At 67.3% G+C, this 461373-nt stretch carries 355 protein-coding genes, 12 tRNA genes, 9 pseudogenes, 2 CRISPR repeat arrays and 1 riboswitch (2 of these 379 running past the window's edge); of the genes and pseudogenes, 242 read left to right on the top strand and 134 right to left on the bottom strand.

The window, feature by feature from the left end; genetic code table 11:
- Window positions 1-2162, bottom strand: partial view of a S9 family peptidase gene (locus tag I6B53_RS10855; protein WP_216764225.1) — the 5' portion only. Its footprint begins 427 nt before the window's first position; the window shows 2162 of its 2589 coding nt (coding positions 1-2162); the start codon lies at window positions 2160-2162; its stop codon lies off the left edge, out of view.
- A gap of 169 nt (window positions 2163-2331) precedes the next feature.
- On the opposite strand from I6B53_RS10855, the gene I6B53_RS10850 reads away from it, so the two are divergent.
- From I6B53_RS10850 to I6B53_RS10830, 5 genes are all read left to right on the top strand, one after another.
- Window positions 2332-3339: a patatin family protein gene (locus I6B53_RS10850; RefSeq protein ID WP_253953886.1), complete on the top strand. Its 1008-nt coding sequence runs from the start codon at window positions 2332-2334 to the stop codon at window positions 3337-3339.
- Between the two features lie 226 nt (window positions 3340-3565).
- Window positions 3566-4252: a hypothetical protein gene (locus I6B53_RS10845; RefSeq protein ID WP_216764224.1), complete on the top strand. Its 687-nt coding sequence runs from the start codon at window positions 3566-3568 to the stop codon at window positions 4250-4252.
- A 5-nt stretch (window positions 4253-4257) separates the two neighbouring features.
- On the top strand, window positions 4258-4902 hold the full coding sequence (locus tag I6B53_RS10840; protein ID WP_253953885.1) for an OmpA family protein: 645 nt from the start codon (window positions 4258-4260) through the stop codon (window positions 4900-4902).
- Between the two features lie 82 nt (window positions 4903-4984).
- Window positions 4985-5737, top strand: a complete 753-nt coding sequence (locus I6B53_RS10835; protein ID WP_216764223.1) for a response regulator transcription factor — start codon at window positions 4985-4987, stop codon at window positions 5735-5737.
- The gene (locus I6B53_RS10830) at window positions 5734-6639 is read left to right on the top strand and encodes a sensor histidine kinase KdpD (RefSeq protein ID WP_253953884.1); all 906 of its coding nucleotides are present in this window, start codon (window positions 5734-5736) and stop codon (window positions 6637-6639) included. The genes I6B53_RS10835 and I6B53_RS10830 overlap by 4 nt, the downstream gene beginning before the upstream one ends.
- 8 nt (window positions 6640-6647) lie before the next feature.
- Here I6B53_RS10830 and I6B53_RS10825 read toward each other — a convergent pair whose 3' ends face one another.
- From I6B53_RS10825 to nrdH, 7 genes are all read right to left on the bottom strand, one after another.
- Window positions 6648-9227 (bottom strand): FtsX-like permease family protein, encoded by a 2580-nt coding sequence (locus I6B53_RS10825; RefSeq protein ID WP_216764222.1) that lies wholly within the window; start codon window positions 9225-9227, stop codon window positions 6648-6650.
- Complete coding sequence (locus I6B53_RS10820) at window positions 9224-9949, bottom strand: ABC transporter ATP-binding protein (RefSeq protein ID WP_216764221.1); 726 nt, start codon at window positions 9947-9949, stop codon at window positions 9224-9226. Before I6B53_RS10820 ends, I6B53_RS10825 begins: the two co-directional genes overlap by 4 nt.
- 110 nt (window positions 9950-10059) lie before the next feature.
- Window positions 10060-11898, bottom strand: coding sequence for an ABC-ATPase domain-containing protein (locus I6B53_RS10815; RefSeq protein ID WP_216764220.1), 1839 nt, complete (start codon window positions 11896-11898; stop codon window positions 10060-10062).
- A gap of 95 nt (window positions 11899-11993) precedes the next feature.
- On the bottom strand, window positions 11994-12482 hold the full coding sequence (locus tag I6B53_RS10810; protein ID WP_216764219.1) for a DUF4190 domain-containing protein: 489 nt from the start codon (window positions 12480-12482) through the stop codon (window positions 11994-11996).
- Between the two features lie 179 nt (window positions 12483-12661).
- On the bottom strand, window positions 12662-14818 hold the full coding sequence (gene nrdE, locus I6B53_RS10805; RefSeq protein ID WP_216764218.1) for a class 1b ribonucleoside-diphosphate reductase subunit alpha: 2157 nt from the start codon (window positions 14816-14818) through the stop codon (window positions 12662-12664).
- On the bottom strand, window positions 14788-15204 hold the full coding sequence (nrdI, locus tag I6B53_RS10800) for a class Ib ribonucleoside-diphosphate reductase assembly flavoprotein NrdI (RefSeq protein WP_216764217.1): 417 nt from the start codon (window positions 15202-15204) through the stop codon (window positions 14788-14790). Before nrdI ends, nrdE begins: the two co-directional genes overlap by 31 nt.
- 108 nt (window positions 15205-15312) lie before the next feature.
- Entirely contained in the window at window positions 15313-15576 is a 264-nt protein-coding gene (gene nrdH, locus I6B53_RS10795; RefSeq protein ID WP_216764216.1) for a glutaredoxin-like protein NrdH, read from the bottom strand.
- Between the two features lie 485 nt (window positions 15577-16061).
- Between nrdH and I6B53_RS10790 the strand changes: the two genes are divergently transcribed.
- The 4 genes and pseudogenes from I6B53_RS10790 to I6B53_RS10780 all read left to right on the top strand — a co-directional run bounded on the left by I6B53_RS10790 (window position 16062) and on the right by I6B53_RS10780 (window position 19801).
- The gene (locus I6B53_RS10790) at window positions 16062-17048 is read left to right on the top strand and encodes a ketopantoate reductase family protein (RefSeq protein WP_216764215.1); all 987 of its coding nucleotides are present in this window, start codon (window positions 16062-16064) and stop codon (window positions 17046-17048) included.
- 199 nt (window positions 17049-17247) lie between these two features.
- Window positions 17248-17670 carry a hypothetical protein gene (locus tag I6B53_RS11200; protein WP_253953883.1) on the top strand — a complete coding sequence of 141 codons (423 nt, stop codon included), beginning with the start codon at window positions 17248-17250 and terminating at the stop codon, window positions 17668-17670.
- A complete protein-coding gene (locus I6B53_RS10785) occupies window positions 17553-18086 on the top strand; it encodes an SDR family oxidoreductase (protein ID WP_253954039.1) in 534 nt (177 codons plus the stop codon). Before I6B53_RS11200 ends, I6B53_RS10785 begins: the two co-directional genes overlap by 118 nt.
- 640 nt (window positions 18087-18726) lie before the next feature.
- Window positions 18727-19801, top strand: a pseudogene (locus I6B53_RS10780) (transposase).
- A gap of 49 nt (window positions 19802-19850) precedes the next feature.
- Here I6B53_RS10780 and I6B53_RS10775 read toward each other — a convergent pair.
- From I6B53_RS10775 to I6B53_RS11325, 11 genes and pseudogenes are all read right to left on the bottom strand, one after another.
- Window positions 19851-20549, bottom strand: a complete 699-nt coding sequence (locus I6B53_RS10775) for a hypothetical protein (protein ID WP_216764213.1) — start codon at window positions 20547-20549, stop codon at window positions 19851-19853.
- Between the two features lie 82 nt (window positions 20550-20631).
- Window positions 20632-21270, bottom strand: a complete 639-nt coding sequence (locus tag I6B53_RS10770) for a transposase (protein ID WP_216764212.1) — start codon at window positions 21268-21270, stop codon at window positions 20632-20634.
- 672 nt (window positions 21271-21942) lie between these two features.
- Entirely contained in the window at window positions 21943-22278 is a 336-nt protein-coding gene (locus tag I6B53_RS10765) for a hypothetical protein (protein WP_216764211.1), read from the bottom strand.
- Window positions 22279-22325: 47 nt separating this feature from the next.
- Window positions 22326-22484: pseudogene (locus tag I6B53_RS11330) on the bottom strand (hypothetical protein); the annotation flags it as partial.
- 850 nt (window positions 22485-23334) lie between these two features.
- Window positions 23335-23838 carry an SUKH-4 family immunity protein gene (locus tag I6B53_RS10760; protein WP_216764210.1) on the bottom strand — a complete coding sequence of 168 codons (504 nt, stop codon included), beginning with the start codon at window positions 23836-23838 and terminating at the stop codon, window positions 23335-23337.
- Window positions 23839-24341: 503 nt separating this feature from the next.
- Window positions 24342-24539, bottom strand: a complete 198-nt coding sequence (locus tag I6B53_RS10755; RefSeq protein WP_216764209.1) for a hypothetical protein — start codon at window positions 24537-24539, stop codon at window positions 24342-24344.
- 65 nt (window positions 24540-24604) lie between these two features.
- Complete coding sequence (locus tag I6B53_RS10750; protein ID WP_216764208.1) at window positions 24605-24901, bottom strand: hypothetical protein; 297 nt, start codon at window positions 24899-24901, stop codon at window positions 24605-24607.
- Between the two features lie 249 nt (window positions 24902-25150).
- Window positions 25151-25885: a pentapeptide repeat-containing protein gene (locus I6B53_RS10745; RefSeq protein WP_216764207.1), complete on the bottom strand. Its 735-nt coding sequence runs from the start codon at window positions 25883-25885 to the stop codon at window positions 25151-25153.
- A 55-nt stretch (window positions 25886-25940) separates the two neighbouring features.
- Window positions 25941-28640, bottom strand: a complete 2700-nt coding sequence (locus I6B53_RS10740; RefSeq protein ID WP_216764206.1) for an RHS repeat-associated core domain-containing protein — start codon at window positions 28638-28640, stop codon at window positions 25941-25943.
- Entirely contained in the window at window positions 28544-30592 is a 2049-nt protein-coding gene (locus I6B53_RS10735; protein WP_216764205.1) for a hypothetical protein, read from the bottom strand. The genes I6B53_RS10740 and I6B53_RS10735 overlap by 97 nt, the downstream gene beginning before the upstream one ends.
- Before the next feature lie 308 nt (window positions 30593-30900).
- A pseudogene (locus I6B53_RS11325) lies at window positions 30901-31011 on the bottom strand (DUF6531 domain-containing protein); the annotation flags it as partial.
- A gap of 367 nt (window positions 31012-31378) precedes the next feature.
- Here I6B53_RS11325 and I6B53_RS10725 point away from each other — a divergent pair.
- Entirely contained in the window at window positions 31379-31597 is a 219-nt protein-coding gene (locus I6B53_RS10725; protein ID WP_216764203.1) for a hypothetical protein, read from the top strand.
- A gap of 476 nt (window positions 31598-32073) precedes the next feature.
- On the opposite strand, the gene I6B53_RS10720 is transcribed toward I6B53_RS10725, so the two are convergent.
- Both I6B53_RS10720 and I6B53_RS10715 read right to left on the bottom strand, forming a co-directional pair.
- Window positions 32074-32358 carry a hypothetical protein gene (locus I6B53_RS10720; protein WP_216764202.1) on the bottom strand — a complete coding sequence of 95 codons (285 nt, stop codon included), beginning with the start codon at window positions 32356-32358 and terminating at the stop codon, window positions 32074-32076.
- Window positions 32359-32456: 98 nt separating this feature from the next.
- Complete coding sequence (locus I6B53_RS10715) at window positions 32457-34529, bottom strand: serine/threonine-protein kinase (RefSeq protein ID WP_216764201.1); 2073 nt, start codon at window positions 34527-34529, stop codon at window positions 32457-32459.
- 159 nt (window positions 34530-34688) lie between these two features.
- On the opposite strand from I6B53_RS10715, the gene I6B53_RS10710 reads away from it, so the two are divergent.
- From I6B53_RS10710 to I6B53_RS10665, 10 genes are all read left to right on the top strand, one after another.
- Entirely contained in the window at window positions 34689-37454 is a 2766-nt protein-coding gene (locus tag I6B53_RS10710) for a hypothetical protein (protein ID WP_216764200.1), read from the top strand.
- A complete protein-coding gene (locus tag I6B53_RS10705) occupies window positions 37454-38785 on the top strand; it encodes an ABC transporter substrate-binding protein (RefSeq protein WP_216764199.1) in 1332 nt (443 codons plus the stop codon). The genes I6B53_RS10710 and I6B53_RS10705 overlap by 1 nt, the downstream gene beginning before the upstream one ends.
- A 54-nt stretch (window positions 38786-38839) precedes the next feature.
- Complete coding sequence (locus tag I6B53_RS10700; protein WP_216764198.1) at window positions 38840-43162, top strand: FtsK/SpoIIIE domain-containing protein; 4323 nt, start codon at window positions 38840-38842, stop codon at window positions 43160-43162.
- Between the two features lie 742 nt (window positions 43163-43904).
- A complete protein-coding gene (locus I6B53_RS11250; protein ID WP_216764197.1) occupies window positions 43905-48602 on the top strand; it encodes a DUF6531 domain-containing protein in 4698 nt (1565 codons plus the stop codon).
- A gap of 44 nt (window positions 48603-48646) precedes the next feature.
- Complete coding sequence (locus I6B53_RS10690; RefSeq protein WP_216764196.1) at window positions 48647-49339, top strand: hypothetical protein; 693 nt, start codon at window positions 48647-48649, stop codon at window positions 49337-49339.
- A gap of 192 nt (window positions 49340-49531) precedes the next feature.
- Window positions 49532-49720 carry a hypothetical protein gene (locus I6B53_RS10685; protein ID WP_216764195.1) on the top strand — a complete coding sequence of 63 codons (189 nt, stop codon included), beginning with the start codon at window positions 49532-49534 and terminating at the stop codon, window positions 49718-49720.
- A 19-nt stretch (window positions 49721-49739) separates the two neighbouring features.
- The gene (locus I6B53_RS10680; RefSeq protein WP_216764194.1) at window positions 49740-49946 is read left to right on the top strand and encodes a hypothetical protein; all 207 of its coding nucleotides are present in this window, start codon (window positions 49740-49742) and stop codon (window positions 49944-49946) included.
- Window positions 49947-49978: 32 nt separating this feature from the next.
- A complete protein-coding gene (locus I6B53_RS10675; protein ID WP_216764193.1) occupies window positions 49979-50614 on the top strand; it encodes a DUF4956 domain-containing protein in 636 nt (211 codons plus the stop codon).
- Between the two features lie 4 nt (window positions 50615-50618).
- Window positions 50619-51506: a polyphosphate polymerase domain-containing protein gene (locus I6B53_RS10670; RefSeq protein WP_253953882.1), complete on the top strand. Its 888-nt coding sequence runs from the start codon at window positions 50619-50621 to the stop codon at window positions 51504-51506.
- Window positions 51507-51534: 28 nt separating this feature from the next.
- Complete coding sequence (locus I6B53_RS10665; protein ID WP_216764192.1) at window positions 51535-53421, top strand: carbohydrate-binding domain-containing protein; 1887 nt, start codon at window positions 51535-51537, stop codon at window positions 53419-53421.
- A 37-nt stretch (window positions 53422-53458) separates the two neighbouring features.
- Here the strand turns inward: I6B53_RS10665 and I6B53_RS10660 are convergent, their stop codons facing one another.
- Window positions 53459-54658 carry an exo-alpha-sialidase gene (locus I6B53_RS10660; protein WP_216764191.1) on the bottom strand — a complete coding sequence of 400 codons (1200 nt, stop codon included), beginning with the start codon at window positions 54656-54658 and terminating at the stop codon, window positions 53459-53461.
- Between the two features lie 75 nt (window positions 54659-54733).
- Between I6B53_RS10660 and I6B53_RS10655 the strand changes: the two genes are divergently transcribed.
- From I6B53_RS10655 to I6B53_RS10640, 4 genes are all read left to right on the top strand, one after another.
- A complete protein-coding gene (locus tag I6B53_RS10655) occupies window positions 54734-55195 on the top strand; it encodes a RidA family protein (RefSeq protein ID WP_216764190.1) in 462 nt (153 codons plus the stop codon).
- 327 nt (window positions 55196-55522) lie between these two features.
- A complete protein-coding gene (locus I6B53_RS10650) occupies window positions 55523-56047 on the top strand; it encodes a DUF2249 domain-containing protein (RefSeq protein WP_216764189.1) in 525 nt (174 codons plus the stop codon).
- Window positions 56048-56167: 120 nt separating this feature from the next.
- Window positions 56168-56416, top strand: coding sequence for a hypothetical protein (locus tag I6B53_RS10645; protein WP_216764188.1), 249 nt, complete (start codon window positions 56168-56170; stop codon window positions 56414-56416).
- 75 nt (window positions 56417-56491) lie between these two features.
- A complete protein-coding gene (locus I6B53_RS10640) occupies window positions 56492-57433 on the top strand; it encodes an Abi family protein (RefSeq protein ID WP_216764187.1) in 942 nt (313 codons plus the stop codon).
- 237 nt (window positions 57434-57670) lie between these two features.
- Here the strand turns inward: I6B53_RS10640 and pntB are convergent, their stop codons facing one another.
- Both pntB and I6B53_RS10630 read right to left on the bottom strand, forming a co-directional pair.
- Complete coding sequence (gene pntB, locus I6B53_RS10635; RefSeq protein WP_253954037.1) at window positions 57671-59095, bottom strand: Re/Si-specific NAD(P)(+) transhydrogenase subunit beta; 1425 nt, start codon at window positions 59093-59095, stop codon at window positions 57671-57673.
- An 84-nt stretch (window positions 59096-59179) separates the two neighbouring features.
- Complete coding sequence (locus tag I6B53_RS10630) at window positions 59180-60736, bottom strand: Re/Si-specific NAD(P)(+) transhydrogenase subunit alpha (RefSeq protein ID WP_216764186.1); 1557 nt, start codon at window positions 60734-60736, stop codon at window positions 59180-59182.
- A 158-nt stretch (window positions 60737-60894) separates the two neighbouring features.
- Between I6B53_RS10630 and I6B53_RS10625 the strand changes: the two genes are divergently transcribed.
- From I6B53_RS10625 to I6B53_RS10580, 10 genes are all read left to right on the top strand, one after another.
- Window positions 60895-61374: a toxin gene (locus tag I6B53_RS10625; RefSeq protein ID WP_216764185.1), complete on the top strand. Its 480-nt coding sequence runs from the start codon at window positions 60895-60897 to the stop codon at window positions 61372-61374.
- 135 nt (window positions 61375-61509) lie between these two features.
- Window positions 61510-61947, top strand: a complete 438-nt coding sequence (locus I6B53_RS10620) for a helix-turn-helix domain-containing protein (RefSeq protein WP_216764184.1) — start codon at window positions 61510-61512, stop codon at window positions 61945-61947.
- A gap of 6 nt (window positions 61948-61953) precedes the next feature.
- Complete coding sequence (locus I6B53_RS10615; RefSeq protein WP_216764183.1) at window positions 61954-62589, top strand: PIN domain-containing protein; 636 nt, start codon at window positions 61954-61956, stop codon at window positions 62587-62589.
- 264 nt (window positions 62590-62853) lie between these two features.
- Window positions 62854-62956: riboswitch (TPP riboswitch) on the top strand.
- Window positions 62957-62999: 43 nt separating this feature from the next.
- Window positions 63000-64112: a thiamine ABC transporter substrate binding subunit gene (locus I6B53_RS10610; protein WP_253953881.1), complete on the top strand. Its 1113-nt coding sequence runs from the start codon at window positions 63000-63002 to the stop codon at window positions 64110-64112.
- A gap of 40 nt (window positions 64113-64152) precedes the next feature.
- Window positions 64153-65877, top strand: coding sequence for an iron ABC transporter permease (locus I6B53_RS10605; protein WP_216764182.1), 1725 nt, complete (start codon window positions 64153-64155; stop codon window positions 65875-65877).
- Entirely contained in the window at window positions 65874-66956 is a 1083-nt protein-coding gene (locus tag I6B53_RS10600) for an ABC transporter ATP-binding protein (RefSeq protein WP_216764181.1), read from the top strand. The genes I6B53_RS10605 and I6B53_RS10600 overlap by 4 nt, the downstream gene beginning before the upstream one ends.
- A complete protein-coding gene (locus I6B53_RS10595) occupies window positions 66953-67780 on the top strand; it encodes a hypothetical protein (RefSeq protein ID WP_216764180.1) in 828 nt (275 codons plus the stop codon). The genes I6B53_RS10600 and I6B53_RS10595 overlap by 4 nt, the downstream gene beginning before the upstream one ends.
- A gap of 124 nt (window positions 67781-67904) precedes the next feature.
- Complete coding sequence (locus I6B53_RS10590; protein ID WP_253953880.1) at window positions 67905-69587, top strand: L-lactate permease; 1683 nt, start codon at window positions 67905-67907, stop codon at window positions 69585-69587.
- A 219-nt stretch (window positions 69588-69806) separates the two neighbouring features.
- Window positions 69807-70652 (top strand): class I SAM-dependent methyltransferase, encoded by an 846-nt coding sequence (locus I6B53_RS10585; RefSeq protein WP_216764179.1) that lies wholly within the window; start codon window positions 69807-69809, stop codon window positions 70650-70652.
- 206 nt (window positions 70653-70858) lie between these two features.
- Window positions 70859-71914, top strand: a complete 1056-nt coding sequence (locus I6B53_RS10580) for a hypothetical protein (protein ID WP_216764178.1) — start codon at window positions 70859-70861, stop codon at window positions 71912-71914.
- Between the two features lie 209 nt (window positions 71915-72123).
- Here I6B53_RS10580 and I6B53_RS10575 read toward each other — a convergent pair whose 3' ends face one another.
- Window positions 72124-73242 (bottom strand): Gfo/Idh/MocA family protein, encoded by a 1119-nt coding sequence (locus I6B53_RS10575; RefSeq protein ID WP_216764177.1) that lies wholly within the window; start codon window positions 73240-73242, stop codon window positions 72124-72126.
- Between the two features lie 108 nt (window positions 73243-73350).
- A complete protein-coding gene (locus tag I6B53_RS10570; RefSeq protein WP_216764176.1) occupies window positions 73351-74001 on the bottom strand; it encodes a DUF5067 domain-containing protein in 651 nt (216 codons plus the stop codon).
- 443 nt (window positions 74002-74444) lie between these two features.
- On the opposite strand from I6B53_RS10570, the gene I6B53_RS10565 reads away from it, so the two are divergent.
- The 3 genes from I6B53_RS10565 to pheA all read left to right on the top strand — a co-directional run bounded on the left by I6B53_RS10565 (window position 74445) and on the right by pheA (window position 78677).
- Complete coding sequence (locus I6B53_RS10565; RefSeq protein WP_253954036.1) at window positions 74445-75140, top strand: DedA family protein; 696 nt, start codon at window positions 74445-74447, stop codon at window positions 75138-75140.
- A gap of 6 nt (window positions 75141-75146) precedes the next feature.
- Window positions 75147-77432 carry a DUF6541 family protein gene (locus I6B53_RS10560; protein ID WP_216764175.1) on the top strand — a complete coding sequence of 762 codons (2286 nt, stop codon included), beginning with the start codon at window positions 75147-75149 and terminating at the stop codon, window positions 77430-77432.
- A gap of 279 nt (window positions 77433-77711) precedes the next feature.
- On the top strand, window positions 77712-78677 hold the full coding sequence (pheA, locus tag I6B53_RS10555; protein WP_253954035.1) for a prephenate dehydratase: 966 nt from the start codon (window positions 77712-77714) through the stop codon (window positions 78675-78677).
- 93 nt (window positions 78678-78770) lie between these two features.
- On the opposite strand, the gene I6B53_RS10550 is transcribed toward pheA, so the two are convergent.
- Window positions 78771-80132, bottom strand: a complete 1362-nt coding sequence (locus I6B53_RS10550; protein WP_216764173.1) for a diacylglycerol kinase family protein — start codon at window positions 80130-80132, stop codon at window positions 78771-78773.
- 122 nt (window positions 80133-80254) lie between these two features.
- On the opposite strand from I6B53_RS10550, the gene serS reads away from it, so the two are divergent.
- The 5 genes from serS to I6B53_RS10525 all read left to right on the top strand — a co-directional run bounded on the left by serS (window position 80255) and on the right by I6B53_RS10525 (window position 87790).
- The gene (gene serS / locus I6B53_RS10545; RefSeq protein WP_216764172.1) at window positions 80255-81529 is read left to right on the top strand and encodes a serine--tRNA ligase; all 1275 of its coding nucleotides are present in this window, start codon (window positions 80255-80257) and stop codon (window positions 81527-81529) included.
- Window positions 81530-81640: 111 nt separating this feature from the next.
- Window positions 81641-82582: an HAD family hydrolase gene (locus I6B53_RS10540; protein ID WP_216764171.1), complete on the top strand. Its 942-nt coding sequence runs from the start codon at window positions 81641-81643 to the stop codon at window positions 82580-82582.
- Between the two features lie 205 nt (window positions 82583-82787).
- Window positions 82788-85142: a SpaA isopeptide-forming pilin-related protein gene (locus tag I6B53_RS10535; protein WP_253953879.1), complete on the top strand. Its 2355-nt coding sequence runs from the start codon at window positions 82788-82790 to the stop codon at window positions 85140-85142.
- 113 nt (window positions 85143-85255) lie between these two features.
- On the top strand, window positions 85256-86674 hold the full coding sequence (locus I6B53_RS10530) for an isopeptide-forming domain-containing fimbrial protein (protein ID WP_216764169.1): 1419 nt from the start codon (window positions 85256-85258) through the stop codon (window positions 86672-86674).
- Between the two features lie 99 nt (window positions 86675-86773).
- Complete coding sequence (locus tag I6B53_RS10525) at window positions 86774-87790, top strand: class C sortase (RefSeq protein ID WP_253953878.1); 1017 nt, start codon at window positions 86774-86776, stop codon at window positions 87788-87790.
- Window positions 87791-87807: 17 nt separating this feature from the next.
- Here I6B53_RS10525 and I6B53_RS10520 read toward each other — a convergent pair whose 3' ends face one another.
- Window positions 87808-88713, bottom strand: coding sequence for a fructosamine kinase family protein (locus tag I6B53_RS10520; protein ID WP_216764167.1), 906 nt, complete (start codon window positions 88711-88713; stop codon window positions 87808-87810).
- A 35-nt stretch (window positions 88714-88748) separates the two neighbouring features.
- On the opposite strand from I6B53_RS10520, the gene I6B53_RS10515 reads away from it, so the two are divergent.
- The 3 genes from I6B53_RS10515 (at window position 88749) to I6B53_RS10505 (ending at window position 91711) form a co-directional block, all read left to right on the top strand.
- Entirely contained in the window at window positions 88749-90662 is a 1914-nt protein-coding gene (locus tag I6B53_RS10515; RefSeq protein ID WP_216764166.1) for an alpha-amylase family glycosyl hydrolase, read from the top strand.
- 77 nt (window positions 90663-90739) lie between these two features.
- Entirely contained in the window at window positions 90740-90970 is a 231-nt protein-coding gene (locus I6B53_RS10510) for a hypothetical protein (protein ID WP_216764165.1), read from the top strand.
- Window positions 90971-91051: 81 nt separating this feature from the next.
- Window positions 91052-91711 (top strand): hypothetical protein, encoded by a 660-nt coding sequence (locus I6B53_RS10505; protein ID WP_216764164.1) that lies wholly within the window; start codon window positions 91052-91054, stop codon window positions 91709-91711.
- Between the two features lie 234 nt (window positions 91712-91945).
- On the opposite strand, the gene I6B53_RS10500 is transcribed toward I6B53_RS10505, so the two are convergent.
- The 4 genes from I6B53_RS10500 to I6B53_RS11185 form a co-directional block, all read right to left on the bottom strand.
- Window positions 91946-92107 carry a hypothetical protein gene (locus tag I6B53_RS10500; RefSeq protein ID WP_216764163.1) on the bottom strand — a complete coding sequence of 54 codons (162 nt, stop codon included), beginning with the start codon at window positions 92105-92107 and terminating at the stop codon, window positions 91946-91948.
- A gap of 28 nt (window positions 92108-92135) precedes the next feature.
- On the bottom strand, window positions 92136-94937 hold the full coding sequence (locus I6B53_RS10495; RefSeq protein WP_216764162.1) for an HAD-IC family P-type ATPase: 2802 nt from the start codon (window positions 94935-94937) through the stop codon (window positions 92136-92138).
- A 33-nt stretch (window positions 94938-94970) separates the two neighbouring features.
- Window positions 94971-95210, bottom strand: coding sequence for a heavy-metal-associated domain-containing protein (locus I6B53_RS10490; protein WP_216764161.1), 240 nt, complete (start codon window positions 95208-95210; stop codon window positions 94971-94973).
- A gap of 181 nt (window positions 95211-95391) precedes the next feature.
- Window positions 95392-95673, bottom strand: coding sequence for a metal-sensitive transcriptional regulator (locus tag I6B53_RS11185; RefSeq protein WP_253953877.1), 282 nt, complete (start codon window positions 95671-95673; stop codon window positions 95392-95394).
- Window positions 95674-95794: 121 nt separating this feature from the next.
- Between I6B53_RS11185 and I6B53_RS10480 the strand changes: the two genes are divergently transcribed.
- The 3 genes from I6B53_RS10480 to I6B53_RS10470 all read left to right on the top strand — a co-directional run bounded on the left by I6B53_RS10480 (window position 95795) and on the right by I6B53_RS10470 (window position 99608).
- Window positions 95795-96667 (top strand): DMT family transporter, encoded by an 873-nt coding sequence (locus I6B53_RS10480; RefSeq protein ID WP_253953876.1) that lies wholly within the window; start codon window positions 95795-95797, stop codon window positions 96665-96667.
- A 323-nt stretch (window positions 96668-96990) separates the two neighbouring features.
- Window positions 96991-98694 carry an alpha/beta hydrolase gene (locus I6B53_RS10475; protein ID WP_216764159.1) on the top strand — a complete coding sequence of 568 codons (1704 nt, stop codon included), beginning with the start codon at window positions 96991-96993 and terminating at the stop codon, window positions 98692-98694.
- Window positions 98691-99608, top strand: coding sequence for a hypothetical protein (locus I6B53_RS10470; protein WP_253953875.1), 918 nt, complete (start codon window positions 98691-98693; stop codon window positions 99606-99608). The genes I6B53_RS10475 and I6B53_RS10470 overlap by 4 nt, the downstream gene beginning before the upstream one ends.
- A gap of 1 nt (window position 99609) precedes the next feature.
- On the opposite strand, the gene I6B53_RS10465 is transcribed toward I6B53_RS10470, so the two are convergent.
- The gene (locus I6B53_RS10465; RefSeq protein WP_253953874.1) at window positions 99610-100971 is read right to left on the bottom strand and encodes a Fic family protein; all 1362 of its coding nucleotides are present in this window, start codon (window positions 100969-100971) and stop codon (window positions 99610-99612) included.
- Between the two features lie 132 nt (window positions 100972-101103).
- A complete protein-coding gene (locus I6B53_RS10460) occupies window positions 101104-101643 on the bottom strand; it encodes a hypothetical protein (RefSeq protein WP_216764157.1) in 540 nt (179 codons plus the stop codon).
- 311 nt (window positions 101644-101954) lie between these two features.
- On the opposite strand from I6B53_RS10460, the gene I6B53_RS10455 reads away from it, so the two are divergent.
- Complete coding sequence (locus tag I6B53_RS10455; protein ID WP_216764156.1) at window positions 101955-103814, top strand: HAD family acid phosphatase; 1860 nt, start codon at window positions 101955-101957, stop codon at window positions 103812-103814.
- 37 nt (window positions 103815-103851) lie between these two features.
- Here I6B53_RS10455 and purB read toward each other — a convergent pair whose 3' ends face one another.
- Window positions 103852-105318, bottom strand: a complete 1467-nt coding sequence (gene purB / locus I6B53_RS10450) for an adenylosuccinate lyase (RefSeq protein ID WP_216764155.1) — start codon at window positions 105316-105318, stop codon at window positions 103852-103854.
- A gap of 392 nt (window positions 105319-105710) precedes the next feature.
- On the opposite strand from purB, the gene I6B53_RS10445 reads away from it, so the two are divergent.
- Together I6B53_RS10445 and I6B53_RS10440 are read left to right on the top strand one after the other, a co-directional pair.
- The gene (locus tag I6B53_RS10445) at window positions 105711-106013 is read left to right on the top strand and encodes a hypothetical protein (RefSeq protein ID WP_216764154.1); all 303 of its coding nucleotides are present in this window, start codon (window positions 105711-105713) and stop codon (window positions 106011-106013) included.
- The gene (locus tag I6B53_RS10440) at window positions 106010-107848 is read left to right on the top strand and encodes a hypothetical protein (protein ID WP_216764153.1); all 1839 of its coding nucleotides are present in this window, start codon (window positions 106010-106012) and stop codon (window positions 107846-107848) included. The genes I6B53_RS10445 and I6B53_RS10440 overlap by 4 nt, the downstream gene beginning before the upstream one ends.
- A 110-nt stretch (window positions 107849-107958) precedes the next feature.
- Here the strand turns inward: I6B53_RS10440 and I6B53_RS10435 are convergent, their stop codons facing one another.
- From I6B53_RS10435 to I6B53_RS10415, 5 genes are all read right to left on the bottom strand, one after another.
- Window positions 107959-109974 (bottom strand): dipeptide ABC transporter ATP-binding protein, encoded by a 2016-nt coding sequence (locus I6B53_RS10435; protein WP_253954033.1) that lies wholly within the window; start codon window positions 109972-109974, stop codon window positions 107959-107961.
- An 8-nt stretch (window positions 109975-109982) separates the two neighbouring features.
- The gene (locus tag I6B53_RS10430; RefSeq protein ID WP_216764152.1) at window positions 109983-110954 is read right to left on the bottom strand and encodes an ABC transporter permease; all 972 of its coding nucleotides are present in this window, start codon (window positions 110952-110954) and stop codon (window positions 109983-109985) included.
- Complete coding sequence (locus I6B53_RS10425; protein ID WP_216764151.1) at window positions 110947-111873, bottom strand: ABC transporter permease; 927 nt, start codon at window positions 111871-111873, stop codon at window positions 110947-110949. The genes I6B53_RS10430 and I6B53_RS10425 overlap by 8 nt, the downstream gene beginning before the upstream one ends.
- A 419-nt stretch (window positions 111874-112292) precedes the next feature.
- Entirely contained in the window at window positions 112293-113918 is a 1626-nt protein-coding gene (locus I6B53_RS10420) for an ABC transporter substrate-binding protein (RefSeq protein ID WP_216764150.1), read from the bottom strand.
- A 270-nt stretch (window positions 113919-114188) separates the two neighbouring features.
- Window positions 114189-117371, bottom strand: coding sequence for a DUF3427 domain-containing protein (locus I6B53_RS10415; RefSeq protein ID WP_216764149.1), 3183 nt, complete (start codon window positions 117369-117371; stop codon window positions 114189-114191).
- A gap of 140 nt (window positions 117372-117511) precedes the next feature.
- On the opposite strand from I6B53_RS10415, the gene I6B53_RS10410 reads away from it, so the two are divergent.
- Entirely contained in the window at window positions 117512-117943 is a 432-nt protein-coding gene (locus tag I6B53_RS10410; RefSeq protein ID WP_216764148.1) for a DUF4342 domain-containing protein, read from the top strand.
- Between the two features lie 112 nt (window positions 117944-118055).
- Entirely contained in the window at window positions 118056-118913 is an 858-nt protein-coding gene (locus I6B53_RS10405) for an endonuclease domain-containing protein (RefSeq protein WP_216764147.1), read from the top strand.
- Window positions 118914-119309: 396 nt separating this feature from the next.
- Here I6B53_RS10405 and I6B53_RS10400 read toward each other — a convergent pair whose 3' ends face one another.
- The gene (locus tag I6B53_RS10400; protein WP_253953873.1) at window positions 119310-120698 is read right to left on the bottom strand and encodes an App1 family protein; all 1389 of its coding nucleotides are present in this window, start codon (window positions 120696-120698) and stop codon (window positions 119310-119312) included.
- A 289-nt stretch (window positions 120699-120987) separates the two neighbouring features.
- Window positions 120988-122235, bottom strand: a complete 1248-nt coding sequence (locus tag I6B53_RS10395) for a LacI family DNA-binding transcriptional regulator (RefSeq protein ID WP_216764146.1) — start codon at window positions 122233-122235, stop codon at window positions 120988-120990.
- Window positions 122236-122509: 274 nt separating this feature from the next.
- Between I6B53_RS10395 and I6B53_RS10390 the strand changes: the two genes are divergently transcribed.
- From I6B53_RS10390 to I6B53_RS11320, 18 genes are all read left to right on the top strand, one after another.
- On the top strand, window positions 122510-124039 hold the full coding sequence (locus I6B53_RS10390; RefSeq protein ID WP_216764145.1) for a sugar ABC transporter ATP-binding protein: 1530 nt from the start codon (window positions 122510-122512) through the stop codon (window positions 124037-124039).
- Window positions 124036-125067: an ABC transporter permease gene (locus I6B53_RS10385; RefSeq protein WP_216764144.1), complete on the top strand. Its 1032-nt coding sequence runs from the start codon at window positions 124036-124038 to the stop codon at window positions 125065-125067. The genes I6B53_RS10390 and I6B53_RS10385 overlap by 4 nt, the downstream gene beginning before the upstream one ends.
- The gene (locus I6B53_RS10380) at window positions 125064-126179 is read left to right on the top strand and encodes an ABC transporter permease (RefSeq protein ID WP_216764143.1); all 1116 of its coding nucleotides are present in this window, start codon (window positions 125064-125066) and stop codon (window positions 126177-126179) included. Before I6B53_RS10385 ends, I6B53_RS10380 begins: the two co-directional genes overlap by 4 nt.
- A gap of 25 nt (window positions 126180-126204) precedes the next feature.
- Window positions 126205-127296, top strand: a complete 1092-nt coding sequence (rhaS, locus tag I6B53_RS10375; protein ID WP_216764142.1) for a rhamnose ABC transporter substrate-binding protein — start codon at window positions 126205-126207, stop codon at window positions 127294-127296.
- Window positions 127297-127375: 79 nt separating this feature from the next.
- The gene (locus I6B53_RS10370) at window positions 127376-128812 is read left to right on the top strand and encodes an L-fucose/L-arabinose isomerase family protein (RefSeq protein ID WP_216764141.1); all 1437 of its coding nucleotides are present in this window, start codon (window positions 127376-127378) and stop codon (window positions 128810-128812) included.
- Between the two features lie 175 nt (window positions 128813-128987).
- Entirely contained in the window at window positions 128988-129347 is a 360-nt protein-coding gene (locus tag I6B53_RS10365; RefSeq protein WP_253953872.1) for an L-rhamnose mutarotase, read from the top strand.
- A gap of 77 nt (window positions 129348-129424) precedes the next feature.
- On the top strand, window positions 129425-130603 hold the full coding sequence (rhaI, locus tag I6B53_RS10360; protein ID WP_216764139.1) for an L-rhamnose isomerase: 1179 nt from the start codon (window positions 129425-129427) through the stop codon (window positions 130601-130603).
- A gap of 96 nt (window positions 130604-130699) precedes the next feature.
- Window positions 130700-132202: a rhamnulokinase family protein gene (locus I6B53_RS10355; RefSeq protein WP_216764138.1), complete on the top strand. Its 1503-nt coding sequence runs from the start codon at window positions 130700-130702 to the stop codon at window positions 132200-132202.
- A 319-nt stretch (window positions 132203-132521) separates the two neighbouring features.
- Window positions 132522-133559 carry an autoinducer 2 ABC transporter substrate-binding protein gene (locus I6B53_RS10350; RefSeq protein WP_216764137.1) on the top strand — a complete coding sequence of 346 codons (1038 nt, stop codon included), beginning with the start codon at window positions 132522-132524 and terminating at the stop codon, window positions 133557-133559.
- A gap of 276 nt (window positions 133560-133835) precedes the next feature.
- Window positions 133836-135401 carry a sugar ABC transporter ATP-binding protein gene (locus I6B53_RS10345; protein ID WP_216764136.1) on the top strand — a complete coding sequence of 522 codons (1566 nt, stop codon included), beginning with the start codon at window positions 133836-133838 and terminating at the stop codon, window positions 135399-135401.
- Window positions 135398-136453 carry an ABC transporter permease gene (locus I6B53_RS10340; RefSeq protein WP_216764135.1) on the top strand — a complete coding sequence of 352 codons (1056 nt, stop codon included), beginning with the start codon at window positions 135398-135400 and terminating at the stop codon, window positions 136451-136453. Before I6B53_RS10345 ends, I6B53_RS10340 begins: the two co-directional genes overlap by 4 nt.
- A complete protein-coding gene (locus I6B53_RS10335) occupies window positions 136450-137610 on the top strand; it encodes an ABC transporter permease (RefSeq protein WP_216764134.1) in 1161 nt (386 codons plus the stop codon). Before I6B53_RS10340 ends, I6B53_RS10335 begins: the two co-directional genes overlap by 4 nt.
- A gap of 1328 nt (window positions 137611-138938) precedes the next feature.
- Window positions 138939-139175 (top strand): hypothetical protein, encoded by a 237-nt coding sequence (locus I6B53_RS10330; protein ID WP_216764133.1) that lies wholly within the window; start codon window positions 138939-138941, stop codon window positions 139173-139175.
- Between the two features lie 61 nt (window positions 139176-139236).
- Window positions 139237-139812 carry a Fic family protein gene (locus I6B53_RS10325; protein WP_216764132.1) on the top strand — a complete coding sequence of 192 codons (576 nt, stop codon included), beginning with the start codon at window positions 139237-139239 and terminating at the stop codon, window positions 139810-139812.
- 209 nt (window positions 139813-140021) lie between these two features.
- On the top strand, window positions 140022-140210 hold the full coding sequence (locus I6B53_RS10320; RefSeq protein ID WP_216764131.1) for a hypothetical protein: 189 nt from the start codon (window positions 140022-140024) through the stop codon (window positions 140208-140210).
- Window positions 140211-140246: 36 nt separating this feature from the next.
- Complete coding sequence (locus I6B53_RS10315; protein WP_216764130.1) at window positions 140247-140450, top strand: hypothetical protein; 204 nt, start codon at window positions 140247-140249, stop codon at window positions 140448-140450.
- A 345-nt stretch (window positions 140451-140795) separates the two neighbouring features.
- Entirely contained in the window at window positions 140796-141059 is a 264-nt protein-coding gene (locus I6B53_RS10310; RefSeq protein WP_216764129.1) for a hypothetical protein, read from the top strand.
- Window positions 141056-141328 carry a zeta toxin family protein gene (locus tag I6B53_RS11320; protein WP_216764128.1) on the top strand — a complete coding sequence of 91 codons (273 nt, stop codon included), beginning with the start codon at window positions 141056-141058 and terminating at the stop codon, window positions 141326-141328. Before I6B53_RS10310 ends, I6B53_RS11320 begins: the two co-directional genes overlap by 4 nt.
- 969 nt (window positions 141329-142297) lie before the next feature.
- Here I6B53_RS11320 and I6B53_RS10300 read toward each other — a convergent pair.
- Window positions 142298-143440 carry a class II aldolase/adducin family protein gene (locus I6B53_RS10300; RefSeq protein WP_216764127.1) on the bottom strand — a complete coding sequence of 381 codons (1143 nt, stop codon included), beginning with the start codon at window positions 143438-143440 and terminating at the stop codon, window positions 142298-142300.
- A gap of 763 nt (window positions 143441-144203) precedes the next feature.
- Here I6B53_RS10300 and I6B53_RS10295 point away from each other — a divergent pair.
- The gene (locus I6B53_RS10295; RefSeq protein ID WP_216764126.1) at window positions 144204-148100 is read left to right on the top strand and encodes an alpha-L-rhamnosidase; all 3897 of its coding nucleotides are present in this window, start codon (window positions 144204-144206) and stop codon (window positions 148098-148100) included.
- A 127-nt stretch (window positions 148101-148227) separates the two neighbouring features.
- Here I6B53_RS10295 and I6B53_RS10290 read toward each other — a convergent pair whose 3' ends face one another.
- From I6B53_RS10290 to I6B53_RS10280, 3 genes are all read right to left on the bottom strand, one after another.
- On the bottom strand, window positions 148228-149475 hold the full coding sequence (locus I6B53_RS10290) for an MFS transporter (RefSeq protein ID WP_216764125.1): 1248 nt from the start codon (window positions 149473-149475) through the stop codon (window positions 148228-148230).
- Window positions 149476-149615: 140 nt separating this feature from the next.
- Window positions 149616-151286 carry a phosphoglucomutase (alpha-D-glucose-1,6-bisphosphate-dependent) gene (gene pgm, locus I6B53_RS10285; protein ID WP_216764124.1) on the bottom strand — a complete coding sequence of 557 codons (1671 nt, stop codon included), beginning with the start codon at window positions 151284-151286 and terminating at the stop codon, window positions 149616-149618.
- 158 nt (window positions 151287-151444) lie between these two features.
- On the bottom strand, window positions 151445-153886 hold the full coding sequence (locus tag I6B53_RS10280; protein WP_216764123.1) for an ExeM/NucH family extracellular endonuclease: 2442 nt from the start codon (window positions 153884-153886) through the stop codon (window positions 151445-151447).
- Between the two features lie 249 nt (window positions 153887-154135).
- Between I6B53_RS10280 and I6B53_RS10275 the strand changes: the two genes are divergently transcribed.
- The 4 genes from I6B53_RS10275 to I6B53_RS10260 all read left to right on the top strand — a co-directional run bounded on the left by I6B53_RS10275 (window position 154136) and on the right by I6B53_RS10260 (window position 156297).
- Entirely contained in the window at window positions 154136-155473 is a 1338-nt protein-coding gene (locus I6B53_RS10275; RefSeq protein ID WP_216764122.1) for an AGE family epimerase/isomerase, read from the top strand.
- A 74-nt stretch (window positions 155474-155547) separates the two neighbouring features.
- Window positions 155548-155637, top strand: a tRNA-Ser gene (locus tag I6B53_RS10270).
- 271 nt (window positions 155638-155908) lie between these two features.
- The gene (locus I6B53_RS10265; RefSeq protein ID WP_253953871.1) at window positions 155909-156106 is read left to right on the top strand and encodes a CopG family transcriptional regulator; all 198 of its coding nucleotides are present in this window, start codon (window positions 155909-155911) and stop codon (window positions 156104-156106) included.
- Between the two features lie 101 nt (window positions 156107-156207).
- A tRNA-Ser gene (locus tag I6B53_RS10260) sits at window positions 156208-156297 on the top strand.
- A 248-nt stretch (window positions 156298-156545) separates the two neighbouring features.
- On the opposite strand, the gene I6B53_RS10255 is transcribed toward I6B53_RS10260, so the two are convergent.
- Window positions 156546-157604, bottom strand: coding sequence for an NAD(P)-dependent alcohol dehydrogenase (locus tag I6B53_RS10255; protein ID WP_216764120.1), 1059 nt, complete (start codon window positions 157602-157604; stop codon window positions 156546-156548).
- Between the two features lie 518 nt (window positions 157605-158122).
- Here I6B53_RS10255 and I6B53_RS10250 point away from each other — a divergent pair.
- The 11 genes and pseudogenes from I6B53_RS10250 (at window position 158123) to I6B53_RS10210 (ending at window position 175393) form a co-directional block, all read left to right on the top strand.
- Window positions 158123-160567: a DUF6531 domain-containing protein gene (locus tag I6B53_RS10250; protein WP_216764119.1), complete on the top strand. Its 2445-nt coding sequence runs from the start codon at window positions 158123-158125 to the stop codon at window positions 160565-160567.
- A 21-nt stretch (window positions 160568-160588) separates the two neighbouring features.
- Window positions 160589-160687, top strand: a pseudogene (locus I6B53_RS11245) (RHS repeat domain-containing protein); the annotation flags it as partial.
- Window positions 160667-162937, top strand: a complete 2271-nt coding sequence (locus tag I6B53_RS10245; protein WP_216764118.1) for an RHS repeat-associated core domain-containing protein — start codon at window positions 160667-160669, stop codon at window positions 162935-162937. The pseudogene I6B53_RS11245 and the gene I6B53_RS10245, both read left to right, overlap by 21 nt.
- Window positions 162938-163435: 498 nt before the next feature.
- Window positions 163436-163786 (top strand): hypothetical protein, encoded by a 351-nt coding sequence (locus I6B53_RS10240; protein ID WP_216764117.1) that lies wholly within the window; start codon window positions 163436-163438, stop codon window positions 163784-163786.
- Window positions 163787-163962: 176 nt separating this feature from the next.
- Entirely contained in the window at window positions 163963-164316 is a 354-nt protein-coding gene (locus I6B53_RS10235; protein ID WP_216764116.1) for a hypothetical protein, read from the top strand.
- A gap of 76 nt (window positions 164317-164392) precedes the next feature.
- Window positions 164393-165658, top strand: a complete 1266-nt coding sequence (locus tag I6B53_RS10230; protein WP_216764115.1) for a hypothetical protein — start codon at window positions 164393-164395, stop codon at window positions 165656-165658.
- Window positions 165655-166290: a hypothetical protein gene (locus tag I6B53_RS10225; protein WP_216764114.1), complete on the top strand. Its 636-nt coding sequence runs from the start codon at window positions 165655-165657 to the stop codon at window positions 166288-166290. Before I6B53_RS10230 ends, I6B53_RS10225 begins: the two co-directional genes overlap by 4 nt.
- A 63-nt stretch (window positions 166291-166353) precedes the next feature.
- The gene (locus I6B53_RS10220) at window positions 166354-166704 is read left to right on the top strand and encodes a hypothetical protein (RefSeq protein WP_216764113.1); all 351 of its coding nucleotides are present in this window, start codon (window positions 166354-166356) and stop codon (window positions 166702-166704) included.
- 287 nt (window positions 166705-166991) lie between these two features.
- Window positions 166992-168593, top strand: a pseudogene (locus I6B53_RS11175) (alpha-amylase family glycosyl hydrolase); the annotation flags it as partial.
- A gap of 669 nt (window positions 168594-169262) precedes the next feature.
- Window positions 169263-172802: pseudogene (gene pulA / locus I6B53_RS11170) on the top strand (pullulanase-type alpha-1,6-glucosidase); the annotation flags it as partial.
- Between the two features lie 965 nt (window positions 172803-173767).
- Window positions 173768-175393, top strand: coding sequence for a glycosyltransferase family 2 protein (locus I6B53_RS10210; protein ID WP_216764111.1), 1626 nt, complete (start codon window positions 173768-173770; stop codon window positions 175391-175393).
- 249 nt (window positions 175394-175642) lie between these two features.
- Here the strand turns inward: I6B53_RS10210 and I6B53_RS10205 are convergent, their stop codons facing one another.
- From I6B53_RS10205 to I6B53_RS10195, 3 genes are read right to left on the bottom strand one after another with little or no spacing between them, the layout of a single operon-like run.
- Window positions 175643-176479 carry a MerR family transcriptional regulator gene (locus I6B53_RS10205; RefSeq protein ID WP_253953870.1) on the bottom strand — a complete coding sequence of 279 codons (837 nt, stop codon included), beginning with the start codon at window positions 176477-176479 and terminating at the stop codon, window positions 175643-175645.
- The gene (locus I6B53_RS10200) at window positions 176476-176622 is read right to left on the bottom strand and encodes a hypothetical protein (RefSeq protein WP_216764110.1); all 147 of its coding nucleotides are present in this window, start codon (window positions 176620-176622) and stop codon (window positions 176476-176478) included. Before I6B53_RS10200 ends, I6B53_RS10205 begins: the two co-directional genes overlap by 4 nt.
- Before the next feature lie 20 nt (window positions 176623-176642).
- The gene (locus I6B53_RS10195) at window positions 176643-177722 is read right to left on the bottom strand and encodes an aldo/keto reductase (protein ID WP_216764109.1); all 1080 of its coding nucleotides are present in this window, start codon (window positions 177720-177722) and stop codon (window positions 176643-176645) included.
- A gap of 314 nt (window positions 177723-178036) precedes the next feature.
- On the opposite strand from I6B53_RS10195, the gene I6B53_RS10190 reads away from it, so the two are divergent.
- Window positions 178037-178109 (top strand) — tRNA-Arg (locus tag I6B53_RS10190).
- 132 nt (window positions 178110-178241) lie between these two features.
- Here I6B53_RS10190 and I6B53_RS10185 read toward each other — a convergent pair.
- The 8 genes from I6B53_RS10185 to I6B53_RS11240 form a co-directional block, all read right to left on the bottom strand.
- Entirely contained in the window at window positions 178242-179435 is a 1194-nt protein-coding gene (locus tag I6B53_RS10185; RefSeq protein ID WP_216764108.1) for an ATP-binding protein, read from the bottom strand.
- 140 nt (window positions 179436-179575) lie between these two features.
- Window positions 179576-180079: a VanZ family protein gene (locus I6B53_RS10180; protein ID WP_216764107.1), complete on the bottom strand. Its 504-nt coding sequence runs from the start codon at window positions 180077-180079 to the stop codon at window positions 179576-179578.
- Entirely contained in the window at window positions 180072-180224 is a 153-nt protein-coding gene (locus I6B53_RS11165) for a helix-turn-helix transcriptional regulator (protein ID WP_253953869.1), read from the bottom strand. The genes I6B53_RS10180 and I6B53_RS11165 overlap by 8 nt, the downstream gene beginning before the upstream one ends.
- A 161-nt stretch (window positions 180225-180385) precedes the next feature.
- Entirely contained in the window at window positions 180386-180763 is a 378-nt protein-coding gene (locus I6B53_RS10170) for a hypothetical protein (RefSeq protein ID WP_216764105.1), read from the bottom strand.
- An 84-nt stretch (window positions 180764-180847) separates the two neighbouring features.
- The gene (gene gluQRS / locus I6B53_RS10165) at window positions 180848-181774 is read right to left on the bottom strand and encodes a tRNA glutamyl-Q(34) synthetase GluQRS (protein WP_253954032.1); all 927 of its coding nucleotides are present in this window, start codon (window positions 181772-181774) and stop codon (window positions 180848-180850) included.
- Between the two features lie 44 nt (window positions 181775-181818).
- On the bottom strand, window positions 181819-182130 hold the full coding sequence (locus I6B53_RS10160) for a thiamine-binding protein (protein ID WP_216764104.1): 312 nt from the start codon (window positions 182128-182130) through the stop codon (window positions 181819-181821).
- 63 nt (window positions 182131-182193) lie between these two features.
- Complete coding sequence (locus tag I6B53_RS10155) at window positions 182194-184368, bottom strand: alpha-galactosidase (RefSeq protein WP_216764103.1); 2175 nt, start codon at window positions 184366-184368, stop codon at window positions 182194-182196.
- 23 nt (window positions 184369-184391) lie between these two features.
- Window positions 184392-187178, bottom strand: coding sequence for a family 16 glycosylhydrolase (locus tag I6B53_RS11240; protein WP_216764102.1), 2787 nt, complete (start codon window positions 187176-187178; stop codon window positions 184392-184394).
- Between the two features lie 328 nt (window positions 187179-187506).
- On the opposite strand from I6B53_RS11240, the gene I6B53_RS10145 reads away from it, so the two are divergent.
- The 12 genes from I6B53_RS10145 to I6B53_RS11235 all read left to right on the top strand — a co-directional run bounded on the left by I6B53_RS10145 (window position 187507) and on the right by I6B53_RS11235 (window position 197482).
- Entirely contained in the window at window positions 187507-188853 is a 1347-nt protein-coding gene (locus I6B53_RS10145; RefSeq protein WP_216764101.1) for an ABC transporter substrate-binding protein, read from the top strand.
- 73 nt (window positions 188854-188926) lie between these two features.
- A complete protein-coding gene (locus I6B53_RS10140; RefSeq protein WP_216764100.1) occupies window positions 188927-189853 on the top strand; it encodes a carbohydrate ABC transporter permease in 927 nt (308 codons plus the stop codon).
- Window positions 189850-190701 carry a carbohydrate ABC transporter permease gene (locus I6B53_RS10135; RefSeq protein WP_216764099.1) on the top strand — a complete coding sequence of 284 codons (852 nt, stop codon included), beginning with the start codon at window positions 189850-189852 and terminating at the stop codon, window positions 190699-190701. The genes I6B53_RS10140 and I6B53_RS10135 overlap by 4 nt, the downstream gene beginning before the upstream one ends.
- A gap of 32 nt (window positions 190702-190733) precedes the next feature.
- A complete protein-coding gene (locus I6B53_RS10130; RefSeq protein WP_216764098.1) occupies window positions 190734-191804 on the top strand; it encodes a LacI family DNA-binding transcriptional regulator in 1071 nt (356 codons plus the stop codon).
- 147 nt (window positions 191805-191951) lie between these two features.
- Window positions 191952-192491 carry a CrcB family protein gene (locus tag I6B53_RS10125; protein WP_216764097.1) on the top strand — a complete coding sequence of 180 codons (540 nt, stop codon included), beginning with the start codon at window positions 191952-191954 and terminating at the stop codon, window positions 192489-192491.
- Window positions 192488-192901 (top strand): CrcB family protein, encoded by a 414-nt coding sequence (locus tag I6B53_RS10120; protein ID WP_253954031.1) that lies wholly within the window; start codon window positions 192488-192490, stop codon window positions 192899-192901. The genes I6B53_RS10125 and I6B53_RS10120 overlap by 4 nt, the downstream gene beginning before the upstream one ends.
- Before the next feature lie 173 nt (window positions 192902-193074).
- Complete coding sequence (locus tag I6B53_RS10115; protein ID WP_216764095.1) at window positions 193075-194067, top strand: methionine ABC transporter ATP-binding protein; 993 nt, start codon at window positions 193075-193077, stop codon at window positions 194065-194067.
- Window positions 194068-194156: 89 nt separating this feature from the next.
- On the top strand, window positions 194157-194819 hold the full coding sequence (locus I6B53_RS10110; protein WP_253954030.1) for a methionine ABC transporter permease: 663 nt from the start codon (window positions 194157-194159) through the stop codon (window positions 194817-194819).
- 259 nt (window positions 194820-195078) lie between these two features.
- Window positions 195079-195945, top strand: a complete 867-nt coding sequence (locus I6B53_RS10105; protein ID WP_216764093.1) for a MetQ/NlpA family ABC transporter substrate-binding protein — start codon at window positions 195079-195081, stop codon at window positions 195943-195945.
- A gap of 48 nt (window positions 195946-195993) precedes the next feature.
- Window positions 195994-196455, top strand: a complete 462-nt coding sequence (locus tag I6B53_RS10100; RefSeq protein WP_216764092.1) for a GNAT family acetyltransferase — start codon at window positions 195994-195996, stop codon at window positions 196453-196455.
- Between the two features lie 192 nt (window positions 196456-196647).
- Entirely contained in the window at window positions 196648-197139 is a 492-nt protein-coding gene (locus tag I6B53_RS10095) for an AIM24 family protein (protein ID WP_216764091.1), read from the top strand.
- Window positions 197051-197482 (top strand): AIM24 family protein, encoded by a 432-nt coding sequence (locus I6B53_RS11235; protein WP_301554135.1) that lies wholly within the window; start codon window positions 197051-197053, stop codon window positions 197480-197482. The genes I6B53_RS10095 and I6B53_RS11235 overlap by 89 nt, the downstream gene beginning before the upstream one ends.
- A gap of 116 nt (window positions 197483-197598) precedes the next feature.
- On the opposite strand, the gene upp is transcribed toward I6B53_RS11235, so the two are convergent.
- The gene (gene upp / locus I6B53_RS10085; RefSeq protein WP_216764089.1) at window positions 197599-198237 is read right to left on the bottom strand and encodes a uracil phosphoribosyltransferase; all 639 of its coding nucleotides are present in this window, start codon (window positions 198235-198237) and stop codon (window positions 197599-197601) included.
- Window positions 198238-198461: 224 nt separating this feature from the next.
- Here upp and tadA point away from each other — a divergent pair, with 224 nt between their 5' ends.
- On the top strand, window positions 198462-199220 hold the full coding sequence (tadA, locus tag I6B53_RS11155) for a tRNA adenosine(34) deaminase TadA (RefSeq protein WP_253953868.1): 759 nt from the start codon (window positions 198462-198464) through the stop codon (window positions 199218-199220).
- Window positions 199221-199278: 58 nt separating this feature from the next.
- Here tadA and I6B53_RS10075 read toward each other — a convergent pair whose 3' ends face one another.
- The 8 genes from I6B53_RS10075 to I6B53_RS10040 all read right to left on the bottom strand — a co-directional run bounded on the left by I6B53_RS10075 (window position 199279) and on the right by I6B53_RS10040 (window position 218200).
- Entirely contained in the window at window positions 199279-200031 is a 753-nt protein-coding gene (locus tag I6B53_RS10075) for a metalloregulator ArsR/SmtB family transcription factor (protein ID WP_216764088.1), read from the bottom strand.
- Between the two features lie 475 nt (window positions 200032-200506).
- Window positions 200507-203122: a cell wall-binding repeat-containing protein gene (locus I6B53_RS10070; RefSeq protein WP_216764087.1), complete on the bottom strand. Its 2616-nt coding sequence runs from the start codon at window positions 203120-203122 to the stop codon at window positions 200507-200509.
- Between the two features lie 230 nt (window positions 203123-203352).
- The gene (locus I6B53_RS10065; protein WP_216764086.1) at window positions 203353-203970 is read right to left on the bottom strand and encodes a biotin transporter BioY; all 618 of its coding nucleotides are present in this window, start codon (window positions 203968-203970) and stop codon (window positions 203353-203355) included.
- A gap of 69 nt (window positions 203971-204039) precedes the next feature.
- Entirely contained in the window at window positions 204040-204513 is a 474-nt protein-coding gene (locus tag I6B53_RS10060; protein WP_253953867.1) for a holo-ACP synthase, read from the bottom strand.
- Window positions 204510-213668 (bottom strand): type I polyketide synthase, encoded by a 9159-nt coding sequence (locus tag I6B53_RS10055; RefSeq protein ID WP_216764085.1) that lies wholly within the window; start codon window positions 213666-213668, stop codon window positions 204510-204512. The genes I6B53_RS10060 and I6B53_RS10055 overlap by 4 nt, the downstream gene beginning before the upstream one ends.
- Window positions 213669-213735: 67 nt before the next feature.
- On the bottom strand, window positions 213736-215316 hold the full coding sequence (locus I6B53_RS10050; protein WP_216764084.1) for an acyl-CoA carboxylase subunit beta: 1581 nt from the start codon (window positions 215314-215316) through the stop codon (window positions 213736-213738).
- Window positions 215313-217274, bottom strand: coding sequence for a biotin carboxylase N-terminal domain-containing protein (locus tag I6B53_RS10045; RefSeq protein WP_216764083.1), 1962 nt, complete (start codon window positions 217272-217274; stop codon window positions 215313-215315). Before I6B53_RS10045 ends, I6B53_RS10050 begins: the two co-directional genes overlap by 4 nt.
- Window positions 217271-218200 (bottom strand): biotin--[acetyl-CoA-carboxylase] ligase, encoded by a 930-nt coding sequence (locus I6B53_RS10040; RefSeq protein WP_216764082.1) that lies wholly within the window; start codon window positions 218198-218200, stop codon window positions 217271-217273. The genes I6B53_RS10045 and I6B53_RS10040 overlap by 4 nt, the downstream gene beginning before the upstream one ends.
- 1024 nt (window positions 218201-219224) lie before the next feature.
- Here I6B53_RS10040 and I6B53_RS10035 point away from each other — a divergent pair.
- Window positions 219225-220523 carry a MinD/ParA family protein gene (locus I6B53_RS10035; protein WP_216764081.1) on the top strand — a complete coding sequence of 433 codons (1299 nt, stop codon included), beginning with the start codon at window positions 219225-219227 and terminating at the stop codon, window positions 220521-220523.
- 331 nt (window positions 220524-220854) lie between these two features.
- Here I6B53_RS10035 and I6B53_RS11230 read toward each other — a convergent pair whose 3' ends face one another.
- Complete coding sequence (locus I6B53_RS11230) at window positions 220855-221463, bottom strand: TetR family transcriptional regulator (protein WP_216764080.1); 609 nt, start codon at window positions 221461-221463, stop codon at window positions 220855-220857.
- 245 nt (window positions 221464-221708) lie between these two features.
- On the opposite strand from I6B53_RS11230, the gene I6B53_RS10025 reads away from it, so the two are divergent.
- A complete protein-coding gene (locus tag I6B53_RS10025) occupies window positions 221709-226358 on the top strand; it encodes an acyl-CoA dehydratase activase-related protein (RefSeq protein WP_216764079.1) in 4650 nt (1549 codons plus the stop codon).
- Between the two features lie 30 nt (window positions 226359-226388).
- Here I6B53_RS10025 and I6B53_RS10020 read toward each other — a convergent pair whose 3' ends face one another.
- From I6B53_RS10020 to I6B53_RS10005, 4 genes are all read right to left on the bottom strand, one after another.
- The gene (locus I6B53_RS10020) at window positions 226389-227204 is read right to left on the bottom strand and encodes a TetR/AcrR family transcriptional regulator (protein WP_216764078.1); all 816 of its coding nucleotides are present in this window, start codon (window positions 227202-227204) and stop codon (window positions 226389-226391) included.
- Window positions 227205-227548: 344 nt separating this feature from the next.
- A tRNA-Phe gene (locus tag I6B53_RS10015) sits at window positions 227549-227624 on the bottom strand.
- Window positions 227625-227649: 25 nt separating this feature from the next.
- A tRNA-Asp gene (locus I6B53_RS10010) sits at window positions 227650-227726 on the bottom strand.
- 55 nt (window positions 227727-227781) lie between these two features.
- Window positions 227782-227854: transfer RNA gene (locus I6B53_RS10005), tRNA-Glu, on the bottom strand.
- Between the two features lie 131 nt (window positions 227855-227985).
- On the opposite strand from I6B53_RS10005, the gene I6B53_RS10000 reads away from it, so the two are divergent.
- Entirely contained in the window at window positions 227986-229494 is a 1509-nt protein-coding gene (locus tag I6B53_RS10000) for a mechanosensitive ion channel family protein (RefSeq protein ID WP_216764077.1), read from the top strand.
- Between the two features lie 79 nt (window positions 229495-229573).
- Here I6B53_RS10000 and msrB read toward each other — a convergent pair whose 3' ends face one another.
- Window positions 229574-229993 (bottom strand): peptide-methionine (R)-S-oxide reductase MsrB, encoded by a 420-nt coding sequence (msrB, locus tag I6B53_RS09995; RefSeq protein WP_216764076.1) that lies wholly within the window; start codon window positions 229991-229993, stop codon window positions 229574-229576.
- Between the two features lie 284 nt (window positions 229994-230277).
- Here msrB and I6B53_RS09990 point away from each other — a divergent pair, with 284 nt between their 5' ends.
- The 8 genes from I6B53_RS09990 to I6B53_RS09955 all read left to right on the top strand — a co-directional run bounded on the left by I6B53_RS09990 (window position 230278) and on the right by I6B53_RS09955 (window position 238060).
- Window positions 230278-230862: an MptD family putative ECF transporter S component gene (locus tag I6B53_RS09990; protein ID WP_216764075.1), complete on the top strand. Its 585-nt coding sequence runs from the start codon at window positions 230278-230280 to the stop codon at window positions 230860-230862.
- A 112-nt stretch (window positions 230863-230974) separates the two neighbouring features.
- On the top strand, window positions 230975-231577 hold the full coding sequence (locus I6B53_RS09985; protein WP_216764074.1) for an MptD family putative ECF transporter S component: 603 nt from the start codon (window positions 230975-230977) through the stop codon (window positions 231575-231577).
- Window positions 231574-232362 carry an energy-coupling factor transporter transmembrane component T gene (locus I6B53_RS09980; RefSeq protein ID WP_216764073.1) on the top strand — a complete coding sequence of 263 codons (789 nt, stop codon included), beginning with the start codon at window positions 231574-231576 and terminating at the stop codon, window positions 232360-232362. Before I6B53_RS09985 ends, I6B53_RS09980 begins: the two co-directional genes overlap by 4 nt.
- Complete coding sequence (locus I6B53_RS09975) at window positions 232347-233936, top strand: ABC transporter ATP-binding protein (protein WP_253953866.1); 1590 nt, start codon at window positions 232347-232349, stop codon at window positions 233934-233936. The genes I6B53_RS09980 and I6B53_RS09975 overlap by 16 nt, the downstream gene beginning before the upstream one ends.
- 172 nt (window positions 233937-234108) lie before the next feature.
- Window positions 234109-234975: a DMT family transporter gene (locus I6B53_RS09970; protein WP_216764071.1), complete on the top strand. Its 867-nt coding sequence runs from the start codon at window positions 234109-234111 to the stop codon at window positions 234973-234975.
- Window positions 234976-235086: 111 nt separating this feature from the next.
- Window positions 235087-235731, top strand: coding sequence for an MptD family putative ECF transporter S component (locus I6B53_RS09965; protein WP_216764070.1), 645 nt, complete (start codon window positions 235087-235089; stop codon window positions 235729-235731).
- Window positions 235728-236438 carry an energy-coupling factor transporter transmembrane component T gene (locus tag I6B53_RS09960; RefSeq protein ID WP_216764069.1) on the top strand — a complete coding sequence of 237 codons (711 nt, stop codon included), beginning with the start codon at window positions 235728-235730 and terminating at the stop codon, window positions 236436-236438. The genes I6B53_RS09965 and I6B53_RS09960 overlap by 4 nt, the downstream gene beginning before the upstream one ends.
- Complete coding sequence (locus I6B53_RS09955) at window positions 236435-238060, top strand: ABC transporter ATP-binding protein (RefSeq protein WP_216764068.1); 1626 nt, start codon at window positions 236435-236437, stop codon at window positions 238058-238060. The genes I6B53_RS09960 and I6B53_RS09955 overlap by 4 nt, the downstream gene beginning before the upstream one ends.
- Before the next feature lie 72 nt (window positions 238061-238132).
- Here I6B53_RS09955 and I6B53_RS09950 read toward each other — a convergent pair whose 3' ends face one another.
- The 3 genes from I6B53_RS09950 to I6B53_RS09940 all read right to left on the bottom strand — a co-directional run bounded on the left by I6B53_RS09950 (window position 238133) and on the right by I6B53_RS09940 (window position 242371).
- Complete coding sequence (locus I6B53_RS09950) at window positions 238133-239506, bottom strand: L,D-transpeptidase family protein (RefSeq protein WP_216764067.1); 1374 nt, start codon at window positions 239504-239506, stop codon at window positions 238133-238135.
- 1322 nt (window positions 239507-240828) lie between these two features.
- Window positions 240829-242094, bottom strand: coding sequence for a multidrug effflux MFS transporter (locus tag I6B53_RS09945; RefSeq protein ID WP_216764066.1), 1266 nt, complete (start codon window positions 242092-242094; stop codon window positions 240829-240831).
- Between the two features lie 205 nt (window positions 242095-242299).
- Window positions 242300-242371: transfer RNA gene (locus I6B53_RS09940), tRNA-Lys, on the bottom strand.
- Between the two features lie 78 nt (window positions 242372-242449).
- On the opposite strand from I6B53_RS09940, the gene I6B53_RS09935 reads away from it, so the two are divergent.
- The 3 genes from I6B53_RS09935 (at window position 242450) to I6B53_RS09925 (ending at window position 246865) form a co-directional block, all read left to right on the top strand.
- A complete protein-coding gene (locus tag I6B53_RS09935; RefSeq protein ID WP_216764065.1) occupies window positions 242450-243085 on the top strand; it encodes a hypothetical protein in 636 nt (211 codons plus the stop codon).
- Between the two features lie 103 nt (window positions 243086-243188).
- On the top strand, window positions 243189-245609 hold the full coding sequence (locus I6B53_RS09930; RefSeq protein ID WP_253953865.1) for an RNA degradosome polyphosphate kinase: 2421 nt from the start codon (window positions 243189-243191) through the stop codon (window positions 245607-245609).
- A 179-nt stretch (window positions 245610-245788) separates the two neighbouring features.
- Complete coding sequence (locus tag I6B53_RS09925; protein ID WP_216764064.1) at window positions 245789-246865, top strand: NUDIX hydrolase; 1077 nt, start codon at window positions 245789-245791, stop codon at window positions 246863-246865.
- 86 nt (window positions 246866-246951) lie between these two features.
- Here the strand turns inward: I6B53_RS09925 and I6B53_RS09920 are convergent, their stop codons facing one another.
- Genes I6B53_RS09920 through I6B53_RS09910 form a run of 3 tightly spaced genes read right to left on the bottom strand, consistent with a single transcriptional unit; the run spans window position 246952 to window position 249293 of the window.
- Complete coding sequence (locus I6B53_RS09920; protein ID WP_216764063.1) at window positions 246952-247575, bottom strand: septum formation family protein; 624 nt, start codon at window positions 247573-247575, stop codon at window positions 246952-246954.
- Window positions 247576-247596: 21 nt separating this feature from the next.
- On the bottom strand, window positions 247597-248658 hold the full coding sequence (locus I6B53_RS09915) for an inorganic phosphate transporter (protein ID WP_216764062.1): 1062 nt from the start codon (window positions 248656-248658) through the stop codon (window positions 247597-247599).
- A 5-nt stretch (window positions 248659-248663) separates the two neighbouring features.
- Window positions 248664-249293, bottom strand: a complete 630-nt coding sequence (locus I6B53_RS09910; protein WP_216764061.1) for a DUF47 domain-containing protein — start codon at window positions 249291-249293, stop codon at window positions 248664-248666.
- Window positions 249294-249641: 348 nt separating this feature from the next.
- Between I6B53_RS09910 and I6B53_RS09905 the strand changes: the two genes are divergently transcribed.
- From I6B53_RS09905 to cas2 (I6B53_RS09825), 17 genes are all read left to right on the top strand, one after another.
- Entirely contained in the window at window positions 249642-251477 is a 1836-nt protein-coding gene (locus tag I6B53_RS09905) for a phosphoenolpyruvate carboxykinase (GTP) (protein WP_216764060.1), read from the top strand.
- A 173-nt stretch (window positions 251478-251650) separates the two neighbouring features.
- Entirely contained in the window at window positions 251651-252388 is a 738-nt protein-coding gene (locus I6B53_RS09900) for a hypothetical protein (RefSeq protein ID WP_216764059.1), read from the top strand.
- A gap of 422 nt (window positions 252389-252810) precedes the next feature.
- Complete coding sequence (locus tag I6B53_RS09895; protein WP_216764058.1) at window positions 252811-256497, top strand: SdrD B-like domain-containing protein; 3687 nt, start codon at window positions 252811-252813, stop codon at window positions 256495-256497.
- A gap of 196 nt (window positions 256498-256693) precedes the next feature.
- Window positions 256694-258634, top strand: coding sequence for a BCCT family transporter (locus I6B53_RS09890; protein ID WP_216764057.1), 1941 nt, complete (start codon window positions 256694-256696; stop codon window positions 258632-258634).
- 140 nt (window positions 258635-258774) lie between these two features.
- On the top strand, window positions 258775-260100 hold the full coding sequence (gene purD / locus I6B53_RS09885) for a phosphoribosylamine--glycine ligase (protein WP_216764056.1): 1326 nt from the start codon (window positions 258775-258777) through the stop codon (window positions 260098-260100).
- A gap of 23 nt (window positions 260101-260123) precedes the next feature.
- Complete coding sequence (locus I6B53_RS09880) at window positions 260124-261047, top strand: phosphoribosylaminoimidazolesuccinocarboxamide synthase (RefSeq protein WP_216764055.1); 924 nt, start codon at window positions 260124-260126, stop codon at window positions 261045-261047.
- Window positions 261048-261135: 88 nt separating this feature from the next.
- Window positions 261136-261402, top strand: a complete 267-nt coding sequence (locus I6B53_RS09875; RefSeq protein ID WP_216764054.1) for a phosphoribosylformylglycinamidine synthase subunit PurS — start codon at window positions 261136-261138, stop codon at window positions 261400-261402.
- A complete protein-coding gene (purQ, locus tag I6B53_RS09870; protein WP_216764053.1) occupies window positions 261399-262109 on the top strand; it encodes a phosphoribosylformylglycinamidine synthase subunit PurQ in 711 nt (236 codons plus the stop codon). The genes I6B53_RS09875 and purQ overlap by 4 nt, the downstream gene beginning before the upstream one ends.
- 176 nt (window positions 262110-262285) lie before the next feature.
- Complete coding sequence (purL, locus tag I6B53_RS09865) at window positions 262286-264655, top strand: phosphoribosylformylglycinamidine synthase subunit PurL (RefSeq protein ID WP_216764052.1); 2370 nt, start codon at window positions 262286-262288, stop codon at window positions 264653-264655.
- A gap of 340 nt (window positions 264656-264995) precedes the next feature.
- Window positions 264996-265535 carry an NADPH-dependent FMN reductase gene (locus tag I6B53_RS09860; protein WP_216764051.1) on the top strand — a complete coding sequence of 180 codons (540 nt, stop codon included), beginning with the start codon at window positions 264996-264998 and terminating at the stop codon, window positions 265533-265535.
- Window positions 265536-265838: 303 nt separating this feature from the next.
- The gene (locus I6B53_RS09855) at window positions 265839-266825 is read left to right on the top strand and encodes a 3'-5' exonuclease (RefSeq protein WP_216764050.1); all 987 of its coding nucleotides are present in this window, start codon (window positions 265839-265841) and stop codon (window positions 266823-266825) included.
- Between the two features lie 160 nt (window positions 266826-266985).
- A complete protein-coding gene (gene cas7u / locus I6B53_RS09850) occupies window positions 266986-268209 on the top strand; it encodes a type I-U CRISPR-associated RAMP protein Csb1/Cas7u (RefSeq protein ID WP_216764049.1) in 1224 nt (407 codons plus the stop codon).
- The gene (gene csb2 / locus I6B53_RS09845; protein ID WP_216764048.1) at window positions 268209-269756 is read left to right on the top strand and encodes a type I-U CRISPR-associated protein Csb2; all 1548 of its coding nucleotides are present in this window, start codon (window positions 268209-268211) and stop codon (window positions 269754-269756) included. Before cas7u ends, csb2 begins: the two co-directional genes overlap by 1 nt.
- Window positions 269753-272419, top strand: a complete 2667-nt coding sequence (gene cas3u / locus I6B53_RS09840; RefSeq protein ID WP_216764047.1) for a type I-U CRISPR-associated helicase/endonuclease Cas3 — start codon at window positions 269753-269755, stop codon at window positions 272417-272419. The genes csb2 and cas3u overlap by 4 nt, the downstream gene beginning before the upstream one ends.
- A gap of 119 nt (window positions 272420-272538) precedes the next feature.
- Window positions 272539-273474, top strand: coding sequence for a hypothetical protein (locus I6B53_RS09835; protein WP_216764046.1), 936 nt, complete (start codon window positions 272539-272541; stop codon window positions 273472-273474).
- Entirely contained in the window at window positions 273380-275059 is a 1680-nt protein-coding gene (gene cas1 / locus I6B53_RS09830; protein WP_367880382.1) for a CRISPR-associated endonuclease Cas1, read from the top strand. Before I6B53_RS09835 ends, cas1 (I6B53_RS09830) begins: the two co-directional genes overlap by 95 nt.
- Entirely contained in the window at window positions 275059-275358 is a 300-nt protein-coding gene (gene cas2, locus I6B53_RS09825; protein ID WP_216764044.1) for a CRISPR-associated endonuclease Cas2, read from the top strand. Before cas1 (I6B53_RS09830) ends, cas2 (I6B53_RS09825) begins: the two co-directional genes overlap by 1 nt.
- Window positions 275359-275535: 177 nt before the next feature.
- A CRISPR array of direct repeats spans window positions 275536-277010; the repeat unit is 36 nt; unit sequence GTTGCAGCTCCTTCGGGGGCTGCGCTTCATTGAGGG.
- 724 nt (window positions 277011-277734) lie between these two features.
- On the opposite strand, the gene I6B53_RS11140 is transcribed toward cas2 (I6B53_RS09825), so the two are convergent.
- Complete coding sequence (locus tag I6B53_RS11140) at window positions 277735-279813, bottom strand: BCCT family transporter (RefSeq protein ID WP_253953864.1); 2079 nt, start codon at window positions 279811-279813, stop codon at window positions 277735-277737.
- Window positions 279814-280033: 220 nt separating this feature from the next.
- Here I6B53_RS11140 and I6B53_RS09810 point away from each other — a divergent pair, with 220 nt between their 5' ends.
- Entirely contained in the window at window positions 280034-280573 is a 540-nt protein-coding gene (locus I6B53_RS09810; RefSeq protein WP_216764043.1) for a hypothetical protein, read from the top strand.
- A gap of 136 nt (window positions 280574-280709) precedes the next feature.
- Complete coding sequence (locus I6B53_RS09805) at window positions 280710-281459, top strand: FadR/GntR family transcriptional regulator (RefSeq protein WP_216764042.1); 750 nt, start codon at window positions 280710-280712, stop codon at window positions 281457-281459.
- Window positions 281460-281555: 96 nt separating this feature from the next.
- On the opposite strand, the gene I6B53_RS09800 is transcribed toward I6B53_RS09805, so the two are convergent.
- Window positions 281556-281645: transfer RNA gene (locus I6B53_RS09800), tRNA-Ser, on the bottom strand.
- Between the two features lie 160 nt (window positions 281646-281805).
- On the opposite strand from I6B53_RS09800, the pseudogene I6B53_RS11135 reads away from it, so the two are divergent.
- The 3 genes and pseudogenes from I6B53_RS11135 (at window position 281806) to I6B53_RS09770 (ending at window position 285390) form a co-directional block, all read left to right on the top strand.
- Window positions 281806-283242 (top strand): annotated as a pseudogene (locus I6B53_RS11135) (alpha-L-fucosidase).
- Between the two features lie 164 nt (window positions 283243-283406).
- A pseudogene (locus I6B53_RS11315) lies at window positions 283407-284936 on the top strand (Na+/H+ antiporter NhaC family protein).
- Between the two features lie 94 nt (window positions 284937-285030).
- On the top strand, window positions 285031-285390 hold the full coding sequence (locus I6B53_RS09770; protein WP_216764037.1) for a sterol carrier family protein: 360 nt from the start codon (window positions 285031-285033) through the stop codon (window positions 285388-285390).
- Window positions 285391-285439: 49 nt separating this feature from the next.
- Here the strand turns inward: I6B53_RS09770 and I6B53_RS09765 are convergent, their stop codons facing one another.
- Complete coding sequence (locus I6B53_RS09765) at window positions 285440-285688, bottom strand: DUF4235 domain-containing protein (RefSeq protein ID WP_253953863.1); 249 nt, start codon at window positions 285686-285688, stop codon at window positions 285440-285442.
- Window positions 285689-285906: 218 nt separating this feature from the next.
- Between I6B53_RS09765 and I6B53_RS09760 the strand changes: the two genes are divergently transcribed.
- Window positions 285907-287148, top strand: a complete 1242-nt coding sequence (locus I6B53_RS09760; RefSeq protein WP_216764036.1) for a hypothetical protein — start codon at window positions 285907-285909, stop codon at window positions 287146-287148.
- Window positions 287149-287204: 56 nt separating this feature from the next.
- Here I6B53_RS09760 and I6B53_RS09755 read toward each other — a convergent pair whose 3' ends face one another.
- The gene (locus I6B53_RS09755) at window positions 287205-288524 is read right to left on the bottom strand and encodes a DUF4921 family protein (protein WP_216764035.1); all 1320 of its coding nucleotides are present in this window, start codon (window positions 288522-288524) and stop codon (window positions 287205-287207) included.
- A 151-nt stretch (window positions 288525-288675) separates the two neighbouring features.
- Between I6B53_RS09755 and I6B53_RS09750 the strand changes: the two genes are divergently transcribed.
- A complete protein-coding gene (locus I6B53_RS09750; protein WP_216764034.1) occupies window positions 288676-289863 on the top strand; it encodes an NADH:flavin oxidoreductase/NADH oxidase in 1188 nt (395 codons plus the stop codon).
- Window positions 289864-289947: 84 nt separating this feature from the next.
- Here the strand turns inward: I6B53_RS09750 and I6B53_RS09745 are convergent, their stop codons facing one another.
- The 5 genes from I6B53_RS09745 to I6B53_RS09725 all read right to left on the bottom strand — a co-directional run bounded on the left by I6B53_RS09745 (window position 289948) and on the right by I6B53_RS09725 (window position 296008).
- Window positions 289948-290397, bottom strand: a complete 450-nt coding sequence (locus I6B53_RS09745; protein ID WP_253953862.1) for an ACT domain-containing protein — start codon at window positions 290395-290397, stop codon at window positions 289948-289950.
- Window positions 290398-290406: 9 nt separating this feature from the next.
- Complete coding sequence (locus tag I6B53_RS09740) at window positions 290407-291258, bottom strand: hypothetical protein (RefSeq protein ID WP_216764033.1); 852 nt, start codon at window positions 291256-291258, stop codon at window positions 290407-290409.
- Window positions 291259-291417: 159 nt separating this feature from the next.
- A complete protein-coding gene (locus I6B53_RS09735; RefSeq protein WP_216764032.1) occupies window positions 291418-292266 on the bottom strand; it encodes an aldo/keto reductase in 849 nt (282 codons plus the stop codon).
- Between the two features lie 92 nt (window positions 292267-292358).
- Window positions 292359-294260, bottom strand: a complete 1902-nt coding sequence (locus tag I6B53_RS09730) for an ABC transporter ATP-binding protein (RefSeq protein ID WP_216764031.1) — start codon at window positions 294258-294260, stop codon at window positions 292359-292361.
- On the bottom strand, window positions 294257-296008 hold the full coding sequence (locus tag I6B53_RS09725) for an ABC transporter ATP-binding protein (protein WP_216764030.1): 1752 nt from the start codon (window positions 296006-296008) through the stop codon (window positions 294257-294259). The genes I6B53_RS09730 and I6B53_RS09725 overlap by 4 nt, the downstream gene beginning before the upstream one ends.
- 266 nt (window positions 296009-296274) lie before the next feature.
- On the opposite strand from I6B53_RS09725, the gene I6B53_RS09720 reads away from it, so the two are divergent.
- Genes I6B53_RS09720 through I6B53_RS09710 form a run of 3 tightly spaced genes read left to right on the top strand, consistent with a single transcriptional unit; the run spans window position 296275 to window position 300513 of the window.
- Window positions 296275-296865, top strand: a complete 591-nt coding sequence (locus tag I6B53_RS09720) for a PadR family transcriptional regulator (RefSeq protein WP_216764029.1) — start codon at window positions 296275-296277, stop codon at window positions 296863-296865.
- Window positions 296862-297581 (top strand): ABC transporter ATP-binding protein, encoded by a 720-nt coding sequence (locus I6B53_RS09715; RefSeq protein ID WP_216764028.1) that lies wholly within the window; start codon window positions 296862-296864, stop codon window positions 297579-297581. Before I6B53_RS09720 ends, I6B53_RS09715 begins: the two co-directional genes overlap by 4 nt.
- A gap of 4 nt (window positions 297582-297585) precedes the next feature.
- A complete protein-coding gene (locus I6B53_RS09710; protein ID WP_216764027.1) occupies window positions 297586-300513 on the top strand; it encodes a hypothetical protein in 2928 nt (975 codons plus the stop codon).
- 13 nt (window positions 300514-300526) lie between these two features.
- Here the strand turns inward: I6B53_RS09710 and I6B53_RS11130 are convergent, their stop codons facing one another.
- The 6 genes from I6B53_RS11130 to I6B53_RS09685 form a co-directional block, all read right to left on the bottom strand.
- Window positions 300527-300943 carry an RNA-binding S4 domain-containing protein gene (locus I6B53_RS11130; protein ID WP_301554134.1) on the bottom strand — a complete coding sequence of 139 codons (417 nt, stop codon included), beginning with the start codon at window positions 300941-300943 and terminating at the stop codon, window positions 300527-300529.
- Window positions 300940-303507, bottom strand: a complete 2568-nt coding sequence (locus I6B53_RS11125) for a hypothetical protein (protein WP_253953861.1) — start codon at window positions 303505-303507, stop codon at window positions 300940-300942. Before I6B53_RS11125 ends, I6B53_RS11130 begins: the two co-directional genes overlap by 4 nt.
- Complete coding sequence (locus I6B53_RS09700; RefSeq protein WP_216764026.1) at window positions 303504-306311, bottom strand: MMPL family transporter; 2808 nt, start codon at window positions 306309-306311, stop codon at window positions 303504-303506. Before I6B53_RS09700 ends, I6B53_RS11125 begins: the two co-directional genes overlap by 4 nt.
- Window positions 306312-306621: 310 nt before the next feature.
- Entirely contained in the window at window positions 306622-307701 is a 1080-nt protein-coding gene (locus I6B53_RS09695) for a hypothetical protein (RefSeq protein WP_216764025.1), read from the bottom strand.
- Window positions 307702-307782: 81 nt separating this feature from the next.
- The gene (locus I6B53_RS09690; RefSeq protein WP_216764024.1) at window positions 307783-308577 is read right to left on the bottom strand and encodes a hypothetical protein; all 795 of its coding nucleotides are present in this window, start codon (window positions 308575-308577) and stop codon (window positions 307783-307785) included.
- Entirely contained in the window at window positions 308574-309050 is a 477-nt protein-coding gene (locus I6B53_RS09685; RefSeq protein ID WP_216764023.1) for a hypothetical protein, read from the bottom strand. Before I6B53_RS09685 ends, I6B53_RS09690 begins: the two co-directional genes overlap by 4 nt.
- A gap of 128 nt (window positions 309051-309178) precedes the next feature.
- On the opposite strand from I6B53_RS09685, the gene I6B53_RS09680 reads away from it, so the two are divergent.
- Both I6B53_RS09680 and I6B53_RS09675 read left to right on the top strand, forming a co-directional pair.
- Window positions 309179-310747 carry an aspartate:alanine exchanger family transporter gene (locus I6B53_RS09680; RefSeq protein ID WP_216764022.1) on the top strand — a complete coding sequence of 523 codons (1569 nt, stop codon included), beginning with the start codon at window positions 309179-309181 and terminating at the stop codon, window positions 310745-310747.
- Between the two features lie 63 nt (window positions 310748-310810).
- A complete protein-coding gene (locus I6B53_RS09675; RefSeq protein WP_216764021.1) occupies window positions 310811-311386 on the top strand; it encodes an NUDIX domain-containing protein in 576 nt (191 codons plus the stop codon).
- 199 nt (window positions 311387-311585) lie between these two features.
- On the opposite strand, the gene I6B53_RS09670 is transcribed toward I6B53_RS09675, so the two are convergent.
- On the bottom strand, window positions 311586-312890 hold the full coding sequence (locus I6B53_RS09670; protein ID WP_216764020.1) for a M18 family aminopeptidase: 1305 nt from the start codon (window positions 312888-312890) through the stop codon (window positions 311586-311588).
- A gap of 314 nt (window positions 312891-313204) precedes the next feature.
- Here I6B53_RS09670 and I6B53_RS09665 point away from each other — a divergent pair, with 314 nt between their 5' ends.
- Complete coding sequence (locus I6B53_RS09665; RefSeq protein ID WP_253953860.1) at window positions 313205-314053, top strand: aldo/keto reductase; 849 nt, start codon at window positions 313205-313207, stop codon at window positions 314051-314053.
- A gap of 24 nt (window positions 314054-314077) precedes the next feature.
- On the opposite strand, the gene I6B53_RS09660 is transcribed toward I6B53_RS09665, so the two are convergent.
- The 3 genes from I6B53_RS09660 to I6B53_RS09650 all read right to left on the bottom strand — a co-directional run bounded on the left by I6B53_RS09660 (window position 314078) and on the right by I6B53_RS09650 (window position 316820).
- Window positions 314078-314527 carry a GNAT family N-acetyltransferase gene (locus I6B53_RS09660; RefSeq protein ID WP_216764019.1) on the bottom strand — a complete coding sequence of 150 codons (450 nt, stop codon included), beginning with the start codon at window positions 314525-314527 and terminating at the stop codon, window positions 314078-314080.
- Window positions 314528-314637: 110 nt separating this feature from the next.
- Window positions 314638-315786, bottom strand: a complete 1149-nt coding sequence (locus I6B53_RS09655) for a bifunctional glycosyltransferase family 2/GtrA family protein (protein ID WP_216764018.1) — start codon at window positions 315784-315786, stop codon at window positions 314638-314640.
- Window positions 315783-316820 (bottom strand): phosphodiester glycosidase family protein, encoded by a 1038-nt coding sequence (locus I6B53_RS09650; protein ID WP_216764017.1) that lies wholly within the window; start codon window positions 316818-316820, stop codon window positions 315783-315785. The genes I6B53_RS09655 and I6B53_RS09650 overlap by 4 nt, the downstream gene beginning before the upstream one ends.
- Window positions 316821-316976: 156 nt before the next feature.
- On the opposite strand from I6B53_RS09650, the gene I6B53_RS09645 reads away from it, so the two are divergent.
- Complete coding sequence (locus I6B53_RS09645; RefSeq protein ID WP_216764016.1) at window positions 316977-318509, top strand: hypothetical protein; 1533 nt, start codon at window positions 316977-316979, stop codon at window positions 318507-318509.
- Window positions 318510-318530: 21 nt separating this feature from the next.
- Here I6B53_RS09645 and I6B53_RS09640 read toward each other — a convergent pair whose 3' ends face one another.
- The 3 genes from I6B53_RS09640 to I6B53_RS09630 all read right to left on the bottom strand — a co-directional run bounded on the left by I6B53_RS09640 (window position 318531) and on the right by I6B53_RS09630 (window position 321175).
- On the bottom strand, window positions 318531-319061 hold the full coding sequence (locus I6B53_RS09640) for a GtrA family protein (protein WP_216764015.1): 531 nt from the start codon (window positions 319059-319061) through the stop codon (window positions 318531-318533).
- A gap of 165 nt (window positions 319062-319226) precedes the next feature.
- Entirely contained in the window at window positions 319227-320438 is a 1212-nt protein-coding gene (locus tag I6B53_RS09635; RefSeq protein ID WP_216765451.1) for a methyltransferase domain-containing protein, read from the bottom strand.
- Window positions 320439-320500: 62 nt separating this feature from the next.
- Window positions 320501-321175 carry a TMEM175 family protein gene (locus I6B53_RS09630; RefSeq protein ID WP_216764014.1) on the bottom strand — a complete coding sequence of 225 codons (675 nt, stop codon included), beginning with the start codon at window positions 321173-321175 and terminating at the stop codon, window positions 320501-320503.
- A 281-nt stretch (window positions 321176-321456) separates the two neighbouring features.
- Between I6B53_RS09630 and dnaK the strand changes: the two genes are divergently transcribed.
- From dnaK to cas2 (I6B53_RS09595), 7 genes are all read left to right on the top strand, one after another.
- On the top strand, window positions 321457-323301 hold the full coding sequence (gene dnaK, locus I6B53_RS09625) for a molecular chaperone DnaK (RefSeq protein ID WP_216764013.1): 1845 nt from the start codon (window positions 321457-321459) through the stop codon (window positions 323299-323301).
- 35 nt (window positions 323302-323336) lie between these two features.
- Window positions 323337-323936 (top strand): nucleotide exchange factor GrpE, encoded by a 600-nt coding sequence (locus I6B53_RS09620; protein WP_253954026.1) that lies wholly within the window; start codon window positions 323337-323339, stop codon window positions 323934-323936.
- A gap of 74 nt (window positions 323937-324010) precedes the next feature.
- Window positions 324011-325138 carry a DnaJ C-terminal domain-containing protein gene (locus tag I6B53_RS09615; protein WP_216764012.1) on the top strand — a complete coding sequence of 376 codons (1128 nt, stop codon included), beginning with the start codon at window positions 324011-324013 and terminating at the stop codon, window positions 325136-325138.
- A 1-nt stretch (window position 325139) separates the two neighbouring features.
- A complete protein-coding gene (locus tag I6B53_RS09610) occupies window positions 325140-325751 on the top strand; it encodes a helix-turn-helix transcriptional regulator (RefSeq protein ID WP_216764011.1) in 612 nt (203 codons plus the stop codon).
- 204 nt (window positions 325752-325955) lie between these two features.
- Window positions 325956-329258 (top strand): type II CRISPR RNA-guided endonuclease Cas9, encoded by a 3303-nt coding sequence (gene cas9 / locus I6B53_RS09605; protein WP_216764010.1) that lies wholly within the window; start codon window positions 325956-325958, stop codon window positions 329256-329258.
- A 3-nt stretch (window positions 329259-329261) separates the two neighbouring features.
- A complete protein-coding gene (gene cas1, locus I6B53_RS09600; protein ID WP_216764009.1) occupies window positions 329262-330191 on the top strand; it encodes a type II CRISPR-associated endonuclease Cas1 in 930 nt (309 codons plus the stop codon).
- Window positions 330184-330504, top strand: coding sequence for a CRISPR-associated endonuclease Cas2 (gene cas2 / locus I6B53_RS09595; protein ID WP_216764008.1), 321 nt, complete (start codon window positions 330184-330186; stop codon window positions 330502-330504). The genes cas1 (I6B53_RS09600) and cas2 (I6B53_RS09595) overlap by 8 nt, the downstream gene beginning before the upstream one ends.
- A 49-nt stretch (window positions 330505-330553) precedes the next feature.
- Window positions 330554-331421: a CRISPR direct-repeat array (repeat unit 36 nt; unit sequence GAAGTCTATCAAAGGGAAGGGTGACTGATTCCCAGC).
- 154 nt (window positions 331422-331575) lie between these two features.
- On the opposite strand, the gene I6B53_RS09590 is transcribed toward cas2 (I6B53_RS09595), so the two are convergent.
- Window positions 331576-332376, bottom strand: coding sequence for a hypothetical protein (locus I6B53_RS09590; protein WP_216764007.1), 801 nt, complete (start codon window positions 332374-332376; stop codon window positions 331576-331578).
- A gap of 91 nt (window positions 332377-332467) precedes the next feature.
- Here I6B53_RS09590 and I6B53_RS09585 point away from each other — a divergent pair, with 91 nt between their 5' ends.
- The 4 genes from I6B53_RS09585 to I6B53_RS09570 all read left to right on the top strand — a co-directional run bounded on the left by I6B53_RS09585 (window position 332468) and on the right by I6B53_RS09570 (window position 336652).
- Window positions 332468-333883, top strand: a complete 1416-nt coding sequence (locus I6B53_RS09585) for a MurT ligase domain-containing protein (protein ID WP_216764006.1) — start codon at window positions 332468-332470, stop codon at window positions 333881-333883.
- Window positions 333880-334629 carry a type 1 glutamine amidotransferase gene (locus I6B53_RS09580; RefSeq protein WP_216764005.1) on the top strand — a complete coding sequence of 250 codons (750 nt, stop codon included), beginning with the start codon at window positions 333880-333882 and terminating at the stop codon, window positions 334627-334629. The genes I6B53_RS09585 and I6B53_RS09580 overlap by 4 nt, the downstream gene beginning before the upstream one ends.
- A gap of 68 nt (window positions 334630-334697) precedes the next feature.
- The gene (locus I6B53_RS09575; protein WP_216764004.1) at window positions 334698-335909 is read left to right on the top strand and encodes a CapA family protein; all 1212 of its coding nucleotides are present in this window, start codon (window positions 334698-334700) and stop codon (window positions 335907-335909) included.
- Window positions 335906-336652 (top strand): hypothetical protein, encoded by a 747-nt coding sequence (locus I6B53_RS09570; protein WP_216764003.1) that lies wholly within the window; start codon window positions 335906-335908, stop codon window positions 336650-336652. The genes I6B53_RS09575 and I6B53_RS09570 overlap by 4 nt, the downstream gene beginning before the upstream one ends.
- Here I6B53_RS09570 and I6B53_RS09565 read toward each other — a convergent pair.
- The gene (locus tag I6B53_RS09565) at window positions 336645-338924 is read right to left on the bottom strand and encodes a prolyl oligopeptidase family protein (protein ID WP_216764002.1); all 2280 of its coding nucleotides are present in this window, start codon (window positions 338922-338924) and stop codon (window positions 336645-336647) included. The genes I6B53_RS09570 and I6B53_RS09565 overlap by 8 nt on opposite strands.
- A 52-nt stretch (window positions 338925-338976) precedes the next feature.
- On the opposite strand from I6B53_RS09565, the gene I6B53_RS09560 reads away from it, so the two are divergent.
- Window positions 338977-339969, top strand: a complete 993-nt coding sequence (locus tag I6B53_RS09560; protein WP_216764001.1) for a DUF418 domain-containing protein — start codon at window positions 338977-338979, stop codon at window positions 339967-339969.
- Complete coding sequence (locus I6B53_RS09555; RefSeq protein ID WP_216764000.1) at window positions 339873-340331, top strand: DUF418 domain-containing protein; 459 nt, start codon at window positions 339873-339875, stop codon at window positions 340329-340331. The genes I6B53_RS09560 and I6B53_RS09555 overlap by 97 nt, the downstream gene beginning before the upstream one ends.
- Before the next feature lie 46 nt (window positions 340332-340377).
- On the opposite strand, the gene I6B53_RS09550 is transcribed toward I6B53_RS09555, so the two are convergent.
- On the bottom strand, window positions 340378-341016 hold the full coding sequence (locus I6B53_RS09550; RefSeq protein WP_216763999.1) for a hypothetical protein: 639 nt from the start codon (window positions 341014-341016) through the stop codon (window positions 340378-340380).
- A 267-nt stretch (window positions 341017-341283) separates the two neighbouring features.
- On the opposite strand from I6B53_RS09550, the gene I6B53_RS09545 reads away from it, so the two are divergent.
- The 4 genes from I6B53_RS09545 (at window position 341284) to I6B53_RS09535 (ending at window position 348892) form a co-directional block, all read left to right on the top strand.
- Window positions 341284-343908 (top strand): ATP-dependent Clp protease ATP-binding subunit, encoded by a 2625-nt coding sequence (locus tag I6B53_RS09545; protein WP_216763998.1) that lies wholly within the window; start codon window positions 341284-341286, stop codon window positions 343906-343908.
- A 154-nt stretch (window positions 343909-344062) separates the two neighbouring features.
- The gene (locus I6B53_RS11120; RefSeq protein WP_253953859.1) at window positions 344063-344800 is read left to right on the top strand and encodes a TetR/AcrR family transcriptional regulator; all 738 of its coding nucleotides are present in this window, start codon (window positions 344063-344065) and stop codon (window positions 344798-344800) included.
- 53 nt (window positions 344801-344853) lie between these two features.
- Window positions 344854-345618, top strand: coding sequence for a serine hydrolase (locus I6B53_RS09540; protein ID WP_253954025.1), 765 nt, complete (start codon window positions 344854-344856; stop codon window positions 345616-345618).
- Window positions 345619-345745: 127 nt separating this feature from the next.
- Entirely contained in the window at window positions 345746-348892 is a 3147-nt protein-coding gene (locus I6B53_RS09535) for an exo-alpha-sialidase (RefSeq protein ID WP_216763996.1), read from the top strand.
- 66 nt (window positions 348893-348958) lie between these two features.
- Here the strand turns inward: I6B53_RS09535 and I6B53_RS09530 are convergent, their stop codons facing one another.
- On the bottom strand, window positions 348959-349762 hold the full coding sequence (locus tag I6B53_RS09530; RefSeq protein ID WP_216763995.1) for an exodeoxyribonuclease III: 804 nt from the start codon (window positions 349760-349762) through the stop codon (window positions 348959-348961).
- Between the two features lie 31 nt (window positions 349763-349793).
- On the bottom strand, window positions 349794-352580 hold the full coding sequence (locus I6B53_RS09525) for a DUF2339 domain-containing protein (RefSeq protein ID WP_216763994.1): 2787 nt from the start codon (window positions 352578-352580) through the stop codon (window positions 349794-349796).
- Between the two features lie 78 nt (window positions 352581-352658).
- Here I6B53_RS09525 and I6B53_RS09520 point away from each other — a divergent pair, with 78 nt between their 5' ends.
- Window positions 352659-353420 (top strand): SDR family oxidoreductase, encoded by a 762-nt coding sequence (locus I6B53_RS09520; protein WP_216763993.1) that lies wholly within the window; start codon window positions 352659-352661, stop codon window positions 353418-353420.
- An 80-nt stretch (window positions 353421-353500) separates the two neighbouring features.
- On the opposite strand, the gene pyrE is transcribed toward I6B53_RS09520, so the two are convergent.
- Window positions 353501-354070 (bottom strand): orotate phosphoribosyltransferase, encoded by a 570-nt coding sequence (gene pyrE / locus I6B53_RS09515; RefSeq protein WP_216763992.1) that lies wholly within the window; start codon window positions 354068-354070, stop codon window positions 353501-353503.
- A 283-nt stretch (window positions 354071-354353) separates the two neighbouring features.
- Here pyrE and I6B53_RS09510 point away from each other — a divergent pair, with 283 nt between their 5' ends.
- Window positions 354354-356255 (top strand): HNH endonuclease signature motif containing protein, encoded by a 1902-nt coding sequence (locus I6B53_RS09510; RefSeq protein WP_216763991.1) that lies wholly within the window; start codon window positions 354354-354356, stop codon window positions 356253-356255.
- A gap of 29 nt (window positions 356256-356284) precedes the next feature.
- Here the strand turns inward: I6B53_RS09510 and I6B53_RS09505 are convergent, their stop codons facing one another.
- Window positions 356285-357097: an HAD-IIA family hydrolase gene (locus I6B53_RS09505; RefSeq protein WP_216763990.1), complete on the bottom strand. Its 813-nt coding sequence runs from the start codon at window positions 357095-357097 to the stop codon at window positions 356285-356287.
- Between the two features lie 66 nt (window positions 357098-357163).
- Window positions 357164-357676, bottom strand: coding sequence for a PH domain-containing protein (locus I6B53_RS09500; RefSeq protein ID WP_216763989.1), 513 nt, complete (start codon window positions 357674-357676; stop codon window positions 357164-357166).
- Window positions 357677-357796: 120 nt separating this feature from the next.
- Here I6B53_RS09500 and I6B53_RS09495 point away from each other — a divergent pair, with 120 nt between their 5' ends.
- The 3 genes from I6B53_RS09495 to I6B53_RS09485 all read left to right on the top strand — a co-directional run bounded on the left by I6B53_RS09495 (window position 357797) and on the right by I6B53_RS09485 (window position 360951).
- Window positions 357797-358411 (top strand): TrmH family RNA methyltransferase, encoded by a 615-nt coding sequence (locus I6B53_RS09495; RefSeq protein WP_216763988.1) that lies wholly within the window; start codon window positions 357797-357799, stop codon window positions 358409-358411.
- 102 nt (window positions 358412-358513) lie between these two features.
- Window positions 358514-359542, top strand: a complete 1029-nt coding sequence (gene fbaA / locus I6B53_RS09490) for a class II fructose-bisphosphate aldolase (protein WP_216763987.1) — start codon at window positions 358514-358516, stop codon at window positions 359540-359542.
- Between the two features lie 134 nt (window positions 359543-359676).
- Window positions 359677-360951 carry a hypothetical protein gene (locus I6B53_RS09485; RefSeq protein ID WP_253953858.1) on the top strand — a complete coding sequence of 425 codons (1275 nt, stop codon included), beginning with the start codon at window positions 359677-359679 and terminating at the stop codon, window positions 360949-360951.
- 34 nt (window positions 360952-360985) lie between these two features.
- Here I6B53_RS09485 and I6B53_RS09480 read toward each other — a convergent pair whose 3' ends face one another.
- The 3 genes from I6B53_RS09480 to I6B53_RS09470 form a co-directional block, all read right to left on the bottom strand.
- Entirely contained in the window at window positions 360986-361735 is a 750-nt protein-coding gene (locus tag I6B53_RS09480; RefSeq protein ID WP_216763986.1) for a glycerophosphoryl diester phosphodiesterase, read from the bottom strand.
- 101 nt (window positions 361736-361836) lie between these two features.
- Window positions 361837-363246 carry a DUF4032 domain-containing protein gene (locus I6B53_RS09475; protein ID WP_216763985.1) on the bottom strand — a complete coding sequence of 470 codons (1410 nt, stop codon included), beginning with the start codon at window positions 363244-363246 and terminating at the stop codon, window positions 361837-361839.
- 119 nt (window positions 363247-363365) lie between these two features.
- Entirely contained in the window at window positions 363366-364493 is a 1128-nt protein-coding gene (locus I6B53_RS09470; RefSeq protein ID WP_216763984.1) for an ABC transporter ATP-binding protein, read from the bottom strand.
- Between the two features lie 298 nt (window positions 364494-364791).
- Between I6B53_RS09470 and I6B53_RS09465 the strand changes: the two genes are divergently transcribed.
- From I6B53_RS09465 to I6B53_RS09450, 4 genes are all read left to right on the top strand, one after another.
- Window positions 364792-366642: a serine/threonine-protein kinase gene (locus I6B53_RS09465; protein WP_253953857.1), complete on the top strand. Its 1851-nt coding sequence runs from the start codon at window positions 364792-364794 to the stop codon at window positions 366640-366642.
- A 62-nt stretch (window positions 366643-366704) separates the two neighbouring features.
- Window positions 366705-367610, top strand: a complete 906-nt coding sequence (locus I6B53_RS09460) for a thioredoxin (protein ID WP_216763982.1) — start codon at window positions 366705-366707, stop codon at window positions 367608-367610.
- A gap of 47 nt (window positions 367611-367657) precedes the next feature.
- Window positions 367658-367733: transfer RNA gene (locus tag I6B53_RS09455), tRNA-Thr, on the top strand.
- Window positions 367734-367901: 168 nt separating this feature from the next.
- Entirely contained in the window at window positions 367902-368333 is a 432-nt protein-coding gene (locus I6B53_RS09450; protein WP_216763981.1) for a dihydrofolate reductase family protein, read from the top strand.
- On the opposite strand, the gene I6B53_RS09445 is transcribed toward I6B53_RS09450, so the two are convergent.
- From I6B53_RS09445 to I6B53_RS09420, 6 genes are all read right to left on the bottom strand, one after another.
- On the bottom strand, window positions 368326-368550 hold the full coding sequence (locus I6B53_RS09445) for a helix-turn-helix transcriptional regulator (RefSeq protein ID WP_216763980.1): 225 nt from the start codon (window positions 368548-368550) through the stop codon (window positions 368326-368328). The genes I6B53_RS09450 and I6B53_RS09445 overlap by 8 nt on opposite strands.
- Entirely contained in the window at window positions 368550-369404 is an 855-nt protein-coding gene (locus I6B53_RS09440; protein ID WP_216763979.1) for an ABC transporter permease, read from the bottom strand. Before I6B53_RS09440 ends, I6B53_RS09445 begins: the two co-directional genes overlap by 1 nt.
- Complete coding sequence (locus tag I6B53_RS09435; protein WP_216763978.1) at window positions 369401-370246, bottom strand: ABC transporter ATP-binding protein; 846 nt, start codon at window positions 370244-370246, stop codon at window positions 369401-369403. The genes I6B53_RS09440 and I6B53_RS09435 overlap by 4 nt, the downstream gene beginning before the upstream one ends.
- A gap of 138 nt (window positions 370247-370384) precedes the next feature.
- Window positions 370385-371365 carry a 1,4-dihydroxy-2-naphthoyl-CoA synthase gene (locus I6B53_RS09430; RefSeq protein ID WP_216763977.1) on the bottom strand — a complete coding sequence of 327 codons (981 nt, stop codon included), beginning with the start codon at window positions 371363-371365 and terminating at the stop codon, window positions 370385-370387.
- A gap of 37 nt (window positions 371366-371402) precedes the next feature.
- Window positions 371403-371549 carry a hypothetical protein gene (locus tag I6B53_RS09425; RefSeq protein WP_216763976.1) on the bottom strand — a complete coding sequence of 49 codons (147 nt, stop codon included), beginning with the start codon at window positions 371547-371549 and terminating at the stop codon, window positions 371403-371405.
- A gap of 96 nt (window positions 371550-371645) precedes the next feature.
- Complete coding sequence (locus I6B53_RS09420; RefSeq protein WP_216763975.1) at window positions 371646-372431, bottom strand: DeoR/GlpR family DNA-binding transcription regulator; 786 nt, start codon at window positions 372429-372431, stop codon at window positions 371646-371648.
- A 112-nt stretch (window positions 372432-372543) separates the two neighbouring features.
- Here I6B53_RS09420 and I6B53_RS09415 point away from each other — a divergent pair, with 112 nt between their 5' ends.
- Window positions 372544-374718 carry a beta-galactosidase gene (locus tag I6B53_RS09415; RefSeq protein ID WP_216765448.1) on the top strand — a complete coding sequence of 725 codons (2175 nt, stop codon included), beginning with the start codon at window positions 372544-372546 and terminating at the stop codon, window positions 374716-374718.
- Window positions 374719-374757: 39 nt separating this feature from the next.
- On the opposite strand, the gene I6B53_RS09410 is transcribed toward I6B53_RS09415, so the two are convergent.
- Genes I6B53_RS09410 through I6B53_RS09400 form a run of 3 tightly spaced genes read right to left on the bottom strand, consistent with a single transcriptional unit; the run spans window position 374758 to window position 377516 of the window.
- Complete coding sequence (locus tag I6B53_RS09410) at window positions 374758-375246, bottom strand: phospholipase (protein ID WP_216763974.1); 489 nt, start codon at window positions 375244-375246, stop codon at window positions 374758-374760.
- A gap of 9 nt (window positions 375247-375255) precedes the next feature.
- Entirely contained in the window at window positions 375256-376203 is a 948-nt protein-coding gene (locus I6B53_RS09405; protein WP_216763973.1) for a 1,4-dihydroxy-2-naphthoate polyprenyltransferase, read from the bottom strand.
- Complete coding sequence (locus I6B53_RS09400) at window positions 376200-377516, bottom strand: AMP-binding protein (RefSeq protein ID WP_216763972.1); 1317 nt, start codon at window positions 377514-377516, stop codon at window positions 376200-376202. Before I6B53_RS09400 ends, I6B53_RS09405 begins: the two co-directional genes overlap by 4 nt.
- A 198-nt stretch (window positions 377517-377714) precedes the next feature.
- Here I6B53_RS09400 and I6B53_RS09395 point away from each other — a divergent pair, with 198 nt between their 5' ends.
- The gene (locus I6B53_RS09395; protein WP_216763971.1) at window positions 377715-379145 is read left to right on the top strand and encodes a L,D-transpeptidase family protein; all 1431 of its coding nucleotides are present in this window, start codon (window positions 377715-377717) and stop codon (window positions 379143-379145) included.
- A gap of 6 nt (window positions 379146-379151) precedes the next feature.
- Here I6B53_RS09395 and I6B53_RS09390 read toward each other — a convergent pair whose 3' ends face one another.
- Window positions 379152-379880 (bottom strand): uracil-DNA glycosylase, encoded by a 729-nt coding sequence (locus I6B53_RS09390; protein WP_216763970.1) that lies wholly within the window; start codon window positions 379878-379880, stop codon window positions 379152-379154.
- 115 nt (window positions 379881-379995) lie between these two features.
- Between I6B53_RS09390 and I6B53_RS09385 the strand changes: the two genes are divergently transcribed.
- Both I6B53_RS09385 and groL read left to right on the top strand, forming a co-directional pair.
- Window positions 379996-380613, top strand: coding sequence for a LytR C-terminal domain-containing protein (locus tag I6B53_RS09385; RefSeq protein ID WP_253953856.1), 618 nt, complete (start codon window positions 379996-379998; stop codon window positions 380611-380613).
- Window positions 380614-380821: 208 nt separating this feature from the next.
- Complete coding sequence (gene groL / locus I6B53_RS09380; RefSeq protein ID WP_216763969.1) at window positions 380822-382444, top strand: chaperonin GroEL; 1623 nt, start codon at window positions 380822-380824, stop codon at window positions 382442-382444.
- A 77-nt stretch (window positions 382445-382521) separates the two neighbouring features.
- On the opposite strand, the gene I6B53_RS09375 is transcribed toward groL, so the two are convergent.
- Complete coding sequence (locus I6B53_RS09375) at window positions 382522-382815, bottom strand: WXG100 family type VII secretion target (RefSeq protein WP_216763968.1); 294 nt, start codon at window positions 382813-382815, stop codon at window positions 382522-382524.
- A 171-nt stretch (window positions 382816-382986) separates the two neighbouring features.
- On the opposite strand from I6B53_RS09375, the gene I6B53_RS09370 reads away from it, so the two are divergent.
- Complete coding sequence (locus I6B53_RS09370; protein WP_216763967.1) at window positions 382987-384123, top strand: UDP-N-acetylmuramate dehydrogenase; 1137 nt, start codon at window positions 382987-382989, stop codon at window positions 384121-384123.
- Here I6B53_RS09370 and I6B53_RS09365 read toward each other — a convergent pair.
- The 3 genes from I6B53_RS09365 to I6B53_RS09355 form a co-directional block, all read right to left on the bottom strand.
- The gene (locus I6B53_RS09365; protein ID WP_216763966.1) at window positions 384113-385216 is read right to left on the bottom strand and encodes an adenosine deaminase; all 1104 of its coding nucleotides are present in this window, start codon (window positions 385214-385216) and stop codon (window positions 384113-384115) included. The genes I6B53_RS09370 and I6B53_RS09365 overlap by 11 nt on opposite strands.
- Window positions 385216-386025, bottom strand: a complete 810-nt coding sequence (locus tag I6B53_RS09360; protein WP_216763965.1) for an alpha/beta hydrolase — start codon at window positions 386023-386025, stop codon at window positions 385216-385218. Before I6B53_RS09360 ends, I6B53_RS09365 begins: the two co-directional genes overlap by 1 nt.
- Before the next feature lie 63 nt (window positions 386026-386088).
- Window positions 386089-387303, bottom strand: coding sequence for a pyridoxal phosphate-dependent aminotransferase (locus I6B53_RS09355; protein ID WP_216763964.1), 1215 nt, complete (start codon window positions 387301-387303; stop codon window positions 386089-386091).
- 145 nt (window positions 387304-387448) lie between these two features.
- Between I6B53_RS09355 and I6B53_RS09350 the strand changes: the two genes are divergently transcribed.
- The 7 genes from I6B53_RS09350 to rplL all read left to right on the top strand — a co-directional run bounded on the left by I6B53_RS09350 (window position 387449) and on the right by rplL (window position 391352).
- Window positions 387449-387524, top strand: a tRNA-Trp gene (locus tag I6B53_RS09350).
- 32 nt (window positions 387525-387556) lie between these two features.
- Window positions 387557-387850 carry a preprotein translocase subunit SecE gene (gene secE / locus I6B53_RS09345; RefSeq protein WP_216763963.1) on the top strand — a complete coding sequence of 98 codons (294 nt, stop codon included), beginning with the start codon at window positions 387557-387559 and terminating at the stop codon, window positions 387848-387850.
- Window positions 387851-387945: 95 nt separating this feature from the next.
- Window positions 387946-388665, top strand: a complete 720-nt coding sequence (nusG, locus tag I6B53_RS09340; protein WP_216763962.1) for a transcription termination/antitermination protein NusG — start codon at window positions 387946-387948, stop codon at window positions 388663-388665.
- 148 nt (window positions 388666-388813) lie between these two features.
- On the top strand, window positions 388814-389245 hold the full coding sequence (rplK, locus tag I6B53_RS09335) for a 50S ribosomal protein L11 (RefSeq protein WP_216763961.1): 432 nt from the start codon (window positions 388814-388816) through the stop codon (window positions 389243-389245).
- Between the two features lie 64 nt (window positions 389246-389309).
- Window positions 389310-390026, top strand: coding sequence for a 50S ribosomal protein L1 (rplA, locus tag I6B53_RS09330; protein WP_216763960.1), 717 nt, complete (start codon window positions 389310-389312; stop codon window positions 390024-390026).
- A 350-nt stretch (window positions 390027-390376) separates the two neighbouring features.
- Complete coding sequence (gene rplJ / locus I6B53_RS09325; protein WP_216763959.1) at window positions 390377-390898, top strand: 50S ribosomal protein L10; 522 nt, start codon at window positions 390377-390379, stop codon at window positions 390896-390898.
- Between the two features lie 67 nt (window positions 390899-390965).
- Window positions 390966-391352, top strand: coding sequence for a 50S ribosomal protein L7/L12 (rplL, locus tag I6B53_RS09320; protein ID WP_216763958.1), 387 nt, complete (start codon window positions 390966-390968; stop codon window positions 391350-391352).
- 125 nt (window positions 391353-391477) lie between these two features.
- On the opposite strand, the gene I6B53_RS09315 is transcribed toward rplL, so the two are convergent.
- A tRNA-Ile gene (locus I6B53_RS09315) sits at window positions 391478-391554 on the bottom strand.
- A gap of 58 nt (window positions 391555-391612) precedes the next feature.
- Between I6B53_RS09315 and I6B53_RS09310 the strand changes: the two genes are divergently transcribed.
- From I6B53_RS09310 to I6B53_RS09270, 9 genes are all read left to right on the top strand, one after another.
- Window positions 391613-392674 (top strand): acyltransferase, encoded by a 1062-nt coding sequence (locus I6B53_RS09310; RefSeq protein WP_216763957.1) that lies wholly within the window; start codon window positions 391613-391615, stop codon window positions 392672-392674.
- Window positions 392675-392744: 70 nt separating this feature from the next.
- Window positions 392745-392816, top strand: a tRNA-Asn gene (locus I6B53_RS09305).
- A 281-nt stretch (window positions 392817-393097) separates the two neighbouring features.
- Window positions 393098-396577 carry a DNA-directed RNA polymerase subunit beta gene (gene rpoB, locus I6B53_RS09300; RefSeq protein ID WP_253953855.1) on the top strand — a complete coding sequence of 1160 codons (3480 nt, stop codon included), beginning with the start codon at window positions 393098-393100 and terminating at the stop codon, window positions 396575-396577.
- Window positions 396578-396594: 17 nt separating this feature from the next.
- On the top strand, window positions 396595-400506 hold the full coding sequence (locus I6B53_RS09295) for a DNA-directed RNA polymerase subunit beta' (RefSeq protein ID WP_216763955.1): 3912 nt from the start codon (window positions 396595-396597) through the stop codon (window positions 400504-400506).
- Between the two features lie 206 nt (window positions 400507-400712).
- Window positions 400713-402497 carry an HSP90 family protein gene (locus I6B53_RS09290; protein ID WP_216763954.1) on the top strand — a complete coding sequence of 595 codons (1785 nt, stop codon included), beginning with the start codon at window positions 400713-400715 and terminating at the stop codon, window positions 402495-402497.
- Window positions 402498-402524: 27 nt separating this feature from the next.
- Window positions 402525-402956 (top strand): hypothetical protein, encoded by a 432-nt coding sequence (locus I6B53_RS09285; protein ID WP_216763953.1) that lies wholly within the window; start codon window positions 402525-402527, stop codon window positions 402954-402956.
- Window positions 402953-403444, top strand: a complete 492-nt coding sequence (locus I6B53_RS09280; RefSeq protein ID WP_216763952.1) for a hypothetical protein — start codon at window positions 402953-402955, stop codon at window positions 403442-403444. Before I6B53_RS09285 ends, I6B53_RS09280 begins: the two co-directional genes overlap by 4 nt.
- Before the next feature lie 3 nt (window positions 403445-403447).
- The gene (locus tag I6B53_RS09275) at window positions 403448-406336 is read left to right on the top strand and encodes a hypothetical protein (protein WP_216763951.1); all 2889 of its coding nucleotides are present in this window, start codon (window positions 403448-403450) and stop codon (window positions 406334-406336) included.
- A 133-nt stretch (window positions 406337-406469) separates the two neighbouring features.
- Entirely contained in the window at window positions 406470-409376 is a 2907-nt protein-coding gene (locus I6B53_RS09270) for a glycoside hydrolase family 3 protein (protein WP_216763950.1), read from the top strand.
- A 4-nt stretch (window positions 409377-409380) separates the two neighbouring features.
- Here the strand turns inward: I6B53_RS09270 and I6B53_RS09265 are convergent, their stop codons facing one another.
- The 5 genes from I6B53_RS09265 to I6B53_RS09245 are packed head-to-tail and all read right to left on the bottom strand — an operon-like array spanning window position 409381 to window position 416015.
- Window positions 409381-411117 carry an ABC transporter ATP-binding protein gene (locus I6B53_RS09265; protein WP_216763949.1) on the bottom strand — a complete coding sequence of 579 codons (1737 nt, stop codon included), beginning with the start codon at window positions 411115-411117 and terminating at the stop codon, window positions 409381-409383.
- Entirely contained in the window at window positions 411114-412832 is a 1719-nt protein-coding gene (locus I6B53_RS09260; RefSeq protein WP_216763948.1) for an ABC transporter ATP-binding protein, read from the bottom strand. Before I6B53_RS09260 ends, I6B53_RS09265 begins: the two co-directional genes overlap by 4 nt.
- A gap of 14 nt (window positions 412833-412846) precedes the next feature.
- Window positions 412847-413662: an energy-coupling factor transporter transmembrane protein EcfT gene (locus I6B53_RS09255; protein ID WP_216763947.1), complete on the bottom strand. Its 816-nt coding sequence runs from the start codon at window positions 413660-413662 to the stop codon at window positions 412847-412849.
- On the bottom strand, window positions 413659-415431 hold the full coding sequence (locus I6B53_RS09250) for an ABC transporter ATP-binding protein (RefSeq protein ID WP_216763946.1): 1773 nt from the start codon (window positions 415429-415431) through the stop codon (window positions 413659-413661). Before I6B53_RS09250 ends, I6B53_RS09255 begins: the two co-directional genes overlap by 4 nt.
- Window positions 415428-416015, bottom strand: a complete 588-nt coding sequence (locus I6B53_RS09245) for an ECF transporter S component (RefSeq protein ID WP_253953854.1) — start codon at window positions 416013-416015, stop codon at window positions 415428-415430. Before I6B53_RS09245 ends, I6B53_RS09250 begins: the two co-directional genes overlap by 4 nt.
- A 495-nt stretch (window positions 416016-416510) precedes the next feature.
- On the opposite strand from I6B53_RS09245, the gene rpsL reads away from it, so the two are divergent.
- From rpsL to glmM, 42 genes are all read left to right on the top strand, one after another.
- Window positions 416511-416885: a 30S ribosomal protein S12 gene (gene rpsL, locus I6B53_RS09240; RefSeq protein WP_216763944.1), complete on the top strand. Its 375-nt coding sequence runs from the start codon at window positions 416511-416513 to the stop codon at window positions 416883-416885.
- Complete coding sequence (gene rpsG / locus I6B53_RS09235) at window positions 416885-417355, top strand: 30S ribosomal protein S7 (RefSeq protein WP_216763943.1); 471 nt, start codon at window positions 416885-416887, stop codon at window positions 417353-417355. Before rpsL ends, rpsG begins: the two co-directional genes overlap by 1 nt.
- A 119-nt stretch (window positions 417356-417474) precedes the next feature.
- On the top strand, window positions 417475-419595 hold the full coding sequence (gene fusA, locus I6B53_RS09230) for an elongation factor G (protein ID WP_216763942.1): 2121 nt from the start codon (window positions 417475-417477) through the stop codon (window positions 419593-419595).
- A gap of 184 nt (window positions 419596-419779) precedes the next feature.
- The gene (gene tuf / locus I6B53_RS09225; protein WP_216763941.1) at window positions 419780-420970 is read left to right on the top strand and encodes an elongation factor Tu; all 1191 of its coding nucleotides are present in this window, start codon (window positions 419780-419782) and stop codon (window positions 420968-420970) included.
- 381 nt (window positions 420971-421351) lie between these two features.
- The gene (locus I6B53_RS09220) at window positions 421352-424285 is read left to right on the top strand and encodes a CshA/CshB family fibrillar adhesin-related protein (protein ID WP_216763940.1); all 2934 of its coding nucleotides are present in this window, start codon (window positions 421352-421354) and stop codon (window positions 424283-424285) included.
- 114 nt (window positions 424286-424399) lie between these two features.
- A complete protein-coding gene (locus I6B53_RS09215; protein ID WP_216763939.1) occupies window positions 424400-426043 on the top strand; it encodes a SpaH/EbpB family LPXTG-anchored major pilin in 1644 nt (547 codons plus the stop codon).
- Window positions 426044-426144: 101 nt separating this feature from the next.
- Window positions 426145-427062, top strand: coding sequence for a class C sortase (locus tag I6B53_RS09210; RefSeq protein ID WP_216763938.1), 918 nt, complete (start codon window positions 426145-426147; stop codon window positions 427060-427062).
- A 399-nt stretch (window positions 427063-427461) separates the two neighbouring features.
- The gene (rpsJ, locus tag I6B53_RS09205) at window positions 427462-427770 is read left to right on the top strand and encodes a 30S ribosomal protein S10 (RefSeq protein ID WP_058237857.1); all 309 of its coding nucleotides are present in this window, start codon (window positions 427462-427464) and stop codon (window positions 427768-427770) included.
- 11 nt (window positions 427771-427781) lie between these two features.
- On the top strand, window positions 427782-428450 hold the full coding sequence (rplC, locus tag I6B53_RS09200; protein WP_216763937.1) for a 50S ribosomal protein L3: 669 nt from the start codon (window positions 427782-427784) through the stop codon (window positions 428448-428450).
- 2 nt (window positions 428451-428452) lie between these two features.
- The gene (rplD, locus tag I6B53_RS09195; protein ID WP_216763936.1) at window positions 428453-429097 is read left to right on the top strand and encodes a 50S ribosomal protein L4; all 645 of its coding nucleotides are present in this window, start codon (window positions 428453-428455) and stop codon (window positions 429095-429097) included.
- A complete protein-coding gene (rplW, locus tag I6B53_RS09190) occupies window positions 429094-429399 on the top strand; it encodes a 50S ribosomal protein L23 (RefSeq protein WP_216763935.1) in 306 nt (101 codons plus the stop codon). The genes rplD and rplW overlap by 4 nt, the downstream gene beginning before the upstream one ends.
- A gap of 24 nt (window positions 429400-429423) precedes the next feature.
- A complete protein-coding gene (rplB, locus tag I6B53_RS09185) occupies window positions 429424-430260 on the top strand; it encodes a 50S ribosomal protein L2 (protein WP_216763934.1) in 837 nt (278 codons plus the stop codon).
- 15 nt (window positions 430261-430275) lie between these two features.
- Window positions 430276-430557, top strand: a complete 282-nt coding sequence (gene rpsS / locus I6B53_RS09180; RefSeq protein WP_026460016.1) for a 30S ribosomal protein S19 — start codon at window positions 430276-430278, stop codon at window positions 430555-430557.
- 32 nt (window positions 430558-430589) lie between these two features.
- Window positions 430590-430961 carry a 50S ribosomal protein L22 gene (rplV, locus tag I6B53_RS09175; protein ID WP_216763933.1) on the top strand — a complete coding sequence of 124 codons (372 nt, stop codon included), beginning with the start codon at window positions 430590-430592 and terminating at the stop codon, window positions 430959-430961.
- The gene (rpsC, locus tag I6B53_RS09170) at window positions 430961-431758 is read left to right on the top strand and encodes a 30S ribosomal protein S3 (protein ID WP_216763932.1); all 798 of its coding nucleotides are present in this window, start codon (window positions 430961-430963) and stop codon (window positions 431756-431758) included. Before rplV ends, rpsC begins: the two co-directional genes overlap by 1 nt.
- Window positions 431759-431763: 5 nt before the next feature.
- A complete protein-coding gene (rplP, locus tag I6B53_RS09165; RefSeq protein WP_216763931.1) occupies window positions 431764-432183 on the top strand; it encodes a 50S ribosomal protein L16 in 420 nt (139 codons plus the stop codon).
- Window positions 432183-432416, top strand: coding sequence for a 50S ribosomal protein L29 (gene rpmC, locus I6B53_RS09160; RefSeq protein ID WP_216763930.1), 234 nt, complete (start codon window positions 432183-432185; stop codon window positions 432414-432416). The genes rplP and rpmC overlap by 1 nt, the downstream gene beginning before the upstream one ends.
- A 5-nt stretch (window positions 432417-432421) precedes the next feature.
- Window positions 432422-432688 carry a 30S ribosomal protein S17 gene (rpsQ, locus tag I6B53_RS09155; RefSeq protein WP_216763929.1) on the top strand — a complete coding sequence of 89 codons (267 nt, stop codon included), beginning with the start codon at window positions 432422-432424 and terminating at the stop codon, window positions 432686-432688.
- A 349-nt stretch (window positions 432689-433037) separates the two neighbouring features.
- Window positions 433038-433406: a 50S ribosomal protein L14 gene (rplN, locus tag I6B53_RS09150; protein WP_216763928.1), complete on the top strand. Its 369-nt coding sequence runs from the start codon at window positions 433038-433040 to the stop codon at window positions 433404-433406.
- A 1-nt stretch (window position 433407) separates the two neighbouring features.
- Window positions 433408-433839, top strand: coding sequence for a 50S ribosomal protein L24 (gene rplX, locus I6B53_RS09145; protein ID WP_216763927.1), 432 nt, complete (start codon window positions 433408-433410; stop codon window positions 433837-433839).
- A 1-nt stretch (window position 433840) separates the two neighbouring features.
- Window positions 433841-434386 carry a 50S ribosomal protein L5 gene (rplE, locus tag I6B53_RS09140; protein WP_216763926.1) on the top strand — a complete coding sequence of 182 codons (546 nt, stop codon included), beginning with the start codon at window positions 433841-433843 and terminating at the stop codon, window positions 434384-434386.
- Between the two features lie 3 nt (window positions 434387-434389).
- Window positions 434390-434575, top strand: a complete 186-nt coding sequence (locus tag I6B53_RS09135) for a type Z 30S ribosomal protein S14 (RefSeq protein ID WP_216763925.1) — start codon at window positions 434390-434392, stop codon at window positions 434573-434575.
- 61 nt (window positions 434576-434636) lie between these two features.
- Window positions 434637-435035 (top strand): 30S ribosomal protein S8, encoded by a 399-nt coding sequence (gene rpsH / locus I6B53_RS09130; protein ID WP_216763924.1) that lies wholly within the window; start codon window positions 434637-434639, stop codon window positions 435033-435035.
- 15 nt (window positions 435036-435050) lie between these two features.
- Entirely contained in the window at window positions 435051-435587 is a 537-nt protein-coding gene (rplF, locus tag I6B53_RS09125; protein WP_216763923.1) for a 50S ribosomal protein L6, read from the top strand.
- Window positions 435587-435958, top strand: a complete 372-nt coding sequence (gene rplR / locus I6B53_RS09120) for a 50S ribosomal protein L18 (RefSeq protein ID WP_216763922.1) — start codon at window positions 435587-435589, stop codon at window positions 435956-435958. Before rplF ends, rplR begins: the two co-directional genes overlap by 1 nt.
- A 28-nt stretch (window positions 435959-435986) precedes the next feature.
- On the top strand, window positions 435987-436679 hold the full coding sequence (gene rpsE / locus I6B53_RS09115) for a 30S ribosomal protein S5 (RefSeq protein ID WP_216763921.1): 693 nt from the start codon (window positions 435987-435989) through the stop codon (window positions 436677-436679).
- The gene (gene rpmD, locus I6B53_RS09110) at window positions 436679-436861 is read left to right on the top strand and encodes a 50S ribosomal protein L30 (protein ID WP_216763920.1); all 183 of its coding nucleotides are present in this window, start codon (window positions 436679-436681) and stop codon (window positions 436859-436861) included. Before rpsE ends, rpmD begins: the two co-directional genes overlap by 1 nt.
- Window positions 436862-436863: 2 nt before the next feature.
- Window positions 436864-437343 carry a 50S ribosomal protein L15 gene (rplO, locus tag I6B53_RS09105; RefSeq protein WP_216763919.1) on the top strand — a complete coding sequence of 160 codons (480 nt, stop codon included), beginning with the start codon at window positions 436864-436866 and terminating at the stop codon, window positions 437341-437343.
- 222 nt (window positions 437344-437565) lie between these two features.
- Window positions 437566-438858 (top strand): preprotein translocase subunit SecY, encoded by a 1293-nt coding sequence (secY, locus tag I6B53_RS09100; RefSeq protein WP_216763918.1) that lies wholly within the window; start codon window positions 437566-437568, stop codon window positions 438856-438858.
- Window positions 438855-439439 (top strand): adenylate kinase, encoded by a 585-nt coding sequence (locus I6B53_RS09095; RefSeq protein ID WP_216763917.1) that lies wholly within the window; start codon window positions 438855-438857, stop codon window positions 439437-439439. Before secY ends, I6B53_RS09095 begins: the two co-directional genes overlap by 4 nt.
- Before the next feature lie 3 nt (window positions 439440-439442).
- Complete coding sequence (map, locus tag I6B53_RS09090; protein ID WP_216763916.1) at window positions 439443-440339, top strand: type I methionyl aminopeptidase; 897 nt, start codon at window positions 439443-439445, stop codon at window positions 440337-440339.
- 163 nt (window positions 440340-440502) lie between these two features.
- Window positions 440503-440724 carry a translation initiation factor IF-1 gene (gene infA / locus I6B53_RS09085; protein WP_009408800.1) on the top strand — a complete coding sequence of 74 codons (222 nt, stop codon included), beginning with the start codon at window positions 440503-440505 and terminating at the stop codon, window positions 440722-440724.
- A gap of 43 nt (window positions 440725-440767) precedes the next feature.
- Window positions 440768-440881, top strand: coding sequence for a 50S ribosomal protein L36 (gene rpmJ, locus I6B53_RS09080; protein ID WP_216763915.1), 114 nt, complete (start codon window positions 440768-440770; stop codon window positions 440879-440881).
- 152 nt (window positions 440882-441033) lie between these two features.
- On the top strand, window positions 441034-441408 hold the full coding sequence (gene rpsM / locus I6B53_RS09075; protein WP_216763914.1) for a 30S ribosomal protein S13: 375 nt from the start codon (window positions 441034-441036) through the stop codon (window positions 441406-441408).
- Between the two features lie 73 nt (window positions 441409-441481).
- Window positions 441482-441889, top strand: coding sequence for a 30S ribosomal protein S11 (gene rpsK, locus I6B53_RS09070; protein WP_216763913.1), 408 nt, complete (start codon window positions 441482-441484; stop codon window positions 441887-441889).
- A 164-nt stretch (window positions 441890-442053) separates the two neighbouring features.
- Window positions 442054-443052: a DNA-directed RNA polymerase subunit alpha gene (locus I6B53_RS09065; protein WP_216763912.1), complete on the top strand. Its 999-nt coding sequence runs from the start codon at window positions 442054-442056 to the stop codon at window positions 443050-443052.
- Window positions 443053-443096: 44 nt separating this feature from the next.
- Complete coding sequence (rplQ, locus tag I6B53_RS09060; protein ID WP_216763911.1) at window positions 443097-443600, top strand: 50S ribosomal protein L17; 504 nt, start codon at window positions 443097-443099, stop codon at window positions 443598-443600.
- A gap of 129 nt (window positions 443601-443729) precedes the next feature.
- The gene (truA, locus tag I6B53_RS09055) at window positions 443730-444698 is read left to right on the top strand and encodes a tRNA pseudouridine(38-40) synthase TruA (RefSeq protein WP_253953852.1); all 969 of its coding nucleotides are present in this window, start codon (window positions 443730-443732) and stop codon (window positions 444696-444698) included.
- Window positions 444695-447583 (top strand): alpha-1,6-glucosidase domain-containing protein, encoded by a 2889-nt coding sequence (locus I6B53_RS09050; protein ID WP_216763910.1) that lies wholly within the window; start codon window positions 444695-444697, stop codon window positions 447581-447583. Before truA ends, I6B53_RS09050 begins: the two co-directional genes overlap by 4 nt.
- 173 nt (window positions 447584-447756) lie before the next feature.
- Window positions 447757-448200, top strand: a complete 444-nt coding sequence (gene rplM / locus I6B53_RS09045) for a 50S ribosomal protein L13 (RefSeq protein WP_216763909.1) — start codon at window positions 447757-447759, stop codon at window positions 448198-448200.
- A gap of 44 nt (window positions 448201-448244) precedes the next feature.
- The gene (gene rpsI, locus I6B53_RS09040; RefSeq protein ID WP_216763908.1) at window positions 448245-448736 is read left to right on the top strand and encodes a 30S ribosomal protein S9; all 492 of its coding nucleotides are present in this window, start codon (window positions 448245-448247) and stop codon (window positions 448734-448736) included.
- A gap of 172 nt (window positions 448737-448908) precedes the next feature.
- Complete coding sequence (gene glmM, locus I6B53_RS09035) at window positions 448909-450270, top strand: phosphoglucosamine mutase (RefSeq protein ID WP_216763907.1); 1362 nt, start codon at window positions 448909-448911, stop codon at window positions 450268-450270.
- Between the two features lie 211 nt (window positions 450271-450481).
- Here the strand turns inward: glmM and I6B53_RS09030 are convergent, their stop codons facing one another.
- Window positions 450482-451033 (bottom strand): VOC family protein, encoded by a 552-nt coding sequence (locus tag I6B53_RS09030; protein WP_253953851.1) that lies wholly within the window; start codon window positions 451031-451033, stop codon window positions 450482-450484.
- Window positions 451034-451079: 46 nt separating this feature from the next.
- Here I6B53_RS09030 and I6B53_RS09025 point away from each other — a divergent pair, with 46 nt between their 5' ends.
- Window positions 451080-451469, top strand: a complete 390-nt coding sequence (locus I6B53_RS09025) for a MarR family winged helix-turn-helix transcriptional regulator (protein ID WP_253953850.1) — start codon at window positions 451080-451082, stop codon at window positions 451467-451469.
- On the opposite strand, the gene I6B53_RS09020 is transcribed toward I6B53_RS09025, so the two are convergent.
- Window positions 451466-452497 carry a LacI family DNA-binding transcriptional regulator gene (locus I6B53_RS09020; protein WP_216763905.1) on the bottom strand — a complete coding sequence of 344 codons (1032 nt, stop codon included), beginning with the start codon at window positions 452495-452497 and terminating at the stop codon, window positions 451466-451468. The two genes, I6B53_RS09025 and I6B53_RS09020, sit on opposite strands and share 4 nt — an antisense overlap.
- A gap of 137 nt (window positions 452498-452634) precedes the next feature.
- Here I6B53_RS09020 and I6B53_RS09015 point away from each other — a divergent pair, with 137 nt between their 5' ends.
- From I6B53_RS09015 to I6B53_RS08990, 6 genes and pseudogenes are all read left to right on the top strand, one after another.
- Window positions 452635-455865 (top strand): glycoside hydrolase family 2 TIM barrel-domain containing protein, encoded by a 3231-nt coding sequence (locus tag I6B53_RS09015; protein WP_216763904.1) that lies wholly within the window; start codon window positions 452635-452637, stop codon window positions 455863-455865.
- Between the two features lie 66 nt (window positions 455866-455931).
- Window positions 455932-457344 (top strand): extracellular solute-binding protein, encoded by a 1413-nt coding sequence (locus tag I6B53_RS09010; RefSeq protein WP_216763903.1) that lies wholly within the window; start codon window positions 455932-455934, stop codon window positions 457342-457344.
- 161 nt (window positions 457345-457505) lie between these two features.
- Window positions 457506-458357 (top strand): carbohydrate ABC transporter permease, encoded by an 852-nt coding sequence (locus tag I6B53_RS09005; RefSeq protein WP_216763902.1) that lies wholly within the window; start codon window positions 457506-457508, stop codon window positions 458355-458357.
- An 83-nt stretch (window positions 458358-458440) separates the two neighbouring features.
- Window positions 458441-459298, top strand: a pseudogene (locus tag I6B53_RS09000) (carbohydrate ABC transporter permease); the annotation flags it as partial.
- Between the two features lie 22 nt (window positions 459299-459320).
- The gene (locus I6B53_RS08995) at window positions 459321-460748 is read left to right on the top strand and encodes an alpha-L-fucosidase (RefSeq protein ID WP_216763901.1); all 1428 of its coding nucleotides are present in this window, start codon (window positions 459321-459323) and stop codon (window positions 460746-460748) included.
- Between the two features lie 182 nt (window positions 460749-460930).
- Window positions 460931-461373: the 5' end (the start) of a cadherin-like beta sandwich domain-containing protein gene (locus I6B53_RS08990; protein WP_253953849.1), read on the top strand. The gene runs 3103 nt beyond the window's last position; only the first 443 of its 3546 coding nucleotides appear in the window; its start codon is at window positions 460931-460933; its stop codon lies off the right edge, out of view.

The following is a 461373-nucleotide window of genomic DNA, read 5'->3' as shown; positions in this document are numbered from 1 at the left end:
ACGGCGCCCATGAGCAGCCCACCTGCGCTGCGACCTTCGGCTGCCAGGCGATCGGCAGCCACCCACCCCGAGCTCAGCAGCCAGCGCCCCACGTCGACGAAGTCGGTGAAGGAGTTGACCTTCGCCAGCTTCTTCCCGTCCTCGTACCAGGCCCTGCCCAACTCGCCGCCGCCGCGCACATGAGCGATCGCGTGGACGACTCCTCGGCGCAGCATCGGCAAGCGCATGGCCTCGAAGGTCGGGTCGAAACTGATCTCGTAGGAGCCGTAGCCGTGCAGCCAGCCGGGGTTGGTGCCGTCGGGGCGCAGGTCGGAGCGGCGCACCAGGGTCACCGGCACGTCCGTGCGGCCGTCGCGGGCGTGCACCCAGACGCGTTCTTCGACGAAGTCGGCGGGGTTCCAGCCGGGCACCTCGAGGGTGCGAAGGTGGGTGCGGGTTCCGGTGCGTGCGTCGACCTGCTCCCATGTGGGAGGCACGGTGATGCTCTGGTGGACGATGCGGAATGACGTGTCATGGAATGGGCCGGAGATCACCTCGATGGTGTGGATCGGGCTGTCGACCTCGACGAATCGGCCGGGGCCCCACACATCCCCCAGCGGTTGCGCACACAATGCGGCCGGTGTGGCGCCGCCGTCACCCGTGAGCATCGCGTCAGTGCAGGTCTCAGCCGCGCCGGCTTGCGAGGGCCGGGACATTGTGTGCGAAACGAGGGGGATTCGGCGCTGGTGGCACTCCAAGCGCGTCAAGGCGCCCGAGCGCATCGAGACCACGCAGAAGTCCGCCCACGCCTCCACCGAGACAATGCGTTCACCTGGACCCGGCTCGCGCACGCTGACCCATGTCGACTCCGGTGCGAAGGGGGACCAGGGTGCGCCAGCAGGCACCGGCGAGGTCGTGGGCGAGGCCGCATCGACCCCGAGGACCTCCCCGCCCTCGGCCGCACCAGCGGATTCCCTCCGCATTCCACCAACCACAGCACATGCGCATTCGCGCAGGTCACGTGGAAGTGGGGCGGTCGCCAGCGAACCTTCGTCAGTCGATGCCGAATGCACGACCAGCAGGTGGTCGCCAGCCGGTTCGACGCTGAGCAGCACTCCCTCGCGCCGGCCAGTGGCCGGCAGCGGCGGGCACTCGGGCACAGCCGGCAGCCACACCCATGCTTCGCCAGTCGTCGTCGAGGTCGAGTGCACGGCCACGTGGTCCGGGTCGTTCGAGGGCGAGAACCACAGGTCGAAGCCCTCGTCGGCTTCGCTGAGCAACAGTGTGTCGCTGGAGGCCTCCTCGCCCACTCGGTGCAGCCACACCTCGTGCTGGCGCCACGCCTCGTCGACCCGCGTGTAGATGAAGGACCCGGAGTCGGCCGCCCACGCCAAGCCGTGACCCGCACCTGTCACCGACTGGTCGATGACGGTGCCGGTGTCCACCTCCATGACGATCCACGTCCATCGCTCGTCGCCACTGAGGTCGCGTGCCCAGGCAACCAAGCGCCCACACGGGCTCGGGGTCAGGCCGACCAAGCGGAAGAACTCTTGGCCACGGGCCCACTCGTTCTCGTCGACCACCAATTGCTCGCCGGGCAGGGCGAGGCCGGGAAGCACCCGGGGAGGCAGAAGCGGCGGAGCCGCCGAAGCGGTGGACGACGGGTTCGCGGCCCCAGCCGGCGAGTCGGCGCCGGCGGTGGGCGAGGCGGCATCGGCGAGCGGCTGGTCAGGGGCGCCCTGAGCGGGAACACGATGATGGCTGAGATAGGCTCCGGGCTCGGCGCGCCGCGAATACCACCAGTACCCGGCCTCCAGGACGGGCACTGTCACCTCCACCCGAGGGGAGAGCGCGTGAATCTCGTCCACCAAGGACTCGGCGAGGCCCACCTGAGCGGCGCACATGCGATCGGTCCACGCGTTCTCGGCACGCAGGTGGGCCAGGACCTCGGGATCGTCCTTGTCGCGCAGCCAGTCCCACGGGTCGTCGAAGTGGTCGCCGTGCACATTGCGCACACGTCGGCCGTACTTCTTGGCCGCAACCGGCGGGGCAAGAGGCGGCTGTGACCCCACGGCCTCGGGCAGGTCCACCGAGGCCGGTGTCGTGGTCGGATCCTCTCCGGCACGTGCGGGAGACGGGGTGTTTTCGATCGAGGACGAGGGCGGCGTGGGTTCGACAGACATGTCGGCCAGCCTACGACCTGGCGACGCCGAGCCCGGGGGGCTGAGGTCCGGAAGTCGTGCCCGGGGGGCACGGGTCCTGGAGCAGGCCGACCGATCAGCCTTCACGGTGCGTGAGTCAAAGGATGGAACCACGGGTGCGCTCGCGGCCGACCGGAGGGACAATTGCCGGGTGCCCGACCAGTTGAACTCCCCGCCCTCGCCCTCGAAACCACCCTCGCCCCCGTCCGTACCGTCCTTTCCGAAACCGGCCGACCCCCACGGCACGACCACAGGGCTCGCCTGGCCCACCTCGCTGACGACCACCGTCGACGACGTCGCCCTCGTCTTCGAGGGCGGGGGCATGCGCGGCGCCTACACGGCTGCGGTCCTGACCGCACTGTTGGCCGAAGGCATCCACTTCCCTCACGTGTCGGGCATTTCGGCGGGATCGTCACACACGATGAACTACGTGTCGCGCGACCCGTGGCGGGCGCACGCGAGCTTCGTCGACGTCGCCGGTGACGAGCGCTGCGGCGGCCCCGGGTACTGGCTGCGCGGGCAGGGACTGTTCAACGTCGACTTCCTCTACGACGAGGTGGTCCGTCCGGGCGGTCCCTTGCCTTTCGACCATGCGACTTTCCACGCCAACCCCGCGCAGGTCCAGGTGGGGACCTTCAATGCGAGTCGCGGCGAAGAAGTGTGGTTCGGCAAGGAGGACATGTCCGGCGTGTTCGACATGGCGCGGTGCGTGCGGGCGTCATCGACCCTGCCTTTCCTCATGCCGCCGCTGGTCATCGACGGTGAGACCTACTACGACGGGGCGCTGGGCCCCAATGGTGGGATCGCGCTGGATGCACCCATGCGCGCGGGCTACCGCAAATTCGTCCTGGTGCTGACCCGGCCTCGTGGGTACGTCAAGGGGCCGGTGCGTCCGGCTCTGGATGCCGCGCTGGCCGCCCGCTTCCGACACCTTCCTGCCGTGCGCGAGGGGGTCGTGCGGCGACCGTCCCGTTACAACGCGGCCCTGCGCACGATTGAGCGTCTGGAGGAGCAGGGCCGGGCGTGGGTCTTCCGGCCGGACTCGCCGAATGTGAGGTCCACGGAAATGGACGTGGACAAGTTGGAGGCCGCCTACCGGGCCGGGTCGGCCCAGATCCAACGGGAAATGCCCTGCCTCAAAGCATTCCTCGGCATGTGAAACCCCGATACACCGTGTCGCTGAACTGCGACATCGCCGCGACCGGGCCGACACATCGCCCGCGTAGTGTCGATGTCAACGGCGCAGCGGGCAGGGCCGCTGAGGCGGTGGTCGCTGCGGTCCCGTGTCCGGGACGCATTCCGCAGAACCGGCCACCACATGGCCCCACCTGTGAGTGACCCGTCGCCGAGGACCTGAACACGACCACAGAGCAAGGAGCGACATCATGAAAACCCTCTCGCGAAAGACGACCGGCCTGGTCGCCGCCATCGCACTGGCATCCCCCTTGACCCTGGGACTTGGCGGCTGCACCGCAACATTTGGCATCCAACAGGGCGAAGGGGCGTCGAGCAGCGCATCGGCCTCGTCGCAATCCGGTGAATCCACCCCCGCGACTCCGTCCGACAAGCCCGCCACAAGGGCTCCGCAAACCGGCGGTGAGGAGGCCTCCGGTCATCCGGCCGCAACCAAGGGAGCCTCCAGCGGATCCACCGACACCAGCAAGGTGCATGCGTCGCAGGACATCGTCGCCGGGAACCACAAGTTCCGCGTCGACGTCAACTCCGTCATCGTCAAGGACGGTGTCACCACCTTGACCATGACGATCACCAACACCGACACGAAACCCGCCACGCCTTGGCAGCGTCTGCTGGACCCCGTCGGGAACAATCTGCTCGTCGGAGATCGTCTCGCCCTGGTCGACATGACCAAGAAGCTCCTCTACCGGCCCGGCAAGACCGCGGACGGCCACTGTCTGTGCACCGAGCAGGTCACGGGTGAGGCGATCGAAGCCGGCGATTCCCGCGTCCTCTTCCAGACCTTCGCCGCACTTCCTGAGGACGTGTCCACCGTGAACGTCCAGTGGAGGTTCGCCCCCCTGCCCTTCGAGAGCATCCCCGTGGAACGCAGGTGAGTGCCATGACGCCACGACCCGTCCCGGCAATCGACAACACCGGCAGATGCGGCAGGCGGCGCGGCGCCCTCGATCCCGCCCTCGTCATGGCCGCCGCGCTGGCCCTCACCACGCTGATCTGCGCCCCCGCCGCCCATGCGAGCCCCAACCCTGCTCCCGCTGTGAGCGCACCCCCGGCCCCGCCCGCCGCGCCCGCCACCCCGTCCCTCGACTTCGGTGAACCCGAACAACTGGAGTTCCCCGCCCCGCTCGTCCTCGAATTCCCCGTGGAGACCGAGGACAGAGCCGCGACGACGGTTGAACTGGAAAAGGCCACCACCACCCTGTCGGGGGACGTGAACTTCGAGGTCGACTCGGACCAACTGACCCCGAGGGCCAAGCAGATCCTCGACTCCCTGGCCGCTCAATGGGCGCAGGCTGCGCCCTCGTCGGTGACGATCACCGGACACACCGATGACGTCGCGGATGACGCGCACAACCTGGACCTGTCCAAGCGGCGCGCACGCACGGTCGGCAACCACTTGAAGTCGAAGGTGCCGTCCCTGAAGGTCGCCACCGACGGCAAGGGAGAGGCGCAGCCGCTGGTTCCCAATGACTCGGAGGAGGCGCGGGCCAAGAACCGTCGGGTCGAGATCCGCGCCGAGGAGTAGGTCCGCGGGCGAGGGCCGCAATCGTAGGGTGGAAGCCGAGTCGGGGCCCGATGGTGGCCCGTAGGTGGAAAGGAGCCGTTTCATGACGCCCCCACGTCCACAGGGCCCCGCGGGCTCCGCCAGGGGCGAGACCCCGGCTCGGGTGCTCCTGGTTGACGACGAGGACGCCATCGTCGACGGCTTGGCCCCTTTCCTGCAGCGCTGCGGATTCGAAGTCCACACCGCCCCGGACGGGGTGCGCGGATTGGAGGAGCTCGAACGCTGCGTCCCCGACATCGTCGTCTCGGACATCATGATGCCGCACATGGACGGGCGTGAGATGGTCCGGCGCATCCGTGCCCGCGGCACGTGGACGCCGGTCATCCTGCTGACGCGCATCGACGCATCCTTCGAAAGGTCCGCAGCCCTGGACGAGGGCGCTGACGACTACCTGTCGAAGCCCTTCGACCCGCAGGAGTTGGTTTCGCGCATCCGAGCGGTGCTCCGCCGCACCCAAGGGGCACCGCGCCCCCTGTCGGCGGCCCAGCGCTTGGTGTGTGGAGACCTGGTCCTTGACCGTGTGGCCCGACGTGCTCACAGGAACGGGCGCGAACTGGAACTCACGCCCAAGGCGATGATGCTCCTCGACTACCTGATGACCCACCCGGGTGAGTTGCACACGCGCGAGCGTCTGCTGTCGGCATTGTGGGGAATCGACTTCGCCTCCTCGACACGGGCCGTCGACCACCGGATTCGTGAGATTCGTTCATCCCTGGGTGAGGATGCTGCGTCCCCCACCTTCATCGAGACGGTGCCGTCGGTCGGCTATCGCTTCATGGGGCAGGTTCTCCAGTGAGCCGCCCGGTGCGCCTCCTCCTTGCCGCCATGGTTCCGGCCCTCATCGGGCTGGTTGCCTCGCTGGTGTGGGTTCTTGCGGGTGAGCGGCGTGGCCTCACGTTGTTCCTGCCTGTGCCGACCCTGACGGCGGCGATCGGCGTGCTGGTCTCGCTTCTGGCGGCCGTGTGGATCCTCGTGTCGTGGATGCTTGCCCGCGCCAAGGAACGAGGGCGGAGCGAGCAGGCTGAACAGCAGGTCTTGGAGCATCGGCAGTTTCTTGCCCGCCTGGACCACGAATTGAAGAATCCGTTGACGGCGATCCTGGCGGCGGCGGCTTCCGAGGGGCCGCAATCGATGCAGATCGTCACCGCGCAGGCCAGGCGGATGGGTGTCCTGGTGACGGACCTGCGAAAACTCTCCGATCTGAGTTCGGCGCCCTTGGACCTGGAGGATGTGGACCTGGAGGAAGCCGCCACGGATGCCGTGGAGGCTGCACGTGCTGCGGTGGGCGGCGCGCGCGAGTTCGTCCTCGTCTTTCCGAAGGCGCCGTGGCCGCTGCCTCGTGTGCGCGGGGACGCGGACCTGTTGTATTCGGCGTTGCAGAACGTCGTGATGAATGCCGTGAAGTACTCCGATGTCGGTGCGCGCATCGAGGTGCGCGGCAGCCAGGTGGAGTCGGCCGTCCAAGTGGAGGTCGCTGACACCGGGATCGGGGTGCCTGCGGCGGATGTGAGGGCCGTGTGGTCCGAGTTGGCTCGCGGATCGAACACGATGGGCCGACAGGGAAGCGGCTTGGGGCTGGCATTGGTGCGGATCGTCGTCGACAAGCATGGAGGCACGGTCCGTCTGACCTCGCGCGAGGCGGTGGGCACCAGCGTGACGATGACCTTCCCGATCGCCGGCCCCACCTCCTCGCCCTGACCTCGCCCCTAGAGGGCGGCGAGGGCTTCCACCGGGCTGGTTCGGGAGGCCCGTCGACCCGGCAGCCACGAGGCCGTCGTTGCCGCCAGCACAGCCACCACCACCGTTGCCGCCACCACCTGCCACGGTATGACGATGTGCGTCGTGATCACGTCCAAGGGGATCGCCCAAGTGCCGACGACTCCGAAGAAGACGCCCAGTGCGAGTCCCACCAGTGACGCCGTCAGTGAGACGAGGACGGCCTCCAGTGCGAGCATCCTCCGCATGCTTGCCCGGGTCATGCCGAGTGCCCGCAGCAGACCGTTCTCGCGGGTGCGCTCGTGCACGGACAGACTCAACGTGTTCGTCACGCCCACCAGCGCCACCACCACCGACACCGCCAGCAGGCCGACGACGATCGCCAGGACCAAGTCGATCATGCGCCCGTACATTGCGCGTTCGAGTGCCGCGCCGTTGACATCCACCTGGGCGTCCAGGGAGAGCAGAGCCGACTGGACGACCTCGGCGTCCGCCGCCGGAGCGAGTTTCACGATGACCCTCACCACGGGCGCATCGGGAGCGATCGTGGCCAGGACCGCCTCGGAGACCATAGCCGCTCCGGTGGTGACTTCCGTGGAGGTCTCTGCTTCGAGGTCGACGCAGCGGGCCTGCGCACCGTGCCCCGCCTCGCCACCGGCGGCGGTTGAACCGCCCGCGCACACGGTCACGGGCCCCGCGATGCTGTGATCATCCTGTGGCAACTGCACCAGGTGCTCCTTGACGGCGCTGACCTCCGAGTGAGCCACTTTCTGCAGGTCAGGGACCCCCATGAGGGACACGGGGATGGAGAACCCGCCGGTCCGGAGTTCTGCCGTCACACCTCGGACCGGGGCGACGGCCTCGATGCCGTCAGTTGACGCGATGCGCTCCAGCAGGCCCGGTCGGACGTCGCCCTCGATGGACTGGACGACGAGGTCGAAGGGGCGTCGCGCATCGACTTCGCCCTCCAATGTGGCGCGCACGGAGGTGGCGCCCACCGCCATCATCGTGATGAGCGTGACACCGATGACCACCGCAGTGCCTGTGGCGGCGGTGCGACTGGGATTGCGCAGGGTGTTGCCGCGCGCCATCTCGCCGACGGGCCCGCGCACCGCCAGCCCGACTGCGCCGGTGATCGCCGGCAGGCAGGCCGAACAGATGAACAGCGTTCCGATCCACGTGACCAGACCACCCAGGAAGGTGATGAGGAAGCCGCGCGTGGGGTCCGTGTCCGCCAGGCCGAACCACATGGCGACTCCGCCGCCCGCAGCCAGCACCAGGCCGACGACCATGCGCCCGATCGTGGATCGACGCGCGGAGGGAGCGGCTTCATCGACGGGTGACAGGGCCACCATGGGTGCCACACCCGACACTGCCAGGGCCGGGCGCAGCCCGAGCAGCGCTGTCAGCACTGTGGCACCCAACCCCGTGCCCGCCACGACGAACCACGGGACCAAGGCCAAGGCCTCGCCGGCGTCGCGTGCAACACCCAACGGCACCAGGGACGCAGCGGTGATGACGGTTCCGAGCACCGTTCCGACCAGTGAGGACACGGCCCCCACGACCAGGGCTTCGAGCAGCACCAGTGAGCGCACCTGTCGTGAACGTGCGCCGATGGCGCGCAGCAGGGCGAGTTCGCGGCGACGCTGGGCAAGGATCACCTGGAAGGTGGTGGCCACGACGATCGCAGACACCAGGGTGGCGATGCCGGGGAAGAGGAGGATGACTCCGGCAGAAGAGACCACGCCGACCTTCCCCTTGTCCAGTTGTGCCTCGAGGGCCGTCTGCGCGGGAAGCACCACATAGCCGGGTTCGTCGGCCAACACCTTCTTCACGGCGGCCGTCAGGGCGGCGGAGTCGGCGGCGCTGACCGGTGACTCCTCGGCGAAGTTCAGTCCGTCGCCGGCGACCAGGACGGATCTGATGTACGTGCCAAGGCCCAGCTGCCGTACGCCTTCGGCGCTCATGCGCACGCTGGCCATCCCGGATCTGACTGCGGGGCTGATGCCGGTCACGGTCAGGGTGGGGGCGGAGTGCCCGGAGGCGGAGCCTCCCAAGGTGCGGCCCGACTGGTCTGAACCCCTCCCACCCGCAAGGTCGGTGAACTCGACCTGACCGCCCACACCGACGCCGAGGATCCGCGCGGACTCCTCGTCCAGGACGATGCCGTGCCCATCGGTGGGCAGGGCTCCACGGACCAGCCGCGGCTGGGCCAAGGGCTCGGGCAGCAGCGTGGTCAAGCCCTTCTTGATCCGCGTGGAGCCGACATTGAGGGAGACCAGTGCGGAGCGCTCGTAGCCCACCGCACTCACGCCCGGAACCGTGGCGACCTTCTCGGCCACACCCTCCAGGCCCGATGCGGGCAAGTCGGCATCAGTGTCCTCATCCAGTGAGATCGCGATGGCGGCGCCCGTGTACGCGCTGCGGGTCTGGGCGATCAGCCCTTCGGCCAGTGCGGAGGTGAAGAACAGGCAGGCGACGACGAAGGCCGTCGAAATGGTCACGGCCAGGCCGGTGGCCAGGTAGCGGCGCGCGTGGGAGCGAACATTGGCGGCAAGCAGATCCTTCATCGTGCCGACTCCGCGAGGATCTCGGCGCTGGGGTGACGCAGGTCGGAGACGATCCGGCCGTCGCGCACGACCAGGACGCGGTCGGCCACCAGGGCCGCCTTCTGGTCGTGTGTGACCATGATGACGCTCTGCCCCAGGTCGTCAACGGCGGTGCGCAGCAGTTGCAGGACTTCGGCCGACGAGGCCGAGTCGAGGTTCCCGGTGGGCTCGTCGGCGACGATGACGGCCGGCCGGGACACGAGTGCCCGTGCGACGGCGACACGCTGCTGTTGTCCGCCCGAGAGTTGGCTGGGCAGGTGACGCAGACGAGGCCGCAGGTCCAGCGCTTTGACGACTTCGTCGAACCAGGCCGGGTCGGGGGCGCGGCCGGCCAGTCGCAGCGGCAAGGTGATGTTGGCTTCGGCGTCCAGCGTGGGCACCAGGTTGAATGCCTGGAAGACGAATCCGATGCGGTCACGGCGCAGCTTGGTCAATTCGTCGTCGCCCAGGCGTGACAGGTTCGTTCCGTCGACGACGACATGCCCGGAGGTGGGCGTGTCCAGGGCCGCCAGGACATGGAGCATCGTCGACTTTCCGGAGCCGGAGGGGCCCATGATCGCGGTGAAGCGGCCGGCTTCGAAGCTCACGTCGACCTTGTCCAAGGCAAGGACCTGCGTATCGCCTTGGCCGTAGGTCTTCGACACTGAGGACAGGTGGACGACGGGAGTGGGGTAATCGCTCATGACACGTATCGTCGCGTGTGCGGTCAGGTCGGGGACATCGGGTGTGTCCCTGATCGTTCCCTGAGGATTCCCGGGGGGTTGTCGGGGCAGTTGGGGGCCGACCCGGCGTCTCAGGGGGCCAGGACGAGGGCACGGTAGCGGTTCAGGGCAGCGCCCACGTCCACCATGCGTGGCCGGACGAGGAACGCCGGATACTCGCGCGCACCGAACTTCGCCATCGTGTCCAGTCCTTCGGAACGGATTTGGCGTTCCAGGCGCTCCAGGAGAAGCGGAACGGGAGTGCGCGCGTCGGCCAGGTGCTCAAGGACACCGCGCAGCGCCCAGGCGATCGCCTCGGTCTGACCCGGGTCGACGATCTGTTCGAGGTCGCCCAGGTCGATGGTCTGCTTGTCCAGGACCACCGTGTCCAGGCCCTGCGCCTTGGTGCGGGGACGCTCGGCCCTGCCTCGTGAGCGCATGGGGATGCGTGGGGCCCGTACCCACGGCGAGGTCGCAGCCCCGCCCTCGTCCCCACTGGGCGGAGCGGACCTGTCCCCGGACCCGACCTGCGCCCCACGAACGGCCAGGTCACGCGGCATGGAGGCGACGACTTCGCGCGCCCGGTCGGTGACGTCCAAGCAGCGGTAGGACTCCAGCATGAGGACCCTGTCGGCCACGTCCAGGTAGTCCCCTGACCCGCCCATGACCATGATGGTGGAGACGCCTCCCGCATCCGCCAGCGAACGGATCCGGTCCACCAGCGGAGTGATCGGCTCGGACTCGTCGGCCACCAGGGCGCGCATGCGCGCATCTCGGATCAGCAGGTTCGTGGCGGAGGTGTCCTCGTCGACCAGCAGCAGCGGACAGCCCAGCTCCACCGCCTCCATGATGGCGGCCGCCTGCGAGGTCGACCCGGAGGCGTTCTCCGTGGAAAAGCGTGTCGTGTCCGCCCCGCCCGGCAGGTGCGTGATGAATGGGGAGACGTCCACGCCGGTCACCGCGCGCCCGTCGGCGGCACGCACCTTCATGGCCTCGGGCAGGGTGGCCACCAGCTCGCGACCGTCACCGGGCACATGCGGGTGGATTCCGCGCTGGATCGCGCCCAGCAGCGTCGACTTGCCGTGGAAGCCGCCGCCGACCACCAGGGTGACACCCGGAGCCAGTGCCATGCCGGCCACCTCGCCCGCGTGGGGCAGGGTGACGCTGGCGCGCAGGGACTGCGGGGAGGTGAAGGGCACCGCGTCGCTCATCGGCAGCTGCGAGACTCCGCTGCGTCTGGCCAGCACCGAGCCGTCGGCCACGAACGCCACCCAGCCGTGTTCGACCAGCTCGGCCTGCAGGGCCCGGTGGTCCACCAGGGCCCGCACATGGTTCAACAGCGCCTCACGGTGGGCGGTGGTCCGGGCGGAGTCCGTGACGAAATCCAGGGTCTCCATGACGACGTCGGGAACGTCCTGGTCCATGATCCGCGCCGCGCGGTGGCCCTGCACGGTGCGGCCGCGCGCCGGCAGTTGCACCTGGAAGCGGATCTGGACCCGGTCGGTGGTCACGGTGGCGCTGGAGCGCTGGAGGATCTCCTGGCCGGTGCGGGCGATCGACAGGGCGTTCTCGCCGAGGCGCGCGATTGCGGCGCCGAAAGCGCGGGCCAGGAAGTCCGCCGTGGCCAAGCGGGTGTCTGCGGTGGCCAAGGCTTCGTCGGGCAGTCCTGCGCGCTGGGTCGATGCCGTGACCCGCAGGGACGAGGGCGGGGCGTAGGGGTCGGATTGGACGCGGTCGACGTGCACGACGAAGTCCCCGTAGTCCCACGATCCGGTGATGCCCCGGTAGGCGCCGTAGCCGGAACCGTCCATGTCGTGCAGGAAGGCGATGAGGTCCGCGTCACTGCCGCTGCGGTGCCTGATCGGCCGGTCCTGACCGCCGGAGCGCGGCGAGCGGGAGTGGTGGGAACCGTGTGCGGGGCGAGGACTCATGGGCTCAAGCCTAGGGGTGCGCGGAGGGTGGGGCGGGAAGGGGCAGCTTTCAGACTTGCGCGCGATCGCAGATGCGGGTGTGAATGCGGATTGGCTCAGATCTGGCTGGACTGGAGGAGGGCGGCAAGGACACCCAAGCCGACGAAGAACACGACGAACACGAATGCGATGACGCCCAGCACGACACCGATGATGCCGGTGATCTTCGCGATCTTCGCATTCGAGACGTAGGACTCGGGGATTCCTGCGGCCTGCGCCTTCTTCAGGATCGAGTTGCCCCACACCCACGCGGGGATCGAGCCGAGCCAGCCGATGAGCACCAGGCCCAAGATGCCGAGGATCATTGCGGCGGTGGCGTTGGAACGCAGGGTCTCGGCCTCGGCGGGACCTGCGGAGGGAACACCGTATCCGGTCTGGTCGTACACGGGCTGTCCATAGGCGGGCTGCCCGTATCCGGTCTGGTCGTAGGCGGGTTGCCCGTAGGTGGGCTGTGGGGCGGAGGTCTGGCCGTAGGGGTCGACTCCGGTGGGCTGCTGGCCGGTGTTGGGCTGCTCGGGGAACGAGGGTGAGTACGGGGTGGACATCGGGTCTCCCTGAGTTGACGGTGGTGATCACATCAATGGTAAGACCTGGCGGTCTCGGGTGGCATCCGCAGTCCCGGTGGTGGCGGCCCACGGGCCATGAACGGCCAGTGCAGAGGCTCCTGGAAAAGGCCACGGGCCCGCCGGATGCCATGGGCGCGACCGATGCACCGGGGCGGGCGTCAGAGCATGCAGGACACGCAGCCTTCGACCTCGGTGCCTTCAAGGGCCATCTGTCGCAGACGCACGTAGTACATGGTCTTGATGCCCTTGCGCCAAGCGTAGATGTAGGACTTGTTCAGGTCGCGGGTGGTCACCGTGTCCGGGTAGAACAGGGTCAACGACAGGCCCTGGTCGACGTGCTGGGTGGCCACCGCGTAGGTGTCGATGATCGGCTCCGGGCCGATCTCGTAGGCGTCGCGGTAGAACTCCAGGTTCTCGTTCGTCATGTACGGCGCCGGGTAGTAGACGCGGCCGATCTTGCCTTCCTTGCGGATCTCGATGCGAGAGACGATCGGATGGATCGACGAGGTCGAGTAGTTGATGTAGCTGATGGACCCGGTGGGCGGCACGGCCTGCAGGTTCTGGTTGTACATGCCGTACTTCGCCACATCCGCGGCCAGCGCCTTCCAGTCCTCGCGGGTGGGCACGTGGATGGGGGACTTGGCCAGCAGGGCACGGCACACCTCGGTGGTCGGCTCCCACATGCCCTCGATGTACTTCGTGAAGTACTCGCCCGAAGCGTAGGCGGAGTCCTCGAAGCCCTCGAAGCTCACGCCGCGCTCACGGGCGATGGCGCACGACGCCTTGATGCACTCGTAGGCGACGGTCATGAAGTACATGTTCGTGAAGTCCAGAGCCTCCGGCGAACCGTAGTGGACGCGCTCGCGGGCAAGGTAGCCGTGCAGGTTCATCTGACCCAGACCCACCGCGTGGCTCATCGAGTTGCCGCGGGCGATCGACGGCGCCGACGCGATGTTCGACAGGTCCGACACGGCGGTCAGCGCACGGATGGCGGCCTCGACGGTTTGCGAGAAGTCCGGCGAATCCATCGTCTTGGCGACGTTCAGGGACCCCAGGTTGCAGGAGATGTCCTTGCCGACATGGCTGAAGGACAGGTCCTCGTTGAAGGTCGAGGCCTCCGAGACCTGCAGGATCTCCGAGCACAGGTTCGACATGGTGATGCGGCCCTTGATGGGGTTGGCGCGGTTCACCGTGTCCTCGAAGACGATGTACGGGTAGCCGGACTCGAACTGGATCTCGGCCAGGGTCTGGAAGAAGCGGCGGGCGTTGATCTTCTTCTTCTTGATGCGCCCGTCGTCGACCATCTCCTGGTACTTCTCGGTCACGGAGATCTCGCTGAAAGGCACCCCGTAGACGCGTTCGACGTCGTAGGGGCTGAACAGGTACATGTCCTCGTTGCGCTTGGCCAACTCGAAGGTGATGTCGGGGATGACGACGCCCAGGGAGAGGGTCTTGATGCGGATCTTCTCGTCGGCGTTCTCACGCTTGGTGTCCAGGAACGCCATGATGTCCGGGTGGTGGGCGTGCAGGTACACGGCGCCCGCGCCCTGGCGGGCACCCAGCTGGTTGGCGTAGGAGAAGGAGTCCTCCAGCAGTTTCATGACGGGGATGACGCCGCTGGACTGGTTCTGGATCTTCTTGATGGGGGCGCCGGCCTCGCGCAGGTTGGTCAGCGACAGGGCCACGCCGCCGCCGCGCTTGGACAGCTGCAGGGCGGAGTTGATGCCGCGGGCGATGGACTCCATGTTGTCCTCGATGCGCAGCAGGAAGCAGGAGACCAGCTCGCCGCGGGCGGCCTTGCCGGCGTTGAGGAAAGTCGGGGTGGCCGGCTGGAAGCGGCCGGTCATGATCTCGTCGACCAAGATCCGGGCCAGCTTCACGTCGCCGCGCGCCAAGTACATGGCGACCATGGTGATGCGGTCTTCGTAGCGCTCCAGGTAGCGGGTGCCGTCGAAGGTCTTGAGCGTGTAGGACGTGTAGTACTTGAAGGCGCCCAAGAAGGTGGGGAAGCGGAACTTGTGGGCGTAGGCCTGCTTGTACAGGGCCTTGATGTCGGCGAAGTCGTACTGGTCCAGGACTTGCTTCTCGTAGTAGCCCTCGGTGACCAGGTACTCGAGTTTTTCCTCCAGGTCGTGGAAGTACACGGTGTTCTGGTTGACGTGGGTGAGGAAGTACTGGCGTGCGGCGCGGCGGTCGGCGTCGAATTGGATGCGGCCGTCGGCGTCGTACAGGTTCAGCTGCGCGTTGAGCGCGTGGTAGTCCAGCTCCGGGCTGGGGGCGGGCTCTACGCCGGTGTCGGTGAGATTCTCTGCCAAAACTCGCTCAGTCCTTCGCGAACTCGTGAGACGTCCTCGGCCGTTCCGAGGAGCTCGAACTTGTACATGTGGGGAACACCCAATTTTGCGGCGATGATGTCGCCCGCCAGACAGTATGCCGCGCCGAAGTTCGTGTTTCCGGCGGAGATCACACCCATGCACAGGGCGCGGTTGTCCGGGTCGTTGAGGAATTTGATGACCTGCCTGGGCACGGCACCTTTGGTGTTCCCGCCCCCGTAGGTGGGGACGATGAGCACGTAGGGCTGGTTGACGTGCAGGAACTCTTCACTGGGCAGAAGGGGGATCCGCTGGGCGGGGTGTCCGACCTTGTCGACGAAGCGGCGGGTGTTGCCCGTCGCGGAGGAGAAGTAGACGACGTTGACCATGTCGGTTCCCTTCCTTCGTCCTGGGCGTCGTTGTGGAGGGTGGTGTCGGCTGGGCATGCGGCCGCCCTCGTCGGGGGACGAGGGCGGAGCGGCGCGCCGTGCGCGGACTCAGGCCTGTGCGACCAGGCGCCCGGCGGACTGGCCCATCTGCGCGATGGCGGCTTTGATGCGGTCGGGGCGGAAGCCGCTCCAGTGGTCGTCGCCTGCCACGACGACGGGCGCCTGCTGGTGGCCCAGGCCCTTGATGTACTCCAGCGCGTCGGAGTCCTGGGAGACGTCGACGGAGGTGTACTCGATGCCCTGCTTGTCCAGGACGCGGTAGGTGGCGTCGCACTGGGGGCAGCGGGGCTTGGAGTAGACGGTGATCGTCATCGCAGGACCTCTTCTCGGCTCTTGTGGGGGGCGTGTCATCCGGCGCGCGGGCCGGGTGACATCCGTGTAATCACGTGTGTGTCATTCGCTCGGTACGGGCTGCGCCGGCGACGTGTGACAACACTACACCTTGTGGCTGAAGTCGGCTCGGACCCCAAGATGTAGTGGCGAGTGTGTCCGGTGACACGTCCCGCACAGGCCCTGTGGAAGGGGTGTGGACGGGGCCCGGGCGGGAGGTTCTGGAGGCCTTGCGAGGCCGAGGATCATGCGGGAGGACGCCCGGTGCAATTGTGGGCGCAGCCGTGCACAAGGTGTGGAGGAAACGCCCGGATCACGCTTCGCGGTCCAAGAAACTTGCGTGCGAGATCGGCGTGTCGCACCCCCACATGTAGGGGTGCGGGCGCCCGAGGGGCACTGGATGTCGGGGTCAGGGCGAGATGTTCGGACACCGCGCGTCGCGGGTGGGCCGCTGGAACACTGGGGACATGAGGGTTCTGGTGTTCGGATGCGGAGTGATCGGAGCGCTGACGGCGCACACCCTGGCCAGGGCGGGCCATGACGTCATCGTCCTTGCGCGAGGACCGTGGAAGGAGACCCTGGAGAGCGACGGCCTGCGGATCAGACACTGGGCGCAGTTGCGCACGACGGTGGATCGTCTTCGAGTCATCGACTCCTTGGCGCCGAACGACCGCTACGACCTGCTCCTGGTCGCCATGCAGTGGACCCAGCTGGGCTCTGTGGTTCCCGTCGTCGCGGCGAATGCGAGCCCCACTGTGCTCTTCATCGGGAACAATCCCGAGGGAGAGAAGGCGCTGGAGGCGATGAAAGCCGGCGGCCCTGGCAGGAGCGTCCTCTTCGGTTTCCAGCTCACCGCGGGCAGACGTGAGGCAAACAGGGTCGTTTCCATCCACTGGGGTCTGCCGCTGGTCGTCGGCCCGCTGCGGGGACAGTGCGATCCGGCCGTTCGGCCCCTGGTCGAATCCGCCTTCCGTGGGGCGGGGTGCCGCCTCACGTGGGAGCCGAACATGGACGCCTGGCTCAAGCAGCACCTGGCGCAAATCATCCCTGTGGTCCATCTGTGCTGGTCCACAGGCTACCGGCTGACCCGCGCCACCTGGAAGGACATCGGCCGGGTGCTGGAGGCCGTGTCCGAGGGGTACCAGATGCTGCGCCGCTGCGGAGTGCGGATGGGCCCCGCAAGCCCGGTCGGAGGCAGGACAGGGTGGCGCCGCCGAGCACTGCACGCCCTCGCATGGGGGCTGGTGAAGACTCCGATCGGTGCACTCATGGCCAGTGACCACTGCGAGCATGCTCCCGAGGAGATGGTGGCCATCGACCGCTTCTTCGAGGGCGTCCGGCGTCGCAGTGGGATGCCCGGAGAAGCGTGGGAGGTGTTGAGGTCGAGGGCGCTCGCCTCGCCCTCGTACCCGATCGGGTCCGAGAATGCGGAGGAACGGCCGGCGCGGGCGTGACGACGGCGAATCTTCGGGCTCGTCCGATCGATGCTGATGTCTTCGTGCCGACGTTGCTGTCTTCGTGCCGACGTTGCGACGTCGGCTCGTGGGTCACAACGTCGACATGAGCGTCACACAGTCGGTAGCAGTGGGCGCATCGTCGCGACCGACCGAAGAACGGGCCCGCCGTCGCCTGCGGCGCCGCCAGGGTCGAAGTATGAACGCAGCTGAGAACACGCTGGACGGCAGGGTCGCCCTCGTCACGGGCGTGGGCCGCAGAAAGGGCATCGGATTCGCCGTGGCCACTCGTCTGGCCGCGCGCGGCGTCGACCTCGTCCTGGCACACCATCGCCCCCACGACCTCGACCAACCGTGGGGAGGGGACGACCTGGACGCCCTCGTCGCCCAGGTGAAGGCGGCATGTTCGCGGCCCGACCAGCGGGTGGTCGACGTCGCCGCGGACCTGGCCGAGGCCGACGCCCCGAGGCCCTCATGGGCCGGGCCACCTCGGAATTCGGCCATGTGGACATCCTCGTGTGCAACCACGCACGGTCTGGAGGCGACGGAGCGCTGGGCGAATTGGACGCCCGGATGCTCGACACCCACTGGGCCGTCAACGCCAGATCCTCGATCCTGCTGACCCAGGAATTCGCGCGCCAGCACGACGGGCGTGCGGGAGGGCGCGTCATCCTCATGACCTCCGGGCAAGGGCTGGGACCCTTGCCCGGCGAGGTCGCCTACGGGGCGTCGAAGGCGGCGCTCGCGGGGATCACGCTGACCTTGGCCGATCAACTGGCCGACCGGGGGATCACGGTGAACTGCGTGAATCCGGGGCCCGTCGACACCGGCTGGATGGACGCCGACACGTGGGCGATGATCGAGCCCATGTTCCCGATGGGGCGCGTGGGCCGGCCCGACGACCCGGCGCGCCTCATCGAATGGCTGGTCAGCGACGAGGGGCGATGGATGACCGGACAGGTCCTCAACAGCGAGGGCGGTTCGCGCGCTGGCGGGCCGGATGCGGTTCGTGAGGCTCACACCTCCAGGTCGAGATGACCAACTGGCGATCGACACGTCCCAGGCGATCTCGTTCCAGAAGCGGCCGTCCTCGGCGCAACCCGGGTCGCTCTCGTTGAAGGCTCGAATCAGGTCCAGGGCGACGGCGTGCACTTCGTTCACTGAGAAGCCGGTGACACGCCCTTCGCCGGGTTCCGGTTTGGACCGAGGTTCTGTGCGAAGGGCAGGGTCTTGTGCAGCAAGGACGCGGGAGACGGGTGGACACTGTCTGCAGTCGCGAGGGCGGCGCCATCCGTGCCCCATGTCAGGTAGCCGTGTCCCAGCATGATCGAGGCCGACTCGCCTCAGATCTGCGTGCTTGACCTTCCATGCCTTGGTGCCCGTGGGTGGTTGGCCAAGATCTCATCGGACCTTCCTTCATCCAAGGGGAGCCCAATCTCCACGATCTTGTCATCGCTGTGCACCCAGAAGTGGACCGGGCCGATGGTGCCTTTCTCCAGGTCCTCCAGGAGGTTTGGGGTTTCAGTACAAGAATTGTCTGAGTTATCCCCGAACACTCAGGTGAGACTGCTTCTGGCGGTTGAGGGTGTAGAGGTAATGGTCTGGGCGGGTGTGTCGGTCTGTGGATGAGGGTTCAAGGGTGGAAGTTCTCACACCGCTCATCTGGAAGACCTCGACGCTGCCCAACGCTACCTTCGTTCGTCTCGACCTGAGTACGCTAACTCGCCTAGACGGGCTTGGCTTGGAGGTCGTCGGTCGGCCACCGGATCGAGCCGAATCAGGTGGTGCTTATTCGCCGAGTCCTCAAACGCGGCGAGTGATGTCGGCGGTGTGACTGCCAGAGCGGTCTGCCGGGAGACCGCATGGCGTACGAGCCGTTCGTTTGCCTGCCGGGCGTCTTGTTGGTCACCATGCTCCGTTAGCGCTGTAGCAAATGCGGACATGTGTGGCGAGGCACCCGTTGAGGTGACAAGTACGTCATCGGGGGTCATCGACTTCACCCCAATCAGGAATGAGACCGGCCCGGCTCGCCTGTTGGCATGGTCGAAGACCATTCCAATTCCAAAGCAAGCGATCAAGACTTGGCTCACCGCCCGCCCGCAAGCTTGGCGGACCGCAGTGGAGGTTGTCGCAATGGATGCCTTCACGGGCTCCAAGGCCGCCACCCCCGTACGCGTTCCGGTCCAAGTAGTCCGGTTGGCTGGTCGCCCACTCGACCACTGTTGGCAACGTGCCCGGCAGCAGCTTCATGGCCACCATGCTCGCGATTGTGTTCCGCCGTACCGGGCCCGCCGGATGCTGCGCACCAGCCTTGAGCTCCTCACCACCGGGCAGAAGACCCGCCTGGCCATGTTGTTCACCACTGACCGCCACATTGAGGTTGAAGCCTTCTGAAGCGTCGACCAGTAGATGATCACGGCCTATCGGTCACCCCGCCTTGCCAAGGGGTGCGGACTCACGCAGGCCCTCATCGTCGCCATCGGCAGCGGCGTGCCCTCCACCCTGCGTGGAGTCATAGTACTCGACCGAACCCTGAACAAAGGTGCCACAGACATCTCCATCCACTTCGACCGGTCTTGCGCTTCCAACAGCCTCACCGAGGCGATCATGGCCGGCTCGAACACCTACACAGTTCAGCCTTCAGCTTCCGCAAGCTCACCCACTGCAATGCCAGACCGCTCCTGGAAACGGGAGGCCTCGGACCCCCAACCAAACTGCGAGTCGCGAAGAGCCAGCAAAGTCTTGTTGCGTGAAGGCTCTGTTGTGCTGCCAAGTGATTACGTGAGGGTGTTCGAATCAACCTCAGTAATTTGGGTGCCTAATCATTCGGTCCTTTGGCTGTCGCAAGTGCTTGGGAAACCAGTCATCGGCCATGCTTGGCTCCGGCGATGGCAAGTGCTGCTCCCGAATAAGCACCTTGTGGCAGTGCCAGCCCGATGACACTTGGAACCTTGTGAAGTAAAGGTCAAACGTGTCCCGTTGCAGATGATGACGTGTCGAATAACCAGCGAACCAGACATCCGAGATTCCCTCGGGCAGAACAAGGTCGCCGACCTGCTCAATTCCGTCGTCACATTTCTCGGAAAGTAGGTGGAAGTAGAACTGGTTCCTGTAGCTCAGGCCGGACAGAAAGAGGTGTCGCTCATCGGCCGGCTGCGCCAAGAGCTTGTCGAAATTCTCTGTAGCCCAGTCCTTCGAGAGTATTTCGGTTAATGCTTGCGCAAGTCCGCCCGGGCATAATGTTATCGATCCGCTCTCAATATGGTGTTCACCAGTCCTCTTGGCTTCCGCACAACTCTTCATATATTCTGTGTCAGGTGGTGAGGTGATCTCAACAATGGCTCGTTTGTCTCCATCATCTGGATATACCCAGACACCATCCGGCATCTTGTCTCCAGCGCCGGCATCAGCAAGTTTGATCTCGACGCCAAGAACATGCTCCATGGCAAGGAAGGCAATCTCTTCCCCTCGGCTTGGGCGTTTGTTACGATCATTGCTCATACCCTCAGGCTAGTCACAGGAGACTTGCCGATCAAACTGCGCTGTCGGCTGGACCCATCCGGTCAGTAATGCGAGAGAACCCCTACATCCTGCGAAAGGACTCGCTCTGAACTCTTCTGCCAGGCGTGTGACAACCCAGAAAGGCAGTGACATAGGCGAGCGCGATCCGAGGTCCCGCTAGCGGCACTCCGATCAGCCAAGAGGTGGCGCTGGCGAGCTTGACAACATGGAAGGCATCCAGGATCGAGCGGGCGTCCTCGTGCTGGTCATCGATGGTGTTCTTGTGCCCGTGGAATGGGTCGAGTGTTGCCACCTCAACCTGCGCCCGGAAGAGATCGCCGCGATCGCTCAGCCACCTGCAGTAGGTCAGAGCAGAGCGGTCCGGGACGAGGTCCAGTAGTCGCGCCCTGACCCTGAGCTCTCCTGCGCTGTCGGGGTGCAGGGACACATCGACTATCTCGGTCAGCTCTTTCGGGCCACGCCCGCCGTCCTCGATCGGCTTGGTGGACACGTGGTGCCTGATGTGTTCGCCCCCCTGAGGTCGGGTGACCTCCTCGAACCGGGCCGGGTCCTGGGCCGCAGCCTGTAGGAGTGGTTTGATCGCGTCCCACACCGTACGCCAGCCGCAGCCAAGCTGGCGTCGGACACCGTTGACGAGGCGTGCTCGCGATTGGTCTGCTCGATCGCCCATCGAGCCGCTCGCGCCGTCAACTTCGCGCACGGCACCACGATGTTCTCGTCCTGCTTGACGAACGAAGTGACCCGGCAGCAGACCTCTGGGCAAAGCCAGCGGCGCTTGCGCCACACGATCCGCATCGGTGGACTGAAAGCTGGCGCATCAATTTGGTACACAGCGGCCCGGCCATGAGCGTGGGTGATGCCCCCGCATCCTCGGCAGCCCATCACTGTCGGCGGCGAATCCACCGTGATCGTCAACGCGTCACCGCCCTCACGCACAACCGAGATCGCGTTCAGTCCTGGCAACCCAGCCAGCAAGTCGCATCGCTCGCAATGGTCGCTCTGACAACAGCACGAAGTCGGCTCATCCACGTCGAGGTCCTTACGATCAAAAGAGGTAGAAGTCCTCTGATCCTCAAGGGCTTCGACCCCTACCCGGTGCACCCCAACGTTTCGGCGCGCCGCCCTTACCCCACACTCAACGGCAAAGAGCCCCATATCGCCGACAGGCTCCTCGAAACACTGAAGGGGTAGTCAAAGGCTGCGAACACTTTGCGTGTCCCGCGCACTTTCTCTTCTGTCTCGATCTTGGCAACCAGTTCCGCCCGCTAGAAGGCGTCAGGCTCCTCGCCGGACTTCTTGGTTTGCTCCCCGATCCGCCTGGTCACCGCTTGGCGGCAGGTCGTTCATGGCAGGTCCTTCCGCGTAGCGGCCGTCAGTGATTGGATTGCAGGGGCAGCAATGCGTCGAACAGGTCGCCGACGAAGACGTCGAGCTGTGACTGCTGTTCCTCCGGCAAAGCGTCGGGTCGCCAGTACGCCAGAATCGGCAGGTACATGAGGTCCGAAACCGCCTGCGCGTTGACCTGCGCGGGCAGCGCGTCTGCGAGGGCGCGCACGGCTTCCAGGGTGCGCCGGGCGCCCTCGGGATCGAAACTGATGAAGCGAAGACGGTGGACGAAACTGTCTTCGCGCACGCCCTCGTCAATGAGGAATCGGGAGAACTCGTCAGGGGTCGTGGTCGTCCTTCGTCGCGGTGGGCCAGTGACCACAAAACCTCGAAGGTGCGGGCATCGATGGTCACGGCGTTGAACTCGCTTTCGGCATTGATGTCGTCCAGGCACGGCTGGGGAACCTCCGCGCGGATGGAACCCCCGACCTCGTGATCGGCGGTGGCGAACCCCATCCGCCCGTCGGGGAAGACCTCGACCTTGCGAGTCTCCCACGAGGAGTCGTCGACCTCCGGGGAGATCAGCACGGGCGATTCCGGGTCTTCGTGGGCTCGCGCCTTCTCGATGACTCGGTCTCGCTCCTCGTACAACCACTAGGCAGTGGCGCACGACTGCGGCATCCCAGTAGGTCCAGTAGTCCTGGATGGGACTGTTGACCTCCTCCTCGATACGGGGAGCCGATCGAGCGCATCTGGTCGAAACTCAGGTGACCGAGCAAGCGCAGCATCGTTCCGCGCCGCTTGTCCATGAACAGGGTGGGAAGTATCAGGGGACACAAGCGGGCAAAGTCATCTGTCGAGAGATGACCGGCGAGCATGGCCACATCCGCGAATCGACGGCGTAGTGGCGCGGTGGGGTGTTCGCCGGGTGTGGGCTCGATCCAGGATCTCAGCACCTCGTAGAGCTGAAGCCGGGCGTCGCTCTGAGCAAGCAGCCTCGTGGATTCCCAGGCGAGGTTGCACGAACGCTGAATGATCTGCTGTGCGGGTTGCGTACTTATCATCCTTCTGAAATACGGTTCCAAGGAAGATATTTCAGCTTTTCGTTGAACTCGTCTGCTGTCATCTGAACTGTTGGGAAAATCGTTCGGTGCCCCTGCGGCGCATCTCCGCCAACATCCGCACCGTCTGCGTGTACCGCAAGTCCTTCCGGAAGGTTGTTCTCTCGGTTGGCTCATGGAGTTTACCGCTCTTGAGTAGTTGTCGCGCATCAGTTGCACTAAGGAAAGTTGAGGCTCCGTTTGCCGCGTCCTTCGGGCTCTGCGGAAGCGGACCGCCACCAACAATGCTTGAACCGACTGACACACCGAAGTCTCTGACCGGGCGTGCCCCCGTAGGTCCGCTTGCATTCCCAGCGGAGTGTTTCGGCTCCCTCTCGTCAGACTGGCCGACTACGGGTCAGGTCGTCTGAGGACCAGCTTCCCATGGACACGTCCCAGGCGATCTCACTCCAGAAACGGTCGTCATCGGCGCAACCCGGGTCGATCTCCTCGAATGTGCGCAGCAGGGCCAGGGTCGCCTCTGTCAGCGGGTCCTGGTCGCTGTCGGGGTCGTCGTTGTAGGGGGCGCCGAAGGCGAGAGCGTCCACGCAGGCGTTGTACGCCTCCAGGCTGGAGTTGACCGGCCTTGGGTGCTCGTCCATGTCGACGAGGACGACCACGCCTCCCGTGTGTGCGTCCAGTGCCAGGCGTTCTCCGACACGTCCTCGGGCGAAGACGAGGGCGCTCTGGTCCGCGATCCACCGGGCCGGGGTGATCGGAGCAAAGACTTCCACCTCCGGTAGATGGTGGAGCTGCGGGTGTTCACCCAACATGCCAAGGAGGTCAGTGGCCCCTCCAAGGGATGGGGGCTCCGGTGCGAGGGGGAGGTCAACGGTTTCCATGGAAAAGATCCCTTACTGATTGTCTGAGTGCTGCGTTGGAGTCTGCGCGAAGTGCTGCGTTGTTTCCGTCTGCGGTGTTCCTTCTGGTGGCCTGCGGAAAGGATCAGGCCCTCATCGCGCAGCGGATGCAAGACTGTGGACGGAGACCTCGTGACCCTCGTGGTGCACCTTCGCCCAGATCTTACGGTGCTCTCACGCCGGGTGAGTCAATGCGTGCTTGAGGACGAGGTCTCGCACCCCTTGACGGGCAGGAGGCGGTCATGGGCCCCTCACAGGGGCCGCAGCGCGGGTTTTGGCCTGTCAACGGCGCCAAGTGCGTTCGGGCATGTCGAGCAGCCCGCACAACCTCGCCCTCGACATGACCGCCTCCACGCGGATCACCTCGAGGTCCTGTGAGGGGCCCAAGCGGCCCTCGGCTGACCTTGTTCCACACCCGCACCTCCAGGTGGGCTTCACCCAGCGCCCGGGGTCGGTTCAGCCACCCGAGGCCACCCGAGTGCTGTTCACGTGAGGACCGGCCAGATCGGCCTGCCACCAGTGCGGCTCGCTCGGCCTCCAGGAAGTGACCCCTTCCACCTGCCGATCGACTGCTCAGTGGCCTTCTCCCTGCGTGCGGCCTCGACGACCGAGACCTCGCCGGCCAGCACACTCAACACGATCCGGGTCTTCATCTGCGCCGGAATGGACGGTGACCCACCCATGGCCGAACACTCCTTCAGGACCTGCACAACAGCCCCGCCACATGGTTTGACACGCGACAGAACCATCACAGCACACTGTTTTCTTGGACCAAACCCGCCAGCGACATCCTCCCCGAACTCAAACGCAAAACACCTTCAAACGCAGTCCCGTGGCGAACGGAATTCTCCTTCTTCTGCTGTTCGACTGCGGCGCGCTGAACATCGCGTCGGAAGTCGTTCCACTTCTCGGGAGCCATCATGGCTTCCACCTCGTCCAGGTGCTCGCGCAAGAACTCGGCATCTCCGACACACAGTCCGCCCTCAGAACCCACCTCAATCTCCTCTCGATCACCTGTCCAAAAAGCAGTGTGCATGTCAGTCATCACCGCCCTGGCCGTGACCCGCCACTTCCAAACCGCCACCGGCATCAGCATCAAGAAACTCGCGCGAACCCTACGCCCCCTCCAAGAAATCACCATCCGCCCGGGCGCCCACGCCTACACCGCCGCAGACCCCTCAACCGCGACACCCGCACCATCCTCACCACCCTCGGAATCGACTCAACCCCCTAACCGGGTCACTCAAGTTGCTTGAGTCAGGATTGAGCGATTTGTCGAATCTGCCCTGAACACTCATGTGTTCAGAATCGCCTGCCGGATCTGCGCGAAACCTCGCTCACTCATTGTTGGTTTGTGGTGTGTCACAAACAGATGGTGCTGTCCGTTTTGCAAGTCCTCGCGCCAGATTTCAAGCCAGCCTTCGAATTCCTCATGGTCTTCAGGGAAGGTGTCGCACCAGGAGTTGACGAGTGCTTCGACCCGGTCCAAAGCCTTGTCTCCATCGGGCGTCCAAGCATAGTCTGCACCTGTGGGCATTTGTTGCAGGGTCAGGTCCACCCCAAGGCGGAATGCGCAGTCGACGAGCGTGGCAGTTGAGAAATTGTTTCCGCGAATTTCGTTAGGGATTGGGTTTGAGTCCTCATGCTTGGAGAGAATCGAGTGCGCACGAAAGATGCACTGGCGTAGGACTGCCTCCCGAAAGTCGCAGTCAATCAGGGTGAGTCTGTCATGGTTAATTCCACGCAGTCGCGCGCCTCGAAATGAACAGTCAATGAAGCTGGCGGGATTGCTTGAGCGGAAAATGATGTTGGCATCTTCGAAGGAGCAGTTGACAAACTCGGTCACCACTCCAAGTCCGCCGGTATTGAATTGTTTCACCCTGAGTCGGTCGAATATGCAGTCCTCGAACAAGGTTCCATTGACGGCGAACTCATCAACTTTCGCATTCGACCAGTCCTCGCCAACCACTCTCTGTGTGTCACTGGTGAGCATCGTGCCCAGATTGTGTGGCATGTTCAAGATGTACATGTCCTATTGGCCCACCTTTCTTCCGTGATTCCATGGCTGCAATGTCGGTGGTTTGCTAGTCTGTCACGAAAAAGCAGTCTGCATAACGTGGATCTGTGGCGGCTTTCATGATGTGCTTCTCAAGGCCTTTGATGGTTGACAATTCGATATTGGTGCCGGTCGGCGTGTAAATGAAATCGGGGCCGTTGCTGGCATTGTACTTGAAGACGCCTCGCCCAAAGATGTCATCAAGTGAGTCCGCGGTCAAATTGTGAACTGCTGTGCCCAAGTAGACCGGCCTCAGCCATGGATGGCGCTGCATCGCTCTCAATTGAGCTTGTGACAGGGCAGCCTTGAGCACGTCTTCACCCTGCTCTGCCACTGAGCGCGCAACATCTTGTACCGCGATGGCCGGTGAGAAGCCTGGGGTCGTTGGATCGTAGGTGTTGTGTGCGAGGACTGTGGTGCCGGTGGTGGTTTGCACGTAGTAGTTGGTGAGGCCGTGGATGGTGAGGTTGTGGACGGTGGCGGTGGTGCCTGTGTCCTCCACGGAGGTGACGTGCGTGGTGGGGGCGTCCGGGGTGGCCTGCAGCTGGTCGCCGGTATTGAGGTCGCAGGCCCGGGTCCAGCCTTTGCCCTGGACCCAGAAGCGGTGGGTTCGGGTGGTGCGGATGACCCCGTGGTCGCCGGTGTGGATCTGCCAGATCGGTGTGTCGTCGTGGGTGTGGGTTTGGAGGACTTCGCGGGCCTCGTCGGCTCCGGTGTGGGGGTTGTGGGCCAGGACGTGCTCGCCCACCTCGATGTCCTTGATGGGCTTGCGGGTCCCATCGGCCATGACGACGGGGGTCTCGCCTGTGAAGCAGGCCCACCCGGTCAAGCCCTTCATGCGGTTGGCGATGGCAGCACCACCACCGCCGAAGGCGCCGCCCAGCAGGGTGCCTGTTCCCATGCTGGTGACGAAGCCTTCGACGCTGTGGGGGCCGGGGCCGGCCAGGTAGTCCAGGCCGCCTGAGACGCCGCCTTCGACGGCGGCCGAGGCGGCTCCGGTGAGGATGTTGCGTCCTGCTTGGCACAGTCCTGTGCGGGCCAAGGCCCCGCCCACCGCTGAACCCACGCCGCTGCCGATGGGGCCGGTGGCTCCACCGATGGCAATGTCGGTGGCCAAACGCTTGGGGTCGATGGTGCCGGTGGTGACCAGTTGGGCTCCGGCGGAGAAGGCTTCGGAGGTGGCGGCGCCGATGAGGATGGCGGCGCCGATGCCCGCCCCGACCCCGGTGGCGCACATGACCACGCCGGCGGTGACGACCGCGGCCGCGGCAATGTACTGCCAGTTGTCCTTGACCCAGCTTGAGGCCGCGTTCCAGGCTTGGCTGACCACGCCCGAGTGGGCGTTGGCGTAGGCGTGGAGTTGCTCCTCTGTGACGGGCTTGAGGCCCGTCGGGTCGGCCATGCCGATGGGGTTGTTCGCGGCGTAGGAGTAGGGGTTGTGCCCCCACCCGGCTTCAGCGGGTGCCAGAAGGGGGTCGGTCGACAAGAACGAGGCCGTGGCGGGGTCGTAGACGCGGGCCCCAATGATCTCCAGAGCGTCAAAGCCGAGTGTGGCGCGAGAACTGATGGTGACGCCTTCGCCCACGCGCGCAAGCCCGGTGGGGGTCGCCCACGGATCGTTCCAGGTCGTGGCCCACGTGGGAGCCACGGCAGTTCGGGTGGCGCCACCTGCCGGACCCGAGGTCCATTCACCCGGGTCACCTGTGCCGTGGGCCGGGCTCGCACCGTGGGTTCCATCTGCGCCCTCGAGTTGGGTGATGGATGTCAATCCGGCGGCCACATCCACCCGCGCATTGCCAGCACTGATGGGGACGGGGATGCCCATGTGGTGGTCCCAGACAAGGGGGGTGGTGTTGATGGAACGCAAGTCCCCGCCCGGGCCCCAGGTCAACTCCCATTCCTTGCCCGCCTGGAGGCGGTCGCCGTCCTTGACCAGGGTCGTGACCTTTGTGAGGTGGTCGTTCTCGTCCCAGGTGTAGCGGCGTTGGCCGGTGGGGCACTGTTCGCGCACACGTCGGCCGAGGTTGTCGTAGGTGTAGTCCACCTGGCCGTCGGGGCCGATGGCCCGTACCAGCTGGCCAGCCTGGTCGTGACTGTAGTGGTACGCGCCCGGTGGTCCGTCGTGGCCGGTCATGCGGCCAAGGACGTCCCACGTGAAGGTGTGCAGGTTCCCATCGGGGGTTCGGGCGCTGGTGAGTTGGCCGGCGTCGTCGTAGGTGTAGCTGGTGGTGGCCCCGTCCACGGTACGGGCCAGGATGCGGCCGTTCTGGTCGCGCTGGAAGGTGACCTCCGTGGCCTGGCCGTCCTGGTGGACGACCTGGCGGGCGAGGAACCCGCCCTCCCACTGCCACGTGACGTGGATGCCGTCCCCATGTGCAGCAACCGTGCGCCCCAACATGTCGCGTTCGACGGCAAGGCGCCCCACGCCGTCACGGGTGAAGGCGCACACCCGTCCCTCGGCGTCGTACTCGAAACGGGTGGCCTCCCCATCAGGCCGGGTCAAGCGGGTCAGGCGCCCGTCGAGGTCGTGTTCCCACCTGGTGTGCAGGCCGTCCTGGGTGCTGTGGACCAAGTCTCCACGCCAATTCCACCACCACTGCCATTCCTCGCACTCATCGCCCACGTGGTCCGTCACGCGCATGGAACGCGCGGCCGGGTCCACGTGGTAGGTGCGACGCAATTGTCCGCCCACGGTTTCTGTGGTCGGCCGGCCGGGTCGAAGCCCCACCTGCGTTCCACACCTGTCGGGTCGACCAAGCGGGTCATGCGTCCCACCGCGTCGTAGGTGTAGCGGGTGGTGCGCCCCAACGGGTCGGTGGAGGAGGCCACACGCCCCATCGCATCAAAGGTGCGCGTGGTGACCCCGCCGGCCGGGTCGGTGACCCGGATGAGGTTGCCGACCTCGTCGTAGTCCAGACGGGTGGTGCCACCCAAGGCGTTGGTCACGGCGATGACCTGGCCTGCCGGGTCGTAGGCGTACTTGACCCTGCCGTGGTAGGAGTCGCGGAAGCGGGCCACTCTCCCGCATGCGTCCCAGGCCATGGTGGTCACGCCTTTGCCGGGCTCGACCCTGCGCACGGGTCGCCCACACAGGTCGTACTCGGTGGTCACGACCTCGCCGGTGGGCCACGTCTCCGCCACGATCAGCCCGTCGGGGTCGTATTCGATGCCGAAACGGGCCCCGCCGGTGGACACCGACGCACACCACCGGCCTGCCCGGTCGTACTCGTACGAATACGACGCGCCCGAGGGCAGGATGACCCGGGTGACCCGTCCCGCCTTGTCACGCTCGAGGTGGGTGTGGCCCCCATCAGGGTCGACCATTTCTACCACCCGGCCACACAAGTCATGACGCCACGCGGTGGCGGCCCCATCGGGGCCGGCCTGGCCGATCAGGCGCCCCAGTGGGTCGTGCTTCATCGTCCACGTGGAGGTCCCGTCGCTCAGCGTCTCGCCGAAGCCCGCACTTCCGATCGATGCCTGGCGGCGAAGTCCCATCGGGTCCACCCCGGCCACCACATGCCCCACGGCATCGTGCTCCAAGGACCACGTCGCCCCCGACGCATCCGTGACCTGCTTGACTCGGGACAAGGCGTCGTGGACGAACTCCCAGCGGGACCCGTCCGGCAAGGACACGGCACTGGTGTTGCCCAGGTCATCGATCTCCTTCGACAATCGCCTGCCCACCGCATCGACCGAGCCGACATCCGAGCCGGACTCGTCACGCAAGACCTCCAACCGGGCACCCAGCGGGTCCACCGTCGCCGTCAAGCGTCCAGCATCCGAGTACTCGTAGCGCCAAGCGGCACCGTCAGGGTCAATGCGGCGCACCACCGCTCCGCGCTCGTCGTACTCGAAGCGGGTCACCCGCCCCGCAGGAGAGGTCGAAGCCACCACACGCCCAGCCTCGTCACGAGTCAGCGTGGCGCGCTCGCCCGCACCATTGACCACCGCGACAATGTCGCCGAAAGTGTCGTACTCCAACTCGGTGGTCCGACCCGTCGGATCCACCACGCCCACCATCAGGTTCTCGCGCCACTCCACCTGGGTCAGGCCGCCCTCGGGATCGGTGATGCGGCAAGGGTGCCGACCCTCGCCCTCGTAGTCGAACACGGTGACGGCCTCGCGCCCGCCCTCGGGCGTCACGCTCACCCGGCGTAGGCGGTCCAGAGCGTCCCACGTCATGTGGGTGCGCACCCCGGGCTCGGCTTCGGTGACCATGCGGCCACGATCGTCGAACTCGCGCACCACCCGCGTACCATCGCGCAGGGTCACCATCACCTGGTTGCCCCACCGGTCCCACGACGCCCGTTGCTCGCCTCCCTCGGCGTCCGTCACACTGACCAAACGGCCCATCGGGTCATGGACCCACGTGTTCGCCCGTGCCCCGTCCTCGTCGGAGACCTCGGTGACCAGGCCCGGCATGTACGCGTACCGCGAGATGCGCCCATGGGGCGAGGTCTGGGTGGCCACACGTCCCTTGGCGTCGTAGGTGTTGTCCACCACGCGCACCCCGTCGGCATCCACCACACGGCACACCAAGCCGCTGGCGTCGTCCCACTCGTAGGAGCGGCGCCCCGAATCGGCCCTGGCTTCCACCAGGCGCCCGGCCTCGTCATAGGAGAACTCGGCCACACGCCCATCCGAGGCGCGTACGCGCGCGATGCGCTGGCCTCCCACTCCACGTCAAGGCGACGGCCTCGCTCATGCACCAGAGCCACCAAGCGCTTGCCGTCCCACACGCGCCGCACCACCGTGCCCGCGCCGCGCGAGGACCACAAGGGGTGGCCGGCCTCGTCGAAAGCCCACCGTGCGCCCAACGCATCGGAAATGACGAACACTGCCCCGCCATGGTCCTCGGAGCCTTCCTCGCGGGTGAGCCACACGCTGGCCCCCACCGCCCGGTCCCACCCCGCGCCAAGGCGTGGGAAGGCCACCTCGGCGCCGTCATCGCGGCGCCACACCGCACCCTCGTCCCCCAGGACAAGACGCTCATCAGCCGGGCTGGACCAGCCCGGTCCGAACCCACCCACACCCCGGGTGGTCGAGTTGTACATGCGGGTGAACGCCAAGGCCGAACACCCACCCGCAAACGCCAGATCAATCTCCGGCTCGACGAAATTCCCGGTCGCGGTGTTCACCGGATCATCCGCATACCCCGTGGTCACCTGGCCACCGGCAACAGAAGCCGGATTCACCGCAATCGGGGCGCGTGAGGCGTCCACTCCTGCAGCCGCCAGCGCCGCCTCCACCGACGCATTCGAGATCGTGGCCACCGACCCATCAGAGCCCGCCGCCTCGAACGCCGCGGCCACCGTGTTCGCCCACGACACGTCATTGCCATTGTTCGCAATGTATGTGTCGAAGGCCGACAGCACGCCACTGGCATCCACAGACCCCCACCCGCAGCCGGCACTGAACGCCTCGTAGGTCGAACGCAGCTTCGTGGCCCGGGTGGACAAGTCGGTGTTCGCGCCCTCCGAATTCGTTGCGAACGCCCGCAGGTCCGAAGCCCGCGCCGACGACCTGCCGCCCGAGGCGCCCGTCCCCGTCAAAGGCGTGCGAGGCTCCGGAACCGGAGCCGGAGCCGAATCGACGATCGGCTCAGCCGCAGGACCGATCGGCGGTGGATCCTCACCGAACAGGAAGTCCCACGTCACCTCAGCCCAATTGCGATTGTCATGATCGCGCTTCCACTGGCGGCCCGTCTCACGACGCTCCTGCTCCTTACGAGCCTCCGCAGCCAGACGCCCCACCTTCGATGCGGCATCACGCAAAGCCGAGGCAATCTTCTCCGCATCACTGACCTCCACCTGCGCGTTCTGGGAGAACAAGTCCGCGTAATAGCCCTTGAAGTCCGCCAACGCGGCACTCACCCACGAAGAGCGCGACGGACGCTGATTGCCGATCACAGTCGCCGTGACACGGCACGCCGCGGAGAAGTCGACAGCCGCGCGCCTGTCAAAACGCACGTCCTCGTCAATACCGGCGAGTGGACCAATCTGGTCGGATCCTTGCGGCATGTTGCCACCTACTGGGGGCGGAAAAGCGGAACGCGGGTGATGGAGTCGACGGGTACTGCGACGGCCCGAAATGCCCGGCGGGGGCCTGCGTGTGCACGAGACTCGCCCCGCGCACCTGCAGACCCCCGATGGTGGAGATCAGGCGCCGCCGCCGGCGCTCATGATGTTCTGGGAGATCTTCTGGAGCTGGTCGCGAAGCTCCTCCAGCTCCTGCTTGGCCTTGTCCAGGGCGGCCTTGGTCTCGGGCCAGGTCGAGCTGCGGAAGGTCTCGGCCAAGGGGCCGTCCCACACGTCAGGCTGGGAAAGGGTCTGACCCTGCGTGTTCAGGGCGTTGATCTGATCGGTCAAGCCACCATTGATGATGTTCTGCAACTGGGTGATTGCGGTCTTGGCCTGCTCACTGCTGAGAACTCTGCCTGACATGACATACCTCCGTGTGGTGTGGACAACACATGTCCCGCCGAGACTAACACTGGGACTGAGTTCATGCACAGGGGGACTTCAAAATGTGGTGAAAAATCTCAGCCACCCGAATTGACCACGGCAAACGTATTCGAGTCCAGGTTCAGGAAGTTCCCCACACGCGCTTTGAGTGTGCACTGGGCCGACGCTCCGACTGCTGCCACGGAGTGCCCGTCCTTGGCCACGACCACTGATCCTGCGCATCCGTCCGAGAACTGCACGCCCGCCTCACCACCGGCGATCGCCTGCAGAACCGTCGAAGGGGCACCACTGGACGGACTGACGTACACGGGGTTGGCTTCATCCGTGCCCGAGGGCCACACGGGCACCACTGTCACCGGCACCGGCGTGTTGACCACGACTCGACTGGGCACCCGCACCTGGATGCCGGAGAGGCGCTGGACAGGGTAGGCGTTGCCGACCACGGCCGGGTCGGCCAACGCCTGTGCGGTGGCTGCGTGGACGGAACGCAGCCACGTCGACAGGGCTTGGGTGTCCAGCGGAGTGTCCGGAGCCACACGCGCCTTGATCTGCGTGGTGGACTTGGGGGCGATCGGCCCCGGGTCCAGGGCCCACCCGCATTCGGTGGACACGCCGGTCACAGCCGTCGAGTTCCTCGTCACGGCAGCAGGCGACTCCCAGGAGATCGACGGGCATCCGCCCTCGTCCCCCAAGGGGGGCAGAACCAGCAGGAACGGCCCCTGCAGGGGAGCGTTCTCCGCAGAGTAGGTCACGGTCAGACGCACCGACCCATCAGTGGTCTCCACACTCGCCACCAGTTCCGTGCCCAGACCCGTGGGCGTGGCCGTGCCGCGTTCAGTGGCGGAGACCGGGCCGGTGACCGACTGGGGGGTCGTGCTGTGGGGCGAGTCCACCCGCGTGAGATGGCGGTGGATGAACCATCCGCCCACCGCAAGGGCAACGCAGACCAGGGCGATCAAGGGCACCAGTGTCCGCGGCCGGCGCACTCGTGCCCACAGGGAGGGCGGCGTCTCCTCCTCGGGTTCGTCTTGGACGGGGGACGAGGGCGGAGTCAGTGGTTGGACCACCGTGTGACCCACCGGCTCCCCCACGTCGGGTGCGGGCACGTGGACGGGGGCGAGTGGAGTCAGAGGCTCGGTGGCGGCGCTGGGGGTTCGCGAGCGACGGAAGGAAAGTGGAGTGGAGGTGGACTTCGGTTCTGCGGGTGCCGGAGGGGTCCGCTCCACCAGGGGGAAAGCCATCGTGGCCGGGTGATAGGTCGGAGTCGGCGTGGACTCACCATCTGGGCCCGGCAGCGCCGGAAGCGACTCGAGGGCGGGGGCCAGGCCGCGCAGCAGTCCGGCCGCCTCCGCAGGAGCGGGTCTGGCCTGGGGGTCCTTGGCCAACAACAGTGACAGCGCACGCCACAGGTCGGCGGGAACGGGAAGGGGAGGCGCCGACATGCGCACGTGGCGCTTGGCGACCTCCATGGGTTCGGCCCCGTGGCCGAAGGGCGTGTGGCCGCAGAGCAATTCGTACAGGACCACGCCGACCCCGTAGACGTCGCCCTCCGGGCCTGCGCTGCCGGTGGAGACCAGCTCGGGTGACATGTACTCGGGCGTGCCGAGGATTCCGGAGACCCTGTGGCCCTGGCCGGCAGCGACGATGCCCGCCACCCCGAAGTCCACCAGGCGGACGTCGGCCTCGCCGGTTCGGCGCCACCGGTTGGACAGCAGGACGTTGTCGGGTTTGACGTCGCGGTGGACGATCCCTTGTCCGCGCGCCAGCGCCAAGGAGTCGAGGATGCGCGCACACACGCGAACCGCCAAGTTCGGCGCCAGTGTGCCCTCGGCCCGCAGGACGTCCCGCAAGGATCCTCCGGGGACGTACTCCATGACAATGCCCAGTCGGCCACCGTCGACCACCAGGTCCAGGACAGGAACCACTCCGGGTCCACGCAGGCCCAGAAGGATCGACCGTTCACGCATGAAGCGGTCCAGAAGGTCCTGGTTCTCCATGTGTTCCGGACGCAGGATCTTCGCGGCCACCTCGTTGTGGGTGCGGGTGTCCACCGCGCGCCACACCTCGCCTGTGGCGCCGCGTCCGATGACCTCCGTCAGGCGGTAGTTCGCGCCCAACGTGGGGACCCGCGTCCCCTGGTCCCCGCTCACGTCGATGGTTGTCTCCTTGGCTCGATGTGCCTGTTCAGACGGTCCCCCCGATTTTTGGGGGTGCCTCACAACTGATACTCAACCTATGATGCCCATCGGAGCGCATGGGTGGCCAGTTGGGCCACCGCACTGGCCTGCGCGCAACCGGAAGGAGAAACGGTGAGCGAGTCAACCACGCTGAACGCCACCCGGGACCAGCGCATTGGGCGTGCCGCTCGACTGAGGTGGGGTGCTCTCGCATGTGCGGTGCTCATGGTGCCCCTCTTCGGCGGCGTTCCCGCCGGCGCCGCAGAATCCTCGGTCCTGCAGACGGTGGACGTCAAGATGGGCACGGATGGGGCAGTGGCCTCGATCGAGGGGACGACGTTGACCGTAGGGGTCGAGGGCGCAGTACCTGCCCCCACCACCTACGCGCCTTCCGAGGTTGCCAAGGATCTGCCGGTGCGTGTGCGCACCTCATGGAAGACCGAGGACAAGGCCGGGACCGATCTCAATGACCTGACGGGGGTCACCGGACCGGTGACGATCGACCTGACCGTCGAGAACCTCACAGTGCGACCGCAGGAGGTCGTCTATGACGTGGCCGGAAGCGCGCGCCGCGAGATGGCGCTGGTCGGAGTCCCTTTGACCATCGTCGCCTCGACCGCCCTGGACGCCTCGCCGAACACCGTGGTCACCGCCGGCCCCGACCCCTCCGCCGTGACCAATGGCGTCCTGTCCAAGGACCCCGAAGGCAAGGCCGTCGTCCAGTGGGCCACCGTCCTTGCTCCACCTCGCATGGGCGCCAGCACCCGGCTTCGCCTGGTCGTGCAGGCCGAGGATTTCAAGGTTCCCCAGTTCGATCTGGCGATCCAGCGCGGCTACGTCACCGATCCTTCGTCGAAGGCGATCACTGCAGCACTCACCCCGGGCGCTCCCGTCTCCGAAGCGCAACTGACCGCTGCCACGATCGAAGTCATCAACGAGGTCAATGCGAATGTGACCAAGGCGTCGGAGATCGTCACGAAGGTCAAGGACGACTTGGACAATTCCTCACAGACCCTGGGGACGACCACTCTGCGCGACCTCACCGCCTCCTCCAAGAGCCTCTCCGAGACCATGACATCGACCGGCACCACCATTGCCGCCCTGTCGCAGATGCTGTCGAACTCGCTGAGCAGCAGTGAATCCAGCACCGTCTCCATGCTGGTGGACAGCATCAACTCGGTCGCGGCCACCTTCGGCGACACCAGCCGACAGGTCAAGCCCCCCGCGATCACCGGCCAAGGGTGTGCGGCCAGTGTCGACAAGAATGCCCGCCCCGAGGGACAGGGCCCGACCTCCGTCTACGAAGGCATCTCCGACCTGACCGCCTACCTTCATGCCTACGCGGGAACGACGGACCTGTGCCGTCAGGCCATCGTCACCCAGATGCTGTCCTCCTTGGGGCCCGACAATCCCGATGACAAGACCTGCGCCAACAGCGCATCCACGACGTGCAAGATGCGCGAACTTCGCAGCAGCATCGTCTCCACCGGCCAGAAAATGGTGGCGGACACCGACAAGAAGTTGGTCGTCCTGCAGCCGCAGATCGTCGACTCCGTCCAATCCGCCGGAGGTGAGGTCAGCGCACTGGTGGCCCGGGCCAAAGCCAGCGCAGCCGACCTCCAGGTTTCCGGGGCCGACAACACGGTCACTCTTGACGGCCTGATCGCCGACCTCAACGCCCTGCACGCGAATCTCGACGCGAGACTCGACGAAGTCGCCGGCATCCGCCAGTCGGCCTCGGGAGCGCGTCAGTCCACGGAGGACGTCAAGGCGCAGATCGCTGCCATGGACCAGGATCTGTGCGCCGCGAACCTTCTGGAACTCGCCCAGAGCGGGGCCGACCAGACCAGCGTGGATCAGGTGCGGCAGGCGTTGGAGAAGGCTCGCGGGCACATCGCCTCCGAGGGGTGCTCGACATGGGGCTCCACACCCGGGCAGATGCCCGGGCAGGTTCGTGTACCCGACCTGCTGGCCACCCAGGACCAGAACCTCTCCTCCATCCTGGTGGCCACTGACCCCGATCAGGGGGGCTCATTCGCCGCTCGCCTGAGCGAGACCCGCTCGGCGGTGGACTCCTTGGTCCAGAAGGTCACCGCCCTCAAACAGACTCTGTCGGTCAAGGCCGGTGACGACACCGCCCTGCGAATGGCGATCGCCGACCTGCGCGGTCAACTGGCGAACCTCTCACAGGCGACGAGTGACTTCGACACTCAGGTGGGGCAACTCAAGGACTTGCACTCCACGGTCCGTGAGCAGGTCCTGGGCGTGGCTCGTGACGCCAGTGCCGAACTCGACCAGCAGACCTCGGGGGCCATCAACTCCGAGGTTCGCCGAATCACCGGAACCACCGTCGTGGCCGCAGTCGAGGTCGATTCCCTCATGTCGGCGGCCGCCAACGGTGTGCGTGGACAGGGTGACAGTGCCACGTCACTGACGCGTGACCTCATTGTCAAGCAGCAGAACCAGTTGGCCGCCCAACAGGACGCCACACGTACGGGATTGGGACAGCTGACCTCGTCGGCAGCCAAGTCCGTCGAAGGCGCCACCTCACGCGCCACCCGCGACGTCGAAGGGGCCAGGGTGCTGCTCGGCACCGACATGTCCCGCCTGTTGGCCGACCTGGGCACCCCCACCCAGAACGGGGGAACGGGCTTCCTCGGTTCGGTGCGCACCAGTGCGGCACTGGCCTCCAACGCCACCTACCAGCTGGCGCTGGCCGAGCAGACCAACCAAGGTTTTGCGAACGTGCGCTCCAAGGACGCCACGGCAGCCATTTTCCAGCGCGCCCAGATTCAGGCGAGCCTGCGGGCGCTGGCCGCAGCCCAACCATTCCACATGCCCGCCACCACTGACCAGGTGACGACGATCTTCACCTACACGGTCGGAGGTGCCAAGTGATGCGACGCGGCCTGTCCTTCGCCCTGGCGTCCTTGGCCGCAGCCGCAATGGTCCTGACCGGGTGCACGCCGGACGCCCTGCGAGGTGGGCAGTCCGGCGCCATGTCCGGTCAGTCCCAGGATGCTCCGCCGTCGGCGCCCGCAGCAGTGTCCCTGCCCGTCGAACTCCACGCGGCGGGCGCCCCGGAGGGCTTGCGCATCGGAGTGCTGGTCACCTTGACTTCGAACCCCGGGCAGGGTGTCGAGTGGGCGGGGTTCGCCGAGGGCGCCCGCGTGGCCGCCGAACGCTTCGCCGCAGGCGGCACCGATGTGACCCTGTTGAGCGTTGATGACCGCGGAACCGTCGAAGGCGCTGTCGCCGCCGTGGAGGACCTTGCGGCAAAGGGGGTCGCCGGCATTGTCGTGGCGAGTTCCGGCGCACACATGGACCAGGCGTTGGCCAGGGCCGGTGAGCTGAAACTTCCCGTCCTGCTGCCCTACGACTCCGACCCCGCACGTGTTCAGCAGGCGCCGCAGACCACGTGGCTGACCGGCCCCGACGACACGCAGTACTCGAAAGCCTTCTCCGCAGCGCTGCGCAGTGCGCGAGTCTCCGGCCACGTGCTGCTCGACGTGGGTGGAGGTTCGCGCTACGAGCCCGCTCCCGCCGAAACCGTCCAACTGGGCGTGGGGGCGGACCCCTTGACCGTCAAGGACGCCCTCGCACAGGCGGTCGAAAACACGGGCGCGGGCGCGGTGGTCGTCAGCGGGCCGGCCGACGACCTGGCCCGAGGAGTCCTCGCAGTCCAGGCCTCCGGCGTCCAGACCCCCGTCTTCGTCACGCCGGAGGCGATCTCGCCGCGCTTCGCCGACGCCCTCGTCGCCCAGAAGGCCAGCCCGTCCCAGACTCTGACCAGCATGGGACTGCTCCTGTCCGACTCCACCGCACTGGTGCCCGGACCGCAGGGAGAGGCCATGTCCGCATTCCTGGCCGGCGTGCGCCGCAGCGCCCAGGACCCCGCCACCGTCGACCTGGCTGCGAAGGACCCCTTCGCACAGACGGCAGCCGCCCACGCCCACCCGGGTGCGCATGACGCGGTGGTCGCCCTCGTGCGGGCGGCCGCCAAAGCGAAGTCCGCTGAACCCGCCAAGGTCGCCGACGCCCTGCGCTCCCTGAAACTGTCGCATGCCGACGGGATCGTCACACCGGGCCTGTCCTTCACCTCGTCGACGGGAGTGCCGGATGCGGCGCTGAGCACGCTCTTCTCCACCACCCAGGACGTGGGCCTGCGCCCGGAGGTGGCAAAACCCGATGCGCTGAGCCTCCAGTGGTTCGGCGAGCCCACATCCTGACCGCTTCCATCCACCCCAGGGCGGGCAACGGCCCGTCCCGAAGGGAGGGCACCAATGCGCCTGAGCGTCGAACTTGACGGCACCGTCCGCCGGGTGGACCTCACATCCCACACCGAGGCGGCCACCCTCGCGGATCTGCTCGAACAGGCCCTGGGTCATCGGCCCGGCCCCGAGGCCCTCGTGTGGGTCGACGACCGGCAGCACCCGGTCACGGAAAGACTCGGCAACGTCCTGCTGCTCGAAGGCTCCACCCTGTCGGCTTCTCCGCGTCCGGTGCCCATGCCCCTTCCCGGGTGGGCGGTCACCGAGATCTGCCTCGAGGGCGTCCACGGGACGTCGATCCTCACTCCCGGCACCATCGCCACTCTGGGACGCGCCCCCATGTCCACCATCCGCATCCATTCCGCCGCAGCCTCGTGGGCGCACGCCGATGCGAAGGTGGACGAGGACACACTGCTGGTGCGCGACCTTGGCTCCACCAACGGCACCCGCGTCGACGGTCAGGAACTCACCGACGAGGGCACCACCGTGCGCGACGACGCCACAATGCGCATCGGATCCTCCATCCTGCAGATCCGCAAGGACCTGGGTGAGCCCGCGGCCCCACGGCCCGGCAGCCTGCACAATGTGACCCCGGCCGGGACAGTGCCCTTCAACCGCCCACCAAGACCCAGCAGCCCCGAGGCGCCCGAAAAGGTCAAGCCGCCCACGAAGCAGACGGTGAGCAAACGGGCGCCCTTCTCACTGGCAATGGTCATCGGCCCGATCATCATGGCCGGCGGCATGATGATCATGATGGGCGACCTGCGTTACGCCATGATCTCCGCACTGAGCCCGATTCTGGCCGTGTTCACATGGTTCGAGCAGCGTCGTCGCCACCGCAAGGAGACCCGCGAGTCCGACGAGAAATACGCCAAGGACATCGAGACCCTCAAGGAGGACATCCTCACCCAGGGGGCCCGCGAGAGGGCACTTCGCTCATGGGTGAGTCCTGACGTGGACCTGGTGCGCCGCAGGGCGGCGGTTCCCGCCACCACCCTGTGGCAGCGTCGCGCCAAAGAGCCGGAATTCCTGGTCCTGAGCGCAGGCATCGGGGACGTCCCGTGGAAGCCGGAGGTGGACACTCTCAGTTCCGGGCGCCTGGAGGGCGAGGTCGAGAAGATCGTCGAGGCCGCCCTCGTCAAGGACGCGCCTGTCCAGGTGGACCTCACCGACGCGGGTGTGATCGGCATCGTGGGCACCCACGAGGCCACCACCGCCCTGGCCCGTTCCCTTCTGCTGCAGGCGGCGGTCCACTGCGGACCGGCGGACCTGACCATCGGTGTCTTCCACGACAAGGGCCGTGAACCCATGTGGGACTGGGCGACGTGGCTGCCTCACACCCGCATGGCCAACGGCGAGGCGTCCTCACGCTGGTACTGCGGGGAGCGGAAGGCTTCCGAACAGATGCTGCGTTCCATGCGCGACTCGATCGAAGGCTCTCCCACGCCCGCGACGTTGTTGGTCATCGACTCCGATGTGCTGCTCGAAGGCCGGGACGCGCCCGCCCGTGAACTCATCGGCCACGGTCGTTCGGCGCGCACGGACTCCGATCGCCTGCCCCGACGGGTCAGTGCCATCGTCCTGGCCCAGTCCACGCAGGCTCTTCCGGCGGCCTGTTCGGCCGTCATCGAGATCGGTCAGAACTCTTCGGCCACCCTGCACTGGCCGGGTCGGCGCAGCCGCGTGGAGTCCTTCACGCCAATGGGCCTGGGGGTGGAACACGCCCGCGAGTCCGCCAAGGACTTGGCACGTTTCGAGGACCCGGAACTCTCCATCGCCGGGGCGGGCCTGCCGTCCCTGGTCCGCATGAACCCCCTGCTGGGGTTGGAAAAGGTCGACGCTGAGGAGATCCTTGGGCTGTGGTCCTCCAAGGGTGTCAGCGCCCCGGTGGGAATCGGGTCCAACGGCGCATACTCACTGGACCTGGTGCGTGACGGGCCCCACGGCCTGGTCGGCGGCACCACGGGTTCGGGCAAGTCCGAGTTCCTGCGGACCCTGGTGGCGGGCCTGGCGGCCCGCAACTCACCCGAGAAACTCACCTTCATCCTCATCGACTTCAAGGGCGGTGCCGCCTTCAAGACCTGTGAGCGCTTGCCCCACACGATCGGCACCGTGTCCAACCTGGACGCCCAGTTGGCCGACCGGGCCCTGCGCGCCCTCGAGGCGGAGATGAACTATCGCCAGCGCCTTTTCGCCTCCGCAGGTGAGGGCGTGGACAACCTTGACGCCTACTTGGCGACCGACCCGCCCGAGCCCCTGCCGCGCCTGCTGTTGGTCGTCGACGAGTTCGCCATGTTGGCCAAGGAGTACCCGGACGTCCTGTCCTCCCTGGTCAGTGTTGCCGCAGTGGGACGAACCCTGGGCGTCCACATGATCCTTGCCACCCAGCGCCCGGCGGGTGTCGTCAACGAGGACATTCTGGCCAACACCAACCTGCGGGTGGCCCTGCGTGTGCAGTCGCGTGAGGACTCCGCCAGCGTCATCGGTGTGCCCGACGCCGCCGCGATCAGCCGCATCCAAAGGGGTCGGGCCTACGTGAAGCTGGGTCAGGATGACATCACGGCGGTTCAGACGGCCCTGGTGACCGGAGTGGTCGAGTCCGAAGTGACCCAGCCGGTGACGATGACCGGCGGTGTGGGGGTGCCCCACATGGCGCCCAAACCCGTCCAGCGTGCCGATGAGGCCGAGACCGACCTGGACGTCCTCATCGATGCGATCGTCGCCGCCAACGACAAGGCCGGTGTCGCTGCGCCAAGGCCCGTGTGGCCCGAGGCCCTGGGCGAACGCGTGCACCTTTCCGGATTCCCCCGTCCACCTGAGGAAGGGGAGGACTCCCGGGTGCCCGAGGTCGGTGCCTTCGACGGGAGCCGCCTGCACTTCGCCATTTCCGACGACCCGGACCGCCAGCGCCAGATTCCCGCCGGCTGGGCGGTTGAAGAAGGGAACCTGCTGGTTGCGGGCACCCCGGGGTACGGGACCACCACCACGTTGGCGTCGATCGCCCTGGCCGCCGCCGTCAACCAGAGCCCTGAGGACCTGGACCTGCTGATCCTGGACATGGGGTCCAATGAGCTGCGTCCTTTGGCCCAGTTGCCGCAATGTGTCGGATACACGGGCACCGGCCCGGGCGACAACGAGAAACGCGTGCGCCTCGTCAAGTACCTCCGCTCGGAGCTTGACGCAAGGCGGGCGGACCCGAGCCGCAGGCGCCGCATGATCGTCCTGGTCGACGGCTTGGCATCCCTACGTGACGAGTACAACGACTCCGAGGGCATGGAGCTGCTGGACCTCTTTTACCGCGCGTACCAGGACGGTCCGGACGTCGGCATCCACTTCGCGGTGGCGACCTCCCGCGTGAAGGTCGTCCCCTCGCAGGTTGCCGAGGTCACCGAACAGAAGATGCTGTTCCAACTGGCTGACCGCTACGACTACGCCTTCGGTGGCCTGCGTCCCGAGCAGGCACCCTCGCCGGTGCCCGGACGCACGGTCGTCTGTCTGACGAAGTTGCAGACACATGTGGCCACCCCCGGCTGCCCGATGGAGGAGGCAGTCGCGTGGGTACGTGACCACGTCTGGGCTGGAGTCGAGGCGAAGGCCGATGTCATCGGTTCACTGCCCAGCAACATGGTTCTGGCGGACCTGCCTGCGCGCGCCCAGGTGGGCGCGGACCTGTGGCGTCTTCCCATCGGTGTGGCCGAGGCCGACCTGGGTCCGGCGTGGCTGGAGTCCTACGAGGGCGAACACATCCTGATCGCCGGACCGCCCAGGTGTGGAAAGTCCACGGGGCTGCTCACCTTGGCCCAGGCCGTCCGCTCCTGCGAGGGCGAGGACGGTGCTGGGCGTCCCCTCGTGTGGGCCGTGTGCAACCGACGTTCCCCGCTGGCCGGGGCCGACCTGGACCGTGTGGTCACCGACGAGGCCGACGTCCCGGCGCTGCTGGCTGCATTGCTTCTGCAGACGGAGCCGGTGCTGCTGCTGGTCGACGACGCGGAGAGGATCGCCGACTCCGACGGATCCTTGGGCAATCTGGTCTCCGCAGCACCCGCGAATGTGCGCGTGGCGGCCGCGGGCCGCAATGACGACATCCGGGGCCTGTACAGCCACTGGACGAAGACGCTGCGCAGGTCGCGCTGCGGAGTGGTGCTGCAGCCGAACATCGACATGGACTCCGATCTGCTCTCGGCCAGGATCCCCCGTCGCTCGCCCGTGGCGATGACGGTGGGACGCGGATACCTGTGTCTGAACGGGTCGGCGCACCTGCTGCAAATGGCCGTGCCATCGGACAGGACGCAGTGGCCACCATCTGGTGCTGCAAATTCTGGAGGACGCGCCTAGCCTGTGAGGGTGTCATGGACGTCGAATGGTGAGGAGTCCTCCGATGGGTGACATGAGTTTGGATGATCTGCACGCGTCCGCTGATGTGGTGTGGGATTTCGATGTCAGTTCGGATTTGGCGTCGAAGTTGGATTCTGCCGCGACTTCGGTTGAGGGGCAGGTGGCGCCCAGGAACACTCGCAAGACGACGTACGGGACTCATTTTTCGGGCTATTACGCGGAGTTGTGGGCGTACAATGTCGGGACCGCGAATGGGGATGCGGCGGCCCTGGCGCAGGCATTGCGCAATGTGGCTCAGGGTGTGCGTGATTTGGAGGCGGATGCGCGGGCCGAGCAGGCGCGCATCAACGCGGCTCGCGAGTGGAAGCGGAAGAGGGATGCGCGTTCGGACTGGGAGAAGTTTGGGGAGTCGATTGACTTTCTGCATCTGTTCCATGGTGATGCGAATCCTCCGAAGGCGGATCCGATTCCTCAGATGGACAAGACCTATGATGCTCCCGTTCGGGAGGAGCGCAAGTCTTTTGAGGGCACCAGTGGGCGGGATGTGAGTTCGGCCAATCCTGATGATTTGCGGAGTTTCACGTCGGAGGAGCGTGAGTCGAACACCGGGGTTTCGCCGACGCCGACGACGTTGACGACTCTGTTGGGTGATTTCCGTGCGAAGTGCAAGTGGGGGCAGTTGGGTGCGGACGGGGTCATCCAGGCGTTTTCGAACTATTTGACGTCGAACGAGAATGATTGTGTGCGTCTGGACGTGGTGGCTTCGGCGTTCGAGGCTGCCGGCGGTTCGGGTCAGGTGTCGACGGTGGCGAATTCGTCGATTGCTGCGGCGTTGGCCGCCAATGGGGTCAGTGAGCAGCGTCCGGAGTTGGAGGTTCCGGCGGTTCAGGCGATTGGCAATCCTCCGACGTCGGGGTACAGCAATGATCCGGTGAACACCGCGACCGGCAATTTTGTGGAGAATGAGGAGGATCTGCGTTTCGAGGGTGGCGTGGGCCTGTTGGGGTGGGCGCGCTCGTACTCCTCGCTCAGCGGGAAGGTGGGTGGTCACGGGCCGGGGTGGGCGTCTTTCGATGGCGCGGGCCTGCGGGTGTCGGATGAGGGTGCCACGTGGACGCAGGTCGATGGGCGTGAGGTGGTTTTCCCCAGGATGGGGGACGGGTTCGACCGTGCCGAGCACGAGAATTTCTGGCTTGAGGCCACGGGTGAGGGCTTCGTGGTGTCGAACAATGCGGGCGCGCGGTGGGAGTTTTCTTCCGATGGCTGTCCGACCTTGTTCACGGTGGGCGAGGGCGCGACCATCTTCTTTGATCATGAGGGTGGGCGCCTGGTGCGTGTGCGTCACGTGCGCGGTCGTGAGATCGGCGTGGAGTGGGAAGGTGACTTGATTCGCGCGGTGGCCGGTGATGACGGGCGTCGCGTGGAGTACTCCTATGAGGGTGGGCGTTTGGTGGCGGCCAGTGGGCCGGCCGGCACCCGCCGTTACGAGTGGGGTGAGCAGGGGCTCGTCACTGCGGTGATTGATGCCGATGGCGTGGTGGAAGCGCGTAACACGTACGACTCACAGGGGCGTGTGTCCACTCAGCTTTCGCCTTTTGGTCGTTTGACGCGTTTCGCCTACCTTCCCGGCCGGGTGACTTCGGTGTCGGACGAGGATGGGTCGCGGGCCAACACGTGGGTGGCCGACGAGCGTGGCCGTGTGGTGGCCATCACCGACACGGATGGGAACACGACGAGGTTGTCGTGGGACCGGTGGGGCAACCAGGTCATGACTGTCGATGGTGAGGGTGGGCGCACGGTGCGCGAGTTCGACTCGCGTGGGCGCTTGGTGGCCGAGATGACTCCGAGTGGGGCGTTGACGCGTCTGTCCTATGACGAGGCGGACCGTCTGGTCTCCAGGGTGGCCTTGGAGGAGGGGCGTGAGGTTTCGCGTACCTCGTTGTCCTATGCGGGAGCTCAGTGCCAGCCGTGCGAGATTGTCGACGGCGAGGGCGGGGTGACCCGCATGGAGTGGGACGGGGGCCTGTTGTTGCGGGCCACTGATGCCACCGGCGTGAGTGTCTCCTTCGAGTACGACTCCCATGGCGACTTGGTGGCTTCGCGCGATGCGGCAGGAAATGTGACGCGGGTGGAGCGTGACGGGGCGGGCAGGGTGGTGCGCACCATCATGCCGTCGGGGGCCACCACCTGCTACGAGTGGGACGAGGCGGGCCAGTTGAGGGCCCGCGTCGACCCTGACGGGGCCAGGTGGACCTACGAGTACTCGCCGGGCGGGCGCCTGCAGACGATCGTCAACCCGTTGGGGGCACGCACCGCATTGGAGTTCGGCGAGGGCGGTGAGCTCAGCGCCACTGTGGACGCGTTGGGACGCAGGGTCGAGCAGACTTTCGACGATCTGGGAAATGTGTCGCGAGTGCGTCTGCCTGATGGCGCCACGTGGGAGTTCACCCATGACGCGGCTTCGCGCCTGCGTCAGAGCGTGGACCCGACGGGTGGGGTGTGGACCCGCCACTACGACCAGGTGGGGCGCCTCAGCGGCGTGGTCGACCCGACAGGGGCGCGTACCACGGCGGTGCGCGAGGGGGCCGGCCGCCAGGTGCGGGTGGGGGATGCGCATTCGAGTGCCGTGGTGCGCATGGACTGTTGGGGTCGCACCATTGCCACCATCGGATCGGACGGGACCCAGACCTCCACCACGTATGACCGGGCGGGTAGGCCCGTGGAGTTCGTCGATGCGGCCGGTGGGCGCACACGTGTCGAACGCGACGCGGCGGGTCGTCCTGTGCGCGTGCGCAAGCCCGGAGGGTCCTCGGTGCGTTACGACTACGACCAGTGCGGGCGCCTGGCCGGGGTGACCAATGAACTGGGTTTTCGCACTGCCTTGGTCTACGACGAGGACTCGCGCGTGGTCGAGGAGGTCTGGCCCACCCGTGAGAGGGCGTGGACCCGCTACGACGTGTGCGGGCGCGTGACCGCCCGCCACACCCCCGGGGTGGGCACCTACCGGTGGGTCTACGACAAGGCCGGCCGTGTGGTCGAAGCCAAGGACCCTCATGTGGGGGTGCGGCGCTTGCGTTACGACCAGGCCGACCAATTGGTGGCCGTCACCGGCGGCACCGGGGGTGTGAGCTCATACGAGTACGACCCCAATGGGCGGGCCGTGCGCGTGACGGACCCGATGGGTGGCGTCACCCTGCGCACCTTCGATGCGATGGATCGGTGCACCAGCGTCACCGACCCGCTGGGCAACACCAGCCGCGCCGTGTACGACGCGGCCGGGCGTCTGGTGCGCAACACCGACCCCGACGGCCACCAGATCGACATCGACTACGACCAGACCGGCTACGCCACCACCATCACCCTCGACGGCGCCCTCGTGCAACGCTCCACTCGCGACGCGGTGGCCCGTACCCGCACCATCGAGGACTTCTGCGACCCGGCAAGGCCCGTCACACACGTCCTGTCCTACGACCCGCGAGGCCTACTGCTGCGCCACGACAAAGGCGCGGCGTCGACCTCGTGGACGTGGGACGCGGACGGCAACGTGACCAGCCGAACCACCCCCAACGGGGACCACGCCACCTACCAGCTGGACGCAGCCGGCCAGGTGGTGGGCGTCGAACAGGAGGGCCTGCCTGCCCTGGCCATGCGCCGCGACCAGGTTGGCCGCCTCATCGAGGCCATGACCGACCAACTGACGCACCAGTGGTCCTACGCGGACGGCTTCGTCACCAGCCACCACACCACCAGCCCCCAGGCATCGCACACCACGCGCATGGAATACACGCCCCAAGGCCTGCTCCAAGCCCTGGACCGGGACGGGTCGCGCACCGAATACGCCTACGACGACGCCGCGCAACTGGTCCGGGCGAGCGGCCCCTCCGGGACCAACACGTGGACCTTCGATGCCGGCGGACGCATGACCGACGAACACGTCGACGGGGCCGAGTGGACCCGCACCTTCGACGCCGCGGGGCGGATGCTCACCGCGAAGTCCAAGGACAAGTCCATCACCTACACCTACGACCGCTCCGGGCGCCGCACCGGTGAAGAACACTCCGACGGCAAGCGCACCCGGATCGAGTGGACGGGCCTGTGGCGTCCAAGCGCCTTCACCCGCCACCAGGACGGCGCCCAGGTGCGCACCACCACCCTGGTCGACGCCCTCGGACAACTCGCCCGCGTGGACGACCAGGACATCTACTACGACACCCTCACAGGCACACCCGCGCAGGTCGGCGACCAGAGCGTGCTCACCGTCGGCCCCATGACCGCCGCCGCGGACGGGTGGATGGACCCCACTTGGCGGCCCGGCCGCGACACCAGCCCCACCGACCCGTACTTGGCGCCCCACGCCCAGGCCCACTTCGGCGAACCGCTGGCCCTGGGCGCCGCCGGCGCCATACGCGTGGCAGGAATGGAATGGCTCGACGCGCGCGTCATGGACCCCTCCAGCCGCTCCTTCCTCTCACCCGACCCGCTCCCACCGGTCACCGGCGCCGCCTGGGCGGCCAACCCCTACTCCTACGCCGGAAACAACCCCCTCAACCTGATCGACCCTTCGGGTCTGCGCCCGATCACCACCCAAGAACTCGACGACTACCGCAAAGCCAACTCCCCGAAATGGGGCACCGCCTTGGCCATCGTGGCCGGCGTGGCACTGGCATTCGTACCCGGCGCGCAAGGATTCGCCGCCGCCATCATCGCCGGCGCCGTCCTGGGCGGCGGCGCCAGCATCATCGACCAAGTCTGCTCCGGCTACCCCATCAACTGGGGACAAGTCGGCAAAGACACCCTCTTCGGCGCAGCCGGCGGCGCCGCAGGTTGGGGAATCGGCAAAGGCCTTCAATGGGCGGCCAAAACCCCCGCAGGACAGGCCGTCACCAAGTGGGTGGGCAACCAGGTCAACAGGATTCCCGGCGTCCAAGCCGTCAAAGACCTCCTCGCGCGACGCGGCACCAGCGAAGTCGCCGAACAAGGGGCCGACGACGCTCTCAACGCAGTCGCATCACCCGCAAAAGCAAGACCCACACCAGAGCCGCCGATGCCGTCGACAACCTACGAGGGAGCGGTGGCAGAGGTTCGCACCACGTCATCGGCGGCCCGTCTTCCGCAGGACATTGAGGTCAGTCCGGATGCTCCTCCTGCTATGGAGACTGATCGTCCGATCAGTAGAAGCGCTTCGCAGAATGCGTGGGCCCAGCGCCGACTCGACTATCTCCGCTCCATAGGTGCTGATAACATCCGTGTCAACCAGCAGATGGTCGATGTGACCGGGCGGCGCGTGGGCATCAACCGCCCTGACATCGGCTACACGCTCGGCGGGCGGCGATTCGCTGAAGAGATCGACACTTCAACCTCTACCCGTGGGCCTGCGCACGCGGATCGCATTCTCGCCAATGACCCGCACACGACCGTGTATTTGTGGATCGTCGACTAGGAAGGAAGGACAGTATGGTGCTCTTCGGGGGTAGGTTGGAGCCGTTGACGTGTGCGATTGGGTTCCTCAATGCGCCTGCTGGTGAGGTGGCGTTGGCGTTGCAGGGGTTCATTGATCGTCTGCCCACGTTGGAGAAGGGCAGGGTTGCTCCGGTGTCGGGCAGCCTGGAGCAGTGTCTTCTCCAGTTGCAGCCGTTGACCATTGGCTATCGTCCGCGGATCTTGTTGGCCTCGACCCGGGCGCCGGGGTGGACGGCCATCTTCGACGCTGATGCTCTCGGGCATGGCGTGGGTGAAAGGACTGCGATGCTTGCCGGCACGATCATGAAGACTCGGGGCTATTTCTTCTGCTCGATTCGTCCGAAGAAGGAGGCGCCGGGTCAGCTCGGAGGGTGCCAGTTCCGCGTGCTGGGGCCTGAGAAGCGTTTGGGGTTCGTGCGGTCGGTGAATCTGATCGAGAACACTCCCGGCCATTGGTATTTCGAGGCCCGTGGGCCTGTGCAGTCTTTCGAGGACGAGGCCGCTTACCGGCGTCGGCGCAAGAGCGAGCGTTTGACCCAGCAGATGTTGGTCGACTACGCGGCTGCGGTGGGGCTTCGCCCGTGGGAGGAGGACTTCTACACCGGGCCCTACTGGATTGCCAGCAATGATCTCACGGCCACGGCGAAGTGCTCCTACACACTGGAACAAGCCCGCCAAAGACTCGGACTGTCCACCGAGCCTCCCGCAACCACATGATCAAGCAGACCGGAAGAAGACAGCAGGCAAAATGCCGATGTCGGCAACAAGGGCGGGCGCACGGATGGGCTGCGACCCTTGGTGCCGTTGACGGATCGGCCCGGGCGGGAGACGGGTCCTCCGCCCCTGAGTGAGCAAGGGTACGACAAGCACACCAGACGCAAGCCGGCCCACTACTTGGAGACCGCTCCGATGATCCTGGACCGGATGGGCGCCAGCCACGACATGATCAGGGATCGCTTCGGTTGGGGCAGCGGCGGCATCGTCATCACGAGCGATGGCGTGTGGTACTGGCGCCTCGATGCCGACCAGCACATTCGTCACTACCCGATCCGAATCCCGGAGCAAACCCTCGCGCACTTCGAAGCCAATGCAGGGTGAACTCACCGCCGAAGGGCCGGTGACCACCTTCGGGACCGTCACCCTTGCCTTCGAGGACGCGCCCGTTCCCACCCCGGTCGCCGTGCACACCATGCCTCCACTTCCCGGCAAGCCCGTGTGGAAGGCGGACGTGCAGCGGGTCGTCGACTTCGCCGCCGCCCACGACGGCCCACAGGTGCACTCTCTGCCCACCACAGGCCACCCACAGGATCCTCCGGCGGAATAGGACCATCACCGATTCCGAAGGAGTTCCCCCACATGACGACCGCAGCAGCCCTCATGATCCTGGTCGACCTGGTCGCAATGGCGATCCTGGTCCTGGGCCTGTACTACCCGCGCCACCGCCGCGCCGACCTGGTGGCCGCCTTCCTGGGCGTGAACATCGGCGTCGTGGCAGTGGCCATGGTGCTGGCGGGAACCACCGTCAGCGCGGGCCTGGGACTGGGTCTCTTCGGCGTCCTGTCAATCATCCGCCTGCGATCGGATGAAATCACCCAACGCGAGATCGCCTACTACTTCGCGTCACTGTCCATCGGCCTCATCACCGGCATGAGCACCACCGTCAGCCCACTGGTCCTCGGCCTTGTCGCACTGGTCCTGACAGTCATCGCCCTGGCGGACTCGCCGCTGCTGCTGGGCCGCACCCGCTCCCAGCAGGTCCAGCTGGACCGCGCCATCGCCGACGAGGACCAACTGCGCGCCGCCCTGGCCGAGCACCTCGGCGCCCGGATCACCGCAGTCAAGGTCCTCAAGCTGGACCTGGTCAACGACCTGACCCTGGTGGACGTGCACTTCCGTTCCCCATCGACGCGCACGCTGCCCGCCGCCCGCCACGGCGACGACCAGCCGATCTCGCTGGACCGGGCAGGGCGCATCCGCCAGGAAGTGGCCTGAGACCATGGACAACGCCACCATGGAGCGCACCCGTCACCGCACCCACGCCCAGTCCCTGCTGCCCGCAGACCTGGACACTGTCGGCCTGGAGGAGCTGGTCTCCACCGCCGCCATGCTCACCCGCATCGACCGCAAGTACGCGCTGTCAGCCCGGGACCTGCCCCGCATCATGTCCCACCTGGACCCTGACACGCGCGTCCTGGAGGTCCACGGGCAAAGGGCACAGGCCTACGCCTCCGTCTACCACGACAGCCCCGACCTCGTGAGTTTCCACGGGGCCGCCCACCCCAGGCGCCGCCGCTTCAAGGTCCGCACCCGCAGCTACCTGGACTCCGGCATCGCCTTCCTCGAAGTCAAGACCCGCGGGCCCCGCGGACGCACCGTCAAGGAACGCATCCCCCTGCCCATCGAGGAGGCCGGCCCCACCACGCTGGACGCCGACCACATGGCCTGGGTCGAAGAGCAGCTGACCCCGTTGGGACACGAGGCAACGGCGCAGCACCTGCGGCCCGTCCTCGTCGGCTCCTACACGCGCACCACCGTGCTGCTGCCCCACGGGGACGGCCGGGCCACCCTGGACGCGGACCTGCGATGGGTGCGTCTGCCCCCGGCGGACGAGGGCGGAGCACCGGACTCCCGCAGCGCCGGCCAGCCGGCAAGAGTCGAGGCCCTGCGCGCCGTGCCACGGGTCAAGTGCCCCGACCTCGTGGTCATCGAAACGAAGTCCGGGTCGACCCCCTCACGCCTGGACCACCTGCTGTGGGCCCACGGCCACCGGCCCACCCGCATCTCCAAGTACGCCACCGCCATGGCCGCCCTTGACCCGACCCTGCCCGCCAACAGGTGGACGCGAACGCTGGCCCGCCACTTCGCCCACGCCACCGCCCTCTGACCATCCGCCCCTCCTGAAGGAGACCCACATGACCACGCCGAAGAAGCACTTCACCAGGCTTGCCACTCTGGCTGCCGTCGCCGCCCTGGCACTGGGCGCCTGCTCGTCCGCAGGCACCGGCACCGACTCGGCGGTGAGCGTGCCCGCCGACCAGTCGACCACCGTGACCTCGACCTCGACCACGGCCGTGACCAGCCAGTCCGACGAATCCTCCGGCCAGTCCCTGCGCCAGATCGGCGACACCACTGCGCCGCCCACCGCCGCCGACGCCATGGCGGGCAACACGAACGCCTCGAAGGTGGGAGACGACGAATGGGACGCGGCCGGCGCCACCACCGTCACCCTTTCCGGCACCACCGCCAGCGCCCAAGGCCAAGGGGTCGGCGTCAACGGATCCACCGTCACCATCACGGCCGGCGGCGTGTACCGCCTGACCGGCAGCCTGCAGGGCCAGGTCGTCGTCGAGGCGCCCGAGGACGCCGTGGTGGTCCTCATCCTGGCCGACGCGACCATCACGAACTCTGCGGGCGCCGCCATCGATGCGCGCACCGCCGACGACCTGGTGATCTGCCTGGAGGGAAGCTCCAGCGTGTCCGACGCGTCCACCTACACAGCCGACGCGGCAGCCAACGCCGCCATCCACGCCGACATGGACCTGACCGTCACCGGCCAGGGCAGCCTCACGGTCAAGGGCAACGGCGCGGACGGCATCACCTCCACCGACGACCTGTGGATCTCCTCGGGAACCCTGACCGTCACCGCCGCCGACGACGGCCTGCGCGGCAAGGACTCGCTGACGGTGGCCGGAGGCACCGTGAACGTCACGGCCGGCGGCGACGGCCTGAAGTCGGACGAGGGTGAGAGCGCAGGTGAGGACACCACGAAGGGCTATGTCAACGTCACCGGCGGGACCGTGAAGGTCACAGCCCAAGGAGACGCGGTCGCCGCAGCCACCGACGTCATCCTGACCGGCGGATCATTGGACCTTTCCGCAGGCGGCGGAGCATCCGCGGGCGCGCCCAGCGACTCGTCGTCCTCGGCAAAGGGACTCAAGGCGGGCACGTACGTCATCGTCGAGGGGGCCACTGTGAAGGTCGACGCCGCTGACGACGCCATCCACTCCGACGGGGCCCTGCGCCTGTCGAAGGGCACCATCACGGCGGCCTCGGGTGATGACGGGGTCCACGCCGAGGTGGCGGCCGTCCTGGACGGCGCGGATGTCACCGTCTCGCAGTCCGTGGAGGCTCTGGAGGCGGGCCTGATCACCGTGTCGGCCGGCACCGTGTCCTTGACCGCCAGCGACGACGGAATCAACGGCTCCGGCTCCACCACTGTCGAGGCGGGTCTGGCCGCCGCCGACACCACCAGCACCCAGGCCACCCAAGGCGGCCCAGGTGGCGGCCCGGGTGGTGGCGGCATGGACAACACCGGTGAGTCGGTCACCATCTCCGGTGGGACCCTGACGGTCAACGCCGGCGGGGACGGCTTGGACTCCAACGGCACACTGACCATCACCGGCGGCACGACCACCGTGTGGGGGCCGACCAATGACGGCAACGGAGCGTTGGACTCCAACGGGGGCATCACCGTCACCGGTGGGACCCTGGTGGCGGTCGGCTCGGCCGGCATGGCCGAAACCCCGGCGACCGGGGGGCAGGGCTTCGTGGCCGCCACCGTCGGCGGTTCGGCCGGTTCGACTGTGACCGTCACCGACGCTTCCGGTGCGAAGATCACCTCCTTCACCGCGGCGAAGGAGTTCGCGTCGGTGGTGGTCTCGACGCCGAAGATCACCAACGGGTCGTCGTACACGGTGAGCGTGGACGGAAGCTCCACGCAGGTCACCGCGGGCGAGGGCGGTCACGGAGGCATGGGCGGTCCCGGAGGAGGCAGGCCCGGTGGCCCCGGCCGGCCGTGACCTGAACGACCGGAGACAGGGAGGCCGGGCGGTGGGATCAAAGGTCCCACCGCCCGGCTCCTTCCTCAACGCGTGGCACGGCAAGCGCCTCACGGGTCGACCACGATCCCGCCGGATCCGCTTCGCCGGAACGGGGATTGACCACCGGGGGCAGGGCGAAACCCGGCGTTCCTGCGCGTGGGACCAGGTTCGGTGCGGCGGCGCCCTTCTTCTCGCCCACACCCACGCCGATCTCGTCCAGGTCGATGGTGGCCACGACGATCCGCTGGTAGTTGTCGGCCTCCCAGGCCAACACCAGTGTCCGTTGGTCCAAGGCCGCCAACACCGAATACGCGGCGGCGCCCCGGTCGACGAGGACCGCAGGACCCCACGTGACGCCCTCGTCCTCGGACACGTGCAGGGACAGGCGCCCCCGCCCCTGAGGGTCGTCGCACATGGAGGCCACCAACACGTCCCCGACTCGCACCAGGCCACCATTGCAGCCCGGGTCGACCAGCGCGGACACGGGCATCGGCGCCGAGAACGTGGCGCCTGCGTCGTCGGAGAACGCCTGGCGACGGGCAGGAGTGGCGCGCGCATGCATGAGGGCGCGGGACCGGGAGACGCCCGCTGGCGCCAGGCCGACCACTTTCCACTCGTCACAGTCCGGGCCGACCGGCGCGCCCATGGTCCACGTGAGTCCGTGATCCTCCGAACGCGCGCACAGCGCCCAATTGGCCCCGCCGATTCGCGCCACGAAAGGCTGGAGCAGTGTTCCATCGGCCAACACCGCGCCATTGCCGCTGGCGCAGAACATGCCGGCCACCCCCGGCGGGCGCAGATGGCTGAGGTTCCGGTGGGTCCAGGTCTCGCCCTCGTCCGTGGAGGTCGCCAGCCACAGCTCCAGGCCCGGCGCATCCGGCCGGGCGGAGAAGTAGGACTCGCCGGTGGAACCCACGTACCAGCAGTGCACGTGGCCGGTCGCCGGGTCGGTGAGCAGCGACGCGTCGCCGAAACCGTGCCCGGGGCTGTGTGCGCGCAACGGCCTCGCATCCGACCAGGACATGCCGCCGTCGTCACTGTGACGCAGGGCAACGTCGAAGTCTGCCGGCAGGTCTCGCCAATCTTCGCGCACGTCGTAGGCCACCAGGATGCGCCGACGTGTGGTCACTGTGAGCGCCGGAATGCGGAAGATGGGGGCTTCGAAGGCGGAACCGGGGAATGGTGTTCCGGCGGTGGCCAGGACATGGGTGTGCACCAGTCCATTGTCACCGCGAGGCCCCCATTAGGCTGGGCATCGCATCGCCCGCCGACCAAGAACCGAGGACCGGACATGACCACTCCCAGCCAGCGACTCGTCGAACTCGGCATCGAACTGCCGCCGGTCGCCGCACCCGTCGCCGCCTATGTGCCTGCGGTCCTGGATCGCGGGGTCGTGCGGACCTCCGGGCAGATTCCCGTCGAGGGCGGGGCCTTGGCCTACGCGGGCGCCGTTGGCGAGCAGGGCACTGATCCGCAGGACGCCAAGGAGGCCGCGCGCCTGTGTGCACTCAACGCATTGGCTGCCGCCGCGGACCTGGCGGGTGGCGTGGACCGTCTGGCGCATGTGGTGAAGGTGACCGTGTTCGTGGCCTCCCTGCCGGACTTCACCGGGCAGGCGGGCGTGGCCAATGGCGCCTCGGAACTGTACGGGGAGATCTTCGGCTCGGCCCACGCCCGTTCCGCCGTGGGGGTGGCGGTCCTGCCGTTGGGCGCCAGCGTCGAGGTGGAGGCCGAGTTCGCCTTGGCCCGGTGAGTTCTGCCAGCCCCGGCCCGGTGACGTTTCACCGAGTGGGCCTTGACCGGGTGAGTGTTCGCGGCAGATCTCCGAATGGAACTGTTGTGCACACAATGCCGGGTCACTGTCGCATGTGTGCCCAGGTTGATTCGCTGTGACCAGCGGTGATGCGTGGGGCCGCTTGTGCGTGCCGGGTGCATTGTGTGCGGATTCGGTGGGGGACGGGGTGTGAGGCGGAAGCGTTTCGCGACGGGTCGGTCATCCGCGCCATGGGCGGCGGACCGTGCCTAGACTGGACGCAGTGGTACCCCCAGTGGGTATGTGTGACGGAAGAACGGAGTTGCGATGACTGACACCAATCCCGAAGCAGTGGCCTCTGGCGAACGCCGAGTGTTCCGCCTGGTCGACTCTCGCGTCGCCGACCAGCCCTCGCGTGGCGGTGGCTGCGGATGCGGCGGACACGGACACGGCCGCAGTGCAGCCGCTGGCGACAGCGGCGAGGCCTCGCCTGAACCGGCTGTCCACGCCCCATCGACCGGCGGCGGTTGTGGCTGCGGCGGCAAAGGCCGCAGGCATGGGCATGGGAACGGCCATGGGGCCGGCGCCCATGTGTCTCCCGGCGGTCAAGGCCCGGACGTCCAGGCAGCCGATGACGAACTGGTCGTCACCTCCATTCCGAAGGTGGTGCGCCACGCAGCCCTGTTCGCCGCCCTGGACGCGATCCCCGTGGGTGAGAACCTCGTGCTGCGCGCACCCCACCGGCCCGACCCGGTCTTCGCCCACCTGCAGGAATCCGAGGCGCACTACCGTGTGGAGACCCTGGAAGACGGACCCCGGGACTGGCGTCACCGCATCACCCGCCTGTCCTGAGGCATTCCGATCGGAACGGATGCGAAGAGGCGGAACAATTGCGCCGGCGACGTCCCTCGGAGTCTTCCCGATCCGGAATCCTTTGACGATGGCGTTGCGCAGTTCCTCGACTCGCTCCTGATGCAGTTCAAGGAACTGCTGTCGCGTTTTGAGCAGGAGACCGGGGCCATCGCTGCCGACTGGGCCAAGAGCACCCTTTTCGGTTTCTGGTGGTCGCCGGAGAGGGTGGTCATGAACACCACGCCCGTCATGAGTTCGTCGAGCTTTTCCGGAGTTGTCCACCCGGACGAGCGCTCCGCACAGCGTCCACCGACTTTGGCACTTGGCGTTGACAAGACGGCTATGCTGGAGTACCATGAAGCACGATAGATCCCCGGTCAGGCCTCTTGATCCCGTGAGGGACAATGCACAAATGACCGGGGCCTTTCATTTTCTGGGGGCTTCATGGTTAAGCGCTGGCGCGATTATGATGAACAAGTTGAACTGCTTCAAGAACGCGGTTTGACCGTGACTGACACCGCATCGGCAGCCGAGTTCCTGTCTCGCGTGAACTACTATCGGCTCTCGGGGTATTTCCGTTACTGGCAAGTTGCCCCAATGAAGGGCGACAATCGCTTCCTCGACGGTTCATCCTTCGAGGTGATCCAGCGCCTCTACGAAGCGGAACAAGACCTGGTTGCGGTTTGCGACGAAGTTCTCCACCCGATCGAGGTTCTCCTCAGAACCCGGTTCGCCTATCACTACGCGCAGCGTGTCGGAGCAGTCGGAGCGTTCGCTCGGGGGGAAGGTTTCACGCAATCGCCTGATCCTGATGACGAACATGTCGAAGAACATGCACTGTCTAATCTGGATCGGAGCAAGGAAGCCTTTGTGTCTCATTACCGTGATGAGATCAAGACGGGCAGCGCTTACAGCATCGAAGCGTACGCGCGCATGCCCATCTGGGTTGCAGTTGAGGCCTTCTCGTTTGGAAGCCTGTCCAGACTGATCGAGGCTTCAGGCGAGTCCGGAGTGCTGCGCGACATGGCAGAGTCAATGAAGGTTTCTCCAAGAACGTTGCCAAGTCAAGTCCGGTCATTCGTCTACCTACGCAACCGCAACGCTCACTGCGCGAAACTGTGGAACCACTCGGTTCTCGATCACCCAGGAATCCCCCGCAACATCGCTCGACGAGCCAAACAAGACCACCGCCAGTTCAACGATCACTCGATCTACAAGATCTTCGTAGCGCTTGACCTGGTCGCTACCAAGACCGGTCTGCAGAAGGATTGGCTCGCCAACCGCGTCGAGCCGATCCTCGCCGAGAATGCCCTTCTCGCCGCAGGCATCGCAACTCCAGCCCGCTACGACGAAATGCCACTGCAACTGCTCACCGCCGACAACTAGGTCTATGTGGCGATCAGTCTTTGCCGTAGTGGTTGCACTTGTGGCCATCGGCATCCAGCGGCAGGCTGTCTGCCCGGAGTTGCAGGATGTGAGGGTTCGCTGCACACCATGCGTCGACGACAGCTTCGAGCCCCTGCTCGGCCAACTTGATGACGCCCGGACAAGTCAGGTGGGCTTGGGTTGTAGCCAGACCCGTCGTGGATCGCGGTCCACAATTGCACGCCCACCGGTGCCTTGTCAGTCGGCAGGAAGGGCGGCCACGATGGCCTCCACCGATGCCTTCGCATCGCCGAAGAGCATCGAGGTGTTGTCCTTGAAGAACAACGGGTTCCGCACACCCGCGTAGCCGGCGGCCATCGAACGCTTGAAGACGATGACCCTGCCGGCCTCCCACACCTTGAGAACCGGCATGCCGGCGATGGGTGAACCCGGCTCTTCGGCCGCAGGGTTGACCGTGTCATTCGCGCCGATCACCAGGACCACGTCGACCTCTCTGAAATCGTCGTTGACCTCGTCCATCTCCATGACGATGTCGTAGGGCACCTTCGCCTCGGCCAACAGGATGTTCATGTGCCCCGGCAGACGCCCGGCAACCGGGTGGATGCCGAAGAGGACCTCCACGCCCTGATGACGCAGACGCTCCGTCAGCGCCGCCACCGGGTACTGGGCCTGGGCCACGGCCATGCCGTAACCCGGGGTGATCATCACGCGGCGTGCCTCGTGCAGCATCGTGGCCACACTCGCCGCATCGACCTCGTCGACCTCGCCCTGCTCAGAAGCCTGCCCGGACCCCGCCGACGATCCACCATCGGAACCGAAACCACCCAGGATCACCGACACGAAACTGCGGTTCATCGCCCGACACATGATGTACGACAGGAACGCACCGGAAGACCCCACCAACGCTCCCGTGATGATCAGCAGGTCATTGCCCAGCATGAAGCCGGCCGCCGCAGCCGCCCACCCCGAGTACGAGTTGAGCATCGAGACGACCACGGGCATGTCGCCGCCGCCGATCGCCGCCACCAGGTGCAGACCCAGCAGCAAGGCGACGATCGTCATGACCACCAGCGCCACCCACGAGCCGATCGAATGCTCCGGCGCAGCGACGAAGCACACCATCAGCACCAACGAGACCAGAAGCGCCGCCAGGTTGAGCAGGTGCCGGCCGGGCAGTGTCAACGGCTTGCCCTTGATCCTGGCCGACAGCTTCAGGTAGGCGATGACCGAACCGGTCAAAGTGACCGCGCCGATGAAGACTCCCAGGAAGATCTCGCCCAGGTGGAAGGCGCCCAAGGCGTGCGCCTCCTCACTGGGGGCGATGTAGGAGTTGTAGCCGACCAGCACTGCTGCCAGGCCCACGAAGGAGTGGAGCATGGCGATCAGCTCCGGCATGCCCGTCATCTCGACCTTGCGGGCCAGGTGCACGCCGATGACCGCGCCGATCGCCAGGGCCGCCGCAATGAGCACGGCGGTCACCAGGACACCGCGCCCCGGGTCCGAGGTAAGTGCCAAGGTGATGGTGGCGCCCAAGGCGATGACCATGCCGATCGCTCCGAGGACGTTGCCGCGTTGGGCGGTCTCGTGCTTCGACAGGCCGGCCAGCGCCAGAATGAAGAGCACGGCCGCCACCAGATAGGCCAAGGCGCTTGCACGCGCCATGAGCAGGTGACCCAGGGCGACGAGGTCGAGGCTGTGAGGGGTCGGGAGCATGGCACCCAGGGGAAGCGGGATGGTGCTCATGGGTCAGTCCCTCCTGAACATCGAGAGCATCCGGTGGGTCACCGTGAACCCGCCGAAGATGTTGATGGCTGCCACGACGATCGCCACGAAACTGAGGATCGTCACGAACAGGTTCTCCGATCCGACCTGCAAGATCGCTCCGACCAGGATGATCCCGGAGATCGCGTTGGTCACCGACATCAACGGCGTGTGCAGCGAATGCGTGACATTGGTGATGACATGGAAGCCGACGACGATCGCCAGGACCAGGACGACGTAGCTGGGCGCGGCAGCAGCCGGGGTGACCATGACCAGGGCCGCCGCGATCACCGCGGCAAGTGCCCCCCAGGCGAAGAGTTTCCGTTTCTTGCGGGCCTCCTCCTCGGCCTTGGCGGCTGCCCGCGCGGCGCGCATCTCCGGTGTCTCCGCCGGTGGGACGCGTGAGGTGGGGGCCGCACTGACCTTGACGGGCGGCGGCGGCCAGAAGAGGGCGCCGTCCTTGGTCACGCAGATGCCGCGCAGGATCTCGTCGTCCAGGTCAAGGACCATCCGGCCGTCCTTGCCGGGAGTGAGCAACTTGAACAGGTTGACGATGTTCTGGCCGTACAGCTGCGAAGACTGGCCGGGCAGGCGCTTGGCCAGGTCCGTGTGGCCGATGATGGTCACGCCGCCATCGGTGGTCCAGACTTCCCCCGGGCGGGTCAGGGTGCAGTTGCCTCCGGTGCCGGCCGCCATGTCGACGATGATCGAGCCGGGCTTCATCGCTGCGACCGCCTCGTCGTCCAGCAGGATGGGGGCCGCCCGTCCCGGGATGGCGGCCGTGGTGATGACGATGTCGCAGAAGGCGGCGCGGTCGGCGTACAGGGCGTTGGCCAAGGCCGCCTGGTCGGCGTTCATCTCCTTGGCGTAGCCGTCGGTGGAGACTTCCTGGGCGGTGGGGATGGCGACGAAGCTGGCGCCCATGGATTCGACCTGTTCGGCGACCTCGGGGCGTACGTCGGTGGCGAAGACTTCGGCTCCCATGGAGTTGGCCGTGCCGATGGCGGCCAGGCCCGCCACGCCGGCCCCGATGACGTAGACCTTGGCCGGGGGCATTTTGCCGGCTGCGGTGACCTGGCCGGTGAAGAGTCGTCCGAAGTGTGCGGCGGCCTCGATGACGGCCCGGTACCCGGCGACGTTGGCTTGACTGGACAGGACGTCCATGGCTTGGGCGCGTGAGAGGCGGGGGACGGCGTCCATGGCCAGTGCGGTCACACCGGCGTCCTGGAGGTTCTTGACGAGGTCGGGGTTGCGGCCCGGTGCCATGCGGGAGACAAGGGTCGTTCCTGGGCGGGTCAGTGCGAGGTGTTCGGGGGTGGGCGCGTCCAGGCTGATGACGATGTCTGCGGCCCAGACGTCGGCCTCGTCGGAGGTGAGGGTGGCGCCCATCTGTTCATAGGCGGAGTCCGGAAGGGACGCTTGGGCGCCCGCCCCTTCCTGGACGGTGACGTCGTATCCGAGGCTGATCAGCTTCTTGACGGTGTCTGGTGTTGCGGCGACCAGTGGCTGGTCCTTGCCCTCCCGTGGCACTGCGATGCGCACATCGACTCCTTCGTCGTGTTCGTCTCATGGGATCCCGGTGGACGGAGATGTCGTGTGCACCTCGTCCGTGCCCACTGGCAGTCTAGGCCGGAGGTCCCAGTTTTTCGGGTGCTTGGCAAAGGCGGGTGTGGACGGGTGGATGCGACTAGCGTGGGCGCATGGAATTCTTCGACGAGGACGACGTGCAACGCGCCCAAGAGGATCACGATGTGGTGGAGGTCGATGCTCTGGTCGACGCCCCCTTGGAGGCCGTGTGGGCACTGGTCAGTGAGCCCGGGTGGTGGGTCAATGACGGTCCTGTGGGTGACCACGAGTGCTGGGTCGATGACGAGGGACTGCACCATGTGAGTGATCCCGAGGCGGGGGAGTGGCTGGTCCAGCGCGCCGAGTCGGATCCGATGGACTTGGCGGCTTTCCGCTGGTACCCGCTGGCCGGTGATGAGTTCCCCGAGGATCGCACGACCCGTGTCGAGGTCTCTCTGTCCGAGGAGCGTGGGCGTGTGGCCGTCCACGTGGAGGAGTCGGGCCTTTCCGGGGTCAGTGAGGACGAGGACGAGGCCCGCACCGCTTGGGAGGATGCGCGAGGCCTGTGGGAGGACGCGTTGGTGCAGATCAAGCAAAGCTTGGAGGGTCGTTGACCTGCGAGTTTTCACTTGCTGGTGCAAGTGGCTTCACTTGTGACTGAAAGAGATGTTAGGGTTGCGACACACCGCAGGCGTGGAAGGTGTCCGCGACCGACGTGTCGAAGGGTGTGAGTGATGAGTGCGGCAACAGTGCTCGACCAGGAATTCGTCACCGAGAAGCAGCATGCAAGTGCGCTTTCGATCGAGCCGGAGCTGCTTCGTCCAGAGAGGCAGCATCAGGTCCGTCTGCACCTGAGTGCGGATGACGGTACCAGCATCGATCTGCCCGATGAACTCGTCGGCGTGGTCCTGTCTGCTCTGCGAGTGGTCCGGGACGGGGGCGGGTTCTCCATCGCTTCGATGCCGGAAGAGCTCACCACCAGTGCTGCGGCCCATGTGCTCGGCATCTCGCGTCCCACTTTGATGAAACGTGTACGTGAGGGGGCCATTGCCTCCCACAAGGTGGGAACGCACACTCGCTTCAAGGCCAGTGACATTCTGGAGTTGCGTGCGCGCCAACGTGCTGCTCAGCGGCGCGCAGTTTTGGAAATGATGGAGCTTGAAACCGACATCGAGGACTTCAGCTGAGGGCCCATGAACGGCTATGGGCACGTCGTCCTGGTTGACGCGAATATTTGGTTCTCGCGGACCCTTCGTGACTGGGTCTGTCTTCTGGCGACTGATCCGCGCTCATCCCTTTTTACAGTTTTGTGGACGGACGACATCTTGGCGGAGGTGCTGTCTAACCTGCGCAAGAAGAATCCCAACTGGAATGGCGGCCAGATCTCGGACATTTCTGAAAAAATCAAGGAGTCGTTCCCGAACGGGCAGGTGAGAGACTTCCGGCCGACCGACAATCCGGCAGATCTCTTCGACGGACATGTCATCGGAGCCGCCATTGCTGGAGATGCTGACATCTTGTTGACAAATGATGGCAAGGGTTTCAGCGAGGAACACGACTTTAGGTTCGAAGTCATGAATGTGGATGACTTCCTCATGTTGGTTGCTCACTCCTCGCGCAACCTCATTGTCCGGACAGCTCTGAGAACCGCCATTCACTTCCACAAGCGAGGGGTGCCGTACTTGGAGGCCGAGCGTTTGAAGTCAGCGGGCGCCCCCAAGTTCGCACGGTTCGTGGCTGAGCTTCGTGTCTGCGAAATGTCGCTCGAGAAGGCAGAACATATGCTGGCGCGCCTTGAGAGGCCTGTGGATCGGTTGGCGGATCGCTGACGACATCGGTCAGGATCCGCAAACTGAAACATGATTCACGTGTGGCGCGACGCAAGGAGAAGGCCAATGCATAAGGAGCTGCACAGTGTGGGTCTGATCCTCGTGGTCGGAGGACTGGCGCTGGGCCCCGTCCTGCAGGTTCGCACCCCGTGATCCTCTGACTCCCGCAACCGGGTCGCCCGGGAAGCACCGGCCACGTTCAGCCGGCCCGCCTCACCCCCGAACTCCGAAGCGGGTGCCTCTGGCGGCGGTGCTAGACTCGGCGACGCAAGACAGGGGAGCCCCCTCACGGGAGCTGAGAGTGCGATCGCAGACCCTCGAACCTGATCCGGACAATACCGGCGTAGGAAGTCACTTCTCTCGGGCAATGCGCGCCCGTTCCCCTCCCGCACCACGAGGAGGAAACCCACATGACCACCACCCTCTCCCTTGCGCGACTCGGCGCTCTGGCGGCCACGTCGGCGCTGATGCTCGGCTTGGTCGCCTGCTCGGGCGGCGCAAGCACCCAGAGCGGCCACTCCGCGACTGCCGGCCAGTCCGGCGACGCCATGGCCTCCGGCGCGTCGGCCGGAGCCGACAGCGCAATCACCGTCCTGTCCCACGACTCCTTCGAGTTCCCGCAGGAACTGCTCGACCGCTTCCAGAAGGACACGGGCATCAAGGTGACCATCCAGGCCGTCGGTGACGGAGGCACGCTGGCCAACCAACTGGTCCTGACCAAGGACGCCCCGCAGGGCGACGCCGTCTACGGGGTGGACAACACCGTCTCCTACCGCCTTGCGGGCAAGGGCGTCATCAAGGATGCGGGCATCACCTCCCCCGACAAGGCCCTGGACTTCGCCGGCGAGCCCGGCCTGGTGCCCATCAACCAGGGCGACGTCTGCGTCAACTTCGACAAGAAGTGGTTCACCGACAAGAAGCTCACGCCCCCCGCCACCTTGGAGGACCTGACCAAAGCCGAGTACAAGGACCTGCTGGTCGCCATGAACCCGGCAACCTCCACCCCCGGCATGGCCTTCATGCTGGCCACCATCAACCACTTCGGCGAGGACGGCTGGACCGGATACTGGAAGTCCCTCAAGGACAACGGCCTCAAGGTCTCCGAAGGCTGGTCGGATGCGTTCAACGTCGACTACTCCGCAGGTGAAGGCAAGGGCCCGCGCCCGATGATGGTCTCCTACGGCTCCTCGCCCGCGTACTCGGTCACCGAGGACGGCAAGGACACCACGACCGCCTCCCTGCCGGCCACCTGCTACCGCCAAGTCGAGTACGCAGGCGTGCTGGAGGGCAGCGAGAACGCCGACGCCGCCAAGAAGTTCATCGAGTTCCTGCTGACCCCCGAGGTCCAGGCGACCATCTCCGAAATCACCTACACCTTCCCCGCCAACCCCGGGGCCAAGGCGCCCCAGACGCTGACAACCTTCGGCCCACTGTCCGACCAGCCCGTCATCATCCCCGCCGACAAGGTCGCCTCCAACGCCGAACAGTGGCTGAAGACCTGGCAGTCCACGGTCATCGGCTGAACGTGTCGCCCAGCCGTCCCGCCCTCGTCCCCGGGCGCCCATGAGCGCCGCCGCACAGGACCCGGTCGTCCCAGCGGTGGGCGGCGTCACCTCCCGAGTCGCAGTGGGGACGAGGGCGGGACTGCGTCTGCTCGCCTGGGCGCCGGCGGTCCTGGTGCCGCTGGTCTTCCTCGGCTTCTTCTTTGCCTGGCCTGCGGCGACACTGGTGGCTCGCGGATTCGTCGGCGAGGACGGGGCCTTGGACACGGGCGCCTTCCACGAGGTTTTCACCAGGGCCCGCACATGGCGCATCATCGGCCTGACACTGGGCATGGCGGCCGCGGCCACCACCGTGTCCGTGCTGCTGGGGGTCCCCGGCGCACACGTCCTGTACAGGTGTCGCTTCCCGGGCCGCTCCGTGGCCAGGGCGGCCGTGGCCGTGCCCTTCGTCCTGCCGACAGTTGTGGTCGGCGTCGCCTTCCGTTCCCTGTTGGTGCCCGGAGGCTGGCTGGAGGACCTGCACCTGGACGGAACCGTGTGGGCGGTGCTGGCGGCCATGGTCTTCTTCAACTACTCGCTGGTGGTGCGCGGGGTCGGATCGGTGTGGTCGCGCCTGGATCCGCGCATGGTCCAGGCTGCGCGGGCACTGGGGGCCACGCCCACCCGCGCATTCCTCACCGTCACCCTGCCGGCACTGCTGCCGGCGATTGCCTCGGCGGCCTCGGTGGTCTTCCTGTTCTGTGCGACCGCCTTCGGCATCGTGTTGATCCTGGGCGGGGTGGAGCTGGCCACCATCGAATCGGAGATCTACCTGTTGACCACCGCCTACCTGGACCTTCGGGGGGCCGCTGTGCTCTCCGTGGTCCAGGTGCTGGTGATCGCCGCGGCCCTGTGGGCGGCCGGGCAGGCCAGAAGGCGCTCCGAACGCGCCCTCGCTCTGCGCTCCGATGCCGTCGAGCACCCGTTGGGGGCGGCGGACGCCCCGGCCGCAGCGCTCACGGCGTTGGTCGTGTTCGGCCTGCTGGCCGCCCCGTTGGCACAACTCCTGTGGCGCTCCTTCCACCGCAAGGGACAGTTCACACTGGCCAACTGGGCGGGCTTGGCCGATGCGCACCTGTCGCGCGCCATTCGCGTCAGCGCGCTGGAGGCCGCGTGGAACTCGATGGTCGTGGCCACGCAGGCCGCAGCCATCGCCCTCATCGTCGGAACCCTGGTGGCGCTGGTCGTCACCCGCCCCACGCGCACGCCACGTGCACGCCGGGCACTGGCCGTCCTGGACTCGGTGTTCATGCTGCCCCTGGGGGTCAGCGCGGTGACCGTCGGATTCGGGTTCCTCATCACCTTGAACGCTCCTCCGCTGGACATGCGCGGCAGCGCCCTGCTGGTGCCCGTCGCACAGGCGGTCGTCGCAGTGCCCCTGGTGGTGCGCATGGTCGCCCCGGTCCTTCGGGCAATCGACCCGCGCCAACGTGAGGCCGCCGCCACCTTGGGGGCCGGTCCCTTGCGCGTGATTGCCACCATTGACGGCGCACACCTGGTTCGAGCCGGCGCGGTGGCCATCGGTTTCGCCTTCGCGACCTCGCTGGGGGAGTTCGGGGCGACCTCGTTCCTGTCGCGCCCGGACGCCCCCACCCTGCCGGTGATGATCTACCGGCTGGTCTCACGCCCGGACGCCGCCGAGCAGGGAGTGGCAGTGGCCGCCTCCGTGCTGCTGGCGCTGATCGCGGCCACACTCATGGTCCTGGTCGAAAAGGGCCGCCCCTCCACCGCGGGAGAGTTCCAATGACACCTGTTCTCGGCCTGTCCGTGCGAGATTTGGTCGTGCGCTACGGGCACACGAGGGCCGTCGACCATGTCGACCTGGACATCGAGCCCGGCGAAGTCCTGGCGCTTCTGGGCCCGTCCGGCTCAGGCAAGTCCTCCCTGCTGCGTGCCGTGGCGGGTTTGGAACCCGTGGCCCAGGGCACCATCGCCTGGGAGGGGCGTGACGTGGGCGCGGTGCCCGTGCACCGCCGCGGCTTCGGCCTCATGTTCCAGGACGGGCAGCTCTTCGCCCACCGTGACGTCGCCGGCAATGTCGCCTATGGCCTGCGTCACCTCTCGCCCGCCGAGCGCACCCGCCGAGTCGCGGACACCCTGGACCTGGTCGGAATGGGCGAGTACGCCCGCCGCGCTGTCACCTCCCTGTCGGGCGGGCAGGCCCAACGCGTGGCCCTGGCGCGCTCGCTGGCGCCGCAACCGGCGCTGCTGCTGCTGGACGAGCCGCTGTCCGCCCTGGACCGTTCATTGCGCGAACGCCTGTCCGGAGAGATCCGCGCGATCCTGCGCACCACGGGCTCCACCTGCATCTACGTCACCCACGACCAGGACGAGGCCTTCGCCGTTGCCGACCGGGTCGGTGTCATGGTGGACGGTCGGTTGGTGGCGCTGGCGCGGCCCGGGGACCTGTGGGCGGACCCGGGGCTCAGGGAAGTCGCCGAATTCCTCGGCCACGGGCCCTTCCTCCCCGCCACTTCCGTCGGGGACTCGGAGGGGTCCAAGGGGCCCCGGTGGCGGGCGGTGACTCCCGGCGCGCTCACCGTCGTCGGCGTCGAGGCCAGTCCTGCGCCGTCCACGGGCGAGGGCGCCTTGGCCCCTGAGGCGGTTGCTGCCGGTGGCCGGATCGAATTGCTGGCCGAAGTGCGCGACGCCCGCGCAGCGCGTGGGCGCACAGAAGTCGAAGTGCTGGTGGCGGGCCAGGTCGCCGATGCCCACATCCCCCAGGGCCCCGCCGTGCGCGTCGATGCGGATTCGCTGATCGGCGGATGGGTGCGCCTGGCCCTGGACCTCGATGCATGCCCCTTCGTCACCGGCGGGCACCAGTGACCCTGACTCTCACTTTCGACGCTGACAAGCGCATTCCCCCGTGGCTTCTCACTCGCGTCCGCTCCGCGCTGCTCCACGGACACGGCGGCGGCCGGTGGCGGGCCGGGATCGTCCTGGTCGACGGCCCGTCCGGCTCCGGCAAGACCACGCTCACCCGCGCGCTGCTCGAAGGACTGCGTACCAGCGGCATCAGGATCGGCGTCCACCTGGACGCGGGGCACATGATCGCCGAACTCCGCGTCCGCCCGCGCGCCCCACAGGTCCAGGTGCTTCGTCCCGACCTGTTCTACCCCGGCTGGCTGGGCATGCAGGCGGGCACCGCGGCAGTGGAAGCCCTGCTCACAGGGATTCCCGCTGTCGACGTGGGCGCGGGAGTGCTCGGTTCGGGCCCGCTCACGGTCAACGCGCGGTCGGACACTTCCGCGACCGGGCCGGGCGCACCTGCGAAGGCGACCGGTGAGGCACCACCAGTACCCGCAAAGACCCGGGCAATGGCCCTCGGTCACGGCCAGAAGCGGCCCGGGCGCACAGGCCATCGAGTCTGGGACTGGCACCACTCACGAGCGGGCGGCGCCGTCCTGCTGGACCCCACCCGCCCCGTCCTCGTCGAAGGATGCGGGTGCCTGACGCCACGAACCTCCGCCGTGGCCGACCTGGCCGTGTGGGTCGAGGCCGCCAAAGGACACGATGAACGCCGAACCCGCGCCCTGGCGCGCGACGGCCAGGTCTTCGACCCGTGGTGGCAGACCTGGGCCGAACAGGACCGTGCGCACCTGGTGCGCCACAGGCCGGACCTGCTGGCCGACATCCGTGTGCTCACCTGAGTCGTACACGACCCGCGGGCGGAGGCGCCCTTCGTCCGGTTCTCGAAGGACTAGACTCTGACAAGACGCCAAGGAAGGCGCCCTACGGGAAGCGACAACGCACCACCGACCCGAGGAGGCCACAGTGACCGCCCCATTGCTGCTGCAGAGCGCTTTCACACCCTCGACCACTGCGGTTGCGGGCTCACTGCCACTCAGTGCCCTGCTCGCACTGGTACCGTTGGTGCTCTTCTTCGTCATGCTCGGCGTGTTCAAGGTCGCCACCCACTGGTGCGCATTGGTGTCGCTGGCGGTCGCCGTGGCCGTGGCGGTCTTCGGATTCCACATGCCCGTGGCCCTGTCCGTGCTCTCGGCCACGCAGGGCGGTACCTTCGGCCTGCTGGTCATTTCCTACATCGTGGTCATGGCCGTGTGGCTGTACGACCTGACCGAGGCCAGCGGCCGCGGCCAGGACGTGCGCACCGTGTTCTCACTGGTCGGCAAGGGCGACGTGCGCGTCCAGGCGCTGCTGGTCGCCTTTGCCTTCTGCGGCCTCATGGAAGGCCTTGCCGGTTTCGGCGCCCCTGTGGCCATCACCTGCGCCATGCTGTTGGCACTGGGCCTTCCCCCAGTCAAGGCCGCCCTCGCCACCATGGTCGGCAACTCCCTCAATGTCGGCTTCGGCGCCATGGCCATCCCCATGACCGCCACGGCCAAGATTGGCGGCATGGAGGAATCCGCGGCCCTGGTCGCCCAGACCGGCGCACGCATCACCCCCCTGTTCCTGGTCGTCGTCCCATTCCTGCTGCTCGCGATGCTCGACGGAGTCCGGGGACTTCGCCAACTGTGGCCGGTCGCCCTGGTCGCAGGCCTTGGCATGGGCGGTGGGCACCTGGTCACCGCGCACTTCCTGTCCTACGAACTGACGGCGGTTGTCGCCTCGCTGCTGAGTTTCGCGCTGTCCGCCGGACTGCTGGTCGTGTGGACGCCCACAACCCCCGAGGAACACCGGTCCGAGCCTGGGGCCGGCAAGGAACTCACCGCTTCGCGCATCACCTTGGCCCTGCTGCCGTACTGGTTCGTGGTTCTGGTCTTCGCCGTGGCGAAGCTGTGGAGGTTCGGCGTGGACGTGCCGGCCGCCCTGAAGGCGACCGACGTGAAGTTCGGGTGGCCGGGCCTGGACGGAATGCTGATGACTGCGGCGGGCAAACCCTCCACCGACACCGTGTACACGCTCTCCTCGCTGTCCTCCCCCGGAACGATGATCCTGTTGGCAGGCTTGGTTGTCACCGCGGTCTACGCCCTGACCAGTTCCGGCGGAGTCTTCCCCTTCACCGTCGGCGAGGGCCTGCGCACCCTGGGGCGCACGGTGGTCAAGCTGCGCATGGCGATCCTGACCATTGTCGCGGTCATGGCCTTGGCCTACGCGATGAACTTTTCCGGTCAGACCGTGGCGGTCGGCACCTTCCTGGCGACCACCGGTGCAGCCTTCGCCTTCTTCGCGCCGGTCCTGGGATGGGTGGGCACCGCTGTCACCGGATCGGCCACCTCGTCAGGAGCCCTCTTCGGATCGCTGCATTCAACGGTGGCCGCCCAGACCGGCATGAGCACGCAGCTGCTGTTGGGCGTCAACGAAGTCGGTGGCGGCATGGGCAAGATCATCAGCCCCCAGAACCTGGCGATCGCCGCCACCGCGGTCAAAGCCGAAGGCTCGGAACCGGAGCTGCTGCGCAAGGCCCTGCCGTGGTCCTTGGGCCTGGTCGCGGTCCTGGGTGTGGTCACTTTCCTGGCCGCCCAAGGGACACTGGGCTTCCTCATCGCCAACTGACCGGCACAAGGCGCGCTCACAGCTTCGCCGGCGCTCGCGGCCCGCCCGTGACTGGCTTGATGTCTTTCCGGTTCCGCCGCACACAATGCCGGGCCCGTGTGCCACGTGCGGCTTGGGGGAGGTTGGCTGACCTGCGGTGATGTGTGCGGGGCCTGCGGTGTCCGGTGCGCATTGTGTGCGAAATCGGGGGGTGACCCGGCACGGGATAGGCTCGTCGCCGTGGACAATCCCTTCAACTGTGCCTCGAGCTCGTACCAGAGGGTCCGTCCCACCTACCCCGCTGAAGCCGTCGATCACCTGTGCGCAGTGGCCGGCGCCGCCCTCGCAGGGGGTGGGGTTTTCGACGCCAAGGATTTTGTCGCACGAGGCGCCGGCCGGGTCGCCGTCGACCTCGGGGCCGGAACGGGCAAGATGACGCGCGAACTCCTGGCTCGCGGCTGGCAGGTCCTCGCGGTCGAACCGGCAGATGCCATGCGCGAGCAGTGGCTGGCGCACTTCGAGGAGGCGCCGCACGCTCAGGAGAGGCCGCGGTCCGAAGCGTCCCCTCAAGCGCCGATGCCCGCCAAGGCCACCGTCCATACGGGCACGGCTGAGGCCACCGGCCTGCCGAGCAGCTGTGCGGAGTTGGTGGTGGCCGCCCAGGCGTGGCACTGGTTCGACCCGGAGTTGGCCTCCGCGGAAGCGGCGCGACTGCTGCACCCCGGTGGGACCTTGGGGATCGTCTTCAACCAGATGAGCGTCGGTGTGCCTTGGGTGCACAGACTCACGCGCATCATGCGCTCAGGTGACGTCCACCGCGCGGATGTGCCGCCGCAGGTCAGGCCCCAGTTCACCGAGCCGCGCCTGCATCTGTGCGCGTGGGAACAACACTTGAGCACCGATGAGGTGATGGAGCTGGGGCGGACCCGCTCCTCGTGGTTGCGTCAGGACGCGGCCGGTCGAGCTGCCATGCAGGAGAACCTGCGCTGGTACCTGCACGATCACTTGGGCCACGCGCAAGGTGGCGAAGTCGTCATCCCGTACACGACCCTGGTGTGGACGTCTCGGCGCCTGGACTCCAGGTGACATCCCCAGCGGGAGGACTCGGGTGCCTCGGGCGATCAGGGGTGCCGAGGACGGGTGTCGGGCGTTGGGTCGCGAACACGGGAAGCGTCCGGCACTCGCGAGAATCCCTACCATTGCACACAGCCGCACAAGGGTGGTTCAGCTCACGCGGGCGGCCCGTAGGGGTCGGTCGCTTGAGGCGACCCAAGGGCGGGAAGGAGGTTGGCGTGGCCGTACAGACCGTGGTCGTCAGGGCCACCGGTGAGTGTGAGGCGATCGCTTCCAATGACCAGATGCTCCGGGACCTGGACAACCGGGGGCTCATGGTGCCCTCCAGACACACCAACCGGGGGGCCGGCTCACCCCGCAGCAGGGTCCGCCGCTTCCGGGACGTGGAGGCCGTCCACCAGGTCCTGTTCCGGGCGTGGGTGGCAGACTCCGAGGTCACGGTCAGTGAACTCACCAGGACCGGGCGGAGCCGCGGGTTTGCGGGGCCCGCGTTCCTGCTGGTCGAGAGCCACGACCCCTCCGACGCCGCCTGGCAGACCCTCCAGCACCTTCCTGGCCGCCTCGAGACCGAGGGCCACGGGACCAGGCACTGGGGAGGCCCGGTGCCGCTGCCTCTGCTGAGCCGGGCACGCATCGAGATCCGCCAGGTCTTCCCCGTCCCGGTGGGGTGCGCCCTGCCCCTGTCCCGTGAGGACATCGACCCTCTGAGTCTGCCGGAGCAGAAGGACCTCACGCTTGCCCACCAGGCCGTCCAGAACGTCGCCTCCGCCCCCGAGCCCTGGGAGGCCGCCTTCTACCGGCCCGACCTGGTGCTCGGTGAGCCCATGCTTGAGGTCCCCCGCAAGGAGCCCGTCACCCCCGTCACCACGCCCCGGGAGGCAGGCTCCCTCAGTCCACAGGAGTGGCGCAGGCGCCTGGGCCCCTACCGCTACTGGACCTCACGGGCCCACCACCTGAGTGCACCCGCCCTGCAGGTCCACCAGGACCCGCCGGAGCGTCACGTCGCCTGCGGAACCTGCGGCCAGGTCCTGAGCGGGGCAGGTGCGTGGAGCACCACGGTGGGGACACGCGACGTCTGGGCCCTGAAGGAGCACGACCTGCGGCTCACCCCCGTCCACGAGCTGGTGGACCGTCAGTGGGTCCATGCGGAGCACAGTGCCTGGTGCCCCGCCTGCGGGGCACTGATCGGCACCACCGTCACAAGCCCCGGCCCTGCGGGAAGCCCGCCGGTCACCAACCTCCAGGTCGCCACGGCCACGGTCGCACGCCCCTGAGCGCTCAGAAAGGGCTCCACTGGAGGCCGAGCCGGCCGGACAGGCCGCCATGCAGGACAACTCGCGCCGGAGTCCGCACGATCACATGGACCACGCGCGGGGCAGCGCCTCCACAGACGAGGGCGGTCAGTGGCGAGTAGGCAATGACAATGGCGGGCCGTATCGGGCAGCGGCCGACGAACGAGGGAAGCGCCCGGCCCGCGCGGGCATCAAACCTCGCGCGCGACCTGTCCGATCCGGTCCAACAGGTCCATGACCGCCACCGTGTCGCGCCACGGGACCGCCGGCGACTGCTGCACACCGGCGGTCACGCAACGCGCGACCTCGGCCACCTGGTACTGGAATCCTCCCGGCACTGTCGCGTCCCATGCGGTGACATCACCGTCGGGGTGGCCGCCCTCGGAGAAGGTCCGGAGCAGCAGCTGACCGGGTCGGTAGAACTGCAGCGGGAACTCCAGGGCGCCGCGCTCGCAGACGACCTCGGCCGAGGTGGCGCTTCGCCCGGCCAGTGAGCAGCTCGCGTTGCCCAGGGCCGCGCCGGTCCCGCCCTCGCCCTCGTCGCTGGATGAGCCACGCAGCAGGGCCTGGACGGTCTCGTCCACGCCGGTGTCGGTCCAGGTGGCGGCCACCGAGTCGACTTCGACGCTGCCCAGCACCGACTGGACGAAGCTCACCGAATAGACCCCCAGGTCCAGCAGGGCGCCGCCGCCGAGCTCAGGCACCATGAGGCGGTCCACGTGGCGCAGCGCTTGACCGTGGTCGGCGCGCACCTGGACGACGTCGCCCAGGTTGCCCGAGGCCAGGATCGCACGGGCCACCACGTGGTGGGGCAGGTGGCGGGTCCACATTGCCTCCATGAGGAACACTCCGGCGTCACGCGCCGCATCGATGACCCGCCTGGCCTGTTGAGCGTCCATGGTGAAGGGCTTCTCGACCAGCACGTGCTTGCCGGCGGCGATGGCTGCCAAGGCGACCTCGGCGTGGGTCGGGTGGATGGTGGCGACGTAGACGGCGTCGACTTCGGGGCAGGCCACGGCTTCCTCGTAGGAGCCGAATGCGTGGGGTACGGCGAATTCACCGGCGAATGCGCGGGCGCGCTCCACGTCACGAGCACCCACGGCCGTGACGGTCGAGCGCGTCCAGTTCTGGACCGCAGTGGCGAAGGTGCGTGCAATGCCGCCGGCGCCGAGCACCGCCCAGCCGAGCCCGGGCGCTTCCATCGGGTCGGGCAGGTCGACGTCGGGCGCCAAGGCGGTGATCTCGGGCGGTAGGGGAGGAAGCTGGGTGTGGGGGTTGGGGACCGGGACAGGGGTTGTGACCTCACTCATGGGTCGATCCTGCCACCCGAAGGCCCGGGCCGGTTCGGTTTGGGTGAGCCTCCTCGAGGGCGAGGACTCCGGCGTGGAGTGGAACACCTGCGATGGGCGGCGTCGTTCTCAGCGTGGGATCGTGACCAATCCGAACACCGTGTTCCTTCCGTTCCCATCAGCGGCGGAAACGAGGGCGATGGCCGCCGCGTCCTCGACGAAGGCGGTGGCGGACTCCGGATCACGGTCCTCGCTGGTCATGTCCAGGTATGCGGAGTGCTTCACCGTGGCCCCGGGGGCCACTTCCTCGCACAGGATCGCTTTGCGTGTCTCGTCACCCAGCAGCTTCCCGCCGGAGGTCATGACGCTCAGGTACACGCCCGCCGGAGCGCACTGGTCGCGTTGGGGCGAATCCGTGGTGTTCGTCCATGTGTAGTCGACCGTCCATCCCGGCATCAGCGCCACGTCCCCGGCGGACTGGGCTTCGTGTGCCGGCACGAAGGTGATCTTGGTGATGGTGATCGTGCCCTGCTCCGTGGTCACGGGTTCACCCAAGGCCATCGCCTTGGGCAGGTTCGACGGCGACTCGGTGCCGTTGGAAGCGCCCTTCCCGGCGGACTGGCCCGGGTCCGCGGGCGCGGCCGGAGCGCTGCCGGGCGCATCCCCCGCGCCCGACGAGGACTGCGCATCCGGCGCCGAACAGGCTACCAGTGCGACGACCATCCCCGCGCAGCAGGCCAGGGCCGCCATTCGACGGGCGATCTTGCGGTGGGTCATCATCGGCCTCCGATCAGGTGGATGTGAGGTCGTCCCCTCCGAGCCCGTTTCGCAGGGCGAGGATTGCGGGACGACGAGGGCGAAGCCCTGGCTCCGAGCCTAGGCGAAGGGCGTGGGCTTGCGACATGTGTCGCGGCCGCATGTGCCCTGTTCGTCGCCGAGCCGTGATGCTCCCGTGACGCTCCCGGTGTGGGATCACACGGGGCCACACCACCCGGGCGCCGCTAGTCTTGTGGGCGGGCCAGCTGCCACTGCTGGCCGACAGGACTCCAGGAAGGTCACGAGTGCTCCCCCTCCTCGACGCGGCCAGGACCGCCCTCGCCCCCGCCCTCGGCATGTTGGCTGCCGCCCACGTGAGTGCCACCCGGGCGACCACGTCCGCCGACACCCCGTGGTGGAAGACGGTCCTCGAATGGTTCCACGACCCCACCGGACTGCTGCTGGCCATGGGCCCGTGGGTGTTGTGGGGGACGCTCTTGATCGTCCTGGTCGAATCGGGCCTCCTCTTCCCGCTGCTGCCGGGTGACGCGCTGCTGTTCACGGCGGGGCTGCTGCACGACCAGCTGGGATTGAACCTGTGGGTCCTCATCGGACTGATCTTCGTCGCCGCTTTCATCGGTGCCCAGTGCGGGTACTGGATCGGCGCGCAATGGGGACGCAGACTCTTCAAGGACGACGCCCGCATCCTCAAGACCAAACACCTGGTCAAGGCCGAGAACTACTTCGCCACCTACGGCGGACGCGCCCTGGTCATCGGCCGTTTCATCCCCTTCATCCGCACTTTCGTGCCCTTGGCGGCGGGTATCGCCCGCTACCCCTACCCGAAGTTCCTCGCCTTCAACTCCCTGGGCGCCCTGCTGTGGGGTGCCGGCGTCACTTGGGCGGGGTCGCTGCTCGGCGGCATCCCCTTCGTCCACGACAACCTGTCCGTCATCATCCTGGTGATCGTCGCCGTGTCCCTGCTGCCGATGGTCGTCGAGGTGGTCATGCATCGCGTCAAGGGTCGTTCCTCCGACGACGAGGGCGAGGGCTCGACCAAGGACGAGGGCGGGGCGGCCCACGCCTTCACGGGCGCGGACCAGGGCGCAGCTGCCCGAGCCCGCGCAGGCGAAGACAGCACGACCCCACCGCGGGAGGACTGACCCCACATGATCGCCCAATGGCTTTCCCTGACGCCGCTGCTCGCGGCGATGTGCGCCCTGACCTTCCTGCCCGCCCTGCCTTGGGCGCTGATGGTCACGCGCACGCGCACCGGAGCCATTGCGGCATCGGCGGCACTGGGTTTCGCCCTGATTCCACTGCTCTCGATCACGTGGGACGCCCTGGACATTCCGTGGCAGACCTCGACCGTGCTGCCCGTGTACGGGGTCTTCTTCGTCGTCGGCCTGGGTCTCCATCTTGCGCGCTGGGCCTTCGCCTCCACGACGAGGGCCGGGCCGCGCCAGGTCCTGGGCGAGGTGTGGTGCGCGTCGTGGCCGCTGGTGCTGGCTGTGCTGGTCGGCTGGATCCTTGCAGGTCTGGCCATGCTCATCCGCGCCGACCCGGGCAATCCGCCCCAGCAGTGGGACTCGACCTTCCACCTCAACGGCGTGTGGTCGATGATCCACATCCACGAAGGCAGTCCCTTCAACGCCCTGCGAGAACTCTACGGGGGGCAGCCGACCTACTACCCGAACTCGTGGCACGCCTTCGTCGCCCTCTTCGCCCAGCCCGACACCGTCGTCCAGGCGTCGAATGTGTCCACGCTGCTGCTCATGGCCGTGTGGGTGGTCGGAGCTGCGGGCATGGTCCGCAGCCTGACCTCCGACCGTTCCATCGTCGTGGTCGCCACCGTCATCTCGGGCGTGCTGCTCACCATGCCCGCCGATGCGCTGACCATGTACAACCAGTGGCCGCACGCCACCGGCGCCGCCCTCGTTCCCGGGGTCATCGTTCTCGGGCTGGAGGCCGGACGTCACCTGCGCGGCCTCCTGACGTCGGCCGGCTTCCTCCGCACATTCGCGGGCGCCATGGTCGCCTTCGTGGCTGCCGCCACAGGTGCGGTGGGTGGGCACCCCAGTGCCGCCTTCTTCGTCCTCGTCGTCCTGTTGCCGCCGTACTTGGCCTCGGCGTGGACCATCTCCGCCGATGCGCGCAAGGCGGGAAGGCCCGTGGTCGCCGTGGGCGCCCTGGTCGCAGGAGCACTGGGAGTCGTCGGGCCCTTGGGGCTGCTCATGACCCCGCAGATCCGCGGCATGGGCAACTACCCGCGTTCTGGCTTGGGCTGGGACTACGCCTTCTCGCGCTTCATCACACCCTTCCCGCCCTTCGTCACCACGTGGGGGCTGTCGGCCACCATCGTGGTGCTCGGCTTCCTCACGGTCTTCGGTGGTTGGCTGCTGCTCTGGCCGCCGAAATTGCAGGCCCCCGACTCACCCACCGGGGACCTTGACGCGGTCCCCGCCCCTTCGGCCTCCGGCTCCCAGCGCCATCGCAGCGCTGGGCGAGGCGGCAAGGGGCGCGCCCACCATCCGGACGGCGCCCGTGGGGCCACTCGCGAGACCGCCAGCCACACCGCGGAGCAGGTGGGGGATCGCGTGCAGGGCCGGGCAACCGCCCGTCCGGTGCCCGCCTGGGCGCTGGCCAGCTTCCTGTCCATGGCCATGCTCACCTTCCTCGCCTACGGGCCGGACCTGAAGATTCCCGTCCCGGGCATGGCGGAACCCTTCGAGCCGCGCATCTTCTTCCTGGCGCCCTGGTACATGGACCCGCGCCGCATCATGGCGATCCACGGGCTCATGTCCCTGCCCCTGATCGCCACAGGAGTCGTGTGGGTGGCCCGCTTCCTGCAGGAACTGTTCATCGTGCCCGCCGACCGCGCCCGCCTGGCCCGACGTGAAGCCGCCGGAGGCCGCCCTTCGCTGCTGCTGCGCCGTCAGCCGTGGGAGGTCGCGGTGCTGGTCGCAGTCCTGGTGCTCACCAACTTCGGTGCGCTTGGCTCGCGCTTCGTCGCTTCCGACTACGTCTACGACCCGTCGAACCTGGGCAAGCCGGGCATGGCCACCCAGGGCGAATTGGACATGATTCGCCGCATGCCCCAAACCTTGCCCGAGGATGCGCTGGTCGTCGGAGACCCGATCGCCGGAGAGGCCTACACGGAGGTCATCGGACACCGCGAGGCCGTGTTCCCGCAGCTCACGCTCAACCTTTCCGACTGGGCGTCCCAGAAGGTCCTGTACACGAAGTTCAAGGACATCCACACCGACCCCGAGGTGTGTCGGGTCGTGCGCAAGCTGGGCATCACGCACTTCTACCAGGACGCCGACGGGCGCTACTACACGTGGAACCGCTCCTCGCGGCATCCGGGCTTCTACGGGGTGGACACCTCCAAGGGATTCGAATTGGTTGACGAGGGCGACCAGGCAAAGCTGTGGAAGATCACCGCCTGCAGTTGAACCGTTCGAGGGGATCGCGCTGATCGGGACCCTCAGTGTTTCAAGGGCGATGCGGGCAGCCACCCGACTGCCCACCCACGACTCGGGGCGGGCCCGGGCGTCTGTCTGCTCCCGGCCCGCGCGGTCTCGACTGGGGACCGCCCGGGGCCCGAGGGGCACCGCCCCCGCTAGTCTGAGGCGATGACGACCCCAGCCCACCCGGCACCCGACAACCGGACCCCCGCCACCCAAGCCGGCTCCGCCACCCACTTCCCGGGCCCGCAGCCCCGAGGCGACCACATGCGCATCGCCTTCCTGGGCCCGTTCGGGACCTTCACCGAGCAGGCCGCGTGGCAGGTGGCGCCCAGCGGCGCCGAACTGGTGCCCGTCACCTCCGCGCCCGCAGCCATGGAGGCTGTGCGGCAGGGCCGGGCAGACCGAGCTGTGGTCCCCATCGAGAACTCCATCGAGGGCGGAGTCAACGCCACCTTGGACTCGCTGTCGCGCGGCGAGCCCTTGGTCATCGTCTCCGAGATGGTCGTCGGTGTGGTCTTCCAACTGGCGGTCCGACCGGGCACGAGCCCCGAGCAGGTGCGACGCATCGGCACCCACCCTCACGCGTGGGCCCAGTGCCGCGCCTGGGCGGACAAGACCTTCCCCGGCGCCATCCACGTGCCGACCACCTCGACGGCGGCCGCCGCCGAGCTGCTGTCCACCGAGGACGCCACTTTCGACGCCGCCCTGTGCAATGCGACCTCGTTGGAGCGTTACGGCCTGGAGGCCCTGCACCGCGACGTCGCCGACAATCCGGGTGCTGTCACGCGTTTCGTGCTGGTGGCCAAACCCGGGGTCCTGCCCCCACCCACCGGCGCCGACAAGACGACCATCCAGGTGGCGCTGCCCGTCAACGAGTCCGGCGCGCTGCTGACCCTGCTCGAGCAGTTCAGCGTGCGCGGCGTGGATCTGTCGCGCATCGAGTCGCGTCCCAGCGGGGACGGCTTGGGCGACTACACCTTCAGCATCGACATCGTGGGGCACGTGGCCGAAGAACGCGTCCAGGCGGCACTGGTGGGCCTGCACAGGTTCTCACCCGAGGTGCGTTTCATCGGCTCGTATCCGCGGGTGGACGGCGTTCGTGCCAATGTGCTGCCGGGCACCGCCGACCAGGACTTCCGTCGCGGCCGCGCGTGGGTGAAGGACATCCTGCACGGTGGGGACGGGGTCCATGTGGACGAGGCCGCCCCGGCGGAGTGGCCGCTGGCCTGAGAGGAGGTCCGGCCCCGGTCAGGACGAGGGCGGAGTGCCCTCGCGCCCTCAGGTCGAGTCGGTGCCACCGGGCCCCGGTGTTGTAACCCCCGGTCAGACCTCTGGAACCGAGACGTCCAGGGCGCCCTCGTGGATGCGTGCGTGCACGGTGCGGGCCTCGCCCAGCGCATCCCCGTCCACCTGGACCTCCTGGGCCATGTCGACGGTGACCCGGACCGATCGGGTCTGGCGGAAGGCGAGGTGGCTGGCCGACCACGGCAGGTTGAGGGTTTTCAGGCCCAAGCCCTGGGCGAAGATCTTCCCGGCAAGGTTCACCCATCCGACGGCTCCGACCTGCGTGTCCGCCGCGATGATGTCCAGGTAGCCGTCATCGATGGAGGCGTCGGGCGCCAATGTGACCAGGGGCAGTTGCCCGCAGTTGGCGAAGAGCACTGAACGTGCCTTGAGCTCGGCGACCTCGCCCTCATCGGGGTCGGCGCCTTCGCCGGCGCCTTTCGTGCCGCCGGACCGGTCTGCACCTTCGGCCCGGTCGGCGCCCTCGTCACCGGCACCGCCCTCGCCCGCAGTGTCAGCGGATGCGCCATGGCCGGAAGCACCCGCACTTCCGGCCTCGTCGGCGGATCCCGCCTCGGCGTCCCGGTCCACGGCGCTGGCGCCGGAGATCACCCCGGCCTGTCCGTCATCCAGGGCCGACCAGTCGAGCGCGCGCTGCTCGCCCACGTCACGCGCCCCGCGCAGGACAAGGCGGGCCGACATCCGCTCTTCCTCCAGCGCGCCCATGGCGGCGACGACATAAGCCGCCCATCCCATCGACTTCTTGAGATTCGAGTCAGTGTCGGCCATGGTGCGGCCGTCGAAGCCGATGCCCGCGATCACCAGGAAAGCGTGCTCGTCAGGAGCGTTGTCGACCCGCAGCCAACCCAGGTCCACCGAGCGATGGCCGGCGCCCAGAGCAATGCGCAGAGCCTTGTCGTGGTCGTCGACGGGAATGCCGACATTGCGTGCAAAGAGGTTTCCGGTGCCATTGGGCAGGACTCCCATGCGCACACCCGTTCCGGCCAGCGCCGCGGCGACTGCGCGAACGGTGCCGTCGCCACCTGCGGCGATGACGATCGACGCTCCCTCGTCAATGGCCTTGCGCGCCTGGCCGGTGCCCGGGTCCTCGACGGTGGTTTCGCGCCAGTGGATGTGGTGGACGCCGACCTCGCGTGCAGCAGCCTCCATGTGCCGGCGGAAGTCGGCGAAATCTTCGGGGCCGTCGAACTTCGACGGGTTGACGATGACCCAGGGCCTTGGCACTCCCCGGTCGGGGTGGTCGGCGCGGGCGGGCTCCAACAGTGCCTGCCGGATGGTTTCGCGCTGGGATCGCAGGTGGAGGGCCCACCACGCGCCTGCGATCGTGCTGGCCACGGCACCGAAAGCTCCTGCCGCCCACATCCACCTGTTCGACGTCATGGCCCCAGAGTAGTGGCAGGGCAGGTGGGTGGCGGACAGGGGTTGCGGCCAGGGCCCGACGGCCTGCCTTCCGCGACCGGTGACCAGGGCGGCCCCCTCCCACCGGGGCCTAGGATGGACGCATGATCGACGTGCGTGCGCTGCGAGACAACCCTGAACCCGCCCGGGCCTCACAGAAGGCCCGCGGGGCCGACCAGACCCTGGTCGACCGCATCCTTGAGGCCGACGCCGTCAGGCGAAGCGCCCTGCAGGAGTTCGAGTCACTGCGCTCCACCCAGAAAGAGGTCTCCAAGTCGGTGGGCAAGGCCTCGGCCGAGGAACGCCCGGCCGTCCTCGCCCATGCGAAGGAACTGGCCGAACAGGTCAAGGCCGCTGAGGCGCGCGCCAACCAGGCCGACGCCGAGGCCGACCGCCTCGCCCGCCTGCTGCCGAACCTCGTCGAGGACAGTGTGCCCGTCGGAGGCGAAGAGGACTTCGTCGTCCTGCGCCATGAAGGCCCCGTCAAACGCGACTTCGCCGCCGAAGGCTTCGAGCCCGCCGACCACCTGGCGTTGGGCGAAGGCCTGGACGCCATCGACACGCGCCGCGGCGCGAAGGTTTCCGGCGCCCGCTTCTACTACCTCAAAGGCGTGGGGGCGCGCCTCGAATTGGCGCTCATGACGATGGCCCTGGACCAGGCCGTCGCCGCAGGTTTCACGCCGATGATGACCCCGACACTGGTGACACCCGCAGTCATGGGCGGCACGGGCTTCCTCAACGAGCACTCGGACGAGATCTACTACCTGCCCGCCGACGACCTGTACCTGACCGGCACTTCCGAGGTCGCGTTGGCCGGCTACCACGCCGACGAGATCCTGGACCTGACCGGCGGCCCCAAGCGCTACCTCGGCTGGTCGACCTGCTACCGGCGTGAAGCCGGATCGGCGGGCAAGGACACGCGCGGCATCATCCGCGTCCACCAGTTCAACAAGGTGGAGATGTTCAGCTTCTGCCGCCCGGAGGAGGCCGCCGAGGAACACCGGCGTTTCCTCGCATGGGAGGAGCAGATGCTGGCCAAGGTCGAATTGCCGTACCGGGTCATCGACACGGCCGCCGGCGACCTGGGCACCTCCGCCGCCCGCAAGTTCGACTGTGAGGCGTGGCTGCCCACCCAGGAACGCTTCATGGAGGTCACCTCGACCTCGAATTGCACGACCTTCCAGGCGCGTCGCCTGGGCATCCGCGAGCGCCGCGACGGCCAGATGTTCCCGGTGGCCACACTCAACGGGACTCTGGCCACGACACGGTGGATCGTCGCCATCCTCGAGAACCACCAGGGGCCCGACGGGTCGGTGCGTGTGCCCGAGGCCTTGCGCCCCTACATGGGTGGCCTTGAGGTTCTGCCGAAGGTCATCTGAGTGGCGTCGCGCGGGCGAGTCGATCATGACGACGAGGGCGGCGCCGCCCTCGTCAATGGGCACGCTCCTGCCCGGCAGGACTCAGGTGGGAGCCCCGCAGCATCCGCCTGGGTGAGGCCGACCCCGCGCAGCGAGGTCCCGCACGGGACCACGTTCCTCACACCGCCCCCTTCGGGGGAGCGGGCGCTGCCCTTCGAGGAGCAGGTGGCGCGGGCAAGGGCGGCCCTTCCCGAGGGCTTTCCCACCGACCTGTCGGAGGTGCTGGTCGCCGTGGACGTGGACGGGACCCTCATCACGGCCGCGGGCGCGTCGGCGCGGGTCAGGAGCGCCTACCACGACCTGTTGGATGCCGGCGGACACGTCGTGGTCTCCACGGGACGAGGGCGGTGGGCGGCCCGACCGGTTCTGGGGGACCTGGGGGAAAGGCGCGGCTTTTCGGCGTGCTCGAATGGGGCTCTGCTGGTCGAGTGGGACCTGGAGGCGCCTGAGGGTGGGCGAATCCTGCGCAGTCACGTGTTCTCACCCAGGCGCGCCATCATGATGGTCCAGCGGGTGGTCCCCGAAGCGCTCTTCGGGGTCGAAGTGCCCGAAGGGTACTTGGTCAATGCCCTGTTCCCTGAGGGTGAGCTGCTGGAGCACCATCGTGTGGTTCCCGTGGAGGAGTTGTGGGCCAGACCCACGACGAAACTCGTCGTGCGTGTGCCCGGGATGGACACCGGCCGCTTCGAGCAGCTGTTGGGGCAAAGCGGCTTGGGTGGCGACCACGAGGTCTTCGTCGGCTGGACGTCGTGGGCGGATGTGTGCGCGAAGGGGTGCACGAAGGCTTCGGCCCTGGAGGAACTGTGCGGGATCCTCGGTGTTCCGCATGGCGGGACGGTGGCCTTGGGCGACGGGTCCAATGATGTTGACATGATCACGTGGGCGCGTGTGGGTGTGGCCATGGGCGGTGCGGCCCAGTGGATCAAGGACCGGGCCGACCTGGTGACCGGAGCCGTGGAAAACGACGGTTCCGCGGCGGTGATGCGAGCAATTCTGGAGCATTCCCGCGCCTGATGGAATCGAGTCGGCAGAGGTGACCGAGTAATCGATACGTCCGACGAAAACACTTGGCGGGCATTGAATTCCACTTCCTGATGTTGTCGGACCTTGATGTTTCCCGATTCGCGGGGTGCCTTGTACAGGAAATGACAATTGCTCATTCGTGGAATGCAGGAATACCGTGAGATCTTCCCATGTGTCCGTCGACGAAATGCCAACAGTGACTGAGACGACCCCGCTCCCTGCAGGACCGCGCAGATGGTGGAGGGCCATTCCCACCCTGCTCGCGGCCCTGTTGGCGTGTGTCATGGTTCCCGTCCCGGCAGCGAACGCCTCGACTGTCGTCCCCGTTCCGGACATCCTCGATTCCGTCGGCGGCAATGTGTACGTCGGCCAGAATCCCGACTGGACGAACTCCGACTACTGGGACGGAACACGGTGGGTGTCGATGCGCACCCTGCTGCCCGCAAGTCCGGCAACCCAGGACGGCCCCAGCGTGCAGATTCCGGGCGGATGGTGGATCTACTGGTCGGCCCAGACGTGGGGCGGGTCCTTCATGGTGTGGCGATACCCGCAAAACGGTCAGATGACCTATGCTGGCACCGAGTACCCCGGGTTCAAGATCCGCCTGAAGCAGATCGGCTACACGGATGACGGCCAGGTCATCGACTCGGTCATCGACTTCACGCGAGTCATGGCATGGCAGCAGGACGGTCTTCCAGAGCCCGCTTGGTTCACGCCCTTCGAGATCTCCACCGTCTACGGGCCGCTGGCGGCAGCCGAAGGAAATGGCGTCGACAGGGGCATTGCCGTGGACATGACCTTCAACACGCGTCTGGTCAAGACGGGCACTGACACCCTGATCGACGCCTCGCACAGGATGGACGTCCTCTACTGGGACATCGACCAGCCCCTGCACTTCGCTCCGGGTGGCGCACCCACCATGGACTTCTCCTCCTCCTACCGCGAAGGCATCAAGTTGGCCAACGGCTACGAGGACGTGGTCAAGATCGGGCAGGGCACCCAACTGCGCCACGAAGAAGACGTGTGGTTCCGCTCAGGCGCCACCGACAATTCGAGTACCCCGTCGAATCTGTCGTCGATCGTGGCGACCGCCGGACCCGAGTACACGACCCAGTGGCGTGGTGAAGGTTGTTCCACCGGAATCGGGTACGACTCCAAGGTGGTCCAGTACCCACAGTGGTCGGCCCCGACGAAGAACCCGCCCCTGCAGTACAAGAAGCGCGGTGAAGTCGCCGCCTTCGAGATCCAGCAGACCTTCCCCTTCGTGGCCGATTCGAACAAGCCGGGCTCCATCGTCCTGTCGGACGAGTTGGATCCCGCCCTCGTCGCATCCCGGGCAAGCGTGAAGGTCACCAAGACCATGCCCGACGGCTCCCCCCGCGACGTCACCGACAACTGGACCATCGCGGTCGACGGCCAGACGATCACCGCCACCGCGAAGGACACCAGTCACGGGTGCCTGCCCGGAGAAAACCCGAAGACCTGCACGAACAGGCCGAACTCTCCCGAAGGCGCACATGTCTTCACCATCAATGCGCCCGTGTCCACGACCACCGACCTTTCCACGTACGCCAGGGCCGACGAGGGCCAGACCCGCTACGTCCAGTTCCCGAACACGGCCAGTGTCACCGTCGATGACCAGGTGAAACAGACTGACACGGTTCATGTGAAGCTTCCCCACGAGGCCAAGGGTCAGCTGGAACTCACGGCGAAGAAGACCGTCACAGGCGCTGCCCTGAAGGGCAACCAATTCAAATTCGTGGCCAGGGAACGCGAAAGCGGACGCGTCGTCACCGCGTCGAACCGCGCCGACGGCACCGTGGTCTTCCCGAAGTTCGACTTCACCCAGGACGACATCGGCAAGACCTTCACCTACGACATCACGGAGGTCATTCCCCGACCGGTGCCCAATGGATGGCGCTACGACACCCACACGGACACCATGACAGTCGAGGTGAGTGACGCAGGCGAGGGCCAGTTGGCCTTCACGCGGACCACCGATGTCGACGGAGTGGCCTTCGAGAACGTGCTCACCAGCGCCTTCGCCGTCAAGAAGGTCAACTCCACCGACAATTCGGTCCTTCCGGGGGCGGGCTTCACCCTGTACGCGGACGACGGTGACGGGACTTTCGACGAGGGCGACGCCCCGGCGCAGGCCTGGTCCGACGCGGCGCTGACCGCCCCCATACCGGGAGGAACTGCGACCACCGAGGCGCAGGGAGTGGCGTACTTCCGAGGACTGCTGCCCGGGAAGACCTACTGGTTGAAGGAGACCCGCGCGCCGGCCGGCTTCACCTTGGACGTGAACGCCCACCGCATCGACGTCTCCGCCAAGGGTGAGGTCACCACCGTGAACTCGGCCGGTACCGTGGCGGCCCTGCCCGTCCTCAACGGGGTGGCCACCATCACCATTGGCAACGACCCGCTGCCCGTCATGCCCAGCACCGCCGGCCCGGGCGTGGTCGGCATGGTCTTTGCAGGCTCTTTCCTCACCGCCTTGGGTGCCGGAGTGTTCCTCATCCGTCGAAGCCCCACGGGCAGGCGCAGATGAATGCACGACTGCGTCGACGCGGCGCCGCCCTCGTCCCCCGCCAAGGCGACCATCCATCCCACAGATCCCGTCCCACACACGTCCCCACAGACCCGACCGACCAGGAGAAGCCAATGAGCTCCACACCTTCGAAGACTTTGACCCGCTGGGCGGCCGCCCTCGTCGCGGGCGCAGCGGCAGTGGCCCTGGGTGCCACTGGAGCGGTGGCCGATCCCACCAGCCCGACCGATGTCGCCGACTCCACTGTGACCATCACCGGTCTGATCGATGGGGACACCGTCAGCGCCTACCTCATCGCCGACGCGGATGTGGATGCCGCGAACAACCTCACCTACGTGATGACTCCGGGCCTGCCGGCGGACTTCGACACCGTCGGCGAGATCGCCGCCCTCACCTCGGACGGCGCCACCTTCACCCAGGGAACGGACGCGCAGAACGCTGCCTCGAAGATTGCTGCAGCGTTGACGAACGCCACCAAGACCGCTGTTGCGGTCGGCGACTCCGCCAGCCTGACCCTGGGCAGCGGCTACTACTTGGTGCGCGTGACCTCCACCAGTGGAACCGCGAAGGTCTACCAGAACATGCTGGTCGACCTGTCGCCCGCGGTGAACGACAACAACGGGTACAAGCCCCATGAGGCCGTGACCATGGCCGCCAAGTCGACCTCCGTGTCCATCGACAAGGGCGTGGGCGACAACGCCGCCGAGTCCACCGACAAGTACTCCGTCGGTGACAAGGTCCCCTTCACGGTGACCACCGCGATCCCGAACTACCCGGCCGACTCCACCAAGGCCACCTTCAAGGTCACCGACAAGCCCACCGCCGGCCTGCAGATCGACCCCGCGTCCATCAAGATCAACGGCACCCCGGCCGTGACCGGCGCCGACTACACGCTGACGGCCTCGGCCACCGGGTACACGGTGGAGTTCACCAAGGCCCACATCCTGGCCAACCCGGCTGCGCCGATCGTCATCACCTACGAGGCGACCCTGACCGCAGAGGCCTTCTCGCGCAGCGCCGACGAGGTCACCGGCAACACCGCGACCATCACCTTCAACCCGAACCCCTACGACGAGACCACCAAGTCCCCGTCGGACACGACGAAGGTGCAGACCTACGGCTACTGCTTCACCAAGGCCACGCCTGAAGGCGCCCCCCTGCCCGGCGCCGAGTTCACCCTCACCCTGACCAATGGCACCGCGCTGGTCAGCGCCTCGGACAACCAGGGTCGCGTCTGCTTCGAGGATCTGGCAGCAGGCACCTACACCCTGTCGGAGACCAAGGTTCCGGCGGGCTACCAGAAGGTTGCCGACTTCTCCTTCGAGCTGTCCGCCGCCACGGCGACCGCCGACAACCCGGTGACCGCCGAGACGGAGAACAACTACCTGATCTCGACCCAGAACGTCATCGACCCGAAGCAGCCCGCCATGCCCATCACCGGTGCGCAGGGCCTGGGGCTGGTCCTGGGCACCGGCGCGATCCTGCTGGTGGCCGGCATGTTCTTGCTGGCGCCGCGCAGGAAGCGTCCCTGAGGCCCGTCGGGTTGACGGAGCGTCCCGCCTGAACGCGTGATTCCTCTTCACCGGGCACGACGCAAGGCCGGTGGGCGAATGCGCCCACCGGCCCCTTCCGTGACATCCGCCGACGGCGTCGAGGGTCAGGGGACGCAAGGCAGCAAGGCCCCGCCCTCGTCCCCCAGCGCAAGCGGTGAGGACGGCTCTGCCCGCCGCCCTTCGCCGTGGCGGATCGTCTTGGGCGTGCTGGCGGTGGTTGCGGGCGTGGGCCTGATGAGCTACCCCTTCGTCGCCGACGTCCTGAACCAGCGTGCGCAGGACCAGGTGACCCAGACCTTGGACCGGGCGGTCTCCGCCGCGGCCCCGCATGCCCTGGACAAGGAACAGTCGGCCGCGGTGGACTACAACCGGCGGCTGCTGGAGGGCAGTTCTCACGTCGTGGACCCTTTCGACCCCGCCGACGTCAAACCGGGCAATGAGGAGTACCAGCGAATCCTCAATGTGGCCGGTGACGGGGTCATGGCTGAGCTGCTCATCCCGAAGATCGGGGTCGACCTGCCGATCAGGCACTACACCAATGAGGAATCGCTTGCCCAAGGTGTCGGGCATGTCGTCAACACCTCCGTGCCGGTGGGCGGCGTGTCCACCCACACGGTGCTGGCGGCGCACACGGGGCTGCCGACAGCGCGCCTCTTCGACCGCCTGCCGGAGGTCGCCGTCGGGGACACCTTCGTCATTCGCGTGCTGGGCAGGGCCAACGCCTACCGGGTGACTTCAACCGAAGTGGTGCTGCCGGAGGTCGTGGAGTCACTGTCGGTGCAGCCGGGCCGCGACATGGTGACCCTGGTGACCTGTACCCCCTATGGGGTGAACACCCACAGGTTGTTGGTGCACGCGCTGCGGACCGACCTGCCCGCTGATTGGCAGGCGGACGGGGCGCGGACCATCCGGTCGGTGACTCCCGTGGGGGAGCAGTCCTCACTGGTGTGGAAGGCGGCCATTGCGGGGGTCGTCGCGGCCGGTGCGGTGTTGTTGGCGCTGGTGGCGGTGCGTCGTGTGCGCAGGTCGGTTCCCCCGGTGTCACGCTCGGCCTCCAAAACGGGTGTTTCGGGCCGAAATCGTCGCCGAATGTGACACCGGGGGACGGGCCCTCACCGGCTCCTGCCCCGCCCTCGTCCCCGAGGCCGGGCCGCGGAAGAATCCCTGCGGGTGGGGGTGCCCATCCACCCTCTGACGATCTCCATGGCCCGGGCGACATAACCCCTGCCGAAGAGTTGGCAGTGCACCGTGAGCAGGTGAAGCTGGTGCAGGCCTATGCGTTCGCGCCACCCGGGGGCCAGGGGAGAGGCCTCGTCGTATGCGGCACGGATCCGTTCCAGGTGAGGGCATCCGAACAGGGCCAGCGCTGCCAGGTCGGATTCGGCGTGCCCACCTTGGGCTGCAGGGTCGATGAGCACGGCTCCCTCGTCGGTCCACATGACGTTTCCGGACCACAGGTCTCCGTGGATGCGCGCGGCGCGGTACGTGCCACCGGCCCCGCCCTCGTCATTGCCGGCCGGCACCCCGACCCGGTCCCCCGACAAGGCGGCCTCCACCAGGGCAGGCTGGTCGTGGTCGAATGCGCCGGAGGACAGGCGTTCGCACAGGCCTTCGATCTGGCGCCTTTCAGGCGCAGTGAAGGTGGAGTCCACGTGGGGCAGGATCCGGTGTTCTGCGTGGAAGGCGCCCCAGGTCAGCCCGGTCGGCCGTGCGGGCAGGCTCAGGTGCGCGCCGCCGATCCACCCCTGTTCGCCAAGGCCCGGCGGCGGGCAGCCGAGGTGAGGGGCGCCAGCTGCGTGCGTGTGGGCCAGGGCCCGCCCGAAGGCTTCGGCCGCCGCAGAAGTCGCGGGAGCCTGACGAAGCCGCGGCTCTTCCAGCCAGGTCGGCCCGCCGGCCAGGACGGGAACAGCCGCTGCGGCTGCGGGGTCGTGCTCGCGCGCCTCGGCCAACCACAGCAGGGAGGTCACCTCGTGGTCGATGGCCCCACGGCGCCGGTCGATCTTGCGCATGACATCCATGCCTTCACGCTACGGCAGAGGGGTGACAATGGGACATGACCTCAACGCCGATCGACACCTCCGCTCCCTCGAATCCCGGCGGGGAGGTGTGGTGGCGCGACGCCGTCATCTACCAGGTGTATCCGCGTTCCTTCAGTGACTCCGACGGCGACGGGATCGGCGACCTTCCTGGTGTGCTCACACGCCTGGACCACCTGGAGGTGCTGGGGGTGGACGCCGTGTGGATGAGCCCCTTCTACCCGTCGCCGCAGGTGGACATGGGTTACGACGTGTCCGACCATGAGGACGTGGCGCCCGAGTACGGGACCCTTGCCGACTTCGATGCCCTGCTGGAGGGCCTGCACGCGCGCGGGATCCGCCTGCTGGTCGACTTGGTCCCGAACCACACCTCCGACCAGCACCCGTGGTTCCTCGCAGCAATGGCGGGGGATGAGCAGGCGCGGTCGCGCTACCTCATCCGTCGCGGCCGCCGAATCGGTGACGAGGGCGCTGCCGGTGGCTGGCTGCCGCCCAACAACTGGCGTTCCCTGTTCGGAGGCTCCGCGTGGGAACCGATCTGGCCGCACACCGGGCGCTCGGAGGACGAGGGCCTGTTCCACCTGCACCTCTTCGACCCGGCACAGCCTGACCTGGACTGGGAATCGCCTTTGACTCGAGAGTCCATGGAAGAGGTGCTGCGTTTCTGGCTGGATCGCGGGGTCGACGGTTTTCGCGTGGACGTCGCCCACGGAATGGTCAAGGCGCCAGGACTGCCGGACGATCCTGGTCAACCTTTGCTCACCGGTGGTGTGGCGCGGGTTCCCTGGCCCGATGCCGAACCCGGACCCGGAGTCGAATCCGACGAGTCCCAGTCGGCGTCGGCCCCGTCCTCGCCCCCGTTCTTCGACCAGGACGGTGTCCACGACATCCACCGAGCCTGGCGGCGGCTGCTCGACTCCTACCCGGGCCAGCGCGTGCTGTTGGGCGAGGTTCCGGTGGGCGACCAGTTGCGCCGCACCGCCTACACCCGGCCCGACGAGATGCACTTGGCTTTCAACTTCGATGTCCTGTCGACCTCGTGGGATGCCCTTGATCTGCGCGAACGCATTGATCGTTCGCATGGTGCGGATGCGAAGGTGGGTGCGCCGACCTCGTGGGTGCTGGGCTCGCACGACGAATTGCGCATCGCCAGCCGCCTGGGGTACCCGGCCGGGGCGCGCACCCAGGACGGCATCGGCATTGGCCAACCCCAGCCCGACCAGCAGATCGGGGTGCGTCGAGCAATGGCGCTGCACTGCTTCCTGGCCGGCCTGCCGGGGGTCCTGCACGTCTACAACGGAGAGGAGCTGGGCCTGCCCGAGGTCACGACCCTGCCTGACGAGTGCCGCGTGGACCCCCTGTGGGAGCGCTCCGGCCACCGCGTTCGCGGCCGCGACGGGTGCAGGGTCCCACTGCCGTGGGGCGTTCCGGTGTGCGGTGGGCTTCCCGGTGACGAGGAGGGGTCTGGCGCCCGCGAGGTGGCGGCGCCCTCGTGGCTGCCGACCCCACCGGGATGGCAGACCTGGTCGGCGCAGGTCCAGCTGCGCGACGAGAATTCGCCTCTGCGCTTCTTCCAGCGCATGCTGCACCTGCGCCGTCGGCTCCGGCTGGGGCGGGGTGGCATCGAGTGGATCGACTCGGAGGCCGACCTGGCGGTGTTGCGCAACGGGGACACTGTCGTGGCGCTCAACACCGGCGTGGTTCCTCGCGAGCTGCCTGTCAGGGGCCAGGTGCTGCTGACCTCTGTGGGCGTCCAGTGGCCGCCTGTCAGCGCTGCGGGCGGGGTGCCCTTGGCCTGTGCGGCCACTCCGCTTGGAGGGGTGGGCACTGCGCCAGGCCAGGCAGGCGAAGCCGAGGAGAATCGAAGAAGTGGAGAACGGCCGCCGATCATCCTTCCGCCCAATGCGGCTGCGTGGATCCGCGAATCGTGAGCCGAGGATTCACCCCCGTCCTTGTTGTAGGTGGGGGTGGCTACAATCGAAGTGTCAAGGACCAAGGAGGTTCAATCATGGCGCAGAGCACGGTTTCTGAGCGTCCGTCAGTGCGTCACGTGACGCGTAGGCAGCTGGAGGAGCGGCGGCAGCGGATCGAGAAAGTTCTTGTTGAACGCTTTGGTTCATTGGATGCGGCTCGGGAGGCAAATGAGGCATGGCGGCTGTCCGAGGATGAGGAGCAGCACGTCGCTGAACTGCGCGGTATTTCTTTCCTCCTGGGGGAAGACTTGAATGAAGACGATTGAGGATCAGGCGTTTGACTTTGCAAAACGGCTGACTGACCTGATTCAATGTGTCAACAAAAAGCGCCGCCTTTCATCGCACTGGTGAACGATGAGGGAAGGGTTGGAGCGAGAGTCCTGGTTGCTCCACGCGCTTCCGGGTCGGCCGATGATGAAGGCAAACCGGAGCGGATCCCGATCCGTGTCGGTGGGGATCCGGTGTTCAACGTGACAGTCCTCTTCGAATGCACCTCATCACCGAACCATGGGTGGATGGTCATCGAAAAGTCGTCTTTCGTGCTGCGCGTCAATGGCAGAAATGAACCTCTGCTCAGGTGGGAGTACGACCGCAATGCGACCTGTGTGCCGATGGCGCACATGCACATTCATGCTCACCAGGACTCGTGGACCTTCGCAATGATGAGGTCAGGAAAGGGTTCAAGAAGACATGCGGTAGGCCGTCGCAAGGAGAGTCTTGAGCCTCCCAAACTCGCAGACTTCCACATTCCCACAGGTGGGCCTCGACTACGCCCATCATTTGAAGACTTCCTTGAGATGCTCATCCAGGAGTTCGGTGTCGATCATGAGGACGACGCCATTAGGCGGATCGCTTGCGAGAGGGAGGCGTGGAGGGAGACACAGCTCAAGTCAATGGTTCAATCGCTCCACAAGACATCTGCGGATGCGCTGAGGGAGATCGGGTATCTCATCGAGCCTCCGTCCGCTTTGAAACCTGAGAATCGCGATTGGCTCGACCGATTCTAGAAAACGACACGTCTGCTCCTCGCTTCTTGGAAGCCACATGTCGGAGTGACGCAGCGAAGTGGTGACCCTTGGGCCGCATGAGCATCATCTCGGGCTTCAACGCTGAGGCACAGCGTGGCACAACCTCGCCCTCGTGCACTGTCGCCGGGAAACTCTTGGCGAGCGATCCTCAGCCCGTTCGTGACCAGGTCCATGGGTTGGTGCCGGGGAGGTGCGCGAGCAGCAGCGCACGGGTCAGGACCTCAGCCGGTTCCACATGTGCAATCGCCTCCAGTCGCGTTCCTTCCGCATCGCAAGGATCGCCGCCAAGGTGTCGGACACCGTGGTGGCAACCCGGGTCGCGGTGCCGGTGGAATCCTGCGCGTAGCCGTGGTCCGTACTCGTCTGTGCGTTCACTCGCGCACCGCAGTGGGCGCCACCCGCATCAGGATGCGGCGCGCAGACGCAGCGAGTTGAGCACCACGAACACCGACGAGAACGCCATCGCCGCCGAGGCGATCATCGGGTTGAGCATCCCGAGCATTGCCAGCGGGATCATCGCCACGTTGTAGGCGAAAGCCCAGAACAGGTTCTGTTTGATCGTGCGCAGCGTTGCCCGGGAGATGCGGATCGCCGCAGCGGCACTGGTCAACTCGGAGTTCACCAGAGTGATGTCAGCGACTTGGCGCGCCACATCCGTGCCCGACCCCATTGCCATGCCGAGTCCCGCGCGCCCCGCCTGCGCCAGAGCGGCAGCATCGTTCACGCCATCGCCCACCATTGCCACCACATGCCCCTGCTCCTGCAGGTCAGCGACCACTCGGGCCTTGTCCGCGGGCAGGACTTCGGCGATGACACGGTCGATGCCGACCTCGTCGCCAACTGCGCGGGCGGCCCGCCGATTGTCGCCGGTGAGCATCACAGGGGTCACGCCGAGCCGTTCGAGTTCCCGCACAGCGGCGGCAGACGTGGGTTTGACCGTGTCGCGTACGACCAGGACCGCCCCTGCCCGAGCCGAGCCGAGCCTGCCGCTCAGGTCACGCGCACGGACACTCGGACAGGCCGATGCCGGCGCGCCGGCGGCCGAAGGCCACACCTTTCCTGCCGCCGGGCTCTCCTGGACCGGGTCGGTGCCCGCGAAGATTGCGCCACCAGCAGGCCCCTCCAGGTTGGCCTTCCCCTCCGCCCCCGTACCAGTCCTTGTCAAGACTCTTCCGCGGTAGCCGGCGGCATCGACCACGGCCTCAAGGTCCGCATTGGAAACCTCCCGAGTCAGCGTGATGCGCGCGGACTCGGTGGCCAGATTGACCGTTGCGCTGACCCCCTCGACCTTGCCGAGTTTGCGCTCGACTCGCCGCACGCACGACGCGCATGTCATCCCCTGCACGTCCATCTCCACCACGGCGACGGGCGGGGCGGCGACCAACGCGTCCACCCCGCCCACGTGCGAGGGCGCGATCGCGTCGGCGGGGTCCGTGTCGGCCCGGTCCTGCCAAGCGGGCACGACGGCCAGGACGACCGCCGATGCGCCGTCAGCCTCGGCTCGATCCAGCTCTTCGCGCAGGTCGGAAGGGATTGACACACCCGCGTCGACCAGCCACGAGGCACGTCCGACCAGCACCAATTCACTGCCCTCCGGTCCCGTGTGCAGGGCGGAGACTCCAAGGCCCGCGTGGTTGGTGAAGGCCTGGACCTGTGCGGGCGTCACACCACGGGAGTTGGCGCCGGCGACAACAGCGCGGGCCACTGGATGCTCGGAGAGTGCCTCGACCCCGGCGGCCAAGGCAAGAAGGGAGTCCTCGCGCGCATTGTCGCGCGCGCCAGCGCTGTCACTCGGGTGCTCATGCGCGCGCGCACCGCTGTGCACGCGGTCGCCGGCTCCGCCCTCGTCCCCAAGGGAAGGACCCAGCGAATCGTCACGTGGGGAGCCCGCCACGCGCACGGACTCCAAGGCCATGCGCCCCGACGTCACCGTCCCCGTCTTGTCCAGGACGATCGTGTCCACGCGGCGAGTCTGTTCCAGGACCTCGGCCGAGGTGATGAGGATGCCCGAGCGGGCCGCGCGACCCGACCCGACCAGCAGTGCGGTGGGCGTGGCCAGACCCAGGGCGCATGGGCACGCCACCACCAGCACCGCGACCGCCGCCGTCACCGAGGACTGCACAGAGCCGCCAAGGGCAAGCCACGCGACCAGCGTCACCAGTGAGATCGCCATGACCACCGGGACGAACACCCCCGAGATCCGGTCAGCCAGACGCTGCACAGGAGCCTTGCCAGCCTGGGCCTCGGTGACCAAGCGCCCGATCTGGGCCAGGGTCGTCTCGGCGCCCACACGCTCTGCGCGCAGCAGCAACGTCCCCCACGTGTTCATTGTCGCACCCGTCACCCGGTCGCCCACGGTCACGTCGACCGGCACGGACTCGCCCGTGAGCAGCGAGGCGTCCAGCGCTGAATCGCCCTCGACCACGATGGAGTCCGTGGCCACCTTCTCTCCCGGGCGCACCAGGAACAGGTCGCCGACCTGCAGCTGCTCGGCCGGGACTTCACGTTGGCTGCGTTCGCCTGTCGCAGGGTCGATGTGCACAAGGGTCGCATGCTTGGCGCCCATCTCCAGCAGCGAGCGCAACGCATCGCCCGCATTCCAGCGCGCCTTCGCCTCCATGCGCCGCCCGAGCAGCAGGAACAGCACGATTGTGCAGGCGCCCTCGAAATAGATGTCGGCCCCGCCGTGGCTCATCGCTCCGATCTGGTGCGCGCCGGAGTTGGGGTCCAGGAACCAGGGCAGTGCCGGTACCAGCGGCATGTCCATGGTCGCGCCCCACCTGCCGGCACCTCCGAACAGCAGCGCCCACCAGCTCCACACGCTGGTGACGACCACCCCCAAGGAAACCAGGGTGTCCATGGTGGTCGACCCGTGACGCCCGGCCGTGAACGCCGCCCGGTGGAAGGGCCAAGCCGCCCATGTGACCACCGGCAGCGACAAGATGGCCACCACCCACTGCCAGTACCCGAATTGCAGGGCCGGGACCATGGACAGTGCGACGACCACCGTGACCACCGGCGCCGTGAACCACAGGCGTCGGCTGAGGTCGGCGGCGTGCCCGCGGGCGCCCTCGCCGATCCTGTGGGGCGCGGGAGAACGACCCGAGGGTGCCGGGGTCTGGCCCGAGGGTGTCGGGGTCTGGGCACCAGGGCCGGGAGTGTGGTCCGCGGGTGCAGGGGTTTCAGGGGCGGGAGTGGTCGTCATCGGGTGCCAGTTTCCTGTCGGTGCAGGTCAGGTTCAGAAATCGCGGTGGATCCCGGCCAACTCGAAACCGGCTTCGGCGACGGCCTCGCGAAGGGCGGCATCATCGACTCCCTGATCGGTGACGACCGTGACCTTGGAGGTCGCGCCCGAGTTGAGGATCACCTCGACGTTGAGGACGCCTTTGACGTCCTCCAACTCCTCGGTGACGGAGGCGACGCAGTGTCCGCAGGTCATGCCGTTCACGTCCAGGACGACAGTGCGATCGATGGCCATTGTTCTTCCTTCTTTCGGGGTTCGGGTTTTCGTGGGGAAATCTTGGGTCGGGGACGAGGGCCGGGCGTCTTGCCCGGCCAAAGGAGTCGAGGAATGGGGGAGGAGGTGGTGTGGAAACGATGCCGGTGGTCGTCAGCGGTGAGCGGCCCGGCCGGGCGAAGCGAGGTCGGCCCAGCCGGGCTCAGCACTTGACGAGCCTGGCGATGGCTTGCGTGGCTTCGGCAACCTTTGCCGCCCCGGCCTCGTCGGATTCCTTGGCGGCCTGGACGACGCAATGGCCCAAGTGGTCTTGGACCAAGCCCAACGCCACCGAATCAATGGCGGACTGGACTGCGGCCACCTGGGTGAGGATGTCGATGCAGTATTCGCCCTCGGAAACCATGCGCTGCAGGCCGCGGACCTGGCCTTCGATGCGACGCAGGCGGGTGAGGTACTGCTCTGTGGATGAAGCGTATCCGTGCACTCCGACTCCTCTCGATCGGGTCCGTCTGTGGGCGAAGGTACCCCCAGGGGGTATCGCTGTCAAGGGTGGGGCGGGGTGCAGTGGGCGATGACGGAGGGCGACCGGGAGATAGCCTTGCCGAGTGGAATCCCGGACCTCCGTAGCGCCTGCGCTGGCGCTGGTCGCCGTCACCGCCGTGTGGGGGTCAACCTTCTTCATGATCAAGTCGGTCGTCACCGAGATCCCGCCGCTGGACTTCCTCGGAGTGCGCTTCCTGGTGGCGGCCCTGGCAGTCCTGGTGGTGTGGGGGCGGCGACTGGTGCGCTGCGGAGTGCAGACCTGGAAGCGAGGCGTGATCGCAGGCGCGGCGTACTCCTCGGCACAGGTCTTCCAGACCTATGGCCTGGCCCACGCGGACGCCTCGGTGTCCGGATTCATCACCGGCATGTACGTGGTCCTGACCCCTGTGTTGCTGTTCTTCGTGCTGCACCGGGCGGTCGACCGGCGGGTCTGGGTGGCCGTGGCCTTGTCCACTGCTGGACTGTCAGTGCTCGCACTCAACGGTTTTGCCGTCGGAGTGGGAGAGATGCTCACCTTGGTGGCCGCCTTCCTCTACGCGGTGCACATCATCTTGCTGGATCGGTGGGCGGGTCAGGAGAACGGCCTCGACCTGGCCGCCGTGCAGGTGGTGGCCATTGGCGTGATCCTGACACTTGCGGCGCTTCCGGGAGGCGTCGCTTTCCCCGCCGAGCCGATGGGGTGGGTGGCCATCGTCTACATGACGCTGATCCCCGGGCTGCTGGCCATCGTCGTGCAAACGTGGGCGCAGTCGCGCCTTCCTGCGACGAATGCGGCGATCATCATGACGACCGAACCGGTCTTCGCCGCCTCCTTCGCGATCGCTCTGGGAGGTGAGTCCCTCACGTGGCGACTGGCCGTGGGCGGAGGGTTGGTGCTCACCGCCATGCTGCTGGCGGAGATTCACCCGAAACGCAAGGCAACATCCGAAGCTTGAGCACCGTTGTCGGAGTTGTCGGATGAACGGGGTCTTGGACGTCGCAAGAAATCGGGCCCCGGTTCCGACGTCACCGACTCGTCAATGACGCCGGGGAGGCCCGCAAGCGCCTGCGGGCCCCTCCGCAAGGGCCCCTCCCGTGCCCGCACCGCACGCACACAATGCGATGCAGTTGCCTGAGCCCTCCACCAATGAAATCGCTGTGACCTGCGATGACGCATCAGGGCCGTCGCGCACTTCAGTCGCATCGTGTGCGGAATCGGGGATGGATGGTGTGAGCACACCCGGGCCACTGGCCCCTACGCTTGGAACAGGAGGTGACCATGGCAGCGCGCAAACGCAGGAGGTCACCCTTCTACGCCTCGCGTCGAGTCCCGCACACCGTTCACCCCGTGCAGGCGCGCCTGCGGATGTCGCCCCTGCTGCCATCGATCGTCCTGGCCGTCGGGGCAAACCTCCTTGCCGAATCACCCTTGCTGCCCGAAGGCCTGCGAGCGCGCGTCCGCAATCGGGTCGGCGAGCTGAGCTCCGAAGTGTCCCAGCGCTCCCAGCGTCTCTTCTTCGACGACCCGGGTCTGGACACCCTGCTCATCCGAGGGGTCAGCCGCTTGGGCGCCCGCATCTCGATCGGGGCGCGATTGTGGCTTCGAGCCACGATCGCGCTGGGGCAGGACCATGACGGGCGTGCGAGCACGATGATCCCGCTGGTGCCTCGCCGAGGCTACGACTCGGTGATGACGTGGATGCTCACCGCCGGCACCGCCGTCGGCCAGATCCGAGGCGGTCGCGTCCACTCCAAGGCATTCTACGATTCCGGCCCGACCTGCGAGCCTGCGCCAACCGAAGGGCGCAAGGGCGAGCACTCGCCCCGCCTCACCTCGCCCCACCCCGCCGAGCCCGGGACCCAAGGTGAGGTGCGCCCAGCCGACTCGCCCGGTGAGGTCGCTCAGTCCGTCATTCCCTCCGACACCCCGCACTGGTCCAACACCTCGTCCTCTTCCCTTGGCGAAGCGCTCCGGAACTCGCGGGACCCGGCTGACGGCTGGCTCCCGGTTCCCGAAGGGCACCCGAAGCCGCAGATGCGGCGACTCGCCGCACCGCAGACCCTTGGAGATCTTGCGGCTGACATCGACGACCTCTACTGGGCGCTCTCGCACGGACAGCCGGTGAAGGTTGTGCGCGTCGGTACGCCTGACCAGCGCAGATGGCTGGTCGCATTGCCTGGAACCGAGCATTTTGACGCGCCTTCGACCCCCAACCCCGCAGACACCGAAACCAACATTCGCGAATCCCTGGGCCTGCCCTCCGCCATGCGTGTGGGCCTTGTCAGCGCCATCCACGACGCCATGGACCTGGACGGGGTCCCGCCGGGACAGCGCCACAAGGAACCCGTCCTCATCTGTGGACACTCCCAGGGAGGGATGATCGCCGTGGGCCTGGCAGCCGACCTGCCGGAGGTCGCCGGCGTCGACGTGCAGGCGATCCTTGCAATGGGGGCCCCTGCCCGACGATTCCGGATCCGCCCCGATGTCACCATGGTCGCCGTCGAACACGACCAGGACGTCATCCCCTCCTTCGACGGCTCGCCCGCCCGAGCGCCCGACCATCGCATCGTCGTGGGGCGCCGACTTGTGCGGCCGCGGCGCGACCCCTTGTACTACGCGCACTCCTCGTCGACCTACACCGAGACCGTCAAACAACTCGAACGCAAGGTTGACGTGGCGCCTTGGGGGCGCCTTGCCTCGGCGGTCGAGCGCCTGCGTTCGTTCCTGCCACGTGATGGCGAGCCGACTCGTGTCACCGTGCACGACGTCTGGCAGGAGCTGCTCGACCCGACCACCGGCGACACGTGGGACACCTTCATTCGGCTGGACCGCGGCGGCGCGGAGCCGGTCGCGATGAACACGGAATGGATGCCGGCGTGGGCGCTGGTGCGTCCACTGGCCCAGGTCGGGGCCGGTGCCGGCGTCGACGAGGGCGAGGACGGCGGCGTCGACGGCGACGACGCGGATGGAGGAGCGAAATGAACACCCGTTCAGAGGGGATGAGCAACCGCCCGAAGACCCCTGCGGCACACTCCAACTCCGGCGACTCGGCGCAGCTCTCCGGCCACCCTGCACCCACGGGGTCGGGGCGCTCGGGTTCCACCGGGTCGGGAAGCTCGGCTTCCACCGGACATGGTGCGAGCACACCGACAGGCGCCGGCGGGCGCAAGTCGACGGCATCTGGCACGCACGCAGGCGCCGACGGTCATGCGCCCACGCCGGGAGGACTGATCGCCTCGGCCAGGGCCCTGCGTCGCAGTGGCTCAGCGCCGGTCAACAAGGGTGTCGGCCAAGCTGGTGCCCGTATCCCCCAGATCGACAACCCTCTGCTGCTCGGCGCACTGGGCCTGGCAGCCGTGGGCGCAGGTGCGGCGCTCGCCGTCCTGCGCCCAAGCAGGCGCGGCGGGCGCACCGCCCGCTTCCGATCCTTGGCTCTCGGCGCGCTCGCGGGGGCTCCCTCCGGGCCGAGTGGACGCATGGAGCTTGCAGATCTGCAAGTCCAGGAGGGTTTCGGCAAGCCAACCCTGGTGAGTTTCGACGTCCTCGTCGACGGTCTCGGGGACGGAGGGGAAGCCGGACGCGATCGAGCCCAAGGCACCACCTCCGCCCTCGTCAATGAGCCCGACGCCGAGCCTCCTGCCGACTCCACGCCGCCGGCCCAAGTGGCCGCCGACATCGGGCCCCTGCTGCTCGACGCCTTCGACCGTCTCGTCCAGGCCATCTGGGACAACCCGGAGATTGCGCCGGTCGCCATCCGCGGACGCCTTCTCAGCCCGAGCGGGACGCGCCCCTTGGCGGACATGACTTCGCTGGGCTTCGACGGGGAGATCGCCAGGCCAGCCGACCTGTACGAGCACTACGGATCTCCGGCCTCGGACCGGGGGTGGAGGCCGTGACCTATCCGCCCGGTGAGCTCTGGATCCGGGAGGCGAGGTTGTCGCAGGGGAACCAGACGACTCGTCGTCCCTGCTTGACGGAGACCACGTAGCCCTGCCGTTCCAGCTCTTGCAGGTCGCTGCGGGCGGTCTGTGGGGTGATCCGGTGCGTGTCCTGGTGTGCGGCAACCGTCACTGAGGCGCCCGGATCCTGGATGAAGGACTCCAGCACAGTGATCTGACGGTGGTTGAGCCCTGTGGTGCGAAGGAGGCGGGCAACCTGACTGATCTGCTGGCTCTTGGCCGCCAAGTAGGTGTCCAGGTCGTCCAGGGCTCTGTCAATGACGTGAGCCTGTTCAAGCAGGAAATGGGTGAGGTCGCCCTCGTCTTGTTCAGTGAGAAGGAAGCTGCGCGCATAGCGGGCAGGAGCGCGAAGCAGTAGGCGCGAGATCGACAGGTACTCGGTCAAGAAGAATCCCTGCGAGAGCATCGACCAGTAGAAGACCGCCCGCGCCGTGCGCCCGTTGCCGTCAGCGAAGTAGTGGTCGTGGCCCATCATGAAGTGCAGGGCGATGGCGCGCACCAGTGGTGGCACATAAGGTCCTGCTTGGTCCAAGTCTCCATTGGCAAAGGCGCAGAGGGCTTCGAGGCGTTCCGGCAGTTGCTCTGCAGGCGGTGGTACATGGAGGATCTGGTCCTCTGCCAAGTCGCCGACGATGCGCACTCTGACATCGTCGGGTTGCTGCAGGCGGCCGGCGTCAGCAGGGTCCTCCAATGTGTCCTTGGTGACCAGCGCATGGATCTGCAGAACCAGGTCGGGGGTGAGCGGCTGGCCACTCGATTCGCTGATGAACGTCATTGCCCTGTAGTTGTTGGCGATCATCCGCTCGCTCCGGTCGCGAGGAGGGCGTTTCTCGCGCAACATTCGTTTCGCCTCGACGCGGGTGGTCGCGGCGCCCTCCAACTGGGAGGAAGTCATCGACTCTTCGATGAGGGAGCGCACCAAGTAGCCATTGCGGGTGGTCGGATTGGCGATCGGCTCAGGAATCTGGATCTGTCCGCGAGCTCTTGCGGAGGTCTGATCGATCAGGTGCAGAAGCGGGTCGGCAAGATTGAAGGTCAGAGGTGTGCCGTCGGTGAGCTGAAACGGCAGAGGGCGGGCGCTGTGGGCCCTCGCGCCACGCACGGCGATCCACCATTCTTCTCGCGTGAAGCCTTCTGGCGGATCGTGGCGGAAGAACCACTCCCAAGGGTGATACTCGGGATCGGATGCCAGTTCACGCGAGGTGAGGACATCAAGTGTGTGGGCGCGGTCGGTCGTGGAAGCGATCATGGCCTCCTGCATCTGCTGCAGGGTGCCCGGTGGGGGAACAGGGGTCTTCACGCGGTGTCCTCTCCGCTCAACCATCAACAACTGTCAATTTAGCCCAAATTAGCAGTTACTGACAGTTGGATGATGGGTGGAGCGAGAAGAAGCCGCTGGTGGCACGCGGTCCCGCCCTCGTCGATCAGCGACTCAGCGCGCCTCCTCGGGCCTGAAGTAGCGCAAGCCCAGACTCGCAATCTCGTAGTCCTTCAGCTTGGAGGAGATCCGATCCCCGTACGGGGTCCGGATTCGCATGGGGTAGCGCCACCCGTAGTAGGTGACGTCGTCAGGGCTCGAATGCCCGAAGAGGTCGCGCATGGCGTGAACCCAGCAGGCGGCGATCCTGCGGAAGGAATCGTCCGTCCACGGGTGGGTCACTCCGCAGTCCCAACTGCCGCAGTCCTCGTCGTACTTGAATCCGGCGTCGGTGAACATCTGGGCATCCGCCTCGGTGACGACCGCGTCAGGTGCGCCCACCGGCGAGGTGACGATCTCCGCACTGAGCAACTGCGGGTGGGGCTCGCTGGTGAATCGCCCCGCCACCTGGACGAATCCCTTGTCACTGTCCTGTGTGCCCAGGAGGAGCACTGCGGCGTCCAATCGGTGGGCCAACACATCGGTCAGACGTTCTTCGAAAGTGGCCCAGTCCATGAGGACGCTCCTGATCGTTGCGGGCAGGTCAAGACTCATTGTGCCCGACCATGCGTGGGGCGCAACCCCTCGCCAGGGGGCTGAGGTCAGAGTACGGCCCGGGTGGGAATTCGGGGATGCAGGCGCAGGCCATCCACATTCGAAGGCCCGAACGGCTGCCGCCACGCACCAGCAGCAGTACATTGAACGCCCGTCACTTCACACTTCGAAGCAGAGGAGACCTTGTGATCCCGGAGTATTGCGTGCCCGACCTGGCTCGAACAGGTTCACCCGTGGCGGTCATCGTGATCGTCGCACTCGTAGGTGCCGCCATCGGTGCAGCCCTGGTGTTTCACAGGAGGAGAGCGGGCATGGCGATCCTCCTTGTGGGTGCCCTCGTGCCCGCGCTCGTCATTGTTCCCGGGCGCGCCGATGCTGCCGGGGCCAAATCCTGCCCTGCGGGATACCACTACGACGCGTCCAAGGACACCTCCGGGACCGATGGTGCCGGAAAGGCCCGGCCAACACCGAACCCGACGCCTTCCCCCGCTCCCTCGCCGAACCCGGGTCCCAAGCCCGATCCGAAGCCCTCGCCGGACCCCACTCCTGTCCCGCCCCCGCCATCCGCGCGTTCGGATGCCGACGAATCGTGGATGACCCCGCGCACGCGCTTCGTCATCAACGCCGACGGCTCCACGGGTCTGAGCGCCAGCGGAGAGGACCTGGTCAACTGGGACATTGCCAAGAAGACCATCCGTGCCTACGCCAATGCCACCAAGGACGGGATCGCCGACAAGGCGGACTCGCCCTACATCCGTGACGTCACTGCGATCACCACCGCGAAGGCCCCGCAGATCGCAGATGCGTGCAGATCAGCCTTGGCGGCGGGCAAGAAGCCGGCAGCGGTCTTCGACGCCGACGACACGACCTTGTGGACCTACGACATGGAGGACGCCTCCATGCACTTCGCCTTCACCGCCGCCAAACAGCAGGCGTGGTTCGACGCCAATGAGATGCCCGCGACGCCCGGCATGGTCGACCTGGTCAAGCAGGTGAAGCAGGCGGGGTGCGAGATCATTGGCCTGACCGGGCGCAACGACGCCCAGAAGGCGTACACGGTGGCGAACCTCGAACATGCCGGGTACGTCAATGCTGACGGCTCGCCGATCTTCACCGCGGACAAGTACTTCACCAAGTTCCTCAAGATGGCGCCCATGCCGGAGTACTTGGTGCGCCAAGGACGCTGCGACATTGCTGCCAACAAGTGCACGACGGTCCAGTTCAAGGCGGGCACCCGTCAGCACATCCAGGAAGATCTGGGCTACACGATCGTCGGCAATTTCGGCGACCAGTGGTCCGACCTGCAGGGCGGGCAGGCGGATGCGTGGGTGAAGCTGCCCAACTCGAGTTACTACCTGCCCAGCCCTGACCTGCCCGACTGGGGGGAGGCGGACACCGCAGCCGGAATGGCTCCGTCCACATACGAGTGGGAGGTCCAGCCCGACGGCTCCTCCGGTGCGCGGGTCGGCGTCACCGACGCCCAGGTGCCGAACATGGACATCGTCAAGGCAAGTATCCGCACCTACTACGCCGCAACCATGGACGAGGAGCTGGGCCAGTACGTGTCCAACAAGACCGATTCTCCCTACATCAGGGAGCTGCTGGCCATCACCGGCAAGGCGAAGACCGAGGTCGTGGCCAATTGCAAGGCGGCCGTTGCTCGCGGCGAGAGGCCTGCGATCACGCTGGACGCTGACGACACGACCCTGTGGACCTACGACATGGAGGAATGGCTGGAGTTCAACTTCAGCGCCGCCAAGCAGACCGAATACCTCAAGACCGACTACCACGCTCTGCCGGCGACGCCCGGCATGGTCGACCTGGTCACGGCCGCCAAGGGTGCGGGTTGTGAAATCATCGGCCTGACCGGCCGCAGCGACGACCTGAAGGAGGTCACGCAGAGGAACCTGGTCGAGGTCGGCTACCCGGCGATCGACCCGTCCCTGTACTTCACGAAGAAGTCGTCAAAGGCCGCCGAGTTGCCCGCGTGGGTGAGTTGTGCGGGTGAGAAATGCTCGACTGTCGAGTTCAAGTCCTCCGTGCGCAAGCACATCGAGAAGGACTTGGGGTACCGCATCGTCGGCAATTTCGGTGACCAGTACTCCGACCTGATCGGCGGGTACTCGGATGTGGCGTACAAGCTGCCGAACCCGACGTACTACCTGCCGTGACGTGAACTGAGGCGGCTGCCTGTACGGGCCGGCCCCCTCAGTCCTGCGTCGCCTCCGCCCAGGCGGCGATCCGCTCGGAAAGGCCGATGTAGGTCGCCGGGGTCAGTTCGACCAGGCGCGCTTCGACCTCGACCGGCAGGCCCAGGCTGCGGATGAATTCACGCATCTCGGCCCGGCCGACCTCGTGCCCGCGGGTGAGCTCCTTGAGGCGCTCGTAGGGGCTGGCCATGCCGGTGGCTCCGGCGATGGCGGCGGCGCGCATGGCCTGCTGGACGGCCTCGCCAAGGACCGCCCAGTTGGCCTCCAGGTCGGCCGCCATGCGCTCCGCGTCGATGTCGATCCCGTCCAGGCCGCGCCCCAGATTGTCCAGGGCCAGCAGCGAATGCCCGAAGGCCACGCCGATGTTGCGTTGGGTCGTCGAATCGGTGAGGTCGCGCTGCATGCGCGAGGTGACCAACGTTGCCCCCAGGCTGTCGAGCAGCGCGCAGGAGACCTCCAGGTTGGCCTCGGCGTTCTCGAAGCGGATCGGGTTGACCTTGTGCGGCATGGTCGACGAGCCGGTCGACCCCTGCGCAGCCAGATTCTGGTGGAAGTAGCCCATTGAGATGTACGTCCAGCAGTCGGTGGCCAGGTTGTGGGCGATGCGGTTGAAGCGGGCGACGTCCGCGTAGAGCTCGGCCTGCCAGTCGTGGGATTCGATCTGCGTGGTCAGCGGGTTCCACGTCAGGCCCAGTCCTTCGACGAAGCTGCGGGCGATCGCCGGCCAGTCGGCGCCGGGCACCGACACGACGTGCGCCGCCCAGTTTCCTGTGGCGCCGTTGATCTTGCCCAAGTACTCGGTGCCCTGGATGCGTCGGATCTGGCGGCGCAGGCGGTGGGCGACGACGGCCATCTCCTTGCCGATGGTCACCGGCGTGGCGGGTTGGCCGTGCGTGTGGGCGAGCATCGGGACGGCAGCTCCCTCGCGCGCCAGGCGGACAAGGCGGGCAAGCAGTTCCTCGGCGGCCGGCACCCAGACCTGCTCCACGGCGGCCTTGATGACAAGGGCGTAGGAGAGATTGTTGATGTCCTCCGAGGTGCAGAAGATGTGGACGACCTCTCGCAGGCCCGGCAGGGACGAGGTCGGGCCCAGTTCGGCGGCGGCTGCCTCGAGGTGTTCGCCGACCAGGTACTCGACGGCTTTGACGTCGTGGCGGGTGACGGCCTCGTGTTCGGCCAGGCGCGCGATCTGGGCGGGGCCGAAGCGGCGGGGCAGGGCGCGCAGGTGCTCGCGTTCGGCCTCGGTCAGTGTGGGCGCTCCGGGCAGTACCTGGTGGTCGAGCAGGTGGATCAGCCATTCGACTTCGACGTGCACGCGCGCGCGGTTGAGTGCGGCCTCCGACAGGTGGTTGGACAGGGGAGCGGCGGCAGGGCGATAGCGGCCGTCGAGGGGGGAAAGGGGCTCGCCGCCCTGGGCGAGGTCGGTCCAGCCGGCAGTCGCGGAGAACAGGGGGGAAGCGCTCATGTCCCCATCATTCCAGACCTGCCGGAGGCCCCGGGACAGCGAATCTCACGGAAGGATGGACGAATCTCGCGCCCCGTGAGATTCGTCCGTCAGTTGGTCAGACTCGTCCGTCGACGGGGTTTGTCCCCAGGGCGAGGGCGCTCACCCCGGCCCATCCACAGGCCAAGTGCTGCCGGATCCCCTTGTCCACAGGTGTGCTGGGCCCCACTGGTGGCCGACCCTGGGCGCCGTTTAGCGTCGAAAAGGATAGAAAAGGTTAGAAGCAGCATGACCTTGGCACGTGGAACAAAGGAAAGGAGGCAGCAGCAATGCCTGGCGACCCGGATGACCTGAGCCAGTCGGGAGGTCCGCCCCAGTTGGACTGCCCGATGTCATCACCGAAGCCCGAGTGGATGATGCTCGATTCCCCGACACTCGCGTTCTTCGGAGAAGGGCCTTTCATGCCCTGCGGCGCCGACCTGACGGCACAGGCCTTTCGCCTCGTCGAGGATGCAATGGTCGAAATGACCAACGAGTCCTACCCAGGCTGGGAAGGCACCACCGCCGAGCACGCACGCCAGCGCCACCGGCGCCTCACCGCGTCCATCGGTGAGGAAGGCTCATGCGTCGCAGACCTCGCTGTGCAACTGGTCGATCTGGAAGAAGAGAGCAGGATCACTCTCTCGGCGAAGACGGTCGCGGGGGTCGGACCGTGAGCGCCCGGTCCAGTACCGGCCAGGCCTTCGACGACTTCGATGACAGGACGGTGGTGGCCTCGTCCCGCACGGTGGTCGACGTGGACACTTTGGCCGCCTCGTGCCAACACATCGGGCAAGTGGCGGACTTGCTGTGGAATGCTGCGAACGTGCTGGTCGCAGCACGAGACCAACTGGCAGTGGCACACCTGCCCCACGCCTTGGCCGAGCGCCGACACGGCGCCCTGGCCGCACTGGAGCAACTCATCGACGCCCTCCTCGTCCTGGAACACCGCCTGCGACAGCACGGCAGCGACCTCGGGTACGCGCTGGTCGTCCTCGCCGCCGCTGACGAGGACGCCGCCCGCTTTTCCTCCCTCCACGAACGCCACGGGCCCGGGGTGTGGGGTCTTGAACACGCGACGAGGACAGGCGCGCAGGCGACCGCTTCGCTGGAAAGACTGGCCGGATCCGAGGCGGCCTCGCCCCAATGCACGCCGACACACCCGTGCACTCATCTTGATCGCATGGCCTTGGCGCTCGACCGTGAGCAGGGCTTCCACCCGGGCAGTTCAGCCACCCCGGGCCAGCCGATCCCGGACACACCCTCGGCAGCGGAAATCGGTCCAATGGCTCGCCTCGACACGATGGCTTGGTTGCTGCCGACATGTCTCGGGCCTGCGAGTGTGCTCGTCGAGCAGGGGAAGAGGCAGCAGTGGCTCAACCTGTGGGGTCGACACGGCGCTGAATTCACCAAGGGCACAGGGGATGGCACTCTGGGGCCGCGTGTGCAGAGCGATCTTGGCGTGTTCGCCGGCCAAGTGGTGACCAATCCGGAGCACGCGACGAAGCGGGGGGCCGTAGCGATCGAGAAGGGCCGCGGCCTGTCATTCGAGGCGAGCCGGGTCGCACACGACATCCAACAGGCTGCTGCCTCTGCCGCCGGCGTCAGCCGCTTCATCGCTCACGGGGACGCTGGGCGCACCACGGGTGTCACGGTCGAATCTGCGCCGGCGGGGCGGTACACGGACGTCGCCTCCCGCACCAGGGTTCCGCAGGATGCCATCGAACTGCTGTCCCGCATCGAACACCACAACTCCTCCGGTGAGAAGGGTTTGATCGAGATCCTCGAACACCACAACCCGGACGGCTCGCGTTCGTGGAGCGTGGTGGTGACCGGCACCCAGGATTGGGGTGTGACCGGCACGAACCCGCAGGATTTGCGCTCCAACTTCGAGTCCGTGGCACGCATGGACTCCGACCAGCGCGAGGCGATCCTGGAAGCCATGTCCATGGCGGGCATCCGGCCGGGTGAACCGGTGGAGATGGTGGGGCATTCTCAGTCGGGCATCCTGGTGTCGCAGCTGGCGGCCGACCAGGAGGTGCTGGATCGCTACCAGGTGGTCTCCGTGCTCACGGCGGGTTCACCCACGGCCGGCTACGCGATGGGCTCGGGTGTTCGGCGCCTGTGCCTGGAGAACACTCGCGACATCGTTCCCTCACTGGACGGGGCCGAGAACCCCGCCGGCCCGAACGGGCGCAGGGCCACCGACGCATCTGTGCCGGCCCTTCTGGCCGGTGGCCAGGGCGAGACGATCACCGTCCACTTCGACGGAGAGACCCTGCCAGGCGTTGAACAGGGCGACTGGGTGCCCAAGGCCCACAATCGCGCCACCTACGTGGCGGCATTGGGCGCCCTGAAGCGGCCGGGCAGCATGACCGGCAGCGAAGTGCAGCAGTGGGATGCGTGGCGGCGGCACAGGATGCACTTCGACGCGGGTACGCGCACGAAGCAGCACCTGTACCAGACCAAGAGGATCACGCCGGTCGCTGACGGCCCGCAGGCGATGCGGTGAGACGAGGGCGGGGTTCGCGCAGTTGGACAATGCCGTGAAGCCCCATCGCAAACGAAAGCCCCGGGTGCGCACACGCTGCGCGCCCGGGGCCATCGAGTTTCGTTGACGACTCAGAGATTCAACTGGATCGAGCGGCCTGGAACGGCCTCGATGAGCTCGCGCGTGTAGTCCTGCACCGGGTGGGCGAAGAGTTCGTCGGAGGCGCTGGCTTCGACCAGTTTGCCCTTCTCCATCACCACCACGTCGTCGGCGATCTGACGGACCACCGCCAAGTCGTGCGTGATGAACAGGTAGGACAGGCCCAGCTGTGCCTGCAGGTCATTGAGCAGGTACAGGATCTGGTTCTGCACCAGCACGTCCAGCGCGGAGACGGCCTCGTCCAGGACGACCACCTCGGGGTTCAGCGCCAAGGCGCGAGCCACGGCCACACGCTGACGCTGACCACCTGAGAGCTCATTCGGGTAGCGCCGCATGACCGAACGCGGCAGGGCCACCAAGTCCAGCAGTTCGGAGACGCGCTTGATGCGCAGGCGCTTGGGGTCCAACTCGCGCTTCTCGGCGGCACTCAGGCTTCGGCCGCTCTCCTTGGCGTCGATGACATCACGCACCCAGGAGGGGGCCTCGCGCCCGGTGGACTCGGCGCGCGCCAGCTCCTGCTTGGCGTACTCCAAGGATCCGTAGCGGTGCACGGAAAGAGGCTCCTCGATGACTCTGAAGATCGAGTACATCGGGTCCAGCGACCCGTAGGGGTTCTGGAAGACGGCCTGCAGGCGGCGGCGCAGGGTGAACAGGTCCTTGTCGGACATGGCCGCAGTGTCCTGGCCGTCGAAGAAGATCGAACCGGAGGTCGGCTTGTGCAATTGCAGGATCATGTTGGCCGCAGTGGACTTGCCCGAACCGGACTCGCCCACCACCGCCAAGGTGGTGCCGCGGCGCAGCGCGAAGGACACGTCGTCGACAGCCACCAGCTTCTTGGCTTCACCCTTGGCGCCGCGCACGTCGAAGACCTTCGTCAGGTTCTCCACGCGGATGATCTCGTCGGTGGAGGTCGACCCCAGGCCGGCTCCGGTCAGCTCCTCGTCGGTGACGGCGATGCCGTGGGCGTGGGCGGATTCGATGCGGGCCGATGCCAGCGAAGGAGCGGCCGAGACCAGGCGCTTCGTGTACGGGTGCTGCGGGTGCTGGAGGATCTCCAGGGCCGGCCCGGACTCGACGATACGGCCACGGTGCATGACGACCAGCTGCTCGGCGCGCTCTGCGGCAAGGCCCAGGTCGTGGGTGATGAACAGGACTGCGGTGCCGAGCTCCTTGGTCAGAGTGCCCAGGTGGTCCAGGATGCGGCGCTGGACGGTGACGTCCAGGGCTGAGGTCGGCTCGTCGGCGATCAGCAGCTTCGGGCGGGCCGCCATGCCGATGGCGATGAGGACCCGTTGACGCATGCCGCCGGAGAACTCGTGCGGGAACTGCTTGGCGCGACGCTCCGCGTCGGGCAGACCGGCCTCGGCCAGCAGTTCGCTGACACGCTCGCCGACCTGCGACTTGGGCACCACATTGTTGGCGACCAGGGATTCGCTGACCTGGCGTCCGATGCGCAGCACCGGGTTGAGGTTGGTCATCGGGTCCTGCGGGACCAGGCCGATGCCGGAGCCGCGCAGCCCCACCCATTCCTTGGCGGACAGGTTGGTGATGTCGCGACCGTCGAATTCGATGGAGCCGGCGGTGACCTTGCCCGTGCCAGGCAGCAGGCCGATGACGGCGGCCGCTGTGGTGGATTTGCCGGATCCGGATTCGCCGACGATCGCCACGGTCTGGCCGGGGTAGATGGTCAGGTTCGCGCCGCGCACCGCCGGGACCTTGCCGGTGGAGGTCGTGAAGGTGACTTCCAGGTCGGTGATCTTCAGCAGCGGGTTCGCGTCGTCGGGGTGCTCCTCCCGGTCTTCGGGCGAGGGCGTTGCCGCTTGCCCGCCGGCCGGGTCCGCGGAGGCGCGATCGGCCTCGTCACCGAGGACGGTGCGGGTGACGGCCGCCTCGAGGGCCTCCTCGGTGAGGGGAGCGCGTTCGGCGGCCTCGGACGAGGGGGTGCCGGCGTCCGACGGAACGGGGGTGGTGGGGGTGTTCTCGCTCATCTGCTCGCTCACTTCTTCCGCGCCTTCGGGTCCAGGGCCTCGCGGACCACGTCACCCATGATGATGAAGGACAGGACGGTCAGGGCCAGGGCGATGGCCGGGTAGAACAGGACCATCGGCTGGCTGCGCAGTTCACGCTGGGCGATGGAGATGTCGCCACCCCAGGACACCACGGACGAGGGAAGGCCGATGCCCATGAAGGACAGGGACGCTTCGGCCACGATGAAGGTGCCCAGGGCCACGGTCGCGTAGACGATGATCGGGGCCATGGCGTTGGGGATGATGTGGCTGAGCAGGATCCGCCACTTCGAGGCGCCGGTGGCGCGCGCGGCGGTCACGTACTCCTCGTTCTTCGCCGACAGGACGGCGCCGCGCGTGATACGCGTGATGGAGGTCCAGCCGAAGGCGGACAACACCAGGATGACCATCCAGATGTTGCGGTCCTCCTTGAACATCTGCATGAAGACGATGGCGGCCAGCAGCAGCGGCACCGCGAAGAAGATGTCGGTCAGGCGGCCGATGATCGTGTCGACCCACCCGCCCAGGAAGCCCGCTAGGGACCCGAAAGTTGCGCCGATCAGCACCACGCAGATGGTGGTGACCACGCCCACCGACACCGAGGCGCGGGCCCCGTAGATGACGCGGGCGTAGATGTCGCAGCCCTGCTTGGTGAAGCCGAAGGGGTGACCGGCCTGCGGCTCGGCCAGCGACTTGGACAGTTCGCAGAACTGGGGGTCGGTGGAGGTGAACAGTTGGGGGAAGGCCGCGATGAGGATCGCCATGAAGATGATGACGGCACTGATCCAGAACAGGGGACGCGTGCGCAGCCGCTTCCAGGCCTCACCCCACATTGACGAGGGCGCCGAGTCGTCGGCAACGGCGTCGACGGCCCCCAGGCCGGTCTCGTCGATGTCGGAGACGTAGTGGGCTTGGCCGGCGCGGGTGCGGGAAATGTTCGCGGAGGGAATGTGGTCACTCATAGCGGATCCTCGGGTCGAGCACGGCGTACATCAGGTCCACCAGCAGGTTCGCGATGATGTACACGAGGACGAGAACGGTGGTCACGGACACGACGGTGGCCGGCTCACCCTTGATGATGGCCTGCCACAGGGTGCCACCGACGCCCCTGATGTTGAAGATGCCTTCGGTGATGATTGCTCCGCCCATGAGGGCACCCAGGTCCGACCCGAGGAAGGTGGCCACGGGGATCAGGGAGTTGCGCAGGATGTGCCGTGTCATGACCTGGTCGTTGGGCAGGCCCTTGGCGCGGGCGGTGCGCACGTAGTCGGCGACGGCATTTTCGGACACCGACTGGCGGGTCAGCCGCAGCACGTACGCCAAGGAGGTGGCACCAAGCACGATCGCCGGCATGAGGAAGGCCGTGAAGGATTCCTTCGATCCGACCGTCGTGGGCAGCCAGCCGAGTTTGACGCCCAGGACGAACTGCATGACGAAGCCGATGACGAAGGTCGGCACGGAGATGACCACCAAGGACAGGACCAGCACCGTGGAGTCGAAGACCCCGCCGCGGCGAACACCGGCGATGACGCCCATGAGGATGCCCAGGACGGCTTCGAAGATCAGGGCCATGACGGCCAGTTTGACGGTGGTGGGGAAGGCCTGTCCGAGGACCTCGATGACGGGGCGGCCGGAGAAGGTCACTCCGAAGTCCAGGGTGAACACGCCCTTGAGGTAGAGCAGGTACTGCATCCAGAAGGGTTTGTCGAGGTTGTGCTCGGTGGCGATTCGGGCGTACGCATCTGCCGACAGACCCTTGTCGCCACCGAGGGCGGTGACCGGGTCACCTGGCATGAGGTACACCATCGCGAAGATCAGGAACGTGGCACCGAAGAAGACCGGGATGGTCTCCAGGAACCTGCGTCCGACATAACGCAGCATGGTAGGTCCTTCTGGATGAGTCAGTCCCCGGGCGCGTTGGATGCGCGGGCCCGAGGAAGGGTGATCCCGGGGCCTTGTCGGCTCCGAGTGCGCGTGTGCGACCGGGGCCGCCACGCTTCAGGACAGCATAGTGTAAAGAGCGCGCAAATCGACATTCGGGCAGGTGAAGGTTGGGTAGTGGGAAAGCCCGCTTCGGCGATCCGCGCGGGGCGATGGCGCGGCGGCGCGGCCCGGCGCGTGGGGAGGGTGCCTGAGCAGGTGTTTCGCCCGCGCGAGGACGGTGCCCCGCAGTCTTGGGGAATGCGCACTGCGCCGCCCTCGTCAATGGGGAAATGCCGGTGTGTGCAAAGAAGGTGGCGGGCAGGGACGAACCCTGCCCGCCACTGGTGGGGCACCGCACATGTGGTTGCCCGGTGAGGTCACTCGGCCTTGGTGACGTCGGTGTAGATGGCCACCGAATCCCAACCGAAGACGACGTGGTCGACCTTGTGGGACCAGCCGGCGGAGGAGTTGGAGTACCACAGCGGGATGACCGGGAGTTCCTTGAACAGGATCTCCTGGACCTTGTCCAAGATGGCCTGCGACTCTTCCGGAGTCTTGGCGGCAGCGGCCTCCTTGATCAGCTTGTCCACCTCGGGGTTGGAGTACTCGGTGTCGTTCGAGCCGGCGCCGGTGCCGTACAGCGGGGCGATGAAGTTGAACTTCGACGGGTAGTCACCCTGCCAGCCGGTGCGGAAGGCGGTCGTGATGGTGCGGTTGGTGACCTCGGTGCGCAGGGACTTGAAGTCCGCGTAGGGCTTGCCTGCGGCCTCGATGCCCAGCGTGTTCTTGATCGAGTTGGCAACCGCGTCGACCCACGCCTGGTGTCCGCCGTCGGAGTTGTAGGCGATCTCGAACTTGCCGTCCCACTTGGCGATGGCATCAGCCTTGGCCCACAGTTCCTTGGCCTTCTCGGGGTTGTAGCTCAGCACCTCGGAGCCGGGCACCGCGTCGTTGTAGCCGGCCACGACGGGCGAGGTGAAGTCCTTGGCGGGGGTGCGGGTGTCGGCGAAGATCGCCTTGGTGACTTCGGGACGGTTGATCGAGTAGGAAATGGCCTCGCGACGCAGGTAGCCCTCTTCACCGGAGAAGTGGGGCATCCTGGTCGGGATGGCAAAGGACTGGAAGATGGCGGCAGGCTGGTTGACGCCACGGCCGTCCAGCTCTTCCATGTAGGTGCTGAAGGCCTGGTCCGGGATGGCGTCCAGGATGTCCAGCTCGCCGGAGGTCAGGTCGGCGTAGGCAGCATCCTGCGAGGCGTAGAAGATGATGGTCACACCACCGTTCATCACCTTGCGCACACCGTTGTAGGTCTCGGAGGGCACCAAGGAGATCTGCTTGTTGTGCTCCCAGCCGGACTCGCCCAGCTTGTAGGGGCCGTTGCCGACCGGCTTCTCGCCACCCGCCTTGAGGTCGGCTAGGGTCGAGTCGGGCAGCGGCGCGTAGGCGTAGTAGCCAAGGCGGGCCGGGTACTCGGCCTCGGGCTGCTTCAGGGTGATGGTGAAGGTGTAGTCGTCGACGACCTTCAGGCCGGTCAGGTCACCTGTGCCCTCTTCGGACGCGCCCTCGATCTCCTTGTAGAAGTAGGAGGCGAGCATGGATTCCTTGGCGGCCTTCTTCCACGCCTCGACGAAGTTCTTGGCCAGCACCGGGGTGCCGTCGGAGAACTTGCCGTCCTGGCGCAGCTTGATCGTCCACACCTTGTTGTCGTCGGAGGTGATCGACTCGGCAGCGTCGTTGACCGCGGTGCCGTCAGCCTTGTAGGTGACCAGCTTGGAGAAGAGCAGGTCGATGATCTTGCCGCCGCCGGTCTCGTTGGTGTTGCCGGGGATCAGGGGGTTCTGGGGCTCGGCGCCGTTGGTGGTGACGACGCCGGTGGTGGCCTCGACGGCGGCGCCCGATGCGGCGTCCGAGGCGGCCGAGGCGGCGGAGTCAGCGTTGCCCGCGCAGGCGGTCAGGCCCAGCGCCAGGACGGCCGGGAGCGCCAGCCAAGTCCTCTTCTTCATGTATTGCCTCCTGTGTTCAGGGGTTCGTCCCGGTTCGCAGGCCGAACCGATGCTCCCCGAGTCTAGGGGAGGGTACGCAGTGGGGCTTTCCTCGTCCGTGATGTGACGATTGCAAAGGCGTAACGGAAGGTTGCGGAACGGTCAAGGAAGTGAAAGGCCGGGTGGGGGCGAGGACGGGGTGTTCTCAGCAGGTGGGTCCAGGACTCGTTCGGCCGTGGCCGAGGGTGGGTTGGGAAACTCGGATCGGGTTGGGAGTCGGCCTCTCTTGTATTACGAAGCCGCAGCTCGGGCTTCAAGGTAGAGCTCTTGAGGCATCGGGGTTCGCAAGTGCCAGGTGATTGACATGGGGCGTGTGCCGTGAGTCGACACGAAGTCCGCTAGTCCTAGGAAGGTGTACGGAGCGCCCTTGCCGAACTCATCGGTCTCATCTGCGCGAACGAAGAGCGCAATGTCTGAGGCGACGCCCGACAGGCCTTGGTAGCGCAGTCCGGTTGCTGACTCCGGGCTCGTTTGATTCTGCGACTGCCAGTGGAAGAGGTCCTCCGTCAGGGCGTAATCCTGGTACCGGGTGGACTCAGAGAACTTCGCTGAGTCCTTGTGGAGGTTGACCATGAGCGCGTCGACACTTCGCCTTGGCTGAAAGTAGACGCCTTCGCGAACGGTGCCCGGCACTGACGAAGCTGCGAAGTCCTCGCCAAGTCCCACTCCAGCCAGCAACTCCTCGCGGCGATAGGCCGCATGAGTCAGCAGCACCGTGTCGGAAAGGTTGCCACCCGGCTCGCCGAAAACCGAACGTGATCGGGCCACCGTGTGGGCCATCACCTCGCTGATTTGCTCGCCGAACCACCGATGGTGATGCAGTAAGCTGAGGCCTTCTTCAAGACTCGAGAAACGAGCGCCAGTTTCAGGGTTCTTTCGATCAGGCCAGATGTTGTAGAAGAGCATGTGAGCTGCGCTTCTCTGCTCGGCTGACCAGTCGGCTATCGAGCCACATGTTCCCAGGGCAAGTGCTGAATACAGGCCGGCACGCAATGGGTCGTTCACATGGGCGAAGACACGGACTCGTGAGCGTAGATGAATGGCAGTTGGTGATTCGCCGATGCTGGGTGTGAGGAGCGCAAGGTGGCGGATGCGCTCCCAGTCGAGAGGTTTGCTTTGGTAGGTCCGCCCGTAGAGTATGGATAGGTCAGCATCCATTTCAATGAGCCAGCGGGTCAGTGAGTAGTTCGTGGGATCACCGCTTCTGTTCGCGTAGTTACGGAGATCTTGTGCGAGTTGAGGTAGGCGCACGACAGTCTGTGCTCGAATGTTATTCAGCACGATCTTTTGAGCTACCCGATCAAGGTGGATACCGCAACCAGGCGGAAGCTGCGGGAAGCCCTGCTCTGCTGCCTCCAACAGCGCCTTTCGTCCGAGGCCCGTCAATGCTCGGAATTTCGGCTCAAAGGAGAACTGTTGACTCTGGTGGCCCACGAAGTCGAGAACCGTGAGAACGCTCTTTTCGGGCGCTCTACGTAGACCGCGTCCAAGTTGCTGGAGGAAGATCGTGGCTGACTGAGTGGGGCGAAGCATCAGGATGGTGTCGATGGAAGGGATGTCAAGCCCTTCGTTGAACAGGTCGACGGTGCAGATGCACGCAAGCCTGCCACAGCGAAGATCTGCCAGGGCACGTTCACGCTCCCCCGGCCCAGTGGTTCCATTGAGGTGTGTGGACCTCAGTCCGGCACGGTTGAGGACATGGGACATGTACTTGGCGTGTTTCACGCTGACGCAGAACGCCAACGCGCGCATGTGTTGGGGCGTTGCGATGTGCTCTTCGATCGCCTTGAGGATCAGCTCAGATCGTGCGTCGTTCTCAAGATAGAGCTTCTCAAGCTGCTCCACGTCGTAGCTGCCTCGGCGGAAGTCCAATTCACGGAGGTCCGAGCTGTCAGAGATCCCGAAGTAATGGAATGGGACAAGTAGGTCACCCTCGAGTGCATCCCAAAGGCGAAGTTCAGACGCCACGCGCCCTTCAAAGAAGCGGGAGGCTACGTCCACTCCGTCGGCGCGTTCCGGGGTGGCAGTTAGGCCAAGCAACTCCTGGGGATGGAAGTGCTTAAGTATTCGTTGATAGGTGGGTGCTTCCGCGTGATGGAATTCGTCGATGACCATGATGTCGAAGAGGTTGGAACGAAGCTTCTTGAGCATGCCTTCGGTCAGCGACTGGACAGAGGCAAAAACGTGCTTCCACCTGTTCGGTTGTCGGCCGTCGATCAGAAGTTCTCCAAAGGTGGAGTCTGCGAGCACGCGCCGGTAGGTGGCGCGCGCTTGCTGGAGAATCTCTTTGCGGTGAGCGACGAAGAGGAGTGACCGTTTGTGAGGAGTTCCACCACACAGTGCGCGATAGTCCAGCGCCGCAAGGACGGTCTTCCCAGTCCCGGTGGCTGCCACGACAAGGTTACGGTGACGTCCCTGTTGGCGCTCGTGGGCAAGGTCGGCGAGCATGATGCGTTGATGGGGCTGCGGCTCGATCGCAAGGAAACTCGTATCAAGGTCGAGCACATCACCGTGGCCATTCGCCGACTGAAGGCTCTGGTCTAGTCGATCTGCGTCTTGCTCAGGGTCGTACTCTTCGAAGACAGGGCGATGCCAGTAACTTTCGAAGGTCTGAGTGAGCTTCTGGAACAGGTCCGGAGTGGTAGAGGAGGCTATCCGCACGTTCCACTCCAGTCCGTCGAGCATTGCCGCACGTGACAGGTTTGAGGAGCCAACGAAGGCAGTGTCGAATCCTGAATTTCGGTGCAAGATCCACGACTTTGCGTGCAACCGAGTGGCTGCAATGTCGTAACTGATCTTGATCTGAGCTCGATACTTGCGTGCGAGAGTTTCCAGGGCTCGCCGTTCAGTCGCGCCCATATATGTCGTGGTAAGGATTCGGAACGGTACATCTCGATCGCGAAGCTCGGCGAAAGCCTCACTGAGGAGTCGCATGCCAGACCACTTAACGAATGCGCACAGCAAGTCCACGCGATCTGCGGTTGCAAGCTCATCACGGAGGATGTGGGCAAGTGCCGGTTCAGTCGGAGCGTTCGTGATGAGAGCTGCGTCAGTGAGGCGAATCCATGGGTGCCGTGGGGCTTCTCGAAGAGGATCATCTGTCAGTGACCGGAGCTCCAATGCAGGTTGCTTTGCAGAGGTGACCAGTGCCAGATCTTCGGTCGTACCAATCGCAGTAGGTGGAAGCATGGCGAGAAGGCGGTTCACCAACGCGACCTGGTCTTGTGGAGACAGCACTGCAAGCGCCTGCTTGAGTTCCGTTGATACCAGGTGGGTCAGGCTGGCGGGCAGCAGTGGCGTGGGGATCTCATCAGTTCCGGCAGTCAACTGGGTGTTGGCTCGGATTGCCGCGTCCATGCGGCGAGTCAAGGGTGTCTGATAGACACCTGGCATCAGCTTCAGCTCCGTTGTCACCCGTGGATCGTAACCAGAGGGTCCTACATCACCTGGGGTATGGGTGGCCCGAGTTGTGGGAGTCTGTTGGCAGGAACGCCGGGGTTGAACCGGGGGAGACCCTGATGGCGGCGGCGTCCTCGTCGATGGAAACTGGAGGCATGAGCACACCGAACCCGCAACCCCAGCCCCAGCCCCAACCGCAGTTCCAGCAGAGCGCCGGCGGCGGCCAGCCCGGCGGCGGCCGCACCTTCGTCGAGTGGATCGAGGTGGCTGGCAGCGACCTGATCGCCACCGTCAAGCAGCTCATCGCCGACGGCAACGTCCGACGCATCATCCTGCGTGACGCCACCGGCGCCGAACTGTTCTCCATCCCCATGACCGCCGGAGCCGTTGTCGGCGGACTCGCCGTGCTGGCCGCGCCCGTTCTGGCAGCGGTGGGCGCCATTGCGGCCCTGGTCTCCAAGGTCACCATCGAGGTGGTTCGCACCGACCAGCCCGCGCAGCAGGAAGGCTCTGCGCAGCAGACTCCGACCTGGACGCCCGGCCAGCCCGAACCTCCCGTCACCGGAGAGGTCATGCCGAAGGAGTGAGACTGTCATGACGTGTGATGCCCCTGGGCTCTGTCCCGGGGGCACCACTTTGTTGTCCACAGACTTGCTCCGGATATTGAGTTGAAGTAGCTTGAACCGCTATGAATGAGGAATGGACCTCAGAAAGCACCTCATGGCCGCAGGCGGCATTGCCAGTCGCGCCTCCCTGCGCTCCCAAGGACTGGTTCTGGCAGACCTGCCCGAATGGGTGAAGGTCTACAGAGGTGTGCTCTACCTGCAAGATGTCGTGTCAGTGGACGAAGTTCGAGCCAAGGTCTACAACGGCCTTGTCAGCTGCCGCAGCGCCGCTGTGATCCACGGTCTGCCCGTATTGCACGGCAACGACACCCGTACTCACATCAGCGTGTCGGCACACAGAGGCATGCACATCAGTCGCCACAGGCTTCTCGACGACGTGCGCGTACACAGGGAAAGGGGCCCCATCGAGGAAGATCCGCTGCGTCCTTGGTTGGCCAGTGTTGACTTGACGTTGCGTCGTGCGGCCGTGTGCTGTGACCCTGTCGAAGCAGTGGCCATGATGGATGCCGCACGATTCAAAGGGCTCAGTGACCTGTCGGGAATCACTGTGGCACCCTGCGGGCCAGGCACCTCGCGCATCCGCCGCGCCATGGAAGCCTCGCGTCGTGGAGTCCGGTCCATTCTCGAAACAGCAGCGCGGATGCAACTTGAAGAAGCCGGCATCGCAGTGAGAGTCGCAGTGCAGATCCCGGGCGTGGGAGAAGTGGACATGGTCGTCTTCGATCGCCTGATCGTGGAGACCGACGGTCGAGAGCATCATCAGCCGTGGGCGCAGCGGGAGCTCGACATGTGGCGCGACAGGCAGCTGACGGCAATGGGGTACCTGGTCGTCAGGTTCAGCTATGACGACGTCTTCGGTGCTGGAAACCTGGTTCAAGAGGTTCTGGCGCTGAGGGAACATGCGCTCTCAATGCCGGCACCGTCAATCTGAGCGGACTGCCGGTTTCTGAACGGGTCAAAGTGCGGGACACCGACAGGCGAGTGTTCTTCCTCCGGGCGCCGACTGATCCGCACACAATGCCGTCAGTGGCCTCGGGCGGCGTGTGCCCGGAAGCCTGAAATCTCGCCACTGGTGTCAATGGGGCACAGCGTTGATGGCCCACATTGTGTGCGGAATCGAAGTGGGTGGACAGGTGCTGCTGGGCTGGGGAGTCTCCACCCCTGATTTTCGCACACAATGCTGGCGGTGACCCGGGCAGGTGCGTCACCGAAAGCCCGGAATCTTGCCAGTCTCATCAACGGTCCGAGGCTCCGATGGAGCACATTGTGTGCGGAATGGATGGCGGACGGCGGATGGCGCCCGTCCTGGAGATCACGAACGCCGGGCTCAGTCCTCCGAGGTGAAGCGGTCCAGGCCGCCGCGGCAGATTTCCTCCAGCAGGACGAACCCGTCCTGACCCCACCACACGGGAATGCGTGAGGGCACCGTCCACAGGTCCTCGGGCACCATGGACTCGAAGGAGCCGTGGGCCATGAACTGTTGGATCTGGGTCAGTGAGCGTATGGCGATGCCCGCGACGTGGTCCGGGTAGTGCCGGGCGAACTCGGCGTAGATCTCCGGGTCGCGCTGGCCGTCATCGCCCACCAGGAACCACTTGATGTGCGGGAAGGTGGCGGCAAGGCGCCGCAGCTCGCGCCGCTTGTGCTCGGGCCCGGAACGGAACCAGCCCGTGTTGGACGGGCCGAAGTCCGTCATCAACAAACCACCGCGCGGATACCCCAGGCGCTCGAGGAAATTCCGCACCGTCGGCAGTACATTCCACGGCCCTGTGGACAGGTACACGACAGGACCGTGTGTGGCCAGCCAGGGCGGGCTGGCGATGGGGTTCTGCCGGTCCAAGGTCGCCCCCTTCACGTCGAACGCCCAGTCCTGGCAGCTGATCGCCCCGGGTCCGGATCCCGAGCCAGTGCGAGACCCGGACCCGGCGCCCGCCGCAGCAGAGTTCAGGCGCGCCGCCCGCCAGTCGGTTCCTTGCAGATCCGGGCCGGACGCCAAGGAACACAACAGCTGAGGCATTCCCAGTACGGCTTGGCGTGCGGAGACCCGATCGACGAAGGAATGCTTGGCAGCCACCAGAAGTCGCGGGACGTTGGAGACGATCACCGTGTCGTCGATGTCCGAGACGACGCCGACGGTCTCCTCATCGCCGACGATGCGCACGGCCACAGGGATGGGCCGCCCGGCGCGCACGCGGCCGGGCCGGGTCATGCTGGCGGCAGTGGGATCGGTCGACGGGCCGAGCAGGGACTCCGCGTCCCAGGCCACGGCGTCCTGGTCCACGGGGGCGCCGCGAAGGGCGCGCACATCAGCAGAATGCAGCACCTGGATCCACGCCGTGTGCCAGCCGGGGGCCAAGCCGTGGTCATGAACGGTCAAGTCGATGTAGCCGCCCCTGTCCGCCTGGGCGATCTGGCGTGCACGGCCCACAGTGACGACCACCGGCTGGCGCGGCACCTGCGCGTCGAAGAACTGGCGCCATCCACGTCGCCTGAGCAGCCAGAGGCGCTGGTCGTTGTTGCGGTCCATCATCACGCGCCCGAGGATGCGCGCGAAGCGCGGAGTGCCGTGCCCGCCGAAACCGACCACACCCGGATGCATGTGCAGCGCCTGGCCCAGTGCCTTGGCGATCAAGGTGGAACACGTCTCGCCCACGCGATTGGCCACCGACAGCAGGACGGATGGGCTCTCGTCGTCGATCAGGATGTCAGGGCGCACGTGGGACCTCGGTAGGTGGACGGGATGGTGCGCGGGTCATGGCCGGCATCGACTGGCGATGCCCGCCGGGCGACTCCGGGCACGGCCACCATTGTGCCTGACGGTGGCAGGAAGGGGAACACGGACACCACCAACCGGACCTCGTGAACCGCATGCGACCAGCAGCGACGAGTCGATCAACAGTACCGACCGTTCGGTGGTGCCCACTTGGCCGCAACCTTTCGACACGACCATCCTGGTGCCCGGCCCGGGGAGACGGGCCCGACTCCGGGGGCAACCCGCTCGGCCTTCACTTTCCCCGCGGGGCCCCTGTGGAGGCCCGCACCACGAGGTTCGGGAAGAAGCGTTCGTGGCGGATCCGCGCATTGGGCCCGCCGCCCAGCAGCAACTCTGCGGCAGCCCAGCCCAACTCGTCCATGGGCTGGTTGACCGTGGTCAGCGGCACCGACATCTGCGAGGCGACCGGAGTGTCATCGAAACCGACCAGCGAGACATCCTCGGGGATGCGCACCCCCGAGTCGCGCAGTGCCGTCATCGCGCCGAAGGCGATGAGGTCATTGGCGCAGAACAGCGCCGTGGGGAAGGAGTCGGGCAGCACCGGCGGCGCCAACGGCCCCGTCCTCTTGCCCACGCCGCTGGTCCCTCGGTGCACCTCCACGCCCGCGTCGGCCAGCATCTGCTGGGTCTGCTCGCGTCCGGCTTCGGCGGTGAAGTCCTCCACCTCGCACACGCGCAGGTCGATCGGGTCCTGTGAATGGGTGGTGAAGGCTTCGACGGCTTCCATGACCCCGCTTTGCCGGTGTCTGGCCTGGCGCACCGTGGAGGGGCCGTTGAGCATGGTGATCCGACGGTGGCCCAGGTCCAGCAGGTGACTGATCGCCAGGCGCGCGCCGGCCCGGTCGTCCACGCAGATCGACGACATGTCATCGGGAGTCTCGGGGCAGTCGAAGAGGACCACGGGGATTCCGCGCGCCACCAGTTCGTGGGCGGTGACCAGGTCGGCGTCGGAGGGCGCCAGCAGGATTCCGCGGGGCGACTGGCCGGCGAGTGTGCGCAGCAGGCGAGACTCGGTCTCCGGGTCGGAGTGCGTGGCGGACAGGGACATCACGCACCCGTCGGCGCTCAGCCGCCGTTCCATTCCTGCGGCGGCCTCCATGAAGAAGGGGTTGCGCAGGTCCAGGACGGCCACGCCGACCACGGGCGAGACTCCGCGCCGCAGAGCCTGGGCGGTGGGGTTGGGGACGTAGCCCAGTTCGGAGATGGCGTGGGCGACGCGCTCGCGGATGTCGGCGCGCACGGTGCCGCGCTGGTTGACGACGTTCGACACGGTGCCCACCGAGACGCCGGCCAGGCGCGCGACGTCCTTGACGCTGGGAGCGCGTCCGCCGGTGGGGGAGGGGGTGGCCTCCTCGGGACGAGGGCGGCCGCCCTGGCGGGATGGTGGCGTCGCTGTGCTGGGTGTCGCCCTCGTGGAACGAGGGCGGGGCTGTGCGGCTGGGGAAGTCGTCGCGTCACGACGGGGGATGGAGTCGACCATCGTGTGAAGCCTCCTGTCGCAGGAATGGGGAGTGAACCCCGGGGGCCGGTTCAGGGGGAGCAGACCGTGGCACGGAGGCGCCTCCAGTGGCGTGCATCCGTGGGTCAATCATGCCCTGCGTGTGCGCCCGCCCCGCAAGCCAGCTCGCGTGACACGGTGTCGAATCGATGATGAATCGTTACATTCTCGCAGGTCGAATCCATTGACAGCCTTCCGCGCCAGTGGCAGACTGCATACCGCTGAAACGTTTCATGCTCAATGAGGAGGTGAACTGATGGCCAGCGACTCCACGGAGCCGATCATCCGCCTGACCGATGCGGTCAAGACCTTCGGGCCCGTCGTCGCCCTGTCCAAGGGCTCCATCGAGCTCCACCCGGGCGAGATCCACGCCCTGGCGGGTGAAAACGGCGCCGGCAAGTCCACACTGGTGAAGATCCTTGCCGGAATCCACCGCCGCGACACCGGCGAATTCCTGTACCGCGGTGAAACGGTGGACTTCGGCACGCCGGCGGAATCCAAGGCGGCAGGCATCTCGGTCATCTACCAGGAGCCGACCCTGTTCCCCGACCTGTCGGTCGCCGAGAACATCTACATCGGTCGCCAACCCACCAACAAACTGGGAATGATCGACCACCCCGCAATGCGCCGCGCTGCCCGCGACCTCTTCACCCGCCTCGAGGTCGACATCGACCCGGCCCAACCCGCACAGGGCCTGTCCATCGCGGACCAGCAGGTCATCGAGATCGCCAAGGCCATCTCCCTGGACGCCAAGGTCCTCATCATGGACGAACCCACCGCCGCCCTGTCCGGCCGCGAAGTGGAGCGGCTGTTCACCATTGCCCGCTCCCTGCGCGACCAGGGCGCCGCACTGATGTTCATCTCCCATCGCATGGAAGAAGTCTTCGACCTGTGCGACCGGATCACGATCATGCGCGACGGCGCCTACGTGAGCACCCGCATGATCGCCGGCACCACCGAAGCCGAGATCGTCAAGGACATGGTCGGTCGCAGCGTCGACCAGCTGTTCCCCAAGGTCGACGCCGCCATCGGTGACGTGCTGCTGGACGTCAAGGGCCTGACCCGCCAAGGGGTCTTCCACGACGTCGACCTGCAGGTCCGCTCCGGTGAGATCGTCGGCCTTGCCGGCCTCGTCGGTGCGGGGCGTTCCGAGGTGGCCCGCGCCATCATGGGAATCGACAAGGCCGAGGGCGGCTCGGTGACCCTGGCCGGCAACCAATTGCGCGCCGGGGACGTGCCCTCCGCCATCCGTGCAGGCCTGGCCTTCGTCCCGGAGGACCGTCGCAAACAGGGCCTGGTCATGGACCTGTCAGTCCTGCGCAACACGACCTTGACCCTGCGCAACACCCTGGCCCGCTTCGGGCTGATCCCCAGCGCCCTCGAACAGCGCGAGGCCGAGGAATGGTGCACGAAACTGCAGGTCAAGACCTCCAGCCCATTCGCAGCCGTGTCCACACTGTCCGGCGGCAACCAACAGAAGGTCGTCCTGGCCAAGTGGCTGGCCACCGACCCGCGCGTCCTCATCGTCGACGAACCCACCCGAGGCATCGACGTGGGCACCAAGGCAGAGGTCCACCGCCTGCTGGGCACGCTCGCCGCCCAAGGGGTCGGGATCCTCATGATCTCCTCCGAACTGCCCGAGGTCATGGGTATCGCCGACCGTGTCCTGGTCATGTGCGAGGGCGCCGTCACCGCGCACTTCTCCCGCGAGGAAGCCACCGCCGAAAAGATCATGACCGCAGCCACCGACCACGCCACCGCACACGAAAGGAGGGTCGCCTCGTGAGCACCGCCACCGCCGCGCCCACTGGGCAACGCCGCGACTGGTCGGCCACCCTGCGCGGGGCCCTCAGCCTGCGAGAGACCCCGGTGCTGGTCGCCCTCGTCCTGCTGGTCCTGGCCACATGGCTCGTCAACCCGCGCTTCCTGGCCGCCCAAGGAGTCAAGGACCTGCTGCTCAACGCCACCATCGCCATGATGATGGCTGCGGGACAGTCCCTCATCATCACCACCAAGTCCGTCGACCTGTCGGTCGGCTCGGTCCTGGGCATCTGCGCCTTCACCACCGGCTACGTCTTCGCCGAACACCCGGGCACCCCCATCGCCCTCGTCTTCGTCATCGGAACCCTTGTGGGAGCCGCCCTTGGCGCGGTCAACGGCCTGCTGGCCACATGGGCGAAGGTCCCCGCCATGGTCATCACCCTGGGCACCCTGTACGCCTTCCGCGGGACCCTCAACTGGTGGGCCGGTTCCAAGCAGTACTTCGCAGGAGACCGCCCCCAGGCCTTCGGAGACCTGGGTGTGGCCACCATCGTCGGCATCCCGCTGCTGACCGTCCTGGCTCTCGTCGTCATCGCCATCGTGTCCCTGTACCAGTACTTTGCACGATCGGGTCGCGACCTGTACGCCATTGGCTCCGACCCAGCCGCCGCCAAGGTGTACGGCATCCCCGTCGGACGCCGTGTCCTCACGGCCTTCATCGCCAACGGCGCGCTGGTGGGACTTGCGGGAGTCCTGTACGCCTCACGCTTCAACTCCGTCGGCGCCACCACCGGCACCGGCATGGAACTCGACATCGTCGCAGCCTGCGTGGTCGGAGGTGTCGCCATTGTCGGCGGCGTGGGGACCGCCTACGGTGCGGCGATCGGCGCCCTGCTGCTGACCACCATCACCAGCGCACTGACCGCAGTGGGCGTCGACAAGTTCTGGCAGAAGGCCGTGGTCGGCGCACTGATCATCGTCGCCATCGTCATCGACCGCGTGGCCACCATCAGCAGACAATCCCAGCTGCGCAAGAAGGGAGGGGCGGCATGAGCTCCCCGACGAAGCCCACCCGGACCCGCTCGTCCCGTCACACGACCTCCGGCGGCAAGGATGCCGGCACGTCCTCTGCGGGGCCGCTCGGCGGCGACCTGCTGGGGCGTCTGCTGCGCTCGCGGGACACCCACATGAGCGTCGTCCTCGTGGCCGTCATCCTTCTGGCTTCGTGGATGGTGCCCCGCTTCCTCCAGGCCAGAACCATGACCTTCCTGCTCATGGACGTGGTCGCGATCCTGCTCATGGCCCTGCCGATGACCTTGGTGATGGTGGCCGCCGACATCGACCTGTCGGTCGCCTCCACCGCGGGCCTGTCCAGTGCGGCACTGGGAGTCATGGTCGAGGGCGGAGTCCCCTTCTGGGCGGCGATCGGCGTCTGCCTGGTCATCGGTGTGGCCTGCGGCGCCTTCAACGGAGTGATGACCGCCTACGTCGGCCTGCCGGCGCTTGCCGTCACCATCGGCACCCTGGCCCTGTACCGGGGTCTGGCACTGGTGGTCATCGGCGACCGGGCGGTGGCCAACTTCCCCGAATGGGCCACCGGTTTCGTCACCTCCACCATCGGGGGCACGGGAATCCCGTGGATCTCCATCCCCTTGGCGCTGATCGTCCTGCTCTTCTGGCTGCTGCTGCACCGCACCCCGTGGGGCCGCCAGGTCTTCGCCCTCGGGCACTCCCTCGAGGCCGCACGATTCGTCGGGATCGACACCCGCCGAACCCGCGCCCTGGCCCTGGTCCTGTCCGGACTCATGGCCTCCGTGGCCGGGATCTTCTGGACCTTGCGCTATTCCAGCGCCCGCTCGGACAACGCCGAGGGCCTGGAGTTGACCGTCATCGCCGCCATCGTCTTCGGAGGAGTCTCCGTCTTCGGCGGAAAGGGCTCCATCTGGGGCTCCGTGTGCGGCGTGTTCACGGTGGGCGTCATCAACTACGCCCTCCGCCTCGACCGGGTCCCCGACGTCGTCCTCGTGACGATCACAGGACTGCTGCTCATCTTCTCCGTCGTCGCCCCCTCCCTGGTCGACGCCTGGAAGCAATGGCGCCACCGCGCCAAGGTGGCCGCACGCGCGGCCGCGCCAACCCCCCGCACCGGCGCAGCCAGCGCCTGAGAACCCCCACGGAAGGAAGACGAAGATGTCCCTCACCAAGCGCGGCTCGATTGCCGCACTCGCCGCATTCTCCCTCGCGGCCACCATGGCCTTGGCGGCCTGCTCCGGCGCCACGGGCTCGGGTCCGGCCAGCGGCGCGGCCTCGGGCGATTCCACGGCCGGCGGTTCCTCCGCGGCGGCTGATCCTGCCATGGCCGAGCAGACCATCACCTTCATCCCCAAGCAGCTGAACAACCCCTACACCGACGTGGTTCTGGGCGGAGGGAAGAAGGGCGCCGAAGAGATCGGTTTCGCCCAAGCCAACGTCGTGGGCCCGCTGGAGGCCTCGGCCTCCTCCCAGGTCTCCTTCATCAACGCCGAAACCCAGGCGGGAACCAATGTCATCGTCCTGGCCGCCAACGACCCGGACGCGGTCTGCCCCGCACTGGAGGAGGCCCGCAAGGGCGGAGCGAAGATCGTCACCTTCGACTCCGACACCAACCCGAAGTGCCGTGACCTGTTCATCAGTCAGGTGGTGGCAAAGGACGTCGCGAAGGTCCAGGTCCAGATGATCTCGGAGCAGATCGGCGGCGAAGGGGACATTGCGATCCTGTCGGCCACGGCCAACGCCACCAACCAGAACGAGTGGATCAAGTACATGGAGGAGGAACTGGCCTCCAACCCCGAGTACTCGAAGATCAAGATCGTCGCGAAGGTCTACGGCGATGACGACGACACGAAGTCCTTCCAGGAGGCTCAGGGCCTGATGCAGGCCAACCCGAACCTCAAGGGCATCATCTCGCCCACCACGGTCGGCATTGCGGCGACCGCTCGCTACCTGTCGACCTCGGAGTACAAGGGCAAGGTCGCTCTGACCGGACTTGGCCTGCCCAACGAGATGCGTTCCTTCGTCAAGGACGGAACGGTCAAGGAATTCGCTCTGTGGGACCCCGCGCAACTGGGATACCTGGCCTCCTACGCAGGAAAGGCTCTTGCGGCCGGACGGATCGAGGGAAAGGTCGGTGACACCTTCGCTGCCGGTGAGTTGGGTGAGCGCACTGTCGAAGACGGCGGAATCGTGATCGTTGGCGAGCCCGTGCGTTTCAACAAGGACAACATCGACAAGTACGACTTCTGATCGCCCAAAGGGGCACGGTTCCCAGGTTCGTCGGGACGCCGGGGAACCGTGCCCGCATCCTTTGGGGCAAGGAGGAATCATGAACGTACGCCAGGCGGTTCCGTCAACCGTCGAGCGTCGACGACCGAGAATGCGGATCGGGATCGTCAGTGGTGGGCTGGGCGCGTACTGGGAGCAGTTTCCTCAACTTCGACCGCAACTCGAGACCTGTGTGGCCCGCGTCGAGAAGGAACTGCGGACCCTGGACGCGGATGTGGTCTCTGCAGGATTCGTCTCCGACCCTGTCGAGGCCGCCGCGGCCGCACAGCGACTCAGGAGGGAGGACTGCGACCTGCTGGTCGTCCATCTGACGACCTACCTGACCTCGTCGATGGTGCTGCCGATCGCCCAACGGGTCGGCGCACCCGTCCTCTTCATCGATCTCCAACCATCGGCGCGCATGGACCATGCGACCTTCGGAACGGGGGAGTGGCTGGTCTACTGCGGCCAGTGTCCACTCCCTGAGGTCGGCAACGTCATGCGTCGAGCCGGCATTGAGTTCCGATCGGTCACCGGATGGCTGGAGCAGGAATCAGCGTGGAGGAGAATCCGGGACTGGGTCAGTGCCACCGCGGTTCGTGCACGTCTTCGCAAGGCGCGACATGGTCTCATGGGGCACGTCTACCCGGGGATGCTGGATGTCTCGACGGACTTGACCACTGTGTCGACAACTTTTGGTTCCCACGTCGAAGTGCTGGAGTTCGACGATCTGCGTGAGCGCGTGAATGCGGTGACCGACCTGCAGGTTCGTGACCGGATCGAACTTGCGCGGGAAGTCTTCGAGATCGACGGCTCGGTTGTCGACGAGGACTTCGCCTGGGCGGCGCGTGTGTCGGTCGGACTTGATCGTCTGGTGGAGGATTTCGATCTGGACACTCTTGCCTACTACCACCGGGGCCTGGCCGAGGAACTCCACGAGAGACTTGGGGCCGGGATGATTCTCGGTGCCTCTTTGCTCACGGGACAGGGAATTCCTGCGGCGGGAGAGTACGAACTGCGGACGTCCGTGGCGATGCTCATCGCCGAGGTTCTCGGCGCGGGCGGGTCCTTCACGGAGATCCAGGCTCTGAATTACGAGGACGGAGTGGTCGAGATGGGCCACGACGGTCCGGCGCACTTGGCGATTTCCTCCAGACGGCCCTTGCTGCGCGGACTGGGGGTCTACCACGGGAAACGTGGGTGGGGCGTGTCCGTCGAATTCGACGTGGCCCACGGCCCGGTGACGCTGATCGGCCTGGCTCAGGATCGTGATGGTTCGTACTCGCTGGTCACCTCCGAAGGGGAGGTGGTTCCAGGTCCGCTCCTGGAGATCGGGAACACGACTTCACGAGTGGACTTCGGGCGAGACCCCGGTGAGTGGGTCGATGAGTGGAGCAGTACGGGCATCGGGCATCACTGGGCGCTGTCCATTGGTGCGCGAGCCGGACAGGTCGGCCGAGTCGCCTCGCTGCTCGGACTGGAACACAGGCACGTGTGAACCCATCGGGCGGCCGAGGTCGTCCGAGGTGGTCCGTGGGCAGCGATCGCTTCGGTGGCGCCCTGACAGCCCTTGGTCACGTGTCACCTTTGTGGCGCGGGGAGGGGCACTTGTGAGATGAAACGTTTCATGCGATGATTCGACTACAGGAACTTCAACGATGAAGGAGCCCCATGTGGACGCTGAACTCAAGAAACTGCTGAGCACCACCGACCAGGCCAGCCCCACCCGGGCATGCTTCCTCCTTCGTGTGCGCCCCGAATGCCTGACCGAGTACGTCCAGGTCCACCAGCACGTCTGGGACGACATGCGCCAAGCTCTCAGCGACGCCGGCTGGCGCAACTACTCGCTGTTCCTCGACGTGGCCACCGGCACCTGTGTCGGCTACTTCGAAGCCGACGACACCTCTGCCGCGCAGGAGGCCATGGCCGCCACCGAGGTCAACACCCGGTGGCAGGCGGCCATGGCGCGCTACTTCGTCCAACCGGAGGGCGGCACCGCCCAGATCCTGCCCCAGTACTTCCACCTGCCCTGAGCGGGGACGGCGGGCGGCCCCGCCCTCGTCCCTGAACAACCGCCACATCCGCGTCCCCCACCTGAACGGAGAACCCCATGGTCACCTTGGCCGACCTCACCCCCGAGCAACGCCGCCTGCTCGCCGAGCAGACCATCGAACTGCCCAGCTGGGCATTCGGCAACAGCGGCACCCGCTTCCGCGTCTTCGCCACACCCGGCACCCCGCGCAACGCCTTCGAGAAGATCTCCGACGCCGCCCAGGTCCACAAGTTCACCGGTGTCACCCCGCGAGTCTCCCTGCACATCCCGTGGGACATGGTCGACGACTTCACCGAATTGCGTGAACACGCCGCTGCCGAGGGCGTGCAGCTGGGCACCGTCAACTCCAACGTCTTCCAGGACGAGGACTACAAGTTCGGGTCCCTGTGCAACTCCGACGAAGCCGCCCGCGCCAAGGCCGTCAAGGCGCACCTGGACTGCCTGGAGGTCATGCGCGCCACCGGCTCCGACACCCTCAAGATCTGGCTGGGCGACGGCACCAACTACCCCGGGCAGGACTCCATCGCCGCACGTCAGGAGCGCCTGGCCGACTCCCTGGCGCAGATCTACGCCGCCATGGACGACGACCAGAAGCTGCTGCTGGAGTACAAGTTCTTCGAGCCGGCCTTCTACCACACCGACGTTCCGGACTGGGGCACCGCCCTGGCGCACTGCTTGGCCCTGGGCGAGCGCGCCGTGGTCTGCCTGGACACCGGCCACCACGCGCCGGGCACGAACATCGAGTTCATCGTCGTGCAGTTGCTGCGGGCGGGGCGCCTGGGCGCATTCGACTTCAACTCGCGCTACTACGCCGACGACGACCTGATCGTCGGCGCGGCCGACCCCTTCCAGCTGTTCCGCATCATGCACGAACTGGTCGGCTTCGGCGCCGTGGACAAGGACTCCGGCGTCAACTTCATGCTTGACCAGTGCCACAACCTCGAGGCGAAGATCCCCGGCGAGATCCTCTCCGCCCTCAACGTCCAGGAGGCCACCGCCAAGGCACTGCTGGTCGACCGCGAGGCGCTGGCCGCCGCCCAGAAGGCCCACGACGTCATCGGCGCCAACCAGGTGCTCATGGACGCCTACAGCACCGACGTGCGCCCGCTGCTGCGTGAATTGCGCGAGGAAAAGGGCATCGATCCCGACCCGCTGGCCGCCTTCGCCGCCTCCGGATACCCGGCAAAGATCGAGGCCGAGCGCGTCGGCGGTCAACAGGCCGGCTGGGGGGCCTGAGCCTTCCCTCTCCTTCGACGAGGACGGGGGCGGGTGGTCAGCGTGACAGGCCCGCCCTCGTTCCCCATCCCACTCCCACGACGAAAGGTCGACAAGATGGCCCACACCGTAGTCGCAGTGGACCTTGGCGCCTCCAGCGGGCGCGTGCTGCGCGGAGTGCTGGACGGCGGCGTCCTCGCCGTCGAGCAGTGCCACCGTTTCCCCAATGCGCCGGTGCACGTGCCTGCCGGCGGCGTCGACGACCTGGAGTGGGACATCCTCTTCCTGTGGAACGGCATCCGCACCGGCCTGGCCGAAGCGGCCAAGCGCGGCCCCGTCGACGCCGTCGGGGTCGACACGTGGGCGGTCGACTACGGGCTCTTGGACGAGGACGGCCGCCTGCTGGGAAACCCGGCGGCGTACCGGTCCTCGCGCACGGCCGAACCCGTCGAGTGGGTCTTCTCCGCCCTGTCCCGTGAGCAGCTCCACCGGTGCAACGGCTTGCAGTTCCAGCCCTTCAACACCATGTTCCAGCTGGTCTCGGACACCTCGCGGGTCAGGAACTCGCTTGCACACACGATGCTCATGCTGCCGGACCTCATCGGACACTGGCTGACCGGACGCAGCGTGTGCGAGGTGACCAACGCCTCCAGCACCGGCATGATCGACCCCTCCACGCGCAGGTGGCACCCTGCGGTCATGCGCCTTCTGGCCGACTCCTTCGGCGTGCCGGTCCCGCAGATCCTGCCGCCGCTGGTCGAAGCGGGAACCGTCGTCGGCCCGGTCGCGATCGCCGACATCGACATGCGCGACTCGGCCGGTGGGCCCACGCCGCTGGTGGCCGTGGGAACCCACGACACGGCATCGGCCGTGGTCGGTGTGCCGGCGGTGGACGGGCTGCCCTTCGGTTTCATCTCCTCCGGCACCTGGTCGCTGGTCGGTACCGAGCTGGATGCGCCGGTCCTGTCGGAGGCCTCGCGGGCAGCGAACTTCACCAATGAGCTCGGGGTGGACGGCACCGTGCGCTACCTGAAGAACATCATGGGCATGTGGGTCCAGCAGGAGTGCCTGCGTGAGTGGATCGACCAGGACATGCGCAACATGTCGTGGGCCGTCCTGGACGCCGAGACCGAAGCCTCCGAGCCCCTGCGCACCCTCTTCGACATCAACGACCCCGCATTCATGGCTCCCGACGGGATGCTCGGGCGCATCGAGGACTGGTGTCGCCGTGCAGGAGAACCCGTACCGCAGACTCGCGGCCAAGTGCTGCGTGCGATCACCGAATCGCTGGTGGTGGCCTATCGGCGCGCGCTGCGTGAGGTGGTCGAGCTCAGCGGGCGGCCGCTGGGGGTCGTGCACATCGTGGGCGGCGGATCCAAGAATGCGCTGCTGTGCCAGTTGACCGCGGACGCCACCGGCTTGCCGGTGGTGGCAGGTCCGGTCGAGGGTACGGCGATCGGGAACATGGTCGTGCAGTTGCGCGCCATCGGCGCCCTGTCGGGGTCCTTGCAGGACTTGCGGGTGGTCGTGGCCGAGTCGAGTTCGCTGTCCCGTCACGAGCCGAGCCCCGGAGCCGCCTCCGTCTGGGACGAGGCCGAAGCCCGAGTCTTCTCTTCCTGAGCTCGCTCCGGCCCTGGGTCTGCAGGTCTGCCGACGGACGATTCTCGTGAGAATCGTCCGTCGTTTGCTGAGATTCGTCCGTGGTTCCGTGAGATTCGTCCGTCAGGTGCGTGGGTGGACGACCGGCCTCGCCCTCGTCAATGCCGGAAGGGTGGATCGCGGCCGAGACCCGAGCAATCCGCGGACGAGTCTTTCAATATCTTGACTGACTGCTCTGCGATTGCAATACTTCAAATACTGGATCGCGAATCGATTCATCTGCAACTGATCCACCTGCTCGACACGAGTGACAGGGCAACGGCGCCCGGACGGAGGAGCCATGACGCACAAAGTGACCGCAACCTTGGCCGGCCTCGCGGCCACTGCATTGATGATGACGGCATGCGCAGGGGGCAGCGGGCCGACTTCCAGCAACACGCAGTCCGGTGCTGCGGCCTCCGGCGGCTCCGGCGGGCTCTCCGTCGCCTTCGTCCCGAAGATCCAGGGAATCCCCTTCTTCGAAGCCATGAACGCCGGCGGCAAGAAGGCCAGCGAGGAATTCGGCTTCACGTGGGTCTACTCGGGCCCCACCACCGCCGACCCGGCGGCTCAAAGTGAAGTGGTCCGCTCGCTCATCCAGCAGAACGTCAGCACACTCATGGTCGCCCCCAACGACCCTGACTCCATGTCGCCCCTCATCACCGAGGCGCAGGGCAAGGGCATCAAAGTCGGCGCCGCGGACACCGACGCACCGAACTCGACCCGTGAAGTCTTCGTCGAGCAAGCCTCCGCCGAAGGCATCGGGTCCGCCCTGGTCGACCAGATCGCCAAAGCCATCGGGGACGAGGGCGAAATCGCCATCGTCTCGTGCGGACAGACCGCCGTGAACCTCAACTCGTGGATCAAAGTCATCAACGAGAAGATCCCCGCCGAACACCCCAAGATCACCATCGTCGACACCGTCTACGCGGATGAGGACCAGGCCAAGGCCGTGACGATGTCGAAGAACCTCATCAACGCCAACCCGAAACTCAAGGGCCTCATCGGCATGTGCACGACCTCGGCGCCCGGCGTGGCCCAAGCCGTCCAGGAATCCGGCAAGATCGGCACCATCCAGACGGTTGGGGTCGGCACACCCGCAAGCATGCTGCCCTACCTCAAGGACAAGTCCTCACATGCATCAGTCCTGTGGAACGTCGAAGACTTCGGCTATCTCACCGCGTGGGGCGGATGGATGCTGGCCCAGGGCAAGGAATTCGCCGACACCCAGGACGTCGGCCACATCAAGGGCGTCACCTACGACAAGGCGACCAAGACCCTGCTGTTGGGTGAGCCGATGATCTTCACCGCCGAGAACGCGGGCGAGTTCAACTACTGATCCCAGTCGGACGAAAGGCGCGGCGAGGGGGCCGGCCCCACGGTGTTCGGCCGGGGATGCAGGGCTTGGGGCGCTCGGCGCAGGGCCCGTGGCGCCGGGGCGCAGATGCATGGCCCAAGGCACACGACGCAAGCGTGAACGGCTCAAGGCCACACCCCACGCGACGACGGCCTCCCACCGCGAGTCCGACACGTGACCCGCGCGCGAAACCCGCTCGTGGGGCCAGACGACCCGACCGAGTCCGAAATGACACGAATGAGTGGAGGTCGACCGACCATGACGGATGACCCGCCGCAATCTGCCCGGCCAGTCCTCGAAGTCACAGGTCTGGACAAACGGTACGGGGGAGTCCACGCCCTGGACGACGTCACATGGTCCGTCCGGCCCGGAGAGGTCCACGGCCTCGTCGGCGAGAACGGCGCAGGCAAGTCCACGCTGATCAAGATGATCTCCGGCGCCCAGGTCCCCGACGCGGGCACGGTCAAGGTCGATGGCCACGAGATCCCACTGGGCAACACCCAGGCGGCACTGGCCGCGGGAGTCTCCGCCGTCTACCAGGAACCGCAGCTCTTCGCCGACCTCACCGTCGCCGAGAACATCTTCCTCGGGCGCGAGGACACCGTTGGTGGACGCGTGCGATGGCGCGAACAACAGGTCAAGGCGCGCGAATTGCTGGACCGGCTGCACCTAGATCCGGCGATCATGCACATGCGCGTCGCAGACCTGCCCGTGGGAGAACAGCAACTGGTGTCCATCGCCAAGGCCTTCGCCGCCGACGTGCGCCTGCTGATCCTTGACGAACCCTCGGCGATCCTGGCCGACGCCGACATCGAAAGACTCTTCACCATCGTCAAAGGACTGCGCGACCAAGGAATCGGCGTCATCTACATCTCCCACCGCCTGGACGAACTGGGCCAGATCACCGACCGGATCACGGTGATGCGCGACGGGGCAGTGGTGGGCACCCACCGCACCGAAGACATGACGCCGACCAAGATCGCGCGCGCAATGGTGGGCGACAAATTCCAGGTGGCCGACCGCAGCGGTCGCGATTCCCAAGTCAGGGACGAGGTCGTCCTTGCTGCCCGAGGGCTTGCCGCCGGCAGACACTTGGCGGGCGCCGACCTGGAGCTGCGGAAAGGAGAGATCCTCGGCGTGTACGGCCTCATCGGCTCCGGCACCACGGAACTGGTACGAGCCCTCTACGGGATCACTCCAGCCGCCAAAGGCACCATCGAGATCAACGGTCACAAGGTTCGCATCGACACCCCCGCAAGGGCCGCCGCCCACGGAATCGCCATGCTGCCGGGAAACCGGAAGACTCAAGGGGTCTTCCTGCCCAAGTCCTTGAGCTTCAACATCAGCTCCTCGCACCTGGGGTTCTTCTCCCGGCTCGGCCTGTTCGACCACGCCGAGGAACGCAGGCACACCAGCAGCGTCATCGACCGCCTGCGCATCAAGGCGCCCGGCCCCGACACCGTCATTGCAGACCTGTCGGGCGGCAACCAGCAGAAGGTCGTCATGGCGCGACAGCTGGTCGAAGACCCCCGAATCCTCCTCGTCGAAGAGCCCACGCAAGGGGTTGATGTCGGCGCCAAAGCCGAGATCCACCAGCTGATCCTCGACCACGTGGCACAGGGCAACTCCGCCCTCGTCCTGTCCACCGACCTTGAGGAGATCCGCTTCCTTGCCGATCGCATCGTCGTCATGCGGCGAGGGCGCACCGAGGCCGTCCTCCCCGGGGACGTGTCGGCCGTCGAACTGCTGGGCGTCGCCAATGGGGACAGCCCCGTGGACGGCGACGAAGCGGCGTGCGGCGACGGAAAGAAGGACGCGGAATGAACGCTGCCACCGAACCGGTCCCACCACGAAGTGCCGCCCCGGACCACGCGCGCCCACACGCCCAAGCGGCCCCGCCCTCGCGAATTGTTCGAGGACGACGCCCGTGGATCGAAGGGCAGGAGCTCGTCCTGATCGGTGTCCTCCTCGCACTGTGGGCCGCCATGGGTCTCCTGACGCCGACATTCCTCGAAGCGTCGAACGTCTTCGCGATCTTCTACCACGTCGCCCCCATCACCATCATCGGCATGGCCATGACGCCCATCATGTGCACCGCCGGCATCGACGTCTCCGTCGGGGCCTCAATGGCGATCGTCATGGTCGTCATCGGCCGACTGGTCCGCGATCTGGGGGCCGGCCTCGCCCTCGCCCTGGTTGTCGCCCTGGGAGTCGGAGCCCTTCTCGGGTCGCTCAACGCGCTGCTCATCGCCATCGGGCGGGTCCCGGCGATGGTGTGCACATTCGGCACACTCAACATCTTCCGATTCGTCGCACTGCAGATCTTCGGCGAGACGCAGCTGGCCGGTGTTCCCGGCACACTCAAGGGGCTCGGCGGATCGCTGGCCGACGCGAGTTTCCTCGGATTCCCCAACGCCATGTGGCTGGCACTGGTCCTGACCGCCCTCGTGTGGTTCTACATGCGGGACTGGGCTGCCGGACGCCACGTGTATGCCATCGGGAACGACGCGAACGCCGCGCGCCTTGCCGGCGTCAAGGTGCGTCGACGAGTCTTCGAACTGTACGTGTTCTGCGGAATGATGGTCGGCCTTGCCGGTGTCGTCTCGATCGGATCGGGGGGCCTGATCCAGCAGAACGTCGGATACGGCATGGAAATGTCCGTCATCGCCGCATGCGTCATCGGCGGCACCTCGGTGATCGGCGGGCGAGGCACGGTCCTGGGGACCCTGTTGGGCGCGGTCCTGGTCGGCAGCGTCGAGGCCGCAGTCATTCACCTGCACCTGCCCAATCAGCTCACCCAGCTGTTCGTCGGCGTCATCATCCTGGTGGCCGTCGGCGTCGACCTGGTGCGTCAGGCAAGGAGGGCACGACGATGAGCTTCTTGCGTACACTCACCGCTTCGACCAGGGCGGTGCTGGCCGGGGGCGGCAGATCGTCCTCGAAGGACGAGGGCGGGGGTGGAAGCGGCGGTGACGCTCCGCGTGACGCCGCTCCCTTGGCGACGGAAGGGCCGGGCGCTCGCCTGCTGCGCCTCTTCCTCACCGAACGCGTCATCGCCCTGGCCGTGATCCTGGTGCTCCTGGTGGCAACTTTCCTGGTCCTGGGGGCAAATGGTTTCCTGTTCGCGCCTTTCGACGCCGCATACATGCTGTCCTCCCTGCAGTCCCTCGTCCCCTTGGCCCTGCTGGCCTTGGCTGAGATGGTCGTCATCATCTCCGGCTACAGCGGCATCGACTTGTCGGTCGGGGCGATCGTGTCACTGTCGGGGTTGCTCTTCGGATACCTGATCCAGGTCGCGGGCGTGCCCGTGGCGCTCGCGGCCTTGGTCACCGTCGTGGTCGGAGCGCTTCTGGGGGCGGTCAACGGCTTCCTGGTCGGATACATGGGGTATCCGCCGCTCATCGCGACCCTTGCCACCCAGTACGCGTACGCGTCGACAGCCTTGGTCGCTTCGGGCCAATCGCCGATCTCTGGGGACCGGGTCATTGCGACCAACCAGAGTCTGACCGCGAACATCCCCGTGTTCGCCAACGCGACGTTGCCGTTGCAGGTGCTGACCTTCCTTGTTCCTGTCGCCGCCCTGGTGTGGTTCATGCTCGAACGCACCGTCTGGGGGCGGAGGCTGCTGGCGGTGGGCACGAATGATGTGGCCGCGCGTTACGCCGGACAGGACGTGCGCATGACCCGTGCTTCTGCGTACATGGTGTCGGGCCTGCTGTGCGGCATCGTCGCCGTGGTGAATGTGGCGCAATTCGCCTCCGCCCGCCCTGATGCGGGCACTGCCGGCAACGGCATGGCGCTACCGGCGATCACGATCGCCGCCTTGGGGGGCGTGCTCATCCAAGGGGGCTTCGGGAGGGTCAGTGGAGTCGTCACCGGCGCCTTGTTGATCACGTGGTTGAACGCCGCGCTGCTCATCAGCTTCGAAGGGTCGATGGGCTCGCGGATGCAGCTTCTGGCCCTGGGGACGGTGTTGATCGGCTCGATCCTCATCAACAGCTACGCCGCCCGCAGGTACAACCTCAGAACCTGAGAACTTGGGGCCTTGAGAACTTGAGGCCCTGCGAATCCGAGAACCTGGAATCCTCACCCCCTCCTTCCCTCCTTCCGTGAGATTCGGTGGTCGGTTGGTGAGTTTCGTTTGTCGTTGGTTGTGTGGCGGGTTTTGGGTGGGTGTGTTCGGGGGCGAGGGCGGGGCCGCGTGAAGGGTGAGGTGGCGGATTCGAGGCTGAGGCCTCGCCGGTGACCCATGCGCAGGCATGGGCATGTCCGGTGTACTTGGCTGCCGCTTCTGCGTCTCCAACCGTCCAATTCTTCGTGACGGCGTGGGGCGCGGTCGGCTTCTCAAGGTCCGGGTCCACGGGCCGAACCAGCTTCCCATCCGGGCCCACCACATACCCACCGGAGATGACGACACCTGCAAACCGGGCAAACTGTTGGAAGGCCGGGCTCGAAGAGCCTGCGTCGACAGAGTGCTCGGACCTGCCCAGAATCAGGGGCCCCGCCCTCGTCATTGCTGGAAGAACATGCGCTCACCAGCCCCAATGAGCCAAACACGCTCCCCGCAACAAGGCACGCAAACGCACACCTGCACGCGTCCCACCACGAACCACCACCGAGCCTCACGCGCCAGGCGCTTCAGGAACCAAAGGGAAACCGATCGGGCCCAACCAAAGCCCCACCTCGACAGCAGGACACCATCGCCCACACCAAGAGAGACCACCCCCGACCACGACGGACGAATCGCACGGAAGGACGGACGAGCCTGGCCGGAAGCAGCTTCTCGCGGCCAGCGCAACGCCAGTTCTCTTCTTCCTCGATTTCGAGCGCCTGTCATTTTCCTCTTGTCGTGCGGCCCAGCTCAGTCCAGCGTCTGGCGGAGGCGTGGGTCGAGCATTTCTTCGATCGTGTCCCGTCGTGCATTTCGACAGGGTTTCCGGATTTCCTTCGTGTCGGCCTCATGTCGTTCGAGTCTGACTGGCAAGGGTCTTGCGGGCCAAGATTTGTGCTGGAAGAAGATGGTTGGACGCAGAAGGGTGGATGCTCGCGACGAACGGCTCGAGCGCCACATTGTCGCAATGGGGCACCATGCGTTCTTTGGCTGAGTGAGAGACTTGCCCGCCCCGTGGTTGACCGATCTGTCGGGCCGGCTTCGCAAAACATGGACAAGTCCCGCATGGCCAAGCAATTCAGAAACGACCGTATTTTGGGCGGTCCTGTGACGATCGCCATGACGTGGTGTAGTGCCCAGCATTTGACGCCCGAAACACTGACCCGAAACCAAATCCGCCCAAAATCACCTCTATAACGTTTTCGAGCGTCGCGTGTAGAATGGATGTGCGACCGGCGTGAGGAGACCCCATGGGCGAGAAGTTCGATGTTGAGGATCGTTGGCCCGAGTTGTTCGCTCAGCTCGACGATGCGCAGCGCGATGCGGTGCGTCAGTCGCTGGCAGCTGCGTGGCATGAGGGTTGGGTGCCGAATCGTGAGGATGTGGAGAACTTGACGGACGAAGCTCGCGGCGCGATCGACGGGGCCGAGTACCTGCGGCGCGTCCGCGAGGCGGCACAGCGGATGGCGCCTGTCGCCGTCGGGTGAGTCTGTGGCCACATTTGACACGTGGGAGTCATACTTCTACCCACCCCCGGACAATGCGACAATGCGCAACCTGGAGGGCATTCGCGACCCCTTGGCCTTGCAAGCGTTCGAGTATGGGGCGGTGGCGTGGCGCCACCGCCAACTGCGCTCAGATCCTTCCATCGTGGAACGTACTTTCGATGCCGAGCATGTGAGAGCGATCCATCAGTACTTGTTCCAGGACGTGTACGAGTGGGCGGGGCAGTACCGGAGCGTGAACATGACCAAGAGCCTCTCCTCTTTCGCTGACGTTCACACCGGACAGATCGACCGGTACTTGTCTGATGTGCATTGCCTCGTTGGGGCCGCCGACTGGGCCGGGTTGGATCGTGACGCTTTTGCTCGGGCGAGCGCGGAAGTGTTCTCTTACTTGAACCAGGCACATCCGTTCCGTGAGGGTAATGGACGCACCTCCAAAGTTTTCATGGAGCATGTCGCTGAACTCTCGGAATTTTCTCTTGACTTCGCCCAGGTCAGTCCGCAGGTCTGGAACCAGGCCAGCATGCTGTCAGGGCCTGACCTTGGCCGCTACGAGCCTGTTCCTGACTCACTTGTGCCGGTGTTCCAGGCAATCGCGCGCCCCGCCCGTCGGTTCTGACGCGTGGCGCCCAGAGCGCCGACCCGGCTCGCATGAGCGAGAAGGGGTGTGACCACCCGCCGGTCCTTGGGTGCTGAGATTGAGCGTCGCTTGGCCGAGCGAGCCCATCGTGCGGGCGGTGAGGCCGAGCGGGTTGACCGGGAGGACGGTTGAGGTTGGTGTGACTGGGTATGCGCGGATCTCGACGAGTGACGTTCGAGCGAGACTTGATGCGTGAACGCACTTTGGTGGGTCTTGCTTCGGCTCGGGCATATGGTCATGTGGGTGGTTGGCCCACCGTCATGACGCCTGAGCGGGCTCGCCAGGCCGAACGCATGCGCGAGGACGGTCACTTCCTCCAAGCGATCGACTCAGTGCTCGGCGTGGGCCGCTCCAGCGTGAGTCATGCCTTGGTGTGACTCAAGACTGTGACTGAAACCGGGAGGAGAGAGGCCATGGGGACCGCATGGCTGAGGATTGGACTTGCGCTGCTTCTCCTGGGCGTCATTGTCGCCATCCTCATCTACGGACTCGGCGCCGTGATGCAGGTTCTTCTGTGGCTAGTAAAGCTGGTCGGCGTCCTGTTCTTCCGGATTCTTGGGCTCTTCATTCGGTTCGGTCGTTGCGTCGTCGACCGTATCCGGGATGCCCGCTGGTGACCTGCCACGAGAGGGGAACGTGACTGCATGTTCCTCCTTCGTCAGAGAGAACATTCGCACTGTTTCCATGCGTGTGATGTCGCTGGTTTGACTCAACTCAGCGCCCTCCGCCAAGGAAGCGCAGGCTCTAGGAAACTCGTCGAGAGTCGACTGGAATGCACGCAGCGCTTCTTCTTGGCCCGCAACTCCTCCTCGTCCTGACGCAGGAGAATGCCCCACACTGTCCCGCGGCCGCCGGGTGGTCAAAACCCCCGCCGAAACCGAAACCACTCATAGACCGTTTTGAACAGCAGGTTAGGCTGGACGCAGACCCGCAGAAAGGGAGGCAGCGTGATGGAGGATTGGATGGATGAGGATCACTACCATGATCCGATGATCTACGACGTCATGCGAGAACTCGCCAACCAGGTTGTCGCTGGCTACTTGGCATGGGAGCGTGAGGCAACCACGCCTGAAGAGAAGGCTCATTGGCAGGAGGAGCGCTTCCGCACTCGCCTGGAGGTTCGCGCGGTCGATGTCGACAACTTGCGGGCGGTCAAGGCGATGACGGCGAAGCTGCGTGATGAGCTGGCAGCCATGCCTGAGCACGCGCCGGCCTTTGTGCGATGACGGGTGAACTGACCCAGGATCAGGTGCGCACCGTTTTCGATGCGGAGATCCGCCCCGAGCTGGACCGGCTCGGAGCCCTCCCACAAGCCGTGGGGCGCCCGGTGGTGGTGTTCGTGGGTGGACAGCCCAGGGCAGGAAAGAGCCAGAGCCTGGCGAGGGTCCAGGAGCGGTACCCGGGTTTCGTCCCAGTTGTCGGCGATGACTTGCGTGCCTACCACCCCGACCACCGGCACCTGATGCGTACCGACCCTTGGCCATGCCCCGGGTGACGGCTCAGGCGTCCGGGGACAGTTGGGTGGGTATGGCCTGGTAGGCGCGCCACCGGACGAACCGGCGGGGTGGACATCGGTCACGAAGATGGTGGGCACCATCCCAGACCAAGTTGGTGCACAGGCGAAATCCACGATCCACAGCCGGTTAGGGGCTGGCGCGCGGTGAAGTCCCGCTGCACCAAATCAGCGGGCCGCTCAGCAGTGGCCTCCGCACGGGCGGTGATGTTTCTTCCCACCTCTGACACCCTCTTGCATCCCGTGAGCGGCCATGAGTCGAGCCACGCTGGCGCCCCACATGAAGACCTGCCCGCTTCAACAGATGCCACATCTTGCGACACCCGGCCATGCTGCACCCTTCGCGGGGTCGGCTCGGACGGCCTTGCTCTTCTCCCACACCACGTCATCCGACAACACTCGTGCCAAGGGGTGACGCTTGCGAGCCGCCGAGTCAGCGGATGAGGCGATCTTGCAGCCACGCTCGGTGAGCACCTCACCGATCGGTGTGAGCCCGAATCGGACCCTGTGCTCTTCGATGAAGGCCACCACCACGACAATCGCGAGTCGAGTTCCCGCCGCGTATGAAACTTGAAGCCGCCAACAAGATCCCGTTGACGCGCTTTGGCTCCCGGTCCTAGGCCTCCAACGCCTTGATACGAGCCGACTCGCTGGTGATGGTCACACCAAGGAGCCCGGCCAGAAGCATACAAGCCAGCTTGACCCATCCGCGCAGCACGCTTGGATCCACCCCGACCCACAGCCCAACCCTGATCGCAGCCCGGTTCATCGACAACAAGGGTCCCGCCCTCAAAGCCTCACCCAGCGCGGTTCGCCAGGCGCTTCAGGAACCAAAGGGAAACCGATCGTGAGCAACCAAAGCCCCACCTCGACAGCAGGACACCATCGCCCACACCAAGAGAGACCACCCCCGACCACGACGGACGAATCTCACGGATCCACCGACGAATCTCACGGGGAGGGGGTGGTTGGACTTGGCGACTTGGCCACTTGGCGGCGGTAAGCCTCGGCCTCCCAGTTCTCGATGAAGTGGCGTTCGTGCTCGTCCATGACTCGCACCTTGCCCAAGCGGTCCGCATCGCGGGCCACGCGCAGTGCATCCAGGTAGGTGTTCAGGGCAGTGTCCGCACCCTCGGCCGAGGAGCCGATGGCGAAGACACCCGCGCCTGGAATCACCGCGACGATCGGGTCGCGACCGTGAGCAGTGCGGAAGGTGGACACTGCAGCCTTGATGTCGGCCGCTGTTGCGGTGGCCTCCAGCACCACCGGGAATGAGCCCGAGTAGACGATCTGGTCGGGAATCAACGGCCCCAGGGCCACTGGTCCGGCGGCAGGGCCGGAGGCCTCACGCGCCAGCCCCTCCCAACTGGATGTGACATTCGCGGCGCCCAGGGCCACGCGGAAGTCCTCGGCCACCTGACTCCGCCGTTCCGGCGTGATCTCCGGATGGGGAATCGCAGCTGGGGCCGGGGAAGCGTCCACGGCCGCCATGATCCGCAGGGTGAGGGAATCGACCAGGGCGGCGACCTCGTCGAAGGAGTTCCCCGAAACGATGATCCCGTGGTTGCCCAGCAGCGTGATGCCGGGGGCCGGGCGGCCGGTGCGGGCGGTGTAGGCCTCGCGGGCGCGCAGGATTCCGCGGGCCAGCGGAACCCCCGGGTCGATGTAGTCCACCCACACGGCCTCGTCGGCCAGGATGCGCCGGGCCAGGGCCGGTCCGTCCTGGTTGCAGGTCAGGGCGTTGGCGGTCAGGGGGTGCAGGTGCAGGACGAGGGCGTCGGGGATGAGCGCGTGGAAGAGGATCTCCACGCTGGGGCGCCGACCGTTGACGTCGCGGACCTGCGCCTTCTCGGCGGCGACGCGGACGGGATCTTTGCCGACCGGATCGTCAGAGCGCAGGGCGTCCAGCAGCACGTTGATGCGCAGGGGGACCAGGTCCTCGGCCTCGAGGGTGGCCAGGGGGACGCCGCTGGGCTTGATGTGCAGGACCCCGTCGATCTTCACGGAGGCGTTGCCGCCGCCCGCGCGGGAGAACTCGGTGTTTCCGCCGATCTCGTTGGCGAGTCTGATGATCTGAGCGATCAGGTCCGACATCCCGGGGATCCTTTCAACACGAGGCCATGAATCGATACATGAAACGATTCAGACTCAGATTAGGGGCGCGTCGCGACCGTGTCAATGAGTGCTCCGATGCAGTGGGGTGGTGGCGTGACGAGGATGGCAGGGCGATGTGGCCGGCCGGGTGATGGTGCAGTCGGGTGGCACTCCTGGCGGCAATGGTGGCGTGGCGAGGTCGTGAGGGCGGCGCAAGTGGCGGTGTGGTGAGGTTGTCGGGGCCGTTGGGGTGTCGCATGGGCGGTGGGCGCGGCCGTGTGCGATTGCGCATCAAGGGGCCAGGTGGCGAGGTCGGGGCCGTGGCCCGCGCCCAAGGGCACATTCATTGACCCGTGTCCGTTGTCGCGCCCCTGCGACTCGATGGCAGTGGGGCCCTGCATCCCCGGGGCCTCGTAACCGTATGAGGCCCCGCAGCCTGAGCCTCCGCAACTCCGGCGTCCCGCAGCCCGGTGACCCGTAGCCCTTGGGGGTCCACGGCATCGGGGCCCATCGGACCTTGGCGCCTTCAGGCTGGCTCAGCACTGGCATGTTCGTCTGCCGCTGGGATCAAAGAGCCGCCTGAAGTCCTGTCCGGAGGCGGGTAAGATTTTTCTCAAAGCATTGAAGCCGCGCCGCCCTTTCGGAAGAATGGATTCGGGTGTGAATCGATTCACACCCAGGGGTCCTCATTCGCCGGAAACTGCTGCTCACGACGCGTGGGAGACCTCGCCATCGTGTCCGTCACCAAGGATTGGACTCATTCATGCATCATCCCTTCAAGCGCAGGGTTTCCCTGTTGACGGCAGCGGGGACGTTGTCGCTCGTCATGTCGTCGCTCCTCGCCGGGCCGGCCCTTGCCACCGGCTCTGATCTGACCGTGGTCGATCCGAAGGTCAATCATGTGGCGTCCCCGCTGTTGGTGGACGGGTCACCGGTGTTCTCGTGGCAATTGACCTCCGGGGCGCGTGGTGCCACGCAGTCCGCCTACAGGATCCAGGTCGCCGACTCGACGGGCGCCCTCGTGTGGGACTCCGGCAAAGTCTCCTCCAGCCAGAGCGTGGACGTGGCCTACGGCGGTCCGGATCTGGCAGCGACGGCCTCGTATTCGTGGAATGTGAGTGTCTGGGACGCCCAAGGTGCACAGTCCGCACCGGCCAGCGGCGCCTTCCGCACGGGCCTGCGTTCGACCGACGGGACCACCAACTGGCAGAACGCCCAGTGGATCACCGGAAGTGCCATCCAAATGCCGCGCGGCGAGGACCGCTTCGAAGCCCTGACCTTCGACCTACAAGCCACCTTCCAGATCATCTCCGAAGGCGCCGCCATCACCTTTGGCGGCGACGATGATGAATTCACGGCAGCAGCAGTGCGAAAGGTCGACGGGGCATGGCACCTTCAACTGCTGGACGGCAGCTCCCGGGGCATCGCCGTCTTCACCCGCGAACGCAACGTCCCGCGCGGCGAAACCTGGCCCGACGAGAAGAAGTTCGCACCCGTCGACATCGCCCTCGACCCCACATTCGACCCGAAGGTGCCCCACACCCTCAAGGTCTCCGAGGCCGGACCCGACGACTCCGTGTTCCCCGGATCCTCCAAATGGACGATCGCCCTGGACGGCAAGGGCCTCACCACATTCGAATTGGCCGCCAACAGAACCCTGCTCAGGGCAGGGCGGTTGGGACTGGGCCTGGAAGGGCTGTCGGCCTCGTACACGGACCTGTCCCTGGCGATGCCGAACTCGCCCTCGCCCCTCAAACTTGAAGAGACCAGCGCCTTCCTCGCAGCCGGGCCGCACGGCTCGATCTTCCACGAGGTCGAGGGCGCCGAAATCGCCGACGGAAAGATCACCGTGCGCGACCGCCACGTCGAGGAACCCGACACCACGCCCTCGGACGGGATGTTCCGCAAGACTTTCCACACGCCCTCGAAGGTCACCAACGCCACCCTGTACGCCAGCGCCCTGGGAGTCGTCGAATTCGAACTCAACGGCGCAAAGGTGGGCGACACATTCCTGGCGCCGGGAACCACCGACTTCAAGACCACCGGCCTGTACAACGCCTACGACGTCACCGACATGGTGACCCCCGGGGACAACACCCTGGGCGCAATCCTCGGTGACGGCTGGTACTCGGGCTCCTTCGGCGCCCTGCACAAGCCCTACGGCCCCCAACCCTCCTTCAAGGCACTTCTGCGCCTGACCCACCAGGACGGGACGGTCGAGTCCATCGTCACCGACCCCACCTGGTCCTACTTCGGACAGGGGCCGATCCTCGACTCGAACATCATGGACGGTGAAAGCTACGACGCCGGCCGTGAAGCGAAGATCCAAGGCTGGTCCACCAGCACCTACACGACCACCGGATGGGTGCCCTCCTCGATCGCCGCACACTCCGTCCCCCGAGTCGTCGCCGACGAGGCAAGCGCCATCACCGCAGTCGAGGAAGTCGCGCCCATCTCACGCACAGTTGACAGCAACGGCAATGTCGTCTTCGACTTCGGCAAGAACATGGTCGGCGTCCCGCGGATCGCCGTCACCGGCAAAACCGGACAGGTGGTCGAATTGTCCTACGGGGAGATGCTCAACGACTCCTCGCCGGGGGCGGACGGCCCCGCAGGAACCGTGTACAACGCGAACTTCCGCAGCGCCAAGGCCACCGACCACTACCGGATCGGCCCCAGCGGCACGGGAACCTTCCAGCCGAAATTCACCGTGCACGGATTCCGGTACCTGGAGGTCTCCGGCATCGACGGATTCGACCCGAACAGCGTGGCCTCCGAAGATGTCAAGGGCATCGTGCTGAGCTCCGCGAAGACCCTGACCATGGACTTCGACTCGTCGAACGCAGACATCAACACGCTGTACCACAACACCATCAACGGACTGCGCGGCAACTTCCTGTCGATCCCCACCGACACTCCCGCCCGGGACGAGCGCATGGGCTGGCTGGGAGACATCCAGGTCTTCGCGCCGGCAGCGACCATGACCGCCGATGTGCGCAACTTCCTGGGCAAGTTCACGTCCGTCGACATGGCCGCCAGTCAAATGCCCGACGGCCACTACCCGCGTTTCACCCCGTGGCACTCAGGGTGGGACTTCACCATCGGCAAGTCGGACCCGTGGACCGACGCGACAATCATCGTTCCTCACGCCCTGTGGCAGACCTACGGGGACACGGCGATCATCGACGCCAACTGGGCCCAGATGACGAAGTACGCGCAGGCCCTGCGCGACGGTGAACGCGGCCCGATCCTGGGCGACTGGCTGGCGCCCACCCAGACCGACTCCCAATTCGTGTTCAAGGCGTACAAAGCACATGTCATCTCGCTGCTGGAGCAGATGGCTCGCGCCGCCGGCCACACGGCACAGGCCGACGGCTACGCGGCCTGGCGCGACCAATGGCGGGCCGCCTTCCTCGCCGAGTACTTCCCGGACGGTGGGGCCACTCTGACCGGCGAGAACCTGGACACGCAGGCCGCCTACGCGATGGTTCTCGAGTTCGGCCTGTACCCGCAGGGCAAAGCCCCGGAGATCGCCGCGCACCTTGCAGAACTCTCGCGTGGAGGCGAGGGCGGGGCTTCGGCCCTGACCACAGGATTCCTGGGAACACCGGTCATCCTGCCCGCCCTGTCCGCCAACGGCCAGGTCGACGCAGCCTACGACCTGCTGCTTTCGCACACCTACCCGTCGTGGCTGTACTCGGTGGACCAGGGGGCCACGACCTTCTGGGAGCGCTGGAATTCCTACACGAAAGAGTCCGGTTTCGGCGATGTCTCGATGAACTCTTTCAACCACTACGCCTACGGCGCAGTGTCGAAGTGGATCTACTCGAATGTGGCGGGCATTGACGTGGACCCCTCAGGCGCTGGGTTCGCCAAGTCCGTGCTTCGTCCGCGCATGGATGCCGATGGCCGGGTCACCTGGGCCAACGCGACCTTCAAGTCCGTCCACGGGCCGATCGTGTCCCATTGGCGACTGAACGAGGGCGGGAACATCTCCTACCACGTGGAAATTCCGGCCAACACTTCGTCCCGGGTCTTCGTGCCGACCCTGGATACCGGTGAAACCCTGTACGAGGGCGCCGTCCCCGTCACCCAGGCCGAGGGCGTGAAGGTCGTGGGCACCGTGGGTGACACGGTGGAGCTGGAGGTCGCCTCGGGCTCCTACGACTTCACGGTCAAGAAGGACGGTGCTCCGGGCCTGGTGGTGGATCCGTCGCGGGTCGCCCAGGGCGGAAATGTGACGATCAGCGGCATCGACCTGCCTGCAGGGGCTCCGGTGGAGTTGATCGTCCATTCGGACCCGGTGACTGTGGGGACAGTGACCTCGGACGCCTCGGGAAAGCTGTCGCAGGCGTGGAAGGTTCCGACCGACTTCCCCGCGGGGGAGCATGTGGTGCTGGCCTGCGATTCCTCGGGCAATGAGCTGGCCAAGGCCGCGATGACGGTGGTGTCCAGCGGCAATCCCGGTGATCCGGGTCGGTCCGGAGCCACATCTGCTGCTCCAGGCAACAGGTCCGACGGCCCAGAAGGCCAAGGGTGCGGCGTCAATGGCTCGATGTCCCTCACCGGCGCAGCCATCGGCTGGACCGTGGCAGTGGTCGCGGCTCTGGGCGCCCTGGGCGCCGGCGCCTTCGTCCTGGTACGGCGAAAGCGGAAGTGATTGCAGCCGGAGGTGATCGCATGAGCCGCCGGGCCCGACCATCCAAAAGAGGGCGGGCCCGGCGCGCTCCCCGAGCGCGGTACCCGTGGAGGCGCCGAGGTGTCGCCCACCAGCAGGCGAGGCCGACTCAGGTGGCCGGGACTACGCCCTCGTGAAGCTCCGCGATCGTCCTCGTCTCCGCGCGTTCGACGCTGGTACGCACCCAGCCGATCCCCACCAGCGCAATCGCCACCATCATCCACGCGAAGGCAACCGTCACCGCGTACCCGCCGAAGGACCCGCCATGGTCGATGACCGGTCCGGCCAGAGCCGCACCAAGGGACACCCCGATGTTCATCGACGCGGTCATCCACGTGAGCCCCTCGGTCAGACGCCCGTCCGGCACCACCCTGGCCACGATCATGTTCACGTTGGTCGTGGTGGGCGCGCAGGTCGAGCCCACTATGAGCATCGCCACCCCCAGGGCCCACACATTCGGGGCGACCAGGAACACCGACACTCCCGCGCCAAGCGCAAGGATCCCGATGGCGAAGAGCTTCCACAGGGGCTGGCGCCACGCGCGCGCCCCGTAGACCAGACCCGCCAGCAGCGACCCGAAGCTGAACACCGCCAACAGGACGCCCGACATCGCGGGGATCCCGCGTTCCTCCGTGAAGGCGACCACGGACACGTCATTGGCGCCGAAGAGGGCACCCGCCCCGATGTATGTCAGCGCCAGAACGATCACCGCAGGGTCACGCAGCACCGACGTGCGCGGGCCGCCACCGGTCGGCGCGGGGCGCGGCTCGGGCTCGGTGGAGCGCTGCAGCAGGAACCCCATGCCGCCGAAGATCAGGAATCCGGTCGACAACAACAATCCGAGCCCCGGGTGGACCGCAGCGCCGAGCACGGTCGAAACCACCGGGCCGATGATGAAGATGAACTCGTCAATGGCGGACTCGAAGGCGTAGGCGGTGGCCAGGTCACGCGGGTGGGTGACCATGGCCGCCCATCTGCTGCGGACCATCGCGCCGGGAGAACCCCACGTCGCCCCATTGACGACTGCCAGCAGCACCAGCACCCATTCGGGTGAGTGCATTGACGCGGCCCACACGAAGGACGCCGCCGACGCCGCCGAGACCAAGGTTGCGGGCCCCATGACTCGCAGTTGTCCATGACGGTCGACCTGGCGGGAGAGCATGGGTGCCACAGCCGCCGATGCGATGACTCCCGCAGCGGCGACCAAGCCCGCCGTGGCGTAGTTTCCGTACTCGGCCTTGACCAGCAGGATCATCGAGATGCCGACCATGGACATCGGCATGCGCCAGAAGAACCCGGCCAGGCTGAAACGCCATGCGCCGGGCAGCCTGAGGATCTGACCGTAGGTCTTGAGCACGAGGTTCAATCGTAGTGAGGCCGTGGTGGCCGCAAAAGGCCCGATCAGGCGTTGTTGGTCACCCAGGAATGGATCACAGGAACCCGGATCGGGGTCCCCGGGACATCTGCCCCGGGGACCCCGCGTGGCGGTGAGTCGGCTCAGCCCAGAGCTGCCGACACCAGTTCCCGGGCCGCCTGCTGGACCTCGGCCAGGTGCTCGGCGCCCTTGAAGGACTCGGCGTAGATCTTGTAGACGTCCTCAGTGCCCGACGGGCGCGCAGCGAACCATGCGGCGTCGGTGGTCACCTTCAAGCCGCCGATCGGCGCATCATTGCCGGGTGCACGCACCAGCTTCGCGGTGATCGGATCGCCCGCCAGCTCTGTCGCGGTCACATCCGAAGGATCCAGCGCCGCAAGCTTCGCCTTCTGCTCACGATTCGCCGGAGCGTCCACGCGCGCGTAGACCGAGGCTCCGAATCGCTCCACCTGCTCCACATGCAACTGCGAGGGGGTCTTGCCGGTCACTGCCAGGATCTCCGAGGCGAGCAACGCCAAGATGATCCCGTCCTTGTCGGTGGACCACACGGTGCCGTCCTTGCGCAGGAACGAGGCCCCCGCAGACTCTTCTCCGCCGAAGCCGACCGAGCCGTCCAGCAGGCCCGGCACGAAGTGCTTGAAGCCCACCGGGACCTCGATCAAAGAACGCCCCATCGCCGCGACCACACGGTCGATCAGCGAGGACGACACCAGCGTCTTGCCGACCGCCGCAGTGGCGGGCCAGCCAGGACGGTGGGTGAAGAGATACTCGATGGCCACCGCCAAGTAGTGGTTCGGGTTCATGAGGCCATCGGCGGTGACGATGCCGTGGCGGTCGGAGTCGGCGTCATTGCCGGTGGCGATGTCGTACGGGGTCGACCCGTCAGGCCCGGGAGTCATCGTGTGGCGCAGCGAGGCCATCGCGTTGGGCGAGGAGCAGTCCATGCGGATCTTGCCGTCCCAGTCCAGGGTCATGAAGGGCCAAGCCGGGTCGACATTGGGGTTGACGACGGTCAGGTCCAGCCCGTAGCGCTCGCTGATGGCCGCCCAGTAGTCGACGGAGGCTCCGCCCAGCGGGTCGGCGCCAATACGCACCCCCGCGTCGCGGATGGCGTCGATGTCGATGACCTGGTCCAGCTGCGAAACGTAGTGGTCCAGGTAGTCGAAGGCCTGGATGCACGGGTGCTCGAAAAGGTCCGAGCCGATGACGCGCGGGACACTGCGCCAGCCGGACTCGAGGATCTCATTGGCGCGGGCGGCGATCCAGCCGGTCGCGTCGCTGTCGGCAGGGCCGCCATTGGGCGGGTTGTACTTGAAGCCGCCGTCACGAGGCGGGTTGTGCGAGGGGGTGACCACAATGCCGTCGGCCAGTCCGGCACCGGTGGTGCGCAGCGCCTCGGGTGCGCCATTGGCACACAGGATCGCCACCGACACGGCGGGTGTGGGCGTGTACGAGCCGCGCGAGTCGACCTTGACGGTCACACCTGCGGCGGCCAGAACCTCCAGGGCGGAGCGCCATGCGGGTTCGGACAGGGCATGGGTGTCGCGGCCGATGAACAGTGGACCGTCGATGCCTTGGGCAGCACGGTACTCGACGATGGCCGCAGTGGTGGCGACGATGTGGGCCTCGTTGAAGGCCCCGTCGAGTGAGGATCCCCGGTGTCCGGAGGTGCCGAAGACGACCCTCTGGTCGGGGTTGGTCGGATCAGGTTCGATGTCGTAGTAGGACGCCGTGACCTCGTCCACGTCGATGAGGTCCTCCGGCAGGGCAAGGGTTCCAGCTCTTTCATGCATGGACACAGTGTGACACGGCCCACCGGTGTGCACACCCCTTGTCCGCGAGGCAATTGTGGTGCGCCTCGGCACCGACCGGCGCCAAGGGACGAGGGCGGGGCTGCGCCGTCGGCATTCCTGCGTCGGCAAGAGCGCCCCGCCCTCGTCCCCGAAGCGACTCAGGACCTGCGTCGCCCTCGTCCCGCGAGGAGGAACACGCCGCCCGCGCCCGCGAGTGCAAGCGCAGTCACGACCCAGGCGACAGTGGCCGAACCAGTTCGAGCCAGCCTCGATCCCGTGGATCCTGCAGGCGCCGACTTCGCGGGGGCCGAGGGCTTGGCCGGAGCAGGGGTGGAGGGAGCCGGCGTCGACGGCTGAGGCGTCTGGGGCGTGGACGGGCCGGGCTTGGCAGGCGGCGGAGTCACCTGCTTCTCACGCACCAGGTCCAACCCGATGATCTCCGGGTTGTGGTCCGAGGACCGCCACGGCACCGACGTGTCCAGCAGTTGCGTGACATTCGCATTCGCGCGCGAGTACTCGAAGGCCACGGACTCCTCGGCGTTGACCGCCCACACGGCGGTGCCCCGCACCAGCTGATGGGCCGCCGCATTGGAGAACACGTGGTCCAAGGACCCCACGCGACCCGAATAGGCGTAGGACGTGTGCGTACCCGCGGACTCATGCGTGAAACCGGCCTCCAGCAGGACCTTCACCGGGTCCTCCTTCGAGTATGAGTTGAAGTCTCCCACCAGCAGCACCGGCTTTCCCGCAAAAGCCGCAGACCCGGCGAAGGTCGCCAAGGCCTGCGCCTGGGCCACGCGAATCGCATTCGCATTGCCCTGGCCGTCGCCGGAGTCCGTGTTCCCCTCCTCCATGCCCTTGGGCACCGACCCCTTGGACTTGAAGTGGTTGGCGATGACCACCACATTCGTACCCTCCTGGTTGGCGGTGACCACCGGACGGAACTCCTGGGCAAGAGGCTGGCGCGCCACACCCGTGAAGGCCGCGTCGTCCAGGATCACCGACTCGCCCACGGGCGCCACCGTGGCCACGCGGTGGATGAAAGCCGTGCGGATCGCGTCCTGCACGGCCGGCACCGTGGCGGGGCTGGGGACCGGCGCCCACACCTCGGAGCCTTCGAAGGCGTTCAGGGCAGCCACCAGGGCCTTCAGTGAAGCGTCGCGGTCAGTGCCTCCGATCGCCGGGAAGGTCGGGTTCTCGATCTCCTCAAGGGCGACCACGTCGGCGCGCAGGGCCGCGATGGCACGCACGATCTTGGCCTGCTGGTCCTCGAAAGCCTTCCGCGTGTACGCGCCGCGCACGCCGTTGCACCTGTTGGTCGTCACAGGGGTGCCGTCGCGATCCTTGTAGGACCCGCACCCGGCCTCGTCCTGCCCCAAGTCCGTGAAGTAGTTGAGCACGTTGAAGGTGGCCACACGGATGTCGCCGTCAACCGTGGGCGCCTCGGGGCGCACCGTCGTCTGCGACAGGGGTGAACGCTGCGGGAACCCTGCCACCATCGTGGTGGGCTGGAAGATGAACTCCCCGTGACGCGAGTCCACCAGCACTGGTTTGGTGAAGGTCACGTTCGTGCCGACCCGCGAAGGCGTCTGCGGCGTGAGGTAGGCGAAGGGGTGATTGTGAGCGGTCTTGTTCGTCTGGAAGTTCGCGCTCGACCCGTCGTCAAGGGTGATGGCCTTCGCAGTGTTCTCCGCCTCGTAGGCGATGGCTTCGGCGCCCGGCGAGACCACGTCCGTGGCCTGGCGCAGCGGCTCGGTACCCGGAGTCAAGGACAGGGTCCCGTAGGAATTCGCGTGGTAGTTGTCGGTGATCGTCCACGTGCCCTGTGGGGCCACCAGCATCGATTCCAGCGCCTCCAATTGCGCCGAGGTCGGCACATGAGGCAGCGTCACGGGAGTGACCGTAGCCGAGCAGTCCGCGTCCAGGACCTCCACCTTGGGCCGTGTGATCTGGGTGAGGCTGGGGGTCGCGGCAGTCGCATCCTTGACTCCCGGGTACTCGGCGATCGTGCCGGTGACGACCACGCACTTGCCGACTGGGGGCATCGCCGCCTTCGACGTGCCCATCCACACGAAGATGCCGTCCGAGGCCGCGCGCGCCGGGTCCCAGGAACCGCCCGAACCCGGGGTCTGGATGGTGAATCCGTCCAGCGTGTTCGTCAACCCGCCCTCGTTCCTGGGGTGCGAAGACGTGACGACACCGCAGGTGCGCACATTCGCCGTCCCGGTCATCGCCGAGTCGTCGCTCGCGCCGTCGGTGGCCTGGATCTGCGCGATCGTGGTGGCGTCGGCAGGGCAGAGCGCGCCGTCGGCCGGGGCGGGACGCGCGGCAGCTTCGGTGCCGCCGGTGGCCGAAGAAGGTCCGGTGGGGGAGGCGGGTCCGCTGGCTGCGGGAGCCCCGCCCTCCTCACCCAAGGAGGCGGAGGCGGCACCGTCACCGGCAGAGGAGGCGGCGGACTGCGGGGCGGCCGACTGGGAGGTGTCGGCGGGCGCAGGCTGCGGGTCGGGGGTGGGGGCGGCCAAGGACGGCCCGCCGGTCAGGACCAGGGCGAGGCCGGCTGCTGCGGCGGCGGCGATGCGGACGCCGGATCGTGAGTGCATTGGTGGACTCCAGGGATTGGGCTCGCCGCGAGGGCGGACGAGCGTGAGGGATGTCGAAGCGTGGTTCACATTGTGGGGCACGAGGGTGCCGCTTGGGGGCTTCTCGGCGGAGCGGCGATTCCTGGGACCTGTGACCGGGACGACAGTGCGGGCCTCCAACTACGCTTGATCTCGCGTGGCTCGACCGTCCGGGCACGCCCTCGCGCCCTGCTGCGCGCAGGACGACAGCGACGTCTGATGGAGGACGAAGTGAGTTGGTTTGACTCCGTCGAGCACAACAGGTGGCTCTCGACCCAGATGCAGGCCCTGGTCCGCGAGGCCGAAGGGGCGATCGCGCCCACGGGATTCGCCCACCTGACCAAGACCGGCGAGGCCGACCCGACCCGCCCGATCGACTTGGCGGTCACCTCGCGCATGCTCTACGTGTTCTCGCTCGGCACCCTCATGGGACTGCCGGGCTCGCGTCGCTACGCCGACCATGCGATGAAGTGCCTGCGCACCTGCTTCCGTGACCCTGTCCACGGTGGGATGTGGACCTCCATCAAGGCCGAGCCCGACGCGGAGGGCAATGGAGTCCCATGGGACCAGGTCGGGCGCGGCAAGTCGCAGATGCACAACGCCTTCCTGGTCACCGGTGTCGCCGCCGCCACCGTGGCGAACCGCCCCGGCGCGCACGAACTGCTGAGCGAGGTCCTGCACGGCCAGCAGGAGCACTGGCTGCTGCCCAACGGGCTGGTGGTCGACCAGTGGGACGAGGCCTTCACCACCGCTTCCCCGATCCACTCGATGGGCACCCTGTTCCACACGGCCGAGGCATACCTGCTGGTGGCCGAGGCGACCACCGACCCCGTGTGGATCGACCGCGTGGAGACCATTGTCGCTTTCGTGCGCGACATGGCCCAGGCCAACCGGTGGCGTGTGCCCGAGTTCTTCGACGAGCAGGGGCACGCCATCGCCACTCCGACGCGCGCCGAGGTGTGGGACGGCAGGCGCCTGTACGAAGGCTCGGTGCCGGGCCGGTCCATGCAGTGGGCGCGACTGGCCCTGCACCTGCGGGCGGGCCTGCGCTCGATGGGACGCACTGCCCCCGACCACCTCTTCGAGATGGCCAACGAGCTCTTCGAAAGAGCCCGTGTGGACGCGTGGCGCAAGAACGGCCACCCGGGTTTCGTCACGACCCTTGACGAGGACGGGGCGCCGCGCATGACCGAGCACATGCAGTGGGTGACCTGTGAAGGCATCTGCGCCACCGTGGCGATCCGCCGGGCGATGCTGGACAACGGGGCCCGTGAGGACGAGGTCGAGCACTTCGACCACTGCTATCGCTCGTGGCTGGACTACGCCAACGACTACCTGATCACCATGCCGGGCAGGTGGCGGCGCAGCCTGAGCGAGACCAACGAGCCGCTGTCGGTGGAGACCGCGTCACGGTGGGACGTCTACCACGCACTTCAAACCATGCTCATGCCGCGCGTGCCCCTGTGGCCGCCGTTGCCCTCGGCGATCTCGCGTGAACTGTTGGACAAGCCGCAGGAGGCTCCCTCCGACAAGAAGTCGTGGAACTTCTTCGGCCTTCACATCGGCTGACGTCTGCGCGATCGAGGGGCGGCCGTGCGTGTGGTGGCTCTGATCGTGCGCTTTCGGGTACCATCGGCTGGTCTGGAGGGCTGACCGAGCGGCCGAAGGTGGCGGTCTTGAAAACCGCTGTGTCAGCAATGGCACCGGGGGTTCGAATCCCTCGCCCTCCGCCACAGCGAAGTCCCGGGGAGTGCGCCGTGGCGCCCCGGGACTCGTCGAGGGTTCGGGGCGTCCGACGAATCTCGCGAGAATCGACCTCTCTCGTGTCGAGAGTCGACCTGATGGACGAATCTCGCAGGGAGGGGGAGGGGCGGTGGGCTTGTCCGGGGTCAACCTGCGCCTCACTTCTCTCGCCATGCCCCTTCGCTTCTCAGCCCTCGGCCGGGTGGATCATCGTGTGCGTGAGACCGCTTGGTGCCACACCTGTATCATCCGGGGATGGTGATGACATTGCGGTTTTCCGAGGACGGCGAGCAGTTGCTGGCCGCTCTGGTTGCATCTGAGGGCGTCAGCCAACAGGAAGCGACCATTCGCGCGATCCACGAGGTCGTCCGACTGCACGGACACGCCCAGGCGGTCTCCGCGTCATCCGGGAGAGCCAAGTCGCGTTACGCCGAACTGATGGAGCGACTCGGCAAGTGACCGACTTCCCCGCGAGGCGGCCAGCGGAGCTGGCCGCAGGGGCGACTTCTTCGGCTCGGATTTCCCGACAGGGCCTGCCTCGGTTACTCTGGTCCGGTACTGGAGACGTCGCATAGTCCGGTCGAGTGCGCCTCCCTGCTAAGGAGGTAGGGGTGCCAAGCCCCTCGCGGGTTCAAATCCCGCCGTCTCCGCGCTGAGTTGTCCCAGGACATCCCTCGAAGATGTCCTGGGACTTCGGCGTTCACCGGCATCGGCCCGTGAGTGGCAGGCGCAGGGCAAGCAGGTGCCCGGGTGTGCCCCGCCTCGCCCTCGAAACGAGGGCAGAACAGGGTGGAGACGTGTCCGCGGCCGCGCCCTCGTCGGACGAGGGCAGCGGCTGAATGACCCGGCGAACCCCCGAGCCCGCCCCGCCCTCGTCCCCGAAGAGTCGGGCCAAAGCTCAGAAGGTCGAGGTGTCGATGACGTAGCGGTAGCGAACCTTCGAATCGACCACCCGGTTGTATGCCTCTGTGATCTCCTCGCCGCTGATCACCTCGACCTGCGGGGCGATGCCGTGCGCCGCGCAGAAGTCCAGCATCTCCTGGGTCTCGGCGATGCCGCCGATCATCGAGCCCGCGGCGGCGCGATTGCCGCGCAGCAGGGGCATCAGGGGGATCAGCGGCTGCTTCTCCGGCAGGCCGACGTCGACGAAGGCGCCCATGGGGCGCAACAGGTCGATGAGCGAGCCGTAGTCCAGGTTGTCCGCGCCCACCGTGCACAAGATGATGTCGAAGCCGGCGGGCAGGTCGGCGTAGGGCTCCGCCTCACTGGTCGCGTAGAACTCGGTGGCTCCGAAGCGCTTCGCGTCCTCCTCCTTCGACCTCCCGTGGCTGATGACCGCGACCTCGGCGCCCAATGCGGCGGCGATCTGCACACCCATGTGCCCCAGGCCCCCCATGCCCACCACGGCCACGCGCTTGCCCGGACCCGCGCCCCAGCGCTTGAGCGGCGAGTACGTCGTGATGCCCGCGCACAGCAGCGGCGCGGCGGCCTCGAAGGGGATCTCGTCGGGGATGCGGCACGCGAAGTCCTCCGACACGGTGAAGCCCTGCGCATAGCCGCCGGCGGTCGGGTTGCCGTCGGCGTCGTCGCCGTAGGTCCACAGGGTTCCGGACAGGCCCGCGGGGTCGCCCTCGCAGAACTGTTCGAGGTCGGCCCGGCACATCTGGCATGTGCCGCACGAGTTCACCATGCAGCCCACGCCGACCTTGTCGCCGACCTCGTACTTCGTCACGCCCTGGCCGACCTTCGCGACGATGCCGGCGATCTCGTGGCCGGGGATCAGGGGGTACTTCGCCGGCCCCCATTCGCCGCGGGCCGTATGGATGTCGGAGTGGCAGATCCCGGCGTACTTGACCTCGAAGTGGATCTCGCCGGGGCCGGGTTCGCGCAGCGAGATGCGCGTCCTGTGGAAGGTGGTGCGGGTGTCGTCGCAGGCGTAGGCAAGAACCTCGGGCATGGTGGCCTCCGTTGGTCTGGGGTGTGGCCGCGTCGGTGCGGCTGCATCAATTGTCTGCCTTTCGGTTGATTTTGTCGTGGCCTCTCGACCCCTCCCGTGAGCATCGTCCGTCGTTCCGCGGGATTCGTCCGTCATCGACGAGGGCGGGGCCGCCTGCCGGAATGGCTGGCACGAGGGCGGGCAGTCTCTGGTGGATCACGCGCGAGGTCGAGGCCGCTTCGTTGAGACGCTCGCGCTCGGTCGGACCGGCCTCGGAGCAGCGGACGGGGTTGGGACAGTTGGAGAGGCATATTCGCCCGTTGGATGCGCTGGTGTCCCCTGCAGGCGGGCACATGCGGGCCCAGTGAGTCATCGTGAAGGTCTTCGAATGTCCGCCAAGTACTTCCCTCATGGGGTCTGCGGATGGTTTACTGCGGTTGCAGTTCGCGTCACATCGTCTCGTTGTCCCTGCCATGCCGCTCATGCGTGTGCATGTCATGGGGATGGCATTGGCACAAGAGGTTCTGATGATTGATCCGATGACCACTGCCGATGTTCGCTTCGACTTCTTGGCGGCCTCGGATTTGGCGGCGAAGTGTCGGGCGGCGCGGTCGCGTGTTGACGAGCTGCACGGAGCTCGCGTGGGGTGGGTGTTCGAGGCTTCGCAGGATTTCTCGGGCTATTTCTCTCGCCTCTTCGCAGACAACTCGGCGTCCGAAGGTGTCGATGCGACGAATCTGTGCGCGTGTCTGGAGGATGTGGCCGCGAAGGTGGACCGACTCGTCGAACTCGCGCGTGCGGAGAATGCGGCGCGTCAGCGGGCACGGGAGTGGCAGGCTCGCCGGGATCAGATGTGGGAGATCCAACGAGGCTGGAACGACTTTTGGGACATCGATCAACGACCTGTGGGAACGAACGGCCAGGCGCCCTCGTTGGAGGTGAGCGCCCCGGCGATGCTGGCGCGCCAGACGCCGTCGTCGGGTACGAACTCGGAAAGCGGGACGTCGTCGGCGCGCCCGGAGAACTTGCGCAGACTCGCGACCAACTACGGTGGCGCAGACGATGAACTGGGTTCGGTCATCGCGGGCCTGCGGGCTGCCGAGGCGGCGTTCGTCGCGGGGTGTGAATGGGGGAGCCTGTCGGCAGGGTCGGTGTGGACCGGTTTCGACTCGTACATTGCGGCGAACCGTGCCGATGCTCAGTGGGCCAATGTGATCGCTTCGGCCTTCGAGGCCGCTGGTGGTTCCGGCGTCGTGTCGACTCTGTCGGATGCGACGTTGATGGCGGCGTTGGCGGCTGCGGGGGTTTCCCTGTCTCGCCTGGGAGTCAACATGGTTCCCGCTCAGATGCAGGGCGTTGCGCCCTCGTCGGGTTTCGTTGATGATCCGGTCAATGCGGCCACCGGCAACTTCATCGAGCCGGAAACCGACCTGGAGCTCCAGGGCGGTGGTGTCGGGCTGGCGTGGCGCAGGATGTACAACTCGATGTCGACTGCGATCGGCGCATTCGGTCCGGGCTGGTGCAGTGTTGTGGATTCGCGCATCGAGATCGAGCAGGCCGGCGAAACCGATGCTGGCGGTGAAGTCGGTGAGGCTCGGTGGTGGATGCCGGATGGTCGGCTCGTGCGCTTTCCTCGCGAGGGCCAGGGGTGGGGGCGTTCGCTGGGCGACTCGTTCTGGATTTCTCGCACGTCACCCAATGCCGGGGATTTCGTTGTCTGCGACGCTGAGGGCGGACGGTGGACCTATGACGATTCGGGGCGTTTGCGCTCTTTGAGCCGAGGCCCTGGGACCACGGTGTTTTGCGAGTGGGACGGTGACGTTGCGTCGAGCCTCGTACATGAACGTGGTCGCCACCTCGACATCACGTGGGATGACGAGGCGTCACGGATCGTGGAGGTGTCAGGGTGCGGTCGTCGCGTGGTGTACTCCTACGACGAGGGCGGGCGCCTGGTCGAGGTCCGTGGTGGCGATGGTGGCGCCAGGCGGTACGACTGGGATGACGCCGGCAGCGTCATCTGGCGGATCGTGGACGCCGATGGTGTCGTCGAGGTGGAGAACACCTATGACGAGGCCGGTCGCGTGTGTACCCAGCGTTCTCCCGCTGGGCGTCTGTCGCGCTACACGTACATTCCAGGTGGTGTGACGGAGGTGTCGGATTCGGACGGGTCGCGCGCGAACACGTGGATCAACGACGACTTCGGTCGTCTCATCGGAGTTGTGGACGCCGACGGTGGCTCCCAGCGTCTGGCGTACGACCGATGGGGGCGTCGTGTCATGTCCCAAGACAGGTCAGGGTCCGTGACGGTCAGCGAATACGACTCACGTGGGCGCATGGTCGCCTCGCTGGACCCGGCGGGCGTGCGCACGACAATGTCCTGGGATGAGTTGGATCGACTCACCGAAGTGGTCGTGTCGTATCCAGCACCTGCGGGTCATGAAGGTGTTCCTGCCGCGCGGCCGACATCGACAGCCCGCACGCGGTTCTCCTACGAGGGCGAGTGCCGTGATCCCAGCCTCATCATCGATCCCGTCGGCGGGCGCACAACCATGGTGTGGGAGAACGGATTGCTGCGTTCGGTCACGGACCCTGTGGGCGTGTCCTTGACGTATGAGTACAACCGCTTCGGCGATCTCATAGGGATCGTCAATGCGCAGGGCGGGCGAGCCTCGTTCGACTATGACCAGGCAGGCCGTCCGGTGACGTTCACGACCCCTGGAGGCTCCCTCACCCGGTATGTGTACGACGAGGCCGGCCGCGTGGTTTCACGTGTCGACCCTGATGGCGCGGTATGGGCTTGGGAGTTCAGCCCCGCGGGGCGCCTGACCGCGACCATTGACCCTTATGGGGCCAGGTCGAGCGTCGAATACGGGCCGTCGGGCCTGGAGGCCTCCTCAACGGACCCGTTGGGTCGCGTCATCTCTTCAACGTGGGACGACCTCGGCAACCTCGCACAGGTGAGGCTGCCCGACGGGCGGACCTAGGCCTTCTCGCACGATCCGCTCTCACGCCTGCGCGAGGTCGTCTCACCCAGCGGGGCGGCCTGGTCGACGGATTATGACGCCTTGGGCAGACCCACTTCCATGAGCGATCCGACTGGTGCGACCACCCAATTCTCATGGGGCCAAGGCGCATCCATGATCGACGACGAGGGCGTGGCGGGGATCGTTTCCGATGCCTTGGGCAGGCCTGTCCGCGTCCATGACGCCTCCGGGGACCAGGTGGTGGTGCGCGACCTGGCGGGCCGCATCGTCGAAGCCATCGATGTCGACGGGGCCCTGACGCGGATCGAACGTGACGCAGCAGGGCGCCCGGTCCGCATCGAGCGGGACGGGGAGGCGGTGACGATCACTTACGACGCCCTGGGACGCCGAGAGCGCGTCGAGGGGCCTGCGGGAGCGGTGGAGTACACCTATGACGCAGACCATCGGCTGGTGTCCGAACGCGGCCCTGCGGGCGAGATCCGCTACGAGTGGGACGCATGCTCACGCCTGACGCGCATCAGTGCGCCTGGAACGTCGCCGACCACCTACTCCTACGATCTGGCCGGCCGTCTCACTGCGATGCGGGACGCAGCGTGGGGCAAGCGGCGTTTCGCCTACGATGCGGCGGGTCAACTCACCTCCATCACGAATGCCTTGGGGGGAACCACGCTCTTCACCTACGACCAGTGCGCCCGCCCTGTGTCGGAAACCAACCCTGTGGGCGGGGTGACTCGGCGTGAGTACACGTCCGACGATCGTGTCTCTGCTGTCACGGACCCGTTGGGGCGCACGTGGCGGGCTGGGTATGACGCCGCAGGCCGCCCGCTGTTCACCGAATCCCCCGACGGGATGCGTGTCAACGCCTCCTCAGTGTCGTCAGCACGCAACCGGGGCGCGGGCGAACACAGCCGCGAAGACGCTTCCGATCGCCTCATGTACGTGCGGGACGAGGCCGGGAGACTCTCCCACATCGAGGGCGGAACCTTCGGGATCGTGTCGTATGAGTACATCGATTCCTCGACCCGGATGATCGCCGAAGGCCTGACTCAGGAGTGGGTTTCCGACGGCTTGGGCCGCGTCACCTCCTATCGGGTCGACACCCCAGACGGTTCGTCTGAGACCGTCATTTCCTATGACGAGGACGGGCGCCCGGCGCGCATCAGTGTGGACGGGGACGCCACCACGTATTCCTACGACGAGACCGGTCAGCTCGCCAGCGTGGACACTCACGCGGGGCGGACCTGCTACGCGTGGGATCAGGCCGGCAGACTCACCTCCATCACCCGGACCGACGAAACGGGTTCCACCTGTGAGTCATTCACATACGATGCGGCGGGTCAACTGCTCAGTCGCACCTGCCCCGCCGGTGTCACAGTCTTCGCCTACGACCAGGCCGGTCGGCGAACCCGCGAAAAAGGACCTGATGGCGCCCTCGCCTACCAGTGGACCCCCACCGGTCGACTCGCCTCAATCCGCTGCGCGGCGGCCACCGTTGACATGACCTGGGACGAGGACGGCCGCCCTGCCACCATCAATGGCCTGGCCGTCACCACAGACCGGGCAGGCGCCCTCACAAGGATCGGCGACACTCCGATCACGGTCCTGCCGGGCGCCCCCGCCCTCGGCACTCGACTCATCCCCCACGGGCCACGCCTTGCCCGCCACACCACCCCCGCCAACCCGTGGGCATCGCCGGCCCACCCGTTGGTAGAGGGCGTTGGCGTGGATGTGAACGGCAGCATCCATGTGGGCGCTCTCGAGATCATGGGCCGGCGCGTCTACGACCCTGCGACCTGTCAGTTCCTGTCCACAGACCCGTTGGAGCATGTGCCGACAGCACCTTGGGCATCCACCCCCTACTCGTACGCCGCCAACAATCCCCTGGCCTTCACCGACCCCACCGGCCTGAAGCCCATCACCGATGCTGACCTGGCCGCATACAACCAAGCCAACTCCGGTCTCGGTGCCCAAGCCTTGAACTGGGTGGGAAACAACTGGGAGTACCTACTCGCAGGAACCGCCATTGTCGTCGGTGTCGCCCTGATGTGCACAGGCATTGGCGGACCCGTGGGACTGGCGCTCCTGGCGGGTGGCGGCGCGCTGATCGGCGGTGGAGTCTCGGTGGCCTCGCAGAAGTACACCTCCGGAACCGTCGACCGGAGGGGTCTCAGCACTGGCCGGCGGAGGCGCTGGAGCCGTTGTCGCGCGCAGGTTCGCCACCAGCGCGGCGACCGCCGGCGCAGAAGCGGCGGGAGGCACGGCCAAGGCGGCAACCCCCTTCCTGCGCACCGCCCTCGGGCGAACCACAATGGGAGCAACCATCGGATTCACCGACGGCTCCGTATCGGGAGCCACTGGCTACATGCTTGAGCCGGGGCCGCACACCCCGGCCGGACTGGCCCATGCCACCTTCGTCAATGGCGGAATCGGAATGGCGACAGGCGGCGTCGTTGCCTCCCAACCCAAATGGATCTCATGGGAGCACATGACGAACTTCAGATGGGGCATCTACCGTGGATACTATCTTCACGAGCCGACCACGCTGTACCGAGCAGGAACAACCGGCTTCCGCAAGGACTTCGGGAGGTACTGGTCTGTGGACAAGCCTGTCAGTGTGTATCAAGTACGCCATGAGAAGGCGGTTCTCCCGTATTGGATGAAAAGGGTTGATGGGCAATTGAAGGTGGGGAGTGCTAGTGTTCTTGACACTTGGTACGCCGCTGAATTCAGGCCCGGCACGCCTGTCTATGAAGGAATTGTGGCGCCGCAAACGAGTGGGCGAGGTGTGACGTACCCCGGAGGGACGGGACAGGTTCATATACCCGATTCTTCGGACCATGGTGTGATCATCGGGCAAGGAGACCTGCCATGGCGTTGATGCGCAGTTACTCTGCCAAAGAGTTGTCGGACTCAATGTTTTACATTGTTGAACGCATCCGAATGGCGCGCTGGTTTGGTCAAGCCTTTGATGTCCGTGACTCGGCGCGCAAGTTGCGATCGGAAATGACTGCGAAGGAATTGCGAGCCTTTGCTACAAATCTGGATGCTCACCTTGGGGAAGGGCACTACGCGCTCGAAGACTTCTACGAAGTTGATGATGAAGGGCAATATGATCCAAAGCTCACAAGTGTGTTCCGTGCCCATCTTCGCTACGTTCGCGGATTTGCCCGTCGTGCCAAGCGTCCTTGGTCGCGCTTCACGGTGAAGCTGGTCCCCTGAATGGTTGGAATGATGACCGACAGGAGTGGTGGTGTTGATGGTGAGGTTGCGCAACGGGGGGGCGGATTTGACATTCGAGAGTCGTCAACTCGTTTGTCTGGTTCATGCTGTGGACGCAATGGGGCTCCTCTTCGACCGCCATTTCTCTCGATTGTGGAAAGGTGAGGACTTGGGTGATGATGCTTCGATACATGTATCATGTTGCAACTCTTCGGCAAGAGCTCGAGTTCGTCTCGTTCCACCTCAAGAAGCATCTTGAACATCGTCGCCAATCAGATCGTCTGGAGAGTGTCGTCAACAGTCTGGTGGTGCCCGTCGATTCGAAGTCTCTTCGTCGGATAGGCAGAGAAATTCACGCCGCATTGGGGTGGGGGTACTCGAGTGTCGACCAGGTCTACATCACTCGCAACAATGGGCAGATCGACCATGCGGCAAGTGACGCCTATCAGGAGTATGTTGAGGATATCGCGCGGTTCGCTCGTCTAGCCAAGCGTCCCTGGTCAAGGTTGACAGTGAGGCTCGTGCCGTGACTCTACCGGAAGGAAGAGATGGTGACTGGCGCTGCTACTGCGTCCCTTGCAGGGGGTGTGGAAGGGATTGCTTCGCGTGAGTGCTGCAAGGATTCCGGGAGAGCGCTTGTGGGCTGGGGGCGCTACCGGCCTGGTGGTCATCGTGGCGCTTGTCATCCCTCCTGCGCTCCATGGATCCACGTCGTTGTCGGGCTTCCTGCTGATGATCGTCATACAGCTGACGGCGTTCTTTCTTCTGCTTGGAATGTCGCCCTTGTGGTCCATCGTCCCGGTTTTGGTGATCGAACTCTTCGGATATTCCATTGTCGACGGGCTCGTCGTGCCTTCAAGCCGCCTGCTGTGGACATTTGCTGGCCTTGTGCTACTGATCATTTGGTCGGGTGCGCTCAATGATGCCCGAATGGAGTTCGTGGAACAAGAATGGCGTGGCTACAAGAGCTCAGGCGAGGCAGGCCGATGCCCGAGGCTGGCCTTCTATCTGCCTGGAATCGTTCTGGGAACCGCCTGCGTGGTCATCCATGGGGGCGTGACGCCATTCCTCGGTGGTGCCGAGCTCAGCGTGATCGGCGCGAGTGCTGGCCTTGGGGGCGCCATCGGGATCGTGATTGCGCTGGTCACACGCTCCTACCGACTCTTCCCCTCGTTACTCGTGCCGGTTCTGGTCGCCGCAGTTCTCCAGAGATATGGCATGGAAGCTGCCACACTTGTGTCCTCGTCCTGGTTGGCGAGCTACATCATCGCCTGCATTGCGAAGGACCCGACGACCTACGCCGAGATGACCAGAGGGCAGCGAAGTGCCGGTGGGAGAACTGGCGATCAGGAAGGAACGGCGGTGGTGGGAGCGGGCGTGTCATCGTCTTCGAATGGCGACATGAGCCGGGCAGGGCACCGCGTCGAGTCGTCCACCGCCGTGAAGGGCCTGCCCGCGCAACTGAGTCTTGGCGACCTCGTGGTGTCGATGAGCGAGGTTGCTCCCAAGGGTGTGTTTGCAAGGTGGCAGCGGCCACGCAGGCGGGTCACGTTTCGACTCGGAGCGCATGAGGCGTACTTCGAAGCGAGCGAGGTCCTGGAGGCCATGCAGCACCCCAGCATCATCGAGGCATGTGCGGGCAGCCCCGAGAGGATCTGCTTCCTGTTCGATCCGACACTCGTCGAGGTCGACTCGTTCGTCGGTGAGGCCATCGAAGGCATGATCTTCCCCGAGGACGCTCTGGTCTTCTTCGGCGAGTCGTCACCGCTGCGAACAATCACCGCATCCGAGCGTGCCCGCATCGGTGCCTGGTTACGGAGCGAGTCGACTGGCGGAACCAGTGACACTTGGAAGGACGTGAAACGCGCATGATGCCAACATCTTCCGAGCCTGAGCGCGAGCAAGAGCAGTGGATCGAGATTCGATCGCTCACATGCAAGAATCATGCGCATCCGCCACTGTGGAAGCGCATCTGTTGTCCGGATGATGCTTTCAAGCCCGAAAGGCACTTCCAGATCAAGGTCTTCGCGCTCGAGGATGGTCAACTGGTGGGCAAAGTCCACCTTGATGACGCGATGTGGTTCCTGACGGATTACAACTCGCTTTCGCAAAAGAGGGTCAAGGCCCTCATCGGGAACCTTCGCGGAACCGAGTGGAGGCAGGAAGACCTTCACTCGAACTGTCAGGCGAGTGACTGGACGCGCGTTGAAGAGTCGATCGGCTACTCCAGCCCCTACATGTCACTGCTCGCCAAAGCCGACGAGCTGGGCATCGACCGCAAGATGTTCTGCTTCGGAGATCCTCAGCGATTGTGTCAACACATCATCACCTACCGGCCAAGCGTCTGGGCGAGAAACCGCCCGTGGCTAGTCGCGTTCCATGATGATCGTGCGATCCTGTCACCCGAAAAACGGTTCGCTGACGAGGCGTCGGCGTGTGATTATCTTCTGCAACAACTGAGTGTTATGGTCGAAGTGCAAAAGCGGGCCTCGCGAAGGCCGTGAACCGGTGAGTTCGGAATCGGCGCGTACGGATCCAGATGTAGTTGATGAACAGGGGAGCCTGCCATGGTGTTGAGGAGAACCTACTCCGTCAAGGAACTGTCGGCGTCGATGAATTACGTTTCCGAACGTCTCAGGGAGGCGAAGTGGTACGGGCAAGCCTTCGGTATTCGGGACGCCAGTCGAGAAATCCGAGTTGACATGAGGTTGGCGGAACTCTGCGCCTTTGCCTCAAGCTTGGATGGGCGTCTGGGATGGTTCCACATTGCGCTTGAAGCCTTCTACGAAGTCAACGGTGACGGAGAATATGATCCAGCGCTGACCAACGTGTTCCAGACTCACATTCGATTTCTCCGCTCGTTTGCTCACCGGGCCAAGTGGCCCTGGTCGCGACTCACTGTGAAGTTGGTGCCCTGAAGCAGCCCCTCCGGACGCCACGAGGTCGCTCGCCGCCTTCCTGGCAGGGCAGGTCCAGCCGGAGGCAGGTCCAACTAGTGGGACAAGCGGGAAGGCGCTTGCAGAAATCTTGCAGAAACTACTTCCGGACTCGTACGGTTGTCCCACCCCTCGACGCCGAGGACGAACACGTCGACGAAGGAGTTCTCGTGAGCGCATCCCGCCACAGGTGCACGACCCCTCGAACAGTTGCCCGACTGAAGGCCCAACTGGCCTCCGTACCCGCCTTGGCGCTGGTCCTCACCGGCATGCACGGCGCAGCCACCGCGCCGAGCGCCCAAGCCGCGCCCGCAGCCCCGCCCTCGTCAGTGACCTTGGCAGGCGACCTGCAGACCGAACTCGGCTGTCCCGAGGACTTTGCACCCGCCTGCACCGCCACCGCCATGACCGACCCGGACGGCGACGGCGTCTACACCTTCAGCGCCGAAGTGCCCGCTGGCACGTGGAAGTTCAAGGCAGCCTTGAACGGCACATGGGACACCTCCTACGGAGTCGACGGCAAAGACGCCGTCATCACCCTGGCGGCTCCGGCGCCTGTGACCTTCTCCTTCGACTCGGTCGCAACGAAGGTCTCAGTCACCTCCACCGCGCTCAAGGCCGGAGCCGACCAAGCCGACGACGCCCTCGTCGCCGCACCGGCACGCGCCAAGGCCAACGAGGTCCACTACTTCGTCCTGACCGACCGCTTCGCCAACGGGGACACCTCCAACGACAGCGGCGGCCTCGCCGGAGACCGCCTGACCACCGGCTTCGACCCCACCGACAAGGCCTTCTACCACGGCGGTGACATCCAAGGCATCATCGACAAACTCGACTACATCCAGGGCATGGGCGCCACCTCCCTGTGGCTGACCCCCAGCTTCGCCAACCGCGCCGTCCAGGGCAGCGGTGCAGACGCCTCGGCCGGCTACCACGGCTACTGGGTCACCGACTTCACCCGCATCGACGCGCACCTGGGCGGCAACGAAGCGCTGGCAAAACTGCGCGACGCCCTGCACGCGCGCGGCATGAAACTCTACCTGGACATCATCGTCAACCACACGGCCGACCTCATCTCCTACGAAGAAGGCCGACAGACCTACGTCGACACCGCCACCAAGCCCTACCTGGACGAGGCCGGCAATGCGGTCGACATCTCCGCCCTGGCCAACACCGACGCCTTCCCGACCATCGCCAAGAGCGCCTACACGCCCAAGCGCGCCCAAGGCGACACCGTGGTACCCGAAGTCCTCAACGACGTGCGGCTGTACCACAACCGCGGTGACTCCACGTGGGAGGGCGAATCCGTCACCCAAGGTGACTTCGTGGGCCTGGACGACCTCATGACCGAGAGCCCCGTCGTCGAGAAGGCCTTCGAGGACGTCTACAAGACGTGGGCGGACTTCGGCGTGGACGGCTTCCGCATCGACACGGTCAAGCACGTCAACAAGGAGTTCTGGGTCAAGTGGACCCAAGGGGTGGCCGCACACGCCCGCCAGAGCAACCCCGCCTTCTTCATGTTCGGCGAGGTCTACGACGCTGACGCCGCCAAACTCAGCCCCTACGTGCGTGACACCGACATGGACGCCACCTTGGACTTCAGCTTCCAGGCGGCAGCCCTGGGCTACGCCAAGGGGTACACGGCCAAGGGCCTGGCCGCCCTGTACGAGGCCGACGACATGTACACCACGGCGACCTCATCGGCCTCGGCACTGCCCACCTTCCTGGGAAACCACGACATGGGACGCATCGGCCACCTGCTGGCCGGCGGCTCGGGCTCGGCCGAGACCCTCAAACGCGACCAGCTGGCGCACTCGCTGATGTTCCTCACGCGCGGCCAGCCGATCGTCTACTACGGCGACGAACAGGGATTCGTCGGCCAGGCGCCCGGCAATGACAAGGACGCTCGTCAGGACATGTTCGCCACGCAGGTGGCTGAGGTCCAGGGCCAGCCACTGGTCGACGGGTCCGCCTTCGGCACCGGCGACCACTTCGACACCGCCAGCCCCATGTACACGCATGTGCACGACCTGGCCGCCCTGCGCGCCGCCCACCCGGCCCTGTCCACCGGCGCCCAAGTGCAATTGCACGCCGAGGACGGCCCCGGCGTCTACGCCTTCTCCCGCATCGATCGCGCCGACAAGATCGAACACCTCGTCGCCCTCAACAATTCCGCCGAAGCCCGCACGGTCACCCTCACCACGCTGACGCCCGGCGCCACCTACGCGCCCCTGTACGGCACCGACGCCCCCGTCACCGCCGGCGCCGACGGCTCGGTGAGTCTGCAGGTCCCGGCCATGGGCGCCCTCGTCCTCAAGGCGGACAAGACGGTCGCCCCCGTCGACGGCGGCCCGAAGGTGACCCTGGACGTGGCCGACGGCGCGGGTCTGACCGGCTCCTCGGCGCCCATCCGCGCCACCGTGACCGCACACCGCTGGGCGGAAACCTCCATCGCCTACCGCCCCCTGGGCTCCACCGAGTGGACGCCGCTGGGCACCGCCGAGGACGACACCCCTCGCGTCTTCGCCGACCTGTCGGGTCTGGCCGAAGGCACTCTTGTCGAGGTCCGGGCCGTCACCGTGGACGCCTCCGGCGCCAAGGCCGCCGACTCGGCACTGGTGGTCGCCGGCAATGACCTGTCCGGCAATGACAAGGCCACGCCGCCGCCCACCGACGGAGCCATGGTCACCGTGCCCGGCAGCCACAACTCCGCCATGGGGTGCAGCGGCGACTGGAAGCCCGAGTGCCCCCAGGCTGCCCTGACGAAGGACCCCGAGTCCGGCATCTACACCGGCACCTTCGACCTGCCCGCGGGCTCGTGGAACTACAAGGTGGCCATCGGCGGCACGTGGGACGAGAACTACGGCAAGGACGGTGTGTTCAAGGGCGCCGACATCCCCTACACGACCACCGCCCCCGGCAAGGTGACCTTCTTCTACGACCCGGTCAGCCACCGCGTGTGGAACACCACCGATGGGCCCGTCATCACCATCCCCGGCTCGCACCAGGCGGCCCTGGGCTGCACCTCGGGCGCGAACGGCGGCAACTGGGAGCCGGCATGTCTGGCGACACTCATGCATCCCATGGGTGACGGCACGTGGGTCTTCGAGACCGACAAGCTGCCAGAGGGCTCCTACGAAGGCAAGGTCGCCCACGACCGCTCGTGGGGCGAGAACTACGGCAAGGACGGCGTGAAGGACGGGGCGAACATCCCCTTCGCCACCAAGTCCGGCGCGAATGTGAAGTTCACGTACACGCTGGCCACCCATGTGCTGGTCATCGAGGCCGCCGAGAAGCCGCTGGGGGGCGTGGGCCAGCAGGCCGCCCACTGGCTGGACGCCACGACCCTGGCGTGGCCGACGAACCTGCTGCCCGCCGGCGTCACACGCGACTCCGTCCTGGCAGGCAACTCCGGCCTGGTCTTCTCCCTGGTCACCTCCGACGAGGGCGGGGCCGCCGTGTCCGAAGGGAAGGTCGTGGGAGGGGCCGCCCACCCGCTGCGGGTGACCGGCGCCCTGAGTGATGCGCTGGTCAAGGCACACCCGAACCTCAAGGACCACATCGCCCTGTCGCTGACCGACGCGGCCGGCAAACCTGTGTTCGACGCGCAGACCCTGAGCGACGTGCTGACCGGTCAGGTGGCCCTCCTCCAGGCCGACTCGGCCGGAGTGCCCAGCGCCTTCACCGGCGTCCAGCTGGCCGGGGTGCTCGACTCCGTGTACGCCCAGGCCGCCCGCGCCGCAGACCTGGGCGTCACGTGGGGGCGGACCACGCCCTCGTTCGCCCTGTGGGCACCCACCGCCAAGTCCGTCACGCTGCTCACCTGGAACACGGGGGTCGAGACGGGCTCGACCGCCCAGGCCGGTGGGGACGCCGTGCGCACCCCCGCCGTCAGGGGCGAGGACGGGCGTTGGGTCGTCGCCAACGAGGACGGGGCCGTGACCGCCGGCGCCCAGTACCTGTGGGAGGTCAAGGTCTACGTGCCCTCGACCGGCAAGGTCGAGACCAACGTCGTCACCGACCCGTACTCGGTGGCGCTGACCACCGACTCGACCCGCTCCGTGGCCGTCGACCTGTCGAACCCGGAGCTGGCCCCCGCCACCTGGTCCGACACGGCCGCGCCAAAGGTTCGCAATGACGCCTCGCGGGCCATCTACGAGCTGCATGTGCGTGACTTCTCCATCAAGGACCAGTCGGTGCCCGAGGAGATGCGCGGCACCTACAAGGCGTTCACTCAGAGCGAGTCGGCTGGCATGAAGCACCTGAAGGAGCTGGCTGCGGCAGGCATCGACACCATTCACCTGCTGCCGACCTTCGACATCGCCACCATTGCCGAGCGCCGCGCCGACCAGAAGGTTCCGCAGATCCCGTCGGACGCCGGGCCGGCGTCGAAGGAGCAGCAGGCGGCAGTCAGCGCCGTGGCCGACCAGGACGGATTCAACTGGGGTTATGACCCCTACCACTGGATGGCGCCGGAAGGCTCCTACGCCACCGACGGCCACCAGGACGGTGGTGCGCGTGTGGCCGAGTTCCGTGAGATGGTCGGCGCCCTGCACGCCACCGGGCTGCAGGTGGTCCTGGACGAGGTCTACAACCACACGGCTGCCCACGGTCAGGACCCGAAGTCGGTGCTGGACCGCGTCGTGCCCGGCTACTATCAGCGCCTGGACGACAAGGGCAACGTGGCGAACTCGACCTGCTGCTCGAATGTGGCGACCGAGCACGCCATGGCCGAAGAGCTCATGATCGACTCCCTGGTCACATGGGCCAAGCAGTACAAGGTCGACGGCTTCCGCTTCGACCTCATGGGCCACCACTCGCGCGAGACCATGGAGCGCGCTCGCGCCGCCCTGGACACGCTGACCCTGGACAAGGACGGTGTGGACGGCTCTGCCCTGTACCTGTACGGGGAGGGGTGGAACTTCGGCGAGGTCGCCAACAACGCCCTGTTCGTCCAGGCCACACAAGGGCAGTTGGACGGCACCGGCATCGGCGCCTTCAACGACCGTCTGCGCGACGCCACCCACGGTGGCGGCCCCTTCGACGCGGACCACCGTGTGCTCCAGGGCTTCGGTTCGGGCCTGGTGACCGACCCCAATGGTCTGGACACGCGTCCCGACTCGGAGAAGCTGGCCGACCTGCTGCATCGCACCGACTTGGTGCGGCTGGGCCTTGCGGGAAATCTCAAGGACTACACGCTGATCGCGGCCGACGGAAAGCCGACTGCCGGCAAGGACCTTGCCTACAACGACGCGGGTGCCGGCTACGCATCGCAGCCGCAGGAGTCGGTGAACTACGTCGACGCCCACGACAATGAGACGCTCTTCGACCTGCTCACCTTCAAGTTGCCGGTGGCCACGCCGATGGATGCGCGCATCCGCATGAACACGGTGTCGTTGGCAACGGTGGCGCTGGGCCAGTCGCCCTCGTTCTGGGCCTCCGGCACGGAGATGCTGCGTTCGAAGTCGATGGACCGCGATTCGTACAACTCCGGCGACCACTTCAACGCCATTGACTGGACCGGCCAGGACAATGGCTTCGGTCACGGCCTCCCTGTGGAGTCGAAGAACGGCGAGAAGTGGCCGATCATTGCGCCGCTGTTGGAGAACTCGGCCCTGAAGCCCTCTCCCGCGGAGATCGCCACCGCCAACGCGCAGGCCCTGGACCTGCTGCGTCTGCGCAAGTCGACGCCCCTGTTCACCCTGGGGTCGGCCGCACTGGTCAAGGAGAAGGTCTCCTTCCCGAACTCCGGGCCCAATGCGGTGCCGGGCCTGCTGGTCATGCTGGTCGATGACAAGCCTGCGGCCGCGCAGGTGACGCGCCCGGCATCCGCCGCCGCAGGGCAGGGGCCAGTGCGCGCCGCCGGGATCGAGAACATCGACGTGGACACTTCGCTCGATGGTGTGCTCACGGTGTTCAACGCCTCGGCCAAGCCGATCACGGCCGTCATCGACGGGCAGGCGGGGCGTGACTGGGTGCTGCACGAGGTTCAGGCCAATGGTTCCGACGAGGTCGTCAAGACGACCACGTGGGACAAGGCAAGTGGCACCGTGACGGTTCCGGCGCGCTCGGTGGCGGTCCTGGTGGACAAGGCCGACCGGACCAAGCCGTCCGATCCGTCCAAGCCTTCGGATCCCTCGAAGCCGTCTGATCCGTCCAAGCCCGCCGACCCCTCCAAGCCGGTTGATCCCTCGAAGCCGACTGACCCCTCGCAGCCGGCCAACCCGGCGCAACCGGGCTCTGGGCAAGGCGGCAAGGGCGGCAGCGGAACCTCCCTGCCTGTCACCGGCGGACAGGCGGCAATGCTGGCAGGACTGGCTGCGCTGGCGGTGATCGGCGGCGGGTTGCTGATCGGCAGTGTGCGCCGCAGGCGATCGTGACGCGTGGTGAACCATCGCCTGTCGCGTGAGTGAGGACGACCGCCGGCCCCGGAACTCGGGGTCGGCGGTCCGTCTTTCGAGACCTCACGGCCCCGCTCGGGCCGCGTGAGGTTCCAAACCCACCTCGACCGGCTCAGCCAGCTCGGTGGCAGCGCAACCCATCTACGGGGGTGCATTCATTTCGCACACAATGCTGGTGGCCCAGAGCACAGAAGATGCTGGAACAGGCGGGAATTTGCCATTTTCTCCCGCCACAACTGGTTGTGGTGGCGCACATTGTGTGCGAGATGGTGGGCAGGCGGGCCTGGAGACCGCCCGTCGCCTGCGACCCGACTCTGGTCCTGGAGGGCTGCACGTGATGCTGCTCTCAGGGATGGTCAATCGGTGCGCCGCTGCCCGGTCCCTCCCACCTGCACATTCGCCGACAACCGTGTGATCTGCGACACGCCGTTGCGAGACACGTGCACATGCTGTCGATCCCAGAAGTTATACAAAGTGGTCAAAGCTTGATAACGTCAAGGATGTTGACAGGGTCATCTCCCGGTCGGGCCAACCTCGACTCCGGTGATCCCCAGGAACACCGAGGGCAGCCGCCACCTCACTTCGAGCTCTGTGGCGTACGCGCTTTGGTGGAGACATGGAAGTGGGTTGGTCAGTACATGCGGATGATCAGGGCGACGAACACGCTGTACATCGTGCTGCTGATGGTGTGGGCGATTCTCTTCGGATTCACGATCCCTTGGCTGCTGTCCGCATACGCGGAGAACAGAGCGCCCCTCGAAGGATTCAAGGCCTTTGCGATTCCTGCACTGGTCGTCTTCAATGCCTTGTTCATCTCGTACTTCTGGCTGAACGGCCTCAAGGACATCGTCTACGTGACCTTCTACTACCTGGGCCACCGGCGCCTCGAAGAGAAGTTCGACGGGCCGCAGGTGTGGCGCTCCGGCGAGCGCGTCCTGCTGGTCTACTGCACGGCCAACGACTTCAACGCCGAGAGTTTGGACCTGTCCATGCGCCAGGACTACGCGAACTTCCGCACGGTCATCCTGGACGACTCCAAGGACCCGGAATTCATGCGCCAGGTCGACGAGTTCGCATGGAGCCGCGGCATCCCGGTGGTGCGCCGCGAGGGGCGTGAAGGTTTCAAGGCCGGCAACATCAACAACTTCCTGTGGGGGCGCACCGACTACGACTACTTCGTCCTGCTGGACAGCGACGAGATCATCCCGCCCGACTTCATCACCAAGGCCCTGCGCTACTTCCGCTCCTACAAGAACCTCGGCATCCTGCAGGCCACACACGTGGCCTCCCGCAACCGCAACAGCTTCATGAAGACGCTGTCCGTGGGCGTCGATTCGCACTGGCCCACCTACCAGCTGGTGAAGGGGCGCTTCGGGTTCCTGTCTCTGCTGGGTCACGGCGCGATGATCAGCCGCGAGTGCTACCAGGCAGCGGGCGGATTCCCGCACGTGGTGGCCGAAGACCTGTGCTTCAGCCTGGAGGCCCGTATGAAGGGCTACCGGGTCTCCTTCGCCCACGACATCATCTGCGAAGAGGAATACCCCGTCGACTACCTCGCCTTCAAGAAGCGCCACTCGAAGTGGACGCAAGGCAACATGGAGTTCATCAAGCAGTACACGAAGAGGATTCTCACTTCACCCCTCAGGTGGTACGAGAAGCTCGACATCATCCTGTTCACGTACAACTTGCCGTTGACGGTGTTCTTCTCGCTGTACCTGATCATGAACGTCGTGGTCTTCCCGGCCCTGGGCTACGACCTGCACTATCCCGCGTGGCTGCTGGTGCCCACGATCATGTTCCTCGTGGCGCCGATGCTCAATGACATCATCTGGCACACGCGTTCACTCGGATTCCTTGGACTGCTCAAGTACCTGCTCTCGGCAGTGCTGCTGTACGGGTCCATGTTCTACGTGAGCCTTGAGTCGTCCTTCCTGTCCCTGTTCGGCAAGAAGGCGGTCTTCCTGGTCACCCCGAAGGACACGCGTCGGATCGGCTTCCTGGAGTCGCTGCGCTTCAACGTCAAGGAGCTGCTGTTCGGAATCGTCCTGTCGACGATCTCCTGGGTGATGATGGGTTCGGTGCTGCCCGTCCTCTTGTTGGTGGTCCCTGCGATGCTCTCGCCTTTGATGACGATGTACTCCAACTACGGGACGGAAGAGGAGGAGCCGCCTGCGAGCGGCCCGACCGGCTTCCCCGGCAGCCACAACCTGGAGGCCTTCGCGCCTCCCGAGCCGGCCGTGCGCGACCCCTTCCTGCTTCCGGCGCACTGACAGCAGGCGGGTGCTGGTCGACGCCAAGCCCCTGTCCCTCCTTCCCACCCTCCCTCACCGCGAGATTCGTCCATCCCTTGGTGAGATTCGTCCGTCACCTGTCCCTCCGGCGGACAGGACGAGGGTGGGGGTCGAGCGGACAGTGGGAGCCCGGCCGGGACGAGGGCCAGCGGCGCCACGAGGACGAGGGCGCGGTGGGCTCGTCCATGAAGAGCCCACCCCCGAACGCCCTCGTCCCCGCCCGTGACTTCAGCCCCACTGGGCGCTGTCGGGATCGACCCCCTGTGCGCGCGCATTCGCGTTGATGATGTCGACCAGCCAAGCCGCCAGGCCTGCGGCGCGCTTGTCGTAGTGCGCGGCGAATCGCGTGTCCGCCACGTATCCGCGAGCGATGCAGACCTGCCGTTCCAGACTTGTGTCGAACCACTGGTCGATGGATGCGCGATGTCTCTCCGCCAGTGCATTCGCCTCGGCTGAACCCGGTTGGACGCCCGCCATCATTGCCGAAGCAAGGTCTGTCTCAAGCCGTTCGGCCTCGTCCTTGACCCGCGTCCAGTCCTCACGGGACATGCGTGCCTGTCGCTCGCGACTCTGCGCCCAAGCCGCGGTGTCACCCCAGCGCTGTTCAGCCTCGTCGTGGTACTTCTCCCAGTTGGACCATTCAGCGCCCAGCAACTCCGCCCTCTCGGCGTTCGTCAGTTCATTGCCCATGTCGTGTCTCTCCATCATCGTGTCCACTGCGCGGACCATCCGCTGCAGATGGGCGATCCGATCCAGCAGAGCCTGGCGCTGCAGCTCCAGATGCGTGCGCGCATCAGCCCCGGGGGAGTCGAGGACCTCGGCGATGTCGGCCAGCGCCATCCCAGTCTCGCGGTAGACCAGGACCTGCTGGACCCGCGCAACATCGGCGTCCTCGTAGACCCGATAGCCCGACCATGTGCGTGACGAAGGCGAGGCAAGCCCGATCTGGTCCCAGTGGTGCAGGGTCCGCACACTCACTCCCACGAGGGCGGCGACCTGACCGACGGTCAGGCCGTCTCCCTGGATGTCCGAGGGGGTGTGGGTGGTGACGGGCATGTGGGTCATGCTCCAAGGATCTCCCATGTGATCCAGCCTCGGGCCTCACGTCGCGTGAGGGTCAACAGGGAGAATGCGGCAGTTGAGGGCGGGCGTCCGGCAGGTCGACTCTTGGCGTGGGATTCGTCCGTCTCTCCGCGAGATTCGTCCATGATTCCGTGAGATTCGTCCCTCACGCGAGGGCGGCCGCCTGCGAATGCTTGTCGATCTGCGCCAACTCGGCCTCGTCGAAGTCCGTGTTCGCCAAGCACCCCAAGTTGTCCTGCAGCTGAGCCACGGACGAAGCCCCGACGAGCACCGTGGTCACCCTGGGATCGCGCAGCAGCCACGCAAGAGCCATCTGCGCCAAGGACTGGCCGCGCGCTGCCGCGATGTTCGCAAGCGCATGCAGGTGGGCAAGGCGGTCCTGCGTCAAGGTCGAAGTCGTCAGGAAGCGCTGTCCGGTCATGCGTGAACCCGCAGGGATCCGATTCTCCCCCAAGTAGCGCGAGGTCAGCAGCCCCTGGGCCAGCGGGCTGAAGACCGCAGTGCCCAGGCCCAGCTCGTCGCAGGTCGCCAGCAACCCCTTCTCCACCGTGCGGTCCAGCATCGAGTAACGCGGTTGGTTCACCACCAGCGGCAGGTGGACTTCGCGCGCCAGTTCCACGGCGCGCCGCGTCTGCTCCGGGTCGTAGGAGGAGATGCCCGCGTACAGGGCCTTGCCGCTGCGCACCGCCTGGTCCAGGGCGCCGATGGTTTCTTCGAGCGGCGTGGTCGAGTCGAAGCGGTGGCTGTAGAAGATGTCCACGTACTCCAGGCGCATGCGTTTGAGGGACTGGTCCAAGGAGGCCAGCATGTACTTGCGGCCCGAGCCTCCCGCACCGTACGGCCCTGGCCACATGTCGTAGCCGGCCTTGGTGGTGATGATGAGCTCGTCACGGTAGGGCCGCAGGTCGTGGTCCATGTGGTGGCCGAAGTTCTCTTCGGCCGAACCGTAGGGGACCCCGTAGTTGTTGGCCAAGTCGAATTGCGTGATGCCGGCGTCGAAGGCCGCGCGAATGATGTCCCGTTGGATGCTCAGTGGGCGGTCGGCGCCGAAGTTGTGCCAGAAGCCCAGCGAGATCGCCGGCAGATCCAGGCCTGAGCGGCCGCAGCGTCGACGGACGGCGCCCGCGCCCTCGTAGCGCCCGGGGTCGGCCCGCCACACGGGGTCCAGCTGCTGCGGGGCGATGGGGGTGGTGTCCAATGTGGGGATCGTGGCGTCGGTGCTCATCAGGTGTCCTTGCAGGTCGAAAGGGCGGGCGGCCGGCGGCGTCGGCGGGTGGGCCGTAGGAACCATTGTCCACCCGAGTGGTCACCTCCGGCAGTGTCTTGGGGACGAGGGCGGCCTCGATGCGCCGTGGCGGCCTTTCGAGGGAGGTGGTGCGGTGATGTCGACCACCGGATCCGCCCTCGTCAACGGCTGGTTTCCCAGTCACTGTGCAGGGGTGGTGGCTCGTGAGGGAGGCCGTGTGATCCATTGCCCATTGGTCAGTTTGTGCTGGGAAGGTTCCTGAGCGTAGAGTTCTACTCAGCCAGTCCGGCACAGCGCTCGTAGCTCAATGGATAGAGCATCTGACTACGGATCAGAAGGTTGGGGGTTCGAGTCCCTTCGAGCGCGCTGCGGCCCCCATCGGTGCGATCCACCGGCGGGGGTTCTGCGTATTTTAAGCCCTCCTCCATCCCTTCCCCCTGTGTCGGGAGTCGACCTGAAGAGCCTGAAGGACGAATCTCGCGGAGTGATGGACGAATCTCACGCGGGTGAGTCGGCGCCTTCTTCGCCGACGCGTTCGATGAAACCGGCGAAGCCGGGAACGGTGAACGCCACGTGACCGCGCTCGGGCGTGTAGATCAAACCCTTCGAGATCAGCTTGGCGCGGATCGGGCCGAAGGAGGTTGGGGGTCTGCCCGTTCTGTCTGCGATGTCCGAGGTACGGGTGGAGGAGTCCTTGTCCACGGACATCTGAATCATGTACTTGCGCTCAGCGGGAGTCGCGCGCGCCCACCGTGTGGCGAAGAAGGTCTCGTCCAACACGCGAGTTCCCTCTTCCCGTGCCCGGAGCGCGTGTTCACGCGTCAGAGGACCATGTTCGGCAACGCGCCACAGGGCACTGCCGAACTCCTGGATGAAGTAGGGGTATCCGCCGGAGGCCTCGGCAAGAATCTCCACGGCGGCTTCCTCGATTGCCACCTCCGAGTGCTCGATCGGGACTCGCAAGGCGCGTTTCCTTTCGGCTTCGCCCAAGCGGTCGATGACTCGATGCTCGAACATGCGCTCCGTGTAGGAGCTGACTTCGACCAGTCTTTGCGGGAGGCTCGGCAATCCTGCGCCAACGATGTAGAAGGGCAAGTCACGCTGCGTTGCTTCGTGCTGCGCCGAAAGGAGGGCCCGCATGAGGTCGTCATCGAGGTCCTGGAACTCGTCGATCAGGACGGCAAGTCCCTTCCCCTCGTGCTTCAAGGCAGTCGCCATGTCGACAACGGTGTCCAGCAGGTCCAACTCAAGGTTCCGGGTCGAGGCGCGCCCAGGGTCGCGCTCGACTCCGAGCGATACGGACTCGACTCCCAGAGAAATCTGGAAGGACGTGATGGTTTTCAGCATCTGAGTGATCGCCTCCGTGGTGGCGCGGGCCTGCTGTCGCAGTGACGCCTTCACGAAGCCGCTTGCCAAGGCGGAGCGTGCCTCGGTCGGACCGTGCCGGTCGGAGGTTGCTTCGAACTTCACGGTCGCCCAGCCCGCTGCCTCCGACTTCTGAAGCATCTCGGTCAGCAGGACCGTCTTCCCGACACCCCTGAGCCCGGTCAGAAGCAGCGGACGGGACACGGGCAAGTGATTCCGTGCACGTGTGACCAATGCTTCGAAGGCCTCGAGGTCGGCGTCCCGACCTTCGAGAACCAATGGCTTCCGGTCGGAGCCGGGGGTGAAGGGATCGAGCACGCTGTCCATGTGAAGAGCCTAGACGTGAAAACTACTCATTTCTAGTCCTGTATATCGAATTTCGGGCATTTCTACGCTTCTGGTGACGACGATGTGGTCCTGTGTCAGGTCCGGCCCCGCCCTCGTCCCCACCCGCCACGGCCGGCGCCTCAGTTCATCCAGATGAGGAAGAGCGCGCCCGCCACCGCGACCCCCATGAGGATCCCCGAGACGATCAGAAGCACCTTGTCGAGCACACCCCTGTCCACGAACCTGCTCAGGGCGGCATGGGCGAGGGCGCCGAGTGCCCCGCCAACCGTGTTCGTGATGAGGTCCGTGACGTCTGAGGCGCCGACGGCCAGGACGTACTGAGCCAGCTCAAGACAGAGGCTCCCTACCGCGACGACGAGGATCGTCGTGGCGACGGGGATTCGGTCCGCCGCCATGCGCAGGTACGCGCCGAAGGGGATGAACAGGACGACATTGTCGAGCACCTCTCGCAGGTGCCAGGAGGTCTCGGTCTCGTAGCGGAACGGCACCAGGTTGAGGCTGCGAATGGAGCCGATGTCGTCCAGCGAGAACTGGGTCTTGAACAGGACGACCCACACCAGCAGGACAAGGTAGACCGCAAGCAGGATCCTCGCGCCGACGACCGGGCGGTCATCATCACTCATGGCTGGTCCCTTCATCGGGCTCGTATTCGAGCAGGTCTCCCGACTGGCAGTCGAGTTCCTCGCACAGGGCGCTCAACGTGTCGAGCCTGACTGCGCTGATGCGACCGTTCTCCAGCTTCGACGGATTGACGTTCGTGATTCCCAATCTGCGCCGCCCGGGCTTCGGCGGACAGCGCCCGGCACGTGCCTTTGAGTCTGGAGAGGTTCGGCGATTCCTCCATGGCGTGACCTCCTGTGCGGGCCGCGTGGACGACTCGGGTCCACGCGACATGAAGTCATCATTTGTCGACAAGTTGGTGGCCCCTCTCAGATGGCGACCTTCACCTGCCAGGCCCCGCCCTCGTCCTTGCGCGCCAAGGCTCGCGCGGCCGTGGTGGTCACCGAATCGGCGGCCATCTGCTCGATTGCCGCACGTGAGACCTCAGGGTCCAGATCCGCCAGCACGTCGCCGAGGGACTGGATCTGCAGCCTGTTGCCCAGCCCGAACATGGACCCCGGCCGCACGACAAGCACGTGGAACTCGTGCCCCTGCTCCGAGGAGGCGTCCGTCCAGGCCTCTTTCGCGCAGCGACGCTCCATCGCGCGCTCCACGGCGGCAGTGGTCGGCAGGGTCAGCCACCCCTCCGCTTCGACGACCACCAAGGTCGGGTCCTTGCGTCCGATGAGTTGCGACCACAGATCCATGCGGACCAGTCTGTCACGGCGCGTGTGGGTTCGGTCGGGTGCGGGACGAGGGCGGGGCGGGTGTGGCACCGCGCCTCGACGGCCTCAGGTGGCGGGCGGCACCACTGTCCACGGCTTCAGCGGCATGGCACGCAGGGCCGCGAGAGGCAGCGCCTCACGCAGGTCTGCCACCGACCGCGCGCCATCGACCTCGAGCGATGCGCCGATCCACTGGAGGACGTCAGCCGTGCTCCACCCGAGCGAATGCAGATCGGGCAGGGTCACCGCCCCGTCGCGCTTGGCCAGACGAGCCCCTGAAACCGACAGCGACAGCGGCACGTGAACGTAGGTCGGCATCGCCAGCCCCAGTGCAGTGGCCAACGCCGCCTGCGCGGGAGCCTGTGAGAGCAGGTCATCCCCGCGCGTCACTTGGTCAACCCCTTGAAAGGCGTCGTCCACGACCACGGCCAGGTTGTAGGCCGGCGCCCCGTCCGAGCGCCACACGACGAATTGGTCGACCGGTCCGGTGAACTCGCCGTGCAACTCGTCCTCCACCGTCCACTCGGGCTCGGGCGCCCGGAAACGCAATGCGGGCGCGCGGCCCGCGGCGGCCAATTCCGCGCGGCGTGCCGCGCGGACGTCCTCGTCAAGATCCGCGCAGGTCCCCGGGTAGTGGCCGGGCGGGACGTGCGGGGCGGAGCCGGCCTCACGAATCTCCTTGCGCGAGCAGTAGCACTCGAAGACCATCCCGCCTACGCGCAGCTGCTCCAGGGCCCGGGTGTGGGCGTCATGGCGGCTGGTCTGGACCAGGACCCGCCCGTCCCAGTCCAGGCCGATCTCGGCGAGGTCGGCCAGCTGCCGCTCGGCGGAACCCGAACGCACCCGGTCGATGTCCTCCACGCGCACGACGAAGCGCCGCCCGCTGGCCCGCGCCCACAACCACGCGAGAATCGCGGTGCGCAGGTTGCCCACGTGCAGGTCACCCGTGGGGGAAGGGGCGAAGCGCCCGGCGCCCACCGCCCCTGTCTCCACCACCGCGCCCTCGTCCCCCGACGAGGGCGCCGCCGGTGCGCCCGTCAGTGGTCGAGCCTTTCGATGGCGGCCTCCAGTCGGTCGAGCTTCGCGGTCATCTCGCCGCTGCGCCCGGGCCGCAGGTCCGCCTTGAGCACCAAGCCGGCGCGCGGGGTGACGGCCAGCACGGCGTCACAGGCGCGCTGGATGACCGGCATGACCTGGTCCCATTCGCCCTCGATGGTGGTGAACATCGATGTGGTCTCGTGGGGCAGGCCAGACTCGCGCACGACGCGCACGGCGGCGGCCACCGCGTCGGAGACGGATCCGTCGGGCTGCTCGGAGGTCATGGGGGAGACGGAGAAGGCGAAGAGCATGCGACCAGCGTAGTCCGCGCGCCCTCTCACAGGCGCCGATGGGCGCTCGGCCCGCTGGGCCCCTCAGACCTCCTCGACCTCGATGAGGACGGCCGAACCGGGCAGGAGGTGCGGCGGGCGGATCCCCCATCGGCTCAGGACCGCTCCGGGGACGAGGGCGCCCTCGTCATTCCACCATTCGAGCGCGGACAGCGCGGCGGGCGCCATCGTCTCGTAGAGTTCGGGCCCGCCGAACGGGCGGATGCGGTGGAGGGCGTTGCGCAGGCCGGGCAGGCGGATGAGCCCGTAGGGGTAGTGCTGCGATGTCGCGAGTGCAGTGAAGCGCCAAATGGAGCGTCCCTGAGCGGAGACGAGCCCGTCCACCCGGATCGCCGGGTCCGCGGTGTCCGCGTGGACGGCGCACCAGTCGAGTCCGCGGATCGTCTTGTGCAGGTCGACCCATCGTCGCAGTCGATCGAAGTCGGCCTCGTCGGCGTCGAGAAGGTTCCATTCGATGCCGAGGTGTCCGGTGAGCGCGACCGCCGCCCTCGTCGACAGGCTCGTGGCCCGGCCCGTCATGTGCGACGGGGACTGGGCGATGTGGGCTCCGATCATTTCGGGCGGCACCAGCAGAGACGTCCCCCGTTGGATGTCCACTCGTTCGAGGGGGTCGGTGCAGTCGGAGGCCCAGACGCGGTCGGTGCGCGACAGGATCGCGAGGTCGATCCTTCCGCCTCCGGAGGCGCAGGATTCGATCTCGAGGCCGGGATGGCCCTCTTTCAGGGCGTCGATGATCCGGTAGAGGGCGAGGGTCTGGTCGTGGACGGCCGGCCGCCGGGTCGCCGGGGAGAGGGCCTCGATGACGAAGCGGTTGTGATCCCATTTCAGGTAGTCGATGCCCTCGCGTTCGACGAGGGCGGACAGGGTGTCGAGGATGTGCTCTTCGACGTGCGGATTCGCCAGGTCGAGAACCTGTTGGTGGCGTCCGGCGAGGGGGAGCCTGTCGGCTGCGGGGCGCAGGATCCAGTCGGGGTGGCTCCTGGCGAGGCGGGAGTCGGGGCTGATCATTTCGGGTTCTACCCAGACTCCGAACTCCATTCCGAGGGAGTGGACGAGGTCGGAGAGGGGCCGCAGTCCGTGGGGCCACAGGTCCGCGTCGGCCTCCCAGTCGCCCAAGGCGCGCGTGTCATCGCGCCTGCCGGCGAACCAACCGTCGTCGACGACGAAGCGCTCGACTCCGATTTCGGCGCCGATGCGGGCCAGGCGCGTCATCTTGTCGATGTCGTGGTCGAAGTAGAAGGCCTCCCAGGTGTTGAGGGTGACGGGCCGGGCTTCGGCGGCGAATCCGGGGTGCTGGGATCTCACGAGGTCGTGGTAGCGCGAGGCGAGGGCGTCGACGCCCTCGGCCCAGGAGGCGATGAGGTCGGGGGTCGTGTAGGCGCATCCGGGGCCGAGGACCGCTTCGCCGGCGGCGAGGAGTTCTCCGGCACCGATGAGGCCGTGGGTGTAGGGGGTGCGCACGGCGAAGTGGGTGGAGTTTCCGCTCCAGGCGAGGTGGGCCGCGCGCACGGCGCCCTTCTCGAAGCCGAATCCGGATTCGCCGGCGAGGATGAGGGTCGTCGCATCGAAGTCGGGTCTGCCGACCCAGGTCTCCTTCGCGAAGAGCCCGTCGACGAGGGGGTGCCGTTGGGCGGAGCGCTCTCGCATGTGGTGACCCGTGTGGGTGGCGAGTTCGGCGGTGTCTGCGGGAAGGGGCAGGGTGAGCCAGAGGCGGTGGACGGCGAGGTCGTCGCCGCCGGTGTTGGTCAGGGCGGCGCGGTGGTGGACGAGGCCGAACTCGTCGATCTCGATGTCGAATCGGAGCGCGAGCCCGGCTCGGCGGTCCTCGGCCTCGACAGTGCACGTCGAGGCCGAGGACCGCACGGAGGAGACGGTGAAGAGTGGATGGATCTCCACGCCCTCGCGGTGAACGGAGAGCATCGGCGTCCCGGTCCATCCCTCCGCCTGGGTCGGCAGGAGGCTCGGGGCCTCCGCCTCCTCGACGCCGGCCGCCATGACCTGGGCGCGTTCGACGGCGACGAGGTCGATGCCGGCGGCCTCGTCCGACCGCTCATCCGCGTCCATGACGGCTTCTCCCCAGTAGACGATCCTCGGGAGGGAGTCGTCGTCGAAGGAGAGGACGAGTTCGGTGGGCTCGGCGCCGCGGAGCGGGCGGGGCGCGGGGGTCGGGCTCACGAGGCGGACGTGGGTTCGGGACATGGTCTTCTCTTCTCAGCGGGTCGTCATCGTGAGGTTCTGCGGCGCAGAACTGTTCCGGCGACGGTCAGGGCGATGGCGGCGCCGACGGTCAGGGCGATGGGCCCGCCCGTCTTCGCCAGGTTCAACCCCTTCCCGGAAGTCGGCTGAGCGGGCGGCACCGGCCGTCCCCTCTCCGATGGAGTCGGTGTCGGCGGAACCGGCGAGGGCGGGGTCGGCGTCGGCGGAGTCGGCTGCTCCGTGTCCGGCGGAGTCGGCGTCGGCGGGGCGGGCGGAGTCGGAGGCGCGGGCTCGGCGACCGCTCGCTGGAGCACTGTCACCTTCGCGAGCTGAACGTCGACGGGACTCACCGACTCGACGAGAGGGTTGGCGACATCGTTCTGCTCCTGCTCGCCCTGTTGATCGCGCTTGGGGAACTTCGGGAAGACGATCTTGATGAAGCGCGTGTCCTCGGGAAGGCCGCGGGCGTCGAAGGTCGCGCGGGCGTAGGCAGGATGAGGTTCGACGAAGTTCTCGACCGTCGTCATCGCGACGGGCCGCCAGTTCGTCCCATCGGTCGAGCGCATGAGGGTGAAGTCGAGGGCCCCGTCGGCGACCTCTCGAATGGAGTGCCCGTGCGGGAGAACTTCGCCCCACGGTCCGGGAACGGTGTCGTTGCCGTCCCTGAGGGTCTGGTAGTACGTCGTGAGATGGACGTCCTTGACGGCGGGGACCTCGTAGACGAGAGCCTGCTCGCCCGTCGCGTCGTCGGCGACTGCGAGCCTGCTGGTCTCGTATCGGGGCTGTCCGCCGTAGAAGAAGTGATTCTTGTCCTCGTACTGGAGGCTCCCCGTACTCAGGGTCCTCAGACCGTCGGTGCGCGATACCGGGCGCATCGCGTATCCGGTCGTTCCGCCGTCCTCCTCGAGGTCGTCGAATCGGACCTTGGGCTGGTCCTCCTTCTGGTAGACGCGGACCCAGTCGACGAGGAACTCGCTGGATTGCTTCGTCTCCTGTTCGGCGGGGTCGACATTGCCGACCCATCCGCCGTTGACCTGCGTCTCGAGGATCGGGAACATGGGCCTGGAGTGCATGCCGTCGAGGTGTTTGCCCTTCTCGGAGGACAAGACGCGCTTGCCGTCGATGTACCACGTGATCCGTTCGGGCGACCATTCGACTTCGAAGACGTGGAACTCCTGGCTCCAGGCGATCGGGGAGAAGTTCTCCTGCCCGTGGGAGGCCTTGTTCAGTCCGAGGATCCCGTAGTGGTTCGTCGTCCAGGCCCCCCAGGGGTTCTGGCCGAGGTATTCGAGGACGTCGATCTCGTCGTGGCCGGTCTCGTCCTGGGCGAGCATCCAGATCGCCGGCCAGATGCCCCGGCTGTCGTTCGGCTTGGCGCGCACCGCCATGCGTCCGTTCTCGAAGGAGAACTTGTTCTTGGATTCGACGCGACCGGAGGACCAGGTGACGTTGTCGCCGAGTTGCTGGTCCCCGTACCGGTCCCAGCCGACGGCGTCGACGAGGGACTTCGTCGTGCCGTGGTTGCGCGAGGCGATGGACAGGTAGGACTCGCCCGCGCGTTTGACGATCCCGACGGCGCCGCGGTTGTAGATGGCGCCGTGGTTCGCCATCCCCTGGATGATGTTCCACTTGCTCTCGTCGACGGCGTCGGTGTCGAATTCGTCGCTCCACACGAGGGTGTTGTACTCGCTGGCCGGAGGCGTGTATTCAGGGGCACTCTCGTCGTAGGAGGCGCCCGTTCCCCAGATCTCGATCTCGCGGTAGCGCGTGGGTGAGGACGAATCGCGTTCGACGGTGAAGCGGATCGCGCTCGCCTGGACCCCCTCATCTGTCAGAGGGATCTCGATGGGGGGCTCGCCGACTGCGATGTCGCGCGCGGAGTAGATGACGCGCCCCGTTGTCGAGGATGCCTGCGGACGCGCGTCGACGGTGATGCTCCGGTAGGTTCCCGGTTCGAGCGCGAGGACGACTTTCGTCAGGGAATAGGAGTTCCGGTATTCGAATTGGAGCCAGCGCTCCCCGAGACTGTTGTGCACGGCGGGGTCGCCGTCGAGGCGCCCGTCGGATATCGCCGCGATATTCGTCGGTTCGAGGCCGTAGACGTAGGGGGTTCTGCCGAGGGCGAGGTTGCGGGGTTGTTCGTCCTGCGGGGTCTCTTCGCCCGATTCAGCCGTTGCAAGGACCTCGATCTCCCGGAATCCGACTCCGTTGGAGTAGCCGGACCACGCGCCGTTGAAGTTCTCGATGAAGTGACCCTTCTGCCAGATGCGCACGTAGCGGGCCTTCACGGGCCCGCCCTGCGGTTCGACGACTTGGGGCCGGTACTGGGTCTCCCGGGTCTCGCGGTGGTCGGCGGTGTCGCTGAGGACGGTCGACGACGCGAAGTCCTCGGTGTCGGAGACTTCGACTTTGACGTTCTTGAAGGTGGAGCCCGCTGCGGGGTAACCGTTGCGGAAGAGGCGTATGCGGGCGATGTCGCGCGCCCGTCCGAGGTCGTATTGGAGGTAGACGTCCTTCCAGGTGCCGTAGCCGTTGTCGTCATCGGGGCGTCCTGATTCCTTGCCCGCGAGGACTTTGGTGACATTGGCGTCGTCGGGGACGTATCGCGTGTCGCCGTCGGTGGCGGCGGCGGGGTTGAGGATGGCGACCTGGGGCTGTGTCGAGTCGCCGTCGCCGTGAAGGAGGGTCGCATTCGTGGTGGGGGTTTTCCCGAGTGCGACGTTGATGAGCCGCGGACTCTGCGCGTTCGCCTGCATGGGAAGGGTCGTGAGCAGGAGGCAGAGGGCCGCCGCTCCGGCGAGCGCTGGTCGCATGGATGGAGGCATGTTCGATCCCGTCTCTGTGATCGGTCGGACGTCATCGTCTGAAGCGCGAGCACGTCCGGCGCGGGACTGGCGCGTTCCACGCCGACGCTCAACACGCCTTGGTAACGATACCAGCGGTACTGTGGATGCACCACAGTGGTGCTGAAGTGCATTGAAAACTCAGACGGTCGTGCGAGAACCCTTGCATGAAATCGATACCACTGTTAAGGTGCGACGCTGTGGGATGCTTGGGTGTCCCACCCCGTCCTCGCTGTTCCTGACTCAGCGGTCACCTCCGTCGAGCACGACCGCGCATCCTTCAAGGAAGAAGGCCCGCATGACACACCAACGACTTCTCCCAGCACTCGCCGTCCTCGCGCTGTCCGGCACGACGCTTCTCGGAGCGTGCACCAACCCGACTGCAGGGTCGGCTCCCGCCTCCGACGCGGGCGTCGAGCGATGGGGCGCGACCACCACCAGGCTCGAGGGTGCGACCCTCACTCTGTGGGCAGCCCAGACCTCCAACAAGATCCCCCTCAAGGTCGTTGACGCCTTCGAGAAGGCGACTGGGGCGAAGGTCGAGGTCATCACCATCCCCGACAACTACGAGTCCAACGTTCAGACGAAGATCGCCACCGGCGACCGTCCCGACCTGCTCTTCTGGCAGCCCGTCCCCTCCACCCTCGCCGGATTCGTCGCGCAGGACCTCCTCCAGGACCTCGAAGGAGCCCCCTGGGTCACCGACTACGCCGATGGCATCGCCGACGCCGGAGGCACCTACGACGGGAAGCGCTACGCCGCCCTCATCTCCTCTCCTGATGTCGAGGGCGTCTACTACAACAAGAAGGTCTTCGCCGCAGCGGGCATCACCGAAACCCCGAAGAACTGGGACGAGTTCATCGCCGCCGCCGAGAAGATCAAAGGCGCCAACATCCCCGGTGTTGCCTCCCCGCTGTTCGAGATGGCCGGCTCCCAGTGGGGCACCCAGTGGGCCGTCAACATCCAACTCGCCGAGGCCGCCAAGGACGGCCTGTGGGATCGCATCAACAAGAACGAGGACTCCTTCAGCGGACCCGATGTCCTCGGAGCGATCAAGGAATACAAGGGCATGTTCGACAAGGGTCTGTACAACACCGACGCAGGCTCCGCGAAGGACACCGACCAGTCCGTCGCCCTGTGGGAGGGCAAGACCGGCATGATCATCCAGACCAACGGCACCTTCAACGCCATCGCGGCCCTCGCCAAGAACGACAAGGCCGCCCTCGACGAGACGATCGGTTTCTTCCCGATCTCCAAGAAGGGCAACATCGGGACGTCGATCCCCCAGCAGACCGGTGGCGTCGTCGCCTTCAAGTCCGGCGACGCGGGTCGTGAAGCCGCCGCCCGCCAGTTCCTCAACTTCTGGATGACCGACGGGTACGAAACCTTCGTCAAGGACCAGAACATCGTGTCGGTCATGAAGACCGTCAAGAGCCCCGACACGGTCCCCCAGGCGCTCCTCGACTCCGCCGCCTCCCTCAAGGACTCGGTCGGCTCCATGCAGTCCCAGGCGATCGCCAACCCCGACCTCTACCTCAACCTCGCGAACATGGTCAACGGAACCGTCACCCCTGAAGAGGCCGCGAAGGCCACCCAGGACCAGTTCGCCGAAATCGCGAAGGCCCAGGGAGCCAAGGGCTTCTGAACCGACACCTCCTGTCCGAGGTCGTCGGCGCGGAACGCCGTGTCCGCGCCGACGACGCGCATGAAAGCACACCATGAACACAGCCGCACGAGAACTTCGACGCGACGCGGGCCGACCCCGCTCAGCCCAGAACCGGACAGCGGACCACCCGCTCCGATTCCTCATCCCCGCAGGAGTCATGCTCCTCGTCTTCTTCGTCCTGCCGACGGTGATGAACTTCGCCTACGCCTTCACCGACTGGTCGGCCTTCAAGAAGACGATCGAGTTCAACGGCCTCGACAACCTGCGCTCCCTGTTCTCGTCGGGCACCCTCCTCGCGGACATCCGCATCACCCTCGTCTACGCGCTCCTCGTCGCCGTTTTCCAGAACGTCTTCGGCCTCGCCCTCGCACTCCTCTTCGAGAAGGACACGACCCTCAACCGGTTCGGGCGCACCCTCTTCTTCATCCCCGTCATCATGTCCGCCCTGGCCGCCGGATACATCTGGCAGGCGATCCTCAAAACCGATGGCGCGCTCAACCAGATCCTCGGCTGGACCGTAGGGCACGATGTTCAGATCCAATGGCTCGGATCCACGACCTGGACGATCGTCATCCTCGCCGCCGTCCACGCCTGGAAATGGATGGGCTTCTCCATGCTCACCTACCTCGCAGGCCTGAAGACCATCGACGACGAGATCCTCGAAGCGGCGCAGGTCGACGGCGCCTCCAGGACGACGGTCTTCTGGCGGATCAAGTTCCCGCTCCTGGCCCCCGCGCTCACCTTCAACATCGCCACCGCGCTCCTCGGTTCGATGAACTCCTTCGACATCGTCCAGTCATTGACCGATGGCGGACCCGGAGGATCGACCGAGATCCTCAACCTCTTCATCTGGCGGACCTTCGGCAAGGGCCTGTACTCCCAGTCCACCACCATGAGCCTCGTCCTCTTCGTCCTCGTCACCCTCATGGCGATCCCGCTCATCACGGCGCTGCGCCGAAGGGAGAACAAGATCCTGTGAACGCTCGCACCCTCTCCATGCGTCCGCGCATCAGCCTCAGCGGCACCCTCCACGCCCTCGGCGTCCTCGTCGTCATCATCGCGCTCCTCGGTGTGCCGCTCTGGGTCGCGATCGTCACCGCGGGCAAGAGCCAGGCCGAAGCCGTCATCCCCGGCATGTCCCTCCCCACGACATGGCACCTGTTCGACAACTTCCACACCGTCATCACCCAAGGGAGGATGGGCCCCGCCTTCATCGGCTCCCTCATCGTCACCGCCCCCTCGGTGTTCCTCGCCCTCCTCTTCGGGTCGATGGCGTCCTGGGTCCTCGCGCGCCGCACCTCCCGCGCCATGGCCGTCGTCTACGCGGTCTTCATCTCGGGAGTCATCCTGCCGCCCTCGATCGTCACGATCATGATGCTCCTGCGTCAGACAGGACTGGCCGGCACGGCGATCGGCATGATCTGCGTGTACGTCGGCATCTACCTGTCGATCGTCATCTTCTTCATCACCGGGTTCATCAGAACCATCCCCATCTCCTTGGAGGAATCCGCCCGACTCGACGGGGCCGGACCCACGAGGGTCTTCTTCACGATCATCCTGCCCCTGCTGCGGCCCACGCTCGCCTCGGCGACGATCCTCATCGTCCTGTACATCTGGAACGACGTCTTCTACGCGCTCTTCATCCTGTCGGGGAAGGTGAGCACCCTGCCGCTCAACTTGTACAATGTTGCCAGCGAGAGCCTGTACCTCAACAACTGGCACCTGATCTTCTCCTACATCATCCTCATGACACTCCCGCTGCTCGTGCTCTTCATCGTCGGGCAGAAGAAGATCATCTCCGGCATCACCGGCGGAGCGGTGAAATGAGGTCGGCCCCGTCCTCGCCCCAAGGATCGCCCATGTCATCGAAGAGAGAGCGACGGCCCCCCGTGATCTCGGATGTCGCCGCATGTGCCGGTGTCTCCGTGTCCACGGTGTCGCGATACCTCAACAACTCCGCCCACCTCAGCGAGGACAGCGCACAGCGGATCGCCCGGGCCATCGACCTGCTCGGATACCGTCCCAGTTCGATCGCACGGGGCCTCAAAGGATCGACGATGAACCTCATCGCGGTCCTTTCGACCAACACCGCACTCCTCGGCTCGGCCATCACCATCCAAGGCATCGAGGACGAGGCGCGGATCCGTCGACACTCGGTGATGATCTCCAAGCTCGACGACTCGGGATCGTCCTCCCTGTCCGAAACGATGAGAACCGTCCTCGACCTCAACCCGAGCGGTGTCATCGTCCTGCGTTACGACGCGATCGCCGAGAAAGCCCTCGAATCCCTGCCCTCCTCCCTGCCGGTCGTCGTCATCGGCGGACGCCAGGGCGACGGGCGCGACCAGGTGTCCCTGTGCGAGAAGGAGGGCGGTCAGGCCCTCACAGATCATCTCCTCGCGCTCGGGCATGCCACCGTTCACCACATCCAAGTGCCCACCCGTACCGACGGCACGAGCCGATCGGATGGGTGGGAGGAGTCCCTGTGCGCCCACGGGATCGTCGTGCCTCATGCGATGCAATGCGGATGGGAGGCGCGCGCCGCCAGGGCCCTCGGACGCGAACTGGCCGCCGCACGCGATGTCACCGCAGTGTTCGCCGGCAACGACGAGCTCGCGATGGGATTCATCCGGGGCCTGCAAGAGGCGGGGCGGCGTGTTCCCGACGAGATCAGCGTCGTCGGCTTCGACGATCACCCTCTCTCCGACATCTGGAACCCGGGGCTGACGACCTACCGTCAGGATTTCGCGCGGGCGGGACAGGCCGCCGTCGATCTTCTGCTCAAACGACGCGACGCCAAGACCGCGGGCACGGACCTCCCTCCTCAGACGATCCGCGTACCCGGGCAGATCATCGTCCGCGACTCCGCAGGCCCGTGCGGCCTCAGTGCCTCCTCATCGAATTGCGCGCTCGCAAAGGGCGGCGAATGAGACGAGAGGGACGCGCATCCCGGCCCGCTCCCTCATGGACGCGCACGGCCTTGCCGACTGGCGTTTCCATTTCGACGCGGCCAAGCCGGGTCGTGCTCGCAGACCAAGCGGCGGATCACCTGCTCCGCACACTCGTATGCTTCCGGTGTGGACGAGGACGAGGGCGCGCCCGGGCGGGCGGCGGCGATCCGCTCGCGACTGCTCGACGCCGGAGCGGTCGCCCTGGGCGGCGCGGCAGGGACCGGCCTGCGACTGCTCGTGGGTGCCATGATGGGCACCGAAGTGAGCGTCGCCGGAGCACATGTGCCCGCCTCCCTGCTGCTGGTCAATGTGCTGGGCGCGCTGGGCCTCGGAATGCTTGGAGGCTGGATCGCCTCACGCAGCGCCGCGACTGCGCCGTCTGCATCCGGCAGACGCATGCAGGCGCAGCAGTCGGCGTTCCTGCGACCGTTCCTGGGAACGGGAATGGCCGGCGGTTTCACCAGCTACTCGGCGCTGGCCTCCGCGGCGCTCGCCTCCTCCCGGTCGGGAGCAGGGGCAGGTGCGTTGGCGCTGCTGTGCGGGCTTGCGCTGCTGGTCCTCGGGGTGGTGGCGGTCGCTTGCGGATGGTGGTTCGGTGGGATTCTTGCCGAGGGCGGGGGTCGGCGTCTTCGGCCCGCAGGAGAGGAGCGGAGGCAGTGTCGATGACACCCGCGGTCATGATCTGCGCCAGCATCCTCGGCGGCTTGGGCGCCCTCGCCCGATGGACCATGGACTCCGCCGTCAACCGCTGGCTCCAGCGCCGCTGCGCCGAAGCACACCGGCCCAACCCCGCCATCGCGCCCACACCGTGGATGGGCATCGCCGCAGTGAATGTGCTCGGCTGTCTGCTCATCGGGACACTCGTCGGCGTCACCTCCACCCGCATTCCCGGCGCCCTGGCCCGCACGGTGACCACGATCCTTGCCGGAGGATTCACCACCTTCTCCAGTGCGGTGCTCGACTGCATGGCCCTGCTGCGGCGAGGCGCCTGGACCAAAGCGGCAACCGCTCTGATCGGAGTGTGGCTGGTGTCGGTCCTGGCCTGCGGGGTGGGAATGGCCATCGGCTCCCTGTGAAGCCGACGGCCTCCCATGTCACAGGTGTCCACACCCGCCACCCAGGTTTTGCCCACGCCACAGGCGCACCTAGGCTGTGAAGGCGCGCCACGGGCACCGAAGGGCGATCCGCCGTCACAGCCCATCCCAGGGCGCCGGACAGACGATTCCGCACCACACCGATGGAGGCGCAGATGATCCACCTGAAAGGGGTGCGCAAGGTCTACCCCGTCAAGGGAGGAAACCAGGTCGTCGCCCTCGACAGTGTCTCCCTGGACGTCGAGCGCGGCACCATCCACGGAATCGTCGGCCAGTCCGGCGCCGGCAAGTCGACCCTCATCCGCTGTCTCACCGCGCTGGAACGGCCCACCGAAGGTGTCATCACCGTCGACGGCACAGACCTTTCCACCCTGCGCGGCAAGGAACTGCTCCAGGCCCGACGCCGAATCGGCATGGTCTTCCAAGCCGCGAACCTGCTCGACGGGCGCACCGCCCTGCACAACATCGCATACCCGCTCAAACTCGCCGGTGTCGCGCGCGCCGAACGTGAAGCCCGCGCCCAAGAGCTTCTGGACATGGTGGGCCTGTCCGGGCGCGGCGACTCCTACCCCTCGCAGCTCTCCGGCGGACAGCGCCAGAGGATCGGCATCGCGCGGGCCCTTGCGGACTCTCCGGCGGTGCTGCTGTGCGACGAGCCGACCTCGGCCCTCGACTCCGAATCCACCCGCCAGATCCTGGACCTCATTCGCCGGATCCGCCACAGCGAAGGCGTCACCGTCTTGGTCATCACCCACGAGATGTCGGTCGTGCGCGACCTGTGCGACTCGGTGACGCTGCTCGGGCAGGGACGGATCCTCCAGTCCGGGCGCGTCGAGGATGTCATCACCGAACCGTCCAGCCCATTGGCGCGCGAACTCGTGCCTTTGCCGAACATTGCGGACGCGTCCGTGCCGCAGGCCATGACCGTGCTGGACGTCATGTTCACTTCGAGGCCGGGTGTGCCCACGGGTGCCAATGTCTTGCACTTGGCGGCCTCCATGGGCGCTGACGTCACCGGCGGCACCTTCGAGTCGATGGGCACCGCGCAGGTGGGACGCATGGCCCTGTCCGTGCCGACCATCCACAAGGAAGCGATCATCGCCCAGCTCCAGGCCAACAACTGCCACGCGGAGGAGCGTCGCGCATGACCATCGTGGACACGAATTCGCTGCTCTTCGACACCCTGTCGCAGGCTCGGGCCGCCGCGGCCCTCCTGGGTGCCGGCAAGGACGACCCGATGTGGTTGGACAACCCGGCCCTGACTCGACAATTCCTGCCGGCGATCGGCGAAACGCTGCTGATGACGGGGTTCTCGACCCTGTTCACCGTGATCCTGGGACTGCCCCTGGGCCTGGTCCTGGTCCAATCCGGCAAGGACGGCCTGCGCCCGAACAAGGTCTTGCACCAGAGCCTGGGCCTGGTGGTGAACATTCTGCGTTCCTATCCCTTCATCATCCTCATCATTGCTTTGCTGCCCCTGACCAAACTCATCGTGGGAACCACGCTGGGATGGCAGGCCACTGTCGTGCCGCTGGTCGTGGGCGCGGTGCCCTTCTTCGCCCGCCTGGTCGAGACGGCCGTCAAGGGGGTCGAGCACGGGAAGATCGAGGCCGCCCAGATGATGGGCGCCTCGCGTCGCCAGATCCAGTGGGGTGTCCAGGTCAAGGAGGCCATGCCGGCTCTGGTCCAGTCGATCACCGTCCTGACGATCACACTGGTGGGCTATTCCGCACTGGCCGGAGTGGTCGGCGGCGGCGGCCTGGGGCAGATGGCGATCAACTATGGGTACAACCGTTTCCAGTTCGACGTCATGGTGTGCACGGTGGTGGCGATCCTGGTCATCGTGCAGGTCATCCAGATGGCCGGCGACCTGATCGCCAAGCGCTTCGACCACCGCTGAGTGGGCGAATGTTCTGCGGACGCTTGGGGTGTGACCCCGCTCCCATCCTGGAGTGCCTCCCGGGGTGTTCCAACGAGGGCGGGGTCGGCGCATTCACGCAGGCCTGCCAGCATTCGACGAGGGCGGCGCACTCGATGTCACAGGTGACCGGAAAGCGGACCGCCTGTGTGGGATTGCGCAAGGAACGAAAGAATCGAGTCAACGCCCGGGGTGGGACGCGAACCAACCGCGGGCACCACGACAGAAAGTGAGACCCACGATGAGAGCCCTGCGCCCCATCTCCGCCCTCGCCGCCAGCGCGATCCTGGTCCTTGCCGGATGCTCCGCCGCCACTGACAATGCCGCCTCCGGAGCCGACGCGGCCGGCTCGGGCGCCGACTCGGCCGCCTCGGGTGCGGCCGATGGCGCGGTCACGTTGATCGTCGGCGCCTCCCCGACGCCGCACGCGCTGATCCTCAACTACATCGACGAGAACCTCGATGCCAAGGAGAACATCGACATCACCGTGGTCGAGTACACCGACTACGTCCAGCCCAACACCGCTTTGAACGAGGGTGAGCTGGACGCCAACTTCTTCCAGACCGTGCCCTACCTGGAGGAGCAGTCCGCCGAGTTCGGCTACCAGTTCGAGGCGGGCAAGGGCATCCACCTGGAGCCCTTGGCGATCTACTCCTCCAAGCTCAAGAAGGTCGAGGAGTTCCCCGAAGGGGGCAAGGTCGGGATCATTTCCGACACGGCGAACCAGGCGCGTGCACTGAAGTTGCTGGCCGACAAGGGGTTCGTGAAGCTGCCGGCCTCCGGTGCCGTCAATGTGAACACGGTGGAGAAGATCAAGAAGTTCGACTTCATCGAGGTCGAGGGCCCGCAGCTGGTTCGCTCGCTGGCTGACGTGGACGTGGCCGTGATCAACGGAAACTTCGCCCAGGAGGGTGACCTGTCGCAGGCCAAGGACGCGATCGCCGTCGAATCCCCCGAGAACAACCCGGCTGTCAACGTCCTGGTGTGGAAGAAGGGCAGCGAGAAGGCCGAGGCCATCGCCAAGTTGGAGAAGCTGCTGCACTCCGACGAGGTCAAGAAGTTCATCGAGGAGAAGTGGACCGACGGTTCGGTGATCCCGGCCTTCTGAGGCCTGGTGAAGGACGTCGAAGCGCCGCTCAGTCACCAGGAGGAAGACGTGACATCGACGAAGAGCTCGCATGTGGACGGCCAGCAGGGGCCCGAGTGGCAGATCCACCCGTTGGCGCCTCAGGATGCGCTTGCGGCGGCGGCACTTTGGGAGGCGTGCGGTCTGACCGTGCCCTGGAACGACCCGGAGGCGGACTTCCTTCGGGCCTGCGACGGGCCGTCTTCGCAGGTGCTGGGAATTCGTGACGAGGGCGGCGACAAGCTGGTGGCCACTGTCATGGTCGGCCACGAAGGTCATCGCGGCTGGATGTACTACGTCGCAGTCGACCCGGCCCTTCAGGGACGCGGTATCGGTCGGCAGTTGGTCGCCGCCGCCGAGAAGTGGTTGGCGCAGTGCGGAGTGCCCAAGGCGATGCTGATGGTGCGAGCCACCAACGCGGCTGCCCAGGGCTTCTACGAGTCCTTGGGGTACGAGACCTCGACGGTGGTGGTCATGCAGCGCTGGATCTGACGGGTGGGGCCGGATGTGACGGCGCCGCTGGATCTGACCGGCGCCACCGGTCGGTGCCCGGGCCGCCGCACACCCTCCTGCGAGATTCGTCCGTCGGCGCCGCCTCGGGGCGGATCGCCAGGCACGTGGCGATCCGCGAGATCCGACAGGAGCGCCACAAACCTCGATGCTAGGCTCCAAAACGCGCTCACCGTGACCGCGACTCGAAGACCACCAAAGGAGCTGCCCCTGACCTTCCAGATCCACAACTTCAAGGACAACGACGACATCACCGTGATCGCCAGTCGCGGAATGTTCTCCGTCCTGGAGTACGCAAAGGACCTGTCCGTCAACGCCCAATCTGCCCAGCAGGCCTACTTCGAAGCACAGATGAATGTGCGCCGCCGCCAAGTGCTCATCGAATTGGGTGGCGGCACTGCCACCGTCCAGGCCGGCGCCATGCAGTGGATGGCCGGCCAAGTGGCCCTGACCTCGGGTGTCAAGGGCGCAGGTGACCTGATCGGCAAGATGTTCCGCGGAGCCGTCATCGGCGAATCCGCCGTCAAGCCGCAGTACGCCGGCACCGGCGTGGTCGTACTGGAGCCCACCACCAAGCATGTGCTGTTGGTCGACCTGTCCCAGTGGGGCGGCGGCATCGTGGTCGAGGACGGCATGTTCCTGGCCAGCGAGGGCGGCATCGAGTAGAAACTCATCGCCCGCTCCAACCTGGGGGCAGCCGTCGGTGGCGGCGAGGGCCTGTTCAACCTCGGCCTGTTCGGCCGGGGCGTCGTGGCCCTGGAAAGCGTGGTCCCCGAACGGCGAACTCATCCACGTGGACCTGGACAACGACGAGCTGCGCATCGACGGCCCCTTGGCCGTCATGTGGTCACCCGGCCTCCAATTCACCGTCGAGCGTTCCGGCCGCTCACTCCTCGGCTCGATGGCCAGCGGCGAAGGCCTGGTCAACGTCTTCCGTGGCAGCGGCCGAGTGGTCCTGTCGCCTGTGGCCGTGACGAACCTGACCCCGCCGGTCGTCACCACCGCCTGAGGTCGACCCCGCCACCACCACCTGAGTCCGGCCTCGAAGGCTGCGGTCCCGCCCTCGTGAATGGACGAGGACGGGGCCGTGAGCGCAAGCGGCCTGCGGGAGCGGGGCGGCCCAGGTCAGTCGACGATCCCGTAGAGGCGGTCGCCCGCGTCACCCAGGCCGGGCACGATGTAGGACTTCTCGTCGAGGCGTTCGTCGACGGCGGCCACGACCACCTTGACGTTTGCACGCTCGCCGATGAACTTCTCCAGGGTCGCCACTCCTTCGGGGGCGGCCAACAGGCACACGCAGGTCACGTCCTTGGCGCCGCGCTCGAAGAGGTAGTCGACGGCGGCGACCATGGTGTGGCCGGTGGCCAGCATCGGGTCCAGGACGAAGCACTGGCGGCCCGAAAGGTCGTCAGGCAGGCGGTTGGCGTAGGTCTCGATCTGCAGGGTGTCCTCGTCGCGCTTCATGCCGAGGAAGCCGACCTCGGCCGAGGGCAGCAGTCGCATCATCCCTTCGAGCATTCCCAGGCCCGCACGCAGAACCGGCACGACGATCGGGCGCGGCTCGGACAGCTTCTTGCCGACGGTGGGGGCCACGGGGGTGTTGATCGCGGTTTCGGTGACCGCGACATGACGTGTGGCCTCGTAGGCGAGCAGGGTGACCAATTCGTCGACCAGCTGTCGGAAGGTGGCCGACGGGGTGTTGCGGTCGCGCAGGATGGTGAGTTTGTGGGCGATCAGCGGGTGGTCCGCGACGTGGAGGTGCATGGCCCAAGGGTACCGCGCGCTGCGGCAGAGGGATCGATGCCCCGGGGAGGAGGGCGATGCGGCGTGCGGGAAATGGCCCGTGACCGGAATTCCGTCGAGCCCGGCCGCACCCGAGGAGGCAGGTTGTGCGGAATCGCTTTTCGACGCCCTGTATGGATGTCCCACAAGTGTGATGATCCTCGCGAGCGTTGGTGGGTATTCGTTAGGCTTGACCTGTGGCGACGATGGAACATTACCGAGAGGCGATGGGTCGCGCCCTCTTCTATGCAAACAGGGCGAGGGAGACGGGTGACGTGCCCGTCGGCGCAGTCGTCCTGGACTCGGTGGGCAACATCGTCGGACGCGGCTGGAATTGCCGCGAGGAAAGACATGACCCCGCCGGACATGCCGAAATCGTCGCCCTGCGTGACGCCGGACGGCGCCTTGGCAGGTGGAACCTGGCGGGCTGCACGCTGGTGGTCACCTTGGAACCCTGCACCATGTGCGCGGGGGCGATCATCCACTCGCGCGTGGACCGGGTGGTCTTCGGCGCATGGGACGAAAAGGCCGGCGCGGCCGGGTCGATTCGCGACGTCCTGAGGGATTCGCGCATGAACCACACGGTGGAGGTCATTGCCGGGGTCCTCGAGCAGGAGGCGTCGGTGCAATTGCGGGCCTTCTTCGAGTCGCGCCGTGGGGTGCACGGACGGGACGAGGGCGGTTCCGCGTCGCTAGCCGCCCAGAACCCGCCCCCACGATTGCGCCCCTTGGCCGAGGCCCAGGTGGTGGGGCACGGAGGTGTGGTGGACGAGCCCGCCCTGGTGGCGCCTCCGCCCTCGCCCGTGCCGGCTCCTCGTCCTGCGCCTTCGACCCGGAGCGCATCCGAGGCCGCCCCCATGTCCTCGGCTCTTCCCGCCGACTCTGACCTGCGTCGCCGTCCCTCGGTGGAAGGGCTGGTCGGGGTGATGGTGCGCGGTCGGAAACGCCAAGGCCCCAAGCACTGAGGGCTCCGGCACCCCGCCCTCGTCACGGGCGAGTGGAGGTGTCGGCGCGACGGTCCCCTCAGGCGCTGACCGCTTCGGGCACACGGGGAACCAAGGTCACCACGGCGACCAACGGGTCCTCCTCGTCTGCTTCGTAGATGACCTCCGTGGTGCCGCTGGAGGTCAGCGCCAGCACGCGCTCGACGAAACCGCGGCGCATCTCCAGGGCCAGAGGGTCCGGGCTCTGCGAGTGCGACGTCAATGGGCAGGCCGACAGCACGATCGAGGTGCTGCGGCCCGGCGCCGGTTTGGCGGCAAAACCGAGGGCCGTGAGGAACAGGCGGATCTTGCCCATGTGCTTGTCCAGAGCAAAGGTCTCGTTTGGGTTCACCAGTGTCGAATGGTCCGGCACCTTGGCCTGCGCCAGGGCCTCTTCCCCCCAGTGGCGGCCCAGTTCGCGGGCTGCCGCCATGGCGTCCCCTCCGCTTGCGTGCAGCCAGGCGAACAGTCCCTGGGCGAATTGCTCCAGCAGTTGGGCCGCGAAACTCGGGTCCGCGGGCACGAAGGTCGTGTAACCCAAGGCGGGGCGGCCTCGTCCGTGGGCGGGCAGGGTCTCGCGCCGGACCAGGCCGCGAGCGTGAAGGATGTCCAGGGTCTCGCGCACGGAGGACACGTGCAGCCCAGCCTCTTCGGCCAACTGGTTGACGGTGACCGGATCCGGGTGGGTGGCGATTCGTGCGAGCAGAGTCTGCTGGGCGCCGGTCAGGGATGCCATGCGCGCCAGAATGCCGCCGAGGTCGTTCTCGAGGTCGGTCGTGGCGCTGTGATCCATGAGGCTGCTCCGCGGTGTCGGCAGTGCCGGGGTGGCACATGTGAGGTGCACGGAAGATTACCAGACAAGTGGATTGAGTGCTTCATGAAGTTCCTGCACACCTGCCTTCGTCCTGCACGGAACTCGGGCGCACACAGCGCGAGCCCCGGCCTCCCATGTGGGCGAAGGGGGCTCAGGGATGCGACTTCCTGGCGCTCGTCCGGGCCTGAGTGGACATGTGGGCGGACAGTGCGTCGGGACCGCCGACCAGTGTCGTCTGGACGCGTCGCCGCGTCGCGCGCATTCTCCTGTGACGGGTGTCCGAGCCACTGAGGTGGCCCGTCATTGAATCCACCGGAAATGCAGGAGAATTGCATCGAAATGTGGAGGAAGCTCGAAAACAATCAATGACAGAAGCGAATGTGTTGAAGCTGGGATGAATGCGTGCCGGGCCCCGCGAAAGGATCGCAGGGCCCGGCACGACATGCGGCGAGCGTCAGTTCAACGCACGCCGGATGGCTGTCTCGACCGCGCTGCTCACGGCGGAGGTGCCTCCGGCGATGCGGACGGTGCGTGGCGCATCCTTGTGGGTGAGGACCGCACGTGCCTCAGGGCTCAGCGTCTCGGGTCGGGTCAGAACCAGGACGCCGGTGTTCACGGCAGCCAGTGCGCCGCCGGACAGGGCGTCGGGGAAATTGGTCCCGCTGGCGACGACCACCCGGGAGGAGTCCGCCAGGAAGCGCGAGGCCACCAGCTTCGCGGTCTCGTATCGCGTCTGACCCACGTAGGTCTCCTGAGGAGCAAAGCCTGCCGAACGGGTGGCCGTGTTCGCCAGGCCTCCTGCAACCGCCAGGATGCGCTGCCCGCGGTCCTTCGTGAGGAAGGTGCGGGTGGCGGCGGGCATCGACGTGCCGTTGGTGAGGACCACGACGGATCGTGCCACGTCACTGACAGCGCCTGCGGCGAGGCCGTCGGGGTAGGACATGCCGTTGACGACGAAGACGCGGTCCACGCCGGGTCCGGAGACCATGGCTTCCCGGCTGATGTTCGCCGCCGTCTGGAAGCGGTCACCACCGGCAATGCGTCGCACCTTGAAGCCGGCCTTGGTCAGGGAGGCCTCAACGGAGGCGGGGACGGCGCCGGTGCCGCCGACGATCGTCACTCGGCGCGCCTCACGGGCCTGCAGCGCCTGCAGGACTGCAGGCTCCAGAGCGCCGGTGGAGGTGGTCAGGTACAGCGGTGCGAGCATGGCGCTGGCCAGGCCACCTGCGGCCAAGGCGTCCGGGAAGTCGCGGCCCGTGGCCAAGATGACTTCCGGAGAGGCGGGAGCCTCGCCGGCAAGGGCGATGGCGGTGGCCACGCGGTCGGTGCCCCACAGGCGTTTGATGTCGGCGGCGGGGTTCAGCGGGTCGGCAGGGGCCGGGGGCTCGGCCGCAGCAGGAGCCTCGGCCGGGTTGGCGGCGAATGCGATGCGCACGCGCGCGCCGGTGAGTGACTGGGCGGTGGGGGTCACCGTGAAGGCGCCGTCCAGTGCGGTGAAAGTCGAGTTGGTCGCCAGCCACGGGTAGTTGCCCGGGACTTCACCGGCCAGCGCCGGGCGGCGAAGGGTGACCACGTCGTGGTAGTGCTCGACCTCGCGCAGGACACGCACACCCGGGGCCTCGCTGATCCCGGCGGCAATCGAGGGGACGGCGTACACGGCGCGCGCGTCACGATCCTGTCCGGCACGGTACTCCACGGAGTACACCTTCCCCGTGTCGGGGTGGACCACCTCGACAAGGCGGGTCGCCGTGGACGAGGTCGACGTGCTGGGCACCAGATCGATGTCCTGGACGGCGCCGCCGGAGCGGGTCACGCGGCGGATCGTCGCTGCGGGGATCGCCCCCAGGCGCTTGCGGTGGATGGAGTTCAGCGAGGTCGGGGTGGACAGGGGCTGACCGTCGGCGCTAATGGGGTTCAGCGGGAAGCCCATCGAGTCGGCTCGGTCGCCGTAGGGGGCCTGCCGGCAGTCGGGGTTGGTCGGAGTGGACACGTCCCCGGATCCTTCGGTGAAGGCGCGGGTGTCCAGGTAGGGGACGGTCGCGGTGGTGCAGTCCAGCGTGCCGGAGTGGCCCAAGGAGATGTTGTGGCCGAACTCGTGCAGGAAGACCCTGTTGTGTTCGATCGCCCCGTGGTTGCCTCCACGGTCGGCCAGCCAGATGGCGCCGCCGCTGTCGGAGGTGGCCGCCGCACTCCAGTCGGCCAGGCCTTCTGCCGTGAAGCTGGGGCACGCGCCGTTTTGTTGGATGACCAGCAGATGCGTGGAGGGGGTCCGGCGGTAGTGGTCCATGGTCTGCCCGAAGCGGCCCGCCGCCCACTGCCACCTCTGGGCAGGGTTCAGGCAGTAGTTGACCTGGTCGGAGGATGCGGGCATCGGCTCGGAGCGGTAGTTGCCGACCGTGGCGGCAGCGATCTTGCCGGCGGTCTCCGCCTTGTAGTAGCTCCCCAGGTTGCCCACCAGGCGATCGATGGCGCTGCGATCAGGTGCGGCGCCGGTGGGGGAGGTCAGGTAGATGACGTCGAAGGTGTGCGTGGAGGCCTGAGCGGCGGCCCGGGTGGTCGAGGATTCCTGCGTGGGCGTGATCTCGACGGTGGGCAGGGCGGTTTCAGTGACAAGGGCCGCGCGGGCCAGCGCCTCGACCTGCGGGTCGGCGGAGGCCCCTTCAGAGGACGAATCCCCTGCGGAAGGCCCAGCATCGCCGGTCGTATCCTGTGTGGGGGCGGCGGCCTCGTCCTTGACCGCGTCGGGGACCGACACGGTCACGGCGGCCTGCACGCCGGAGGCGTCGATGACCTCTTCGCCGACCTCCAGGGGCAGGACCAGGCCTTCAGGGGTGGTCAGCGAGACCTCGACGACTCCTTCTTGCGAGGGGTCGGTGGCCGGGTCGGCGCGGGTGATGGTGATGACGCCGGTGACCTGGAGCGTGTCGGGAAGAGCGACGGCTGCGGGGGCGCCGTGTCCGGGGGCCTCCTCAGGAGTGTCCGCCAGAGCTGCGGGCGCAGCAGCGCCCAGCAGGGCAAGACAGAGCAATGAGGTCACGAGGGCGCGACCGCGTCGACGGGGTGTGTGCACAGGTTGTCCTTCCGCATGTGGGATCGTGGCAGCCTCCGGATCGCGGAGGTCAGGCCACATTCGAGCGTACGGATCGGTTCAGGGTGTGAACAGTCCCGCTGCGGCCGCCGGCGGGCGCTGAAACGGTTCGCCGAAGCGCCGAGGAGAGGATTTCCCTCTCGTTCCAAGACTTGACCAGTGTGATGCCAAGAACTGTTCCCAGTTGTCGTACACCTGTCCACAGGGGCGGGTCAGAGGCTGCGGCGGCCCATCCCGTCGAGCAGACGCCACGCTCCGGTGACGATCGCGAAGCCCAACAGGCCCTTGATGACACCCCCGGGGATGAAGGGGACCAGACCGGCCTGCAAGGTTGCGGCCAGCCCCATGGTCCTGCCCATGAGGAAGTGGAGAATGGCCCACATCCACGGCACTCCCACCGCGAAGGGGATGGCGGTGGCGATGCCGAAGGCCGCCAGTGATGTCCAGGTGCTGCGGTCCCAGCGGCGCTCGGCCAGGGCACCGATCACCCACGCGGCGGCCACGAAACCGACGATGAAACCGAAAGAGGGTTTGAGGATCGTGTGCGGCCCGCCCGTGAAGTCCGCGAACCAGGGCACGCCCGCCAGGCCCAGGCCCATGTAGGACAGCATCGACAAAGCGCCGCGCCTGGCACCCAGGGTCGCCCCCACCACCAGGACGCCGAGGGTCTGGCCGGTGATCGACACGGGCCACATCGGCACACTCACCTGGGCAAGGGCGCCGACCACGGCGGCTCCGGTGAGGACCAGGGCGACATCCTTGGCAATGGTTGCGGAACCGACCAGCCTGTCCGCCAGGACCGGAGCGAGGGTTCGGGTGGTTGCGGACATGGGTCCGTCCTTTCGTGTGAGGGTCTTGCCCGCCAGGGCAGAACAGGTGTGGGGTCGGGGGAGGCCCCGTCATCCAGGGCGCCCATCGGGGGGGACGAGGGCGAGGCAGGTGGCCATGGCGATCGCTCGGTCGCCGTCGTGCGACAGACTCAGCGACCACTCCAGTCGCGCCCCCAAGCGACGTGCCACGCGATCGAGCTCTTCCTTCACCCGCCCGTGGAAGCGCAGGTCCGGACGGTTCCACGCGTCGTGGACGACTTCGACATGAGCCCAGTCCAGCTCGGCTTCGGGCACGGCCGGCGCCTGCCCGAACACCAGGGTCGACCACGCTTTGACAGCGGCTTCCTTGGCCGCCCACCGCACCGCCAACGAAGCCGCCGCGGACTCGTGACGGTGGGCGTGGGACCACTCGCGGTCGGTGAAGACACGGGCGAAGGTGGAACCGGGCACGGCCAGCTGCTCGGCGAAGGCGGGGACGTCGACCAGGTCGATGCCCGTTCCCATGCCGACCAGCAGGCCGGCCCGGCCCACCCATGCGCTCATGCGGAGTAGACCCCGCCCTCGCCCAGACGCGAGGCCGGGTCGAGCAGCATCGACACCTCCGTGTCGTGGGCCTTGCCGCCGCCGGGCAGGCGACGACCCTCGACCGGCTCGAAGAGCGTGTCATGGCCGAGCATCGCCCGCTCGAAGCGGCCACGGCCCGCGGCAAGACGCGCGGTGGCGCGCTCACGCCACGCAGCTGCGGCCTCCTGGCCCCTCTCGGAGGCCAGAGCCACCTCGAAGGCCGTCGGGTGCGCCAGGGCCACCAGGGCCGAGACGTGGCCGAAGCCCAGCGAGGTGAGCACGCCCGCCTTGACGGGGGTGGCCGACACGTCCAGGGGACGACGCAGCCACACGAGGGGAGCGAAGGGCTTCATCTCCGGGTCCAGGCAGTCCAGGGCGCGGTTGCCTGGGATCACCTGGTCGCGGAAGATCTCGATCAGACCCGCCGTCTGGAACAGTGCGGCACCACCCTTGGCGTGGCCCGTCACCGTCTTCTGGCTGATGACGTGCAGCGGAGCGCCCGGCGTACGGCCCAGGGCGCGGCACAGGGTCGCATGCAGCTCCGCCTCGTTCGGGTCGTTGGCGCGAGTGGAGGTGTCGTGCTTGGAGACCACCGAGACGTCGTCGACGCCCAGGCCCAGGCCCTTCAACGCCCTCGCGTACTGCGAGGACGTGCCCGCACGCCCGGCGGCCATCGCCCCCAGGCCGGGGGCCGGGATGGAGGTGTGCGCGCCGTCGGCGAAGGAACGCACGTAGGCGACCACGCCGAGGACCGGCAGACCCAGGTCGGCGGCCACACTGCCTCGGGTCAGCAGCACGGTGCCGCCGCCCTCGGCCTCGAGGAAGCCCGCACGCCTGCGGTCGCCCGCACGACTGATGTGACGCTCGGAGATCCCTCGGCGCAGCAAGGCCGCCGTTTCGGCGGTGGCATTCATGTCACCGAATCCCGTCAGGGACTCCACCGAGATGTCGTCGATGCCGCCGGCCACGACGAAGTCCGACTTGCCCAGCAGGATCTTGTCCACACCCTCTTCGATGGAGATCGCGGCCGTGGCGCACGCGCCCACCGGATGGATCATCTGCCCGTAGCCGCCCACGTAGGCCTGCATGGTGTGCGCGGCGACCACGTTGGGCAGTGCCTCCTGCAGGATGTCCTGCGGGCGGTCCTCACCCAGGAAGCGGTCCAGGAAGACCTTGCGCAGCGACTCCATGCCGCCGATGCCTGTGCCCTGCGTGGAGGACACGTCGGCCGGGTGAACGGCGCGCAGCAGCTCCGCCGGGGTGAAACCGGAGGAGATGAAGGCGTCGACGGCGGTCACCAGGTTCCACACGGCGATCGGGTCCAAGGCCTCCAGCATCGAGGCGGGAATGCCCCACTTGGCCGGGTCGAAGTCGTCGGGCATCTGCCCGCCGACCGTGCGGGTCAGAGTCGCCCGTCGCGGCACGCGCACCGCTGAGCCGGCACTCTTGCGCACCATCCACTCGCCCCGCTCCTGGTCGAACCAGGTCTCGGTGTGCGTGGGATCGGCCTTCACATAGGCCTGGGCGTCCTGGCGGTTCAGGGCCGCGAACACCTGGTCGGAGCCCAGGTAGACGGTGGCCACGTCGTCGGAGCCGGCCTCGACAATGGCGGCATCGTCACTCAGGTGGCGGATGCCGGCCCGGGCGATGACCTGGTCACGGAAGCGGTCGTAGACGTCGGCCTCGGCCACCGGGTTGCCTTCGGCGTCGACCCAGCCTGCGGCGGGAGAGTCCGCCCAACGCACCAGACCCGTCATCCACGCCAGCTCCAGGACGCCCGCGGCAGTCAGGTCGATGGTGCCATCGGCCAATTCGGCCTGGTTGCGGGTACGGCCCGATCCCCAGGCGGAGACCTCGCCGATGCCGACGATGACCACCTGGTCGTCCAGCGCCGTGGTCACCTGACCCCAGTCGAGTCGTTCGGCCAGGGCCGGGCGGACGAGGTTCGGCAGGGCGGCGACGGTGGCCACAGCCTCTTCGGACGAGGTCGACTCCCCCTGGGCGCGGGCGCGCTCGCGTTCGGCGGCGGCCAGTGCGGGCAGGTCCAGTCCGGCCTCCGCCAAACCACCCGTCAGATCCGCGTCCACAGGAGCCTGGGCAGCGCGGGCCCGCGTGTCACGGCTGGCCAGGTCCACCAAGGAAGTGGCCACCTCCTCGGCAGTGAACACGTGGACGCCTGCGGCTTCGGCGGCAGGGACCAGGATGTCGTTGCCGCCCATGAGGGAAGTGCCCTTGACCCAGCCGATGCGCGGGTGGGCCAGGGTGACCCGCTCGGGCCAGCCGCGCTCGGTCGACCACTTGTTGACGATCGTGTCGAAGGCGGCCTTGGCCTCCGCGTAGGCGCCGTCACCGCCGAAGATGCCGCGGTTGGGTGAACCCGGCAGGACCACGTGCACGCGGTGCCCCACGGCCGTGGACACGTCCAGGGACGCCAGGCGGTCGATGGCGCGCTCCACGCTCCACAACAGCAGACGCTCCTGGGCGAGGGCGGCATGCGGCTCGGAACCCAGGAAGCCGTGCACCGAGGGCGCCGCGAAGGGGAAGAACAGGGTGGGCAGCAGCGCGGGCTTGACCACGGTGGTCGTGGCCCCCGCGGTCTCGGTCTGTTCCGCGCCGATCCAGGCGACCAGAGCATCCACGTCGCGGAAACTCGCCATGTTCGCCGGAACCAGCCACAGGGCGGAGTCCACGGAACCGTGGCGGCGGTAGAGCTCCTTGGCGAAGGCCAGACGGCGGTCGTCCACCCGCGAGGAGGTCATGACCACAGTGGCTCCGCCTTCGAGCAGACGCGCCACGACGGCGGCCGCGATCGAATTCGGGGCGGCACCGGTGACCAGAGCAACATCGGTGGAGAACTCGCCGCCGACCTGCGCCAGAGCGGCCCGGCGCACCTGGGTGAGGAACTCGCGGACCTCGCCCTCGGTGCGGGCCTCGTACCAGGTGGCGAGGTCGGCCAGGTTCTGGCCGGCCCCACGGAAGCCGTCCACGCGCAACTCGCCCACCGACAACTGGCCGGAGACCAGGCGGGCCAGGTCCTCGCGGGCGCTCGCCCACCGGTCATCCAGCAGGACAGCGCGTTCGGGCGCAAAGGCCGGGGCCACCGAGTCCACCCACTTCGGACCCAGTTCCGCCTCCACTGCCTCTGCCAAGGCGGACAGGTCCTCACCTGCGACCACGCTGGGACGCAGGTCCACACCGAGACGCTCGAGCAATTCGCGGGCCTGGGTGGCCAGCAGACCGTCCTTGCCGAGGATCTGCTCGGTCAGGGCGTTCAGGGCCGCCGAGTCGACAACCCCTGCGCCCTCGCCGCCGCCCGCACCGGGCAGGGCCACGGACACGCCGGCCCGCGCAGCCACGGCCTGGACGGCGGCGTCCACCAGGGCGTCGGCATCGCTTGCCGAGGCAATCGATGCGGGCAAGGTGCCCAAGGCGCCTCCGCGAACCGAGTCCCCGTCGCGGGTGCCCAGCAGCACCTCTGCTGCCACACGGTCCGCCCAGCCCTGGCCAAGACCCCACGCGCCCGTCACCCGGCTGGCGACATGCGTGGGGGCAAGGCCCGCACTGCCCAGCAGCTTGCGCAGGCGGGCGGTGATGGCCTCACCCAGGACCGGGCCGAAGGGCTTGTAGTTGCCGGCCGCCGAGTCGATGGTCGGCATCAGGGCGCCGATGGTCGCCTCGGCCGCGCCTTCAATGGTCGGCACGGACAATTCGGCCGCCATGTCCATGAGCAGCTGGTTGCGCTTGGAAGACACACCATTTGTCAGGGAGTCGACGGTGTCGCCGTCCTCCACCTGCTCGGGACGCAGCTTGTTGGCGTGGGCCAACAGGATCCGCACGGCCTCGGAGGCGCGCAGCGGCTTGTCGGGAACCTCCGCGCCGGACAGTGCACCGGCGGCGGGGGCAGCCGCGGGAGTCGGGGCGGCGGGCGCCGGGGCTGCGGGGGCGGATGAGGCAGGGGTCGCCTCGGCGGGAGCCTCGGTGGCGACCGGCTCGGCCACAGGGGAAGCGACCTCGTCCACGGGTGCCTGGACGACGTCCTCGGCGCGCACTCGGGCCGCGTCACGCTCACTGTTGAACACCTCGACCACGCGGCCACGGTGACGCGGCATCCGCAGCGTCTTCTCGGCCAGGTTCGCCAGCGTCGGTGCCGTGCCCAGACCCACCTCGACCAGGCGCTCCACGCCCAAGCCGCCCTGCTCACGGTCGGAGAAGAGCAGGTCCTGGGTCTCGATCCAACGCACGGGCGAGGCGAACTGCCAGGCGAGCAACTCGATGAGGAGCGTCCGGCCGGTGGCGGCCGGGTTCGCGGACGCCTTGGCCCAGTCCTCCACCAGACCCTGGACGGCTTCGGAGGGGACGACCTCCAGGATGGAGCGGGCGAAGTCCTCGCTCACCTCGAAGGGGCGTGCCACCAGGTTCGGCACATAGCGGCCCACCAGGACCTCCAGGTCCAGGTCGGCGGGGATCATCGCCTCCAGCCTGGTGCGGAAGGGTGCCACACCCGCGTGCAGGCGCGAGCTGTGGAAGGGCACGTCAATACCGGGGATCAGCATGAACGGCCGCTTGCCTCCGAAGGCGGCGGCGCGGCGGGCGGCGTCGGCGCCCAGCGCCTCCAGGCCCGCGATGGTTCCCGCCACCGCGTACTGGGTGTCCGCCAGGTTGAAGTTGACGATCTGCAGGAACTCGCCGCACTGCTCGGCCACGCCCGCCACGTACTCGCGCACGCCCTGGTCACCGACACCGAATTGGTTGGGACGAAGCGCCCCGAGACGGTAGTTCGACTGCCCCAACTCGTCGCGCTCGACCAGGTGGTGCATGGCGGAGCCGCGCTGGTAGACGATCTCCAGGACCTTCTCCAGCGGGAAGATGCGCGCGCAGGAAGCCAACGCGTTGTACTCGCCCAGCGAGTGTCCGGCGTAGATCGAAGCGTCCACGAAGGCGCCTCGCGCCCTGAGGTCCTCGGTCTGCGCGTAGGCCAGCGTGGCCAACGCGACCTGCGTGAACTGAGTGAGGTTCAGGACCCCGTCCGGGTGGCGCAGGACCTCGTCACCAATGTGCAATTCGGTCGGGTTGTCACGCACGATGGCCTCGATGGAGAAGCCCAGGTGTTCGCGGGTGTGGGTGTCGGCGCGGCGCCACACCTCACGCATGACGGGCGACATGTCCTCCATGCCCATGCCCTGACGCTGGATCCCCTGACCGGGGTAGACGTAGGCGGTGACCGGAGCGCGCACCAGCGCCTTGCCGATGGACACGACCTCGCCCTTGACACGGCAGGTGGCCTCCAGGGCAAGCAAGCCGCCGCTGCGCCCCACGCGCTCGACGGTGATCTCGACCTCGTCGGACAGGTCGACCATGCCGTGCATCTGGTAGGACCAGCCGATGATCTCCAAGGCCGGGGTGCGGGTACCGCGAATGATGCCCAGCGCCGCCTGCGCGTCCACGCCGGAGATCGACTCCGCCTCGATGACGTGCTGCGCGGTGGCCGACAGCCACATGCCGTGCACCAGCGGCGCATGCAGTCCCGACAGGCCGGCCGCCGCAGCCGAGGTGTGGATCGGGTTGAAGTCACCCGACACGTTGGCGAAGGCCGTCATGTCGGCCGGAGCCTTGACCAGGGCGCGGCGCACGAAGCTGCGGGTCGTGTCGGCAAGGTCCACGCCGAGGGCGTGGTCGGGGGCCGCCGAGGGCGGCTGGGTGGAGGCCACGCGGCCGCGGATCGCGAAACGCTCCGTGAGGTCCGCGAAGGGGACACCATCCACGGTCAACCGCAGTTCGACGCGCACGACGCGTCCTGCCGAGGACTCCGACAGCTCCGCGCAGCGGGAGACGACGTCCACGCGGGTGCCGGGCGCCGGAAGGGCCGAATGCAAGACGACCGTGTGGTCCAGGTGGACGGCGTTGACCAGGCCCTCGATGACGGGCACCCCGTCGTGGACGGCAGTGCCCAGAGCCGTGTAGATGGCGGGCCAGCACGGGCCCACCAGGGCGTCGGGGACCAGGTCGGTGAGTTCTGCCCGCAGGGCCCCGCCCGTGACCGCACCGTGGGCGCGGCCCAGATCCGCCGACAAGGTGAAATGGTCGCTGACGGTGCCGAAACCCTCATCCGGGGTCACGGCGGGCATGCGTTCGATGCGGTCACCGTTCACCGTCGTCGTACCCACGCCCGCCGCGCCGGCCAGCAGGTCGTAGGCGGACACGGACAGGCGTTCCATGTCGACCACGGGGAAGCCGCCGGTCGCGCACGAGGCCGGGACCTGAAGCGGAATGAGGATCTCGCGCACGGCGTGCGGCGCGTCGGTGCCCAGGCGGTCCCACGGGGTCTCACAGTGGACCAGGACGCCCACCCCGCCCTCGTCGATGACGATGGAAGTGGCGTCGGGCATGGCGTTGGCCGGGTTGGCCACCAGGTTGCCGGCCCATTGGATGGTCGGCACCGAACGCAGGAAGGTCTCCATGTCCGCGGCATTGCCGAAGCGCGACCACACGTGGCTCACGGGCGCGTCCGAAGCCTGCAGGTCCTCGACGATGGCGGCTTCGAAACGGGCGAAGAGGTCACCGACGGGCTCGTCGATGCGGTCGATGCCGGCCACCGAACGCGGCCCCGGGATGATGCGGACGGCGTCGGCGTCGAAACGGGAGTCGTGGGCCTGCCACAGGGTGTCGGTGCCCCACCAGCGGGCCAGTTCCGTGTCCAGGACCGGCACGAAGGGCATGGGCTTGTGGTGCTTGCGGCACAGCTCCGGGAACCATGCGGCGTCAGCCGGGGCGACCTTCGTCGTGGCGGCCTGCGGGTAGGCCTCCAGCAGGGTGGCCAGGGCCGCAGGAGCATCGTCAAGGGCGGCGCGGTCCGCGAACAGGGTCGGAACCTGGCCGTGGTCGGCCTGGTTCAGGCGGGCCTCGATGCGGTGGAACAGGTCCAGGACACGGTCCGCCCACGTCCAGTCGGCCCACGGGAAGGACAGGTCCACGACACGGGTGGCCCACTCGGCGTAGGTCATGGCCTCCACGTCACCGAAGTAGGGCTTGGCGGTGCGGCCCAGGGCGGCGATGAGCTCCTCACGGCGCTCGCGGATGAGCTCCAGGTCTCCGCCGAGGTCGTGGATCAACTTGGAGGCGCGCGAGGACGAGTTGTCGATCTCGTGCATGTCGGCGTCCAGGTGCGACAGGCCGGAGGTCATGCCGCCCTCGGTCAGGCCGCGACCCACCCAGCCGTCGCCCCCCACACCCGGGGTCTCCATGAGCAGCCTCTTGACCTGCGGCGAAGTGCGCGCCTCAAGGGTGGCCATGGCGGCAGTGCCCACCAGGACGGCGTCGACTGGCATGAGCGGACGCCCGTGGGCCAGGGCCCAGCGCCCACTCACGTAGCGGGCCGCATCAGCGGGGGTGCCGATGCCGCCACCCACGGCCAGGACCACTCCGGGGGTGGCGCGGATGCGCGCATAGGTGGCAAGCAGCAGGTCGTCAAGGTCCTCCCACGAGTGGTGGCCGCCCGAGTGACCGTCCTCGACCTGCAGGATCAGCTGGAAGTCGGGGTTCGCGTCGGCAATGTCCAAGCACTGGTTGATCTGGTCGATCGTGCCGGGCTTGAGGCAGATGAAGCTGAATCCGTCGGCGCGCAGTTGATCGAGCAGCTCGGCGGCCTCGTCCAGTTCGGGAATGCCGGCCGCGATGGTCACCGCGTCGATGGGGGCACCGGCACGGCGCGCCTTCGGGACGATGCGGTTGACACCGAATTGCAGATTCCACATGAAGCGGTCGAAGAACATCGTGTTGAAGCCGGCGGTGCGACCCGGCTCCAACAGGCGGGCAAGACCCTGACGGTTCTCGGTGAAGACCTCTTCGGAGTACTGGCCACCGCCAGCCATCTCCGCCCAGTTGCCGGCATTGGCGGCGGCAGCGACGATCTCGGGCCACACGGTGGTCGGGGTCATGCCGGGCAGGATGATGGGGGACTTGCCGGTCAGGCGCGTGAACGCCGTGTCCACCACGGTGCGCCCGTCGGGCAGCTCGACCAGCCTGGGGGCGAAGGACTGCCAGGAGACGGGCCGGGGAACCTCGTTGCCGGGCAGGTCAAGGCTCGTGCGGGCCGCCCGTGTGGACGCATCCACCACGGCGGCGCCCGTGCCGGCCAGCAGAGGCGCGGTCAGGCGGCCGACCATCGGGGTCGGGCCCAGGTCCAGGAACCATGTGACACCCTGCTCGCGGGCGGAGGCGACCTCAGCCGCCCAGTCGGTGGGCTCGACGAGGATCTGCGAAGCCAAGTCGTGGGCCAGCTGCGCGTCGAAACCCTTCCCGGCCTCGTTCAGGCGCGCCACCCACTGGTCGACAAGGGTCAGGGCGTCGGCCAGCAGAGGCGAGTGGAAGGGGGCGTCCACCGGCAGGAAGTCGAAGACGGCCTCGACCGGGGAACCACCGTGCACGTGGGAGTCCAACTCCGTGTTGTAGGCCTCGACGCGCGCCCGAATGAGTCGCCGTGCGGCCTCCAGGTCGGCCGGGGTGCCCGACAGGACCTGCGCGGTGCGGCCGTTGACCACGGCGACGTTCACGCCTTCGCACTGCGCCAAGGCCGAGTCCAGCAGGTCGGAGGGCACTCCGCGCACCGACAACATCGGGGTGGCGCCTGAGCGGGCCTGGCCGCCCGAACGGAAGGTCACGTGCTGGGCGGCAGCGCCGATGATGCCTGCCAAGGCCAGGACCTGCACGATCCCGTCCTCGTCCTCGGCGATGTGCGCGGCAGTCAGGGCCACACCCAGGACGCCCTGCGAGTGGCCCAGGACCGTCATGGGACGGGTGGAACGCAGGTCCAGGCCGGTGCCCTCCAGGTCCAGCAAAGCCCCGTACTGGGCCAAGGCGATGCCCGCCCCTGAGACGGAGGGCGCGGTGTCGATGTCCTCGTCCGTGCTGCCGCCGGCCATGAGGGCGTCCAGGCGCTCGGAGGCGCCGGGCGCATGGGTCAGCAGGTCCAGGGCGATGGGGGCCACGCGGGCACGGGCGGCGTGGTAGACGGCGCGCAGACGCTCACCCTGGGTGGGCAGGGCCAGGCAGGAGTCGAGGACGGCGCGCCAGGCGCTGCCCTGCCCGCCAAGGACCAGTGCGAAGTCGTCGGTCAGGGTGGTGAGGAAGCTGGTCATCAGGGTTTCCCGTCTGTGTGGGGCTGGTGGGGTCGGTACGTGTGTGGGGCCGGCTCGTCAGGCCAGGTCACATGGGGGCGTTGTCGTGGACGCGGGGGCTGTGGACGCTGCGGTCCTTCGTGGCGAGGGCGTGCAGCGAGCGGGCGATGGCCTCTCGGGTCCGGCTCGGTTCGATGAGCCCGTCCAATTGGCCGCCTCGCAGCGACAGATTCGGGTTGACGGACTGCTTCTCGTACATGGCCTGGTAGTGGGCGCGCTGTTCGGCCACATTGCGTCCCTCCTGGCCGGCCTTGGCCAACTGGCGGCGGAAGACGATGTCGACGGCGCCCTCGGATCCCATGACGGCGATCTGCGAGGCCGGCCACGAGTAGTTGACGTCCGCGCCCAGCGACTTCGAGCCCATGACGATGTACGCACCGCCGTAGGCCTTGCGGATGATGACGGTGACCAGGGGCACCGAGGCCGTCGCGTAGGCGGTGATGAGCTTGGCGCCGCGGCGGATGATGCCCGCGCGCTCCTGCTCCGAGCCGGGCCGGTAGCCGGGCACGTCCACCAGGGTGACGATGGGGATGCCGAAAGCGTCGCAGAACTGGACGAAACGCGCCGCCTTCTCCGAGGCGTCCACGTCCAGGGTGCCCGCGTCGTTGAGCGGCTGGTTCGCGACAATGCCGGCAGGGCGTCCCTCGAAGGAGGCGAAACCGATGAGGATCGAGGGCGCGAACAGGGGCTGGACCTCCAGGAACTCCTCGTTGTCGGCCAGCGTCTGGATGACCTCGACCATGTCGTAGGCCTGCTTGGGGGACTCCGGCACCAGGTCGCCCACATTCGCGGCCTCCGGCGGCGTGTCGGTGGCCGGGTCGAAGTGGAACAGGGGAGGGGCCTCCTGGCAGTGCGAGGGCAGGTAGGACAGGAGGGTCTTGGCGTAGTCCAGGGCCTCGTCCTCGTCCTCGGCAAGGAAGTGGGCCACGCCGGAGATCGTGTTGTGCAGGTCCCCGCCACCCAGGTCCTCGGCGGCGATGTCCTCACCCGTGGCGGCCTTGACCACCGTGGGGCCGGTGACGAACATGTACGACGACTTCTTCGTCATGATGATGAAGTCGGTCAGTGCCGGGCCGTAGACGGCGCCACCGGCGCACGGGCCCAGGATGATCGAGATCTGCGGGACCACGCCGGAGCATTCGGTGGCCTTCTTGAAGATCCGCCCGTACTGGGCCAGGGCCATGACACCCTCCTGGATGCGGGCGCCGCCCGAGTCCAGGATGCCGATGATCGGGATGCGCAGGTTCATCGCCGAATCCATGATGTGCAGGATCTTGTCGCCCTCGACCTGGCCCAGGGTGCCACCCATGATCGAGAAGTCCTGCGAGTAGACGGCCACCTGCCGTCCGTCGATCGTTCCGACGCCGGTGATGACCGCCGACCCCAACTCGCCCTTGTCCATGTCGCCGCCGGCGAAACGGTTGAGTTCGGTGAAGGAGCCCTCGTCCAGCAGTTCCTTCACGCGCTCGCGTGCGGTGCGGCGCCCGTGCGGGTGCTGACGCTGGCGGGCGCGCTCCTCCGCCGCCTCGATGATCGCGCGGCTCTTGGCCACGAAGTTGGCACGTGAGGTGACTTCGACCTGTTCGAGCGCCACGTCCTGTGAACTCATGCCTGGTCCTCCTTCGCGTTCTCGCCCTCACCGGGGGTGATGGTCACCATGAGGTCGCCTGCCTTGACGGTGGCGCCCGCCTGGACGTGGATGGCGCTGACAGTGCCGTCGGCGTGGGCGTGGATGGGCTTCTCCATCTTCATGGACTCCAGGACCACCACCAGGTCCCCGGCGCGCACCTGGGCGCCGACCTCGGCGACGACGCGCACGACGGTGGCCTGGATGGGGGCGTGCAGGGAGGGAGTGCCTGCGGCGGCGCCCTCGTTGCCACGTGCCCGTCCGCGACCGCGAAGGGTCTGGCGGCGCACGGGCACGGCCGCCCCTGCGGGCAGGGCCGCCGGGCTGCGCCCGAACATTCCTTCGGGGACCTTCAGCGTCATGCGCTGGCCCCCCAATTCGATGACGAAGGACTCCGTGGGGGCCAGCCCCACCGGAACGCCGCCGGAGGGGGTGGTGGGGGGCACATGCGTTCCGGCCGCGTCGGCAAGGGTCTGCTTGACCTGGTCCAGCAGACCCCGCTCCTCCATCCACTTCGTGTGAACGGCGAAGGGGTGGTCCCCGCGCGGCCACACGGGGGACGAGGACGGGGCGGCCTCCACATCCTCGTCACTGGCGTGGGCCCAAGGCGAGTCCGGCCCGCAAAAGTCCGGGTGGGTGAGGATGTGGGTGAGCAGCGGCGAGGAGGTCGGCAGGCCCTCGACCTCGAATTCGTCGATGGCGCGCAGCAGGCGGGCAAGGGCCTCACGGCGGGTCGGCGCGGTGACGATGAGCTTGGCGATGAGGGAGTCGAAGTCGGATCCGATGACGTCGCCGGGACGCACGAAGGAGTCGACGCGCACCCCCGGGCCGCCCGGCCACGTGATGGCGCTGATCGCGCCGGTGGCGGGCATGAGGTCGTCCGCGGGGTTCTCCGAGGTGATGCGCACTTCGAAGCTGTGGCCGCGGGGTCGACCCAGAGGGGTCAGGGTTCGGCCTTCGGCAATGCGGATCTGTTCGCGCACCAGGTCGATGCCGGCGACCTCCTCGGAGACCGTGTGCTCGACCTGCAGGCGCGGGTTGACCTCCAGGAAGTAGGCGGAGCCGCCGGAGGGGACAAGGAACTCGCAGGTGCCCACACCCACGTAGTCGACGGCCTCGAAAAGACGCCGGGAGTACTGGCGAAGGTCGGCGTCCACCGATTCGGGCAGGTGTGGGGCGGGTGCTTCCTCGACGACCTTCTGGTTGCGACGCTGCACCGAACAGTCGCGAGTGGTCACCACCTGGAAGTTGCCGTGGGCGTCGCGGGCGCACTGGGTCTCGACGTGGCGAGCACCACGGACCATCTTCTCCACGAAACAGCCGGCCAGGGCCTCGGGGCCGGGCAGGTCCTGGATGAAGCGGGTGACGTCCTCGTCGCTGTCGAAGCGGGTGATGCCGCGCCCCCCGCCCGCGTCCGCGCGCTTGACCAGGACGGGGTAGCCGGCCTGGGCGGCGAAGGACAGCAGTTGGGTGCGGGCGCCTTCAGGGTCGCCGTGCAGCTGCCCGCCGGGCACCACGGGCACGTCCACGGATGTGGCGATCGCGCGGGCCGAGATCTTGTCACCCAGGGACCGGATGGCCTCGGCCTTGGGGCCCAGCCACACCAGGCCCGCGTCGGTGACGGCCTGGGCGAAATCGGCGTTCTCCGACAGGAACCCGTACCCGGGGTGGACGGCGTCGGCGCCACTGCGCGCGGCGGCGTCCAGGATTGCTTCGGAGTTCAGGTAGGTCTGGGCGGGCACCGCGCTGCCCAAGGCCAATGCCTCGTCGGCAAGGTCGCATGCCTGGGAGTTGATGTCCTGGTCGGAGTAGACGGCAACGGAGGCGATGCCGAGTTCGCGCGCCGTACGCACGACACGGACGGCGACTTCGCCTCGGTTGGCGACCAGTACCTTGCGGATCCGGCGCGTGGGAGCGGCGTGGGTCCCGATGTCGGTCATCGGTGAGCTCCTTCCTGTGAGTCTGCGGGGGCAGGTGTGGGGGCGCCGGACCCGTCGAGGGCGGCGGGGGCGGTGTCGTCGGCGGATGCGGGGTGGGAGGGGTCGGGGTTTCCGGCCGGGTCGGACAGTGGGCCCGGGTGCGTGGGCAGGTCCACGTCGCCCACGGTCACGAGGGTGCGGGTCCCGCCCTCGTCGACGACGAGGGCCCCGTCACCGTCCACACCCACGGGGATGACGTGACGCAGTGATGCGTCGGGGGAGTGCACGGTGGTGGGCTGGCCGATTCCCACGAGGCGGCGCGTGTACTCCTCACGCCAGGCCCCGGGGTGGCCCCGGTCGAGCAGTTCCCTCAGCTCATGCAGGTAGGCGGCCAGGATCGACTCGCGCAGGCGCGTGTCGTCGCTCCAGGTGGTGGGGACGTCAAGGGCGCCGGCGAGCGCGCCCGCTTCGGCAGGTACGTGGCGAACGTTCAGGCCGACTCCGACGGCGACGAGATGACTGCATGGGGACTCCTCGACAGATGTGATGGGATTGTGGGGGTCCTCCGCCGGGCAGGTGGTGCCCAGGTGCTCGCAGAGGATGCCGCAGACCTTGCGGCCGTTGACCAGGACGTCGTTGGGCCACTTGAGGTCGGCGTCGACCCCATGCGATCCGAGGGAGCGCGCCACAGCCAGTCCTGCGACCAGCGTGGTCCACGAGAGCACGTCGTCCTTGACCTGCACCAAGGTGGCGGCCAGCAGCGCGGACCCGTCCTGGTCGACCCAGGTGCGTCCCGAGCGGCCGCGTCCGCGCACCTGGTGGATGGCGGTCACGGTGGTCCACGGGGCGAGGTCGGGGTTCTCGTCCAGGCGCTGGGCCAGGACGTCGAGGGTCGACGTGACTGTCCCGAAGCGGAGGACGAGGGCGGAGTCGTGCGGCTGGCTCATCACCGTCAATGTTTGGAGAAGGCGCGTCCAAGAACAAATACACCGATGTATCCGGGGCGGAATCGCGCCGAAAAGTCGGGGTGCTGGGGTGGTGGCAGGGACACGGGGGGGGCGGGGCCACTGCGTTCACATGCCCCACCGAGTCCGAGCGGACCAGGATCGGCAGGCTGGAGCGCTGCCGAAACGTTCGGACAAAAGGTTGACCTCATTGGCCATGAAGGGGTCTCCCGCGAGTGCGCCTCTTCCTCGCCGTTGGCGCTGACCTTGCGCGTTGGCATGGTGCCTGCGCCCAGGCGCGCTTCCACACGCGATCCCCGCGTCGCGAGGAGAGCCTGCGGTAACGCGGATCGACGGGGGCCGGCTGAGTCGAGGCAAGTGGGGGAGCTGCGTGCGCTGAGGGGGGGGGAGCCTCATGAGCCGGACGTGCCCCGCGCGCTGACGAGGGAAGCCCATTCGGCTTCCGGACTGGAACCGTCGTCCGACCCGGCACCTGTGCGACGGTGGGCATTGCGGGACCGTTACGATGATTGTCGCCGTCTCCAGCCATGCGGCCACGTGAGGCAACGGGGCGCCGGAGAGCTCGGAGAGGTGTAGGAACGAGGAACATGCCCCAATCACTGCCAGCGCCACCCTCAGCATCCGCCGACCCGTGACCTCACGTTGCGCAGTTGCATCCGCCACGTCGGAAATGATGGGAACAGGCGGAGCGTCGGCCTCCCAGGACAAGCGCAGGAACGGGTCGGCGCTCACTGGTCCACCACCGAAGCTCCTTGGTTCCAGCGCTCCTGCTGTTGCTGGTGTCTGAGGGCCTCTTGGCGAAACAGTCCGGTGCTGAAGGCAATGGCCGCACACAGCGCACGGAGACCGCGTCCACGAGCTGGTCGTCGTAGGCGTAGGGCATCGACGCGCCTCCTCCAGCTCTGGTCCGCACCCCCGTTCCGGGCGGCGGGTGGTCGTCCGCAAAGTTAGTCTAGTCAATGAGAAATTCGAACGACGGTTCCAGGGACCGCCAGGAGGAGTGCACATGTACACCGCGGAGTACGTCGCCGTCATCCGACGCGAGGGTGGAGCGACCGTCAATGGGGTTGCCGTCGAGATGGTCGATCCGAATGTGTACGTCTCCGTCTTCGAACACTTGGCGACATTCGCCCGCACTCTCGGGCACCCCGTCCTCGTGTGGGGCATGGACGAAACCCAAGGTGGCGCCGGATCATGGTTCACCGTCGACCAACAGGCCAATGCGCTCGAAGCCGCACCCCCCGTGGAATCGGCCGAAGCGACCCGAGCCGCGTACGCCAACCCGAAAGGGGCTCGGTCAGCCCCACCGGCGCAGCCCGAGGTAGGGCTGGCCGCAGGCGTCGGAAGTCCTGCGGTCGGCCAGGATCCAGGCGCGCCTTCCACACTCGCTGTTGATGAGCCACTGCTGGTGCGCCCGCCGCGTGCCGTCCCCCGTGAAGGACTGCGCGGTGCCCTGTACCGCCTGTCCGGAGGCAGCGTGAACCTGGGGCAGAGCGCACTGGAGAAGGCCGAGGTCGAAAGGAACGCGCGGATCAGCCGGATCATCCAGCAGCCGCGCACCACCGCATTCCTGTCCTTCAAGGGGGGAATCGGCAAGACTTCGACAACCGTGGGTGTGGGATTGACCCTGGCGGCTCTGCGTGGAGCGCCGCCGGTGGCCGTGGACGCCAACCCTGACTCCGGCGACCTGGCGGAGAGGCTCTTGGGTGAGGACGAGTTGCTGCGCGTCAATCCGCGTACGATCTCCGACTTGGTCCGTGAGGTCAAAGGGGTCCGCGACTGGGCGAACCTGTCGGAGTACATCATCCAGATCGATCGCCTGCACGTCCTGGCCGGCGAACAGGATCCGGCCGTGTCGGACAGTCTCACCGCAGGGGACTTCGCTGCTGTGCACGACCTGCTGCGCCGCTTCTTCTCGATCATCCTGGTCGACTGCGGCACGGGCGTCACCCACAATGCGATGTCGGGGATCCTGGATCGCTGCGATTCGGTGGTCATTGCCGCCAGCTACGCGGTTTCCGGTGCCAAGCGTGCCGCCCGCACCGTCGACTGGCTTGCCCAGCACGGATACCAGCGTCTGGCGCAGGAGGCCGTGGTGGTCCTGTCCGACAAGGACGGGGTGACGACCCGCGTCCAGAAGGAAGCGATTCGCCAGTACTTGGCCCAGCGTTGCCGCAGTGTCGTCATCGTCCCGAATGACCCGGCTGTGGCCGACGGTGACCGGATCGACCTGGCCAGGGTGCGTCCGGCCACGCGTCTTGCCTGGTCTGAGGTGGCTGCGACGATCGTCGACGGATTCCACTGAGCCTGCTCGGCGGCGCCCGAGGGACGCCGACCCGTTTTCGTCCCACCTGCGCCGGACGGAGGCGGATGTGACCATACCTGCCCGGCTGCTGGCGTGAAGTCATGTTCCTCGTGTGTGAACACTCGGGGTCACTGACATGGACTCTTTTGCCGTCGAGGAGGGCGCTCCCGTGTTCCTCAAGATGACTGACAAAGCGCTTCCCGATTCGGCAAGGTTGGGCAGGGTCAGGCGGACATGTCTGCGGCATTCACCACCGACACCGAAGAGTCGGAGCGGACGATCCAGTCGGCGTCGATGTGGCGCCAGAATCGTGCGGCGGCGACCGTCATGCTCACGAGGTCGGGGGTGACCACTGCCGGACGGCGGCCCGGGTCCTGGCCAAGGCGACGACCTCGTCGAATTGGCGCTGCAGACCGGGTTCGACCATGTCGATGAGCTCCCGGCGACTCATGGACGCCAGAGGCTCCAGGTTGACGATGTAACGCATGACGGCGATACCGAACATGGAGCCCAGCATCGCTTCGATGCGGGCGAGAACCGCCGGGTCCTCGGCCACACCCAATGACTCCAACCACTGGCCCAGGATCTCTTCGCGGTACCACGTGCGGAATCGCTGGGTGGTGGCGCTGTCGGTGATGAGGGCACGCATCAGGGCTTCCATGGTCTCGCGTGAAAGGCGCTGCTCGTACAGGTCCAAGCCGCCTTCGAGAAGGCGTCTGGCCAGGCCGTCGAGCCCCTCATTGGCGCGGGTGAGGATGAGTTCCGTGGGGTCCTCGGGCAGGTTGAAACAGGCGCGGAACAACTGCTGCTTGCTACCGAAGTAGTAGGTGACCAGGGCCGGGTCGCATCCGGCTGCCGCGCCGATGGAGCGGATGGTCGTGGCCTCGTAACCCAGTGTGGAGAACTGCTCGCGGGCGCAGGTCAGGATCGTCTCGCGCATCTGGCCGCGGCGGGCACGTGGGCCCCGCCCGGATTTGGGCAAGCCTTTGGTTCGAATTTCTGAGGAGGAATTTTCAACCTCCCCCGCGCGAACCCCGCCCTCGTCGTCAGGGAAATTTCTGCGATTCTCCGGGCGTTTCCTCCTTGATGCAGTCACCGCCACCCCTCTCATTTCAACGCCGTTGAAACTCAGTGTGGTCCCTCGTAACGTCGATCACAACCCCCGGACAGGTGGAGGTGGAGGCAATGGAGGACGTTCGAGATCGCGCGCCGGTGCTCGCTCTGGGCATCGACGTCGGGTCGACCACGGTCAAAGCCGTCCTCATGGACCCGCTCTCGTGGACGCTGGTCCACGGGGACTACCGACGCCACAACGCCGACGTGCGCGCCGAACTCACCCGGCTGCTCGAAGACGTGGGACGGGCACACCCCGGCACCCGCATCGTTGCCGCCATCACCGGATCCGGCGGCCTGACCACCGCGAAGGCGATCGGTGTCCCCTTCGTCCAGGAAGTCATCGCCGGCACCGAAGCCACCCGCCGCCTGCACCCTGACGTCGACGTCGTCATCGAATTGGGCGGCGAGGACGCCAAACTCACCTACCTGCACCCCACGCCTGAACAGCGCATGAACGGCACCTGCGCAGGCGGCACAGGCGCCTTCATCGACCAGATGGCCACCCTGCTGCACACCGACCCCTCAGGTCTGGACGCGCTGGCAGCCCACCACACGCACCTGCACCCCATTGCCTCGCGCTGCGGAGTCTTCGCCAAGTCCGACCTGCAGCCCCTCATCAACCAGGGCGCCGCCCACGAAGACCTTGCCGCCTCCATCTTCCAGGCAGTGGCCACCCAGACCATCGCGGGCCTGGCCTGCGGGCGTCCGATCCGCGGCACAGTCATGTTCCTCGGCGGGCCACTGCACTTCCTTCCGCAGCTTCGAAAGGCCTACGAAAGGCTGCTGCCCAAGGCAGGCGGCTTCGTGACCCCGAAGAACGCGCAGCTCTTCGTCGCAATGGGCGCCGCCATGGCGGCCCCGCAGGAGAACGCCAGGGGTGCCGAGGGCGCCCCCACCACCCTGGGCGCCCTCGTCCACGCGCTGCGCAGCGCCCCCGTCACCGCGGAATCGGCCCGAATGCCACCCCTTTTCGCCAGTGACGCCGAACGGACCGCCTTCACCGCCCGTCACGCACGCAATGCCGTCCCCAAACTGGACCTTGCCAAGGCGAAGGGCCGCTGCTGGCTGGGGGTGGACGCCGGGTCCACCACCATCAAAGCCGTCGTCATCGACGAGGAAGGCCGCATCGTCTTCACCCACTACGCCTCCAACGAGGGCGACCCGGTGTCCGCAGCCGTCCAGATCGTACGCCGCGTGCGCACCGAATTGCCCGAGCAGTGCACCATCGGACGCTCCTGCGCCACCGGCTACGGCGAAGGGCTGGTCGCCGCAGCCCTGACCATGGACGAGGGCGAAGTCGAGACCATGGCCCACTATCGGGCCGCCGAAGCCGTCCACCCCGGCGTCACCTCCGTCATCGACATCGGCGGTCAGGACATGAAGTTCCTGCGGATCAAGGACCACACCGTCGACTCCATCAGCGTCAACGAGGCCTGCTCGGCCGGCTGCGGATCCTTCCTGCAGACCTTCGCCCACACCATGGGCCAGGACATCGAACACTTCGCCTCCGCCGCCACCCGGGCAGCATCGCCGGTGGACCTGGGTACCCGCTGCACCGTCTTCATGAACTCCTCCGTCAAACAGGCACAGAAGGAAGGGGCCTGCGTCGAAGACATCTCGGCAGGGCTGTCCTACTCGGTGGTGCGCAACGCGCTGTACAAGGTCATCAAACTCAAGGACCCCTCCGACCTGGGGGACAAGGTCGTCGTCCAGGGCGGCACATTCCTCAACGACGCCGTGCTGCGCGCCTTCGAAGTGCTCACCGAACGTGAGGTCGTGCGCCCCGACATCGCCGGACTCATGGGCGCCTACGGGGCCGCCCTGACCGCACGCATGCACGACAGCGGCGAAGGGGAATCCTCACTGGCGCGTCTGGAGGACCTGGAGGGCTTCTGCGTCACTTCCGAGTCCAAGACCTGCCGCCTGTGTCAGAACCACTGTCGGATGACGATCTCGACCTTCTCCAACGGGGAAAGGCACGTGTCGGGCAACCGCTGCGAACGCGGCGCCTCGCTGGAACGAGTCCCGAAGAAGTCACAACTGCCGAACCTCTACGAGTGGAAGTACAAGCGGATCTTCGGGTACCGGCGCCTGACCGAAGCCAAGGCCCACCGCGGAGACATCGGCATCGCCCGGGTGCTCGGCATGTACGACGAGTACCCCTTCTGGTTCACGATGCTCACGCACCTGGGTTTCCGTGTGATGATCTCGGCGCGTTCGGACCACGACCTGTTCGAAAAGGGCATGGAGTCCATTCCTTCGGAGAACGTGTGCTACCCCGCCAAACTTGTCCACGGCCACGTGGAGGCTCTGCTGGACAAGGGGATCACGACGATCTTCATGCCCTGTGTCATGTACGAGCAGCGCAGCCAAGGTGCCGACAACTCCTTCAACTGCCCGATCGTGGCCACCTATCCGGAGGTCGTGCGCAACAACATGGAGCGCCTGCGCCAAGGCGACATCCGGTTCATCAGTCCCTTCGTGAACCTGGCGAACCGCGAGTACCTGCCCGAGCACCTGTGCAAGGAGTTCGCTGCATTCGGCCACGACATCCCCGTGGAGGAGATGCGCGCCGCCTTGGACGCCGCATGGGCCGAGGACGCCGCTTGGCGTGAGGAACTGCGCGAGAAGGGGCGCGAGTCCGTGGAGTGGATGCGCGCCCACGGGGTGCGCGGCATCGTCCTGGCGGGCCGCCCCTACCACCTGGACCCCGAGGTCAACCACGGCATCCCGGAGGTCATCCTTGGTCTGGGCATGGGAGTGCTGACCGAGGATTCGATCGCCGACGGCCGCCTGGAGCGTCCGCTGCGTGTCCTGGACCAGTGGAGCTACCATTCGCGTCTGTACGAGGCCGCCGCCCGTGTCGGTGACGAGGCCGACCTGCAACTGGTCCAACTCAACTCCTTCGGATGCGGTCTGGACGCGGTCACCGCCGAACAGGTCATGGAGATCCTCGAAGGGCGTGGCGACGTCCACACGGTCCTCAAGATCGACGAGGTCTCGAATCTGGGCGCAGCCAAGATCCGGCTGCGTTCCCTGGAGGCGGCCGTGTGTGAGCGCGCCACCACCGCCCCCGCGGACGCCGAGGCACCCACCGACGAGGGTGCAGGACTGCGCTCGGCGATCGTCGACACCACGGTGCTGCAGGACCCGGCCGAGCGCGCCGCCCGCGAGGAGGCCGCAGCGGTTGCCGCAGGACATGTGCAGGTGCGCGCCCAGTTCACCGAGGAGATGCGCGAGCAGGGCTGGCAGATCCTCATCCCTCAGATGGCTCCCATCCACTTCCGCCTGCTGGAACCCGTCTTCCGCCGCGCTGGCCTGAACGTGCGGCTGCTGGAGCACACGAGCCGCGAATCGATGGAAGTGGGCCTCAAATTCGTCAACAATGACGCGTGCTACCCGTCGATCGTCGTCATCGGCCAGTTGTTGGAGGAATTGTGCAGCGGCCGCGCCGACCCGGAACGCACGGCCGTGGCCATCACCCAGACCGGCGGCATGTGCCGGGCCACGAACTACGTGGCCCTGTTGCGCAAGGGTTTGCGTGACGCCGGCTACCCGCAGGTGCCGGTCATCGCGGTGTCGGTCCAGGGCCTGGAGAACAACCCCGGGTTCACAATCGGCGTGAAAGACCTGCACCGCAGCGTACAGGCGCTGGTCATCGGCGACATGTTGCAGTCCGTGCTGTTGCGGGTGCGCCCCTACGAGGCGGAAGCCGGTTCGGCAATGGCCCTGTACCGCAGGTGGGACACGATCTTCCGCGAGTGGCTGGGTACCGGGAAGTCGCCGACGTGGTCGGCCCGGCGTCCGTGGGGATCACGCGTGACCTACCGGCGACTGGTGGCCCGGTGCGTGGCCGAATTCGATGCACTACCCCTCAGGGACGAGCCGCGCAGGCCCCGCGTGGGCCTGGTGGGGGAGATCCTGGTGAAGTTCCACCCGGATGCGAACAACCACGCCGTGGACGTCATCGAAGCCGAGGGCTGCGAGGCCGAGTTGCCGGGTCTCATGCAGTTCTTCCACTATTCGGCGGCCACTGCCGAGTGGGACCACGAGCACCTGGGCCTCGACGGCAAGGCGCGGTGGATGATGCCGCTGGCCCTGTGGGCGATGGAGCGTTACGAGGTTCCCGTACACGCGGCCTTTGCACGCACCGGCGGCAAGTTCGAGCCGCACCGGCGGGTCAAGGACATGGCCGAGCGTTCCACCGACATCGCGCGCATGGGCAACCAGGCCGGTGAGGGCTGGTACCTGACCTCCGAGATGGTCGACATGATCGAGCACGGCTGCCCGAACATCATCTGCGCCCAGCCTTTCGCGTGTCTGCCGAACCACGTGGTGGGCAAGGGCATGTTCCGGGCGCTGCGTGACAGGTGTCCGCAGGCCAATGTCGTCGCGGTCGACTACGACCCGGGTGCCTCCGAGGTCAACCAGCTCAACCGGATCAAGCTGATGATCGCCACGGCCGTCCAGCGCCACCGTGAGGCGGCCGGTGAGGACGGGGCCGGTGCCATGGGTGAGGTGATCCCCATGGAGTGGGGGGAACAGCCTCGCCTGCGAGCCGGGTGCGGTGGCACTTGCGGATGCGGGTGCGCCTGTGGGGTCGTGGAAGGGGACGAGGGCGCCGCCGGGGCCACCTCGTCGCAGGCGCCGGTGGCCCTGGGCATGCCTGCGATTCCGCCGCGCAGGGACGAAAGGGTGGTGGCCTTCCGGGGCGACTGAGCGGCGCCGAGCGCGGCGGGCGGGCCTTCCTCAGTGGGCCGGGGTCTGGTCCGAGGGCTCGGAGGCGCCGTAGAGGATGAGGAGGATGGTCTCCAGAACCTCCCGGCCCGCAGCATTCGACTCGGCGGAGCCCGATGTGGTGGCCGCACTGGGGCCGCGTGAGATGTGGGCCTGCGCAATGCCGCCGCCGATGGCGTCTCCTGCCATGGCGCTGCTGGTCAGTGCCGCCTCCAAGGCGGGGGCCCGCCCGTCGCGGGCGCGCGCCTCGGCTGCGGCACGGGTCGAGTTCCGCCACGCGGCCACACCCGAGGCGCGCATGACGATGCCGATCACCGCATGTGTGATCGCCCGCAGGGGCTTGGTCAGGCGGCGCCCCGCAGCCACCAGGATGTACTCCAGGACGCGCCCGAGTTCATTGACGAACTCGACATTGATCTCCAGCAGGCGCATGCCCCATTCCTGGTCGCGGATGGAACGCATGAGCAGTTCGGAGTGCAGGACGTACAGGCTGTTGTCGACCCCGATCGCGTCCAGTGCCTCGAAGAGCAGGTTCTCCATCAACGGGTCCTGCTCGTCTGCGGATCCCTCGGCGCTCGGGGTGAGGTCCTCACGTGCCGCCCACGCATCGACCGTGGCACGCAGGCGCTCGATCAGGGTCGAGTACTCGTCCTCGGCCATGGCGGCCAGCAGGGAGTCCTTGGAGGAGAAGTTCGAATAGAAGGCGCCGCGACTGAAGCCCGCCACCTTGCAGATGTGTTCGAGGTTGGTGGCCTCGACGCCCTCGTCGATGATGATCTGCCGTGTGGCGGCGATCAGCCTGTCCTGGGTCTCGTAGCGCGATCCCATGGGTCAGTGCTCCCGTGTCGATCGGACGAGGACGGTGCCGGTTGGCCGGGCCGCGATTGGCGCCGGCGTGCGCTGTACGAGGTCGGGTGCGAGGTGGGAATGCATGTGCTCTCCTTCCGCGCGGCGCAGCCTCCGTCCGAGGCGTCCCTGCTGGTCCCGGACGGATTTCCGATGGTACCCGAGCAACTTCGACGAGGATGCGGCGATGCCCGGGGTGAGACTCGGCTTCACTTTCACCCAGCGGTCCTCCCACCGCGGTGCCACGGCCCCACTCGCGCCTGCGCCGACGCCGGTGCCCCCTGGCGACGACGAACCCCGGGATCCGTGGGATCCCGGGGTTGTGCTGGTGGCTCCGACCGGCGTCGATCCGGTGACCTTTCGATTTTCAGTCGAACGCTCTACCAACTGAGCTACAGAGCCATTGACCGGACCGGAAGTGGTCTGGTGGCGACCCCGACGGGACTCGAACCCGCGACCTCCGCCGTGACAGGGCGGCGCGCTAACCGACTGCGCTACGGGGCCTTGCAACAAGCACAAGGCCTATTGAGTTGTCTCCACGTGTCGACACGAAGAGCAGTACCCCCAACGGGATTCGAACCCGTGTCGCCGCCGTGAAAGGGCGGTGTCCTTGGCCACTAGACGATGGGGGCCCGTTGGCCACCGGACTGGCGTCCGAGGACGGGTAGAAGCATAAGCAGAAGCGGCCTCGCTTGGCAAAACGGATTCCTGTGAGGGCCCTCACCTCTGCCCTGGTCGCGGGTCGCGCACATAGTCTTGCTCCATGACGTACCACTTTCCGGGCTGGCTGCACCTGAGCGCACGCCTGCAATCGGCGACCCCCACGGACGCCCCCCAGTCGGGCGACCAGGCCTCACCCGTGGTCGAGGGTGCGGTCGACACGGCGGCGCTGGCGGCCTCGATCCTGGTGGGAGTCGGCACCGGTTTCGTCCTGGCGGCCATCGCTTCGATGCTGGTGGGAAGGGTCCTGCGGGCCAGCACCCTGCTCGGCACCATCGCCCAGCGGATCCGCGCCCCCCTGTACGTGACCCTCATGGTGTGGGGCGCGTGGGCCGGCCTGCAATTCGCGATGCTCAGCCAGGATGCGACCTCGTGGCTGAATGGGCCGGTCCCGGCCGTGGCCGCGCACCTCGTCCTCGTCCTGGCGATCACTGCCCTCACGTGGGTGGGATGGTCTGCGGCCTGGGTCTTCGAGGACGCCGCCAGGGCCCGCTCGGCGGCGGACAAGGGACGCGCCCGCAGATTCGAGACCCAGGCCCAGGTGATGCGCAGGCTGCTGCAGTTGGTCGCGGTCCTCGTGGGCGTGGTCAGCATTCTCTACACCTTCGAAGCCACCCGCGCCGCCATGGCCACGGTCCTGGCCTCTGCGGGTGTGATTTCCGTGGTCGCAGGCCTTGCCGCCCAGCAGACACTGGGCAACGTCTTCGCCGGCATCCAATTGGCCTTCACCGACGCGATCCGCGTGGGCGACGTGGTCGTGGCCGACAAGGACCGCGACTCCGGCGCCGTGGAAGAGATCACCCTGTCCTACGTCGTCGTGCGCATGGGGGATGACCGGCGCCTCATGGTGCCTTCGCGCCACTTCACACTCAACACCTTCGAGAACTGGACCAGACGCAGTGCCAAGCAGCTGGGCACCGTGGAACTGCACCTCGACTGGGCGGCGCCCATGGACCTGATCCGCGCCAAGGTCGAACAGATCCTGAGCTCCACCGACCTGTGGGACGGGCGCACGTGGGCCGTGCAGATGAGCGCCGCCGACGTCGACAGCATCACCGTGCGAATCCAGGTCTCAGCCGAGAACTCGGGCAAACTCTGGGACCTGCGCTGTCACCTACGTGAGGCCCTGGTCGACTGGATCGTCCGGGAAGAACCGTGGATCCGCTCCTCCGGTGCCGCTCGGGAGGAAGAGGAAGAGACGGGCGCCCACGAGGACGCCTTGAGCCCGGCTGTGACGTGCTCGCCGACCACGGGGCGCGGGCGAGGGGAGGGGCAGCAGGGTCGGCGGCAGAAACGGCTGGACAGGGGGTCGGACGAGGCCGAGGCCTCCACCCAGGTGCTGTCGGCCACCTCGATCGCGCGTGCCGTGGGAGGCGGCAAGGGAGAGCGCCTCTACTCGGGTTCGGCCGAGGCCGAGGAACGTTCGCACATCTGGGAGGGCCCGGGAGAGGACGTCCTGGCCGAACGTGAGGAGATGACGCGCAGGCGTGACACGCGTGGCCGTGACGACGAGGACCGTGGTGTGGAGGCGGCCGCCACAAAGGCGCGGTGACGGCGCCCCCGGTCCCGACGGGTGCGACGAATGGACTCAGGGGAGCCCTTGGCCGGGTCGTGGGTGGTGGCCGCGCACCTCAGTCCTTCTCGGGGGTGAAGCGCAGGCACACGGAGTTCATGCAGTAACGCTGCCCGGTCGGCTGGTCGGGGGCGTCGGGGAACACGTGGCCCAAGTGCGAGTCGCAGGTGGCGCAGCGCACTTCGGTGCGCACCATGCCGTGGCTGCGGTCCTCGATGAAGGTGACCGTGCCCGGTTTGGCGTCGTAGAAGCTGGGCCAGCCGCAGTGCGAGTCGAATTTGGTGTCCGAGTCGAACAGGACGGCATCGCAGGCCCGGCACGAGTAGGTGCCCGGGCGGCGCTCTTCCAGCAGGGCTCCGGTGAAGGGTCGTTCCGTTCCGGCTTCGCGCAGGACGTGGTACTCGATCGGCGAAAGGATCTTGCGCCACTCGGCCTCGGATCGGCTCGCTGCGGTGTTCAGGCTGGGGAAGTCAGTCATGTCTCGATTGTGCACCGAGTGTGCCTCCCCTGTCCTTCGACGTGGGCGGTGGCGCCGTGTGGTCTCGGAATGCGCTGATGGACGGCCCTTTCCTCATTCCATTAGGTTGGGCTAACCTTATTCGCGTCGTCCGGCCTGGAGGACGGAACCGGCCTGGAGGACAGAAAAGGGGGCGGACAGGGGTGACCACCGTGGCCAAGGCAATCAGCGGAGCGGACAGAGTCTCGCCTGCGACCGATCCGTCGGGAGCCGGGTCGGAGGCGACTGGTGCGGCAGGTGTCGCCGTGAGGCCACATGGCCTGGATGCCCGAACCCTCATCACCGTGGGCGTCTTTTCCGCCCTGTACTTCACCGTGCTGCTGGTGGCTGCCGCCGCCAAGGTGGCCGGGCCGCCTTTCATGGTCGCCGGCAATGTCCTGGCGGCCGTCATCAACGGCACCGTGGTCATGCTCTACCTGGCGAAGGTTCGCCGTTTCGGTGCCATGACCATGCTGGCGCTGCTGGTCGGGGGCGTCATGACGATCTTCCACTCCGGGATCACCCTGCCGCTCATCATCGGCTTGGGGCTCGCGGCGGACCTCATCGTCAAACTCGGCGCCTACCGCTCACGTTGGGCGAATGTCACCGCCTATGCACTGTTCTCCACGTGGGTCGTCGGGCCGCTGCTTCCGATCCTCTTCGCGGCGCAGTCCTACTTCGCGGAACTGCGCGAACACACGAATGCGGAGTACGCCGCGCAGATGCAGGCCTACTTCACCCCGTGGATGGTGGTGGGCATGGGTGCCGTCGTCTTCGTCGCCTCGCTGCCGGCCGGCTGGCTGGGAACCCGCCTGGTCGAGAAGCACTTCACCAAGGCGGGTGTGATCTGAAGGTGGTGCGGGCCATGCCGACCAAAGGCCGAGTCTTCACACAATGGCCTTGGGATGTCCCAAGGCGTGTGAGGCTGCCCGAAATTTCGCCCTCGTGACCCCAGGAGCAACCATGAGTACCGACATTCCCGCGAAAGCCCGCTTCGACGCCCGCACCCTCATCAACATCGGGGTCTTCACCGCCCTCTACTTCGTCGTCATGTTCGGCACAGGGATGCTGGGCCTGATCGCACCGGGTGCGCAGATCGTCGGCTTCCTGGTGGGAAGCCTCGTCAACGGGACGATCATCATGCTGTTCATGGTCAAGGCGCGCGCCTTCGGATCAATGACCCTGCTGGGGACCGTCGTCGGGCTGCTCATGGTGCTGACCGGACACTTCTGGGCAACCTTGGTGATCACCCCCGTGCTGGGACTGGTCGCCGACGCCCTGATCGCATGGGGCGGCTACCGCAATCGCTGGATGAACATCTTCGGCTTCGCGCTCTTCCAAGGGTGGGTCATCGGGCCGTTCCTGCCGATCTTCCTCGCCCCGGCCGACTACTTCGCGCACATCGGTTCCTCGATGGGCCAGTCCTACGCACACGACATGCAATTGCTGTTCTCGCCGGTGATGGTCGTCGTCGTGATGGTCGCCAACATGACGGTCTCGATCCTTGCGGGCTGGGTGGGCACCCGCATCCTGGACAAGCACTTCACCCGCGCAGGAATCCTGTGACCGCCACTGCCGCCCAAACCGCCGCACCCACCGCGAACCCCCTGACATTTCGCCGGGAAGACGCCCGCAGGCCCATCAGGATCCACGCAGATCCCCGCAGCCGCGTCCTGTTGGTCGTCCTGGTCAACGCCCTTGTCCTGTCACTGGGCCCCACGAGCGTGCTCATCCTGTCAGCGGCAACCGCCGTCATCCTCTTGGCGGACGCCTTGGCCGCGAAGCACTGGGTTCCCTACGCACTGGCAGTCACCACGATGCTGGTCGGCTGCGTCCTCGTCCCACACGTGTGGTCCACACCCGCCGGACTGGGGGTGGCCGTCATCGCCCAGTGGTTCGCCCGATTCGCGACCTCGTTGGGCATGGCGACCTGGCTGGTCTCCTCGACGACTTCAGGCGAATTCCTGGCGGGCCTTCGCTCACTGCGCGTACCCGGGCTCATCGTCCTGCCCGTCGCCGTGGTCCTGCGATTCATCCCGTCGATCATCCGCGAATTGCGCGCCATCATCGACGCCATGCGACTGCGAGGAGTTTTCCCGACCCTCGGCTCGGTGCTGCTCAACCCCGTGGCCACCGCGGAGCACGTGTTGGTCCCACTGCTGGCCATGACCACGCGCATGGCCGACGAGCTCTCCGCAGCGGCCCTCATCCGTGGCTTGGACCGCTCAGGGCCGCGCACGTCGGTGGTCAAACTCGGCTTTGGCCCGTGGGACCTGCTCGTCCTCGCATTCGCCCTCCTCCTGGTCGCGTTGGCCTGGAGTGGATGGGAGTTCCCGTGGACGATTCACTGACGCCCGAGCCCGCCACCCAGGACCCGACCGGACATGTGAGCATCCGTGTGCGCTCCTTCACCTACGGGCGCGACGGCTCGGCAGGAGCCTCCCCCTACGGGCCGCCGCCGGACGAGGCCGCCTTGGCCGCAGCCGCGGCGGCGGTCCCGCCCTCGTTGCAGGACATCGACGTGCAGATCACTCCCGGCACCCTCACTCTGCTGTGCGGGGCCAGCGGATCGGGCAAGTCAACCGTGCTGCGCCTGCTCAACGGGCTGGTGCCGCACTTTCACGCAGGCCGCCTGGACGGTGAGGTCAGCGTCAGCGGTGTCGACGTGCCCGCCACCGACCTGTCACAGGCCGGACGCACCACCTCCACCGTCTTCCAGAACCCGCGCACCCAGTTCTTCACCCCCACGGTCAACTCCGAACTGGCATTCCGCGGCGAGAACTACGGGCTGGATCCCGACCGGATCCTCGCCGACTGCGCGCGAGCCCTGGACGAAGTGGGCATCACCCACCTGTGGGCGCGGCCCCTGTCGGCCCTGTCCGGCGGAGAGCTGCAAAAGGTCGCGTGCGCGCAGGCCCTGGTCGCGGACACCCCGGTGCTGTTGCTGGATGAACCCACCTCGAACCTCTCCCCCGCAGCAATCGGCGAGTTCACGCAGATCCTGGCCCGCATGAAGGAGCACGGGGCCACCATCGTCATTGCCGAACACCGCCTGCACTTCCTGCGCGACCTGGTCGACAGCGTCCACCTGGTCGAAGGCGGGCGGATCGTCGGCCAGTGGAGCGGCGACGAGTTCCGCGAGATGAGCGACGAAGCTCGCCAGAGGGCCGGACTGCGCACCTTGGTGCCGCCCGCGGATCCGCTGAGCGATTCCGCATGGGTCCGCGTCGAGGACGAGGACGCCCCCGATGACGAGGACGGTGTGCGCATCCGCGAGTTGCGCTTTTCCTACGGGCGCCACCCGGTGCTCGACATCGACGCCTTGGACCTGCCGGCAGGCGCGGTCAGCGCCCTGGTAGGTGACAACGGAGTCGGCAAGTCCACGCTGTGTCGCATCCTGGTCGGGTTGGAAAGGCCCGCCCGAGGCTCGAAGATCCTGCTTGACGGCACCCCCAGTTCTTCCTCGCGGCGTCTGGCTGCCAGCGCCATGGTCATGCAGGACGTGCACCGCCAGCTGTTCTCCGACACCGTGCGAGGCGAAGTCACCTTGGGCCTGTCGAAGCAGCGCCTGGCGCAGGTCGACGTCGATGCCTTGCTGGCGCGCTTCGAATTGCTGGACCTTGCCCAGCGCCATCCGCTGTCCCTGTCGGGAGGACAGAAGCAAAGGCTCACGGTTGCCGCATCAGTGGCACGCGGAGCCCGGATCCACGTCTTCGACGAACCCACCTCCGGAGTCGATCACCGCCAACTGCTTCGCATCGACGCCCAGTTGAGGGACCTTGCCGCAGGCGGGGCAGTGGTCCTGGTGGTCACCCACGACCCGGAGCTGGTGGCCGAATGCGCCGACAGGGTCATCCACCTGCGCGCCATCGAAGGCCTGCCTGCCGGCGAGTCCCAGGTGGAGATGCTGCGCCGCGTGACCTGATCCGGCGACCCGTCGATCGGTCGGTGCTTCCACCGCCCGCCTCCTGTGCGCGACAATGAGGCTCCCGAGCGGCGTCCAGTGACTCTCACCCGCATCCCCGAGCCACCCTCGCCGCGCCTTGGGATGGAACTGGGAGGCGAATGTGGGCGAAGGGGGCGCTTCGACAGGGTTCGTGCAGCGGATTCCGCCGCATCTGCTGGTCGTCACCTCGGGACTGGTCCAGTACATCGGCTCGGCTGTCGCCGTCATCGTCTTCGACCTCGTTGCCCCGGCATCGGTCGCCTGGTGGCGTGTGTTCGTCGGCGCCCTGGTCCTGCTGGCGTGGCGACGCCCGTGGCGTGACGGGCTCACACGCCAAGACCTGGCCCACTCGGCACTCTTCGGAGTGGTCCTGGTCCTCATGAACGTCTGCTTCTACGAGTCCATTGCCCGCCTACCCATGGGGCCTGCGGTCTCCGTGGAGTTCCTCGGCCCGGTGACGGTGGCCATGGTGCGCGGCCGAGGCCCGGCCCCACGCATCGCCGCCCTGCTTGCGCTGGCAGGGGTCACCTGCATCGGCGGTCTGAGTTTCGACCTGAGCGACCCCGGACAACTCACGGGACTCGCGTGGATCCTCGGCGCCGCTGCCGCCTGGGGCACCTACATCGTCCTGGGGCAAAGGATCGCCTCCAAGCGCTCGGGCGTGACCAATCTGGCTCTGGGCTGCGCGGCCGGCGCCCTGGTCTTCGCACCGGCTCTGGGACCGGGGGCAATGGCCGCTCTTTCCACCTGGTGGGTCCTGGCGGCCGTCGTGGGGGTGGCCCTGTTGTCCACCGTCGTGCCCTACAGCCTGGAGGCAGTGGCGATGGCTCGCGTACCGGCTTCCACCTTCGCCCTGCTCACGGCTCTGCTTCCCGCCACCTCCACGCTCTCCGGGGCGGTGGTCCTGGGCCAGGTGCCGAGCATTTGGGACCTGGTCGGCATGCCCCTGGTCTCCGTGGCCGTGTGGATCGTTTCCCGCAAGCCGTCCGAGGGCGGCCAGAACCCCGAAGTTTCATGACACCTGAGTCATGATCGTCAAGAAACGGCGTGTCGGACACGCCTCATGCGCCATCCTCGGAACGTTGTCGGTGGCATCCCACCGCCGCCCGCCCTCGTCCCCGGAGCACCGATGTCCACCTCCCCGACCCCACCCGCCACGCCGACCCCCACACGCCCGCAGGCCGAGCGCCCTGCGAGCGCCCTGAACGCCCGCGCCCTGGTCAACGTCGGAATCTTCGCCGCAATCTACTTCGTCATCCTCTTCCTGACCGCCCTGATCGGCTTCATCTCACCGCCCCTGCACTTGGCGGGCATCCTCGTGGGCACCCTGGTCAACGCCACCGTTGTCATCCTGTTCATGGCGCGCACACCCCACATGTTCGCCATGACACTGCTGGGGACCGTCGTCGGAGGAGCAATGGTGCTGCTCGGCCAGTTCTGGGCCACCGTGGTGGTCGCCGCACTGTGCGGCCTGGCCGCGGACCTCATCTTGCGAGCCGGCCGTCACGCCTCACGCCCCCACGTGTGGGTCGCCTACGGCGTCTTCCAATTCTGGACCATCGCGCCCCTGCTGCCCGTCGTCCTGGGCTCCACCGCATTCTTCGAACGCATCGAAAAACGCCAGGGCCACGACTACCGGATGCTCATGGAACAGGTCTTCACCCCCACGAACCTCATCCTCTTCCAAGTCGTCGTCTGCCTGGTCGGAATCGGCGCCGCATGGATGGCCATGCGGGTCATCGACCGTCACTTCGCGCGCGCCGGACTGCTGTGAGGGTCGATCCGCGCACGAAACTGCTGGCCCTGCTGCTGGTCAATGCGCTGGTCATGGGAAAAGGCAGCTTCCTGCTCACACTGGTGGCCGGAGCCGTGACGACCACCCTGCTGGCCGCCGGCGCCGCCACGGGTGCCATCCGATGGGCGCACCTGGGCGCATGGTGCCTGTGGAGCGCCGCATGGGCGAGCGCCTACCTGGCGGCACCCCTCATGTGGGTGGGATGGGGCCCGACCCTGTGTGCGGCTCTCGGATTCTGGTTCACCCGATTCTCCGTGGGTGCGGGACTGGCCTACTGGGTCGTGGCCACCACCAGGGTCGGCCACTTGGCCGCCGCACTTGAGCGGATGCGCGCACCGCGCCACGTGGTCATCCCCTTTGCCGTGATGCTGCGTTTCGCCCCCGTCCTGGTCAGGGAGCTGCGCGCAATCGCGGATGCGATGCGCCTGCGCGGACTCGCCTCCTCACCCCTGTCGGTACTGGCCCACCCCGTGCGCATGGCCGAACACGTGCTGGTGCCGATGCTGGCCTCCACCACTCGCATGTCGGACGACCTGGCCGCCTCGGCAATGCTGCGTGGCCTTGGCCAGGGCGTCTCCCGCACCAGCGTGGCCCCTTTGGCCTTGGGTGTCGGCGACCTGGTGGTGGCGGCGCTGTGCGCGGGGCTGGTGGTGCTGCGAGTGACGGGGTGGGAGGTGCCTTCGTGACGCCGAATGATCCGGGCGCTGCACCCACGCCTCAAGACGAGGGCGGGCAGTCGGTTCGTCTGGACCAGGTGTCCTTCCGCTACTCGACGGGCGCCACGCACCTTGCCGCATGGGCAACGCCACGACCGGAGGCCGGGACGGGGGCAGGAAAGGCGGGCACGGCCGACGGATCGAGCCCGGTCGACGGGCCCACCGGCCACCCACACACCGCCGGTGAGCCCGGAGTCAGCGACATCGACCTCGTCCTGGCCCCCGGAACCCTCACCCTGCTGTGCGGCCCCAGCGGAGGAGGAAAGACCACCCTGCTGCGCCTGCTCAACGGGCTGGCCCCGCACTTCCACCGCGGAGACCTGCACGGCAGCGTCCATGTCGCCGCACAGGACATGACTGCAGGAGGCCTGGCGGCGGCCGCCCGGGTCAGCACCACCGTCTTCCAGAACCCGCGAACCCAGTTCTTCACCACCCACGTGCACGACGAACTCTGCTTCCGAGGCGAGAACCTGGGCGAAGAACCCCGTGGCCTCCTGGCCAAAGTCGCAGACGCCGCCTCTCAGATGGGAGTCTCCGACCTGCTCGAACGCCCACTGGCGGATCTTTCCGGCGGAGAACTGCAGAAGGTCGCCTGCGCCCAGGCCCTGGTCGCGGGCACGCCAGTGGTCCTGTTGGACGAGCCGACCTCCAACCTGTCACCCGCAGCCCTGTCACACGTCAGTGCCGCGATCTGCCGGCTCAAACATCAGGGGGCGACCATCGTCGTCGCCGAACACCGCCTGCACTTCCTGCGCGGCCTGGCCGACCGGGTGCTCCGCGTGGCAGGAGGCAGGATCACACACGAATGGACGGGCGAGGCCTTCTTCGCCATGGGCCGGGCCGACCGCCGGGCACTCGGATTGCGCTCACTGTCGGACCCACTGGCACCTGCGCTCGCGGTGCCGCGACAAGGTGATGCGCGCCCACGGTGCGGCGACCTGGTTGTCGAAGGCCTGCGCCACGGCCACCCCGGGCGGCCGGTGCTCGACATCGACCACCTGCGGCTGCCAGCCGGAGCAGTGACGGCCCTTGTCGGCGTCAACGGCGCCGGAAAGTCCACGTTGGCGCGAGTCCTCACCGGCCTGGCCGAAGCCCGCCGCGGAAAAGTGTCGATCGACGGACGTCGCCTGCGGGCGCGCGCCCGACGCGCCCGCTCCGCCCTCGTCATGCAGGATGTCAACCGGCAGCTCTTCGCCGACTCCGTGCGCGCTGAAGTGGCCCTTGGGGCGGCCGACGACGTGGACGTCGACTTGCTGCTGCGTGACCTCGACCTGGCCGAGGTGGCCCATCGGCACCCGCAGGCACTCTCGGGTGGGCAGAAGCAGCGCCTCTGTGTCGCCTCGGCGCTGGCCCGCAGGGCGCACATCCACGTGTGGGACGAACCGACCTCAGGAGTCGACGCCGCACACCTGGCAGCTGTCGCCGACCGCCTGCGACGTCTGGCCGCGCGTGGTGCCGTCGTCCTGGTCATCACTCACGACCCGGAACTGGTGAGGCGGTGTGCCGATGGGATCGTGCACCTGAGGCGCCTCCAGGACCATGAAGCCGGCGGCCCACAGGCGTGCTGGGTGGACATGATGCCGTTCGTGTGAGACGGCTCGGGCAGCGCTCCCTCGTCCTCGTCAGTCAGCGGCTCCGCCCTCGCCGGAAGGAAGCCCACACCCTCACCGGTGCGAGACGACGACGGTGCCCTCCGGCGCCCATTCGAAGATCCACTTGGCGTCCTCCACCGGCACGTTCACGCACCCGTGGGACTCCAGGCCGCTGCCCAGACCGAAGGTGTGCGCCCACGGGGCGGCGTGGATGGCGAAGTCGCCCTCGAAGTACGAGATCCACGGCACCTGCGGCACGCACCAGTCGTAGCCGGAACTGCAGCCCAAGTCCTGGACCCGCATCTTGTGGTAGATCTTGAAAGTGCCCTCGACCGTCGGGTGGCCCTGTCCGCCGTCATTCATCGCGACCGGGCCGTGCACCTGCGAGGTGCCGACGTAGGCGGTCATCGTGCGCTCTGCCAGGTTGACGTCGATCCACTTCTCGTCCGGGCGGGCCGCGTGGGCGAAACGCTCCGGACCCGCCGACACGACACGGTTCTCGGTGGCAGCGGGCACCTCTTCGACGAACATCTCAGCGGCCAGCGGAGTGCCCTGCAACAAGGCCGTCTCGATCGCCGACACCAGGGCATCGCGCTGGCCGATGGTCTTGCCGGGGCGTGCGGGCCGGAACTTCTCCAAGACCTTGCCGGCCTCGTCGACATTGACCACCTCCGAAACCGGAGGCAGGGCGAAACGGTCGGCCACCTGGTCGACCCAGGTGCGCACCTGCGCGCGGTCGACGCTCAGTGTGGGCTGACTGTCGATGGTGACGACCTTCAACCATGTGGCCTTCACATGGGCCTCAGCCGTCCACTTGCGGCCATCGGCGGCCAGCGTCACCTCCTGGGCCAGGCGGGTGTTGGCAGCGGTGGCGGCGGCGCGCGCCTCAGCGGTGGTCACGGCCGGCGGTGTGGGGCGCGGGGTGGCGCTCACGCGCAAAGGCTCCTGCGCGGGTGAGGCCGACAGGGCGCTTTGCACCTGCTCGGCCAATTCGATCGGGTCCACGCGTTGTCCCGGACTTCCCGGGCTCGCCTCGAAGTCGCCCGAGGACGCGGAACGGCGCACCTCGGCATCGGTGGGCGCCGTGGTCACCGCCTTGTCGATGACGGAGGGGGCCTCGGCGACGCGAGCGTCAACGCTTGTCACCAGGGGAACCGTCACTGGAGCGGCAGAGTCCGCCATGACTGCGTTCCACAAGGGGGTCGAGGTCGACAGTGCGGCGCGGGCAGTTGCTCGTGTGTCCACGACGACTCCGAGATCCGTCAGGGAGACTTCGACGGAGTGTCCGTCCACCTCGACGTCCACTGAGCGACCGGCGAAGCGGGCGTCCAGGGTGCGCACGATCTCTTCCTCGGTCAGGCCCGTGACGTCGACGTCGGCCACATGGACTCCGGGCATTGCGCGCGCGTGGGCGTCTCCGACTTGCAGCAGGCCGACTCCCACCATTGCGGCCAGCGATGTGACGAGGACGGCCGCGGCGAGCCCAGCGCGGCGGCTGTGGGAAGGAGCTAGGTGCGCCGCACTGGCGGTGTGCGAGGGGTGTTCCTCGTCATGAGGTCGAGCGGCGCGCTGGGCACGGGGCAGGGCTGTGTCGGAGCCCTGGTGAGGTGCCGCCGTGGGGGATTGAGCGGAAGTGTCAGCGGGCGCGGGTGCTGGCGACGGTGTGGCGTCACGTGCGGAAAGGGAGGAGGGCGCGCGTACGGGCTTGGCGATCCGGCGGGGGCTCGATGTTGGTGCCGCAGATGAAACAGGTGTTGGAACGGGCGTGGAGGTGGGGGCGTTTCCCTCAGCCCGTGTCGGTGTCGACCGTGAGGAGGATGCGTTGGTGGGGCCCTCCGTGTGACCCGCACGCCCCTTTGCCCCGGACCTGCCATGTCCGGGATTCAGGTGCTGGGGTGGTAACACGTGGGACCTCTTTCGAAGGTGGCGCGTCGATCACGGTGGTTTCTGAAATAGTCCGTAGAGTCTAACTTCTTGGGTTTGTCGACCACCAATCGACAGTAGTCTCATTAGTAACATCTCCTGGGTTTGTGCAGATCCACGCGCACCCCTGGTTCCACCTCTCCCAACCTCTCCGCGAGATTCGTCCGTCCCTTCGTGAGATTCGTCCGTCCCTTCGTGAGATTCGTCCATCCCACCGTGAGATTCGGTCTTCGGCGGCCTGTGGTCGAGATGCCTCTGTTCGGCTCGGCGGTGGAGGCGCGGTGGTGTGCCTGTCGCGAGGTGTGGCGTGTGGCAGGGGGGCGCGCCTGGTGAGTTCTTCGTCGAATGCTCTTCGTGGGGTGTTGGCGTGGGCGATGATCTGGTCGTCGAAGACCCTTGTTCGGGGTGTGACCAAGCCGTCGGTGCTGTATTGGTGCCGACGTTGTGACCCTGCTGCCGACGGTGCAGCGTCGGTAGGGGAGTCGCAGCATCAGCAGGGGAGTTGCAATGTCACCAGGGGGCTGCAGCGTCGGTGGGAACGGGCTCAAGCCTGCTGGTGGGGGTCTTGGTCAAGGACTGGCCTTCTCCGCGGGCCCTGTGCTTGTGGGCTGCGCCGGCTCGTCCGCCGTGGGGCCATCGCCACTTGGTCTTTGGCCACCTCTTGCCGTCTTTTGTCCCCCGATGTCACACTCGGCGCGGAAATTGGGGGTTTCGGGGCGAAATGCTCGTCGAGGGTGACAGTGGGGGTGTTCTTCACGCACTCGCGGCCCCGCCCTCGCCCTCGAAGGCGGAAGGACGGACGAATCTCACGAAGGGACGGACGAATCTCGCGGGGAGGGCGGGGTTCAGTCGGTGGGGAGGCGCGACCCGCTCGGACTGCTCTGGCGTGGCAGGAAGGCGAAGGCCACGCAGGCCAAGCAGATCCCCGCCACCATCACCCACGTCATCGGCGCAGGATCCGCTCCACCCGCTGTTGCCAACGGTGACGAGACAGCAGCTGCCAGGGCCTGCACCAGCCCCTGGATCGCGGACGCCGTCCCGGCCCACTCGCGCACCGAGCCCAGGGCAAGCGCCGCAGCATTGCCGAAGACGAAGGACTGTGCGGCCATGAGCAACGCAAAACCGACCGCCACGGCGATCAAAGGTGTACCCAGCGCGAACACGGACACCACAAGCAGAACCACCGCAGCCATGGACACCGTCAAACCCGCCAGGATGAGCGTGCGCGGCTGGAAACGCCCCACCAGGCGGATGTTCACCAGCGCTCCCAGCGTCGAGAGCAGAGCATTTCCTGCGAAGATGAACGAGTAGGCTCGGGCGCTCAGTCCCAGCGTCTCCTGAAACACGTAGCTCGAGTTCGAGATGTATGCGAACAGGCAGAAGAAGCTGAAAGCGCTGGTGAACATCAAGGACACGAAGGTGCGTTCGCGCAGCACGTGCCCCAGACCGGAGACGAACTCGACCAAGCCGCCGCGCTGACCACGCTGCTCGGCAGGCAGGGACTCCCAGGTCCACATCCACGCCGAAACCACCATGAGGGCACTTCCGCCCGCCAGGGTCCAAAAGACCACCCTCCACGGGAAGTGTTCGATGATGAGGGCGCCGAGGACCGGCGCGAGCATGGGCGCCAAGCCACCGATCGCCTGCAGCAGTGACATCGTCCGCGCAAGCGTGTTGCCGCGCGCCACGTCGGTGAGGATCGCCCTGCCGACGGCTGCAGCCGCACCGCCGCCGAAGCCCTGGAGGAACCGGCCGGCGAGCAGCACCCAGATGTTCGGCGCGATCGCACACACCAGCGAGCCGAGTACGGCCACCGTGCCGCCGGCCAGGATCGGCCAGCGCCTGCCGACCTGGTCGGACACTCCGCCGCCAATGACCTGCCCGGAGCCGAAGCCGATGAAGAAGGTGGTGATGGTCAGCCCAATGAGCGCCGACGTGGTCGCCAGATCCTGTGTGACCTGCGGAAATGCAGGGGTGTACATGTCGGTGGCGAAGGGTCCGATGGCGTTTTGCAGCGCCAGGGCGGCCAAGAAGGTTGCTGTGACGCCGCGGGCGGTCCGGGAACCGACCTGGGAGTCGGCGGGCGCATCGTGTTCAGGTGAGTGAGTCATCAAGTCCTCGGGCGTGCCCGCGTCTGGGGCGGGGATCGCGAACCGCGTCGCTTCCAGGAATGGCTCGTCCAAGGGGCGAGGGCGGGGCCCGGGCGCGCGGATGGTCTGTGACGAGGCTACGCCGGGTCGAGGGCCGGGCGCACACTCAAACACAGTGAAATCCAACGCGCGGTGGGTTGCGCCATGGGTGAGCGCGGGCCGACGGTAGGCCCACTGGGACTCGAACCCAGAACCCACGGATTAAAAGTCCGCTGCTCTACCATTGAGCTATAGGCCCTTCTCATGTGCAGGGTTTCCTGCACCGGCCCCGAAGGGCCATGGACCATTGTAGGAGACTTGGCGGAAGGCAGACACCATGGCCGACCACAGGAGCCACCCCCGCAGGCCGGCGATGCTTTCGCCCGATGCGGCCGACGCCATCGTGGGCGATGTCGACCCGGCAGAAGGCGCTGCCCTGGCGCACACCTCCGCGTGGGCACTGCTCGGCGTGGGCGACGAGGAATTCGGTCCCGAAGCCGTCACCCGCCTGCGTGCCACCATCACCGACGAGGGCGTGGACGTCGTCTCGTACATGTGGTCGCGCAGCCCCGAGTTCACACTCCCCGGCGCCCTGTGGCGCCTGTGGCTGCTGTCCGAATGGCACCGCCGGGACACCGCCCTCGTCGACCGGCGATTCGCCGAAGGCGTGGCCGCCCTGCAAGGCTCCGGGCAGGAGGGGCCGCTCACCTGCGATCCTCCGGCCCTCGTCATCGGCGAGGTCGACGCCCTGCTGCGAGGTGAGCGCACCGAGGACGACCTGGAGCGCGTCATCGCCTCTGCCGCGCGGATCATGCGCGTGCTGGCCGCAGGTGAAACCCATGGGGCGGCGTGGATCCTTGACCCCGCCGACCCATTGGCGCACCCGGTGACCACCAGGGCCAAGGCTCTGCTGCGCACCGCCGAAGAGCTGGACCGGGCGGCTGTGCTGGCCGCATCGGGCACACTCGACTGAAACGCGGGCCGGGCCCAAGCGTGTGACGCCGCCGGCCCCGCCCTCGTCCCCAGTGGAGCGCCCGCCCCACGCAACCCGCAGGGCACGACCAGAAAGGGAGCCCATGTCCGAGCCCGTCTTCCACGCCCCCGACGAATCCTGGCCCGGACCCGGCGCGGAGCCGGAGGAGAACGCCTTTGCCCTGAACGCCGGTGAAACGGTCGGGTCCGAGGGCTCGGCCGAGGGCGAGCGCGTCACCGCCTCCGTCCAACCCGCCCGCGCCGACGAACTCTTCGTGCGCGCCGACGACGAGAAGCTGGTGGGCGTCGAACATGAGGACGCCGAGTACGAGGATGACGCCGCCCCTCGCGAACGCATCCTGCCGGCCCTGAATCTGCAGGTCGACACCTCGGTGCCTCTGGGCGAGGACGAGCCGCTGCCGGCCGGGCGCTTCGCGGATCGCGAGATCTCGTGGATGGCTTTCAACCAGAGGGTGTTGGAACAGTCCGAGGACGAGACCCTGCCGCTGTTGGAGCGCGCGTGGTTCTCGGCGATCTTCAGTTCGAACCTCGACGAGTTCTTCATGGTGCGCGTGGCCGGGCTCAAGCGGCGCATCGCCGCCGGAATCGCCAAGCCCGGAGCTTCCGGGTTGGAGCCGCGCCAGGTCCTGGACGGCATCCAGGCGCGCACACGTGAACTCACCGCGCGTCAGGCTCAAGCCTTCCAGTCCTTCGTTCTGCCCGCCTTGGCAGCCGAAGGCATCCACCTGCGCGCCTGGTCGGAACTGTCCGAGGACCAGCACAGCGTTCTCACCCGGTACTTCCGCAGGCAGATCTTCCCGGTGCTGACCCCTTTGGCGGTCGACCCCTCGCACCCCTTCCCCTACATCTCCGGGCTCTCGTTGAACCTGGCGGTGGTGGTGCGCAATCCGCTGTCCGGCAAGCTCCACTTCGCGCGCGTCAAGGTGCCGCAGTCGCTGCCCCGCCTCATCAACGTGGACGTGGTCGCCACCGGCGGAAATGCGGAGGACTACGTGGCTCGCAAGGGTGGCGCCACCTTCGTCACCTTGGAGGAGGTGGTCCGCGCGCACCTGGAGCACCTCTTCCCGGGTGTCGAAATCGTCCAGGCGCACGCCTTCCGCGTCACCCGCAACGAGGACCTGGAGGTCGAAGAGGACGACGCCGAGAACCTCCTGACCGCCATGGAGGAAGAGCTGCTGCGTCGCAAGTTCGGTCCGGTGGTGCGCATGGAGGTCGAGGACACGGTTTCCTCCTTCGTCCTGGACTTCCTGCTGGAGAAGCTGGAGATCACCCGGGACGACGTGTTCGTCCTTCCTGCGCCGCTGGATCTCACGCTCAACAACGTCCTGCACGACCTGGACATCGCGCACCTGAAGTACCCGGCGTACGTTCCGGTGACTGCGGCGGGTCTGGCCGAGTTCGAATCGGCCAGGGCGGGGGACATCTTCGCCCAGATCCGCCAGCACGACGTGCTGCTGCACCACCCCTACGACTCCTTTGCGACCTCGGTCCAGGCGTTCATCTCCCAGGCGGCTCGCGACCCGAATGTGCTGGCGATGAAGCAGACCCTGTACCGCACCTCCGGCGACTCGCCGATCGTGTCGGCGCTGATCGAGGCGGCACGCTCCGGCAAACAGGTGGTGGCGATCGTCGAGATCAAGGCGCGTTTCGACGAGGAGGCCAACATTGAGTGGGCTCGGAAGTTGGAAAGGGCCGGCGTGCACGTGGTCTACGGCATGGTGGGTCTGAAGACGCATTGCAAGTTGTCCTTGGTGGTGCGCCAGGAGGCCGATGGCCTGCGCCGCTACTGCCACGTGGGTACGGGAAACTACCACCCGAAGACGGCGCGCGGCTACGAGGACTTGGGGTTGCTCACCTGCGACCGTGATGTGGCCCAGGACCTCACCCGATTGTTCAACCAGCTTTCGGGGTATGCGCCGCGGTCGACCTTCCACCGTCTGCTGGTGGCTCCCCTGTCGATCCGTGACGGCTTGATCGAGAGGATCGAGGGCCAGATTGCGCGCAAGAAGGCGGGTCTGGAGGCGTGGGTCGGGATCAAGGTCAACTCCGTCGTGGACGAGAGGGTGATCGATGCGATCTACCGGGCCTCCCAGGCCGGGGTGAAGGTCGACGTCTTGGTGCGCGGGATCTGCGCGATCCGTGGGGGAGTGCCCGGCCTGTCGGAGAATGTGCGGGTGCGGTCGATCCTGGGGCGCTACTTGGAGCATTCGCGGATCTACGCTTTCGGCCCTGTCGGCGAGGAGGAGGTGTGGATCGGGTCGGCTGACCTCATGCACCGCAATTTGGACCGTCGGGTCGAGGCCTTGGTGCGTATCGCCGATCCGCAGCAGGTGGCGTTCCTGGCCGATCTGGTGCGTCGTGGGGTTTCGTCGAGGACGGCCTCGTGGGCGCTGCGCAAGAACGGCCAGTGGCGCCGCAACTCGGTGGCCAAGGACGGGACGCCTTTGGATGACATCCAGACCGACCTCATGGCGGAGGCCTCCTCCCGGGTCATCGGCCGCTGACCTCCAGCCGCCCTCCCCGCCCCTCCCTTTCCCGCGAAATTCGTCGGTCGTTCCGCGAGATTCGTCCTTCAGTGCGTTTTGGACGAGTCTGTAGGAAGGGGCCCAGGCCAGGGCGGCGACGAAGCCCGGTGGCGACGAGGGCGGTGCGCGGGGTCTGATGCTCCCGGTAACCTTGGGACGTGCCTCGAACCCGTCCCGCTCCGATCCCCTCGCGCCTCGTCCGCGCTGCGGGCGCCCTCGTCTGGCGATTTCGCGACCAGACGCGACAGGCATCGGTGGGTGAGCGGATCGACCCCGCCGACATCGAGGTCCTGCTGGTCCACCGACCCCAGTACCACGACTGGTCGTGGCCCAAGGGCAAGGCCGAAGCCAACGAGCCCCTGGTCCAGGCCGCCGTGCGCGAGGTCGAAGAAGAGACCGGCGTGGCCGTGCGCCTCGGGTCGCCGCTGACCACACAGCGCTATCGGTTGGGATCGGGCCAGACCAAGGAAGTCCACTACTGGGTGGGGACGGTCCTACCGGCCTGCCTGGAGGGCGAGGACGGCCCGGGCGCCATCGCCTTGCGTACCCGCCGCCCCGTGACCACGGCCTCCGCACGCGAGATCGACCAGACCCGCTGGGTGGGCACCCGCCGAGCGGACTCCCTGCTCACCCGCCGCGGTGACCGCAGGTTGCTTTCGGAACTGACCACCCGCGCCGCACAGGGGCGCCTGGTCACCTCCACGCTGGCCGTGGTCCGCCACGCGAAGGCCGTCTCCCGCGCGGCGTGGACGGGTGACGAAGACACCCGCCCGCTCACGCGCCTGGGCTCCAGGCAGGCGCTCGACCTGGTCGACCTCCTGTCCGCATTCGGGATCGAACGGGCCGTCTGCTCGCCGTGGCTTCGCTGCACGCGCACCCTCGGCCCGTGGCAACAGCTCTCCGGTGCGCGCGTGGACGTGGCCCCGGAACTCACAGAGGACGCGATGGTCGCCGACACCGCGCCCGCGGTGGCCCTGGTCCACTCGCTGCTGCTCGCCGGGGCGGAGCCGATCGCCCTGTGCGTCCACCGCCCCGGGATTCCGTCGCTGATGGCGCCGCTGCTCGCTCGCACGCCCTCGCCCCTGCGTTTGGCCTACCCGGACGCCTCCCCGTGGCTGTGCACTGCGGAGATGCTGCTGGTGCACGTGGTCCACGGCAATGGAAGGGACGAGGTCGAGGTCGGGTGGGTGGAACGTCACGGGACGAGAACCAAGGACGTGCTGGGCCAGTCTTGAGGCTCACGCGGAAATGGGCCGGCGGTGGCGACGGGGCCCGGAGGCCCCTGCGCCCGACTTCGGGACCGCACAGCGCCATGATCTCGTCACTGGGCGGAGCCGCGAACCGATCCCACCAGTTGTGACCCGTCCGCGGAATGCACGAAGCACGTGATGCTCCTGTCCCCGCGGAGCCAGGAGTTCTTGCTCGGCTTGAACCAGGCGACGTCCATCGTCGAGTCCTCCGGCGCCGTGCCCACGTAGGGCTCGAATGCGGCGTCGCACAGGCGGGTGGCCAGGGTGTCCAGCACTGCGCCTCCGGGGTGGGCGGCTCCGTCGGGAATCAGTGGAACGCTCTGGGCGCCGTCCACCCGCGACTGGGAGGCGGGGGAGTCGGCGGGGTCGGTGCCGACCGGCCCGGAAGGCGCGAGATCGGCAGGGGCCGGCTGGTCCAATTCGATGACCGCGAAGACTTCGCCGTCGTGCGCCGCTTCGCAGCTTCTGCCCTCCAGGGTCAGGGCAGCCGCATTCTCCGGCTGCGAGAAACAGTCGCCGACCTTGAGGGCCAGGGCCGGCGTGATGCCGCAGCCGCTCAGCACCAGGGGCAGGGCCAGACAGCAGGCGGCGACCACGCCCATGACGGGCCCGGGGCGCCGACGGGGCAGGAGAGCCCGGCCTGCGCGGGCGCCCTCGTCACCGACGAGGGCGCCGCACCGCATTGATTCCTCCACTGTCTGTCCGACCGCCTTCGATCAGACGGCGACGAGGGCGTGGATGATGACGAAGATGATCGCCGCAACCGCGGCCGCTGCGGGAAGCGTGAGGAACCAGGCGATGACGATGTTGCCTGCCACGCCCCAGCGCACCGCCGACAGGCGACGGGTCGCCCCCACACCGAGGATCGCGGAGGTGATCGTGTGGGTCGTCGAGATGGGCGCGTGGAAGGCGAAGGCCGACAGGTAAAGGACGCAGGCCGACACGGTTTCGGCAACGAAGCCGCGCGCCGGGTCAAGGTCGATCATCTTGCGGCCGAGGGTCCGCATGATGCGCCATCCGCCGGAGTAGGTGCCCAGGGAGATCGCGCCGGCGGCAGCCAGTTTGACCCACAGGGGAACCGTCATCTCGTTGGTCACCGGGTCGAAGATGTCATGGTGTGCACCGTAGCCGCCTGCGACCAGCGCCATGACGATGACACCCATGGTCTTCTGGGCGTCCTGCAGACCGTGCCCCAAGGCCATGGCGGCCGCCGAGATCGTCTGCGCGATGCGGAAGCGTCGCATGGTCCTGTGGTAGGCGAAGCGCGCGAAGGCGGCCAGCAGCACCTTCATCAGAAGGTAGCTGACGACGAAGCCGATCAGCGGGGACAGGAACATCGGGACGATGACCTGGGCGCCGATGCCTCCCCACAGGACGGTGGTGCCCGACGCCAGGCCCGCACCGACCAGGCCGCCGATTAGGGCGTGCGAGGACGAGGATGGCAGTCCGAACCACCATGTGATGAGGTTCCACGTGACGGCTCCGACCAATGCCGCAAGGACGATGACCAACCCCTCGCGTTGCATGGCCAAGTCGGCTGAGGCGGTGAAGTGGGAGATGTCGATGATCCCCTTGCCGATGGTCTTGGCGACCTCGGTGCCCAAAAGGGCGCCGATGATGTTCATGACGGCGGCCATCAGCAGTGCGACGCGCGGGGTCAGTGCGCGTGTGGACACGGAGGTCGCGATGGCGTTCGCCGCGTCGTGGAAGCCGTTCGTGTAGTCGAATCCCAGTGCGATGACGATGACCAGGACGACGAGGACGAGATTGAGGTCCACCGTCCTCAGGACTCCTTGACCGCGATGGTCTCGACGGTGTTCGCCAAGTTCTCGAAGGCGTCGGCGCAGCGCTCCAGCACCTCGATGACGTCCTTGAGCTTGATGATCGTGATCGGGTCCATGCCGGAGTTGAACAGAGTGGTCAGCGTGTGACGGAAGGCCCGGTCGCCCTCGTTCTCGAGGCGGTTGATCTCGACCCAGTAGTCACGCAGGCCGGCGGGGTCCTTCAGTCCGGGCATTGCGCGCGCCGTCTGTTCGGCGCAGCGGGTCAGGACGTCGACCTGTTCGGTGAGAAGGGTGGCGACATCCTCCGGAATCTGGCCGATGTCGTACAGGACGATGAAGTCCCCGGCTTCGTCGATGAGATCCATGCAGTCGTCCAACTCGGAGGCCAGCAGGCCCAGGTCGGAACGGTCGAAGGGGGTGACGAAGGACTGGTTGATGCGCTGGGTGATCGCGTGGTTGATCTCGTCGCCCTGGTTCTCGACCTCGTGGAGTTGCTTGCGCAGGTCTCCACGCTGGTCCGGTGCTGCTTCGAGGATCGACGCCAGCAGGCCGACGCCGGTGACGAGATGCTGGGCCTGATCGGTGAACATGTCGAAGAAAGAGGATTCTCCGGACTTGCGAATGCGCACGATGGACCTCCAGGTGAGTGTGTCGAGGAGTGTGCAAACAGGTACAGGTTAGGGCAATTCGCGAAGTCCTCACACTCCCCATGGTCCCGTCTTGTCGGGCGGCGCCGTGGGCGGGGTGCCAAGGCCGGTGCGGGCGGGACCGAGGTCGCCCATCTCGGGGCGTTTTGCCGGGAATTCCGTGGGTGTGGCGGACTGATTGGCGAGGGCGGATGTGCGGGTGTGTGCCATGGCGCACATCTGCGGTCAGGACCAACAACCCTCGCGATTGTCATGACGATCGGTCATCATTGATGCGTAGACCACGGGCGCAGGTTGCGCCCAGTTCCACCGAATGCCTCAGGAGGCAAAATGTCCGTGACCGAACAGGATGTGCGTGCGGCCGCTCCGGCGAACGCTCCCGAAGATGTCCTCACCTGGGTTGCCGAGATCGCGGCCCTCACCACCCCGGACGCCATCGAGTTCTCCGACGGCTCCGACGCCGAGTGGGACCGTCTGACCTCGCTCATGGTCGAGCAGGGCGTGTTCACCAAGCTCAACGAGGAAAAGCGCCCCAACTCCTTCCTCGCTCGCTCGCTGCCCTCGGACGTCGCACGCGTCGAGTCGCGCACCTTCATCTGCTCGGAGAAGGAAGAGGACGCCGGCCCGACGAACCACTGGGCGGATCCGGTCGAGATGAAGGCGACCCTCAAGGAGAAGTTCACCGGCTCCATGAAGGGCCGCACCATGTACGTGATCCCCTTCTCCATGGGTCCCCTGGGTGGCCCGATCTCGCAGCTGGGCATCGAGATCACCGACTCCCCCTACGTCGTGTGCAACATGCGCATCATGACCCGTATGGGCAAGGCCGCCATGGACCTCATTGCCGAAGGCAAGCCGTGGGTTCCCGCCGTCCACTCCGTGGGCGCCCCGCTGGAGCCCGGCCAGGCCGACACCACGTGGCCCTGCAACGAGGAGAAGTACATCACCCACTTCCCCGAGACCAACGAGATCTGGTCCTACGGCTCGGGCTACGGCGGCAACGCGCTGCTGGGCAAGAAGTGCTTCGCGCTGCGCATCGCCTCGACCATGGCCAAGCGCGACGGTTGGATGGCCGAGCACATGCTCATCCTGCGTCTGACCCGCGAGTCCACGGGCCAGCAGTTCCACGTGACCGCTGCCTTCCCCTCGGCCTGTGGCAAGACCAACCTGGCCATGCTGCAGCCGACCATCCCCGGCTACAAGGTCGAGACCGTGGGCGACGACATCGCCTGGATGCGTCCTGGCCCCGACGGCCGCCTGTACGCCATCAACCCCGAGGCCGGCTTCTTCGGTGTGGCACCGGGCACCTCCTACGAGACCAACCCGATGGCCATGGAGACCATGAAGGCCAACTCCATCTTCACCAACGTCGCCCTGACCGACGACGGTGACGTGTGGTGGGAAGGCATCGACGGCGAGGTCCCGGCTCACCTCATCGACTGGCACGGCAAGGACTGGACCCCCGAGTCCGGCGAGAAGGCCGCCCACCCGAACAGCCGCTTCACCGTCCCGGCTTCGCAGTGCCCGATCATCTGCCCCGACTGGGAAGCCCCCCAGGGTGTCGCGGTGGACGCGATCCTCTTCGGCGGCCGCCGCGCCACCAACGTGCCGCTGGTTGCCGAGCAGTACGAGGCCGCCCACGGCGTCTTCATCGGCGCTTCGGTCGCTTCTGAGGTCACCGCCGCCGCCACGGACGTCAAGGCAGGTTCGCTGCGCCACGACCCCTTCGCCATGCTGCCCTTCTGCGGCTACCACATGGCCGACTACTGGGGCCACTGGCTGGAGATGCAGGCCGAGCTGGGCGAGAAGTTCCCGAAGGTCTACCAGGTCAACTGGTTCCGCAAGGACGAGAACGGCAAGTTCATGTGGCCGGGTTACGGCGACAACTCGCGCGTCCTGGACTGGATCGTGCGTCGCGCCGCCGGCGAGGTGGACACTGTGGACGGAATCACCGGCCGCTACCCGAAGTTCGAGGACTTCAACCTTGAGGGCCTCGACATCGACGAGACCCTGTGGGCCAAGCTCTTCGAGATCGACCCGGATGCCTGGGCCGCTGAGATGGACGACACCGAGGAGTACTTCGCCCAGTTCGGCGACAAGCTGCCTGCCGCCATCACCGAGCAGCTGGCGAAGTTCCGCGAGCGTATCGCTGCGGCGCGCGCCTGAAGCACGGCCTTGCGGCGGTGCCCGCCCTGGCGGCGGGCACTGCGCATGAGGTGAGCCGACTCCCGGAGCGGGGGTGGGGGACATGTCCTCCACCCCCGCTCCGCCCATTTGTCGGCAGGAAGGCTACGGTGGGCGGTGCCCTTCGCCCTCCTCCGACCACCGAAAGAAGGACCATGCCCCTGAAGACCCTGATGCCCCTGGTCCCTGCGGCTCCCGCAGGCCGGCTGGCCGCCCTCGCCCTGCCCGTGGCCATTTCCTTGGCGGGCTGCTCACTGCAGGTCGGAATGGGGATCAGCGCAGACGGACTCGCCGACCTCAAGGTGGACATCGGCATTGACAGGGATCTCATCGACGGGCCGGGACCCACCTGCCAGCAGGTCATTGACGGCACGGTCGGCGAATGGTTGCCCACCGGCACCCTTGAGGTCGCCGAGGTCGAGGACTCCTCCCAACTGCGCTGCACGGCCTCGGGAAAGGTGAACCTGGTCGAGGCGAAATGGGACGGCCAGTCCGGGCGCCCTCGGTGGAGCGCTGACGTCGCCAAAGGTGACTACACGCTGATCCTGCCCTTTTCGGAGGGGCTCGCGGACGACGGGTTGGACGCCTCGGCGCTGACTGCAGCAGGGGTGGAGGCAGATGTCCGCATTGGTGTCACCATGCCCGCCCCGATCCTGCGTGCGAGTGCCGGCCGGGTGGAGGGCGCCACGGTTCACCTGGAGGGAGTGGACACCTTGGTCCAGGACGTGGAGATCTCCACTGCGGAGGGTTCGTCGACCGGACGTACATGGATGTTCCTGGGAGCCGGGCTGGGGGTCTGCGCGCTGTTGGGGGCGTTGGCGTGGGTCCTGTGGCGAGGCGGCACCAGCCGGGCGGCTGCGTCTGGCAGGGGGCGAGGGCGGGCCGGCGAGTAGGTCCGTGACCTACCGGTGAACCCGGCGTGACCTGGCCCGGGCCTCGCCTGTGACCGCCTGCGCCCGTGCCCGCCGGCACCCGGGACTGCTCAAGATGCGGTGGTCGGCCCCTGTCCGTGGGGTGCTGTCCGTGGGGCGAAATGCCCGGTGGGAGACGCGGCGGCGGGCTCGGAATCAGCCGCATCCGGATTTGAGAGTTGCAAATTCTTCTCAAAGGCGACAAGATCAATCCAAGAAATTGTATTGAGGGGCGTTCTCGCAGATTGATGGTTACTTGAAAGCAAAGTGCATGGTTGCATGATTGGCGAGTAATGCATAGGGTCGCTCGGGTGCCTAAGTCGACTGTGCCCGAAGGCCGTGACAGCCGCTGGTCGACTCGCGGAAAGAACCTGCCCACACAGTGCTGCAAGGAAGGAAGAAGTATGTGGCCCAGATTGGATGAAGAGGCGCCATGGCGCAAGATCGGAGCCCTGTTGCTCACCCTGGCATTGGCTCTGACCATGGTCGGGGCCTACACAGTCCAGGCTGCACGGGCCGCAGACGATGTCAACATCAGTCTCAATGTCGTCAAGCTGGTGAAGTCCGACTTCGACGGGAACGTCGAAAAGGATGAGCAGCTGGTCCAGTGGAACGTGGCCAAGCTGGTCGTCAACTGGGACGCCTCCACGGCGGCCATCGGCAATGGCGCGTCGTTCAGGATCGGGTTGCCCGACCCCTTCAACTTCCGCGGCTATCCGCGTACGGACAAGATGACCACCCGCGACGCCGGTGGCGTGGACCGTGTGGTCGGCGAGTGCGTCACCCTGAGGTCCGAGATGGTCTGCACCTTCAACCAGGAGGGTGAGAACCTCTACAACGCGGGCTTCCGCAACTTCACGGGCACCAACTCGATGCTGCTGACCGCGGTCAAGAACCACGCCGGTGAGACCGCGAAGTTCAACCTCAACGGCAAGCTCGTCGACGTCGACCTGCCCGGCACCGGTGGTATCGCCCTCGAGAAGTGGGGACCCGTCACCCTGGTGAAGTGGATCAACAATGTCCTGACCAAGGACACCGTGGACAACACGTGGGTCATCAAGTTCGGTACCGACTACATGCGTGACAACGTCAAGCCCGCGGGCACCATCAAAACCGATGGCTCCGTCTCGACCCTGGTCCTGCACGACGTCATGGCGCCCGGACAGAAGTTCAATCCGGCCCGCGCGGGCGATGCGAAGCTGCGGATCGCGGGACGGCAGGACAACCCACAGGACTACCAGCAGATCTGGAGCCTTGAGAACGGCACCCAGGTGCCCGGGTGGAACGTCGAACTGATCGAGAATTCGCCGACCGACATTGACGTGAAGATCACAGGTCCCTTCCCGCCCTCGGCGAACATGGATCTGACCCTTCCGGTGAAGTTCGACGAGGCCGCCAAACCCGGCGTCGTCTACTCGAACACCATCTCCGCTGAAGGCCTGGACAAGACCGTGACGTCGACCTCCTATTACGTGGACACGGTGGAGATCACCGTGAACATGGAGCCCGGCTACGGCACCTTCAAGGTCCAGAAGTTCATCGAGGGTGACGGCGCGGCGAAGGTCGACGCGAATGCGAAGTTCCCTGTGAAGGTCGACTTCATGCTGCCCTACCACTACAACACGTACAACCCCGTGTGGCAGCCGCCGGCAGGTTTCACGATGGATGCCGATGGCATCCACGGCCACGGCACCTTCATGGTCCAGGCAGGAAAGTCGGTCTACTTCGATCCGAACGTGACCATTCCTTTGGGTACCGAGGTCACCTTGTCCGAGGATCCGAATGGCGTGAGCCCGGCCGCGCCGGTGACCTGGGGAACCCCGGTCTTTGACAAGAAGACCTTCACCATCGCCGACCAGAAGGTCACGGCGGTCAAGCTGACCAACAAGGCGACCAAGGTTGCCGCCGTGCGTGTGGGCGACCACGTGTGGGAGGACGCCGGCACCTCCGGCACCGTGGACCACGTCCAGGGTGAGGGCGACAAGCCGATCCCGAATGTGAAGCTGTCCATTTCGCGCAGCGACGGTGCTCCGGTGAACAATGCGGACGGTTCGGCCCGCGCGGAGCTGACCACCACCACCGACGCCTCCGGCAAGTACCTCTTCGACAATCTGCAGGTCCTGCCTGCCGGTACGCACTATGTGGTGACCATCGACAAGACGACGGTTCCGGCCGGACTGGAGCCGGTGAAGGACAAGCAGGGTGGCGACCGGGCGAAGGATTCCGAGGCTGAGGCCGGAAAGGCCGAGTCGAGCGATCTGACGGCGGACGGTGCCGAGGACCTCACGCTGGACTTCGGGTTCAAGAAGGCCGGCAAGCCGGGGATCGACATCGAGAAGTATGACGGCACCTGGGAGGGTGTGAAGTTCGATGCTGCCGGCAAGCCGGATCTGACGGGTGGTCAGCCGACGAACCAGCCCGCGGGTGACCGTGACTCCGCCGACCAGGCATTGACCGTGGAGCGTGGAGCGCCGACCAATGTCACCTTCACGGTGACCAACACCGGCGAGGTCGAGCTCAACAAGCTGGTGGTCACTGACGCCACCGACGCAGGGGCCGCGCTGACCGACATCGTGTGCAAGGTCGGCGGGAAGGAGTATCCCGGCGACGGCATCGACCCGACGATCGTCTTGACGCCGCAGGCGTCCTTCCAGTGCTCGGGCACGCTTCCGACGATCACCGAGGCGCACCAGGACACTGCCACCGTGTCGGCCACTCCTGTTGCCGGCGGTCAGCCGCTGACCGACTCCGACACCTGGCACGCGCTGCCCCCCAAGGCGAAGGTCGCTGTGGGCGATTACGTGTGGGAGGACGTCAACGGTGATGGCGTGCAGGATGGGTCCGATGTGCCGATCAAGGACGTGGAGCTGAAGGTTTCGCGTTCCGATGGGTTGCCTGTGCGCAACTTCGACGGCACGGATGCTTCTGTGACGACGAAGACCGATGACCAGGGTCATTACCTCTTCGAGGGTCTGGAGGTTCTTCCTGCGGGCGTGCATTACGTGGTGACGGTGACGGCTCCGCAGGGATTCGTGCCGACCAAGGACGGCCAGGGCGGTCGCGACAAGGATTCCTCCGCCGTGGCCGGCAAGGCCGAGTCGACGGATCTGACCCAGGACGGGGCCGAGGACCTGACTCTCGACTTCGGGTACGTCAAGGCCAAGCCGGGCATTGACGTGGAGAAGTACTCGGGTTCGCTTGCCACGGGCGACGCGGACACCGTGCAGTCGGCGGTGCCGGTGGGTGCCGCTGAGGCGACCGCGGTGACCTTCGATGTGGTGAACACGTCGAATGAGGATCTGGTGAAGCTGACCTTCGCCGACGTCGCCACCGACGGTCCGTCGCTGGTGGACCTGTCGTGCACGCTTGACGGCGTCACCGTCAAGGCCGTCGACGGTGTGGTCACCTTCGATCCCGCGTCGGTGCTCAAGGTCGGCCAGAAGTACACGTGCAGCGCGAACCTGGCGGCCATGGGCACGGACATGACTCACGCGGACCGTGTGACCGTGGGCGGTGTGGGTGTCTCTTCGGGTGAACCCGTCACCGATGGTGACGAGTGGCATGCGAAGACCCCGCGCGGCAAGGTCACGGTGGGTGACTACGTGTGGTTCGACGAGAACGGCAATGGCATCCAGGATGCGGGTGAGCCGGGTATCGAAGGTGTGGAGTTGTCCATCACCGATGATGCGGGCAATCCCGTGGTCGATGTCGAGGGCAACCCGGTGGGCCCGGTGCTCACTGACGGCAACGGCTACTACGAGTTCTCGAAGTTGCCGGTGGGCAAGAAGTACACGGTGACGGTGACCAAGGGTCCTGACGGGTACGAGCCGACCAAGGCCGGTGCGGGCGATCGCGATCGGGACTCGTCCACGGGCAAGGAGACTTCCGTCCTGCTGCCCAAGGACGGCGACAAGGACATGACGCTGGACTTCGGTTTCGTCAAGAAGTCCGTGCCGCCGGTTGCTCCGCCTGCCAAGGAGTCCAAGCTGCCGGTGACCGGTTCCGCCACGGGAGTGATCCTGGCTGTTGCCGGCGTGGCGCTGGTGGGTGGCGGCATCGCCTTGGCGCTTCGTCGCCGCAACCGCAAGTGACGCCCTCGCTCGGCAGGTCACGGGCCGGTGAGTCGGCCCGTGACCTGCCGGTGAGCCTGGCGCTGTGACGTGGCCCGGACCCCCACACGGGGGTCCGGGCCACACCCGTGTCCGCCCACGCCCAGGACTGCTCAAGATGCCGAAACAGCCGCTTCCCCCTATGGTGAGGAATTGAATGCGTCAATGAAAGGCAAAAATGAGCTCGCCCGACCGTGTCGTGAACCCCCTCCTTGCCGCTCTGGCACCTGAAGAGGAAACCCCGGTTCCAGCAGCAGAGCGCCCCGACCCGCGCACACACCCCGACCTTCCCGCGCCGCCGAATGGCAACACCCCCGATCCGGTGACGGCCCCGGCCTCGTCCCCGAATCAAGGCGACGACCAGGCCCCGGCCCCGTCAGTGAACCCCGACCAACCCGAGTCCGTCGACGCGGCTGCGGAAGCGCCCGTCAACTGGAGGGTCGCCATCGCGGCGACCGTCGTGGTCCTCCTCTTCCTGGCGCCTGCCCTGCTGGTGCCCCACCGGATGAAGGACCTGCTCCAGGCGACCTCCGCCACCGTCATCAACTCACTCGGGTGGTACTACACACTGATCGTCGTCGGCTTCGTCGCATTCGCCCTGTTCCTGGCCGTTTCCCGATTCGGCGACATCACGCTGGGGCCCGATGACGAAGAGCCGACCTACTCCCGGACCAGCTGGTTCGCCATGCTCTTCGCCGCAGGTATGGGCATCGGCCTGGTCTTTTGGGGAGTGGCCGAACCACTGAGCCACTACACGGTGCCCCCGCCCGGCACCGACGCGTCCTCGCCCGCCGATGTCGCCCAAACCGCAATGACCACCACCTTCTTGCACTGGGGCCTGTCGGCTTGGGCCATCTACGTGGTCGTCGGTGTGGCAGTGGCCTACATGAGCCACCGCCGCGGTCGGCCGGTTTCCCTCCGGTGGGTCCTGGAACCTCTGCTGGGAGAGCGCGTACGCGGCTGGCTGGGTGACCTCATCGACGTGACGGCGCTGGTCGGAACCCTTTTCGGAGTGGCCACCTCGCTGGGGTTCGGGGCCACCCAATTCACCTCGGGCATGGAATTCCTGGGTCTGGTGACATCCTCGCCCATCGTCTTCGTCATCGTCGTGATCGTCATCTCTGCGCTTGCGGCCCTGTCGGTGGCTTCGGGCCTGGACGCGGGCATCAAGTTCCTCTCCAACGCCAACTTGGTCCTGGCCGGGCTGCTCATGGTCGCCATGCTGGTGCTGGGACCCACCCTGTTCATCCTGCGTGAACTGGTCCAGACCATCGGACAGTACGTCGAATACTTCATCCAGATGTCCTTCCGCACCCTGCCCTACCAAGGCGGGGACGGTGAGGCCTGGTTGGGCAGCTGGACCACCTACTACTGGGGATGGTGGATGAGCTGGTCGCCCTTCGTCGGCGTGTTCATCGCCCGCATTTCCCGCGGACGTTCCGTGCGCGAGTTCGTCACCGGCGTGCTGCTGGTGCCCACCCTGCTCACCTTCCTGTGGTTCTCCATCCTGGGAGGCACGGCCCTGTGGCACGAAATGCACGGCGCCGGCCTGACCGCCACCCCGGGCTGGACGACGACGGCCCTGTTCAAGGTCGCGGACCTGCTGCCGGGTGGCCCAGTGCTCACCGGCCTGTTCATGGTGCTGCTGGTCGTCTTCTTCGTCACCAGCTCCGATTCGGCGTCCTTCGTCCTGGGGATGCTCTCCGCCAACGGCTCCCACAACCCGCCTCTGGCGCTGCGCCTGCTGTGGGCCGGACTGCAGGGAGGGATCGCGGCTCTGCTGCTGTGGGTCGGCGCCTCCCAAGGGGCTGTCACCGACGGCCTGAGCGCCCTGCAGGTGCTGTCGATCCTCACGGCGTTGCCATTCTCGGTGGTCATGGTGTCCACCTGTGTGTCCATGACGAAAGCCTTCGACCACGAGCACCAGCTGACGATGCGCGCCGAGAGGGCGCTGCTGCGCGAACGCATCACCTCGCTGGTCGAACACACCGTGGATCGCAGCCACCGGCGTCGCGCGAAGGCGCCGGACATCCCGATGTTCACCTCGCCGCGCAGCTCGTGGATCCCGCGCCTGCCGAAGGGCCCGTCCTCCCCCTTGGGCAGGCGAAGGAAGAAGTGACCGGTCCCGCCAGATTCGTCCTTCGGTGCGTTCAGGACGAATCTGGGCATGTGGCGCCTCGGATTTCGGCACGAGGCGCCAGCGGTCTCGCCACGAGGGCAGGGTTCGTGGCTGCCTCGCCCACCGGTTAGGCTGGGAGCGTGAAGGTCCTGTTGGTGGGAAACGGGGGACGTGAACACGCCCTCGCCCGCGCCCTCGTCCGAACATCCGACACCACGAACCCGGTCGACCTCGTCGTCCAGGCGGGAAACCCGGGAATCGACCCTCTGGGCCACCCCGTCCCCTTCGACGCCCTTGACCCGGCCGCGGTGGCCGACCTGGCCACCCGGGAGAATGCGGACCTGGTCGTCATCGGGCCCGAAGCCCCCTTGGCCGCCGGAGTTGCCGACGCCGTTCGCGCCGCAGGGATCCCCGTCTTCGGGCCGAGCAGGGCCGCCGCCCAACTCGAAGCCTCGAAGTCCTTCGCCAAACAGGCGATGAACCGGGCCGGAGTGGCCACTGCGCGCTCGCACACGTGCACCACCATGGAACAGGTGGACGCCGCACTGGATGACCTGGGTGCACCCCATGTGGTCAAGGACGACGCCCTGGCCGCAGGCAAAGGAGTCGTGGTCACCGCGGACCGCGAAGCAGCCCGCGAACACGCCCGCGCGTGCGTCGAACGCGAGGGCGGCGCCGTGGTCATCGAGGACTACCTGGACGGCCCCGAAGTCTCCCTGTTCTGCCTGTGCGACGGTACCGACGTGATCCCCCTGGTGCCGGCGCAGGACTTCAAGCGGCTGCTCGACGCCAACGAGGGCCCCAACACCGGCGGCATGGGTGCCTACAGCCCGCTGCCCTGGCTGCGTGAAGACCTGGTCGCCGAGGTCGTCGCCGAGGTCGCGGTGCCCACCGTGCGCCACATGGCCGAACGCGGCACGCCCTTCGTCGGCCTCCTCTACTGTGGACTGGCCCTGACCAGCAAAGGCACCCGAGTCGTCGAATTCAACGTCCGCTTCGGCGACCCGGAGACCCAGGTGGTCCTCGAACGGCTGGACTCCTCGCTGGCGCAGTTGCTCCACGCGGCCGCCACCGGAACCTTGGCCCAAGTGCCCGCCCCCACGTGGTCCAGTGACGCCGCCGTCACCGTCGTCATGGCATCGGCCGGCTACCCCGGCACGCTGCGCACAGGCGAAGAGATCACCGGCGTCGACCAAGCCGAAGGTCTGCCCGGAGTCACCGTCATCCACGCCGGGACCAAGACCAGACTCATCGGCACCGAGGGCGCCGGTGAAGGCAACTGTTGCGGAGTCGAACCCGAAGAGATCCTCGTCAACTCGGGCGGACGCGTCCTGGACGTCACCGCCCGCGCCGCAACCGTCGAAGCCGCCAGGGCCGCCGCCTACGAGGGCGTCGACCTGATCCACTTCGACGGCGCCCAGTACCGACGGGACATCGCCACCTGGCCGGCCCGCCTCCAGGCCTGAACCCGAACGGGGAGGACACGCGAATGAGTGACGCACACCAGCTGATCGACGGATGGGAGCACGTGTCCTCCGGGAAGGTCCGGGACATCTACGCCCCGGTCGACGCGATCGCCTCCGGCGCCGCACCGGATCGCTACCTGATGGTCACCTCCGACCGGATCAGCGCCTATGACTTCGTCATGCCCACCCCGATCCCCGACAAGGGCAAGATCCTCAACCAACTGGCCATCTGGTGGATGGACCAAGTGGCCGACCTTGTCCCCAACCACCTGCTGCGCGGGGGCGACGGCGCCTTGGCGGAAGTGCCCGAGCAGGTGGCAGGTCGCGCCGTCGTGTGCCGCGCACTGGAGATGGTGCCCGTCGAATGTGTCGTGCGCGGCCACCTGACCGGCTCCGGCCTTGCCGAGTACGAGAAGACCGGGTCCGTGTGCGGCATCGGCCTGCCTGAAGGCCTGGTGGAGGCCTCGAAGCTGGCCGACCCGATCTTCACCCCCGCAGCGAAGGCGGAGCTGGGCGAACACGACGAGAACATCTCCTTCGGCAAGGTCGTCGACATGGTCGGCGAGGACCTGGCCTGCACCGTGCGCGACCTGTCCATCGCCCTGTACGAGCGCGCCGCCTCCATTGCCGCCGAACGCGGGATCATCCTGGCCGACACGAAGTTCGAGTTCGGACTGGATGCGACCTCGGGCCAAATGGTCCTGGGCGACGAGATCCTGACCCCCGACTCCTCCCGCTTCTGGCCCGCCGACCGTTGGCAGCCCGGCCGCATCACCCCCAGCTACGACAAGCAGTACCTGCGCGACTGGCTGTGCTCCCCGGCTTCGGGTTGGAAGCCCTCCTCCGGCCAGCGGCCGCCCTCGCTCCCCGACGAGGTCGTCCAGGCCACCCGCCGGCGCTACCTCGAAGCCTTCCGCCGCCTCACCGGCGCCGAACCGGCGCTCTGAAGGACCTGCCGCGCCCTCGTCCGACAATCCACGAACCACCCGCCCACCCCCCGCAGCCAGCGGACCCGCACCCGACAAGGAGACCCCCGTGGGACGAATCATCGTCGAAGTGATGCCCAAGCCCGAGATCCTGGACCCCCAGGGCAAGGCCGTCGGCAGCGTCCTGCCGCGCCTGGGCATCGACGCCTTCACCGCAGTGCGCCAAGGCAAGTGCTTCCACCTGAGCGTCGACGGCCCGGTCACCGAGGCCCTGCTGGCCGACGCTCGCCGCGCGGCCGAAGAAGTCCTGTCCAACCCCATCATCGAGGACGTCGTGCGCGTCGAGGCCCTGCCCGAGGACGGAGCCGCCCAGTGACCACGGTCGGAGTCATCACCTTCCCGGGCACCCTGGACGACCGCGACGCCGCCCGCGCCGTGCGTCTGGCCGGGGCCGAGCCCGTGGCCCTGTGGCACAAGGACCACGACCTGCGCGGAGTCGACGCAGTGGTCATCCCCGGCGGCTTCTCCTACGGGGACTACCTTCGCTGCGGGGCCATCGCCGCCGTCGCCCCCGTCATGACCGAGGTCGTGCGCGCCGCCGAGGCCGGCATGCCGGTCCTGGGCATCTGCAACGGCTTCCAGGTGCTGGCCGAAGCACATCTGCTGCCCGGCGCCCTGATCCGCAACGACCACCAGAAGTTCCTCTGCCGTGACCAGGTGCTGCGCGTGGACAATGCCGAAACCGCGTGGACGAACCTCTTCGAGGCGGGTGAGCTGCTCACCGTGCCGCTGAAGAACGGCGAGGGGAACTTCCAGGCCGCGCCCGAGGAACTCGCGCGCCTTGAGGGCGAGGGTCGCATCGTCTTCCGCTACGTCGACATGAACCCGAACGGGTCCGCCAACGACATCGCGGGTGTGACGAATGCGCGCGGGAACGTCGTCGGCCTCATGCCCCACCCGGAGCACGCGGTCGAACCCGGTTTCGGGCCGCTGGCCGTGGACGAGGCCGGGGTCAGCGGCGGGCACGCGGGCACCGAAGGCCTGATGATCTTCGCCTCGGTCCTCACCGCCCTCGCGGGCTGACGCTGCCGCCTCGCGTGCTTGCCGCAGGAGTGGGTCCGCCGAACACGAAGAACGAATCCCACGGATCGACGGACGAATCCAACGAAAGCACCGACGAATCCCACGGAAGGGGCGAGGCCGCGCCCTCGTCCTACCGACACCGACCACAACGCCGCCGCACCACATACGGAGCACACATGAGCACCGACGCCCCCACCCAGCCCCGAGAACTGCCCGACACCGTCGAGGACGCCGCCGCAACTCCCGACAAGGACATCCCCTGGGCCGAACTCGGCCTCAAGGCGGACGAGTACCAGCGCATCTGCGAGATCCTCGGACGTCGCCCCACCAATGCCGAACTGGCCATGTACTCGGTCATGTGGTCCGAGCACTGCTCCTACAAGTCCTCCAAGAAGCACTTGGTCGAACAATTCGGCAAGCGCACCACCGATGAGATGCGCCGCCACCTGCTGGTCGGCATGGGACAGAATGCGGGAGTGGTCGACATCGGCGGCGGCTGGGCCGTCACCTTCAAGGTCGAGTCCCACAACCACCCGAGTTTCGTCGAACCCTACCAAGGCGCCGCCACCGGCGTCGGCGGCATCGTGCGTGACATCATCTCCATGGGCGCGCGGCCCGTCGCCGTCATGGACCAGTTGCGATTCGGCGCACCCGACCACCCGGACACCGCGCGTGTGGTCCACGGAGTCGTCTCCGGTGTCGGCGGCTACGGCAACTGCCTGGGCCTGCCAAACATTGGCGGCGAGACCGAATTCGACCCCTCGTACCAGGGAAACCCGCTGGTCAACGCCCTGTGTCTGGGTGTGCTGCGCCATGAGGACATCCACTTGGCCAACGCCACCGGCGAAGGCAACCTGGTCGTCCTCTTCGGTGCGCGCACCGGCGGTGACGGCATCGGCGGCGCGTCGATCCTGGCATCGGAGACCTTCGAGGACGGGATGCCGGCCAAGCGCCCCTCCGTGCAGGTCGGCGACCCGTTCATGGAGAAGGTCCTCATCGAATGCTGCCTGGAACTGTTCGCAGCCGGCGTCGTCCAAGGCATCCAAGACCTGGGGGCGGCAGGGATTTCCTGCGCGACCTCGGAGCTGGCCTCCAACGGCGGCTCCGGCATGCACGTCGACCTGGAAAAGGTCCTGCTGCGTGACCCGACCCTGACCGCCGGCGAGATCCTCATGTCCGAGTCGCAGGAACGCATGATGGCCATCGTCACCCCCGAGGACAAGCAGCGTTTCTTCGCGATCATCGACAAGTGGGACGTGGAGGCCTCGGTCATCGGGCACCTGACGGGTGACGGGGTGCTGACCATCGACCACTTCGGACACCGCATCGTCGAGGTCGACCCGAAGAGTGTCGCCCACGAGGGCCCCGTCTACGACCGGCCCTACGCGCGACCGACCTGGCAGGACGCGCTGGTTGCCGACTCCACGGACCGCCTGCCGCGCCCGACCACCGGCGCGGAGCTGGAATCGCTGATCGGTGCCGTTCTGGGCGATGTCAACCAGGGGTCGAAGGCGTGGGTCACCGACCAGTACGACCGCTACGTCCAGGGCAACACCGCCTTGGCTCAACCCGATGACGCCGGCGTGGTTCGCGTCGACGAAGCCACAGGCCTGGGGGTGGCCCTGTCGACGGATGCGAATGGCCGGTACACCAAACTCGACCCCGCCGAGGGAGCCAAGCAGGCGCTGGCGGAGTCCTACCGCAACGTCGCCGTGGTCGGCGCCGAGCCGCTGGCCGTCACCGACTGCCTGAACTTCGGCAACCCGGAGGACACTGACGCCATGTGGCAGCTGGTGACGGCCATGACGGGCCTGGCTGACGGCTGCGTCGAGCTGGGCATCCCCGTGACCGGTGGAAATGTGTCGCTCTACAACTCCTCCGGCACGGTCAAGGGCCGGCCGGACTCGTCCATCAACCCGACCCCTGTGGTCGGCATGTTGGGTGTCATGGAGGATGTGCGCCGCGCGAACCCCTCCGGTTTCACCGAGGAAGGACTGGCGGTCTTCGCCCTGGGCACGACCAGGGCGGAGCTGGATGGTTCGGCGTGGGCGCGCATCTGCCACCGGCACTTGGGTGGGGTCCCTCCCAAGGTGGACCTGGCGGCGGAGGTCGCCTTGGGCAACGTGGTGCGGGCCCTGTCCGCGGTGGACGGGCCGGACGGCCGCCCGCTGGTGCGCGCCGCCCACGACCTGTCCAACGGTGGGCTGCTCCAGTCCCTGGTCGACATGGTCCTGCGTTTCGGCGTGGGTGGGTCCTTCGACGTGACGAGCCTGGGTGCTGCGGAGGGGCTGAGCGACTTCGAGGTGCTCTTGTCCGAGTCGCAGGCGCGGGCCCTGGTGGCTGTTCATGAGGGTGCCGCCTCTGCGGTGATCGCTGCCGCCCAGGCCGAGGGTGTGGCCGTGGAGCGTCTGGGGGTCACTGGCGGAGACCTGCTGGTGGTCGGCGGCGCGGACTTGTTGCATGAGCTCGGTAATGGTGCGGGCTGGGTGACTTCGGTCGAGGATCTGCGTGAACTGACGGAGAGGCCGTTGCGCTCGCGCTTCTGAAGGCCGGGAGAGCTGTCGGCTGTGCCCGTCCGGCTCGGCCGGGCGCCATCTGGACCGGTGCGGATGCAGGCCGGGGCGGAGCGTCCCCTCAGGTCGCGTGGCCGACTGTGCGTCGGGGGAGCGCGACGGGTGGATGACTGCAGCGCGAGCAGGTGCGCAGAGCCCGAATGATCCCCTTGTCGGGGGAGAGGACGCAGCCGTACGTGGCTGGAGCGCCCGGGTTGGGACCTTCTGTGTGGTGCAGAGCACGAACCCCTGGATTGTCCTGCTTGCACGCACAGCCTACGCTGTTAGTTGAACGTTCAAGCGCCACGGTTCGTGGCAGATGAAGGGACACCCAATGACCACAATCGCGTACATCGTCGGCTCGACCGCCGCTGACTCCCTCAACCGTCGCCTGGCCGGCGCTCTCATCGCGGATGCCCCGGAGGGCGTCGACTTCGTCGAGGTGACGATCGCCGACCTGCCGATTTACAACGCCGACGACGACGCGAACTTCCTGCCTCTGGCCCGCGAGAAGAAGACGACCTTGGAGGGAGTCGACGGTCTGATCGTCCTGACCCCGGAGTACAACAAGTCCGTGTCCGGCGTCCTGAAGAACGCCATTGACTGGATCTCTCGCCCGTGGGGAGAGAAGTCCCTGTCCGGCAAGAAGACTCTGGTGGCCTCCGCAGCCATCTCTCCGCGTGCCGGCGCCACCGCCCGCGAGCACCTCAAGGAGATCCTCGGCCAGATCGAAGCCGAGCCCGTGGACGCCGCCGAGATCGGCCTGTTCGTCCAGAAGGACCAGTTCGGCGAGGACGGCCGCATCACCGACGCCGAGATGCAGGCCCGGGTCAAGGCTGCGATCACCGCCTTCGTCGAGGCGCTTCGCGCCTGAGTGGCTCTGACTGAAACACCGAGCGGGTCCCGTCGCCAGATGGCGTCGGGACCCGCTGTTTCACGTGCCCTGAGTCCTGGCCGACCCCGCCCTCGTCCTCGGGGCGCCGCGCCCGGCCTGCGGCCCGCCTGTGACGACGCATTGGGGATTCGACCTCGGCCGAGGCCGCCCACGTACTGACCATCTGTGGCCAGCGGCTGCGTGGTGCGGATTCACCTTCGAGCCGGTGACAGTGGCGCGTGGTGTGGCTCAGGCGGGCGACATCCGGGCAAAATGGAAGTGTCCATCGGCAAAGGAGCTCTCATGGGCCAACAAGTCTTCTCCGTCATCGACGTGGAAACGACCGGACTGTACGCGCGCCGTCATGACCGGATCACCGAGATCGCCCTCGTGACCGTCGACCGGGACGGGACGATCGGCGAGCGTTGGGAAACCCTGGTCAATCCCGATCGGGACCTGGGTGCGACCCGCCTGCACGGAACCTGCGCGGCGGATGTGCTGGAGGCACCGCGCTTCGAAGAGATTGCCGACGAGGTCGCCTGGCGCCTGTCCGGGACGGTGCCGGTCGCACACAACCTGGCATTCGACGCCGCTTTCCTGACGACGGAGTTCCAACGGGCGGGACGCCCGCCACACCCCACGTACTTCAGTGACGGATTGTGCACGATGCGACTGTCCAGCCGATACCTGCCCTCGCCCAGCCGCAGGCTCGGGGCCCTGTGCGACCAGATGGGCATCCGCATCGACCACGCCCACTGCGCCGGCGATGATGCGCAGGCGACAGCCGAACTGCTCAGCACCTTCATCAGCTCCGAGCCGTCACGCGCATTCTTCGACATGCCCTTCCGTGCACCCGCCGTGACCGAATGGTCTGTGAATGAGCCCGCGACCCACCCGGCGTGCCGTCACAGGGGCGCCGCCCCGGAAGAACACGTGCACTTCCTGGCGCGCATGGTCCAAAGGCTCCCCGGGGACATCGTCTTCGGAGGCGAGGCCGAGTACTTGGATCTGTTGGATCGGGCGCTGCTCGACCGCCACTTGTCGGCGCATGAGGAGCAGGCGCTGGTGGAGTTGGCGCGGGAATGCGACGTCGACCGGACTCGGGCGGAGAGCCTGCACCGCACCTACGTGTCGCAACTGGCGGCGGCCGCCATGCGCGACGGTGAGCTCTCAGTCGAAGAACGCCAGGATCTGCGGACGGTGGCCGACCTGCTTGCGGTCCCGCAGGAGGTCCTGGACGCAATCGTGCAACGAGTGTCCCATTCGGATGAGGGTGGTCGAAGGTCCTGAACTGCTGGACCTGCTCGCATGGCGACGCACGGCCACCTGCGGAAACGCCTGCCACAAAAGACGGATGGCTTTCCGTTCTCAGTTCCGATCACAGATGTGGGTGGCCATCTATAGCATGTGACGTGCTCGGCACGAGCGACCATCTCGAAAAGGAGTTCACATGTCCACCACCACCTCAGTCATCAGCTTCGACCAGCTTCATGAGGCCTGCAGTCCGGGAGGTGCGAGTGTGCTCACCTCGGTGACTCCGCTCGAGCCAGCTGCCGGACCCCACGCATCTGTCGCACCGGCGAAGTTCTCGCACAAGGACGAGAAGGACAAGAAAGGCAAGCCGGTGTTCGCCTACGAGCGACGTTTCCACGAAGGCCTGCCTGTCAAAGTCGTCCTCATCGACTCGAAGCAGTCTCAGAACAACCGATGCGAGGCTGCACTTTCGGCGGCAATCGCAGCAGGGGACCCATTGCTGGCTCGGATTCCACGTATCCGGCTCGAATACGAGAACGGTCCGACACTCACCGATCTCGATCTTCCGCACCGAGCTTTTGATGGTCAGATTCGCGCGGGCGCGATCGATGGGCAGTCAGCAACGAAGGACTCTCGTTATCGAGCCCTGCGCGATGCGACAGTGGGTGACGCCCGAGCACTGATCGAAACCAGTCCGGTGACACTCATCTTCGGAGGTTGGGATGCGCTACGCAAAAGCCATCAGGGACGCTACAGAAGCATCCTTGTCGGGGAGATCATCGGAATCCTTGCAGACCAAGAGGGGTCCGCTATCGAGAACCAATCGATGCGCGGTGGAGCCAGGATTGATCCTCTGGGAGCGCAAATTGACCTGTCGCACAAGGATCTCACTGCCATTGCCGACCAGCAGAAGGAAGAGCTCTCTGAAAAGACCTACAAGACTATTACTGGCTCAAGAGGCAAGTCAGCTCACCTAGGCCTTGGAGGGCTCCCGCCGACGCTCGGTCAACTCGGTGGGGTGACGTGCCGCTCGATCATTCGCTCCCATGTTCTCAGCTTCGCCGCTCTGCGAAACCTGCGATTCGGCTCTGCCACTCCTGAAGGTGATGTCGCCTGTCGCATGGTTCTTGCTGCTCTGGCGCTGGACGCTTTGGCGCGTTCTGATGCCGAGTTGCTCCTTCGTGCCAATTGTGACTTGGTCGAGGCCGGTCCCTCGGTTGTCACTCTTGACCAGCGGTACGGGAACAAGCTCGAACTCGCGCCAATGACCATTGCCCAGGCAGATGAGTTGTTTGCGAAGACCCTTGCCTACGCTGAAGAGCATGCTGGCCTGCAGTGGCAAGGTGTAACCCTTGTCGTCGAGGGAAATCGCGCTGTTCTTGCGGCTGCAGGTGACACTGACGGCGAAGAGGATGTCTGATGCCGTCTATTGGAATCCAGGCTCGTTTCCCGTTGGGGGTGTACCATGGTCATACCTCAGACGGAAGTCCCGACCCATTTCCGACGCCAGTCCGCCTGTTTTCCGCATTGTTCAGTGCGGCCTGCACGGGAAGCAGTGCCACGCCCGATGGTCAAGCCTCTGCCGAGGCCCTCGAAGCTCTGGCATGGCTCGAGGGGCATTCTCCAGAGGGTCTCCTGTTTCCTGCAACCATGCCAGTCGGAGAAGACCGGCAGACAATTGTTTCCTACCGATACACTGGTGCCTTCAAGAATGGGAAGGAGCCCAAGAAGGCTTCGAAGGCCATATCGGATGGCATGGCTGTCCATGGCGCGGTCGGGTGGACATGGAGCGGGATGTCCGACCGCGTCCGTGACACGCTCGCCGTCCTTTGCGAGGATGTCCCTCACTTGGGTGAAATGGACAGCCCAGTCATCCTCGAGGTCACAGAGATGGAACCGAACTGGGTGTGGGACCCAGACGCAACGGCCTTCTCCACTGGTGGACGTCAGATTCCTGTCCCGGTTGAAGGCCGCATGCGCGTGCTTGAAGAACTCCACGCTCAGGAGAGACCGACGGAGGCCCCATCTGCGAGTGACGACAAGATGAATCAAGCGGAAGCCGTGAGAGTCTTTCCGGTTTCGACAAAAGGCGTCGAACTTCGTCGCTATGGTCCCAACACGACAATCCTGACGCATGGTTCATCACCCTGGCGTGACGCCCTCGTGATGTCGGTCGACTCAGCAGGTTCGAGCATTCCTTCGGAGCAACGTCTTGACTGGTGTGTTGCCTTCCACAAGGCTCTCATCTCTCGCATCGGCAACGATGCTCCAGCGATCGTCACCGGACACTACGATCTCGATGTTCCGCTTCCTGCGAACAGGATCGCGATCCAGTACCTGCCGGCCTCTCTTCTCAACCGATCGCAGGTTCTCCTGGACGAAGGTATCTCGGGTGTTTTCCTCGTCATGTTGCCAGGAGGGATGACCAGTGATGACTTGGGTGCAGTCTTCACTGCGTTCGCGGGGATGACTCGGCTACGCAGTCGGTGGGGTGCACTTCGGCTGCGACCGCATGACGAGCTGGTGTCAGCCTCGACATTCTGGAAACCGTGCAATCCGGGCTCTCTTCGGCTATGGTCGCCCACGCCGGTTGCCGTGCCCGAAGTGACGCGTCAGAGGGGCGAATGGACCTTCGAAGACGCCATCATGCTCTCACTGGGTTTCGTGTGGAGGGATGAACTGGGCCCAGTGTCCAAGGGCTCGGCGGGATACCGAACGCTTGTCGATCGCGTTCGTGAGAAGGGCCCGCGAGTCGTGATGTACCACAGGGTCGTGAAGCACCCGTCAGCCTACGCTCACCGTATGCCACAAGGGATGGTCGCTCAACCCTACATAGCGCAGATTGACGCGGGACGTCTTTTCGGGGAACAAGAGCTTGTGGCAATCGGGCAGAGCCGCCACCTGGGTGGAGGCCTCCTTGTCCCCATTGACGTCCCGGCCGAATTCGTGCGAGGAATGGAGAGGTGAAGCCTGTGGTTGCAATTGATGAGTTCGGTGACTTTTTCGCCGCGATTCACGGGGGTTCCCGCCCATTCGTCTGGCAGGAAGACCTGCTCCGAGAGGTCTCATCCACTGGCATGTGGCCCGACCAGATTGCAGCTCCTACCGGCTCTGGAAAGTCGTCCGTGGTTGAGGTTCATGTTTTTGCCAATGCGCTTGCAGCTTGCGGCACCGGTGCGCGTGTGCCTCGTCGACTGGCGATTGTCGTCAACCGACGCGCCTTGACTGACGCCCATGCGGACCGCGTCACTCGTATCCAAGAACTTCTCGAAGAGCCCGTCGAAACTGATGGGATCCTCACGCGAGTTCGAGACGCGCTCGTTTCCCTTCGCCCCCAAGGGGCACAGAATCGTCAGCCTCTGGTGTCCACTGTGATGCGTGGCGCAGCCGCAATCGACCGCCGGTGGCTCGACGCACCTGAAGCGTGCGCAGTCCTGTGCATGACCCCCGCGATGTGGGCATCCAGTCTGTTGTTCCGCTCCTACGGCGCCTCGGAGTTCGCGCGACCGCGCTTGGCGGGACTCCTCGCTCTGGATGCGGCTGTGGTCATCGACGAGGCGCACCTCTCCCGCCAGATCCTCGTGACCGCCAAGCGAGCGACTGAGCTTTCGCAAAGTGGGGCGGAGCTGATCGGTGTCCCCGGTCTGCAAGTCGTCGAAATGACAGCCACCCCGACCGGATCGCCAGAGCGGCCGATTGGTGTCACGCGCAGTCGTCTTGACGCTGATCCCCGCCTCCGTGCACGAGTGTGTGCCTCGAAAGCCGTCACTTACGCGCCGACGGTCACATGGCCCGCCAGTGGAAAACTCTCGAAGGACTACCGAGATTTCATTGTCGGGCATGTGATCGCCCAAGTCGAGTTGGCCAAGCAGTGGGCGCCCGATGGATCACGAACAGTGGGGTGCATCGTCAACCGAGTAGCTTCTGCGGTTGCCCTTGCCGCCGAACTGCGCAAGAAGGGGCTTCGGTGTGCCACTTGGGTGGGGCGCATGAGGCCGTGGGATCTCAAAGCGCTGAGGAACTCCACGCCCGGTCTCTTCACCACAGAAGGCTCAGCTGACATCGATGTTCTTGTCGCCACACAGACAGTTGAAGTCGGCGTCGACTTGGATCTGGCTGCCCTGGTGACAGAACTGGCTTCGGGGAGTGCATTGGCACAACGCGCAGGTCGAGTGAACCGTATGGGCCTACGACCTCGCGGACCTGTTGTGGTGGTCGGACCGGATACTCGAACCGAAATCCGCAAAGACCTGCTGCCCTACCGAGCTGCCGACCTTCGGGATGCCCGCTCCTGGGTGTGTGAACACGAAGCCTCGGGCAGCATTTCTCCCTTGTCCGTCTGTGAAGCTCCGCCCTCGCCCGATGAACGTCGGAGGGTTCTTTGGCAGCGTCCGGAGCCCTGGGACGTGGCGCTGTGGTCGCGAACCTCACAGCACCTGGTCGTCGAACCCGACCTTGACCTGTGGTTGCGGGACGATCTGGAGCCGGACGTCGAAGGTGTTGGCGTCGTGGTTCGTGACCTGCCGAAGTCCCTCGACTCGATCGGATGCGAGACACTTCTCACCGAGGTGCCCCCCATCGATGACGAGGTTTATCCCGCGGAGATCGGCACCCTGCGGACCATCGTCACCAAGCTTGCAGGAGCTGACGGTGCTCCCTTGGAGCATTCGGTACTTTGGCGCACCGGCGCAGCGGTGCCGCACTGGCAAACCTGCCTCATCGAGGGGCCGGATGCAGCTGCACGGGTACTGCAACCAGGTGACATCCTTGTACTCGACTCGTCGGTCGGATTTCTGACCGAAGGCGTCGCCGTCGACACGGGACGGGAACTTGGAGTGCCCGTCCCATTTGCCGACCATCCGTCGAGGCCCACCGTCATCACAGACCCTGATGAACTGGAGTCGTTCATCGGTCTGGATGCCGGTGAGATCCAGGAACGCTTGGGAGGGATCGTCAACCTGCCGCCAGCATGGGACGACGCCTGCGGGCCAGCATGGATTGTCCTTCGCCAGGATGAATGCGTCGAGTCCGACACTGACGAAGCGTCGAGCATCTCTCGCCATACGGCGGTTCCGCTCGACGAACACAACACAGATGTGGCCCGCCGTGCGTCCGAGCTCGCGGGAGCGATCGGAATGGATGCTTCGTGTGCCGCGCTTCTGGGCAAGGCGGGCCTTTGGCATGACGTCGGTAAGGAGGACCACCGATTCCAGCGGTTGTTGGGACAGCATGACCGGGCGGTTCTTACGCCGCTGGCGAAGAGTGGTATGCGTAGTCGTCGTGAGATGTGGCATGCATTGATGGGTTCTGGTCTGCCCTCAGGCTGGCGCCACGAGTTGGTTTCAGCTGCTGCCTACTGGGTGAAGGACAGGGATCCGCTGGCTTCCGAAGATCGCGATCTTGTCACGCGCTTGATCGGAACCAGCCATGGACGAGGACGCCCGATCTTCGATCACGATCCGCAAACCGCCGGCCCAATGTACATGGCTGCGCTCAACGAACTCGTCGGCGAGGGCGAATGGGAATCGCTGATTGCGAGGACTGACCGCAGATGGGGCCACTGGGGTGTGGCGTATTTGGAGGCTGTTCTCCGGGCTGCTGACTGCACGATTTCCTCGGAAGGGAAGTGAATAGAATGATCCTAGGAGGTACCTCATCGACCGCCCTCACAACGTTTGCCGGGCTCGGACTTGCGGGTATTCTTGAGGGCGCCGGAGCTGGGCGCGTGAGGCTCGGATGGACGAACGCAGTGGAGCCACGACTGGTCATCACAGCGGCCGATCTGGACGACGAAGGAATGGCCACGGTGGTTCACGAACATGCCATGGTCCACACTGCACCAGGTAGCTGGTTGCAATCTGACCTTGAATGCGATCCGTGGGACGGGGGCAGCGCCGTCTTTACCCCTCGCATCAAGAAGGCCACAACACCTGATCAGTGGCTCGCCCTTCAGCAACACCGACAGGCTGGCATCGATGAAATCCGTTCCTCGATTGAGGGGTGGGCTGCCCTTGACCTCATAGGATCCTTGGGTGAGCCGGCCTATTGGCCGGTTGCCAGAAGGGATCCCTGGCCGGATGAGGGTGCGAGTCGATGGGAGATGAAGGCGCGCAATGGGGGTGGCGATTTCATGCGGGGCCGAGTGAGGAAGGTGGCCGAGATCGTGTGCGATCGCACCACTTACGAGGTGCAAAGCGGCCTGATGGGAACCACGCTCACAGATGAGGCCTACGAGCGACCGGAGGAGTCCCGAACCGCGACAGGACTCACCCCGCCGCGTTTTACCGACACCGCGCTCGCGTGGTGCGCCCTGTGGGGAATCTCGTCGTTTCCGGTGGTGCACATGGTCGGGAAGACATCAGTGACCGCGTGTGCACTTCCAGTCGGGAAGTACATGCCGGAAAGGCTGGTACTGCCAATGTTCGTCGGTGAGCATTCTCTGGCCCGTTGGCGTGCCGTGCTGGTCTCACACGAGCTTCATGAGTTTGCGCGCTTGGGCGCTGCTGGTGCCCCTGATTGTGCACGTTGGCTGAGGAACCACGGGGTGCTGGCGACCTCCGAACATCGTCTGGCGGTGAGCGACAACTCCAATGCCCCTGAACGCTGGCTCTGTGACTCATCCGCTCCCATCCCGCTACCGGAGGACGACGAGAGGGGGCTCCATGGCGGACTTGGCCATCGCTGACGCGATTCCGATCAGCTTGGTTCTCCACACGGTCTTCTGTCCGCGCAGAGCGTGGCTGGAGTCTGTTGGGGAGAGGACCGACACAATGCAGATGCAGGCCGGAGCGTCAGCGCACCATCGTGCTGACAACCCCAGGCAGAGCAGGTCGTCGGAGCATCGAGCGGTTGACATTCGCTCTGACCGTCTCGGTCTGTCCGGACGTTGTGATGTCGTTGAAGGCGTTGAGGGAGGCCCGCTCACCTTGGTCGAGTACAAGGCGACTCCTGTTCGGAAGCGGCCGGTGGTGACTGAAGCCAATAGGGTCCAGCTGGCTTTGCAGAGGTTGTGTCTCGAAGAGATGGGACAGAAGGTTGCAGGCATGGAGGTCTATTTCACGGGGCATCGTCGGCGAGTCGAAGTGGAGCTCACTGTGGACGACATCGCCCAAGCCGAACTGGCGGTGACCCGCACCCGAGAAGTCATCGCCAGCTCTTCGGCCCCCGAACCGTTGGTTGAGGACCGACGTTGCGACTGGTGTTCTCACGTTTCCGTCTGCCTTCCGGACGAACGTCGTGAACACGAGGTCCGACGCCGGGTGCTGGCTTCCTCGCCTGATGCGCAGATCGTCCATCTGTTGACTCCGGGCTCACGGGCGTCTGTGCGAGGCGGACGTCTCGAGGTGAAGAAGGCAGATGAAACGCTGATGACAGTGCCCATGGAGAGGGTTCTGGGGCTTGTCGTGCATGGGAATGCTGACGTTTCCTCGGCCCTGCTGCGTGAGCTCCACTGGAACAACCGGAGTGTTGTGTGGTGCTCGTGGTCAGGTCGTGTCATCGGCTGGTCCCATGGAGCCGACTCTCCGAATGGACTTCAGCGAGTTCAGCAGCACTTGGCAAGTGCGCAGGGACGACTCGACATCGCTCAGCAGATGGTGAGTGCGAAGATTGCGAACCAGGCCACACTCCTGCGTCGAAACGGCGACAACGCGGAGGGCGTTGCAACGATGCGCCGACTCCAGCGCATCGCACTGGAATCCGAGTCCCTCACGGATCTCTTGGGAATTGAGGGTGAGGCGGCGGGAATCTACTTCAGCGCCTTCGACACAATGCTCGGCGGTAGGACAGCTGCGTTCGCTGCTGCGAGTTGGAACGGGCGCAGGCGACGCCCTGCACCGGATCCTGTGAACTCGGCTCTCGACTACACGTACGCACTTCTGCTTGGTGAGTGTGTGCGAGGATTGGCGGCTTGCGGCCTCGACCCCCATGCAGGGTTCCTGCATTCGAGTTCGCGAAACAAGCCGTCCTTGGCGCTGGACCTCATGGAGGAATTCAGGTCGCCGGTGGCGGACTCCACGGTGGTTCGCTCCTTCAGGAACGGCGAACTCGCAGAGTCGGACTTCCTCAATGTCATGGGTGCCTTTCGGCTGACCGACCGAGGGCGGAAGCAGCTGATCGCAGGATTTGAGCGGCGCTTGGAGACCTCGTTCCGCCATCCTGTTTTCGGGTATGACACCACGTGGCGTCGGTGTATCGAGATCCAGGCTCGGATGATCCTCGGCGTGATCGATGGCACTCAGCCTTCGTACAAAGGGGTAGTGGTTCGCTGATGCGTGATGATGTCCGGCGAGTATTGATCGCATACGACGTCCCCTGCGACAGGCGTCGCAACCGAGTGGCGAAGAAACTCCTCAAGTACGGGGATCGGATCCAGTATTCGGTCTTCGTCGTTGACGCGGCGCCCGCTCGCGTTCTCCGCTTGCGGGGCGAACTCGAGAGCATTGTCGACCGATCCGAAGATTCCATCCTCATGTGCGACTTGGGACTTCTCTCTTCCGTGGACGAGACGCGCTTCACCTATGTTGGGTTGACGCGAACGATCACGCCCGATGGACCCTTGATCGCCTGAAGCGAGCGCTCCGGTCCTGCGCCCCTCTCCGGGCAGCGCTCGCCCCCAGTTTGTCCAGAGAAGACGGGGCTGACGGCCTCGTCTTCGTGTTGCCCGTTTCTACGCGGGGATCACCTGACCGGAGCTCTCGCAAGGCGATGGGGAAACGGTGGCAGGTTGCGGTATATTCGAGGGACGGTTGCAGCTCCTTCGGGGGCTGCGCTTCATTGAGGGGCGAACATTCACGCGCTCGCGGAGGATCAGGAATGTTGCAGCTCCTTCGGGGGCTGCGCTTCATTGAGGGCCATAGGGCGTCTGATGCCCTGTAGTAGACGGATGTTGCAGCTCCTTCGGGGGCTGCGCTTCATTGAGGGGCGCAGGTCGAGGAGGGCGGCGTGCTGAACCTGACGTTGCAGCTCCTTCGGGGGCTGCGCTTCATTGAGGGCCCAGCAGGAACTCCCTGCCCCGCGTCGCCGCGGAGTTGCAGCTCCTTCGGGGGCTGCGCTTCATTGAGGGTGGTTAAGCACCTCGCCGGACGCATCGACGGCCGCGTTGCAGCTCCTTCGGGGGCTGCGCTTCATTGAGGGCTCGACCAGGAGAAGGTGGACCGAATCTGTGGGCTTGTTGCAGCTCCTTCGGGGGCTGCGCTTCATTGAGGGAGCAAGATCGACGCCGCCTGGGGCGCCATGTTCGCGTTGTTGCAGCTCCTTCGGGGGCTGCGCTTCATTGAGGGGGATCGCTTCTTCATGGCAGTGAGGCCCGTCGCGCTGTTGCAGCTCCTTCGGGGGGCTGCGCTTCATTGAGGGGTGATCTTGTCGGGGCACAACGGGGCCTACCGCCTGGTTGCAGCTCCTTCGGGGGCTGCGCTTCATTGAGGGGCCGATGATGCAACCTACTGGCAGGCAGACGCGCGAGTTGCAGCTCCTTCGGGGGCTGCGCTTCATTGAGGGTGGTCCGACGGCAGGTCGACGACGACGGCGCCGGCAGTTGCAGCTCCTTCGGGGGCTGCGCTTCATTGAGGGGCGGTGCAGCGCGAGTGGTACCGGATGCTGTGGGAGGTTGCAGCTCCTTCGGGGGCTGCGCTTCATTGAGGGGAGGGCAGGCAGAAGCTCGCGCACCTGGGCGTGGCGAGTTGCAGCTCCTTCGGGGGCTGCGCTTCATTGAGGGGCGGACACCCAATCGGTGACGGCCACCGTGCCCGGTTGCAGCTCCTTCGGGGGCTGCGCTTCATTGAGGGCTGACGGTCTCCAACGAGGAACTGGAGCGCCGCCTCGGTTGCAGCTCCTTCGGGGGCTGCGCTTCATTGAGGGTTCGCCGGCCACGCCGGCCTCTTCATCGACGGTCACGAGTTGCAGCTCCTTCGGGGGCTGCGCTTCATTGAGGGCCGGTGTCCGTCGCCCAACCGACCATGCGACCGGGTTGCAGCTCCTTCGGGGGCTGCGCTTCATTGAGGGTGATTCACAGTACTCCCGATGCACTCATTCACGGTCATGTTGCAGCTCCTTCGGGGGCTGCGCTTCATTGAGGGGGCATCCTGGAGTCGGACACCGCGCCTTTGTGGGTCGTTGCAGCTCCTTCGGGGGCTGCGCTTCATTGAGGGGCGAATCAGTGTCCGCTCTGGGATCCCGCTGCTGGCAGTTGCAGCTCCTTCGGGGGCTGCGCTTCATTGAGGGACGCATTGATTGCGTTGACTTGGGCGGACTTCTCGATGCCATCGTCAGTTGGAAGCGGAGACAGGGAAGCATGTGTCAAATCGTGGATCCAGGCGCCGTTGCTGCTCAGTGTCTACGTCCTGAATTCGCGGAAATAGAGCGCCTGCGGACCGATCCGAGTATGAGTGAGTCACCTTGCTCCGAATGACTCGGATGGGAAGTGCGATTATCTGATTGCTTTCCGGCGGCGTGCGGTCGATCTCGTGTAAGGGGGCGTGAGCAGATGTTGGTCAACGGCGACATGCTGATCGAGCATTCAGCCCTCGGCTCGTCGCGTGCGAGCTTGGACGATCATGCATGAGCCTTTCTCGCCTTGGGATGCTTAACTTCACCCGAGTCGGTCGATCGTGACACCCCGATCGACAACGTGCGGTCAAACATCGATGTGCCCGCCTTGTGAAATGCACAGGTGTCACCAAGCGTCGAGTCGGAATTTCGAGATCGATCAAAGGGAAATCGTCGGCATTCTTCTCCGAACGGCGCCACACGCTATTGCGCCGCCGGGCAGTTCGCACACAATGCGCAGGATTTGGGCGCTCCCTACGGCCCGAAGAACACTTTGACCTGCGACCACGCGCTGATGGCGTCCTGGGTGACCATCACATTGTGTGCGGAATAGGGGAGCGGAATCGGGGGGTGGAATCAGGGGCGTGGGGGGTGCAGAGGGAGAGGTGACGCAGTGGTCTCAGCCTTCCTGTTTGCGGAGCTCCTTCACGAGGCCGACGGCCACAGCGATGACCACGAAGCTGAAGGGCAACGCCATGACAACCGTCGCCGCCTGCAGGACCGGAATGCCGCCCGCCAGCAGCATTGCCAGAGTCAGTACTCCAGTGACGGCTGCCCAGAATATCCTCAACCTGCGGGGAGGATCCTGGGATTCGACGGGCACGGCCATCGCGTCGAATCCGGACGAGTCGTCCGAAAGTGCGCCCACCCCATCGGCGTCGGCCCCGTCCGCGAGTGCGCCCACCCCTTCGGCGTCGGCCCCGTCCGCGAGTGCACCCACCCCCTCGGTGCCGATCCCGTCCCCCGCAAACTCAGCAGAGCGCTCAGAGCGCGCCAATCCCGTGTCCGTGGCCCCGCCCTGGTCCCCGCCCCAGACGGGGCCGGCCACCTGGCGGGTGGACAACTCCGCCATGACCAAGGCCCCGGAGTCTGCGCTGGTGACGTAGAACAGCAATCCCACGGCCACAGCCAACAGGATCAGCACCGGTGCGCCGGGGAAGTGCTGCAACAGCAGGTAGATGCCCTGTTCAGGCCTGGCCATGACCGTGTCGGCGAACTCCTTGCCGGCACCGCCCAATGCGCCGGCGGTGACGGCTGCCCCAGAAGCGTCGACGGCACCCGAGCTGTCGACAGCTCCCGAAGCGCCGGAACCCCCGGAAGCCCCCATGCCCCCGAGCGCCCCCGGGCCCAGGACCAGTTCCAGCGCCGAATTCCCGAACACCCCCACCCACATGACGACATAGGCGAAAGGAATCGACAGGGAGCCCAGGACGAACTGGCGAATTGTCCGCCCGCGAGAGATCCTCGCCAGGAACAGGCCGACGAAAGCCGCCCATGTGATCCACCACGCCCAGAAGAACAGGGTCCACGAGTTCAACCAATCGTCGGGCCGTGACCAGGCGTAGGTCTCCAACGACAGGGCCGGGAACAAGCGCGCGAAATCCCCCAGATTCTGGACGACAGCGTCAATGAGGAAAGTGGTGCGCCCGGTCACCAGGACCCACGCGGCCAAGGTGGCCGCCAAGTAGACATTCACCGCGGACAGGACCTTCACGCCTTTGGCCACACCGGAGACGGCCGACAGTGCTGCCATGGTCACTCCGACGACCAGCAGGCCGATCTGTGTGGCCACACCGCTGGGCAGGCCCAGGACCAGTTCCAGGCCCACATTCAACTGGACGATGCCGATGCCCAGCGAGGTGGCGATGCCGAAGACGCCTCCGACCAGCGCCGCAGCATCCACCGCGTGTCCCATGGGCCCGTCGACGTGTCGGCCCAGCAGGGGCCGCAGCGGCTCGCGAACGGACAAGGGGCGGCCACGCCTGTGGGCAAAGTAGGCCAACGCCATTCCCAGCAGCGCGTACAGACCCCAGCCGTGCAGCCCGTAGTGGAACAGGGTCAGTACCACGGCCTCACGGGCGGCGTCGATGCTTTGCGCGTGCGAGGGGTCGGGGGGCGCCATGTACTGGGCGATCGGCTCGGCCACCGCGTAGAACATGATGTCGGTGCTGATGCCTGCGGCGAAGAGCATGGCCGCCCACGCTCCGGTGGAGAATTCCGGACGCGAGGTGTCCGAGCCCAGGCGCACCCGCCCCCATCGGCTGAGCGCCAGGGTGAGCACCAGAAGCAGGACCGTGGTGGCCAGCAGGATGTAGAAGGATCCGAAGGTGCGTCCCGCCCAGGCGACCGCGATCCCGAAAGCGCCCGCGACCTGCATGGGAGCGATGATGGCGGCTGTGGCGACGGCGATGATGAGGGCCGCGGCGGTCAGGAAGACCGGCACATTGACCTGCAATCCGGCGCGCGGTCGTGTCCGCAGACGTTGACGGAGGCTCGCCCTGAAACCGCGAGTGGTGGTCGGCCGCTGGGAGGGCGCAGGGGCGTCACCGTGGCGCATGTGGGCGCGGGACGGCATCGGCACCTCCGAGGGCAGTGGCAGGGCCTCGCCGTCCCGATCGGGGACGAGGACGGACTCCTTGCGTTCAACTTTCGTCGCAACCGCTGCCGTGCGCAAGTCCGCGACAGGTCGGGGTGGCATCGAGGTGTCATGGGACTTGACCGGGGTGCAGCCGCTCAAAACAGGCAACCTTGTCGAGAAAGGTTCGCCACACTTGTCGCGGGGTCGCCGGAAGGGGCCTGCGAAACCGCAGGTCACGGGCGGTGATTTGAGCGTGCGAAAGTGTGTGAGTCACGTGAATTCCCGGACCACTTGATACTGTCTGGACAACCACAGGGTTCACAGACGTAACATCGTTCCCATGACTACCGAATACCCCGGAATTCATGCCGACGCGTGGTGGAGATTCCGGCACGTTCCCGGCGTCGACAGGGAGACCATTCGCCGCGCGGAGGACACACGCGCGCAGCTGCGCGCCACGCCCGAAGGCAGGATGATCGAAAAGGCCCTGCTGGTCACCATTGCCAGAGGCCGCAAGATCGACGCCGTCGAGCGTCTGAACAGGACCTTGGGCTGCGGAATGATCGAGGCGACCATGCGTTTGCGCGCCCTTGAGGTGCTGGCGCGCCTCGAGGGCGAATTGCCCGGCCTGGACAACTACGCTCCGGCCACTGGCGCCACCGTGCCGGCCCCCGACACCTCGTCCCCCGTCGGCCGCGTTGACGAGGGCGAGGCCGCAGCCAAGGCCCAACCTCGACGCATCCTGCCGCCACTGGAGCGGCGCGAGGCGGATCTGGTGCGACAGGGAGAGGTGCTCGAAGCAGTGCGCGCCTACCGTCGCCGCACCGGCGCAAAGATCGAGGACACAGGCCAGATCCTGTTGCGCCTCAAGGAACTCTGAGGCCGTCCCGCACTTGTGTGTCTGACGCCCGGAAGCCACCCATCGGCAAATCGTCAGACAAAAGCCCTGATCTGACGCTCACGCACTGAGATTCCCTCTGAAACTTCCAGCAATCGTCTGACAATCACCCATGCGAGTGAGTAATCTCACTCGCATGGGAGCCGTGGACGTCGCCAGAGAAGGCCTGTGCCGGATGATCGCCGAGGGAGACCTGCATGCGGGCGACGTCCTGCCCAGCGAAGCCGACCTGTGCACCCAACTCGGGGTGTCACGACCCTCGCTACGTGAAGCCATGCAGACCTTGGCCACAGTGGGTGTACTCGAAACCGGCAACGGGCGCCGCCCTCGTCTGACGGACCTGTCCGCCCCGCACGTCTTCAGCGGATTCGCCGCCGTGGTCCCCCTGCTTCCCCTGGACTCCTACCTGGAACTACTGGGGTTGCGTGAACTGCTCGAAGGCCACTTGGCCGCCCTGGCCGCCGCACGCATGGACTCCGACGGCGCCCGAGAACTTCTCGACATCGCCGAGGAACTCTCACGGACACCACCTTCACCGGCCGCCCAGGACATGGACTCGCATTTCCATGACGCGATCGGAGGCGGCGCCGACGACCCGATGAGCGCCACCTTGTCGGAGATCATCCGCTCGCGCGGCAAGGACTTCGACATTCATGGCGCCGGCCTGGACGAAGGCGTCAAGTCCTCCAGCGACCAGTCCCACCTGCGCATTGCCCGGGCCGTCATCGACCGGGATCCCACGTGCGCGCGTTCCCTGGCGATGGAGCACGTGCGCGCGACCCGCTACTGGCTGCAGGCCCTGCACCCGAGTCCTCACCTGTTCCGGCGGGCCACAGATGGGGATCGTGCAGCCGAGGGGCCCTCATGAGAGGGCGCAAAACCGAAAGCCGGCCCTGTCACGCCACAGCGGGCGCAACGAAGAATCCCGCGACCCCGACAATTCGTCGGCATCGCGGGATCCACTTGGCGGTGACGCTGGGATTCGAACCCAGGGTGGCTTTGACACCACACAGCATTTCGAGTGCTGCACCTTCGGCCGCTCGGACACGTCACCTCGGCGGCCAAGACTACCCGATGCCCGGCCCCCAGGGCCAATCAGTGGCCATGCGCCACCGACCACGGGACGCGCATGCGGCCCGACCAGTCGACAAGAACCCGCCCCGCCCTCATCACGACGCCGCCCACCACCCCGGACCCGGTTCGAAGGAGCACCCATGAGCGAACCCCAATCGTGGAGCCAACTCGATGCACGCCCCTGCCCCGAATGGTTCCTGCGCGACCGCTTCGGGATCTTCGTCCACTGGGGCGTCTACTCCGTGCCCGCCTAGCGCTCCCTGTCACCCGAACGCTTCGGCTCCTACGCCGAGTGGTACTACGCCTCCGTCTACGGGCGCTACCGCAACTGGGACGGCGAATTCCACCGGGCCCACTACGGGGACGCCACCTACCGGGACTTCGCCCCCGCATTGACCGCCGAACTCTTCGACCCGGCCCGATGGGCGAACCTCTTTGCGCGAGCCGGAGCGCGCTACGTGGTCCTGACCAGCAAGCACCACGACGGCTACTGCCTGTGGCCCACCGACAACCCCCACAAGGTCGGCTGGAACTCCGGTGACGTGGGCCCATGCCGCGACCTGGTCGGCGAACTGGCTGACGCGGTGCGCGCAGCCGGAATGCGCATGGGCCTGTACTACTCGATCATCGAGTGGGAGACCCACACCAGTCGGCGCATGAACGGCGAACACTTCATCCCCGAGGCCGACGCGCGCCGATTCGGCATCGACCCCGAGGCCTACCCCGACCAGATCCTGCACCCCCAGTGGCGCGAACTCAACGAACGCTACCGGCCCAGCCTGATCTTCACCGACGGCGGCGAGTGGGACTGCAGCGAGGAGTACACGCGCACCCGCGAATTGCTCACATGACTGTACACCGAGGCCCGCAACAGGGACGAGGTGGTGGTCAACGACCGCATCCACGTCGGCATGCCCGGAGTTCACGGCGACTACTACTCCACCGAATACCAGGACGTCGACGGCTTCGGCAGCGCCCACCCGTGGGAGGAGTCGCGAGCCATCGGCGGCTCATACGGCTACAACCGCGCCGAGAACATCGAGGACTACGCCACCGCCGGCCAACTGACCGCCCTCATCGCCCAGACCGTGGCCAAAGGCGGGCACTTCCTTCTGGACGTCGGCCCCACCGCCGACGGACGCATCCCCGTCATCCAGCAGGAAAGGCTGCTCCAGATCGGGGCGTGGATGGACGTGGCCGGCCCCGGCATCCACGCAAGCGCAGTGGCCGCAGGCTGGAGCGTGCCCGAAGGGGTCCACCCGACCCTCACTCGCCCGAGCCCGGCAGATTCCCGCCTGACGGGCTCGACCCTGTACCTCTTCGTCGAAGCCCAGGCGGGGGCAGGGGAGCGCGGACTGCGTCTGCAGGCACCCGCCGGCGTGGGGGTCACCGGCGCCGTCGACCTGACCTCGGGCGAGCCCCTGCGGATCCGGACGGAGCGGGGCGCGGCCGCTGCCGGCGCCGCCAACACCGGGGACGAGGGCGGGGCAATTCTCTTCCTCCAAACTCCCGCCCCTCGCGCCGACGGCTGCCCTGCCGTCGTGCGAGTCGACCTGACCTGCGCCCAGACCTCATGAGCAGGTGAACACCCGACGAGGGCGCGATCGCACCTGCCCCGCCCTCGTCACCCCGTCTTCGTCACCCCGCCGGAGCCCGACCCCGGCCTTCCCTCAGAGACCCCCTCACCGCCCCTGTCCGACACCACATCCGCACACGACACCCCTGCAGTGAAGGAATCCCCATGAGCACCACCGAAACAGTCATCGAATCCGAACAGGAAGCCCCCGCGCGTCAAAGACGACCCGTGCGCTTCTGGCACGCGCTGGCCCCGATCCTCCTGCTGGTCGCCCTGATCCTGTGGGGCATGGTCATCGGCCCCCTGGTCTTCAAACTGCCGTCCTGGCCGCTGGAATTCACCTTCTCCCTGGCGGCCCTGTGCACCTGGCTGTTGCTGTTCAGCCTCGGCCACACCTTCGACGAGATCACCGTCAAGATGGGAGAGCGCACCCGCACCGCCCTGGCCGCCATCTGGATGCTCATGGCCATCGGCATCCTCATCGGATCCTGGACCGCCTCGGGCACCATCCCGATGCTCGTCTACTGGGGCATGCTGGTGGTCAACCCCGCATGGATCTACCTGGTCGCCTTCCTCATCACATCGGTGTTCTCGCTGGCCACAGGCACCTCGTGGGGCTCTGCAGGAACCATCGGCGTCGTCCTCGTCGCCGTGGGCACCGCCACGGGCGCACACTTGGGTCTGCTGGCGGCCGCCATCATCGGCGGCGCCTACTTCGGCGACAAGATCTCGCCCCTGTCCGACACGACCAACATGGCGGCAATGGGCGCCGGTGTGCCCGTCTACGACCACGTCCGGTCGATGGTCAACACGACGGGCCCCTCGTACATCGTGGCCGCCGTCCTGTACGGCATCGCCGGATTCATGGTCCCCGCCACCGGGCACGCGGACGTCGACGCCCTGACGCGCCCCACGGCCGACTCACTGTCCGGAGCCTTCTCCTTCGGCGTGTGACCGCTGCTGCCGATCCTCGTGGTCATCATCGGTGCCGCCTGGCGCAAACCCCCGCTGCCGACCCTCTTCCTGTCGATCCTCACCGCCGCCCTGGTGGCCCTGTTCGCGCAGGGCCAGTCCTTCGCCAACGTCGTGGACACGCTGGTCAACGGCTTCAAGCCGGAGATGCTGGGCCAAGGTGTGACGCTGAACGAGCAGGCCACGGCGATCGTCTCACGCGGCGGGTTGTACTCGATGGCCTCGGCGGTGCTCATCACCCTGTGCGTCTTCATGTTCATCGGCGCGCTGGACGTCATCGACGCCATGGGCACCGTGGTGGGCAAGGCCTTCCACGCGATCCGCTCGCGGCCCGGCACGATCCTGGCCTCGCTGATCTCCGCGGCCTTCGTCAACGGATTCAGCTCGAACCAGTACGCGACGTCGTTCATCGTCGGCGCGGCCTTCGGCCCGAAGTACGACGAGGCGCGCATTCCCCGCAAGGTCCTGTCGCGTTCCATCGAGGACTACGGAACCTTCATCGAGCCGATGCTTCCGTGGACGACCACCGGCATCTTCATGGTCTCCACACTGGGTGTCGCCTACGCCGACTACCTTCCCTTCATGTTCTTGCAGATCACGAACTTCATCGTGGCGCCCGTCCTGGCGCTCACGGGGATCGGCTGCTTCTACAAGGAGGTCGACCGGCGCCAAGTGGAAGCCGGGGCGGGCTCCACGGTGCAGGTTGACGGGCAGGCCGACTGACCGGGCGGTGGCGGGCTGACTCCTGCCAAGCACACCGGGCCCCACACCCCGGCTTCGACACGTCCTGGCCACCGGTCCCGCCTACGCTGGGCCGGTGGCCAGAAGACGAGTCAGTGACCAGGAGGGCGCCGCAGCCCTGGACCAGTGGAGACGCCTGGGGCGCGAGACCCCGCGCGCTCCGCTCTTCACGGCCGTGCGGTGGACTCTTGAAGAAATCGGCGCCCTGCATCCAGGACGTGCGGTCGAAGTGCGTGTGCCGCCTGCGGGCGCCGTCCAGATCCTCACCGGTACCAGCCACCGCCGCGGAACACCGCCCGCCGTGGTCGAGACCGACCCTCACACATGGCTGCAACTGGCCACCGGCGTGCTCACCTGGGACGAGGCCGTCACCGCCAACGCGGTGGCCGCCTCGGGCGAGCGGACCGACCTGTCGGCCCACCTTCCGCTCCTGTGACGGTGAGGGACGAGGGGCACGCACCCGGCAGGGGCGGGCCGGACCGGGTTCAGCCCGCGGTGATGCGCTCCGGGCCGTACCACTTGCGTGCCCGGCGCAGCGCATAGTGTTGCGCCACGGCCACCACACCCGCGGACACGGCGGCGAAAGCCACCAAGGCGATGAGGTCGGTGTCGTCATCGTCGCCGGGCACGTCGGTGCCCGTGATGCCACGCCAGGCGACCTCGACGATCTTCCCGGCGACCAGGGCCGACAACGCGACTGCGCCGGTGCTGGCGATCTTCCACCCGATGTCCACGATCGTTCTCCTTCGCTCATGTCGGCCGGGCCACCCAGGGCCACGGCGTCCATCATGCACCACCAGCGCCTTTGGGCGCAGGATCGTCGCAGACTCTGCACGGTGGCCGCCCCGCCCTCGTCCTGGGAGGATCCCGCTCAGGCGGGCACGCCGTGGCCGGCCCACCTCCAAGGGGCCCACGGAATCTAGACTGGCCCCAGTCCATCGAAGGGAAACACATGCGCACCTCCGGCACCATTCGCGTGCGAGCGATCGCGCTCCTTGCCACTGGAGCCGCACTCCTGGGCGGGTGCACACCCGCAGCCGGCCAGGGCGCCTCCCCCTTCGACGACCCCTTCGCCGCCCAGTCGGCCCGCGTCGACACCGGCGAATCCGGACAATCAGGCGCCGCCGAGGCCGCCCTGTCCCTGCCCAGGGGCTCGGGCCAGGTGCGCGTCGCACACCCACTCGGCCATCCCCTGCCCGCCTCATTCGTCTCCGCATTCGAGGACGCCTCCGGGTACACGCTCGTGCCGGTCGCCGTGGCCTCCGCCGCCGACGCGCGAGGGCGCGCCGACGTCATGGTCGGCATGGATGACGCTGACACCCTGGCTGCCGCAGCCGACGGCGCACTGCCCGGAACCGCCCCCCAGGACGTGACACCTGTGAAGGACACGGAGCTGGCGGGAGCCCCCGCCGCACTGGCCTACGGGCGCGATGACGTGTGCGCAGTGGCCGACCTGTCGTGGTTCTCCGCCAATGGTGCGGCCATGCCGACAAACCTGGACGAGTTGGCACAATCCGACCGCGCAGGACTGCTGGCCGTGCCCGACCCGGAACACTTTGCCGAAGGGCGAGCCTTCGCCCAGTACCTGGCCAAGGTCAAGGGGGAGGAGGCGGCCGCCTTCGTCGCGGACCTGGGCGCCAAGGGAGTCAGGATCGTCCAGGGAGACGCCGACCGCGCCCTGGACGCCTGGACGGGTGGCGCCTACGTGCGCACACGCGACACCCACTGGGCGTTGGCCGCAGGGGACGGGGGCGAGGGCGCCCAGTCCGCCCAGTCGGGTTCCCGCACTCACCCGGTCGTCGAGGACCCCTCGATCCCCGCTGAAGGCTCCAGGCCGATCATCGTCGGCACCCAGTCGCTGCTCGTGCGTGCCGGTGACGCCTCGGGAGCCCAGACCACGGCAGCCGTCATCGGCGGCACCTGCCTGGCGCGCACCCTGCGAGCCTCCCTGCTCGAGGGGGCCTCCAACACCGCAGGTGCCACGTCCTTCCTCACGGCCCTCACGCAGGACGCCGGTCAGGCCCTCATCGGCCGCACTGGCTGGGCGGCCCCACTGGCCCAGGTCGATGCGGAGAGTCCCGCAGGATGGTTCCTGGCGCCCACCGCCGACGCGGCGGGTCTGGAGGCCGGCGAGAACGATCCGAAGACCGTGGCGGGCCTCATCGAGGCCTGGAAGGCTCTCCCGCGTTCCTGACCGCCCCCGGTGGTGCGGGGCGCGACAGGTCCGCCCTCCTCCCGCAGGCCTCAGCCTCAGTCGCGCAACAGGTCGGGGCTGACCCGGCACTCCTCGCCCAGGCGCATCGGGGCGATTGCGCCCGCCTCGCGCATCCGGGTCAGGCTCTCCAACACGCGCTGGTGCACCGCCCACGGGTCCAAGGTGTTCAGGTAGATGCGGGTCCCGCCCTCGAAGCCGGCGATCGTCGAGATCCGCCACTTGAGCAGGATCCGCCAGCGCATCGGCACCTCCATGTCAGGCGGACGGTGGTACCACTCCTCATTGCAGGGCACCCCGGAGCCTGTCGCCGCATGCATGGCGTGCAGCAGGTCCGAGGTGGCGCGCATGACCTCCTCGTCGACCTCCCACGGGTTGCGCGGGGCGTGCAGGGGCCACACCGCCAACGTCGGGTAACGGTGCCCGAAGCCCGCCATTGCCACCGCGTGGTCGTTCTGGGCGACCAGCAGTTTCCGGGTGGCCGCCACCTTGAGGATCTCGGCGTAGATGTCCGGGTCCTTGCGCAGACGATCCAACTCGGCCTGGGTCTGCACCGAATGGTCGTCAATGGCCACAAGCTGCTTGTGCAGGTGGTCGAAGGAGGCCCCGGCGGCCTTCAGCCAGTTCTGGAAGGTCGCCACGTAGCGCACCGCAGGGTCCAACCCGTACAGGTCGGCCATGGAACGCGCCGTGAAAGCCGTGTACTGGTGGTGCTCCTCGGGGCTCAAGGTGCCCGAGGAAGCCAGCTGTGAGGAGTCCTGGGCGCCGTCGACGAAGTGGCGCCTGCCGATGATCAGGTCGTGCCCGCCGGAGAAGAACCCGTTGGCCTGGCGCAGCAGGTCCGAGTCCGACAGTGCGGCGAAGTCCGCCTGGTCCATCCCGGAGGCGCGCAGGCGCGCCCGCACCACCCCCAACACGTGGTCATAACCCTGCGAGGACGCCAAGTACTGGGCCATGCGGCGGTGCTCGGCCTCGGAGGGCACGTGCCCGTGGTTGAGGAGCCAGTAGTTGTAGGAGACGATCTCGAACAGGTTCGGGATGCGGCGGAATTCGGCCACCGTGTCGTCCAAGTGCTCGGCGGGCAGTCCGGTGAGTTCGCGCCACGAGCCGTCGGCATCGCGCACCAGACGGGCCTTCTCGGGCGGGGTCTCCAGGTAGCGGGACTCGCAGAAGGCGCAGTGGTGACCGTCGCGGGTGTGATCGATGGGGGTCGGCTGCTCGCCGGCGGGTTGCAGGGGGCGGTGTCCGCGCCCGGGCACGGTCCACACCTCGGTTCCGGTCAGCAGATTCCTCTGTTTGACGGTTCCATCCGCCAATCTGTGGATGGCGGAGTCGGCCGAGGGGCGCTGCTTGGACATGCCCCAAGTCTAGCGAGGGCAAAGTCTCCGGCTGGGATCTCTGAAGGTGGTGGTGCTGAAGGAATAAGCTCGTCACATGAGCCGCAGTCGCCTCTTCACCCCAGTGTCCGTTGGCCCTTCGACAAGTCCCACGCGCGTGTGGATGCCTCCCATGTGCACCTATCAAGCATCTTCCGGCGTTGACCAGGGCGCGGCACCTGCCTCGTCCACGGAGGCGGATGCGGCCCCGTCCACCGATGGGGCCGCCCCCAGCTGGATCGGCGCCCGCCGCTCGGGGGAGGGCCACCTGGGCCGCCCCACCGACTTCCACGTCATCCACTACGGCTCACACGCCATGGGCGGCGTCGGCGCAGTGGTCGTCGAGGCCACCGGGGTGGTGCCCGAAGGACGAATCTCGGTGAATTGCCTGAGCCTGCACGACGACTCGCAGATCCCCGCCTTTGCCCGCGTGGCCGACGCCATCCACGCGGGCGGCGCCCTGGCCCTGGTCCAGCTGGTCCACGCCGGACGCAAGGGCTCCACAGTCATGGAGTACGACCTGGGGGAGCGTCCCGCACGACCCGAGGAGGGTGCTTGGCAGGTGCCGGCACCCTCCGCCCTCCCCTTCGCACCCGGATGGAACGTCCCGCGCGCCCTGGACGAGGCCGAGGTCGCCGCACTCCCGCAGGCCTTCGCCGCCGCCGCGCGCCGCGCCGTCGAAGCCGGATTCGACGGCGTCCAGATCCACGGGGCCCACGGGTACCTCATGCACCAGTTCCTCTCGCCCGCCTCCAACCGGCGCGAGGACCGGTGGGGCGGCGACTTCGAGGGCCGCACGCGTCTGCTGCGCGAGGTCGTGCGCGCAGTGCGCGCCGCCGTGCCCGACGGGGTGCTGGCCGTGCGTCTGAGCGCCACCGACTGGATGCAGGAGTATCCGAGTGACGGCCGCCCGGGATGGACCCTTGAGGAGACCTGCGCCCTCGGCGTGCTGCTGGTGGGGGACGGGGCGGACGTCCTGAACGTCTCCACCGGCGGCAATGTGGCCGACGCGAAGGTGCCCGCGGGGCCCGGCTACCAGGTCTTCGCCGCGCGGGCCGTGCGTGCCGCCCTGCACGAGGCGGCCGCAGGGCCGGGCGGGACGGCGCCCGTGCCGGTCAGTGCCGCCGGACTCATCACCTCACCGGAGCAGGCCGAACAGATCATCCTTGACGGCAGCGCGGACATCGTCGAGGTCGGGCGGCCCCTGCTCAGCGACCCGATGCTCATGCTCGCGTGGCGCTCGCGGATGCGTGCGGGTGCGGCGCTGGGCGAGCCTGCGGGGCTGCCGCGCCCCTACGCGCGCTCCAGCGCGCGCCACTGAGCGGGCGAGCCGAGGAGAAGGCGCCGGGCCGGACCAGCCGGCTCGGCGCACTCGTCGCGGCGGGTGTCTGCGGGAAACGGGAGGTCAGACCTGCGGCAGCCAGCCGCGGGCGCTTCGACCCAACTCGGAGAGAAGGGACAGTGCCTCCTGGGCGCGGTCCTTCTGGACGAAGAGGTGGTTGGTCCTGTTCGAGGCGATGAAGTTGGCGGTGATCGACCGTGAGGACAGGACCTGCGCGATGGACGCGGTCACGCCGACCGCCGCCAGCGCCGAGGTCAGGCCAAGGGAAACCTTCGCGTAGACCTCGTCGGTGGGCAGGCCCTTCTCACGCGCCTGGTCCACGTCCAGGACCACGGTCCACTCGTCCCGGTCGGGGATGACGGCGAAGGGTCTCAACCCTTCCGGCACCTCGTCGACCAAGGCAAAGGCGTAGAAGCCCTCCAGCGTGGGATCCAAAGTGGCAAGGGCTTGGTCGAGTTCGGACATCGTCGGCATGCCGATGACCATAGCCGCCACTGCGCCCTCGGCGCACATTCGTCCGCCTCACGAAAGAGGCGCGCCTGACATGAGCCGCCACGCGAGGAAGGTGAACAAGACCAGTGCCAGCACCAACCACGCCAAGGCCTTGGCGGCGGCCCGCCACGGTCGTTCGGGCTCCAGGACGACCGCAAGCCGCAACGAGTACCCGAGCGCCCCCGCCAAAGTGCCGACCAGGGGCACTGCCGCCACCGGGGTGGCCAGAGGATCCTTCAGGGCCAAAGCCATCGACAATCCGATGAACAGCCCGACCGTCGTCCCGCGTCCGGCGTGGTCGAGCAGGTCCGCCAAGGGGCCGAGGACGAACGCCAGAGGAGGCCGGGCCTCGACCGAAGGGCGCCGCAGGAGCCAAGCCACTTGGCCGGTTCTCATGCGCAGGCGCGCCAGGATGTCCAGGTCCGTCGAGGTGGGTGCGGCGGCGCCGCTCAACTGGCCCGGGTGCGCCGCCATGGCGGCGGCGACTTCCTGGCGGACGTGCTCCTCGATCCCTGCGGGCACCTCGTGTCCGGTCAGGCGGGCCAGGGCGCCGGTGGCCTGCATCCATTCCTGGCGTGCGACTTCGGGCGGGTGGGCGCTGACCTGTCGGTGCAGTCCAGCGATGCGTTCACGCAGGCGGTATTCGCGGTCGGCCGCGGAAAAGGGCACATTGAACGTGGACATCACGTGGCGTCGAAGCCGCTGGGTGAAGGCCTCGGGGCGGTGTCCGAGTTGGGTGAGGTGCTGGGCGCTGCGGGCGCGCAGCTGGGCCATGTACCACGGGTGGCCGGTGGAGATCAGAGCCAGATGGGCCAGTTGGAACACCGTGTGCACGACGATGACCAGTGCCGCGAAGGCGAGGGCAACGGCAAGGAGAGTCACCGGGGAAGTCTCCCACGCCCCCACCCACCCCGCGAGATTCGTCCGTCGATCGGTGAGATTCGTCCGTCATTTCGTGAGATTCGTCCTTCCGGGCGTCCAGGACGAATCTCGGCAAAATGGGAGGAGGGGAAGGAGCCGGGGAGAGAGGGGAAGGAGGGGTCACAGGCGATTCATCGTGTCGGGGTGGGAGCCGCAGCGACCCGCCTCGCCCTCGTCCAAGGATCCGACGAGGGCGACCTCGTCCTCGGACAGGACGAAGGAGAAGACGTCAAGGTTCTGCACCTGACGTCCACGGTGCACCGACTTGGGGAAGACCACGTCACCGCGCTGGATCGCCCACCTCAACGCCACCTGCGAGGCACTGACCCCGTGCGCCCGACCGATCCGCCCCAATGTCGGGTCCGTGACCGCCCGGCCCCTGGCCAGAGGCGACCACGCCTCGGTGAGGATCCCGTGGGCGGCGTCGAAGTCGTGGACCGCGCCATTGGCCATGAAGGGGTGCGCCTCGACCTGGTTGACCATGGGCGGCACATCGCAGCCGGCCAGGATCTGCTCCAGGTGGCTCGGCTGGAAATTCGACACGCCGATCGCCCGCGCGCGCCCATCGGCATGGAACTCCTCCAACACCCGCCAACACGCCAAGAAGTCCCCGCCGTACAAGGTGGGCAGCGGCCAGTGGATGAGGAACAGGTCGACGTGATCCGTGCGCAAGTCCTCCAGGGAACGCTCGAAGGACCGGCGCGCCACATCGGCCTCGTGATTGGCGTTGTCGAGCTTCGTCGTGAGGAAGACCTGCTCGCGAGGGACGGGAGAGGCCTCGATGGCCAGGCCCACCTCGGCCTCGTTGCGGTACATCTGCGCCGTGTCGACGTGCCGGTAGCCGAGCTCCAGGGCCGTGGTGACCGCGTCGAAGGCCTCCTCGGGAGCCACCTTGTACGTGCCGAAACCCAGCTGCGGGATGGTCGCTCCGGTGGCCAGCGGAAGGAAGGGAATCAGGTCGGCGCTCATGCGCCAACCCTATGGCGGCTCCCGCCCCACCGGGAGGAGTCAGGAGCAGCAGCGTGCACGACAAGGGCGGAGCGCCCACGCGCCGCCCGCACTCACACGCTGGCGCGGTACAGACGCGCGTACGCCCCGTCCAGGGCCAGCAGGTCCTCGTGGCGGCCCGTCTCCACCACATCGCCCTCTTCCATGACCAGGATGAGGTCCGCGTCACGGATGGTGGACAGGCGGTGGGCGATGACGAAGGCCGTGCGCCCGTGACGCAGGCGGTCCATTGCCCGCTGGACCAGGACCTCGGTGCGGGTGTCCACCGACGAGGTCGCCTCGTCCAGGATCAGCAGGTCCGGCTCGGAGATGAAGGCCCTGGCGATCGTCACCAGCTGACGCTCGCCGGCCGACAGGGCGTCGGACTCGTCGCCGACCATCGTCTCGTAGCCCTCCGGCAGCTGACGCACCAGGCGGTCCACGGCGGTGGCCTTCGCGGCCTCGACCACCTGCTCGTGGGTGGCGCCGTCGCGGCCGAAGGCGATGTTCTGCTCGATGGTGCCGTCGAAGAGCCACGTGTCCTGCAGGACCATGCCCATGTGGCCGCGCAACTCGTCGCGCGACATGTCGCGGATGTCGACCCCGTCGATGGTGATGCTGCCCGACTCCAACTCGTAGAAACGCATGAGCAGGTTGACAAGGGTCGTCTTGCCGGCGCCCGTCGGCCCGATGATCGCCACCATCTGACCTGGCTCGACCGTCAGGGACAGGTCCTTGATGACGGGTTCCCCCGGCACGTAGGAGAAGTGCACGTGGTCGAAGACGATGCGGCCGCGCACGGGCTGGGCGACGGTGGCCGTGCCGGTGTCCTCGTCCATCTCGGGGGCGTCGAGGAACTCGAAGATGCGTTCGGCGCTGGCTGCACCCGACTGCAACATGTTCGCCATCGACGCCAGCGAGCCCAGCGGCTGGGTGAACTGGCGCGAGTACTGGATGAAAGCCTGCACGTCACCCAGGCTCATCGCGCCCTGGGCGACCATGAGGCCTCCACCGACCGCCACGATGACGTAGGAGGCGCTGGAGACCATGTTCATGATGGGCATCACCAGGTTGGAGACGAACTGGGCCCTGAAGGAGGACTCGTAGAGCTCCGTGTTGGAACGGTTGAAGTCGTCGGTGAAGCGCTTCTCCAACCCGTACAGGGCGGCCACGGTGTGCCCGGACATGGCTTCCTCCACCACGCCCGACACGTCGCCGGTCGACTTCCACTGGGCCTTGAACTGCGGCTGCGCACGCGACATGAGTACGCCGACGACCACCATGCCCACAGGTAGGACGACCATCGCCAAGCCGGTCAGGCCGAGCGACATCGACGCCATCATCCCGAGGATGCCGAGGACCGTGAGGATCGACTGGAAGAACTGCGACAGGGTCTGGTTGAGGACCTGGGTGACGTTGTCGACGTCATTGGACACACGCGACATGAGGTCGCCGCGAGAGGAGCGGTCCAAGTACGACAAGGGCAGGGACTCGATCTTCCTGTGCACCTTGTCGCGCAGACGCCACCCGGTGTTCTGCACCGCCGTGCGCAGCACCATGCCGGTGATCCAGCTGAGCAGCGCCGACCCGAGGTACAGGGCGATGACGATGAGGACGATCCTCCCCAGGGCGGCGAAGTCGATGCCGGCACCGGGGGTGACGTTCATGGCTGCGAGCATCGTGGCCATCTCGTCCTGGCCGGCCGCCTTCATGGCTTCCACGGCCGCCTGCTTGGACGGGAACTGCTCGATGACGCGACCGATGACGCCCTCGAAGATGAGGTCGGTGCCCTTGCCCAGGACCTTGGGGGCCAGGACGGACAGGACCACCGCCGCAGCGGTGAAGACCAGGCCAAGACCCACCCGCCACTTCTCGGGGCCCAGCTCGCCGACGAGGCGGCGCAGGGTCGGCACGAAGTTCGCCGAACGCTGGGTGGGGTCGATTCCGGCTCCACGGCCGTGGGGTCCGCCGCTCATGCTGCGTCCTCCTGCTTCTTCTGGGAGGCGACGATCTCTCGGTAGGTGTTGCAGGTGCCGAGCAGCAGTGCGTGCGAGCCGCGTCCCACGATCCGCCCGTCCTCCAGGACGATGATCGTCGTGGCGTCCTTGATGGAGGCGACCCTCTGGGCGACGACGAGGACGGCCGCCCGTCCCGTGTATTCGTGCAGCGAGCGGCGCAGGGCCGCGTCGGTGGCCGCGTCCAGGGCCGAAAAGGAGTCGTCGAAGATGTACAGGTCCGCGTCACGGTACAGGGCGCGCGCGATGGACAGGCGCTGACGCTGGCCGCCGGAGAAGTTCTTGCCGCCCGGTTCCACGGGTGAATCGATGCCCAGGTCGAGACGGTCGACGAATTCGCTGGCCCGGGCCCCGCGCAGCGCCCACGCCACGCGCTCGCGTTGGACCGCGTCGGGGTGTTCGACCCCGGACACGTTCGAGGCGATCGTCCCGGAGAACAGGTGCGTCTTCTGGGGGACCATGGCGATCCGCGAGCGCAGAAGGTCCAGGTCGATGGCGTCCACCGGAACCCCGTTGGCCAGCACCTGCCCGCCTGTGGGGTCCATGAGGCGCGGCAGCAGATTCACCAGCGTGGTCTTGCCGGACCCGGTCGAGCCGATGACGGCCGTGGTGGTGCCGGGGGTCAGGGTCAGGTCGATGCCGGAGAGCACCGGGTCCTCGGCCCCCGGGTACTGCAGGGACATGTCCTCGAAGGAGAAGGTCCACCGCCCTCGTCCGTTCTTGTCCGGGGCGCTCGGGCCCGAGGTGGCGTCCTGGGGGACCACCGGCGAGGCCGGGGTGCGGACGGAGGGTTCGTGGTCGATGACCTCACCCACGCGGGTGGCCGCAATGGCCGCGCGCGGCACCATGATGAAGATCATCGACGACATCATCACCGCCATGAAGATCATGCCGACGTAGTTGATGAAGGCGAAGAGGGAGCCGACTTCCATGTCGCCGGTGTCGATGAGGTGCCCGCCGTACCAGATGACCGCGATGTTGGAGGCGGAGATCACCAGTCCCACCAGGGGGAACATGAGGGCAAAGAGGGCGCCGATGGTCATTGCGACCTTCTTCAGGGCGTCGTTGGCGTCGGTGTAGCGCTGGGCCATGAAGGGTTGACGCACGAATGCGCGCACGACGCGCACGCCCGTGAGTTCCTCACGCAGGACCGTGTTCATCTGGTCGATGCGTGTCTGCTGCAGGGCGAACTGCGGGCCCAGGAATCGCATGAGGATTCCGATGAGTAGGGCCAGAACGGGAATCATCACGAGGAACAGCAGGGAGAGTTTCGCGTCCTGGCGTACGGCCATGAAAAGTCCGCCAATGCCCATGATGGGTGCCTGGACCATGATGGCAAAAGCCATGAGGACCACCATCTGGACCTGTTGGACGTCATTGGTCGAACGTGTCACCAATGAGGCTGCGCCGAAGTGGCGCATGTCCTGTGCGGAGAATTCCTGGGCGTGGGTGAAGATCCTGTGTCGCAGCCATGCGCCCATGCCCATCGAGATGCGCGAACCCAGGAACACGGCGATGGCGGTGGCCACGGCCTGACCCAGGGTGAGCAGCAGCATCCACACTCCGAGCCGCCAGATGGTCTCGGTGTCGGCCTTGGCGACGCCCTCGTCGATGATGCGGGCGTTGAGACCGGGCAGCTCGAGGGCGGCCACAGTGGCTGCCACCTGCAGGGCGAGGACCATGAGGACCTCGACCCAGCGGGTGCTCATGTACTGGCGTGTGAATCTCCAGAGCACGTGTTCTCCGTTCGGGGAAAAGGGCAGGACTGTGCGGTTGCTGGGGCGGGCAAACGCTGGACCACACCAACACTACGCCGCCGGGGTGAGTCAATGTCACTCAGAGTGAGTGTTCATACAAGAGCGGGATTTTGTAGGGGGCATGCCTGTCCAGCACATATGCTGTGCAACGTACACGGCCGGATGCGCCGCGTGCCCCCTCACACAAAAGCAGCCGCCCACTCCTGAGGAGAGTCCTGATGTCCGTCCGTAATGCCCTGCTCGCCCTCGTTTGTCAGCAGCCGTCAGGCGTCTACCGCCTCAAGCAAATGTTCGAGGAGCAGACCTGCGGGGCATGGCCACTGAACATCGGACAGGTCTACCAGACGATGCAGCGCCTGGAGCGCGACGGATTCGTCAGCTCCCATGGAGAGACCAATTCCGGACGTGACTCCGAAGTCTTCGAACTCACCGCCGAAGGGCGTCGCGAACTGGATGAGTGGTGGTCGACGCCGGTCCTGCGCGAGCGCCCCGACCGTGACGAGCTGGTCATGAAGCTGGCCGTGGTGGCCGCCGACCCGACGGTGGACGTCACCGCCATGATCCAGGCCCAGCGTCGCGCCAGCGTCCAGACCCTGCGCGACCTCACCAGGCTCAAGGCCTCCGCCGACGACTCCGAACTTGCGTGGAAGCTCATCCTGGAACGCCACGTCTTCGAACTCGAGGCCGAACTCAACTGGCTCGACCACGTCGAGTCCGGCGCAGTGGCCGAAGTCGCCCGCCGCGCGGCATTCGCCCGCGCCAAGGGTCGCCGTGTGGCCGAGACTCGTGAAGTTGCCGGGGTGAAATGACCTCCTCGGAGGTGCTCCTCCGTCTGGAGGGCGTGGGACACGTCCACGGACGGGGCCCCACCCAGGTGCGGGCTCTGTCAGGAGTCGACCTGACCCTGCGCGCCGGAGAACTCCTGGCCGTCATGGGCCCTTCCGGGTCCGGAAAGTCGACCTTGTTGCACGTGGCCGGCTCCCTGGAGATCCCCACCGAAGGGCGCGTGTGGCTGGGAGGCGAGGACGTCACCGCCATGTCGGAGCACGACCGCGCCCGCGTGCGCAGACGCTCGGTCGGATACGTCTTCCAAGAGGCGAATCTGCTTCCGGGCCTGTCCACGGCGGAGAATGTCGCCCTGCCCCTGGAACTCGACGGGACACCGTCAGCCGAGGCGATGGAAGCAGCACTGAGTGCCCTGGAGGCGGTCGGCATCGGCGACCTCTGCCACCGTTTCCCCGACGAACTCTCCGGCGGCCAGGCACAAAGGGCCGCCATTGCCCGTGCCCTGGTCGGACAGAGGTCGTTGCTTTTGGCAGACGAACCCACGGGCGCCCTCGACCTGGCCGGCGGGGACCAGGTGATGGTCCTCATGCGCGACCACGTGGACGCCGGGGCCGCCGGACTGCTGGTCACACACGAGGCCCGCTTCGCCGCTTGGGCGGACCGGACCCTGTTCCTGCGTGACGGGCGGATCATCGACTGCACGGGTGCGGACGACGTGCGCGCCCTGCTCGGGGAATGACATCGTGCGACGGGGCGTCGGCACACTGACCTGGGGCAGGATCGCCATTGCGCTGCGTCTGGCCCTGCGCGCGGCAGGGCAGCGTCCCGGCTGGTTGGGCATCGTCGTCCTGGTCATCTCACTGCCGGTGGTCATCACCCTGACGGTGGTCAATGTCGCAGTCATGCTGGATTCGGACCAGTACCACCTCACCCAGATCCTCGGCCCGGATCCGAGTGTGCGCGCCGTGGCGACCAGGACCGCCCTGGGGCCGGTCGACCAGGACATGCTCGGCATGGAGGTGCGTCCTCGTGGGGGGCACACGAGGGCGGGGCGACACGAGGACACGAGTCCTTCCAGGGAGCCGCTCGATCCGATGGCCTTCGTCTCCGAACGTGACCACGCGCGCCAGGACGTCGCCCGAATGTCCCCGCCGGGCGTCAAGCCCCTGCGCGTGGACCGCTTCAACCAGGTCAGGGTCTTTCCCCTGGAGAGGCGAAGAGAGCGCGTGGAGGTGCCCGTCGTCCAGGTCAGGCGCCCCGACCTGCTGGGATTCGCCCCGCCGTGCGCTGACGAGCTTTCCGCCTGGCAGGCACTGGTCCCGCGCGACCTCCTTGAACGCTGGGGGCTCCAGCAGGGGGCCACCGTGCAACTCGTGGTGCGCACGGGCGCCCAGGACAGCGCCACCACTCGCGTCAACGCCCGCATCGTCGGCATCGCCGCCGGTGATTCGACAGTGGTGGTCGGTGTGGGCACCATCCCCGTGTCCGGGGACTCTCCCACCTCACAACGCCAAACCTCGTGGCTGCTGGTCGGTGATACGGATGTCACCTGGGACAACGTTCGGGTCTTCAACGACCACGGGTACGGGGTGGTCTCCCGTGCGGTGCCCGACGGGGCCGGGGACCCCGAAAACGCCCTGCCGCGCGCCTCCACCACCGCGGACTCCACGGCCTCCGACAGCGCTGTCGGTTCTGCCGACACCGGCGGCCGGGCCGTCCTTGGTCCCAGCACCCACATCGTCCCCAGGTTCGTCGAGGTCCTGGACGGCCAGACACGGGGCGCCGGGCGAGCCGTGGTCCTGGCGATCTCGCTGCTGCTCTACCTCACCGAGCTGGTCCTGCTGGCCATGCCCGTGTTCTTCACCTTCCAACGCGTCATGAACCCCAGCCTCGCCCTGATGGCGACGATCGGCGCACGCCCAGCGGACAGATTCGCGATGGTCACGGCCTTCGGCGCGATCACCGGTGTCCTGTGCGGCCTGACCTCCCTCATCGGAACCTTCCTGGCCACATGGTTCGCCGCAGAGCGCCTGGGAGTTCCCCTGTCGGCCGGTTCGACCCTGGTCCTGGTCGGCTCCTTGGTGGTGCCCCAGTTCATCTGCCTCGTCGCCGCACTGTGGCCCGCTCTGAGCGCCCTGCGGACCTCCGTGGTGGCAGTGATCCACCGCAGGCGTCACCTGCGTTCGCGCATGGTGCTGCGCTCTCCTTGGTTCCCGGTGATGCTGGTCGCGGGCCTGATCGGGGTCTACTGGGCGCAGGCGGCAGCATCGATCCTCGGCGTCCTGTTGTTCGCATTCCCCGTGGTGGGAGGCCTCATCGGGTCGCTGCCTTGGCTGCTGACCGGATGGCGCCACGCCTCGGACGGGCGTTTCCTGTCCTGGCGCCTGGGTCTGCGTGAGACGGTGCGCAACGGGCACCGCTCCCTTCCCGCAATGGCCGCCATCGTCGTCGTCATGGTCATCTCCGTGGGTTCACTGGTGGTCACTCGCTCCCTGGAGCAGTACCGGTGGAACGCCGATCCTCACATCGGCTGCGCCGACCAGGTCTTCCTGGCCGCCAGCCCCCTGCAACGTGACGCGAAGTCCCACTACGAGCTGTTGGAACGGGGTGTCACGGCGGTGGAGGCCGAGCTCGGGATCACCTCCAGCGTCCCCGTGCGCGGCAGCGTCCCCTCGCCCACGGACTCGGGAACCCGACGTGTGGTCGAGGTGGCCGGCAGGCCCTACACGCCGCCGACCTGCCGCCCCGCCGTCATCGGCTTGCCGGCTCCTGAAGTCCTCACGGAGGAGCCCCACCCTCTGCACGTCGTCGACGACGGCGCGTGGCTCGCCCTGGCGCGTTTTGCGGAGGGGGCCGAATTGGACGCGGCCCGAGCGGTCCTGGGACGCGGGGGCGTCCTCGTCCCCGAGGGCACCGCCGTGGACGAGGACGGGACCGTGCAATTGGAGGCGCGGCCGGTCCAGGCCGGATGCGCGGAGGCTTCCCAGCAGGGGGCCCCGGCGGGGGCGCGGACAGGAGGCGAGGAGGACCGGGCCGGCGATGCGAACCAAGGGGTGACTCGCGTCCGCCTACCCGCACTCGCCCTCGACGGGATCCACACCCTGGTCCTTTCACCCCGAGCGGCCACCGCCCTCGACGTCCCCGACGACCTGCTGGGAATCCTCGTGGCCACCGCGCAGGCGCCGACGCCCCTGGAGCGGCCCGAGGTCGAGGCCACGGTCCGTGACCGGGTGCCCGGCGTGACGGCGATGTTCCTGGCGCCCGACGGCGACACGACCTTCATGTCGACCCTGGCGGCCCTGGCAACCGTCCTCGGCGTGCTCATGAGTGTCCTGCTGGTCCTGGTGACCGCGTCGGTGGAGTCGCGCGAGGACATGGACATCCTTGACGCCGTGGGCGCCGACGTGTGGGCCAAACGCCGGATGCAGGCCGCCCAGGTGCTCATCCTGTGCCTGCACACGATCCCGCTGGCCGTCCTGGTCGGAGTCCTCGTCAGCGCCTCGCTGGTGTCCGCCCTGGCGGCCGGTCTCGGCGACGCAGGCGTGGTGCCGGTGCCCATCCTGCCCCTGGAGGCCCTGGTCGCGTTGGCCGTGCTGCCACCCCTCCTGGCCGCCGGCCTGGCCATGGTCGTCACCCCCAGGCGCGTGCGACTGTCCGGCCGGCGCTGGTGAGGCCCAGCCGGGATCAGGAGGACGCCAATGAGTCCCATCCGCGCAGGCGGTCCAACTGGCGCCGCTGCTTCTTCGTGGGGCGCCCACTACCCGGATCACGAACAGGCACCGCTCCTGCCAGGCGCGGCCTTTCAGGTGTGAGGTCCTGGACGCACTGGGCCGCCTGAGGGGCGCCCACCCGCTTGACCAGCAGCCCCGTCACCCGAAGGATCCGGTCGAAACCGTCGACACGCAGGCGGACCTCGTCCCCCACGCGCACCGCCTGGGCAGCTTTGGCGGTGACACCGTTGACCTTCACGTGCCCGGCGCGTGCGGCCGAGGTGGCGCGCGAGCGGGACTTCATCTGGCGCACCGCCCACAGCCACGTGTCCACGCGGACGCTGTCCCCGGCCGCCAAGGCCGAGGGCGGGGTCGGAGCCTGATCGTTCACGACAGTTGGGCGCGCAGCTGCGCCACGCTGGTGTGACGGCGGCGGCTGATGGCGGCAACGGTCACCGCCACACAGGCGACGGTCCACGCCAATGCGGTGGCCACGAGGCCGGCGGCGCCGGTCAGGCTCCCACCGGCCATCAGCGACGTGAGGGCGTCCTCGGCCACGGGCAGGGGCAGGAATGCGCGGACCAGGGCGAAGGCGCCGTCCTGCGGGGCGCCGGGGAAGAGGACGGACAGGCTCACCGCCTGGGCGACGAGGGCGACGCAGGAGACCAGCGCCATCGTGCGCTGGCCGAAGGCGGCCACAAGAGCCTGGTGCAGGGCCACAAGTGCCACCGCCAGGACGATGGACACGGCGAACACCGCCCACAGATTCGCCATCGGCGTGCCGGCCACGCGTACCGCCGCCACCATGATCGCCGCGGCGAGCGCACCGACGCCGACGAGGGGCGCCAAGGTCCGCACAGCCAATTGAGCGGGGGTCGTGGCCGACCCGATGCGGGCAGCGGTCAGCTGTCCGAAGGCCAGGACCCACACCAGGGCGGAGAGCCACAAGGCCACGACGATCGCCGCCGGAGCCCATTCGGAGCTGGTGGGCGCGGTGGGGGAGGTGGTCTTGACCGTCACCGGGGTGGCGATGGCGTCGGCCAGGGCCGAGGCCTGCTCCGGGGTGTGGACGGGCACCTGGGCGCTCGCCTGACGCAGGCCCGCAGCCAAGGACTGGCTTCCGTCGGCCAAGGCCTGAAGGCCGCCGGAGATACGCTGGGCACCCTCGGACAATTGGCCGGCCCCGCCGACGAAGTCGTGCGCACCCCGGGACAGGGCCGATCCGGCGTCTGCGGCACTCCGGGCACCGTCGGCGGCAGCGGCCGTGCCCGAGGCGAGCTGTTGGATGCCCTCGGCCAAGGCTCCCGAACCTTGGGAGGCCAGGGCGACGCCGCCGGCCAGCGTGTGGGCGCCCGCGGCCAACTGGCCGGAGCCCTGCGCGACCTCGTCGGCGCCGGCAGCCAACTGGGACCCGTTCGCGGCCAAGGCGTTGGCGCCTTGGCCCACCTGCCCCAAGCCCCGGGCCAAACCCGAGGGTCCGGCGTTCAACGCCTCGGCGTTGGCGCCCATGAGGTTCGTTTCAATGCCGGTCGCCACCTGGTCGATGCCGCTGGCGACCTGCTCGCTTCCTGCGGCCAACTCACGGACCTTGTCCGCGGAGTCCCCCAACTTGGGGACCATCTCGGCCAGCTTCTCCAGGTGGGCGATGTCCTCTTCGTAACTGTGCAGGTACTTCCTGGCCGCCTCGTGCAGCTCCGCGGCCAGGGCGTCGGCCTCCTCGCACGCGTTGTCGTCCCCGTCGAGGCACCTGTCCACCAGCGGGTCGAGTTCATTGACCACCCGGTCCAGCCAAGCTGCGACCAGGGCGCGGGACTCGTAGAGCCTGTCGACCAGGGAGTGCAGGCGCTTGGGGTCGATGGAGTCCACCAGGTCCGCGATCTGGGAGGTGCCGCCGGCCACGAGGTGCGCCCCCTCCTGCAGGGACACCTCCTGGCCGGGGGCGGGCTCCGTGAGGGCCGAGTGCACTTGGGCGACACCTCCGGTGTAGCTGCGTACGCCCTCGGCTAGCTCGACCGCACCGTCCACGAGGCTGCGGGTCTGGCCCGGCTGGGCCTCGTTCAGGCCTGCGGCCAGCTGCGCCACGCCCTGCGTGTACTGGTGGACGCCACCAGCGAAGGCGGCGGTGCCTTCCGCCAGGGTCTCGGCCCCTCCCGACAGGGTGCCCGCGCCCTCGGAGAGTCGGCTGCTGCCCCCGGCGGCCTGGTCGGCGCCACTCGCCAACGCGGCGGCGCCACCCGCCAGTTGACCGACCCCGTCGGAGACCCGGGAGACGCCGTTGACATAGGCGGTGACACCGTCGGCGAGGGTTCCCGCACCGTTGCGCGCATCGGAGAGGCCCTGGGCGAAGGTGCGGGCACCGGCGGCTGCCGCCGTCTGCCCTGAGGCCAAGCGGTCCGCGCCCTCGGCCGCCCGCGTGAAGCCGTCGGCGATCTGCCCGGTGCGCGACAGGGACTGGCTGAGGAAGTTGACGGTCAGGGTCGTGCCGAAGCTCTCGGCCGCTGCGGAGGCGAGTTCTGCGGCAATGAAGCCGGTGGCGGTGGTGGCCGTGGACGAGGTGTGGACGTCCAGGGAGGGGGCGGTGGTGCCCGTGCCCTGGAGGACGTCGACCAAGGACTGGGAGAAGCCATCGGGGATGGTGACCACGGCGGCGTAGCTGCCGTCCACCAGTCCCGCTGCGGCGGTGTCGGCGGAGACGACACTCCAGTCCAAGACGTGGTCGTGGGCGGGGTGCGCCCGGGTGCTGGACCCGTCGTTCTTCGTCAGAGCCGCGATGATCTGTCGTCCGCCCGGCAACTTCGTCCCGTCCGGCAATGTGGCGATGGTGTCGGAGTTGACGATGGCGGCTGGTACGCACGCCAGCGCGTCATTGCCTCGACCTGCTCCGACCACGATGGTCAGGCTGAGCAGGGAGGGCAGCAGCAACGCGGCCACGACGAGCATCCAGTGACGTCTCAACGGGTGACCTCCGAAGCCGAACCGGCGAGGTGGGCAAAGGAGTCGATGAGGTCCGCCGGAACGTCCGTCTTGTCGACTTGGCGGCTGTTTCGGCCGCGCGTGGGGGCAGGGGCCACGGTGAGGTCCTCCTGGGCGAAGAAGCGTGAAGGGATGCGCATGGTGACCGGACCCGTGACCAGGACGGTGCGGCCTTCGTCAAGAAGTTCGCCGACGCGTTCCCACCGGCGTGAACCCGGATCGTCGACGAGGACCACCCGCGCACTGTCTGGCAGCGGGTCGTCCCACCTGTCGATGAGTGCGGACAGCGCCTGGATCGAGGAGACTCCGTCGGGCAGCACGTGGTCTCCGACCACCATGGTGCCTCCGCTGGGCATGAGGCGGGCGGTCACAAGGGCACCGATGACACTCCGCTGGAGTCGGTCATCGCTGCGCACGACACCAAGGGTACCGGGTGGGAGTACCAAGGAAAGATTTCGCAGGACAGGGGCACCGTCGTCGTCGACACGAACGTTCTCAAGACGCAGGTCGCTGACCCCGTGACGAGCCACCCAGTCCGCGTGCTCGAGTCGGCGGGCAAGGCCCTCGCCCTCGACGTCCACCACAGGAAGCAGGCACTCCAGCCAGGAGGGGATCCACCACGCGGCCCCACCCATCCACGCCATGAGCGCCGGAACCAGGGTCATGCGCACGAGGAACGCATCCACCGCAATCCCCACCGTCAGAGCCAGGGCAATGGGTTTGACCTGCACGGAACCGTGGGGGACGAAGGAGGCGAAGACGGCCGTCATGATGACGGCAGCGGAGGTGACCACCGAGGCCGAACCGGTGAAACCGCGCACGACGGCCGCGCGGGCGTCCCCCGTGTGGATCCACTCCTCGCGCATGCGCGAGACGAGGAAGACCTCGTAGTCCATGGCCAGTCCGAAGAGGACCCCCATGACGATGACAGGCATGAAGGAGATGACGGCGCCCGTGCGGGTGACCTGCAGCAGGTCCGAGAACCACCCCCAGCCGAAGACCGCACCCACGGCGCCAAGACCGGCCCCCAGCGAGAACAGGTAGCCGATCGTCGCCGTGACCGGCACTGCCACCGAGCGGAAGACGATGGTGAGCAGGACGACGGACAGTCCCACGACGATGGCGCCGAAGGGAAGCAGGGCCCCCGCCAGGCGGTCGGACACGTCGATCGCCACCGCCGTCTGGCCGGTGACCATGACGTCACGGATGCCCAGCTCCTCCTCCCAGATGCCCGCCAAGGACCGGATCTTCGCCACCAGCGCCGTGGTGGACGGGGCGGTCTGGCCGCCCTCGGGAATGACCTGGATGAAGGCCAGCGACGCGTCGGGGTTGGGCACCGCAAGTTGGACGCGGGCCACCCCGTCCAGGGCCTCGACCCGGTGGCGCAGAGCGGCCACCGCCTCCAGGGGCTTGTCGGACTGGACGATGTCGGCGATGACGATCACCGGCGAGTTCGCGCCCGGTCCGAAGGCCGCGGAGATGCGGTCGTAGGTGGTGCGAAGGTCCGAGCCGACAGGCTCGTAGCCGTTGTCGGTCAGGCCGGTGGACAGGCCCACCACCGGCAGCGTGAGGACGAGAAGCACCCCGGCCACGAGCGCCGTCGTCAGCGCCGGGAAACGGGTGATGGTGGCCACCCACCAGTGGGCGGTGGTGCGTCGGCGGGACAGGTCGAACAGGGGGGAGGGAGGCAGCGGCGCCTCCTTGGCGGCGGCGGACTGGACGCGGGCGCGTGCGGCCCGCAGGGCCAGGCGGGAGCGGCGGGTCAGCGCCCAGCTTCCGATGAGGCCGAGCATGGCGGGCACGGCGGTCAGGGCGACCAGGATGGCCACGGCGACCACTGCGGCGGCGCTGAAGCCCATGGTCGCCAGGAAGTCGATGCCGGTGACCGCTAGGCCGCACAGGGCCACGACGACCGTCCCACCGGCGAAGACGACGGCAGAACCCGCAGTGGCCACCGCCCGCGCCGCGGACTCCACGGGTGCGACCCCACGCGCCAAGTACTCGCGGGCGCGGGAGATGATGAACAGCGCGTAGTCGATGCCGACCGCCAGGCCGATCATCACCGCAAGCACAGGCGTGGTCGAGTTGATGTCGACCACGGCTGCTGTGACCAGGATGCCGAGCATGCCCGTGCCCACGCCGATGAGTGCCGCCACCAGTGGTGCGCCTGCGGCCAGCAGGGACCCGAAGGTCGCCATCAGGACGATGGCTGCCACGCCCACGCCGACCAATTCGGTGGTGGACAGCGCCACCGACACCGAGTGGCCGATGTTGCCCCCCAAGGACAGGTCCACCTCGGGGTGGTCGGCCTCGACCTGGGCGATGAGGTCACGCAGCTCCTCGGCCACGCGGGCGCCGGCCGGAGTCGTCCCCGTGGCCAGGGAGCCGACACTGCGGTCGCCCATGACCTGGACCAGGGCGTGAGCGCCGTCAGTGGACACATTCGGGGTCAGCTCCGACAAGGGGTCGGTGACCATGGCAATGCCCTGGATCTGGCGGGCGCGGGTGACGAAATCGCGCACGGCCTGGCCATGGGCCCGAATCTGTCCGTCGGAGGCGGTGAACAGGACCGGCTCACTGGTGCCGGCCGCCTCGGGCAGACGCTCCTGCAGGATGGCCATGCCTTCGAGGGACTCCGCCCCACGGATCCGGAAGGTGTTGTCCAAGCGGGGACCCACGATCGCCACGCAGGAGCCCAGCACCGCCAGGACGACGATCCACGCGGCCAAGGTGCGTCGGGCGTGGATGGCACACCACGTCCCGACCCTGTGGAGAAGAGCGGACAAGAACGCGCCTTTCAAAAGTGAGATGGGCCTCCAGGGCAGTCAACATGTGAATCTAATCCATTGACGGGTGCAGTGGTACCGGGAAGCGGGGTCTGCGGTGCTCCCTTTGCGCCGGAGTGCCCTCACACCCCGGGCGTCTCGCGCCAGGAGCACCCGTACCGGGGAAGTACCGCCTCACACGGGCTCAAAGTGGCCGCCGCCGCCGGTGGCGGATGCGACTGGCGGATGTGAGGACGGCTCCTGTGAGCCCGTGAGTGTTCACTCGTGGAACTTTTCAATCCAAGTTCCGAAACATTGAGCACAAGTGTGCTCAGCGCAGGACGAGGACGGGCATTCCCGGCCCGCACAGAGTCATGCCCACCGCCACCGAGAACACGGCCATGACGGAGACCAGATGACGGGCCAGGGCGGACTCGTCCCCCGGGGGAGCGCCGCGCTCGCGGGCGGCCTCGACGAGGACCTGCGCGACGGTATCGAAGGCCCATGCGTCCAGGACGAAGACCTGGGCAGGTGCGCCGCCCTCGTCCTCGACTCCCTGGAGGTCCCCCAGCAGGGCGCGCACCGCAGCGGCGTCGTCCACGGTGGTTCCCGGCCTCGTGTTCACGACGAGGGCGACCTCTCGGTGGTGTGGCCCCAGGTGCGGCAACGGGCCCTGGGCGTAGCCGGCCAGCACTCCACTGATGCCCGCGCCGCCCGGAAGGGTCGTCGTCAGGTGGGCGCAGGAGCGCGCCAGGTTGTCGGGCAAGTCGCCGACATCGAGCCCCCAGGACCGGGCCACCTGCGCCAGATGCTCCGGGGACTGGGCAACCAGTCCCAGTTCGGTGGCCAGATTGTCCAGGGCCGCGCATCCGCAGTCCGTCAGGGCCGAGGTCGGCCCCGTGTGGCCGCTCACCCGGTGGCCGTGTTCGCGCAGGTGGGCGCACATCAGGGAGAGCCATGTGGGGGACAGGTCGCGCAGCTCGTCGCCCTCGGCCCGCCCGTTGGAAGCCTGACGTGAAGCCGGAGCCGACGCCTCCATCGGCTTGGGCGGGCCGGGTGGCGCAACGCCCGGCCCCAGAGGGGAAAAGGCCCTGGTGACCAGCAGGTCCGCCACCCACACGAGGACGGTGGCGCCCGGAGCGCGAACGTGCGGGCCGCCGTGGTCGATCCGGTCCACGGGGCCCGGGTGGGCCGGAGCCCTGCCCGCCGGGTACGGGCTCGGCGCGCTGCGACCTGCCAGGCCCGAGGAGGAACACGGTCGCCCGTCCATGCACCACGTGGGCAGGGACTGCGTCGACACGGGCACCAGCACGCCGGAAGGGTCGGCGGCCAGGTGCGCGGCTCGCTCCGCAAGGGTGGCACGGACCTCGGGTGAGGGTTCGATGGCCCCCAGGGCGCCGGGCAGCGTCACAGGTGCTCCTCGGTGGTCCAGGCAGCGCTCATCCGGGTCGTGGTCCTCCGTCCGGTGGTGGGCAGGTCGGTGTTTGGCCGGTCAGTGGTTCGAGGGCCAGAAGGACATGGACTTGATGCCGCACTGGTCCGAGTTCCCCGCCGTTGCCGGGATCACGGCCTCTGCCACAGCCGAGGACCCGGCGTCGACTCCCTTGAGCTCCGCAGTGGCGGTACCCGTCTCCGTGCCCCCCTGGGAGGTGCGCAGGGTCAGCCAGAAGTCACCCTTCGACATGTCGATCTTGCCGAAAGTCTCTGCCGGGGCGTTGTAGGCGACCGTGACCTTGACCGTGACGTCCTGGCCCTTCTGCTCGCACTTGGTGGACACGATCGCGGCGGAGCTGTTCGCCTCCTTGTACCAGGCGTCGATGGACAGGGCCAGGTCGACCTTGTCGCCACAGGCCTGCCTGGCGGCGGCCATTTGGGCCGGGTTCCACGCAATGACCTCCTCACGCAAAGTGTCGAACTCCGAGTGGTGTTCCTTCGTCATCTTCGCGCACCACTGTTTGGCCGACGTCGAATGCGTCTGCTGCTCCTTGGTCTCCTTGTTCTGGTTCAACTGATCCTTCAGGGCCTTGACATCGGCGCGGATCGACTCGGCGCGGTCGGCCATGGACTGGGCAGCGTCCTTGTTCGCCAAGATCTTCTGCTCCGCCTGGGAGACCTGGGAGAAGGTTGACGCTGCGGAGATCCCCTGCCATGCGGCCAGTGCCAGTGCCATGACCGCCAGGAGCGCGCCCACCACCGTGGCGATGCGCAGGGCGAGCGGAGTGGGGCGGTAGGGGCTCCCGCTGGGCTGGAACTGACCGGGTGTCTGGGCCGGAGGCACGGTGCTCACTTGACACTCTCCATTTCCTTCTGGGCAAGGTCGTGTTCCGCCTCGGCGCTCTTGAGGTCTTCCTCGGCTTCGCTCACCTTGGATTCGGTCCAGGAGAGCTCCTCCTGCGTGTCGACCAGTGCCACCTGAGCGCCCAGATTCGCGATCGCCGCACCGACGGCAGCCAAGGAGAGGATGACGGCGGCCACCCACACCAGTGCGCACAGGAGGATCGCCTTGGGGGCGATTCGCCCCGACCTCGGATCGAGTGCCTCCACCGGGAATCCCACCGGCGCTCCGACCTGCGCGGCGTCGGCCGAGTCCCCGGGGGCGGCGTCCTGGGACGAGCCCGCCACGCCATCCTGCCAGGACCCCGCAACGCCCCGGTCCTGGGGCTCGACGCCGTCATCGACGAAGGCCGATGCCTCGTCCGACGGGCCGGGGGTGCCGGAGGGTTCGGGTCCATTGCCCCATCCCTGGTCCGGTCCACTCATGAGGAGCTCCTTCGATTCCGTGCATTGTGTCGACGTGGTCCCATGGTGCCATGTGAGCCGCCGTGGCGTCTTGACGAGATCGTCACAGGCCCGTCAAAACGGACAGGACACGCCGATAGGCTTGGCACATGTCCGGGCTCCTCGCTGCCAACCCGCTGCTCACACTCTTCCTCGTCGTTGCCCTCGGAGCCGCCATCGGCGCCGCCAGGCTCGGACCCATGCGTCTGGGCGCCGCCGGCGCCCTGTTCGTGGGCCTGGTGCTGTCGGCCAGCGTGTCCGGCTTGGACGAAGGAATGTCCATCGTCCAACAGATCGGCCTGGCGCTGTTCGTCTACACGGTGGGCGTCGCGGCAGGCGCCACCTTCCTGTCCGACCTGCGGACGCAGCGAAAGTTGCTCCTCGCATGCGTCGGCGTGTGCATCCTGGGCGCACTCGTCACCGTGGCGGGTGTCCACCTGCTGGGGGTGGACCGGGCGCTGGGTGTCGGATTGTTCACCGGGGCGCTCACCGCGGCCGCCGCCCTCGACGCCGCCACCCGCATCACCGGTGACCCCGCCGCAGCCGTCGGCTACGCCTTCGGGTACCCGATCGGCGTCATCATCTCCATCCTCATCGTCTCCGTGGTCGTCACCCGCACCTGGCTGGGCCGCAATGACGCGCCCTCGCTGGCCAGCAAGGGCCTGGACGCCCTGACCGTGCGCGTGCGCCACACCATGTCCCCGCGGAACCTGGCGGCGTGGCGCGAACAGAGGATCCGCATGTCCTACCTGCGTCGCGACGGCCGTACCCGAGTCCTCGTTCCCGGGGAAGAACTGCGCCGCGGGGACCTGGTGCTCATGGTCGGCGACCCCGACTCCCTCAACGAAGCCTTCAAGCACGTCGGTGAACCCGTCAGCGACCACTTGGCCGACGACCGCAGTGACGTGGCCTTCGAAAGGGTCGTCGTCTCGAATCCGGAGATCGCCGGACGAACAGTCGGCGAACTGGGCATGGCCCAGCGCTTCGGCGCGGCGATCACCCGCGTGCGCCGCGGCGACTTGGACCTGCTTGCCCGCGACGACCTTGCCCTGCAACTGGGCGACCACGTGGGATTGGTCGTGCCCACCCAGGAGCTCGACGCCGCCCAGTCGTGGATCGGCGACTCCGAGAGGCGTGTCAGCGAGGTCGACGCCATGGCCTTCGGCATCGGCATGGTCCTGGGGCTGCTGCTCGGCTCCGTGCCCCTGCCCGTGCCCGGAGGCGCCGTGTTCACCCTGGGGCCGGCCGCCGGGCCCCTCATCGTCGGCATGCTGCTGGGGGCGCTTCGGCGCACGGGCCCGCTGGTGTGGACGCTGCCGCTGGCCGCCAACCTCACCATCCGCCAGATCGGACTCATGCTCTTCCTGGCGGCCCTGGGCCTGGGGGCCGGCCCGGCCTTCGCCTCACTGCTGACCGGGCTCGACGGCTGGAAGTCCGTGGTCCTCAGCGCGCTGGTGGTGACCGTCTGCTGCCTTGCCCTGGCCTTGGCGGGAAGGCTGCTGGGCCTGTCCGCCGCCAGGACTGCGGGCAGTGTCGCAGGCCTTCTCGGCCAGCCGGCGCTTCTGCAGGCGGCCTCGGCCCGCGTCGTCGACGAGAGGATCGAAGCGGCCTACGCGACACTCTTCGCCTTCGCAATGATCCTCAAGATCCTCATGGTGCCGCTCATCTGGGTCCTGTGAGGCCGGCGGGGAGCCTGCAAGGAGTCGGCGGGCGCTTTTCCCGCTGCTCGCTATGGTGGGGACATGTCGACTCCTCAGTTCATCCTCGACCTGCGTGAACACATCGGCCATGCCCCCCTGTGGCTGCCGGGTGCCACCGCCATCGTCCTTCGCCCTGCAGGTGCGCGAGGAATCCGCCTGGAGGGCGAGGCCCTGGCCTCCACTGACGAGGACGACGCCACGCCCTCGTGGACCCTGCCCGACGGGCCGATCGACCCCACCCGGGTGGAGGTCCTGGTCGTGCGGCGCACGGACAATGGCGCGTGGACGCCGGTCACGGGGATCGTCGACCCCGGCGAGCCGCCCTTCGTCGCGGCTGAACGCGAGACCCTGGAGGAGGCGGGTGTGCGCGCCCGGGCCGTGCGGCTGCTCAGCCAGGACGTGGTCGGGCCGGTGGTCTACCCGAATGGGGACCGGTCGGACTTCGTCGACTCGTGCTTCCTGCTCCAGTGGGTCCAGGGTGAGCCGTGGCCTGCGGACGGTGAGAACACGCAGACCCTGTTCGTGCGCGCCGACCAGGTGCCGCCGATGAACGAGCGCTTCCTCGGCTGCCTGCAAAGGGCTCTCTCAGGTCGCCCCGAGGCCGCCTTCCGCTTCTGAGGAGGGGCTGCCGCTGGGCGAGCCCCGGACGGACGACTCCCACCGCCGGTGAGATTCGTCCATCAATCCGTGAGATTCGTCCTTCACGGCATTTCGGACGAATCTCGACCCCAAGCATGTGGAGCGCCCCGCCGTGGGCATCGGCCCCGCGGTCGAGGGTGACGGCCGCCGACCGTGCTCCGCGAGAGGGCTCCTGGGCTCAGGCCCCCTGCCAGTAGGCGCCCAGAGCCGCCGACAACTGCACCAAGTCACGCACATGGCTCATCTCGCGCGCCGAGTGCATCGACAGCAAAGGCACCCCCACATCCACAGTGGTCATGCCCAGCCGCGTCGCCGTGATCGGCCCGATCGTCGACCCGCACGGCATCGCATTGTTCGACACGAAGGCCTGAACCGGGACGCCGGCGGCAGCGCACACCCTCTTCCACAGCGCCACACCCACCGCGTCGGTCGCATAACGCTGGTTCGCATTCACCTTGAGCACCGGTCCACCGCCCATGACCGGGTGGTGCGCAGGATCGTGCCGTTCGACGTAATTCGGGTGCACCGAGTGAGCGGCATCGGCACTCACGCACGAGGACGCGGCGACCATCCGGGCCGTCCCATCGAGGTCACGCCCCAGCGCCGCAGCCGTCCTCGTCAAGACGTCCTGCAACAACGGGCCGGCCGCACCCGTGCGCGTGTCCGACCCGACCTCTTCATGGTCGAAGCAGGCAAAGACCCACACGTCTCCACCCGCAGGGGCACCGTCCTGCCAGTCGGCGCCGGCCAGCTCCAAGGCGCGAACCCCCGCGTGCACTGACGACAGGTTGTCCTGGCGGCCCGAGGCCACGAACTCCTGCTCCGCCCCGAAGACGGCGGCTCCCTGGGCGGGGATCGTGACGACGTCGAATGAGGCGATCTGCTCCGGCCCGGCCAGGCCCGCGTCACGCGCGAGGATCTGCAGGACGTCGGCGTCGGTGCCGACGGTGAACACCGGGTGCAGGTGCTTTTGCGGGTCGAGTTTCAGGCCGTCGCCATTGACTCCGCGGTCCAGGTGGATCGCCAGTTGAGGGATGCGAGCCAGCGCTCCCGTGCGCACCAGGTGGACCTGCCCGTCGGTGGTCACCAGGCGCCCGGCCAGGGCCAGCTCTCGGTCCAGCCACGAGTTCCACAACATCCCGCCGTAGACCTCGACCTCCAACTGCCCCCACCCGTCGGCGGTGCGGGTGCTGGGCATGGGCTTGAGGGTGAAGGTGGGGGAGTCGGTGTGCGCGCCGACCACGCGGAAGCCCGCGCCCTCACCCACCTCGTGGGGAATGACCCAGGCGACCACGGCGCCCTCGCGGACGAGGACGTGCCCGCCGGGGGTGGCCTCCCACGGGTCCGTCTCGACCTGCCGTCGAAAGCCCAGGTCCTCCAGGCGTTGGGCGACATTGTGTGCGGCGTGGAAGGGGCTGGGGCAGTCCCCGAGGAAGCGCAGGTAGTCGGTGGTGTGGTCGATTGACGAGGTCGGGGTGCTCATTCGCCCATCGTATGCCCGTGCACTCGACCGTTTCAGCACACAGTGCGCGCCGAGCGCAGCGCCCGCAGGGAGGTCGAAAGTCCTGGACCTGCGAATACTCGACCGTGGTGGTGTGGCGGCCCGGCCCACTGTGTGTTGACGGTGCGCCGAAGGCGCGGGACCGGCGGGCAGTGGGCGCGGGGCGGTGGGGGAGCGCGGATGCCCTGCGGGCGCGGGGCGCCTTGGTCCGGTGCCGGTGGTCCTGAGCCTGTCCAATGGGTGGAGACGCTCGTGAAGGCATGGACGGGGAGGCCGCCTGCGGCAAGGATGGAGTCATGGACACACTGGCACCCGTACCCACCCTCACCCTGAACGACGGCCTCGAAATGCCCCGGGTCGGCCTGGGCACGTACACTCTGACCGGTCCCAACGGTGTGGCCGCCATGGTCGCAGGCATCCGCAGCGGCTACCGCCTGCTTGACTCGGCAGTCAACTACGAGAACGAGGGAGCCCTGGGACGCGCCGTGCGCGAGGCCGGCGTCAACCGCGACCACCTGGTGCTCCAGACGAAGCTGCCCGGGCGCCATCACCGGCGCGAAGCGGCCCTGACCTGCATCCACGAGTCGCTCTACCGGGCGGGCCTGGACCATTGGGACGTCGTCGTCATCCACTGGCCCAACCCCTCTCAAGGCCTGTACGTCGAAGCCTTCGCGGCCCTGCTGGAACTGCGTGAGGCGGGGCTGGTCCGCTCGGTCGGCGTCTCGAACTTCCTGCCCGAACACCTTGAGCGCCTGCGCGCAGAGGTCGGCGAATTGCCCAGCGTCAACCAGATCCAGCTGCACCCCTTCTGGTCGCAGGCCGAGGCGCGCGCCATCCACGAGCAGCTGGGTGTCGTCACCCAGTCGTGGAGCCCACTGGGACGCAAACTTGCCCTGGTCGACGACCCGACGATTCGTTCCCTAGCGGACCAGGTCGGGGTCAGTCCCGCCCGTCTGATCCTGCGTTGGCACGTGCAATTGGGTGCCGTGCCCTTGCCCAAGTCCGCCGACCCGCAGCGTCAGCGCGACAACATGGCGCTCTTCGACTTCGAGTTGGACGAGCAGGTCATGGCCCGCATCAATGCGCTCACTCGACCGGACGGGTCGATGGGGGACTTCGACCCTCGCACGCACGAGGAGTACTGAGCGCGCCGGAGCGCCGAGCCGGGATCAGCCCTCCAGTGCCACCCGGTAGACGTTCGTCTCGCGCTGTTCGAAGCCGCAGCGGCGGTACAGGCGATTGGCCGCCTCACGCGAGGGACGCGAAGTCAGGTCCACGGTGCGCGCACCGACCGTCTTGGCGTGAGCCAGCGCAGCTTCGACCAGTTTCCGGCCGGCGCCCTGGCCGCGAGCCTCACTGTCGACGACGACGTCTTCGACCCAGGCGCGCACACCGGTGGGAATCTCGAAGGTGGCCAAGGACAGCATGCCGAGGATCGGTGCGGCACCCTCGTGCCCGCTGTCGGGACGGTAGATGAACACGTGCACGCCCGGCTGGGCGACGAAACGGGCGCTGGCCTCGGCGTCCAGCGGCTTGGCGCTGCGCGAGAGTTGGGGGAGGAGGCGCTCCATGGCCTCGAGGAACTCGGGGGTGGATTCGGTGAGCAACTCGACGGCCATGCAGAGCTCCTTCGGAAGTGACCGGGCGGCCCGGTCGGGTCGGTGGCGGCCGGCAATGTCCGGCCGAAGTGGTGTGGACGAGGGCGACGCGACCCATCCGCTGCCAGAGTCTAGTGGGCGGCCGGGGCATGGGCCCGGCGCCCGGGAGGAATCGTCCCATGGGTGTGCGCGGGCAAGGAAGTGGGTGAAGGCCCGGCAGTGGGGGTCGGCGAGGCCGCGGACGGGGGTGCCGCCCTGGGCGCACATGCCTTTTCACGGAACACGAAACGACGTTGCGCCGTGAAGGACACCAATGCCGTCCCCAGATCCACCACCGGCTTTGCCGCCCAGAAGGGCACGCCCGCGGTGACCAGGACGTCAGTGCCCAGCCACGAGGCCACCAGCACCGCCACCGCCAGGGCCGCGTAGCGCACGGCAGTGCGGCCGACCGTGCTCGGCGCCGCGCGGAAGACCCGCCTGTTGAGGGCGAAGTTCACGCTTCCCGAGACCAGACGGGCCACGACCACCGGCCAGAACACTCCGCCCCACGCGGTCGCCAAAGCCAGGGCCACCACATAGTCGACCAGGAAACTCACCCCGGAGGCGGCCGAGAACTTCACCAGCGGCGCCCAGATCCGAAGCGAGTCACGCACGGGGTGGAAGTGCGAGGTGGGGTTGCCGGCCTCGTACACGGTGGCGATCGGCACCTGTTCGCAGGTCAACCCTTGTTCGGCGGCGGCCAGCAGGACGCGCAGTTCGTAGTCGTAGCGCTGCCCCGGGACCTCCAGCAGCCACGGGATCTGCGAGGCCGGGAAGGCCCGCAGGCCGGTCTGCGTGTCGGCCAACGCCCACCCGGTGGCCAGGCCGAAGAGTTTCGCCGTCGCCAGGTTCCCCACGCGCGAACGCAGCGGAGTGTCGGCGCCGAAAGAGCGCACACCCAGGGTGATGTGGCCGGTGGCCTGCGCGTGTCGGCCCACGCGCAGGATGTCGGCGACGGTGTGCTGCCCGTCGGCATCCGCAGTGACGACCACCTGGCCGGGGTCGATGGCTGACGCATGGGCAAGGCCGGCGCGCAGGGCCGCTCCCTTGCCGCGATTGACGGGCAGGGTGAGGACCTCGGTGCCGCCCGAGCGCACGGCGTCGAACACGTGCTGGGAAGCGGCGCCGGACCCGTCGTCGACGACCAGGCAGCGAACCCGGGGCGCGGCGGAGCGCAGGTTGGCCAGCAGATCGGCCAAGGTCATGTCGGGCTTGTAGGCGGGTATCAGCACCAGCATCATGCACCTGCCGCCACGTAGAGGATGTCAGAGGTCTCCCTTTCACCTCCGTTGGAGGGGCGGTTGACGACCTGCCCGTTGAACCAGAGTTCGGAGGAGCCGCCGCCGTCGAGGTTGTAGGCGGTGGTGGCACCCAGGTCGACCATGATCTTGGCCAACTCCGTCATGGTCACGCCCCGCGAGTGGCCCTTCGCGCGACCGTCGACCACGACGAACACGAAGTGGTTGGCGTCGACGATCCCGATGGCCGTGCGCGGCTGGTTGCCCTGGATGGAGTGGTTGCCGAAGTTCGTGTCGATCTCCACGGAGTCGATGCCTTCGACCATTGCGCCCCCCTCGACCAGTGCGGGCCCGAAGGACAGGGTCTGCCACACGCCTTGGTCGACCAGGGTCTGGGCGTCGGTGGAGGTCTCGTCGTAGACCCTCATGGTGCCGTCCTCGTGGATGGCAAGCCCCTGTCGGGTGCCCTTGTCCCTGTAGACGACACCGTTGCGGATGACGATGCCGGTGTCGCGGAACCCGTAGTAGTCGCCGTTGATCGCCAGGACCGCGCCGTTGGCCGTGGCCGTCTCGGAGACCAGGGCCGTGATGTTCTGGCCGAAGGCATTGTTCGCGAAGGCGCTCTTCAGGTCGGTGCCGTTGGTCAGGCGGACGTCGGCCACATGGTAGGTGACGGTGTCCGACCCTGAGCCCATGGTCACGGTCTTCACGGTGATCGAGGTGTTGTCCGAGGTGTAGGTCGTGTCGGTGGTGGTGGCGCTGGCCGCCACTTCTTCGGGGGACGAGGTCGGGGTCGCGCTCTGGGCGGAGTTCGCGGACTGGGCGGCCCCTGTGGTGGAAGAGGTCTGCGTGGTCTTGTGCTGGGCTTCGTAGGAGGACACGTCGGAGATCTCGACATGGTCGACGACGAAACGGTCCAGGGCCCAGGCGCTGCCGCCGCCGACGGCAAGGGCTGCCAGTGTGCCGGTGGTGAGCAGGACGGTGAGGCGCCGCTTGCGGCGGGCGCTGGCTGTGGGGGTGCCGGTCGTGATTTCCATGGGCAAAGGCTGTCGCCCGCGCTGGTGGCGGGCGTGTGGCGCGGCTGTGGTCCAGCTGTGGACGCCGGTGGATGGGCTTCGACGGGGCGTGTCATGATGGTTGCGGCCTCGAAGCATGTCGTGGCCGCATTGCCGTCCCGAGTGGAGGAAAGCCGCATGACCCAGCACCTGTCGGGGGAAGAAGGGGCGGATCAGGTGGAGGGCTTCGTCCCGCCCGTGCCGCTGCCCGAGAATCCGGTGCAGGCTCCAGGAGGTCTGGATGGTCATGTGGCGGAGGGGCAGTTCGCCCCGTCCTCGTACCCGGGTCAACCCGGCCACCCGGGGTACGTGGGAGGGTGTCCGCAGACGCCGGTCCCAGCTCCCGCCCCCCGGAGCTCTGGTGGGCTGGGCCTCATCATCGGCTTGGTGGTCGGGGCGATCGTCCTGGTCCTCGTCGTCGTCCTGGTGATTGTCGGCGCCATCTTCATGACCACCTCCGCTGTCACCGGCGAGGGCACCCCGACCTCCGACGTGAATCTTGGTGACTACAAGCCGCTGGAACTGGGCGAGACGTTGAAGCCCGCCGCGCCGGCCAATGCTTGGCTGCACCCCGGATACCGGGAAGGCACCACACGGTGGACAGCGCCCGGCGACATCGTCGCCGTGTCCCTGGACCAGGAGGTCCTGGTTGTGGCCGAGCGTGCCCCGACGGGGGCAGCGGTGACCCTGCGCGGGCGCGATGTGCACACGGGCGTTGTCCTGTGGGACCAGAGTGTCGAGGACCTGGATTCCCATTCCTGCATCCAAGATGACAAGGGGGCGGTGACCTGTACGGTCTCTTCCTACAAGGATCCGCACCTGGTGACCTTCGACCCGACCAGTGGCGCCCTGGACGAGGTGCCCGTGCCGGCCGAGCTGCGCGAGTCGATCACGGTGTCAAGCATCTTCGCCGCTGAGGCGGGGACGTTCTACGCTGTGGACCGCCATGCAGATGTGCGGCGCCTTCTGGCCTTCATCCAGGACAAGCTCCTGTGGCAGACGCCATTGGCCGGCGCCCATCTTGAGTGCGTGAAACCGGGCGCGTGGATCGGATGCACCGTGGGGGAGCCCGCAGAAGTGGTCACCATCGACGCAGCCAGCGGCAAAGAAGTCCACAAGAGGGCTCTTTCCGGGCAGGAGAAGTTCTGGCGTTTCACCAGTGACGGGTACATGGTCTTCACAGGCGAGCCGTCGGCAATGATCACCGTCTTCGACACCAGCGGTGTCGAGGTCGGATCGCGGAAGGTCGATGTCGTGGATGCCTTCCCGACCAGACATCAAGACGCCTTCCACCCCGGTCGGCGCTGGTTGGATTCCGGCTCGGTCAGAGCGGTGGACAGCACCGGCGCCCCGGTCCTGGCTCTCCTGGAGACCACGTATTCGGGAGGCGCCCAGCAGGACGCCTACCTGTTCGTCGGCAGCGGGAGGATCAAGTCGACATCGGCGCAGTCCCATGAGGAGGCCGTCAGCGCGGACGGCTCCGTGTTCCTGATCGGCACAGGCTCCTACCTCTTCGAGAAGTCAGGGATCTACGACGCCAATGGGGCCCGTGTGGCCAAGATTGACGCCAGGGTGACTCTTTTCCGTGGGATCCTCGTCGAGTACCGTGTGGCGACGACGGGCTCGGTGGTGGTTCACGCTCCGAAGGCAAAGGCCGCCGCGAAGAAGTGACATCCCCTCCGGGGGCTTGCCTCAGGCGACCTGGAGGGCTGGACGGGCGGTGGCTTGGTCGAATCGGGTGACGAGGGCGATGCCGCCTTCCGCCACTCGAAGCAGGGCGCTCCGGGCGTCGCGGAGCATTCCTGCCACGCCCCGGCGGGAGAAGACGAAGTAGGTCTGGCCCAGGTAGTTGACGACGAACAGGGAGGCGTTGGCCAGGATCGACGCGGCCCACAGGGCCGTGCCGGCGCTGACCAAGGCGTTGATCGACATGTACGCCAAGCACATGACGGCTCCCTGCACGACCGCGTAGCGCACTGCCGTGCCCAGCACGTCACCCTTGGTGGCGAAGACGCGACGGTTCAGCGTGTAGTTGACCGTGCATGAGGTCACGCGGGCCAGGACGACGGGCAGCAGCAGCCCGCCCACCAGCGAGTTGAGGACCAGAAGCACGACCTGGTCGACGGCAGTGGACGACAGTGACGAGGCCACGTAGCGCAGCTGGCGTCCGAAGCGGGCGGCAGTGGCCAGTGCGGTGGTGGTCAAGGATGTCGTCGTCTCCATGCCTCAAGGTTCGCGGCACCCCCCATGGGCTGCGTGTGGCGTGCCTGTGGGCAACCTGTGGTGGCGGGACGGGAACACCGACTGGTCCACGGGCGCTTGACCGACTGCTTGGCCGAATCTTTGGTGGACGAGGGCGGGGCCGGGGGCCGGGCGGGTGCAGCCCGGTCAGCGCCGTTCGAGCAGCACCGCGACCTCGGAGTGCGCGGTGTGGGGGAACATGTCGAAGAGGCGCGCCTGGACTGGCCGCAGGTTCCCCATGGATGCCAAGTCCTTGGCCAAGGAGGCAGGATTGCACGAGGAGTAGATGACCCGGCCCGCATCGCAACGGTCCAACCAAGCGGCAAGCTCCGTTCCGATCCCACGCCGGGGAGGGTTGACCACGACCACGTCGGGCACTTCGGCGGCGCTGCGCTCCAGCGCCCACTTGGTCGCGTCTCCGACCTGGAAATCGCTGCGCTGGCGCCCCAGTCCCATTTCACGGGCGCTCATGCGGGCCGAGGCGATGGCGTCGGAGGAGATCTCGACCCCACTCACGTGGGCGATGCCGGCGGCAGCCGCATGCAGGGCGAAGCCTCCGACTCCGCAGTACAGGTCCCACAGGGTGCGGGCCCCGCCCTCGTCGGCAGGTGCGGCCGCGCCCTCGTACCCCGTCCCGGACCCGGGCACCCTGCTGCCGCACGCCCACTCCGCCACCTGCCTGTACAGGTGCCCTGCGACTGTGGAGTTCGTCTGTGCGAAGGCGCGCGGGCCAAGGTGCAGGCGTACGCCGCCGACGTGCGTGGGCAGGGTGCGCTCGCGGGTCAGGACGATTTCGTCGGGGCCTTCGACGGTCGCCTCGTGGCGGGGATGGATGTTGGCGGTGACCACCAGGGCCCCGGGGACAAGTGCGCGCAGGTCGGGCAGGGCGGAGCGGATCGCCCCCACGTGCTCGCGCGTGCGCAGGACGAAGCGGAGCATCAGGGCGTCGCCTTGGCCCACACTCACATGGACGTACTTCAACTCGCCTTGCCTGGTGGGCACGTCGTAGGGCCTCAGGCGAAGCCGGCGTACGAAGCGTTTGAGGCCGGGTACCGCCGCATTGACGGCGGGGTGTTGGATGGGGCAGCCGGGCAGGTCGACGCCGTGGCGGTGCTCGTCCAGTGTGCCGAAGGTGGGGCGGCGAGGCGTGCCGCCAATGACCAACTTGACCTTCGTCCGAAAGCCTGTGGTGGTGGAGGTGACCGGTGGCAGCCAGTCCAGGGCTTCGGCGCCGGCGACTGCCGCGTCGACGAGGGCGGTGCGGGCGGAGTGTTGCTTGTCGTCGACCTGGCGCGGATAGGGGTGGGGCAGCCATGAGCAGGAGTGGCACCGGCCTGCCTGCCAGTGTTCGCAGTGGATCCCTGCCATGTCTCGGTCCTTCCTTGCGTTGATGGGGCGCATGGGCCTTGGCCGGGCCCGGTTCAGTCGAGGGCTTCGGTGTCGGCTGAGGTGGAGGTGGTGTCGGAGGGGCGCGAGCGCGCCCGAATGCGCTTGACCAGCGCGTCCACCACCGGGCACAGGAGCCAGAAATAGTAGGGGATGAATCCGCCGAGCTTGGGCAAGAAGGCGATCGGGATGCTCAGGGCGAAGACCGCGATGGTGGGCAGCGGGCCGACGAGCAGTTCGCGGTACTCCTCGACGGTGACGTCTTCCCTGACCAGGCCCGCTTTCCATGCGTGGCGCCACATGAGGGCCAGGGACAACCACATGCACACGGTGACCGTGGCGTAGATGGCCGGCGGCCACGGGGAACCGAAGGCGGGTCCGATGAGCATCGAGGTGGGCATCGGCATGAGCGCCGCGAAGAAGAGCATGAGGGCGTTGAGCCACAGGAGGCGGCTGTCGATGCGTGTGATGCGTGCGAAGCGCGAGTGGTGCTTGATCCACAGCAGGCACAGCAGGAAGAAGCTCAGTGCGAATTGGTAGAGGCGGGGAAGCAGGTCGAGCAGTACCGAGCCGTAGTCGGCGGGGTTGGCGACCTCGGGGGCCTTGAGGTCCAACACCAGCAGGGTCATGGCGATGGCCAGGACCGCGTCCGTGAAGGCGACGGTTCGTTCCGGGGTGACTCCGCTCCAGGCGGCGCGTCGGTTGGTCATGGTCACGATGGTAGGCGCGGGGACGAATCTCGTGAGGTGACGGACGAATCTCACCGATTGACGGACGAATCTCGCGGGGAGGGAGGGGGGAAGGCGGCAGGGAGGGGGAGTTGAGTGGGAGTGACTCAAGTTTCATTGCTTCGCCTTGCACACCTCTTCGTCCTCGCCTAGAGTTGAGCCCAACGGACTCAAGAAGCTTCTGGAGTCCACACGACAACTTGCAGATCAGCCCGGCACCGCCACGCGGAAACCACTCCGGGCACAGGAAAGGAAACACACACATGGCACGTGCAGTCGGCATCGACCTGGGCACCACCAACTCCGCCATCGCCGTCCTCGAAGGCGGCGAACCCACCATCATCGCCAACGCCGAGGGCCTGCGCACCACCCCCTCGGTGGTCGCCTTCTCCAAGACGGGTGAGGTCCTGGTCGGCGAGATCGCCAAACGCCAGGCGGTGACCAACGTCGATCGCACCATCGCCTCGGTCAAGCGCCACATGGGCACCGACTGGACCAAGAGCATCGACGACAAGTCCTACACCGCCCAGGAGATCTCGGCTCGAATCCTGGCCAAGCTCAAGCGCGACGCGGAGCAGTACCTTGGTGACACCGTCACCGACGCCGTCATCACCGTCCCCGCCTACTTCAACGACGCCCAGCGTCAGGCCACCAAGGACGCCGGACAGATCGCGGGCCTGAACGTCCTGCGCATCATCAACGAACCCACCGCCGCGGCCCTGGCATACGGCCTGGAGAAGGGCAAGGAGGACGAGCTCATCCTGGTCTTCGACCTGGGCGGCGGCACCTTCGACGTGTCCCTGCTGGAGATCGGCAAGGACGAGGACGGCTTCTCCACCATCCAGGTGCGTGCCACCGCCGGTGACAACCGCCTCGGCGGCGACGACTGGGACCAGCGCATCGTCGACTGGCTGATCCAGCAGGTCAAGACCAAGACCGGCGCCGACCTGTCCAAGGACGCCGTGGCCCTGCAGCGCCTCAAGGAGGCCGCCGAGCAGGCCAAGAAGGAGCTGTCCAGCGCCACCAGCACGAACATCTCCCTTCAGTACCTGTCGATGACCGCTGACGGGCCCATCCACCTGGACGAGACCCTGACCCGCGCCAAGTTCGAGGAGATGACCGCGGACCTGCTGGACCGCACCCGCAAGCCCTTCCACGACGTGATCTCCGAGGCCGGGATCAAGGTCGGCGACATCGACCACGTGGTCCTGGTCGGCGGATCGACCCGTATGCCCGCCGTCACCGAAGTCGTCAAGGAATTGACCGGCGGACGCGAGCCCAACAAGGGCGTCAACCCCGACGAGGTCGTCGCCGTGGGTGCAGCCCTGCAGGCCGGTGTCCTCCAGGGCGACCGCAAGGACGTGCTGCTCATCGACGTGACTCCGCTGAGCCTGGGCATCGAGACCGAGGGCGGGTTCATGACCAAGCTCATCGAGCGCAACACGGCCATCCCCACCAAGGCCTCCGAGGTCTTCTCCACCGCGCAGGACGGGCAGCCCTCCGTGCTGATCCAGGTCTACCAGGGTGAGCGCGGCTTTGCCCGGGACAACAAGCTGCTGGGCACCTTCGAGCTCTCCGGCATCGCCCCGGCCCCCCGCGGCGTCCCGCAGATCGAGGTCACCTTCGACATCGACGCGAACGGCATCGTCCACGTCTCGGCCAAGGACCGCGGCACCGGCAAGGAGCAGTCCGTGACCATCACCGGTGGCTCCGCTCTGCCCAAGGAAGAGATCGACCGCATGGTCAAGGAGGCCGAGGAGCACGCCGCCGAGGACGCCAAGCGTCGCGAGGAGGCCGAGCTGCGCAACATGGCCGAGCAGACCGTGTACACCACGGAGAAGCTGCTGCGCGAGAACGCGGAGAAGGTTTCCGAGGAGACCCGCACCGCCGTCCAGGCCGACGTGGACGCCGTCAAGGAAGCCCTCAAGGGAGACGACACCGACGCCGTGCGCGCCGCCATGGACAAGCTCAACGCGTCCGCCATGAAGATCGGCCAGGAGATCTACGCCGCCGAGCAGGCCGAGGCCGCCAAGGGCGAGTCGCAGGCCTCCTCCGCCGAGGACGAGGTCATTGACGCCGAGGTCGTGGACGAGGACGAGTCCAAGTGAGCCAGGATCCCCGCGACAACCTCCCTGCCGAGGAGGTGGCCCCGCCCTCGTCGCAGGAGCAGGGCCACCCCGAGGGTGCCCCGGAGTCGGCCGTCGCCCCTGAGCCGGGCGCGGCCGCCCCGGCCGACCCGGAGGCGCCCATCGACATGAGCACCTTCGAGGAGCAGGTCGAGGACTCGGAGCTGTCCGCTGCGCTTGCCCGCATTGCGGAGCTCGAAGAGCAGCTGGCCAGGGCGAACGCCTCCCTGTACAACCTGGACCAGGAGTACGCCGGGTACGTGCGCCGCTCGAAGGAGGCTGCCCCACAGCACCGCGAGAACGGCCAGAGCGAAGTCCTGGACGCGCTCATGGGCGTCCTTGACGACGTGCACGCCGCCCGCCAGGCCGGCGACCTGACCGACGGGCCCTTCGCCGCCATCGCCACCAAGTTGGAGGAGACCCTGTCGGGGCGCTTCGGCCTGGAACGATTCGGGGCCGAGGGCGACGACTTCGACCCCACCATGCACGAGGCCCTCATGGCCCGCACCAGCAGCGAGGTCGACCATCCGGTCATCGCACAGGTGCTGCAGCCCGGCTACCGCCGCGGCGAGCGCGTCCTGCGGGCGGTCAAGGTCCTCGTGGACAATCCCGAATGACCTGGGAGACGATGACCCACACGACGCCCCATGGGGCAATTCGGCCCCACCGGAACAGAAGGAGGTGACCCCGGATGGGTGGACAGGACTGGTTGACCAAGGATTTCTACGCGGCCCTCGGGGTTGCCAAGGACGCTGACGCGGCCGCCATCAAGAAGGCGTACCGGAAGCTCGCCAGGAAGTGGCACCCGGACCAGAATCCGGGAGACGCCAAGGCGGAGGCGAAGTTCAAGGAGATCGGTGAGGCCTACGCGGTCCTCTCCGACGACGCCCAACGCAAGCAGTACGACGCGCTGCGTCGGATGGCCGGCGGTGGCGCCCGATTCTCCGGCGGCCCCGGTGGGCCCGGAGGCGCTGGTTTCGAGGACCTCTTCGGGGCCATGTTCGGCGGCGCAGGCGCTGCGGGTGGCGCCGGGGCGGGCGGGCCGCGCGTGCGCTTCACCAGTGGAGGCTCTGCCGCTGACGCCGCAGGGTTTGAGGACATTCTCCAGATGTTCGGCGGGCGCGCCTCCGGCTTCGGTGGTGGCGCGGCGGGCCAGCACACGGGATTCTCCGGCCAGGGAACTTCATCCTTCGGCACGGGTTCCCCATTCGGAGCCGGTTCCCCCTTCGGCGGCGGCTCACCCCACAGCAGGCGCGAGCCTGCCGAACCGACCCGCGGTGCCGACCGCAATGCCCGCACCTCCCTGTCCTTCCGCAAGGCGGTGCAGGGTGCCACCGTGCGCATGACCGTCGACGGCAAGTCGGTGACGGCGCGCGTTCCGGCCGGAGTCAAGGACGGCCAGAAGATCCGCCTGCGCGGCAAGGGCCGCCCGGGCGCCAATGGTGGTGAAGCCGGTGACCTGGTCATCACCGTCGATGTGCGGCCCGACGAGGTCTGGCGGCGCGAGGGCGACGACCTGGTCCTGGACCTGCCGGTGACCTTCTCCGAGGCCGCCTTGGGTGCCGAGGTCGAGGTGCCGCTCTTCGCAGGTGGGACCACCACTGTCGAGGTGCCTGCGGGGACCTCCTCCGGCGCGGAACTGCTGGTCATGGGCGCCGGTGTCACACGCGGCTCCCACACGGGGGACATGCGCGTGCGCGTCCAGGTCATGGTCCCGGCCTCCTTGGACGCCGCCCAGCGGGTGGCGGTCGCCGAATTGCAGGCGGCTTTGGGACCCGTGGATCCGCGTGCGGACCTGCTGACGAAGGCGCGGGCCTGACATGGTCGGGCGGCGCTCTTCGGGCGGTGAGGGCGGAGCCCTGACCTTCGTCATCTCCGTGGCGGCCGAATTGGCGGGTTTGCACCCCCAGACCCTGCGTCAGTACGACCGGCTGGGTCTGGTGGTGCCCGCCAGGACCGCAGGACGAGGCCGACGCTACACCCAGCGCGATGTCCAGGTGCTGCGCGAGATCCAGCGCTTGAGCCAGGAAGAGGGCATCAACCTGGCCGGCATCCAGCGCATTCGCGAACTGGAGCGTCGCGTGGAGCGCCTGGTGGCCGAACGCGACCTGCTGCGCGCCCAGTTGGACGAGGTCGAGGCCCGCCGCGATCGGGTCTTCGCGGCCTCGCCCGACGGCGAGGTGCGGGCCATGCGTCGCGGCGAGCGCCCGTGGCCCGGAGCCGACTCCATTGCGGCTTCGAGAGCCGAGGAGGCGCGCGACCGGGCGGCTGCCCTGACCCTGTGGCGCCCCCACCAGGTGGCGGTGCCCGGAGTGCGCCGGGTCAGGGCCGTCATCGAAGCGGGCCCGCAGATCCCCGGCGCCAGCGGCGGCGCGAGCACAACCGTGAACGCCGAGATCCGCATCGTCGAGGGCGTCGCCACAGCCCGCTGACGCCAGTGTGCAAGAACTGAGCTTCTGGGCCGGTTGCGCGCGGAGCGGGTGTGGGGATACTCTGGCTCTTGACTGATTCTCAGTAAGTCCCGACTCGTTCGCGGGATTGAATGCTCCACCGGGTGCCGACCAAGTCGGCACCCGGTACATCGTTTGTTGCACAACCAACCCTTGTTGTGGGCGTCATGTGCGACGATCAACCCCATGACTGAGATCAGCGTTGAATCATCCCGTCGGTATCGTGTGGGCATTGATGTGGGGACCCACTCCACAGGTTTCTGTGCGTTGGAAGTGGGCGATGACGACCGCCCGATTTCTCTCTTGAATTCAATGGTGTTCATCCATGATTCGGGGATTGACCCATCGGGGGACAAGCGCGCGGAGACACGGAAGGCTGTCTCAGGCGTCGCCCGGCGGACTCGAAGGCTCATCCGAACTCGCCGCCGGCGCCTGGAGGCACTGGACCGCTTGCTTGAGTCCCTTGGCTGGCCGATCATCGACCTTGCCGAACAGCAGGACCCGCTTCTGCCTTGGCGGACACGGGCGCTGCTCCTCGACCGGCGATTCGAGGACCAAGGCGAGCGGCTGTGCGCCCTGTCGATCGCCGTTCGTCACATTGCGCGCCATCGAGGCTGGCGCAGCCCGTACTCCCGGGTCGAATCTTTGCTGACGCCTGCTCCGGACAGTCAACAGCTGGTCGATTTGCGGGAGCGTGTCGCGAAGTGCCTTGAGCAGGAGGTCGCCGATGACGCATCGCCCGGGCAGGTCATCAATCAGTACGTGGAGTCCTGTCCCACGGGGAAGATTCGTGGGGCCGAAGGGATCCTCTCGGGCAAGCTCATGCAGTCCGACAACGCTCGAGAACTCTTGAACATGTTCAAGGTCCAGGAGATCTCGGACGAGGTGGCCAATCGTGTTCTCCGAGCGGTGTTCGATGCGAAGTCTCCGAGAGGCAGTGCAGCGGGTCGTGTGGGCAAGGACGCTCTGCCGGGGCAGGGAAGGCTCCGCCGTGCGGAGAAGGCCCACCCCACCTTCCAGCGCTTCAGGATCGTGTCAGTGCTGACCAACTTGCGTGTGCGAGAAGGGCGCAGTGAACGACGTTTGACTCCGGCAGAGCTTGCCGGTCTTGTCGACTACCTACTGATCCTGGGCGTGGACAAAGAGGTCACATGGGGAGACCTGGCTGACCAACTGGGCATCGTTCGTACCGATCTTCGGGGCACGGCGAAACAGGGGCCGGATGGGGAGCCGGCGCTGGTTCGTCCTCCAGTTGATGTCACCTCCAAAGTGATAATGGGCTCAAGAATCGATTGGTTGGAAACTTGGTGGACATCCGCATCGGAGGTGCAACGGGGCGCGTTGGTGGACCTTCTGTCGGCCAGTGGTGGGTCGTCCGAGGACTCTGAACTCGACCATGAATGCGCCCTCCTGTTCGAGACGGCTTCCGAGGAAGACTTGGCGCGGCTGGACGACCTGTCTTTGCCGCAAGGGCGTGCTGCATACTCAGTCGACTCGCTGGAGCGTTTGACCGAGACGATGCTACGCGAAGGGTGTGACCTCACTGAAGCCAGAAGCAAGGTCTTCGGGGTCCCCAGTGACTGGACGCCTCCGGCGGAAGATGTCGGTGAACCTGTCGGCAATCCTGCGGTCGACAGGGTCCTGAAGCAGGTCAGTCGTTGGCTGGAAGGAGCCCTTCGGCAATGGGGGACTCCGCTCTCGGTGAACATCGAGCACGTTCGTCACGCACTTGGGAGTGAACGGGCAGTTCGTGAGGCCAACCAGGAACGTTTGAAGCGTGAGCGGGCCAATGAGAAGCTGGTGGAGGAGATGCACCAGGCCCTGGACATCAGCGGCAAAGTGCGTCGGTCTGATGTGATTCGATACAAGGCCATCACTCGCCAGAACTGTCAGTGCCTCTACTGTGGTGACCCGATCACCTACCAGACGATGGAAATGGATCACATCGTTCCCCGCGCCAGTGGGGCTTCCTCGAACACGATGATGAACCTTGTGGCGGTCTGTCGGCGCTGCAATCATTCAAAGGGGAAGATCCCCTTCGCAGTGTGGGCTGCTGGCGACAAGGCAGTCGGAGTCTCTGTCGAGGAAGCGAAGCAGCGAGTCCGCATGTGGGTGCGGGACGCGGGCATGAGCCCCAAGTCATTCGGGCGACTGAAGGCCGCTGTTTTGGAGCGTCTGAAGGTGAAGGTGCCCGATGAAGAACTCGATGCTCGTTCACTTGAGTCTGTCGCCTGGATGGCCAACGAGTTGCGCTTCCGTATCGAGCACCGCTTCAAGCTGAGTGGTGAGAACGTCGACGTGTGTGTCTATCGAGGTGCGCTGACTGCTGAGGCCCGTAGGGCAAGTGGCTTCGAAGGGCGGGTGAATCTCATCGGTTCGGGCGGCAAGACCAGACTCGACCGTCGTCATCATGCAATGGATGCTCTGACGATCGCGCTGATGAACCGATCGGTGGCACGCACCATCGCTTTGCGGATGGAACTCAGGAATGCGCAACGGGTGACCGGTGAGCAGGAGACCTGGAAGTCCTTCCATGGCGCGGAGGCAGCATCCTGCGCGCAGTGGGAACGCTGGGAAGAGCGCATGCTTCATGCTTCGGAGCTCTTCAACTTGGCGATCACTGCAGACGCCATTCCGATCCATGAGAACATTCGGCTTCGGGCAGGCAGTGGCGCAGTCCATGACGCGAAGGTCAGGAAACTGCTTCGTCGCCCCCTGGGATCAGAACTCACTGCTGAGCTGATCGAGCGAGCGTCCACGCCGGCACTGTGGACCGCGTTGACCCGGCATCCGGCGTTCGACCCGAAGACGGGCCTGCCCGCAGACCCAGATCGCCTTATCAAGTTGAACGGCAGACGCGTTTGTGCAGCGGACACGATCGAGTTCTTCCCAACCGCCGCGGCTTGTGTGGCGGTGCGTGGCGGTTACGCGCTGCTGGGCGAGAGTGCCCATCACGCCAGGATCTACAAGCTGACTGGGGCGAAGAAGCCGACCTACGGGATGGTCCGGGTGTACCAGATCGATGTGGCGCAGCTTCGTGGGCAGGATCTGTTCTCCGCGCCCTTGTCACTGTCTTCCGTCTCTGTTCGAGCCGCAGAGCCGAAGGTCAAGCAGGCACTTGCCAATGGAACTGCGGAGCAAGTCGGGTGGCTTGTTGAGGGCGATGAGCTGGAGGTGACGCCAACCGGATTCACGACGGGCATGATTGCGGACTTCATGAAGGAGTATCCACAGTGCACAAGGTGGCGGGTTGCGGGATTTGCAGATCAAGCCATAATTCGTCTTCGGCCGCGAGTGCTTTCGGCCGAGGGGGAGGCGGCTGAGAAGTTTTCGAAGAGTGTGCGAGAACTCCTTTCGGGTCAAGGTTGGAGACCAGCTGTCAACAAGCTGTTTGGTGGTCAGGAGGTGCGGGTCATTCGTCGGAATGCTCTTGGGCAGCCGAGGTACTCGAGTAGGCGTGGTCTTCCATCCTCTGGAGTGATTGGGTGAGCAATGCCGAACCAGTGGAGGGTTGTCGATCTCACCGAGTTCGAGGGGCAGCTGAGTACGAAACGTGGTGTGATCCTCGTGGAGGCACCGGACAGTGAACCTGTCGAGGTTTCTGTCGCGGACATCGCTGTCGTCATGGTCGGTGTGAAGGTCGCTTTCGACGCGGCAGTCGTGCATCGCCTGTCATCCGCTGGTGTTCCAGTGCTGTTCTGCGACTGGCGTGGCGTGCCTGAAGGTGCCGCCTACTCCTGGTCGTCGAATGGCAGGGTGGGTGCTCGACAACGCGCCCAGACCGGGCTGACAGTGCCGCGACGCAAGAACGCGTGGGGCAGGATCGTTTCGGCAAAGATCAAGGGGCAAGCTCAGGTTCTCCAGGACTTGGGGGCGGATGGTTGTGGTGAGTTGACTGCGCTTGCCGCTCAGGTACGTTCAGGAGATCCGGGCAATCTGGAAGCTCAAGCCGCTCGACTCTACTGGACTCGACTCATGGACAAGGGGCAGCATCGCGACCCCGGTTCGCGCGCGGGGCCAGGTTGGAATGGCTGTCTTGACTATGGGTATGCGATTCTGCGAGGGCACGGTGTTCGTGCGGTGCTGGCGGCTGGCATGCTCCCAGCACTCGGGATCTTCCATCGAGGTCGGTCAAACGGCTTTGCACTCGTGGATGACTTGATGGAGCCGTTCCGGCCAGCGGTGGACGATGTGGTGTTCCGGTTGTCGAGCGATGCTGATCCCTCGGACCGCGAGGTGAAACGCGCATTGGTTTCAGCAGCTGGGCGAGCCTTCGGGTCGGATGGTTTGACTGTTCCCTCCGCATTCTTGGCGCTTGCGCAGCAGTTCGGCCAGTACTGTGAGGGAGAGGTCGAGCGTCTCGCTGTCCCGCATTGGCGCGGGCCTTCGGACGACATGTCGATGGATGCCGCCAGTGGCTGATGATCCCATGTGGTGTCTGGTCATGTTCGACCTCCCCGTGACGACGAAGGAGCAGCGACGGGAGGCGTCGCAGTTCCGGCACTTCGTGATCGATCGCGGTTTCAGCATGGTGCAGTTCAGTGTCTACGTGAAGTACTGGCCGACTGGCGCACGCGACAACGGTACGATCCGGGCGCTTCAGGCGCACCTGCCAGCAGGAGGGCAGGTGCGGGTGCTCTACCTGACTGATCGACAGTGGGCGACGGGACTGCGTTTCGACAACACGAGGCGTCGGGAGGAGCCCGCGCAGCCGGAGCAGCTCCTGATTTTCTGACGTCAGACACCCCAGGAACGGCGGAAACAAGCCGTTCCCGGGGGTGCCAGAAGTCTATCAAAGGGAAGGGTGACTGATTCCCAGCTCGAGGATGAGGTCGATGGTGGTTTCGAGAAGTCTATCAAAGGGAAGGGTGACTGATTCCCAGCGCGGTTGCCATCAGTAGGTCACCTCCTGGAAGTCTATCAAAGGGAAGGGTGACTGATTCCCAGCTGCCGGTTTCGGAGTCCACGATGAGGGAGAAGTCTATCAAAGGGAAGGGTGACTGATTCCCAGCAAGGAGACCTTGTGGGGATACTTGCGCCGAAGTCTATCAAAGGGAAGGGTGACTGATTCCCAGCAGGGCAACCGGCGCCTGCTCGCGTGCCGGAAGTCTATCAAAGGGAAGGGTGACTGATTCCCAGCGGGTCGTGCGGGCGTGACATGATGATCTGAAGTCTATCAAAGGGAAGGGTGACTGATTCCCAGCCATCAGGAGGCCGAGCGGAGGACCGCTCGAAGTCTATCAAAGGGAAGGGTGACTGATTCCCAGCCTGAGGTTCGTCCAGCGGCGCGCAAGGCGAAGTCTATCAAAGGGAAGGGTGACTGATTCCCAGCCGGTCGCGCCAAGCGCGTAGTCGGACTTGAAGTCTATCAAAGGGAAGGGTGACTGATTCCCAGCCCGCCAGGAGCATCCCGGCGACCAGGTCAAAGTCTATCAAAGGGAAGGGTGACTGATTCCCAGCGCAGCGGCGCGTGCTGGCGGCCCGCAAGGAAGTCTATCAAAGGGAAGGGTGACTGATTCCCAGCTCTGGGGGCTGTGGGTTGTAGGCCCTACGAAGTCTATCAAAGGGAAGGGTGACTGATTCCCAGCCGGTGCGCGCCACGTCCTCAAGCGAGCGGAAGTCTATCAAAGGGAAGGGTGACTTATCCGCCATTCGGTGGGAATGGGCTGTGGTGATGCTTGAAATACTGCCAGTGGGATGTGCGGCAATTCCTGCTTCAAATTGAGATTCCCGCTGAATGCGTCTCGATGGGGTGTCGGCATCGGTTGTCAGGTGTGAGCCCACATCGACCTGGAAAAAACAGCCCTCAATTGACTGAAGTGCCCCCCGATCCCGTCGTTCCGGTGCTCGTGTCGCCACCCACCCCCCGGAGTTCAACGGCGTGGCCCGGGCCCACTTCGATGGTGGCCCCGGAAGTCAAAGTGCAGGTGAACCTCCCGTTGCGCGCAGCGCAGATGCCGGCGTCTCCTGCCAAGGACATGCCGTCGGGCAGGACGGGGACCTGGTCCCACTCCCGCCTGCAGTACTGCGAACCGGCTTCCAGCTGAGTGCACAGCACCCCGATGGGCACATCCGACTGACAGGCGCCCAGGTGCACACCCGCGGGGTCCACCCACGCACTCCAGCCCTTGAAAGCGCCGGCCTTCTCCTCACACCTGGCGGCAGCCGCATCCGCCGCCGTCACAGGGAACTCCGAGGCGAAGTCGCAGTGGATGCCCGGCAGAGTGGACTTCGGTGGGTCCTGCTGCGCCAGCAGGAGACAGCGCAGCGTGTGGTCCGTGTTGGCGAACCAGTGCCCGCTGCGGCCAGAGGCGGCGCCCTGCGAGGCGAAGGCATACGCCGCCCCATCCACCAGCGGCCCGTCCTCGCCCCCCGACTGGGCGCGATCGACAGGTGTCCCGGAAACGGACGGCCCCACGTCGGCCTCGCCCGACTGGCCCGCGCGAGGCGATGGCGCCGAGTCACTGGCCGACTGGTCCCCGGATGCCGCACCGGAGGCGGACGAGGCACCATCCCCACCCGCACCTGCGCACCCGGTCAGGCACAGTCCCGCGGCAGCAGCAAGGGCAACGGCGGCGGTGGCAATGAACGGAAGGGCGCGGCGCATGAGGACCTCCCGGGCTGGACGACGCTGTGGGCCGATTGTGCCCCCGGGCCCGTGCGTCTGCAAGGGCGGAGGGCCGACTACCCTTGTCCCCATGACGTCTTCCGAGTCCGGCGCCTCCCGCGCGCCCGCGACCATGCCCCTGCGTTCCCGTCTGGCGGTCGCCGCCGGGCGCACCGCCGCCGCCGCCTCTCGCGCCCTTGGCCGCGGCTCCGGGGGAATGATCGGCGGCGAGGTCGCCATGAAAGTGAGCCCCGCCGTCCTTGCCGACCTGGCCCAAGGCCGTCGCTGCGTCATCGTCTCGGGCACCAACGGCAAGTCGACCACCACCCGCATGGTCCGCACAGCCCTGGGCGCCGCAGGTCAGGTCGCCTCGAACACGAATGGCGACAACCTGCCCTCCGGAGTCCTCACGGCCCTCATGGCCCACCCCCATGCGCGCATGGCCTCCCTGGAGGTCGACGAGATGCATGTGCCCATCGTCGCCGCCGACGTGCGCCCCGCCGTATTCGTCCTGCTCAACCTCTCACGCGACCAGCTGGACCGTGTGGGCGAGATCGGGTCGGTGGAAAAGCGCCTGCGCCGTGCCGTCACCGAGAACCCAGGAAGCGTCGTCGTCGCGAACTGTGACGACCCGCTGATCGCCTCAGCCGCATGGGACGCCCCGGGGGTCGTGTGGGTGGCGGCCGGCGCGTCTTGGGGTCAGGACTCGGTGGCCTTCCCGCGTGGCGGACAGGTCGCTCAGGGGCCCGACGGGTGGTTCGTCCGACATGGCCACGGCGCGTCCGGCACCGAAGAAGGCGGGGCAACCACTGACGAGGGCGGGGCCGGTGTGGGCGATGGCGACCCCCGACCTGCCGCCACCCACCGCCGGCCCGAACCCCACTGGTGGCTCGAAGACGTCAACCTGACCCCGCAGGGCGCCCCCGGCCCGACAGCCACCCTGCGCGGCCCGGACGGGGTGAGTGTCCCCCTGGCCCTGTCCCTGCCCGGCCGGGTCAATTTGGGCAACGCCGCTCAGGCCGTGGCCGCCGCAGTGGCTCTGGGCATCGACCCCGCCGATGCGGCGCGCGCCGTCGGAACCGTCTCCGAGGTGGCCGGACGCTACTCCGTTCACGACGTGGAGGGCCGCAAGGCCCGCATCATGCTGGCGAAGAACCCTGCCGGATGGCAGGAGGCCATGACCATGCTGGACCCGGCAGTCAGCCAGGTCGTCGTCGGCGTGAACGGCCAAGTGCCCGACGGCACCGACTTGTCGTGGCTGTGGGACGTCGACTTCGAACTGCTGGGCGGTGTGCCGGGCCGACGGATCGTCGCCTGCGGTGAACGCGGCGCCGACCTGGCGGTGCGCCTGGAGTACGCGGGCATCCACTGTGACCTGGTCGACCTGCCCATGGACGCCCTGGCCGCCCTGGAGCCCGGCAAGGTCGAAATGCTGCTCAACTACACCTCGCTGCGGGACTTCAAGAAGATCCTCGACCAGCGTCAGGCCAAGGAGGACCGCCGATGAACGAGTCGACGCTGCGCATCGGCGTGCTGATGCCCACCGTGCTGGGCACCTACGGGGACACCGGCAACGCCGTGGTGCTGCGTGAACGCGCCCGCCGCCGCGGGATCGCCGCCGAGATCGTCATGGTGGACCTGGACGACCCGATCCCCTCCGACCTGGACGTGTACACGCTGGGCGGGGGCGAGGACACCGCCCAGTCGCTGGCCGCCGCGAAGCTGCGCGGTGACAAGGGCCTTCGTCGCGGGGTCGAGGGCGGGGCCCCGCTACTGGCCATCTGTGCATCCCTGCAAGTCCTTGGGCGCTGGTACCGCGACGCCGAAGGGCGGCGCGTGGCCGGCCTGGAGCTGTTGGACGTGACCACGGACCCGCAGGGCTTGCGCTCCATCGGCGAACTGGTCACCGAACCCCTGGTCGAGGGGCTGACCCAGAAGCTCACCGGCTTCGAGAATCACGGAGGCGGCACGGTCCTGGGCCCCGACGCCAAGCCCCTGGGGCGGGTGCTCATCGGCACCGGCAACGGTGTGCCCGAAGGCACGGCCGCCCCACAGGAACGCCACGACGGCGTGGTCCAGGGCAATGTCATCGCCACCTACATGCACGGGCCGGTCCTCGCGCGAAATCCCGAGTTGGCCGACCTGCTGCTCCGCCGAGCCACCAACACGGACCTGGAGCCCCTGGAAGTCCCCGGGGTTGAGGCCCTGCGACGCGAACGCCTGGCGTCGGCGGCAACACCTCCACGCGAGTAGTCGCCCGGATGGGACCGGCTGGGCGCGACCGGCCCGACGCAGGGCACCAACCGCAGAAAGGAAGCCACATGGCACGCGTGAGAACCACGACCACCGCCCTGCTCCTGGCAACCTGTCTGGCGCTGGCCACCGCATGTTCCCAAGTGGCCGGCGGCGACATGTCGGCTTCGGACGGCAAGGCGGTCTCGCCCCGCTCCCCGGGAGAACACCCCCGGCCGCAGGGCGGCCCCTCCGGGCCCACGGCACTCCGAGCGCGCACATTCTCCGTCGTCATGAGCGGCGACCTGCTGTGGCACACGGACGTCATTGCTGCAGCCGAGGCCGAGGCGCGCCGCACCGGCGCGGGCCCCTACGACTTCCGCCACCTCTTCCAGGACATGGCGCCCCTGATCGGAGACGCCGACGTGGCAATCTGCCACGAAGAGGTGCCTTTCGCCCCCGACGGTGAGGACGTCACCGGCTACCCCGTCTTCGGCGCACCCCAGCAGGTGGCCGACGCGGTGGCGGACACCGGCTGGGACCTGTGCACGACCTCGTCGAACCACTCCCTGGACCGCGGGTGGGAGGGCCTTGCCACCACCTTGCGAGAACTCGACCGGGTCGGTGTCGCGCACACCGGCACCTTCCGCTCGCCCGAGGAGCGCGCTCGACCGACGATCGTCACCACGGAGAATGGGGTCAAGGTCGCGGTGGTCTCGGGAACGTACGGGACGAACGGCATCCCCCTGCCCGAAGGGCGCGAGTGGTCGGTGGCGCTGCTGGACCAGGCCGACCTGCTGGCTCGCGCCCGGGCGGCGCGCCAGGCCGGGGCAGACGTGGTCCTGGTCGCGGTACATGCGGGCCAGGAGTACGAGATGATGCCGGACGAGCAGCAGATCAGCCTGTCACGTGCGTTGACCGCGTCACCGGATGTCGACCTGGTCTACGGACACCATGTGCACGTGGTCCAGCCGTGGGAACGCATCAACGGAAAGTGGGTGGTCCACGGGCTGGGCAACATGGTGGCCAACCACGAGACCTCCCGGCCGCGTGCGTACGAGGGCGTGACGGCGCGTTTCGAGTTCACCGAGAAGGCGGATGGTCGTTTCGAGGTGACGAAGGCGCAGTACGTCCCCACAATGGTCACCGTGTGGTGGAACCCGGGTGATGACTTGCGAGTGTGGCCGGTGGTCAAGGCGCTGGCCACGGGCCAAGGCGAGGGGCCCCGCCTGGAGGAGGCCCGCGCTCGCGTGAGTGAAGCGGTCCACGCCTTGGGTGAGAACGGCATGGAGGAACGATGAGCGAGAAGACCCCGTGGCCCCAGTACGGGGAGCTGGACCCTTCGGCCACACGCCGCCCGTCCTGGCCGGTGGCGGGTCAGTCCGCCGTTTCACCGAACGCACCGCAGACTCACGGGGCGCCCGAAGGATGGGGCGCATCTCCTGCACAGGACGCACCCGGTGTCCGCAGGGTGCCAAGGGCGCAGGGCGCTGCCGGGCCACATCCGCCGAGCACGGTTCAGCCGAGCGTTGCCACTCCGAGCCGCGGCCCGGGAGTTGCCGCTTTCGTCATCGGCATGCTGGTGGCCTTCGTGGTGGCCCCGATCGTCCTCTTCTCCTTTGCCTTGGCCACGCCCGGTCTGATCGAGGCCGCCGAGCATGCCGTCGAAGTGCGCAGCGGTGACACGGTGACGGTGGCCGAGGGCGAAGCGTACCTGTTGAGCCCCATGGACAGTGCGGTCTCGGCGTGCCGCCTGACCGGCTCCGAGGGCGTCAGCCGCGACATGGAACCGGTTCCGGGTCCGACCCACGCTTTCGTCGCCCGAGGGCTGGAGGCCGGAAAGTACACCGTGACCTGCGAGGGGCCGGCGGAGGTGACGATGATCGGCACGGGGGTGCCTGACGACACCGACGCGCAGAGGTGGGTCGGTGGCGCCCTGGTGGGCGCGACCGTCATCGGGGTGCTCGGTCTCGCCCTGGCGGTGTGGGGCGTGGTGCGCATCGGTCGGGTCAACCGCGCCCGCCGGCGTGCAGCATTCAGGTGAGAGTGCACCAGAAGAACTCCCACACCAGCGACGACATCCACGCCTGTTGCGGGGCGTCGGCTGCGCCCGAGTGCCCGCCCTCGACGTTTTCCACGTAGAGGGCGTCGGTCAATCCTTCACGCAGGACGTGGACGAAACAGCGCGCGTGGGCGGGGTGCACCCGGTCGTCCCGGGTTGAGGCGGTCAGGAGGATCGGCGGGTACGAGCGCCCGGGGTCCCACAGGTGCATCGGAGACCAGCGGCGCATGTGCTCCCACTGGTCCGGATCGTCCGGGTCGCCGTATTCGGCCATCCACGACGATCCCGCCGACAGCGTGTGGTAGCGCCCCATGTCGATCAGTGGTGCCTGGCTGACGACGGCGCCGAAGAGGTCCGGGCAGCGCACGTACATGTTGGCGGCCATGAGACCACCATTCGACCCGCCCTCGACCCCCAGGCGCGAGGGGGTGGTGACCCCTGTGGCCACGAGGTCGCGGGCGACGGCCTCCACGTCCTCGTAGGAGCGTTCCTTCCGGGTTGGGCCGCGGGCGGCCTCGTGCCAGGCGGGCCCGTACTCTCCGCCGCCGCGCACATTGGCCACCACCCACGTTCCCCCGTGTTCGAGCAGGGCCCGCCCGACGGTTGCCGCATAGCCGGGGACCAAGGTGTGTCCGAAGCCGCCGTAGGCGTGCAGCACCGTCGGCGCATTGACCGCTCCGGGGCGCCCGACCCGGAAGTAGGGGACCCGGGTGCCGTCGGTCGAGGTGGCGAAGTGCTGCGAAACCTCGACTCCGGTGGCGTCGAAGAGGGTCGGCGCCCGGTGGATGATCCGGGCACCGCTGACCTGCGCCGACTGCGCGTCCAGGTCGAGAAGCAACAATGTGGTGGGTGTGGTCCATCCCGACACCGTGAGCCACAGCCGGTTCCCGGCCCAAGGGTCCACCGGTCTGGCCGAGATGGTCACCAAGGGAGGAATGTCCAGGTCCGGCAGGTCCGGCAGGGTGAGGTCCTTGCAGGTCCACCGCCCGGCCAGGTCGGCAGTGGCTGCATTCGCGCCGTCCTCGCCGGTGCTCGCGGTCCTTCCGGCACCCGTGGCCCCTTCGGACGCACTCTCCGGAGGAGTGCAGGTGACCAGGTGGGTGACCACGTCGCGCGTGAGGGTGAGGACGAGGTGAGCGCGCGTGGCGCTCCACCCGGCCAGGCTCGTGTGCGCGTCGGGGGTGAAGAGCTCCTGCCCGATGCGGCCTCCCTCCAGGAAGTCTTCCAGGTCGAAGGCGACCAGTGTTCCTGCGCGGTGGACGTGTCCGGGCGAAACCTCCCAGTCCTCACGCGGGTGGACCAGCAGCCACCTGCGCCATGGGCTGACCGAGGCATCCGTGGGCACCTCCAGGGCCACCGGGCGGGCCTCGGGATCCAACGGGTCGGACAGCAGGTAGGTGGTGGAGTGCAGGAAGTCGTGGGCGACCCGCACCACGGAACGCTCGAAACCCGGGGTGGGGTCGTGTCCGACGAAGACCCCGAGGTCATCCGGCGCCCCTTCGACGACCACGCGTGCATCCTCCAGGGCCTGCCCGCGCACTGCGATCCGCGCCTGCAAGGGGTGTCCCGAGGACGAGGTCGTGCCCGGCCCCAGGTCCGTGCTCACCCACACGTGGTCGCGGTCGATCCACCCGAGCCCGCCGCGCGCCGCCGGCCGGGAGAAGGCGGAGGGGTCGGCTGCAGGAAGGAACTGCTTCGTCACCAGGTCGAATTCGCGGGTCTCATCCGCATCCTGCCCGGCCTCCGACAGGTCCACAAGAGCCCGGTCCAGGTCGGGCCGCAGAACCTGCGCGCCGTGCCACACCAGTGACCGCCCTTGGCTGCGTGACAGGGCGTCCACGTCGACCAGGACCTCCCACTGGTCGCTGTGCGCCAAGTGGTCCTCCACGGGTTGGCGCCGCCACAGGCCCCGCGGATGCTCCGCATCGGTCCAGAAGTTGTAGGCCCACTGCCCGCGTACGACCACATGGGGGATGCGGTCGGGGCACTGGAGCACCTCCAGAATGCGCCGCTCCAGGTCACGACGGCGCGCAGATTCCAGTTCCGCAGTGGTCTCCGCATTGCGTTCACGCACCCAGTCCGCTGCGCGTCGCCCGTCGACCTCGTCAAGCCAGGCGGGGGCCGGGTGGTTCTTCGACCACGCTTGGGCCGGGTCGTGCTTGTCGTCGGTCTTGCACCCGCCCTCCGACGAGGGAGGCGCCACACCGGGGCCGGCCGCCGGGTACGAGGACGGAGTGTGGAAGTGCTGCGTCATGCCTCCATGGAAACACGCGGCGCCCACATCCGGGAGCTGGCACCATGTTCCCATGACCTCTGGGCCCCTGTCCTCGTCCCAGTCCTTCACCGGCGCCTCCGGGGTGCGCCACCCCGCCCCGGATGTCGCTCGCGGGGCGATGCTGATCCTCATTGCGGTGGCCAACGTCCCCGCCTGGATCGCCTACTTTCCTGAGGCTGCTGAGCGCACCGTGTTGGACCAGTGGTGGGTGGTGGTGCGCAGCGCCTTGGTCGACCACAGGGCGTACCCGCTGTTCGCACTGCTCTTCGGCTACGGCCTGATGACGATGGTCCTGCGACGTTCGGCCGCACACGAACGCTCGCGCATCGCGCAGCTCGACGCGCGAGCCCCCGGCCTGCCCCTCGAGCAGCGCGCCGCCTGGGAGGAGGCGATCCGCAAGGAAGCGCGGCTGGACGCCAGGCGCCTGGTCACCCGCCGCGGCTGGTGGATGCTGCTCTTCGGGGCATGTCATGCGCTCTTGTTCCCCGGTGACATCATCGGCACCTACGCCCTGGTCGCCCTGGTCTTCGGGGTACTGCTGGCAGGACGCCACTTCCGGTGGATGACCGCCATCGGGATCGTCGCAACCGTCGTGCTCACCTACCTGATGGTCTCATTCGCCCACTACGGGGGGCAGCTCGGAGTGGACTTCAGTGGGGCAGTGGGCGGCACCGAGCGCCTCACGTGGTCCTGGCCCTTGTCGAATGTCGGCCTGTGGCTCTCCATCCAGCCTTTGTCGATCCTTGGCACGCTCATCGTTCCCGCCGCTTTCATCGGCGCCTGGTTGGCGACCACCGACATCGTCTCCGACCCGCAGCGTCACAGGTCCTTGCTCTGGGCAACGGCGGGTGTCGGACTGACGCTGACAGCCCTGGGAGGACTCCCGGAAGGTCTGGTCGCCGCAGGTATGGGGGAGTCGGGCACCCTGTGGAAATTCCGCTGCACGAACTGTCGGGGCTTCCCGGCGCACTGGGGTGGCTGGCGTTGTTCCTGGTTCTGGCCGGGCCCGCCGTGCCGCAGCTGAGTGGTTGGCGCCGCTTCCTCTCGGCCGTGGGAATGAAGTCCATGACGGCCTACCTGCTGCAAAGCGTCCTGTTTGCGCTGATCCTGGGCGTGATGGGTCTGGCTGGGGTGCGCGCCGTCGGTGACTTCCCCGCCATGGCCATTGCCGTGGTCGTGTGGGCGGTCATTGCCCTGGTCTGCGTGTGGCTCGAATCCACGGGTCGTACGCGCGGCCCCTTCGAGATCCTTCTGCGAAAGGCGGTGGCGCGCAGTGCCCGAGCGGTCGCGTGGCCCGAGGTTCCGGAGGCTCCGGTCAGGCCCGTGACCGAGGCCGGTCCCGACCATCCGGAAGCCGGTCCCGACCATCCAGTGGGCACCCAGTGAGTGCGGGCGGCGTGCTCCATCCGGGTCCGCGAAGTCCGGGGAACAGTCAATTCGCGCTGGCGACGATCGCGTCGGCCAGGGCATCGGCTTCCTCGGCCGTGGCCGCCTTGACGACGACTGATGCGGTCTTGCCGTCCACCGGTAGGAACAGCAGACGCTGGTGGGAAATGGCCGGCCCGGTGGCGCCCTCGCCCGGGTGGACCTGAGTGGCCACGACGGCGCCTTCGCCATTGGAGGTCTTCACACTCGTGTAGGAGAGGAATGTCGAGCCTTCGTCGAGGTCCTGCTTGGCCTCCTGTTCGGTCGGCATCCTCGTGCCGTCCGTGGTGGAGGCGAGCGCCAGGACCGAGGCGCGCAGGACGGCCGCGTCGGTCAAGGGCGCGCAGGAGAATGTGTCTGCGTCACGCAGCGAGGAGCGCACCGTGGACGGGTCCAGGTGCATCTCCTTGGCGTACTTTTGCACGCCCTCCTCGAATCCTCGGGTGTCGGCACGCTCCAAGGTGGTCCAGTCCGAGGGTACGGCGTAGGAGATCCTGCTGCCCTTGGCGGTGATCATCGTGTGGCCGGCGGGGGTGGGCGGAACTTCGGTGGAGAAGGATTCCTGGGACTGTCCTGCGCAGGCGGCAAGACCGGTGGCGAGGACGAGGGCGGTGGCGGCTGCACTGATCCGCTGGGTGAGTTTCATCGTGTCCTGAAGGTAATGGCGGCAAGCCGGTTTTCATTGATTGTTTGAGGATAGTCGTGAAGATTCACCGTGTCATGGGCCCGGGCTCCGCAAGGCATCCGAAAGTTGAGTGGAATAGACTCAAGTCATTGACGTTGGTACTGGTGACAGTATGTGGCCCCGCCCCGGTTGGACGGGCGCCACCATGCGAGACATCTACCCACCCGGCTCCTCCCGAACCCGGCCCAAGAGGGCCGCACGGGCCCGGAGCCAGCACATGGAGGACACATGACCGACAAACTCACCACCAAGGCCCAAGAGGCCATTGCCGGCGCCATCGCCCAGGCGCGCGCCGCGAAGAACCCCCAGGTGGAGCCGCTCCACCTGCTCTCCGCCCTGCTCGAACAGCAGGGAGGCATCGCCCTGTCCCTCCTCGAAGCCGTGGGCGCCGACCGCACCCGGGTCGGTCAGCGCACCCGCAGCGCCCTCGTCGCCCTGCCCACCATCGACGGGGCCGCCACCCAACCGCGCACCGACCCTGCCCTGGCCGAAGTCGTCCACGCCGCCCAGGAACGGGCCCAGGCCCACGGCGACCAGTACGTCTCCACCGAACACCTGCTCATCGCCCTGGCCGGCGCCACCCGCACCGAGGCCGGGCGCATCCTGGCCGATGCCGGAGCCAGCCCGGAAGCCCTGTCGCAGGCCCTGGAGCGACTGCGCCCCGATCCCGTGACCAGCCCCGACCCGGAGGGCACCTTCGAAGCCCTTGCCAAGTACGGCCGGGACCTCACCGAAGTGGCCCGTGAAGGCAAACTGGACCCCGTCATCGGACGCGACACAGAGATCCGCCGTGTCGTCCAGGTCCTCAGCCGGCGCACGAAGAACAACCCGGTGCTCATCGGCGAACCCGGCGTCGGCAAGACCGCCGTGGTCGAAGGACTGGCCCAGCGCATCGTCGCCGGGGACGTCCCCGACTCCCTCAAGGACAAGAAGCTCATTGCCCTGGACCTGACCGGAATGGTTGCGGGCGCCAAGTACCGCGGAGAGTTCGAGGAACGCCTCAAGGCCGTCCTGGCCGAGATCGAACGTTCCGACGGTCAGGTCATCACCTTCATCGACGAACTCCACACGGTCGTCGGTGCGGGCGGTGGCTCCGAAGGCGCCATGGACGCCGGCAACATGCTCAAGCCCATGCTGGCCCGCGGTGAATTGCGCATGGTCGGCGCCACCACCTTGGACGAGTACCGAGAGAACATCGAAAAGGACCCCGCCCTGGAGCGCCGCTTCCAGCAGGTCTTCGTCGGAGAGCCCTCCGTGGAGGACACGGTGGCGATCCTGCGAGGTATCGCCCCCAAGTACGAGGCCCACCACAAGGTGACGATCTCCGACGGCGCCCTGGTTGCGGCAGCGACCCTGTCCGACCGGTACATCACCGGCCGCCAACTGCCTGACAAAGCCATCGACCTCATCGACGAGGCCGCGTCCCGCCTGCGCATGGAGCTCGACTCCAGCCCGGTCGAGATCGACGTCCTGCGCCGACAGGTCGACCGGCTGCGCATGGAGGAGTCCTACCTGGCCGAATCCGACCCGGATGGGAGGGACGAGGCCGCTGCCGACCGGCTGGAGAGACTGCGCGCCGACCTGGCCGACGCCCAGGAGGAACTCAACGCCCTGACCAGCCGGTGGGAGGCCGAGAAGGCCGGACACAACCGCATCGGTGACCTGCGTGTGCAACTCGACGAGTTGCGCACCGCCCTGGAACTTGCCATCCGCGAGAACCGCTGGGAGGAGGCCGGCCGCCTGCAGAACGGCGAGATCCCCGCAGTCGAGCGGGAGATCGCCCAGGCTGAGGCCGCAGAGGCCGGTGGCTCCTGCGGTGACGCTTCCACGGACGGGGCGGCGGCCCAGCCGCCGATGATCGCCGAGAAGGTTGGCCCCACCGAGATCGCCGAAGTGGTCGAGGCCTGGACCGGCATCCCCGTGGGCAAGCTGCTGGCCACCGAGACCGAGAAGCTCTTGCACATGGAAGAGGTCATCGGGCGGCGCCTCATCGGCCAGAGTGAGGCCGTCACGGCGGTGGCCAATGCCGTGCGGCGCTCGCGGGCAGGGATCGCCGACCCGGACCGACCCACAGGTTCCTTCCTGTTCCTGGGGCCCACCGGCGTCGGAAAGACCGAGTTGGCCAAGTCCTTGGCGGAGTTCCTCTTCGACGACGAACGCGCCATGGTCCGCATCGACATGAGCGAGTACTCCGAGAAGCATTCGGTGGCCCGCCTGGTCGGTGCGCCCCCGGGATACGTCGGCTACGAGCAGGGTGGGCAGCTCACAGAGGCGGTGCGGCGCCGTCCCTACAGCGTCGTCCTGCTGGACGAGGTCGAGAAGGCGGACCCGGAGGTTTTCGACGTGCTGCTGCAGGTCCTGGACGACGGACGCCTGACCGACGGTCAGGGGCGCACGGTGGACTTCCGCAATGTCATCCTGGTGCTCACCTCGAACCTCGGTTCGCAGTTCCTGGCGGACCCCCTGTTGGAGGAGTCCGTCAAACGCGAGTCCGTCATGGCACAGGTGCGCGCGGCATTCAAGCCGGAGTTCCTCAACCGCCTGGACGAGACCGTGTTCTTCCATCCGCTGGGCTCGGCTGAACTCACCCGGATCGTGGACCTCACGGTCGCCGACCTGGGCGTCCGCTTGGAGGAGCGGCGCATCCGCCTGGAGGTCTCCGACGCGGCCAAGGCGTGGCTGGTGCGCACCGGATTCGACCCTGCGTACGGGGCGCGTCCGCTGCGCCGCACCGTCCAGAGGGAGTTGGGGGACCGCTTGGCCACATTGCTCCTGTCGGGCCAGGTCGAGGATGGGACGACTCTGCGTGTCGACGTGGATCCCGATGGTGCGGGACTGGTCCTCGCCCACTGACCGATCGGGTGGAGTGCGTGCCTGGAAGGGCGGGCACTCCACCCGCATTTGACGGGCCGAGGCCGATCAGATGGTCGTGACCGTGCGTGATTCGTGGGACAATTGGGCCAGTCTTCATCACACCACTGGTAGGAACCGGGAGGAAGGATGGGCCATGGCCTCTGACAAGCGCGTGCGCGGTGCCTATTCGGCCGGGCTTGCCACGCGTGACGCGATCCTCGTCGCGGCCATGCGCCTCATCGCGCAGAGCGGCTTCCGTGGCTTCTCACTGCGAGACCTGGGCCGGGCGGTGGGGGTGTCCCACCCGGCAGTCATCTACCACTTCCCCTCGAAGGAAGCGCTGCTCACCGCAGTGGTCAAACGCTACGAGGACATGGTCGGCATCTTCGCCGTCGACATCGACGAGCGCACCGGTCGTTTGGTGGAAAAGGGCCTGCGGGTGAAATCCGTCCTGGAGTGGGCCATCCAGGTCATGCGCATGTCCAACCACCCCGAGGCCATGCTGCTGCGGGACCTGGGCATCGTCATCACGGTCGAGGCCGCCTGGCCGGAGCACCCCGCCCACGAGCACGCCAACTACCGTTTCCACGAGACCCGTGTCTTCATCGAACGTGAGATTCGCTCCCTGCAGGAACGGGGCGTCATCTCCTTCCCCATCAATCCCGTGACGATCGCGGATGCGGCCCTGCGCGAATGGAATGGCATTGCCGTGCAGGCCCGCTACCCGAAGGGCACCGCCGAGACGAATTCGGTGGCGGACTACTTGGCGGTCATGGCCCACACGATGGGGCTGCCGCCGGAGTACATCCTGGACCTGGGTGCCATGGTCCCCTCCGACGTGGCCGAAGTCTTCGCCCAGGCACTGCGTCGTTACAAGGACATGCGCCCGTGAACCCCAAGTGGGTCGCTCCGCTGGAGATTCCCTTCACCCACTCCTACGCCCTCGTGAAGGGTGGAGAGGTGCTGCTGCGGGTGGGAGACACCCGGGCCGTGCACCCTTTGGCGTCCGTCACGAAGCTCATCGCCTCTTGGGCGGTCCTGGTCGCCGTCCGACGCGCGCTGGTGCGCCTGGACACCCCTGCCGGACCGGAGGGTGCCACCGTCGCTCACCTGCTGGCCCACGCCTCCGGCCTGCCGATGGACTCCGAGAAGCCGCAGGTGGCGCCGGGTGTGCGCCGCATCTATTCGAATGCGGGCTACGAGGTGCTGGGCCGCGTGGTCGAGGACGCCGTGGGTGCTCCTGTGACGCGATGGATTGAAGAGTCCGTCCTGGAGCCGCTGGGAATGAGCTCCTCCAGTGTCGAGGGCTCGCCGGCGCATTCAGGGCGCGGCAGCGTCGAGGACCTACTGGCCCTGGCCGCCGAGTTGGCCCGGCCGCAACTGGTGGGCCCGGAGTTGGCCGCCCGGGCGCTCACGCCTCAGTTCCCGGAGCTTGCGGGAGTGGTGCCGGGCTACGGGCGCCACACTCCGTGCCCGTGGGGCCTGGGCCCCGAGATCAGGGGAGGAAAGTCGCCGCACTGGACGGCACCGACGGCTTCCCCGCACACTTTCGGACACTTCGGGGTCTCCGGCTCCTTCCTGTGGGTCGACCCGGAGCGGGACATGGCCGGGGTGTTCCTGGGGTCCGAGCCATTCGGCCCGTGGCACAAGGAGAACTGGGCGAGGCTGAACGAGGCCCTGGTCACCTGGGGGGCCTCCGCGTCGGTGTGAGGTGGCCTCATCGGCACCCACCTCATCAGCATCTTTGTCAGTTGTCTGACCTATTTGATACCTTGACGAGCACCCATCGGCTCGCACGGCCGAAGTCTGCAAGGACGCAACGGAGGAACCACTGGCAATGAACTCACGTCTCCCAACCCGATTCACCACGATCTCCGCACGGGCCCTCGCCGCAGCGGCGGCCCTTGCCCTGGGGCTCACCCTGGTCCCACACGCCGCATTCGCCGAGGAGGCCCCGACCTCGTCCCACAGCGAGGAAAGCACTGCGGCACCCCGGACGCCCGACCCCACCCTGGAGGAGAGCACCCCCGACCAGGACACTCCCACGATTGACGCCCCCGCCGAGGCCGCGCCCGCCGAGGAGGCACCCGCCGAGGACGCCCCCGCCACGCGGGCGGCCGACGCCCTCACGCTCGCCCTGGTGCGCACGGACAGCGATTCCGACACCGCGCGGGTCGGCGACACCGTCACCTACACGCTGCGCTACACGAACAACACCGGCAGCAAACTCACCGCATTCCCACGGACCTCGAACCTGGCGGACACCGCCGTCAAGGAGCCCAAGGGACACTGCCGGTGGGCAGACCTCGGGCCGGGCGTCACCAAGGAATGCGCCAGCCCCAAGATCACCATCACCGCGGAGATGCTCAAGGCCGGCACCTTCACTGCCGAAGTCGTCGTGGACGCCACCCGGGACCGCGCCGGCAAGGACGTCATCCAGGCCGGCATCCGCGTCACCGCGCCGACCCTGACCCTGAAGGAGGCGGGTGCGCCCAAGCCCGACGACCCCTCGACCGTGCCCACCGACCGCGCCGACGGCCAGCCCGTCGTCCTGGCCAGGGGCGGAGACGCAGGTTTCAACTGCCACCGCATCCCCGCCCTGACCACCGCCACCAACGGCTGGATCCTGGCCGCATGGGACGGCCGGCCCAATGACTGCGGGGACGCGCCCCAGGCCAACTCCATCGTCCAGCGCATCTCGAAGGACGGGGGACGCTCCTGGGAGCCGCTCACCGTCGTGGCCGCAGGCCGGCCCGGGTACCCCAAGTTCGGCTACTCGGACCCCTCCTACGTCGTCGACCGTGAGACGGGCGAAATCTTCCTCTTCTTCGTCAAGTCCTTCGACGTGGGACTGTGGCAGTCCCAGGCGGGCACCGACCCCGACAACCGCCGCGTCCTGCACGCCGCAGTCATGTCATCGACGGACCACGGGGCCCACTGGAGCCAGCCGCAGGTCATCACCCCGCAGATCACGCCGGCCGACTCCTGGACCGCCCGATTCGCCGCCTCCGGTGAAGGCATCCAGAAGCGCAATGCGCCGCACGCCGGACGCCTCATGCAGCAGTACACGGTGGTCGTGGACGGGGTCTTCAAGGCCGTGACCGTCTACTCCGACGACCACGGGCGCACCTGGAAGTCCGGAGAACCCTTCGGCGCCGGCATGGACGAGAACAAGATCGTCGAATTGGCCGACGGGCGCGTCATGGACAATTCGCGCGCCTCCCAGTACGGAGCCCCGGGGGTCAAGGCCCGCCGGGTCACCATTTCCGAGGACGGGGGCCAGACCTGGGGCGAGACCACCGTCGACCACCAGCTGGTCGACCCCAACAACAATGCGTCGATCATCCGCGCCTACCCGGACGCGCCGGCTGGCGATCCCCGCGCGCACATGCTGCTCTTCTCGAACACGGCCTCGGCCAGCGCGCGCGAGAACGGCACGATCAGCCTGTCCCTGGACGACGGTGCCTCCTGGACCACGACGAAGCCCTTCCACGCGGGCGCCATGCAGTACTCGACGCTGACTCCGCTGCCCGATGCTTCGGGCACCTTCACGAGTGGCCGCTACGGTCTGCTCTACGAGGCCCCCAACAAGGGACTGTCGTACATGACCGTGTCGATGGACTGGATCGGTGTGCCCGAAGTGAAGGTCGGCGGTGTCAGCCGCACGGTCAACCGCGGCGGCAACTACCTGACCTTCGAGGTCGCGAACATCAGCGACCACGAGGTCGCCGCCTCGACCCTGACCCCGACCCCGCTCGCGGGCTGGACCTGGTCGAAGGAATCCGTCGAGATCCCGGCGCTGGCACCGGGTGCGACCCACAAGGTCCACGTCAAGGCGGCAATCTCCAACCAGCAGGACTCCGGGCGTGTCCGCGTCGAGGCGACGCTACGAGTGCCCGGCGCCGGTGGCGCCGATGCCCGGACCTACCGTGGTGGGATGGACGTCGAGGTGGTCTTGGAGCCGGGCCAGACCAATGCCACCTGCGCAGCCGTGACCATTGCGGACGAGGCCACTGTTCCGGCCGAGACCGCAGGTGAGGACGGTCGCGTCTCGAACCTTCTGGACGGGGACGACGCGACCATGTGGCACACGCCGTGGGCCGGACTTCCCTCACCCCTGCCCCTGTCCGTCGACTTCCTGGTCGCGGACCCGACAGGCGTGGTCTCCCTGGAAACCGTGCCCCGCGCCTCGGGGGACAATGGCCGCATCACCGCAGCCGATGTGTCGCTGGTCAGTGTCGATGGCGTGCTTCCCTTGGCGGCCGACGTCGACATGTCCCGGAAGGCCTCGGTGTCCCTGGACTCCTTGGCACAGAAGGTGCCAGCTGGCCAGGGTGCCCGCATCCGCCTGACCGTGAAGTCGACGGCGGGGGATTCGCCCTCGCAGGCGAACAAGTACGTGTCGCTGGCCACGACCTGCTTCCGAACCCAGGGCGGTGGGGCCATCACCCATGACGAGGCCGATCCGGCGGTTCCCTTCGCCGTGACGCTGCCCGGCGGACCGATCCGTCCGGGTGACGTCCTGGAGGCGCGGATCGTGGGGGCCACCCCGAAGGCCCTCATCGAGGCGACCTTCCATTCGACCCCGGTGCCCGTGGGGAGTGTCGAAGCCGATGCCGCGGGTGAGGCGACCCTGCGATTCACCGTGCCGGCCGATGCCGAGGTGGGCGCCCACCGGTTGGTCCTGGTCGAGCCCGCGACGGGACGCAGCGCGGAGGCGGCCATGACGGTGTCGGCGCCGAAGCCCGCGGATCCGCAGGATCCGCAGCAGTCCGGTGACCCGAGCAAGCCGGCCCAGCCGAAGGACCCGTCCGGATCCACGGCAGCGGGCAAGGCGGGAACCGTCGGAAAGTCCGGCGCCGCCCGCACCTCGAAGGACCTGGCCGCCACTGGAGGCGACATCGCTCCGATGGTCGTCATTGCTGCTCTCGGCGCCCTGGCAGGCGCGGCGGGAGTCGTCACCAAGAGACGGGTCCGCCGGTGACCTCCTGCCTGTGAGCACATGGGAGCGGCGGGCCCGGCCGGATCAACCAGCCGGGCCCGCCCTCGTTCACAGGTCCAGGTCGACCAGAACGGGCACGTGGTCCGAGGCCCCCTTGCCCTTCCTCTCGTCACGGTCGATGAAAGCGCCGCTCACCGCGGCCTCGAAGGCGGGTGAGCCCAGGACGAAGTCGATGCGCATGCCTTCGTTCCTGGGGAAACGCAGCTTCTGGTAGTCCCAATAGGTGTAGTTGTCCGCGCGGCCCCGCGTGGCCTCGACCCACCCGTCGGCTGCGAAGGCCGCGAAGGCCTCACGTTCGGCGGGGGAGACGTGGGTGGCGCCCTCGAAGGCCGCCATGTCCCACACGTCGTGGTCCTCGGGGGCAATGTTCCAGTCCCCGACCAAGGCGGTCAGGGCCTCGGGGGCCTCGGCCAGCCACGTGGCGGCCTCCGTGCGCAGCCGCGCCAGCCACTTGAGCTTGTAGGCGTAGTGCGGGTGGTCCACTTCGCGCCCATTGGGCACGTACAAGCTCCACACGGTCAGGCTCGGCCTCGTGCCTGCGGGCAGTCGCACCTTCACTCCCAGGGCGCGGGCCTCGACCTTCGGCGGGTCACCGAAGGCGGGCTGCCCGTCGAAACCGACCCGGACGTCCTCGACAGGCAGGCGGGTGGCCACGGCCACCCCGTTCCACTGGTCGAGGCCGTGCGCGACGACCTCGTAACCGGCCTCCTCGAAGGGGGCTGTGGGCAGTTGGTCGGGCCGGCACTTGATCTCCTGCATGGCCAGGACATCCGTTCCCGAACGGTCCAGGAAGTCGATGACACGCTCGACACGCGTGCGCAGGGAGTTCACGTTCCAGGTGGCAATCCTCATGCGTTCCAGCCTACGGGGTGACGAGGGCGGCTCAGTTCTGCAGGGGGCTGGCCCACGAGGAACCCTCCCCACTGTTGCCGGGCTGGCCGGGCTCGGGCTGCTGGGCAGGAGCCGGCCGGTGGGGCACCTGCCCACCGGTTGGCGCACCCGCGGGCGCGGCCGGGCCGAGGGCGGCGTCGCCCTCGTCCTTGGGGCCCGAGAGTTGGGAATCCACCCGCGAGTACACGACCGACAGGCCGAAGCACACCAGGCCCGCGACGAACAGGGCGATGACTCGCTGCAAGGTGTTGTCCGAGCCCAGGTCCCAGAAGGCGAACTTGACCACCATGAGCATGACCAGCACCAGGCCGTACAGGCGCACCGCCTTGGAGCGCCAATGGAAGCCCAGACCGATCGCGGCGGCGCCGGCACCCAGCAGGGTGACGCTGGCGATGATGCTGCCGACCTCGGCCCCGGTGATCAGCAGGATCGCCTGGAGCAGCATCAGCGTGCAGGCGATGACGGTTGTCAGAGCCAGTGTCGAGTTCCGCATGACCTTGACGTTGGCCCACAGTGTCGCGGCGGTCAGAGCCAGGACCAAGGGGCCGATGATCCACCAGTCCCAGTGGAGAACACCGGGAGTCCCCGAAGTCTGGAGGTCGACCACGTGCGTGGCCAGGCCGATGCCCTGGGCGTAGATCCATGCGGCGATCGGGACGATGAATGCGTTGGGCGAGCTCGGCCTGCCGACGACGCCCGGGAAGGGGGAGGCAAGGAGTTCCGGCCGGGCACCCGCATGTCTGCCGGTGAAGAGCTCGACCGGGCGCGCCATTGTGGCGGCGATGCCCAAGGCGATGAGCGCACAGGCCGCTACCAGGCCGATGCCGGCCGAAGCTGCGAGCGCCCAGATGCTGGAGTGGGTGGCGTGCCAGATGAGGCGGTGGAGGCCAAAAGGCAGGCCGAAGAGAAGCAGCAGGAGAATCAGGGGGGTGCGCCACGGGGCGTCTGCGGGCACCACGGGGGCGCCGGTCGGGCCGGTGGGTGCGGTGGCCGCAGAGTGGGCGTCGACCAGGATGCACACGACGATCGCAAGCGCCACGACCACGGTCACTGCCAGTGCCCCCCACAGGGTGGACAGCGACCCCCCGAGGCACGCGACGATGATCGGCAGGGTCCACACGTGCAGGTGGTCACGCTCCCGGAGGGCCGGTGCCACGGTGAGAAGCACGACCGCCACGGTGACGACATAGGCGATGGTCTGCTGGTTCTGGTCACCCCATGGGCAGACCCAGAGCGCCGTGAGCGCGGACAAGGACAGGGCGTGGGCCGGCCAGCCGCCGGTGTGTCGCCCGATCGCAGGGATCAGGTGCGCCAGTGTGGTGAGCGCCAGCAGGCCGAGCATCATGTAGCCGAAGGGGAAGGCGCTGTCCTGCCAGTCGAAGGCGGACGCGACCATGACGCCCTGTGCGATGACCAGGAGGGGGACCAGGGCCCACACCCCGAGCCACGGGTTGCGTGCGGCGTCGGAGATGAGGTTCGTGACATTGGTCCGGAGCGCAGGCGGGGCGGGGCTGTCGGCAGTCGCAGATGCCGTGCTCGTGGCCGAGTTGCCGGCGCCTGCGATGAGCACCGCCTGGACCAGGTGAAGGGCCACGAGGACGCCCCAGGCCACCATGGTGCCCAGCGGCGAAATGGTGTGGGCGAGTGCGAGGGGAGCGGCAATGAGAGCCGTGAGGGAGACCGTCGTGGCGGCCAGGTGGTAGGCCGGCTTGAACGTCGATTCGGCCACCCAACGGGAGGTCACGGCCGCCGTGACTGTGATGGCGGTCGCGTAGGCCGTGGTCATGACCAGGCCGACGAAGGCCTGGTCGGGCGACTTCGCCACCTCGCCGGCAGCAAGGACAACGGTGGCGATTCCGCCCAGGGCGGCGATGACCGTGGTGAAGAGCAGCTTCGTGCGCACGGCGAGCACCATGAGGACCAAGGTCCACGCGCTCAGCGCGATGAAGGCCACGAGCGACGGCATGAGGCCCAGCAGGGCCGCGCCGACTAGGCTGACGAAGCCCAGGCCGCCGCCGGTTCCCAGAACGGTGGCAGCGGGGACGCGGTTCACCTTCGGCCTGGAGGACATGAGGGTTCCGGTGACGGTGAGAGCCAGGCCCAGGACGCCGACGGAGCCCACCTTGACGATGTCGGGGATGCTGTTCCACAGCATGGCGATGAGGGTCGCGCCGGAGAGGAACACGAGCAGGGCTGCCGCTCCTGCGAGCAGGTACTTGCCGACCTTCGACTCGCCGGCCTTGCCGGTCGGCGTGGGAACACCCGGGCGGCCGGACACGACTTGGGGTCCCGTGGCACCTTGGGGTCCGGCGGCGCGGGGCGCGGCAGGACGGCCGACCGGTTGGGCCGTCTGGGGGTAGGCGCTCGGCGGTCGGGATCCGTGCAATGCGGGTGCGGGTGCACCCGCGCCGACGGAGGGGAGGGGCATCCGGGCAGCAGGCGCCTGTCGGGGAGCCTCGACCATTGGCGCCGCGGGGTGGGCCGGGCCGCCGGCGAGGGCGGGGGCGCCTGCAGGCGCGGATGCGGCCGGCGCCGGCGCAGCAGGTGCGGCCATTGCAGCCCGGGCGGTGGGCACGGCGGGTGCCGGCGCCACGAAGGCAGGCGCGGATGGGGCGGTCCCGCGGGCAAGGCGCTGGTCGATGGAATCCAGACGCAGGGACAAGGCGTCGACCTTGCTGTCCAGGACCCTGATTGCGCGGAGGACTTCTGCGGCCTGGCTCCCAGCGGAGGTGTCAAGTCCTTGTGCAGGCACAGCAGGATTCGCTTCGTGCTCGTCCATGATGACTCCAGACTGTGTGATGTGGACTACCAAGACTCATCGTATGAGACCTTCAATGATTCGTCCTAGGGTGATCCCATGGCTACAGCACTGGTCACAGGCGCATCCTCGGGACTCGGACGCGAATACGCACGTCAACTGGCCAGGGCCGGCCACGACCTCGTCCTTGTCGCACGAAACGGCACTGTGCTCACACAGCTGGCCGAGGCACTCGAAATGGAGCACGGAGCCCGGGCGGAGGTCCTTCCCGCCGACTTGGCAACCCGACAGGGGGTCGCCCTCGTCGCCGAGCGCCTGGACGACGCGACGCGACCGGTGTCCCTGTTGGTGAACAATGCCGGATTCGGGCTCGGCAAGCCCTTCCCCGACAATGATCTGGGGGCGGAGGAGAGCGCCCTGGACGTCATGGTCCGCGCGGTCATGATCCTGTCCCACCATGCGGCCCGGGCCATGCGCCGACGAGGCCGGGGCGCCATCCTCAACGTCGCGTCGGTCGCCTGCGAGACCGGGGCCGGAACCTACAGCGCCCACAAGGCGTGGGTGCGGGCCTTCACGGAAGGGCTTGCGGCAGAGCTGGCAGGAACCGGCGTCACCGCCACCTGCGTGATGCCCGGGCTCACCCGCACCGAGTTCTTCGACCGTGCGGGAGTCGACCTGCCCGGAGCCCCCGCCTGGGCGTGGAGCACGGCGGAGCAGGTGGTCGGCGAGTCGCTGGCGGCCGTACGGCGAGGATCAGTGCTGGTCACGCCCCATCCGGCGTACAAGGCCGCGATGACTGCCATGCGGGTGGCGCCCCGGTGGTTCACTCGGGCAGTGGTGGCCCACCTGCCGCACATGTGAGTGTTGGCCGCACATGTGAGTGCTGAGTGCGAGGGTGGGTGTGGAGCGGTCCGCGGGTCCGGCGTCCGGGCGCGCGCGGCTCAGGCCAGTTCCAGGTCCTCCAGGCCCAGCGCGTGGAGATAGGGGTGGCCCTCGGCCTCGATGATCTCCTTGGCGCCGGTCGCCCGGTCGACGACGACCGCCACCGCGACCACCTGTGCGCCGACCTCGGCCAGGGCTCGCGCCGCCTCCAGGGGTGAGCCCCCCGTGGTGGAGGTGTCCTCAAGGACGACCACTTTGCGACCAGCGACATCAGGGCCTTCGATACGGCGCTTCATGCCGTGGTCCTTCGCGGCCTTGCGCACCACGAAGGCGTCGAGGTCCAGGCCGCGCGAGGCGGCGGCATGCAGCATCGCGGTGGCCACAGGATCTGCGCCCATGGTGAGGCCCCCGACGGCGACGTAGTCCTCGCCCGGGGCAAAGCCGGCCTCTTCCAGCAGGTCCAGCATGACGTGCCCGATGAGGGGAGCGGCCTCGTGGTGCAGGGTCGCGCGGCGCATGTCGACATAGAAGTCGGACTCGCGCCCTGACGCCAGGGTGACCTTTTCGCGGATGACGGCCAGTTCCTTGACCAGTTCTGCCAGGCGGGCCTTGTGCGAGTCATTCGTCATGTGTCCAAGGGTAGTTGGTGGCCGGGCCGCCGGGTCCTCGCCGCACGAGGTCGGGGCGACGGGTGAGGCGGGAGTTCTGCGCGTTGCCGACTCTGTGTCCCTCCTGTGGGCCGTTGGACCTTCATCGTCTTCAACTGCTGTCGAATGCTGACAAAGGAATGATTCGGCATGTCCTGTGCTCAAGAATTGGCCAGCGGGGTTGAAGAGGCTCATGGGTGAATCACCGTGAAAGAATCTCAAGAAATCGCTGGAACAATTGTTCGATCTTTGCTGTCATGGGGTCATGGAAGACATCTCGGGCCGCGACGGCATCAGCGTGAAGGATCGGGAAGCGCTGCCCGATTCGCAGGCCGTGCGCCCGGGGGCCGGTGCTGACCGTCTGATGGAACAGGTCCGCCGGTCATTGTGCGACCTCACCGTGGGCAATGGCCTGGAACATGTGGGGGACCAGGACCTTGTCGACCTGCTGCGTCGGGTGGAGTCCTTGGGGACCGTGGTCGATGCCGTGCGGGCGATGGGTGCCGCAGAAGTGGAACGCCGCAGCCGCACGAGCTCCGATGAACCTCCGCTGTGCACCCGCTTCGACTGCCGTACCTCCACCGATCTCCTCACTCGCATCACCGGCGCCTCCAGGTCCACCGTGCTGGCGCGGGTGCGCTCCGGCCGATTCCTCGAACGCCGCCGCGCCCTGACCGGCGACCTCCTGCCTGCGCGCCTGCCCCTCACCCGCACTGCCTGGGAAGCCGGCCTGATCGGCATTGACACGGTGAAGGCCATGGCCTCCACCTTGGGTGCCGTCTCCCAGCGGCCCCATCACCCGGATCTGCTCACCATTGCGGAAGGCGCAGTCCTCGCCCAAACGCTCGGCGTCAATGAGAGGGGCACCTCCGACCAGAACACCGCTCCCGGGCGGGCCAACCCCGTCGACGCCTGCGCCACCGTGACCGAACACGACTTGCTCGCCATGTCCACTCAGCCCCTGGTTGAGCGCATGGTCCTTCCGGCGGACGTCGTGGGTGAAGTCGCTGCTCTTTGGGCCGGCGCCATCGACCCCGACGGAGCCGTGCCCGACGAGCGCGAGCGGGAACGGGGCCGTGGGCTCATGCTCTCGCCCACCCGCAATGGCCTGGTGCGGATCAGTGGACATCTTCTCCCGGAAGTCGCCGCTCAGCTGCAGCGCCTTCTCGACGCCGTCACCAACCCCGCAGTCGCCGCCAGCACGATCGGCAAGGATCCTGCTGCGGAACAGGGCGGTCAAGTCCAGGACTCCCTGTTCTCCAGCGATGACGAGGGCGAGGTGGACAATGCCGCCCAGAACGGCGCCGACCCGGATCGCGGCGACCGTGACCCCCATTGGAATGCCGAGAACTCCGACGTCTCGGACCCCGGCTTGACCATTCGCCGAACCCGGGCCGAGCGCATGCACGACGCCCTCGCCTCCGTCCTCACCCGAGCGGCCACACGTGAGTCGATGCCCACCCTGCGGGGAGCTGCGCCCACCCTGGTTGTCACCTGCACCGTCGACGACCTCGCCGACCCCGGCGGAATCGCCCGCCTGAGTGATGCGCCCATCGGCCGGCACCACGTAGCCGCAGCCGTCATCACCTCGCACAGTGCCCGCCGGCTCGCGTGCAATGGAGTCATCGAACGAGTCCTCATGGGCGACGCCGGGCGAATCATCGCCCTGGACTCCACCTCGCGCGTCTTCACGGCCCACCAGCGGCGCGCCATCGAAGCCCGCGACGGAGGATGCGTGATCCCCGGCTGCACCGTCGGCCCCGCCTGGTGCGAAGTCCACCACGTGCACGAACACTCCCAGGGCGGCCCCACCCACACCGACAACGGGGTGCTGCTCTGCTGGCACCACCACCGGGCGCTGCACGCGCACGGGTGGCAGGTCCGAATGGTCAACGGCACCGTGCAGGTCAAACCACCCCGATGGCTCGGGGTCTCAGCAGACGGGTGGCGCCCCGCCCAAGGCTCGGCGACCCTCCGAACCCAACGGCAACGCGAAGTCGTCGACCGGTTTTGGACCGAGCGCACCGACATCACCGGCCCGTGCCCGGTGTGGGACCACCGGGTCGGTGCGTCGACGACGAAGAAAGCGTCCAAAATGCCGGGCAGTGGATCGACCGGTCCGGGCACTGCCCCGTCACCACCGGGCGGTGACCCCGCCTCGACCTGAAGTCGACCTGAAGTGGGCAGTCGGCCAGGTCAGGACCCGGCCTCCACCAATTCGATGAGCTCGCCGATACCCGTGTGGATTCCAAATGGTCGGAAGGGATACGTCTCGACCTGCTCGATCGAGGTCGACCCGGACAGGACCAAGTGCGTGCGAAGACCGGCCTCGACTCCTGCCTGCACGTCAGTGTCCATCCGGTCGCCGACCATGGCCGCAGTCTCCGAATGAGCACCGATCTTGTTCAGACCCGCGCGGATCATCACCGGATTCGGCTTGCCCACGAAGTAGGGCTCCCTGCCCGTCGCCGCCTTCACCATCGCCGCAATCGACCCCGTCGCCGGCAAAGTGCCCTCATCCGAAGGGCCCGTCACATCGGGATTCGTCGCGATGAACTTCGCCCCGCCCTCGATCAGACGAATCGCCCGCGTCAGGGCATTGAAGTCGTAGCTGCGGGTCTCACCCAGCACCACGTACTCCGGATCCTGGTCCGTCATCACGTAGCCCGCCCCGTGCAGGGCAGTGGTCAGACCCGCCTCGCCGATGACGAAAGCCGTCGACTCGGGCGACTGCTGAGCCAGGAAGGCGGCCGTCGCATTCGCCGAAGTCCAGATCCGGTCCTCAGGCACGCTCAAGCCGGATCGTTCCAGCCGGGCAGACAGGTCACGGTTGGTGAAGATCGAATTGTTCGTGAGCACCAGGAAAGGCATGTCGCGGCTCTCCAGCGCATCAAGGAACTGCTGCGCGCCCGGAAGCGCCCGGTTCTCCTTGACCAGCACACCGTCCATGTCGGACAGCCATGCGGTCACCGGCGGCATCTCGTGCAAAGGGGTGGGGGCGTCATTCATCGCGAACTCCTCACGGATCGTGGTGGGTGGGGGTCGGATCGTGGTGGGTGGGGGCGCCCCACCGGGTCACTGGGTCGGGTCTGCGTCGATGGCGCCCTGGACGTCGTGGAAGAGCAGGTTGGACAACTCCACCTGCACCAGGTGGACCTTGGGCACGTCGGACAGGACCAGCGGGTCGTCCGAGCTGGTCTGCAGGGTCAGCGAGCCGCATCCGAAGACCTGGTCGACCAGGTCCCTCTCCTGCGAGACGTCGGAGATTCGGGACAGAGGCAGGTCGTGCCCCAGCTTCGTGAAGATGCCGTGACGAGTGATGACCCTCTTGCTGGTCAACGTGTACGTGGTCGTCACCCACCGCAGGTAGGGGACCAGCAGCACCGGAACCGACAGGGCGGCCACTGCGGCCCAGATCGCCACATGGGTGAAAGGCGCCCACGCGGCCGGCAGCAGCGCCGACCCGAGGGCGCCCAGAACCAGCAACAACAGGAAGGCGATGATGTTCCACAGGATCGCCTTGACGTGGGTGCGCATGTGGCGGACGACGACCTCGTCCCGGCTCAGAAGTTTCGCAGACAGTCCCATGAGGACAATCGTGCCACCTGGCGGCTCGAAGCGGCACTACTGTGTGGCCCGGGGTCGCGGTCGGCCCCGTGGTCGAGGCCATCACCGTGGCCGCGAGGAGGATGCAGTGAGGAGGGTGCCGTGAGAAGTGACGAGGACGCGGCCGGTGTCGGGCCCTGGTCCGGCCCCCTCCCGGACGATCCGCGTCTTGACCCGGAACTGCTGGCCGAGGGCGACCGCCGAAATGTCGAGGACCGGTACCGGTACTGGACCATGGACGCCATTCGCGCCGACATCGCCCGCCGGGCCCTGCCCTTCGAAGTCGCCGTGGAGAACCTGGGGCACGACTTCAACATCGGATCCATCGTGCGCACGGCCAACGCGCTGGGAGCCGGCCGCGTCCACATCGTCGGACGCCGCCGCTGGAACCGCCGAGGAGCCATGGTCACCGACCGCTACATGCAGGTGGACCACATGCCCGACGCCCGTGTCCTGGCCGAACACTGCCGGGAAGGCGGCCTCGCCCTCGTCGGAATCGACAATGTCCCCGGATCCCAGCCACTGGAAGCACATGTGCAAACACATTCACTTCCCCGACGCGCCTGCCTGGTCTTCGGAGAAGAATCCGACGGGCTCAGCCCGGACATGCTGCGCCTTTGCGACCTCGTCCTGCACATCACCCAGCGTGGCTCCACCCGGTCGATGAATGTCGGGCACGCGGCGGCAATTGCCATGTGGGCCTGGGTGCAGGACTGATCGTGCCCCGGGCCTGATTGGGACCTTCTCCCGTCACCTCCACGAAGGTCGGTGTGGGAGAATCGACATCGACAGATTCTTCACGTCGATTAGGAGGCAGTTGTGCCCATCGCAACCCCCGAGACCTACGCCGCAATGCTCGATCGCGCCAAGGAAGGCAAATTCGCCTACCCGGCCATCAACATCACCTCCTCCCAGACCGTGACCGCCGCGATCCAGGGCTTCGCCGAGGCCGGCTCGGACGGCATCATCCAGGTTTCCGTCGGTGGCGCCGAGTACGCCTCGGGTTCGACCATCAAGAACCGCGTCACCGGCTCGCTGGCCCTGGCAGCCTACGCGCGCGAGGTCGCCAAGAACTACGACGTGACCATCGCCCTGCACACCGACCACTGCGCCAAGCAGAACATCGACTCCTGGCTGCGCCCCCTGCTTGAGCTCTCCGCCGAAGAGGTCAAGGCCGGTCGCCTGCCCTTCTTCCAGTCGCACATGTGGGACGGATCCGCCGTGCCGCTGGCCGAGAACCTGGAGATCGCCAAGGAGATGCTGGCCCTGTCCGTGGCCGCCAACACCATCCTCGAGGTCGAGATCGGTGTCGTCGGTGGCGAAGAGGACGGAGTCGTCGGCGAGATCAACGAGAAGCTCTACACCACCACCGAGGACGCCCTCAAGACCGTCGAGGCCCTGGGTCTGGGCGAGAACGGCCGCTACCTGACCGCTCTGACCTTCGGCAACGTCCACGGCGTGTACAAGCCCGGCCACGTCAAGCTGCGTCCCGAGATCCTGGGCACCATCCAGGAAGAGGTCGCCGCCAAGGTCGGACACCCGCACAACCGCCCCTTCGACCTGGTCATGCACGGCGGCTCCGGCTCCACCGCCGAGGAGATCGCGCTGGCGGTGGCCAATGGCGTCATCAAGATGAACGTCGACACCGACACCCAGTACGCCTTCACTCGCCCGGTCGTCGAGCACATGTTCCGCAACTACGACGGCGTGCTCAAGATCGACGGCGAGGTCGGCAACAAGAAGATGTACGACCCCCGCTCCTGGGGCAAGGCCGCTGAAGCCGGCATGGCCGCCCGCGTGGTCGAGGCCTGCGAGCGCCTGGGCTCGGTCGGCACCAAGATGGCCTGACGACTCCCAGAGCCGGTTCGCAGTGCCAGCAGCTCCGGACGGGCCCGTCGCACCCTCGGGTGTGGCGGGCCCGTCCGCATCATTGGGAGAATCCGGACGCGGCCCACGTGCGTTCCGGGCCGAGAAAGACGACAATGGAAGAAGAATCCGCGTCCAAGGGTGAGCGGATCGGAGAAAGGGGAGTGCGCATGGGCGCCCACCAGTGGACCCGCATCGAAGGCATGGTCATCGGGCATCGCCTCGACCCCGAGGGCGTCGCCGCAGAACTGCGGGACCGTGGCGTCCTTGCCCACATGGAGTGGTTCGAGTCCTCCCCACACCTGCTCGGCCTGACCTTGGCCGTCTCCACCGACCCGGATGCGGGTGGCGCCGTCGCCCTGGTCCCCAAGGGCGCTGCGCAGCCCCAACCCGGCCCCTCCACCGCGGACCTGGCCGAGGAACTTGCCACCCTCTTCGAGGCCGAGGTCCGATTGGGCCTCTCCGCAGCCGACCACCTGCCCGAAGGGGAGTCGCCCTTGGCCGAGTCCTACCCGGGCGAAGAGGACGAGGACGCCACCGGAGCCTCGCGTCTGGTCGAGATCGGCCGCACCCCTGCCTCGTCAGTGCCCCTGCTTGCGGCGCTCGAAGGCGTGAACCTGGCCGACCGTGAGCTGCCCGAAGGCCACAGGGCCCTCATCGCCCAGCTGCCCCCGGACAAACTCGGTTGGAACTTCGGTGAGCTGCCGCTGGTCACCCTGTCCGTCACCGATGGTGACTTCCAGGCCTTCCTGGTCACCGACGACCACATCGAACATGTCGTCACCCACAACTGGGGCATGGAGAACCTGCTGGTCACGGGCGCGGTCCCGGCCACCACTCTGCCCCAGGAGGTCCTGGACCTGGTGGGTGACGGCCCGGAACTCGCACTGATCGCGCAGGCCGTGCCCGGCGCCGACCGAGAGGCCTTCGTCGCCACCACCGGCCTCAAGGGTGACGCGGCCGTCGTCGAAGCCGTCGCGGCCCTGGGTCTGCCGGTCGAAGTCGCGTCCTTCCTGCTGGGGCGCACCGACCTCGAAGAGGTCGAAGGCTTCGAGATCCACCGCGCCCGCGGCATCTCCAACGCCATCGGACGAAGCGTCGACATCATGCTCACCGACCGTGAGAAGGTCGTCCACCCCGTCTTCGACGCCTACCAGGCCCTGTCCATCGACCGGCCGTGGATCGTCCGTTCTGCCGCAGCCGTCGAGGCCGCCATCGGTGCGGGCCTCATGGTCCTGTCCATCCGCGCCCCGCGCCCCCGCAAGTGGTGGGCCGTCGCGGGTGGAGTCGTCGGCGGACTCATGGTCGTGGACTCGGTGGCCGAAATCTTCCTGGCCAAGTACGTCCAGCGCAAGGACCGCGAACGGATGGAGTCCGAGTCCGACCTGTGACGAGGCGCCCGCGGAGGAGGCCGCCGCAGGCGGGTCAGCGGGCCAGGGCCTCGGCCGGGAAGTCCTGTGGGCGGTCGGTGAAGATGCCGTCGACTCCCCACGAGGCCAACTCACGCGCGGTGGCCACGTCGTTGACGGTCCACACGTTGACTTCGAAACCGGCCTCGCGGATCTCGGCGACTTCCTCTCGCGTGAGGCCCTCAAGCTGCGGGTGGACGGCCCGGCACTGGAGCAGGCGTGCCCCCTCCTGCCACGTCGGGCCGGCCTGGTCGGCGCGCGCGTGGAGCCATCCCAGTGCGATGTCGGGGCGTGCGGCGTGGAAACCGGCCAGCATGTCGTGGTCGAAGGAGGACACGAGGAAGTCCGTGGTGCGCACCCGGTCGATGGCCACCAGCAGGTTCTCCAACAGTTTCTCGCGCAGCTCGGTGGCGGCCCGGCACGGCTTGATCTCCAGGTTCATGCCCAGGCCGTTGGCGTTGGCAAAGGCGATGACATCGGCCAGTTCGGGGATGCGTTCGAATCGGTAGGCGGGGGAGAACCAGGCGCCCGCGTCGATGCGACGAAGATCCGAGTATCCGAGGCCGTGGTAGGGGCCGCTGGAGTTCGTCGTGCGGTCCAAGGTGTCGTCGTGGATGACCAACAGCGTGCCGTCCCCCATGACGTCCACGTCGAATTCGATCCGCTTCGCCCCACATTCCATGGCCTTGGAAAATGCGGCGATGGTGTTCTCGGGGGCCAGCGACGAGGCGCCCCTGTGGGCGAAGATCCGGGGGAACTCGGACAATTGTCTACCTTCCGAAGGGGCCTGTGCGGCCACGCCCGGACGTGGAGTCGTCCGAGGCCGCACGCCGAGATCCTACCAGCGGGCAAGGAGAGCGCAGCCGGTCACTCCACCACGGGGAGCAGGCCCAAGCCGGGCACGAAACGCATCTTCGGTGCCGGGGCCTCCTGCGCCCACGAACCCGCGTCCTGGGTGACATCCGGGTCCGACTGGGCATCGGCGTGCCCCAGCATCCCGTCCAGTTCCGCCGGGTCCTCGACCGCCATGAGCGAGGTGAACTCCGCCGTGTCCAATGGCCCCGGGTCCAGCAGCAGGGCCTCGTCGCGCTTCGTCGGCAGCACCGACTCCACGTAGGAGCGGATCACCTCGTCCGTCGGCAGGTCGTGCCCGGCCTCCAACGCCCGGAACCACCGGTGTTCGAGGAACTCGTGGAAAACCTGCCCCGGTTCCAGCTTGGCGGCCAATTGCGGGGGGATCGCCTCGATGACCGGCTCGAAGACATTGCGCATCCACTCGTGGGCGACGATCTCCAGCGGACGGTCGTCCTGGCCGGTGATCGCGCGGTAGGTCTGCAGGTCGTTGAGCATGCGCTGGGCCTGCTGCTCCTCCACGTCCAAGCCGGTCAGGCGCATGAGGCGACGGTGGTGGTGCCCTGCGTCGACGACCTTCGGCTGGATGACGATGCGTTCCCCGTCCAAGTCGGAGGTCATCCGCAACTCCCCGACATTGAAGCCCAGGTCGTTGAGGCGCTGGATGCGGGCCTGCACGCGCCAACGCTGACCGGCCTCGATGTACTCCTCCTCCGTGAGTTCGCGCCACAGATCCGTGTAGCGGGTGCGAATGCGGTCCCCGACCTCGACCGGGTCCTCATCGGCCGGGAAGTACGAGCCCGCCTGCAGGTCCATGAGTTCGCCGATGATGTTCGTGCGGGCCAGGTCCACGTCGTACTCGCGCTGCCCGCGGGTCAGGCCCGTCGGGTGCAATTCGCCGGTCTCGGCGTCGACCAGGTAGGCGCTGAACGAGCCCGCGTCCCGGCGGAAGAGAGTGTTGGACAGGGACACGTCCCCCCAGTAGAAGCCCAGCAGGTGCAGGCGCACCAGCAGCACCGCGAGGGCGTCGATGAGGCGGGTCGCCGTGTCGGGCGTCATGTGCTTGGAGAAGAGGGCGCGGTAGGGCAGGGAGAACTGCAGGTGCTCGGTGACCAGGACGGCGGCCAGTTCCTCACCCCTGCGGTCGTGACGGCCGGTGATCACGGCCGTGGGCAGCACCGAGGGCGCCTCAAGTCTGGACAGGTCGCGCAGCAGGGCGTACTCGTGGTGGGCGACGACTTCGCCGATCTCCTTGACCGCGATGACCCGGTCGGACAGGTGGACGAAGCGCACGACGTGACGGGACAGGCCACGCGGAAGGGCGGCAAGGATGTCGGAGGGCCACTGCTCCAGGGGGATCTCCCACGGCAGGTCCAGAAGGGCAGGGTCCACGGTCGCCGCGGTGATCTCCAGGGCGTTCGACATGCGCCCATTGTCTCATGCGGGTGTGGGGGCAGCACAGAGCCCCGCCCTCGTTCCCGCTGGTCTTGGGGACGAGGACGGGGCTCTGGGTGCTCCGTCGCGGGGCCGGGCGCCCCGGCTTCTCACTCCGGCAGGCGGTCGCCGGTCGACGCGCTGAAGTTGTGCTGCTGTCCGGGGCGGATGCGGGTGTGGATGATGCCGCCACGGGCCGGCGCGGTGCGCGGAGGAACACGGACGATGAGCTGCTTGGCGGCGCCCTCGGCACCCGAACCCAGGCCCTCGGAGCCCTCGCCGGCCAACTTGCCGTAGACGTAGGCGTCCGAGCCCAGCTCCTCGACGAACTCGACCTCGATCGGGATCGTGTTCTCGGTGCCCTCGGGGACGACCTCCAGGCCCTCGGGACGGAAGCCGATGGTGATACGGCCCTCGTCCGCAGCGGTCATGGCCTCGACCGTTGCTGCCGAAAGCGGGATGCGTGCCGGGCCCAGCTTGGCGACATTGCCCTCGACCTCGAACTTGCCGAGGTTCATCGCGGGCGAGCCGATGAAGCCGGCGACGAACTCGTTGGCGGGCTTCTCGTACATCTCCTGCGGGGTGCCGACCTGCTGGAGCAGGCCGCCGGCCAGGACCGCGATGCGGTCGCCCATGGTCAGGGCCTCGGTCTGGTCGTGGGTGACGTACACGGTGGTGACGCCCAGTTCACGCTGCAGGGAGGCGATCTGGGTGCGGGTCTGCACGCGCAGCTTCGCGTCGAGGTTCGACAGGGGCTCGTCCATGAGGAAGACCTGCGGCTTGCGGACGATGGCGCGGCCCATGGCCACACGCTGACGCTGACCGCCCGACAGGGCCTTCGGCTTGCGGTCCAGGTAGGGCTCCAGGTCGAGGATCCTGGCGGCCTCGTCCACGCGGCGCTTGATCTCGTCCTTCGGGGTACCCGCGATCTTCAGGGCGAAGCCCATGTTCTCGCGCACGGTCATGTGCGGGTACAGGGCGTAGTTCTGGAAGACCATCGCGATGTCGCGGTTCTTGGGCTGGACGTCGGTCACGTCCTTGTCGCCGATGAGGATTCGGCCGGAGTTGACGTCCTCAAGGCCCGCGAGCATGCGCAGGGAGGTGGACTTTCCGCAGCCGGAGGGGCCGACGAGGACCAGGAACTCGCCGTCGGCGATCTCCAGGTCGAGGGCGTCGACCGCAGGCTTGTCGGAGCCCGGGTAGATGCGGGTTGCCTTGTCGAAGGTCACGGTTGCCATGTTCAGTTACCTCTCCACCGGCAGGTACGTGCCGGACGATCCGTTGTGGAGACACCAGCGTCTTCGCTGGCGCCGTGTCGCCCTGACGGACCTCGCCGGACGCGACACTTCCCTGAACCTATCACTCCGTCTTTGCCAGCACCAGACCCTTTTCTGAAATCCTTCTGAAATCCTCCCGAATTCCTCCGTGCATCCTTGCGACCCCTGCGCCGAGCCAGGCCCGGTGTCACCACTCGTACCCCACGACCGTGTCTTCTCCTCGTGCCAGTAGGCTGTCCGTGTGAGGAGTGAGCGGAGCGTGGGTGGCTACCGTCTCGTCCATCGCCTGGGTGCGGGCGGGGCCGGGACCGTGTGGCTGGCCGAGGACGAGGGCGGTGGGCAGGTCGCCCTCAAACTCATCCATCCCGCGCTCGCCTCCAGCGACGAAGCACGCGAACGTCTGGTGCGTGAGGCCCGCATCGTCAATTCGGTCTCCGGCGAGGGCGTGGCGCACGTCCTCGACATCGAGGTCGAGGGCGCCCAACCCTTCGTCGTCACCGAACTCGTCGAAGGGCCCAGCCTCGCCTCGCTGCTCGACACCGGGCCCCTGCACCCCTACGACCTTGCGGCACTGGCCCGCCTGCTGCACTCGACCCTGGACAAGGTGCACGCCGCGCGGATCGTCCACCGTGACGTCAAGCCCTCCAACGTCATCTGCTCCCCGCAAGGGCCGGTACTCATCGACTTCGGAATCGCCTTGGCCGAGGGCGACCAGCGACTGACCTCGACGGGCCTCATCTCGGGAACCGCCGGATTCACCGCACCCGAATTGCTCACCGGCGAACTCGCCAGCCCGGACACCGACTGGTGGGCGCTGTCGGCCACATTGCTCAACGCGGCAACAGGCCGTCAGCCCTACGGGTCGGGGGCCTCCGGGCACGTCCTCATGCGGGTCATGGAGGGGCGGTGCGACACCGACGGGCTGTCGGAGGCACTCACCCGCGTCCTCCTCCAGGCCCTTGAGCCCGCCCCCGAGACCCGGCCGAGGCCGCAGCACTTCGTCGAGCTCTTCGAAGCGGCCTGTGGGGTCGAACCGGGTTGCGCCAGGTGGCGCGGAGTTCCTTCGCCCTTGAACGCCGAGGAAGCGGCCCGGGTGCACGCCGGCCTGGTCCCCCGGCCGATCGCGGGCGCCCCCTGGACGCGCCCTGCCCCTCCGCCCGCCCCCGATCGACCCATTGCCCTGGGGCTGCAGGGTTTCCCGGACGATTCGGCGACGACGCTCATGCCGGCTCCCACCGTCGGCGCGACCACGGCGTTGCCGGAGGGGCACACGCTGCCTCCGCCTCCCGTTCCCATGGACTTCAGGCCCACCCCGATCGGTCCCGGGGGTTTGAGGGCCCCCTTTGCGCCGCGCACCGCCCCTGCTGCGCCCGTGCCGGTGGCCCAGCATCCACCACCGCCTCCTGCACGCCAGGTGGTGGGCCCCTCGCCGGCTCCGATCACTGTGCAGCCCGCCCCGATCCTGCCCGTCGTCAACGTGATGAACGGCCTTCCCCTGTACATCCCGCGCTCTCCGAGGCCGGCGTGGTTCACGGGACTGTTCATGCTCATGCCGCTGGCAATGATCGCGGCCGTCGGTGGCGCCTACGGGTCCTGCGCCGTGCTTGCCGTGCTGCTCGTCACGGGCCTGCCGGGCGCACTGCACAGGGCCCGCGAGCAGCGGCGAGTGCGCCACTCGGGCCCGAAGGCCTCGGACACGTGGGCGGTGCTGGCGGCCTCGCCGTGGCACCTTGTCGTCCACGCTCTCTCACTGCTCTTCGGGCTGCTGGTGGGTGCGGCCACGGCCCTTTCCCTGTGGGCGGTGGCGGCCAATGTCATCGTCGGAGCCCCGAGCTGGTACTGGCCCTTCGAGGTCGTCACGGCCACGGGATCCGTGGAGGGCTCCCACCACTGGCTGCACGACCCCCTGTGGTTCGGCCTGCTCCTGGCGGACCTGTGGGTGACCTTGGCCATCATGTGGATGCTGCCCACGGGCGCGGACCTGCGGCGCGGTGTGGCCCTTGCCGCCGAAGCACTGCTGCCCCAGTGGTGGGCGCGTGGAGGAATGATCCTCATTGCGCTGGCCGTGGTCGGTTCCACATGGATGATTGCCACACTTGCCATGTCCTGAGGGGCGCCCTCGCCCGCCATGTGAGTAGGGTGGGAGCCGATTCAACCTGAAAGGTGGCTCCAATGGCCAAGTCCCGCCCTTCCTCCGACGCCGTCAGGGCAAAGGCCCAGCAGATGCGTGAGGCGCAGGCTCGCAAGGACCGCACCACCCGGATGTTGATCATCGGCGTTGTCGCGGCACTGGTCCTGGCCGTGGTGGCCACGGTGGCAGTGGTCATTTTCAACCGCCTTGAGGAGGAGCGCCGCGCCAACAGCTTCGACCCCGCGGTGCTCTTCGGCTCCTACGCCTCGGGCGCGCCGATCCTCGTCTCCCGTGAGGGTGTCGGCAAGGCCGACCCGAAACTGCCCACCGTCCACGAGTACTTCGACTACACCTGCCACATCTGCGCCGACCTGGACGTGGCGGCCGGAACCCAGATCTCCGATGCCGCGGTCAACGGCGAGTTCAACATCGCCTATGTCCCGGTGCGCACCGTCGATGCCGCCTACCACCATGTGGCCACCGGCGCCGTCCTCGTCGTCGCACAGGAGGCACCCGAGCACTTCCTCGCCTTCCACCACGCCCTGCTGGCCTACTTCCAGACCCAGTACAAGGCCAATGACGGCACCGTGGTGAGCGACAACCTCGCCTCGTGGCGCAAGGTCAAGGAGATCGCCGCCTCTGTCGGCGTGCCTTCCGAGGTCACCGACAACTTCCCCGGAGCAGGCGTGTCCAAGGCCTACCTGGATGCGACCACGGCCGCCTGGGGGGCCACCCGGTACCAGGGTCGTGCCGTCAACGATGACGGCTCCACCCGCTACGGCACGCCGGAGTTCGCCGCCGGAGGCGTCATCGCCCAGTACACCTCCTTGGACAAGGACACGGTGCTGGCAGCCATTCGCGCAATCGCCAAGAACGCACCGGCGTGGGAGGACGAGATGCCCCAGTCCGGAGCGGCCCAGTCCGGAGCCGCCCAGTCCGGGAACTGACGGCCCGAATTCTGCCCGGGTGCGTCTTCATGGCACACTTGGGGCGCGCCACCTTAGCTCAGTTGGTAGAGCACCCGCCTTGTAAGCGGACGGTCGTGGGTTCGAGTCCCACAGGTGGCTCCATGTGTCCGAGGTTGGGGCACGACATTGCCCTGACGTGAAGGACGACTGACATGCCCCGCTGCCTCATTGCCGGACTCTTCCATTCCCTTGACGGCATCACCTCGGATCCGCACACCTTCCAATTCGACAGCTTCGACGAGGACCTCGGGGAATTAGCGGATCGACACCGTGGTCCTGGGGCGTGTCACCTACCAGGAGTGGGCGCCGTACTGGCCGACGGTCACCGATGGCGAGGACGCGGGTTTTGCGGACTTCATCAATTCCACGCCGAAACTGGTGGCCAGCAGGACACTGACCCCGGCACGGATCACGTGGCGGAACTGCGAACTGATCGACGGGGACATGATCGAGGCCCTCTCCCGCCTCAAGGAGGGTGAAGGCGGGGACATCGCCATCCAGGGGTCGCTGTCCGTCGTCCGCCAATGCCTTGAGGCAGGACTGATGGATGAACTCACACTCATCATCCATCCCGTGGTCGCCGCCAAGGGGAGAGGTCTTTTCGACACCATGGCCACGACTCGCCTGGAGCTGCTCAGTGCCCGCGCCACACGCAAGGGCAACATCGTGGCCACCTACGGTCCTAGGCGCGAGCTCAACTGAGCCTGGGGAACTGCTCCAGCGAGAACACCGACTCCACGGGGACTTCGAAGAAGCGCGCGATGCGCAGGGCAAGGGCCAGCGAGGGCGAGTACTCGCCACGCTCCAGGTAGCCCACCGTCTGGTAGTGCACACCCAGCGCATCCGCCAGCTGCTTGCGCGAGACCTTGCGGTCTGCGCGCAGGACGGCGATGCGGTTGTGCACCAGGTCGTCGGCCATCAGAGTCCTGACTGTGCTCGGAGGGTGGAGCGGACCTTCTCAAGGGTACTCAGCGTCTCCGCTCGGAAGCCCCTGCGCACCACTTGGGCGGCCACGGGGAAGCCGATGACCGCCCACGCCGCCAGGATCGCCACGCACAACAGCGGGTGGGCGCCGACGCTGACCGACACATTCGCCGCACTCGCCGTGACTGCGGGTTCGGCGGCGCCCAGCAGTGCCCAGCGCGTGAGTTCCGACGCCCACCGGAAGGGCAGGAGCGCTTGCAGGACTCCCACCCACGTGGGCATGGCACTCAGCGGGATGAAGGCCCCGGAGGTGGCGAACAGGCCGAGGATGACCGCCATGGACAGCATCATCCCGTACACGTTGCGCACCAGTGAGCCCAGGATGAAACCGATGGGCGCGCACGCCATGCTGGCCAGCAGCGCCACCGCCGCGGTCAGGGCCACCTGGGCGGGGCCGATCCCCAGGGAGGGGAAGGAGACGAGGACGACGACGAGCACCCCGGTCTGCGTGATCGTCAGGGTCGTCAGATGGGTGAGGGCCCTGCCGATGGACCAGGCGAGTCCCCCGTGCGGTAGGGTCCGTACCCGCAGCAGCGTGCCGGAGACGCGCTCGGAGTAGTAGGTGCTCACCAGTTCCAGGGGCAGCAGGGCCGCCAGGGCGCCGATGGTCCCGGTGAGCAGGAAGGGGCCGAATCCGTGGGCGAATTTCGAGTCGGGCCCGTTCACCCACACGAGGATGCCCAGGACAATCCCGGGGAAGAGCAGGGAGATGAGGGAGGGGCCCAGGACAGAGGGCTTGAGGTCGACGCGCGCCTGGTGCAGGGCGGCCGTGAGGACGGCGCGGATCACTGGTTCTGCTCCTTCTTCATGAGGGCCAGGTAGGCGTCCTCCAGGGTCGGCCGGGTGACAGTGAGCTCGTGGACCTCGCGTCGCAGCAGCTCACGCAGGAACTCCTCGGGGGTCTCGGTGGAGTGGACGTGGGTGCGGCCGTCCTCGACCCACGTGACCTCCGTGCAGTGGGAGTGCGCGGCGAGGATCTGGTCGGCGGTGCCCGTGACCGCGATGCGGCCGTCGCGCATGATGGTGATGACCGAGGCGATCTTGTGGGCTTCGGCCAGGTCGTGGGTCGTGTAGACGACGGCGGCCCCGCGGTCGACGCAGTCGGCGACGAGGTCGTGGATCTCCGCCTTGGAGACGGGGTCGAGGCCGGTGGTCGGTTCGTCGAGGATGAGGACCTCCGGGTCGGAGATCAGTGCGGCCGCGAAGTCGATGCGGCGCCGCTGCCCGCCGGACAGGCTGGAGAGTTTGCTGCGGGCCTTGTCGGCCAGGCCCACTGCGGACAGGACCTCCTCCACGCTGCGGGTGGCTCCGGCGGCACTGTGCAGGACCCGGATCCACTCCAACTGTTCGCGCACGGGCCACTTCGGGTGGTCACTCCAGTTCTGTTGGACCAATCCGATGCGGCTCCAGAAGGCGGCGGGGGCCTTTCGTGGATCGACGCCGAGAACGCGAACGCTGCCGGAGTCGGGGGCCACCGAGCCGAGGATGTTCTCCACCAGCGTCGTCTTGCCCGTGCCATTGGGTCCCAGGAGGCACAGGAGTTCTCCGGGTTCGAGGACGAGGTCGATTCCCTTGAGCACTTCCTCGGTGGTCCACGTGAAGTGCAGGTCCCTCACGTCGATGGCGCTCATCCGAACCTCCTGTCAGGGTGCCCCGTGCGCGCGCTGGTGTGCATGCACCTGTACGCACATTCTGATGCGTGCATACTGCCAAATGTAGTAGACCTACTACATTCCGGCAAGGGCTCGATACGAGGGTGGTGTGCCCCTTCAGAAGTAGTAGGGGTGCTCCGACCAGTCCGGCTGGCGGTGTTCGAGGAAGGCGTCCCGGCCCTCCTGGGCTTCGGCCGTCATGTAGGCCATGCGGGTGGCCTCACCCGCGAAGACCTGCTGGCCCGCCAGGCCGTCGTCAGCAAGGTTGAAGGCGAATTTGAGCATGCGGATCGCTTGGGGCGACTTCGTCGAGATCGTCCGCGCCCACTGCAGGGCGACCTCCTCCAACTCGGCGTGCGGGACGGCCCTGTTGACCACGCCCCACCTCTCGGCGGTGGCCGCGTCGTAACGCTCCGCGAGGAAGAAGATCTCCCGGGCCCGCTTGTCTCCGCACTGGCGGGCCAGCAGCGCCGACCCGTAGCCCGCGTCGAAGGAGCCGACATTGGCATCGGTCTGCATGAAAGCGGCATGTTCGAGGGAGGCCACCGACAGATCGGCGACGACATTGAGGGAGTGCCCGCCGCCGGCGGCCCATCCCGGAATTGCTGCAATGACGACCTTCGGCATGGTGCGGATGAGGCGCTGGACCTCCAGGATGTGCAGGCGACCCGCTCTTGCCGGGTCCACCTGCTCGCGCCGCTGGGCGATCCCGGCCTGGGCGTCGGCGCCCTCGACCTCGTACCTGTAGCCGTCACTGCCCCGCACCCGCTGGTCCCCGCCGGAACAGAAGGCGTACCCGCCATCCGTGGGGGAGGGGCCGTTGCCGGTCAGGATCACCGCGCCCACGTCACTGGTCATGCGCGCATGGTCGAGTGCCCGGTGGAGCTCGTCGACCGTCCGGGGGCGGAAGGCGTTTCGGATCCGCGGCCGGTCAAAGGCGATGCGCACCACCGGCACGTCCTCGCCCGCGGGGCGCCCGTCCAGGTCCGGGCCGCGTGAGACTCCCCGGTGGTAGGTGATGTCGGAGAAGTCGAAACCCGCGACCTCGCGCCAACGGGAAGGGTCGAAGGTGTCGGAGACGAAGTCCAGTGCGCTCATGGGCACAGGGTACGTGGCCCGTGCCTCCCGATGGGATTCAGCGCTGCTGGTCGGCCGGGCGCCCGCCCGGGAGTTGTACCAGGATCTGTTCCAGGGTCGGCGGCGAAAAACCCGGCCACACGCGCACCCCCACTGCGAAGGTTTCGCGGCGCGGGACCTGCGGGGTCAGGACGAGGTCACGCACTCCCTTGCCCTGGAGGACCCCGCGCGGGCCGGGGCGGTCGTTGTGGAGTTCATGGTCGCCAGCCAGTCGGAAGGCGGGTGAGGGCGTCGGTCCGGGTCAGACCAGGTCGACCCGGACCCCTGCCTCCCTGTGGCGGGCCACCAGCTCCGCGGAGGCGGCGTCATCGGTGACGAGGACGTCGATGGAGGACAGCGGGGCGATCCGTGCGAAGGCCGTGGCCCCCAACTTCGTGTGGTCGGCCACGGCGATCACCCTGCGGGCCCTGGCCACCAGATGGGCATCGACTGCCGCCTCACCGTCGTCCCACGTGAAGGCGCCCTCGTCATTGAGGGCGTGGATGCCCAGGAAGAGGGCGTCGATGGCGACGGAATCCAGGACATGACTCGACAGCGGGCCGATGAGCTCGAAACTCATGGGACGCACCACCCCGCCGGTGAGCACCACCCGCATGTGGGGGCGCACGGCCAACTCATTGGCAATGTTCACCGCATTGGTCACCACCACGACCGCCTCCGTCGTCGCACCCGACTGCAGATCCGTGCGCAGGGCAAGTTCGCGGGCCACCTCGGTGGTGGTGGTCCCTCCGTTCAGGGCGATCGCCTCGCCGGGGGAGACCAAGGACGCGGCGTGCACCGCGATCCGGCGCTTCTCGCGGGCGTGGCGGGCACTGGACTTGTACCTCAGGGGAATGTCCGACGAGGTCGGCGAGGTCGTCGCCCCGCCGTGGGTGCGGGTGATGAGCTGCTGCTGGGCCAACTGGTCCAGGTCGCGTCGGATCGTCGCCGCCGAGACCCCCAGTGAAGTCACGAGCTGGTCGACGGACATCGTCTCGTGGGTGGAGATGAGCTCGAAAAGTGCCGTCAGGCGCTCATGGCGCTTCATCACCGGCTCCTTCCCTCACACCGACATCACCAGAGCGTACAACCGGGCGGGCAGGTGACGGATACTGGAAGGGCCGTCCCCGCCCTCGTCGAAGGAGACCACCGTGCCCGGAATGGATGTCCTTGCCCTGACGGCCCCCGCCTACGGGGGCGACTGGAATCCCGAGCAGTACTTCGACCAGTGGGGCCGGGCCCAGACCCTGGAACGCGACATCACCCTCATGCGCGAGGCCGGCGTCACCCTGGTCACCCTGGGAGTCTTCGCATGGTCGCGACTCGAACCGCGCGAAGGGCGCTACGACCTGGACTGGATGGAAGAGGTCCTCGACCGCTGCCACGAGGCCGGGATCATGGTGGACCTGGCCACCGGCACGGCCTCGCCGCCCGCGTGGATGGCCACCGACCATCCCGACACGCTGCCCGTGCGCCGAGACGGGGTGCGCCTGTGCTTCGGGTCGCGTCAACAGTTCTCACCCTCCTCGGCCACCTATCGACGCGCCGCAGTGGGGCTGGCCACCGCAATGGCCCGACGTTTCGGGACCCACCCGGCGCTCGTCATGTGGCACGTGGGCAACGAGTACGGCTGTCACGTGCGCGAATGCTTCTCCGAGGAATCCCGCGCCGCCTTCCGCGCGTGGTTGGCCCAGCGCCACGGAAGCATCGAGGCCCTCAACTGCGCATGGGGCACCGACTTCTGGTCGCAGCGTTACACGGACTTCTCCCAGGTGGACGCCCCCGGTGAGATGCCCACCTTCCACAATCCCGCTCAGGCACTGGACTGGCTGCGCTTCAACGACCACCAGTTGCGCAGCCTGTACCTGGCCGAGGCCGAAGCGATCCGCGCCCACTCCTCGGCGCCCGTGATGACGAACCTCATGGGCGCCTTCCCCGCCCTGGACTACCGGCGTTGGGCACCCCACCTCGACCTGGTCGCCGACGACTCCTACCCGGACCCCGCCGACCCGGCAGCCGCCCACGAACTGGCCTTCGCGGGAGACCTCATGAGGGGCCTGGCCGGCGGCGGGTCGTGGATGCTCATGGAACAGGCGCCCTCAGCCGTCCAGTGGAGGGCACGCAACAGCCCGAAGCGTCCCGGGCAGTTCCTCCTGTGGTCCTTGGCGCGACTTGCCCATGGCGCCGACGCCCTCCTCCAGTTCCAGTGGCGTCAGAGCAGTGCCGGCTCGGAGACCTTCCACTCCGGCATGGTTCCCCATGCGGGAGCCGACTCGCGCACCTGGAGCGAGGTCGTGCACACCGGGCAGGTTCTGTCGCGCCTGGGCGAGGTCGTCGGCACCCGCGTCGAGGCCGAAGCCGCCGTGGTCCTGGACTGGGAGTCGCAGTGGGCGCGCCATGCGTGCATCGGGCCGACCGAGGAGCAGGGGTTCTTCACCGGTGCGCGCGCCTGGCACCGGAGCCTGTGGGAGGCGGGTCACCAAGTCGACGTCGTCGGAGTCGAGGACGACCTGTCGACCTACCGCCTGGTCGTCGTGCCGGAGATCTTCATCGACCGCCCGGAGTTCACCCGGAAACTGGAGCAGGCCGTGGCCGGCGGCGCCCAGGTGGTGGTGGCCGGCCCCAGCGGGGTGGTCGACGAGACGGGCAGGGCGATCCTGGGCGGCTACCTCGGGTCGCTGCGAGAACTCCTCGGAGTTTCGGTCACCGACCATGCGGCCCTCACGGGCCCCGCAGCCACAGCCGCCCACGAGGCACCCCAGTGGCGCCGCGGCGAGGCCGTCCACCGGCTCACTCGCGCCGTCGGCGCACCCGGCGCGCTCACATGGGTGGGGTTGGAGGCAAACTCCGAGCCGCTGCGCCGCGCCCTGGAACGCCTGGGCTCACCCGCCCCGGACCTGCGCGCAGGCATGTGGGCAGAGGAAGTCCGCCTGCTGGAGCGGGCCCCGGGCGAAGGACCCACGGCCCAGGTCGTCGCCTTCTTCGACGGGCGTGGGGCAGGGGTGGACCTGGCGGGTCGTGCCGCCGTCACGCGGCGTGCACACGAGGGCGGGGGTGGCGGGGCCGCCTGGTACGTGGCCTGTGACCTGGACGCCCTCTCACGGGCGGCCCTCCTGGACGTCCTCGCCGCCCATGCGCGTGTGCGGCCCGTCATCGCCGGGCTGCCCGACGGGGTCGAGGCCTCTCGTCGCGCGAATGTGCTCTTCCTGCTCAACCACGGGGACCGGGCGGTCGAGCTCGGCGGAATCGTGGGCACCGACCTCGTCTCAGGGGCCGAGTGCACGGGGCACGTGTTGCTCACTCCCAGGTCGGGGATGGTCGTGCGGCAAAGGTGAAGAAGGGACCGGCCCGTGGCCCGGCAGTCCGAGTCCTGCTCAGTCCTGGGCCTGGTCGGGGTTCTCGGCCTCATCCGTCTCGTCCGCGGGCGACTCCGGCGTCGTCTCGGTGGGCGACTCCGGGTTCTGGTCGCGGCGGCCCGATGCGCCCTGCGAACGCTGGCGTTGGATCTCCCGCTGCAACTTGAAGAGGAACTCCGGGTCGTCATCGGGTGCCACAGGGGAAGCCGAATCCGCATCGGTGCCGGTGAAGGTCTTCCCGATGCTCCGCGCGATTCCTCCGAGCAGCGGTTCGGAGCCGCCGTCCACCTCTTCGCCGCGCTGACGGGCTTCGGCAAGCTGCACCCGGCGCACGACGATCCACGCCAGAGCGCCGATGGAGAAGGTGGGCGCCGTGATGAGGATGATGAAGAGCCACGCCACGCGGGGAATGCGTCCGGGGGTGTTCTCCTCGGGCGTGCGCGCCCAGTCGGCGACGGCGTACACCGTCACGGAGATCCACAGGAGGACAAGGAGGACTCTGGCCACCCCTCGATCCTACGGGAGCAGAGCCAATCCGGCCCGTGCCAGCAGGGCCAGGCAGGCGATGCCCGCCCACACGAGCATGACCTGGCCCGTGCGCTTGAGGGCCAGGACGTGTTCGGACCCGGTCCTGGCCCCACGCGCCAGGCGGGCCGGAACGGCCGCCATGACCAGCCACACCACCGTGACGAACATGGCGATCGCCTCACGACTGCATGCGTGCAGGACCACGGCGAAGAGCCCCAAGCCGGGCAGCGCCAGACAACCCGAGAAGACGATGAGCGAGACCCGTCTCCCGAGACGCACCGCCAAGGTCCTCTTGCCGGCCACGGCATCGGTGTCGATGTCACGGATGTTGTTGACCATGAGCATCGCCACCGAGAGCAATCCCAGCGAGGACGCGGCGACCCACAGCCACCACGGGGCCTGCGGCACCTGTGTCCATGTGGTCCCCACACAGGCCATGAGCCCGAAGAAGACGAACACCATGAGTTCGGACACACCGATGCCCATGTACCCGTAAGGGGTGCGACCACCCGTGTAGAACCACGCGGCCACCACGGCGGCCACTCCCGCCACCGCCAACCACCACTGGCCCGACAGCCACAGCAGTGCCAGACCCGCCAGGCCCGCCACGGCGAAGCAGCCCAGGGCGGCCGCCAGGACCACCTTCGGAGGGACCAGACCCCCTCCTGTCAGACGCGGCGGGCCCACACGGTCCTCGTCCGTTCCGCGGATCCCGTCGGAGTAGTCATTGGAGTAGTTGACCCCCACCTGCAGTGCCAGGGCCACTACAAGGGCAAGGGCGGCGCGCCCGGGAGCCCAGGTGCCGAGGTTCACGGCGGCGGCCGTCCCGACCAGGACCGGCGCGGCGGCCGCAGGCAGGGTCCGCAGGCGAGCCCCCTCCACCCAAGCGGCCGCCACGGAGGGCCTCGACGAGGGCGACGACGAAGAGCCGGTCATCTGCGCCACTCCCGGACGGCGGCCTCGTCCTCGACGAAATGGCGCAGGGCGCGACGGTCGATCTTGCCGGTCGGCAACTGCGGCAGCGAGTCGGCCACGACGACCCGTCGCGGCGCCTGCGGGCGCCCCAGGAGGGAGCCCACATGGTCGCGCACGGCCTGCCCGAAGGAATCCGGGTCGACCTCGGCAACCGGGGCGCGCGGCACGACGATCGCCGTCACCACCTGGCCCCAACGGGCGTCAGGACTGCCCAGCACCCACGAGTCCAGGACCCCGGGCATCGAATTGACCGCATTGCGCACCGGCGCGGGGGCGATGTTGAGCCCACCGGAGATGATGACGTCGTCGGCCCGGCCAAGGACCTCGACCATCCCCCCGGCGTTGATCCGCCCCAAGTCCCCCGTCACCAGCCAGCGGCGGCCGCCCTCGTCGAGGAAGGGCGCCTCGGCGTCCAGGTAGCGGGTGAAGAGCATCGGGCCGGAGATCGTCAGGCGCTTCGTGCGATCCACCTCGACGGTGCGCACGCTGGTGCCGGGCAGGGGACGGCCGTCGTAGACGCAGCCGCCGCAGGTCTCCGTCATCCCGTAGGTCTGGACGATCGCCAAACCGCGCTCGCGGGCGGCGCGGAGCATCGTGGGGTCCAGGCCGGAGCCGCCGACGAGGATCGCCCGTAGTTTCGCCATCTCGTCGAGGACCTCGTCAGGGCCTTCCAGACATGCGCGCAGTTGCACGGGCACCAGCGACAGGTAGCCGGGAAGATCGGGGTCCTGCGTGGCGCCGCGCAGGGCGGGCAGCAGGTCCAGGGGGGAGAATCCTGCGGAAATGTCGACGACCTGCGGCGCGATCTCGGCCACGGCCGCGCGCACGAGCACCATGGCGCCACCGACGTGGTGGGCGGGCAGGGCAAGGATCCACTTCCCGGGGCCGCCGAGGACGTCGTGGGTGGCCTTGGCCGAGGCCACGAGCGCCTCGACCGACAGGCCCACCAGTCGCGGCCGACCTGCTGTGGACCCCGACGTGGCCAGGACCAGGTCGACCCCCCTCCAGAAGGCCGGATCACCCAGATGGGGGACGACCTCGGGGAAGGCGTCGGCGGGGAAAGCCTCTTCGAGGCCCATGGCCGCGGTCCTCAGTGACGAGGGCGGGACCAGAGCGGGGTCACGTACGACCGCGATCGTGTGGGGCGCACGGTGGTCGGGATCGGCAAGGCGCTCCGCGCGAAGCTCGACGATCTTGTGGATGGCGGCGTGTGCCAGGGCGACGGCGCCGATGCCGGTGCCTCCGGGTACGAGCAGGACTCGTGGGTCGCTCATCGGAGGCTCCTCCTTCTCCTCGTTCAGCATCCCCCATGTGCGAGGACGGGGCCTGTGGCCCGGCCACAGACTATCTCCGCACGGGGCCATTCGGAGGGTCCTCGCAGGCAGACCATGGTCATGTGTGGCGGATTTCCCAGGAAATGTGAGTGGACGCTTCATGGCCTTCATGCGCGCGTGCCGTTAGCATGGGCTGTGATGAACGCCAAATCCACGTCCCGTAAAGTCGTCGTCGCCGCAGTGCTCGGCGGTGCCTTCCTCGTGTGCGGTGGCGGAGCAGCCGCATACGCCTACCAGTACGAGGGCAAGGCCTTGGCGGGAACCACCGTCGCGGGCACCGACGTGTCGGGCAGGACCCGGGACCAGATCGTCGCGCAGGTCCAGTCGCTGGCCGACGGCATCACCGTGACCTCCGATGTGGCGGGCACCCAGTCGGTGGCGAAGCTTTCGGATCTGGGGGTCACCATTGACGCAGGCGCCACCGCGGACGCCGCCTTGGCCAGGAACACGGGTTTCGTCTCCCGCATCGAAGCGCTGGTCGGTCGCCAGGACGTGCCGGTGAGCGTCTCGCGCGATCAGAAGGCGCTGGACGCCTACACGGAAAAGCTTGCCGCCTCCGCCGGCCCCGCCATGAAGAACGCCACCGTCACACCGGGGGCCGACGGAGTCTTCACGGTCACCGAGTCCGCTCCCGGCAAGAGCGTCGACACCGCCGCACTGGCCGCCGCCCTGGACAAGGCCGTGTCCAGCCTGTCCGCGCAGAGCGTCTCCCTCGAGGTCAAGGACGTTGAACCGGACATCACCACTGCGGAGGCCAAGGCGGCCGCCGACAAGGCCAATGCCATGTCCGCCCAGGAGGTCTCGGTGACCGACGGGATCGAGACCTACACGGCCACCGCGAAGGACAAGGCGGGCTGGGTGACCATTGCGGAAAAGGACGGCACCCTGGCGGACCCCGTGGTCGACAAGGCGAAGGTCAAGGCCTGGGTCGAGGCCACTGCGGAGAAGACCAATGAGGAACCGCGCCCCGGCATCGACAATGTGGACGCCTCCGGCAAGGTCCTCGCCAAGGCCTTTCCCGGCAAGGACGGCCTGAAGGTGAACAACGCCGACAAGGTCGCCGATGACCTGCTGACGGCCATCGGCGCCGGCAAGGCCTTCCAGGGCTCCTTCGACTACGACAAGGTCCCGCCGACCAATGAGACGCGCCCGGTCCTGCCCGGCGCGGAGAAGTACCCCTACCCGGCACATGCGGGGGAGAAGTGGATCGACGTCGACCTGACGAAGAACACGCTGACGGCCTATGAGGGCCTGACGGCGGTGCACGGCCCCATTCCCATCAACCACGGCTCAGCGGGCAATGAGACCGTCACCGGCATCTTCCACGTCTACCTCAAGTACGAGGCCCAGGACATGGGATGCACCCCCGACTGGCCGTACTGTGCGAAGGACGTGCCGTGGGTCTCCTACTTCACGGGTTCCTACGCCCTGCACGGAGCCCCGTGGGTCGGAGAATTCGGCCGCGGTTCGGTCAACGGCTCGCACGGCTGCGTGAACCTGCCCGTGGACGAGGCCGGCTGGATCTACCAGTGGAACGAGATCGGCACCCCTGTCGTCTCCCACTACTGAGCATTCTCAGGCGAGCGCCCAGTCCACAGGCTCCGCCCCCTGCTCCGCGAGCAGCTCATTTGCCCTGCTGAAGGGGCGCGACCCGAAGAACCCGCGGCGCGCCGACAGCGGCGAGGGGTGGGGCGAGGCGATGACCGGGACCCCCTGGAGACGGGGCTGCAGGTTTTGGGCGTCACGTCCCCACAGGATCGCCACCAGCGGGGCGCGCCCCACGCCGGCCGAAGTTCCCTCCGCGTCCGTGCGGGCCGGGCCCGGGCGATTGACGAGGGCGTCGATGGCGCACTGGGTGACCTCTTCCCATCCGCGCCCCCGGTGCGAGGCCGGGGCGCCGGGCCGGACGGTGAGGACCCTGTTGAGCAGGCACACGCCCTCGCGCGCCCAAGGGGACAGGTCTCCCGATGTCGGGCGGGGGCAGCCGATGTCGGCTTCGAGTTCGGTGAAGATGTTCTGCAGTGAGCGGGGGATCTCCACCCCGGGCGCCACGGAGAAACTCAGTCCCATGGCGTGTCCGGGGGTGGGGTAGGGGTCCTGGCCGACGATGAGGACCTTGACCCGGTCGAAAGGCAGGGTGAAGGCGCGCAGGACATCCGCCCCGGCGGGCAGGTACCCACGTCCGTGGGCGATCTCCTCACGCAGCCAGGCACCCAGTTCGTGGATGCGGGGCTCGACGGGCGCCAAGGCCCGGGCCCAGCCCGGATCGAGCAGTTCTTCCAAAGGGCGAGGGGTGTGCGTCATGACTCCACGATGGCACATTGTGACGGCGGATGGCGATGGCGAAGGAGTGGCGCAAGAATCGGCGCGCCCGCCCACGAGGCGGACACCGCGCACCTCGCGCGGTTAGTCTGTGAGGGTGAGTGCTGACTACCCCAAGGACGAATTCGACGTCGCCGGTGAGGACATGCCCGTGGGCATGCACCGGCCCATGCCTTCGAGGTGGAAGGCCGTGTGGCCCTTCCTTGCGGTCCTCGTCGTCGCTCCGCTGCTCGGATGGGCCGTCAGTGGCTTCCTCATCAACAGGGGTGCCGACTCCCAGTCCGGTTCGAGTGCGGCGACCCAGCAGTCCGCGCCCTCGGACCTGGTGGCCAGCGGCCCTCAGAGCGCGCCCGAGGTCCCCCAGTCGGCGCCCGCCCCGGCGCCTGCTCCCACCCCCGAGGTTCCCCAGTCGCGCCCGACCGAGACTCCCCAGTCGACCCCGCCCCCGGTCAAGAATGACGCGGTGATCTCCGTGCTCAACGGCACCGGCCGGCAGGGTCTGGCGGCCGAGAACGCACACAAGCTCACCGACGGCGGCTTCACCGCGGTGCGGGCGGCCAATGACGACGGATGGCAGGCCGAGACCTCGACCGTGTACTACCGCGACGCCTCACTGGAGGCCACGGCCAAGCAGGTGGCCTCGTTGCTCGGCATCGACCGTGTCAAGGAGAGCTCCGACGTGGGAGACCAGGACATCGTCGCACTGCTCAAGTGAGCCAACCCCTGGGCCGGGCCCGGGGGTTCCTCGTCTTGCACTCGCCGGGTGAGAGTGCCAAACTTGACGCTGGCACTCGCCACGGCAGAGTGACAGATTCGACCGGGTCCGGTGAGGCTCCCGGGGGCACGCGACAGGCGCGTCGCCGCCGGTGGTCGTCCGTCGCGGGCACCGACCCCGATCCGCATCGCGGAAGGAAAAGACACACATGGCCAAGATCATCCACTTCGACGAGGACGCGCGCCGCGGCATGGAGCGCGGCCTCAACCTGCTGGCCGACACCGTCAAGGTGACCTTGGGCCCCAAGGGCCGCAATGTCGTCCTCGACAAGAAGTGGGGTGCCCCCACCATCACCAAGGACGGCGTGTCCGTCGCCAAGGAGATCGACCTGGAGGACCCCTTCGAGCGCATCGGCGCCGAACTGGTCAAGGAGGTCGCCAAGAAGACCGACGACGTCGCAGGTGACGGCACCACCACTGCGACCGTGCTGGCCCAGGCGCTGGTCCACGAGGGCCTGCGCAATGTCGCCGCCGGCTCGAACCCCATCGCCCTCAAGCGCGGCATCGACGCGGCCGTCGAGGCCATCGTCGCCCAGCTGCACAAGGACGCCAAGGCCGTCGAGACCAAGGAGCAGATCGCCGCCACCGCATCGATCTCCGCCAATGACGAGGCCATCGGTCAGCTGATCGCCGACGCCTTCGAGAAGGTCGGCGCGGAGGGCGTCGTCACCGTCGAGGAGACCAACTCCTTCGAGACCACCCTGGAGACCACCGAGGGCATGCGTTTCGACAAGGGCTTCATCTCCGCCTACTTCGTCACCGATCCGGAGCGCCAGGAGGCCGTCCTGGAGGATCCCTTCATCCTCCTCGTCGACTCCAAGGTCTCCTCGGTCAAGGACCTGCTGCCCATCCTCGAGAAGGTCATGCAGACCGGCAAGCCGCTGCTCGTCATCGCCGAGAACGTCGAGGGCGAGGCCCTGACCGCCCTGGTCCTGAACAAGATGCGCGGCACCTTCAAGTCCGTGGCCGTCAAGGCCCCCGGCTTCGGCGACCGCCGCAAGGCGATGCTCCAGGACATGGCGATCCTCACCGGAGGCCAGGTCATCTCCGAGACGGTGGGCCTGACCCTGGAGACCACCGAGCTGGACATGCTGGGTCGCGCCCGCTCCGTCGTCGTGTCCAAGGACGAGACGACCATCGTCGAGGGTGCCGGTGAGAAGGAGGACATCGACGCCCGCGTGCGTCAGATCCGCCAGGAGATCGAGACCACCGACTCCGACTACGACCGTGAGAAGCTCCAGGAACGCCTGGCCAAGCTCTCCGGCGGCGTGGCCGTCATCAAGTCCGGTGCGGCCACCGAGGTCGAGCTCAAGGAGCGCAAGCACCGCATCGAAGACGCCGTGCGCAATGCGCGTGCGGCCACCGAAGAGGGCTTGGTCGCCGGTGGCGGCGTCGCCCTCATCCAGGCGGCCAACGCTGTCCTGGACGACCTGCAGGTCGAGGGCGACGAGGCCACGGGCGTGAACATCGTCCGCGTGGCCATCTCCTCCCCCCTCAAGCAGATCGCCGAGAACGCGGGCCTCGAGGGTGGCGTCGTCGCCGACCGCGTCGCGGGCATGGAGGCCGGCTTCGGCCTGAACGCCGCTACCGGCGAGTACGGGGACCTCATGGCCCAGGGCATCTCCGACCCGGTCAAGGTCACCCGTTCCGCTCTGCAGAACGCGGCTTCGATCGCCGGAATGTTCCTGACCACCGAGGCCGTCGTGGCCGACAAGCCGGAGCCGCCGGCCCCCGCGGGCCACGGTGGCGACGACATGGGCGGCATGTACTGAGCCCGACGCCGACACCGCCGCCACTGAGCGGTTGAGTCCTCCAGGGGGGCCGGTCCCAGCAGGGGCCGGCCCCCCTGTCATGAAGCCGTGAACAGTCCGGTGGAGATCGACTCGGCCTCCCCGTAGACATTGGAAGCCGCCACCAACTGGGTGCTGATGGCGTCAAGGGCCGACTCCACATGGGTCTGCGCCCCCTGCCACTGGAGGACGCAGGCCGAGAAGTTCTGCTGGGCGCCGCCACTCCATGTCCCCTCCAGGGCGGTCAGATCCGCCATCATCGTCGACACCTCCGCGCGCAGGCGCTCCACCGTACCCGCCACCCGCGCCGCCGAAGCCGCCAGCGCCTCCGAATCCACTGTGTAGGTCGACATCTTCCGTCCTTCCTCGTGTCGGCCGGGGCTTGGTCCCCCGGTCCTCGTCTCGACGCTAGAAGCGCCCCGGGGGCCTGCGCGAGCCCTGACGCGCCGCCTGTGGACAGAGCCCTCAGGGCCCTGGGGGCCTGTGGACGAAGCATCTGTGTCCACATGACTAGGCTGGTCGGCATGGACGATGCTGCAGCTCACCCGACCCCCACCCTGGCCGACCTGACGACCTTCAGGGTCGGTGGCCCAGTGGCCCGCCTCGTCGAAGCCGACACCGAGAGCGCCCTGGTCGAAGCGGTGAGCCGGGCCGACGCCGCGGGCACCCCGTGCCTCGTCCTGGGGGGAGGTTCGAATCTCCTCGCCTCCGACTCGCCCTTCCCCGGGGTGGTCGTGCGCGACCTGCGAGGCGAAATCACCCACTCCCAGGCGCAGGGCGCCGGCCCCATCTGCGACCCCGTCCTGGTCACCGCGACCGCAGGCACCCCCTGGGACGCCTTGGTCGCCCACAGCGTCGAGCAGGGCCTGTCCGGACTGGAGGCGCTCTCGGGCATCCCCGGCAGCGTCGGCGCCGCCCCCGTCCAGAACGTCGGCGCCTACGGGGCGGAGGTGGCCGACACCCTGGTCCACCTGCGTGCATGGGACCGCTTCGCGGAAAGGGTCGTCACCCTGGAGGCCGCGGAACTGGACTTCGGGTACCGCATGTCCGTCCTCAAACGCTCCCTGGAGAACCCCTCGCCCGCACGAGGCGGGCGCCTGTGGGGGCCGACCGGCCGCTGGGCGGTCCTCGAGGCCACCTTCGGTCTTGCCGCCACGGGCCACTCCGCTCCCATCCGCTACGCCGAACTGGCCCGACGCCTCGGTGTCGAGGTCGGAGCGGTGGCGCCCTCCCGGGACGTCCGCGAGGCAGTCCTGGAGCTGCGCGCCTCAAAGGGCATGGTCCTGGACGCCGCCGACCACGACACGTGGAGCGCAGGCTCCTTCTTCACCAACCCCGTGCTCGACCCGGAAGCCGCCGAGCGCCTCCTGCCGGAGGGCGCCCCTCGCTTCCCGACTGCGCACGGGCAGGTCAAGACCTCCGCCGCGTGGCTCATCGACCACGCGGGCCTCCCCAAGGGGTGGGCGCCGGAATCGGTGTGCGACGACCGGGGCGTGGCACGTGCGAGCCTGTCCACCAAGCACGTCCTGGCACTGACGAACAGGGGAGGGGCCAGCGCCGCAGACGTCGAGGCCCTGGCGCGCGCCGTCATCACCGGGGTCGAGGACGCGTGGGGCATCACCTTGGTCCCCGAGCCCGTGGCCCTTGGCATCACCTGGTGACCTCGGGTCGTCGATGGGTCGGGGGCGGAGTCGACAGCCACTGGTCCACCCGGTGGTGCCATGCGCTGCGTGAGGCCTGCGAGGCCAGTGAGGCGTCAATGCTCTGGTGGGCAAGTGCCGCCAATTGCGCGTCGGAGAATCCGTGCACGTCGCGGGCGGCGGCGTACTGGGCCAACAGTCGCGAGTGGAAGAGCAACGGGTCGTCGGCCCCGAGGGCGATCGTCGCCCCGGCCTCGACAAGGACCGGCAGGGGCACCTGGTCCAGGCTCGGGTAGACCCCCAGGTGCACATTCGAAGTGGGACACACTTCGAAGGCGACACCCGCATCGACTAGGCGTCGCAACAGATCCGGGTCCTCCGTGGTGCGCACCCCATGACCCAGTCGGTGCGGGTGCAGGGCGCGCACGACCTCGTCGACCGAGCGCGGACCCAGAAGTTCACCCCCGTGGGGCAGGGAGGCCAGCCCCGCGTCCCGGGCGATGCGGAAGGCCGGCGCGAAGGATGCGGTGTCACCGACCCTCTCGTCATTCGACAGGCCAAAGCCCACCACGCTGGCCGGCCCGGACCCCGCGTGGCGGGCTGCCAGTCGCGCCAAGGTGCGCGCATCCAGTGGGTGGCGCACGCGCGAGGCGGCCACGACGACGGCCACCTCGACCCCCGTCTCGCGTGAGGCCGCCCCGGCCTCGTCGAGGACGATCTCCAGGGCGGGAGTGATCCCCCCGACCCACGGCGCGTACGAGGTCGGGTCGACCTGCATCTCAAGGCGCACGGACCCTTCGGCGGCCTCGTCCTCGGCGGCCTCGCGGATGATGCGCCGCATGGCCTCCTCGGTGCGCACCAGAGACCGGGCCGCGTCGTAACTGCGCTGGAAGCGGAACCATCCGCGCGCATCGGCCGGCACGGTCAGCGGGTCCGTGTCCAGCAGGTGCGAAGGCAGACGCGCGTGCTTCTCGCGGGCCATCGCCACCAGGGTGCGCGGGCGCATGGCGCCCGTGAAGTGCAGGTGCAGGTGGGCCTTGGGCAGGGCGCGCAGGTCACGGCGTCCCGGAGGGGTCGGTGGGGCCGTGGTGAGCGAGGGAGGTATCGGACCCATCAGTGGGCGTCCAGCCACAGGACCATGTCGCGCATGATGCTGGGGCCCTCGGGCTCGTTGAGGACCTCGTGGCGGGCGCCGTCGACGACCCTCAGATGCACGTCCACGCCGGGGTGGGCGCTCACGGCGCGGCGGACGAACTCCCGCGAGCCTTCCAGGTCGCACAACTCGTCCTGGTTCCCGTGGAAGACGAGCAGTGGGGCCCGCCACCGATTCGCGCGGCGCATCGTCTCATGCGCCTGGACCACCATCGTCGAGGCCGTGAGCATGACGATGCCGCCCTGGTGGCACAGGGGGTCGGCGTTGAAGGCCCGCTGGACCTCCGGGTCGCGGGAGAGCTTCGAGTCCTGCGGATCGGGAACCGCAGGACGCACCTGCACCCCGGGGGTCAGGCGCGCGGCCTTCGTCATCGCGCGGGCGACCTCGACGGGGACGGCGGGCAAGGGGGCCACGGCCGGACCCGTGAGGACCACGCCGCGTACGCCGATGGGGTCCACCAGGGTCGAGGCGGCCGTGACGAGGCCGCCCATCGAGTGCCCGAAGAGGAACAGGCGCGAGGAGCGCGCCCGGGTGAGGACCTCGCGGCGGGCCCTCACGTGGTCGCGGATCAGCCGACCGACGTCCACGCACGCCCTGGGACCCGGCGCCGTGCCGTGGCAGGCGTGGTCGTAGAAGGCGATGTCGTAACCCGACTCGACCAGGGCCCGGCGCAGGGGCAGGTAACGGCCCATGTGCTCCGCGAAACCGTGCGAGAGCAGCACGGTCCCCTTGGGCTGGTCGGTGTCTGCAAAGGCCCGCTGGATCTCCATGACCCCATTGTGGCAAATGCGCCGGCCTGCGTGGTGCCGGCCGCCCGCGCGCCGGAGGCGGCGTCAGCGGGCCTCGGCCAGCAGCTCCCGGATGCGTCCGACGCCTTCGACCAGGTCCTCGTCCGCCAAGGCGTAGGACAGTCGGATGTACCCCGACGGTCCGAAGGCCTCCGAGGGGACCACGGCGACCTCGACCTCGGACAGGATGAGGTCCGCCAGCTGCGCCGAAGTGGTGGGGACGGTCCCGCGGATCTGCTTGCCCAGGATCCCCTCCACGCTGGGGAAGGCGTAGAAGGCGCCCTTCGGGGTCGGGACCTCCAGGCCCTGGATCTCGGAGAGCATGGTCACCATGGTGCGGCGGCGACGGTCGAAGGCCCGGCGCATCTCGTGGACGGCGTCCAGCGGACCCGACACGGCGGCCAGGGCGGCGCGCTGGGCGACGTTGGACACATTCGAGGTCAGGTGCGACTGGAAGGAGGTGGCCGCCTTGATGACATCCGTGGGGCCGACCATCCAGCCCACCCGCCAGCCGGTCATCGCGTAGGTCTTGGCCACACCGTTGAGGACGATCGTCCGGTCGGCCAACTCAGGCACCAGGGCGAGGATGTGCGCGGGGGCGGCGTCCTCGTAGACGAGGTGCTCGTAGATTTCGTCGGTGACGACCCAGATGCCGTGTTCGAGTGCCCACCGGCCAATCGCGATGGTCTCCTCCGGGGTGTACACCGAGCCGGTGGGGTTCGACGGTGAGCAGTGCAGGAGGACCTTCGTGCGCGGGGTGCGGGCGGCCTCGAGCTGCTCGACGGTGACCTTGTAGTCCTGGTCGGCGCCGGCGAAGACCTCGACGGGGGTGGCGCCGGCCAGCTTGACGACCTCCGGGTAGGTGGTCCAGTAGGGGGTGGGCAGGATCGCCTCGTCGCCCGGGTCGAGGATGGCGGCGAAGGCCTGGAAGACGGCCTGCTTTCCGCCATTGGTGACCAGGACGTCTCCGGGGCGGACCTCGTAGCCGGAATCGCGCAGGGTCTTGGCGGCAATCGCCTCGCGCAGGGCCGGAAGGCCCGCGGCCGGCGTGTAGCGGTGCATCGCCGGATCCTTGGCGGCCTCCAGGGCGGCTTCGACGATGTAGTCGGGGGTCGGGAAGTCGGGTTCGCCCGCACCGAAGCCGATGACGGGGCGGCCCTGGGCCTTGAGGGCCTTGGCCTTGGCGTCCACGGCCAGGGTGGCCGAAGGCGTGATGGCGGCGAAACGGGCACAGACACGGGAGCGAGGTTCAGTCGTCACGGCTCCATGGTCCCATGTCGGGCGCGCGCGTGAGTGGAATGTGCACCGTGTGGTCACGGCCACGTGGTTGGACACCTTCGCCGGGCATCCCCTAGACTCCATCGAGCGGGTCGCGGCCCTCCACTTCGGAGTGAGCGCCCGCAACAGGGCAGTGGCGCAATTGGTAGCGCACCGGTCTCCAAAACCGGCGGTTGTGGGTTCGAGTCCCGCCTGCCCTGCCACACACAGTGACCCACCTTGGGGGAGGAGCCCGATGAGTGACGCAGAGGCCATCCGGCCCGGCCGCGGTACCACCGCGAAGAAGGGCAGGGCGACCCGCAAGCGTGACGCCTCGCCCGAGTCCGAGCAGACCCGTCCCGGAGTCCTCCGCAGGGTCGTCATCTTCATCTCCCAGGTGATCGCCGAACTCAAGAAGGTCACGTACCCGACTCCTGAGGAGACGTGGACCTACTTCCTCGTGGTGACGGTTTTTGTGGCGGTCATCATGGTTTTGACGGGGCTCATGGACTACGGATTCGGTAAACTGAGCGCATACGTCTTCGGCTGACCCGAGGAACGACCCGCCCGCAGGAAGCTGCAGGCGGGTTTTTTCACCGGAGCGGCCCCACCGTCGCAACAGCGACACCGAGGAGAGTGAGCCCCATGAGCGACGAGTTCGAGACCACTGCCACCGACCAGACCGCACCCGAGGCTGCCGAGTCGACGGAGCCTGCCGCCCGGACCGGCGAGGTGGACCCCCTGGAGCAACTGCGCAAGGACCTGCGCGCCCAGCGTGGCGACTGGTACGTCCTGCACACCTACTCCGGCCACGAGTGGAAGGTGAAGTCGAATCTCGAGCAGCGCATCGAGTCCCAGAACATGGAGGACTCCATCTTCCGGGTCGAGGTGCCCGTGGAGTTCGTCGACGAGTACCGCGGCTCGGTCAAGAAGCGCGTGCGCCGGGTCCAGATCCCCGGCTACGTCCTGGTGTGCATGGACATGCGTGAGGACGAGGACGAGGAGGGTCGCAGCTCCGACCCCTACCGCGTCGTCAAGGAGACCCCCGCCGTCACCGGCTTCGTCGGCGACCAGCACAACCCCGTGCCCCTGTCCCTCGACGAGGTCGTGTCCATGCTGGCCCCCGCCGTCCTGGAAGAGGCGTCGGTGGCCGCCAAGGCCGGACCTGCACCCGTCCAGAGCGTCAAGGTCGCCTACGAGGTCGGAGAGGTCGTCACCGTCGTCGACGGTCCTTTCGAATCCATGAGCGCCACCGTCTCCGAGATCATGCCCGAGACCCGCAAGATCAAGGTCCTGGTCACCATCTTCGAGCGCGAGACCCCGCTGGAACTGTCCTTCGACCAGGTCAAGAAGCTCGACGCCTGAGCCGCAGTGAGGTCGCGCACCCGAACTTGGGAACGAGTGGGCGCGCGCGATACGATCATCCTTCGTGCGCACGCGGGACGGGTGTGCCCGCGCCGCGCACGTCGCCGCAGCGAACGCTGTGGCACCGCAGAGAAAGAAAGACCCGAAAATGGCACCGAAGAAGAAGGTCACCGGCCTGATCAAGCTGCAGATCGCAGCTGGCGCCGCGACCCCTGCTCCGCCCGTCGGCCCCGCACTGGGCCAGCACGGCGTCAACATCGTCGAGTTCACGAAGGCGTACAACGCGGCCACCGAGGCCCAGCGTGGTTCGATCGTCCCGGTCGAGATCACCGTGTACGAGGACCGTTCCTTCACCTTCGTCCTCAAGACGCCTCCGGCCTCGGAGATGATCAAGAAGGCCGCGGGTGTCCAGAAGGCCTCCGGCCGTCCGAACACGGAGAAGGTCGGCTCCATCACCGCCGACCAGGTCCGTGAGATCGCCCAGGCCAAGCTCGTCGACCTCAACGCGAACGACCTCGACGCCGCCACGAAGATCATCGCCGGCACCGCCCGCTCCATGGGCATCACCGTCGAAGGCTGACCAGACATCCCAGTGGTAGGGCAGGCGCTGCCCGGCACCCACGACTGCAAGGAGAAGAAGCAGAATGACCAAGCGCTCCAAGGGCTACCGCGCTGCGGCGGAGAAGATCCACGCAGGCGAGATCTACGCCCCCCTGGCCGCCTTCCAGCTGGCCAAGGACACCACCGTCACCAAGTTCGACTCGACCGTCGAGGTCGTGCTGCGACTGGGCGTCGACCCCCGCAAGGCGGACCAGATGGTCCGCGGCACCGTCAACCTGCCGCACGGCACCGGCAAGACCTCCCGGGTCTTGGTCTTCGCCGTTGGTGAGCGTGCGCAGGAGGCCATCGAGGCCGGGGCCGACGAGGTCGGCGGCGACGAGCTGATCGAGAAGGTCGCCAAGGGCTACACCGACTTCGACGTGGCCGTCGCCACCCCCGACCTCATGGGCAAGGTCGGCCGCCTGGGCCGCGTCCTCGGCCCGCGTGGCCTCATGCCGAACCCGAAGACCGGCACCGTGACCATGGACGTGGCCAAGGCGATCCGTGAGATCAAGGGCGGTCGTATCGAGTTCCGCGTCGACAAGCACGCCAACCTGGCGTTCATCGTCGGCAAGTCCTCCTTCGACGCCGTCCAGCTGGCCGAGAACTACGCGGCAGTCCTGGAAGAGGTGCTGCGCCTGAAGCCCTCCAGCGCCAAGGGCCGCTACATCTCCAAGGGCACCGTCTCCACGACGATGGGCCCCGGCATCCCGCTGGACGTCACCAAGACGCGCAACCTCACCTCCCAGGACGCTTCCTGATCGGAGTCGGACAGAGGGACTCTGTTGGCGCTGCGCCCCGACGGCCGATGGTCGTCGGGGCGCAGTCCTGTCCGACGGGGTGTGCCGTCGAGGCGGCTCACCCCTGAGGTGGCGCCAATGGGGCGGTGTCGGGTTGCACACTTGCGCGGCTTGGAGCTCACGGTGCCCGCCTGATAGCGTGGTCCCCGCCGAAGACCGTCGGACGCCCGGGACCCCGGGACGAAATGCTGGAGCAACCGACGCAGGTGAGTGACCCGCCCTCGTGCGGGAACGGACTTTCGAGCCCGGTGCGCTTGCCTGCGTGCCGGGCTCTTCACATGGGCCGGCGGCACACAACTGGAAGGAGGACCATGGCGAGGTCTGACAAGGTGGCCGCCGTCGCCGAACTCGTGGAGCAGTTCCGCGAGGCCGGTGCCGTCGTGCTGACTGAGTACCGCGGCCTGACCGTGGGGCAGCTCAAGGAGCTGCGTCGCGGCCTGGGTGAGAACGCGAACTACGCCGTGGTGAAGAACACGCTGGCGCGTCTGGCGGCGCAGGAGGTCGGACTCGACTTCCTCGTGGAGGACCTCAAGGGCCCCACCGCCATCGCGTTCGTCACGGGTGACCCGGTCGAGGTCGCCAAGACGCTGCGTGATTTTGCCAAGGCGAACCCGATGCTGGTGCTGAAGTCCGGCGCCATGGAAGGCGCAGCGCTTTCCGCAGAGGGTGTCAAGAAGCTCGCCGACCTGGAGTCCCGCGAGGTCCTGCTGGCCAAGGCCGCAGGTGTCCTCAAGGCGAAGATCTCCCAGGCGGCGTACGCCTTCACCGCGCTCCCGTCCAAGGCGGTGCGCACCATCGACGCCCTGCGCGAGAAGCAGGGCGAAGCGGCCTGACGCGGTCGCAGCCGGATACACCAACCCACTGCTCGCGTAGCAGGTCCAATCAGGAAGGATGCCAATCATGGCCAAGCTCTCCAACGACGAGCTCATCGACGCTTTCAAGGAAATGACCCTCATCGAGCTCTCCGAGTTCGTCAAGCTCTTCGAAGAGGTCTTCGACGTGACCGCCGCCGCCCCGGCCGCTGTCGCCGTCGCCGCCGCCCCTGCCGCCGGCGAGGCCGAGGCCGAGGAGGAGAAGTCCGAGTTCGAGGTCGTCCTCGAATCGGCCGGCGACAAGAAGATCGCCGTCGTCAAGGCCGTCAAGGCCCTGACCGGCCTGGGCCTGAAGGAGGCCAAGGACCTCGTCGACGGCGCCCCCTCGACCATCTTCGAGAACGCCAAGAAGGAAGACGCCGAGAAGGCCAAGGCCGAGATCGAAGAGGCCGGCGGCAAGGTCACCCTCAAGTGACCCTCACCTCCTGCCCCTGACGCGACTCGGCGTCGCAGGGCGCAGGGACTCGGCTCGAAGCCGCAGCGCCCCGGGAACCGCACGGTTCCCGGGGCGCTTGGCGTCCGTCCCGGACGGGACGGTCGTGGTGCCCCAGGCCGGGCTTGAACCGGCGACCCGCGGATTATGAGTCCGATGCTCTGACCGACTGAGCTACTGGGGCACTACAAGGGTACAGGCAGGCGGGGTCGGCCTTCGTGGGCGTTGCTAGACTCTGGGCCGTGAACGACAGGCCCGCCACCCGCAGGGATGCCACATTGGACGTCGCCAAGGCCGTGGCCATCGTCCTGATCGTCGCCGGCCACGTCATCCGCGGCCTTGCCAATGCCGGCCTCGTCGAATCGGCCGGGGGCTGGTACCCGCTGGTCGACCGCGCCATCTACTCCGTTCACCTGGCCGTCTTCGCCTTCGCCGCCGGCCTGGTCGTCGCGGGCAGCGTGCAGCGGCGCGGCGCTGGCCCCTACCTGCGTCGGCGCCTCGTCGACTTCGCGTGGCTCTACGTGCTGTGGAGTCTGCTCCAGGGCAGTCTCCAGGTGCTCCTGGCCTCCTCGGTGAACAACGGCAAGGACTGGTGGGCCGTCCTGGACCTCGTGCACCCGCAGAGCCACATGTGGTTCTTCCCGTGGATCGCCGTGGTGAGCCTTCTCGTCGCCCTCGTCCGGCCCTGGGCCTCGCCTTGGCGCGCCTGGGTCCTCGGTGCGGCCTCGGTCGTCCTCAGCGTCTGCGTGTGGGGCCTCTTCGGCCCTGTGGCGGGCCTGCAGGGACATGGCATGACCGCCATCTTCGTCCTGGCCTCCATCGTCGCCCTGCCGCGCGTGGTCGCCCTGGTCGAAGGGCGCGGCCTCGCAGAACTTGCGGGCATCGCTGCTGCGGCGGGTCTCGGGTGGGCGGCGCTGGTCGCGTGGACCCCTGCCGCCGGACCCACGTACTCCAAACTCGTGCGCACTCCAGTGAGTGTGGGGCTGAGCGTCCTTGCGACCCTGCTGGGGGTCGTTGCGGTCGTGGCCGTGTCGGCACTCCTGGCCCGCACCCGGTGGGGTGCGGGCTGGGTGGCCGCTGTGGGCAGGCGCTCCCTGGAGATCTTCCTGGCCCACGTGTTGGCCCTTGCGGCGACGAGGATCCTACTGGTCAAGGTCGGGGTCCAGGCCCCCGTCGTGCACATCGCGGCGGGCACCGTGGCGGGTGTGGCCGGGGCGCTGGCCCTGTGGTGGTTGACCCGCACCTGGGCGCCGTGGTTGTGGCGGGCACCGCATGCCCTGACCGGGACGAGGGCGGGGGCGTGACCTTCACCTCCCTGTGCGGATTTGCCACCGGGGACTCCGCATGGCTAGAGTTCCACACGCAACCGCGCATTCCGGCGTAGCTCAATGGCAGAGCATCCGACTGTTAATCGGACGGTTACTGGTTCGAGTCCAGTCGCCGGAGCAGCACGAACCCCCGGGCCCGGACCCGGGGGTTCCCTCTTTTGCGCACTCCCGCCCTCGCGGCAGGATGCCGGTCGCGCCTTGGCCTGCGTGAATCTGCACACATCGCCTTGGTCGGCCTTGTCCTGGGCGCCTCCCCGTCCTAGTGTGAGAGTTTGCGCCTTCGTGTGCCCGAGGTGACCCGTACCCACCCGCCGTAACCGGCGCTTGGCGGAAAGCGGACGGAGTCAGGTAATGGGCGCGAAGAGCGTTCGCGCATGGACAACGCCCGGAAGGACCCCCGTGACCGCCAGTCACTCCGCTTCCACCCAGCCCAGGACCCGAATCTCCTTCGCCAAGCTCCGCGAACCCCTCCAGGCCCCCAACCTTCTGGGCCTGCAGACCGAGAGCTTCGACTGGCTTCTCGGCAATGACGCGTGGAAGGCGCGTGTTGCCGCCGCCCAGGCACAAGGACGCGACGACATCCCCGACGTGTCCGGCCTGGAGGAGATCTTCGCCGAGATCACCCCCATCGAGGACGTGGCCGAGACCATGTCCCTGACCCTTCGCGACCCGAGCTTCGATTCCCCGAAGTACACGGTCGACGAGGCCAAGGCCAAGGATTACACGTACTCCGCCGCCCTGTACGTCTCCGCCGAGTTCATGAACTACGGCACGGGCGAGATCAAGACCCAGACGATCTTCCTGGGCGACTTCCCGCTCATGACCGAGCGCGGCACCTTCATCATCAACGGCACAGAACGTGTCGTCGTCTCGCAGCTCGTGCGTTCCCCGGGCGTCTACTTCGAACGCACCTCGGACCGCACCTCCGACAAGGACGTGTTCGGTGCCAAGGTCATCCCGAGCCGCGGTGCGTGGTTGGAGTTCGAGATCGACAAGCGCGACGCCGTGGGCGTGCGCATCGACCGCAAGCGCAAGCAGTCCGTCACCCACTTCCTCAAGGCCATCGGCATGACCGAGGCCGAGATCCGCGAGCAGTTCGCCGACTACCCGGTGCTGCTGGAAACCCTCGAGAAGGACACCGTGTCCACCCGCGAGGAAGCCCTGCTCGACATCTACCGCAAGCTGCGTCCGGGCGAACCCGCCAATGTCGAGTCCGCCGCCGCACTGCTGGAGAACTTCTACTTCGAGAAGAAGCGCTACGACCTGGCCAAGGTCGGCCGCTACAAGATCAACAAGAAGTTGGCCCTCGAGGTCGACCCGCATGTCTCGGTCCTCACCCTGGAAGACATCGTCGCCACGGTGAAGTACCTGCTCAGCCTTCACAAGGGGGAGCGGACCTTCGCGGGCACCCGCCACGGTGAGCCCGTCGAGGTGCGCGTCGAACCCGACGACATCGACCACTTCGGCAACCGCCGCATCCGCGCCGTGGGTGAGCTCATCCAGGCCCAGGTCCGCACGGGTCTGGCCCGCATGGAGCGCACGGTGCGTGAACGCATGACCACCCAGGAGCCCGACGCGATCACCCCGACCTCGCTGATCAACATCCGCCCGGTCGTCGCCGCGATCAAGGAGTTCTTCGGGACCTCGCAGCTCTCGCAGTTCATGGACCAGAACAATCCGCTGGCGGGCCTGACCCACAAGCGTCGCCTGTCCGCGCTCGGCCCCGGTGGCCTCTCGCGCGACCGCGCCGGCATGGAGGTCCGTGACGTCCACCCCTCGCACTACGGCCGCATGTGCCCCATCGAGACCCCTGAAGGCCCGAACATCGGCCTCATCGGCTCGCTGGCGACCTTCGCCCGCATCAACCCCTTCGGTTTCATCGAGACCCCGTACCGCGTGGTCAGGGACGGGCGCGTCACCGACGAGGTCGCCTACCTGACGGCCGACGACGAGTTCACGCACTTCATCGCGCAGGCCTCCTCGCCACTGGACGCCGACGGCGCCTTCAGCGAGGAAATGGTCCTGTGCCGCGTGGCCGGCGAGGACCCGACGCTCATCCACCGCGACCGCGTGGACTACATGGACGTCTCGGCCCGCCAGATGGTGTCCGTGGCCACCGCCTTCATCCCCTTCCTCGAGCACGACGACGCCAACCGTGCCCTCATGGGCGCGAACATGCAGCGTCAGGCCGTGCCGCTGCTGACCACCGAGGCGCCGCTGGTCGGCACCGGCATGGAGCGCCGCGCCGCCCAGGACTCCGGTGAAATGGTCATCGCCCGCCACTCGGGCGTCGTCACGGAGGTGAGCGCCGACCTGGTCGTCGTCACCACGGACGAGGGTGGACGCGACACCTACCGCCTGGAGAAGTTCGAGCGCTCGAACCCCGGCAACTGCACCAACCAGCGTGTCATCGTCGACGAGGGCGACCGTGTCGAGGTCGGCACCGTCCTGGCCGACGGCCCCGCCACCGACAACGGTGAGGTCGCCCTGGGCAAGAACCTGCTGGTGGCCTACATGTCGTGGGAGGGCCTCAACTACGAGGACGCGATCATCCTGTCGCGCCGCGTCGTCGAAGAGGACGTCCTGACCTCCATCCACATCGAGGAGTACGAGGTCGACGCCCGCGAGACCAAACTCGGTGAGGAAGAGATCACCCGCGACATCCCCAACGTCTCCGAGGAGTCCTTGGCCGACCTCGACGAGCGCGGCATCATCCGCATCGGCGCCGAGGTCACCGCCGGCGACGTCCTCGTCGGCAAGGTCACCCCCAAGGGTGAGACCGAATTGACCAGTGAGGAGCGCCTGCTGCGCGCCATCTTCGGCGAGAAGGCCCGCGAGGTGCGCGACACCTCCCTGCGCGTGCCCCACGGCGAGGAGGGCATCGTCATCGGTGTGCGCGAGTTCAACGACGAGGAGGACGACCTCAACCCCGGCGTGCGCCAGACGGTGCGCGTGTACGTGGCCCAGCGCCGCAAGATCACCATCGGTGACAAGATGGCCGGCCGCCACGGCAACAAGGGTGTCGTCTCGAAGATCCTGCCCGTGGAGGACATGCCCTTCCTCGAGGACGGAACCCCCGTCGACATCATCCTCAACCCGCTGGGTGTGCCCGGTCGCATGAACGTCGGCCAGGTGCTGGAGTACCACCTCGGGTGGCTGGCCCACCAGGGTTGGGACGCCACCGAGGCCGTCGAGGCCGGCGAGGAGTGGACCAGGCACCTGCCCGAGGGCGCCGTCAGGACCGAGCCCGAGACGCTGGTGGCCACCCCCGTCTTCGACGGCCTGGAGGCCGAGGAGCTGCAGGGTCTGCTGCGCAACGTCAACCCGAGCCGCGACGGTGACCGGCTGACGAACCACGAGGGCAAGGCGCGCCTGTTCGACGGGCGCTCCGGAGAGCCCTTCCCGTACCCGATCGCCGTCGGCTACGCCTACATGCTCAAGCTGCACCACCTCGTCGACGACAAGATCCACGCGCGCTCCACCGGCCCGTACTCGATGATCACGCAGCAGCCGCTGGGCGGGAAGGCCCAGTTCGGCGGCCAGCGTTTCGGCGAGATGGAGGTGTGGGCGCTGGAGGCCTACGGCGCCGCCTACGCCCTGCAGGAGCTGTTGACCATCAAGTCCGACGACACGATCGGCCGCGTGAAGGTCTACGAGGCGATCGTCAAGGGCGAGGACATCCCCGAGCCGGGCATCCCCGAGTCCTTCCGGGTCCTCATCCAGGAAATGCGTTCCCTCTGCCTGAACGTCGAGGCCCTCGACGCGGCGGACAACGTCATCGACCTGCGCGACGAGGACGACGACTTCAATGCGCGCGAGGACCTGGGCATCGCCCTCGAAGCCCGTCCCAACGCTGCGGCGACCATCGATGCGATCTGAGAACTGAGGAGTAAACGTTGTTGGACGCCAAAACTTTCGAAAGCCTGAAGATCACCCTTGCCACCAGCGCCAACATGGGCCCGGTGTCCCAGGGTGGATGGTCCTGGGGCGAGGTGAAGAAGCCCGAGACCATCAACTACCGCACGCTCAAACCCGAACGCGACGGTCTCTTCGGTGAGCAGATCTTCGGCCCCACCCGCGACTGGGAGTGCGCCTGTGGCAAGTACAAGCGCGTGCGCTACAAGGGCATCATCTGCGAGAAGTGCGGTGTGGAGGTCACCCGCTCCAAGGTGCGTCGTGAGCGCATGGGGCACATCGACCTGGCCGCCCCGGTCACCCACATCTGGTACTTCAAGGGCGTGCCCTCGCGCTTGGGCTACGTGCTCAACCTGGCCCCGAAGGACTTGGAGAAGGTCATCTACTTCGCCGCCTACATGATCACCGAGGTCGACGAGAAGGGGCGCCACGAGGACCTGGCCGACCTGCGCGGAGAACTCGAGGTGGAGAAGAAGCACCTGGAGGACGAGCGCGACACCGCCATCAACGCCGCCGCCGAGCAGCTCGAGTCCCACCTGGCCGCGATGGAGGCCGAGGGGCGCAGCGCCAAGGACCGTGAGAACGCCCGCCGCAACGGTGAGCGCGACATGGCCAAGATCCGCCGCCGCTTCGAGGCCGACCTGGACGACCTGGAGAAGGTGTGGGATCGCTTCAAGGACCTCAAGGTCGGTGACCTGGAGGGCGACGAGCGCCTCTACCGTGCGATGAAGGTCCGCTACGGCACCTACTTCAAGGGTGACATGGGCGCTGCCGCCATCCAGAAGCGACTGCAGACCTTCGACCTGGCCGGCGAGGTCGAGCAGCTGCGTCAGGTCATCGCCAGCGAGACCGGCCCGCGCAAGACCCGCGCCATCAAGCGTCTGAAGGTCATCAACGCCTTCGTGGCCACCGGCAATGCGCCCGAGTCCATGGTGCTCACCTGCATCCCGGTCATTCCGCCGGACCTGCGCCCCATGGTGCAGTTGGACGGTGGCCGCTTCGCGACCTCGGACCTGAACGACCTGTACCGTCGCGTCATCAACCGCAACTCGCGTCTGAAGCGACTGCTGGAACTGGGTGCGCCGGAGATCATCGTCAACAACGAGAAGCGCATGCTCCAGGAGTCGGTGGACGCCCTCTTCGACAACGGCCGTCGTGGCCGTCCTGTCGCGGGCCCGGGCAACCGTCCCCTCAAGTCGATCTCCGACATGCTCAAGGGCAAGCAGGGGCGTTTCCGCCAGAACCTGCTGGGCAAGCGCGTCGACTACTCGGGCCGTTCGGTCATCGTCGTCGGACCGCAGCTCAAGCTGCACCAGTGCGGTCTGCCCAAGCAGATGGCACTGGAACTGTTCAAGCCCTTCGTCATGAAGCGTCTGGTCGAGAAGAACTTCGCGCAGAACGTCAAGGCCGCCAAACGCAAGGTGGAGCGTCAGCGCCCCGAGGTGTGGGACGTCCTGGACGACGTCATCCGCGAGCACCCGGTGCTGCTCAACCGCGCCCCCACCCTGCACCGTCTGGGCATCCAGGCCTTCGAACCCCAGCTCATCGAGGGCAAGGCCATCCAGCTGCACCCGCTGGCCTGCGGCGCCTTCAACGCCGACTTCGACGGCGACCAGATGGCGGTCCACCTGCCGCTGGGCGCTGAGGCGCAGGCCGAGGCCCGCATCCTCATGCTCTCGACGAACAACATCCTCAAGCCCTCCGACGGCCGCCCGGTGGCCATGCCCTCGCAGGACATGATCATCGGATTGTTCCACCTGACCTCGGATCCCGATCCGTCCGTCGAGGTGGCGCGTGACTCCGCGGGCGAGGAGATCCTCCCGGCGTACTCCAGCCCGGCCGAGGCGCGCATGGCCTTCGACAACGGCGACCTGCACCTCAACGCCCGTGCGCTCATCCGTTTCTCCGGGATCGTGCCGCCCGTGGGGTGGCAGGCCCCCGAGGGCTGGAACGAGGGCGACGACGTCCTGCTGGAGACCTCGCTGGGTCGCGCGATCTTCAACGAGCAGCTTCCCGTCGACTACCCCTTCGTCAACGAGGTCGTCGGCAAGAAGCAGCTCGGCCAGATCGTCAACGCCCTGACCGAGCGCTACCCGAACGTCCTCGTCGCCGAGTCGCTGGACGCATTGAAGGCGGCCGGGTTCCACTGGTCGACGTGGTCGGGCGTCACCATTGCCTTCTCCGACATCCAGGCCTCTCCCCGCAAGGAGGAGATCCTGGCCCGCTACGAGGAGCGCGCCGCCCAGGTCCAGGACCAGTACGAGACGGGCTTCATCTCCGAGGACACCCGCTACGAGGAGTTGGTCAAGCTCTGGCTGGAGTGCACCAAGGAGGTCGCCGAGGACATGCGCGCGAACTTCGAGGAACGCAACACCGTGTACCGGATGGTGTCCTCGGGTGCGCGAGGCAACTGGTCCCAGGTCCAGCAGTTGGCGGGTATGCGTGGCCTGGTCTCGGACCCGAAGCAGAAACTCATCGAGCGTCCCATCAAGGCGAACTACCGCGAGGGTCTGACGGTCCTGGAGTACTTCATCGCCACGCACGGCGCCCGCAAGGGCCTGGCCGACACGGCTCTGCGCACCGCCGAGTCGGGCTACCTCACGCGTCGTCTGGTCGACGTCTCCCAGGACGTCATCGTCCGTGACGCGGACTGCGGCACCCGCGGTGGCATCCGCATCCCGGTGGCCGAGCAGGTCGACGGGCAGTGGGTCAAGTTGGAGACGGCCGAGACCACGGCCTACGCCCGGACCCTGGCCCGTGATGCGGTGGCCGAGGACGGCACGGTGGTCCTGGAGGCCGGCACGGACCTGGGTGACGACCAGCTGGCCGCCCTCGTGGCCGCGGGAGTCGCGGAGGTCACCTGTCGTTCGGTCCTGACCTGCGAGTCGCAGGTCGGCACCTGCGCGACCTGCTACGGCCGTTCCTTGGCCACCGGCAAGCAGGTGGACATCGGCGAGGCGGTCGGCATCATCGCCGCCCAGTCCATCGGCGAGCCCGGCACGCAGTTGACGATGCGCACCTTCCACACCGGTGGTGCGGCCTCGGCCTCCGACATCACGCAGGGTCTGCCGCGTGTCCAGGAGCTCTTCGAGGCCCGGACCCCCAAGGCCGAGGCCAAGATGGTCGAGGCCGCCGGAAAGATCCACATCGACGACGAGGATCCTGCGGTGCGTCGCATCGTCGTCACCCGCGACGACGGCAAGGAGGACCTGGTCATCGAGCTCTCACGTCGCCAGAAGCTCTTGGTGGCCGAGGGTGAGCACGTCGCAGCCGGCACGCCTTTGACCGAGGGCCAGTTGGACCCCAAGGAGGTCCTGCGCATCATGGGTCGCAATGTGGCCCAGAAGCAGCTGGTGGACGAGGTCCAGAAGGTCTACCGCGACCAGGGTGTGGGCATCCACTCCAAGCACATCGAGGTCATCGTGCGTCAGATGCTGCGCAAGGTGACCATCCTGGAGCCGGGTGACACGACCTTCATGCCGGGTGAGCTGGTGGACCGCATGGCCTACCTGTCGCAGAACCGGAAGGTTGCCGCCGAGGGCGGTCAGCCCGCTTCGGGTCGTCAGATGCTCATGGGCATCACCAAGGCGTCGCTTGCCACGGACTCGTGGCTGTCGGCGGCCTCCTTCCAGGAGACCACGAAGGTTCTCACCGAGGCCGCAATGAACGGCAAGAAGGACTTCCTGGTGGGTCTGAAGGAGAATGTCATCCTCGGCAAGCTCATCCCGGCGGGTACGGGCCTGGCCCGTTACAACGACGTCATTGTCGAACCCACTGCGGAGGCCTTGGCGAACTCGAACTACGCCGACATGGACTTCGCCGACGGCGAGGTCTCCGAGGACTTCCTCGACGCGCTCGGCTCAATCGATTTCGGCATGAACTTCCAGGAGTGAGTGGCAACCGACTCGGCGGCCCCTGCGAACCCGTGAGGGAATGCAGGGGCCGCCCCGTCTTCCCGTGAGATTCGTCCCTCCTCCCGTGAGATTCGTCGGTCAGCACCGTCCGGTCGACTCCTGGCGCAAGGTGCGTTGAGGCCCGCAGATGGGAGGATGTGCGCAAGGATGGGGGCCGGGGCCCGAGTCGAACGGAGAAGACCTGCATGGACGCCACCTTCCGCGTCGATCTGCGCGGCATGGTCGAATTGCTTTCACGCCACCTGTACTCCGGGCCGCGTGTGTATGTGCGTGAACTCGTCCAGAACGCCCACGACGCGATCCTGGCCCGGCGCGCCCTCGACCCCAGCGCACCCGCCCGCGTCGACATCCGCATCACCGATGACCGCCTGACCTGCACAGACAGCGGCATTGGGCTCACCTTCAACCAGGCGGCCACCTTCCTGGCGACGATCGGCTCCTCCTCCAAACGCGACGAGCTGGGGATGGCGCGAGGCGACTTCCTCGGACAGTTCGGCATCGGCCTGCTCTCCTGCTTCATGGTCAGCGACACGATCACCGTCCACTCCCGCAGCGCCACCACCCCGAACGCCCCGACCGTCGAATGGACGGGCAGGGTCGACGGCAGCTACGCGGTCCGCACCCTCGGCCCCGGGGACGAGGGCGCCCTGCCGAGCCCCGGCACCCGGGTGAGCCTGGCTCCGCGCCCCCACGAGGAATGGACGAGGCCGGCCACCGTGCGCGCCCTGGTCGACGAGTTCGCCGAATTGCTGCCCCTGGACCTGCGGGTCGAGGCCGGCGGGGAGACCACCCTGCACTGCCGCACCACCCCGGTGTGGGAGCTCAGCCACCATGAACGCGTCCTGTGGTGCGAACAGCACCTGTCCTTCACGCCCCTGGACGTCATCGACCTGGACGTTCCCGTGGCAGGCCTGAAGGGTGTCGCCTTCGTGGCGGACTCCGTGCAGACTGCGGGCCGCCCACATGACACCGCACACGTCAAAGGAATGCTCATCTCGCGCGGAGGGGCGCGCTTGGCACCCATGTGGTGCTACTTCACGCGAGTGGTGGCCGGGGCCGAGCACCTGCGGCCGACGGCCTCGCGCGAACAGTTGGTCGAGGACGACCTGATGGACCTGGTCCGCGACCAGGTGGGCAGCACCGTCCTCGACTGGCTCGCCCGACTCTCCAGAGTGGCACCCGGGCGGTTCCGCGCCTTCCTTGCCTCCCACGCATCCGCCCTGCTGCAGGTGGCGCTGGAGGACGCCTCCACCCTGGAGGTCGTGGCCCGCACCTATCTCTTCGACACGACAGCCGGAGGAATGACCCTCGAGGACATCGCCTCCTGGGGCTCCACGGTGCGCTGGACCCGCACCAGCGACCAGTTCCGGGCACTGGCAGAGGTGGCGCGCGCCCAGAGGATCCTGTTGGTGGACGCCGGTCACGTCAATGAGGAACCGGTTCTCCAGGCATGGTGGCGCGCCGGCGGCCAGGACCGGCACAGTCTGGACCTGGCCCTTGTCGACCCGGAGGAGATCCTCGCGACCTTCGGCCAGTGCACGCCGGCGGAGCTGGCCGAAGCCTCGGACCTGCTCTTCCTGGCGGAGGAGGCGATCCCACCTCAGGAGTGCCGCATCGTCCTGCGGCGCTTCGAGCCGGGCACGATGCCGGCCGTCCACATGCCCGATCCGGACCTGGCCTCACGCCTGGCGGACAGGTCCTCACGGGCGGCGGCCTCAGGCGTGTGGGAGGACGTGCTGGGCGTGTCCGACCCCTTTGCCCGGGACCGCTCGCCGGTCCTGGTCCTCAACCTCAACAGCGCCGTCGTGGCGCGCCTGGTGCGATCCGAGGCCCCTGCGCAGACCCGGACCACCGTCCTTCGGGGACTCTACGTGCAGGCGCTGCTTGCCGGCCGCCAGCCCCTGGGTGCCAAGGAACGCGTGTGGGCGGCACAGGTCATGGGAACCTTGCTGGACTCCGCCCTGTCCTGACCGGCCTCAGCCTGTAACGTGGGGCACATGTCTCGACTACCGCGAGTGACCATCGCCAGGGTCCTGCACTGGGCCGGCACCCACGACATCGCCACCGCCTGGGAGGACGGTGCGGTCACACTGGACCCCGAGGGCCGGGCCGTCCTCGTCCACGCCCTGACCGACCAGGTCATGGTCCTGCGCACCACCGAGGAGGTCGAAACCGACAACCTGCCCGTCGAGGACCTGGCCGACGCCATCCGCCAGTCCGACACGCAGCTGTGGTCGACCCGCGCCGTCCTGCAGAGCAGGGAACCCCTGCCCCGCACCCCCATGACGGTGGATGTCACGGTGAATGTGGCGGCAGGGCTCAGCGACGTCCAACTCGACACCGCCCTGTGCGACGCCCTGCGCGCCCTGCAGGAGGGCCGCATGCGCACGACCCGCGCCATTTCGACGATCGTGGAGGAACGCCGATGATCCCATGGTGGAGGAAACCCTCGGAGGAGGTCGCCCCGCCGCTGACCGAGGAGCGCCTGAAGGCCCTGCTGGGCTCCGCGGACCCACAGGTCCAGGTCGAACACACCGAGGCCGGCACGGTGTTCCTCCTCCACCTGGGGGGACATGACTACGACATCGTCCTCGGCCCCCAGGGGCGCCTGGCCATGGTGCGGTCAGTGCTCGGCGAGGAGGGCTTCACGACCATCCCGGAGGGGCGCGAGTTCCTGCGCCGACAAGCCGTGGAGCACCAGTGGCCGCTCATCGGCATTCGCAAGGCCCCGCAGATCGGCCCCGACGCGGAGGTCCTGGAGCTCCAGTGTTGGCAGGTGGCCACCGGAGGCATGTCGGACACGCAGTTCTACATGCTGGTCAACGACTGGATCTCGCAGGTCGGCAGGGTCCGCGACGCCTTCGTGGACCTGCTGCGTTCCAATGCTCGCGCGGCCGCTCGCAGGGAAGGGGAGTGAAGGATGGACAACGCCGACGAGATCCGTTCCGCCATCGCACAGGGACTGACCATGCCCAATGAGGCGCCGACCTTCGACCTGCTCTCACGCGCCGTGTTGGCCGCAGACGAGTTGGGCGAAAAGGCGCTGGCAGTCGACGCCCGTCTTGCACTGGTGCGCGCCTACGTCTTCTCCGCAGAGGCGGAGAAGGCGCTGGCTCCTTTCGCGTGGTGCCTGCACACCTTGCGGACCACCCCCGAAGTGGTGCCCGACCATTCAGTGGCGTCGATCCTGTGGTACTTCAAGAGCGCCGTCACCATCGCCGCCGCTTCTCCCCGCGTGTCGGCTGAACAGGTCCACGCCCTGGAGCAGGACATGGAACGTGAGTACCGCGCGCAGGGCAAGTCGATGCACGCGGTTCACGGGACACGTGTGCGCTCCGCGCGGCACCTGGGCGAGGAGGAGCGCCGCGAACGAGAACTCGTGGCATGGCGGGCCGCTCCACGTGATGACCGCTCCGACTGCGAAGCCTGCGACCCGGAGCGGGAGATCCAGTGGTTCATCGACCAAGGGCAGGACGAGGCCGCGTTGGCGGTCGCCTCCCCGATCCTCACGGGCCAGCTCGGCTGCAAGGAGCAGCCCGCCAGGGTCCAGGCCCTGGTGGCAGCCTCCATGGAACGACTCGGCAGGCGGGAAGAGGCCTGGCGCACGCATGTGGCCGCCTACCGACGTCACCGCGCCCAGGAGCGTCACATCGGGCAGATCGGCGACCACCTGACGTACCTGGTGGTCTCGGGGCGCCTGCGCCGCGGACTCGCGGTCCTGCGCGCGCACGGGTCGTGGACGAACCGCATCTTCCAGGTCGCTCATCTGCTCGCCTTCCTGGCCCCGGCCACGGCCCTTCTGGAGTCCTTGGTCGAGGCCGGGGCGGGGGAGGAGCTCCTGGGGGTGGACCTGCCCGCGCACGAGGTCTTCAGCCCCGGTCACGAGGTCGGGGCGGGCTCCACCATTGCCGAGGCCGCAGAGGCCCTGCGTCGGTGGGCCTGCGTGATTGCGGCTGACTTCGACCGCCGCAACGGCAACACCGTCGTGTCCAGTCGCATCGGGCGCACCATGTCGACTCGCCCCCTGGACCCCGACCGCGGCGAGGACACGGTCGAGTTCTTCGAGGTTCCGGCGGCCCCGGCCCCACCGGGAAATGGCAGTGCGAATGCGCCCTCGTCGCCCGCCTCCCCAGGCTCCCACGGGCCGCGACTGCCGTGGAGCGGATCGGCCCGCCCCGTTGCGCCGACCCACCCTAAGGACTTGGCCGAGGCGATCGCAGAGCGTTCCTTCCACGCGTTGCGGGCCGACAGGGACCGGGCGGGCGCCGGATGGGACGCAATGGTCGAACTCCTCGACCAGGACGTGCCCTCCGAAGTGGCCGTGGACGCGCACGCGTGCGCCGTCAACGCCTTCCACGCCTTGGCCGATGCGACGTCGGCCGAAGGGCACCTCCAGGCGATGAGGGACCTTGTCGACATGGAGAGCACCGACCCGGCGACCCTCTTCGACCGTGTCCAGCTGTTCATGGCCGAGGCCACGCTCGCACCGTCGGGGGACCAGGACGCGTGGCCGCCACTCGTTGCCACGGCGGTCGACCTGGTCCGCCAATTGCGCACCCGGCTGGACCAGTACTGCGCTGAGCAGGAACTGCGCGAGATCGCGCTGGCGTCCGTCCTGCTCACGTGGCCGCCCACCCAATGGCGTGATGAGACCCTGGCGGCGGAGGCAATCGCCCTGTGCGAGGACGCCACCCGCGCCCTCGTCGCCGTGGCCGGTGACCCCGACCGACTCCACGAGGCACGCGCCCTCACCGGCGTGGAGATGGTGCGAGCCGTGATGGGCGATGTCCTGGGGGCCTGCCAGAGGCTGGACGCCCTGCTGATGAGCTTCGAGACCGTGCCCATGTCGGTCTTCCTGGGCGCCAACCGGGCACTCGCCAACATCAGTGCCAGTCACGGCTTCAAGGAGGAGGCCATCCACAGCCTGCGCGAGATCGTCAACCTCTACGGCGCGGCAGGCAGGGTCCCGTTCGTCCTGGCCGACATGCAGCTGCTGGTTCGACTCCTGGCCAACAGCGGGCGGACGATGGAGGCCGCAGAGGTGTTGGAGACCTGCCTGGAACACTGCCGGGGTCCGCGCTACGCGGAACTGCGACTGAGATTGCGCACCTCGCTGTTGACCCTCTTCGTCGAATTGGAGGAGGACGAGTCGCTGCTGCCCCTGGCGTTGGAGTGTGCGCGTGCGCGCGGCGAGCGCGGCGAGACCGAGACCCAGCAGTACTGCCTGGAGAAGGCGGGGGCGGCGGCGCGCGGGCTGGGTGACTTCGACCAGGCTTCTGAGCTCATGCAGCAGTGCGCCGCCCTCGAACAGGGGGAGGACCTGCGCTCGCAGTTCACGCGCGAAAGGTACCTGCTCAGCGCCGCCATGGACCTGTCCTCGCAGCCGACCCTGCACTTGGCGCGTGAACGCCTGGACCGGATCCGCGACCTGCTGGACCAGGCGGAAGGCCTGGTGCGCAAGATGGAGGTGGAGCAGGGCTCCGACTTCTCGCCCCTGTGGGAGCTGTCCCATGTGGAGGCGACGCGCTCGCAGTGCCTGCTGGCCTGCGGCGAGGAGGACGAGGGCCTGGCTCGCGCCGAGCGCGCGCTCGCGGGCTTCCGGGAAACCGGGGACGCAGACCGGGAGCTGCGGATCCTTCTGGTGGCGGCACGGGTGTTGCTGCTGGGGCGCGAGCGACCGGGTGCTCGGGAGGACGCCCGTCGTCTGCTGGAGGAGGCCGCCCCGATCCTGGTCCGGTGGAGCGAGGATGCGGATGTGTGCTGCGAGCACGAGCGCTTGACGCAGATCCTCGAACGAGGCCGCCCCTGAGCGCTCCGTCCTGACTGCGTGGAAAGCGACAGCTTGTCCATGTGTGGTGCCGCTCACCAGGGAGACGGGGCATCCTGCGAAGTGAAGCAGGAGCACGAGGTGGTGCTCCCCGATTCACGGAGAGGTGGTCCTGATGCTCGAGATCGAATGGAGCGACGTCCTGGCAATGGTGGAATCGTTGCAGGTCCCGCTCATCGTCTTGGGAGTGGCGCTGGTCCTGGCACTGGTCGTCACCATTGCAGCGCGGGGGCGTGTGCCCCGCACACGCAAGTTCGTACGCTCGACGACGTGGATCGCGATGATGCTCGTCGCCGTCGTCTCCGTCATGTCGATGCTCTACGGAGGCCTTCGCAACACCCTGAACCTCGCTTCCGGCGACGGCGTCCTGTCGGATGCCACCGTCGCACACATGAACGACCTCGGCGCCTCCATCGCCGAGGAAGGCATGGTGCTCCTCAAGAACGAGGGCGGGGCACTGCCCCTGGAAAAGGGCTCGGCAGTCAACACCTTCGGATGGGCCTCCACCAACCCCGTCTACGGCGGCACCGGATCGGGCGCCATGTCGGAGAACCATGACAAGGTCACCCTGCTCGAAGGCCTGCAGGAGGCCGGCTTCCAGACCAACCAGGCCCTCATCGACTTCTACACGACCTACCGCAGCGACCGACCCGACATCGCCATCGCCATCGCCAAGGCGGAGTGGACCCTGCCCGAGCCAGCGGCGGCCTCGTACCCGCAAAAGCTCCTGACCTCGGTGCAGTCCCACTCCAAGACCTCCATCGTCACCATCTCGCGATCCGGCGGTGAGGGCTTCGACCTTCCGTGGGACATGGTCGGACAGATCGAGGAGCAGCCCGCCTACTCCTACAAGGAGAACTCCACACAGTACAAGGACTTCGAGGCCGGTCAGGGATACCTGTCCCTGTCGCGCTCCGAGCGCGACATGATCGACTTGGCAAAGAAGAACTCCGAGACCGTGATCGTCGTCTACAACGGTGCCAACGTCTTCGAACTCGGCGACCTCGAGGCCGACCCGCAGATCGACGCAATCGTGTGGGCCATCCCACCGGGGCAGGTGGGTTTCAAGGCCCTCGGAAAGATCCTCGACGGTGAGGTCAACCCCTCGGCCAGGACCACTGACACCTTCGTGGCGGACACGACGAAGACCCCGACCTCGAAGAACTTCGGCAGCTTCATGTACACGAACCTGTCCCAGCACGACTACACCCACCCGGTGCGCAAGACCCTGCAGCGGGCCTCCTTCGTCAACTACGTGGAAGGCATCTACGTCGGCTACCGCTGGTACGAAACCGCAGCCGTCGAAGGCGCCATCGACTACGACAAGGAGGTCGTCTACCCCTTCGGTCACGGCCTGAGCTACACGACCTTCGAACAGACGATGGGGGACCTCGAGCGCGCAGACGGGAAGGTCTCGGTGGAGGTGACGGTGACCAACACCGGCACGGTGGCCGGCAAGGACGTCGTCGAGATCTACCACACTCCGCCCTACACCAATGGCGGCATCGAGAAGTCCGCAGTGAACCTGCTGGCCTTCGACAAGACCGAGAAGCTGGAGCCGGGCGCCTCCGAGACGCTCACCCTGTCATGGGACGAGGGCGACATGGCCTCCTACGACGACCGGAGGGCGAAGGCGTGGGTGCTGGAGGCAGGGCGCTACGTGATCTCGCTGCGCTCCGACTCGCACACGGTGATCGTCGGCAAGGATCTGGACCTGGCCCGGACCATCACTTACGACAGCGCCGATCGCACCCACAATGGCGACAAGGTCGCCGCCACCAACCACTTCGACCGGGCCCGCGGGGAATTCACCTACCTCTCACGCGCCGACCACTTCGCCAACGCGGCGGCGGCCACGGCGGCCCCCACCGACTTCGCCCTGCCGGAGGAATATGTCGACTCCTTCTACAGCCAGGTCAACTACGACCCGAAGAAGTTCGACAAGGACTCCGACACCATGCCGACCACCGGGGCGGCGGGAGAGATCGTCCTGGCGGACCTGCACGGTGCCGCCTGGGAGGACCCGAAATGGGACCAGCTGCTGGACCGACTCACCGTGGAGGAGATGAATGAGCTCATCGCCAACGGTGGCTACCAGACCACTGCGGTGCCTTCCATCGGCAAAGTCCAGAACCTTGACGTGGACGGCCCGATGGCCCTGAAGAACAACTTCACCGGTGTCGGATCCATCGCCCTGCCGGTGGAAATGGCGGTGGCGGCCTCCTTCAACGTGGACATCGCCGACCAGTACGGCAAGGCGATCGTCGTCATGGCCAAGGAAATGGGGGTCTCGGGCTGGTACGCGCCGGCCATGAACCTGCACCGCAACCCCTATTCGGGACGCAACTTCGAGTACAACTCCGAGGACCCGGTCCTGTCGGCTCGCATCGCCGCGACAATGGTCAAGGCCGTCCAGGACGAGGGCGTGTACGCCTACATCAAGCACTTCGCCCTGAACGAGCAGGAGAACGGCAGGAACTTCAAGCTGGCCACATGGGCCAGTGAGCAGTCGATGCGCGAACTCTACTTCGTACCCTTTGAAGAGTCCGTCAAGGACGGTGGTGCGACCGCCGTCATGTCGGCCTTCAACTACATCGGCAACACCTACGCCGGTGCCATGCCGGAGCTGCTCAACACCGTCCTTCGTGACGAGTGGGGCTTCCGTGGAACGGTCCTGACCGACTACTTCGGCACCTACGGGTACCAGATGGCCGACCAGTCGATCCGCGGTGGCAACGACCTCATGCTGGCCACGGTCAAGACGACGAACTACGTCACCGACTTCTCGGCCACGTCGGTGATCGCCATGCGCACCGCCTGCCACAACATCTTGTACACGGCGGCCAACTCGTGGGTGTACGAGAAGGGCACGCCGGACGACCCGATGCTCCTGTGGGAGTGGATCGCGTGGATCGGCGCGGCCGTGCTCACCCTGGTTGCCGTGGCCCCGTTCGTCGTGGCCCTGCGCCGCTTCCGGGGGCGTGCGAGGACACTCGCTGTGGACTCCGGCCGGAAGGCGTGACGGCTCACTCCTGCTCTCGTGAGATCCGCCAGCGCTCCACGCAGGACTGGTCCTGCCAGAACTGACGGTAGGTGTCATTGGAGGCGTACAGCTGCTCGTGGGTGCCCACGGCTTCGACACGACCCCGGTTGCACACGGCGATCCGGTCGGCATGACGGATGGTCGACAGGCGGTGGGCGATGACCAGGACCGTTCGTCCCTGCGAAAGTTCGGCCAGTGCGGCGGTCACCGACGCCTCGTTGATGCCGTCCAGGGCGCTGGTCACCTCGTCGAGCAGAAGAACCGGCGAGTCCTTGAGGAAGGCGCGCGCCAGCGCCACCCGCTGGCGTTCGCCGCCCGACAGGGCAGAACCGCCCTCGCCCACAGGCGTGTCCCATCCCAATGGCAGCCTTTCGACGACCTCGTCGAGTCCTGCCCTTCGGGCCGCCAGACGGACCTCCTCCTCCGACGCGCCCTCCCGTCCCAGGCGCACATTCTCCTCGATGGAGGTGTCGAAGAGGTACACGTCCTGGAAGACCATGGACATGGACCCCATGAGATCGGTGAGGGGAACCTGGCGCACGTCGGCGCCACCGACGCCGATGGCGCCCGCGTCCACGTCCCAGAACCGCGCCACCAGGCGCAGCAGGGTCGACTTGCCACAGCCCGAGGGGCCGACCAGGGCGGTGACCGACTGCGCGGGAAGATCCAAGGACAGGTCGTGGAGCACGGGCTTGTCCGGCGAATAGGCGAAGTCGACGCGCTCGACCTGGGCCCCGAAGGGAGCGGTCGGGGTCTGGGCCCGGTCTTCATCGGGTTCGGGCAGAGTCTTGGCGAAGATGATCGAGGAGATGAGGTCCAGGGCGACTCGCCCCTGGTGGAGGGGGTCGACGAAGAAGGCGAGCATCCCGACCGGCTCGGCGAAACGTACAGCCATGAGGGCCAGGGCCACGAAGACGGTCGGAGACAAGGAACCGCCCAGCAATTCGAAGGCGCCGATCCCCAACGCCAGGACAAGGGCCGCCTCGACGCCCGTGTGGAAGAGGAAACCGGCAGGTCCCTTCGCTTTGCCCGCATCATCTGTCGTGCGGTGTTCGTGGGCCAAGGCGTCTTCGAGCGGGGTCCAGCCGTGTCTCAGGGAATCGGTGGCGCGCAGAACAGGCTGGAGCTGTGAGAATTCGATGATCCGCTGGGACAGGACCTCCATCGCCTGCTCCTCCGCCTCGTGCTCGACGATGACCGTGCGCTTCAAGAGTCCGAGGGCGACGACGGCGACCGGGACGGCGACCAGGAGTGACAGTCCCATCCGCCAGTCGTACAGGCAGGCGGCCACGAACAGGGCGGCGGAGGCCCCTCCCATCGATGCGAGTTGGGGCAGGACGATGGAGGGCAGGTGGGACAGGGTGGAGATGCCCGTCGAGGTCGCCGTCGTGATCTTGCCGGTCGAATCCGCCTGGAACCACCCCAGCGGCAGTTCCTGGACTCGCAGCCCCACCTTGCGGATGAGGGTTCCGCACAGGTCGAAGGAGGAGACGCGGAAGGCGATGACCGAGCCGGCGATCGAGGCCGCCAATGCGATCACGACGGCAAGCAGGACGCCCCCGAACCAGCGCACATCCGGGGCGCCGGTGAGGAAGCCCGCCAGGAAGGGGACCAGGAGGGCCAGGGCAACGCCTTGGAAGACGCCTCCGAGCAGGTGCAGCGCGAACATGGTCTTCGCGGCACGCGTCCGGTCCAACAGGGACAGGAGTTGGCGGATCATTGCTGGGCCTCCCACATTGCGGCGTAGGTCCCCCCACGGGTGAGGAGTTCTGCGTGTGTTCCGGATTCGACGATGCGTCCGGAGTCGAGGACGAGGATCTGGTCGGCGTCGACGATCGTGGCCAGGCGGTGGGCGATGACGATGGTCGTGCGTCCGGCGGCCAATGTGCCGAGTGCCTCTTGTATCTGGCGTTCGGAATGCGGGTCGGCCTGGGCGGTCGCCTCGTCGAGGAGGAGGACTTCGGATCCGGTGAGGAATGCGCGGGCCAAGGCGATGCGCTGGGCCTCACCGCCGGAGAAATGGACCCCTCCGGTTCCGATGACCGAGTCGTAGCCGTCGGGCAGTTCGCGGATGCGCCCATCGATGCGAGCCCGGTGGGCTGCGGCCTCGACCTGCTCCCTGGTGGCCAAGGGGCGCCCGAGCCGGATGTTGGCCTCAACGGTGTCGGTCAGCAGTCCCCCGTCCTGCAGGACGATCGTCAGACGGGAGAGCAGGTCCGAGGATGCGAGTTCGGTGATGGGTACTCCCGACAGGAGGACACGTCCTTCGTCCACGTCCCAGAAACGCGCGATGAGTTTGACCAGAGTCGACTTGCCGGAGCCCGAGGGGCCGACGACGGCCGTGACCCGGTCCGCTGGGAAACGCGCGTCGATCTCACGCAGGGCCCACGGCGCGTCGGGGGCGTAACGGAAGGACACGTTCTCGAAGACGATGTCCGCACGAGCCCCTTCGGGGATCGTGCGGGGCTCGGCGGCTTCCGGAAGCGCCGGTTCGGCCAGGAGGGCTCCGATGCTCTCCGCTGCGTCCTTGCCGCGTTCGACCAGATGCATCAGGGGGACGACATTGGCCAGCCCGGACGGCAGCGTCACTCCGACCAGCAGGAAAGGCACGATGAGGATGGGCTCGACGATTCCGGCGCCGACCAGCGCCCAAGCGCCGACGAGGATCGGGACGAGCATTCCGGCCGGTGAGATCAGGGCCATCATGACCGCCATCGGTTTGCCCGGCCCCTTCATCCACGCGTACGAGGCGTTCGTGTACCGGTCCAAGGCGTCGGAGAAGCGTTGGAACAAGGATCCGGACATGCCGAAGGCCTTGACGGTCGCGATTCCGTCCGCCAACTCGATCGTCGAGGCGGTCAAGTCCTTCTCGGCCTCGTTGAAGACCTCCATCGAGGTCGTGGGGTTCGTGAGCATCGCCAAGGAGAACACGACGATCGAGACGACCAGCCACCCGACCACGACCAGGGCGTACTGCCAGGACAGGGTGAACAGGTAGATCGATCCGAGCAGGATCGTCCCGACCGCGTGGCCGAGATCGGTTCCCGTGTGGGCGATGATCGTGTGGATCTTGGTCACGTCCTCGGAGATGATCGTGCGTACGCGCCCGGAGGCCTCCGACGTGTGCCAGCCCAGTGGCAGGCGACCCATGTGGCGGGCGATCCGCGAGCGCAGGTCGTACCGGAACTTCGACTCGACCATGTGCGCGTGTCCGGTCGCTCCGGTGGCGATCAGGTGCGACGCGACGAATCCGAGGACGATCATGGCCAGCCAGAACCAGACCGAAGTGGCGGTCAGGTTGCCGGCCAGGGCCGAGTGGGACAGTTGTGTGACGGCGATGGGTGCCAGCAGCGTGAATCCGGAGGCGATGAAACCGAGGGCGAAAACGGCCTTCATGGTCGAACTCACCGGACGCAGGATGTCGGAGAGGGTCATGGGGTCTGCCACTTTCATGCGAGGTTGTGTTGGATTGCGAAGCCCACGTCCCAGTAGGCGCCGATGAGCAGGCCGGTGGCGGCGAAGGCGAGGATGAGGAACACGGTGTCGCGCATCCTCCAGGAGAAGTCGGTGCGTTCGGTGCGCGTCGGGTGGGCGCCGAAGGCTCGGGCGTCCATCGACATGGAGACGCGCTCGGCGTGGCGCACCGCTGCGGCGACGAGGGCGGGCATCGAGCGGAACCAGCGGATCGCGCCTCCCAGGATCGGGGCGTCGAGGGCGGAGCCTCGCAGGATGTGGGCCTCGATGATCGAACGCTGTTCGCGACGCAGGACGGAGGCGAAACCGAGTGCGGCGATGCCCGCTTGAGCGATGCGATTGGGCATCTTGAGGTGAACGACGAATGCGCGGATCGTGTCCTCGGGTCCGCTGAGCAGACCCGCAGCCAGCAGCAGGGTCAGGATCGCGCCGACGCGCGCCGTGAAGTTCAAGGCGCCGTCCCACTGGGTCGGGGAGAACCACCCCAGGTGGGAGATGATCGCCTGGGCCCTTTCGTGACCGATGTCAGTGGTCGAGGCGAATCCCAGGGTGAGGACCGTGGTGAACACGAGGATCCCGATGGCCGCCCAGGCGCCTCGTCGCGGTTGGATGACGACCAGCAGGGGCAGGAGCACGCACATGGTGAGCGCCCCCACCTCCCACGTGCAGGAGGTGCTGATCGCCGCGATCGGGGCGATGATCGCGATGAGTGGCGCAAGCGGGTCGAGGCGCAGCATTCCCGAAAGTCCGGGGCGCGGCGTGGGCGGCGGGGGCAGCAGGGCAGTGGTCAATGAAGGATCTCCTCCTCACACAGGTCGGGCAGGTCGAGGCGGGAGAGCCAGTGCGGAGCCGCCACGCCGTCGGCGCGCGCCCGATCGGCGATGAGTGCCAGGGGAGTGGGGCGCAGGCCCGCCGATTCGAGGAGTTCACGGTCGGCCAGGAGACGACGGGCCGGGCCGTCGGCGACGATGCGGCCATCGGCGAGGACGATGACGCGTTGGGCGAAGTCGGCGGTGATGGACAGGTCGTGGGTGGCGAAGAGGACGGCCCCGCCCTGACCGGCGAAGGAGCGCATGTGTTCCATGAGGGAGCGGGCGTGGTGTTCGTCCTGGCCGAAGGTCGGCTCGTCAAGGAGAACGAGTTCACGCTGCACGGTCAGGGCCGCTGCGACGGAGAGACGACGCTTCTGCCCGCCCGACAGGGTGAATGGATTGCGGTCGGCCAAGGCCGTCAGGCCGTGTTCGTCGAGAAGATCGGCCACGACCTGGTCGATCTGGGCCGCGGGGCGTCCGGCCAGACGCATCGAGTGGGCCAGTTCGTCACGCACGGAGGCGGTGACGAACTGGTGCTCGGGATTCTGGGTGACCAGTGTGCACGCCCCGGTGGCGCGTCCGCGCCTGCGCTCGCGGCCGGAGCGGACCGTTCCGGGGGAGATTCGTTGGAGGCCGACGAGGGCGCGCAGGAGCGTGGACTTTCCGGATCCATTCGTTCCGAGCAGAGCGGTCATTTCACCTGAGCGGACAGCCAGGTCGATGTCGGTGAGGATCGGGTGGCGGGAGTTGCCGACGCACAGGTTCTCGGCCTCCAGGACCACGCGGGAGTCCTCGGTGGGGGCAGTCGCGATCTCCTCGGGTCGGTCGCCGTCCTCGTCGATCGTTGCCGGAGGGGCTGAACCGAAGAGGCGGCGCAGGGCCGAGGTCGTCTCTTCGGGGCCCAGGGGCGGGTCGATTCCCAGGCGAAGTCCGAGATCGACGGAGGTGGGCAGACGGATGCCCGCGTCGGCCAGGAGGCGTGCAGAGCCGGTGAAGACCTCGCGCGCGCTCCCCTCGGCCAGGAGGGAACCGGAGGCGTCGAGTGCGACGACCCTGTCGACGCGGTGGGCGAGGTCGTCAAGATTGTGCTCGACGATGAGCAGGGTGGTGCCGTGATCGGTCAGGGTTTCGATGGCGCGGTGGAAGTCGTGGGCGGCCACCGGGTCGAGATTCGCGGTCGGCTCGTCCAGGACGAGGATCTCAGGGCGCTGGGCGAGGGCGCCGGCGAGGATGACACGTTGGCGTTGACCTCCTGAGAGCTGCCACGGGTCGCGTGCGGCGAGGTCGACGATGTCGAGAAGGCGCAGTGCTTCTTCGGCGCGCTCATCGATCTGGCTCAGGGGCAGACACAGGTTCTCCAGGGCGTAGCAGACCTCGTCCCAGACGCTGCGTCGCACGATCTGGGAATCGGGGTCCTGCATGACCAGCGCGACCTTTGTGGCCAGGGGTGCGATGTCGACATCGGCGACTTCGCTTCCGCCCACGAGGACCGATCCCCTGTAGTCGGAGGGCAGTGAGTGGGGGACCAGGCCGTCGACGGTCAGCGACAGGGTCGACTTCCCGCACCCGGAGGGGCCGACGAGCAGGGTCGAGGTTCCCGCGCGAAGGTCGAGGTCGAATGGCGCGGAGGGGATCCAGTCGGCGCGTCCGTGGTAGCGGACCTGGACATCGGCCAGGCGTGCGACGAGGTCGCAGGGCAGGCCGTTGCCGGAGGAGTCCGTGGCGGCGCTCCTCGGCGTCGGGGTCACTGCCGGACTCCGACACCGGCGCGCTGGAGGCGGCGACGAAGGACCAGGCCCAGGGCGAGGACGACGAAGCAGGAGAGAATCGCGATGACGATGCCGATGACGAATTCGGATCGGGGTTGGTCGATGTTGTAGGCGCTTGCGTACATTGCGGCGTTGGTGCCGCCGAAGACGATCGCACCGAGCCCGTAGGACCACCACGCCCATTTCTTGTAGAGCAGGACGGCCATGGGGATCTCGAGGAAGGCGGCGCCGATGAGGTTTCCGATGACGGCGGTCGGGCCGAGTGGCGTGGTGAAGGTCGAGACGATCCCCATGAGCAGGCCCGCCACGAGGAATGCTCCGGGTTTGGGCACCAGGAGTCCCGGAAGCAGATAGGCGATGTACCAGATGCCCATGGTCGCGCACATGACGAGGATCGCCCGGGGGGTCGTGGCGAAGGCCGGGGTGAGGATCGACAGGGGCACGACGATCAGGGAGCCGACGACGCTGAGGGCCGCGATGGTCATGAGGTTTCGGGTTCCCAGGACGGAATCGCGCATTCCCTTCCTGCTGGAGGTGCGGATCTCGGGGGTTGAGTCGGACACGGGGCTCCTCATTGCTGCAGATACCGCTGAGATTGACTGAGGCACACCTTACTCTTGTGAGGCGTGCCCGGAAAGGTGGAGTTCTTCGCGGGCGTGACGGGCCCCTGTGGACCGTGGGCGAGGTCAGTGGTCGGCTCTTCCTGCGTCGCAGGTCACGCGGGGCCGCGTTGACCGGCCTCGCGTGGGGCCACTAGTCTTGCCTGCGGTGACCCGCGTCCGTGCGGGTTCCCCGTCCCGGCCCAGTGCCGGGCGAGCCGGGCTCCGACCTCGTGAAGGGGCTTCGGCACGCGGGCTCCACTTCCGTCGGAGCTCCGGGCGTCATCCTCTGACCCGAAACGCCTCCGGGCGTGCGCCCAGCGCAGGGACATCATGGCGCACCGGCCCCCGGTGGACATCTGTGCGCCCAATGGGGGGCTCGACCGGTCTCGGCAGACTGACCCACAAGGGTCGGGCCGGGCGGTCCGACCGAAGACGGAAAACAGAACTGGAGTCCCAGTGCCAACCATTCAGCAGCTCGTCCGCAAGGGCCGCAGCTCCAAGCGCGGCAAGGTCAAGACCCCCGCGCTCAAGGGCTCGCCCCAGCGCCGCGGCGTGTGCACCCGCGTGTACACCACCACCCCGAAGAAGCCGAACTCGGCGCTTCGCAAGGTCGCCCGTGTGCGCCTGTCCTCGGGCATCGAGGTCACGGCCTACATCCCCGGTGAGGGCCACAACCTGCAGGAGCACTCGATCGTCCTCGTCCGTGGCGGTCGTGTCAAGGACCTTCCCGGTGTCCGCTACCGCATCGTGCGCGGCTCCCTGGACACCCAGGGCGTGCGCAACCGCAAGCAGGCTCGTTCCCGTTACGGCGCGAAGAAGGAGAAGAAGTAATGCCTCGTAAGGGCCCCGCTCCCAAGCGTCCGCTGGTCGAGGACCCGGTCTACGGGTCGAGGATGGTCACCCAGCTGGTCAACCGCGTCCTGCTGGACGGCAAGAAGACCATTGCCGAGCGCATCGTCTACGGCGCCCTGGAGACCGTGCGTGAGCGCACCGACCAGGATCCCGTGGCCGTCCTCAAGCGCGCGATGGACAACATCCGCCCCGCCCTGGAGGTCCGCTCCCGCCGCGTCGGTGGCGCCACCTACCAGGTTCCGGTCGAGGTCCGTCCCGCCCGTGCCACCACCCTGGCCCTGCGTTGGCTGGTCGACTTCTCGCGTCAGCGTCGCGAGAAGACCATGACCGAGCGTCTGGCCAACGAGATCCTCGACGCCTCCAACGGCCTCGGCGCCGCTGTCAAGCGCCGCGAGGACATGCACAAGATGGCCGAGTCGAACCGCGCGTTCGCCCACTACCGCTGGTGACCATCCTGGTGACGAGGGCGGCCCGGGAAGCCGACACGGCCGATCGGGTCGCCCTCTTCTGAGGACGGCGCCCATCCACACAGCCAACAACCGAGCAATTCGAGCGAAGGACTTTCTCCGTGGCACTAGAGGTGTTGACCGACCTGAACAAGGTCCGCAACATCGGCATCATGGCCCACATCGATGCCGGCAAGACCACCGTGACCGAACGCATCCTGTTCTACACGGGCATCAACTACAAGATCGGTGAGACGCACGACGGCGCCTCCACCACCGACTGGATGGAGCAGGAGAAGGAGCGTGGCATCACGATCACCTCCGCTGCTGTCACCTCCTTCTGGAACGGCAACCAGATCAACGTCATCGACACCCCCGGCCACGTGGACTTCACGGTCGAGGTCGAGCGCTCCCTGCGCGTCCTCGACGGTGCGGTCGCCGTCTTCGACGGCAAGGAGGGTGTCGAGCCCCAGTCGGAGACCGTGTGGCGTCAGGCCGACAAGTACGACGTCCCCCGCATCTGCTTCATCAACAAGATGGACAAGATGGGCGCGGACTTCTACTTCTCCGTCCAGACCATCAAGGATCGTCTGAACGCGACCCCGATCGTCATGCACCTGCCCATCGGCGCCGAGAGCGACTTCGAAGGCACCATCGACCTGGTGACCATGGAGTCCGTGCGCTACCCGGCCAAGGACGAGTCCGGCCAGGCGACCATGGGCGCCCTGGTCGTGCGCGGTGAGATCCCCGCCGAACTGCAGGACAAGGCCGAGGAGTACCGCGAGGCGCTCATGGAGGCCGCTGCGGACGCCAACGACGAGCTGACCGAGGCCTATCTGGAAAACGGTGAGCTGACCGTCGAGCAGATCAAGCAGGGTGTGCGCGAGCTGACCATCTCGGGGCGCGCCTTCCCGGTCTACTGCGGCACGGCCCTGCGCAACATGGGCGTGCAGCCGGTCCTGGACGGTGTCGTGGACTACCTGCCCTCGCCCCTGGACATCCCGCCGGTGGTCGGCTTCAAGCCCGGCCACGAGGAGGAGCCCACCGAGACCCGTCTTCCCAAGGAGGACGAGCCCTTCGCGGCCCTGGCGTTCAAGATCGCCGCGCACCCCTTCTTCGGCAAACTCACCTTCATCCGCGTGTACTCCGGCAAGGTGGACACCGGCACCCAGGTCATCAACTCGACCAAGGGCAAGAAGGAGCGCATCGGAAAGATCTTCCAGATGCACTCCAACAAGGAGAACCCGGTCGAGGTCGCCCACGCCGGCCACATCTACGCCGTCATCGGCCTGAAGGACACCACCACCGGTGACACCCTGTCGGCCATTGACAAGCCGGTGATCCTGGAGTCCATGACCTTCCCCAAGCCCGTCATCCACGTGGCCGTCGAGCCCAAGTCGAAGGCCGACCAGGAGAAGATGGGCACCGCCATCCAGAAGCTGGCCGAAGAGGACCCGACCTTCACCGTCGAGTTGGACGCGGAGACCGGCCAGACCGTCATCGGCGGCATGGGCGAATTGCACCTGGACATCATCGTCGACCGCATGCGTCGCGAGTTCAAGGTCGAGGCCAATGTCGGCAAGCCGATGGTCGCCTACCGCGAAACCATTCGCAAGTCGGTGGACAAGCACGAGTACACGCACAAGAAGCAGACCGGTGGTTCCGGCCAGTTCGCGCGTGTCATCATCGCCCTTGAGCCCATTGCCGCCGACGCGGAGAAGGACTACGAGTTCGTGGACAAGGTCACCGGTGGCCGCGTCCCGCGCGAGTACATCCCCTCGGTCGACGCGGGCATCCAGGACGCCATGCAGTCGGGTGTCCTGGCGGGCTACCCGATGGTGGGTGTCAAGGCCACCCTGCTCGACGGTGCCTACCACGAGGTCGACTCCTCGGAAATGGCGTTCAAGATCGCCGGTTCGATGGCGCTGAAGGAGGCTGCGAAGAAGGCCTCGGCAGTTCTGCTCGAGCCGATCATGGCCGTCGAGGTCCGTACTCCCGAGGAGTACATGGGCGACGTCATCGGCGACCTGAACTCGCGTCGTGGTGCCATCCAGTCGATGGATGAGCAGCACGGTGTGCGCGTGGTGCGCGCGCAGGTCCCGCTGTCGGAGATGTTCGGATACGTCGGCGACCTGCGTTCCAAGACGCAGGGGCGTGCGGTGTACTCGATGCAGTTCGACAGCTACGCCGAGGTCCCGCGCAATGTCGCGGACGAGATCATCGGCAAGTCTCGGGGCGAGTGAGTCCCACGGGGTCGGGTTGTCCCCGCCCTCGTCGAATGTCCGCTGGCGGCCACGTCGGCGGATGGCGAGGGCGGAGCGACCCGCCTCACACCAAGAAAACCCTGTAGGTCTCAGGCTCAAGTGGGTGTTAGAGTGACACCCAGCCCCAGGCTGAGAATTTCTACCCGAGTCCAGGAGGACACAAGTGGCGAAGGCCAAGTTCGAGCGCAGCAAGCCGCACGTCAACATCGGCACCATCGGTCACGTTGACCACGGCAAGACCACGCTCACCGCAGCTATCTCCAAGGTTCTGGCGGACAAGTACCCCGACCTGAACGAGACGAGGGACTTCTCGTCGATCGACAACGCTCCTGAGGAGCGCGAGCGCGGCATCACCATCAACGTCTCGCACGTCGAGTACCAGACCGAGGCGCGTCACTACGCACACGTGGACGCCCCCGGCCACGCCGACTACGTGAAGAACATGATCACCGGCGCTGCCCAGATGGACGGCGCGATCCTCGTGGTCGCCGCCACCGACGGCCCGATGGCCCAGACCCGCGAGCACGTGCTGCTCGCCCGCCAGGTCGGCGTTCCCGCCATGCTCGTCGCGCTGAACAAGTCCGACGCCGTGGACGACGAGGAAATGCTCGAACTGGTCGAGGAGGAGTGCCGCGACCTGCTCTCCTCGCAGGGCTTCGACGGCGACAACGCCCCGATCGTCAAGGTCTCGGCCCTCAAGGCCCTCGAGGGCGACCCCAAGTGGGTTGCCGCCATCGAGGAGCTCATGGAGGCCGTCGACACCTACGTCCCGACCCCCGAACGTGACATGGACAAGCCGTTCCTCATGCCCATCGAGGACGTCTTCACCATCACCGGTCGCGGCACCGTGGTCACCGGCCGTGTCGAGCGCGGCAAGCTGCCGATCAACTCCGAGGTCGAGATCCTGGGCATCCGCGAGCCGCAGAAGACCACCGTCACCGGCATCGAGATGTTCCACAAGTCGATGGACGAGGCCTGGGCCGGCGAGAACTGTGGTCTGCTGCTGCGCGGCACCAAGCGTGACGAGGTCGAGCGCGGCCAGGTCGTCGCCAAGCCGGGTTCGATCACCCCGCACACCCAGTTCACGGGTCAGGTCTACATCCTGAAGAAGGAGGAGGGCGGCCGTCACAACCCGTTCTTCACCAACTACCGCCCGCAGTTCTACTTCCGTACCACCGACGTGACCGGCGTCATCACCCTGCCCGAGGGTCGCGACATGGTCATGCCCGGTGACACCACCGAGATCGCCGTCGAGCTGATCCAGCCCATCGCCATGGAGCCGGGTCTGGGCTTCGCCATCCGTGAGGGTGGCCGCACGGTCGGTTCCGGCCGTGTCACCGAGATCCAGAAGTGATCATGACGGTCAGGATCTGATGGTCCCACCTCTTGCGGGGCCCGTCGTCCGAAGGGACGACGGGCCCCGTCGTATGTGGACACAGGAACTGAGACTCATTGCCTGACCGGCCGGTCGAACCGGGTGTGGACCACGCCGACGGATGGCGGATCAAGGCGGCGATTTCCGCGGAATCGTGCGCTTCCAGCATTGAAACCGGGCGTCCTCGGTCGGGTTGTGGCCTCCAGTGGCGCAATCGAAGTGCCTGAGGGGACGACGCGGCGTGATCTTAATCCCGGTGAATCTCCTTCAAATGCTGCGCGGGTGCACAGTAGTCTGGGCTTCGGATGCCGGACAACCCGTCCACGCACGCACACGATCACCGCTGATGGAGTGTTGGCAATGCCTTCGACGCCCCAAGGTCGACGTCGTCGATCACACGGTCGCCTCAGTGCGCTCGTCCTCAGCGCCGGTATCGTCCATGGAATCGTCCTGGGCACCCTTTTGGCCGTGACCCCGGTGCAGCCCGCCCGGGCCGTCCACGGCACACCGGATGGTGGCGCGGGAAAGTACGAGACCGTCATCGACTGGATCGACTGGAGCGGCGCGTCGAACCTGTCCGGCAACCGCCTCCACGACGGGGTCACCTCCACCGTCTGGTCCACGCCCACCGCAATGGCCACAGGATTGTGGCGTTCCAGCAAGTGCACGGTCAGTGAGGTTTCCACGACCTACGTCGACCCTGCCACGGGCGCCACCGTCAACGCCGGCCTCACCCTGGGATACGTGCCCGGCACGTGGCGCGGGGACGGTCTTGCCCGCCTCTACAACAACTCGGTCAACTACGACAACGGAGTACGCAGCACGGGCTCCTACAGCTCGGGCCTGCCCATCGGCATCGCCAACGCGCAGCGCGGGGTGAACGACGTCTCCGCGAACGCCTACTTCAAGGTCCAGTGCGACACCTATGTCATCGAGTCGCCCGCGCGGCCGACCAAGGCCGCGCTGGACAACCTGCCCAAGACCCTCCTTCCCATGGCCGGCATGGTCTACGCGGATGCTGAGGCCTCGAATTGGCTGGGCCGGAGCTCCGTACGCGAATCCGTGTCCATGGCCCCCATCCCCATGGACGGCAGAAGTGACGACGAGGTGCGTTTCCGCCTCCTGGAGTCCTTCCGTGAGGGCACCTGCACGACGAACTCGTGGGGCGGCGAGTACACCTTCCCCTATCCGGGCGGCGACAAGACCGGCTTCCAGCTGCGCCCGGACAAGGAAGAGTGCGCCTACGGTGGAACGGTCAACGGCGGCCCCTCCTCCGTGCTCTTCATGGAGAATGCGGACGGCGGCTACGTCGAACTCAAGGGCGGTGGCGTCTCCGCCATCGCTCTGGGGGTCGTCTCCTACGTCGACTTCGGCGACGCCCCAGACAGCTACGGCCATGCCGGATCCGTCTTCCAGCCTTCCTGGGACGGCGGCGAGCTGGGTGGCGCAGGGGCGCTGGACGTGTCCGCCTCGACCCCGCCCAGGGAGGCGGTGGGCAACTGGTACAACCTTTCCGCGGCCCAGGCCCGGCAACTCGTGGCCACGGCCTCTGCGCCCAAGATCGGCCTGGGAAGGTACACCGACCACGACTCCGTCCAGAATCCGACCCCGGGGGCCGACGGCGACGACCTCAGTGGCAGCGACGGCCCGGGTTCGCCTACTGCCGATGATGACGAGGATGCCCTGGAGGGTCTGGACGCCACAATCCGCACGCTTCCCGGTCTCACGTGGTCCCAGAACGTTTCGTGCCACGGTGAAGGGGCACAGGTGGTGGGCTGGATCGACTGGAACCTCAATGGCACCTTCGACGACGACACCGAGCGTTCCCAGCCCACCACCTGCCCGTCGTCGGGCCGGGCGAATCTGCAGTGGACGGTCCCCATGGACGCCAGGCGCAGCGACGATCCTGCGACCTCCACCGTCGAGAACACCTTCCTGCGTCTGCGCATTGCCGGAGCGAATCGTGACGGCACCCCGGCCGACATTCGACCGACGGGCCTGACCCTCAGCGGCGAGGTCGAGGACCACGCGATCGAGACGATCCTGGTCCCCACCATCCAGTTGGTCAAGAAGGTCGATGACACCTACTCCTCGCAGGAAGTACCTTCCTTGCCCCCCGAGGCGTGGAAACTCACCGCCGAGTGGACCGACCACCAAGGCGTTTCGAAACAGGTCACTCACGAGGGCACGTGGGCCGATCAGGCCCTCCTGGCGCTGCCGGCGAACTCGAAGACGATCACCATCAAGGAAAGGACGGACCTTCCCGTCGCTCAACATGGGTACGAGATGGGACAGTGGACCTGCACCCAGTCGGAGGACGCTCGCCCCGGCGACGTCTTCAGCACCACCGTGGCCCCCACGGTCGATGGAACAGCCACGGTCACCGTCGGACAGGGGGATCGCATCACCTGCGAGGTCACGAACACGACGAAGCCGGGCACCCTGGAATGGGGCAAGAAGGACGCCCTCACGGGCGTTGCGGTCGGCGGATCCGAGTGGTCACTGACCGGCCCGGACGTCCCGGCAGGTGCTGTCGTCGCCGACTGCGTGAACGCTCCGTGCCCCACGGGTGCGTACTCGGACGGCGATCCGGCTCCGGGATCCTTCACGGTGAGGGACCTGAAATGGGGGACCTACTCCATTGTCGAGAAGACCGCCCCCCTCGGTTACCTTCACGACCCGACGGTCCATGAGTTCCCGCAGATCAATGCCCTGAACCTTGTGGTCTCGCTGCCCCGGGGCGGCGCAGTGGATGACGGGGGCAAGATCGCCAACGTGCGCCTGGACACGGGCACGGTGCGCTGGAGGAAGGTCGACGCCGACAACGGCGAAGCGCTGGCCGGCTCCGAATGGTCGCTCATCATTGCAGGGATCCCGGTGCCTCCGGCCACCACTGCCCCCTCGACCACGGTCACGGTGACGGATTGCACCACCGACCCCTGTGCCCCGGCCACTCCGGCCGCCCCCCATGTCGACCAGGACCCGGCCGCAGGTGCATTCATGGTTTCCGGACTGGTCTGGAACGAGAAACCGAATTCATTCTCCCTGGTTGAATCAAAGGCGCCCGTGGGGTACGTCATGGATGCGACGCCGCACACATTCACCATTTCCAAGGATGCTCCGGAGCATTCATTCCCGAATTCGTTCACGAATGCAAAGGTCCCGGTTCCCGGCCTCCCATTGACCGGCGGAGCAAGCTCGGACCTGTACATCTTCTTGGGTTTCTCAGTATCACTCCTTGCAATCGTGGCCGCCGTCATCGCACAACGGATGCGACAGAGGATAGGCTCATGACCTGCTGCGCGTTCCGACAGGCGCCTTGAGGAATTCCGAACTTCCGGCCGAAGTCGAGAAGCGACAACACGACCCATCAAACCCATCGAGACACACCGTGAGAGGCAGTTTCCTGTGACCCACAAGCACACTCCCGTCCGGCGCGGACTGGCGCTCAGCGCCGTCCTGGCCCTGGGCCTGACCGGCCTGGCGTCGACCGCAGCCCACGCGGCTGACGGCAACATCGACCCCAACGCGAAGGGCTCGATCAAGATCCACAAGCGCGAGTCGGGCTCGCAGAACAAGGACGAGGCCGAGCCGAATGGCGACAACTCCACGGGTGTGGGCGTTCCCGGTGTGATCTTCACCGCCTACCCGATCGAAGGCCTCGACCTTTCCGTCCAGGCCTCGTGGAACGAATTGAGCGGCGGATACTCCGTTCCGGCCAACATCTGCGATGCCACGCCCACGACCATTCGCCTGAACACCGGCAACTACAACCTGGGCGCAGGCCTGCCGAGCACCACCACGACCGACCAGGGCGAGGCCAGCATCGGCGACCTGTCCGTCAAGGCCTACCTGGTCTGCGAGACCACGAGCCCGTCCACCGTGAAGAAGAAGGCCGCGCCCTTCATCGTCACCATCCCCTTCCCGGACAACGGCTCCGGCACGGTCCGCCAGGGTGACTCCGGATCCGGGAACTGGATCTACGACGTCCACGTCTACCCGAAGAACACCGTGGTCCAGGCCCCGACCAAGGGCATCACGGTCAACGGCGCCGGACACGGCATCAAGACCGGCGACCAGCTGACCTTCCCCGTCGAGGCCAAGGTGCCCAGCGTGGCCGAAGGAGAGTTCTTCAGCTACTTCGTCATCAAGGACGACTTCAGCGACAACCTGCACAAGGGCAAGATCGCCCAGGTGGAGATCCAGGAAGCCGGACAGGCCGCATGGACCGCCGTCGATCCCGCCAACTACACCAAGACCGCCGACGGCACCGACCCGGCAGTCCTGTCCTTCACGGCGGACGGATTGACCTTCCTCAAGAGCAAGCCCAATGCCAAGATCCGCGTGACCTTCACCGCCGAGGTCAAGAGCGTCCCCGCCGACGGCACCATCCCGAACACGGCGACCCTGCACGTGGACACCCTGCCCACCAAGCCCAACACCCCGAACGTCCCTCCGACCGACGACCCGGGCAGCCCGACCAACCCCGTGGCCTCGAACTGGGGCGACCTGGTCATCACCAAGCAGGACAAGGACAACCGGAAGAAGCTCACCGGCGCCTCCTTCAAGGTCTACAACGCGCAGGATCCCTTCGCCGCCGACTGCTCCGCCGCAGTCAAGGCCACCGACGACGCCGCCACCCCCGGTGACGAGTCCCAGCCCATCACCATCGGCGGCGTCGACACCTTCACCACCGCCGCCGACGGCACCGTGAAGATCGACGGCCTGTTCATCGACTCCAAGGTCGGCGCCCCCGGAGAGCAGTCGGTGACCCCGGACAACACCAAGCGCTGCTACATCCTCGAAGAGGTCGCCGCCCCCGCGGGCTACGTCCAGCCCTCCGGCGACGCCGCACTGACCAGGGTCCAGATCCAGGCCGGCACTCAGACCACGGACAACGTCACCATCGACAACTCGAAGCAGACCGTCCCGCAGCTGCCCCTGACCGGTGCCAACGGCCAGATGCTCCTCACCATCGGTGGCATCGCCCTGCTGCTGGCGGCGGTCGGAGCGACCTTCGTGTCGCGCCGAATCGCCTCCAAGCGGGACTGACCCACTCATCAGGTACTCTGACTGACGGAAGTGGCGGGGAGGTGAAAGCCTCCCCGCCACTTCCGTCCTCGCCCCCACTTCCCACCCCGACAAGGACCCCCATGGCACGGAGCACGACGAGACAGGGCGCCGCACACGGCGCCCGCCCTCGCTGGAGGCTCAACCGACTCTCCCTGCTGCCCGCTCTGCTGGCCCTCCTCGGGATCCTCGCCCTGTCGTACCCGACGGTCGCCGCCTGGCTGACCCAGTACAACCAGTCGAAGGTCGTCACCGCCTACGAACAGCAGGTGGCCCACACCGACCCCGACGCAAGGACCCAACTGAGCGAGGCCCGCCAGTACAACGAAGCGCTGAGCGTGGGCGCCCTGCTGGAGGCCAACACGAATGTGCCCACCGGTCAGGGCAGCAGCGGCTCCGTCCTCGACTACCGCAAGATCCTCACGGCCAATGCCGACGGCCTCATGGGCCGCGTCCGCATCCCCGTCATCGACGTCGACCTGCCCATCTACCACGGCACGGACGAACGCTCCCTGCTCAAAGGGGTCGGGCACCTCGAAGGCACCTCCCTGCCCGTCGGGGGAGCGGACCGGCGCACGGTTCTCACGGCGCACCGGGGTCTGGCCGACGCCCGCATGTTCACCGACCTGGACAAGGTGAAGATCGGAGACTCCTTCACCGTCGAAGTCTTCGGCGAAGTCCTCACCTACCGCGTGCGCGACGCCAAGGTCGTCCAGCCGGAGGAAACCGAATCCTTGCGGGTCGAGCCCGGCAAGGACTTGGCGACACTGGTCACATGCACACCCCTGGGCATCAACAGCCACCGCATCCTGCTCACGGGGGAGCGGGTCGTTCCGACCCCCGCCGCCGACGTCGCCAAGGCCGGCTCACCCCCGGAGGTCCCGGGTTTCCCCTGGTGGATCTTCTGGATCCTCGGCGCCCTGGTCCTTGTCGGCGTGTACGTCTGGTGGTCGGGGCTGCCCGTCAAGCCGCGCAAGGCCAAGGCCGCCCCTCAGGAATGAGGACGAGGGCGGATGTGACACACACCGACTTTGCGACACGCCCGAGCGCGGGGTACGGTGGGTCCTCGGTGCCGCCGCACCGGAGCCGCCCCTCGGGGACGGTTCCCGTGGCGGCAAGGAACTGAAGAGATTCCTGTCAGCGGATTCACACGGCACCCCTTCAGGGCGAACTTGAAGGGCAAAGTGCGAATCTGCAAGACTGGGACGGTTGCCCCGCCGACGCGGGGCGGTACCGACGGGCCTGCAGCCCCGAGGACCGGGCCGGATGGCCCAAGATCTTTGGACAAGACAACGGTCCACCCCCGCCCAGAGGGGGAACCGCGGACAGGAACGTCGCCGATGCGGCGCGTTCGGGCGCGGGGACCGGTGAGAGATCTGTACGAGAAGAGGTAGGACGGCATGGCGGGACAGAAGATCCGCATCCGGCTCAAGTCGTATGACCACGAGGTCATCGACAGCTCCGCGCGCAAGATCGTGGAAACCGTGCAGCGTGCAGGCGCCACCGTGGTGGGCCCGGTGCCGCTGCCGACCGAGAAGAACGTGTTCGTCGTCATTCGGTCGCCCCACAAGTACAAGGACAGCCGCGAGCACTTCGAGATGCGCACCCACAAGCGGCTCATCGACATCATCGACCCGACCCCCAAGGCCGTCGACTCGCTCATGCGTCTCGACCTGCCCGCGGACGTCAACATCGAGATCAAGCTCTGAGGACATCTGCAATGACAACTGACAAGAAGCAGCACGCTGGCAGGCCGGTCACGGCCCTGCTCGGCCGCAAGCTCGGCATGACCCAGGTGTGGGACGCCGACGGCCGCCTGGTGCCCCTCACTGTCGTGCAGGTGGACACCAACGTCGTCACCCAGATCCGCACCGATGAGGTCGACGGCTACAGCGCCGTCCAGATCGGCTTCGGCGACATCGACGCCCGCAAGGTCACCAAGCCCTTGGCCGGTCACTTCGCCAAGGCCGGTGTGGCCCCCAAGCGTCACCTCGCCGAGGTCCGCACCTCCGGCGTCGACTCCTTCGAGGTCGGACAGGAACTCTCCGCCGCCGCCTTCGAAGCCGGCCAGGCCGTCGACGTCTCCGGCACCACCAAGGGCAAGGGCTTCGCCGGCGTCATGAAGCGTCACGGCTTCGCCGGTGTCTCCGCCTCCCACGGTGCCCACCGCAACCACCGCAAGCCGGGCTCCATCGGGGCCTGCGCGACCCCCGGTCGCATCTTCCGCGGCCAGCGCATGGCCGGCCGCATGGGTGGCGTGCGTCGTACCGTCCAGAACCTCACCATCCAGGCCGTGGACACCGAGAAGGGCCTGCTGCTCATCAGCGGCGCCATCCCGGGCCCCAAGAACGGCGTGGTGCTGGTTCGCTCCTCCGTGAAGGGTGCGTGACCATGACCGAGATCCGTACTGTCGACGTCCTCGACGTCGAGGGCAAGAAGGCCTCCACCGTCGACCTCCCCGCCGAGGTCTTCGACGTGGCCACCAACATCCCCCTCATGCACCAGGTCGTCGTGGCCCAGCTGGCCGCCGCCCGTCAGGGCACCCACGCCACGAAGACCCGCGGTGAGGTCTCCGGCGGCGGCAAGAAGCCCTTCCGCCAGAAGGGCACCGGCAACGCCCGCCAGGGCTCCATCCGCGCCCCCCAGTTCACCGGTGGTGGCGTCGTCCACGGACCCCAGCCGCGCGACTACTCCCAGCGGACCCCCAAGAAGATGAAGGTCGGCGCCCTGCGCTCGGCCCTGTCGGACCGCGCCCGCGCCGACCGCATCCACGTGGTGACCGCCCTGGTGGAGGGGGAGACCCCCTCGACCAAGAAGGCACTGGCCGCCCTGCGCGCCCTCGTCGCCGAGCGTCAGGCCCTCGTGGTCCTGGAGCGCACGGACGAGGTCCAGGCCCTGTCACTGCGCAACATCCCCGAGGTCCACGTCCTGTGGGTCGACCAGCTGAACACCTACGACGTCCTGGACGCCGACGACGTCGTGTTCACCCTCGGCGCCCTTCAGACCTTCCTCGGCACCAAGGAGGAGAGCAAGTGAGCACGATCGAGTCGGGCAAGAACCCCCGCGACATCATCCTCAAGCCCGTCGTGACCGAGAAGTCCTCGATCCTCATGGACCAGGGCAAGTACACGTTCGAGGTTGACCCCCGCGCGACCAAGACCGAGATCAAGATCGCCATCGAGGCCATCTTCGGCGTCAAGGTCGGCGCCATCGCCACCCAGAACCGCAAGGGCAAGGTGTACCGCACCCGTACCGGCACCGGACGTCGCAAGGACGTCAAGCGCGCCATCGTGACCCTGCGTGAAGGCTCCATCGACATCTTCGGCGAGCAGGCCTGAGGCGTCGGAAGGTAGAGGAACAACATGGGAATCCGTAAGTACAAGCCCACGACCCCGGGTCGCCGTGGCTCGAGTGTCGCCGACTTCGTCGAGATCACACGCGACGAGCCCGAGAAGTCGCTGGTCCGCCCCCTGCACAAGAGCGGTGGCCGCAACAACCTGGGCCGTGTGACCGCCCGTCACCGCGGCGGTGGCCACAAGCGCGCCTACCGTCTCATCGACTTCCGTCGCCACGACAAGGACGGCGTGCCGGCCAAGGTCGCCCACATCGAGTACGACCCCAACCGCACCGCCCGCATCGCGCTGCTGCACTACGCCGACGGCGAGAAGCGCTACATCCTGTGCCCCGCGAAGCTCTCCCAGGGTGACCTGGTCGAGGCCGGACCTGCTGCCGACATCAAGCCCGGCAACAACCTGCCGCTGCGCAACATCCCGCTGGGCACCGTCGTGCACGCCGTCGAACTGCAGCCCGGTGGTGGCGCCAAGATCGCCCGCTCCGCCGGCACCTCGGTGCAGCTGGTCGCCAAGGAGGGCCGCTTCGCGCAGCTGCGCATGCCCTCCGGTGAGATCCGCAACGTGGAGATCACCTGCCGCGCCACCGTCGGCGAGGTCGGCAACGCCGAGCAGTCGAACATCAACTGGGGCAAGGCCGGTCGCATGCGCTGGAAGGGCAAGCGCCCCCACGTGCGTGGTGTCGTCATGAACCCGGTCGACCACCCGCACGGTGGTGGCGAGGGCCGCACCTCCGGTGGCCGTCACCCCGTCAGCCCCTGGGGCAAGCCCGAGGGCCGCACCCGTCGTCCGAACAAGGCCAGCGACCGCCTCATCGTGCGTCGTCGCAAGACCGGCAAGAAGCGCTGATAGGGAGCTGGAAACATGCCGCGTAGTTTGAAGAAGGGTCCCTTCGTCGACGACCACCTCATGAAGAAGGTCGACGCCGCGATCGAGACCGGCTCGAAGAACGTCATCAAGACCTGGTCGCGTCGCTCGGTCATCACCCCGGACTTCCTGGGACTGACCTTCGCCGTCCACGACGGTCGCAAGCACGTGCCCGTGTTCGTCACCGAGTCCATGGTGGGACACAAGCTCGGCGAGTTCGCTCCCACGCGCACTTTCCGCAGCCACGACAAGGACGACCGCAAGGGGCGCCGGCGCTGAGCCGGCCCACTGAGAAGTAGAGGCAGGAAGCAATGGAAGCCAAGGCGCAGGCGCGATACGTGCGCGTCACGCCCCAGAAGGCGCGCCGCGTCGTGAACGAGGTTCGCGGCAAGGGCGCACTGGAGGCCGCCGACATCCTGCGGTTCGCCCCGCAGGCAGTCGCCACCGATGTCCGCAAGGTTCTGCTCTCGGCAGTGGCCAATTCCAAGGTCAAGGCCGAACTGGCAGGGGAGACCTTCAACGAGGCCGAGCTGCTGGTGCTCGAGGCCTACGTCGACGAGGGCCCGACCATGAAGCGGTTCCGTCCCCGCGCGCAGGGTCGCGCAGGACGCATCCTCAAGCGTTCGAGCCACATCACCGTCGTGGTGGGCACGAAGGAAGACAAGAAGAAGGGAGACCGGTAATGGGCCAAAAGGTCAACCCCACCGGGTTCCGCCTGGGAATCACCACTGACCACCGGTCCCGCTGGTTCTCCGACTCGTCCACGAAGGGTCAGCGTTACGCCGACTACGTGGCCGAGGACGTGGCCATCCGCAAGACGCTCTCGCAGACCCTTGAGCGCGCCGGTATCGCCAAGGTCGACATCGAGCGCACCCGCGACCGTGTGCGCGTGGACCTGCACACCGCCCGCCCGGGCATCGTCATCGGCCGCCGCGGCGCCGAGGCCGACCGCCTGCGCGTCTCCTTGGAGAAGCTCACGGGCAAGCAGGTCCAGCTCAACATCCTCGAGGTGAAGAACCCCGACCTGGATGCGCAGCTGGTGGCCCAGGGCATTGCCGAGCAGCTGGCTGCCCGCGTCTCCTTCCGTCGCGCCATGCGCAAGGGCATCCAGTCCGCGCAGCGCGCCGGCGCCAAGGGCATCCGTGTCCAGGTGTCGGGTCGTCTCGGCGGAGCCGAGATGAGCCGCTCCGAGTTCTACCGCGAGGGCCGCGTGCCGCTGCACACCCTGCGCGCGAACATCGACTACGGATTCCACGAGGCCCGTACCACCTTCGGCCGCATCGGCGTGAAGGTCTGGATCTACAAGGGCGACATCACCGAACGCGAGTTCGCACGTCAGCAGGCCGAGCAGGCCCAGCGCGGCGGCGCGGGTCGTCGCGGTGACCGCCGCGGCCCCCGTCGTGGTGGCCGTCCCCAGGACAACAGCCAGGCCCAGGCGGCTCCCGCCGCGGCCGGCTCCGAGACCGGAACGGAGGCCTGAGCCCCATGCTCATTCCCCGTCGCACCAAGTGGCGCCGCCAGCACCGGCCCCACCGCACCGGCAATGCGACCGGTGGCACCGAGCTGGCCTTCGGCCAGTACGGCATCCAGGCTCTCGAGGCGGCCTACGTGACCAACCGTCAGATCGAGGCAGCCCGTATCGCCATGACCCGTCACGTCAAGCGTGGTGGCAAGGTGTGGATCAACATCTTCCCCGACCGCCCGTTGACGAAGAAGCCCGCCGAGACCCGTATGGGCTCGGGCAAGGGCTCGGTCGAGTGGTGGATCGCCCCGGTCAAGCCCGGCCGCATCATGTTCGAGCTGGCCGGCGTGCCAGAGGCCCTGGCCCGCGAGGCCATGCGCCGCGCCCAGCACAAGCTTCCGATGAAGACCCGTTTCGTGGTCCGTGAGGGTGGTGATTTCTGATGGCCGACAAGGGTCTGACCACCGCCGACCTGGACGCCATGGACGACGCTCAGCTGTCCAAGGAGCTCGAGAAGGCCAAGGCCGAGCTGTTCAACCTGCGTTTCGCGCAGGCGGTCGGCTCCCTCGAGGACCACGGTCGCATGAAGACCGTGCGCCGTGACATCGCCCGCATCTACACGATCGCGCGTGAGCGGGAGCTCGGCTACCGCACCGCACCGAGCACCCAGGAGTGAGCAAGATGTCCGAGTCCACCCCCCGCAATGAGCGCAAGGTCCGTCGTGGCATCGTCGTGTCCGACAAGATGGACAAGACCGTCGTCGTCGAGATCGAGGACCGCGTGAAGCACGCCCTCTACGGCAAGGTCATGCGCAAGTCGAAGAAGGTCAAGGTCCACGACGAGAAGAACGAGTGCGGCATCGGCGACCTCGTCCTCATCATGGAGACCCGGCCGCTGTCCGCCACCAAGCGCTGGCGCATCGTCGAGATCCTCGAAAAGGCCAAGTGAGCTTGCACTTGGCTTGACCGCGGACCTCACAAGAGCCCGACCCCCTTCGCGGGGGCCGGGCTCTTCGCGTGGCACCGACACCCGGTGGCGCACTCGACGCACATCGGGGCATGGGGGAGGTCACGTCCTGGTGGTTTCCTTGCGGGCACTGGGCTGGGGTAGGGTGGACGGGTTGCGTGACGCGGGTGCACTGTGCCCGCGTCGGTAGTGAGAGCGAGCAACACCACGGCTCCGTGGTGCGTTCGCACTGTTGTCGGCAACGATGCGCAACGGTCAATGCACGTTCGGCAAGGCTCGCGGGAAGTAATGCTCCCAAGAGAACCGGCTCGACGACAGGAGTCAACAGAAAATGATCCAGCAGGAGTCGCGACTCAAGGTCGCCGACAACACTGGCGCCAAAGAGATCCTCACCATCCGAGTGCTCGGTGGTTCGGGTCGCCGCTACGCGGGAATCGGCGATGTCATCGTCGCCACCGTCAAGGACGCCATCCCCGGCGGCAGCGTGAAGAAGGGTGACGTCGTCAAGGCGGTCGTCGTCCGCACTCGCAAGGAGACCCGCCGCGCCGACGGTTCCTACATCCGTTTCGACGAGAATGCGGCCGTCATCCTCAAGAACGACGGGGAACCCCGTGGCACCCGCATCTTCGGCCCCGTGGGCCGCGAGTTGCGTGACAAGAGGTTCATGAAGATCGTGTCCCTCGCACCGGAGGTGATCTGACATGGCAGCCAAGATCCGCAAGGACGACCTGGTCGAGGTCGTTCGTGGCCGTACCTGCGACGAGGCCAAGTTGGCCGAGCGCAACGCCCGCCGTCAGGCCGAGGGCCTCGAACCCCTCAAGCCCGGCGACAAGGGCAAGCAGGGGCGTGTCATCAAGGTCCTGCCCGAGGAGGGCAAGGTCCTCGTCGAAGGCGTCAACCTCAAGACCCGCCACGTCCGCCAGGGTGCGAACGGCCAGGCCGGCGGCATCGAAACCGTCGAGGCCCCGATTGCGATCTCGAAGGTCGCCCTCGTCGACCCCGAGACCAAGCAGCGCGTGCGCGTCGGCTTCCGCGAGGACACCGTCGAGCGCGATGGCCGCACCCGCACCGTCCGCGTGCGCGTCACCCGCGGTGGCGCCAAGCGCGGCATCGAGCAGGGCAAGGAGATCTGAGATGGCCCCCCGCCTCAAGGAAAAGTACAACTCGGAGATCCGCGACGCCCTGCGTCAGGAGTTCCAGCACGGCAATGTCATGGAGGTCGGCGGTCTGGTGAAGATCGTCGTCAACATGGGTGTCGGCGAGGCCGCACGCGACTCGAAGGCCCTGGAGGGCGCCATCCGCGACCTCACCCTGATCACCGGTCAGAAGCCCGTGGTGACCAAGGCCAAGAAGTCCATCGCACAGTTCAAGCTGCGTGAGGGCCAGGCCATTGGCGCACACGTGACCATCCGCGGTGACCGGATGTGGGAGTTCCTGGACCGCCTGCTCTCGACCGCCCTGCCCCGCATCCGCGACTTCCGCGGTCTGTCGGCCAAGCAGTTCGACGGCAACGGCAACTACACCTTCGGTCTGACGGAGCAGTCGATGTTCCACGAGATCGACCAGGACTCCATCGACCGCGTGCGCGGCATGGACATCACGATCGTGACCTCGGCCAAGACTGACGAAGAGGGCCGCGCCCTGCTGCGTCACCTCGGCTTCCCCTTCAAGGAGGACTGACCCATGGCCAAGACGTCCCTCAAGGTCAAGGCTGCCCGCACCCCGAAGTTCGCGGTGCGCGCCTACACCCGGTGCAACAAGTGCGGTCGTCCGCGCTCGGTGTACCGCAAGTTCGGACTGTGCCGAGTCTGCCTGCGCGAGCTCGCCCTCAAGGGCGAATTGCCGGGCGTCACCAAGAGCAGCTGGTAACACTGACGTCGCAGGTCCCGGTGTGCCGGAGAAACCGCGACGAGGAAGGGGAAATTCCCCAATGACAATGACTGATCCCATCGCAGACATGCTCACGCGTCTGCGCAACGCCAACCGGGCGCACCACGACTCGGTCTCGATGCCCTACTCGAAGCTCAAGGCCGCCATCGCCGACATCCTCGTGGAAGAGGGCTACATCGCCTCCACCTCCGTCGAGGACGCCCGCGTGGGTCGCACGCTGACCCTCACCCTGAAGTACACCTCGCACCGCGAGTCCGCCATCCAGGGTCTGCAGCGTGTGTCCAAGCCGGGTCTGCGCGTGTACGCGAAGTCCACCAACCTGCCCAAGGTCCGCGGCGGCCTGGGCGTGGCCATCCTGTCCACGTCCTCCGGCCTGCTCACCGACCGCCAGGCGGCCGACAAGGGCGTGGGCGGCGAAGTCCTCGCCTACGTCTGGTGAGAAGGAGACTGACACATGTCGCGCATCGGTAAGAACCCCGTCGTCGTCCCTGCGGGCGTCGACGTCACCATCGACGGCCAGACCGTCACCGTCAAGGGTCCCAAGGGCCAGCTCAGCCACGAGGTCGCTCAGCCGATCCAGGTCGCCCTCGAGGACGGCCAGATCGTCGTCACGCGTCCCGACGACGAGCGCCTCTCGCGTTCGCTGCACGGCCTGACCCGCACTCTCATCCACAACATGGTCGTCGGCGTGACCGCGGGCTACTCCAAGCAGCTCGAGATCACCGGCACCGGTTACCGCGTCGTCGCCAAGGGCAAGGACCTGGAGTTCTCCCTGGGCTTCTCGCACACGGTCCCGGTCGCCGCCCCCGAAGGCATCGAGTTCACCGTCGAGTCGCAGACCAAGTTCACGGTCCACGGAATCGACAAGCAACTCGTCGGCGAGACGGCCGCCCGCATCCGCAAGCTGAAGAAGCCGGAGCCCTACAAGGGCAAGGGCATCCACTACGTGGGTGAGGTCATCCGTCGCAAGGTCGGAAAGGCAGGCAAGTGATGTCCTACACCGTCAAGGGCAAGGGCAAGTTCGTCGCTCGCAAGCGTCGTCACCTGCGCCTTCGCAAGAAGATCAACGGCACTGCCGCGCGTCCGCGCCTGGTGGTCACCCGTTCCAACCGTCACATGGTTGCCCAGGTCGTGGACGACACCGTCGGCCACACCCTGGTGTCCGCCTCGTCCATGGAGCCCGACCTGGCCTCCGCCGAAGGCACGAAGAAGGACAAGGCCGCCAAGGTGGGCGCTCTGATCGCCGAGCGCGCCAAGGCCGTCGGCATCACCGCCGTGGTCTTCGACCGCGGTGGCAACAAGTACCACGGCCGTGTCGCGGCCGTCGCCGAAGCCGCCCGTGAGGGCGGGCTCGAGCTGTGACCGGATCGAAGGAAAGAGAGATCATCTGATGGCTGCACCGCAGCGAAGCAGGAACGGTCAGGAAGGCGGCGAGCGCCAGGGCGACGGGGAGCGTCGCGAGCGTCGTGGTCGCGGAGACTCCCGCGACTCCCGCCGGACCGAGGCCAAGGACCAGTACATCGAGCGCGTCGTCACCATCAACCGCGTCTCCAAGGTCGTCAAAGGTGGACGTCGGTTCTCCTTCACGGCCCTGGTGGTCGTCGGCGACGGTGAGGGCACGGTCGGCGTCGGCTACGGAAAGGCCAAGGAAGTTCCCCAGGCCATTTCCAAGGGCGTCGAGGAGGCGAAGAAGAACTTCTTCCGCGTCCCGATGATCCGCCGCACCATCACCCACCTCGTGCAGGGCCGCGACGCCGCCGGCGTCGTCCTCCTGCGCCCGGCCGCCCCCGGTACCGGCGTCATCGCCGGTGGCCCCGTGCGCGCCGTCCTCGAGGCCGCGGGTGTCCACGACGTGTTGACCAAGTCCTTGGGCTCGGACAACGCGATCAACATCGTCCACGCGACGGTTGCCGCGCTCAAGCAGCTCGAGCAGCCCGAGGCCGTGGCGGCCCGCCGTGGCCTGCCGCTCGAGCGTGTCGCCCCCGCGGCGATGCTGCGTGCGCGCGCCGAGGGTGAGGCCGAGAAGCGCGCCGAAGCCGACAAGGCCGAGGCGGACAAGGCGGCGGCAGGGGTGAGCGAGTGATGGCGAACCTGAGAATCACGCAGATCAAGTCGACGATCGGCGCGAAGCAGAACATGAAGGACACGCTGCGCACCCTCGGGCTGCGCAAGATCGGCCAGAGCGTCGTGCGTCCGGACTCGCAGGCCCTCCGTGGCGCCGTGCGGACCGTGCGTCACCTGGTCACCGTCGAGGAGGTCGACTGACAATGGCCGACACCACCAAGAAGGCCGCCGAGGAGCAGGTGAGCATCGTCAAGCTGCACCACCTGCGTCCCGCCCCGGGTGCCAAGACCGCCAAGACCCGCGTGGGTCGCGGTGAGGGCTCCAAGGGCAAGACCGCCGGACGCGGCACCAAGGGCACCAAGGCCCGCTACCAGGTTCCCGCCGGCTTCGAGGGCGGGCAGATGCCGATCCACATGCGTCTGCCGAAGCTCCGTGGCTTCCGCAACCCCTTCCGCACCGAGTACCAGGTCGTCAACGTCGCCAAGCTGCAGGAGCTCTTCCCGCAGGGTGGCACCGTGACCGTCGAGGACCTCGTGGCCAAGAGCGCCGTGCGTGACGGCGAGCTCGTCAAGGTGCTCGGCACCGGCGAGATCACCGTCGCCCTCGACCTCGTCGTGGACTCCTGGTCGGCGTCCGCCGAGGCGAAGATCACCGCCGTCGGCGGGTCCCTCAAGACCCGCTGACGACGCGTTGGGGGTGGCCCGGCAGGTCCGGGCCACCCCCTGTCACGTCACCGGCCGGGAGGCGACACGCCCCCTCGAACGGCCTGTGGGACGAGGGCGGCGCCCTCGTCGAAATGGCCACCACCACACCTTTTGGCCCGCACCGGCACCGTTCCGGTAGGCTGGGCCAGTCGCCCCGGGCAATCGGCCCACGGGTGAACCCGTCACCACCAGGAGGAAGCCTTGCTCAGTGCGTTCGCGCAGGCGTTCCGTACCCCCGACCTGCGTCGGAAGCTGTTCTTCACGCTGATGATCATGGCGCTGTTCCGCCTCGGATCCTTCATCCCGACCCCGGGTGTGGATTCCAAGGCCGTCCAGATGTGCATCGCCAACCAGAACGAAGCTTCCCTCCTGGATCTGGTCAACCTCTTCTCCGGTGGCGCGCTGCTGCAGCTGTCGGTCTTCGCGCTGGGCATCATGCCCTACATCACCGCGTCGATCATCATCCAGCTGCTGCGCGTGGTCATCCCCAGGTTCGACGACCTGCACAAGGAGGGCCAGACCGGTCAGGCCAAGCTCACGCAGTACACGCGTTACCTGACGATCTTCCTCGGCATCCTCCAGTCGACCACGTACATCGCCTTGGCACGTTCGGGCCAGATGTTCTCCGGCTGCACCCACAAGGTCATCGGCGACGACTCGATCCCGATGATCCTGCTCATGATCCTGGTGATGACGGCCGGCACCGGCGTCATCATGTGGCTGGGCGAGCTCGTCACCGAACGCGGCATCGGCAACGGCATGTCGCTGCTCATCTTCACCTCGATCGCCGCCCGCCTGCCCTCCCAGCTGCTGAGCATCGGCCAGGCCGGCAAGTGGGGGTCCGTGGCCGCCATCGTCGGCCTGATGCTGGCCGTGACCCTGGTGGTCGTCTACCTGGAGCAGGCCCAGCGCCGCATTCCCGTCCAGTACGCCAAGCGCATGGTGGGCCGGCGACAGTACGGCGGCACCACCACCTACATTCCGCTCAAGCTCAACATGTCGGGCGTCATCCCCGTCATCTTCGCCACCTCGATCCTGGCGCTGCCGCCGCTGGTGGCCCAGTTCGGCGACCCGACCCAGGCGTGGGTGCAGTGGATCAGTGCGAACTTCAGCCAGACGGCATGGCCGTACCTGGTCGGATACGGTCTGCTGACCCTGTTCTTCACCTTCTTCTACACGGCGATCACCTTCAACCCCGACGAGGTGGCCGACAACATGAAGCGCTACGGCGGCTTCATCCCCGGCTACCGTGCGGGCCGCCCGACCGCCGAGTACCTCACCTACGTCATCAATCGCATCACCACTGCCGGCGCCCTGTACCTGGTCGTCATTGCGCTGCTGCCGACTCTGGCGATGATTCCCCTGAACCTCTCCGCGAACCAGATGCCCTTCGGCGGCACCACACTGCTCATCGTCGTCGGTGTCGGCCTGCAGACGGTCAAGGAGATCAACACTCAGCTGCAGCAGCACCACTACGAAGGATTCCTGCGATGACGTCGATCATCCTCCTGGGCGCCCCTGGCGCCGGCAAGGGAACGCAGGCCCGCCTGATCGCGGAGAGGCTGGGCATCCCGGCCATCTCCACCGGTGAGATCTTCCGGACCAACATGGCTTCCGACACGGAACTGGGACGCCGCGCCCGCGAGTACATGGACCGGGGCGAATTCGTCCCCGACTCGGTGACGAACCCGATGGTGCAGGCGCGCCTGGCCGCCCCGGACACCGAGCGCGGTTTCCTGCTGGACGGCTACCCTCGCACCTTGGCCCAGGCGCACGTCCTGCGTGACCTGCTGGTGGACATGGGCAAGCGCATCGACGTGGTGCTGGCCATCGAGGTGGACGAGAACGAGGTCGTCGAACGCATCCTCAAACGTGCCCAGGAGCAGCACCGCTCCGACGACACCGAGGAGATCATCCGCCACCGCCTGGAGGTCTACCACAAGGCCACCGAGCCCATCGCCACCTACTACGCCGACCAGGACCTGCTGGAGAGCGTCGACGGGTCGGGAACCGTCGACCAGGTCTTCGCCCGCATCTGCGAGGTCCTGGACCGCATCGGCACCGAACGCCGCTGACCCGTGCGACGCATTGAGCTCAAGACCCGCGACCAGATGCGCTTCATGCGCAGGGCCGGCTTGGTGGTCGCCGACATCCACCGGGCGTTGCGTGACTTCGCTGCGCCCGGTGTGACCACCCTGGAGTGCGACGAGGTGGTCCGCGAGGTCATCGCCAAGGCGGGCGCAAAGTCCAACTTCCTAGGCTACCACGGATTCCCCGCCACAGTGTGCATCAGTGTCAATGACGAGGTCGTCCACGGCATCCCCGGCAAGAAGCGGCTGCGGGCCGGGGACATCGTGAGTTTCGACTGCGGAGCCTACATCGTCGAGGCCGGGAAGCAGTGGCACGGTGATGCGGCGATCACGATGATCATCGGGGATGAGCCCCGCCCGACCACGGGCGGCCCGAGCGCCGCCGAAGCCGCGATTCCGCCGGATCTGCTGGAGCGCCGCCGGCAGCTGGACCAGGTCACCCACGCCGCTCTGGATGCGGCATTGGCCGCAGTGGCCACGGGCCGCCGGGTCGGCGTGGTGGGCGCCGCCGTGGAGAAGGTCGTCGAGGACCACGGGGAGCGCTTCGGCTGGGAGGCCGGAATCGTCGAGGAGTTCACCGGCCACGGCATCGGCACCGCCATGCACCAGGCGCCCGACGTGCTCAACTACATGGTGCACGGGCGGACCGAGAAGCTGCGGCCCGGCATGGTGCTGGCCGTCGAACCCATGCTCACCGGCGGCTGCGCCGAGGTGACCACCGACCGCGACGGCTGGACCGTGCGCACGAAGGACGGCTCCGACGCCGTCCAGTGGGAGCATTCGATTGCCATTGTCGAGGACGGGGTGAGCGTCCTGACCGCCCCGGACCGCGGGGCCGCGCTGCTGGCGCCTTTCGGGATCACCCCGGTCGACCTGGACGACTGAGGGGCACGAGGGCGGAGCAGCGCCCGGGCAGTGACGCGGTCTACAGCCCGCCCGACTATCACTTCGGGCGCATTCTCGCGTAATGTGGATCCTCGGGCGTGTCGCCACGCCCACCGGCGCACGCCGTGCACCGGGTACCGGAGGTGCGACCAGACGGAGGAACATGGCCAAGAAGGACGGCGTCATCGAGATCGAAGGCACGGTCATCGAGGCCCTGCCGAACGCGATGTTCCGCGTGGAACTGAGCAACGGACACATCGTCCTGGGGCACATCGCCGGGAAGATGCGTCAGCACTACATCCGGATCCTCCCCGAGGACCGGGTCGTCGTCGAGCTGAGCCCCTACGACCTCTCGCGAGGTCGCATCGTCTACCGGTACAAGTGAACGAACCGACACATGCCGCCCCCGGGCGGCGGAGGTAACCACCATGAAGGTCAAGCCGAGTGTCAAGACGATCTGTGACAAGTGCAAGGTGATTCGTCGCCACGGCAATGTCATGGTCATCTGCGACAACCCCCGGCACAAGCAGCGTCAGGGCTGACCCCTGCCGATGCGGCCCAACGGGCGATGAGCCCGACAGCATCTCCTCGAAGGCCCCACCCAGGTGAGGGCGACCCCCGGTTCGGAGGCCGGGGCCGACAATTCGGTCGGAAGAGGAGATGACGACCTCCGAATAGCCACTGGAGCACACACATGGCACGCATTGCCGGCGTCGACCTGCCCCGCGAGAAGCGGATGGAGATCGCGCTCACCTACATCTACGGAGTCGGGCGCACCCGCGCCAAGGAGACTCTCGAAGCCACTGGAGTCAGCCCCGACCTGCGCGTCAAGGACGCCACCGAGGAGGACCTGGTCAAGCTTCGTGACCACATCGAGTCCAACTACAAGGTCGAAGGCGACCTGCGTCGTGAGGTCCAGGCCGACATCCGCCGCAAGGTCGAGATCGGTTCCTACCAGGGCCTTCGTCACCGTCGTGGCCTGCCGGTCCACGGTCAGCGCACCAAGACCAACGCGCGCACCCGCAAGGGCCCCAAGCGCACTGTTGCAGGCAAGAAGAAGGCCAAGTGACGGCCGGCGTCGACCCCGTCTGCGCTGATCGGGCGACGCGAGAATCCACACGACTTCGAAGGAACTGAATCACATGGCTGGAAAGACCACCCGCAGCGGTGCCGGACGCAAGCCGCGCCGCAAGATCTCCAAGAACGTGACCCAGGGTCGCGCCTACATCAAGTCGACGTTCAACAACACGATCGTCTCCATCACCGACCCGACCGGCGCGGTCATCGCTTGGGCCTCCTCCGGCCAGGTGGGCTTCAAGGGCTCACGCAAGTCCACCCCCTTCGCCGCGCAGCTGGCCGCCGAGGCCGCCGCCCGTCGCGCGCAGGAGCACGGGATGAAGAAGGTCGACGTCTTCGTCAAGGGACCCGGCTCCGGCCGCGAGACCGCGATCCGTTCCCTCCAGGCCGCCGGCCTCGAGGTCGGCTCGATCCAGGACGTCACCCCCCAGGCGCACAACGGCGCCCGTCCCCCGAAGCGTCGCCGCGGCTGACCGCGGCAGGAGGGGCCCCGCCCTCGTCGCCCTCCCAGGAAGACGAGGACGACCAACCCCCACGTCCGGGGAGCCTGCCATTGGCCACCCCAACCCTTTGAGACCGCACCAAGCGGACCACCATCCGGCGTCATATGGCGGGCGCCGGGAAGAAAGGACACGACGTGCTCATTGCAGAGCGCCCCATCCTGACCGAGGAGAAGGTCAGCGACTTCCGCTCCCGCTTCACCCTGGAGCCCCTCGAGCCCGGGTTCGGCTACACGCTGGGCAACTCCCTGCGTCGCACTCTGCTCTCGTCGATCCCCGGCGCGGCAGTGACCTCCATCCGCATCGATGGAGTGCCTCACGAGTTCCGCACCGTGGAAGGCGTGAAGGAGGACGTGGCCGAGATCATCCTCAACATCAAGCAGATCGTCCTCTCCTCGGAGAACGACGAGCCGGTCGTCATGTACCTGCGCAAGGCGGGTCCGGGCGAAATCGTCGCCGGTGACATCACGCCGCCGGCGGGTGTGGAGATCCACAACCCCGACCTGCACCTGGCCACCCTCAACGAGAAGGGCAAGCTGGAGATCGAGCTGACCGTCGAACGCGGTCGCGGCTACGTCTCGGCCGCGCAGAACAAGAACCCGCAGGCCGAGATCTCGGTCATCCCGATCGACTCGATCTACTCGCCCGTGGTCAAGGTGACCTACAAGGTCGAGGCGACCCGTGTCGAGCAGCGCACCGACTTCGACCGCCTCGTCATCGACGTGGAGACCAAGCCCGCGATCTCCCCGCGTGACGCTCTGGCCTCTGCCGGCAAGACCCTGGTCGAACTCTTCGGGCTCATGCGCGAGCTCAACGAGGAGGCCGAGGGCATCGAGGTGGGGCCCTCCACCACCGACGCCACCCTGGCCGCCGACCTGGCGCTGCCGATCGAGAGCCTCAACCTGCAGTCGCGTTCCTACAACGCGCTGCGTCGCCGTGGGATCCTCACCGTCGGCGAGTTGGTCGCCCACTCCGAGGCCGACCTGCTCGACATCCGCAACTTCGGCACCAAGTCCATCGAGGAGATCAAGGAGTCGCTCGCGACCCTGGGCATGACCCTCAAGGACTCGACCATGCCGCAGGGCGGAGACGACGGCTCCGCCTCGATCACCTTCAGCGACGACCAGTCCATCTGACAAAGACGCGTCCGATGGACGCATGAATCCACAGGAGACAATCCATGCCCACCCCCAAGAAGGGTGCCCGCCTGGGCGGCAGCCCGGCACACCAGAAGATCATCCTGGCCAACTTGGCGGCCCAGCTCATCGAGCACCGTGAGCTGGTGACCACCGAGGCCAAGGCGAAGATGCTGCAGCCCTACATCGAGAAGCTGGTCACCAAGGCCAAGCGCGGTGACATGCACGCCCGCCGCACCTTCCTCAAGAAGGTGGCGAGCAAGGAAGCCGCCTACCTGCTCTTCGAGGAGATCGTCCCCGCGATGGACCCCGAGCGTCAGGGCGGCTACACCCGTCTGACCCGCGTGGGCAACCGCAAGGGCGACAACGCCCCGATGATGCAGATCGCCTTCGTCATGGAGCGCGTGGAGAAGAAGGCCGTGGTCTCGTCCGCGACCAAGACCGCTGCCGCTGCCGCTGCCGCCAAGAAGGAGGAGGCCAAGGCCGCCGAGGAGACCCCCGCTGAGGAGACTCCGGCCGAGCAGGCCGAGACCACCGAGGACAAGTGAGCCGGGGCGGCCAGTGGCCGCCCACCTGCTGACGTGAGGGCCGGGGCCCGGGATCACAGTGATCCCGGGCCCCGGCCTTCACCCCGCACACGGTGTTCCACCCCGGTTTGGGGGCACTACGCTGAGCCCGTGAGCACCGACCTGCCGACCTCCACTGACGCGTCCCTCACGCCGAGGGTGCGCCTGGACCTGGCCTATGACGGCACACGCTTCCACGGGTGGGCCGCCCAGCCGGGAACACTCACCGTGCAGGGGATGCTCGAAGACGCGCTGGAGACTCTGGTGGGCCAACGCCTTTCGGTGACGGTGGCCGGGCGCACCGACGCCGGCGTCCACGCCCGCCACCAGGTGGTCCACGTGGACCTGCCCCGCTCGGCCTGGGAGCGCCTCGTGCGCACACCGGCCGCCGATGCCGGGCCTGAACGGGACGGGGAACAGGATCGCTGCACCGCCCTGGTCCGGCGCCTCAATGCCCTGCTGGCGCTGGCGGCCGCACAATGGTTCCGAGAGCGCGGCCTGGCCTGCCCGAAGGGTGTCACCGACGTCCTCATCCACCGGGCGGGTGTCGTGTCCACCGACTTCGACGCGCGTTTCGCGGCCACTGGGCGGGCCTACGCCTACCGGGTGGTCCCCGGCGGCCACCGGGACCCGCTGCGGCGCCATGACGTGGTCTGGGTCGATGCGGCACTGGACGTTCCTCTCATGGCCGAGGCCGGGCGGGCCCTGCTCGGCGAACACGACTTCCTGTCCTACTGCCGGCCGCGCGAGGGGGCCACGACCAGCCGCACCCTCACCCGCCTGGACGTCGAGGAGGACCCGCAGGGGATCATCACCTTCCGGGTCGAGGCCGACGCCTTCTGCCATTCGATGGTGCGTTCCCTGGTCGGGGCCCTTCTTGAGGTGGGACGAGGGCGGCGCGCACCCGAGTGGCCGGCGGAGTTGCTCGCGGCGGCCTCGCGTGAGAGCGCGGCGCCGGTTGCCCCGCCCCACGGACTGACCCTGGAGCGGGTCGACTACCCGCAGGCGCAGGAGTGGGCGGCGCGGGTGAGTCAGGCCCGTCGTCGACGCGACGAACCCTGCTGCGGGGAGGCCGAGTGAGCGCCCCGCAGGGGGCGCGGGCGATCTGGGTCGACGCCACGCACCTGGCCCTGCCGCAGGACCTTGCTCCCGAGGGCGCTCGCGTGCGCTTCGGCGCCCACCCGGAGCTCGCCCTTGGGGACCTCGGCCCCACAGGGGTGGAGATCACCGCCCGGGCGCCGGAGCTTCGCGGGCGCGCCTGGCGGGTCTGGGCCGTCGAAGTGGCCGATGCGCCTCCCCCTGGAGGCCGCGCCGCCGGCGCCACCGGCCAGGCCGGTGCCCTGCGGGAGGCGGTGGCGGCGCTGTTGCAGGATGCGCCCGTGGTCGAGGTGACCCACCCGGATGGCCGCATGCACTCCACTCGCACCCAGATCGCCCGCGCCCTCGACGACCTCTACGCCGAGGCCGCCGACGCGCCGCTGGGCACCCAATGGGACGGGCGAGTGCCGACACTCCACCTGTGGGCGCCCACCGCCGTCCTGGTCGAAGTGGAAGTGGACCTCATGAAGGGGCAGGAACCACTGGTCCTTCCCGCCAGGCGCAATGCGGCCACAGGAATGTGGAGCCTTCGTGGCAAGGAGTCCTGGTACGGCGCGAAGTACCTGTGGCGGGTCCACCTGGTCCTGCCCGAAGACGCCCTGGACAGCGGCGGGGGAGCGCGTGGCATCGCCGGAGCCCCCACCCCGGGGCCGAGCCCCCACCAGATCGTCGGCGCCCCCACACCGACAGGGGTCCGGGTGGTCAACCGTGTCACCGACCCCTGCTCGGTGGCGCTTTCCCGGGACTCCCGCTGGAGCGTCCTGGCCGATCCCGCCGATCCCGACGGGCTGCCCGAGGAGTGGCAGGCCAGCGCGCCCCCACCCCTGGACCCCCGGAGGGCGCGGAGCATCTGGGAAGTCCACATCGCCGACTTCAGCGCCCGCGACTCCTCGGTCCCCGCGCATCACCGCGGCACCTACATGGCCTTCACCCACCCCGACTCGACCGGTATGCGCCACCTGCGTTCCCTGGCCGAGGCGGGCCTGGACACCGTCCACCTGCTGCCCACCTACGACTTCGCCACCGTCATCGAGGACCCCGACCTGCGGTCCTTCACCCGTGAGGAGGAATTGCCGCCCCCACCGAGCGACCCGGCAAGCGAGACCCCCCAGCAGCTGCGCGCCCAGCGGGCCGCAATCGACTCCTACAACTGGGGTTACGACCCGTGGCACTGGAACGTGCCCGAAGGCTCCTACGCCACCGGCGGGAACCAGGACGGCCTGGCACGCCTTCGCGAACACAGGAGCATGGTCGCCGCCCTGCACCGGGCGGGACTGCGTGTCGTCCTGGACGTCGTCCACAACCACATGAACGCCTCCGGGCAGGACCCCAGCTCCGTCCTGGACCGGGTCGTGCCCGGGTACCACCACCGCCTGGACGCCGACGGGTGCGTGCAGGGCTCCGCCTGCAATGACGACACCGCCACCGAACACATGATGACCGGGCGGATGGTGCTCGACTCGGTGTTGCACTGGGCCCGCCACTTCCGTGTCGACGGCTTCCGCTTCGACCTCATGGGCCACCTGCCCCTGGAGCTCATGCGCCGCATCCGGCGAGCCCTGGACGACCTGGACCCTGACGCCGACGGCATCGACGGCCGCCACATCATGCTCTACGGGGAAGGATGGGACTTCGGGCCGGTCGCCGGGGACGCCCTCTTCGTCCAGGCCCGGCAGGTGAACCTTGCGGGAAGCGGAATCGGCGCCTTCAACGACCGCCTGCGAGACGCCGTGCGCGGCGGAGGCCCCTTCGACGAGGACCAACGCGCCCTCCAAGGCTGGGCCACCGGTCTCGCCCTCGCCCCGAACGGCATCGGCGGCGCCACAGGAGCCTCGGGCCCCGACCCAGGTGCCTGTGCGCGACTCGGACACTTGAGCGACCTCGTCACCCTGGGAATGCTCGGGGCGCCCGCGGACCTGCCGATCCTCTGCCACGACGGGGTCGTGCGCAAAGGGCGTGACATCTCCTTCCGCGGGGCGCCCGCCGGATGGACCCGTGATCCCCTCGAATGCGTGAACTACGTCGACGCCCACGACAATGAAACCCTCTTCGACGCCCTCGTGTGGAAGCTTCCGGTCGACACCCCCATGGACCAGCGCATCCGCGTGAACACCTTGGCCCTGGCCACACTCGCCTGGGGGCAGGGCATCTGCTTCTGGCACGCGGGCACCGAGGTGCTGCGTTCGAAGTCCCTGGACCGGGACTCCTTCGACTCCGGCGTGGCCGTCAATGCGGTGGACTGGAGCCTGTCCACCCACGGCTTCGGCACGGGCCTTCCCGGGTGGGGCAAGAACGGGCGCCGGTGGGACCTCATGCGCCCCCTTCTGCGCAACCGCCTGTTGCACCCCTCGAGGGCGGACATGGAGCTCGCCCGAGACATGGCCCTGGACCTGCTGCGTGTGCGTTCCTCGACGCCCCTGTTCGCGCTTGGAACAGGGGCCCGGGTGCGTGAGCGGATGCGTGTTCCCGCCCTGGAGGTCCTCTCCGGCGGAATCGACCGGGACGGGCGCCGGGTGCCCGGCGTGGTCGCCCTCGTCGTCGAGGACGCCCCCGGTGGCCAGACCGGGCAGGACCTGGATCCGCGGGTGGACTCGATGCTCATCGCCCTCAACCCGGCGCCGTGGCAGGTGCATGTGCGCGTCCAGGACCTTGTCGGCAGGGACCTGCGCGTGCACCCTCTCCTGGCACATGGCGCCGACCCGTTGGCCGGACAGGTCGCGTGGGAGGCGTCCCAGGGGGTGCTCTCCCTGCCGGGCCGTACGGCGAGTGTCCTGTGGGAATGGGCTGCCGGGTGCGCTCCCGGGGGCGAGGGCGAGGCGGGTTCGGGCGCCCGTGAGGAGTCGGCCACAGTGGGGCGACAGCTTTGACCCGGTGCGCGAGCACTGCATAGACTGAACGACGCTGTGCGTCAGCGGTACCCCGGTGCTTTCCCACTCGCCGGTGTTCCACACGTTGGCGCCTCGCGCGAACCGTTCCGTGAGCGGGGCCGCCGCATGTCGGCGTCCTGCTTAGCCGACCAGAAGAATTGAAGGTTACGCCCGTGCGCACCTATTCACCGAAGCCGGGGGATGCCGACAAGAAGTGGTACGTCATCGATGCCACCGACGTCGTCCTCGGTCGCCTGGCGACCCATGTCGCCGCCCTCCTGCGTGGGAAGCACAAGCCGACATTCGCCCCTCACATGGACATGGGCGATTTCGTCATCATCATCAATGCGGACAAGGTCGCCCTGACCGGCAAGAAGCTCGAGCAGAAGATGGCCTACCGCCACTCGGGCCAGCCCGGTGGTCTGACCGCGACCCCCTACCGTGACCTCATGGCCGAGCGGCCCGAGCGTGCGGTTGAGAAGGCCGTCCGCGGCATGCTTCCCCACACCAGCCTCGGTCGCGCGCAGCTGCGCAAGCTGCACGTGTACGCCGGTGCTGAGCACCCCCACGCCGGCCAGACGCCGGTTCCCTACGAGATCACCCAGGTCGCCCAGTGAGCGCTTCGCGCCCCTGAGCCAACCGAACGTCACTGAGGAGAACTGTGGCTGAGACCACCGAGATCGTCGAGCTGGACGAGGAGACCGCCCCCAGCTCGTACACCACCGAGACCGAGTCGGCGCCTGTCGGAGCCGGCCAGTCCATCACCGCACCCGGCGCGGGACTGGGCCGCCGCAAGGAGGCCGTTGCCCGCGTGCGCCTGGTTCCCGGAACCGGCCAGTGGACCATCAACGGTCGCACCCTGGAGGACTACTTCCCGAACAAGCTGCACCAGCAGCTGGTCAAGTCGCCCTTCGTCCTGCTGGACCTGGACGGCCGTTTCGACGTCATCGCCCGCATCAACGGCGGCGGCATCTCCGGCCAGGCCGGTGCGCTGCGCCTGGGCATCTCGCGAGCCCTGAACGAGATCGACCGTGACGCGAACCGTCCCGCCCTGAAGAAGGCCGGCTTCCTGACTCGCGACGCCCGCGCCATCGAGCGCAAGAAGGCCGGCCTGAAGAAGGCCCGCAAGGCGCCGCAGTACTCGAAGCGCTGACCCGCTCTGGCGTCACCGATCGCCGCAAGGCCCCGTCCTCGTCGCCGAGGGCGGGGCCGCAGCGCGTTTCCGGCCTTTCGTTCGGCCCCGCGCTGCCCTGCCCGTTCCGGCGATGCTTGTTCGGCGAGTACGCTGGAGACCAGTTCGACCCCGTGATCGGAAGGCACCGCACATGACCAGGATGTTCGGCACGGACGGAGTCCGCGGCCTCGCCAATGACCTGCTGACCCCCGCCCTCGCCGTCCAACTCGGCGAAGCCGCCGCCCGCGTCCTCACCAAGGACATCCCCGCCGGGAACCTGTCGCGCACGGGCCGCCCTCGCGCGATCGTGGGACGCGACACCCGCGCCTCGGGCGAATTCCTCGACCATGCGATCTCCGCGGGCCTGGCGGCCTCCGGCGTCGACGTCACTCGTGCCGGAGTCCTGCCGACCCCTGCGATCGCGCACCTGACCGCCACTCAGAACATCGATCTCGGCGTCGTCATCTCCGCCTCGCACAACCCCTTCCAGGACAACGGCATCAAGTTCTTCGCGCGCGGCGGCTACAAGCTCGAGGACTCCGTCGAGGATGAGATCGAAGCCCTGCTCGGGAAGGTGTCCGGCCGACCGACGGGCGCGGGCGTGGGCCGCGTCATCAAGGGCGAGACGGTCGCCGACCAGACGTACATCAACCACCTCGTCGACTCGGTCGGCACGGACCTTTCCGGCCTGCGCATCGTCGTCGACGCCGCCAATGGTGCGGCCTCGTCAGTCGGCCCTGCGGCGCTGCGCGCGGCCGGCGCCGAAGTCATCGCGATCAACGCCTCGCCCGACGGGCTCAACATCAACGCCCACTGCGGCTCGACCCACCCCGAGCAGCTCCAGAACTACGTGACCTCCGTGCACGCCGATCTGGGCGTTGCCTATGACGGCGATGCGGACCGCTGCCTCGCGGTCGACGCCGAGGGCCGCCTCGTCGATGGGGACCAGATCATGGGCATGCTCGCAGTCGGCATGAAGGCCGACGGCACGCTCGGCTCCGACACCCTCGTGGTCACCGTCATGAGCAACCTCGGCCTCATCCTCGCAATGAAGGAGCACGGCATCCGCACCGTCCAGACGGGCGTGGGTGACCGCTACGTCCTGGAGAAGATGCTTCAGGGCGGCTACACGCTCGGAGGCGAGCAGTCGGGCCACGTCATCGATTCGCTGCACGCGACCACGGGAGACGGTGTGCTCACTTCGCTGCGCATTGCGGCGCGCATGAAGCGCACGGGCCAGTCGCTCAAGGACCTGGCGAGCATCGTGACGCGCCTGCCGCAGACGCTCGTCAACGTCAAGGGAGTCGACAAGGCGAAGGCGGGCACCGATTCTGCGGTGCAGAAGGCCGTCGCCGCTGCGGAGGCCGAACTCGGCGAGACCGGTCGTGTTCTCCTGCGCCCGTCGGGTACGGAGCCGCTGGTGCGCGTCATGGTCGAGGCCGCCACTCAGGAGCAGGCCGATTCGGTTGCGAATCGCCTGGCGAAGGTCGTCGAGGAGAATCTTTCGCTCTGAGGCCGCATCTTCGTCTCAGTCGGCCGAGCAGGGACGGGGGGCGAAGCGGAGTTCCTCGATCTGACGCCGCCGCATCGCACGAGGAGTCCTCCCTGTTCTTGGACCTTCTGCGATGGCGCGCCGCCGAAGCGGTTCCGCTTCGGCCCCGTCGGTCCGCAAGAGCTCCGGCGGGGTGATGCTCCGGCGGTGTGACGGGGCTCGGCGGTCAGGCTCAGAGCGCCTCGGGTCGAGTGAGATTCCGCATTGCGTCCATGAGAGTGGTGTAGACGAGGCTCGGCTTCCGATCATGCCACTCCGTGTCGCCGACTCGTTCGGATTGCGGCAGAGGTCGGGTCGTCGGCTCATAGAGCCACCAGAGGTTTCGCCAGGGATCGAGCAGGCGAGCGATTCGACAGCCGCCGTAGAAGTCGGAAACGGGCGTGACGATCTCGGCACCGAGGGCGACGGCTCTGTCGAGGCACATTCGGGCATTCGACACATAGACTTGAAGGAAAGCGGGCGTGAAGGGCCAGTCCGGTTTTCGGTCGCTGAGCATGATCGTGGAGTCGCCGATGACGACTTCGGCGTGGATGATTGATCCATCACGATCGGGAGTCCGTACCTGCGTGGTCTCGTGCCCGTCGAAGACTGCTTCGACGAAACGAATGAAGCCGATGGCGTCGGGGACGATGGCGAACGGATTGATGGTGTTGTGTCCTGTCGGTGGGGACGGTGTTGAGAGAGGCATGTAGACATAATCTATGAATAGTTCGGGTGGAGTCAAGTATCGCTGGGGCGCGAGTTTTCTCCTGGCTGCCCTCGGTCGGCGGGTGGAGCGGGCGTGGAACACCTACCTGGTCGAGCAGGGGATCTCCACGGCGCAGTTCGCCACCATGGCGGCATTGGCGGAAGGGGAGAGAACCCAAACGCAAGTCGCCGCCGCGACAGCCGTCGATCCGCGCAACATGGGCCCTACGATTCGAAAACTGATCGAAGCCGGTTGGGTCCAGACCCGATTGAACCCCAATGACGCGCGGTCTCGCCTTCTGAGCCTGAGCGTCGCCGGCAGGGCCTGGTGGGATGAGGCACAGCCTCGCCTTCGTCGCGGTCGCGAACAATTCTTCCGCGCCCTGACCTCGGACGAGCTCGCCACTCTGGAGGCCTTGCTGGGCAAGCTCGAGGCAGCGCACTCTCACGAGTCGACCAGCGCATCGAACTAGTCGCGATTCGGGGTGATCCGCACGGAGGTCCCCCACACCGGGACGGTCGGAATGGTGATGACGCTGCGGGCGGTATCGGGCTCCTCGATGATCCCGATGAGTGTGTCGACTGCGAGCCGAGTCATTTCGCGCAGTGGCCACTCGACTGTGGTCAGGCGCGTTCCTTCGATTCCGCTGCGCTCTTGGCCGCCGAATCCAAGGATGCTCAGTCGCTCCGGCACGTCCATGCCGAGTTCGTCGGCGGCCTTGAACACGCCCGCCGTCTGGGAGTCGTCGGCGCAGAAGATCAATTCGACGAGGGGATCGCGGGTGAGGACGTCCAGTGAAGCCGTGTAGGCGCTCGCTTCGTTCCAGTCGGGCAGAGTCATCATTCGCGCGCGTTCGCCGAAGCGGGCAAAGAGGGGGTTCTGGCGGGAGTGGTTCGTGTTGGGGCCCGCGAGGAACACCGCGTGGGCGCGCTCCGCGCTGGGCAGGGCGAGGCGGTCGAGGATCGCGATGACACCGGCGGACTCGTCGATCCTGACGAGGGAGCGGGTGTGCGTGGAGTCCGGGGTCTCGATCATCGACATTCCGACGACGGGGATTCCCATGTCGGCCAGGAGGGTGTTGGCGAACTGTTCGGCCGAGGTGGTTTCTCGGATGACTCCGGCGAGGGGGGTGTCGGTGATGAGGGAGCGGATGACTTGTGCGTCGGAGACTTCTTCGCTGCTCTGGAAGAGCGGGACGAGCAGGTATCCGCGTCGCTGGATCTCGATCATTGCGGTGGTGAGGACCTTGTGGACGACGGGAACGAATGGGTCCTCCGGCAGCTCGGCCATGAGCAGGGCGATCATAGTGCTGGTGCCTTTGCGCAGGGACCTGGCGGCGGCATTGGGCACGTACCCCAGAGTCCGTGCGGCCTCTTCGATGCGGGCGATGGTGGCCGAGGCGATCTTCAGTTCTTCGCCGCGTCCGTTGAGCACGAGCGAAACCGTCGAGGGCGCGACCCCGGCAAGCTGTGCGACCTGGGCGCGGGTCGTACGAGGCACGGCGGCTCCTTCGATGGGGGAATCTGGTCCGTATCGTATCCCCGTGCCGCTTGAGGACAATGGCCGGTTCGGTGGGGGAGAAGACACGGTCGACAGGAAGGTGTCCAAGGCAACTATATGCTGTTAGCCTACGGAGCATGGCTACTCAGAGTGGAGACGGCGCCCTCATCGACGATGGCGCCGAACCTGCATGGACCCCGTCGGGCCCCCACAACGGCCGCGTCCTGGACCATCGCTCCTGGCCGGGATCACAGGAGGAGACCATCGACCTGGGCGGAACGTGGTCCTTCCGCCTGCATCCCTGCGACCCGGACCCACTGGGGCCGCACGTGGGCGGGGAGGAACCCGTGCTCGACGACCACTGCGAGAACATCGATCTTCCCGCCCACTGGGTCCTCAGCGGACCTGGACGGGGCCACCCGACCTACACGAATGTCGTCTACCCCTTCCCCCTCAGCCCGCCCCACCCCCCGCAGGACAATCCCACCGCCGACCACTGGCGTGAATTCGACCTGCCTGACCACTGGTGCGACGGCTCCCAAGTGCGCCTGCGTTTCGACGGGGTCGAATCCCTCCTGCGGGTGTGGGTCAACGGACACTGGGTGGGATTGAGCTCCGGCTCGCGCAACCCCCGCGAATTCGACGTCACCGACCTCGTGCATCCGGGGAGGAACCGGGTGACCCTGCGTGTCAACCAATTCGGCCCGGGCACCTACCTGGAGGACCAGGACCAGTGGTGGCTGCCCGGAGTCTTCAGGGATGTCACCGTGCACAGACTTGTCTCGGGGGCGATCGAAGACCTGTGGGTGCGCACCCGGTGGGACCCCGAGAGCGCCCACGGGGCACTGCAACTGCGCATGCGCTTCCAGGGCCCGGCGCCCCAGTGGGTGCACCTGGAGGTGGCCGGTCCTGCCCGCCGCCTCGCCCTGGTCCCCGACGGGCAGGACCCGCAAGAGTTCATCTCCGAATGGGTCGACATCGGCCCGGTCCGCCCTTGGAGCCCCGAGGAGCCCGTCCTGCACGAGGTGCGCGTCGAGGCCGCCGGCGCCGAGCGCACCTGCCGTGCGGGTTTCAGGCACGTGGAGATCCAGGACGGCGTCCTCATGGCCAATGGCCACCCCCTGGTCCTGCGCGGGGTCAACCGCCATGAGATCCGCCCCGATGCCGGGCGCGTCTTCGACGAGGACTTCGCCCGGGCGGACCTGGCCCTCATGAAGTCCTTCAACGTCAATGCCCTGCGCACCAGCCACTACCCTCCTCACCCACGCCTGCTGGACCTGGCCGACGAGATCGGCCTGTGGGTCGTGCTCGAATCCGACATCGAGACCCACGGCTTCGAAGGGGATGGGCGGTGGCGCGGCAACCCCAGTGACGACCCCGCCTGGCGCGAGGCCTTCCTGGACCGGACCCGCAGCGCCTTCGAGCGGGACAAGAACCACCCGAGCATCCTCATGTGGTCCTTGGGCAATGAATCCGGTGACGGAGTGAACCTGGAGGCCGCTGCCGCATGGATGAGGCAGCGGTGCCCGGAAGCGATCCTCCACTACGAGGCGGACAGGTCCTTGAGGTACACGGATGTGCACTCACGGATGTACCCGACCCTGGAGGAGGTCGCCGCCGTCCTTGACGAATCCGACCCGATCGCCGAGGTCGCCGTACCCGTCCACCCGGCCTCGCGCGTGGACGCCCGGGCCCGGAAGCGGATCCGCAGCGCCCCCTACCTGCTGTGCGAGTACCTGCACGCCATGGGGACGGGCCCTGGCCAGGCCCGGGGCTATGTCGACCAATTCAGCCACCGGCGCCATTGCGGTGGCTTCGTGTGGGAGTGGCGCGACCATGCCCTGTGGAAGGACGGGCCGGAGGGGCCGACGCTGGCCTACGGAGGGGATTTCGGGGAGGAGATCCACGACGGCAACTTCGTGTGTGACGGGCTCGTCTCGGCGACCGGCGAGGTGTTCTCGGGCCTGGTGAACTGGGCGGGCGAGATCGCTCCGCTCCGCGTCCAGGTCCAGGCCGACCCGCACACGGGTGCTCTGTGGTCTCGCGTGCGTGAGCCGTGGGGTCCGGCGATCCACTCGGAACTGCATCTGCGGTGGGCGCTGCAGGCCCTGGACCTCGATCTGGCGGACGGGGTGGGGGCGGCCGGTGTGACCGGGGTCCTGCCCCTGCCCAGCCACTGCGGTCCCGAAGGGGTGCGCATCGACCTGGAGGAAGCCACGGTCGCCTTCAGGCAGGCGCGCGCCGCCCATCCGGGCGTTGCATGGGCCGTGCACGTCGTCCTGGTCGATGAGCGTGTGCCCGGTGCGCCTCTGCCTGCCGGTCCGTGTCCGGCCCGCATCGGCGACTGGCTGCCGGTACCCGTCGGATTCGACGACGGCTGCGGGCGGCGGACGCTGGTCCGCGACTGCCTCGTCATCGAGGCCGGCAGCGAGAGTGGCACCCGACCCGACGGGCCCGCCATCGCCCTCGGCGGATTCACCGTTGACGAATGGGGCAGCCTCACCGAGGTGGCCGGCCTTGCGATCGGGCCGCTGGAACTCAGCGTCTTCCGGGCACCCACCGACAATGACCGCGGTCGGGGCCCCATTGACCACTGGGGCATGGACGAGGCCGGAGCGCTCGGCCAGGGATTGGGAGTCGGCGGCACCTCCGATGCCGCCAGGTGGCACGAATCGCACCTGGACCTGCCCAGACGGCGCTTGGTCGACCTGCAGGACGAGGGCGATCGCGTGCTGGTCGAGGAGGAGTGGGGATTCCCCACCGAGGACTTCGGCGCCCATGTGCGGCTCTTGTACGCGGCCGTGCCGGGTGGTGTGCGCATCCAGTGGGAGGCGAGCCCCCATGGTCGGTGGCCCGCCCGCATTCCCAGGTGCGGCCTGCGCCTGGCCCTGCCCGGCACGGGCTGGCGTGCGCGCTGGGTCGGCACCGGCCCGGGCATCGCCTACCCGGACATGTCCGGCGCCTCATGGCCGGGAGTGTTCGAGGCCGAGGTGCGGGACATGTGGGAAAGGCGGGTGCGTCCCCAGGAGGGGGGAAACCGCCCGGGGCTGCGTGACCTCGTCCTCACGGGCGAGGGCGAGGCCCTTCGCCTGCGCATCGACGCCGCGACCTTGCCCTCCTTCTCCCTGGGACACTGGCGTGAGCAGGACCTGGAAGGCGCTGCGCACTGGGAGGACCTGGGTGCCGGCGAGGGGACGTGGCTGTGGCTGGACGGCGGGCACGGGGGCCTTGGAACGCGCTCGTGCGGGCCGGATGTCCGCCGCGAGGCCGAGCTCATGATTGCGCCTTTGAACATCACATTTTCATTACGGAGGTGTCACCGGTCATGGTCACGGTATACGCTTTCCGCAGCACCTAACACGAGATAGTCGGTGCGGGGGCAGTGGCGCCTCACCCGGCCCCGAAGGACGAACACTGACCAATGGAGGTCACCCATGAAGCAACGGAAACTTGGTGCCGTGCTCCTGAGCGGCATCATCATCACCACCTTGGGCCTGTCGGCCTGCTCCGGCGACAGCGCCACTTCTGCGGGCCAGTCCGGCGCGGCCGGCGCCGGCGCCGAGATCCCCGCTCCTGACGTCGCCTGCGACATCCCGGCGGGCAACCTCGACGGCTCGGCCATCGACACCTCCACGGTCGAAGGGGAGATCACCTTCCAGACACAGGGGCTGCAGGCCGACTTCGGCGACTTCTTCAAGGCGAAGATCAAGGAGTTCGAGGACGCCAACCCCGGTGTGAAGATCAACTGGACCGACCAGGGAGGCGGCGGCGAGTTCGACCAGACGATCACCGCCCAGGTGACCAACTGCAAGATGGCCGACGTCGTCAACGTCCCCTCCTCCACGATCCTCGCCCTGTCCAAGGCGAACCTGCTCATGGACTACGACGTCAAGGCCCCGGGAATCGGCGACAAGTTCGTCCCCTCGATCTGGGACTCGACGGCCCTGGGCGCCAATGACCACCACACGGCACTGCCCTGGTACTACGGCCCCTACATCACCACCTACAACAAGGCAGTCTTCAAGAACGCGGGCCTGGACGAGAACAAGCCCCCGGCAACCATGGAGGAGATGTTCGACCAGGCGGCAGAGGTCGCAGCCTCCGGCAAGGGCGACTTCGGCATCTACGGCTCGCCCGAGTGGTACATGGTCGCCCAGCTGCACGGCATGGGCGTGAACCTGCTCAACAAGGACCGCACCGCCTTCGACTTCGCGTCGAACCCCGTGGCCATCTCCTACGTGACCAGGTTCGCTGAGCTGTACAAGAGCGGCGCCGTCCCGAAGGACTCCCTGACCGGCGAGCCCGACCCGGGCAAGGCCTACGCCAACGGCAATCTTGCCTTCGGCACGCCCAACGCCTCCTTCCTCAAGTCCGTCAAGGCGAACAACAAGGGCGTCTACGACAACACCGGCGTGGGCCCCTTCCCGACGAACAAGGACGTCAAGCCCGTCTTCGAAGGCCAGTACATCGCCGTGTCGGTCACCACGAAGAACGCCCCGCTGGCCATGGAGTTCGCCGAGTGGATCACCAATGCGGAAAACGAGCTCGCATGGACCCGTGACGGTGGAGCCATCATCTTCCCCGCCGCAACCGAGGCCCTCGACAAGCTTGCCGCCAACCCGCCCGCCATCGCGGACGACCCGGTGTTCAAGGCCGCCTACGAGCAGGCCGCAGCCGCCGCCAAGGAGGCCGAGGCCTACCCCGACGTCTTCTACCTCACCGGTGGAGTCCAGGCCGCCCTCGTCGAAAACGTCAACAAGGCGATCCGCGGCGAGGTCGAACCCGAGAAGGCCCTGATGACCGCCCAGGAGCAGATGAACAAGCTGCTCAAGGAACTCAACGGCTGATCGGGACCAACCTTCGGCGGCGGGGCAGCTCTTCTCCTCCTCGCTCCGCCGCCGAAGGCGCACACCTTACTCGAACGAATTGACGAAAGGCGGACGCCGTGGCCCGAGGACCTCAGCGCGAGCGCAGCCTCAATGGGGCTGCCCGCTTCCGACCAGGATGGATGCCCTGGTTGTGGGTGACCATCCCCGTCCTCGCGGTCATCACCTTCTACATCTACCCCTTCGTCACCACCGTCCACGTCTCCTTCACGAAGACCAAGCCCTTGGGCAGGACCGGACGATTCATCGGCCTGGACAACTACGCGACGATCCTGTCCGACCCCGAGTTCTGGCAGGCCGTGGGAAACTCCTTGGTCTATGCGCTGTGCGTGGTCCCCCTCATGGTCCTCCTGCCGTTGCTCCTGGCCCTGCTGGTCAAGAGCCCGGTCCCGGGCATCTCGGTCTTCAGGACCCTGTACTACCTGCCCGCCGTCTCCTCTCTCGTCGTCATCTCCTTGGCCTGGCGCTACCTGCTCGACGAGCAGGGCCCGGTCAACAATCTGCTCGCCTTGATCGGCGCGGTGTCCACCCCCGTGCCCTTCCTGTCCGACAGGTGGCTGATTCTGGCCTGCGCCATGGTCATCACCTTGTGGCAGGGCCTGCCCTACTACATGATCCTGTACCTGTCCGCCCTGGCCAACGTCGACACCTCCTTGTACGAGGCCGCCGAGCTGGACGGGGCAGGGCCCGTGCGACGCTTCCTGACGGTGACCGTACCCGGCGTCAAGGTCATGATGTTCCTCGTCGCCACCTTGACGACGATCGGTTCCTTGAAGATCTTCACCGAGGTCTACCTGCTCGGCGGTGCGGCCTCGCCCACGAAGACCCTGACCATGTACATCCGGGACCGGATCGTCGACCCCACCTTCGGATCCCTCGGACAGGGTGACGCCGCGTCGGTGTGCCTGTTCCTGCTGACCTTCGGATTCATCATCGCCTCGCAAAGGCTCCAGCGAAAGGCCGAGGACCAATGAGCGCCACCAGCATCCTCGCAGACCACGAGGACCGGAGCAGCCGTACGGACGCCCTCCGGCGATGGTGGGCGCGCAGGTCGCGCGAACAGGCCCAACGGAACACGCCCAGCAGGCGGCTGCGCGGGCCGCAACTGGTCCTGCGCTACACGATCCTGGTCCTGGTGACGATCCTTCTCATCGGGCCCCTGCTGCTTCCCCTCATGGCCGCCTTCAAGGCCCCCGGCGAGGCCGTCTTCGGTCAGGGCGCCACGCTGTTCCCGCAGACCTGATCCCTGGAGTCCTTCCACAGGCTCTTCGAACGCACCGACATCCTCATCTCCATCGCCAACTCCTCGACCATCGCCTTCCTCACCGTCGTCTCGAACATCGTGCTCAGCTGCGTCGGCGGGTACATGCTCAGCCGGCGCGGGTGGACGGGACGCTCCGTCATGTACTTCGTCGTCCTGTCGGCGATGATCTTCCCCTTCGAAGCGATCATGCTGTCGCTGTACAAGATGATGGTGCAGATCGACCTGTACAACACCTTGCCGGGTGTGTGGATGGTGACGATGATCGGCCCCTTCCAGATCCTCATGATGCGTGCGGCCTTCATGGGCATCCCCGACGAGATCGAGGACGCCGCTCTGATCGACGGGGCGGGGGAGTGGCGCCGCTTCTGGGAGGTCTTCATGCCGCAGGTGCGCGGCACCCTCACCGTCGTCGGCCTCACCTCCTTCATCGCGGCATGGTCCGACTTCCTCTTCCCGCTGCTCATGCTCCCCGACCCGAAGAAGCAGACGCTCATGCTCACCCTGTCGGCCATCGAGAATTCGCCACAGGGGACCACCTACCAACTGGTGCTGGCCGGAGCGGTCGTCGCCCTGGTCCCCGTGGTCACCGTCTTCGTCTTCAGCCAGCGCTTCTTCTTCCGAGGCATCGAGGCCGGCGGCCTCAAGTTCTGACCGACCCGAAAGGCTGCCCCCCATGAGTGAGGACCTGTCCGAAGAGTTCCGCCCGGACGACCTGGCGGCGGCCGGTGCCCTGGAGGCCTCACCGGACCCCGGATACACCTGGCCCAGCGACCCGGTGACCAGACGCGCCCTGGAGCACTGGAGGGACCACAAGGTCGGGGTCATCATCCACTGGGGCATCTACTCCTCCATCGGACTGGATGGCTCATGGTCCCTGCACCGCCAGCACCTCGGCGACTTCACCGACCCCCCTGCCTCTTGGAGCGGCACCGACGAGGACTACCACACGTGGTACTGCGACCAGGCGCGGACCTTCACCGGAGTCGACTTCGACGCCGACGAGTGGGCACGGGCCTGCCAAGAGGCAGGTATGCGCTACGTCGTCTTCACGACCAAGCACCACGACGGCTTCGCCATGTACGACACGGACTTCTCCAACTTCAAGTCCACCGGCGAAGACGCCGGGCTGGGGCGCGACATCGTGCGCGAAGTCTTCGACGCCTTCCGCGCCCGCGGCATGGAGACCGGCGTCTACTTCTCCAAGGCCGACTGGAACCACCCGGGTTACTGGGACCGGTCCAAGCCCCTGCGCGACCGCTTCCACAACTACGACATCGCCGCCCACCCCGCCAAGTGGCGCTCCTTCGTGGACATGACGAAGAACCAGATCGAGGAACTCCTGACCAGGTACGGGCCCGTCAACGTCCTGTGGTTGGACGCAGGCTGGGTGTGCGAACCCCGCGAGCCCATCGACATGGACCGGATCGCCGACCGTGCGCGCGCACTGCAACCGGGAATCCTCGTGGTCGACCGTGAGGTCCACGGGCGCAACGAGGACTACCGCACCCCCGAACAGGAAGTGCCCGACTCCGTGCTGGACCACCCGTGGGAGTCGTGCATCACCATGACCCGCGGCTGGTGCTCGATGCGCAGGGACGACCCGATCAAGCCGATGCGACACATCATCTCCAACCTGTTGGCCATCGTCTCTCGCGGAGGCAACTACCTCATCGGTGTCGGCCCGGACGCCACCGGAGCCATGTCCGTCGAGGTCAAGAAGGGCCTTGCCGAACTCGGACGCTGGATGCGGGCCAATGGCGAGGGAATCCACTCCACCCGCGCCCTCGCCGAACCCCTGCAGGTCGAGGGCGAGGACGGTTGGTCCTGGTACGCCACTGGCACCAAGGAGGACTGTGCGCACCCGGGCAGGATCCACCTCTTCGGAATGCCCCCGGCCGGACGAGAACAGGCCGAGGCCTCCGTGCCCGCCACCCACGTGGAGGTGGCATTGAGGGTCGGAGGTGTCCGGGTCCTCGGCGCCGAGGACGAGGACGCGGCGTCGCTGACCTGGCAGCAGGGGACGAGGGCGGGGCTGACCCGCATCGAGGTCCCCGATGTGGGGGCGCGTCACGCCGTGGGCCTGGTCATCGACCAGGTGTGAGACCCGCCTTGGATGTGACCCGCGTGGGCGCGAGGGCGGGCAAGCACGCGTGTCCACGACCCACCACCGGGGAAAGGAGGAGTGCACACCAGCAACGAGGACGACACCACGAGCCAGCCGCCAGCCGGGCACGAGCCCGGTACCGCCATTCCTCCCATTCCCATCGACGAAGGAGTTGACGCGTGGGGAAACGCCACATACTCGCCGGGCTCGCAGCGCCGGCGCTGACCATCACAATGCTCGGAATCGCGCCTGTTGCCGCGAACGCCGACCCTGCCCCCGACAAGGGCCCCTTCCACCCCGAGGTTCTCTGGGCCACCTCCCAGGAAAGCGTCGGTGAAACCGCTCCGAATGGACGCATCGACGCCCTCGTCGATGACGACACGGGCCGCAGTGGAGCCCAGGTGACGTTCTGGACGACGAAGTGGAAGGGCGGCACCGACCCCTTCCCTCACGCCCTGGCCCTGAAGAACCCCGATGCCGCACAGGGAACCTGCGGCATCGCCGTGACAGCGCGCCCCACCTACGACACGACCTTCGGCAATGACCACCTGCCCGGCGAGTACCGCGTCCACGCATTCGACGCCGATCCGGGCAACCCTGCGGCCGATCCGACCGCCCTGGA

The sequence above is a fragment of the Schaalia sp. 19OD2882 genome (genome assembly GCF_018986735.1).
Lineage (GTDB): Bacteria > Actinomycetota > Actinomycetes > Actinomycetales > Actinomycetaceae > Pauljensenia.
Note: the sequence above shows the minus strand (reverse complement) of the source record. Positions and strands in the feature narration are given on the sequence as shown.

Coding starts and splice junctions, on each gene's coding strand:
- I6B53_RS10025 (WP_216764079.1), top strand. CDS start 221,709: ATGGAGGACGTTCGAGATCGCGCGCCGGTGCTCGCTCTGGGCATCGAC.
- I6B53_RS10790 (WP_216764215.1), top strand. CDS start 16,062: ATGAGGGTTCTGGTGTTCGGATGCGGAGTGATCGGAGCGCTGACGGCG.
- I6B53_RS09750 (WP_216764034.1), top strand. CDS start 288,676: ATGTGCACCTATCAAGCATCTTCCGGCGTTGACCAGGGCGCGGCACCT.
- I6B53_RS09610 (WP_216764011.1), top strand. CDS start 325,140: ATGGTCGGGCGGCGCTCTTCGGGCGGTGAGGGCGGAGCCCTGACCTTC.
- I6B53_RS09015 (WP_216763904.1), top strand. CDS start 452,635: ATGGCTACTCAGAGTGGAGACGGCGCCCTCATCGACGATGGCGCCGAA.
- I6B53_RS09415 (WP_216765448.1), top strand. CDS start 372,544: ATGGATGTCCTTGCCCTGACGGCCCCCGCCTACGGGGGCGACTGGAAT.
- I6B53_RS10490 (WP_216764161.1), bottom strand. CDS start 95,210: ATGGCCATCGATCGCACTGTCGTCCTGGACGTGAACGGCATGACCTGC.
- rpmD (WP_216763920.1), top strand. CDS start 436,679: ATGGCGAACCTGAGAATCACGCAGATCAAGTCGACGATCGGCGCGAAG.
- rplD (WP_216763936.1), top strand. CDS start 428,453: ATGACCGAGATCCGTACTGTCGACGTCCTCGACGTCGAGGGCAAGAAG.
- I6B53_RS10685 (WP_216764195.1), top strand. CDS start 49,532: ATGATCCTGGACCGGATGGGCGCCAGCCACGACATGATCAGGGATCGC.
- rplB (WP_216763934.1), top strand. CDS start 429,424: ATGGGAATCCGTAAGTACAAGCCCACGACCCCGGGTCGCCGTGGCTCG.
- I6B53_RS10160 (WP_216764104.1), bottom strand. CDS start 182,130: ATGCTCTTCGCCTTCTCCGTCTCCCCCATGACCTCCGAGCAGCCCGAC.
- I6B53_RS09525 (WP_216763994.1), bottom strand. CDS start 352,580: ATGGACGAGCACGAAGCGAATCCTGCTGTGCCTGCACAAGGACTTGAC.
- rplK (WP_216763961.1), top strand. CDS start 388,814: ATGGCACCGAAGAAGAAGGTCACCGGCCTGATCAAGCTGCAGATCGCA.
- I6B53_RS09545 (WP_216763998.1), top strand. CDS start 341,284: ATGACCGACAAACTCACCACCAAGGCCCAAGAGGCCATTGCCGGCGCC.
- I6B53_RS10645 (WP_216764188.1), top strand. CDS start 56,168: ATGCAGTTCAAGGAACTGCTGTCGCGTTTTGAGCAGGAGACCGGGGCC.
- rplC (WP_216763937.1), top strand. CDS start 427,782: ATGACAACTGACAAGAAGCAGCACGCTGGCAGGCCGGTCACGGCCCTG.
- rplE (WP_216763926.1), top strand. CDS start 433,841: ATGGCCCCCCGCCTCAAGGAAAAGTACAACTCGGAGATCCGCGACGCC.
- glmM (WP_216763907.1), top strand. CDS start 448,909: ATGACCAGGATGTTCGGCACGGACGGAGTCCGCGGCCTCGCCAATGAC.
- I6B53_RS09670 (WP_216764020.1), bottom strand. CDS start 312,890: ATGAGCACCCCGACCTCGTCAATCGACCACACCACCGACTACCTGCGC.
- I6B53_RS09485 (WP_253953858.1), top strand. CDS start 359,677: ATGGAAGAAGAATCCGCGTCCAAGGGTGAGCGGATCGGAGAAAGGGGA.
- I6B53_RS09135 (WP_216763925.1), top strand. CDS start 434,390: ATGGCCAAGACGTCCCTCAAGGTCAAGGCTGCCCGCACCCCGAAGTTC.
- I6B53_RS10355 (WP_216764138.1), top strand. CDS start 130,700: ATGGCCCACACCGTAGTCGCAGTGGACCTTGGCGCCTCCAGCGGGCGC.
- I6B53_RS10510 (WP_216764165.1), top strand. CDS start 90,740: ATGGCGCAGAGCACGGTTTCTGAGCGTCCGTCAGTGCGTCACGTGACG.
- I6B53_RS09655 (WP_216764018.1), bottom strand. CDS start 315,786: ATGATGCTGGTGCTGATACCCGCCTACAAGCCCGACATGACCTTGGCC.
- I6B53_RS10405 (WP_216764147.1), top strand. CDS start 118,056: ATGGACCTCAGAAAGCACCTCATGGCCGCAGGCGGCATTGCCAGTCGC.
- I6B53_RS09505 (WP_216763990.1), bottom strand. CDS start 357,097: ATGAATGACGCCCCCACCCCTTTGCACGAGATGCCGCCGGTGACCGCA.
- I6B53_RS09010 (WP_216763903.1), top strand. CDS start 455,932: ATGAAGCAACGGAAACTTGGTGCCGTGCTCCTGAGCGGCATCATCATC.
- I6B53_RS10220 (WP_216764113.1), top strand. CDS start 166,354: ATGGTGTTGAGGAGAACCTACTCCGTCAAGGAACTGTCGGCGTCGATG.
- I6B53_RS09395 (WP_216763971.1), top strand. CDS start 377,715: ATGAACGCCAAATCCACGTCCCGTAAAGTCGTCGTCGCCGCAGTGCTC.
- I6B53_RS10670 (WP_253953882.1), top strand. CDS start 50,619: ATGGACAACGCCACCATGGAGCGCACCCGTCACCGCACCCACGCCCAG.
- I6B53_RS09570 (WP_216764003.1), top strand. CDS start 335,906: ATGAGCGAGAAGACCCCGTGGCCCCAGTACGGGGAGCTGGACCCTTCG.
- I6B53_RS10475 (WP_216764159.1), top strand. CDS start 96,991: ATGGCAGCGCGCAAACGCAGGAGGTCACCCTTCTACGCCTCGCGTCGA.
- rplQ (WP_216763911.1), top strand. CDS start 443,097: ATGCCCACCCCCAAGAAGGGTGCCCGCCTGGGCGGCAGCCCGGCACAC.
- pntB (WP_253954037.1), bottom strand. CDS start 59,095: ATGGCGCGTGCAAGCGCCTTGGCCTATCTGGTGGCGGCCGTGCTCTTC.
- infA (WP_009408800.1), top strand. CDS start 440,503: ATGGCCAAGAAGGACGGCGTCATCGAGATCGAAGGCACGGTCATCGAG.
- I6B53_RS09680 (WP_216764022.1), top strand. CDS start 309,179: ATGTCCGGGCTCCTCGCTGCCAACCCGCTGCTCACACTCTTCCTCGTC.
- I6B53_RS10530 (WP_216764169.1), top strand. CDS start 85,256: ATGAGCTCCACACCTTCGAAGACTTTGACCCGCTGGGCGGCCGCCCTC.
- I6B53_RS09520 (WP_216763993.1), top strand. CDS start 352,659: ATGGCTACAGCACTGGTCACAGGCGCATCCTCGGGACTCGGACGCGAA.
- I6B53_RS10775 (WP_216764213.1), bottom strand. CDS start 20,549: ATGAGCAATGATCGTAACAAACGCCCAAGCCGAGGGGAAGAGATTGCC.
- I6B53_RS09575 (WP_216764004.1), top strand. CDS start 334,698: ATGGCACGCGTGAGAACCACGACCACCGCCCTGCTCCTGGCAACCTGT.
- I6B53_RS10610 (WP_253953881.1), top strand. CDS start 63,000: ATGACCACCACCCTCTCCCTTGCGCGACTCGGCGCTCTGGCGGCCACG.
- I6B53_RS10550 (WP_216764173.1), bottom strand. CDS start 80,132: ATGACGTCGAACAGGTGGATGTGGGCGGCAGGAGCTTTCGGTGCCGTG.
- rhaI (WP_216764139.1), top strand. CDS start 129,425: ATGGTCACCTTGGCCGACCTCACCCCCGAGCAACGCCGCCTGCTCGCC.
- I6B53_RS09965 (WP_216764070.1), top strand. CDS start 235,087: ATGTCCACCTCCCCGACCCCACCCGCCACGCCGACCCCCACACGCCCG.
- serS (WP_216764172.1), top strand. CDS start 80,255: ATGATCGACGTGCGTGCGCTGCGAGACAACCCTGAACCCGCCCGGGCC.
- I6B53_RS09265 (WP_216763949.1), bottom strand. CDS start 411,117: ATGATCCGCCAACTCCTGTCCCTGTTGGACCGGACGCGTGCCGCGAAG.
- I6B53_RS10520 (WP_216764167.1), bottom strand. CDS start 88,713: ATGGATGTCATGCGCAAGATCGACCGGCGCCGTGGGGCCATCGACCAC.
- I6B53_RS09470 (WP_216763984.1), bottom strand. CDS start 364,493: ATGGCAACCGTGACCTTCGACAAGGCAACCCGCATCTACCCGGGCTCC.
- I6B53_RS09715 (WP_216764028.1), top strand. CDS start 296,862: ATGACCTCCTCGGAGGTGCTCCTCCGTCTGGAGGGCGTGGGACACGTC.
- I6B53_RS09475 (WP_216763985.1), bottom strand. CDS start 363,246: ATGTCGAACGCCCTGGAGATCACCGCGGCGACCGTGGACCCTGCCCTT.
- nrdI (WP_216764217.1), bottom strand. CDS start 15,204: ATGGTCAACGTCGTCTACTTCTCCTCCGCGACGGGCAACACCCGCCGC.
- I6B53_RS11230 (WP_216764080.1), bottom strand. CDS start 221,463: ATGCGCGAGACGATCCTGACCTGCGCCCGCGAGCAGTTCTCCACACTG.
- I6B53_RS10115 (WP_216764095.1), top strand. CDS start 193,075: ATGATCCACCTGAAAGGGGTGCGCAAGGTCTACCCCGTCAAGGGAGGA.
- I6B53_RS10390 (WP_216764145.1), top strand. CDS start 122,510: ATGGCCAGCGACTCCACGGAGCCGATCATCCGCCTGACCGATGCGGTC.
- rplF (WP_216763923.1), top strand. CDS start 435,051: ATGTCGCGCATCGGTAAGAACCCCGTCGTCGTCCCTGCGGGCGTCGAC.
- msrB (WP_216764076.1), bottom strand. CDS start 229,993: ATGACTGACTTCCCCAGCCTGAACACCGCAGCGAGCCGATCCGAGGCC.
- I6B53_RS09550 (WP_216763999.1), bottom strand. CDS start 341,016: ATGAAACTCACCCAGCGGATCAGTGCAGCCGCCACCGCCCTCGTCCTC.
- I6B53_RS10640 (WP_216764187.1), top strand. CDS start 56,492: ATGGTTAAGCGCTGGCGCGATTATGATGAACAAGTTGAACTGCTTCAA.
- I6B53_RS09580 (WP_216764005.1), top strand. CDS start 333,880: ATGAACGAGTCGACGCTGCGCATCGGCGTGCTGATGCCCACCGTGCTG.
- I6B53_RS09880 (WP_216764055.1), top strand. CDS start 260,124: ATGAGTGACGCACACCAGCTGATCGACGGATGGGAGCACGTGTCCTCC.
- cas2 (WP_216764044.1), top strand. CDS start 275,059: ATGCGTGATGATGTCCGGCGAGTATTGATCGCATACGACGTCCCCTGC.
- csb2 (WP_216764048.1), top strand. CDS start 268,209: ATGCCGTCTATTGGAATCCAGGCTCGTTTCCCGTTGGGGGTGTACCAT.
- I6B53_RS10205 (WP_253953870.1), bottom strand. CDS start 176,479: ATGACCCACATGCCCGTCACCACCCACACCCCCTCGGACATCCAGGGA.
- I6B53_RS10825 (WP_216764222.1), bottom strand. CDS start 9,227: ATGAAGGATCTGCTTGCCGCCAATGTTCGCTCCCACGCGCGCCGCTAC.
- I6B53_RS09435 (WP_216763978.1), bottom strand. CDS start 370,246: ATGAGCGCCATCGACGTGAGGGACCTGCACTTCACGTGGACCACCGAG.
- I6B53_RS10330 (WP_216764133.1), top strand. CDS start 138,939: ATGGGCGAGAAGTTCGATGTTGAGGATCGTTGGCCCGAGTTGTTCGCT.
- I6B53_RS09905 (WP_216764060.1), top strand. CDS start 249,642: ATGTCCGTGACCGAACAGGATGTGCGTGCGGCCGCTCCGGCGAACGCT.
- I6B53_RS09615 (WP_216764012.1), top strand. CDS start 324,011: ATGGGTGGACAGGACTGGTTGACCAAGGATTTCTACGCGGCCCTCGGG.
- I6B53_RS10720 (WP_216764202.1), bottom strand. CDS start 32,358: ATGTCAGGCAGAGTTCTCAGCAGTGAGCAGGCCAAGACCGCAATCACC.
- I6B53_RS11200 (WP_253953883.1), top strand. CDS start 17,248: ATGAACGCAGCTGAGAACACGCTGGACGGCAGGGTCGCCCTCGTCACG.
- I6B53_RS10810 (WP_216764219.1), bottom strand. CDS start 12,482: ATGTCCACCCCGTACTCACCCTCGTTCCCCGAGCAGCCCAACACCGGC.
- tadA (WP_253953868.1), top strand. CDS start 198,462: ATGGAACATTACCGAGAGGCGATGGGTCGCGCCCTCTTCTATGCAAAC.
- I6B53_RS10445 (WP_216764154.1), top strand. CDS start 105,711: ATGATGCTCGATTCCCCGACACTCGCGTTCTTCGGAGAAGGGCCTTTC.
- rpsS (WP_026460016.1), top strand. CDS start 430,276: ATGCCGCGTAGTTTGAAGAAGGGTCCCTTCGTCGACGACCACCTCATG.
- I6B53_RS11320 (WP_216764128.1), top strand. CDS start 141,056: ATGACGGGTGAACTGACCCAGGATCAGGTGCGCACCGTTTTCGATGCG.
- I6B53_RS09280 (WP_216763952.1), top strand. CDS start 402,953: ATGATCCCATGGTGGAGGAAACCCTCGGAGGAGGTCGCCCCGCCGCTG.
- I6B53_RS10130 (WP_216764098.1), top strand. CDS start 190,734: ATGTCATCGAAGAGAGAGCGACGGCCCCCCGTGATCTCGGATGTCGCC.
- I6B53_RS11140 (WP_253953864.1), bottom strand. CDS start 279,813: ATGCCACCCCGACCTGTCGCGGACTTGCGCACGGCAGCGGTTGCGACG.
- I6B53_RS10245 (WP_216764118.1), top strand. CDS start 160,667: ATGAGCGATCCGACTGGTGCGACCACCCAATTCTCATGGGGCCAAGGC.
- I6B53_RS09720 (WP_216764029.1), top strand. CDS start 296,275: ATGTCCGTCCGTAATGCCCTGCTCGCCCTCGTTTGTCAGCAGCCGTCA.
- I6B53_RS10235 (WP_216764116.1), top strand. CDS start 163,963: ATGATGCTTCGATACATGTATCATGTTGCAACTCTTCGGCAAGAGCTC.
- rpsG (WP_216763943.1), top strand. CDS start 416,885: ATGCCTCGTAAGGGCCCCGCTCCCAAGCGTCCGCTGGTCGAGGACCCG.
- rplV (WP_216763933.1), top strand. CDS start 430,590: ATGGAAGCCAAGGCGCAGGCGCGATACGTGCGCGTCACGCCCCAGAAG.
- I6B53_RS09375 (WP_216763968.1), bottom strand. CDS start 382,815: ATGTCGACCTACACAGTGGATTCGGAGGCGCTGGCGGCTTCGGCGGCG.
- I6B53_RS09895 (WP_216764058.1), top strand. CDS start 252,811: ATGTGGCCCAGATTGGATGAAGAGGCGCCATGGCGCAAGATCGGAGCC.
- rpsM (WP_216763914.1), top strand. CDS start 441,034: ATGGCACGCATTGCCGGCGTCGACCTGCCCCGCGAGAAGCGGATGGAG.
- pyrE (WP_216763992.1), bottom strand. CDS start 354,070: ATGACGAATGACTCGCACAAGGCCCGCCTGGCAGAACTGGTCAAGGAA.
- I6B53_RS09405 (WP_216763973.1), bottom strand. CDS start 376,203: ATGACCGGCTCTTCGTCGTCGCCCTCGTCGAGGCCCTCCGTGGCGGCC.
- I6B53_RS09860 (WP_216764051.1), top strand. CDS start 264,996: ATGACCACAATCGCGTACATCGTCGGCTCGACCGCCGCTGACTCCCTC.
- I6B53_RS10340 (WP_216764135.1), top strand. CDS start 135,398: ATGAACGCTGCCACCGAACCGGTCCCACCACGAAGTGCCGCCCCGGAC.
- I6B53_RS10335 (WP_216764134.1), top strand. CDS start 136,450: ATGAGCTTCTTGCGTACACTCACCGCTTCGACCAGGGCGGTGCTGGCC.
- I6B53_RS10140 (WP_216764100.1), top strand. CDS start 188,927: ATGAACACAGCCGCACGAGAACTTCGACGCGACGCGGGCCGACCCCGC.
- pgm (WP_216764124.1), bottom strand. CDS start 151,286: ATGCATGAAAGAGCTGGAACCCTTGCCCTGCCGGAGGACCTCATCGAC.
- I6B53_RS09900 (WP_216764059.1), top strand. CDS start 251,651: ATGCCCCTGAAGACCCTGATGCCCCTGGTCCCTGCGGCTCCCGCAGGC.
- rpsQ (WP_216763929.1), top strand. CDS start 432,422: ATGTCCGAGTCCACCCCCCGCAATGAGCGCAAGGTCCGTCGTGGCATC.
- I6B53_RS09270 (WP_216763950.1), top strand. CDS start 406,470: ATGCTCGAGATCGAATGGAGCGACGTCCTGGCAATGGTGGAATCGTTG.
- I6B53_RS09460 (WP_216763982.1), top strand. CDS start 366,705: ATGGCCAAGTCCCGCCCTTCCTCCGACGCCGTCAGGGCAAAGGCCCAG.
- I6B53_RS10655 (WP_216764190.1), top strand. CDS start 54,734: ATGACCACTCCCAGCCAGCGACTCGTCGAACTCGGCATCGAACTGCCG.
- I6B53_RS10625 (WP_216764185.1), top strand. CDS start 60,895: ATGGAATTCTTCGACGAGGACGACGTGCAACGCGCCCAAGAGGATCAC.
- I6B53_RS09510 (WP_216763991.1), top strand. CDS start 354,354: ATGGAAGACATCTCGGGCCGCGACGGCATCAGCGTGAAGGATCGGGAA.
- I6B53_RS10560 (WP_216764175.1), top strand. CDS start 75,147: ATGATCGCCCAATGGCTTTCCCTGACGCCGCTGCTCGCGGCGATGTGC.
- I6B53_RS10370 (WP_216764141.1), top strand. CDS start 127,376: ATGAACGTACGCCAGGCGGTTCCGTCAACCGTCGAGCGTCGACGACCG.
- I6B53_RS10705 (WP_216764199.1), top strand. CDS start 37,454: ATGCGACGCGGCCTGTCCTTCGCCCTGGCGTCCTTGGCCGCAGCCGCA.
- I6B53_RS10315 (WP_216764130.1), top strand. CDS start 140,247: ATGGGGACCGCATGGCTGAGGATTGGACTTGCGCTGCTTCTCCTGGGC.
- I6B53_RS09210 (WP_216763938.1), top strand. CDS start 426,145: ATGGCACGGAGCACGACGAGACAGGGCGCCGCACACGGCGCCCGCCCT.
- rhaS (WP_216764142.1), top strand. CDS start 126,205: ATGTCCCTCACCAAGCGCGGCTCGATTGCCGCACTCGCCGCATTCTCC.
- I6B53_RS09760 (WP_216764036.1), top strand. CDS start 285,907: ATGCGCACCTCCGGCACCATTCGCGTGCGAGCGATCGCGCTCCTTGCC.
- I6B53_RS10565 (WP_253954036.1), top strand. CDS start 74,445: ATGGGCCCGTGGGTGTTGTGGGGGACGCTCTTGATCGTCCTGGTCGAA.
- I6B53_RS11240 (WP_216764102.1), bottom strand. CDS start 187,178: ATGCGACCAGCGCTCGCCGGAGCGGCGGCCCTCTGCCTCCTGCTCACG.
- I6B53_RS10615 (WP_216764183.1), top strand. CDS start 61,954: ATGAACGGCTATGGGCACGTCGTCCTGGTTGACGCGAATATTTGGTTC.
- I6B53_RS10600 (WP_216764181.1), top strand. CDS start 65,874: ATGACACCTGTTCTCGGCCTGTCCGTGCGAGATTTGGTCGTGCGCTAC.
- I6B53_RS10170 (WP_216764105.1), bottom strand. CDS start 180,763: ATGGATCTGTGGTCGCAACTCATCGGACGCAAGGACCCGACCTTGGTG.
- I6B53_RS10195 (WP_216764109.1), bottom strand. CDS start 177,722: ATGAGCACCGACGCCACGATCCCCACATTGGACACCACCCCCATCGCC.
- I6B53_RS10845 (WP_216764224.1), top strand. CDS start 3,566: ATGAAAACCCTCTCGCGAAAGACGACCGGCCTGGTCGCCGCCATCGCA.
- I6B53_RS09535 (WP_216763996.1), top strand. CDS start 345,746: ATGAACTCACGTCTCCCAACCCGATTCACCACGATCTCCGCACGGGCC.
- rplR (WP_216763922.1), top strand. CDS start 435,587: ATGTCCTACACCGTCAAGGGCAAGGGCAAGTTCGTCGCTCGCAAGCGT.
- I6B53_RS09660 (WP_216764019.1), bottom strand. CDS start 314,527: ATGGCCGTCGAGTTGCTCACCGAATCCACCCCCGAGTTCCTCGAGGCC.
- I6B53_RS09755 (WP_216764035.1), bottom strand. CDS start 288,524: ATGTCCAAGCAGCGCCCCTCGGCCGACTCCGCCATCCACAGATTGGCG.
- I6B53_RS11235 (WP_301554135.1), top strand. CDS start 197,051: ATGTGCTGTTGGTCGACCTGTCCCAGTGGGGCGGCGGCATCGTGGTCG.
- I6B53_RS10210 (WP_216764111.1), top strand. CDS start 173,768: ATGATCAGGGCGACGAACACGCTGTACATCGTGCTGCTGATGGTGTGG.
- I6B53_RS09685 (WP_216764023.1), bottom strand. CDS start 309,050: ATGAGTGGACCGGACCAGGGATGGGGCAATGGACCCGAACCCTCCGGC.
- I6B53_RS10395 (WP_216764146.1), bottom strand. CDS start 122,235: ATGGTCGACTCCATCCCCCGTCGTGACGCGACGACTTCCCCAGCCGCA.
- I6B53_RS09730 (WP_216764031.1), bottom strand. CDS start 294,260: ATGAGCGGCGGACCCCACGGCCGTGGAGCCGGAATCGACCCCACCCAG.
- rpsC (WP_216763932.1), top strand. CDS start 430,961: ATGGGCCAAAAGGTCAACCCCACCGGGTTCCGCCTGGGAATCACCACT.
- I6B53_RS09645 (WP_216764016.1), top strand. CDS start 316,977: ATGACCCAGCACCTGTCGGGGGAAGAAGGGGCGGATCAGGTGGAGGGC.
- rplL (WP_216763958.1), top strand. CDS start 390,966: ATGGCCAAGCTCTCCAACGACGAGCTCATCGACGCTTTCAAGGAAATG.
- I6B53_RS10040 (WP_216764082.1), bottom strand. CDS start 218,200: ATGAGCCAGCCGCACGACTCCGCCCTCGTCCTCCGCTTCGGGACAGTC.
- I6B53_RS09585 (WP_216764006.1), top strand. CDS start 332,468: ATGACGTCTTCCGAGTCCGGCGCCTCCCGCGCGCCCGCGACCATGCCC.
- I6B53_RS10035 (WP_216764081.1), top strand. CDS start 219,225: ATGTACACCGCGGAGTACGTCGCCGTCATCCGACGCGAGGGTGGAGCG.
- I6B53_RS10350 (WP_216764137.1), top strand. CDS start 132,522: ATGACGCACAAAGTGACCGCAACCTTGGCCGGCCTCGCGGCCACTGCA.
- I6B53_RS10455 (WP_216764156.1), top strand. CDS start 101,955: ATGGCGATCCTCCTTGTGGGTGCCCTCGTGCCCGCGCTCGTCATTGTT.
- I6B53_RS10060 (WP_253953867.1), bottom strand. CDS start 204,513: ATGAGCGCATGGGTGGGCCGGGCCGGCCTGCTGGTCGGCATGGGAACG.
- I6B53_RS10300 (WP_216764127.1), bottom strand. CDS start 143,440: ATGTCGGACCTGATCGCTCAGATCATCAGACTCGCCAACGAGATCGGC.
- I6B53_RS09890 (WP_216764057.1), top strand. CDS start 256,694: ATGAGCTCGCCCGACCGTGTCGTGAACCCCCTCCTTGCCGCTCTGGCA.
- rpsH (WP_216763924.1), top strand. CDS start 434,637: ATGACAATGACTGATCCCATCGCAGACATGCTCACGCGTCTGCGCAAC.
- I6B53_RS10815 (WP_216764220.1), bottom strand. CDS start 11,898: ATGAGTCCTCGCCCCGCACACGGTTCCCACCACTCCCGCTCGCCGCGC.
- I6B53_RS09390 (WP_216763970.1), bottom strand. CDS start 379,880: ATGACGCACACCCCTCGCCCTTTGGAAGAACTGCTCGATCCGGGCTGG.
- I6B53_RS10430 (WP_216764152.1), bottom strand. CDS start 110,954: ATGAGTGACCACATTCCCTCCGCGAACATTTCCCGCACCCGCGCCGGC.
- I6B53_RS10000 (WP_216764077.1), top strand. CDS start 227,986: ATGACGTACCACTTTCCGGGCTGGCTGCACCTGAGCGCACGCCTGCAA.
- I6B53_RS09220 (WP_216763940.1), top strand. CDS start 421,352: ATGCCTTCGACGCCCCAAGGTCGACGTCGTCGATCACACGGTCGCCTC.
- I6B53_RS10435 (WP_253954033.1), bottom strand. CDS start 109,974: ATGAGCGAGAACACCCCCACCACCCCCGTTCCGTCGGACGCCGGCACC.
- I6B53_RS10050 (WP_216764084.1), bottom strand. CDS start 215,316: ATGAGTTCACAGGACGTGGCGCTCGAACAGGTCGAAGTCACCTCACGT.
- I6B53_RS10065 (WP_216764086.1), bottom strand. CDS start 203,970: ATGTCCGCAACCACCCGAACCCTCGCTCCGGTCCTGGCGGACAGGCTG.
- secE (WP_216763963.1), top strand. CDS start 387,557: ATGAGTGACGCAGAGGCCATCCGGCCCGGCCGCGGTACCACCGCGAAG.
- I6B53_RS09430 (WP_216763977.1), bottom strand. CDS start 371,365: ATGAGCGCACTGGACTTCGTCTCCGACACCTTCGACCCTTCCCGTTGG.
- I6B53_RS10750 (WP_216764208.1), bottom strand. CDS start 24,901: ATGACTGACATGCACACTGCTTTTTGGACAGGTGATCGAGAGGAGATT.
- I6B53_RS10460 (WP_216764157.1), bottom strand. CDS start 101,643: ATGAGTCTTGACCTGCCCGCAACGATCAGGAGCGTCCTCATGGACTGG.
- I6B53_RS10320 (WP_216764131.1), top strand. CDS start 140,022: ATGCGTGAACGCACTTTGGTGGGTCTTGCTTCGGCTCGGGCATATGGT.
- I6B53_RS09445 (WP_216763980.1), bottom strand. CDS start 368,550: ATGGCCGACGACCTGGTGCACAACCGCATCGCCGTCCTGCGCGCAGAC.
- purB (WP_216764155.1), bottom strand. CDS start 105,318: ATGAGCGCTTCCCCCCTGTTCTCCGCGACTGCCGGCTGGACCGACCTC.
- I6B53_RS09675 (WP_216764021.1), top strand. CDS start 310,811: ATGTCGACTCCTCAGTTCATCCTCGACCTGCGTGAACACATCGGCCAT.
- I6B53_RS10240 (WP_216764117.1), top strand. CDS start 163,436: ATGGCGTTGATGCGCAGTTACTCTGCCAAAGAGTTGTCGGACTCAATG.
- I6B53_RS10575 (WP_216764177.1), bottom strand. CDS start 73,242: ATGAGTGAGGTCACAACCCCTGTCCCGGTCCCCAACCCCCACACCCAG.
- I6B53_RS09930 (WP_253953865.1), top strand. CDS start 243,189: ATGTCCGAGCCCGTCTTCCACGCCCCCGACGAATCCTGGCCCGGACCC.
- I6B53_RS11120 (WP_253953859.1), top strand. CDS start 344,063: ATGGCCTCTGACAAGCGCGTGCGCGGTGCCTATTCGGCCGGGCTTGCC.
- I6B53_RS10345 (WP_216764136.1), top strand. CDS start 133,836: ATGACGGATGACCCGCCGCAATCTGCCCGGCCAGTCCTCGAAGTCACA.
- I6B53_RS10045 (WP_216764083.1), bottom strand. CDS start 217,274: ATGACCGACATCGGGACCCACGCCGCTCCCACGCGCCGGATCCGCAAG.
- I6B53_RS10180 (WP_216764107.1), bottom strand. CDS start 180,079: ATGAGTGATGATGACCGCCCGGTCGTCGGCGCGAGGATCCTGCTTGCG.
- I6B53_RS10410 (WP_216764148.1), top strand. CDS start 117,512: ATGAGCACACCGAACCCGCAACCCCAGCCCCAGCCCCAACCGCAGTTC.
- I6B53_RS10760 (WP_216764210.1), bottom strand. CDS start 23,838: ATGGAAACCGTTGACCTCCCCCTCGCACCGGAGCCCCCATCCCTTGGA.
- I6B53_RS09500 (WP_216763989.1), bottom strand. CDS start 357,676: ATGGGACTGTCTGCGAAACTTCTGAGCCGGGACGAGGTCGTCGTCCGC.
- I6B53_RS09935 (WP_216764065.1), top strand. CDS start 242,450: ATGGCCGACCACAGGAGCCACCCCCGCAGGCCGGCGATGCTTTCGCCC.
- rpsE (WP_216763921.1), top strand. CDS start 435,987: ATGGCTGCACCGCAGCGAAGCAGGAACGGTCAGGAAGGCGGCGAGCGC.
- I6B53_RS10185 (WP_216764108.1), bottom strand. CDS start 179,435: ATGGACAGCGTGCTCGATCCCTTCACCCCCGGCTCCGACCGGAAGCCA.
- I6B53_RS10105 (WP_216764093.1), top strand. CDS start 195,079: ATGAGAGCCCTGCGCCCCATCTCCGCCCTCGCCGCCAGCGCGATCCTG.
- I6B53_RS09640 (WP_216764015.1), bottom strand. CDS start 319,061: ATGGAGACGACGACATCCTTGACCACCACCGCACTGGCCACTGCCGCC.
- nusG (WP_216763962.1), top strand. CDS start 387,946: ATGAGCGACGAGTTCGAGACCACTGCCACCGACCAGACCGCACCCGAG.
- I6B53_RS10380 (WP_216764143.1), top strand. CDS start 125,064: ATGAGCTCCCCGACGAAGCCCACCCGGACCCGCTCGTCCCGTCACACG.
- I6B53_RS10470 (WP_253953875.1), top strand. CDS start 98,691: ATGAACACCCGTTCAGAGGGGATGAGCAACCGCCCGAAGACCCCTGCG.
- I6B53_RS10420 (WP_216764150.1), bottom strand. CDS start 113,918: ATGAAGAAGAGGACTTGGCTGGCGCTCCCGGCCGTCCTGGCGCTGGGC.
- I6B53_RS09560 (WP_216764001.1), top strand. CDS start 338,977: ATGACCTCTGGGCCCCTGTCCTCGTCCCAGTCCTTCACCGGCGCCTCC.
- rplX (WP_216763927.1), top strand. CDS start 433,408: ATGGCAGCCAAGATCCGCAAGGACGACCTGGTCGAGGTCGTTCGTGGC.
- I6B53_RS09650 (WP_216764017.1), bottom strand. CDS start 316,820: ATGGAAATCACGACCGGCACCCCCACAGCCAGCGCCCGCCGCAAGCGG.
- I6B53_RS10425 (WP_216764151.1), bottom strand. CDS start 111,873: ATGCTGCGTTATGTCGGACGCAGGTTCCTGGAGACCATCCCGGTCTTC.
- I6B53_RS10755 (WP_216764209.1), bottom strand. CDS start 24,539: ATGGGTGGGTCACCGTCCATTCCGGCGCAGATGAAGACCCGGATCGTG.
- I6B53_RS09745 (WP_253953862.1), bottom strand. CDS start 290,397: ATGTGCGCCGAGGGCGCAGTGGCGGCTATGGTCATCGGCATGCCGACG.
- I6B53_RS10570 (WP_216764176.1), bottom strand. CDS start 74,001: ATGATGACCCACCGCAAGATCGCCCGTCGAATGGCGGCCCTGGCCTGC.
- rplO (WP_216763919.1), top strand. CDS start 436,864: ATGGCCGACACCACCAAGAAGGCCGCCGAGGAGCAGGTGAGCATCGTC.
- I6B53_RS10280 (WP_216764123.1), bottom strand. CDS start 153,886: ATGCACTCACGATCCGGCGTCCGCATCGCCGCCGCCGCAGCAGCCGGC.
- I6B53_RS10250 (WP_216764119.1), top strand. CDS start 158,123: ATGACCACTGCCGATGTTCGCTTCGACTTCTTGGCGGCCTCGGATTTG.
- I6B53_RS10745 (WP_216764207.1), bottom strand. CDS start 25,885: ATGTACATCTTGAACATGCCACACAATCTGGGCACGATGCTCACCAGT.
- I6B53_RS09260 (WP_216763948.1), bottom strand. CDS start 412,832: ATGACCCTCTCCGACATCCTGCGTCCGGTGAGTTCGACCATGAAGGCC.
- rpsJ (WP_058237857.1), top strand. CDS start 427,462: ATGGCGGGACAGAAGATCCGCATCCGGCTCAAGTCGTATGACCACGAG.
- I6B53_RS10020 (WP_216764078.1), bottom strand. CDS start 227,204: ATGGGATCGCGCTACGAGACCCAGGACAGGCTGATCGCCGCCACACGG.
- I6B53_RS10055 (WP_216764085.1), bottom strand. CDS start 213,668: ATGACCAGCTTCCTCACCACCCTGACCGACGACTTCGCACTGGTCCTT.
- I6B53_RS09420 (WP_216763975.1), bottom strand. CDS start 372,431: ATGAAGCGCCATGAGCGCCTGACGGCACTTTTCGAGCTCATCTCCACC.
- rplA (WP_216763960.1), top strand. CDS start 389,310: ATGACCAAGCGCTCCAAGGGCTACCGCGCTGCGGCGGAGAAGATCCAC.
- I6B53_RS09370 (WP_216763967.1), top strand. CDS start 382,987: ATGGACGATGCTGCAGCTCACCCGACCCCCACCCTGGCCGACCTGACG.
- I6B53_RS08995 (WP_216763901.1), top strand. CDS start 459,321: ATGAGTGAGGACCTGTCCGAAGAGTTCCGCCCGGACGACCTGGCGGCG.
- I6B53_RS09590 (WP_216764007.1), bottom strand. CDS start 332,376: ATGCGCCGCGCCCTTCCGTTCATTGCCACCGCCGCCGTTGCCCTTGCT.
- I6B53_RS09365 (WP_216763966.1), bottom strand. CDS start 385,216: ATGGGTCCGATACCTCCCTCGCTCACCACGGCCCCACCGACCCCTCCG.
- I6B53_RS10700 (WP_216764198.1), top strand. CDS start 38,840: ATGCGCCTGAGCGTCGAACTTGACGGCACCGTCCGCCGGGTGGACCTC.
- pheA (WP_253954035.1), top strand. CDS start 77,712: ATGCGCATCGCCTTCCTGGGCCCGTTCGGGACCTTCACCGAGCAGGCC.
- I6B53_RS09735 (WP_216764032.1), bottom strand. CDS start 292,266: ATGAGCGCCGACCTGATTCCCTTCCTTCCGCTGGCCACCGGAGCGACC.
- I6B53_RS10110 (WP_253954030.1), top strand. CDS start 194,157: ATGTGGTTGGACAACCCGGCCCTGACTCGACAATTCCTGCCGGCGATC.
- I6B53_RS10255 (WP_216764120.1), bottom strand. CDS start 157,604: ATGCCCGAGGTTCTTGCCTACGCCTGCGACGACACCCGCACCACCTTC.
- cas7u (WP_216764049.1), top strand. CDS start 266,986: ATGTCCACCACCACCTCAGTCATCAGCTTCGACCAGCTTCATGAGGCC.
- rplN (WP_216763928.1), top strand. CDS start 433,038: ATGATCCAGCAGGAGTCGCGACTCAAGGTCGCCGACAACACTGGCGCC.
- I6B53_RS09855 (WP_216764050.1), top strand. CDS start 265,839: ATGGGCCAACAAGTCTTCTCCGTCATCGACGTGGAAACGACCGGACTG.
- I6B53_RS10835 (WP_216764223.1), top strand. CDS start 4,985: ATGACGCCCCCACGTCCACAGGGCCCCGCGGGCTCCGCCAGGGGCGAG.
- I6B53_RS09290 (WP_216763954.1), top strand. CDS start 400,713: ATGGACGCCACCTTCCGCGTCGATCTGCGCGGCATGGTCGAATTGCTT.
- I6B53_RS10840 (WP_253953885.1), top strand. CDS start 4,258: ATGACGCCACGACCCGTCCCGGCAATCGACAACACCGGCAGATGCGGC.
- I6B53_RS10820 (WP_216764221.1), bottom strand. CDS start 9,949: ATGAGCGATTACCCCACTCCCGTCGTCCACCTGTCCTCAGTGTCGAAG.
- purL (WP_216764052.1), top strand. CDS start 262,286: ATGAGCACCGACGCCCCCACCCAGCCCCGAGAACTGCCCGACACCGTC.
- rplP (WP_216763931.1), top strand. CDS start 431,764: ATGCTCATTCCCCGTCGCACCAAGTGGCGCCGCCAGCACCGGCCCCAC.
- I6B53_RS09005 (WP_216763902.1), top strand. CDS start 457,506: ATGCCCTGGTTGTGGGTGACCATCCCCGTCCTCGCGGTCATCACCTTC.
- rpsK (WP_216763913.1), top strand. CDS start 441,482: ATGGCTGGAAAGACCACCCGCAGCGGTGCCGGACGCAAGCCGCGCCGC.
- I6B53_RS09360 (WP_216763965.1), bottom strand. CDS start 386,025: ATGGAGATCCAGCGGGCCTTTGCAGACACCGACCAGCCCAAGGGGACC.
- I6B53_RS10675 (WP_216764193.1), top strand. CDS start 49,979: ATGACGACCGCAGCAGCCCTCATGATCCTGGTCGACCTGGTCGCAATG.
- I6B53_RS09285 (WP_216763953.1), top strand. CDS start 402,525: ATGTCTCGACTACCGCGAGTGACCATCGCCAGGGTCCTGCACTGGGCC.
- I6B53_RS10265 (WP_253953871.1), top strand. CDS start 155,909: ATGACATTGCGGTTTTCCGAGGACGGCGAGCAGTTGCTGGCCGCTCTG.
- I6B53_RS10120 (WP_253954031.1), top strand. CDS start 192,488: ATGACACCCGCGGTCATGATCTGCGCCAGCATCCTCGGCGGCTTGGGC.
- I6B53_RS10495 (WP_216764162.1), bottom strand. CDS start 94,937: ATGACGACCACTCCCGCCCCTGAAACCCCTGCACCCGCGGACCACACT.
- I6B53_RS10325 (WP_216764132.1), top strand. CDS start 139,237: ATGCGCAACCTGGAGGGCATTCGCGACCCCTTGGCCTTGCAAGCGTTC.
- I6B53_RS10145 (WP_216764101.1), top strand. CDS start 187,507: ATGACACACCAACGACTTCTCCCAGCACTCGCCGTCCTCGCGCTGTCC.
- cas1 (WP_367880382.1), top strand. CDS start 273,380: ATGCCCCTGAACGCTGGCTCTGTGACTCATCCGCTCCCATCCCGCTAC.
- I6B53_RS10605 (WP_216764182.1), top strand. CDS start 64,153: ATGAGCGCCGCCGCACAGGACCCGGTCGTCCCAGCGGTGGGCGGCGTC.
- cas9 (WP_216764010.1), top strand. CDS start 325,956: ATGACTGAGATCAGCGTTGAATCATCCCGTCGGTATCGTGTGGGCATT.
- I6B53_RS10665 (WP_216764192.1), top strand. CDS start 51,535: ATGACCACGCCGAAGAAGCACTTCACCAGGCTTGCCACTCTGGCTGCC.
- I6B53_RS09810 (WP_216764043.1), top strand. CDS start 280,034: ATGACTACCGAATACCCCGGAATTCATGCCGACGCGTGGTGGAGATTC.
- nrdH (WP_216764216.1), bottom strand. CDS start 15,576: ATGACGATCACCGTCTACTCCAAGCCCCGCTGCCCCCAGTGCGACGCC.
- rpmJ (WP_216763915.1), top strand. CDS start 440,768: ATGAAGGTCAAGCCGAGTGTCAAGACGATCTGTGACAAGTGCAAGGTG.
- rplJ (WP_216763959.1), top strand. CDS start 390,377: ATGGCGAGGTCTGACAAGGTGGCCGCCGTCGCCGAACTCGTGGAGCAG.
- I6B53_RS10155 (WP_216764103.1), bottom strand. CDS start 184,368: ATGTCCCGAACCCACGTCCGCCTCGTGAGCCCGACCCCCGCGCCCCGC.
- cas1 (WP_216764009.1), top strand. CDS start 329,262: ATGCCGAACCAGTGGAGGGTTGTCGATCTCACCGAGTTCGAGGGGCAG.
- I6B53_RS09950 (WP_216764067.1), bottom strand. CDS start 239,506: ATGGTGGGAGTCGGCCTGCTGCAAGTCGGAGACGCCCACGCGCGCGCA.
- I6B53_RS10075 (WP_216764088.1), bottom strand. CDS start 200,031: ATGGATCACAGCGCCACGACCGACCTCGAGAACGACCTCGGCGGCATT.
- I6B53_RS09095 (WP_216763917.1), top strand. CDS start 438,855: ATGACGTCGATCATCCTCCTGGGCGCCCCTGGCGCCGGCAAGGGAACG.
- I6B53_RS09530 (WP_216763995.1), bottom strand. CDS start 349,762: ATGAGGATTGCCACCTGGAACGTGAACTCCCTGCGCACGCGTGTCGAG.
- I6B53_RS10295 (WP_216764126.1), top strand. CDS start 144,204: ATGCATCATCCCTTCAAGCGCAGGGTTTCCCTGTTGACGGCAGCGGGG.
- I6B53_RS10310 (WP_216764129.1), top strand. CDS start 140,796: ATGGATGAGGATCACTACCATGATCCGATGATCTACGACGTCATGCGA.
- I6B53_RS10200 (WP_216764110.1), bottom strand. CDS start 176,622: ATGGACGAATCTCGCGGAGAGACGGACGAATCCCACGCCAAGAGTCGA.
- I6B53_RS10225 (WP_216764114.1), top strand. CDS start 165,655: ATGATGCCAACATCTTCCGAGCCTGAGCGCGAGCAAGAGCAGTGGATC.
- I6B53_RS09985 (WP_216764074.1), top strand. CDS start 230,975: ATGAGTACCGACATTCCCGCGAAAGCCCGCTTCGACGCCCGCACCCTC.
- I6B53_RS09275 (WP_216763951.1), top strand. CDS start 403,448: ATGGACAACGCCGACGAGATCCGTTCCGCCATCGCACAGGGACTGACC.
- dnaK (WP_216764013.1), top strand. CDS start 321,457: ATGGCACGTGCAGTCGGCATCGACCTGGGCACCACCAACTCCGCCATC.
- I6B53_RS09400 (WP_216763972.1), bottom strand. CDS start 377,516: ATGAGCGACCCACGAGTCCTGCTCGTACCCGGAGGCACCGGCATCGGC.
- I6B53_RS10650 (WP_216764189.1), top strand. CDS start 55,523: ATGACTGACACCAATCCCGAAGCAGTGGCCTCTGGCGAACGCCGAGTG.
- I6B53_RS10515 (WP_216764166.1), top strand. CDS start 88,749: ATGACCTCAACGCCGATCGACACCTCCGCTCCCTCGAATCCCGGCGGG.
- I6B53_RS09630 (WP_216764014.1), bottom strand. CDS start 321,175: ATGACCAACCGACGCGCCGCCTGGAGCGGAGTCACCCCGGAACGAACC.
- upp (WP_216764089.1), bottom strand. CDS start 198,237: ATGCACCTCCACGTCGCGGACCACCCGCTGATCGCCCACAAACTCACC.
- rpmC (WP_216763930.1), top strand. CDS start 432,183: ATGGCCGACAAGGGTCTGACCACCGCCGACCTGGACGCCATGGACGAC.
- I6B53_RS09725 (WP_216764030.1), bottom strand. CDS start 296,008: ATGAGCACCCGCTGGGTCGAGGTCCTCATGGTCCTCGCCCTGCAGGTG.
- I6B53_RS09665 (WP_253953860.1), top strand. CDS start 313,205: ATGGACACACTGGCACCCGTACCCACCCTCACCCTGAACGACGGCCTC.
- I6B53_RS09945 (WP_216764066.1), bottom strand. CDS start 242,094: ATGACTCACTCACCTGAACACGATGCGCCCGCCGACTCCCAGGTCGGT.
- groL (WP_216763969.1), top strand. CDS start 380,822: ATGGCCAAGATCATCCACTTCGACGAGGACGCGCGCCGCGGCATGGAG.
- I6B53_RS09565 (WP_216764002.1), bottom strand. CDS start 338,924: ATGACGCAGCACTTCCACACTCCGTCCTCGTACCCGGCGGCCGGCCCC.